The sequence below is a fragment of the Halomonas sp. 1513 genome (genome assembly GCA_001971685.1).
Taxonomy (GTDB): Bacteria; Pseudomonadota; Gammaproteobacteria; order Pseudomonadales; family Halomonadaceae; genus Franzmannia.
On the sequence record CP019326.1, the window covers coordinates 1,889,459 to 2,347,295 of the forward strand.

Annotated in this window: 424 protein-coding genes, 8 tRNA genes and 3 pseudogenes (2 of these 435 cut by a window edge); 196 read left to right on the forward strand and 239 right to left on the reverse strand. The window is 65.0% G+C overall.

Annotated features, from left to right (window positions below; genetic code table 11):
• From BWR19_08405 to BWR19_08445, 9 genes are all read left to right on the forward strand, one after another.
• Positions 1-490, forward strand: the 3' portion of a protein-coding gene (locus tag BWR19_08405) for a hypothetical protein (GenBank protein APX94956.1). The gene continues 461 nt to the left of window position 1, outside the view; the window shows 490 of its 951 coding nt (coding positions 462-951); the start codon falls outside the window, past its left edge; the stop codon is at positions 488-490.
• Between the two features lie 635 nt (positions 491-1,125).
• On the forward strand, positions 1,126-1,752 hold the full coding sequence (locus BWR19_08410; protein ID APX92950.1) for a hypothetical protein: 627 nt from the start codon (positions 1,126-1,128) through the stop codon (positions 1,750-1,752).
• 83 nt (positions 1,753-1,835) lie between these two features.
• Positions 1,836-2,936 (forward strand): hypothetical protein, encoded by a 1,101-nt coding sequence (locus tag BWR19_08415; GenBank protein ID APX92951.1) that lies wholly within the window; start codon positions 1,836-1,838, stop codon positions 2,934-2,936.
• Positions 2,937-2,981: 45 nt separating this feature from the next.
• Complete coding sequence (locus BWR19_08420) at positions 2,982-4,754, forward strand: hypothetical protein (GenBank protein APX92952.1); 1,773 nt, start codon at positions 2,982-2,984, stop codon at positions 4,752-4,754.
• Complete coding sequence (locus BWR19_08425) at positions 4,751-5,638, forward strand: hypothetical protein (protein APX92953.1); 888 nt, start codon at positions 4,751-4,753, stop codon at positions 5,636-5,638. The genes BWR19_08420 and BWR19_08425 overlap by 4 nt, the downstream gene beginning before the upstream one ends.
• Positions 5,635-6,063, forward strand: coding sequence for an oligosaccharide biosynthesis protein Alg14 (locus tag BWR19_08430; GenBank protein ID APX92954.1), 429 nt, complete (start codon positions 5,635-5,637; stop codon positions 6,061-6,063). Before BWR19_08425 ends, BWR19_08430 begins: the two co-directional genes overlap by 4 nt.
• Before the next feature lie 5 nt (positions 6,064-6,068).
• Complete coding sequence (locus BWR19_08435; GenBank protein ID APX92955.1) at positions 6,069-6,569, forward strand: hypothetical protein; 501 nt, start codon at positions 6,069-6,071, stop codon at positions 6,567-6,569.
• 28 nt (positions 6,570-6,597) lie between these two features.
• Complete coding sequence (locus tag BWR19_08440; GenBank protein ID APX92956.1) at positions 6,598-7,839, forward strand: hypothetical protein; 1,242 nt, start codon at positions 6,598-6,600, stop codon at positions 7,837-7,839.
• A gap of 12 nt (positions 7,840-7,851) precedes the next feature.
• A complete protein-coding gene (locus tag BWR19_08445) occupies positions 7,852-9,240 on the forward strand; it encodes an undecaprenyl-phosphate glucose phosphotransferase (protein APX92957.1) in 1,389 nt (462 codons plus the stop codon).
• Positions 9,241-9,357: 117 nt separating this feature from the next.
• Here BWR19_08445 and BWR19_08450 read toward each other — a convergent pair whose 3' ends face one another.
• On the reverse strand, positions 9,358-10,410 hold the full coding sequence (locus tag BWR19_08450) for a hypothetical protein (GenBank protein APX92958.1): 1,053 nt from the start codon (positions 10,408-10,410) through the stop codon (positions 9,358-9,360).
• Positions 10,411-10,679: 269 nt separating this feature from the next.
• On the opposite strand from BWR19_08450, the gene BWR19_08455 reads away from it, so the two are divergent.
• From BWR19_08455 to BWR19_08500, 10 genes are all read left to right on the forward strand, one after another.
• Complete coding sequence (locus BWR19_08455; GenBank protein ID APX92959.1) at positions 10,680-11,639, forward strand: hypothetical protein; 960 nt, start codon at positions 10,680-10,682, stop codon at positions 11,637-11,639.
• A gap of 117 nt (positions 11,640-11,756) precedes the next feature.
• A complete protein-coding gene (locus tag BWR19_08460; GenBank protein ID APX94957.1) occupies positions 11,757-12,530 on the forward strand; it encodes a hypothetical protein in 774 nt (257 codons plus the stop codon).
• 519 nt (positions 12,531-13,049) lie between these two features.
• A complete protein-coding gene (locus BWR19_08465) occupies positions 13,050-14,048 on the forward strand; it encodes an ABC transporter substrate-binding protein (protein APX92960.1) in 999 nt (332 codons plus the stop codon).
• A 19-nt stretch (positions 14,049-14,067) separates the two neighbouring features.
• Entirely contained in the window at positions 14,068-14,556 is a 489-nt protein-coding gene (locus tag BWR19_08470) for a hypothetical protein (GenBank protein APX92961.1), read from the forward strand.
• Positions 14,557-14,584: 28 nt separating this feature from the next.
• Complete coding sequence (locus BWR19_08475) at positions 14,585-15,883, forward strand: C4-dicarboxylate ABC transporter permease (GenBank protein ID APX92962.1); 1,299 nt, start codon at positions 14,585-14,587, stop codon at positions 15,881-15,883.
• A gap of 161 nt (positions 15,884-16,044) precedes the next feature.
• On the forward strand, positions 16,045-17,724 hold the full coding sequence (locus BWR19_08480; GenBank protein APX92963.1) for a thiamine pyrophosphate-binding protein: 1,680 nt from the start codon (positions 16,045-16,047) through the stop codon (positions 17,722-17,724).
• A complete protein-coding gene (locus BWR19_08485) occupies positions 17,721-19,799 on the forward strand; it encodes a methylhydantoinase (protein APX92964.1) in 2,079 nt (692 codons plus the stop codon). Before BWR19_08480 ends, BWR19_08485 begins: the two co-directional genes overlap by 4 nt.
• A 3-nt stretch (positions 19,800-19,802) precedes the next feature.
• Complete coding sequence (locus BWR19_08490) at positions 19,803-21,422, forward strand: 5-oxoprolinase (GenBank protein APX92965.1); 1,620 nt, start codon at positions 19,803-19,805, stop codon at positions 21,420-21,422.
• Entirely contained in the window at positions 21,419-22,636 is a 1,218-nt protein-coding gene (locus tag BWR19_08495) for an aspartate aminotransferase (protein APX92966.1), read from the forward strand. Before BWR19_08490 ends, BWR19_08495 begins: the two co-directional genes overlap by 4 nt.
• A gap of 91 nt (positions 22,637-22,727) precedes the next feature.
• Complete coding sequence (locus BWR19_08500; protein APX92967.1) at positions 22,728-23,663, forward strand: transcriptional regulator; 936 nt, start codon at positions 22,728-22,730, stop codon at positions 23,661-23,663.
• Positions 23,664-23,697: 34 nt separating this feature from the next.
• Here BWR19_08500 and BWR19_08505 read toward each other — a convergent pair whose 3' ends face one another.
• The gene (locus BWR19_08505; protein APX94958.1) at positions 23,698-24,951 is read right to left on the reverse strand and encodes a phosphatidylinositol kinase; all 1,254 of its coding nucleotides are present in this window, start codon (positions 24,949-24,951) and stop codon (positions 23,698-23,700) included.
• Positions 24,941-25,279 (reverse strand): transcriptional regulator, encoded by a 339-nt coding sequence (locus BWR19_08510; GenBank protein ID APX92968.1) that lies wholly within the window; start codon positions 25,277-25,279, stop codon positions 24,941-24,943. The genes BWR19_08505 and BWR19_08510 overlap by 11 nt, the downstream gene beginning before the upstream one ends.
• Before the next feature lie 185 nt (positions 25,280-25,464).
• On the opposite strand from BWR19_08510, the gene BWR19_08515 reads away from it, so the two are divergent.
• From BWR19_08515 to BWR19_08525, 3 genes are all read left to right on the forward strand, one after another.
• A complete protein-coding gene (locus tag BWR19_08515; protein ID APX92969.1) occupies positions 25,465-25,632 on the forward strand; it encodes a twitching motility protein PilT in 168 nt (55 codons plus the stop codon).
• A gap of 275 nt (positions 25,633-25,907) precedes the next feature.
• Entirely contained in the window at positions 25,908-26,189 is a 282-nt protein-coding gene (locus BWR19_08520; GenBank protein ID APX94959.1) for a hypothetical protein, read from the forward strand.
• A 53-nt stretch (positions 26,190-26,242) separates the two neighbouring features.
• The gene (locus tag BWR19_08525; GenBank protein APX92970.1) at positions 26,243-27,313 is read left to right on the forward strand and encodes a GGDEF domain-containing protein; all 1,071 of its coding nucleotides are present in this window, start codon (positions 26,243-26,245) and stop codon (positions 27,311-27,313) included.
• A 99-nt stretch (positions 27,314-27,412) separates the two neighbouring features.
• On the opposite strand, the gene BWR19_08530 is transcribed toward BWR19_08525, so the two are convergent.
• The 5 genes and pseudogenes from BWR19_08530 to BWR19_08550 all read right to left on the reverse strand — a co-directional run bounded on the left by BWR19_08530 (position 27,413) and on the right by BWR19_08550 (position 32,514).
• Positions 27,413-28,816 (reverse strand): 2-amino-5-chloromuconate deaminase, encoded by a 1,404-nt coding sequence (locus tag BWR19_08530; protein ID APX92971.1) that lies wholly within the window; start codon positions 28,814-28,816, stop codon positions 27,413-27,415.
• 17 nt (positions 28,817-28,833) lie between these two features.
• Positions 28,834-29,295, reverse strand: a complete 462-nt coding sequence (locus BWR19_08535; GenBank protein APX92972.1) for a hypothetical protein — start codon at positions 29,293-29,295, stop codon at positions 28,834-28,836.
• Positions 29,296-29,321: 26 nt separating this feature from the next.
• Positions 29,322-30,578 (reverse strand): Zn-dependent hydrolase, encoded by a 1,257-nt coding sequence (locus tag BWR19_08540; GenBank protein APX92973.1) that lies wholly within the window; start codon positions 30,576-30,578, stop codon positions 29,322-29,324.
• 25 nt (positions 30,579-30,603) lie between these two features.
• Positions 30,604-31,500 (reverse strand): annotated as a pseudogene (locus tag BWR19_08545) (C4-dicarboxylate ABC transporter permease).
• A 6-nt stretch (positions 31,501-31,506) separates the two neighbouring features.
• The gene (locus tag BWR19_08550; GenBank protein APX92974.1) at positions 31,507-32,514 is read right to left on the reverse strand and encodes an L-asparaginase; all 1,008 of its coding nucleotides are present in this window, start codon (positions 32,512-32,514) and stop codon (positions 31,507-31,509) included.
• Positions 32,515-32,749: 235 nt separating this feature from the next.
• Between BWR19_08550 and BWR19_08555 the strand changes: the two genes are divergently transcribed.
• Positions 32,750-33,400: a GntR family transcriptional regulator gene (locus tag BWR19_08555; protein APX94960.1), complete on the forward strand. Its 651-nt coding sequence runs from the start codon at positions 32,750-32,752 to the stop codon at positions 33,398-33,400.
• 156 nt (positions 33,401-33,556) lie between these two features.
• A complete protein-coding gene (locus tag BWR19_08560; GenBank protein ID APX92975.1) occupies positions 33,557-34,486 on the forward strand; it encodes a LysR family transcriptional regulator in 930 nt (309 codons plus the stop codon).
• Between the two features lie 10 nt (positions 34,487-34,496).
• Here the strand turns inward: BWR19_08560 and BWR19_08565 are convergent, their stop codons facing one another.
• The 6 genes and pseudogenes from BWR19_08565 to BWR19_08590 all read right to left on the reverse strand — a co-directional run bounded on the left by BWR19_08565 (position 34,497) and on the right by BWR19_08590 (position 40,860).
• The gene (locus BWR19_08565) at positions 34,497-36,047 is read right to left on the reverse strand and encodes an aldehyde dehydrogenase (GenBank protein APX92976.1); all 1,551 of its coding nucleotides are present in this window, start codon (positions 36,045-36,047) and stop codon (positions 34,497-34,499) included.
• The gene (locus BWR19_08570) at positions 36,044-36,949 is read right to left on the reverse strand and encodes a 3-hydroxyisobutyrate dehydrogenase (protein APX94961.1); all 906 of its coding nucleotides are present in this window, start codon (positions 36,947-36,949) and stop codon (positions 36,044-36,046) included. The genes BWR19_08565 and BWR19_08570 overlap by 4 nt, the downstream gene beginning before the upstream one ends.
• A gap of 16 nt (positions 36,950-36,965) precedes the next feature.
• Positions 36,966-38,153, reverse strand: coding sequence for a peptidase M20 (locus tag BWR19_08575; GenBank protein ID APX92977.1), 1,188 nt, complete (start codon positions 38,151-38,153; stop codon positions 36,966-36,968).
• Between the two features lie 10 nt (positions 38,154-38,163).
• Entirely contained in the window at positions 38,164-39,462 is a 1,299-nt protein-coding gene (locus BWR19_08580) for a hypothetical protein (protein ID APX92978.1), read from the reverse strand.
• A 217-nt stretch (positions 39,463-39,679) separates the two neighbouring features.
• Positions 39,680-39,817: pseudogene (locus BWR19_08585) on the reverse strand (hypothetical protein).
• A 32-nt stretch (positions 39,818-39,849) separates the two neighbouring features.
• Positions 39,850-40,860: a hypothetical protein gene (locus BWR19_08590; protein APX92979.1), complete on the reverse strand. Its 1,011-nt coding sequence runs from the start codon at positions 40,858-40,860 to the stop codon at positions 39,850-39,852.
• Positions 40,861-41,119: 259 nt separating this feature from the next.
• Between BWR19_08590 and BWR19_08595 the strand changes: the two genes are divergently transcribed.
• Positions 41,120-41,968, forward strand: a complete 849-nt coding sequence (locus tag BWR19_08595) for a chemotaxis protein MotA (GenBank protein ID APX92980.1) — start codon at positions 41,120-41,122, stop codon at positions 41,966-41,968.
• A complete protein-coding gene (locus BWR19_08600) occupies positions 41,961-42,941 on the forward strand; it encodes a hypothetical protein (GenBank protein APX92981.1) in 981 nt (326 codons plus the stop codon). The genes BWR19_08595 and BWR19_08600 overlap by 8 nt, the downstream gene beginning before the upstream one ends.
• Before the next feature lies 1 nt (position 42,942).
• Here BWR19_08600 and BWR19_08605 read toward each other — a convergent pair whose 3' ends face one another.
• The 3 genes from BWR19_08605 to BWR19_08615 form a co-directional block, all read right to left on the reverse strand.
• Positions 42,943-43,548 carry a hypothetical protein gene (locus BWR19_08605; protein APX92982.1) on the reverse strand — a complete coding sequence of 202 codons (606 nt, stop codon included), beginning with the start codon at positions 43,546-43,548 and terminating at the stop codon, positions 42,943-42,945.
• 94 nt (positions 43,549-43,642) lie between these two features.
• Entirely contained in the window at positions 43,643-44,053 is a 411-nt protein-coding gene (locus BWR19_08610) for a hypothetical protein (GenBank protein APX92983.1), read from the reverse strand.
• A 48-nt stretch (positions 44,054-44,101) separates the two neighbouring features.
• Positions 44,102-45,004, reverse strand: a complete 903-nt coding sequence (locus BWR19_08615) for an EamA family transporter (protein ID APX92984.1) — start codon at positions 45,002-45,004, stop codon at positions 44,102-44,104.
• 162 nt (positions 45,005-45,166) lie between these two features.
• Here BWR19_08615 and BWR19_08620 point away from each other — a divergent pair, with 162 nt between their 5' ends.
• Both BWR19_08620 and BWR19_08625 read left to right on the forward strand, forming a co-directional pair.
• Positions 45,167-46,201 carry a dihydroorotase gene (locus BWR19_08620; GenBank protein APX92985.1) on the forward strand — a complete coding sequence of 345 codons (1,035 nt, stop codon included), beginning with the start codon at positions 45,167-45,169 and terminating at the stop codon, positions 46,199-46,201.
• The gene (locus tag BWR19_08625; protein APX92986.1) at positions 46,202-47,116 is read left to right on the forward strand and encodes a hypothetical protein; all 915 of its coding nucleotides are present in this window, start codon (positions 46,202-46,204) and stop codon (positions 47,114-47,116) included.
• Here BWR19_08625 and BWR19_08630 read toward each other — a convergent pair.
• Positions 47,097-48,263 (reverse strand): MFS transporter, encoded by a 1,167-nt coding sequence (locus tag BWR19_08630; GenBank protein ID APX94962.1) that lies wholly within the window; start codon positions 48,261-48,263, stop codon positions 47,097-47,099. The genes BWR19_08625 and BWR19_08630 overlap by 20 nt on opposite strands.
• A gap of 59 nt (positions 48,264-48,322) precedes the next feature.
• Positions 48,323-48,823, reverse strand: a complete 501-nt coding sequence (locus tag BWR19_08635; GenBank protein ID APX92987.1) for a hypothetical protein — start codon at positions 48,821-48,823, stop codon at positions 48,323-48,325.
• 218 nt (positions 48,824-49,041) lie between these two features.
• Between BWR19_08635 and BWR19_08640 the strand changes: the two genes are divergently transcribed.
• From BWR19_08640 to BWR19_08775, 28 genes are all read left to right on the forward strand, one after another.
• Complete coding sequence (locus BWR19_08640) at positions 49,042-50,187, forward strand: spermidine/putrescine ABC transporter ATP-binding protein (protein APX92988.1); 1,146 nt, start codon at positions 49,042-49,044, stop codon at positions 50,185-50,187.
• 107 nt (positions 50,188-50,294) lie between these two features.
• Positions 50,295-51,383: a spermidine/putrescine ABC transporter substrate-binding protein gene (locus BWR19_08645; GenBank protein APX94963.1), complete on the forward strand. Its 1,089-nt coding sequence runs from the start codon at positions 50,295-50,297 to the stop codon at positions 51,381-51,383.
• A 72-nt stretch (positions 51,384-51,455) separates the two neighbouring features.
• Entirely contained in the window at positions 51,456-52,706 is a 1,251-nt protein-coding gene (locus tag BWR19_08650; GenBank protein APX92989.1) for an ABC transporter permease, read from the forward strand.
• Between the two features lie 3 nt (positions 52,707-52,709).
• Positions 52,710-53,561 (forward strand): polyamine ABC transporter permease, encoded by an 852-nt coding sequence (locus BWR19_08655; protein ID APX92990.1) that lies wholly within the window; start codon positions 52,710-52,712, stop codon positions 53,559-53,561.
• 198 nt (positions 53,562-53,759) lie between these two features.
• Entirely contained in the window at positions 53,760-54,191 is a 432-nt protein-coding gene (locus tag BWR19_08660; GenBank protein APX92991.1) for a flagellar export chaperone FliS, read from the forward strand.
• An 80-nt stretch (positions 54,192-54,271) separates the two neighbouring features.
• On the forward strand, positions 54,272-54,613 hold the full coding sequence (locus BWR19_08665; GenBank protein APX94964.1) for a hypothetical protein: 342 nt from the start codon (positions 54,272-54,274) through the stop codon (positions 54,611-54,613).
• On the forward strand, positions 54,610-55,920 hold the full coding sequence (locus BWR19_08670; protein ID APX92992.1) for a hypothetical protein: 1,311 nt from the start codon (positions 54,610-54,612) through the stop codon (positions 55,918-55,920). The genes BWR19_08665 and BWR19_08670 overlap by 4 nt, the downstream gene beginning before the upstream one ends.
• Entirely contained in the window at positions 55,913-56,218 is a 306-nt protein-coding gene (locus BWR19_08675) for a flagellar protein FhlB (GenBank protein ID APX92993.1), read from the forward strand. Before BWR19_08670 ends, BWR19_08675 begins: the two co-directional genes overlap by 8 nt.
• A 333-nt stretch (positions 56,219-56,551) precedes the next feature.
• Positions 56,552-56,878, forward strand: a complete 327-nt coding sequence (locus tag BWR19_08680; protein APX92994.1) for a flagellar transcriptional regulator FlhD — start codon at positions 56,552-56,554, stop codon at positions 56,876-56,878.
• 3 nt (positions 56,879-56,881) lie between these two features.
• Positions 56,882-57,454 (forward strand): transcriptional regulator FlhC, encoded by a 573-nt coding sequence (locus tag BWR19_08685; protein ID APX92995.1) that lies wholly within the window; start codon positions 56,882-56,884, stop codon positions 57,452-57,454.
• A 162-nt stretch (positions 57,455-57,616) separates the two neighbouring features.
• Positions 57,617-58,492 (forward strand): flagellar motor stator protein MotA, encoded by an 876-nt coding sequence (locus tag BWR19_08690; GenBank protein APX92996.1) that lies wholly within the window; start codon positions 57,617-57,619, stop codon positions 58,490-58,492.
• Positions 58,489-59,430 (forward strand): flagellar motor protein MotB, encoded by a 942-nt coding sequence (motB, locus tag BWR19_08695; GenBank protein APX92997.1) that lies wholly within the window; start codon positions 58,489-58,491, stop codon positions 59,428-59,430. Before BWR19_08690 ends, motB begins: the two co-directional genes overlap by 4 nt.
• A gap of 25 nt (positions 59,431-59,455) precedes the next feature.
• Complete coding sequence (locus BWR19_08700; GenBank protein ID APX92998.1) at positions 59,456-61,546, forward strand: chemotaxis protein CheA; 2,091 nt, start codon at positions 59,456-59,458, stop codon at positions 61,544-61,546.
• Positions 61,543-62,040, forward strand: a complete 498-nt coding sequence (locus BWR19_08705; GenBank protein APX92999.1) for a chemotaxis protein CheW — start codon at positions 61,543-61,545, stop codon at positions 62,038-62,040. Before BWR19_08700 ends, BWR19_08705 begins: the two co-directional genes overlap by 4 nt.
• A gap of 144 nt (positions 62,041-62,184) precedes the next feature.
• Positions 62,185-63,873, forward strand: coding sequence for a methyl-accepting chemotaxis protein (locus BWR19_08710; protein APX93000.1), 1,689 nt, complete (start codon positions 62,185-62,187; stop codon positions 63,871-63,873).
• A 43-nt stretch (positions 63,874-63,916) separates the two neighbouring features.
• On the forward strand, positions 63,917-66,133 hold the full coding sequence (locus tag BWR19_08715) for a chemotaxis protein (GenBank protein APX93001.1): 2,217 nt from the start codon (positions 63,917-63,919) through the stop codon (positions 66,131-66,133).
• Between the two features lie 59 nt (positions 66,134-66,192).
• Complete coding sequence (locus BWR19_08720) at positions 66,193-67,011, forward strand: chemotaxis protein CheR (protein ID APX94965.1); 819 nt, start codon at positions 66,193-66,195, stop codon at positions 67,009-67,011.
• 95 nt (positions 67,012-67,106) lie between these two features.
• Positions 67,107-68,168, forward strand: coding sequence for a chemotaxis response regulator protein-glutamate methylesterase (locus tag BWR19_08725; GenBank protein APX93002.1), 1,062 nt, complete (start codon positions 67,107-67,109; stop codon positions 68,166-68,168).
• A gap of 83 nt (positions 68,169-68,251) precedes the next feature.
• On the forward strand, positions 68,252-69,958 hold the full coding sequence (locus BWR19_08730) for a methyl-accepting chemotaxis protein (GenBank protein ID APX93003.1): 1,707 nt from the start codon (positions 68,252-68,254) through the stop codon (positions 69,956-69,958).
• Between the two features lie 82 nt (positions 69,959-70,040).
• On the forward strand, positions 70,041-70,430 hold the full coding sequence (locus BWR19_08735) for a two-component system response regulator (protein APX93004.1): 390 nt from the start codon (positions 70,041-70,043) through the stop codon (positions 70,428-70,430).
• A gap of 55 nt (positions 70,431-70,485) precedes the next feature.
• Positions 70,486-71,175 (forward strand): protein phosphatase CheZ, encoded by a 690-nt coding sequence (locus BWR19_08740; protein APX93005.1) that lies wholly within the window; start codon positions 70,486-70,488, stop codon positions 71,173-71,175.
• Positions 71,176-71,327: 152 nt separating this feature from the next.
• Positions 71,328-72,512 (forward strand): flagellar biosynthesis protein FlhB, encoded by a 1,185-nt coding sequence (locus BWR19_08745; GenBank protein ID APX93006.1) that lies wholly within the window; start codon positions 71,328-71,330, stop codon positions 72,510-72,512.
• On the forward strand, positions 72,509-74,593 hold the full coding sequence (locus BWR19_08750) for a flagellar biosynthesis protein FlhA (GenBank protein ID APX93007.1): 2,085 nt from the start codon (positions 72,509-72,511) through the stop codon (positions 74,591-74,593). Before BWR19_08745 ends, BWR19_08750 begins: the two co-directional genes overlap by 4 nt.
• Before the next feature lie 49 nt (positions 74,594-74,642).
• Positions 74,643-76,958, forward strand: coding sequence for a flagellar biosynthesis protein FlhF (locus tag BWR19_08755; GenBank protein ID APX93008.1), 2,316 nt, complete (start codon positions 74,643-74,645; stop codon positions 76,956-76,958).
• Between the two features lies 1 nt (position 76,959).
• Positions 76,960-77,487 carry a hypothetical protein gene (locus tag BWR19_08760; GenBank protein ID APX93009.1) on the forward strand — a complete coding sequence of 176 codons (528 nt, stop codon included), beginning with the start codon at positions 76,960-76,962 and terminating at the stop codon, positions 77,485-77,487.
• Positions 77,484-77,927: a hypothetical protein gene (locus BWR19_08765; GenBank protein APX93010.1), complete on the forward strand. Its 444-nt coding sequence runs from the start codon at positions 77,484-77,486 to the stop codon at positions 77,925-77,927. Before BWR19_08760 ends, BWR19_08765 begins: the two co-directional genes overlap by 4 nt.
• 109 nt (positions 77,928-78,036) lie before the next feature.
• The gene (gene fliA, locus BWR19_08770) at positions 78,037-78,732 is read left to right on the forward strand and encodes an RNA polymerase sigma factor FliA (GenBank protein ID APX93011.1); all 696 of its coding nucleotides are present in this window, start codon (positions 78,037-78,039) and stop codon (positions 78,730-78,732) included.
• 183 nt (positions 78,733-78,915) lie between these two features.
• Positions 78,916-79,881 carry a hypothetical protein gene (locus tag BWR19_08775; protein APX93012.1) on the forward strand — a complete coding sequence of 322 codons (966 nt, stop codon included), beginning with the start codon at positions 78,916-78,918 and terminating at the stop codon, positions 79,879-79,881.
• A gap of 12 nt (positions 79,882-79,893) precedes the next feature.
• Here the strand turns inward: BWR19_08775 and BWR19_08780 are convergent, their stop codons facing one another.
• From BWR19_08780 to BWR19_08805, 6 genes are all read right to left on the reverse strand, one after another.
• The gene (locus tag BWR19_08780) at positions 79,894-81,183 is read right to left on the reverse strand and encodes a hypothetical protein (GenBank protein ID APX93013.1); all 1,290 of its coding nucleotides are present in this window, start codon (positions 81,181-81,183) and stop codon (positions 79,894-79,896) included.
• Positions 81,184-81,358: 175 nt separating this feature from the next.
• Positions 81,359-82,675 carry an ATP-dependent RNA helicase RhlE gene (locus BWR19_08785; protein APX93014.1) on the reverse strand — a complete coding sequence of 439 codons (1,317 nt, stop codon included), beginning with the start codon at positions 82,673-82,675 and terminating at the stop codon, positions 81,359-81,361.
• A 209-nt stretch (positions 82,676-82,884) separates the two neighbouring features.
• Positions 82,885-83,364 (reverse strand): hypothetical protein, encoded by a 480-nt coding sequence (locus BWR19_08790; protein APX93015.1) that lies wholly within the window; start codon positions 83,362-83,364, stop codon positions 82,885-82,887.
• 55 nt (positions 83,365-83,419) lie between these two features.
• A complete protein-coding gene (locus BWR19_08795; protein APX94966.1) occupies positions 83,420-84,010 on the reverse strand; it encodes a hypothetical protein in 591 nt (196 codons plus the stop codon).
• Positions 84,011-84,120: 110 nt separating this feature from the next.
• Positions 84,121-85,788, reverse strand: a complete 1,668-nt coding sequence (locus BWR19_08800) for a mammalian cell entry protein (GenBank protein ID APX93016.1) — start codon at positions 85,786-85,788, stop codon at positions 84,121-84,123.
• Complete coding sequence (locus BWR19_08805) at positions 85,788-87,110, reverse strand: paraquat-inducible membrane protein A (protein APX93017.1); 1,323 nt, start codon at positions 87,108-87,110, stop codon at positions 85,788-85,790. Before BWR19_08805 ends, BWR19_08800 begins: the two co-directional genes overlap by 1 nt.
• A 162-nt stretch (positions 87,111-87,272) precedes the next feature.
• Here BWR19_08805 and BWR19_08810 point away from each other — a divergent pair, with 162 nt between their 5' ends.
• The 10 genes from BWR19_08810 (at position 87,273) to BWR19_08855 (ending at position 99,095) form a co-directional block, all read left to right on the forward strand.
• Positions 87,273-88,253 (forward strand): calcium/sodium antiporter, encoded by a 981-nt coding sequence (locus BWR19_08810; protein APX94967.1) that lies wholly within the window; start codon positions 87,273-87,275, stop codon positions 88,251-88,253.
• 103 nt (positions 88,254-88,356) lie between these two features.
• Positions 88,357-89,322, forward strand: coding sequence for a phosphonate ABC transporter substrate-binding protein (locus BWR19_08815; GenBank protein APX93018.1), 966 nt, complete (start codon positions 88,357-88,359; stop codon positions 89,320-89,322).
• Between the two features lie 77 nt (positions 89,323-89,399).
• Entirely contained in the window at positions 89,400-90,224 is an 825-nt protein-coding gene (locus BWR19_08820; protein ID APX93019.1) for a phosphonate ABC transporter ATP-binding protein, read from the forward strand.
• Positions 90,224-91,039, forward strand: a complete 816-nt coding sequence (locus BWR19_08825) for a phosphonate ABC transporter, permease protein PhnE (protein ID APX93020.1) — start codon at positions 90,224-90,226, stop codon at positions 91,037-91,039. Before BWR19_08820 ends, BWR19_08825 begins: the two co-directional genes overlap by 1 nt.
• 13 nt (positions 91,040-91,052) lie before the next feature.
• The gene (locus BWR19_08830) at positions 91,053-91,868 is read left to right on the forward strand and encodes a phosphonate ABC transporter, permease protein PhnE (protein ID APX93021.1); all 816 of its coding nucleotides are present in this window, start codon (positions 91,053-91,055) and stop codon (positions 91,866-91,868) included.
• 267 nt (positions 91,869-92,135) lie between these two features.
• Positions 92,136-93,551, forward strand: coding sequence for a cytochrome ubiquinol oxidase subunit I (locus tag BWR19_08835; protein ID APX93022.1), 1,416 nt, complete (start codon positions 92,136-92,138; stop codon positions 93,549-93,551).
• Between the two features lie 3 nt (positions 93,552-93,554).
• Positions 93,555-94,556, forward strand: a complete 1,002-nt coding sequence (locus tag BWR19_08840; protein APX93023.1) for a cytochrome d ubiquinol oxidase subunit II — start codon at positions 93,555-93,557, stop codon at positions 94,554-94,556.
• A gap of 10 nt (positions 94,557-94,566) precedes the next feature.
• Positions 94,567-96,234, forward strand: coding sequence for a thiol reductant ABC exporter subunit CydD (locus tag BWR19_08845; protein APX93024.1), 1,668 nt, complete (start codon positions 94,567-94,569; stop codon positions 96,232-96,234).
• Positions 96,231-97,949 carry a thiol reductant ABC exporter subunit CydC gene (locus tag BWR19_08850; protein APX93025.1) on the forward strand — a complete coding sequence of 573 codons (1,719 nt, stop codon included), beginning with the start codon at positions 96,231-96,233 and terminating at the stop codon, positions 97,947-97,949. The genes BWR19_08845 and BWR19_08850 overlap by 4 nt, the downstream gene beginning before the upstream one ends.
• 147 nt (positions 97,950-98,096) lie before the next feature.
• The gene (locus BWR19_08855) at positions 98,097-99,095 is read left to right on the forward strand and encodes an adenosine deaminase (protein ID APX94968.1); all 999 of its coding nucleotides are present in this window, start codon (positions 98,097-98,099) and stop codon (positions 99,093-99,095) included.
• A gap of 11 nt (positions 99,096-99,106) precedes the next feature.
• Here BWR19_08855 and BWR19_08860 read toward each other — a convergent pair whose 3' ends face one another.
• The 6 genes from BWR19_08860 to BWR19_08885 form a co-directional block, all read right to left on the reverse strand.
• Positions 99,107-99,727, reverse strand: a complete 621-nt coding sequence (locus BWR19_08860) for a hypothetical protein (protein ID APX93026.1) — start codon at positions 99,725-99,727, stop codon at positions 99,107-99,109.
• A gap of 29 nt (positions 99,728-99,756) precedes the next feature.
• Positions 99,757-100,206: a GNAT family N-acetyltransferase gene (locus BWR19_08865; protein APX93027.1), complete on the reverse strand. Its 450-nt coding sequence runs from the start codon at positions 100,204-100,206 to the stop codon at positions 99,757-99,759.
• 345 nt (positions 100,207-100,551) lie between these two features.
• Positions 100,552-101,892 carry a guanine deaminase gene (locus tag BWR19_08870; GenBank protein APX93028.1) on the reverse strand — a complete coding sequence of 447 codons (1,341 nt, stop codon included), beginning with the start codon at positions 101,890-101,892 and terminating at the stop codon, positions 100,552-100,554.
• A gap of 36 nt (positions 101,893-101,928) precedes the next feature.
• A complete protein-coding gene (locus tag BWR19_08875) occupies positions 101,929-102,765 on the reverse strand; it encodes a xanthine dehydrogenase accessory protein XdhC (protein ID APX94969.1) in 837 nt (278 codons plus the stop codon).
• A gap of 28 nt (positions 102,766-102,793) precedes the next feature.
• Positions 102,794-105,271 carry a xanthine dehydrogenase molybdopterin binding subunit gene (locus tag BWR19_08880; GenBank protein ID APX93029.1) on the reverse strand — a complete coding sequence of 826 codons (2,478 nt, stop codon included), beginning with the start codon at positions 105,269-105,271 and terminating at the stop codon, positions 102,794-102,796.
• Positions 105,255-106,715, reverse strand: a complete 1,461-nt coding sequence (locus tag BWR19_08885; GenBank protein APX93030.1) for a xanthine dehydrogenase small subunit — start codon at positions 106,713-106,715, stop codon at positions 105,255-105,257. Before BWR19_08885 ends, BWR19_08880 begins: the two co-directional genes overlap by 17 nt.
• Positions 106,716-106,985: 270 nt before the next feature.
• Here BWR19_08885 and BWR19_08890 point away from each other — a divergent pair, with 270 nt between their 5' ends.
• The 10 genes from BWR19_08890 to BWR19_08935 all read left to right on the forward strand — a co-directional run bounded on the left by BWR19_08890 (position 106,986) and on the right by BWR19_08935 (position 114,128).
• The gene (locus tag BWR19_08890; protein APX93031.1) at positions 106,986-107,180 is read left to right on the forward strand and encodes a hypothetical protein; all 195 of its coding nucleotides are present in this window, start codon (positions 106,986-106,988) and stop codon (positions 107,178-107,180) included.
• 83 nt (positions 107,181-107,263) lie between these two features.
• Positions 107,264-107,911 carry a TetR family transcriptional regulator gene (locus BWR19_08895; protein APX93032.1) on the forward strand — a complete coding sequence of 216 codons (648 nt, stop codon included), beginning with the start codon at positions 107,264-107,266 and terminating at the stop codon, positions 107,909-107,911.
• A 108-nt stretch (positions 107,912-108,019) separates the two neighbouring features.
• Positions 108,020-108,742, forward strand: a complete 723-nt coding sequence (locus tag BWR19_08900) for a GntR family transcriptional regulator (protein APX93033.1) — start codon at positions 108,020-108,022, stop codon at positions 108,740-108,742.
• 4 nt (positions 108,743-108,746) lie between these two features.
• Positions 108,747-111,200, forward strand: coding sequence for an ATP-dependent helicase HrpB (locus BWR19_08905; GenBank protein ID APX93034.1), 2,454 nt, complete (start codon positions 108,747-108,749; stop codon positions 111,198-111,200).
• A 136-nt stretch (positions 111,201-111,336) separates the two neighbouring features.
• On the forward strand, positions 111,337-112,005 hold the full coding sequence (locus tag BWR19_08910) for a BAX inhibitor protein (protein APX93035.1): 669 nt from the start codon (positions 111,337-111,339) through the stop codon (positions 112,003-112,005).
• Between the two features lie 102 nt (positions 112,006-112,107).
• On the forward strand, positions 112,108-112,500 hold the full coding sequence (locus BWR19_08915) for a sulfurtransferase TusD (protein ID APX93036.1): 393 nt from the start codon (positions 112,108-112,110) through the stop codon (positions 112,498-112,500).
• Positions 112,501-112,507: 7 nt separating this feature from the next.
• On the forward strand, positions 112,508-112,882 hold the full coding sequence (locus BWR19_08920; protein ID APX93037.1) for a sulfurtransferase TusC: 375 nt from the start codon (positions 112,508-112,510) through the stop codon (positions 112,880-112,882).
• A 15-nt stretch (positions 112,883-112,897) separates the two neighbouring features.
• Positions 112,898-113,188: a hypothetical protein gene (locus BWR19_08925; GenBank protein APX93038.1), complete on the forward strand. Its 291-nt coding sequence runs from the start codon at positions 112,898-112,900 to the stop codon at positions 113,186-113,188.
• A complete protein-coding gene (locus BWR19_08930) occupies positions 113,188-113,541 on the forward strand; it encodes a sulfurtransferase TusE (protein APX93039.1) in 354 nt (117 codons plus the stop codon). The genes BWR19_08925 and BWR19_08930 overlap by 1 nt, the downstream gene beginning before the upstream one ends.
• Before the next feature lie 8 nt (positions 113,542-113,549).
• Positions 113,550-114,128 carry an ACP phosphodiesterase gene (locus BWR19_08935; GenBank protein ID APX93040.1) on the forward strand — a complete coding sequence of 193 codons (579 nt, stop codon included), beginning with the start codon at positions 113,550-113,552 and terminating at the stop codon, positions 114,126-114,128.
• Positions 114,129-114,132: 4 nt separating this feature from the next.
• Here the strand turns inward: BWR19_08935 and BWR19_08940 are convergent, their stop codons facing one another.
• From BWR19_08940 to BWR19_08990, 11 genes are all read right to left on the reverse strand, one after another.
• Positions 114,133-115,347 (reverse strand): molybdopterin molybdenumtransferase, encoded by a 1,215-nt coding sequence (locus BWR19_08940; protein ID APX93041.1) that lies wholly within the window; start codon positions 115,345-115,347, stop codon positions 114,133-114,135.
• Positions 115,340-115,870 (reverse strand): molybdenum cofactor biosynthesis protein B, encoded by a 531-nt coding sequence (locus BWR19_08945; protein ID APX93042.1) that lies wholly within the window; start codon positions 115,868-115,870, stop codon positions 115,340-115,342. Before BWR19_08945 ends, BWR19_08940 begins: the two co-directional genes overlap by 8 nt.
• A gap of 3 nt (positions 115,871-115,873) precedes the next feature.
• Positions 115,874-116,182, reverse strand: coding sequence for a deoxycytidine triphosphate deaminase (locus tag BWR19_08950; protein APX93043.1), 309 nt, complete (start codon positions 116,180-116,182; stop codon positions 115,874-115,876).
• Between the two features lie 111 nt (positions 116,183-116,293).
• Positions 116,294-117,337: a formate dehydrogenase subunit gamma gene (locus BWR19_08955; GenBank protein APX93044.1), complete on the reverse strand. Its 1,044-nt coding sequence runs from the start codon at positions 117,335-117,337 to the stop codon at positions 116,294-116,296.
• A gap of 11 nt (positions 117,338-117,348) precedes the next feature.
• Complete coding sequence (locus BWR19_08960) at positions 117,349-117,984, reverse strand: formate dehydrogenase (GenBank protein ID APX93045.1); 636 nt, start codon at positions 117,982-117,984, stop codon at positions 117,349-117,351.
• A 62-nt stretch (positions 117,985-118,046) separates the two neighbouring features.
• Positions 118,047-120,899, reverse strand: coding sequence for a formate dehydrogenase (locus tag BWR19_08965; GenBank protein APX93046.1), 2,853 nt, complete (start codon positions 120,897-120,899; stop codon positions 118,047-118,049).
• Between the two features lie 35 nt (positions 120,900-120,934).
• Positions 120,935-121,135, reverse strand: coding sequence for a twin-arginine translocation pathway signal (locus BWR19_08970; protein APX93047.1), 201 nt, complete (start codon positions 121,133-121,135; stop codon positions 120,935-120,937).
• Positions 121,136-121,203: 68 nt separating this feature from the next.
• Positions 121,204-121,830, reverse strand: a complete 627-nt coding sequence (locus tag BWR19_08975; protein ID APX93048.1) for a hypothetical protein — start codon at positions 121,828-121,830, stop codon at positions 121,204-121,206.
• A gap of 4 nt (positions 121,831-121,834) precedes the next feature.
• Complete coding sequence (locus tag BWR19_08980; GenBank protein APX93049.1) at positions 121,835-123,535, reverse strand: hypothetical protein; 1,701 nt, start codon at positions 123,533-123,535, stop codon at positions 121,835-121,837.
• Positions 123,536-123,730: 195 nt separating this feature from the next.
• Entirely contained in the window at positions 123,731-124,339 is a 609-nt protein-coding gene (locus BWR19_08985) for a hypothetical protein (GenBank protein APX93050.1), read from the reverse strand.
• The gene (locus tag BWR19_08990; protein ID APX93051.1) at positions 124,336-124,764 is read right to left on the reverse strand and encodes a hypothetical protein; all 429 of its coding nucleotides are present in this window, start codon (positions 124,762-124,764) and stop codon (positions 124,336-124,338) included. Before BWR19_08990 ends, BWR19_08985 begins: the two co-directional genes overlap by 4 nt.
• A 99-nt stretch (positions 124,765-124,863) precedes the next feature.
• On the opposite strand from BWR19_08990, the gene BWR19_08995 reads away from it, so the two are divergent.
• Positions 124,864-125,709 (forward strand): sulfurtransferase FdhD, encoded by an 846-nt coding sequence (locus BWR19_08995; protein APX93052.1) that lies wholly within the window; start codon positions 124,864-124,866, stop codon positions 125,707-125,709.
• Positions 125,710-125,732: 23 nt separating this feature from the next.
• Here BWR19_08995 and BWR19_09000 read toward each other — a convergent pair whose 3' ends face one another.
• Positions 125,733-126,365, reverse strand: coding sequence for a transcriptional regulator (locus BWR19_09000; GenBank protein ID APX93053.1), 633 nt, complete (start codon positions 126,363-126,365; stop codon positions 125,733-125,735).
• A 101-nt stretch (positions 126,366-126,466) separates the two neighbouring features.
• A complete protein-coding gene (locus BWR19_09005) occupies positions 126,467-127,405 on the reverse strand; it encodes a deacetylase (protein APX93054.1) in 939 nt (312 codons plus the stop codon).
• A 114-nt stretch (positions 127,406-127,519) separates the two neighbouring features.
• Here BWR19_09005 and BWR19_09010 point away from each other — a divergent pair, with 114 nt between their 5' ends.
• Positions 127,520-130,261: a GNAT family N-acetyltransferase gene (locus BWR19_09010; protein ID APX93055.1), complete on the forward strand. Its 2,742-nt coding sequence runs from the start codon at positions 127,520-127,522 to the stop codon at positions 130,259-130,261.
• A 39-nt stretch (positions 130,262-130,300) separates the two neighbouring features.
• Here BWR19_09010 and BWR19_09015 read toward each other — a convergent pair whose 3' ends face one another.
• The 5 genes from BWR19_09015 to BWR19_09035 all read right to left on the reverse strand — a co-directional run bounded on the left by BWR19_09015 (position 130,301) and on the right by BWR19_09035 (position 133,044).
• Positions 130,301-130,942, reverse strand: a complete 642-nt coding sequence (locus tag BWR19_09015) for a pyridoxamine 5'-phosphate oxidase (protein ID APX93056.1) — start codon at positions 130,940-130,942, stop codon at positions 130,301-130,303.
• Positions 130,943-131,091: 149 nt separating this feature from the next.
• The gene (locus BWR19_09020; GenBank protein ID APX93057.1) at positions 131,092-131,487 is read right to left on the reverse strand and encodes a hypothetical protein; all 396 of its coding nucleotides are present in this window, start codon (positions 131,485-131,487) and stop codon (positions 131,092-131,094) included.
• Positions 131,484-132,107, reverse strand: a complete 624-nt coding sequence (locus BWR19_09025; protein APX93058.1) for an NAD(P)H:quinone oxidoreductase, type IV — start codon at positions 132,105-132,107, stop codon at positions 131,484-131,486. The genes BWR19_09020 and BWR19_09025 overlap by 4 nt, the downstream gene beginning before the upstream one ends.
• Before the next feature lie 26 nt (positions 132,108-132,133).
• Positions 132,134-132,487, reverse strand: a complete 354-nt coding sequence (locus BWR19_09030) for an arsenate reductase (glutaredoxin) (protein ID APX93059.1) — start codon at positions 132,485-132,487, stop codon at positions 132,134-132,136.
• A gap of 134 nt (positions 132,488-132,621) precedes the next feature.
• On the reverse strand, positions 132,622-133,044 hold the full coding sequence (locus BWR19_09035) for a hypothetical protein (protein APX93060.1): 423 nt from the start codon (positions 133,042-133,044) through the stop codon (positions 132,622-132,624).
• Between the two features lie 113 nt (positions 133,045-133,157).
• Between BWR19_09035 and BWR19_09040 the strand changes: the two genes are divergently transcribed.
• Complete coding sequence (locus BWR19_09040) at positions 133,158-133,742, forward strand: DNA endonuclease SmrA (GenBank protein APX93061.1); 585 nt, start codon at positions 133,158-133,160, stop codon at positions 133,740-133,742.
• Positions 133,743-133,821: 79 nt separating this feature from the next.
• Here the strand turns inward: BWR19_09040 and BWR19_09045 are convergent, their stop codons facing one another.
• The 6 genes from BWR19_09045 to BWR19_09070 form a co-directional block, all read right to left on the reverse strand.
• Positions 133,822-134,340, reverse strand: coding sequence for a hypothetical protein (locus BWR19_09045; GenBank protein ID APX93062.1), 519 nt, complete (start codon positions 134,338-134,340; stop codon positions 133,822-133,824).
• Positions 134,333-135,985, reverse strand: coding sequence for a sulfite reductase (locus tag BWR19_09050; GenBank protein ID APX93063.1), 1,653 nt, complete (start codon positions 135,983-135,985; stop codon positions 134,333-134,335). The genes BWR19_09045 and BWR19_09050 overlap by 8 nt, the downstream gene beginning before the upstream one ends.
• A 101-nt stretch (positions 135,986-136,086) precedes the next feature.
• Positions 136,087-138,060 (reverse strand): hypothetical protein, encoded by a 1,974-nt coding sequence (locus BWR19_09055; GenBank protein APX93064.1) that lies wholly within the window; start codon positions 138,058-138,060, stop codon positions 136,087-136,089.
• Positions 138,057-139,145, reverse strand: a complete 1,089-nt coding sequence (locus BWR19_09060) for a hypothetical protein (GenBank protein ID APX93065.1) — start codon at positions 139,143-139,145, stop codon at positions 138,057-138,059. Before BWR19_09060 ends, BWR19_09055 begins: the two co-directional genes overlap by 4 nt.
• A gap of 21 nt (positions 139,146-139,166) precedes the next feature.
• On the reverse strand, positions 139,167-140,495 hold the full coding sequence (locus tag BWR19_09065) for an MATE family efflux transporter (GenBank protein APX93066.1): 1,329 nt from the start codon (positions 140,493-140,495) through the stop codon (positions 139,167-139,169).
• Positions 140,496-140,549: 54 nt separating this feature from the next.
• Positions 140,550-144,251 (reverse strand): methionine synthase, encoded by a 3,702-nt coding sequence (locus BWR19_09070; protein ID APX93067.1) that lies wholly within the window; start codon positions 144,249-144,251, stop codon positions 140,550-140,552.
• A gap of 211 nt (positions 144,252-144,462) precedes the next feature.
• Between BWR19_09070 and BWR19_09075 the strand changes: the two genes are divergently transcribed.
• The gene (locus tag BWR19_09075; GenBank protein APX93068.1) at positions 144,463-145,053 is read left to right on the forward strand and encodes a Fe/S biogenesis protein NfuA; all 591 of its coding nucleotides are present in this window, start codon (positions 144,463-144,465) and stop codon (positions 145,051-145,053) included.
• Positions 145,054-145,132: 79 nt separating this feature from the next.
• Here the strand turns inward: BWR19_09075 and BWR19_09080 are convergent, their stop codons facing one another.
• The gene (locus tag BWR19_09080) at positions 145,133-146,098 is read right to left on the reverse strand and encodes a hypothetical protein (protein APX93069.1); all 966 of its coding nucleotides are present in this window, start codon (positions 146,096-146,098) and stop codon (positions 145,133-145,135) included.
• A 324-nt stretch (positions 146,099-146,422) separates the two neighbouring features.
• On the opposite strand from BWR19_09080, the gene BWR19_09085 reads away from it, so the two are divergent.
• The 3 genes from BWR19_09085 (at position 146,423) to BWR19_09095 (ending at position 149,680) form a co-directional block, all read left to right on the forward strand.
• Positions 146,423-147,592, forward strand: coding sequence for an integrase (locus tag BWR19_09085; GenBank protein APX93070.1), 1,170 nt, complete (start codon positions 146,423-146,425; stop codon positions 147,590-147,592).
• A 28-nt stretch (positions 147,593-147,620) separates the two neighbouring features.
• On the forward strand, positions 147,621-148,049 hold the full coding sequence (locus BWR19_09090; GenBank protein APX93071.1) for a Fe-S cluster assembly protein SufE: 429 nt from the start codon (positions 147,621-147,623) through the stop codon (positions 148,047-148,049).
• An 89-nt stretch (positions 148,050-148,138) separates the two neighbouring features.
• A complete protein-coding gene (locus tag BWR19_09095; GenBank protein ID APX93072.1) occupies positions 148,139-149,680 on the forward strand; it encodes a cell filamentation protein Fic in 1,542 nt (513 codons plus the stop codon).
• 323 nt (positions 149,681-150,003) lie between these two features.
• On the opposite strand, the gene BWR19_09100 is transcribed toward BWR19_09095, so the two are convergent.
• From BWR19_09100 to BWR19_09125, 6 genes are read right to left on the reverse strand one after another with little or no spacing between them, the layout of a single operon-like run.
• Positions 150,004-150,360, reverse strand: coding sequence for a membrane protein insertion efficiency factor YidD (locus BWR19_09100; protein APX93073.1), 357 nt, complete (start codon positions 150,358-150,360; stop codon positions 150,004-150,006).
• Positions 150,361-150,362: 2 nt separating this feature from the next.
• Positions 150,363-150,803, reverse strand: coding sequence for a phosphoribosyl-AMP cyclohydrolase (locus tag BWR19_09105; protein ID APX93074.1), 441 nt, complete (start codon positions 150,801-150,803; stop codon positions 150,363-150,365).
• Positions 150,800-151,237, reverse strand: coding sequence for a transcriptional repressor (locus tag BWR19_09110; protein ID APX93075.1), 438 nt, complete (start codon positions 151,235-151,237; stop codon positions 150,800-150,802). The genes BWR19_09105 and BWR19_09110 overlap by 4 nt, the downstream gene beginning before the upstream one ends.
• 58 nt (positions 151,238-151,295) lie before the next feature.
• Complete coding sequence (locus BWR19_09115; GenBank protein APX93076.1) at positions 151,296-152,276, reverse strand: alpha-L-glutamate ligase-like protein; 981 nt, start codon at positions 152,274-152,276, stop codon at positions 151,296-151,298.
• A 4-nt stretch (positions 152,277-152,280) separates the two neighbouring features.
• Positions 152,281-153,786, reverse strand: coding sequence for a gonadoliberin III (locus tag BWR19_09120; protein ID APX93077.1), 1,506 nt, complete (start codon positions 153,784-153,786; stop codon positions 152,281-152,283).
• 53 nt (positions 153,787-153,839) lie between these two features.
• Entirely contained in the window at positions 153,840-154,700 is an 861-nt protein-coding gene (locus BWR19_09125) for an ATP-dependent zinc protease (GenBank protein APX94970.1), read from the reverse strand.
• A gap of 219 nt (positions 154,701-154,919) precedes the next feature.
• Here BWR19_09125 and BWR19_09130 point away from each other — a divergent pair, with 219 nt between their 5' ends.
• Positions 154,920-155,468 (forward strand): hypothetical protein, encoded by a 549-nt coding sequence (locus BWR19_09130; GenBank protein APX93078.1) that lies wholly within the window; start codon positions 154,920-154,922, stop codon positions 155,466-155,468.
• 79 nt (positions 155,469-155,547) lie between these two features.
• Here BWR19_09130 and BWR19_09135 read toward each other — a convergent pair whose 3' ends face one another.
• The 4 genes from BWR19_09135 to BWR19_09150 form a co-directional block, all read right to left on the reverse strand.
• Positions 155,548-155,940 carry an L-ectoine synthase gene (locus tag BWR19_09135; protein APX93079.1) on the reverse strand — a complete coding sequence of 131 codons (393 nt, stop codon included), beginning with the start codon at positions 155,938-155,940 and terminating at the stop codon, positions 155,548-155,550.
• 168 nt (positions 155,941-156,108) lie between these two features.
• Positions 156,109-157,374, reverse strand: coding sequence for a diaminobutyrate--2-oxoglutarate transaminase (locus tag BWR19_09140; protein ID APX93080.1), 1,266 nt, complete (start codon positions 157,372-157,374; stop codon positions 156,109-156,111).
• Positions 157,375-157,475: 101 nt separating this feature from the next.
• On the reverse strand, positions 157,476-158,054 hold the full coding sequence (locus BWR19_09145; protein ID APX94971.1) for a diaminobutyrate acetyltransferase: 579 nt from the start codon (positions 158,052-158,054) through the stop codon (positions 157,476-157,478).
• A gap of 255 nt (positions 158,055-158,309) precedes the next feature.
• The gene (locus BWR19_09150; GenBank protein APX93081.1) at positions 158,310-159,677 is read right to left on the reverse strand and encodes a glutathione-disulfide reductase; all 1,368 of its coding nucleotides are present in this window, start codon (positions 159,675-159,677) and stop codon (positions 158,310-158,312) included.
• A 144-nt stretch (positions 159,678-159,821) separates the two neighbouring features.
• On the opposite strand from BWR19_09150, the gene BWR19_09155 reads away from it, so the two are divergent.
• The 3 genes from BWR19_09155 to BWR19_09165 all read left to right on the forward strand — a co-directional run bounded on the left by BWR19_09155 (position 159,822) and on the right by BWR19_09165 (position 162,900).
• Positions 159,822-160,472: a carbonate dehydratase gene (locus tag BWR19_09155; GenBank protein ID APX93082.1), complete on the forward strand. Its 651-nt coding sequence runs from the start codon at positions 159,822-159,824 to the stop codon at positions 160,470-160,472.
• Positions 160,469-161,797 carry a Xaa-Pro dipeptidase gene (locus BWR19_09160; protein ID APX93083.1) on the forward strand — a complete coding sequence of 443 codons (1,329 nt, stop codon included), beginning with the start codon at positions 160,469-160,471 and terminating at the stop codon, positions 161,795-161,797. The genes BWR19_09155 and BWR19_09160 overlap by 4 nt, the downstream gene beginning before the upstream one ends.
• A gap of 62 nt (positions 161,798-161,859) precedes the next feature.
• Complete coding sequence (locus BWR19_09165; GenBank protein ID APX93084.1) at positions 161,860-162,900, forward strand: hydrolase; 1,041 nt, start codon at positions 161,860-161,862, stop codon at positions 162,898-162,900.
• On the opposite strand, the gene BWR19_09170 is transcribed toward BWR19_09165, so the two are convergent.
• Genes BWR19_09170 through BWR19_09185 form a run of 4 tightly spaced genes read right to left on the reverse strand, consistent with a single transcriptional unit; the run spans position 162,881 to position 170,296 of the window.
• Positions 162,881-163,516 carry a peptide-methionine (S)-S-oxide reductase gene (locus BWR19_09170; GenBank protein ID APX93085.1) on the reverse strand — a complete coding sequence of 212 codons (636 nt, stop codon included), beginning with the start codon at positions 163,514-163,516 and terminating at the stop codon, positions 162,881-162,883. The genes BWR19_09165 and BWR19_09170 overlap by 20 nt on opposite strands.
• A 27-nt stretch (positions 163,517-163,543) precedes the next feature.
• Complete coding sequence (locus tag BWR19_09175) at positions 163,544-167,467, reverse strand: hypothetical protein (protein APX93086.1); 3,924 nt, start codon at positions 167,465-167,467, stop codon at positions 163,544-163,546.
• 59 nt (positions 167,468-167,526) lie between these two features.
• The gene (locus tag BWR19_09180) at positions 167,527-169,401 is read right to left on the reverse strand and encodes a hypothetical protein (protein APX93087.1); all 1,875 of its coding nucleotides are present in this window, start codon (positions 169,399-169,401) and stop codon (positions 167,527-167,529) included.
• A gap of 1 nt (position 169,402) precedes the next feature.
• Positions 169,403-170,296: a hypothetical protein gene (locus BWR19_09185; GenBank protein ID APX93088.1), complete on the reverse strand. Its 894-nt coding sequence runs from the start codon at positions 170,294-170,296 to the stop codon at positions 169,403-169,405.
• Positions 170,297-170,469: 173 nt separating this feature from the next.
• On the opposite strand from BWR19_09185, the gene BWR19_09190 reads away from it, so the two are divergent.
• A complete protein-coding gene (locus BWR19_09190) occupies positions 170,470-171,048 on the forward strand; it encodes a superoxide dismutase (GenBank protein APX93089.1) in 579 nt (192 codons plus the stop codon).
• A gap of 71 nt (positions 171,049-171,119) precedes the next feature.
• Here the strand turns inward: BWR19_09190 and BWR19_09195 are convergent, their stop codons facing one another.
• Together BWR19_09195 and BWR19_09200 are read right to left on the reverse strand one after the other, a co-directional pair.
• Positions 171,120-172,424: a UDP-glucose 6-dehydrogenase gene (locus BWR19_09195; GenBank protein ID APX93090.1), complete on the reverse strand. Its 1,305-nt coding sequence runs from the start codon at positions 172,422-172,424 to the stop codon at positions 171,120-171,122.
• 6 nt (positions 172,425-172,430) lie between these two features.
• Positions 172,431-173,321, reverse strand: coding sequence for a UTP--glucose-1-phosphate uridylyltransferase (locus tag BWR19_09200; GenBank protein ID APX93091.1), 891 nt, complete (start codon positions 173,319-173,321; stop codon positions 172,431-172,433).
• 166 nt (positions 173,322-173,487) lie between these two features.
• Between BWR19_09200 and BWR19_09205 the strand changes: the two genes are divergently transcribed.
• A complete protein-coding gene (locus BWR19_09205; protein APX93092.1) occupies positions 173,488-174,237 on the forward strand; it encodes a bifunctional 3-demethylubiquinol 3-O-methyltransferase/2-polyprenyl-6-hydroxyphenol methylase in 750 nt (249 codons plus the stop codon).
• A complete protein-coding gene (locus tag BWR19_09210; GenBank protein ID APX94972.1) occupies positions 174,237-174,914 on the forward strand; it encodes a phosphoglycolate phosphatase in 678 nt (225 codons plus the stop codon). The genes BWR19_09205 and BWR19_09210 overlap by 1 nt, the downstream gene beginning before the upstream one ends.
• A 40-nt stretch (positions 174,915-174,954) precedes the next feature.
• Here BWR19_09210 and BWR19_09215 read toward each other — a convergent pair whose 3' ends face one another.
• From BWR19_09215 to BWR19_09275, 13 genes are all read right to left on the reverse strand, one after another.
• A complete protein-coding gene (locus BWR19_09215; GenBank protein APX93093.1) occupies positions 174,955-175,716 on the reverse strand; it encodes a YciK family oxidoreductase in 762 nt (253 codons plus the stop codon).
• Between the two features lie 23 nt (positions 175,717-175,739).
• Positions 175,740-176,489: a tol-pal system protein YbgF gene (locus tag BWR19_09220; protein ID APX93094.1), complete on the reverse strand. Its 750-nt coding sequence runs from the start codon at positions 176,487-176,489 to the stop codon at positions 175,740-175,742.
• 25 nt (positions 176,490-176,514) lie between these two features.
• Positions 176,515-177,051, reverse strand: a complete 537-nt coding sequence (locus BWR19_09225; GenBank protein ID APX93095.1) for a peptidoglycan-associated lipoprotein — start codon at positions 177,049-177,051, stop codon at positions 176,515-176,517.
• 40 nt (positions 177,052-177,091) lie between these two features.
• Complete coding sequence (locus tag BWR19_09230; GenBank protein APX93096.1) at positions 177,092-178,384, reverse strand: Tol-Pal system beta propeller repeat protein TolB; 1,293 nt, start codon at positions 178,382-178,384, stop codon at positions 177,092-177,094.
• On the reverse strand, positions 178,384-179,535 hold the full coding sequence (locus BWR19_09235; GenBank protein APX93097.1) for a protein TolA: 1,152 nt from the start codon (positions 179,533-179,535) through the stop codon (positions 178,384-178,386). Before BWR19_09235 ends, BWR19_09230 begins: the two co-directional genes overlap by 1 nt.
• 8 nt (positions 179,536-179,543) lie before the next feature.
• Complete coding sequence (locus tag BWR19_09240; GenBank protein APX93098.1) at positions 179,544-179,984, reverse strand: protein TolR; 441 nt, start codon at positions 179,982-179,984, stop codon at positions 179,544-179,546.
• Between the two features lie 12 nt (positions 179,985-179,996).
• Positions 179,997-180,686 carry a protein TolQ gene (locus BWR19_09245; protein ID APX94973.1) on the reverse strand — a complete coding sequence of 230 codons (690 nt, stop codon included), beginning with the start codon at positions 180,684-180,686 and terminating at the stop codon, positions 179,997-179,999.
• 11 nt (positions 180,687-180,697) lie between these two features.
• On the reverse strand, positions 180,698-181,108 hold the full coding sequence (locus tag BWR19_09250) for a tol-pal system-associated acyl-CoA thioesterase (GenBank protein APX93099.1): 411 nt from the start codon (positions 181,106-181,108) through the stop codon (positions 180,698-180,700).
• Positions 181,105-182,142, reverse strand: a complete 1,038-nt coding sequence (locus BWR19_09255) for a Holliday junction branch migration DNA helicase RuvB (GenBank protein ID APX93100.1) — start codon at positions 182,140-182,142, stop codon at positions 181,105-181,107. The genes BWR19_09250 and BWR19_09255 overlap by 4 nt, the downstream gene beginning before the upstream one ends.
• Positions 182,143-182,176: 34 nt before the next feature.
• On the reverse strand, positions 182,177-182,788 hold the full coding sequence (locus tag BWR19_09260) for a Holliday junction branch migration protein RuvA (protein ID APX93101.1): 612 nt from the start codon (positions 182,786-182,788) through the stop codon (positions 182,177-182,179).
• Between the two features lie 105 nt (positions 182,789-182,893).
• Entirely contained in the window at positions 182,894-183,439 is a 546-nt protein-coding gene (locus BWR19_09265; GenBank protein ID APX93102.1) for a crossover junction endodeoxyribonuclease RuvC, read from the reverse strand.
• A gap of 88 nt (positions 183,440-183,527) precedes the next feature.
• A complete protein-coding gene (locus BWR19_09270) occupies positions 183,528-185,309 on the reverse strand; it encodes an aspartate--tRNA ligase (GenBank protein APX93103.1) in 1,782 nt (593 codons plus the stop codon).
• Positions 185,310-185,361: 52 nt separating this feature from the next.
• The gene (locus tag BWR19_09275) at positions 185,362-185,625 is read right to left on the reverse strand and encodes an FmdB family transcriptional regulator (GenBank protein ID APX93104.1); all 264 of its coding nucleotides are present in this window, start codon (positions 185,623-185,625) and stop codon (positions 185,362-185,364) included.
• A 219-nt stretch (positions 185,626-185,844) separates the two neighbouring features.
• Here BWR19_09275 and BWR19_09280 point away from each other — a divergent pair, with 219 nt between their 5' ends.
• Genes BWR19_09280 through BWR19_09290 form a run of 3 tightly spaced genes read left to right on the forward strand, consistent with a single transcriptional unit; the run spans position 185,845 to position 188,749 of the window.
• Positions 185,845-186,789, forward strand: coding sequence for a glycerate dehydrogenase (locus BWR19_09280; protein ID APX93105.1), 945 nt, complete (start codon positions 185,845-185,847; stop codon positions 186,787-186,789).
• A gap of 49 nt (positions 186,790-186,838) precedes the next feature.
• Complete coding sequence (locus BWR19_09285) at positions 186,839-187,768, forward strand: ribokinase (GenBank protein ID APX93106.1); 930 nt, start codon at positions 186,839-186,841, stop codon at positions 187,766-187,768.
• Between the two features lie 39 nt (positions 187,769-187,807).
• Positions 187,808-188,749: a nucleoside hydrolase gene (locus tag BWR19_09290; protein APX93107.1), complete on the forward strand. Its 942-nt coding sequence runs from the start codon at positions 187,808-187,810 to the stop codon at positions 188,747-188,749.
• A gap of 3 nt (positions 188,750-188,752) precedes the next feature.
• Here the strand turns inward: BWR19_09290 and BWR19_09295 are convergent, their stop codons facing one another.
• Positions 188,753-189,025: an acylphosphatase gene (locus BWR19_09295; GenBank protein APX93108.1), complete on the reverse strand. Its 273-nt coding sequence runs from the start codon at positions 189,023-189,025 to the stop codon at positions 188,753-188,755.
• A gap of 10 nt (positions 189,026-189,035) precedes the next feature.
• Entirely contained in the window at positions 189,036-189,938 is a 903-nt protein-coding gene (locus BWR19_09300) for a ribonuclease BN (GenBank protein ID APX93109.1), read from the reverse strand.
• Positions 189,939-190,076: 138 nt separating this feature from the next.
• On the opposite strand from BWR19_09300, the gene BWR19_09305 reads away from it, so the two are divergent.
• Complete coding sequence (locus tag BWR19_09305; protein APX93110.1) at positions 190,077-191,177, forward strand: ADP-ribose pyrophosphatase; 1,101 nt, start codon at positions 190,077-190,079, stop codon at positions 191,175-191,177.
• Between the two features lie 9 nt (positions 191,178-191,186).
• Here the strand turns inward: BWR19_09305 and BWR19_09310 are convergent, their stop codons facing one another.
• The 7 genes from BWR19_09310 to BWR19_09340 all read right to left on the reverse strand — a co-directional run bounded on the left by BWR19_09310 (position 191,187) and on the right by BWR19_09340 (position 198,961).
• Positions 191,187-192,104, reverse strand: a complete 918-nt coding sequence (locus BWR19_09310) for a LysR family transcriptional regulator (protein APX93111.1) — start codon at positions 192,102-192,104, stop codon at positions 191,187-191,189.
• 136 nt (positions 192,105-192,240) lie between these two features.
• Complete coding sequence (locus BWR19_09315) at positions 192,241-193,659, reverse strand: cardiolipin synthase (protein APX93112.1); 1,419 nt, start codon at positions 193,657-193,659, stop codon at positions 192,241-192,243.
• Between the two features lie 99 nt (positions 193,660-193,758).
• A complete protein-coding gene (locus BWR19_09320; protein APX93113.1) occupies positions 193,759-195,264 on the reverse strand; it encodes a fumarate hydratase in 1,506 nt (501 codons plus the stop codon).
• 209 nt (positions 195,265-195,473) lie between these two features.
• On the reverse strand, positions 195,474-196,295 hold the full coding sequence (locus tag BWR19_09325; GenBank protein APX93114.1) for an endonuclease VIII: 822 nt from the start codon (positions 196,293-196,295) through the stop codon (positions 195,474-195,476).
• 4 nt (positions 196,296-196,299) lie between these two features.
• The gene (locus BWR19_09330) at positions 196,300-198,330 is read right to left on the reverse strand and encodes an excinuclease ABC subunit B (GenBank protein ID APX93115.1); all 2,031 of its coding nucleotides are present in this window, start codon (positions 198,328-198,330) and stop codon (positions 196,300-196,302) included.
• A gap of 38 nt (positions 198,331-198,368) precedes the next feature.
• Positions 198,369-198,770 carry a peroxiredoxin gene (locus tag BWR19_09335; protein ID APX93116.1) on the reverse strand — a complete coding sequence of 134 codons (402 nt, stop codon included), beginning with the start codon at positions 198,768-198,770 and terminating at the stop codon, positions 198,369-198,371.
• Positions 198,770-198,961 (reverse strand): hypothetical protein, encoded by a 192-nt coding sequence (locus tag BWR19_09340; GenBank protein ID APX93117.1) that lies wholly within the window; start codon positions 198,959-198,961, stop codon positions 198,770-198,772. The genes BWR19_09335 and BWR19_09340 overlap by 1 nt, the downstream gene beginning before the upstream one ends.
• A 227-nt stretch (positions 198,962-199,188) precedes the next feature.
• On the opposite strand from BWR19_09340, the gene BWR19_09345 reads away from it, so the two are divergent.
• Positions 199,189-200,145 (forward strand): aminomethyltransferase, encoded by a 957-nt coding sequence (locus BWR19_09345; protein ID APX94974.1) that lies wholly within the window; start codon positions 199,189-199,191, stop codon positions 200,143-200,145.
• Here the strand turns inward: BWR19_09345 and BWR19_09350 are convergent.
• The 3 genes from BWR19_09350 to BWR19_09360 all read right to left on the reverse strand — a co-directional run bounded on the left by BWR19_09350 (position 200,128) and on the right by BWR19_09360 (position 203,059).
• Positions 200,128-200,904: a hydrolase TatD gene (locus tag BWR19_09350; GenBank protein APX93118.1), complete on the reverse strand. Its 777-nt coding sequence runs from the start codon at positions 200,902-200,904 to the stop codon at positions 200,128-200,130. The two genes, BWR19_09345 and BWR19_09350, sit on opposite strands and share 18 nt — an antisense overlap.
• A 201-nt stretch (positions 200,905-201,105) precedes the next feature.
• Entirely contained in the window at positions 201,106-202,695 is a 1,590-nt protein-coding gene (locus BWR19_09355; GenBank protein ID APX93119.1) for a peptide chain release factor 3, read from the reverse strand.
• Positions 202,696-202,795: 100 nt separating this feature from the next.
• Positions 202,796-203,059: a hypothetical protein gene (locus BWR19_09360; protein APX93120.1), complete on the reverse strand. Its 264-nt coding sequence runs from the start codon at positions 203,057-203,059 to the stop codon at positions 202,796-202,798.
• Positions 203,060-203,188: 129 nt separating this feature from the next.
• Between BWR19_09360 and BWR19_09365 the strand changes: the two genes are divergently transcribed.
• Together BWR19_09365 and BWR19_09370 are read left to right on the forward strand one after the other, a co-directional pair.
• Positions 203,189-204,463 (forward strand): two-component sensor histidine kinase, encoded by a 1,275-nt coding sequence (locus BWR19_09365; GenBank protein APX93121.1) that lies wholly within the window; start codon positions 203,189-203,191, stop codon positions 204,461-204,463.
• 35 nt (positions 204,464-204,498) lie between these two features.
• Positions 204,499-205,038: a two-component system response regulator gene (locus tag BWR19_09370; GenBank protein APX93122.1), complete on the forward strand. Its 540-nt coding sequence runs from the start codon at positions 204,499-204,501 to the stop codon at positions 205,036-205,038.
• Here BWR19_09370 and BWR19_09375 read toward each other — a convergent pair.
• Positions 205,035-205,448: a hypothetical protein gene (locus BWR19_09375; protein APX94975.1), complete on the reverse strand. Its 414-nt coding sequence runs from the start codon at positions 205,446-205,448 to the stop codon at positions 205,035-205,037. The two genes, BWR19_09370 and BWR19_09375, sit on opposite strands and share 4 nt — an antisense overlap.
• 86 nt (positions 205,449-205,534) lie before the next feature.
• Here BWR19_09375 and BWR19_09380 point away from each other — a divergent pair, with 86 nt between their 5' ends.
• From BWR19_09380 to BWR19_09405, 6 genes are all read left to right on the forward strand, one after another.
• Entirely contained in the window at positions 205,535-206,344 is an 810-nt protein-coding gene (locus BWR19_09380; GenBank protein ID APX93123.1) for an inositol monophosphatase, read from the forward strand.
• Positions 206,345-206,478: 134 nt separating this feature from the next.
• Entirely contained in the window at positions 206,479-206,754 is a 276-nt protein-coding gene (locus BWR19_09385; GenBank protein APX93124.1) for a glutaredoxin, read from the forward strand.
• 137 nt (positions 206,755-206,891) lie between these two features.
• A complete protein-coding gene (locus tag BWR19_09390) occupies positions 206,892-207,659 on the forward strand; it encodes a DUF1338 domain-containing protein (protein ID APX93125.1) in 768 nt (255 codons plus the stop codon).
• 251 nt (positions 207,660-207,910) lie between these two features.
• A complete protein-coding gene (locus tag BWR19_09395) occupies positions 207,911-208,783 on the forward strand; it encodes an acyltransferase (protein APX93126.1) in 873 nt (290 codons plus the stop codon).
• 17 nt (positions 208,784-208,800) lie between these two features.
• Positions 208,801-209,655: a peptidase M23 gene (locus BWR19_09400; protein ID APX93127.1), complete on the forward strand. Its 855-nt coding sequence runs from the start codon at positions 208,801-208,803 to the stop codon at positions 209,653-209,655.
• A 330-nt stretch (positions 209,656-209,985) separates the two neighbouring features.
• Complete coding sequence (locus BWR19_09405) at positions 209,986-210,600, forward strand: alpha-ketoglutarate-dependent dioxygenase AlkB (protein APX93128.1); 615 nt, start codon at positions 209,986-209,988, stop codon at positions 210,598-210,600.
• Between the two features lie 94 nt (positions 210,601-210,694).
• Here the strand turns inward: BWR19_09405 and gcvT are convergent, their stop codons facing one another.
• Together gcvT and BWR19_09415 are read right to left on the reverse strand one after the other, a co-directional pair.
• Positions 210,695-211,807 carry a glycine cleavage system protein T gene (gene gcvT / locus BWR19_09410; protein APX93129.1) on the reverse strand — a complete coding sequence of 371 codons (1,113 nt, stop codon included), beginning with the start codon at positions 211,805-211,807 and terminating at the stop codon, positions 210,695-210,697.
• Positions 211,808-211,876: 69 nt separating this feature from the next.
• Positions 211,877-213,262, reverse strand: a complete 1,386-nt coding sequence (locus tag BWR19_09415; protein ID APX93130.1) for a sodium:alanine symporter family protein — start codon at positions 213,260-213,262, stop codon at positions 211,877-211,879.
• Between the two features lie 515 nt (positions 213,263-213,777).
• On the opposite strand from BWR19_09415, the gene BWR19_09420 reads away from it, so the two are divergent.
• Positions 213,778-214,170: a glycine cleavage system protein H gene (locus BWR19_09420; GenBank protein ID APX93131.1), complete on the forward strand. Its 393-nt coding sequence runs from the start codon at positions 213,778-213,780 to the stop codon at positions 214,168-214,170.
• An 87-nt stretch (positions 214,171-214,257) separates the two neighbouring features.
• Positions 214,258-217,152, forward strand: coding sequence for a glycine dehydrogenase (aminomethyl-transferring) (locus tag BWR19_09425; protein ID APX93132.1), 2,895 nt, complete (start codon positions 214,258-214,260; stop codon positions 217,150-217,152).
• Positions 217,153-217,233: 81 nt separating this feature from the next.
• On the opposite strand, the gene BWR19_09430 is transcribed toward BWR19_09425, so the two are convergent.
• Entirely contained in the window at positions 217,234-218,148 is a 915-nt protein-coding gene (locus BWR19_09430; protein APX93133.1) for a LysR family transcriptional regulator, read from the reverse strand.
• Positions 218,149-218,324: 176 nt separating this feature from the next.
• Here BWR19_09430 and BWR19_09435 point away from each other — a divergent pair, with 176 nt between their 5' ends.
• A complete protein-coding gene (locus BWR19_09435) occupies positions 218,325-219,689 on the forward strand; it encodes an LOG family protein (protein ID APX93134.1) in 1,365 nt (454 codons plus the stop codon).
• Between the two features lie 84 nt (positions 219,690-219,773).
• On the opposite strand, the gene BWR19_09440 is transcribed toward BWR19_09435, so the two are convergent.
• Both BWR19_09440 and BWR19_09445 read right to left on the reverse strand, forming a co-directional pair.
• Positions 219,774-220,148, reverse strand: a complete 375-nt coding sequence (locus BWR19_09440; GenBank protein ID APX93135.1) for a hypothetical protein — start codon at positions 220,146-220,148, stop codon at positions 219,774-219,776.
• Positions 220,148-220,612, reverse strand: coding sequence for a nitric oxide synthase (locus tag BWR19_09445; protein ID APX93136.1), 465 nt, complete (start codon positions 220,610-220,612; stop codon positions 220,148-220,150). Before BWR19_09445 ends, BWR19_09440 begins: the two co-directional genes overlap by 1 nt.
• Before the next feature lie 80 nt (positions 220,613-220,692).
• Between BWR19_09445 and BWR19_09450 the strand changes: the two genes are divergently transcribed.
• Positions 220,693-220,902, forward strand: coding sequence for a hypothetical protein (locus BWR19_09450; GenBank protein ID APX93137.1), 210 nt, complete (start codon positions 220,693-220,695; stop codon positions 220,900-220,902).
• Between the two features lie 46 nt (positions 220,903-220,948).
• On the opposite strand, the gene BWR19_09455 is transcribed toward BWR19_09450, so the two are convergent.
• The 13 genes from BWR19_09455 to BWR19_09515 all read right to left on the reverse strand — a co-directional run bounded on the left by BWR19_09455 (position 220,949) and on the right by BWR19_09515 (position 233,147).
• On the reverse strand, positions 220,949-221,254 hold the full coding sequence (locus BWR19_09455) for an integration host factor subunit alpha (GenBank protein ID APX93138.1): 306 nt from the start codon (positions 221,252-221,254) through the stop codon (positions 220,949-220,951).
• 47 nt (positions 221,255-221,301) lie between these two features.
• Positions 221,302-223,683, reverse strand: a complete 2,382-nt coding sequence (locus BWR19_09460) for a phenylalanine--tRNA ligase subunit beta (GenBank protein APX93139.1) — start codon at positions 223,681-223,683, stop codon at positions 221,302-221,304.
• Between the two features lie 36 nt (positions 223,684-223,719).
• Positions 223,720-224,739 carry a phenylalanine--tRNA ligase subunit alpha gene (locus BWR19_09465; protein APX93140.1) on the reverse strand — a complete coding sequence of 340 codons (1,020 nt, stop codon included), beginning with the start codon at positions 224,737-224,739 and terminating at the stop codon, positions 223,720-223,722.
• Positions 224,740-224,890: 151 nt separating this feature from the next.
• Entirely contained in the window at positions 224,891-225,244 is a 354-nt protein-coding gene (locus tag BWR19_09470; protein APX93141.1) for a 50S ribosomal protein L20, read from the reverse strand.
• A gap of 34 nt (positions 225,245-225,278) precedes the next feature.
• The gene (locus tag BWR19_09475; protein APX93142.1) at positions 225,279-225,473 is read right to left on the reverse strand and encodes a 50S ribosomal protein L35; all 195 of its coding nucleotides are present in this window, start codon (positions 225,471-225,473) and stop codon (positions 225,279-225,281) included.
• Positions 225,474-225,559: 86 nt separating this feature from the next.
• Positions 225,560-226,099, reverse strand: a complete 540-nt coding sequence (locus BWR19_09480) for a translation initiation factor IF-3 (protein APX93143.1) — start codon at positions 226,097-226,099, stop codon at positions 225,560-225,562.
• Positions 226,100-226,149: 50 nt separating this feature from the next.
• The gene (locus BWR19_09485) at positions 226,150-228,048 is read right to left on the reverse strand and encodes a threonine--tRNA ligase (GenBank protein ID APX93144.1); all 1,899 of its coding nucleotides are present in this window, start codon (positions 228,046-228,048) and stop codon (positions 226,150-226,152) included.
• Positions 228,049-228,292: 244 nt separating this feature from the next.
• Positions 228,293-228,991 (reverse strand): hypothetical protein, encoded by a 699-nt coding sequence (locus BWR19_09490; protein ID APX93145.1) that lies wholly within the window; start codon positions 228,989-228,991, stop codon positions 228,293-228,295.
• Between the two features lie 281 nt (positions 228,992-229,272).
• On the reverse strand, positions 229,273-229,740 hold the full coding sequence (locus tag BWR19_09495; protein APX93146.1) for a hypothetical protein: 468 nt from the start codon (positions 229,738-229,740) through the stop codon (positions 229,273-229,275).
• 103 nt (positions 229,741-229,843) lie between these two features.
• The gene (locus BWR19_09500; GenBank protein APX94976.1) at positions 229,844-230,752 is read right to left on the reverse strand and encodes a protoheme IX farnesyltransferase; all 909 of its coding nucleotides are present in this window, start codon (positions 230,750-230,752) and stop codon (positions 229,844-229,846) included.
• A 25-nt stretch (positions 230,753-230,777) separates the two neighbouring features.
• Entirely contained in the window at positions 230,778-231,845 is a 1,068-nt protein-coding gene (locus BWR19_09505) for a cytochrome B (GenBank protein APX93147.1), read from the reverse strand.
• A gap of 13 nt (positions 231,846-231,858) precedes the next feature.
• Entirely contained in the window at positions 231,859-232,386 is a 528-nt protein-coding gene (locus tag BWR19_09510) for a hypothetical protein (protein APX93148.1), read from the reverse strand.
• Positions 232,383-233,147, reverse strand: coding sequence for a Surfeit locus 1 (locus BWR19_09515; GenBank protein ID APX93149.1), 765 nt, complete (start codon positions 233,145-233,147; stop codon positions 232,383-232,385). The genes BWR19_09510 and BWR19_09515 overlap by 4 nt, the downstream gene beginning before the upstream one ends.
• On the opposite strand from BWR19_09515, the gene BWR19_09520 reads away from it, so the two are divergent.
• Complete coding sequence (locus BWR19_09520) at positions 233,146-233,334, forward strand: hypothetical protein (GenBank protein APX93150.1); 189 nt, start codon at positions 233,146-233,148, stop codon at positions 233,332-233,334. The two genes, BWR19_09515 and BWR19_09520, sit on opposite strands and share 2 nt — an antisense overlap.
• A 65-nt stretch (positions 233,335-233,399) precedes the next feature.
• Here BWR19_09520 and BWR19_09525 read toward each other — a convergent pair whose 3' ends face one another.
• From BWR19_09525 to BWR19_09545, 5 genes are all read right to left on the reverse strand, one after another.
• Positions 233,400-234,260: a cytochrome c oxidase subunit 3 gene (locus BWR19_09525; GenBank protein ID APX93151.1), complete on the reverse strand. Its 861-nt coding sequence runs from the start codon at positions 234,258-234,260 to the stop codon at positions 233,400-233,402.
• Positions 234,257-234,823, reverse strand: coding sequence for a cytochrome c oxidase assembly protein (locus BWR19_09530; GenBank protein APX94977.1), 567 nt, complete (start codon positions 234,821-234,823; stop codon positions 234,257-234,259). Before BWR19_09530 ends, BWR19_09525 begins: the two co-directional genes overlap by 4 nt.
• Positions 234,824-234,873: 50 nt before the next feature.
• Entirely contained in the window at positions 234,874-236,520 is a 1,647-nt protein-coding gene (locus BWR19_09535; protein ID APX93152.1) for a cytochrome c oxidase subunit I, read from the reverse strand.
• Between the two features lie 53 nt (positions 236,521-236,573).
• Positions 236,574-237,686 (reverse strand): cytochrome c oxidase subunit II, encoded by a 1,113-nt coding sequence (locus BWR19_09540; GenBank protein APX93153.1) that lies wholly within the window; start codon positions 237,684-237,686, stop codon positions 236,574-236,576.
• Between the two features lie 137 nt (positions 237,687-237,823).
• Positions 237,824-237,997 carry a hypothetical protein gene (locus BWR19_09545; GenBank protein APX93154.1) on the reverse strand — a complete coding sequence of 58 codons (174 nt, stop codon included), beginning with the start codon at positions 237,995-237,997 and terminating at the stop codon, positions 237,824-237,826.
• A gap of 138 nt (positions 237,998-238,135) precedes the next feature.
• Here BWR19_09545 and BWR19_09550 point away from each other — a divergent pair, with 138 nt between their 5' ends.
• Complete coding sequence (locus tag BWR19_09550; GenBank protein ID APX93155.1) at positions 238,136-238,483, forward strand: hypothetical protein; 348 nt, start codon at positions 238,136-238,138, stop codon at positions 238,481-238,483.
• Between the two features lie 8 nt (positions 238,484-238,491).
• Here the strand turns inward: BWR19_09550 and BWR19_09555 are convergent, their stop codons facing one another.
• The 5 genes from BWR19_09555 to BWR19_09575 form a co-directional block, all read right to left on the reverse strand.
• Positions 238,492-239,220: a hypothetical protein gene (locus tag BWR19_09555; protein APX93156.1), complete on the reverse strand. Its 729-nt coding sequence runs from the start codon at positions 239,218-239,220 to the stop codon at positions 238,492-238,494.
• Positions 239,217-239,582 (reverse strand): murein hydrolase regulator LrgA, encoded by a 366-nt coding sequence (locus BWR19_09560; protein ID APX93157.1) that lies wholly within the window; start codon positions 239,580-239,582, stop codon positions 239,217-239,219. Before BWR19_09560 ends, BWR19_09555 begins: the two co-directional genes overlap by 4 nt.
• A 378-nt stretch (positions 239,583-239,960) precedes the next feature.
• Positions 239,961-240,037 (reverse strand) — tRNA-Pro (locus BWR19_09565).
• Between the two features lie 8 nt (positions 240,038-240,045).
• A tRNA-Ser gene (locus tag BWR19_09570) sits at positions 240,046-240,135 on the reverse strand.
• Between the two features lie 64 nt (positions 240,136-240,199).
• Entirely contained in the window at positions 240,200-241,909 is a 1,710-nt protein-coding gene (locus BWR19_09575; GenBank protein APX93158.1) for a K+/H+ antiporter, read from the reverse strand.
• 202 nt (positions 241,910-242,111) lie between these two features.
• Here BWR19_09575 and BWR19_09580 point away from each other — a divergent pair, with 202 nt between their 5' ends.
• Positions 242,112-243,326: a hypothetical protein gene (locus BWR19_09580; GenBank protein ID APX94978.1), complete on the forward strand. Its 1,215-nt coding sequence runs from the start codon at positions 242,112-242,114 to the stop codon at positions 243,324-243,326.
• Between the two features lie 18 nt (positions 243,327-243,344).
• Positions 243,345-244,727: a DNA polymerase III subunit epsilon gene (locus BWR19_09585; protein APX93159.1), complete on the forward strand. Its 1,383-nt coding sequence runs from the start codon at positions 243,345-243,347 to the stop codon at positions 244,725-244,727.
• A gap of 6 nt (positions 244,728-244,733) precedes the next feature.
• Here BWR19_09585 and BWR19_09590 read toward each other — a convergent pair whose 3' ends face one another.
• From BWR19_09590 to prpE, 3 genes are all read right to left on the reverse strand, one after another.
• Positions 244,734-245,513, reverse strand: a complete 780-nt coding sequence (locus BWR19_09590) for an alpha/beta hydrolase (protein APX93160.1) — start codon at positions 245,511-245,513, stop codon at positions 244,734-244,736.
• Positions 245,514-245,544: 31 nt separating this feature from the next.
• A complete protein-coding gene (locus BWR19_09595) occupies positions 245,545-246,228 on the reverse strand; it encodes a hypothetical protein (GenBank protein ID APX93161.1) in 684 nt (227 codons plus the stop codon).
• Between the two features lie 110 nt (positions 246,229-246,338).
• Complete coding sequence (gene prpE, locus BWR19_09600; protein APX93162.1) at positions 246,339-248,249, reverse strand: propionyl-CoA synthetase; 1,911 nt, start codon at positions 248,247-248,249, stop codon at positions 246,339-246,341.
• Positions 248,250-248,529: 280 nt separating this feature from the next.
• Between prpE and BWR19_09605 the strand changes: the two genes are divergently transcribed.
• Positions 248,530-248,853, forward strand: coding sequence for a transcriptional regulator (locus BWR19_09605; GenBank protein ID APX93163.1), 324 nt, complete (start codon positions 248,530-248,532; stop codon positions 248,851-248,853).
• 2 nt (positions 248,854-248,855) lie between these two features.
• On the opposite strand, the gene BWR19_09610 is transcribed toward BWR19_09605, so the two are convergent.
• A complete protein-coding gene (locus BWR19_09610) occupies positions 248,856-249,902 on the reverse strand; it encodes a protease SohB (protein ID APX93164.1) in 1,047 nt (348 codons plus the stop codon).
• A gap of 148 nt (positions 249,903-250,050) precedes the next feature.
• Between BWR19_09610 and BWR19_09615 the strand changes: the two genes are divergently transcribed.
• On the forward strand, positions 250,051-250,362 hold the full coding sequence (locus BWR19_09615) for an SCP-2 family sterol carrier protein (GenBank protein APX93165.1): 312 nt from the start codon (positions 250,051-250,053) through the stop codon (positions 250,360-250,362).
• A gap of 28 nt (positions 250,363-250,390) precedes the next feature.
• Here BWR19_09615 and BWR19_09620 read toward each other — a convergent pair whose 3' ends face one another.
• Genes BWR19_09620 through BWR19_09635 form a run of 4 tightly spaced genes read right to left on the reverse strand, consistent with a single transcriptional unit; the run spans position 250,391 to position 253,187 of the window.
• Positions 250,391-251,173 (reverse strand): NADH pyrophosphatase, encoded by a 783-nt coding sequence (locus BWR19_09620; protein ID APX93166.1) that lies wholly within the window; start codon positions 251,171-251,173, stop codon positions 250,391-250,393.
• Positions 251,173-251,934 carry a DNA polymerase III subunit epsilon gene (locus BWR19_09625; protein APX93167.1) on the reverse strand — a complete coding sequence of 254 codons (762 nt, stop codon included), beginning with the start codon at positions 251,932-251,934 and terminating at the stop codon, positions 251,173-251,175. Before BWR19_09625 ends, BWR19_09620 begins: the two co-directional genes overlap by 1 nt.
• A gap of 31 nt (positions 251,935-251,965) precedes the next feature.
• Positions 251,966-252,463, reverse strand: a complete 498-nt coding sequence (locus BWR19_09630; GenBank protein APX93168.1) for a ribonuclease HI — start codon at positions 252,461-252,463, stop codon at positions 251,966-251,968.
• Positions 252,414-253,187 carry a methyltransferase type 11 gene (locus tag BWR19_09635; protein APX93169.1) on the reverse strand — a complete coding sequence of 258 codons (774 nt, stop codon included), beginning with the start codon at positions 253,185-253,187 and terminating at the stop codon, positions 252,414-252,416. The genes BWR19_09630 and BWR19_09635 overlap by 50 nt, the downstream gene beginning before the upstream one ends.
• A gap of 157 nt (positions 253,188-253,344) precedes the next feature.
• Here BWR19_09635 and BWR19_09640 point away from each other — a divergent pair, with 157 nt between their 5' ends.
• The 6 genes from BWR19_09640 to BWR19_09665 all read left to right on the forward strand — a co-directional run bounded on the left by BWR19_09640 (position 253,345) and on the right by BWR19_09665 (position 261,235).
• Complete coding sequence (locus BWR19_09640; GenBank protein ID APX93170.1) at positions 253,345-254,106, forward strand: hydroxyacylglutathione hydrolase; 762 nt, start codon at positions 253,345-253,347, stop codon at positions 254,104-254,106.
• Positions 254,107-254,149: 43 nt separating this feature from the next.
• Positions 254,150-255,328: a lytic transglycosylase gene (locus tag BWR19_09645; protein APX93171.1), complete on the forward strand. Its 1,179-nt coding sequence runs from the start codon at positions 254,150-254,152 to the stop codon at positions 255,326-255,328.
• A 347-nt stretch (positions 255,329-255,675) separates the two neighbouring features.
• Positions 255,676-257,457, forward strand: coding sequence for a hypothetical protein (locus tag BWR19_09650; protein ID APX94979.1), 1,782 nt, complete (start codon positions 255,676-255,678; stop codon positions 257,455-257,457).
• Between the two features lie 26 nt (positions 257,458-257,483).
• The gene (locus tag BWR19_09655; protein APX93172.1) at positions 257,484-258,557 is read left to right on the forward strand and encodes a microcin ABC transporter permease; all 1,074 of its coding nucleotides are present in this window, start codon (positions 257,484-257,486) and stop codon (positions 258,555-258,557) included.
• A 4-nt stretch (positions 258,558-258,561) separates the two neighbouring features.
• Positions 258,562-259,659: an ABC transporter permease gene (locus BWR19_09660; GenBank protein ID APX93173.1), complete on the forward strand. Its 1,098-nt coding sequence runs from the start codon at positions 258,562-258,564 to the stop codon at positions 259,657-259,659.
• Positions 259,649-261,235, forward strand: coding sequence for a microcin ABC transporter ATP-binding protein (locus tag BWR19_09665; GenBank protein APX93174.1), 1,587 nt, complete (start codon positions 259,649-259,651; stop codon positions 261,233-261,235). Before BWR19_09660 ends, BWR19_09665 begins: the two co-directional genes overlap by 11 nt.
• On the opposite strand, the gene BWR19_09670 is transcribed toward BWR19_09665, so the two are convergent.
• Both BWR19_09670 and BWR19_09675 read right to left on the reverse strand, forming a co-directional pair.
• Positions 261,232-261,930 (reverse strand): 16S rRNA pseudouridine(516) synthase, encoded by a 699-nt coding sequence (locus BWR19_09670; protein APX93175.1) that lies wholly within the window; start codon positions 261,928-261,930, stop codon positions 261,232-261,234. The genes BWR19_09665 and BWR19_09670 overlap by 4 nt on opposite strands.
• Positions 261,930-262,742 (reverse strand): amidohydrolase, encoded by an 813-nt coding sequence (locus tag BWR19_09675; GenBank protein APX93176.1) that lies wholly within the window; start codon positions 262,740-262,742, stop codon positions 261,930-261,932. The genes BWR19_09670 and BWR19_09675 overlap by 1 nt, the downstream gene beginning before the upstream one ends.
• Positions 262,743-262,822: 80 nt before the next feature.
• Here BWR19_09675 and BWR19_09680 point away from each other — a divergent pair, with 80 nt between their 5' ends.
• Positions 262,823-263,746 (forward strand): EamA family transporter, encoded by a 924-nt coding sequence (locus BWR19_09680; protein ID APX93177.1) that lies wholly within the window; start codon positions 262,823-262,825, stop codon positions 263,744-263,746.
• A gap of 13 nt (positions 263,747-263,759) precedes the next feature.
• Here BWR19_09680 and BWR19_09685 read toward each other — a convergent pair whose 3' ends face one another.
• The 3 genes from BWR19_09685 to BWR19_09695 all read right to left on the reverse strand — a co-directional run bounded on the left by BWR19_09685 (position 263,760) and on the right by BWR19_09695 (position 268,259).
• Complete coding sequence (locus BWR19_09685) at positions 263,760-264,818, reverse strand: hypothetical protein (protein ID APX93178.1); 1,059 nt, start codon at positions 264,816-264,818, stop codon at positions 263,760-263,762.
• A 170-nt stretch (positions 264,819-264,988) separates the two neighbouring features.
• A complete protein-coding gene (locus tag BWR19_09690) occupies positions 264,989-267,265 on the reverse strand; it encodes a hypothetical protein (GenBank protein APX93179.1) in 2,277 nt (758 codons plus the stop codon).
• A 325-nt stretch (positions 267,266-267,590) separates the two neighbouring features.
• Positions 267,591-268,259 carry a hypothetical protein gene (locus BWR19_09695; GenBank protein APX93180.1) on the reverse strand — a complete coding sequence of 223 codons (669 nt, stop codon included), beginning with the start codon at positions 268,257-268,259 and terminating at the stop codon, positions 267,591-267,593.
• A 179-nt stretch (positions 268,260-268,438) separates the two neighbouring features.
• Between BWR19_09695 and BWR19_09700 the strand changes: the two genes are divergently transcribed.
• The 5 genes from BWR19_09700 to BWR19_09720 are packed head-to-tail and all read left to right on the forward strand — an operon-like array spanning position 268,439 to position 274,779.
• On the forward strand, positions 268,439-270,016 hold the full coding sequence (locus BWR19_09700; GenBank protein ID APX93181.1) for an ABC transporter substrate-binding protein: 1,578 nt from the start codon (positions 268,439-268,441) through the stop codon (positions 270,014-270,016).
• A 60-nt stretch (positions 270,017-270,076) separates the two neighbouring features.
• A complete protein-coding gene (locus BWR19_09705) occupies positions 270,077-271,024 on the forward strand; it encodes a glutathione ABC transporter permease GsiC (protein ID APX93182.1) in 948 nt (315 codons plus the stop codon).
• A complete protein-coding gene (locus tag BWR19_09710; protein ID APX93183.1) occupies positions 271,021-272,934 on the forward strand; it encodes a peptide ABC transporter permease in 1,914 nt (637 codons plus the stop codon). The genes BWR19_09705 and BWR19_09710 overlap by 4 nt, the downstream gene beginning before the upstream one ends.
• Complete coding sequence (locus BWR19_09715; GenBank protein ID APX93184.1) at positions 272,927-273,946, forward strand: peptide ABC transporter ATP-binding protein; 1,020 nt, start codon at positions 272,927-272,929, stop codon at positions 273,944-273,946. Before BWR19_09710 ends, BWR19_09715 begins: the two co-directional genes overlap by 8 nt.
• Complete coding sequence (locus BWR19_09720; protein APX93185.1) at positions 273,943-274,779, forward strand: hypothetical protein; 837 nt, start codon at positions 273,943-273,945, stop codon at positions 274,777-274,779. Before BWR19_09715 ends, BWR19_09720 begins: the two co-directional genes overlap by 4 nt.
• Positions 274,780-274,817: 38 nt before the next feature.
• Here BWR19_09720 and BWR19_09725 read toward each other — a convergent pair whose 3' ends face one another.
• Positions 274,818-277,229 (reverse strand): membrane-bound PQQ-dependent dehydrogenase, glucose/quinate/shikimate family, encoded by a 2,412-nt coding sequence (locus BWR19_09725; GenBank protein APX93186.1) that lies wholly within the window; start codon positions 277,227-277,229, stop codon positions 274,818-274,820.
• A 181-nt stretch (positions 277,230-277,410) separates the two neighbouring features.
• The gene (locus tag BWR19_09730; GenBank protein APX93187.1) at positions 277,411-278,433 is read right to left on the reverse strand and encodes a hypothetical protein; all 1,023 of its coding nucleotides are present in this window, start codon (positions 278,431-278,433) and stop codon (positions 277,411-277,413) included.
• 140 nt (positions 278,434-278,573) lie between these two features.
• Here BWR19_09730 and BWR19_09735 point away from each other — a divergent pair, with 140 nt between their 5' ends.
• The 6 genes from BWR19_09735 to BWR19_09760 all read left to right on the forward strand — a co-directional run bounded on the left by BWR19_09735 (position 278,574) and on the right by BWR19_09760 (position 287,615).
• Positions 278,574-280,283, forward strand: a complete 1,710-nt coding sequence (locus tag BWR19_09735) for a sodium-independent anion transporter (GenBank protein APX93188.1) — start codon at positions 278,574-278,576, stop codon at positions 280,281-280,283.
• 271 nt (positions 280,284-280,554) lie between these two features.
• Positions 280,555-281,715 (forward strand): C4-dicarboxylate ABC transporter substrate-binding protein, encoded by a 1,161-nt coding sequence (locus tag BWR19_09740; GenBank protein ID APX93189.1) that lies wholly within the window; start codon positions 280,555-280,557, stop codon positions 281,713-281,715.
• 47 nt (positions 281,716-281,762) lie between these two features.
• On the forward strand, positions 281,763-283,784 hold the full coding sequence (locus BWR19_09745) for a C4-dicarboxylate ABC transporter (protein ID APX93190.1): 2,022 nt from the start codon (positions 281,763-281,765) through the stop codon (positions 283,782-283,784).
• 55 nt (positions 283,785-283,839) lie between these two features.
• On the forward strand, positions 283,840-285,279 hold the full coding sequence (locus BWR19_09750) for a 3-hydroxyacyl-CoA dehydrogenase (GenBank protein APX93191.1): 1,440 nt from the start codon (positions 283,840-283,842) through the stop codon (positions 285,277-285,279).
• Positions 285,276-286,472 (forward strand): pimeloyl-CoA dehydrogenase large subunit, encoded by a 1,197-nt coding sequence (locus tag BWR19_09755; GenBank protein APX93192.1) that lies wholly within the window; start codon positions 285,276-285,278, stop codon positions 286,470-286,472. The genes BWR19_09750 and BWR19_09755 overlap by 4 nt, the downstream gene beginning before the upstream one ends.
• A gap of 9 nt (positions 286,473-286,481) precedes the next feature.
• Positions 286,482-287,615: an acyl-CoA dehydrogenase gene (locus BWR19_09760; GenBank protein ID APX93193.1), complete on the forward strand. Its 1,134-nt coding sequence runs from the start codon at positions 286,482-286,484 to the stop codon at positions 287,613-287,615.
• 59 nt (positions 287,616-287,674) lie between these two features.
• On the opposite strand, the gene BWR19_09765 is transcribed toward BWR19_09760, so the two are convergent.
• From BWR19_09765 to BWR19_09785, 5 genes are all read right to left on the reverse strand, one after another.
• Positions 287,675-288,613: an electron transfer flavoprotein subunit alpha gene (locus BWR19_09765; GenBank protein APX93194.1), complete on the reverse strand. Its 939-nt coding sequence runs from the start codon at positions 288,611-288,613 to the stop codon at positions 287,675-287,677.
• 14 nt (positions 288,614-288,627) lie between these two features.
• On the reverse strand, positions 288,628-289,377 hold the full coding sequence (locus BWR19_09770) for an electron transfer flavoprotein subunit beta (protein APX93195.1): 750 nt from the start codon (positions 289,375-289,377) through the stop codon (positions 288,628-288,630).
• Positions 289,378-289,527: 150 nt separating this feature from the next.
• Positions 289,528-290,916 carry a hypothetical protein gene (locus tag BWR19_09775; GenBank protein APX93196.1) on the reverse strand — a complete coding sequence of 463 codons (1,389 nt, stop codon included), beginning with the start codon at positions 290,914-290,916 and terminating at the stop codon, positions 289,528-289,530.
• On the reverse strand, positions 290,913-292,517 hold the full coding sequence (locus BWR19_09780; GenBank protein APX93197.1) for a long-chain fatty acid--CoA ligase: 1,605 nt from the start codon (positions 292,515-292,517) through the stop codon (positions 290,913-290,915). Before BWR19_09780 ends, BWR19_09775 begins: the two co-directional genes overlap by 4 nt.
• The gene (locus BWR19_09785; protein ID APX93198.1) at positions 292,517-293,668 is read right to left on the reverse strand and encodes an acyl-CoA dehydrogenase; all 1,152 of its coding nucleotides are present in this window, start codon (positions 293,666-293,668) and stop codon (positions 292,517-292,519) included. The genes BWR19_09780 and BWR19_09785 overlap by 1 nt, the downstream gene beginning before the upstream one ends.
• Before the next feature lie 182 nt (positions 293,669-293,850).
• Between BWR19_09785 and BWR19_09790 the strand changes: the two genes are divergently transcribed.
• From BWR19_09790 to BWR19_09810, 5 genes are all read left to right on the forward strand, one after another.
• Complete coding sequence (locus BWR19_09790) at positions 293,851-295,389, forward strand: 3-hydroxyacyl-CoA dehydrogenase (GenBank protein ID APX93199.1); 1,539 nt, start codon at positions 293,851-293,853, stop codon at positions 295,387-295,389.
• 22 nt (positions 295,390-295,411) lie between these two features.
• Entirely contained in the window at positions 295,412-296,617 is a 1,206-nt protein-coding gene (locus BWR19_09795) for a beta-ketoadipyl CoA thiolase (GenBank protein APX93200.1), read from the forward strand.
• An 84-nt stretch (positions 296,618-296,701) separates the two neighbouring features.
• Complete coding sequence (locus BWR19_09800; GenBank protein APX93201.1) at positions 296,702-297,517, forward strand: IclR family transcriptional regulator; 816 nt, start codon at positions 296,702-296,704, stop codon at positions 297,515-297,517.
• 82 nt (positions 297,518-297,599) lie between these two features.
• Positions 297,600-298,154, forward strand: coding sequence for a hypothetical protein (locus tag BWR19_09805; protein ID APX93202.1), 555 nt, complete (start codon positions 297,600-297,602; stop codon positions 298,152-298,154).
• Positions 298,133-298,846: a hypothetical protein gene (locus BWR19_09810; GenBank protein APX93203.1), complete on the forward strand. Its 714-nt coding sequence runs from the start codon at positions 298,133-298,135 to the stop codon at positions 298,844-298,846. Before BWR19_09805 ends, BWR19_09810 begins: the two co-directional genes overlap by 22 nt.
• Here BWR19_09810 and BWR19_09815 read toward each other — a convergent pair.
• Positions 298,843-300,039: a hydroxyglutarate oxidase gene (locus BWR19_09815; protein APX93204.1), complete on the reverse strand. Its 1,197-nt coding sequence runs from the start codon at positions 300,037-300,039 to the stop codon at positions 298,843-298,845. The two genes, BWR19_09810 and BWR19_09815, sit on opposite strands and share 4 nt — an antisense overlap.
• A 126-nt stretch (positions 300,040-300,165) precedes the next feature.
• On the opposite strand from BWR19_09815, the gene BWR19_09820 reads away from it, so the two are divergent.
• A complete protein-coding gene (locus BWR19_09820; GenBank protein ID APX93205.1) occupies positions 300,166-300,864 on the forward strand; it encodes a GntR family transcriptional regulator in 699 nt (232 codons plus the stop codon).
• 3 nt (positions 300,865-300,867) lie between these two features.
• On the opposite strand, the gene BWR19_09825 is transcribed toward BWR19_09820, so the two are convergent.
• From BWR19_09825 to BWR19_09865, 9 genes are all read right to left on the reverse strand, one after another.
• Positions 300,868-301,188, reverse strand: a complete 321-nt coding sequence (locus BWR19_09825; protein ID APX93206.1) for a QacE family quaternary ammonium compound efflux SMR transporter — start codon at positions 301,186-301,188, stop codon at positions 300,868-300,870.
• A gap of 292 nt (positions 301,189-301,480) precedes the next feature.
• On the reverse strand, positions 301,481-303,304 hold the full coding sequence (locus BWR19_09830; GenBank protein APX93207.1) for a serine/threonine protein kinase: 1,824 nt from the start codon (positions 303,302-303,304) through the stop codon (positions 301,481-301,483).
• A 10-nt stretch (positions 303,305-303,314) separates the two neighbouring features.
• Positions 303,315-304,523 carry a dihydrolipoamide acetyltransferase gene (locus BWR19_09835; GenBank protein APX93208.1) on the reverse strand — a complete coding sequence of 403 codons (1,209 nt, stop codon included), beginning with the start codon at positions 304,521-304,523 and terminating at the stop codon, positions 303,315-303,317.
• 16 nt (positions 304,524-304,539) lie between these two features.
• Entirely contained in the window at positions 304,540-305,517 is a 978-nt protein-coding gene (locus tag BWR19_09840; protein ID APX93209.1) for an alpha-ketoacid dehydrogenase subunit beta, read from the reverse strand.
• 1 nt (position 305,518) lies between these two features.
• Positions 305,519-306,721: a 3-methyl-2-oxobutanoate dehydrogenase gene (locus BWR19_09845; protein ID APX93210.1), complete on the reverse strand. Its 1,203-nt coding sequence runs from the start codon at positions 306,719-306,721 to the stop codon at positions 305,519-305,521.
• A 198-nt stretch (positions 306,722-306,919) separates the two neighbouring features.
• Entirely contained in the window at positions 306,920-307,639 is a 720-nt protein-coding gene (locus tag BWR19_09850; GenBank protein APX93211.1) for an osmoprotectant uptake system permease, read from the reverse strand.
• Positions 307,636-308,598, reverse strand: a complete 963-nt coding sequence (locus BWR19_09855) for an ABC transporter (protein APX93212.1) — start codon at positions 308,596-308,598, stop codon at positions 307,636-307,638. The genes BWR19_09850 and BWR19_09855 overlap by 4 nt, the downstream gene beginning before the upstream one ends.
• Positions 308,599-308,620: 22 nt before the next feature.
• Positions 308,621-309,829, reverse strand: a complete 1,209-nt coding sequence (locus BWR19_09860; protein APX94980.1) for an ABC transporter permease — start codon at positions 309,827-309,829, stop codon at positions 308,621-308,623.
• Positions 309,826-310,734: an ABC transporter substrate-binding protein gene (locus BWR19_09865; GenBank protein ID APX93213.1), complete on the reverse strand. Its 909-nt coding sequence runs from the start codon at positions 310,732-310,734 to the stop codon at positions 309,826-309,828. The genes BWR19_09860 and BWR19_09865 overlap by 4 nt, the downstream gene beginning before the upstream one ends.
• 55 nt (positions 310,735-310,789) lie before the next feature.
• On the opposite strand from BWR19_09865, the gene BWR19_09870 reads away from it, so the two are divergent.
• Positions 310,790-311,785, forward strand: a complete 996-nt coding sequence (locus BWR19_09870; protein ID APX93214.1) for a hypothetical protein — start codon at positions 310,790-310,792, stop codon at positions 311,783-311,785.
• An 8-nt stretch (positions 311,786-311,793) separates the two neighbouring features.
• On the opposite strand, the gene BWR19_09875 is transcribed toward BWR19_09870, so the two are convergent.
• The 3 genes from BWR19_09875 to BWR19_09885 form a co-directional block, all read right to left on the reverse strand.
• On the reverse strand, positions 311,794-313,050 hold the full coding sequence (locus BWR19_09875; protein APX93215.1) for an allantoate amidohydrolase: 1,257 nt from the start codon (positions 313,048-313,050) through the stop codon (positions 311,794-311,796).
• Between the two features lie 272 nt (positions 313,051-313,322).
• Positions 313,323-314,729, reverse strand: a complete 1,407-nt coding sequence (locus tag BWR19_09880; protein APX93216.1) for a cysteine--tRNA ligase — start codon at positions 314,727-314,729, stop codon at positions 313,323-313,325.
• Position 314,730: 1 nt separating this feature from the next.
• Positions 314,731-316,443: a glutamine--tRNA ligase gene (locus BWR19_09885; protein ID APX93217.1), complete on the reverse strand. Its 1,713-nt coding sequence runs from the start codon at positions 316,441-316,443 to the stop codon at positions 314,731-314,733.
• 164 nt (positions 316,444-316,607) lie between these two features.
• On the opposite strand from BWR19_09885, the gene BWR19_09890 reads away from it, so the two are divergent.
• Both BWR19_09890 and BWR19_09895 read left to right on the forward strand, forming a co-directional pair.
• On the forward strand, positions 316,608-317,105 hold the full coding sequence (locus BWR19_09890) for a peptidylprolyl isomerase (GenBank protein ID APX93218.1): 498 nt from the start codon (positions 316,608-316,610) through the stop codon (positions 317,103-317,105).
• A gap of 72 nt (positions 317,106-317,177) precedes the next feature.
• The gene (locus BWR19_09895; GenBank protein ID APX93219.1) at positions 317,178-317,930 is read left to right on the forward strand and encodes a UDP-2,3-diacylglucosamine diphosphatase; all 753 of its coding nucleotides are present in this window, start codon (positions 317,178-317,180) and stop codon (positions 317,928-317,930) included.
• Between the two features lie 5 nt (positions 317,931-317,935).
• On the opposite strand, the gene BWR19_09900 is transcribed toward BWR19_09895, so the two are convergent.
• The 11 genes from BWR19_09900 to BWR19_09950 all read right to left on the reverse strand — a co-directional run bounded on the left by BWR19_09900 (position 317,936) and on the right by BWR19_09950 (position 328,434).
• Positions 317,936-318,973 carry a GTP-binding protein gene (locus BWR19_09900; GenBank protein ID APX93220.1) on the reverse strand — a complete coding sequence of 346 codons (1,038 nt, stop codon included), beginning with the start codon at positions 318,971-318,973 and terminating at the stop codon, positions 317,936-317,938.
• A gap of 263 nt (positions 318,974-319,236) precedes the next feature.
• Complete coding sequence (locus tag BWR19_09905; protein ID APX93221.1) at positions 319,237-321,051, reverse strand: peptidylprolyl isomerase; 1,815 nt, start codon at positions 321,049-321,051, stop codon at positions 319,237-319,239.
• Between the two features lie 183 nt (positions 321,052-321,234).
• Positions 321,235-321,507 (reverse strand): DNA-binding protein HU, encoded by a 273-nt coding sequence (locus BWR19_09910; GenBank protein APX93222.1) that lies wholly within the window; start codon positions 321,505-321,507, stop codon positions 321,235-321,237.
• A 177-nt stretch (positions 321,508-321,684) separates the two neighbouring features.
• On the reverse strand, positions 321,685-324,093 hold the full coding sequence (locus tag BWR19_09915; GenBank protein ID APX93223.1) for an endopeptidase La: 2,409 nt from the start codon (positions 324,091-324,093) through the stop codon (positions 321,685-321,687).
• Between the two features lie 113 nt (positions 324,094-324,206).
• Positions 324,207-325,487: an ATP-dependent protease ATP-binding subunit ClpX gene (locus BWR19_09920; protein APX93224.1), complete on the reverse strand. Its 1,281-nt coding sequence runs from the start codon at positions 325,485-325,487 to the stop codon at positions 324,207-324,209.
• 78 nt (positions 325,488-325,565) lie between these two features.
• Positions 325,566-326,186: an ATP-dependent Clp endopeptidase, proteolytic subunit ClpP gene (locus BWR19_09925; GenBank protein APX93225.1), complete on the reverse strand. Its 621-nt coding sequence runs from the start codon at positions 326,184-326,186 to the stop codon at positions 325,566-325,568.
• A gap of 117 nt (positions 326,187-326,303) precedes the next feature.
• Positions 326,304-327,659 carry a trigger factor gene (locus BWR19_09930; protein ID APX93226.1) on the reverse strand — a complete coding sequence of 452 codons (1,356 nt, stop codon included), beginning with the start codon at positions 327,657-327,659 and terminating at the stop codon, positions 326,304-326,306.
• A gap of 300 nt (positions 327,660-327,959) precedes the next feature.
• Positions 327,960-328,034, reverse strand: a tRNA-His gene (locus BWR19_09935).
• A 35-nt stretch (positions 328,035-328,069) separates the two neighbouring features.
• Positions 328,070-328,144 (reverse strand) — tRNA-His (locus tag BWR19_09940).
• A gap of 65 nt (positions 328,145-328,209) precedes the next feature.
• Positions 328,210-328,286 (reverse strand) — tRNA-Arg (locus BWR19_09945).
• A gap of 71 nt (positions 328,287-328,357) precedes the next feature.
• Positions 328,358-328,434: transfer RNA gene (locus BWR19_09950), tRNA-Pro, on the reverse strand.
• Between the two features lie 216 nt (positions 328,435-328,650).
• Here BWR19_09950 and BWR19_09955 point away from each other — a divergent pair.
• From BWR19_09955 to BWR19_09985, 7 genes are all read left to right on the forward strand, one after another.
• Positions 328,651-329,514 carry a bifunctional methylenetetrahydrofolate dehydrogenase/methenyltetrahydrofolate cyclohydrolase gene (locus tag BWR19_09955; protein APX93227.1) on the forward strand — a complete coding sequence of 288 codons (864 nt, stop codon included), beginning with the start codon at positions 328,651-328,653 and terminating at the stop codon, positions 329,512-329,514.
• A 62-nt stretch (positions 329,515-329,576) separates the two neighbouring features.
• On the forward strand, positions 329,577-330,044 hold the full coding sequence (locus BWR19_09960) for an S-ribosylhomocysteine lyase (GenBank protein ID APX93228.1): 468 nt from the start codon (positions 329,577-329,579) through the stop codon (positions 330,042-330,044).
• Positions 330,041-330,775, forward strand: a complete 735-nt coding sequence (locus BWR19_09965) for a 5'-methylthioadenosine/S-adenosylhomocysteine nucleosidase (GenBank protein APX93229.1) — start codon at positions 330,041-330,043, stop codon at positions 330,773-330,775. Before BWR19_09960 ends, BWR19_09965 begins: the two co-directional genes overlap by 4 nt.
• Positions 330,776-330,863: 88 nt before the next feature.
• Positions 330,864-331,226 (forward strand): hypothetical protein, encoded by a 363-nt coding sequence (locus BWR19_09970; protein ID APX93230.1) that lies wholly within the window; start codon positions 330,864-330,866, stop codon positions 331,224-331,226.
• A 133-nt stretch (positions 331,227-331,359) separates the two neighbouring features.
• Positions 331,360-332,256, forward strand: a complete 897-nt coding sequence (locus tag BWR19_09975) for a lipase (GenBank protein APX93231.1) — start codon at positions 331,360-331,362, stop codon at positions 332,254-332,256.
• Between the two features lie 23 nt (positions 332,257-332,279).
• Positions 332,280-333,362 (forward strand): L-asparaginase 1, encoded by a 1,083-nt coding sequence (locus tag BWR19_09980; protein ID APX93232.1) that lies wholly within the window; start codon positions 332,280-332,282, stop codon positions 333,360-333,362.
• A gap of 62 nt (positions 333,363-333,424) precedes the next feature.
• Positions 333,425-333,661, forward strand: coding sequence for a hypothetical protein (locus BWR19_09985; protein ID APX93233.1), 237 nt, complete (start codon positions 333,425-333,427; stop codon positions 333,659-333,661).
• Between the two features lie 82 nt (positions 333,662-333,743).
• Here BWR19_09985 and BWR19_09990 read toward each other — a convergent pair whose 3' ends face one another.
• A complete protein-coding gene (locus tag BWR19_09990; GenBank protein APX93234.1) occupies positions 333,744-334,073 on the reverse strand; it encodes a flagellar hook-basal body complex protein FliE in 330 nt (109 codons plus the stop codon).
• Between the two features lie 249 nt (positions 334,074-334,322).
• Here BWR19_09990 and BWR19_09995 point away from each other — a divergent pair, with 249 nt between their 5' ends.
• From BWR19_09995 to BWR19_10055, 13 genes are all read left to right on the forward strand, one after another.
• Positions 334,323-336,107: a flagellar M-ring protein FliF gene (locus tag BWR19_09995; GenBank protein APX93235.1), complete on the forward strand. Its 1,785-nt coding sequence runs from the start codon at positions 334,323-334,325 to the stop codon at positions 336,105-336,107.
• Complete coding sequence (locus BWR19_10000; protein APX93236.1) at positions 336,107-337,117, forward strand: flagellar motor switch protein FliG; 1,011 nt, start codon at positions 336,107-336,109, stop codon at positions 337,115-337,117. The genes BWR19_09995 and BWR19_10000 overlap by 1 nt, the downstream gene beginning before the upstream one ends.
• Positions 337,110-337,877 (forward strand): flagellar assembly protein FliH, encoded by a 768-nt coding sequence (locus tag BWR19_10005; GenBank protein ID APX93237.1) that lies wholly within the window; start codon positions 337,110-337,112, stop codon positions 337,875-337,877. Before BWR19_10000 ends, BWR19_10005 begins: the two co-directional genes overlap by 8 nt.
• The gene (locus BWR19_10010; GenBank protein APX93238.1) at positions 337,870-339,255 is read left to right on the forward strand and encodes a flagellar protein export ATPase FliI; all 1,386 of its coding nucleotides are present in this window, start codon (positions 337,870-337,872) and stop codon (positions 339,253-339,255) included. Before BWR19_10005 ends, BWR19_10010 begins: the two co-directional genes overlap by 8 nt.
• A complete protein-coding gene (locus tag BWR19_10015) occupies positions 339,252-339,713 on the forward strand; it encodes a flagellar export protein FliJ (protein APX93239.1) in 462 nt (153 codons plus the stop codon). The genes BWR19_10010 and BWR19_10015 overlap by 4 nt, the downstream gene beginning before the upstream one ends.
• A gap of 73 nt (positions 339,714-339,786) precedes the next feature.
• Complete coding sequence (locus BWR19_10020) at positions 339,787-341,133, forward strand: hypothetical protein (GenBank protein ID APX93240.1); 1,347 nt, start codon at positions 339,787-339,789, stop codon at positions 341,131-341,133.
• A 215-nt stretch (positions 341,134-341,348) separates the two neighbouring features.
• The gene (locus tag BWR19_10025) at positions 341,349-341,834 is read left to right on the forward strand and encodes a flagellar basal body-associated protein FliL (GenBank protein ID APX93241.1); all 486 of its coding nucleotides are present in this window, start codon (positions 341,349-341,351) and stop codon (positions 341,832-341,834) included.
• Between the two features lie 47 nt (positions 341,835-341,881).
• Positions 341,882-342,934 (forward strand): flagellar motor switch protein FliM, encoded by a 1,053-nt coding sequence (locus tag BWR19_10030; protein APX93242.1) that lies wholly within the window; start codon positions 341,882-341,884, stop codon positions 342,932-342,934.
• Complete coding sequence (locus BWR19_10035; protein ID APX93243.1) at positions 342,927-343,427, forward strand: flagellar motor switch protein FliN; 501 nt, start codon at positions 342,927-342,929, stop codon at positions 343,425-343,427. Before BWR19_10030 ends, BWR19_10035 begins: the two co-directional genes overlap by 8 nt.
• Complete coding sequence (locus BWR19_10040) at positions 343,424-343,885, forward strand: flagellar biosynthetic protein FliO (protein APX93244.1); 462 nt, start codon at positions 343,424-343,426, stop codon at positions 343,883-343,885. Before BWR19_10035 ends, BWR19_10040 begins: the two co-directional genes overlap by 4 nt.
• Before the next feature lie 26 nt (positions 343,886-343,911).
• A complete protein-coding gene (locus tag BWR19_10045; protein ID APX94981.1) occupies positions 343,912-344,640 on the forward strand; it encodes a flagellar biosynthetic protein FliP in 729 nt (242 codons plus the stop codon).
• Between the two features lie 19 nt (positions 344,641-344,659).
• Positions 344,660-344,929: a flagellar biosynthetic protein FliQ gene (locus BWR19_10050; protein ID APX93245.1), complete on the forward strand. Its 270-nt coding sequence runs from the start codon at positions 344,660-344,662 to the stop codon at positions 344,927-344,929.
• Positions 344,930-344,941: 12 nt separating this feature from the next.
• Entirely contained in the window at positions 344,942-345,733 is a 792-nt protein-coding gene (locus tag BWR19_10055) for a flagellar biosynthetic protein FliR (GenBank protein ID APX93246.1), read from the forward strand.
• A 4-nt stretch (positions 345,734-345,737) separates the two neighbouring features.
• Here the strand turns inward: BWR19_10055 and BWR19_10060 are convergent, their stop codons facing one another.
• The 3 genes from BWR19_10060 to BWR19_10070 all read right to left on the reverse strand — a co-directional run bounded on the left by BWR19_10060 (position 345,738) and on the right by BWR19_10070 (position 349,647).
• Positions 345,738-346,103 (reverse strand): hypothetical protein, encoded by a 366-nt coding sequence (locus BWR19_10060; protein APX93247.1) that lies wholly within the window; start codon positions 346,101-346,103, stop codon positions 345,738-345,740.
• A gap of 136 nt (positions 346,104-346,239) precedes the next feature.
• Positions 346,240-348,258 carry a nucleoside-diphosphate sugar epimerase gene (locus tag BWR19_10065; protein APX93248.1) on the reverse strand — a complete coding sequence of 673 codons (2,019 nt, stop codon included), beginning with the start codon at positions 348,256-348,258 and terminating at the stop codon, positions 346,240-346,242.
• Positions 348,259-348,402: 144 nt separating this feature from the next.
• Positions 348,403-349,647: a hypothetical protein gene (locus BWR19_10070; GenBank protein APX93249.1), complete on the reverse strand. Its 1,245-nt coding sequence runs from the start codon at positions 349,645-349,647 to the stop codon at positions 348,403-348,405.
• Positions 349,648-349,978: 331 nt separating this feature from the next.
• Between BWR19_10070 and BWR19_10075 the strand changes: the two genes are divergently transcribed.
• Genes BWR19_10075 through BWR19_10085 form a run of 3 tightly spaced genes read left to right on the forward strand, consistent with a single transcriptional unit; the run spans position 349,979 to position 353,060 of the window.
• Positions 349,979-351,346, forward strand: coding sequence for a hypothetical protein (locus BWR19_10075; protein APX93250.1), 1,368 nt, complete (start codon positions 349,979-349,981; stop codon positions 351,344-351,346).
• Between the two features lie 11 nt (positions 351,347-351,357).
• On the forward strand, positions 351,358-351,705 hold the full coding sequence (locus BWR19_10080; GenBank protein ID APX93251.1) for a hypothetical protein: 348 nt from the start codon (positions 351,358-351,360) through the stop codon (positions 351,703-351,705).
• Positions 351,702-353,060 carry a hypothetical protein gene (locus BWR19_10085; GenBank protein ID APX94982.1) on the forward strand — a complete coding sequence of 453 codons (1,359 nt, stop codon included), beginning with the start codon at positions 351,702-351,704 and terminating at the stop codon, positions 353,058-353,060. The genes BWR19_10080 and BWR19_10085 overlap by 4 nt, the downstream gene beginning before the upstream one ends.
• 289 nt (positions 353,061-353,349) lie before the next feature.
• On the opposite strand, the gene BWR19_10090 is transcribed toward BWR19_10085, so the two are convergent.
• The 17 genes and pseudogenes from BWR19_10090 to BWR19_10170 all read right to left on the reverse strand — a co-directional run bounded on the left by BWR19_10090 (position 353,350) and on the right by BWR19_10170 (position 372,006).
• The gene (locus BWR19_10090; GenBank protein ID APX93252.1) at positions 353,350-353,994 is read right to left on the reverse strand and encodes a hypothetical protein; all 645 of its coding nucleotides are present in this window, start codon (positions 353,992-353,994) and stop codon (positions 353,350-353,352) included.
• A 244-nt stretch (positions 353,995-354,238) separates the two neighbouring features.
• A pseudogene (locus BWR19_10095) lies at positions 354,239-355,423 on the reverse strand (aminotransferase).
• Positions 355,424-355,495: 72 nt separating this feature from the next.
• Positions 355,496-356,104: a sugar transferase gene (locus BWR19_10100; protein APX93253.1), complete on the reverse strand. Its 609-nt coding sequence runs from the start codon at positions 356,102-356,104 to the stop codon at positions 355,496-355,498.
• 246 nt (positions 356,105-356,350) lie between these two features.
• A complete protein-coding gene (locus BWR19_10105; protein APX93254.1) occupies positions 356,351-356,959 on the reverse strand; it encodes a hypothetical protein in 609 nt (202 codons plus the stop codon).
• A gap of 11 nt (positions 356,960-356,970) precedes the next feature.
• Complete coding sequence (locus BWR19_10110) at positions 356,971-357,969, reverse strand: hexapeptide transferase (GenBank protein ID APX94983.1); 999 nt, start codon at positions 357,967-357,969, stop codon at positions 356,971-356,973.
• A gap of 8 nt (positions 357,970-357,977) precedes the next feature.
• Entirely contained in the window at positions 357,978-359,225 is a 1,248-nt protein-coding gene (locus BWR19_10115; protein ID APX93255.1) for a glycosyltransferase family 1 protein, read from the reverse strand.
• 15 nt (positions 359,226-359,240) lie between these two features.
• The gene (locus BWR19_10120) at positions 359,241-360,203 is read right to left on the reverse strand and encodes a hypothetical protein (protein APX93256.1); all 963 of its coding nucleotides are present in this window, start codon (positions 360,201-360,203) and stop codon (positions 359,241-359,243) included.
• 527 nt (positions 360,204-360,730) lie between these two features.
• Positions 360,731-362,149, reverse strand: coding sequence for a hypothetical protein (locus BWR19_10125; protein APX93257.1), 1,419 nt, complete (start codon positions 362,147-362,149; stop codon positions 360,731-360,733).
• A 249-nt stretch (positions 362,150-362,398) separates the two neighbouring features.
• On the reverse strand, positions 362,399-363,217 hold the full coding sequence (locus tag BWR19_10130) for a transposase (GenBank protein APX93258.1): 819 nt from the start codon (positions 363,215-363,217) through the stop codon (positions 362,399-362,401).
• Entirely contained in the window at positions 363,214-363,525 is a 312-nt protein-coding gene (locus BWR19_10135) for a transposase (protein APX93259.1), read from the reverse strand. The genes BWR19_10130 and BWR19_10135 overlap by 4 nt, the downstream gene beginning before the upstream one ends.
• 281 nt (positions 363,526-363,806) lie before the next feature.
• Positions 363,807-364,694 (reverse strand): hypothetical protein, encoded by an 888-nt coding sequence (locus BWR19_10140; GenBank protein APX93260.1) that lies wholly within the window; start codon positions 364,692-364,694, stop codon positions 363,807-363,809.
• 12 nt (positions 364,695-364,706) lie between these two features.
• The gene (locus tag BWR19_10145) at positions 364,707-365,669 is read right to left on the reverse strand and encodes a UDP-N-acetylenolpyruvoylglucosamine reductase (GenBank protein ID APX93261.1); all 963 of its coding nucleotides are present in this window, start codon (positions 365,667-365,669) and stop codon (positions 364,707-364,709) included.
• A complete protein-coding gene (locus BWR19_10150; GenBank protein APX93262.1) occupies positions 365,657-366,910 on the reverse strand; it encodes a UDP-N-acetylglucosamine 1-carboxyvinyltransferase in 1,254 nt (417 codons plus the stop codon). Before BWR19_10150 ends, BWR19_10145 begins: the two co-directional genes overlap by 13 nt.
• Before the next feature lie 14 nt (positions 366,911-366,924).
• Positions 366,925-368,148, reverse strand: coding sequence for a hypothetical protein (locus BWR19_10155; GenBank protein APX94984.1), 1,224 nt, complete (start codon positions 368,146-368,148; stop codon positions 366,925-366,927).
• A gap of 93 nt (positions 368,149-368,241) precedes the next feature.
• On the reverse strand, positions 368,242-370,422 hold the full coding sequence (locus BWR19_10160; protein APX93263.1) for a tyrosine-protein kinase: 2,181 nt from the start codon (positions 370,420-370,422) through the stop codon (positions 368,242-368,244).
• A 43-nt stretch (positions 370,423-370,465) separates the two neighbouring features.
• Positions 370,466-370,903, reverse strand: coding sequence for a phosphotyrosine protein phosphatase (locus tag BWR19_10165; protein APX93264.1), 438 nt, complete (start codon positions 370,901-370,903; stop codon positions 370,466-370,468).
• Entirely contained in the window at positions 370,903-372,006 is a 1,104-nt protein-coding gene (locus BWR19_10170; GenBank protein APX93265.1) for a polysaccharide export protein Wza, read from the reverse strand. Before BWR19_10170 ends, BWR19_10165 begins: the two co-directional genes overlap by 1 nt.
• A gap of 552 nt (positions 372,007-372,558) precedes the next feature.
• Between BWR19_10170 and BWR19_10175 the strand changes: the two genes are divergently transcribed.
• The 4 genes from BWR19_10175 (at position 372,559) to BWR19_10190 (ending at position 376,422) form a co-directional block, all read left to right on the forward strand.
• Positions 372,559-372,852, forward strand: coding sequence for a hypothetical protein (locus BWR19_10175; protein ID APX94985.1), 294 nt, complete (start codon positions 372,559-372,561; stop codon positions 372,850-372,852).
• Positions 372,853-372,920: 68 nt separating this feature from the next.
• Positions 372,921-373,541, forward strand: a complete 621-nt coding sequence (locus BWR19_10180; protein ID APX93266.1) for a hypothetical protein — start codon at positions 372,921-372,923, stop codon at positions 373,539-373,541.
• Entirely contained in the window at positions 373,541-374,305 is a 765-nt protein-coding gene (locus BWR19_10185; protein ID APX93267.1) for a hypothetical protein, read from the forward strand. The genes BWR19_10180 and BWR19_10185 overlap by 1 nt, the downstream gene beginning before the upstream one ends.
• A gap of 35 nt (positions 374,306-374,340) precedes the next feature.
• Positions 374,341-376,422, forward strand: a complete 2,082-nt coding sequence (locus tag BWR19_10190; protein ID APX93268.1) for a hypothetical protein — start codon at positions 374,341-374,343, stop codon at positions 376,420-376,422.
• Here BWR19_10190 and BWR19_10195 read toward each other — a convergent pair.
• Together BWR19_10195 and BWR19_10200 are read right to left on the reverse strand one after the other, a co-directional pair.
• Complete coding sequence (locus BWR19_10195; protein APX93269.1) at positions 376,409-377,758, reverse strand: DUF1338 domain-containing protein; 1,350 nt, start codon at positions 377,756-377,758, stop codon at positions 376,409-376,411. The genes BWR19_10190 and BWR19_10195 overlap by 14 nt on opposite strands.
• A 54-nt stretch (positions 377,759-377,812) precedes the next feature.
• A complete protein-coding gene (locus tag BWR19_10200) occupies positions 377,813-379,066 on the reverse strand; it encodes a 4-aminobutyrate aminotransferase (protein ID APX93270.1) in 1,254 nt (417 codons plus the stop codon).
• A gap of 307 nt (positions 379,067-379,373) precedes the next feature.
• Here BWR19_10200 and BWR19_10205 point away from each other — a divergent pair, with 307 nt between their 5' ends.
• The 3 genes from BWR19_10205 to BWR19_10215 all read left to right on the forward strand — a co-directional run bounded on the left by BWR19_10205 (position 379,374) and on the right by BWR19_10215 (position 383,345).
• Positions 379,374-380,375: a TRAP ABC transporter substrate-binding protein gene (locus tag BWR19_10205; GenBank protein APX93271.1), complete on the forward strand. Its 1,002-nt coding sequence runs from the start codon at positions 379,374-379,376 to the stop codon at positions 380,373-380,375.
• Positions 380,376-380,469: 94 nt separating this feature from the next.
• A complete protein-coding gene (locus BWR19_10210; GenBank protein APX93272.1) occupies positions 380,470-382,380 on the forward strand; it encodes a C4-dicarboxylate ABC transporter in 1,911 nt (636 codons plus the stop codon).
• A 74-nt stretch (positions 382,381-382,454) separates the two neighbouring features.
• Positions 382,455-383,345 (forward strand): LysR family transcriptional regulator, encoded by an 891-nt coding sequence (locus BWR19_10215; protein APX93273.1) that lies wholly within the window; start codon positions 382,455-382,457, stop codon positions 383,343-383,345.
• On the opposite strand, the gene BWR19_10220 is transcribed toward BWR19_10215, so the two are convergent.
• Positions 383,326-384,240, reverse strand: coding sequence for a LysR family transcriptional regulator (locus tag BWR19_10220; GenBank protein ID APX93274.1), 915 nt, complete (start codon positions 384,238-384,240; stop codon positions 383,326-383,328). The two genes, BWR19_10215 and BWR19_10220, sit on opposite strands and share 20 nt — an antisense overlap.
• A gap of 124 nt (positions 384,241-384,364) precedes the next feature.
• Between BWR19_10220 and BWR19_10225 the strand changes: the two genes are divergently transcribed.
• The 3 genes from BWR19_10225 to BWR19_10235 all read left to right on the forward strand — a co-directional run bounded on the left by BWR19_10225 (position 384,365) and on the right by BWR19_10235 (position 388,708).
• Complete coding sequence (locus BWR19_10225) at positions 384,365-385,858, forward strand: aldehyde dehydrogenase family protein (protein ID APX93275.1); 1,494 nt, start codon at positions 384,365-384,367, stop codon at positions 385,856-385,858.
• Between the two features lie 73 nt (positions 385,859-385,931).
• Complete coding sequence (locus tag BWR19_10230) at positions 385,932-387,398, forward strand: Na+/H+ antiporter NhaC (GenBank protein ID APX93276.1); 1,467 nt, start codon at positions 385,932-385,934, stop codon at positions 387,396-387,398.
• Positions 387,399-387,424: 26 nt separating this feature from the next.
• Complete coding sequence (locus BWR19_10235) at positions 387,425-388,708, forward strand: FAD-dependent oxidoreductase (GenBank protein ID APX93277.1); 1,284 nt, start codon at positions 387,425-387,427, stop codon at positions 388,706-388,708.
• 56 nt (positions 388,709-388,764) lie between these two features.
• Here the strand turns inward: BWR19_10235 and BWR19_10240 are convergent, their stop codons facing one another.
• From BWR19_10240 to BWR19_10290, 11 genes are all read right to left on the reverse strand, one after another.
• The gene (locus BWR19_10240; protein ID APX93278.1) at positions 388,765-389,970 is read right to left on the reverse strand and encodes a flagellar biosynthesis protein FlgL; all 1,206 of its coding nucleotides are present in this window, start codon (positions 389,968-389,970) and stop codon (positions 388,765-388,767) included.
• Between the two features lie 21 nt (positions 389,971-389,991).
• The gene (locus BWR19_10245; protein ID APX93279.1) at positions 389,992-391,887 is read right to left on the reverse strand and encodes a flagellar hook-associated protein FlgK; all 1,896 of its coding nucleotides are present in this window, start codon (positions 391,885-391,887) and stop codon (positions 389,992-389,994) included.
• Between the two features lie 57 nt (positions 391,888-391,944).
• Positions 391,945-393,051, reverse strand: a complete 1,107-nt coding sequence (locus BWR19_10250) for a flagellar rod assembly protein/muramidase FlgJ (GenBank protein ID APX93280.1) — start codon at positions 393,049-393,051, stop codon at positions 391,945-391,947.
• On the reverse strand, positions 393,048-394,172 hold the full coding sequence (locus BWR19_10255) for a flagellar biosynthesis protein FlgI (protein ID APX93281.1): 1,125 nt from the start codon (positions 394,170-394,172) through the stop codon (positions 393,048-393,050). The genes BWR19_10250 and BWR19_10255 overlap by 4 nt, the downstream gene beginning before the upstream one ends.
• Before the next feature lie 15 nt (positions 394,173-394,187).
• Positions 394,188-394,877 carry a flagellar basal body L-ring protein gene (gene flgH / locus BWR19_10260; GenBank protein APX93282.1) on the reverse strand — a complete coding sequence of 230 codons (690 nt, stop codon included), beginning with the start codon at positions 394,875-394,877 and terminating at the stop codon, positions 394,188-394,190.
• 18 nt (positions 394,878-394,895) lie between these two features.
• Positions 394,896-395,678 carry a flagellar basal-body rod protein FlgG gene (locus BWR19_10265; protein ID APX93283.1) on the reverse strand — a complete coding sequence of 261 codons (783 nt, stop codon included), beginning with the start codon at positions 395,676-395,678 and terminating at the stop codon, positions 394,896-394,898.
• A gap of 11 nt (positions 395,679-395,689) precedes the next feature.
• Positions 395,690-396,448 (reverse strand): flagellar biosynthesis protein FlgF, encoded by a 759-nt coding sequence (gene flgF / locus BWR19_10270; protein ID APX93284.1) that lies wholly within the window; start codon positions 396,446-396,448, stop codon positions 395,690-395,692.
• 23 nt (positions 396,449-396,471) lie between these two features.
• Positions 396,472-397,833, reverse strand: coding sequence for a flagellar hook protein FlgE (gene flgE / locus BWR19_10275; GenBank protein ID APX93285.1), 1,362 nt, complete (start codon positions 397,831-397,833; stop codon positions 396,472-396,474).
• 65 nt (positions 397,834-397,898) lie between these two features.
• Positions 397,899-398,576: a flagellar basal body rod modification protein gene (flgD, locus tag BWR19_10280; protein APX93286.1), complete on the reverse strand. Its 678-nt coding sequence runs from the start codon at positions 398,574-398,576 to the stop codon at positions 397,899-397,901.
• 2 nt (positions 398,577-398,578) lie between these two features.
• Complete coding sequence (locus tag BWR19_10285; protein ID APX93287.1) at positions 398,579-398,986, reverse strand: flagellar basal body rod protein FlgC; 408 nt, start codon at positions 398,984-398,986, stop codon at positions 398,579-398,581.
• 12 nt (positions 398,987-398,998) lie between these two features.
• Positions 398,999-399,412, reverse strand: coding sequence for a flagellar basal body rod protein FlgB (locus tag BWR19_10290; protein APX93288.1), 414 nt, complete (start codon positions 399,410-399,412; stop codon positions 398,999-399,001).
• 200 nt (positions 399,413-399,612) lie between these two features.
• Here BWR19_10290 and BWR19_10295 point away from each other — a divergent pair, with 200 nt between their 5' ends.
• The 4 genes from BWR19_10295 to BWR19_10310 all read left to right on the forward strand — a co-directional run bounded on the left by BWR19_10295 (position 399,613) and on the right by BWR19_10310 (position 402,898).
• Complete coding sequence (locus BWR19_10295; protein ID APX93289.1) at positions 399,613-400,317, forward strand: flagella basal body P-ring formation protein FlgA; 705 nt, start codon at positions 399,613-399,615, stop codon at positions 400,315-400,317.
• A gap of 86 nt (positions 400,318-400,403) precedes the next feature.
• The gene (locus BWR19_10300; protein ID APX93290.1) at positions 400,404-400,700 is read left to right on the forward strand and encodes a flagellar biosynthesis anti-sigma factor FlgM; all 297 of its coding nucleotides are present in this window, start codon (positions 400,404-400,406) and stop codon (positions 400,698-400,700) included.
• Positions 400,697-401,149: a flagellar protein FlgN gene (locus tag BWR19_10305; protein ID APX93291.1), complete on the forward strand. Its 453-nt coding sequence runs from the start codon at positions 400,697-400,699 to the stop codon at positions 401,147-401,149. Before BWR19_10300 ends, BWR19_10305 begins: the two co-directional genes overlap by 4 nt.
• A 132-nt stretch (positions 401,150-401,281) precedes the next feature.
• On the forward strand, positions 401,282-402,898 hold the full coding sequence (locus tag BWR19_10310; protein ID APX93292.1) for a hypothetical protein: 1,617 nt from the start codon (positions 401,282-401,284) through the stop codon (positions 402,896-402,898).
• Between the two features lie 3 nt (positions 402,899-402,901).
• Here the strand turns inward: BWR19_10310 and BWR19_10315 are convergent, their stop codons facing one another.
• Positions 402,902-403,600, reverse strand: coding sequence for a sulfurtransferase (locus BWR19_10315; protein APX93293.1), 699 nt, complete (start codon positions 403,598-403,600; stop codon positions 402,902-402,904).
• 476 nt (positions 403,601-404,076) lie between these two features.
• Entirely contained in the window at positions 404,077-404,487 is a 411-nt protein-coding gene (locus tag BWR19_10320; GenBank protein APX93294.1) for a cyclase, read from the reverse strand.
• 137 nt (positions 404,488-404,624) lie between these two features.
• Between BWR19_10320 and BWR19_10325 the strand changes: the two genes are divergently transcribed.
• From BWR19_10325 to BWR19_10340, 4 genes are read left to right on the forward strand one after another with little or no spacing between them, the layout of a single operon-like run.
• Entirely contained in the window at positions 404,625-405,320 is a 696-nt protein-coding gene (locus BWR19_10325) for a 7-cyano-7-deazaguanine synthase QueC (GenBank protein APX93295.1), read from the forward strand.
• Complete coding sequence (locus tag BWR19_10330) at positions 405,320-405,964, forward strand: 7-carboxy-7-deazaguanine synthase (protein ID APX93296.1); 645 nt, start codon at positions 405,320-405,322, stop codon at positions 405,962-405,964. The genes BWR19_10325 and BWR19_10330 overlap by 1 nt, the downstream gene beginning before the upstream one ends.
• Positions 405,961-406,797 (forward strand): 6-pyruvoyl tetrahydropterin synthase-related protein, encoded by an 837-nt coding sequence (locus BWR19_10335; GenBank protein APX93297.1) that lies wholly within the window; start codon positions 405,961-405,963, stop codon positions 406,795-406,797. The genes BWR19_10330 and BWR19_10335 overlap by 4 nt, the downstream gene beginning before the upstream one ends.
• Positions 406,797-407,063: a zinc/iron-chelating domain-containing protein gene (locus tag BWR19_10340; GenBank protein APX94986.1), complete on the forward strand. Its 267-nt coding sequence runs from the start codon at positions 406,797-406,799 to the stop codon at positions 407,061-407,063. The genes BWR19_10335 and BWR19_10340 overlap by 1 nt, the downstream gene beginning before the upstream one ends.
• Here BWR19_10340 and BWR19_10345 read toward each other — a convergent pair.
• Genes BWR19_10345 through BWR19_10355 form a run of 3 tightly spaced genes read right to left on the reverse strand, consistent with a single transcriptional unit; the run spans position 407,060 to position 412,137 of the window.
• Entirely contained in the window at positions 407,060-410,956 is a 3,897-nt protein-coding gene (locus BWR19_10345) for an ATPase (GenBank protein APX93298.1), read from the reverse strand. The genes BWR19_10340 and BWR19_10345 overlap by 4 nt on opposite strands.
• 56 nt (positions 410,957-411,012) lie before the next feature.
• Positions 411,013-411,669, reverse strand: coding sequence for a tRNA-(ms[2]io[6]A)-hydroxylase (locus tag BWR19_10350; GenBank protein ID APX93299.1), 657 nt, complete (start codon positions 411,667-411,669; stop codon positions 411,013-411,015).
• Positions 411,670-411,702: 33 nt separating this feature from the next.
• Positions 411,703-412,137, reverse strand: coding sequence for a DUF1289 domain-containing protein (locus tag BWR19_10355; GenBank protein APX93300.1), 435 nt, complete (start codon positions 412,135-412,137; stop codon positions 411,703-411,705).
• A gap of 297 nt (positions 412,138-412,434) precedes the next feature.
• On the opposite strand from BWR19_10355, the gene BWR19_10360 reads away from it, so the two are divergent.
• The 4 genes from BWR19_10360 to BWR19_10375 all read left to right on the forward strand — a co-directional run bounded on the left by BWR19_10360 (position 412,435) and on the right by BWR19_10375 (position 420,388).
• A complete protein-coding gene (locus BWR19_10360; protein ID APX93301.1) occupies positions 412,435-415,038 on the forward strand; it encodes a bifunctional aconitate hydratase 2/2-methylisocitrate dehydratase in 2,604 nt (867 codons plus the stop codon).
• Positions 415,039-415,246: 208 nt separating this feature from the next.
• Complete coding sequence (locus tag BWR19_10365; protein ID APX93302.1) at positions 415,247-415,735, forward strand: ribonuclease activity regulator protein RraA; 489 nt, start codon at positions 415,247-415,249, stop codon at positions 415,733-415,735.
• 144 nt (positions 415,736-415,879) lie between these two features.
• A complete protein-coding gene (locus BWR19_10370; protein APX94987.1) occupies positions 415,880-418,429 on the forward strand; it encodes a diguanylate cyclase in 2,550 nt (849 codons plus the stop codon).
• An 81-nt stretch (positions 418,430-418,510) separates the two neighbouring features.
• Positions 418,511-420,388, forward strand: coding sequence for a glycerophosphodiester phosphodiesterase (locus tag BWR19_10375; GenBank protein APX93303.1), 1,878 nt, complete (start codon positions 418,511-418,513; stop codon positions 420,386-420,388).
• Positions 420,389-420,440: 52 nt separating this feature from the next.
• Here the strand turns inward: BWR19_10375 and BWR19_10380 are convergent, their stop codons facing one another.
• Both BWR19_10380 and BWR19_10385 read right to left on the reverse strand, forming a co-directional pair.
• Positions 420,441-422,198, reverse strand: coding sequence for a gamma-glutamyltransferase (locus tag BWR19_10380; protein APX94988.1), 1,758 nt, complete (start codon positions 422,196-422,198; stop codon positions 420,441-420,443).
• Positions 422,199-422,618: 420 nt separating this feature from the next.
• The gene (locus BWR19_10385; GenBank protein ID APX93304.1) at positions 422,619-424,991 is read right to left on the reverse strand and encodes a phosphoenolpyruvate synthase; all 2,373 of its coding nucleotides are present in this window, start codon (positions 424,989-424,991) and stop codon (positions 422,619-422,621) included.
• A gap of 200 nt (positions 424,992-425,191) precedes the next feature.
• On the opposite strand from BWR19_10385, the gene BWR19_10390 reads away from it, so the two are divergent.
• A complete protein-coding gene (locus tag BWR19_10390; protein ID APX93305.1) occupies positions 425,192-426,025 on the forward strand; it encodes a phosphoenolpyruvate synthase regulatory protein in 834 nt (277 codons plus the stop codon).
• Between the two features lie 29 nt (positions 426,026-426,054).
• Here the strand turns inward: BWR19_10390 and BWR19_10395 are convergent, their stop codons facing one another.
• The 3 genes from BWR19_10395 to BWR19_10405 form a co-directional block, all read right to left on the reverse strand.
• Entirely contained in the window at positions 426,055-427,260 is a 1,206-nt protein-coding gene (locus BWR19_10395) for a CoA transferase (protein ID APX93306.1), read from the reverse strand.
• A gap of 282 nt (positions 427,261-427,542) precedes the next feature.
• Positions 427,543-428,724: an acyl-CoA dehydrogenase gene (locus BWR19_10400; protein APX93307.1), complete on the reverse strand. Its 1,182-nt coding sequence runs from the start codon at positions 428,722-428,724 to the stop codon at positions 427,543-427,545.
• An 88-nt stretch (positions 428,725-428,812) separates the two neighbouring features.
• A complete protein-coding gene (locus tag BWR19_10405) occupies positions 428,813-429,946 on the reverse strand; it encodes an enoyl-CoA hydratase (protein ID APX93308.1) in 1,134 nt (377 codons plus the stop codon).
• Between the two features lie 81 nt (positions 429,947-430,027).
• Here BWR19_10405 and BWR19_10410 point away from each other — a divergent pair, with 81 nt between their 5' ends.
• Positions 430,028-430,444, forward strand: coding sequence for a MerR family transcriptional regulator (locus BWR19_10410; GenBank protein APX93309.1), 417 nt, complete (start codon positions 430,028-430,030; stop codon positions 430,442-430,444).
• A 65-nt stretch (positions 430,445-430,509) separates the two neighbouring features.
• Here BWR19_10410 and BWR19_10415 read toward each other — a convergent pair whose 3' ends face one another.
• The 4 genes from BWR19_10415 to BWR19_10430 form a co-directional block, all read right to left on the reverse strand.
• On the reverse strand, positions 430,510-431,088 hold the full coding sequence (locus BWR19_10415; protein APX93310.1) for a hypoxanthine-guanine phosphoribosyltransferase: 579 nt from the start codon (positions 431,086-431,088) through the stop codon (positions 430,510-430,512).
• 51 nt (positions 431,089-431,139) lie between these two features.
• Entirely contained in the window at positions 431,140-432,162 is a 1,023-nt protein-coding gene (locus BWR19_10420; GenBank protein APX93311.1) for a beta-N-acetylhexosaminidase, read from the reverse strand.
• Between the two features lie 70 nt (positions 432,163-432,232).
• Entirely contained in the window at positions 432,233-432,754 is a 522-nt protein-coding gene (locus BWR19_10425) for a L,D-transpeptidase (GenBank protein APX93312.1), read from the reverse strand.
• Complete coding sequence (locus BWR19_10430; protein ID APX93313.1) at positions 432,754-433,422, reverse strand: TetR family transcriptional regulator; 669 nt, start codon at positions 433,420-433,422, stop codon at positions 432,754-432,756. Before BWR19_10430 ends, BWR19_10425 begins: the two co-directional genes overlap by 1 nt.
• A gap of 167 nt (positions 433,423-433,589) precedes the next feature.
• Between BWR19_10430 and BWR19_10435 the strand changes: the two genes are divergently transcribed.
• Both BWR19_10435 and BWR19_10440 read left to right on the forward strand, forming a co-directional pair.
• Positions 433,590-434,237 (forward strand): repressor LexA, encoded by a 648-nt coding sequence (locus BWR19_10435; GenBank protein ID APX93314.1) that lies wholly within the window; start codon positions 433,590-433,592, stop codon positions 434,235-434,237.
• Positions 434,238-434,251: 14 nt separating this feature from the next.
• The gene (locus tag BWR19_10440) at positions 434,252-435,304 is read left to right on the forward strand and encodes a DNA polymerase IV (protein ID APX93315.1); all 1,053 of its coding nucleotides are present in this window, start codon (positions 434,252-434,254) and stop codon (positions 435,302-435,304) included.
• Between the two features lie 13 nt (positions 435,305-435,317).
• On the opposite strand, the gene BWR19_10445 is transcribed toward BWR19_10440, so the two are convergent.
• Positions 435,318-435,989, reverse strand: a complete 672-nt coding sequence (locus BWR19_10445) for a hypothetical protein (GenBank protein ID APX93316.1) — start codon at positions 435,987-435,989, stop codon at positions 435,318-435,320.
• A gap of 18 nt (positions 435,990-436,007) precedes the next feature.
• Complete coding sequence (locus BWR19_10450) at positions 436,008-436,862, reverse strand: formyltetrahydrofolate deformylase (protein APX93317.1); 855 nt, start codon at positions 436,860-436,862, stop codon at positions 436,008-436,010.
• 234 nt (positions 436,863-437,096) lie between these two features.
• Between BWR19_10450 and BWR19_10455 the strand changes: the two genes are divergently transcribed.
• The gene (locus BWR19_10455; GenBank protein ID APX94989.1) at positions 437,097-438,674 is read left to right on the forward strand and encodes an MBL fold metallo-hydrolase; all 1,578 of its coding nucleotides are present in this window, start codon (positions 437,097-437,099) and stop codon (positions 438,672-438,674) included.
• Between the two features lie 78 nt (positions 438,675-438,752).
• On the opposite strand, the gene BWR19_10460 is transcribed toward BWR19_10455, so the two are convergent.
• The 7 genes from BWR19_10460 to BWR19_10490 form a co-directional block, all read right to left on the reverse strand.
• Positions 438,753-439,043: a hypothetical protein gene (locus BWR19_10460; protein APX93318.1), complete on the reverse strand. Its 291-nt coding sequence runs from the start codon at positions 439,041-439,043 to the stop codon at positions 438,753-438,755.
• A gap of 172 nt (positions 439,044-439,215) precedes the next feature.
• The gene (locus tag BWR19_10465; GenBank protein APX93319.1) at positions 439,216-440,202 is read right to left on the reverse strand and encodes a cyclic pyranopterin phosphate synthase MoaA; all 987 of its coding nucleotides are present in this window, start codon (positions 440,200-440,202) and stop codon (positions 439,216-439,218) included.
• The gene (locus BWR19_10470; GenBank protein APX93320.1) at positions 440,199-440,651 is read right to left on the reverse strand and encodes a molybdenum cofactor biosynthesis protein MoaE; all 453 of its coding nucleotides are present in this window, start codon (positions 440,649-440,651) and stop codon (positions 440,199-440,201) included. The genes BWR19_10465 and BWR19_10470 overlap by 4 nt, the downstream gene beginning before the upstream one ends.
• A 2-nt stretch (positions 440,652-440,653) precedes the next feature.
• The gene (locus BWR19_10475; GenBank protein APX93321.1) at positions 440,654-441,463 is read right to left on the reverse strand and encodes a molybdenum cofactor biosynthesis protein C; all 810 of its coding nucleotides are present in this window, start codon (positions 441,461-441,463) and stop codon (positions 440,654-440,656) included.
• A gap of 13 nt (positions 441,464-441,476) precedes the next feature.
• Complete coding sequence (locus BWR19_10480; GenBank protein APX93322.1) at positions 441,477-442,727, reverse strand: molybdopterin molybdenumtransferase MoeA; 1,251 nt, start codon at positions 442,725-442,727, stop codon at positions 441,477-441,479.
• Positions 442,724-443,287, reverse strand: coding sequence for a molybdopterin-guanine dinucleotide biosynthesis protein B (locus BWR19_10485; protein ID APX93323.1), 564 nt, complete (start codon positions 443,285-443,287; stop codon positions 442,724-442,726). The genes BWR19_10480 and BWR19_10485 overlap by 4 nt, the downstream gene beginning before the upstream one ends.
• Positions 443,284-443,895: a molybdenum cofactor guanylyltransferase MobA gene (locus BWR19_10490; GenBank protein APX94990.1), complete on the reverse strand. Its 612-nt coding sequence runs from the start codon at positions 443,893-443,895 to the stop codon at positions 443,284-443,286. Before BWR19_10490 ends, BWR19_10485 begins: the two co-directional genes overlap by 4 nt.
• A 250-nt stretch (positions 443,896-444,145) precedes the next feature.
• On the opposite strand from BWR19_10490, the gene BWR19_10495 reads away from it, so the two are divergent.
• Positions 444,146-444,727, forward strand: a complete 582-nt coding sequence (locus tag BWR19_10495; GenBank protein ID APX93324.1) for an XRE family transcriptional regulator — start codon at positions 444,146-444,148, stop codon at positions 444,725-444,727.
• A gap of 4 nt (positions 444,728-444,731) precedes the next feature.
• Here BWR19_10495 and BWR19_10500 read toward each other — a convergent pair whose 3' ends face one another.
• The 7 genes from BWR19_10500 to BWR19_10530 all read right to left on the reverse strand — a co-directional run bounded on the left by BWR19_10500 (position 444,732) and on the right by BWR19_10530 (position 450,751).
• On the reverse strand, positions 444,732-445,976 hold the full coding sequence (locus BWR19_10500; GenBank protein APX93325.1) for a uracil permease: 1,245 nt from the start codon (positions 445,974-445,976) through the stop codon (positions 444,732-444,734).
• A gap of 79 nt (positions 445,977-446,055) precedes the next feature.
• Positions 446,056-446,685, reverse strand: coding sequence for a uracil phosphoribosyltransferase (locus BWR19_10505; GenBank protein APX93326.1), 630 nt, complete (start codon positions 446,683-446,685; stop codon positions 446,056-446,058).
• Positions 446,686-446,764: 79 nt separating this feature from the next.
• Positions 446,765-447,460 (reverse strand): uracil-DNA glycosylase, encoded by a 696-nt coding sequence (locus BWR19_10510; GenBank protein ID APX93327.1) that lies wholly within the window; start codon positions 447,458-447,460, stop codon positions 446,765-446,767.
• A 24-nt stretch (positions 447,461-447,484) separates the two neighbouring features.
• The gene (locus BWR19_10515) at positions 447,485-447,973 is read right to left on the reverse strand and encodes a xanthine phosphoribosyltransferase (GenBank protein ID APX93328.1); all 489 of its coding nucleotides are present in this window, start codon (positions 447,971-447,973) and stop codon (positions 447,485-447,487) included.
• Positions 447,974-448,022: 49 nt separating this feature from the next.
• Positions 448,023-448,568, reverse strand: coding sequence for an adenine phosphoribosyltransferase (locus BWR19_10520; GenBank protein APX93329.1), 546 nt, complete (start codon positions 448,566-448,568; stop codon positions 448,023-448,025).
• A 21-nt stretch (positions 448,569-448,589) separates the two neighbouring features.
• On the reverse strand, positions 448,590-449,891 hold the full coding sequence (locus tag BWR19_10525; GenBank protein APX93330.1) for a guanine permease: 1,302 nt from the start codon (positions 449,889-449,891) through the stop codon (positions 448,590-448,592).
• Between the two features lie 230 nt (positions 449,892-450,121).
• Positions 450,122-450,751 (reverse strand): riboflavin synthase, encoded by a 630-nt coding sequence (locus BWR19_10530; GenBank protein ID APX93331.1) that lies wholly within the window; start codon positions 450,749-450,751, stop codon positions 450,122-450,124.
• 411 nt (positions 450,752-451,162) lie between these two features.
• Between BWR19_10530 and metN the strand changes: the two genes are divergently transcribed.
• From metN to BWR19_10550, 4 genes are all read left to right on the forward strand, one after another.
• Positions 451,163-452,206: a DL-methionine transporter ATP-binding subunit gene (gene metN / locus BWR19_10535; GenBank protein ID APX93332.1), complete on the forward strand. Its 1,044-nt coding sequence runs from the start codon at positions 451,163-451,165 to the stop codon at positions 452,204-452,206.
• Positions 452,187-452,840 (forward strand): methionine ABC transporter permease, encoded by a 654-nt coding sequence (locus tag BWR19_10540; protein ID APX93333.1) that lies wholly within the window; start codon positions 452,187-452,189, stop codon positions 452,838-452,840. Before metN ends, BWR19_10540 begins: the two co-directional genes overlap by 20 nt.
• Before the next feature lie 81 nt (positions 452,841-452,921).
• Positions 452,922-453,755 carry a hypothetical protein gene (locus BWR19_10545; protein APX93334.1) on the forward strand — a complete coding sequence of 278 codons (834 nt, stop codon included), beginning with the start codon at positions 452,922-452,924 and terminating at the stop codon, positions 453,753-453,755.
• 65 nt (positions 453,756-453,820) lie between these two features.
• Positions 453,821-454,288: a histidine kinase gene (locus BWR19_10550; protein APX93335.1), complete on the forward strand. Its 468-nt coding sequence runs from the start codon at positions 453,821-453,823 to the stop codon at positions 454,286-454,288.
• 62 nt (positions 454,289-454,350) lie between these two features.
• Here the strand turns inward: BWR19_10550 and BWR19_10555 are convergent.
• From BWR19_10555 to BWR19_10570, 4 genes are all read right to left on the reverse strand, one after another.
• A tRNA-Val gene (locus tag BWR19_10555) sits at positions 454,351-454,427 on the reverse strand.
• 29 nt (positions 454,428-454,456) lie between these two features.
• Positions 454,457-454,533: transfer RNA gene (locus BWR19_10560), tRNA-Val, on the reverse strand.
• Positions 454,534-454,648: 115 nt separating this feature from the next.
• On the reverse strand, positions 454,649-456,130 hold the full coding sequence (locus BWR19_10565; protein APX93336.1) for a glycerol kinase: 1,482 nt from the start codon (positions 456,128-456,130) through the stop codon (positions 454,649-454,651).
• A gap of 263 nt (positions 456,131-456,393) precedes the next feature.
• Positions 456,394-457,539, reverse strand: coding sequence for a transposase (locus tag BWR19_10570; GenBank protein APX94991.1), 1,146 nt, complete (start codon positions 457,537-457,539; stop codon positions 456,394-456,396).
• Positions 457,540-457,672: 133 nt separating this feature from the next.
• On the opposite strand from BWR19_10570, the gene BWR19_10575 reads away from it, so the two are divergent.
• On the forward strand, positions 457,673-457,837 hold the 5' portion of the coding sequence (locus BWR19_10575; GenBank protein ID APX93337.1) for a DeoR/GlpR family transcriptional regulator. The gene runs 594 nt beyond the window's last position; only the first 165 of its 759 coding nucleotides appear in the window; the start codon lies at positions 457,673-457,675; its stop codon lies off the right edge, out of view.

A 457,837-nucleotide genomic window follows, 5' to 3' on the forward strand; every position in this document is an offset into this window, starting at 1 on the left:
CATAGAGCTGGTATTAGCAGGCTATATTTGTAGCTTTAACAGGAGCGGTAGGCTTTTTCGGTTGAGCTTGCCCGGGGAGCCCGCGGGCGTGCACTTGGACGTGCGGCCGGTATGGTACGAGGATCAAGCAATATGGGCGCATAAGCAGGCTAAGCTCCCGCTATCCTTGGATGATTTTCTGCCGGTCATAGAAGGGAGTCTTCGGGGGTATAATGTCTACACACCGGCCTACACTGAGCGCTTCCTAAGGGCGTATTATGGTGACGGGTGGAAAGTACCTGACCCTAGTTTTTCGAATGCTTCTCAAAAAGTGCCTAAGTATGTAATAAAGCATTTGGATAAAACATGCATTACGCCAGCTGAATATCGGGAAATGTGTGATGAAATTGAGAGGCGACGTCCAAACCATCCACAAGCAGCGAAATTGATTTCAATAGGGTTACACAGCCTATACCCTCTTTCAGAATATAAGCGTGAGTGTGGATGGTGAGCGTAAAAAAAATTGTAAAGGAAAGGGTTCTTGCATATTGGTGGAAGTGCAAAAAGTTTGTACTCGATAAGCGATATGAGACTCTCAGGCAGGCGCTTATATCGCAAAGGAAAGGTGGTCGGAAAACAATTCGAGCTTTATTTCTTGTTAGAGAAAATCAGAAGTGGGGTGCTCAAACACTTTACGATGCAATGGCTCTAGATGAATGCTTTGAGCCCATGATCGCTGTGAGTGTAATGAATGCTGAGGATAGCGATATCCAAAAAGGGACCAGAGTCTCGTTTTGGGATAATTTCGATTTTTTCAGAAGCAAAGGAATGAGGGTAGTAAAGGCTTTTGATGAAAATGAAAAAAAATTTATAGTTCTAGATAAGTACTCACCAGATATAGTGTTTTACGACCAACCTTACTGGATACCTCCTGAGCATTCATTATCAAGCGTATCGCGCTACGCTCTGACCTGCTATCTTCCATATGGCTATGGCTTTTACTTGGCCAAGCGTTCTGGTCAGTTATCATCAGATTTTCTTCCTTTAATTTGGCGTGTTTTTTTAGAAAGTGACAATGTTCTTAAAGGCTGGGATGATAGGCAGATGTCAGCGGGAGTTAATTGCGTAAAGATTGGCTATCCTAAAATGGACTCTCTTATTTCTTCCATGTCTGACTCAAATAAAAATGTGTCTATCGCTAGAAAAAATAAGCGAATTATCTATGCTCCTCATCACTCTTTAGAGAAAAAGCATCATAATAAGTATGCAACTTTCCAGTGGAATGGAAGGTGGTTATTGAGCTATGCTAAAATGCACCCTGATATGGATTGGGTTTTTAAGCCCCACCCGCGACTCAAGCATGCCCTGTTGGAAAATGAGTTGATGACGCACGATGAGGTGGATGGTTATTATGCTGAATGGGAGTCGCTAAGTAATGCAGTCGTACTAGACGAAGGCGACTATCTTGAAATTTTCCGAGATTCAGATGCACTCGTGACAGATTGCGGTTCATTTCTACTAGAATACTACTTTACAAGGCGCCCCATCATCCAATTGGTTAATGATGCCTCGGCTGGCTATGGGGAATTTGGCGAAAAAGTAATAGAGTATTATTATAAAGCTCGCGATACAAAAGAGCTTGAGATGTTGCTGTCCGATGTGGTTATTGGTGGAAACGACTATTTGAAAAGTGCTAGGCTTTCAACGCTGGACTTCCCAGATGATCAAGCGGGTGAGCGGATAAAAGAGTATTTAAAAAACGAGCTTTCTTAAACTTTAATTTTTGCCCGTGGCTGCATGTTTAGAATGTGTTTCTATGAGGGCAGTTTTAGGTTTCCTCAAGAATGAGAGATGAAGTGATTGTTGGTCAGTTATTGGCTACGTTAAAAGAGTCGGCAGAAAGTTCAGTTTTTCGCGGCCCGTATACAGTAGTCGATAAAAAAACGCTTCCGCCTAGTAAAAACCCCCACGACTACTGGCATCCTGCTCCCTACTATTGGCCCTTTCCGCTGCCCATTCCCGGTTTACCTTATATTCCCCGAGATGGTAAGCGAGTGCCCGGCACGCGGCTTTATGAGCCGATGAGCGATAATTATGATCGTACTCGTTTGCAGTGTCTTTTTGATGATACGACAGTGTTGGCCCTAGCAGGTGAGATTTTCGAAAGAAAAAACTTTGATGAGCATGCTGTCGCATTGATTCGACGCTGGTTCCTTGACCCCGCCACGGCAATGACGCCACATTTAAAGTATGCTCAGGTTCGCCGTGGTTGGAACAGGAATCAAGGCACTAGCTCAGGAATTATAGAAACCAAAGACTTTTATTATTTTCTTGATGCTGTACGTTACCTTGAGGAAAGAGAGGCGCTTAGTGCGAAGGAGTCGGGTAGCTTTCGTGAGTGGCTAGGGTATTTTTTGCGTTGGCTGCGTACAAGCCGGCAGGGCGTCAAGGAAAGCTCAGCCAAAAACAATCACGGCACCTATTACGATCTTCAGGTGGGGGCTATTGCCGCTTTTCTTGGGGAAGAAAAATTACTCCATGAGATCTTAATTAGAAGTCGCTCACGGATTGCTCAGCAATTTGCCCCGGATGGCTCCCAGCCGGAAGAACTCAAGCGTACCACCACGGCTCACTACTGCTGCTTCAACCTCCAGGGTTGGATTCACCTGGCTCAGCTCGGCGGCGCCTATGGCGAGGGCCTATGGTCCTTTGAAGGGCCGGAGGGGCAGAGCATCCGCAAGGCCATGGAGTGGCTGCTGCCGTATATGGAGCGCGAGTGGCCCTACCAGCAGATTGATGAGTTCGATCGCGAGCGCTTCTATCCCATCTATTATGCCTACCTCGAGCAGTACGGTGAGCCTCCGGGGGTGGATGGCTCCAAGGTGCCGCCCAAGGAGCAGATCAAGCCGCTGTTCTTCCCCCATGATGGCATCCGCCCCTTTTGGCAGCTGCGTTGAGCCTGCTAGACTCGGCAGCCCACGCTGATCAGGTAACACTTTGTTATGTGGCTTTTTCGATTGGGCTGGCGTCACCTTCACTGGTCGGCATCTCTGCTCAAGAAGTTCTTTCGCCTAGTCCCCCTGCCGACCCTGGCGGTGGTGGCGCTCACCCTGGTCAGCCAGCTCACCAAGATGTTGGCGTTCTTCCTGCCGCTGAAAGTTATCATTCTCGTCGGCTCCACGGGTATTCCGCGCTACTTTCCCGCGAGCTGGGCGGCCTTCGATAGAGATGCCCTTGTGGTGGCGTTAAGCCTTGCCGCGATTGGTTTCTACGTCGTCTTCCTTGTGGCAGACAAGCTGCTGGCGGCAATGGCCAACCGGGGGGCAACTGGTGTGCTGTCCCACACCCGCAAGTTGGCGCTGTTCTCAAATCAGGATGAGGTGGCCAGCGAAGCATATCAGCGGCTTGTTTCAGGGCTGGCCACGGGAGTGTTGGCCCTGCTGTTGGCGCTGCTGTTTGCGGTTATCTACCCCGGCTTTCTGCTGGTAATGCTGGCTTACCTCGTCCTCGCCGCGCTGGGGGTCAACCTGGTAGGCCAGCGCCGGGTGCACTACCGGGCCAAATTGCACGAGAACGCCAAGAATATTGCAGGCCTGCTCTCTGGCGCGGGGTTTTTGCTGCTGTTTGCCTTTATGGTGACGGACTTTCTGCTTTGGGGGGGGGCGGGCTTTATGGCGGCGATCATCTGCCTGCTGCTCTCGCGCCAACTGTTTAACCGGCTCGATGGGGCCTTCAAGGATGCGCTCTGGTTGCATGCCAAGCGGTTGCAGGTCAATGCCATCTTCTTCACCGGCCACAAGTTGGCTCCCCAACAGGAGGGGCCGCGACACCGTCGCTTCTGGGCACTGTTGGCGCTGAGCGAACAGCCGGCGCGGCTGGCGAGCGTGATCGAAGCATGCCGTGACGCCCCCTTGGCCGAGGGCAGCCAGCTACATGCCTGCTGGCGGCAGAGCGGGCTAACCGATACCCACGTATTCGAGGTTGAGGTGCAGGCACCAGAGCGTGAGCCGGAGCACTATCTGCTTAAGTTGTTCGGTATTGCCCAGCGCAAGGCGGCGCTGAACGAGGCGGACTTGCTCGCCTCGAGTACCGGCAAGCGTTTGCCGGCCCCTGAACTGCTGGGCGTGGCGAAGTGGCAGGGTTACGACTGCCATCTGTTTATCAAGCCGGAAGGTGAATTGACGGAGAGTAACCGCTTCAGGGATCAGTTGCCCCAGCGGCTTGCGGCCTGCTGGGCGGTGGAGCCCAGTCGTGATCTTGTGCGTCGCTATAGCCGCTCTCACCCCCTGCTGCACCAGCGGCTTAATGCGCCCATTCTGCAACGCCTCGAGGCTGCCGCCGTCAATACGCCGGCGCGGCAAGACGTGGTGCAGCTGGCCCAGCGGCTGGATGAGGTGATCGCGGCGCTAGGTAGTCTGCCACTGGCCATCGTCAACCAGGGCATTACTCGTGAGCTGGCCTTTACCGAGCCACAGGGCGAGCTACTGCTTGGACACTGGGGGCGTTGGGCGTTGGAGCCGGTGGGCGCCGCGTTCCCCGTTGGCCGCCGCTGGAGGGGAGCGCTTGAGCCATGTCTGTCGCAAGCGATTCGGCATCGCCCGTCGCTGGGCGGGCTGTCGCTGGAGCAGGTGCGCCTGAGTGCCTGCTGCAGCGAGCTGGAGATACGCTTTCGTCGCCAGAAGTATCACGATGCCATCGCGCTGATCCCCGAGATTCTCGCTTGCCTGCCAGGTACCGAGACGCCCAGAGCGCAACCTATTAGCGAGGTCCCATGAAGCAAGCGCAGGCGCCTCGCGCCTCAGTGATCATCCCCACCTATTATGATTGGCCTAGCCTGCAGCACTGCCTTGCGGCGCTTGCAAGGCAAACGCTACCTGCCCCCCAGTTCGAGGTGCTGATCGTCAATAATGCGCCAAAGGATCCGCCCCCTGCCGATATGCGGTGGGCCGAGAACGTGCGCCTGCTGCATGAGGCGCGCCCCGGGTCCTATGCGGCGCGCAATGCTGGTCTGGAGGCAGCGAAGGGCGAGCTGGTGGCCTTGGTGGATGCCGACTGCATGCCTGAGCCCAAGTGGCTGGAGGCTGCGCTGGCGAATTTCGAGGATCCCCAGCTCTCATTGTTGGCCGGGCATGTGGCACTGACCTTTGAGGGCGAAAAGCTAACACCGGCCGAGTGTTTCGAGAAAGCTTTTGCCTTTCGCCAGCAGGAGAATGCTGAGCAGGGTGTATCGGTTACCGCTAATTTGATTGTAAGGCATAGCGTGTTCCAAACGGTGGGGTGCTTCGACGAGCAACTGATGTCCGGTGGCGATTTCGAATGGACAGGGCGCGCGACTCGCCGTGGCCATGTTATGCGCTATGCCGCTGACTGCGTGGTGACCCATCCGGCACGCCATCGACTCAGCGAGCTGGCTGCCAAGGCGCGGCGTGTCACGGCTGGCAGCCAGGTCTTGTATAACGAGGGTGCCCTGGGCGGCTGGCGCCGGGTGCTGGGTAACCTGATGGGAGATGTGGTGTCGCTCTGGCGACGCCAGGATATGACTTGGCGCGAACGCGCCTGGGCCCTGGCAGTGCTGGTGTATCTCAAGGGCGTGAAGGCGCAGCAGCGCCTCTCAGCTATGCTGCCATGGTCGTCTGCCCGTCGGGAAGCGCCGCGATGAAGGTGCTGTTTGTCGCGTCCTTTGGTGGGCATTGGGTGCAGATGCGGCGGTTGGCCAAGTTAGTGGAGTGCAGTGCATTGGTATACGTTGGCACCGCTGAAGGAGAGCACGACGGTGCCGACGACTACCTGGAAGACTTCAGTATCCGCGAGCTGTGGTGCGGGATGCGCCAATTGCCGCGGGCTTTAGGCATCGTTCGCCGTCATCGGCCCGACCTGATCATCAGTACCGGGGCTGCCCCGGGACTGCTGCTGCTGTTCGCGGGGTTTCTGCTGGGTATGAAGACCGTGTGGGTAGATAGCATCGCCAACAGCCAGCGGCTGTCGCTCTCAGGGCGTGTGGCCAAGCTGTTTGCCAGCCGGGTGTTAACCCAGTGGCCGGCCTTGGCCAAAGGCCGTGTGCAGTACCAGGGTAGCCTGCTATGAGGGTGATGTTTACCGCCGGTACCCAGTTTGCCTTCCCACGTCTGGCGGAAGTGGTGCATGAGGTGGCCGTCCAGCAGCCTGAGTGGTCGCTGGTGTTTCAGGCGGGGCCCGGGGCGGCATTGGAGGCCTTCGCCGAGCATTCTACTGTGCAGGCCGCCGAGCTGTTTCCTGCCGATCGCTTTCAAGAATTCTTTAACGCGGCCGATCTAGTGGTGACCCACGCCGGGATGGGCAATATCATTGCCTGCCTGGAGGCGGGCAAGCCGTGTATGCTACTGCCGCGCCAGGCTCGCCTGGGCGAGCACCGCAACGACCACCAGGTGGATACCGCCCGGGCGATTACCCAGCGCTACCCGGTGCCGGTGTTTGATGAGGTTGAACCGCTGGTGACGGCGGTAGTGGCACCGGAGCAGTGGCCGGATGGCCTTGAGGATGCGCCAGCCAAGATGGCCGCGGCACGTACCGAGTTCAGCCAGGGCCTTAATCAGCTGTTGCAGGCGCTATGAGGGAAGTGAGTTGATGTTTCAAAGCAGGATGGCGGCCAGGCTTGCCCTGGCCGTTTTGGTGTTGGTGGTGGCACTTTTGGTAGCCACGCCACTGCGGGTGCATGTGTTTATTGCGTTGCTACTGCTGTATGCGCTGGCCTTCGTAATTGTTAATCGCCAGCAGCTGGAGGTCACGGGCACCGACAAGTTGGTGATGCTGGTGCTGTGCAGCTATGCTATCGGCCATCTGCCCGGGTTCGTCATGAGCGATTATTCGTGGCGCTACCTGGCTGTGGGACTGCATATGGTGGCGTTGATCCCGATCTACCTGATGCTGCGCATGGTGCTCGATGAGGGCTGGCTGCGCCACTACCGTAACGGCTTGGAGTGGTCGGCGGTGGCCGGGGCCATGGCGGCGCTGCTGCTGGCGCTGTATCAGGTGGTGGTCCAGGGTAACGGCCGTGCCGATGGCTTCCTGTTTCATATCAACTTCGGTTACCTGGTGGCGTCGCTGTTCTTCCTGCTGGTGGCGATGGTGCCGAGCTCGGCGCGGCGCGGCTGGCTGGTGGCCGGGGCAACGGCGGCGCTGGTGGCCACGGCCTTGAGCACTTCGCGCGGGGCGCTGTTTGCGGTGCCGCTGGTGGCGGCGTTCCTGGTGCTGCTGCACTGGCGGCACTTCGGCGCGCGGCGTATGGCGATCAGTGCCGGAGCCTTCACGGTGGTGGCAGTGCTGGGTTACCTGGTGATTCCCCAGGTCGAGCAGCGGGTCGATGTAACCGTGGATGAGGTGGCCCGGACGCTGGAGGGTGATTATTCCCACAACTCTGCTGGCGGGCGCGTGCGGCTGTGGGCGGGGGCGATAGCCGCCTTCCAGCAGAATCCTTGGGTGGGCCTCACCTATGATGACCGCGAAGCGCTGAATGCGCGCCTCGCCGATGATGCGAATAGCATCGTGGATGACTGGACCGCGACGATCTCCCGTGGCCACGCCCATAGTCAGTACTTCGAGGTGATGGCCACCGGTGGTGTGGTGGGGCTGGTGGCGCTGGCGTTCTACCTGCTGCTGCCGGGGCTCTATTTTCTGCGCGGTTATCTGGTGGCGCGCGACAACCCGTACCACTTCATCGGGTTGCTGTTCAGCGCCGGCTTTATTGTCTTCTGCCTCTCGGAAGTGGCACTGCAACATGAGATGATCGGCACCTACTACGCCTTTATGCTGCTGGTGCTATACGTCATGGCTCAGGTACATGAGTGCGCGCGTGCCGAGGCACCATCACCCGTTGCAAGATGAAGGCTCAAGGGAATGAGACACACGAGTTCAATGCGCTTTTCTGATCGCTATCCGGCGCAGATCATTCTGCCGCTGGTCGATGCAGTGGCGCTGTTTGCCTCGGGCCTGCTGGCCCACTGGCTGCGCTTCGGGCATATGGCAATTCCCGAGCGTATCTGGCTGGCGATGGGCATCATGGCGTTGTTGCTGATCCTGCTCAACACGCAGCAGGGAGGCTACAAGCGCTGGCAGGTCAAGTCCCGAGCCAAGATCCTGCTGCGGCAGATCTTCGTGTGGGCGCTTGTCGCGGTGATCGCCGCCTCGCTTATCTACTTCGCCCATGCCGCAGAGCGTTTCTCGCGGCTGTGGGTGGGCATGACGCTGCTATTTTCGTTCATCTTGGCATGCGGTTTCCGGCTGGCGGCACAATGGCTGCTGCGCCGCGCGCGCCGCCAGGGCAAGGCACTGGTGCCGGTGTTTCTCGTCGGGCCGGGGGCTCAGTTGGTGCGGGTGGGCGAGGGCATGCGCAATTCTCCCGCTGATGGCTACAGCATCGCCGGGGTGTATCGCCTGCGACGCGAGAGCCTGACCAAGGCCCAGTTGGACCGTCTCCGCCGGCGAATCGTCGCCTCCCAGGCCAGCGAGGTGTGGATCTGCGTGCCGTTCGAGTCTGGCCAGATTCTGCGCGATATCTTCCATGCGCTGCGCAACGAGACCGCCGAGGTGCGCTTTATTCCCGACTTCCAGGGCATGCTGTTGCTCAACCACCGCATGAGTGAGGTGGCGGGGCATATGAGCATCGATTTGAGCGTGACGCCCATTGACGGCGTGTCGCGCATCGTCAAGCGCCTCGAGGATCTGGTCCTGGGCAGTGTGATCTCGCTGCTGATCCTGCCGGTGTGCGTGGCGATCGCCATTGCCATCAAGCTCACCTCGCCGGGGCCGGTGCTGTTCAAGCAGTACCGTACCGGGGCCAACGGCCACCGCTTCAAGGTCTACAAGTTCCGCTCCATGGCGGTACACCAAGAGCGCGGCGGCCAGGTGACCCAGGCCTCCAGGGGCGACCCGCGGATCACCCGGCTGGGTGCCTTCCTGCGGCGCACCTCGCTGGATGAACTGCCGCAGTTCTACAACGTGTTGCAGGGGCGCATGTCCATTGTTGGCCCACGGCCGCATGCGCTGTCGCACAACGACTACTATCAGGACATCGTCGAGTCCTACATGAAGCGCCACAAGGTCAACCCGGGCATTACCGGCTGGGCGCAGGTCAACGGCCTGCGCGGCGAGACCGACACCGACGAGAAGATGGAGCGCCGGGTCGCCGCCGATCTCTGGTACATCGACAACTGGTCGCTGTGGCTGGACCTGAAGATCATCGCACTCACGATCTTCAAGGGCTTTATCAACCCCAATGCGTATTGATAATTAAAAAAACTGCGGCTTTACTGACAAAAGCGGGTGCCCATTGGGCACCCGCTTTTGTTTGCACTGCAAAAACCTATGAGGTTGATAAGGCCACTAAGGGTTTGGCCTACCCGACTAGAAAGGTAAATGCTTTTGGAATAACTCTTGATACTCCTTGCGAGTGGCGTTCTTATGACTCTGGAGAGCCTGGCTCTTGTCCGAGATATTATTTATGCTGTTTAGAATAATTTCTCGCAAAGTAGAATAGTCTGTGCCGATCGTTACCTGTTCAGCTTTGAAGCCTTCTACGGTAGCAGCGCGGGCGTCGTGGGCAAGCATGATGCCGGGGATACCCATAGACGCAGATATGCCAATGCCGTGAACCCGATAGCCAATGACAAGATCATAGCTTGCGTATATGTCCAGGTAGTCTTTGGCATCGTATGAGTAGCGCAGGGTTTGTCCGGGAAAATCCTTTTCGAAAGTCGAGAGTTCATCGATGTAGTGAGCCACAAACTCGAACTGATAGTCTTCTCCAAGGTCTCCTATTAATTTCTTGTACATGTCCAGCATGTATTGGTGAGTGTCGTCAGATACGTTATTTGATGCAACCGCGCTGTTAGTGCCATACATCAGGCCGATTTTTTTTACTGAATTGACCGTGCTTTCAGTCTTGCTGGAAAATAGCGCAGGGCATGGAAGTTGAATGGCTCCAGCGGGTGCTAGCCCTCGTTGTGCTGTTTCATCGCGAGTGGTAATGAGTTTGGCGAGTTTGAAGACTTCCTGTTCCACTTGAGTGAAATGCTCATCGCCGAATGAGAATTCACCGCTAGTGCCAAGTCCTAAAAATACACTTGGTAAATTATGAGCTTTTATTTCATCATATAGCTTTACCATCCGCCGGCCTCGCCACTCGGGGGAGCCGGCAAAAACGACCATGTCGGCATAGTCCATGGGTACCCTGTCCTTGACGGAGTTATCCATGAACTTCTCTACGAAATCCTTGCCGAACGCATTATCGATCTTCTTTATAATATCGAATTTTCTTGCTCTGCGTATCTGCGGATTGCGGTTGTAGATGATAGGATTGAAGTCACCCAGGTGCTCGCGAAGAAGGTTCATACAGCCCATCAGAATAAACTCGTCACCTGGGTTCCATTGCCGAGTGGTGGAAAAGACTATATTCATATGTGCTCCTGATGGATGAGACAGCCCAAAATGCAGTACGCATGCCAGAGGTTGGCGTCTGTGTTACTCTGACCTTTTAAATGACGGCCAGACTAGCGGAAAGCGGTGCCGCTTGCCAGCGTGGCCACGCAGGGGTGGGATAGACGTCAATGAGGAAGTGGCTGAACAGCGCCAGAGCGTATCGAGACCGTTATCGTAATACCATCAGCCGCAGACGCTATGATCGAGAGCGGCCACCGATTGAACAGCCCGATAGCATTGAGCGTTTGGTGTTCGTGCGCTGGGATGCCAAGTGGGGCGATTCGGTGGTGTTCTCGTTTGTGCCGCGTGAGCTGCGCAAGCTAGGCAACGTGTCGGTGGAAGTGATCACCACGCCGGAGATGGCGGCTCTGTTCCGCGAGGACTTCGGGGTCGATGTGGTCCACGAGATACGCAAGCGGCCCAGTGCGAAAGAGATCACCCGCCTGGCGGAGCAGATCGGGCCAGTCGATCTGGTGGTGTTTTTTAGCCACCTCGCCAATCACCGCGCGATATACCTCTTGAACCAGCTAAAAGCCAAGCACATTGCCGGGCTCGATGACAGCCTTGGCTTGATCGATCTCAAGCTTGGAACGGCGACTCGAGGCTGGCATTTTGCCGATAAGTACGTGGCGCTGCTGCGGCGCTGTGGCGCCGAGTGCGTGGATACCTCGTATCTGGTGCCACGCGATACCGCGCTGGAGCGGCGGGCAACGGCGCTGATCGCTGAGCGGTCGCGCCCATTCATATGCCTCAACGCCTATAGCAAGGGGCGGGCACGTAGCCTGACTATGGCTAACTGTGCCCGGCTGGCCGAGGCGGTACTGCAGAGGCTGCCGGGGCATGATGTCTGTATGCTGAGTGCGCCAGGCAAGGAGGGCGAAGTGGCGGCGTTTTGTGACGCGTTCGAGGGAGACCGAGTGTTTGCGCTCGCCGCTACCAAGACGATCTATGAGAACATCGCGCTGATTGCGGCCTCTGCCGGTCTGGTGTCGGGTATTACCGCGACGGTACACATGGCGGATGGCCTGGGTGTACCATCGCTGGTGTTGTTTCCTTATGACCCGGCCGACCGCGACGACTGGCACAGCCGCCATGCTGGTTCATTCAACCTGATGGCCAAGCCCAGTGTGCCGATCGATGTCAATGCGCTGGATTGGGATGAGGTGCAGAGGGCGGTGGAGACGTTCTGCGAGGGGCTTACATCGTAGCGCAGCGAATGGCTAGCAGACGAATAAACTTCGCGCGCTTTGGTGTGTCGTATCGCTTCAATGAGTCATAGGCTCGGTAGGGAGGCCATGACCCCTCATTTTTCGCTGGAAGTGATCATGGCGGCGTACAACGACGCTGAGGTACTGGCGCTGACCCTGGAAGGGTATCGGCGCCAGTCGTCGTGCGAGTTCTCGCTGTGCATCGCCGACGATGGCTCTGGCCCTGAGGTGGCAGAGGTCATCGAGCGATTTCGCGCTCAAGGCGTGGACATCCGCCATGTGTGGCATGAAGACCGCGGCTTTCGCAAGGCACAGATCGTCAATCGAGCCATCGCCGGCTCCGAGGCCGATTACATCGTACTTACCGATAGTGACTGTGTGCCAATGCGCCATTTCGTTGCTGACCACCGCGACTGGGCGCAGCCAGGGTATGTGGTTGCAGGGCGACGCGTGGATACCGCCGAGGACCTGACGACGCGAATCAAGCGCGGGGAAGTAGCGCTTTCACGCTTGGAGCATCCGATACGCCTTATTGCCGAGTCGATGCGTGGCAACATTTCTCGCGATGAGTTCGGGCTTCGCCTGCCGCGCTTGCTGGCCCGCCTATGGAGCCGCAAGCCGTTGGCACTGCTGGGCGCCAATATGGGGGTATGGCGAGAGCAGCTGCTGGCGGTGAATGGCTTCGACGGTGACTTCGAAGGCTACGGCGCCGAGGAGGTCGACCTGGAGTGGCGGCTTCAAACTTACGGCGTGCGGCAGCGTGCCATGCGTGGCCGCGGCGGTTTGATCCATATCCACCATCACCAGCGCCAGGTCGATGCCTATGTGTTTCACCTGCTGAAGCACAAGCGGCAGGCTGGCGAGGTGGTGGTGCGAAACGGGATTCGTTGAGGGCAGTGGTCCCGGCAGCGCTGCGCGCTGCATCGGGAATGAATTCCCTTATATGGCCCCGTACGTTGTGCAAGCCCGAATCATCATGGCCGGGGTGAGACTCCTACATTGGGCATGGCGCCCCTGGCAACAGTGAACTGACCCCCAATAGTTGGACGGCTCATTCAGTCGGCGCTTAACCCTCAATCCATCCTTGCCCTTGGCGCTTTCCAGCCTCTTGTCGATTGAGCCGCATAGGTAGTGAGCTGCTGTGCGCACCTTCGGTGTCTCGGCGAGGGCAGGCAATATTTCAGGTGTGCATTCTCCGGAGGGGCGCCAGAGCGCCGCTAGGCCAATTCGTGGAGGGTTGAATGGCCGACGAGGCGCAGTATAGACAAGTATTACTTGTTTGTCGGTGGGTTCTTCTTTGCTGTTGAAAGCGCGCTGCTTTGGCAGGGTGGGGTAAGTCGTTAGCTAGGCGGTGAAAATTCGCGATCACGAACTGGCTAACGAAGGCCCAACAGCATACTGGAGCTTGATATGACTGACAAAAACAAGTACCTGATGTCCGTAGTCGCAGTCGCAGGGATCTCGTCTTCTTTCATGGCCCATGCCGATGTTTCGTGGATGATGGCCACCGGGTATCCAGACGATAGCTTCTTTACTGAGAATCTGCGTGAATTTGTCGCTGAGGTCGAAGAGAATAGTGACGGGCGTATTGCCATCGACATGCGCACAAATAGCACCCTGATAAGCCATGACGAAATCAAAAGATCCGTTCAGAGGTGCGTGGTGCAGCTGGGTGAAATTCGTCTGGGAGCCTACGGCAACGAACACCCCGTCTTTCGCGTCGATGGGCTCCCGGGGTTGGCAACGAGTTACGAGCAAGCCTATCAGTTGAATACTTTTCTTCAGCCCTACTATGAAGACGTACTGAGTGACCAAGGGATCATGCCCTTAACTTTTGTTGCTTGGCCAGGTCAGGGATTCTTCGCTGATCGCCCGATATCATCTACTGATGATGTTCAGGGGATGAGGATAAGAATTTACTCGCACCCGACACAAATGATGGCAGAGCAATTGGGATTTGATGCCACCAACTTGCCGTTCTCAGAAGTGCCTCAGGCATTTTCAACTAATATGATAGAGTCACTTTTCACCAGCGCGCAAACGGGGATTGACGTGCAGGTATGGGATTATGTTGATCACTTCGTTTATACGGGGACCATGCATAATTTCAATTCTTTAATCATTAATGAAGAAGCATTCAATGCGTTGGAGGATGATCTTCAGACGATCGTGATGGATGCCGCGGAAAATGCATATATTCGCGGTCAGGAGATGAGTAGAGAGCGTGCTGCTGAAAATCGTGAAGTCCTTGAAGATAATGGTATTGAAATCACTCAGGCATCCGACGAGTTACAGCAGGCAATTAGTGAAACTGGTGATAGAATCCTCGAAGATTGGAGGGGCGATGCAAGTGAGAGAGGGAATCGAATTATGGATGAATATATCGAGTGGCGCAGTGGCTCCGAATAAGTAAAGGGGAGCTTCTAATATGAGAGCTATCCTAAATGCCATATATCGCATTACAGGAGGGTTGGCAGCCTTTTTCTTGGCTGCCATTGGAGCCTCCGTTATTGTTCAGGTGGTAGGTAGGCAACTTGGTTATACCGTCGATGCAACAGAATTCGCTGGATTCTGCCTTGCGGCATCTACCTTCCTTGCCTTGGCTTATTCATTTCGACATGGCTCACATGTGCGCGTCACTTTGCTGGTGGATTCACTCCCTCCGGGGGCGAAGCGCATTATAGAGATTTGGGTATGTATCTGTGCTCTGGCAGTCTTGTCATGGTTGAGTTGGAATGCCATTCAATATACATGGCAAGCTTACAAGTTCGGGGACGTAAGTCCTGGTCTACTGTCTATATCGCTGTGGATTCCACAGACGGGGATGGTGGCTGGCTTGGTCGTTATGGGTGTGGCAGTGCTGGATGATCTGGTAAACCTCTTGCGCAATGGAAAGGCCGAATATTTTTCCAATTAGAAATAGGCTATGACCTCAGGAGATATATATGGACTCCACGCTATTAGCGCTATGTCTTGTGCTTGTGGGGCTATTGACGATGCTAGCATCCGGTGTATGGGTTGCTATTAGCCTCTTAGGTATAGGGATTAGTGCCCTAGCAGTTTTTTCAAATGTTCCGCTGGGTGATCTCGTCATTTCGAAGCTATGGGAGTCCAGCTGGTCTTGGCCAATGACCGCACTGCCGCTGTTTATATGGATGGGGGAAATCTTATTTCGCACCAAGCTGTCAGGGCTAATGTTCAATGGATTGTCCCCCTGGGTGGGCTGGTTACCGGGGCGGTTGCTGCATGTGAACGTGCTGGGGTGTGGGATCATGGCGGCGGTTGCCGGGTCTTCTGCAGTCACAGCAGCCACTGTAGGCAGGATGAGCATGTCCGAGCTAAAGGACAGGCACTACGATGACCGCCTGATGATCGGTACTCTGGCAGGCTCTGCTACTCTGGGTTTGCTGATTCCGCCTTCGGTAGTGCTTATTGTGTATGGTGTGGTTGCGCAGCAGTCAGTAGCAAGGTTGTTTATGGCAGGCATTTTGCCAGGCATCATGCTGATCACGTTGTTTATGGCGTACATTGCAGTATGGGCCTTGCTAAATCCAGGCAAGATGCCTCCTCCGGAACAGAGAATGACACTTAAACAGCGTCTCCTCGCATCTGTTGGGCTGCTTCCAATCCTATTGCTGATAGCGACCGTTATTGGCTCGATTTATGCTGGTATTGCGACACCTACTGAGTCAGCGACATTCGGTGTGTTGGGGGCGCTTGCGATTGCCCATTTCTCCGGTTCGTTGACAGTGAAAGTTTTCCTCGACAGTCTTCTGGGGGCGACTCGAATTGCCTGTATGATTGGTTTCATCGTTGCGGCTGCTGCAGTCCTATCATCGGCATTTTCATTTATCGGTATACCCCAGTACTTGGCTCAGCTTGTCAATTCTTTAGAGTTGTCTCCCTATATGCTGTTGCTGGTATTGACACTATTTTTCATTGTGCTTGGATGTTTTCTCGAGGGGATCTCGATTCTTGTCATCAGTAGTGCCGTAGTATTGCCGATGTTGCAGGCAGCTGGAATTGATCTTCTGTGGTTCGGTATCTATGTAGTGGTGATTATTGAGTTGGCCCAGATTACGCCACCCATTGGCTTCAATCTTTTCGTATTGCAGTCAATTACGGGAAGGGATATATGGCAAGTAACCATGGCAGCTGCACCATTCTTTGTAATCCTTTGCTTTGCGGCGCTGTTGCTGGTGCTATTTCCGGGCATTGCTACTTGGTTGCCAAGTTTGATGTAAATAACTGGTGAGTTACTGCTGGTGTCGTACGATGATAATTGAACCTAGTAGGAGTTTGATAGCTGGTAGCTGATGTCAGGCTGAGCGAGTTCGATGAACGACGACTTGGGCTGCTTGAACAAAGACGCCTTTACAACACCAGACTGCATAAGGATAACGCGATGATACGCAATGGAGGACAGCTATTCGTCGAGAGTTTGCTCGCGCTGGGAGCATCGAAGAGCTTCGGCGTCCCTGGAGAAAGTTATCTCGCCGTGTTGGATGCACTGCACGATACGGTGGGTCGACTCGATTATGTGCTGTGTCGTAACGAAGGCGGCGCAGCCTTTATGGCGGCGGCGTATGGTAAGTTGACGGGTACGCCGGGACTTTGCTTCGTGACCCGAGGCCCAGGAGCGACCAACGCCTCGATCGGCGTGCACACTGCGATGCAGGATAGCGTGCCTATGCTGCTGTTTGTCGGGCAGGTGGGTACTGATATGAAGGGTCGCGAGGCGTTTCAAGAAGTCGACTACCGCGCCGTCTTTGGCACCATGGCCAAGTGGGCCGTCGAGATTAATAACGTCGAACGGATTAACGAGATCCTCTCGCGCGCCTGGACCACGGCGACCACCGGTCGTCCCGGCCCGGTGGTGATAGCGCTGCCCGAAGACATACTGACCTCTTTCACCGAAGTGGCGCCTCTCAGCGGGCCGCTGGAGATCCCCGAGCCGGTGCCGAGCGCCGCTGCCATGGCCAAAGCACGCGATATCCTCGCCGATGCCGAGCGGCCCGTGATCTTCTACGGCGGGGCCAATTGGAAAGGCGAGGGCACCGCTCCTATCCAGCGCTTTGCCGAAGCGTCCGGCATCCCAGTTGTCTCTGTCTTCAGATATCAGGATCAGTTTGATAACCACTCGCCGGTATTCTGTGGGGAGGCTGGGGTGGGTATGACGATGCCCGTGAAGAAGCTACTGCGGGATGCCGACGTGGTGCTGGCGATCAATGTCCGCTTCGGCGAGAACTCCACCGACGGCTACACCCTGTTCGAGGTGCCGCAGCCGAAGCAACGGATGATCCACGTGCATGGCAGCGATCACGAGATCGGTAAGATCTATCGCCCGGAGCTGGGCATCCACTGTGGTCCGAATGCTTTCGCCGAGGCGTTAGATCGCATGGAACCGCTTGATGGCGACTGGGAAGAATGGCGGGCAGAAGGGCGAGAGAGCTATGAAGCGGGGTTCACCCTCCCTGATCTGCCATCCCCTGTGGACATGGGTAAAGTCTGTGCCTATCTGCGCGAGACCCTGCCCGATGACATGATCCTCACTAACGGTGCGGGCAACTTCGCAGTGTGGCCGAGCAAGTTTTTCCACTACGGGCCAACGTCGCGTTTGCTGGGGCCGCAGTCCGGTGCAATGGGTTACGGGGTTCCGGCAGCCATAGCCGCCAAGGTGACGTATCCCCAACGCACCGTGGTCTGCTTCGCTGGGGATGGTGACTTCCAGATGAATTGCTCGGAGCTGGCTACCGCCATGCAGGCCGGTGCCCAGCCGATCATCCTAGTCCTCAATAATGGGATATACGGCACCATTCGGGCGCACCAAGAGCGTCATTACCCGGACCGCGTCTCCGGCACCACGATGGAACAGAACCCGGACTTCGTCACCCTGGGCAAGGCCTATGGTTTTCACGCCGAACGGGTCGAAACCACCCAAGACTTCCCGGCAGCCTTTGAACGCGCCCTGGCCTCCGATAGTGGCGCGCTCCTCGAACTCAACATTTCACCCGAAGCGCTCACCCCGCGTCAGACGTTGAGTCAGATGCGTGATGCAGCCTTAGCAGCAAAGGATACAGCATGACTATCGGTCAAGAGATTCGTCTCGGGGCCGATATCGGCGGGACCTTCACCGATATCGCTCTCGACGTTCACGGCACCCTTTATTCTTCCAAGGTGCTGACCAATTATACGGCGCCGGAACAATCGATTCTCGATGGAATCGAGATCGTGATCCAGGATGCGGGCATCGCATTCTCAGAGATCGACATGATCATCCATGGCACGACTTTGGCTACCAATGCTCTGATCGAGCGCCGCGGGGCGCGCACCGCTTTGATCACCACGGAAGGCTTTCGTGATGTGATCGAGATGCGTACCGAGAACCGCTTCGAGCAGTACGATCTGAACCTTAAGCTGCCAACGCCACTGATCCCACGAGAAGACCGTTTCGTGGTCAAAGGCCGAATGAGCGCTCAGGGAGAGGAGCTTCATGCCCTCGACGAGGCGGCGCTTGAGGAGATTGCCGAGACTATCAAGGCGCAGAACTTCGGCGCAGTAGCGATTGGCTTTATCCACTCTTACATGAATGATGCCCACGAGAAGCGCGCCCGCGACATTCTTGCACGTCACCTTGACCTGCCGATCTCGATCTCGGCGGAGGTCTCGCCGCAGATGCGTGAGTTTGAGCGCTTCAATACCGTCTGCGCCAATGCCTATGTGCGTCCGCAGATGGCCAGTTACCTGTCACGTCTTCAGGTGCGGCTAGAGGAGATGGGCACCGCCTGTCGGGTGTTCATGATCCACTCCGGTGGTGGGCTGATATCGGTCGAGACCGCGACTGAGTTTCCTGTACGCTTGATTGAGTCTGGGCCAGCCGGTGGGGCGATCTTCGCCGCTGACATTGCGCGGCGTTTCGATCTCGATCGCGTCGTCTCCTACGACATGGGCGGAACCACCGCTAAGGTTTGCCTGATCGATGATTTCCAGCCGCAGACCGCGCGTACCTTCGAGGTGGCGCGTACCTACCGCTTCTGCAAGGGTTCGGGCATGTCGATCTCCATCCCGGTGATTGAAATGATCGAGATAGGCGCCGGTGGCGGCTCCATCGCTTGGGTCGATGCCATGAACCGCATACAGGTGGGCCCGGAGTCCGCCTCATCCGAGCCGGGGCCGGCGTGCTACGATCGCGGCGGCGAACGCCCAGCAATTACTGACGCCGATCTGCTGTTAGGCAAGCTGGACCCCAATAACTTTGCCGGTGGCATGATCAAGCTCTCGAGTGAGGCATCGGCCAAGGCAATCTCCCAAGAGGTAGGCGAGAAGCTCGATCTCCAGCCTCAGGCGGCAGCGTTTGGTGTGTGCGACGTGGTTGATGAGAACATGGCCAACGCAGCGCGCGTTCACGCGGTCGAGAACGGCAAGAGTATCTCCGATAACACCATGATCGCCTTCGGCGGTGCGGCACCGCTGCATGCAGCGCGGTTGTGCGAAAAGCTCAACATTGAACGCTGCCTCATTCCGCAAGGGGCGGGCGTTGGGTCGGCCATCGGCTTTCTGCGCGCGCCCTTTGGATATGAAGCGGTTGCCTCACAGATCATGGGGCTCAAGGGCTTCGATGCCGCCGCTCTCAACACCATGTTGGGCGAGCTCAAGACTACTGCCGAGAGCTTTGTGCGCGAAGGCACCCAAGGCGCGATCCGGCGCGAGATTATTGCGTTCATGCGCTACGCCGGCCAGGGCTGGGAAATTCCCGTTGCGCTTCCGGACCGCGACTTCACTGCCGATGACGAGGCGATGATTGAGGCATCCTTCAAGCAACGCTACGCCGAGTTCTTCGGCCGTGCGGTCGAAGGCCCGCAGATCGAGTTCGTCACCTTCTCGGTCAAGGCGAATGACGTGCGCCCCCAGGTCGACGGATATCCGCTGACCGAAGCAGGCAAAGTGATCGAAGCGCCGGCCTCTCGCCCGGTGTTCGACCCGGCGCTGGGCGGAGAGCAGGATACCGGCATAATCCCCCGTGAGGCCTTGTCAGTCGGCGATCGCGTGTGTGGTCCGGCGGTGATCTTCGAAAGCGAAACTTCCACTGTCGTCACCTCGCCGTTCGATGCGGTGGTGCAGTTTGACGGTTCGCTACTTCTCGTGCGGAAAGGAGTTTGATCCATGAGCCAGATTGACGAAATCCGCATGCAGGTCATGTGGAACCGCCTGATTTCAGTGGTCGAAGAGCAGGCCCTGACGCTTCTGCGCACCGCATTCTCGACCTCCGTGCGTGAAGCGGGCGACCTCTCCGCGGGCGTCTATAACGCCCAAGGCGAGATGCTTGCCCAGGCCGTGACCGGTACCCCGGGTCACGTCAACACCATGGCCGAGGCGGTGATGAACTTCATTGCCGAGATCCCGTACGCGGAAATGTATCCCGGCGACACCTACGTCACTAACGACCCGTGGAAGGGCACCGGCCACCTGCACGACATCACCATGGTGTCGCCATCGTTCAGGGGCGACGAGCTGATCGGCTTCTTCGCTTGTACCGCGCACGTCGTCGACGTGGGCGGGCGTGGCTTCGGCGCCGACGGCAAGTCGGTCTACGAGGAAGGCATCCAGATCCCGATCATGAAATTCGCGGAGCGTGGCGAGGTCAACCAGGATCTGCTCAAGATCCTGCGTCTCAACGTACGCGAACCGAACCAGGTCATCGGCGACTTCTACTCGCTGGCGGCGTGTAACGATGTTGGCCACAATCGCCTGATTGCGATGCTCGATGAAGTTGGGCTCGATAACCTCGAAAGTCTGGGCGAGTTCATCCTGTCGCGGACCCATGCGGCGATCATGGAGCGCATCGCCGACCTGCCCAAGGGTGCCTGGTCAAATACCATGCTCACAGACGGCTACGATGAGGCGATTCGGCTGGCTACCGAAGTCATTATCGGCGACGACAGCGTCAACGTTGATTTCTCCGGCACTGCGGCGATGAGTCCGTGGGGGGTCAACGTGCCGCTGATATACACCAAGGCGTATGCCTGCTACGCGCTAAAATGTGTAGTAGCGCCGGATATCCCCAACAACGCCGCGTCGCTGGCGGTGTTCAATATTTCCTCACCAACCAATATCCTCAACGCCGAGCGTCCGGCTCCCGTCTCCGTTCGCCACGTGTTGGGCCACTTGGTGCCGGATCTGGTGCTTGGTGCCCTGGCTAAAGCGCTGCCTGGGCAGGTACTGGCAGAGGGCGCTGCGGCACTGTGGAATGTGCACATTTCCGCTCGCCCCACCGACGGGCAGGCGGGGCGTCGTGCCGAGGTGCTGATGTTCAACTCCGGTGGCATGGGCGCGCGTCCGCTGCTGGATGGTCTCTCTTCGACGGCGTTCCCGTCCGGGGTCCACACCATGCCGATCGAGGCCACCGAGCACACCGGTCCGATCGTGATCTGGCGAAAGGAACTTAGGCCGGACTCTGGTGGTGCCGGCAAGTACCGTGGGGGGCTAGGGCAGATCATCGAGATCGCGCCGGCTGATGGCTACGAGTTCAACTTCTCCGCTATGTTCGATCGCATTACCTCGGCGCCGCGTGGTCGCGACGGTGGCAAGCCGGGTGCATTGGGAAGCGTGCACTTGGACGACGGAACCAAGCTGCGTCCCAAGGGGTGGCAGCATGTGCCTGCCGGGCGCCGTCTAGTGCTGAATCTGCCCGGTGGCGGTGGCTTTGGAAATCCTGCCGAGCGGAGTCCAGAGGCGATGGCCGAGGATCGTGTCAGGGGGTATGTCACGGAGGATGACGCATGAGCTATATCGCGGATCGTCTGGCAGTCGTCAAGCCGTCGGCCTCGATGGCTGTCTCACAAGCCGCCAAAGAATTGGCGGCCACCGGAGTTGATGTCATCGACCTAGGGTTGGGGGAACCGGATTTCGCCGCCCCGGCCCACATTACTCAGGCCGCCTTCGCGGCGGCCAGCAGCGAGCGCATGCTCTACACCGCATCGCTGGGGACGCCGGCGCTACGTAAGGCGGTGGCGGCCAAATTCCAGCGCGAGAACGACCTAGCGTATGCACTGGACGAGATCGCGGTCGCCAATGGCGCCAAGCAGGTCATCTTCAATGCCCTGATGGCGACGCTAAATGAAGGTGACGAAGCGATCCTGCCGGCACCGTACTTCGTTTCCTATCCGGAGATGGTCAAGCTGTTCGGCGGCGTGCCGGTAACGCCAGCGTGCCCGGCGACGTCGGGTTTCCGCTTGACCCCGGAGGTGCTCGAGGCGGCGATTACGCCGAAGACCAAGTGGTTGTTTCTCAACCTTCCCGCCAATCCCTCCGGGGCGACCTATAGCGCTGCCGAATTGCAGGCACTGGGTGAGGTACTGGCCAAGCATCCGCAGGTGCTGGTGCTTTCGGATGAAATCTACGAGCATATTGTCTTCGACGCTCGTGAGTTCGTGTCCTTTGGCCAGGCCTGTCCGGCGCTGCGTGAGCGTAGCCTGATCATCAACGGCGTTTCCAAGTCCTATGCCATGACCGGCTGGCGAGTAGGCTATGCGGCCGGGCCGCGTCCGCTGATCAAGGCCATGGCCACCGTGCAGAGCCAGTCTTGCACGTCGGTCTCCAGCGTGGCGCAGGTTGCCGCGCAGGCCGCATTGGAAGGGCCACAAGACGAGGTGGTACGCTATCGCGAAGCCTTCGAGCATCGCCGGGATCTGGTGGTTGAAGGCATCGCCGGGATTGATGGCCTGACCCTCGATCCGCCGGAGGGAGCGTTTTACGCCTATATCGGCTGTCAGGCGCTGATTGGAGCGCGCACCCCTAGCGGCGATATGCTCGAAGACGATAAGGCGGTGGCCCAGTATTTGCTCCACGAGGGACATGTGGCCGCCGTCCCCGGTGCCGCCTACGGGCTGTCGCCTTTCTTCCGGATTTCGACGGCGACCTCAGAGGAGGTTCTCGATAGAGCCATTAGGCGTATAGCTTCGGCCGTCGATAATCTCCAGCGAGCCCCCGCCGTTTGATAAGACGCCCCCCGCTGGCATCACCGTGGCGACCATTGCATAGTATGCTCTATATTGTTGAACAGCCGCAAAGTGAGGGCCTCAAGAGCTTATGACTGTACGTAATGTTCGTCTCCCGCCACTGAATGCTCTCAAGGTGTTTTGGGTCGTCATGCGGCAGGGCAGTTTTCGTGGGGCAGCTGATGAATTACTGATCAGTCCGCAAGCAGTAAGTCAACAAATACGGCTGCTGGAAGATATCCTTGGTGTCCCTCTCTTCGAGCGTAAGGCCAGAGTAATTGAGCCTACTGAGCAGGCCATGATTTTGTCGCCCTTTATTCAGGCAGGTTTTGATGAGTTGAGTGAGGGGGTAAATCGTGTGACTCGCTCAAACTATCGCAACCGAATCAATATCAATGTAAGTCCCTATTTTGCCATGCACTTTTTAATGGAGCGTTTGAATAGCTTTTGTGATAAAGAGCCGGACGCTGATTTGCGGCTTACCACGATGATAAAACTGCCAGATTTTGCGAGAGATGAAGTGGACGTTTCTATTCAGTGGGGGTTTGGTCAGTGGAAAGACCTGTATGTCGAGTTGTTGGTCCGTGATCCTAAGGTCATTTGCTGCTCACCTGAGGTAGCCAAGGAGTTAAGGTCTGTCGACGAGCTGGTTAGAGTCCCCCTACTGCATCCGGTGCTTGCTCGAACCTTATGGCCACGTGTGTTGGCGCATCTGGGTCTACGTGAGCATGAGCCTGGGAATGAAATACAGTTTCAGGACGCTGCCACAATGAGGCGTGGGGCGATATCAGGGCTAGGCGTGGGCCTGGTTTCGAAGAATGATGCCTTGCGTGATTTAAGAGCGGGACGGCTCGTGGCACCACTGGGTGTCGACGCACTTGTGAATATGCCCGATGAAGATATACCAGGTTTTTACGCTGTTTTGCCCCGTGCTCATAAGCGAGTCAATATCGTCAATAGCTTCTGGGATTGGATAACCGAACATGACTGGCAAAGGGATGATATTGAAGAGTCTCATACAGACTGAGTTGGGCCGCCTCCAAGCGAAATTCAAACCCAGCTCATGCCTCGGTATAGCCCTCCAGCGCAAACGGGTTCAGAAACTGCCTGCCCCACAGGAAGTCGCGGTCGACCGGGCTCAGGTCGGCCTCATCGCAGACAACACCCCAGTGATCATGGATGATCGCAATCTGGTGATTGATGATCTCACGGGCCTGAGTTTGGCTCAGTCCAAGCCGCTCCGCGGCTGCCAGGCAGTGGACCAGCTGACTGCGGCGTTCCTGATCATGCAGCAGCATCGCCTGGGTGGCTTCGCCACCGGTACGTGACTGCGGGCAGATATCGTAGGCTGGGGTCAGTCGATAACTTATGCCATCCCAGAAGGCAGCATGGTTACGTGCATGGTCGTCGGTATTGCCGCAAAGCACGTTGAAGACGATACGGCCGAACAGCTCGTGCAGCGCTTGCCCCGGCTGGTCGAACTCGGCTCGGATCCGATGGGCGAGATCCTCATAGCTGGCATAGCGGGCCATCATCTCGTCCAGACCGAGCAGCGTGAGGGCCGAGAGCACAATGTGCCTACCCCAGCCGTCAGTGGTCTTCACTCTGTCGAAGCGTTCCACCAGCAGGACATCCTTGCCCAGTGAGCGGGCCATTTCGACGGGAGCGACATCGAGCCCTGCCTGCCTGGCGAGCCGCATGGCGACGAACTCCGCCTTCACCACGCTGTAGAGGTCATTGCTGGAAGAAAACTTTGCCACCAGCTTGTGATCCCGATCGTCCAGCAGGGCCTTGGGGCGGGCGCCACCGATACTGCTGCCGTGCTGAATGGCCTGGTCCAGGACCGGGGGCAGCGGTTCTCCTGCCTCCACATACGCTGAGGCTTCCTGCAACGCATCTAGGGTGGCAGTCTGGCACTCGCGTGGCCTGTAATCAGTGGCGGATTCTTGGAAATCCAGCGCACCGATCCTGTCCGAGCCGGATTCGAGCAGGTAGACCAGCTCGATGAAGTCGACACCATCAGCCGCCTCTTCTGCCTTCCCTGTTAGACGGTTGATGATGACGCGACGTCCCCAGGCATCCGGGGAGGCATCACGCAGGCAGGAGGGCAGTGCACCGTCGGTCTGCTCCTGGCTTCCGGGCCGAAGGGGAAGCTCGTCCGGGAAAAGGCTGATCGCATCAGGTCGCTCAAGGTAGCGACGACCATAGGTGAAGCGATAGCGATCTTGGTCATCGCGGTCGACGCGACCGGCGACCACGGGGGATGTTTGTTCGGGAAGCCAGATCCAGACATAGGCTCGTCGGCTAGAAGTCATCATCGAGGGGCTCTTGGGGGGATCGGCGAATCCGCTTGGGAAGCAACGTCAGGCGCTCTCGCTGGGTCGCCTGTTCACGTTTCAGTGTGTCCGGGTCATCGGTGAACAGCGACACACCGACCAGCGCCGCGGCTTCGAAGTAAGTCCCGATGGCCACTCGAGGAGAGCCCTTGGCGACCTGACGGATCGTGACCACGCCGACGCCAACCCGCTCAGCGAGCTCGTCGCGGGTCCACCCCTTATGTCGCCTTCCCTCTTCGATCAGTCCGGCGAACAGGCGCAGGGAGAGGGAGGCCTTAGGGCTGAGGGTGACGTGTCGCGTTTTCATGTCGACATTATAGTATCGATATGGTGCTTTATCGATACTATGAATGCAGTGATGGCCATTCGAAGCGATACGACGACGCATGCACGGCTGCGGGGGCATAAGGCCACGCTGGAGCCAGCCTCAGAAGCGGAGGGTTGGGCAATGCTCGGAACCGCTGAGCCAGAAGGACACAGCGCGGTCGTCGTCTGCCGGACGGCTATCGGGTTCACACCTTGGTGGTGGCCCATCTGCCGCTGATCCATAAAGACCCTTTCGATCGGATTCTGATTGCTCAGGCTGAGACAGAAGGGTTTCTGTTGCTGACGGCAGATGCGCTGGTGGCACAGTACTCTGGCCCTGTGCGCCGGGTGTGAGAAGCAGTAGACTCGCTGGTAATAAAAAATTACTAGTTTCATCCACGCAGGGGATTCCTTTCATGCCACTACTCAGTGTGCGGCGTCGTCGTTTGCTCGTGCCTCTCCCTTCTGCAGTGCTCGCCGCTACGCTGTGGCCGGCGGGTGCTGCCCTGGCTAGCCCCGCGGTGGTGGTGTTCCAACACGGCGAGCAGGAAGCTCAGCTGGCGGTGGCGGAGCTGCGCGAGCGTGCCGATGTGCGCTTTACCTTCTTCGATCCCTACCTGGCCGATGAGGTGGAGGTGACCGGGCTGGTGTTCCGCGAGCTGCTCAAGGAGCAGTTCGGTGCGGTGCCCGAGCAGCTGACCTTCACCGCCTGGGACGACTACGAGGTGACCCTGGGCGGCTGGGACGATCCCAACTGGATTCTGGTGACCCATCAAGATGGCGAGCCGCTGGGCGTGCGTGAACGCGGCCCGGTTCGCCTGGTGGAGCGCGACTATGGCGACCGTGACCCCGACAACCTGCGTAATTTCAACGACTGGGTGTGGATGATCCGCAGCATCGAGGCACACTAGTGACCCCTGTTCCTCGTCGGCGGCGCACTCCCGGTTGGCTATGGCTCAGCCTGATGAGCTTCACGGCGCTGATGCTGTTGATCACCTATGAAACGCGCTGGGTTCACCCCGACATTCACGCCTACTTCAGCCAGTCCGGCACTCTGACCGGCCAGCAGCTGGCGACCCGCTCGCGCCGCTACCTCGAGGAGAGCCTCGGTATCCTCCTCGAGGATGACGCCCCCGATGCCGTGCAGCGCGCCCGCTTCCAGATCGAGCTGGGTTATAGCCTGTTCGATATCGGCCTCTACCGTAACGAGTATGCCTGCACGCTGCCGAGCCTGCGTCGGTTGGATGGCCTGTCCAACACCCTTGGCCGCGATGTCCTACCGTCGCCGGCCTTGCTTAGCCAGGATCTGCTGCGGCCGATTCGCTGCCTGACCGAGATCGAGATGGACCAGCTCGACCGCCGCAGCGAGGTGACCAACCGCTTCGTCGAGGAAACCCGCCGTCATCAGACGCTGGTGCTGGTGGGCAGCCTGGTGATCTATCTGCTGGGCGTGCTGTTCTGGGGTATGCACATGTTCAAGCACCGCCTGGCGGACCGTGCTACCCGCGAGAGCTTGCGCTGGATGGCCCAGGCACTGCGCGACCCGCTTACCGGGGTCGGCAATCGCAGCGCGCTGCACGATGACGTGCTGGTCGAGCCCGGCCGCTCCCTGGGGCTGCTGCTGATCGATATCGACTACTTCAAACAGTATAACGACGCCCTTGGCCACCCGGACGGCGACCGCCTGCTGCGCGAGCTGGTGGCGCTGATCGACCGAGCGCTTGGCGGCAGCGCGCGGCTCTACCGCATGGGCGGCGACGAGTTTGCGGCACTGCTGCCTTGCGATGGTACTCAGACCTTGGAGCAGGCCTGCGATGCTGTGGTGGAGGCGGTGCGTGGCGCGACGCTCGAACACCCGGGCCATCACGGCGGCGCTTACGTCACCCTGAGCGTGGGTGGGGTCCAGTTTACCGCCCAGCGCGAGGCGTTTGCCGCTGCCTACACCGCCGCTGACCAGGCGCTGTATCGGGTCAAGGAGGAGGGGCGCGACGGCTGGCAGGTGGCGAGTGCCGTTACGCTGCCAGCGTCGCTATAGGCGCTATTGCTTAATGGCGGGGTTGCCCCGGCAGCGCTGCGCGCTGCATCGCGAATGAATTCGCTCCCACAAATCGCGAATGAATCCGCGCCCCCCTTGTTAACCGACGGTCGGCACCTCACCGAGAATATCCAGGCCGTTGCCAAGCTTGGCCTCGATGGCCTGGCCGATGGCGAGCAGTCGGGCGTCTTGCCAGGGGCCGGCCATCACCTGCAGGCCGACGGGCATGTTGGCGGCGTCGCGGCCGACCGGCAGGGTGAGCGCGCAGAGCCCCATGAAGTTGGCCATCACGGTGTTGCGCAGCGCCTTCATGTTGGCCTTGGGGTAGGCGCCCTCGGGCTCGAGGCTCTCCAGCGTCGGCGGGGTAATGGCCACGGTGGGCGTCAGCACGGCATCTACCTGCCGCAGGCGCTGTGTGGCGGCGCGGGTGAGGTCGTCGATGACCTGGCGGCGGCGCACGTACTCCCACCCCGGCATGCCGTCGGCGGCGGCGATCCGCGCGGCCACGTTGGGGTCCAGCGCGTCGATGGCATCTGGCAGCGAGGTGTGCAGGAACGCCGCGAGCTCGGCAGCCGCCAGGCCGCCCTGCTGGAACAGCGTGAAGGCGTCGTCGGTCTTGGGTAGCTCCATGCTGACGATGCGCGCACCGGCGGCTTCGAGCTGCTTGATGGCGTGGGTGACCGCTTCGGCGATGCCGGGGCTGCAGTCGTCCCAGAAGTAGTGCTCCGGCACGCCGAAGGTGAGGTCGGCAAGATCGGGCGTGGCCGGCACGCCGCCGCTACCGGGGCTAAGGCCGGGGTCGAGGGCGTCGAAGGCGAACGCCAGGTCATCCACGCGCCGGGCCAGCAGTCCCGGCGTATCCAGGGTGGAGGAGAGCGGCACGATCTGGGCGGTGGACCAGCGACCCACGGTGGTCTTGAGGCCGGCCACACCGGTCATGCTGGCGGGCACGCGAACCGAGCCGGCGGTGTCGGTGCCGAAGGCCAGGCCTGCGGTACCGCTGGCCAGCGAGACCCCGGCGCCGGAGCTCGAGCCGCCCGGGGTGCGATGAGCGACCGGGTCCCAGGGGTTGCGCGGCGCGCCGTGGTGGGCATTGGTGCCCAGGCCGCCGAAGGCGAACTCGACGGTGTGGGTCTTGCCCATCACCACCGGCAGCTGCTTGAGCAGGGTGCTGACCACCGGTCCGGGCCGTTCCCACTCGGCGGGAAGGCGGCGTGACGAGCCGGCAAAGGTGGGCAGCCCGGGCACGGCGTAGATGTCCTTGATCGATACCGGCAGGCCCATCAGCGGGCCGGCGTCGCCGCCCTGCTTGAGCAGGGCATCAGTGGCAGTGGCGAAGGCCTGGGCGGCGTCGCCGTTCCAGGTCTTGTAGGCGTGGTCGTGCTGGCCGCGAGTGCGATAGGCCTGGCTGGCGCTCTCGGCGAGGGCGGCGGCGCTCACGCTGCCGTCGCGCAGCGCCCGGTGCAGGGCCCGCAGCGGTTGTTGTAGCGGTGCTGTGGTCATGGTGGGGCTCCTGGCAATTAGCGGATTTCGAAGATCGATTCGACTTCGACGGCGGCATTACCAGGCAGGGTCGCCACGCCAATGGCGGTGCGCGCGTGGCGGCTGGCGTCACCGAACAGGTCGATAAACAGCTCCGAGGCGCCGTTGATCACCAGCGGCACGTCGTGAAACCCCGGGGCGACGTTGACGAAGCCGTTCATTCTGACACAGCGCACCACGCGGTCCATGTCGCCCTCCACGGCGTCGTTCAACGCCGCGAGCAGGTTTAGCGCGCAGGCCTGGGCGGCGAGCTTGCCGGTCTCCAGGTCGAACTCGGCACCGACCTTGCCGGGGTAGAGCACCTTGCCGTCTCGCTCGCAGATCTGCCCGGCGAGAAACAGCTGATTATCCAGCCGCGACCAGGGGCGAAAGGTGCCGCGGGGCTCGGGGATGGCGGGCAGGCTGAGGCTGCGTTGGGCCAGGGCATCGGCAAGTGACATGGTGTTCTCCTGATGGATAAAGGCTATCAACGGGCTAATAGGGTGCCGACGCTGTCGGCCAGGGCGCGCACGGCGATCTCGGCGTCGGCACGCTCGATGTGCTCGTCGGGATGGTGGCTGACCCCGTCGCGGCACGGCATGAACAGCATGGCAGTGGGGCAGCGATGGGCCAGGTGAATGGCGTCGTGGAAGGCGCCGGACACCAGCTGCGGCGCCTTGGGGGCATAGCGCTTGACGCTGGTATCGACGATCTCGACCAGGTCGTCATCGAAGTCGACCGGTGCCACCCGTGAGCTGACGCTGAGCTCGACGCTGCAGCCCGACCACGTCTCGGCGCCCAGCCGCTGGAAGCGCTCGTCGAGGGCGGCCAGCACCTCGGCGTTGGGGTGGCGCAGGTCGATGCTGAAGGTCGCTCGCTGGGGGATGGTGTTGGTGGCGTTGGGCTCAAGCGCGAACTTGCCGATGGTGAAGCGCACCTCGTCGCCGTGCTCGGCGACCGCGTGGCGCAGCGCGGTGACCAGGGCGTGGGCGCCGGTGAAGGCATCACGCCGGGCGCTTTCGGGGGTGGTGCCGGCGTGGTTGGCCTGACCCTGCACCGTAACGTTGTACCAGTTGACCCCCTGAATGCCGCTCACCGCGCACGCCGGCACTCCCATCGACTCGAGCACCGGCCCCTGCTCGATATGCAGCTCGAGAAAGGCGTGGGGCGTGAACGGCTCGGGCCGGTAACTGACCCGGTGGGCGTCGAGCCGTGCCAGGCACTCGGCCAGGGCATCGGCGAAGCGCACGCCGTCATCGTCCGTGGCGTCGAGAATCTCGGCGGCGTCGCGCTGGCCGGCGAACCACGCCGAGCCGGAGGCGCCGGGCGCAAAGCGGGCGCCTTCCTCGTTGGTCCAGGAGACCACCTCGACAGGCCGCCGGTGGCGGATGTCGCCTTCGTGCAGTGCGCGCAGCACGGCCAGGCCGGCCACCACGCCGAGGGTGCCGTCATAGCTGCCGGCGCTGGGCTGGCTGTCGAGGTGGCTGCCGATCAGCAGCGGCGCAAGGCTGGGGTCCTCGCCTTCACGGCGCAGGAAGACGTTGCCCAGGGCGTCGTAGTAGGCCTCGCAGCCCAGGTCGCGGCCCCGGTCGACCAGCCAGCAGCGCGCCTGGTTGTCGTGGTCATCCAGGGCCAGGCGGCGCAGGCCGCGGAGCGCCAGAGCGCCGATGCGGGCCTGGTCGAGCATGTCGTCCCAGAAGCACTGGCCATCGATGCTGGCGCCGAGTGATGTGAGTTCGTTCATACGCCTTTCGTTGCTCCCATCCGGTTCAGTAGATCAGCGACGGCAACCAGGTGCTGAGGAATGGCACATAGGTGAGGATGATCAGGGCGATGAACATCATCACGATCAGCGGCAGGCAGGCCTTGAAGACCTCCACCAGCGACATCCGCGAGATCGCCATGGCCACGAACAGATTGAGGCCGACCGGCGGCGTGATCATGCCCACCGAGAAGTTGACCAGGGTGATGACGCCGAAGTGCACGGAATCGACGCCGACACGGCCGGCAATCGGCTCGAGCAGCGGCGAGAGCACGATGATCGCCGAGGCGCTGTCGAGGAAGAACCCGGCCACGATCATGACCACGTTGAACAGGGCCATGACCAGTATCGGGTCGTCGGTGAGCGACAGCACCTGGTTGGCCAGCTGCGTGGGGGTGCCGGTGATCGCCAGCAGCCACGAGAAGGCCGAGGCGCCGGCGGTGATCAGTAGCAGGGTAGCCGAGGTGAGCCCCGAGCTGCGCAGCGTGCCGAGCAGGTCGCGCCAGCCGATGGTGCGGTAGATCACCATGCCCACGAACAGGCCGTACATGCAGGCCACCGCCGCCGACTCGGTGGGGGTGAAGATACCGCTGTAGATGCCACCGAGCAGAATGAAGGGCAGCCCCAGGCCCCAAGCCGCCGAGCGGAAGGCGGCAGTGATTTCCTTGAGCGAGGGGAAGGGTGCCCGCGGGTAGCCCTTGAATGACGCATAGATGATGCAGTAGGAGATCAACAGCGAGGCGATCAGGATCGCCGGGATCAGCCCGGCGGCGAACAGCCGACCCACCGAGGTGCCGGTGACGGAGCCGTAGATGATCAGCGCGATGCTCGGCGGCACGATGGGGCCGAGGGTGCCCGCGGTGGCGATCAGGCCGATGGCGAAGCGCTTGTCGTAGCCGGCGGCGAATCGTCACGCGGCCTCGGCGCTGGTCAGGGTTTTCAAGCTCGCCTCCAGTGACCCGCGTAGGGGGGAGGCGAGGAGAACGGCGAGGGCCAGCCGGGCCTTGCGGGCGCTGAGGTCCTGCAGCGGGATGGCGCCCGCGGCAGTCAGGTCGCAGAGGCTGCCGTCGAATTCGTAGACTGCTTCTATCGGCCCCCGCTGGCAGCTGCTGACGATCACGACGGGGATGCCCTTGGCGACCGCGGTGGCAATGTGGGCGGGCCAGCTGGGCGGTACATGGCCGCGCCCCAGTGCGTCGATCACCAGGGCCTGGCTACCGCGTTCGATGGCCGCGTCGACCATGTCGGGGGCGGCGCCCAGGTATGCCGGCAGGATGTCGACCCGGGGCAGCACGGCGCCCAGGGAGGCGGCCAGCGGCTGCGGGCGTACCGGCCTGGCGGCGAGGTGGATACGCGTACCGTCGATGTAGCCGAGCGGACCCGTCTCGGGGGCGGCGAAGCCAGCGAGCTGGAACGTATTGACCTTGCGCACCTGGCGGGCGGCAAACAGCGTCTGGTTGAACAGCACCAGGGTGCCCAGGCCCCGGGCCTGCGGCGAGGCCGCCAGCTGGATGGCATCGGCGATGTTACGAAAGGCGTCGGTGCCCGGCTCGTGGGGCGCGCGCTGCGACCCGGTGACCACCACGGGGATGCGGCCGGGCAGGGTGAGATCCAGGAAGTAGGCGGTCTCTTCCAGGGTGTCGGTGCCGTGGGTGATGACGATGCCGACCACCTCGGGGGATTCGCTGAGCGCCAGGCACTCTTGGCGCAGCAGCATCAGGTCGTCCAGCGAGATGGCGTTGCTGGGCTTCTGCAGGACCGAGCGAACTTCTACCTCGGCAGCCAGCCCTTGCGGCAGCGAGACCTGCGACAGTAGCGACTCGCCCTGCAGGGCACCGGAGCGGTGTCGTCCTGAGTCGGTCTGGCTACTGGCAATGGTGCCGCCGGTGGTCAGTACAACGAGCTTGGATGTTGTCATTATGGTATCCCGTCGCTCTACATGGCAGACATCTGATGTCTGATGTCATGTGGTTTATACTAGTCAGGAATTTGGCATCCTTGCAAGCTAGGCTTGGCAACGTCCTAATGTCGTTTTGGTAGCATGCGCTCTGGCGCTAACAGTGAGATACCCCATGAGTCTGAATCCCCGGCTTGCCACACGGCCCCTCTCGAACGACTCCTTCAGCGGCTCCATCGAGCGCAGCTCCGTCGCCATGCAGATCCTCGAGCGGATCAAGACCGCGTTGATCCGAGGGGAGCTTCAGCCAGGCGACTACCTGCCATCGGAGAGCGAGCTCACCCACAGCCTGGGCATCGGCAAGTCGAGTGTGCGCGAGGCGATCAAGATGCTGCAGGCGATCGGCGTGGTGGAAGTGCGCCGCGGGCAGGGCACGGTGATTCGCCGCGAGCCGGGGGACCCGCTGGTCGATCCGATGGCCTTCGGCATGATCCTCGCCCGGGGCATGACCCGCGACGTGATGGAGTTTCGCCTGATGTTCGAGCCGGCCTACACCCTCCAGGCGATGCATAACGCCACGCCGGAGGATCACGCGCGGATTCGCCAGGCCATCGAGGCCATGGAGGCGGCTATCGCCAACGGCGAACAGACCGCCCATCACGACGTAGCCTTCCATCGCGCGATCTTGGCGGCGACCCACAATCCGATGACCATCAGGGTCGGCGAGACGCTGATCCAGCTGATCGAAGCCGCACTCGAGACCCCGATGCAGACGCTGCCCGAGGTGGCCCTGAAGGACCACAAGGCAATCTATGCCGCATTCCAGGCCGGCGACGCGGCGGGGGTCCAGGCCGCCATTGAGGTGAGCAGCGAGAGCTGGGAAACCAACCTCACCTATGTGGATTAGCATGTGGCTGCAATCGCGAATAAATTCGCTCCCATAGGGATATGGCGCCAAGGCTAATCAGTGGCAGTTTTAGCCGCGATGGGGTGGGTTTGGCCTGGCAGCGCTGCGCGCTGCAATCGCGACTGAAGTCGCTCCTACACTAAAATAGAGCTATGTATGGAAATCCCTCACCAGCGCTTGATCTACTTCCAGCTGACGGTGGAGACCGGTTCGATCCGGGCGGCGGCGTCGCGGCTGGATATCGCCGCCTCGGCGGTGAGCCGGCAGATCGGGCTGCTCGAGACGGCGCTGGATGCCAGCTTGCTGGAACGCCGCCGCGACGGCGTGCGGCCGACGCCGGTGGGGGAGATGCTGCTCGACTACTGCCAGCGCCGCACGCTGCTCGACCGCGAGTTCAGCGATGCGCTGGATGCCTACCAGCGCCTGGAGACCGGGCAGATCACGCTGTGTATCGGCGAGGGCTTCGTGGGTGACGTGATCGACCACCCGCTGCGCGAATTCACCGAGGCGCACCGCGGCGTGCGCCTGGAGGTGGATACCGGCAGTACCAAGCAGATCATCGAGTCGGTGGTCAACGACGAGGCGCATATCGGCTTGATGTACCACGAGCAGGTGCATCCGCATCTGCGCTTCTGGTGCTCGACGCGACAGCCGCTGGTGCTGCTGATGTCGCCCTGCCATGCCCTGGCCGGCGACAGCACGCCGCTGACCATCGAGCAGCTGGCGACCCATTCCATGGCGCTGTGGCATCCCGGCCACGGGGTCAGGTCGCTGGTGGATGCGGCGTTTCGCGAGGCCGGCCACCGGCCGGTGGTGGGCATTCAGACCGGCTCGCTGGAGGTGCTCAAGCACTCGGCGCGGGCCTCGCTGTGCGTGACGCTACTGCCGCGCTTTGCCGCGGCCAGGGAGCTCGAGGAGGGCACCCTGGTGGCGCGCGATGTGGTGGGGCGCCGCTTCAGCGAGGCCAACGCGCACATGGTGACACGGGTCGGCCGGCGGATGCCGCGGGCGGCGCTGCAGCTGCTGCGGCACTTGCAGCACTGGATGAGCGCCTTTCGCTGCGACGACCCGCCCGCCAGGCGTTGAGCGTGACGGCCTAGTGGCTGCCGTAGCCCATGGCGGCGCTGGCCTTGGCCGCGGTCTCGACCCAGACGCTGCGCGTGGTGGTGTATTCGCGCAGCCCATCCAGTCCACTGGAGCGGCCGTAGCCGCTGTCGCCGAAGCCGCCGAAGGGTGACATCACGTTGATGCTCTTGTAGCCGTTGACCCACACCGTGCCGGCGCGCAGCTGATGGGCGACGCGCAGCGCCTTGCCGGTGTCCTGGCTCCACACCGCACCGGCGAGGCCGAACGGGCTGGCGTTGGCCAGCTCGATGGCGTCTTGCTCGTCGTCGAAGGTCATCACCACCAGCACCGGGCCGAACACCTCCTCCTGGGCGATCGCCATCTCGGGCCGCACCTTGGTGAGGATGGTGGGAGCCAGGAAGTTGCCCTCGGCGGCATCGCCCGGCAGGCCTTGTGGGAAGGTGCCGCCGCTCAGCAGCTCGGCGCCTTCGGCGATGGCTTCATCGATCAGCTGGCGTACGCGCTGGTACTGGGCGGCGTTCTGCAGGGGCCCCATGCGAGTCTCGTCTTCCCCCGGCAGGCCCACCTCGATGGTGGACGCCGCGGCGGCCAGGCGCTGGCAGAATGTTTCCGCGATGTCTTGCTGCAGCAGCAGCCGCGAGCCGGCCACGCAGCTCTGGCCGGCGGCGGCAAAGATCGCCGCCTGGGCGCCGGCCACGGCGTCGTCGAGGGCGGCGTCGGCAAACACGATATTGGCCGACTTGCCGCCCAGCTCCAGCACGCTGGGCACCAGCCGGCGGGCCCCCGCCTCGGCAATCAGCCGGCCGGTCTCGGGGGAGCCGACGAACACCAGCTTGGCGACCTGCGGATGGGTGGTGAGGGCGCTGCCGGTGGTGTGGCCGAGCCCATTGACGATATTGATCAAGCCGGCCGGCAGGCGGCCGCTGCGCTCGAGCAGCATGGCCAGCACGGCAGACGTCAATGGGGTGAGCTCCGAGGGTTTGAGCACCGCGGCGTTGCCGGCGGCCAGCGCCGGGGCGAGCTGCCAGCCGCAGGTAAACAGCGGCGCGTTCCACGGGGTGATCTGGCCCACCACGCCGTAGGGCACGCGCTGCACGTAGTTGAGGTGGGAGCTGGGCACGTCGATGACCTCGCCGTGCTGCTTGTCGCACCAGCCGGCGAAGTACTCGAACATCTCGCGGACCTTGTCGACTTCGCCGCGGCAGTCGCGAATCGGCTTGCCGGCGATCAGGCTCTCGAGCCTGGCCAGGTTCTCTTCATGGCCTTCCAGACCGCGGGAGGCGGACTGCAGGCGCCGGCCGCGCTCGCTGGCGGTGAGCGCCATCCACTCGCGCTGAGCGCGGTTGCCGGCCTCGACGGCCTGCTGCACCACCGTGGCGCCGGCATCCCGGTAGTCCAGCAGCGGCTGGTTGGTGACCGGGTCCTGCAGGGTGATGGTGTCGCCGTCACCGGCGAGGAACTGGCCGTCTACCCAGTTGGCGTGGGGCTGGTGCGGGTCGAGTCCGTAGGCATCGAGCAGCAGGCTGAGACGGTCGCGGGTCTGTTGGTTGAGGGCATTCATGCCGAGTCCTCCTGGGGCTGGCCGGCGGCGTAGCGCTGGGCGGCGTGGAGCAGGTGCTGGGTGATGCGGTTGAAGTCTTCGCCATCGTCCAGCGCCAGGCGCTCGTCGTGCCAGGCGTCGCGCACCCGCTCGAGCAGGCCGTCGTCGAGGCCCAGGCGCTGGGCGGTCTGCTGGGCGAGGCGCAGGTCCTTGCGCATCAGGCCCATGCTGAAGCCGGAGTCGAAACTCGCGTCGAGGATCCAGCGCGGGAAGTTGACCTCGCTGACCGCGCTGCGGCCCGAGCCGCTGTTGAGCCCCTGCAGGCAGGCGGCCGGGTCGACGCCGGCGCGCTGGGCCATGGCCACGGCCTCGGCGGTGGTCAGCAGGTGGGCGGCGCACAGGTAGTTGTTGGCGAGCTTGACCACGTGGCCGCTGCCGGCCTCGCCGACGTGGGTGATGCTCTTGGTCATGGCCTCGAGCATTGGCCGGGCGCGCTCCAGGGTGGCGGGCTCGCCGCCCACCAGCATGCCGAGCTGGCCGCTGTGGGCGCCGCTGGGGCCGCCGCTGACCGGGGCATCGAGCCACTCGAGCCCGGCGGCGATGATCTTGGCCGCAAGCTGGCGCGATTCGACCGGGTCGCTGGTCGAGGTGTCAACGATCAGGCTGCCCTTGGCCGCCTGTGTCAGCAGTCCCGGGGTATCTTCGAGCACCGTGCGGACATGCGCCGAGGTGGGCAGCGACAGCAGGTAGGCGTCGGTGCTGGCCAGGGCGTCCGGCGCGGCGGTGGCGACGCCCTCGGCGGCGAGGCGCTCCCGCGCTGCGCTGTCGATATCGCTGCCCTGCACCTGGAAGCCGGCCCGGTGCAGGGTCAGGGCCATGCCGCGGCCCATGTTGCCGAGGCCAATGACGGTAACGGAGTTGATCAAGGTGACCTCCAGATCAGCGGGTATCGGAGTGTTGGGCCAGCAGCGTCTGGACGAGTTGGGTCCAATAGCTCACGCCGATGGGCGACAGGGCGTCGTTGAAGTCGTAGTGGGGGTTGTGCAAGGCGGCGCTGCGTTCGCCGTTGCCGAGCCAGATGTAGGCCCCGGGGCGCTCGCGCAGCATGAAGGCGAAGTCCTCCGAGGCCATGCTGGGCGGCAGGTCGCGGTGCACGCGGGCGATCTGCGGCATCGCCTCGAGCACCTCGGCGCAGCGCTGGGCGTGTTCCGGGGTGTTGAAGGTCGCCGGGTAGCGCGGCTGGTAGTCGAGGTCGGCCTGCAGGCCGTGGAACTGGGCCAGCCCATCCACCGCCTGCGCGAAGCGCTGGGCCAGATGCTCGCGCAGCGGTTCATCGAAGCAGCGCAGCGTGCCGCGCAGCTCCAGCGTCTCGGGAATGACGTTGAAGGCGTCGCCGGCATGGATCTGGGTGACGCTTAGCACCGCCGTCTGATGCGCCGGGGTCTCGCGGCTGATCAGCCCCTGCAGTTGAGTGACCAGCTGCGAGGCGGCGAGTATCACATCGCTGCCCAGGTGGGGCATGGCGGCGTGGCAGCCGCTGCCCGTGAGCCTGAGCGTGAAGACATCGAAGGCGGCCATCACCGCGCTGTCGTGCACCGCGGCCTCGCCGACGGCAAGCCCCGGCCAGTTGTGGACGCCGTAGACGGCGTCCATCGGAAAGTCCTCGAACAGACCCTCCTCGACCATCACCCGGCCGCCGCCTTCGCTCTCCTCGGCGGGCTGGAAGATGAAGTGCACGCGCCCGGCGAACTCGGGCGCGTCGGCCAGCTGGCAGGCGGCACCCAGCAGCATGGTGGTGTGGCCGTCGTGGCCACACGCATGCATCTTGCCGGGGGTTCGGGAGGCGTAGTCGAGGCCGGTGGCCTCGGGCACGTCAAGGGCGTCGATATCGGCGCGCAGGCCGATGCTGGGCCCTTCGCCAAGGTTGCCATCGAGGGTGGCGACGATACCGGTACCGCCGCCCAGGCCGGTGACGATGTCGAGCCCGGCCCCGCGCAGGATCTCGGCGATCCGGCGGCTGGTGCGATGCTCCTCGAAGGCGGTCTCCGGGTGCTGGTGGAAGTCGTGACGCCACTCGCGCAGCGTCTCCGGGTCGATCTGGATGTCGGTCATGGTGCTGGTATTCATGGTGCTGACCTCACAGCAGCGCGTTGGCGATCAGGGCAGACGAAACGAAGGTGCCGGTGAAGACCAGCAGGGCCAGGATCACCAGCTTCCAGCCCGCCTGGCGGAACATCTTCAATTCGCGAGTGGTCAGCGCCAGGCCGGCATAGGCCAGCACCGGGGTGACGATGGCCAGGAAGTTGACCGCGCTGAGCTGTTCGACCAACCAGGCGTTGCCCGGGGTCCAGGGCAGGGTGAACAGGATGCTGACCAGCGAGACCCAGGCCACGCCGGGCAGGTAGAACGGCGCATAGCGCGTGACGGCTAGGCCGATCATGGTCATCACGTAGAGGATCAGCATGCCCGGCAGGGCCTCGATCAGGCCGGCGCCGTTGATGGTGTTGGCGACCCAGGCGACGCCACAGGCGGCGGCCATGACGATGGCGGTCTTGCCGAGGTCCTGCTCGGGGCGCGGCTCGGCGGGGATGTCGTCGTCAGCGGATGCGCTGGCGGTGACCTGGGCGCCTACCGGCTTGGCCTTGCGCTTGCCGCTGAGCAGCGAGTAGAGCTTCTCGGCGATGGGCAGCGCCACGAACAGCGTGAGGTAGAGCCCGGTGGCGTAGGTCATCAGGTTGCTGGCGCCGGAGAAGGCGAGCAGCTCATCGCGCATCTCCGGCAGCGAGCCGGCAATGGCCGCGGAGCAGGCGGCAACCATGCTGCCGCTACCCACACCGCAAGCCATGGCCAGCGCACGCGGGTCGAGAATGTCCAGCGAGGTCAGGTAGCCGGCCATCAGCGCGAACCACAGGGTACCGAACATGGTGCCGACCACGTAGGTGCCCATCACGCCGATGCCTTCCGGGCCCTTGAGGCCGTACTTGTCGGAGATCACGGCAATATTGGGTTCGCGGGCTATCGAGTAGGTGGCACCGATCGACTCGCGACCCATCTTGAACACCAGCACGGCGACGGGCAGCGCGATCAGCATGGTGCCGAGATTGCCCAGCTCCTGAAGGATCAGCGCCGGGCCGGCATCGATGAGGTCTTCGATGGCCGGGCCGATAGTGGTACCGAAGCGCGCGATGAACGGCATGATCGACAGCAGGATCAGCGGGCCGGCGGCCACACTGATGCGCTGAGGAAAGACCTTTGCCGCGGTGCGCGTAACGTTGGGGTTGAGCAGCACGCCGAGAATGAAGGCGTAGAACAGCGGCAGCAGCAGCAGGGAGCCGGGCCCCATGGGAATCTGCTGGATACCGATGAATTCGGAGAGTAGCGAAACGAGGATCACCAGCGCATGCAGGCGCCAGTCGAGTAGCGTCGAGAGAGGCATGGGACGTCCTTCCTGATCGGATTGTGATTGTTGATATGCCTGCGGTGTACGTCCCTGAGTATTGTGAAGCCCCCTGCGCTAATGAAAGGTGAAGCGCGTTCTGATTTTTAGGCCACAGATGCAGGGCTTTGCGGTAGGGCGCTAAAGCGGATCACTTATAGGCCGACGTGACCGTTACACCTTCTACAAGATGCTCCAGGTAATCATCCAGGGGCATGGGATGGGCGATACCAAAGCCTTGGAGAAAGTCGACACCCAGGCCGGCAAGAATATCGATCTGGGCCTGATTCTCAACGAACTCGGCCACTACCCGAACGTTGAGATAGTTGGCTAGCGCGCAGGTGCTTCTGACTATTTCCTGCCGACCCGTTTGACGATGCGCACTGCCTACCGTAGTAGCGGGGCGTACTGCCGAACGGCGCGATAGCCCTCGTCGACCAGCGCCTGGCTCTCGTCGGGCGAGACCCAGGCGGCGCCGATGCCTGCCTCGCTGGCCCAGGCCTGGAATTCATCGCTCTCCAGGGTTTCCCGATAGGCCTGGATCAGGCGCTCGTAGCGCTCGGGATACGCTTCCTGGAGCGCGGCGTGAACGATCAGTCCGGTGACATTGCCGCCAATCAGCGGCAGCGGATCGACGCCGAGATGCTGCATTTCGTCATTGAACAGCGGTGCGTCCCAATTGTCGCTGGGCGCGTCATTGACCACTGCCAGGGCGCGCACCTCGTCGCTGATCGACAGCGCGGCTTCGGCGGCGAGGATCTCGAAGTCGACCTGGTTGCCGGCCAGCGCCGCGCGCAGCGGGGCGCCGCCGCTGTAGGTGGCGAAGCGCACGTTATCGTGTTCGATCTCCAGCGCATCCATCATCACCAGGGTCTGCAGGTGGCCGCCGTTGCCGACGATGATCCCGGAGCTGACCTCGCCGGGCTCGCGCATCGCCTCGATCAACTCCTCCAGGGAGTGATAGGGGCTAACGTTGTGTACTGCCACGATGCCGTAGTCATTCCACTGGGCGCTGAGCAGTTGGAAGTCTTCCCACGCTACCGGGGCGCCGCCGACTTCGATGGCGCTGGCGAGATAGGGCGTAGCTTGCATGACCAGCAGGGTCTGGCCGTCCGCGGCCTGCCGCTGGAAGTAGGTGGCGCCCAGTGCGCCGGCGCCGCCGGGGCGGTTGATGATGCTGATCGGCACCTCGAGGCGTGGCGACATATGCTCGGCCAGGCCGCGCGCCATGCGGTCCGCGCTGCCACCGGCGTCGAAGGGCACCACGATCTCGATCGGATCTTGTGGCCAGTCGGCGTGGGCGGCGCTGATCACGCCGGCGCTCACTACCAGGCATGAGAGACCGGCGCTGACGGCGGGCAGGCAGTGCTTGATGGCTGGGCGGTAGGCGTGGTTCATGGGGGCGTCTCTGGTGTTGTTGTTAGGGCGCAACACTCATGACAATAAGCGCATCTGGGGCGCGTGATAATCATTATTCGTGGATGGGACTGGTCATTAGTCGCGCCTGGCGCTCCAGAATTAGTTGAACAGCGAGACCCTGGCCAACGTCAGAGTAGCCCCGCGAACGGCGGCTTTTCGACGCTTTGACCATTAGCCGCCTGGTTATCATGGCAGCCTGAACGAGGTCTCTTTCGAGTCATCTACCACGGGCGAGCGCATGAATCCTTCCACGCTTATCGGCATCGCCGCCAGTATCTTGATGCTGGCCAGTGTGCTTCTGCTGAGCGCCGAGTCGGCGGCCAGCTTCATCAACCTGCCGGGCTTGGCCATCGTGCTGACCGGCACCCTGGCGGCAACCTTTATCAGCTATCCGCTCAAGGAGGTGGTGCGGGTGGTGCGGCTGGTGGCGCTGGTGTTTCGCCGCGAGAACAGCCGCGTGCAGGAGGATATCCAGGAGCTGGTGCGGCTGTCGCGGCTGTGGTTCAAGGGCGATATCCACGCCGTTGAGCATGCCCTGGAGAACGACGTGCGCAACCCCTTCCTGCGCACCGGGGTGCAGCTGGTGATCGACAACACCCGCGAAGAGGAGATCCTCGACCTGCTGCGCTGGCGGGTGGCGCGCATGAAGGCCCGCGAGCGGGCCGAGGCGCAGATCTTTCGCACCATGGCGCTCTACGCCCCGGCCTTCGGCATGATCGGCACCCTGGTGGGGCTGGTGAATATGCTCGAAGTGATGGATACCGACCAGATCGGAGTGATCGGCGAGAAGATGGCGGTGGCGCTGCTGACCACCTTCTACGGCATCGTGCTGGCCAATCTGGTATTCAAGCCGATTGCCGTCAAGCTGGAGCGGCGCACCGAGGAGCGGCTGATCGCCATGAACATGGTGCTCGAGGGGGTGTCACTGATGTCGCGGCGTCGCCTGCCGTCGTTCATCGAGGAGACCCTCAAGTCGTTCATGGCCAACCACCACGACGAACTGCGCGACCAGGTGCTGCTCGACGAGCCGCTGGAGAAGACCGGACGGCGCCTGCAGTGGCCGGCGAGGCTACGCAAGCATGCCTGATACCACGCGCTACGATGCGCTGCTCGAGGAGGCGGGCGACGTCGAGTCGAGCAGCGGCTGGATGGTCAGCTACATCGATGTGATGACGCTACTGGTGGCGCTGTTCGTGCTGCTTTTCGCGCTGTCGTTTCGCCTCGGTAGCGACGCCGACCCCGCACCGGTGACGCTCTATGCGGAGGTGGATGCCACGCCAGCCTCGCAGCTGGGGGTGCCGCTGCCGGAGGAGATGCTGGCGGCGATGCAGCCCCAGGCGCCGTACTTGAACGGTGCCGCCCCCGCTATCGATCCGGCTGCGGTGGTGGTGGCCCTGGGTGTGGCGCGACGCACGCAGCCGGCCCCGCCGCCCGCGACGCCGGCCAGGCCGTTCCCCTCCGAACCGATGATGGCCGATTGGCAGCCGCCGTCGCCGCAGGTGGTGGCGGCCAACGGCGCCAATCTCGATGTGCCGCTTGAGGAGTTGGTGGTGGTGGTGACCGACACGGCCCCGCAGCGCGCCCGAGAGATCGACCCCGAGGCAGTGGCGGTGGCTTCCACGCTTGCCGAGACCCTGGAGCAGCGCGTCGCCGAGGCGCCGCATCTACCCGATCTCGAGGGGGTGGCGGTGTCGCGGGTGGCCGAGGGCATCAGCCTGCGGGTCGAGGACAACCTGCTGTTCTCCACCGCCGAAGCCGAACTGACCGGCGCCGGTCGCGACGTGATCGAGAGCCTGGTCGCGCTGATTCAGCGCCACGATGGCGAGGTCTCGGTGGAAGGCCACACCGATAGCCGGCCGATCAACACCCCGCAGTTCCCTTCCAACTGGGAGCTCTCAAGCGCCCGGGCCACGGCGATTCTACGCTACCTGGCGGATGAAGGGGTGTCGCCTTCGCGGCTGCGTGCAGTGGGCTTTGGTGACACACGCCCGTTGGCCAGCAACGATTCCCAGGAAGGGCGCGCCAAGAATCGCCGCGTCGAGGTGATCATTCACCTCTAGCTCAAAAGTGGTAGGCGATCATGGCGGTGGTGAGGTTGAGGTGCTCGAGCCTTGGCGCGTCGATACGCTCGTACTGCAGATGCGCCACGGTGCGCGGCGTGAAGTTCATCCGCGCGCCGAAGCCGTGGACCCGGGCGGTGCCACCCATGGCCATGTCGACCTCTTGGGCATCGCTGCCCGACAGGGTGGTCTCGAGATCGCCGCTCCAGTCGGTCAGGCCCGACTTGGCGAACAGGCTGAACCTGCCAAGGTGCAGACCGGCGGTCACCGCGCCTTGCAGGCTGGTGGTATTGAGCAGCACCGACTGGTCGTCGATGGCAGTAGGGGTCTCGTCGGTGACCAGGTAGGTGATTTCTGCACCGACACCGAGTCGGGGCAGATTGGGCAGCAGGTAGCCCGCCAGCAGGCGAAAGCCGGAGGTGGCGCCGTCGGGCATGGACATCTCCGCCCCCTCCAGCACCACGCCATTCTCCAGACTCGCCAGCTCGGTAAAATCGCCGTTGACCTGAACCGGCATGCCCTCATCATCGGCCAGAGCGCTGCCCATGGCCAATGCCATGACGGGTACCAGCGCGAAGCGCGTGAGGCGGGAGGGTAGAGTATGCATGAGCTAGATAAGGTTCTCGGCGAGTCGCCTGCAAGCGACACAATGCTTCTACCTTAGTCGTTTTCAGGATGCTCTGCCAACCGAGGCCGCTCCCTCAGCGCCCCTTGAAGCGGAACAGCAGGTACTTGATGATCAGCGTCAAGGCAAAGACCAGCCAGCCCGAGGTGGCCAGCACGTTGTACATCAGCATTTTCTGCTGGCCGCTGAGAGGCGTTAGCAGGCTCTCGATCAGCACCCCGAAGAGTAGCGCCAGCAGCAGCGGCAGGGCGATGATGTGCATCAGCATCTCGGTGCGCCGCCGACGGATGCGATAGCGCTGCAGGGTGAGGCGAAAGGGCCGATGCGCCCAGCACACGAACACCAGGGTGGCGGCGATGCTAAGCATGGCAACGCTGGGCAGGGGTTCGCCGATTGCAGCCGAGTAGCTGGCCGACCAGGCCAGCAGCAGCCATATGGCCCCTTCGAGCAGGGCGACGAAGTCGCCCGATGTGCGTACCGCTAGCATTCACGTGTCCTGTTCTAGCCAATTCTTGCCCGTTGCCACCAGCCTACCTCATGTCGCCGGGCGTTTATGCCATAAGCGGCGTATCCAGTGCCAGCGATTGATCAACAGCGCGGTGAAAATCAGCGCACAGCCTAGCCACTGCAGCTGGCTCATGGTTTCCCGAAACCATAGCGCGGCGAGCATCGCGGTCCATACCGCTTCGAGCATCATAATTACTGCGCCGTTGCTGGAGCTGGTCAGTCGCTGGGCATAGAGCTGCACCCAGAAGCGCATCACGCTGGCAATCACCACGCTGGCCAGCAGCCAGCCCAGGGTGGGAGAGGCCACTTGCCTGGGCCAGGGTTCGCTGAGCGCTGATATCAGCGTCAGGCCGGCACCCAGCACCAGCATCTGGATGATGGTAAAGGGCAGCGGCGGCACGCGCTTGACTACCTGGCTGTTGACGTTGAACAGCAGAGCGAACAGCGTCGCCGAGGCGAGAAACAGCCACTGGCTGGGTTCGACCCGAAAGCCGTTATTGAGCGACAGGCAGGCGAAACCCAGCATCGCCACCGGCAGTGCCAGCCAGGTGGCGGCGGGCGGCCGGTCGCCGAACAGGAAGCGTGCCATGAACGGCACCATCAGGATCCACAGGCTGTTGATGAAGGCGCTCTCGCCAAGGTGGCTAGAGGCATCGAGCCCCAGCACCCAGAGCGTGATGGCGCCAATGAACAGCACGCCTACCGCACCTGCCTGGCGCCACTGATGGGCGCTCAGCGCAAACAGGGGCCGCCAGCCGACAAGGCCCAGCAGCGCTGCGGCAAGCAGAAAGCGCGTGCCGATGAACAGCAGCGGTGGTAGGCCTTCGAGCGCCTCCTTGGAGAAGATCCACCCGGCAGCGGCCATCATGGTGACCGCCAGCAGCAGGGCGTCTGCCTTGAGCGAGGGCCTTGCGGCAACGGAGGTGGGCATCAACGGTTCCTTGAGACTAAAGGCGTAATGTTACCAGGCTAATGGAGTCGCTCGCCACGCCATGGCTCTCGGCTGACCGTGGGGCCAGCGTTCGTCTATAATGGCCGGGTTTTGCCATCGCGATGGTGCAACGACAGCGTACTCTCTCAATAAGGCCTGCCCGTGAACCAGATTACCCTGACCCAACCCGACGACTGGCACCTGCATCTGCGTGACGGTGCCGCCCTGGCCGCGGTGGTGGCCTATACGGCGCGCCAATGCGGCCGCGCCATCATCATGCCCAACCTGACGCCGCCGGTGACCACCACCGAGCAGGCCCGCGCCTATCGCGATCGGATCCTGGCGGCGCTGCCCGAGGGCAGCGACTTCGAGCCGCTGATGACGCTGTATCTCACCGACAACACGCCGCCGGAGGAGATCGAGCGGGCCAAGGCCAGCGGCATCGTGCATGCGGTCAAGCTCTACCCGGCCGGGGCCACCACCAACTCCGACTCCGGGGTCACCGACATCGACCACTGTTCGCGGGCCATCGAGGCCATGGAGCGGGTTGGCCTGCCGCTGCTGGTGCACGGCGAGGTGACCAGCCCCGAGATCGATATCTTCGATCGCGAGGCCGTCTTCATCGAACGGGTGATGGCGCCGCTGCTGATCCGCTTCCCGCAGCTCAGGGTGGTGTTCGAGCACATCACCACCGAAGACGCGGTGAACTTCGTGCGCGAGTCGTCGGCCAATATCGCCGCCACCATCACCGCCCACCATCTGCTGTTCAACCGTAACCATATGCTGGTCGGGGGCATCAAGCCGCACTACTACTGCCTGCCCGTGCTCAAGCGGGAGCGCCATCGCGATGCACTGCTGGCGGCAGCCACCTCGGGTAGCGGCAAGTTCTTCCTGGGCACCGATAGCGCGCCCCACGCCCGCGGCGACAAGGAGTCCGCCTGCGGCTGTGCCGGGGCCTTCACCGCGCCCGCGGCCATCGAGCTCTACGCCATGGCCTTCGAGCAGGCCGGACGGCTGGAGCAGCTGGAAGGGTTTGCCAGCCATCACGGCCCGGACTTCTATGGCGTGCCGCGCAATTCGCGCCAGGTGACGCTGCTGCGCGAGAGCTGGCAGCTCCCCGAGACGCTGCCCTACGCCGAGGATGGCGTGATCGTGCCGCTCATGGCGGGGCAGACGCTTCCCTGGCGCCTGGCCTGAGTGCCGCCTGCAGGACGCCCTTGGTCACACTGGGGCCTGCTGATCAGCCTGGTGATGCTGTGGGGCAGCTCGTTCTCGCTGACCCGCATCGCCGTGGCGCAGTTGACGCCCTCCATGGTGGTGATGGGGCGCAACGCGGTGGCGGCACTGCTGCTCGGCGTCCTGCTGCTGGTGTGGCGCCGTGGCCTGCCGCGGGGGCGCCGCGTATGGGCCTATATGGCGGTCATCGCGGTGATCGGCAACGCCATGCCGTTCCTGCTGATCAGTTGGGGGCAGCAGCGCATCGACAGCGGCCTGGCGGGGATCCTGATGGCGGCGATGCCGCTGGTCACGCTGGTGCTGGCGCACTTCTACATCGACGGAGAGCGCCTGGCGCGGCATAAGGTGACCGGCTTCGTGGTGGGATTCGTGGGGATCGTGGTGCTGATCGGCCCCGCCGCGCTCGCCGAGCTCGGTGGCCAGGGCGAGACCCTGGTGGCGCAACTGGCGGTCCTGGGTGCATCGATCTGCTATGCGGTGAATACCATCGTCGCGCGTCGCAAACCGGCGAGCGACGTGTATGCCACCTCGGCGGTGGTGCTGGGGATGGCGATGCTGTTGACCTTGCCCATGGCGCTGGCGCCCGTGTGGCAAGCAACGCTGCCGATGCCTGAGCCGTCAGCCACGGCCGTATGGGCGGTGCTGCTGCTGGGGGTGATGAGTACGGCGGCGGGTAGCGTGGTCTATTTCAAGCTGATCGCCGCCGCTGGGCCGACCTTCCTGTCCCTGATCAACTACCTGATCCCACTATGGGCGGTGATGATCGGCACGCTGTTCATGGCCGAGCGTCTGGCGTGGAACCATCTGTTGGCGCTGGCGCTGATCCTGCTTGGGGTAGCGGTGTCGCAGCGGCGCCTCAGCGTTCCCGGCGGGTAACCAGCCGGCCCTGTTCGAGGTCGAGGCGATGCTGGCGGCCGGCGAGCATGGCACAGCTCGCTGCCACGCCGACGATGACCATCAGCAGCAGGCTGATGGTGCGATTGCCGGCGCCGAACTGCAGCATCAGGCCGACGCTCAGCGGCCCGGCGGCGGCCATGCAGTAGCCGAGGCCCTGGACCATCCCCGACAGCTGGCCGGCCAGCTGGTGGGTGCCGCTGCGCAGCACGATCATGGTCAGGGCCATGCTGAAGCAGCCGCCCTGGCCAATGCCCAGCAGCGCGGCGCCCAGCCAGCGAGCCTGCAGCGGCCCGAGCAGCAGGACCAGCATGCCGGCGGCGCTGGCGCCCAGCAGCAGCAGCGTGGCAAGGCGCTGATCGCGTCCCAGCCGTGCCAGCCAGGGGGCGGCCAGCGCCGCCAGCAGCTGCGACATCACCGACATCGCCAACAGCCAGCCGGCTTCGCCCTCGCTGAGGCCGCGGCGCTGCATCAATACCGGCAGCCAGCCGAACACGATATAGGCCAGCGACGACTGGCTGCCCATGAAGCCGGTGACCTGCCACGCGAGTGGCGAGCGGAACAGCGACACCGGCGGCGCAGGCGGTTCATCGGGCTGCGATGCCGGGCGTGGTTGCGGCATCCCCAGCCGCCATGCCAGCAGCGCGGCCAGGGCCAGCAGTGCCCAGCTGGCCAGGCTGAGGGGCCAACTGCCCAGCAGGTCGGCCAGCGGCACGCTGATCCCTGCTCCGAGCGCACCGCCCAGGCAGAGCGCCATGGTGTAGACGCCGGTCATTAGGTCGGCGCCGCGGGGCAGTTCGCGCTTGACCAGCGCCGGCAGCAGGCTGCCGCAGACGCCGATGGCAGCGCCCACCATGAGCGTGCCGAGGAACAGCAGCCACAGGCTGGGGAGGGCGCGGATGGTCAGCGCCACGGCGAGCGCTAGCAGGCCCAGGGAGAGGGCACGCTCCGCGCCCAGACGGCGCGAAAGGCGCGGGGCCAGCGGGGCGAACAGGCCAAGACAAAGGACCGGTAGCGTGGTCAAGGCGCCCACGCCGAGCGGGCTTAGCCCGGTGTCTTGCTGGATACGGCCAAGCAGCGGTGCCAGCGACGACAGCGCGGGACGCAGGTTGAGCCCGACCAGCACCATCAGGCAGATGAACAGCGTCAGGCGGCGACCGCGTCGCGCGGTGGGCAGGGCGACGTCACTCATCGGCGTCGATCTGGGTCCACGTCGATGGGAGGAAGGTCTTGCAGGGCGTCGAGGGCGCCGAAGTGAGTGCCGGCGTCGTCGCCCTCGGCGGCGGCTGCCTTGTCGCGAATCGCGGAGGTGTCCTCGACGCTGACCCGCTGTGGCACGCCGTTGAGTTCGGTGAAGGTGGCGATGAGACGACCCTCATACACCCAGCAGCGCTGAGGTACCCAGGAGATACGATACAGCCGCTCTTGCCACTCGGCCTGATCCTGGCCGATCAGGCCGAAGGCTTCGACCGGGGCCAGCGCCACGAACAGGCCGGCATTGAGCACCAGCGCGCTGTCGTGCATGCGGATCGCCCCCTCGAAGCGGTTTTCCTGCAGCGCCTGGAGCGCCTTGGCGGGGCGCTCGCGGGACTCCAACTGGCCACGCCCGCACACATGCACCAGATCGCCGTCGATCTGCTTGATGGCCCAGACCTCGGGCAGTTTGGTGCGCTTGAACCAGTCGAGCATGTACGGGCTCTATGCAATATCGGGGGGTTAATTCTACCACGCGTCAGGAGCTTGGCTCGTGTCGAGATGTAAACAGGTGTTCGTTAGCCAAAATGCATAAATGCGACACCGGTAATATTCAACGTTGATTGTCCCCTGGCAGGGTTGTGGTCGCCCCCTAGATGCGACTAATGTCGACGCAGTGCTTTACAAAACAACGACAAACTCAGGGAAGTGGCATGACCGATACCTCCGAAGCGCAATCGGCGACCTCTGCGGTGTCTGCCCAGGGTGATGGCGATGCAACCTTTGCACGGTTTACCAACGTCCAGAAGAGCTATGACGGCGTCGAACTGGTGGTCAAGGATTTCAATCTTGACATTCGCAAGGGTGAATTCGTCACCCTGCTGGGGCCGTCGGGCTCCGGTAAGACCACCTGTCTGATGATGATGGCCGGCTTCGAAACCCCTACCCACGGTGAAATTCTGCTCAAGGGCGAACCGATCAGCGGCCTGCCGCCGCACAAGCGCGGTATCGGCATGGTGTTCCAGAACTATGCGCTGTTCCCGCATATGACGGTGGCCGAGAATCTCGCCTTTCCGCTCGAAGTGCGACATCTCAGCAAGGCGCAGATCAAGGAGAAGGTGGCACGGGCGCTTGCCATGGTGCGCCTCGAGGAGTTCGGCGACCGCCGCCCGGCGCAGCTCTCCGGTGGCCAGCAGCAGCGGGTGGCGCTGGCCCGGGCGCTGGTGTTCGAGCCCGAGCTGGTGCTGATGGATGAACCGCTTGGGGCGCTGGACAAGAACCTTCGCGAGGAGATGCAGTACGAGATCAAGCGCATTCACGCCAGCCTCGGCGTGACCATGATCTATGTCACCCACGACCAGACCGAAGCGCTAACCATGTCCGACCGCATCGCCGTGTTCAACGACGGCGTGGTACAGCAGCTGGCGTCGCCGGACGAGCTCTACGAGCGTCCGGAAAATGCCTTCGTGGCCTACTTCATCGGCGAGAACAACCGCCTGACCGGTGAGGTGAGTGAGCGCCTCGGCGATGACTGCAAGGTGCGTCTGGATAGCGGCGATACGGTGATCGCCAAGCCGGTGGCCGTGGGCGGCGTGGGGTCACGCACCACGCTATCGCTGCGCCCCGAGCGGGTCAGCATCCTGCGCGAGGATGCGGCCGAGCAGTTCGACAATCAGTTTACCGCGACGGTGCAGGAGGTGATCTACCTCGGCGACCACCTGAGGACGCGGGTATCGGTCTGTGGCAACGACGATTTCATTCTCAAGACGCCCAATGCGCAAGGGTTTGGCGTCATGCGCCCCGGTCAGCAGATTCAGGTCGGCTGGTCGAGCGCCGACTGTCGCGCCCTGGACGCCTGAGGGGGGGCAGTCAAGATCGCCGTCTTGCGGCATCCAACGATGCCGGCGGCAAGTGCAACAACAACAATCGGAGAATCAGCATGAAAACCATTATTCGCAAACGTGTCATCAAAGGTACCGGTGTCGCCGTAGCAGGTCTCTCGGCGCTGGCGGTGGCGGTCGCTGCCCACGCCGAGGGTCAGACCCTCAACGTGGTCTCCTGGGGCGGCGCCTACAGCATGAGCCAGCAGCGCGCCTACCATGAGCCGTGGATGGAGATGACCGGCGACGAAATCGTCAACATCGACCAGAGTGCCAACGCGCTGGCGGGGCTGCGTTCCCAGTCCCAGGCCGGCAACGTCACCTGGGACCTGGTCGATATGCTGCCGGCGGACGCCATGATTGCCTGTGCCGAAGGCCTCATCGAGCCCCTCGACCACGACGAGCTGCTGGCCGATGCGCCGGACGGCACGCCGCCCAGCGAGGACTTCGTCGACGGCGCGCTGGGCGAGTGCTTCGTGGCCTCGATCGTCTATTCGAACATCGTCGCTTTCAACAGCGACATGTTCCCCGAAGATAATCAGCCCAGCACCATCGAGGATGTCTTCGACCTCGAGAACTACCCCGGCCAGCGCGCCCTGATGCGCCGCCCGATCAACAACCTCGAGTGGGCACTGATCGCCGATGGCGTCGACCGTGACGATGTCTACGACATGCTCGAGACCGAAGAGGGCATCCAGCGCGCCTTCGACAAGCTCGATACCATCAAGGACAGCGTGATCTGGTGGGAAGAGGGCGCCCAGCCGCCGCAGCTGCTGGCCGACCGTGAGGTTGCCTTCGCCTCGGCCTACAACGGCCGGATCTTCGATGCCATGGTCAGCGAGAATCAGCCGTTCGAGATCATCTGGGACGCCCAGGTATTCGAGCTCGACGGTTGGGTGGTGCCCACCGGCAAGATGGACAAGGTGCGCGATTTCCTCTACTTCGCCACCGACACCCAGCGTCTTGCCGACCAGGCCCAGTACATCTCCTATGGCCCGGCGCGGATGTCCTCCTCCGACCTCGTCTCGACGCATGCCGAAACCGGCATCGAGATGGAAACCCACATGCCCACCTATGAGCCCAACTTCGCCACAGCGATCCAGAAGGATGACGAGTTCTGGGCCGACTACCTCGACGAGTTGAGCCAGCGCTTCGACGCCTGGCTGGCACGGTAAGACCTCTCGCCGCACCGCTCATCGAGTGGTGCGGCGTCTATTTCCTGCCGACTGACTGATGGTGAGGTCCGCGTGTCCGACTCTTCTGCTCCGCTGACCACGGCCGATGGCGTGCCGCTCAAGGTCAGCCTGCGTCGCGCGGTGCGACGTTCGAAAATCAAGGCGCTGCTGCTGGTGGCGCCACTGCTGCTTTTTCTGGTGATTGCCTTCGTGATCCCGATCTTCGAGATGCTGACGCGCAGCGTCGCCAATCCCGAGGTCAGCAATCACCTTCCGCGAACCGTGGCCGCCCTTGAAGACTGGGACCGACAGGACGTCCCCGGTGAGCCGGCGTTCGCGGCATTGGTCGAAGACCTGTTGGAGGGCCAGGAGGCGCGCAATCTGGGCCTGCTGGCCAGCCGCTTGAACTATGAGCGCTCCGGCATGCGTTCGGCGATCAACCGCACGGCCCGCGGTCTGCGTACCATGGAGCCGCCGTATCGCGAGGCGGTGATCGAGGCCAATGCGCGCTGGGGCGAGCTCGACACCTGGAAGATCATCCAGCGCGAGGCGCGCCTATATACGCCGTCCTACTACCTGGCGGCGGTCGACCGTCAGCTGACGCCGGATGGCGAGATCACCCGTGCGCCGGACAACCAGCAGATCCACGTCAGCCTGTTCTGGCGGACCTTCTGGATGAGCGGGCTGATCACCCTGATGACGCTGCTGCTCGGCTATCCCATCGCCTTCCTGCTGGCCAGCCTGCCGCTGCGCCACTCCAACCTGTTGATGATCCTGGTGCTGCTGCCGTTCTGGACGTCGCTGCTGGTGCGTACCACCACCTGGATCGCCATCCTGCAGTCCCAGGGGGTGTTGAACGATGTGATGGTGTTCCTCGGCGTGATTGCCGACGATGCGCGCTGGCAGATGATTCACAACAAGATCGGCACGGTGGTGGCGATGACGCATATCCTGCTGCCGTTCATGATCCTGCCACTCTATTCGGTAATGAAGACCATCCCGCCGAGCTATATGCGCGCGGCACGCTCGTTGGGCGGTCGGCCGTTCCTGTGTTTCCGACGCGTCTATTTCCCATTGACGATTCCCGGCATGGCAGCCGGCGGGATCCTGGTCTTTATCCTGTCGATCGGCTACTACATCACGCCGGCGCTGGTGGGCGGACAGTCGGGTCGCTTCATCACCAACTACATCGCCTATCACATGCAGACCTCGCTCAACTGGGGGCTTGCGGCGGCGATTGCGTCGATCCTGCTGTTCGTGGTGGTGGTGTTCTACATGGTCTTCAATCGCCTAGTCGGCGTCGACAAGGTCAAACTGGGGTAACTCATGGCGATTCCTTCCTATGCCACCCGCGGCGAGCGCATCTGGCACTACGCGTTCCGCGGGATCTGTGCGCTGATCTTCCTGTTCCTGGTCGGCCCGCTGCTGGTGATCATCCCGCTGTCGTTCAACGCGGCACCCTACTTCACCTTTACCCAGGAGATGCTGACCTTCGATCCGGCGGGTTACTCGCTACGCTGGTACCAGGACTTCTTCACCTCCAGCGCCTGGCTCAACGCGATCAAGAACAGCTTCATCATCGGCATCGCCTCGACGATCCTGGCCACCGTGCTGGGGACCATCGCGGCATTGGGGCTCTCGAGCCGCTACATGCCGGCGCGGGGGCTGGTGATGGCGCTGCTGATCTCGCCGATGATCGTGCCGCTGATCATCTCGGCGGCGGCGATGTTCTTCTTCTTCTCGCGGGTCAACCTGGCGCAGACCTATCTCGGGGTGATATTGGCGCATACCGCGCTGGGCATTCCGTTCGTGGTGATCACGGTGACCGCTACGCTGTCGAGTTTCGACACCACCCTGATTCGTGCCGCCCACAGCCTGGGCGCCAACCCCACCCGCACCTTCTTCAAGGTGGTACTGCCGCTGGTGACCCCGGGCGTGGTGTCCGGGGCGCTGTTCGCTTTCATCACCTCGTTCGATGAAGTGGTGGTGGTGTTGTTCATTGCCGGGCCCGAGCAGCGCACCATGCCGATTCAGATGTGGTCGGGGATTCGTGAGCAGATCAGCCCGACGATCCTGGCCGTGGCCACCCTGCTGGTGCTGCTGTCGATGCTGATGCTGACCACGCTGGAGCTGCTGAGGCGGCGCAGCGAGCGCCTGCGCGGCGTGACTCCGGGGTAAGTCCTCCACCAACTGCTGTGAGTGACCGCACCTGCGCCCGGCCTTGGCCGGGCGCAGGTGTTTTATGCGGCAAAATGGCTAAAGATCGTCGCGTCGGCGCCGATAGTTTGAATTGAGCACCAACGCCAAGCCTTTTCCCGCGACCTCTGGTCTCCGGGGCTGGTAAAAAGGTAGCCATCGAAAAAGAGGATTCAGGACATGAGTGCGATGCGCGGAGCGGCCGCCTATGGTCGCGGGGCCAATGCCTACGCCAAGGTCGGCGTCGAGAGCGGCGTAATGTCGGCCAGCCCACATCAACTGATCGTGATGCTGTTCGACGGCGCCCAGGCGTCGATTCGGGCGGCGCGGATTCATATGCAGAGCGGCAATACGGTGGAGAAGGGCAAGTCGATCTCCAAGGCGCTGGATATCGTCAACAACGGCCTGATGGCAGCCCTCGATGCCGAACGCGGTGGCGAAGTCGCCCAGCGGTTGGCGTCGCTGTATGACTACATCGCGCGCCTGCTGCTGGCCGCCAACCTGCGTAACGACGAGCAGAGCCTCGATGAGGCGGCCAAGCTGCTCGACGACATCGGCACTGCCTGGCGTGAGATCGGTGGCCAGCCCGGCGCGCAAGCGAGCGGGCAGTGAGCGCCGGCGAACTCTCCGCCGCCGACAAGCAAGCGCTGGTGATCAAGTGCTACCAGGCGCTGCGCGTTCAGGCGGATGAGATGCGCGAGCTGGCGCGAGCCGAGGCTTGGGACGAGCTGATTCAGCATCAGGCACGCTATGTGGTGGAGGTCGAGCGGCTGGCACGCATGGAGCAGGAGCTCGAACTCGATGCCGCGCATCGCGAGCGCAAGGCAGCGCTGCTCGAAGCGATTCTGGAGCGCGATCACGAGGTGCGCGAGCGCTTGGTGGCGCGCCGCGATGAGCTGGGCGAGTTGATTGGTACCAGCCAGCGTCGCCGCGACCTGAGCCGCGCCTACCGCACCGCCAGTGGCGGCAACGTGGTGGACGCCGAATCCGCGTTTGCCGGCGAGGCCAGGCGTCACCCGCCAGGTAGCTCGTGAGTGGTATCACGCCGCTGCTCGACACCCTCTTGCACCAGGTACTGGGCAAGCGGGTGGATGTGCCGGTGCAGCGTGACCTGAACGAGCCGGTGCGGCCGACCGACCCAAGCCGCGCTCCGCGAGCGGTGCACAGCGATTCGCGACTGGATGCACGCCAGCCCAGCCTGCAAGGACTGAGCGGTGCCGTGGCGCGCGAGGGCGGGCGACTGTCGGGGCCGGCGCTGCCCGCTGGTGATGCGCCAGCCTCCACCCATACCCACTTCAGCCAGGCAGCGCGTACCATCGCCGATATCCTGGTCAAGTTCCCCGCGCCACCCTCGACGCTGCGCCCGGCCGTGCCGCTGGTGGCGGCGTCTCAGGCCGCAAGCCCTTCCGCCGGTCAACTGGCCAGCCAGCTGCAAGCCTCGATCAACTACAGTGGGTTGTTCTATGAATCCCACCTGGGGCGCTGGTTTCGCGGCGACCTGCCGCGCCAGGTGCTGGAGGCGCAGCCCCAGATGCAGTTCACGCAAGGGGCCAGAGCGCAAGCCATGCCCACTGCCGGCGCGGCGAGCTTGGCGCCCGCTGCTGCCAGTGTGCTGCAGTGGCCAGCGGTGCCGGTATCGCCGCGCGGTGGGCTGGTGATCACCGGGCCCTTCGTGCCGCTCGCCATGCCTGCCGCGTCGACGCTGGCGCCAGCACCCTCGGCCGCTGGCGGTGCTGCCAGCCAGGCGGGCGGGTATATACCGTTATCTTCACAGCCTGCACTCTCGGCGTCGCTCTCTCCATCGTCAGCGCCGCCCCTCTCCAGGAGTGCGCCGGCGCTTCCGGCACAGGCCGCCGCGGCCTTTGCTAGCCAGGCGGCGGAGGTCGCCGAGCCGGCTACCATGCGTAGCGCAGGGCCGCTGACCGAGTCGGCAAACGAACTGCTGCAGGGCTTGATTCGTCATCAGTTGGAGGTGCTGGTGTCGCCGGTGCTGCGCTGGGAGGGCGACGTATGGTCGGGGATCTTCATGGCGTTGATGATTCACCTGCCCGACGAGCGAGAGCGTTCGCCACGCGGCGAGCAGGACGGCACCCAGGATGACCAGGAGCCCGCCTGGCACTCGACGCTATCGCTGACGCTACCCGCGCTGGGCGAGATCCATGTCGATCTGCGCCTAAAGGGGGAGCGGGTGGCACTGACCCTTGAGAGCATGTCGCGTGACGTGGTCCAGCGCCTGGAGGAGGGCAAGGAAAGCCTGCGTGACCGATTGACGGCGCGAGGCTTTAGCGAGGTGGCGCTGCTGGCGCGGCTGCGCGTCGTTGAGGGAGATCGCCATGAGTGAGCGTACGCCGCCTTCGCGTCGTCGCCAGGCCGTGGCGCTGGCCTATCAGGAGCGCGAGGGGGCCCCACGAGTGCTGGCGCGAGGCTATGGTGACCTGGCCGAGCGCATCATCGCCGAGGCGCGTCGTCAGGGGGTGTTCGTGCATGACGCCCCGGAGCTGGTCAGCCTGCTGATGCAGCTGGATATCGATGAACGCATCCCCGAAAACCTCTATGCCGTGATAGCCGAGCTGCTGATCTGGGCCCGCGAGCTGTCGTTGGAGGAGGAAAAAGCGTCAGTAATGGGAGACAAATTGTAATAAATTGTCTCTGCATGCGGGCCTGGATGTCTCCAATGCGATACGCCAATATTTTGCTATTTCGCTTAACTCGCTGTTTTAGCGATTTAATGTTCTTGTTGACCCAGGTCAAGTGCTGCAGCGATTTCAGCAGGTCGTCGAAGGTAGGTGTTGAAAGACATCATGAAAAAGTCTCAAACTGTGCTCAACTTGGCTTGTGTCGATGACTGACATCTAGCCGGCGCCTCGGGGGTTGACGCAGGGGCGGACAAGAATAAAGGCATAACAACGCAAGGCGAATTGCCCAGAGCCACAAGAGCTCGGCCTGATAACGAACCGCAGGGAACACCGAACATGACCATCGATACCATTCTGGACGAAATCCAGGACCTCAATCTGTCCTACCTGCTGCTGGTCCAGCGCTTGCTGAATGAAGATCGCGCGTCGGCGATGTTCCGCCTCAAGCTCACCGAAGAGATGGCCGAACTGCTGGCCACGCTTTCTGCCAAGCAGCTCAGCAAGCTTTCACGCACCAACCAGCTGCTGTGCCGGCTGTGCTACGAGGATGCCGATCAGCTGCGCAAACTGACCCACAATCAGCGTGAGCAGGGTCTTTCCCAGACCCATGCATCGCTATTGATGGCGGTTCCGCTGAGCGGCAATGTGCTGCGGGAGGGCTAGGAGATGGCGGACAAGAGCCTCGTCAGTGAAATGCTGCAGGTGCAGATGGCCATCGAGCTGATCGAGCTCGGGGCGCGCCTGCAGGTGCTTGAGACCGAGACCGATCTGAGTCGCGCGCGCCTGATTCGCCTCTACAAGGAGGTGCGCGGCATGTCCCCCCCCAAGGGCATGCTGCCGTTCTCTACCGACTGGTTCATCACCTGGATGCCCAACGTCCACTCCTCGCTGTTCTACAACATTTATCTGCGGCTGAAGCATGACTACGGTTGCCAGCGTATGGAGGCCTTCGTCAAGGCGTTTCGCTTGTATCTCGAACAGGTCGAGCTGGACGAGGCCGAGCCGGTGCTGGGGCTGACCCGGGCCTGGACGCTGATCCGTTTCTTCGAAAGCGACATGCTCGAGCTCAATCCCTGCACCAGCTGCGGCGGGCACTTCGTGGCCCATGCCCACACGCCGAGTCACGACTTTGTGTGCGGCATCTGCCAGCCGCCGTCGCGCGCCGGCAAGACCCGCAAGCGCCTGGCCGAGGCCAAGGCGGCTGCATCCACCGTTCAGGCCGCCGTCGCCGCACGTTAACCGCGTGGCTGTGTCGCTTACCCCGCGCCGTCCGGTGCGGGGTTTTTCATGCCCGCATGACCCAGCCGTAGCACAAGTTTTTGTCGATTGGCCCTCAAGCCAGCGCGGTGCGTGCCGATAACTGTGTTGAAGCCACCCATGCCGTAGCAAAGGATACCGGTCGTGCTGATACCTATTGGATTTTTGATCGTTGCATTTTCCGTATTCGGCGGCTTCGCGCTTGCCGGCGGCCACCTCGGCCCGCTCTACCAGCCCACCGAGATCCTGATGATCTGTGGTGCGGCGGTGGGTGCCTTCATAGCCGCCAACAACGGCAAGGCGATGATCGCGACCCTGCGCACTACCTCCAAGCTCAAGCGCACGGTGAAGTACAACAAGGAAACCTACATGGAGCTGATGGCGCTGCAGTACAAGCTGCTGGCCAAGGCTCGTCGCGATGGCATGTTGGCCATCGAGCGCGACATCGACAACCCCCAGGAGAGCCCGCTGTTCTCCGAGTACCCGAAGATCCAGGCCGACCCCATGATCATGGGCTTTCTCACCGACTATCTGCGCCTGATGATCAGCGGCAACATGGACCCGCACCAGATCGATGAACTCATGGAGCATGAGATCGAGGCCTTCGAGCATGAGGCGCACATCCCCGCCGATGCCCTGGCCAAGGTCGGCGATGCGCTGCCGGCGTTCGGTATCGTGGCCGCCGTGCTGGGGGTCATCAAGGCGCTGAGCGCCGCCGATGCCGGCCCCGACGAGATGGGCTACATGATCGCCCACGCCCTGGTCGGCACCTTCCTCGGCATTCTGCTCGCCTACGGCTTCGTCAATCCGCTAGCCAGTCGTATCGACCGCCAGGTCAACGAGGCGGTCAAGATGCTGCAATGCATCCGCGTCACGCTGTTGGCTAGCCTCAACGGCTATGCGCCTCAGTTGGCGGTAGAGTTCGGCCGCAAGGCGCTGCATACCGCCGAGCGTCCCACCTTCAATGAGCTCGAGGATCATGTTCGCGCTGCCAAGAGCACCGGTACGGGGGGCGCATGAGCGACGATCGCCGCCCCATCATCATCAAGCGCAAGAAGGTCGTACATGCGCACCATGGCGGCAGCTGGAAGATTGCGCTGGCCGACTTCATGACCGCGATGATGGCGCTGTTCCTGGTGCTGTGGATTCTGGCCACCGCCAGCGAGGAGCAGTTGCAGAGCGTCGCCGAGTACTTCAGCACGCCGCTGTCGGTGGCGATCGCCGGCGGCGACCGCACCTCGTCGAGCGACAGCGCCATCCCCGGCGGCGGTCCGGACCCGGTGCACGAAGAGGGCGAGCGGATGCGCATCGACATGCGTACCCAGAGTCGCAGCAGCGACGAGATTCGCCGTTTCCGCAATCTCCAGCAGCGCATGGAGACGCTGATAGAGGGTGACCCCCAGCTGCGCGAGCTGCGCCGCCAGATCCGTTTCGACATGACCCCCGAGGGGTTGCGGGTACAGCTGGTGGATACCGAGCAGCGCCCGATGTTCGAACTCGGCAGCGATGCGGTAGCGCCCTATATGCGTGACCTGCTGCGCGCCATCGCGCCACTGCTCAACGACATGGACAACCCGCTCAGCCTTAGCGGCCATACCGACAGCATTCCCTATTCCGGGGGATATCGCGGCTACAGCAACTGGGAGCTCTCCAGCGACCGTGCCAATGCCTCGCGACGCGAGCTGGTCGCCGGCGGGCTCGATCCCGACAAGCTACTGCGGGTGGCCGGCATGGGCGATCGTGTACCGCTGTCGGATACCCAGCCCGACGACCCGGTCAACCGGCGTATCGCCATCGTGGTGCTTGACGAGCGGGCAGCCGAGGGTATTCGTTCCCAGGGCATGCCGGGTGGCGGCAGCGTCCCTTCGCCGGCCGCCTCACGGCTGGCCGAGGAGATCGATACCTCGCCGGTAGAAGACTTCCGCCAGGGGCTTGAAGACACGCTGAGCGACGAATAGCGGCTCAATCATTCAGGGAATGCGCATGGATATCACCGACTTTTACGACACGTTTTTCGAAGAGGCCGAAGAGCTTCTCGGCGATATGGAGCGGCACCTGCTGGAGCTGGATCTCGACGATCCCGACGCCGAGCAGCTCAATGCCATCTTCCGAGCCGCTCACTCGATCAAGGGCGGCGCCGGCACCTTCGGCTTCGATGTGCTGCAGCACACCACCCACCTGTTCGAGAACATCCTGGATTACACCCGTCGTGGCGAGCTGGCGCTGCGCCGCGACATCGTCGACACCTTTCTGGAAACCAAGGATATGCTGCACGACCAGCTCGATGCCTACCGCAACGGCCAGCAGCCCGACGCCGAGGCCTATGCGCGAATCTGCCAGACCCTACAGCAGATGGCGCTCGACGAGATGGGCGTGGCGGTCGACGAGGGCGCACCGGCCCCCGCTGCCAAGCCCCAACCCGACCCTGAGCCGCAACCCGAGTCGTCAGCGGCCGATGACGGCGGCGCTGCGCTCGAGGTGGCGCTGATCAAGGTCGCCGACAAGGATCGCGAGCTGTTGGTCGAAGAGCTGGGGCAGCTCGGCGAGGTGCTGTCCCAGCGCCGCGACGGTGAACGCTACCTGGTGACGCTCGAGACCAACGCCAGTGCCGACGATATCGAGGCGGTGATGTGCTTTATCATCGACGCCGACCAGATCGAGGTGCGCGCGCTGCCGGCCGCGCAGCAGGACGCCGGAGAGGCTCAGGCCGAGCACAGCGCATCGGCTGCCGAGCCGCTAGCTGCCGAGCCGCCAGTGCCGGCGACCACGGCATCCAAGGCCGTTGCCGCCCAGGCGCCGAGCGGCAAGCCCAAGGCCAAGGCGGCCGGCGGCGAGTCGACCTCGATTCGCGTGCCGGTGGACAAGGTCGACCAGATCATCAATCTGGTCGGCGAGCTGATCATCACCCAGTCGATGCTCGACCAGACCGCCAGCGAGCTCGACGGCGTGGCCCACGGCGCGATGGTCAATGGCATGAGCCTGCTGCAGCGCAATGCGCGGGACCTGCAGGAGGCGGTGATGTCGATCCGCATGGTGCCCATGGACTACGTGTTCAGTCGCTTCCCGCGACTGGTGCGCGATCTGGCCGCCAAGCTCGACAAGGACGTGGAACTGGTCACCGAAGGCAAGTCCACCGAACTCGACAAGAGTCTTACCGAGCGCATCATCGATCCGCTGACCCACCTGGTGCGCAACAGCCTCGACCACGGCATCGAGACCCCCGACAAGCGCGAAGCCGCGGGCAAGCCACGCACCGGGCGGCTGACGCTCTCTGCCCAGCACCAGGGCGGCAACATCCTGATCGAAGTGATCGACGACGGCGCCGGCCTCAACCGCGACAAGCTGTTGACCAAGGCCCGCGAGAACGGCCTCAGCGTCTCCGACAGCATGAGCGACGACGAGGTTTGGCAACTGATCTTCGCGCCGGGCTTCTCCACCGCCCAGGAAGTCAGCGACGTCTCCGGGCGCGGGGTGGGCATGGACGTGGTCAAGCGCAACATCCAGGGCATGGGCGGCCACGTCGAGATCCTCTCGCGCCCCGGCGAGGGCACCACCACGCGCATCGTGCTGCCGCTGACCCTGGCGATCCTCGACGGCATGTCGATCAAGGTCGGCGAAGAGATCTTCATCCTGCCGCTGGGGGCGGTGCTCGAGTCGCTGCAGCCCACCGAGGAGGAGCTCTACGCCATGGCCGGCGACGACATCCTGCTCAAGGTGCGCGACGAATACCTGCCGGTGATCGCCGTGCACGAAGTGCTCGACGTCGCCAATGCGCGCACCAAGCTCACCGAGTCGATTGCGGTGATCGTGCAGGGCGAAGGGCGCCGCTATGCGCTGCTGGTGGACGACCTGGTCGGCCAGCAGCAGGTGGTGGTCAAGAACCTTGAAACCAACTATCGCAAGGTGCCCGGCGTTTCTGCGGCGACCATTCTCGGCGACGGTAGCGTCGCGCTGATCCTGGATATCGCCGACATGCATCGCCTGAGTCGAACCAAGAAAGAGGCACGTCACGCCTCGCGCTTTCCCTCGGGCGTCAACGCGCCCGTGCCTTTCAAGGAGGTAGAACCGTCATGACCAGCAACCTCAACGCCGCCAATGTCGCTGCCGCCGAGGCCCACAGCCGCGAATTTCTGGTCTTCTCGCTGGGCGAGGAGGAGTACGCGGTGGATATCCTCAAGGTGCAGGAGATCCGTGGCTACGAGAACGTCACGCGGATCGCCAATGCCCCGGATTTCATCAAGGGCGTGACCAATCTGCGCGGCGTGATCGTGCCGATCGTCGACCTGCGCATCAAGTTCCATCTCGACAGCGTCGAGTACGGCGGCCAGACCGTGGTCATCGTGGTCAACGTCGGCGAGCGCGTGGTCGGCATCGTGGTCGACGGCGTCTCCGATGTGATGAGCCTGACGCCGGAGCAGATCAAGCCGGCACCCGAGTTTGGTGTGACCCTGTCGTCGGACTATCTCAGCGGCCTGGGGAGTCTCGAGGATCGCATGCTGGTGCTGGTCGACATCGAGAAGCTGCTGACCAGTGAAGAGATGGCGCTGGTCGATCACGTCGCCGAATAGGCGCCGTGACGTCCTGACGCTGCCGTCACCACAACGATAACAAAGCGAAAGACCCTACGACCCGGGGAGCCGCCGGCCACTACGCTGCCGCGCGGATGATTTTCTGGTGAAAGCCTGCTTTCACCGCGTTGAGAGAGAGATGTCGTGAAGCTTCTGGACAATATGACAGTACGCGTGAGCTGGGGCCTGGTGCTGGCCATGTTTGCGCTGCTGGTGGTACTGCTGAGCGGACTTGGGCTGTATGCCGTCAATCATGGCCAGGGTGCCATGGCGACCTTCAACCAGGTCAATGTCGACCAGCAGTCGACGCTCAATCGTGCCAATTCACAGCTGTTGTCCGCGCGTTTGGCGATGGCCGACGTGGGCGATGCGCTGGAGTTCGCCTCCGGCCGCCGCGAGGTCGACGCGGCTCGCGAGCGAGCGACCGGCATGGCCGTCGAGCTCGAGCGCGTCGATGCCACCTTCAGCGAGTTCCTGGCGCTGCCGGCCCGCGAGGAGCATGCCGCCTTGATCGCCGATGTCGAGACCAGCTATCGGGCATTGATGGAGGAGGGGCTGCGCCCCCAGCAGTCGGCGCTGGCCGGCAACGACGTCGCGGCGTATCTCGACCTTCAGGCCGACAGCAATCGCCTGACCGAGCGATTCTATGCCGATTCGGTGGCGTTCTTTCATACCGCCGAGGCGGAAGGGGCAGCGCTCTACGACGGCTTCTACCAGATCGCTGACCTGGTCAAGTACGCCATCATCGCAGTGCTGCTGGTCTCTGCGGCGACCATCGTGGTCGTGTTGTGGGGCGTGACCGTCAATGTGATTCGTCCGCTCAAACGGGTGGTGGCGCACTTCGAGCAGATGGCCAAGGGCGACCTGTCGGCGGCCATCGAACGGCGCGGCAACAACGAGATCGGCCAGCTGTTTGCCTCGCTCAAGCATATGCAGGAAGGGCTCTCGACCACGGTCAGCAGCGTGCGCAGCAGCAGCCAGTCGATCTTCGTCGGTGCTCAGGAGATCGCTCAGGGCAACAACGATCTCTCGGCGCGTACCGAGCAGCAGGCCGCGTCCATCGAGGAGACCGCCTCGAGCATGGAGCAGTTGACCGCGACCGTCAGCCAGAACGCCGACAATGCCCGCCAGGCCAGCCAACTGGCCAGCACCGCCTCGCAGACCGCCAGCCGCGGTGGCGAAGTGGTGGGCGACGTGGTCAGCACCATGCGCGAGATCAGCGACAGTTCGCATCAGGTCACCGAGATCATCAAGGTGATCGACTCGATCGCCTTCCAGACCAATATCCTCGCGCTCAATGCCTCGGTAGAGGCGGCGCGGGCCGGCGAGCAGGGCCGTGGCTTCGCGGTGGTGGCCGGCGAGGTGCGCAACCTGGCCGGGCGCAGCGGCGACGCGGCCAGCGAGATCCGCAAGCTGATCGAGGCATCGGTGAACAAGGTCGAGGCGGGTACCGCGCTGGTCGACCAGGCCGGCAAGACCATGGACGAGATCGTCGCTTCGGTGCACAAGGTCACCGACATCATGGACGAGATCGCCTCGGCCTCCCAGGAGCAGAGCAACGGCATCGGCCAGGTCAATCAGGCGATCACCCAGCTCGACCAGGTAACCCAGCAGAACGCCGCGCTGGTGCAGCAGGCGGCAGGTGCCGCCAGCGAGCTGGAGCTCGAATCGAGCCGCCTGCGCGAAGCGGTGGCAGCCTTCCGCTTGGCTCAGGGCGCCGAGCAGGCCAGCGGCGCCCGCTTGGAAAAGTCGCGGCCGGCGCTCGGCGCGCCCCGCCAGGCAGCGTCAGCGCCGGCAAGCCGTCAGCCTGAGGCCGAGTGGGAAACCTTCTGAGTATCGTCCGCTATCATCGTCGAGGCAGTTCCAGGGGAATAGAATGAAGAATAATCAGCCAGTTACGCAGCGTGAATTCGTGCTCGACGATGAGCACTTCCTGATTTCGCGAACCGATCTCAAGGGCCGGATCAGCTATGCCAACCCGGCGTTTATCGAGGTCAGCGGCTTTACCCATGAAGAGCTGATCGGTGCCCCCCACAATCTGGTGCGTCACCCGGACATGCCCCCCGAGGCGTTTGCCAACCTCTGGCAGACCCTGCAGGAGGGCGAGACCTGGCGCGGGTTGGTCAAGAACCGTCGCAAGAACGGTGATCACTACTGGGTCGATGCCAACGTCACGCCGATCGTCGAGAACGGCGAGGTGGCGGGTTTCACCTCGGTGCGGGTCAAGGCGAGCCGCGAGGCCATCGAGGCCGCCGAGGCCGCCTATCGCCAGATTCGTCAGGGTGAGGGCAAGCATCTGACCCTGGAGCGCGGCAAGCTGCGCCGGCGCGGCCTGGTCGGCCTGGCATCAAAGGTCAACCTGCGCACCATGCGCGCCCGTATGACCACCATGGTGGTGGTGGCAGTGGCGCTGCTGGTGGTCAGCGGGAGCCTGGGGCTCTACGGGCTGCAGGTCTCCGGTGAGCGCCTGCAGACCCTCAACCGGGACGGGCTCGAGGACGTGGCACGCCTGCAGCAGGTCGACCAGTTGCTGACCCAGGCGAGGCAGTCGATGGATAGGCCAATCAACGATGCCATGGGTGCCGATGTAGCGGCATTGCGTCAAAACGCCGAGGCGGCGGTTGAAACGATTGAACAAGTATGGGCCGATTTCATTGTGCGTGAGGTCAACCAGACCCCTGAGGTTGCAGAGTTTGATGAACGCTTGAATCAGGTCTTGCACGACGGTTTGTTGATGTCAGTCCAGCATCTAGAGGCACGTGATTTCTATCAAGCCCATACCGCCCATAACACCGTTAGCCATGAGATCGGCCAAACATTGAGCGGTGATATCAATGCGCTGATCGATGACAAGCGTTCTGACGCCCAAATCTTGGCCGCCGAGGCCGAGGCGGGCCAGCAACTGATGCTGGTGGCCCAGGCCGGGGTGCTGCTGGCCGGACTGCTGCTGCTGATCGGCATGGGCATGATGACCATTCGTGCGGTGGTCAGGCCGCTGCGCGAGGCGATGAACTTCACGCTGCAGATCGCCGGCGGCAACCTTGCCGCCGAAGTGCCGGCACGCCGCAACGATGAGGTGGGACGGCTGCTCGGCGCCTTGGACACCATGCGCAAGAGCCTGGGCAGCATCGTTGGCGACGTCAACCAGGGCGTCAAGGTCGTGACCCCGGCGGCACGCGATATCGCCAGCGGTAACGAGGATCTCTCGTCGCGCACCGAGCAGCAGGCCGCCTCGCTGCAGCAGACCGCCTCGAGCATGGAGGAGATGACTGCCACGGTGCGCCAGAATGCCGACAACGCGCGCCAGGCCAGCGGCCTGGCGGTGGAGAATGCCGACAGCGTGCGCAACACCGGCGAAGTGATGAACGACGTGGTCGAGACCATGCAGCGCATCACCGAGAGCTCGCGCAAGATGAGCGAGATCATCGGCGTGATCGATTCGATCGCCTTTCAGACCAATATCCTGGCGCTCAACGCCTCGGTGGAGGCGGCGCGGGCCGGCGAGCAGGGCCGTGGCTTTGCGGTGGTGGCCGGCGAAGTGCGCAGCCTGGCCGGGCGCAGCGCCGATGCCGCCCGCGAGATTCGCCAGCTTATCGACGGCTCCAACGCCGAAATCGACAGCGGCGCCAAGCTGGTCAAGCGCGCCGAGACCTCGATCGGCGAGGTGGTGGCCTCGGCGACCCGGGTCAACGACATCATGGGCGAAATCACCGCCGCCTCGGAAGAGCAGAGCGGGGGCATCACCCAGATCAATCAGGCCATCGCGCAGATGGATGAGGTGACCCAGCAGAACGCCGCCCGGGTCCAGGCCTCGGCGCGGGCTGCCGCCGAGCTCGAAAGCCAGGCGCTGATGCTGGCCAATGCGGTGGCTGCCTTCCGCCTGCGCGGCGCCGGCATGGAGCAGGTGCAGCGCGCCGAAGCGACGATCGCCTCGCTGCAGCATCAGGAGCAGCGCGTTGAGGCCCGCGCCAAACGGGTCAGCCAGCGCATGACGCGCATCGATGACGCCGAGCCGCATGACCCCCAGGCGCACCGTAAACCCGCCGCCAAGGCGACGAAGCCGGCCACCGCCGATGAGTGGGAGGAATTTTGAGCAGACAGCCGCCGGGACAGGAGGCCAGCGGATCCGGCTGGTCCTCCGCCAGCAGCCTGCTGGAGCGCGATCTGGAGCTGACCGACAGCGACTTTACGCGTATCCGCCAGCTGATCTACGAGCGTGCCGGTATCGTACTCGCCGAGCACAAGCGCGAGATGGTCTACAGCCGCCTTGCCAAGCGACTGCGCCACCATGGCTTGACGCGCTTCGGTGACTACCTGGCACGCCTCGAGCGTCAGCCGGCGGCCAAGGAGTGGGAGGCCTTCACCAACGCCTTGACCACCAACCTCACCGCCTTCTTCCGCGAAGCCCACCACTTCCCGCTGCTGGCCGAGCACGTCGCACGCCAGAGCGGCCCGGTGCGGGTATGGAGCGCCGCCGCCTCCACCGGCGAGGAGCCCTATTCGATTGCCATGTGCCTGACCGAGGCGCTGGGGGCGCGCGCCAAGGAGGCGCGGGTGGTGGCGACCGATATCGATACCGATGCGCTGGCCCGCGCCCGGGCCGGTATCTATCCCATGGAGCAGGTACGCAAGCTCGAGGAGTCGCGGGTCAAGCGCTTCTTCCTCAAGGGCGGCGGCGAGCGGGCGGGGTTCGCCAAGGTGCGCCCCGAGTTGACCGAGATGGTGGCGTTCGAGTCGCTCAACCTGCTGGCGCCGAACTGGGCGGTGAAGGGGCCTTTCGACGCCATCTTCTGCCGCAACGTGATGATCTATTTCGACAAGGCGACCCAGGCCAAGATACTGGCGCGTTTTGCGCCGCTGTTGAAGCCCGATGGCCTGCTGTTCGCCGGTCATTCCGAGAATTTTTCCTACATCAGCGAGGCGTTCCGGCTGCGCGGCCAGACCGTCTATGTGCTGACCCCGAAACGTTGAACGTGCCGCTAAAGTCTCGCCGTTTTGCGCCGATATCTCATGCATGACGCCTCGTCAGGCGAGGCAGTGGCTCGTTGTTGTAAAGGAGGTCTGCCTTGAGTGCAGCCAAGATCAAGGTGCTGTGTGTCGATGACTCGGCGCTGATTCGCGATCTGCTCAGCGAGATCATCAATGAGCATGACGATATGGAAGTGGTCGCGGTGGCGCCCGATCCGCTCGCCGCGCGCGATCTGATCAAGCAGCACAACCCCGATGTGCTGACCCTCGACGTCGAGATGCCGCGCATGGATGGCCTGGACTTTCTCGAGCGCCTGATGCGCTTGCGGCCGATGCCGGTACTGATGGTCTCGTCGCTGACCCAGGCCGGCTCCGAGGTCACGCTCAGGGCCCTCGAGCTGGGCGCGGTGGACTTCGTGGCCAAGCCGGCGCTGGGGATCCGTAGCGGGATGCTAGAGTATGCGGAGCTGATCGCCGACAAGATTCGTGCCGCGGCGCGCTCGCGTCCGCGCCAGGCCCGGCGCAGCGATGCGCCGGCCCCCAAGGCCCTCAAGGCGCCGCTGATCACCAGCGAGAAGCTGCTGATCATCGGTGCCTCGACCGGCGGTACCGAGGCGATTCGCCAGGTGCTCGAGCCGCTACCCGCCAACAGCCCGGCGATTCTGATCACTCAGCACATGCCCGGGGGCTTTACCCGCTCGTTTGCCGAGCGCCTCGACAAGCTGTGTCGGATCACCGTCAAGGAAGCCCAGGACGGCGAGCGAGTACTGCCAGGGCACGCCTATATTGCCCCGGGCGACCAGCATCTGGAGCTGGTGCGCAGCGGCGCCAACTACGTGGCGCGCCTCAACGACGGTCCGCCGGTCAATCGCCACCGCCCCTCGGTTGACGTGCTGTTCGACTCGGCGGCCAAGCACGCCGGGCGCAATGCCATTGGCGTGCTGCTCACCGGTATGGGCAAGGACGGTGCCAGGGGGCTCTTGACAATGCGGCAGGCGGGGGCGGTGACGCTGGCCCAGGACGAGGCCAGCTGCGTGGTGTTCGGTATGCCCCGGGAGGCCATCGCGCTGGGCGGAGCCAGCGAGGTGGTCAGCCTGGATGAGATCGCCCCGCGGCTGATGGCGCTGGTGGCGGCGTCGGGTCGGGCGCAGCGCGTGTAGATGCTCCGAGAAACTGCCGTAAGCAACGCCAATCCGTTGGATGGCGGGCGGGGTTAAAAAATTACCATTAAGGATACGCCGGGATGATGGGACTACTTCGCAACCTCAAGATCAGCTTGCTGGTAAATGTGGTATTGGCTGCCTTTATCGTGATGTTTGGCGCGCTGCTGGTGCTCAGCTCGCTGGCGTCACGCAGCGCCAACCAGACCATCGAGCTGCAGACGCAGATCAGCGATCACCAGCTCAACGAGTTCAACCGCGCCGAAGCGCTCCTCAACCAGGGGCGGGTCAATCTCGAGTCGGGCCTGGGGCATATGATGGTCGGTCGCATGGGCGAGGCGCGTGAGGCCGGCGAGGCGGCTGAAGGGTTCCTGGACCGTGCCCAGACGCGTTTCCAGAGCTTCGTCGATAGCCCGAAAACGCCCCAGGGTGAGGCGCTGGCCGAGCCGGTCGTCGAACACTTTGCCACCTTGATGGATATGGCCCGAGAGCAGGTCGTGACCCTGGATCAGATGGATACCAGCGGCTTTGCCCGGGTGCGCTCCGATATGCAGGAGCCCGGCGAGCAGTTGGCCGAGGCCTCGGCGGCCTTCGTCAGCCATGCGGGGAGTCGCGTGACAGAACAGCGCGCCGCCTACGACCGCCAGGCGCAGCTCTTTTCCTGGCTCGCGCTTGGCATGCTGGCGCTGGTGGTAGTGCTGGTGATCGCCCTGTTCGTGGTGCTGCGCGCCCTGCTGGTGCAGCCGCTAGGCCGGGCGGTGGAGAGCCTGGAGCGGATTGCCGAGGCAGACCTCTCGGAGGAGATCCAGGTCAAAGGACGCAACGAGATCGGTCAGCTGTTCAACGCCATGCGCAATATGCAGCAGAGCCTGATGCGCATCGTCGGCGACGTGCGCCAGAGCAGCAACTCGATCCACGTCGGCACCCGCGAGATCGCCACGGGCAACGCCGACCTCTCCTCGCGCACCGAGCAGCAGGCCGCGTCGCTCGAGGAGACCGCCACCAGCATGGAAGAGCTGACCGCGACCGTGAAGCAGAATGCCGACAACGCGCGCCAGGCCAGCGGGCTGGCCCTGGATGCCTCGAGCACCGCTAGCCGCGGCGGCGAGGTGGTCGACCGGGTGATTACCACCATGCACGGTATCTCCGGCAGCTCGCAGAAGATCGCCGATATCACCGGGGTGATCGATTCGATCGCCTTCCAGACCAATATCCTGGCGCTCAATGCCTCGGTGGAGGCGGCGCGGGCCGGCGAGCAGGGCCGCGGTTTTGCGGTGGTGGCCGGCGAGGTGCGCAACCTGGCGGGGCGCAGCGCGGATGCCGCCAAGGAGATCAAGACCCTGATCGAGAGCTCGGTGTCCCAGGTACAGGAAGGCTCGACGCTGGTCGAACAGGCCGGCGAGACCATGCAGGAGGTGGTCGCCGCGGTCAAGCGCGTCACCGACATCATGGATGAGATCTCGGCCGCCTCTCAGGAGCAGAGCGATGGCATCGAGCAGGTCAGCCAGGCCGTCAGCCAGATGGACGAGGTGACGCAGCAGAACGCCGCCCTCGTACAGCAGGCGGCGGCCGCGGCCGTCTCGCTGGAGGATCAGGCTAACCGGCTCGAGCAGGCAGTCGCGGTATTCCGCCTGCACGGCGCCGCGCAGCATGAGGCCCTGCCGCAGGCGGAAGGCGGCGCGCGGCGCGAGGCGCCCGCCCAGTTGGCCCGCCCGCCCGCAGAAACACCGGCGCCGGCCGCTCGCAAACGCCGCGAGCCGGTGACCGAGGATGACTGGGAAGAATTCTGAACGCGTCGCCCGCGACGTAACGCCCCTAGCGGGCCGGCCGCGCCGGCCCTGATCGACCGCCATGACGTAACGAGGAACACCGATGGCCGACAAGAACATGAGTATTCTGGTGGTGGACGACTTTCCGACCATGCGCCGCATCGTGCGTAGCCTGCTCAAGGAGCTGGGCTTCACCAACGTGGAAGAGGCCGAGGACGGCCAGGATGGACTGGCCAAGTTGCGCAGCGGCAACTTCGAGTTCGTGGTGTCGGACTGGAACATGCCCAATCTCGATGGCCTGGAGATGCTTAAGCAGATCCGCGCCGATGACGCCCTCAAGGACCTGCCGGTGCTGATGGTGACCGCCGAGGCCAAGAAAGAGAACATCATCGCTGCCGCCCAGGCCGGCGCCAACGGCTATGTGGTCAAGCCGTTCACCGCCGCGACCCTCGAAGAGAAGCTCAACAAGATCTTCGAGAAGCTGGGCATGTGAGCAGGCTGATTTCACTCATCGATGGCCAACAGCCGGCCTCAAGGAGATGACGATTATGAGCGATGCACAGCGTGCGTCTGCCCAGGGGGCGGCCGGCGGCGACGACCTGGTTCACCGCATTGGCCACCTGACGCGTATGCTGCGCGAGAGCATGCGCGAGCTGGGCCTCGACAAGGAGATCGAGCGCGCCGCCGAGGCGATTCCCGATGCTCGTGACCGCTTGAGCTACGTGGCGTCGATGACCGAGCAGGCCGCCGACCGCGCGCTCAATGCCATCGATCGCGCCCAACCCATCCAGGATACGCTGGGCAGTGAGGCCGAGGCGCTCGACAAGCAGTGGCAGGCGTGGTTCGAGAACCCCATGGAGCTCGACGAGGCCAAGGCGCTGGTTCAGGAGACCCGCAGCTATCTGGGCAAGGTGCCGGCCCAGACCCAGGCCACCAGCGCCGAGCTGATGGAAATCATGATGGCCCAGGATTTCCAGGACCTCACCGGCCAGGTCATCAAGAAGATGATGGAGGTGATCCGCGAGATCGAGCATCAGCTGGTGCAGGTGCTGCTCGACAGCGTGCCCGAAGGCGAGGAGCGCGAGAAGATGCAGCGCCGCGCCGAGGGCCAGTGGCAAGCGGACGCCAAGAAGCGTGAGGAGTCGCTGCTCAACGGACCGCAGATCAAGCCCGAGGGCGCCGATGTGGTCAGTTCCCAGGACCAGGTCGACGACCTGCTCGACGAGCTGGGGTTCTAGCCTCTCCGTCAGTACGCCCTTGCCCAATGCCGACAGCGCGGTAGTCGTGAATAACGCCACGATTGCCGCGCTGTTTGGCGTATCACCCTTGCCTCCCTTTCCCGACAATGGCCAGCGTCCACCCCTCAGCCTCGTGAAGACGCCCACGCGCCATGGCCGAACAGAGCAGCGATCAGGAAAAGACCGAAGAAGCCACGCCGCGACGCCTGCAGAAGGCCCGCGACGATGGCCAGGTTGCGCGTTCCCGTGAGTTGACCACCTTCATGCTGCTGCTGGGCGGGGTGATAGGGCTCTACACCATGGGCGCGATGCTCTACGACCAGTTGGGCCTGGCCATGGAGCAGGCGTTCCTGTTCGAGCGCCGGCACGCCTTCGAAGTGATGCCGATGCTGACGCATATCTTCAACATCGGCCAGCACACCCTGCTGACCATGCTGCCACTGTTCCTGCTGCTGATGGTGGTGGCGCTGGTGGCGCCGGCACTGCTCGGCGGCTGGCTGATCTCCGCCAAGTCGCTCAAGCCGCAGCTGTCGAAGCTCAATCCGCTCAAGGGGCTCAAGCGGATGTTCGGTGTCCAGGCGGTGATCGAGCTGCTCAAGGCGATCGCCAAGTCGCTGCTGGTGGGAGGCGTGGCCTTGACCTTCCTGTATACCAACCGCGGTCGCTACCTGAGCCTGATGGACATGCCGATCCAGCAGGCGCTGGCCAGCGCCATGCAGCTGGCGGCACTGGCCTGCGGGCTGATCGTCCTGGCGCTGGTGGTGGTGATCCTGATCGACGTGCCTTACCAGCTGTGGAGCCACGCCAAGAAGCTGCGCATGAGCAAGGAAGAGGTCAAGCGTGAGCACAAGGAGTCGGAGGGTGACCCGCACCTCAAGGCGCGGATTCGCTCGCAGCAGCAGTCGATGGCGCGCAATCGCATGATGAGCAAAGTCCCCGAAGCGGACGTGATCGTCACCAACCCGACCCACTACGCGGTGGCGCTGAGCTACGACGATGGCCTGATGTCGGCGCCGCGGGTGGTGGCCAAGGGCGCCGACATGGTGGCTGCCAGAATCCGCGAGATGGGCGAAGCGCACGGCGTGCCGCTGCTCGAGGCGCCGCCGCTGGCCCGCGCGCTCTACCACCACGTCGACCTCGACCGCGAGATCCCCGCAGCGCTGTATACCGCGGTGGCCGAGGTCCTGGCCTGGGCCTTCCGCCTCAAGCGCGCCCAGGACGGCGTGGAGGCGATGCCCGAGACGCCCACTGACCTGGCGGTCCCGGCCGAACTCGATGCCAAGGCGCCTAACGCCGCGGCGTCTGGAGAGAATGATGCAACCGAGGAGCCTCGATGAGAGCGCTGACTGATCTGCTGGGCCGTCGCGACTGGATGGGCGACGTGCGCATGAAACTGCTGGCCGGCCCGATCCTGATCCTCATGATCCTGTCGATGATGATCCTGCCGCTGCCGCCGTTCGCACTGGACATGTTCTTCACCTTCAATATCGCGCTGGCGGTGATGGTGCTGCTGGTCAGCATGTTTACCCAGAAACCCCTCGACTTCGCCGCCTTTCCGGCGATTCTGCTGTTCACCACGCTGCTGCGGCTGTCGCTGAACGTCGCCTCGACCCGGGTGATCCTGATGGAAGGGCACAGCGGCGGCGACTCGGCGGGCAAGGTCATCGAGGCGTTCGGCCAGTTCCTGGTCGGTGGCAACTTCGCGGTGGGCCTGGTGGTGTTCCTGATCCTGATCGTCATCAATTTCATGGTCATCACCAAGGGCGCCGGGCGCATTGCCGAGGTAGGGGCGCGCTTCATGCTCGACGCCATGCCCGGCAAGCAGATGGCCATCGATGCCGACCTCAACGCCGGCCTGATCGGCGAGGACGATGCGCGCAAGCGGCGCGCTGAGGTGGCCCAGGAGGCCGACTTCTACGGCTCGATGGACGGTGCCAGCAAGTTCGTGCGTGGCGACGCCATGGCCGGCCTGGTGATCATGGTGGTCAATATCATCGGTGGCCTGCTGATCGGCATGCTGCAGCACGGCATGGACTTCGGCAGCGCGGCGCGCACCTATACCCTGATGACCATCGGCGATGGCCTGGTGGCGCAGATCCCGGCGCTGGTGATCTCCACCGCGGCGGGCGTGACGGTGTCGCGGGTCAACACCGATGAAGACGTCGGCCAGCAGATGATCAGCCAGCTGTTCGTCAATCCCCAGGTACTGATCCTGTCGGCCTGCGTAATGGGCTTGCTGGGCATGGTGCCGGGGATGCCCAACTTCGTGTTCCTGTTCTTCACCGCGCTGCTGGGCAGCTTGGCCTGGTGGCTGATGCGCCGCGAGGAGAGCGCCATCGCCGAGCAGGAGATCAGCGCGGCACCGCCGCCGGCGCCCGAGGCGCCAGAGGCCAGTTGGGACGATGTCCAACTGGTCGATACGTTGGGCCTGGAGGTCGGCCACCGGCTGATTCCGCTGGTCGACCATCGCCAGCAGGGCGAGCTGCTGGGACGGATCAAGAGCGTGCGCAAGAAATTCGCCCAGGACGTCGGCTTCCTGCCGGCGGTGGTGCATATCCGCGACAACCTGGAGCTGGGGCCCAATACCTACGTGATCTCGCTCAAGGGCGTGGAAGTGGGCCGCGGCGACGCCTTCCCGGGCAAGTGGCTGGCCATCGACCCGGGGCAGGTGTCGGGGCACGTCGAGGGTACCGAAACCACCGATCCGGCCTTTGGCCTGCCGGCGGTATGGATCGATACGGCGCAGCGCGAGCACGCTCAGGTCTACGGCTATACCGTGGTCGATGCCGGCACCGTGGTGGCCACCCATCTCAATCACCTGCTGCACCGCCACGCCAGCGAGATGCTGGGCCGCGGCGAGGTGCAGCAGCTGCTCGACAAGCTCGGCGAGGACAACAAGGCGCTGGTCGAGGACGTGGTGCCCAAGGCGATCACCCTCACCACCCTGCAGCGACTGCTGCAGAACCTGCTCGACGAGGAGGTGTCGATCCGCGACATGCGCACCATCCTCGACACCCTGGCCGAGCACGCCGGCCCGCAGAGCGATGCGGCGAGCCTCACCGAGGTGGTGCGCGTGGCGCTGGGCCGCTCGATCACCCAGCAGTGGTTCCCCGGTGGCGAGGAGCTGCACGTGATCGGACTGGATGCCAACCTCGAGCAGGTGCTGATGCAGGCCATGAACAACGGCGGTGCACTCGAGCCGGGGCTCGCCGATACCCTGATGCGCGAGGCCGAGGAGGCGCTCAGCCGTCAGGAAATGGCCGGCGAGCCGCCGGTGCTGGTGGTGCAGCACAGCCTGCGCGCGGTGCTGTCGCGCTTCCTGCGGCGTCGACTTCGTCATCTGGTGGTGCTGTCCCAGGCCGAGATTCCCGATGACCGCACCCTGCGTGTGACCAGTACGGTAGGGGCGCGCGGATGAGCCGGCGCCTTGAATCTGCCATTGAATTCCAGCCTGTGAGGGGCGTGCGATGAGTGTTCAACGTTTTCTCGGCGTCAACAGCCGTGAGGCCATGCGCCAGGTGCGTGCTGCGCTGGGCGACGACGCCCTGATTCTTTCCAATCGCAACGTCGACGGCGGCGTGGAGGTCCTCGCCCTGGCCGACGATGCCCATGGCCGCATGACGGCATCGACGCCTGCCGAGGCGGCGTCGCCGGTGCCCGGGTTGCGCTCGCCCGCCGATGCCTCGCGCCAGGCTCAAGCCTATGCCAGCCAGGCGGCGGTGCGCCGGCCGCCGTCAACGCCTCAGCACCACACCGAGCCGTCGCCGGCGGCCGAGGCGCCGGCAGCGGCGCAGCCCGACTTTGCTGCGCTCAGCGCACGACTGCTCGGCGAAATGCAGGAGATGCGCGACATGCTGGGGCGCCAGCAGCGTGACCAGCGCGGCGACCGCGATCCTCTGACGCGGCTGCACCAGCGGCTGTGGTCGGCGGGGGTCGGTCCCCGCCTGTCCGCCGAGCTGCTCGCCGAGCTGCCGCCCGAACTGGCGTCGGCGGCTGATACGCAGGCGCAGGATGCCTGGCTGGGCCGCCAGCTTGCTGCACGGCTCAGCACGCCCGGCGACGAGGCGGCGCTGCTGGATGCGGGAGGCATCATCGCGCTGGTCGGCCCGACCGGCGTCGGCAAGACCACCACCACCGCCAAGCTGGCGGCGCGCTATGTGATGCGCCATGGCAGTGAAGGCGTGGCGCTGGTGACCACCGACAGCTACCGCATCGGCGCCCACGAGCAGCTGCGCATCTATGCCCGGCTGCTGGGCGTCGAGGTGCATGCCCAGGACGCCGATGCGCCCCTCGACGAGACCCTGGCACGGCTCGCCGACAAGCGGCTGGTGATCATCGACACCGTGGGCATGAGCCAGCGCGACCAGCGCCTGGTGCACCAGATCGAGCAGCTCTCCGCTAGCGGGCGCCGGGTGCGGCTGCTGCTGCTGCTCAACGCCGCTAGCCACGGCGACACCCTGGAGGACGTGATTCTCAGCTACCGCCAGGCGGCGCGGGCGGCCAACAATCGCCTCGACGACTGCATCCTCACCAAGCGCGATGAAGCGGCGCGACTCGGGCCGCTGCTGGACAGCGTGATTCGCCACGGGCTGCGTCTGCACTATGTCTCCCACGGCCAGCAGGTACCTGAGGACCTCAGCCTGGCCGAGGCCGGGGCACTGGTGGACGATGCCTTGACGGTCGAGGGCGATTCGCCCTTTACGCCGGAGTTCAGCGCCCTGCGCGAACCGTTGGCGAGCGGCCAGAAACGTCTTACGGCGCTGTCGCGGGGACTACTGGGGCAGGGGCGTGCCCTGCGCGCGGCACTCGATGCTCTGCATGCCCACCAGCCTGGCTTCGCGCTGGTGGAGGCGGCCTGGCAGCTGGCCGCTGAGCCGTTGGCGCGTCAGCGCCACGCGCTCGAAGGGCTGCATGCGGCTCAGCTGACGGTGGCTCGCGAGGCCGGTGAAAGCAGCGCCCTGACCCTGCTGTGGGGCACCCAGCGAGTCAACGGCTGCGACTGGCGGCTGCCGTGCGGGGCGGTCACTGGGCAGGGCCAACTGCTGGCCGGCGGCTGGCAGGCCCAGCGACTGCCGGCCGGCGACGCCGAGCGACTCGAGTGGAGTGCTCAGCAGCTCGGCCCCCAGGCCCACGTGATGGGCTCGCTTCCGGCACCCGATGCGCTGGCCTGGCTGAGCGCCTGGCAGCAACCGTGGTTGGCGGCGGCCAAGCCCAATCAGCGGGTGCTGGTCGACGACCGGCGGGTGGCCGTTGCGGAGCTGGCGACGCTGGCGACGCTGCACGACGAACTGGCGTGCCGTCACCAGGGCCGGCGGTTGACGCTTGCCCTGCAGCAGGTGTCGGTGGGCTATGCTCCCCGGCGTGGCAGCGAGACGGCGATGCCGCTGTCGCTGTTCACCGCCACGCCGGTCGACCGCGACAGCGGCAAGCGCCTGGCACAGCGCTACTGGTTGGCGCCCCAGCCGCATGAGGCGCGCCCCGCGGGGCTGATCGCCCAGCAGCTGCTGCTCAGCGAGATGCCGGGTATGACGCGCCGCGCCTGGCAGGGGCTGGCCGATGCCGGCCTCGATGGCATGGACGTCGAGCTGCGCCTGCAGCTCGCCCACGGGCTGGCCAGCGTGGCCTTGAACCTGGCCGCTGACGACGGCGACTGGGCGATGGACGTGCGCGCACAGCTGCTCGCCCTGCTCGGCAGCCAGCGCAGCCGCCAGGCGGCGACCCTGCTCGATGCCCTGATTCATCTGTTCACGGCGCGGGATGTGTTCCGCGAGGTGGCCGCCTGAGATGTCGAGCACGCCGTTCAGGGACCAGGCTGCAGGCCTGCGACAGTGGGCCGGTGAGCACGCCGAGACGTCACCCTCTGCGGATACCCCAAGCCGTGCGCCGGCGCCGTGCGCTGATTCGTCGCCGGCGTCTGCCCCGCAGCGCACGCTGATGGTGGTGGGGATGCCCGATGCTGACACCGCCCGGGTCTATCGCTTGCTCGAGGAGTGGCGGCGCCTGGGCCAGGCCTGGGTCGGTGATGCCAGCGCCTGGCGGGTGGTGGCGCTTGCCGAGGACAGCCCCCACCTCATGACCCTGGCGACCCAGCAAACGCGCTGGGCGCTGTGGGTCGACAGCGACCCGGATGCCTTCCGCCGCAGCTATCGCCTGCTCAGGCGGCTGGCGGAGCGCGGCGGTCCGAGTGGCCTGCTGGTGCTGCATCCGCGGCCGCGCAGCGCGCGCGGCCTGCTCAACAACCTGCGCCAGGCTGCCGCCGAGTTCCTCGGGATTCGCCTGCTGATGGTGCGTCACCCGGAGCCGTCCTCATGAGCGCCCGGCGATCCTGCTGGGGGCTGCTGGCACTCCTGCTTGTCTGCGTCTCCGAGGCAGCGGCGGGGCCTGCGCCGGTGTCGGGCAGTTGGGTGGCCCAGGCCGAGGGCGTGCGGGTGGCTGTGCCCGGTCGCGATACCCAGAGTCAGGCGCTGGTTGGCGCCGTGCCGCCCGGGGCCCAGGTCGCAGGCGTTGCCTGGCAGTACAGCGTGCCGCCGGGCGCGCAGCTGGACGCCTGGCTATGCCATCCCCAGCGCTGTGTGCGTCTCAACGCCCCGCGCGGGCGCAGCGAGTCGCTGGCGGGGCTGTCGGCGGACGCGCAGCTACGCTTCCGCTTCCGGCTGGCGCAGGGGCGGCCGGTGCAGGTGAGCGGGTTGCAGGTGATCGTTGACCATCGTCGTGCTGGCGAGCCAAAGGCGCAAAAAACCCTCGGCCATTGAGGCTATTCACGGCATGGCGCTGGTTGTCGACGCGCGATAATGCCAGCGTGATGCAATTGCCCAACGGGCATGATCCGATTTCCAGGTGACTGAGGCCGCAACGACAGCGATGTATACGGCAAAGGGCAAGATCGACCAAGGCGCACTGCTCGAGCAGTACCTGCCGCTGGTGCGCCGCCAGGCGCTGGCGCTGCAGGTCAAACTGCCGGCCAGCGTCGAACTCGACGACCTGATCCAGGCCGGCATGGTAGGGCTGCTCGACTGCTTGAACCGTTTCGATGCGGGGCAGGGCGCGAGCTTCACCACCTATGCCAGCCAGCGTATTCGCGGTGCGATGATCGACGAGCTGCGTAGCCGTGACTGGGTGCCACGCAGCGTGCGCCGCAACGCGCGGGCACTGGACGAAGCCATGCGCCGCACCGAGCAGCGCCTGGGGCGTGCCGCCGACGAGCAGGAGATCGCCGACGAGCTGGGCATCGAGCTTGCCGAGTACCATCAGCAGCTGGCCGATGCCAACGGCGGCCAATTGCTGCCCTACGAGGAGTTGGTAGCGGAAGGCGTCGAGCCGGGCAGCGGTGAGGGCGCTCCACCGTCGCCGTTCGCCGCACTGGTAGACGGCGAGCAGCGCCAGCGGCTGGTAGACGCCATCGAGCTGCTGCCCGAGCGCGAAAAATTGCTGCTCGGGCTCTACTACCAGGAAGAGCTCAACCTCAAGGAGATCGGCGCGGTCCTGGGAGTCAGCGAGTCGCGGGTCTGCCAGCTACATAGTCAGGCGGTGACCCGGCTGCGCGCACGCTTGACCTAGCGGGTACGCCACGGCTGAGACGCTCCCCGCGCGGCATGTCGTCGACCACTATTTTTCCTCCGTGAAGCGCCAGCTGGCTGGGTGCCTGCCGCATCAATGGTAGGCTGTGAGATGGAGTGCTGCATTCAGCCGCTATCTTTACCAGAGCGCTGCGCTCTGGCGCTGTCCAGGAGGGACTGCCTTATGCGCGTCTTTGCCAACCCGGTCGGTCCCGGGTCTCTGTGGTTCGATAACCTCGCCACTGCCACCGGCACGCCCGTCGCCTATGACCCGCAGGCCAGGGCCATGATTACCATGCCGCCGTTCTGCGCCAACCGCGATGTTATTGGCTGCAATTGGATCGCCCCCAAGCAGGGGGCGTTCTGTCGCGCCTGCGCCATGACCGCGCTGGCCCCGGATCCCGCGATTCCCGATGCCATGCCCCACTGGGCCAAGACCGAGGCCGCCAAGCGCTGGGTGCTGGATAACCTGGGTCGCTGGAACTGGTTCCGCCCGGAGGACCCCGGCGCGCCGCCGGTGTTCTACATGCTGGCCGAGGGGCCGACGCCGGTTGCCATGGGGCACGCGGGGGGCGTGGTGACCATCAGCGTGGCGGAAGCGGATCCGGTGCTGCGCGCGACCCGCCGTGAGGCCCTCGAAGAGCCGTATCGAACCATGATCGGCCATATGCGCCATGAAATTTCGCACATGCTGTGGTGGCGTCTCAGCCTGCGCGAAGATTTTCTCGATGCCTTCCGCGAGATGTTCGGCGACGAGCGCGAGGATTACGCCGAGGCCCTGCAGCGGCACTATGTCAATGGACCGCCGGCGGGATGGCGCTCTAGCTACGTCAGCACCTATGCCTCCGCGCACCCACACGAGGACTGGGCCGAAACCGCTGCCCATCTGCTGCACCTCACCGATATCGCCGATAGCTTCGTTGCCGCCGGGCTGTCCTCCAACGAGCTGCCCTACCACGGCTGGGATCCCTACATGGAGGCGGATGCCGAACGCTTGATTCATGTCGCGACTCACCAGGTCCTGGCGGTTAATCACATCAATCGTGCGATGGGGCTGTCGGATCTTTATCCCTTCGTGCTTTCCGAAACAACGCGCCGCAAGTTGGTCTTCATGCACGATTGGCTGCGTCGCGGTGCTCAGGGGCTATAACCGCTTTATCCGCTAGCTGTCGTCCTGCAGGCTGTTCATCAGTGCCTGGGTCTCCTGCACGGCCCCCAGATAGGCGGCACGCAGCTGGGCATTGGGGGGGAGCGCTTGACGAGCCTGCTCGCTCTCATCGAGGGCGTCGAACGCCTGATAGTCGCGTGCGATGGTCAGAATCGCCCCGAGCTGGCCGCTGCCGTCGCGAATGGCGGCGGTAATCGCCGCGTTGAGTTCGACCTCAGCGAGCAGGTCGGCCATGTCGACCCCCAGCATGGTGTCCATCAACGAAAATAGCCCGGTGGTAAAGGCGTCTTCCGCGTCGAGCTGTGAGAAGGGCGCGGCGAGGTGCTTGCACATGGTGGCACGGGTCAGGGCGTGCTTGAGGGTGAGGCGCGAGACCGGACCGTTCTGCGCCAGCATCACCGTGGCCACCAGCGTGCGCAGTTCGTTGATGCCGAGCACCTGGAGGCTGCGGCGCAGGCTGCTGCCGCCGCTCTGGGCATAGTAGCTGGAGTTGGCACGCTTGATGACGATCAAATAGAGGTGCGGATCCTGGGCGATCATATCGGCCAGACGGTCGATATTGACCATCTCGCGGTAGAGTTCGCGGATCAGCTTGATCTGAATGCTGGGATTGCTTCGGCGACTCGCGGTGGGCGGCGCGACGTTACTCGGTTGGGCGAAGAAGAAGCCCTGCAACAGTGTGCAGCCGGCTTGCTTGGCCGTCTCGACGTCCTCGCGGGTCTCGAGGCGCTGGGCCAGCAGCTGGCAGTCGGCGGCGCCAAAGGCCTCGAGCTGCGCGGCGGGGATGGCATCATCCAGGCGCAGCTTGATGATATCGGCCAGGCTGCTCAGCGCAGCGACATCGCCCTGCAGTACCGCGCTGGCATCCAGGGCCAGGCGATAGCCACGCTGCTTGATCAGCACCAGGGCTTCCATCAGGTCGTCGAGGAGGGTGCCGTCGTCGAGCACCTCGATGACCACATTGTCGGACGGAAACGGCAGCAGTTCCGGGCGCTCGAGCCACTCCCGCGAGACCTTGAGGAACAGCAGTCGATCGCCGATCAGCTTATCGAGTCCGATCTCGTAGATGGCCATGCTGCTGGCACGCGCGGTGGCCAGCAGTGGATCGCCGACGCTGGTTTGGGCGTCGCTGGCGCTGGCCCGGTAGAGCAGCTCATCGCCGACGTGCTGGAAGTCGGCATCGCATATCGGCTGCAGCGCAATGCAGTAGCCGTCATCGGAGTTGGCGCCGCTGGCGCTGATTGGAGGAGTGTCGCTGCTTGATAGCACGGTGGTTCCCTGCATTCGATCCTGGCGGACCCTGGGGGCGGGCTATGATGCCTCGTTCTCATCCCGGGGGTATGGCTAGGATAGTACTCGCCGCCGTCGGCACTGACAATTTAGCAGCAGCGCCACGGGCGGATGGCTAACGAAAATGGCCACCCCTGGGGGTGGCCATTCGTGGAGTGGCGCATCACGCTCAGGCCTGCTTGGAGCGGCCACCGCGGCGCCGGCGCGGTGCGCGGGCGTCGTCGCTACTGCGGCGCGGCTGGTCGCTGCGGTTGCCGCTGGCACGCTGGCCGCCGGCGTTGCCTCGGCCACCGCCGCCGCTGCGCTTCTGCTGGCCGCGACGACCGTTCTCGATCGGCTCGGGCTTGGCGTTGGGATCGGGTTCGAAGCCGGGCTCAATGTGCTTCTCGAGATCGCGCTTGATCAGCCGCTCGATGCCCTTGAGCAGGCCGTGCTCGTCGACACACACCAGCGATACCGCCTTGCCTTCACTGCCGGCACGGCCGGTACGGCCGATACGGTGCACGTAGTCCTCGGCGACATTGGGCAGCTCGAAGTTGACCACGTGGGGCAGCTCGCTGATGTCCAGGCCGCGGGCGGCGATATCGGTGGCGACCAGCACCTGCAGGTCACCCGCCTTGAACGAGGCCAGCGCCTTGGTGCGCGCCGACTGGCTCTTGTTGCCATGGATCGCCATGGCCGGAATGTCCTGCTTGGAGAGCTGCTCGGCCAGGCGGTTGGCGCCGTGCTTGGTGCGCGTGAAGACCAGTACCTGGTACCACTTTTGCGTGCTGATCAGGTGCGCCAGAAGCTCACGCTTCTTCTCGCGATCGACCTTGTAGACGGCTTGGTCGACCAGCTCGGCGGTGGTGTTGCGGCGCGCCACCTCGATCATGGTGGGGTTGTCGAGCAGACCGCCGGCCAGGCGCTGGATTTCGTCGGAGAAGGTCGCCGAGAACAGCAGGTTCTGGCGCTTCTGCGGCAGCACGCGCAGGATCTTCTTGATGTCGTGGATGAAGCCCATATCGAGCATGCGGTCGGCTTCGTCGAGCACCAGGGTCTCGACCTGGGAGAGGTCGATGTGCTTCTGCTGGTGCAGGTCGAGCAGTCGGCCGGGGGTGGCCACCAGGATATCCAGGCCGCCGCGAATGGCGTCGACCTGGGGCTGCTGGCCGACGCCGCCGAAGATCACGTGCGAGCGCAGCTTGAGGTAGCGGCCGTAACCGGTAACGTTCTCGCCGATCTGTGCGGCCAGCTCACGGGTCGGGGTCAGCACCAGGGCGCGGATCTGGCGCGGCTTGGGGCGCGGGCCGTCGGCCAGGCGCTGCAGCAGCGGCAGGGTGAAGCCGGCGGTCTTGCCGGTACCGGTCTGGGCGCTGGCGAGAAGGTCGCCACCCTGGAGTACCGCAGGGATCGCCTTTAGCTGGATCGGGGTAGGGGTGGTATAGCCCTGTTCGTCGACAGCGCGCAGCAGTTCGGCCCGCAGGCCGAGGTCGGAAAAGCTCATGCAAACTCCGGATAGCACGACGTGACCGCTCGCCTCTGTATCAGGTGAGAGGCGTGAGTCCCGGGGCACGACGTGAAAAAAATCGATGACAGGTGCGGCAAGAGGGGACCGTAAAGTGCCGCAGCGCAATATGATGACAGACATCGCCCCCTCTTGCACTCTTCTTCGGCCTGTCCCCGGCGCCCTTCGCTTAGGGGCAGTTGCATCCTTTACTGACTAAGACCGGCCTGGAGGCGTGCCAGGGTGGCGTTGGTAATGCCTGGGATGGCCTCGAGCTGTTCGCGGGACAGCGCACGCAGTGCCTCGACGCTGGTCACGCCGGCCAGCAGCAGGCGCCTGGCGGTCACCGTACCGACGCCATCCACGGCGGTCAGCGGTGCCGCGTGGGCGTCGAGGAAGGCGTGCTGCTGGTCGTCGCTCAGGCCATCGCAGGCGCCCTGCCGGTAGAGCATCAGCGCCAGCCCGGCCATCCCTTGGCGAATCCGTGCCAGCGGCGGCAGCTGGATGTCGGGGTGCGTCTCGGTCAGAGCCTCGAGGGCGACGATATCTTCGAGTGCCTGGCCCAGCAGCGCACGCTTCTCGGTGGCATCCTGGCTGTCGATGGCCTGGGTGAGTGCATGCTCGACACGTTCGGCGCGGTCCTTGAGGTCGAGGGCCAGGGCATGCCGCTGTTGCTGCTGATCGTCCATGTCATGATTCCTGTGCGGGATGAAGGCGTGGGTCGTCAGACGCTCTTACGTCAGCCTAGCGCAATTCGCGCAGGCGGTCGGCCAACTGGTCGGCCACGGCGTCCCAGCTGTGGCCCAGGGCGCGCACCAGTGCCGGATAGCCATCGGCATCGAGGGTGGTGCTCGCCGAGAACGGCTCCAGGGCGATGACCTCGCCGCTGGCATCGCGCAGCTGCCACTCGCCGCGGGCAATGGCCCGGCCGTCGTGCCGGCCCTGGAAGTGGGTGACGTCGAGGCGCAGCTCGTAAGCCCCGTCACGACGGCTATCGTCCCCCAGTACCTGGGTGTCGGGAAGGCGCTCGGCGAGACGCTGGCGCAAGCCGCGCTGCAGCTGGCGCGGCAGGTCCTCGGCCCACAGATGCTGGCGGGCGCGGTTGAGGGTGATGTCGTCGAGCTGCATGACGATGCCCTCGGCGTCGAGGTAGTCGGTGACCCGCACCCGCGATACCACCAAGCGCTCGGCGGGTGCCTCGCCGCGGCTGAGCGGGCTGGGCTGGGCGCCCTCCGGCAGGCTGTAGCGCTGGGCGCCGTTGCCGCCACCGCTGGCGCAGCCGGTCAGCAGGGCAAGAAGCAGCAGGACGGCGATAGCCCGCCAGCGGCATGGGATGAAACGGTTGCGTGAACGAAACGTCGACACGTGGCGATCTCCCTGTCAGGCGGCACGGCCGGAGCCGTGCCGGTGGGCGCTATGATGGTCTATCGTGCGCGAAGTTTCACCTAGTCGCGGGGTGCCCGTGGTTCGGGGTCATCACCGCTGCGACGATCGAAGATCAGCGCACTGGGCTGCTCGCTGATGGTGCGCGCCGCGGGCTGCAGGTCGCGCATCAGGCGCTCGAGGCGCTGCATGGCGCCGGTCAGTTCGCGATAGGCATCGGACTCCGGCGACAGCCCCGAGAGCGTCTCGCGCAGCTCGATCAGGCTGCGATTGAGGTTGTCGGGCATCTCGCGGGTCGCCGGATCGTCGACGATGGCCTGGAAGGTGCCGGTCAGCTCACGCACCTCTTCCAGCATCGCCTCGGACTGTGCCAGGTTGCGGTCGAGCCCGCTGAGGAGCGGTTCTATCTCGAGGTTGTTGAGCTTGTCGAGCAGGTTGCCGACCTGGGCCTCGATTTGCGCGAAGCCGCCGGTGGTGGTCGGGAACACGCGACGCTCCTCGAAGACCTCGGCAACGTACTCGCCCTCCAGGTCGCGCTGGAAATTGAGATCGACGAACATGGCCCCGGTGAGCAGGTTGCCCGACTTCAGCGAGGCGCGCAGGCCCATGTCGAAGAGGCGTTCGAAGCGCGTTTCCCACTCTTCCAGGTCGAAGCGCGCATCGTCATCGTCATTGCCTATGCGCTGCGGCTCGATGCGCACCAGCACGGGGATGGCGAAGCCCTGGCGTCCCTCGGGCTGGGTCGCGCTGAAGTTCCACGGCACGCTGGCCACGGTGCCGATGCGTACCCCGCGGAACTCGACTGGGGCGCCGCGCGACAGGCCGCGGACGGTGCCATCGATCAGCAGCACATACTCCAGGTAACGGTTGAAGCTGCCCTGCTGGGCACTGTCTTCGTCGGGATACAGGCTGAAGGTGGTGTCGGGCTCGACCATCGGGCCCAGCGGCACGTCCTCGGGGACGCCGAAGGTCACGCCGCCGCCCAGCAGCGCCTCCAGCGACTCGACGTTGACGCGCACCCCTTCCGAATCGAGGCGCAGGTCGATACCGCTGGCCGACCAGAAGCGCGTGCTCTCGGTGACCAGCACGTCATAGGGGCTCTCGATGAACAGCCGCTGACGCATCTGACGATTGGCGGCGTCGAACTGGGCGTCTTCGACACGTCCCACGGTATAGCCCTGGTAGGTGACCGGGTCGCCGACGCGCAGCGAGTTACCCAGCTGGCTGACCAGGTTGATGCGAATCCCTTCGGCGTCCTGGGCGGCGATCGGCGGCTGGTCGAGCACCTCGAAGTCGCGCCGCGGCGACTCGCTGCTGCCCGGCTGCAGCTGGATGTAGGCGCCCGACAGTACGGTGCCCAAGCCGCTGATGCCCTCGCGGCCGATGCGCGGCTTGACCACCCAGAAGCGTGTGTCGTCGACCAGCATGCGCTCGGCGTCGGGGCTGATGCGCGCCACGATCTCGGTGCTGCGCAGGTCATCCGACAGGCCGACCCGCTCGACCCGGCCGATCTCGACGTTGCGGGTCTTGATCAGGGTGCTGCCGGCTTCGATGCCCTCCGCGTTGTCCATCACCAGGGTGATCTGGGTGCCGCGCTGCAGATAGTTGTCATAGGCCAGCCACAGGCCGATCAGCACGGCCACGATGGGCACGATCCAGATCGGCGAGATACGCCGCTGGCGCCGGCGCTTGGCCTTGTGGGGGAGAGCAGCGGGGCGGTCTTCTGACATCAGGCGGTTCCTCGAGCAGCGGGCTCGGTGGTGGCGCGGCGGGGCGGATCGTCCCAGATCAGGCGCGGATCGAAGGTCATGGCGGCGAGCATGGTGAGCACCACCACTGCGCCGAAGGCGAGCGCGGCAGGCCCGGGTGTGATCGACATCAGGGCGCCGGCGCGGATCAGTGCCACCAGCATGGCGACCACGAAGACGTCGATCATCGACCAGCGGCCAATGAACTCGGTGATTCGGTATAGGGTGGTGCGCGTGGCGTTGCTCAACTCGTCGCTGCGATTGATCATCAGACACAGCCAGGCCAGGGCCAGGATCTTGCCCACCGGCACGACCACGCTGGCGACGAAGATCACCGTGGCCACCGGCCAGTCGCCCATCTGCCACAGCTCCACCACGCCGCCGATGATCGTCGACTGGGAGGTGTGGCCCAGGGTGGTGGTGGTCATGATCGGATAGACGTTGGCCGGGACATACATCACCACCGAGGCGGCGAGCAGCGCCCAGGTGCGCTGCAGGCTGTGCGGCAGCCGGGCATGAAGCCGCTCGCCGCAGCGTCGGCACTGGCCATGGCCGTCGGCGGTGAGGCGGTTGACCAGGCCGCAGGTGGGGCAGCCGGTGACCCGCTGGGGTGCCGCGGTCTCGCCGGTGCGCACGCCGCGCGGGGCCAGCGGCTCGCCGGCCAGCGAGAACCACATCCAGTCCGAGTCCACCGACTGGGTGGTGTAGAGCAGCAGGATGGCGAAGACGCAGAACGCCCAGAAGGCCACGCCGAATTCTATCTGCGCCATGCCGGCGACCTTGATCAGGCTGACCAGGGCACCAATGATGAACACGTCGGCCATCATCCACGGATGCAGGTGAGACAGCGAACGGGCGATGCCGCGGCTGAACGGCATCGGTTGGCGCCTGAGCAGCCCATACTGCAGCCAGATCATGCCGCACAGATAGACCGCCGGCAGCACGATGATGGTCAGCGCTACGGCAATCGCCACCAGCGGCTGATGGAAGCCGAGCATGGTCGAGGCGGTCTCGGAGAGTTCGATGCGATTGCCGACGCCGCCGACCTGAAAACTGATGAACGGAAAGCTCACCGCCATCATCAGCGCTATCAGGGCACTGCAGGCCAGCGCCATGCTGCGCTGGGCCGGGCGATAGTGACGCTTGCTGAGGGTATGGCCGCAGCGCGGGCAGTCGGCGCGCTCGCGGGCGCGCAGCGGCGGCAACGCCACCACCAGGTCGCATTCATGACAGGCGCGCAGGCGCCGCCGCGTGCGGGGCGGTGATCCTGATGCCTGAGGCGTGTCGATGGCGGTGTCGGTCATGGTCAGCGTTACCGTCGAGGGGTGGGCCGGCAATCACTGAATTAGTGCCGTGCTGCCCATCCAGTCTGGCATTATGCCGACTGTGATACCACAGTTAAACATTCAATCGTGAATGTTCGATGCAAGTGGTCTCCGGGGTTATGAAGAGGACGGCATATGGAGATTTGGCTGCCGCTGGCGGCGATCGTGGTTGGGCTGGTGATTCTGGTGTGGAGCGCCGAGCGCTTCGTCGATGGCGCGGTGGCCACGTCGCGACGCCTGGGGCTGTCGCCGCTGCTGATCGGCATGCTGGTGATCGGCTTCGGCACCTCGGCCCCGGAGCTGATGGTCTCGGCGCTGGCCTCGCTGGAGGGCAGTCCGGGACTGGCACTGGGCAACGCCTACGGTTCCAACATCACCAATATTGGCCTGATCCTGGGGCTGGTGGCGCTGATCTCGCCGCTGGCAGTGCACTCTCAGGTGCTGCGCCAGGAGCTGCCGATGCTGGGCGCGGTGACCCTGCTGGCGGCCTGGCAGCTGCGCGACGGGGTGATCAGCGGCATTGATGCCGCCGTGCTGCTGGTGGCGCTGGCGCTGTTCATCGGCTTCAGCATCTGGCGCAGCCGCCAGCGCGCGGGCCGCGAGGATGCGCTGGCCAGCGACACCGCCGACAGCCTCGAGCAGCAGGCGATGTCGCTGTCGCGCGGCGTGCTGTGGACCCTGCTGGGATTGACGCTGCTGATCGTCAGCTCGCGGATCCTGGTGTGGGGCGCGGTGGAGATTGCAGCGGCCTTCGGCGTCAGCGACCTGATCATTGGCCTGACGGTGGTGGCGGTAGGGACCTCGCTGCCCGAGCTCGCGGCGTCGATCAGCGCGCTGCGCCGTCGCGAGCACGACCTGGTGCTGGGCAATGTGGTCGGCTCCAACCTGTTCAATACCCTGGCGGTAGTCGGGCTCGCCGGCGTGATCACGCCTATCGACGCGGGCCCCGAGGTGTTGGCCCGCGACTGGCTGGCGATGGCCGTGATGACTGGCCTGCTGGCGCTGTTTGCGCTGGGCTGGCGGGGTCGCCCGGGCCGCATCAATCGCTACGAGGGCGCGACGCTGCTGGCGCTGTTCGTCGCCTATACCGGTTATCTGGTCGGCAGCGTACTGGTTCCCTGAGTGTCATCGCACTGTCGTTGAAACGACACGCAACCGTTGCCTGAGTGTCATCCACGCCGCCTAGGGTAGTGCCTCGTAGACCCTACCAAGACGAGGCACTCCCATGGCATTTCCCCATGCAATGTATCGCACCCTGCTAGGCACTGGCGCCGCCGGCCTGGTGCTCTTTTCGAGCCTGGCCAGCGCCGATTTGGCGCAGCGCTTCAGCGACGCCGATGGCGACCTGGTGGCCGACGCACCCAGCGATGAGTCGCAGTGGGTCGACCCGGATACGCTGGTATTTGCCTACACGCCGGTCGAAGACCCAGCGGTCTACGCCGAGGTGTGGGCGGGTTTCCTCGAGCATATGGAGGAAGTCACCGGCAAAAGCGTGCAGTTCTTCCCGGTGCAGTCCAACTCGGCCCAGCTCGAGGCGATGCGCGCCGGCCGACTTCACGTGGCGGGCTTCAATACCGGCGGCGTGCCGGTGGCGGTCAACTGTTCAGGCTTCGTGCCCTTCACCATGATGGCTTCCGAGGATGGCTCCTTCGGCTATGAGATGGAGATCATCACCTACCCGGGCAGCGGTATCGAGAGCGTCGAGGACCTTGCCGGACGCAATCTGGCCTTCACCTCGGAAACCTCCAATTCGGGCTTCCGCGCCCCCTCCGCGCTGCTGCGCTCCGAGTACGGCCTGGAGGCCGACGAGGACTACGAAACGGCGTTTTCTGGTAGCCACGACAATTCCATCCTCGGTGTGGTCAACCAAGACTACGATGCCGCCGCCATTGCCAACTCGGTGGCCGCGCGGATGATTTCCCGCGGCGTGGTCGACGAGGGCGACTACGACATCGTCTATACCTCGGAGACTTTCCCGACCACCGCCTACGGCCACGTCTACAACTTGCACCCCGAGCTCGCCGACAGCGTCAAGGAGGCCTTTGAGACCTTCGATTGGGAGGGCAGCGCGCTGGAGGAGGAGTTCGCCAACTCCGGTGAATCGCAGTTCATCCCGATCACCTATCAAGAGCACTGGGCGGTGATCCGCACCATCGCCGATGCCAACGACGTCACCTACGACTGCGACTGATCGCTGCCATTACATGACGGCCGCCAACGGGAGAGCCAATGCTCTCCCGTTGGCGTGACGCGACGGGAGATACTCTGATGCTTACCCTAAGCGCGGTGACCAAGCGCTATGCCACCGGCGACCTGGCCCTCAACGATATTCATCTATCGCTGCCCCGCGGCCAGGTGATGGCGCTGATCGGCCCCTCGGGGGCCGGCAAGAGCACCCTGATTCGCTGCGTCAATCGGCTGGTCGAGCCCAGCGGCGGCAGCATAGATCTCGAAGGTGTCGAATTGATCGGCCTCTCCTCGAGCCGCCTGCGCCAGGCACGCCGGACGATGGCGATGATCTTCCAGGAGTACGCGCTGGTCGATCGACTCACGGTGATGGAGAACGTGCTCTCCGGGCGGCTCGGCTACGTCGGCTTCTGGCGCAGCTTTCTGCGCCGCTACCCCGCGGCGGACGTGGTCGAGGCGTTTCGCCTGCTCGAACGTGTCGGCCTGACTCACGCGCTCGACAAGCGCGCCGACGCGCTGTCCGGCGGTCAGCGCCAGCGGGTGGGGATCGCCCGTGCCCTGCTGCAGGACCCGCGGCTGCTGCTGGTCGATGAGCCCACCGCAAGCCTCGATCCCAAGACCTCGCGCCAGATCATGCGTTTGATCCGTGAGCTGTGTGCCGAGCGCAACCTGGCCGCGATCATCAATATTCACGACGTGGCCCTGGCGCGGCAGTTTGCCGATCGCATCGTCGGGCTGCGCGCCGGCGAGATCGTCTTCGACGGCAAGCCCGGCGAACTCAACGCCGAGATTCTCACCACCATCTACGGTGAGGAGGATTGGAGTAGCGACGAGGAGGGCGCCGCCGACGATGTCCCCCAGGCGTCTCAAGCGCCCAGGCCGCTGCTGGCCGTGGGAGGCGAGTGATGAGTGCGCTGCGTGAGCAACGGGCGCAGCAGGGCGAGTGGCGCCCGCTGCCGCTGATCGGCGATGCGCGGCTGCGCTGGCTGCTGGTGCTCGGCGTACTGGTGTATCTGGTGCTGGCGCTGAGCTCGATCAGCGTCAACTGGGCGCGGGTCGCCGAAGGCATGAGCCGCGGGCTCAACTTCCTGGCCGCCTTTACCCAACCGGATTTCGTCAGCCGCCGCGGCGATATCGTCAACGGCCTGCTGGAAAGCCTGACCATGACCCTGACCTCGACGGTGATCGGTATCGCGCTGGCGATTCCGGTGGGGCTAGGGGCGGCGCGTAATATCTCCCCGCTGCCGGTTTATCTGCTGTGTCGCGGCATCATCACCGTGTCGCGGACTTTCCAGGAGATCATCATCGCCATCCTGTTCGTGGTGATGTTCGGCTTCGGCCCCCTGGCGGGGATGATCACCCTGGCGTTTGCCACCATCGGCTTCATGGCCAAGCTGCTCGCCGAGGACATCGAGGATCTCGACTGGCGTCAGGTCGAGGCGGTACGGGCGACCGGCGCCAGCTGGTGGCAGACCATGAATCACTCGGTGCAGCCACAGGTGATGCCACGTCTGATCGGTCTCTCCATGTACCGTCTGGACATCAACTTCCGAGAATCAGCAGTGATCGGCATCGTCGGCGCGGGCGGCATCGGCGCGACCCTCAATACCTCGATCAGCCGCTACGAGTACGACACCTCGGCGGCGATCCTACTGATCATCATTGGCATCGTGCTGCTGTGTGAGTACAGCTCCAGCCACGTGCGCCGCTGGACCCAATAACCGAGGATATCCAATGCCTGTTTCGACTAATCAGCAGGGCGAACCGATCTGGCGCCTGCGCACCAGTCGCGCCCAGTGGCTGGGCTATCTCGGCTGGCTGGTGGGCATGTCGCTGTTCCTGCTGTGCTGGAAGCTGATTTCCGACAGCACCATGTGGGTATTCGTCCATGATGCCGGCCGCCAGGGTAGCGATCTGATCAGCCGTATGCTGCCGCCGCAGTGGGCCTATGCCCATCGGCTGTGGAAGCCGATGTGGGACACCATCAATATCGCCACCCTGGGTACGCTGCTGGGTATCGCCATGGCGTTTCCGGTGGCCTTCCTGGCCGCGCGTAATACCACCCCGCACCCCCTGATCCGCAGCGCGGCCCTGGTGATCATCGTCGCCTCGCGTTCGATCAACTCGCTGATCTGGGCGATGCTGCTGGTCACTATCCTGGGGCCGGGGGTGCTGGCGGGTATCATCGCCATTGCGCTTCGCTCCATCGGCTTCGTCGGCAAGCTGCTCTATGAGGCCATCGAGGAGATCCACCCCACGCCGGGGGAGGCGATCAGCGCCACCGGGGCCAGTCGCATGCAGGTGATGAACTACGCCGTGCTGCCCCAGGTCATGCCGGCCTTCGCCGGGATCAGCGTGTATCGCTGGGACATCAACATCCGCGAATCGACAGTACTCGGCCTGGTCGGTGCCGGGGGCATCGGGCTGCAGCTCAACTCGGCGATCAACAGCCTGGCCTGGAATCAGGTCAGCGTGATCTTCGTGATGATCTTCGTCACGGTACTGGCCTCGGAGTGGGTGTCGGCCAGGGTGCGCCGCGCCATCATCTAAGCTGCGGCAACGCGACACACCGTTAGCGAAGAAACCTTCTTTAGTTGTACGGCTCCTATACGTAACATGACCCCAGCGGCGCCAACCGGCGCCGGACATGGGTGCTAATGCCGCTAAGCGTCTAGGCTTAGGGCGGTAATGCCCCGCCGGTCGCAGAGGAATGCGCAACGGCCTGTTTGGCCCGAGTGACAAGACGTGGTGGCGCGGCGCCACCTGCTCGCATCAACCGCGGCGTTCCGAGTCAGTGTCTTCGTAGGGAGTATGATGATGGAGCTTGATCCGCTCGTCCTGTCACGCATCCAATTCGCCTTCGTGGTCTCGTTCCACGCTATCTTTCCGGTGTTCACCATCGGGCTGGCGTCCTATATCGCCTTGCTGCACGGCCTGTTCTACAAGACCGAGAACCCCGCCTGGGAGCGTCTGGCGGTATTCTGGACCAAGGTCTTCGCGGTGGTGTTCGGCATGGGGGTGGTGTCGGGCATCGTGATGTCGTTTCAGTTCGGTACCAACTGGAGCAACTTCTCCCAGGCCGCTGCCAACTTCCTGGGGCCGGTGCTCAGCTACGAGGTGGTGACCGCCTTCTTCCTCGAGGCCGCGTTCCTCGGGGTGCTGCTCTTCGGCCGCGGCAAGGTGCCCCAGGGGGTTCACCTGTTCGCCGCGATCATGGTCGCCATCGGTACCTTCATCTCGACCTTCTGGATCCTCTCTGCCAATAGCTGGATGCACACCCCGGCGGGCGTCGAGTTCACCGACAACTCGTTTTTCGTGGTGTCGTGGATGGAGGCGATCTTCAATCCGTCGTTCCCGTATCGCTTTGGGCACATGGCGCTGGCGTCGTTCATCACCGGCGGTTTCGTGGTCGCCGGGGTCAGCGCCTGGTACCTGCTCAAGGGGCGCGACGTGGAGGCCAACAAGCGCGCGCTGTCGATGTGCCTGTGGCTGCTACTGTTCCTGACCCCGGCCCAGGCGCTGATGGGCGACTTCCACGGCCTCAATACCCTGGAGTACCAGCCGACCAAGGTGGCGGCGATGGAGGGCAACTGGGAGACTAGTGAGGGGGTGCCGTTGCTACTCTTCGCGCTGCCTGACCAGGCGGCCCAGGAAAACCGTTTCGAGGTCGGGATCCCGCGCCTGGCGAGCCTGATCCTGACCCACGACCTCGACGGCGAGGTGCCGGGCCTCAACGAGGTCAGCGCCGAGGAGCAGCCGCCGGTAGCGCTGGTGTTCTGGGCCTTCCGGGTGATGGTTGGCATCGGCCTGCTGATGATTGCGGTGTCGCTTGCGGGGCTGGTGCTGCGGCGCGGCGGCCGTGTCTATGAGCATCGCGGCTTTCTGCAGCTGCTGCGACTGATGAGCGTAACGCCCTTCATCGCGGTGCTGGCGGGCTGGATCGTTACCGAAGCGGGCCGTGCGCCGTGGCTGGTCTACGGCATCATGACCCACGCCGAAGGCCTGACGCCCTCGCTGACCGGCGGCATGGCGCTGTTCACCTTGATCGGCTACGCCGCGGTCTACGGCGTGGTGTTCTATGCCGGGGTCTACTACCTGACCCGGGTGGTGCGCAACGGCATGGTACCCAAGGAGGAAGAGCGGTTGATCGATGAAGTGGAGCGGCCCATGCGCCCGTGGTCGGCCACGCACATCCCGTTCGATGACGATCCGGCACCGGCGGAGAGGAGCTAAATCATGGAGATGTTCGATCTGTCACTGATCTGGGCGCTGATCATCGGCTTCGGGATCATGATGTACGTGCTCATGGATGGCTTCGATCTGGGCCTGGGGATCCTGTTCCCGTTCGCCCCGGACGAAGATGCCCGCGACGTGATGATGAACTCGGTGGCGCCGGTGTGGGACGGCAACGAGACCTGGCTGGTGCTGGGCGGGGCCGGCCTGCTGGGGGCCTTCCCGCTGGTCTACTCGGTGTTTCTGCCGGCGCTGTATATCGGCGTGTTCCTAATGCTAGCGGGGCTGGTATTCCGCGGCGTGGCCTTCGAGCTGCGCTTCAAGTCGCGCAAGAACCGCCACTGGTGGAACCGCGCCTTCTGCTGGGGCTCGTCGGTGGCGGCCTTCGCCCAGGGTGCGGTGGTCGGCACTTATATCCAGGGCTTCGAGACCGAGAACTTCGCCTACGTCGGCGGCGCCTTCGACTGGCTGACGCCGTTCACCGTGCTCACCGGCATCGGCATGATGATCGGCTATGCGCTGCTGGGGACTACCTGGCTGATCCTCAAGTCGGAGGGCTACATCCAGGACTGGGCCTACCGGATCACGCCCCGACTGCTGATTGGCGTGGTGGCGATCTTCTTCGCCATTAGCCTGTGGACGCCGTTCGTCAATCCTGTCGTCTGGGAGCGCTGGTTCGGCAACATCCAGATCATCTGGATACTGCCGGGGCTTGCCACGCTGTGCATGGCGCTGCTGGTGATGTCGATCAGGCAGCGCCGCGAGCTGCTACCGTTCATGTCGACGCTGGGCATCTTCCTGTTCACCTACCTCGGCCTGGTGGTCAGCAAGTGGCCGGTAATCGTGCCGCCCGACTACACCATCTGGGACGCCGCCTCGGCGCCGGAGTCGCAGCTGTTCCTGCTGATCGGCGTGCTGTTCGTGATACCCATCATCCTGACCTATACCGCCTGGACCTACTGGGTGTTCCGCGGCAAGGTCAAGGTGGGTGAGGGCTATCACTAAGGCAGCGGCGATGCAGCAAGACGATACGCCGCTGACACCGCGGCTGTGGCTGCAGCGCCTGGCAAGGCCGCAGCGACGGCTGACGGGGCTCGCCATCGCCGCGGGACTGTTCGCGGGGCTGGCCACCATCGCCCAGATGGCGCTACTGGCATGGTGGGTCAGTGCGCTGCTGGTCGGCGGTGCCAGCGTGGCGGATCTGACCGCGGTGGCCGCGGCGCTGATTGCCGTGCTGCTGCTGCGCGCTGGCGCCCAGTGGGGGCAGGACGTGGCCGGCCAGGAAGCCAGCCTGCGGATTCGACAGGCGGCGCGGCGGGAGCTGCTGGCACACGTCGAGGCGCTGGGGCCTATACGCCTCGGCGGACGCCACAGCGCTGCCCTGGGGAGCCAGCTGGTCGAGCAGGTCGAGGCGCTGGACGGCTACTTTGCGCGCTTCCTGCCGCAGCTGCGCCTGGCCGTGGCGATCCCCGCGCTGATTGCCGTGCTGGTGCTGTGGCTCGACTGGCTGGCGGCGCTGTTCCTGCTGCTGGCGGCGCCCATGATCCCGCTGTTCATGGCGCTGGTGGGGATCGGCGCCGAACGCCTCAATCGACGCCAGTTCGCCGCCGTCAGCCGGCTCTCCGGCCACTTCCTCGACCGCGTACGCGGCATCACCACCCTGCAGCTCTTCAACCGTGCCGACCAGGCCACCGCCGAGGTGCATGCCGCGGCAGATGACTATCGTCGCCTGAGCATGCGTACGCTGCGGCTGGCGTTTCTCTCCTCGGCGGTACTCGAGTTCTTCGCCGCGGTGGCCATTGCGGTGCTGGCGATCTATATCGGCTTCGGTCTGCTCGGCTATATCGACTACGGCCCCTCGCCGCAGCTGACGCTGTTCAGTGGCCTGCTGATCCTGCTGCTGGCGCCGGAGTTCTTCCAGCCGCTGCGCACTCTGTCCCAGCACTACCACGACCGAGCCGCGGCGCTGGGTGCCGCCGATGCGCTGGTGGCGCTGCTCAATCTGCCTTCGCCGAAAGGCGACGCCCGGCGCCAGCCAAGCGACGACCAGTCGGGGGTGTCGCTGGATGGGGCGAGCGTCAGCTTTGCCGGTCGCGGGCGGGTGCTGGGGCCGTTGGCTCTCACCATCGCGCCCGGCGAGTGCGTGGCGCTGGTGGGTCCCTCTGGCGCCGGCAAGTCGACGCTGCTGCAGCTGATCGCCGGCTTCGTGGATAGCGATGGCGGTCGGGTGAAGGCGCCCTGCGGCGAGATCGCCTGGATGGATCAGCGCCCGCTGCTGATCCACGGCAGCCTGGCCGACAACCTGCGCCTGGCGTCGCCGCAGGCAAGCGACGCGGATATCGAGCGCGCGCTCGAGCAGGCCGGGCTCGGCGAGTTGCTGGCGGCCCTGCCGGAGGGCATCGATACGCGATTGGGCGAGCGTGGTGCCGGCCTCTCCGGCGGCCAGGCCCAGCGCCTGGCGCTGGCGCGGGTGTTTCTGTCGCCTGCCTCGCTGGTGCTGCTCGACGAGCCCACCGCGAGTCTCGACGACGACACCGAGGCGGCGGTGATCCTGGCCCTGCAAACCCTCAGGCGGGAGGGGAGGACGCTGGTCCTGGCCACCCACCATCCGGCGCTGATGGCGATGGCCGATCGGGTAGTCCGCCTGGTGGATGGCCGGCTCGATGAGGAGGTGCGCCCATGAGCCTCTACCGCGAACTGCGCCCCTGGCTCAAGCTGCTGGGCCGGCGGCGCGGACGACTGGCGATGGGCGCGCTGCTGATGGCGATCACCGCCTTCGCCGGCATCGGCCTGCTGGCCCTGTCGGGGTGGTTCATCACCGCCACCGCCTTGACCGGCATGCTGCTGGCGGCCGGGGTGGCGGCGAGTCTCGATGTCTATGTCCCCGGCGGCGGGATACGCTTCTTTGCGGTGACCCGCACCGTGGCCCGCTATCTCGAACGGCTCTATAACCACGATACGGTGCTGCGTCTGCTGGCCGACCTGCGCGGCGGCATGTTCCAGGTGCTGGTGCGGCTCGACGGCCAGGCGCTGTCGAGGCGTCGCGCCAGCGAGTGGTTGAACCGTCTGACCGCCGATATCGATACCCTCGACAGCCTCTATCTGCGACTGCTGGCCCCGCCGCTGGTGGCGCTGCTGGCGATCCTGGGGCTGACGCTGCTGATCGGGGTGTTCCTGCCGCTGGCCGGTATGGTCGCCGGGGGCATGCTATTGCTGCTGTGGGCGCTGCTGACGCTGGGACAGGCGCGCCTGGGCATGGCCGCCAGTCAGCGCCGCGTGGCGGCGCTGGACCGGCTGCGCAGCCGTGGTATTGAGCATGTGCAGGGCCTGGCGGAGCTCAGCGCCTATGCCAGCCTGGCAGCCCATCGCAGCGAGCTGGCGCGGCAGGAGCAGCGGCTGTACGACGACCAGCGCCTGCTGGGACGGCGTGCCGCCCTCGGCAATGCGCTGGTGGGGCTGGGGATCGGCGTGACGCTGCTGGCGGTGCTGTGGTTGGCCAGCCTGGCCTATGCCCGAGGTGCCTTGAGTGGGCCGCTGATGGTGATGATGCCGCTGGCGGTGCTGGCGCTGGCCGAGACCCTGGGCCTGTTGCCGACCGCCTTCACCCAGCTGGGCGCGACCCGCGCCGCGGCCCGGCGCCTCAATGCCATGGGCGCCGCGCAAGCGGCGATTGCCGACCCCCAGCAGCCGTCTAACCTGGGCTCGGCGACCCCGTGCCTCGCGTTCCACGCTGTGTCGCTGCACTACCCCGGGGCGCTGCAGCCGGCGCTCGATGGGGTCTCGCTGCGCCTGGCTGGCGGTCAGCGGTTGGCGCTACTCGGTGCGTCGGGGTCAGGCAAGTCGAGCCTGGCCCAGCTGGCCACCCGGCTGATCGATCCCCAGGCGGGGCGGGTGACTCTAGACGGCCAGCCGCTGGCGGAACTGCGACTGCGCGAGGTGCGAGGGTGCGTCGGGCTGCTGACCCAGCAGGGTGAGCTGTTCGATGACAGCCTGGCCGCCAACCTGCGGCTGGGCGCTGCCCAGGCCAGCGACCAGCAGCTGTGGCAGGCGCTGGCGACGGTCGAGCTGGATGCCTGGGCGGAGCAGGCGCAGGGCCTGGCAACGCGGGTCGGCGAGGGCGGCCGTCAGCTCTCGGGTGGCCAGGCACGTCGCCTGTGCCTGGCGCGGCTGCTGCTGGCCGAGCCGCGCATCGTGATCCTCGACGAGCCCTTCGCCGGGCTCGATGCGGCCCTCGCCGAGCGCATCGCCGCGCGCCTCGACCACTGGCTTGCCGGACGCAGCCTGCTGCTGCTCTGCCACCAGCGCGACGGCCAGCCGCTGGCGACGCTAGGCGTGAGCGACTGGACGCAGTTAGCGGCGGGGCGGGTGGTGGCCTCGAATCACGCTTGGCCTCGATAACGCCCTGTGAGGCTTGCTGACCGAATCGTCCCGAACGGTGCTTCGATCGCTAACGTTGGCATACGTCGCACAGGCTGATTTTGCGCAAACGGTCAAAGTGTCGCAGGATGGAATAAATCCGCGCCGATGCCTGATCAGGAACTCATCATGCAAGACTTCATCACCCGCCTACCCAAGGCCGAACTGCACCTGCATATCGAGGGCTCATTGGAGCCCGAGCTGATGTTTGCCCTCGCCGAGCGCAACGGCATCACGCTGCCCTACGCAAGCGTCGAGGAGGTGCGTGCGGCCTACCAGTTCGATGACCTGCAGTCGTTCCTGGATCTCTACTATCAGGGCATGAGCGTGTTGCGCACCGCCGAGGATTTCTTCGACCTGGCCATGGACTACTTCCGCCGCGCCAGCGCCGAAGGCGTGGTCCACGTTGAGCTGCACTTCGACCCTCAGGCGCACCTGGCGCGGGGCATCCAGCTGGGGGTGGTAATCGAGGGGCTGGCCCGGGCCTGCCGGCTGGCGATGCGCGAGCTCGATCTCAGCACTGCCCTGATCATGGCATTCCTGCGCGACCGCCCGGCCGACGAGGCGATGCAGGTACTCGAGCGCGCCGCCCCTTACTGGGAGATGCTCGACGCGATAGGCCTGGACAGCGCCGAACACGGCCATCCACCGGAGAAGTTCGTCGAGGTCTTCGAGCGCGCCCGGGCGCTGGGTATCGCACGGGTGGCCCACGCCGGCGAGGAGGGGCCGCCGGCCTATATCACTCAGGCGCTGGACCTGCTCGACGTGTGCCGCATCGATCACGGCGTGCGCTGCCTGGAGGACCCGGCGCTGGTGGAGCGGCTGCGTGAGCTAAAGATGCCGCTCACCGTCTGCCCGCTCTCCAACGTCAAACTCAAGGTGGTCGAGCGCATCGACGACCACCCGCTGCCGCAGCTGCTCGACGCGGGCCTGCTGCTGACCATCAACTCCGATGACCCGGCCTATTTCGGCGGCGGCATGCATGACAACTTCAGCGCCTGCCAGCGCGCCTTCGGCTGGTCCGAGGCGACCCTGCTGGGGCTGGCGCGCAATGCCATCGAGGTGGCCTTCATGGACGACGCGCGACGCGCCGAGCTGCTGGCGCGCCTCGACGCCCTCGCTGAGTAAGTCACCAGGCGCTACTCGAGATTGCGCATCCACTGCTTGACCAGGCGCCGGTCGCGGCGCCGGGTCAGGCGCTGGGTGTCGAGCTGGGCCGGGGTGATCGAGCAGGCATCGCCATCATTGTCGAGAATGAAGCGGCGTCGTGCGCCCACCGGCTGGTCCTCAGAACCGTAGATGGCGATGACGCGCAGCTCGATGACCTTGAAGGTCAACTCGCCGCTGGGGCGATGACCGTCGAGCTCGATATCGTGGTCCTCGGCAACCCGCTGTATCAGCTCCTTGAAGCTGCCGATATGCAGGTAGCCGCCGGATGACAAGGGCCCCTGGTGGCTGCGATATTCGGTTTGACCGTCGTCGTTGGACTGCTGGTAGTCGCTGACATCGAGCAGCAGCGGCTCTTGCGAGGTCTCGATACGTACCACGATATGCTGGATGAAGATCGCCTCGGCGCTCATGTTGCTGATCAGGCAGAGTGAGTCGATGTCCTTGCCCTGGCCGCGGTTGATGATCAACCGCGCACGGCGCTGGCGAACATAGCCGTTGTAGAGCAGCTGGGCGTAGAACACCCAGACGAAGAGGGTGAGGACACCGGCGATCGCATTGATCGCCGGGGCGTGATCGCTGATCCATTGCATGCGGTGAACGTCCTGTTCGCGTTGCTGGTTTACTGGGTGTCGAGCTGATAGGTCTGCCAGTCGCTGTGCGTGGCGTGGCGGTCGTATACGGCGCGACCGCGATAGTTCTGCTCGCGGGTGATCCAGCGCACGAACGGCCAGCCGTGGCCGCGCGCCTCCTCACGTAGCGTCTCGAGCATGGTGTCGACCGCGCCGCTGCCGCGATGGGCCGGGTCGACATAGAGGTCGTCAAGGAAGCCGATATGCGTGCCGCGCAGCGGCGACGGCATGGCGCGGTAGTGCATCAGGCCGATGGCCTGTCCGTCCTCGCTCTTCGCCAGCCGGCAGAAGAAGGCCATGTCCGGCTGCTGAATCCAGTCCCAGACGGTGTCCAGCGTCTGCTCGGTCATCGGCACGCCGTAGTAGTCGGCGTAGCCGCGGTAGAGGCGCGTCCATTCGGGGCGGTCGGCGGCCTGGGGGGATACCAGGGTGACGGTCATGGCGATACTCCGCTGGGTAAAGGCATTGGCACAGCGACCAGACTACCATCGGTCGCCGAGATCGCCAGCGTATCGCTTGCCCGGAACGACACCGGCCGCAGCCGGTGCCGTCATGCGGGTTGCTGCGAGGGTCGCTGTTACGGCAGCGCCGGCACCTCGAACTTACGGCCGAGTATTTCACTGCCCAAGATGGCGACGGTGTCCTCGCGGGGCGCGATGGCGTCACTCTTCATGTGGGGGAGGTCACAAGCATATAACGCAGGCAAAAAAGGGGCGACCATCAGAGATGGTCGCCCAATCAGCGCAACGCTTACGTACCTGATGCACGGAGCCCCGTGCGCGGATTCAGGGCGTAGAGGCGGCGTCGCGCTGGTGCACACATTCACCGTTGGCCCAGGTGGCATAGACGCTGCGGTCGTCGCCGAGCATCATCAGCGCGAACAGCTGCTCGGCGAGGTTGCGGGTCCTGGCGCTGCGGCGGGCCAGCAGCGGGGTGGCGGCGGGGTCGAGGACCACGATGTCGGCCTCCTTGCCCTGGCGCAGGCTACCGATGTGGGTGTCGAGGTGCAGCGCCCGGGCGTTGCCCAGGGTCAGGCGGTAGAAGCCCTGCCAGGCGGTCAGCGGCTGGCCGAGCAGCTGGCCGACCTGGTAGGCCGCCTTGAGGGTGGCCAGGCCCGACAGGTCGGTGCCGCCGCCGACGTCGCTGGCCAGGGTGGTGTTGAGACCGGCGTCGCGGCACGCCAGGCGGTCGAACAGCCCGCTGCCCAGGAACAGGTTGGAGGTCGGGCAGAAGGCGATATTGGCGCCGGCGGCGGCCAGCCGGTTGCGCATCGGCTGGTCTAGGTGGATGCCGTGGGCGAAGGTGCTGCGCGGCCCCACCAGGCCGTAGCGCTCGTAGACGCCGAGATAGTCGCGGCAGTCGGGAAACAGCTCGGCGACCCAGTCGATCTCGCCCTTGTTCTCCGATAGATGCGTCTGCAGGTGCAGATCCGGCGCGGTGCGCAGGATGCCGCCCACGGTATCCAGCTGCGCCGCACTGGAGGTCGGCGCGAAACGCGGCGTCAGCGTATAGCCGAGGCGGTCCTTGCCGTGCCAGTCGCCGATCAGCCGCTCGCTGTCGCGTACGCCGCTCTCGACGCTGTCGGTCAGCGCCTCGGGGGCGTGGCGGTCCATCAGCACCTTGCCGGCCAGCATGCGCAGGCCGCGGCGCCGGGCGGCGGCGAAGAAGGTGTCCACCGACACCGGGTGCGAGGTGCAGAACACCTGGGCGGTGGTGGTGCCGACTCGCAGCTGCTCGTCGAGGAATGCCTCGGCGACATTCTCGGCGTGGGCGCGCTCGGCAAAGCGGCACTCCTCTGGGAAGGTGTACTCGTTGAGCCAGTCGAGCAGCTGGCGGCCGTAGGAGGCCATGATATCGAGCTGCACGTAGTGCACGTGGCTGTCGATGAAGCCGGGCATCATCAGCTTGCCGGCATAGTCGACCTGCTCGATGCCGGCGGGCAGCTGCGGGGCCAGCTCGGCATAGTCGCCGATCGCCTGGATGCGGCCATCGACCAGCCAGATGGCGCCGTCTTCCAGGTGCAGCAGGCTGCCGGGTTCGGGCGTGTCGCCTTCACCGGGGTCGTTTAGAAAGCTCACCACGGGTCCACGCAGCAGGCGTCCCGCTGAAGGGTCAGCGTTGGTCATGTTTTTCTCCATTTGGGCGGGGGCTCGGCCCCGCCGTCATTCGTCCGTCGGTGGCGCAAATGCCTTGCGCAGGGTGTCCGGGGCAACGCCGCGGCGATCGTCGTGTTCTACGCCAGGCTTGAGCGTCAGCAGCTCGGTCACTACCGATAGCGCGATCTCGTAGGGCAGCTTGCCCTTGGCGCCGGTCACCCCGATCGGGCAGCGTACCTCGCGTTCCAGGCGCGCCTGTGCATGGCCGGCGTCGCGCAGGCGGCGCTGGAAGCTGGCCCACTTGCTGTGCGAGCCGATCAGGCCGATGGAGGCGCAGTCGCCACGGGCCAGCAGGGCATCGACCAGCGCACAGTCCTCGCCGTGGTCGTGGGTCATCACCAGCGCATGGCAGCCGCGGGGCAGCGTGGCCACCGCCGCCGCCGGGTCCGGCGCGTGGTGCTTTGCCAGGCGCGGCTGCTGCTGTGCGGGGAAGACGTCGTCGCGGCTGTCGAACCAGTCCACGCGCCACGCCAGCGGGGCGAGCAGGCCGACCAGTGCCTGGCCGACGTGGCCGGCACCGAACACCGCGACCTGCATCTCGGCGCTGGCGAACAGCTCGATCAGCACGTGCACATAGCCGCCGCAGCACTGGCCGCTGCGCCCGCCGAGGGGAAAGGCCTCGAGGCGGGTGCCCGATTCGCCGCGGGCCAGCGCCTCGCGGGCGCAGGCGATGACCTGGAACTCGAAGGTGCCGCCACCCAGGGTGTCGTGCACGGCGTCCTCGGTGATCACCATCTTGGCGCCGGGCTCGCGGGGCGTGGAGCCCGCCGCGCCGACCACGCTGGCCAGGGCGTGGGGCTGCGCCTCGCGCTGCAGCGCGTGCAGCGCGGCGTGCCAGGGCAGGGCGCTGCCTTGCTGCTGCAGCGATGCCTCAGGCCGGTCCACGATCGGCCTCTTGCGCCTTGGCGGCGTGACGCAGCGCCTCGGCGGCCATCAAGACCCGCTCCGGCGTGGCCGGGGTGTCCAGCCGCGGGCACTGGCGATAGTCGGCAAGGCTCGACAGCGCGTCGCGCAGCGCCGACCACACCGCAATGCCGAGCATGAACGGCGGCTCGCCGACCGCCTTGGAGCGGTAGATGCTGGCCTGGGAGTTGGGGTGACCCTGCATCAGCTCGACGTTGAACAGCGGCGGCAGATCGCCGAAGGCGGGGATCTTGTAGGTCGCGGGGCCGTCGCTGACCAGCCGGCCGGCGTCGTTCCACTTTAGCTCCTCGCTGGTCAGCCAGCCCATGCCCTGGATGAAGCCACCCTCAACCTGGCCAATATCGATGGCCGGGTTCAGCGAGTCGCCGACGTCGTGGAGGATATCGACCCGGTCGACCTGGTACTCGCCGCTCAGGGTATCGACGCTGACTTCGGCCACCGCGGCGCCAAACGCGTAGTAGTAGAACGGCCGGCCCTTGGCAGTCTCGCGGTCGTAGTGGATCAGCGGCGTGGAGTAAAAGCCCTTCTCCGACAGCGAGATGCGCGATAGATAGGCGGCCTGCACCAGCTCGCCCCAGGGGATACGGCACTCGGCCTCGCCGCTGCCGGCGATCAGCTCGCCGCCCTCCAGGCGCATGCCCTCGCGGTCGAGGCCGCCGCGGTCGGTGCCGAAATGCTCGGCGGCGAAGTCGAACAGCCGCTCCTTGAGCCTGAGGCTGGCATCACGGGCGGCCTGGCCGTTGAGGTCGGCGCCGCTGGAGGCTGCGGTGGGCGATGTGTTGGGCACCTTGTCAGTGCGCGTGGCGGTGATGCGCACCTGCTCCAGGTCGAGGCCCAGCTCGCGGGCCACCACCTGGCACACCTTGGTGTGCAGGCCCTGGCCCATCTCGGTGCCGCCGTGGTTGATCATCACGCTGCCGTCGGTATAGACGTGGAGCAGGGCACCGGCCTGGTTGAGGTGCTTGGCGGTAAACGAGATGCCGAACTTCACCGGCGTCAGCGCCAGGCCCTTCTTGATGATCGGGTTGCCGGCGTTGTGGGCAGTGATGGCCTCACGGCGCGCCCAGTAGTCGCTGCTCTGCTCAAGCTGGGCGATCAGGTCGTGCAGCAGGCCGAGCTGCTCCACCGGCTGGCCATAGTGGGTCACGTCGCGCTTGATGCCGTGCTCCTCGGCGGCGCGATAGAGGTTGCGCTTGCGAATCGTCAGCGGGTCCTCGCCGAGGCGCCGGGCAATATCGTCCATGGCCGCCTCGATGATCATCATGCCCTGGGGGCCGCCGAAGCCGCGGAAGGCGGTGTTGGAGGCGGTATGGGTCTTGGCCCGCTGGCCGGTGACCCGCGCGCGGCCCAATGAGTAGGCGTTGTCGGCGTGGAACATGGCGCGGTCGACGATCGCCTCGGAAAGATCCGGCGAGTAGCCGCAGTCGCCGATGACGCTGATGTCGCCGCCCTGCAGCACGCCCTGGGCATCGAAGCCGAGCGTGTAGCGGTTATGGAAGGGGTGGCGCTTGCCGGTGGCGCGCATGTCCTCGGCACGCGGCAGGCGTACGCGCGTGGTGCGCCCGGTGCGCCGCGCGATGATCGCGGCGATGCAGGCCCACGGCGATGCCTGGGTCTCCTTGCCGCCGAAGCCGCCGCCCATGCGGCGCATCTCCACGGTAACGGCGTGGAAGGGAATGTCGAGCACCTCGGCGACCAGCTTCTGGGTCTCGCTGGGGTGCTGGTTGGAGGTGTGCACGATCACCCCCTCGTCCTCGGTGGGCTGTACCAGGCAGGCCTGGCCCTCGAGGTAGAAGTGCTCCTGGCCGCCGACGAACTGCTCGCTGTCGATCACGTGGGCCGCGCCGTCCAGCGCCGCCTGCCAGTCGCCGCTCTGCTGCACGTGGGTGGGGCGCACGAACTCTTCACGCTGGGCGGCGGCCACCGGGTCGAGGCTGGCCGGCTGCTCGTCGATCTCGATCTCGGCCAGGGTCACGGCGCGGCGCGCCGCCTGGTGGCTGTCGGCAGCCACCGCGAACAGGCACTGGCCTACGTAGCTGATCTCGTCGTCGGCGAAGATCGGGTCGCCGGGAAACACCGGGCCGATATCGGTATGGCCGGGCACGTCGACGATGGTGATCACATCGACCACGCCGGGGGCGGCCTTGACCTTTTCCAGGTCGAGGCGGGTCAGGCGGCCGTGGGCCACCGGTGATAGCCCCAGCGCCACGTGCAGGGTATCCGCCGGGGCCTGGAGGTCGTCGATATAGGCGGCGCGGCCGGTGACGTGCTTGATGGCACTTTCGTGGGCGCGGCTCGCGCCCGCCGCTCCCTGGCGGCTGACGTCGCTGATATCACGGGCCAGCGGGCCATCGCCCTTGTTGCGGCCCTGCTGGTCGGCGCGTGCCTTGACGGAAGCGGGCGAAATATCAGTGAGCGTACGCATGCAGGGTCACCTCCGCGTCGATGGTGTTGTCGGTGTCGATCATCAGCCGCAGGCGCTCGAGCAGGTTGCCCGCCGCCACCTGGCGATACTCGGCGCTGCCGCGTACGTCGCTCATCGGCTGGAAGTCATCGGCCAGCGCTGCCCGCGCCGCGGTGAAGGCGTCGGCGCTTGGCGCCTGTCCCTCGAGGGCGGCCTCGGCGCCTGCGGCGCGCTTGGGAATCGCCGCCATGCCGCCGAAGGCCAGGCGTACGTCGCGCATCACGCCGCCTTCTAGGCGCCAGGCGAAGGCGCCCAGCACCGCGGAAATATCGTCCTCACGGCGTTTTGACAGCTTCCAGACCTTGAGATTCTGGTCGTCGTTGGGCCGCGGCAGGAAGATCGCGCGGATGAATTCGTTGGCGCCAAGCGCGGTCTGCTTGTAGTCGAGGAAGAAGTCGCCAAGCGGCAGCTCGCGCTCGCCGTCGGGGCCGTCGAGGCTGACGCGGGCGTCGAGGGCCAGCAGTACCGGCGGCGAGTCGCCGATCGGCGAGGCGTTGGCGACATTGCCCCCCAGGGTGCCGCGATTGCGGATCTGCTTGGAGGCGAAGCGATGCAGCAGATGCGCGAAGGCGGGGTAGTGCTGCTCGAACAGCGGCTCGAGGCGCGAGTAGGTGACCGCGGCGCCGATCCACCAGCCTTGCGGCGTCTCTTCGATGGCGTTGAGCTCGGCCACCTGGCGCACGTCGATCAGATCGTCCAGCGCCTTGAGCTGCTGGGTGGTCTCCAGCCACAGGTCGGTGGCGCCGGCCACCAGCCGCGCCTCTGGGCGCTCGGCCTTGAGCTGGCGCAGGGCGGCGAGGTCGCGTGGGGCGACATAGTGGCCGCCGCTGCTGGAGACGGCCTTGGCCGCACGCAGCTGCGCGACATTGCTGGCCAGGTCGGGATCATCGGCCCATAGCGGGTGGGTGTCGGGATAGTCGTTCATGCTCAGGGCGGCATCGCGGATCGGTCGGTAGCCGGTGCAGCGGCACAGGTTGCCGCCCAGCACCTCCTCGAGGCGCTGCTGGCTCAACGGCGCCGGCGTGCGGCGCTGCTCCTCGTGCAGGGTGAACAGCGACATCACGATGCCCGGCGTACAGAAGCCGCACTGGCTGCCGTGACACTCGACCATGGCGGCCTGGGCCGGGTGCAGCGCATCGCCGCGGGCCAGCCCTTCGACGGTCACCAGGTGGCAGCCGTCGAGCTGGTGGGCGGGGGTGATGCAGCCGTTGGCGGCCTGATAGCGCAGCGCGCCATCGTCGCTGGGTTCGCCGATAGCCACGGTGCAGGCACCGCAGTCGCCGGAGGCGCAGCCTTCCTTGGTGCCGGTCTGGCCCAGGCGGGTGCGCAGGAGTTCGAGAATGCTGGTGTCGGCGGGCACGTCGTCGCACCGCTGACGCTTGCCGTTGAGGTAGAAGTCGATCATCGCAGGATCCGCTCGTTGTTGTGCTCTCCAGGCCGCGCTGGCCTGGCAAGGTGACGCAAGGGGATGTTGCCCAGTTCTGACCAAATGGTCAACTTGAGATAAGCGTGGCCCATTCCCGTCACGAGCGCAAGGTACTGGCGCAGAAAATTCACGAGAGGGTGAGGCCTAGAGGGACTAGCGCCAGGGACAGGCCAAGCGGGGGGTATTGCTGACGGGGCAGTTACCAGGACGCAGCGAGGGACGCCGGGGGCAAGCCGAAGAGGAGGTTCGATGCCATGGGTGAGGAGCATGTCTCCGAACGGGCTGGCCATGGATGGCCAGCACCGGTCCTGCAAGCGGAGCAGGATGCGAGAGCGCAGCAGGGCATCGGTAGCGCTCAGGGACGATTTACAGCGCCTCCTCGTAGGCTTGCCCCCGGATCAGTCTCGAGCGGTGATGCTACAGAGGAGGGTGATGCTACCGTAGAGCTTATCGTTATCGGGGCCAGCCGTTGCAGGGCGCAGGCGCCTGCGGCAAGCTTGTGGGCTCCATTCGCAAGAGCTTGAGCCATGACCGCGACCTCTTCTGTGGCCGAATCCACCGTTACCCGCCTGCGCAACGAGAAGGCGATCCTCGAGGCCGCCGAGCAGGTCTTCGCCCAGCACGGCTACCGCGGCGCCAGCGTCCAGGCCATCGCCGAGGCCGCCGGGCTGCCCAAGTCCAACGTGCTCTACTACGTCGGCAGCAAGCAGAAGCTCTACGTGACCCTGCTCGAACGCATGATGGCGCGCTGGAATGCCATGCTCGATGATATCAGCGTCGACGACGACCCCGCCGAGGTGCTCGAGGCCTTTATTCGCAGCAAGATGCAGCTGACCCGTGATCATCCCCGCGGCTCGCGGCTGTTCGCCGCCGAGATCCTCGGCGGGGCGCCCTTCCTGCAGGAGTACCTGCGCGGCGAGCTGCGCGACTGGGTCGAGGCGCGGGCGCGGGTCTTCGAGCAGTGGGCCGAACGCGGCCTGATGGACCGCATCGATCCGGTGTGGCTGATCTTCCTGATCTGGTCGTCGACCCAGCACTACGCCGACTTCGAGGCCCAGGTGCTGGGCATCACCGACCGCAACGAGTTGAGCGACGAGGACTACCAGCGCATCACCGAATTCCTGTGCACGGTGATTCTCAAGGGCTGCGGGGTGAGCGGGCGTCGCCAGGGCTGACTTTGTATACAAATTGATGATGTAATGGTGGGCAGGCGTGTTGCATCATGTGCGAGCGACACTTTCACCCCCGCGTAGCGCGTGCCCACGCGTCGAGGACAGTAGATCATGAGTAGCCGCTGGCAGGATGAGGTACTCGCCGACGTCGCATCCGGCGTCCGCATCAACGATCAGCATATCGTCGAGCGTATTCGTCAGGCGGTGCTGATGCAGCGCCTGCCGCCCAACACCCGGCTGCCGGAAGTGGCGCTGGGGGAGATCTTTGGCGTTAGCCGCTCGGTGGTGCGCAAGGCGTTGACGCGTCTCGCCTCCGACCACGTGATCACCCAGCAGCCCAACCAGGTGGCGCGGGTCAGCGCGCCCAGCGTCGAGGAGACCCGCGAAATCTTCGCCGCGCGGCGCCTGGTCGAGGGCGAGGTGGTGGCGTTGCTGGCGACCGATCCGGCGCCCAGCTGGACCACCCGACTCGCCGAGTTATGCGATGCCGAGGCAGACGCCCATGCCCGCGGCGACGAGCCGCAGCGGATCGAGCACTCGCTGGCGCTGCACCATAGCCTGGCCGAGCATTCGCCCAACCGCATCCTCGGCGTCATGCTCACCGACCTGATCCTGCGCACCTCGATCGTGATCGCCCTCTACAAGCATGCCGGACTCGCCTCCTGCTACCTGGAAGGCGACCATCCACGGCTGCGGGATGCCTTGGCGGCGGGCGACAGCGCTGCCGCCCGCGCGGCGATCCACCATCACCTCGATAGCCTCGAGGCGCTGCTCGATCTGCGCCCCAAGGCGTCTCAGATCGATCTTGCTGCGATTTTCGGACAGTCTGCCTGATCCCGTGACGACACTCCCCATCGATGAACATCTGGCCTCCATCGCCGCGGCGCTGCAAGGCGCGACGACGGCGCTACTGGTCGCTGAACCCGGCGCCGGCAAGACCACCCGCGTACCCCTGGCGCTGCTCGAGGCGGACTGGTGCCAACATGGCAAGCTGCTGCTGCTCGAGCCGCGGCGGGTGGCAGCCAGGTTGGCGGCCCAGCACATGGCCGAGCAGCTCGGCGAAACGGTCGGGGAGACGGTGGGCTATCGCATGCGCGGCGAGAGCCGGGTCGGGCCGCGCACGCGCCTCGAGGTAGTCACCCAGGGCGTACTGACCCGCCTGCTGCAGGACGATCCACTGCTAGAGGGCGTGGCCGGGATCCTGTTCGATGAGTTCCATGAACGCAGTCTCGAGGCCGACCTCGGCCTGGCGTTGACGCTCGATGTACAGCAGGGCTTGCGGGAGGATCTGCGGCTGCTGGTGATGTCGGCGACCCTCGACGTGCAAGCGCTTCAGGGGCTGCTTGGCCAGGATACGCCGCTTATCCAATGTGCCGGGCGCAGCTATCCGGTGACCACGCGCTATCGACCGCTACGGGCAGCAAGGCACGCCCATGACACGGCCCGCCAGCAGGCCGCGGTGGTGCATGAGGCGCTGGCCGCCGCCGACGGCGACGTGCTGGTGATCCTGCCCGGGGTAGCCGAGATCCGTCGCCTGGCCACCGCGCTGACCGAGCGGGAGTCGCGCCTTGCCGTGGTCGAACTCCACGGCCGGCTGCCGCTCGAGGCGCAGCGTCGCGCGCTGCGTCCAGACCCCGACGGACGCAGGCGGGTGGTGCTGGCCACGGCGATTGCCGAATCGAGCGTCACCGTGGACGGCGTGCGGGCGGTGGTCGATGCCGGGCGCGAGCGGGTGCCGCTGTTTCAGCCGCGCACTGGCCTGACGCGCCTGGTCACGCGGCAGGTCAACCGCGCCAGCGCCGATCAGCGCTGCGGTCGCGCCGGCCGGCAAGGGCCGGGGCTGTGCTATCGACTGTGGGCCGAGGAGCAGCCGCTGGTGCCGCACGGCGAGCCGGAAATGCGTCAGGCCGACCTGGCGCCGCTGGCCTTCGAGCTGGCGCGCTGGGGTATCCGCGACGCTGACGCGCTTAGCTGGGTCACGCCGCCGCCCGATGCGGCGCTGGCCGCGGCCCGGGCGCTGCTGCAGCGGCTGGGGGTACTCGATGACCACCATCACCTCACCGCGCTGGGACGCCGATCTGCGCGCTGGCCGACCCACCCGCGCCTGGCGGTGATGCTCGAGCACGCCGAGGAGCGCGGCTGCGTTGCGCTGGCCTGCGCCCTGATCGCACTGTTGGAGAGCCGCGACGGTGAGCGCGAGGTGGATCTGCAGCGTGCCCTCGAGCGGCGACTGGCGCATCCCGATGACTACCGCGCCTGGCAGCGAGATGCCAGCCGGCTGTGCCGCAGCGCCGGCGTTCGGCTGTCGGTCGAGCGGCTGGACATGCTCGGGGAACTGCTGGCGCTGGCCTTTCCCGAGCGCATCGCTCAGCAACTGGACGTGGGGCGCTTTCGCCTGGCGGGAGGTGGCCAGGCGACGCTGCCCGAGAGCCAGCCGCTGGCCCACGCCGAGCTGCTGGTGGCCGCCGAGCTCGACGGTGACGCCACCGCGGCGCGTATCTATCGTGCGGCATCTATCAGCCAGGCGCGCCTGGCTGCCTGCTTTCCCTGCCTGCAGGAGTGGCAGGCGAGGGCGTATTGGTCGGAGCGTGAAGGGCGGCTGATCGGCGAGCAGGTCCGAGCGTTGGACGCGCTGGTGCTGGCAAGGCGCCCGCTGGCCTCGCTGCCCCCCGACGCGGTCCGTCAGGCACTGCTCGAGGCCCTGCAGCGCGCCGAGGCGCTGCCCTTCGATGAGTCGGCCGATCAGCTGCGCGGCCGGGTGGCACTGCTGCGACGCGAGTTCGGCGAGCCGTGGCCCGACTGGTCCCAGGCAGCACTGCTGGCGTGTCTGGATACGTGGCTGGGCCCCTACCTGGACGGCATCACGCGGCTCGAGGCGATCGGACGGCTGCCGCTGGGGCGCTACCTGCTGGACGCACTAGACAGGCTCGACTGGACGCTGCGCGAGCGGCTGGCGGCGCTGGCGCCGGAGCGCATGACGCTGCCCAGCGGCAATAGCGTGCGGCTCGACTACCGACCCTGTCTCGACGGCGACGACCCGCTGCTGGCCGCCAAGCTGCAGGAGCTGTTCGGCTGGCAGTCGACCCCGCGGCTTGCCGACGGCCGGGTCACCCCGCTGGTGCATCTGCTGTCACCGGCGCGCCGGCCGCTACAGGTGACGCGGGACCTGGCCAGCTTCTGGGCCAGCGGTTACGCCGAGGTGCGCAAGGACATGCGTGGGCGCTATCCCAAGCACCCCTGGCCCGAGGATCCCCTCACCGCCGAGGCCACAGGGCGTACCAAGCGCCGCTGAGCGGCAAGCGTTCAATGCGGGTGGAACTCGGCATAGGCATTGCTGTTCAAAGCGTTAACCGAAAGTCTTGCACCGACACACGCGAGACGGCATCCTTGGTCCACGCAAGATCTACAATTTCAGGGAGCATTGATCGATGGCTTACCAAGAGTCGCATGTGACACAGCGCCAGGCGAGCGCTGTCAGTACCAACAAGGTGCTGCGCAATACCTACGCCCTGCTGGCCATGACCCTGCTGTTCTCCGCAGTGACCGCCGGGGCCGCCATGGCCATGGGCATCGAGCGGATGAACATCTTCGTGTTCTTCATTGGCGCCTACGGCCTGATGTTCCTGGTCCACAAGACGGCCAACTCGGCTGCCGGCCTGCTGGCGACCTTCGCCTTCACCGGTTTCATGGGCTTTACCCTGGGGCCGATTCTCAGCGCCTATCTGGCCATGCCCAATGGTGCCGCACTGATCATGAACGCCCTGGCGATGACCGGCGCAACCTTCATCGGCCTGTCGGCGGTGGCGCTGATCACCAAGAAGGACTTCAGCTTCCTCGGCAACTTCCTGCTGGCCGGCGCCATCGTGCTGATCCTGGCCATGGTCGCGGCGCTGATCTTCAACATTCCCACGCTGTCGCTGGCGGTATCGGCCGGGTTCGTACTGTTCGCTTCTGCCGCGATCCTGTTCCAGACCAGCGAAATCGTGCACCGTGCCGGCGAGACCAACTACATCCTCGCCACCATCACGCTGTACGTGTCGATCTACAACCTGTTCGTCAGCCTGCTGTCGATCCTTGGGATCATGAACAGCGACTGACCTAACGGGTACTCGCTAGTGCAGGCCCCGCCTATCGGTGGGGCCTGCCTGTTTCAGCGCGATAGTTTTTGAGACATTGCGGCGGTGAGAGGAGTAAGCAGCATGCGCTACGCCTTGCTGGTTCAGGGTGGGCCTTACAGCCGTCAGGCGGCGCACTCGGCGCTGCGCTTCGGCGAGGCCGCGATTGCCCGTGGACATCGTCTTGAGACGGTATTCTTCTATCATGATGGGGTCTATAACGCCGCCCGACTGGCTGCGCCGCCCCAGGATGAGCCGCACCTGGTCGACCGCTTCCGTGCCCTGCACGACACCCACGGCACCCAGCTTAAGGTGTGTATCGCCGCCGGCCTGCGTCGCGGCCTGCTCGATGAGCGCGAGGCGGCGCGCCACGGCAAACAGGGGCATAGCCTCGAGGCGCCGTTCGAACTCACCGGCCTCGGCCAACTGATCGATGCCGGGCTCAGCCACGACCGCCTGATCACCTTTTCCCCTTGAGGTTGCCATGCACGATGAGAGCCTGAACGGCGAGGTGCTGGTGATTCTGCGCCATGCCCCCCACGGCAGCAGCTGGCTGCGCGAGGGCCTGGATGCCGCCCTGGTGGCAGCCGCCTTCGGCCGCCGGGTGACGCTGCTGTTCGTTGGTGAGGGCGTCACCGCGCTGGTTGCCGGCCAGGCAGCCGGGGCGCTGGGGCAGAAGGGTACCCAGCCGACGCTGGAGATGCTGGCGATGTATGATATCGATACGCTGCTGGTCGACCAGCAGGCCCTCGACGAGCGCGGGCTTACCACGAATGATCTGCTGCTGCCGGTAACGCCGCTGGCGCCTGGCAAGCTCGCAGCGGCACTGGCGGCCCATCCGCTGGTCCTGAATTTCTGAGGCGGGGAGACTACCATGATCCTGCACACCTTGAACCGCTCGCCCACCGAGAGCCGTGTCTATCGCCAGGCGCTGGCGGCAATGGGGCCCGACGACCGGCTGCTGCTGATCGAAGACGGCGTGCAGGGCGCGCTGCCGTCGCTGGTACGCCATTTCGGCGAGCTCGACGGGCGGCTGTTTGCGCTGCGCGAGGACCTCGAGTCGCGTGGCCTGGCCGGCCGCTGTGCCGCCGAGGTGCTGGTGGTGGACGCCGACGGCTTCGTCACCCTGACCGAAGAAGCCGACAAGACGGTGAGCTGGTTCTGATGGCCTCCTCGGAAATATACCGTTATCTTAAGGTGGGCTCTCGACAGGTGCCGCTCGATCCCGAAGGCTTCCTGATCCACCTCGATGACTGGTCGCCAGCGGTGGCCGAAGCACTCGCCGCCGAGGAGTCGCGGACGCTGACCGCCGAGCACTGGGAGGTGATCGAGGTGCTGCGCGACTTTTACGCGCGCTTCGAGGCATCGCCGGCGATGCGGCCGCTGGTCAAGGCGGTGGGGCAGGCGCTGGGGCCTGAGAAGGGCAAGTCGCTGCATCTGATGCGGCTGTTCCCCGACAGCCCGGCCAAGGTCGGCGCGCGGCTGGCGGGGCTGCCCAAGCCCGCCAACTGCCTCTAGGCCGGCCCATGAACTTTCTCGCCCATGCCTGGCTGGCGCGTCGCGGCAGCGATGACTTCCTCTACGGCAACCTGATTGCCGACGGCGTCAAGGGCAGTGATCTCGGTGACTGGCCCGACGCCACGGCGCTGGGCATTCGCCATCACCGCCGCGTCGACGCCTGGGTCGATCGCCATCCCAGCGTACTCGCGGCACGTCATCGCGCGCCGCGCGCCCAGCGGCGCTATGCGGCGATCGCCCTGGACCTAGTGTGGGATCACTTCCTGTCTCGCGATACCGCGGCGCTGGCCGAGCAGCAGCAACTGGTCGAACGCTGCTATCGACTGCTCTCGGCACGTTCGGCGCCGGCGCGCCTGGAGCACATGGTGCCCTCGCTGGTGGCTCACGACTGGCTGCGCGGCTACGCCGATTTCGATTTCACCTGCCGTGCGGTGGCCGGCATCGGGCGGCGCCTGTCGGGGCCCAACCGGCTCGCCGAGCTGGTGCCGTGGCTATACGACGACTATGCGGCGCTGGAGTACGACTTTCAGCAGCTGTGGCCGGCCGTGCATGCGGCGCTGGAGAGCGACGGTCGCAGGCTCGCGTAAACGCTCACTGCAGCCACAGGCAGTCGATTTCGTCACCCTGACGCACGTCGCTATGGGCCGGGATCACTGCCAGCGCATCGGCTTGAATGCAGGACGATAGAACTCCCGAATTCTGGTCGCGAAAGGCGCGGGCGGTGATGCCGTCGGCAGTGAAGTCCAGTGCCACGCGCATGTAGTGCTGGCGGGCCTGAGTGGTGGTGGCGAACTCGGCGCGAGCGCGCAGCCGCGGCAGTGTAGCAAGTGCCGGACAGCCGAGCAGGGCACCAACCAGTGGGCGCAGGAACAGCCAGGCGCCGACGAACCCCGACACCGGGTTGCCGGGCAGGCCGACGAAGCGCGCCGAGCTGCCGTCGGTGCGCGGCAGGCGGCCAAGTGCCAGCGGTTTGCCGGGACGCATGGCGAGCCGCCACAGGTCGAGCTCGCCGAGCTGCGTCAGCGCTGCCTTGACGTGATCCTCTTCGCCGACGCTGACGCCGCCGGTGGTCACCACGATGTCGGCCCGGGCGGCGGCCGCGGCCAGGCAGCGGCAGGTCGCATCGAAGTCATCGGCCACGCGTTCGGCCAGCACCACCTCGGCGCCGAACTGTTCGAGCAGTTGGCGCAGCATGGGACGATTGGAGTTGTAGATCTGCCCCGCAGCCAGCGGCTGGCCGGGGTCGATCACCTCATCGCCGGTGGAGAGCAGGGCGACCCTGGGCCTGCGCGTCACGCTGACCTCGGTAATCCCTTGGCCGGCCAGATGGCCGAGTGCGGCGGCATTGAGTCGCTGGCCGGCGTCGAGCAGTGTATCGCCGGCGCTGACATCACGGCCGCGGCGGCGCAGGTTGTCGCCGGCGGGAATCTCCGCCGGCATTAGCGCTTGCTCGCCGTTGATCTCGACGCGCTCCTGCATCACCACACAATCGGCCCCAGGCGGAATTTCACCGCCGGTGAAGATGCGCGCGCAGCTGCCGGGAGCAAGTGCGGCGGCGGGCTGGCCGGCGGCAATGCGCTGGCTGACCGCTAGCCACTTCCCGGCATCCCGGTGGTGGAGCGCGTAGCCGTCCATGGCGCTGTTGTCGAAGGGGGGCACGTCGAGGCGTGCGGTGACGCTCTCGGCCAGCACCCGGCCTCCGCTGGCAGCCAGCGGCAGGGGCTCGGCGGGGAGCCTGGCGACGCCGTCGAGCAGGGCACCCAGTGCGGCCTCTATGGGCTGCAGGCCATCCGCGTGCTCAGCCATGGGTGCCGCGCTCCGGTATCACCAGATTGGCAAAATTGCACGGCTTGTGGCGGCTATCCAACTGCTCGAGCAGGATGCCGTCCCAGGCCGTGCGGCAGGCGCCGGTCGACCCGGGCAGGCAGAACACCACGGTGGCGTTGGCCAGGCCCGCCAGGCAGCGGCTCTGGATGGTCGAGCTGCCGACTTCGTGGAAGGAGAGCTGGCGAAACAGTTCGCCGAAGCCTTCGATGGGCTTGTCGAACAGCACCCGCACCGCTTCGGGCGTCGAGTCGCGCCCGGTGAAGCCTGTCCCGCCGGTAGTCAACACCACCTGCACGGTAGGGTCGGCGATCCACGCGGCGACCTGGGCGCGGATGCGATAGACGTCGTCGACCACGATGCGCTTGTCGGCCAGCCGATGGCCGGCGTCGATGAGCCGCTCGACCAGTGTCTGTCCGCTGCGGTCGGTGTCTTCGGTGCGGGTGTCGGAGACCGTCAGCACCGCCACGTTGAGCGGCACCAGGGTGTTGCGATCGTCGCTCATGGTTCAGCCCTTGTGGGAGTGGCGGGCCTCAAGGGCGGCAAGCTGCTCGGGGCTGGCCGGCGTCTGGTGATTGTCCTTCCACTCTTGGTAGGGCATGCCGTAGACGTATTCGCGGGCGGCGTCGAGGTCGAGTTCGACATCGCGCTCGTCGGCGGCGTTGACCAGCCACTTGGAGAAGCAGTTGCGGCAGAAGCCGGCGAGCACCATGAGGTCGATGTTCTGCACTTCCTTGTGCTCGTCGAGGTGCTTGAGCAGGCGCCGGAAGGCGGCCGCTTCGAGCTCGGTACGGGTAGCATCGTCGAGATGTTGCATGGGGTATTCCTTGTGACTAGGCCGGCACGGTTCCGGCAGGGACGTTTGGGGCTTAGCATAACAAAAGACACCGCCCGTAGGCGGTGTCCACAGGTCAATCAGGCGCCGGGGTTAACCGGGCTGACTGGGCGCCGGTTTTTCACCGCCGTCAGCGGTCGACTGATCGAGGGTGTCGGCATCTACCGCCTGGTCCTTGACCTCTTCGTACCACAGGTTGTGGTGCTCCTTGGCCCAGGACTCATCGACATAGCCGGTCTTCATACCCTCCAGCGAGCCTTCGGTGCCCACCGTGCCGATGTAGATATGACCCATCGCCACTGCGGTCAGGCCGAGGGCCGCCACCGCATGGATGACGTTGGCCCACATCATGGTGTCGCGGGTCTGGTCGAAGTTGGGGAAGTTGAGGACCAGACCGCTGATGATCACCGCTACACCGGCGGTGGCCAGCAGCCAGAACCAGACCTTCTCACCGGCATTGGCGAAGCCGGCGTCGGGATGCCCCTTGCCCACCAGTCCGCCGCCTTTCTTGAACCAAGCCAGGTCGTGCTTCTTTGGCAGGTTGTGCTTCAAGAACTTGGCGAGGATGATCAGCAGAAGAATCCCGAACAGCGGCCCCAGGTAGTTATGGGAGACTTTGGAGGCTGAGATCATCGCGCCCCATACCGCATCCCCGAACAGCGAGCGGAACACATACTTGCCGTAGAGGATGTTGAGGCCCGACAGCGCCAGGATGATGAACAGCGAGGCCACGCTCCAGTGCAGCGTGCGCTCGACTGCCGACCAGCGGAACAGCTTGCGGCCGGTAGGCCGTTCATCAAGGTTCTTGCGGCCGAAGATCACGTAGAACAGGGCGATCATGACGATCATCCCGCCCATGGCAATCAAGCCGAAGGGCGTGACCCAGTTGTTGCGGATTTCCCTCCAGGTCTGACCGGCAGCGTTGATCAGGTTGTAGTTGGAGTCATGGCGCGTGTCGCGGAAGTTCGCGTCGACTTCACCGCTTCTGACCTGTCGCCAGGTGTCAGAATCGGCGACCCCCACCGAGGTGGAGATCTCGCGGTTGGGGTCGGCCGACTGCGCCATGGCCTGACTGCCGACGCCAAGCGTCAGCAGGGTCATCAGCAAGACGATGCAGGCATGTCTGAGCAGGGACATGGAAGGCCTCCTTACCCTTGGCGGGTGGCGTCGTAGGCCAGGTTATCCATGCGCGCCGCTGCGGTGTCGGGCCCCTGGCGGTTGACCTCTGACCAGGCGCCATCTTCGTGACCGCGCTGTACCACACGCTGACGGAAGATATCGGCCACCGTCTGGGCGTCACCCGCCAGCAGTGCCTTGGTGGAGCACATCTCGGCGCACAGCGGCAGCTTGCCCTCGGCAATACGGTTGGCACCGTATTTCTCGTACTCTTCTTCCTTGGAGTCGGCGGGGCCGCCGGCACAGAAGGTGCACTTGTCCATCTTGCCGCGCTCGCCGAAGGCGTTCTGCTGGGGGAACTGCGGGGCGCCGAACGGGCAGGCGTAGAGGCAGTAACCGCAGCCGATGCACAGGTCCTTGTCGTGCAGCACGATGCCGTCGTCGGTCTTGTAGAAGCAGTCGGTGGGGCAGACTGCCATGCACGGTGCATCGTCGCAGTGCATGCAGGCCACCGAGATCGATACCTCGGTGGGTTCGCCGTCGTTGAGGGTCACGACGCGGCGGCGCTGGATGCCCCATTCGACGTCGTTGGCGTTCTTACAGGCGGTGACGCAGCCGTTGCAGTCGATGCAGCGCTCGGCGTCACACATGAATTTCATCTGGGCCATGCTGGTTCTCCTATTCCGGCGCGGCATGTCTGCCGCGCCGTCAAGCGTTCAGGGTCGCGACGTCAGGCGCGTTCGATCCGGCAGATGGTGCACTTGGTTTCCTGCATCAGCGTCACCGGGTCGTAGCCGTAGGTGGTGGCGGTATTGGCCGCTTCGCCGAGGACGTAAGGGTCCGAGCCTTCGGGGTAGCGGTCGCGCAGGTTCTCGCCCTGGAACATGCCGCCGAAGTGGAACGGCATGAAGGCCACGCCACGATCGACCCGCCGGGTGACCATCGCCTTGACCTTGACGCGGCCGCCCTCGGCGCCCTCGACCCAGACCTCGTCGCCATCGCTGATACCGATATCGTTGGCGTTGGCCGGGTTGATCTCGACGAACATCTCCTGCTGCAGCTCGGCGAGCCACGACATCGAGCGGGTCTCCTCGCCACCCCCTTCGTACTCGACCAGGCGGCCGGAGGTCAGAATGATGGGATATTCGCTGGAGTTGTCGCGATCCTGAATGGTCTTGTAGAGCGTCGGCAGACGCATGATCGAGTCGAAGTCGTCCCAGGTCGGGAAGCGCTCGACCAGATCGCGGCGCGTGGTGTAGAGCGGCTCGCGGTGCTTGGGCACTTCATCGGGGAAGGTCCAGACCACGGCCCGCGCCTTGGCGTTGCCGTAGGGCGCACAGCCGTGCTCGATGGCCACGCGCTGGATGCCGCCGGAGAAGTCGGTCTTCCAGTTCTCGCCCTCGGCGGCTTCTTTCTCCTCGTCGGTGAGGTCGTCCCACCAGCCGAGATCCTTTAGCATCTGGGCGGTGAACTCGGGATAGCCGTCGGTAAGGTCGGACTCCACCGGTGCCGAGCCGTCGGCGAGCAGGTTGACGCCGTTGCGCTCGATGCCGAAGCGCGCACGGAAGCCCATGCCGCCTTCCTTCACCGGCACGCTGGTGTCGTAGAGGTTGGGCGAGCCGGGGTGGCGGAATTCCGGCGTCCCCCAGCACGGCCAGGGCAGGCCGTAGTAGTCACCGTCGGCCGGACCACCCTCGGCGCGCAGATCGCTGAAGCTGAAGGTGTGCCAGTTCTTCTGGTGCTCCTTGAGGCGCTCGGGGCTTTGGCCGGTGTAGCCGACTGTCCACATGCCGCGGTTGATCTCGCGCAGGATATCCTCGACCAGCGGCTCGTCGCCGTTCATCTCGATATGCTTGACGAACTCGTCGCCGAAACCGAGCTTACGCGCGAAGCGGTACATGATCTCGTGATCGGGCTTGGCCTCGAACAGCGGCTCGATGACGCGGTCGCGCCACTGCAGCGAACGGTTGGTGGCGGTCACGCTGCCGGTGGTCTCGAACTGGGTGGCTGCCGGCAGCAGGTAGACGCCGTCGCTGCGGTCGTGCATGACCGCGGCCACGGTGGGATAGGGGTCGACGATGACCATCATGTCGAGCTTCTGCATCGCCTGCCGCATTTCCGGACCGCGGGTCTGGGAGTTGACCGCATGGCCCCAGTAGAACATCGCCTTGAGCGCGGTGCGCTGGGAGATGTTGTCGTCGTCCTCGAGCACGCCGTCGATCCAGCGCGACACGGTAATGCCGCTGGTGTTCATCGGCTTGCCATCGGCGTATTCGACGTCCTCGAAGCGGCCCTTGAGCCATTCGTAGTCGACGTCCCAGACCTTGGCCCAGTGCTGCCACGCGCCTTCGGCGAGGCCGTAGTAGCCGGGCAGCGAATCGGAGCCGAGGCCCAGGTCGGTGGCGCCCTGAACGTTGTCGTGGCCGCGCAGGATGTTGGCACCGCCGCCGGACTTGCCGATATTGCCCAGCGCCAGCTCGAGGATGCAGTAGGCGCGGGTGTTATTGTTGCCGGTGGTGTGCTGGGTGCCACCCATGCACCACACCACGCAGCCCGGGCGCTGGTCGGCGAGGCGCTTGGCGGTGTCGAACATGGCGCTTTCCGGCACGCCGGTGACGTCTTCGACCACGTCGGGCGTGAATTGGGCCACTTCGGCGCGGACGTCATCCATGCCGTAGACGCGCTGGGCGATATATTCGCTATCTTCCCAGCCGTTCTCGAAGATGTGCCACAGCAGCCCCCAGATGAAGGCTACGTCGGAGCCGGGGCGGATGCGCACGAACTTGTTGGCCTTGGCCGCGGTGCGGGTGAAGCGCGGGTCGGCGACGATGATGTCGCAGTTGTTTCTCTCCTTGGCCATCAGGATGTGCTGCATGGCCACCGGGTGCGCTTCGGCGGGGTTGGAGCCGATGAACAGGATCGAACGACTGTTTTGCATGTCGTTCAGCGAGTTGGTCATCGCACCGTAGCCCCAGGTGTTGGCTACCCCGGCCACGGTGGTGGAGTGACAGATGCGCGCCTGGTGGTCGGTGTTGTTGGTGCCCCACATCGAGGCCAGCTTGCGCATGAAGTAGGCCTGCTCGTTGTTGAACTTGGCCGAGCCCAGCCAGTAGACGCTGTCAGGACCGTATTCATCGCGCAGTTCGAGCAGCTTGTCGCCGATCTCGTCGATGGCGTCGTCCCAGCTCATGCGCTGCCACTCGCCGTTGACCAGCTTCATCGGGTACTTGAGGCGCCGCGTGGAGTGGCCGTGCTGGCGCAGCGAAGCGCCCTTGGCGCAGTGTGCGCCGCGGCTGATCGGGTGGTCGAAAGCCGGCTCCTGCTTGGTCCAGACGCCTTCCTGCACCTCGGCATAGGTGCCGCAGCCCACCGAGCAGTGGGTACAGATGGTGCGTTTGGTCTCCACCGGTGCATCGGAGACCGGTGTCTTGCCGCTGGCCTCGGCCGGACGCAGCATGTTGTTGCCCATGAAACCGACAGCGGCGAGGCCGCCGGTGGTCGCGCCGCTACGCTTCAGGAACTGGCGGCGGGAGATGCCCAGCCCAGGCTTGGCCGGGGTGGAGGCTTTTCTTGTCAAGCGCATCGAATCATTCCTCTTGACCGTGAATCGCGAAGGCGTCAGTCACGTAGCGTGGCGTAGAAGGCGCGAATATGATCGGTTTCCCGATAGTTCAGTGAGGTGTCCTGCTGCTCGCTGGCGGGCTTGTCGGCTTGTACCAGCGTCACGTTGCCGATCACTGCGGCGGTACCGGCGGCGGCGCCACCGATGCCCATCACGCGCAGGAAACGACGCCGCTGAGGGTTATGTTGGTCAGGCATGCTCTTTATCTCCTCGTTGCTTCTTGTTTAGTAAACAGCGTAGCGGTTATGGCGCTTGCCTCCATGCCTCAGTTGGGCGCTGGATCAACGATCCGCACCGCGCTCAGCGCGGCGTCGTGGCGCTTTGCTTCCATGGCCAGGTAGGCCTGGCCGAGTCGGCCGACGCTGGCGTAGAACGGGGTATCGACGCCTGCCAGGTCGTGCATGCAGCGTTCGCCCCAGCTCGCCAGGTGTGCGTTGAAGAAGTCGGCCTGTTCGAGCGGCGCCTGCTCGATCAGCCAGGCCATGGCGTCGCATAGGGCCGCCAGGTGGTCCTCGGGCTCCTTGATCGCTGGATCACGCTCGAGGCCGAGTCGCCGCAGTTCGCGACGCAAGGCCACTACCGGCTCGTCCATCAGGGTGCCGTGCAGGTACCAGGAGGCATAGGGCAGGACATCGCCCTGAATCACGCCGATCAGGTGACGAAAGTGGGCCCGCTCGAGCCCTTCGATGTCGGCGCTGCGCGCCGCCTCGGCGAGCGCCTGCCAGGCCTGGCTGATCGGGGTGCCGTCAGGCTCGGCTTCGAGGTCGGCGACGAAATCCAGCAGGTCGGCATCCGGCGGCGCGGCGAGCAGGCGCCCCAGCAGGCGGTAGACGTCGGCACGCAGCGCGTCGCCGTCGTCCTGTGCAATAGGCGGGTCAGTGGCCTGGGTCATGGCGTCATACCTTCAGCTGGGCGTTGGGGTCGCGGGCCAGTTCATGCCACACGTCCTTGACGCGGCAGTCCTCGCACATCTCGAGGCGCGCCATGGCGTCGCCGGCAAAATAGGGGTGGTCGGCCAGTTTGGCCTTGATGCTGGCAACGGTGCTGACGGTCGCAAAGGGCTTGCCGCAGGTGATGCACTCGAATGCCGCTTCCTCCTTGCAGATCTCGCGCTCGCTGCGCTGCGGGCTGGCCATGAAGCCTGGCATCAGTTCAATCGCGTTCTCCGGGCAGGCGCTATCGCACAGCCCACACTGCACGCAATCCGCTTCGCGGAAGTTGAGCTGCGGCTGGCCATCGCCTCCGGCCAGGGCCGGCGTGGGGCATACCGCCACACAGCTCATGCACAGGGTGCAGGCGGCACTGTCCACGACCAGGCCGCCAAAGGGAGCGTTGGCCGTAAGCGCATGGCGCTCGCCGCTTGGCTGGCCGTGCTCGGCCAGCCAGTCGAGGTTGGCATTGAGGCGCTCGCGCTTGCTGCCAGCGGCCGACGGCCCGACCGGCAGCGCTGGGAAGCCGGGCAGGGGGGCGTGGGCCGCTGCATGGTCGGCGTCGAGCTGAACGATCCGCTGAGGATCATGACCCAGGGCGGCGAGGATAGCCTGCGCTTGCTGCAGCTGGTCGTCGATCTGTGCGGCCATGCGCGGCAGCAGGGTGGCAGGGCGCAGCACGCGAACCTCGCAGGCGCCCTGGGCGAGTGCTGCCAACCAGTCGTCGAGGCCCGCGGCACCCAGCTCCTCGAGGGGCACGTCGAGCAGATTGCCAGGCGCCGATTCGGTAGACGCCTCGAGCGTGGCGCGATCGGCAAAGCGCACCACCGGCAGCTGGCCGCCGGCATCGCGGTAGGCACCGAGCAGGCGCGCCACGAAGTCCTGCTGGGCCTGTGGTGCCGGCAATCGATACTGGATGGCCCCGGTGGGGCAGGCGGCCGTGCAGCTGCCGGCGCCGTGGCAGCGGAAGGGGTCGATCTCGATCCAGGCCTCGATGCGCTTCTGCTGGCTGACGATGGCGTCGGCCGGGCACGCCTCGAGGCAGCGCGTGCAGCCCTGCTGACCTCGGCCGGCGTGGGCGCACAGGTCGTGGTCAATGTCGAAGTACTTGGGCTTGTCGAACTCGCCGACCATCTCCGGCAGGGAGGCCAGGGTCTCGTGGTAAGCGTCGCTGCCCGGCGTCACGGCATGATAGCCGGGCGGCGGCAGCTCCAGCGTCAGGCAAGGGCTGTCGCCCAGATCGAGCACCAGGTCGAAATGGGGGCGCGTCAGGCTCGCCTTGGCGAGGTCGATCGACTCCTCTGCACTCTCCAGCAGCACACTGAAGCGCCCCAGGTATCCGCTGATCGCCAGGGCGTGCTTGCTGAGGTCGGCGCGCTGGCAGATGACCCCGGCGGGCAGGTCGTTCAGCGCACCGGTGGCCTGTCCTGCGGCGTCGACCATCAGGGTAATGCTGCGCAGGCCGTCATCATGGAGGTGCTGGCTCAGGGCATCGCAGGCGAGACGACAGGCCTCGGCCGAGCCGATCACCAGCAGGTCCCCCTGGCTCTGGTAGCTGACGCTGGCCGGCGTCAGGTTGGTCGGCCAGGAGACGCGCGCCAATGCAGCAGATTGCGCCTGCTCATTGTGCTGCGTGTCGAGCTCGGTCAGCGCGATGCGTTGTGTCATGGTCTCTCATCATCAGGTCGATCGTGAAGCGGCGTCATGGCACCGCTTTCTTGGTAGTGCTTATTGAGCTAAGCCTTTAGCATTAGCCTGCTCATTATGATCATCTGTCACTATGTTGTCATTAGTGTCGACGCCTGTGTGCAGTGCCGCCAATGCCTCATTAGTCTATGCGCAGTTGATCAGGCCGTCCGCGTTTCAACGTTCCTTCTCGGAAGGCTCCTCGGCGGGCGTATCGCGGTGCTCTGAGGCATCGCGGGGCATTTCTCGATGCTCGGGTGCGGCGCGAGCATCGGCGGCGGACTCATGCTCGGATGTGGCCGAGGTAGTGCTGGCGGTGGGCTCGGGTGCCGTTTCTGCCTCAGGCTCTTCCAGCTTGTCGAACAGCTTCTTGCCCCACTGGCGTACGCTTTCGCTGGTCTCGGCGGTCATCTTGCGCATCTGCGAATAGTCGAGGTCATAATCGTCGAGTCCGTCGCGCACATGGTAGTTGCCGGTGGTCCATAAGCGGCGCAGGGCGCGGTTCTTGAGCGCGGCACTCACGCCCGGTACCAGATAGGCCTTGAAGTCGCTGCCAGGCCCCAGGGTGTCGGGGTCTGGCAGGGTATGATCGAGGCTGCCTTCCGGCGGTGGGCCGGCCGGGGCGTCTTCGCCGCCCTCGGGATGACGGCCCTGTTCCGCGGCCGCGTCGTCGAGCGTAGCTTGGCTGTCTGGGGCAGCCTGATCGGCCGGCTCGGCCTCCTCGATGCCGTCCTGCTCGACCGCCAGGCCGCGCTTGCGCCGCGACCAGAGTTCGAAACGATTCATGACTGATCCTCCTTTGCGCGCCCGGCACCCTTGCGTTTTTTCTTGCGACCCTCGCTGGGGGCCTCACCGTGGCGTGCCAGGTAGGCCTCCAGCCACACTTGAATGGCCATGGGCATGGGCGCCTCCAGCACTTGCTGCTCACCGTCCATCCAGCCCGCGGCGACGTCCTGGCTGGCGGTGATCGCGGTGGGCTGCGGATGTGCGCCGGAGAATCCGCAGCGCACGAACAGACGCGGCTCGCTCGAGGTGAGGTTGAAGCGATAGGCGGCACGCTCGGTCATGTAGAGCTGCAGGTCGAGCACGTGGGGACCCTGGTCGCCTGGTGACAGGGCGGCAATGCGCCACTGCATGCGGGTAAACCCTTTGACGGTCTTGTTCTCGCCGGCGAGTGCCAGGCTCAGCTGGCGTAGGCTGGAAGTGGACATGATGGCTCCGCGTAACGCTGTCGGTCGGATGACTGAAGACAGTAGGCGCCAGCAGTGCCATCATGGTCAAGCCATTGAACCGCTTGGAGAAGCCCACGAATGACAGCCATCAGCCTGAGCCGGGCGCGCTTACCGACCACTCTCGAGATCGATGTCGTCGACGAGTTCGGCGTCTCACGGCGCCAGGCCATCGCCGCCGAGCGAGCGCTGACGGTCTATCTCAACAAGCGTGAGATCGTGACCCTGATGACCCTTGGCGCCGAGCCGGAGGCCCTGGTAGTGGGCTATCTGCGCAACCAGGGGCTGCTCGGCTCGCGTGACGACCTGCTCGCGGTGCAGGTGGATTGGGAGGTCGAGGCGGCTGCGGTGGTGACCCGTCGGCTGCCGGATGATCTCGAGGAGCGGCTCGGCCAGCGCACGGTGACCACCGGCTGCGGCCAGGGCACGGTGTTCGGCCGGCTGCTGGACGTCACCGGGCTTGCCGAACTGCCCGACACGCGCCTGGCGCAGTCGACCCTGGGGCGCTTGCTGCGTAACCTCGGCGCCTACAACGAGACCTACAAGAGCGCCGGCGCGGTACACGGCTGCGCCCTGTGTCGCCAGGACCAGGTGCTGGATTTCGTCGAGGACGTGGGGCGGCATAACGCGGTGGACACCCTGGCGGGACGCCAGTGGCTCGAGGACACTGCGGGCGCCGAGGCGGATATCTTCTACACCACCGGACGCCTGACCTCGGAGATGGTCCTCAAGGTGGCGCAGATGGGCATCAGCGTGCTGGTATCGCGCTCGGGCGTGACCCAGAAGGGCGTCGAGCTGGCCGAGCGCTTCGGTGTGCTGCTGGTGGCGCGGGCCAAGGGGCGTCATTTCCAGGCCATCAACGCGGCGGGGCGACTGCTGCTCGATGACATTCCCGCGCGTCGTCCCGGTGATAGCAAGGCCTCGTGAGTCGCGGCTAGGGCGAGCGTGGCTCAGCTGCTCTCGGCGCGGGTGCACACCGACAGCACCACGGCATCTTCGTCGCTGACCGAGACCAGCGCATGGCCCATGTCGCTGTCGAAGTAGATGCTGTCGCCGCGGGTCAGGCGCAGCGGTTCGTAGAACTCGGTATACAGCAGGATGTCGCCGTCGAGCACGATCAGGAACTCCTCGCCGTCGTGGCGCACCCACTCGCTGAATTCCTCGAAGCCCCGCGCGCGAACGATGGTCTTGAACGGGATCATGCGCTTCTGGGCCAACTGCCACGAGAGTAGCTCATGTTCGTAGGTCGGCGTGGGGTGCTGCTGGCCCTCGCCGACGCGCGTCAGGTCGCGGCGCCCCAGGGTACGGCTCTGGGGTTTGGGCGGGCTGAGCAGCTGCGGCAGGTCGATGCCCAGGCCGCCGATCAACTTCTGCACCGCAGTGAAGGTGGGCGAGATCTGATCGTTCTCGATCTTCGACAGCGTCGAGCGGGCAAGCCCGGTGCGCTGGCTGACGTCTTCCAGCGTCCAGTGGTTGGCCAGGCGGATCTCCTTGAGGCGCTCGCCCAGGCGCAGCGGCTCGACGAACGGCTTGCGCCCTGAGGCGATGCGCAGGGCGGCGTCTTGATCGGTGGTGGCGCTCATCGGCAGTTCACTATTGGAAAATTAATTTCCTGAAGCATACCACAGCCGGGTCTTGACCGGCTGGCCAGGCGCGCCGCTGGCCTACCTCATTGCGCCGCGGCTCAGGATGACCAGGGCTGGCCGAGCAGGGCCTTGACGTGGGCCTCGGCGCAGCGGCCCAGGGCGTCGGGGTCATAGCCGCCTTCGAGTACCGAGACCAGGCGCCTGTCGGCATACAGCGCGGCGATCTCCATCGCCAGCTGGGTCACCCAGTGGTAGTCGGCTTCGTCCAAGTTGAGTTCGGCCATGGGGTCGTCGCGATGCGCGTCGAAACCTGCCGAGAGCAGCACCAGGTCGGGCTTGAAGGCGTGCAGCGCGGGCAGCCAGTCATCCTCGATTGCACTCCTGAAGGCGGTGCTGTCACAGCCTGCCTCGAGGGGGGTGTTGACCACGTTGTGGTGGTCGCTGCGCAGGTAGCGCCATGGGTAGAAGGGGTACTGGAAGCTGGTGCAGATGAGTATCTCGGGATCGTCCTTGAAGATATCGATGGTGCCGTTGCACTGGTGTACGTCGAAGTCGAGGATGGCGATGCGCCGAGCGCCGTAGGCTTCCCGCGCGTGGGCCGCGCCCACCGCGACGTTGTTGTAGAAGCAGAAGCCCATGGCGTCGCTGGCCTCGGCGTGGTGGCCGGGCGGGCGCACGGCGCAGAAGACGTTGTCGGCCTGATGGCGAAACACCTGGTCGATGCCGCGCACCACGGCGCCGGCGGCCACCCGTGCGGCGTCGAGGCTGTGCGGGTTCATCAGGGTGTCGCCGTCGTCGATGGTGACCAGGCCGTCGCCGGGCACGCACTTGTCGAGCGCGTGGAGGTGGCGCGCCGGATGGACCCGCAGCAGCTGCTCGTCGGTGGCCGGCTTGGCCTCCGACTGCATGGTCTGCTGCAGCACGCCGGCCAGCGCCAGGCGCGCGCGAATCGCCTCGAGGCGCAGCGGGCTTTCAGGGTGCTGCGGCCCCATATGGTGATCCATGCAGCGGGGATGAGTAATGTAGGCGGTGATCATCGCAGGCTCCGCGAGAGATGCTGCGACCTTAATCGGCAGCGGGCCTTGCAGGACAGTGTCAATAAGTCGTACACAGGGTGGGGTAAGCGGGTAGAAGGCTTCAGGAGAGAGTTCTTGGGTACACGATTTCTGCGGCATTTTTTCGAGCCGCGCAGCCTGGCGATCATCGGCGCCTCGGAAAAGGCCCACTCCATGGGCGGGCTGGTGGTGCGCAACCTGCTGGAAGCGGGATTTCCCGGCGAGCTGTGGGCGGTCAACCCCAAGGGCTATGCCAGCGTGCACGGCGTGGCCTGCGTCAAGCGCGTCGGCGACCTGCCGGCCTGTCCCGATCTGGCGGTGATTTGCTCGCCGGTGGACAGCGTCCCCAAGCTGATCGAGCGGCTGGGTAGCATCGGCGTCAAGGCGGTGATGGTGCTCTCCGGCGGCGCCTACCTCGACGACCGCCGCGGCGACGGCGGTTCGATTCGCGAGCGCATGATCAAGGCGGCCCGGGTCAGCGGCATTCGCGTGCTGGGGCCGGAGTGCCTGGGGCTGATCGTGCCCGGGCGCAAGCTCAACGCCACCTATGCCAGCCAGCCGGTCAAGTCGGGGCGGGTCGCCTATCTCGGCCAGTCGGGCATGCTCGGCAATGCCATGATCGACTGGGCCGCGGGGCGCGGGATTGGCTTCTCGCATCTGGTGACTGTCGGCGACAGCGTCGACGTGATGCTGCCCGACCTGATCGACTACATCAATCAGCATGCGCCGACCCAGGCGATTCTGCTGCATCTGGAGCGCATCCAGGACGCCCAGCACTTGATGACCGCACTGCGCGAGGCATCGCGCAACCGCCTGGTGCTGGCCATCAAGAGCGGGCGCACGGCCGAGTCGGACATCTCGGGTCTGCCGCCGACGCCGGGGATTGCCAACCGTGACGTGATCTTCGACGCGGCGCTGGCCCGCGCCGGGGTGGTGCGCGTCGATGACTCCGACGAGCTGTTCGATGCGCTGGAGACCCTATCGCGGATGAAGCCGCTGCGCGGCGATCGCCTGGCGATCGTCTCCAACGGCCTGGGGCCGGCCATGCTCGCCATCGACAAGCTGATCAGCGCCGGCGGGCGGCTGGCCAGCTTCAGCGACGCGACCCGCGATGCTCTGACCCGCGGTGACTTCGACATGAGCCTGCCGGGGCGCAACCCGGTGGATCTGGGCGGCAATGCCACGCCGGAGCGCATGGTGGATGCTCTCGAGGTGGTCGCCGCCGACCCGGATGTGGATGCGGTGCTGGTGGTGCATGCACCGACCCGCATGGCGCCCTCGAAGCTCACCGCCGAGGCGATCGTGGCCAACCGCAAGCGCTTCAAGCGCAACCTACTGACCAGCTGGATGGGCCTCGAGGAGGCGCTGTCGGCGCGCCACGAGTCCAACCTGGCAGGCATTCCCACCTACATCTCGCCGGAGAAGGCGGTCAAGGCCTTCATGCACATGGTCGACTACCAGCGCGTCCAGACGCTGCTCCAGGAGACCCCGCCGAGCCTGCCCTTCGCGACGACCGCAGAGATTCGCCAGCGCTGCCATGCCTTGATCGAGCAGGCCCGGGAGGACGGTCGCGAAAGCCTGACCCACTCCGAGACCGCTCAGGTCCTGGCGGCCTACGGGATTCCCGTGGCGCCGAGCCGCTACGTGCACGACGCCGAGCAGGCCGCCTCGGCGAGCGTCGACGAGCCGATGGCGCTCAAGGTGGTCCACGACCACAACGTGGTGCCATATCGCTATCGCCGCCACCCCCACAAGCTCTCGGCCGGTATGCTGCAGGACCTGACCACCCCCGAGCAGGTGGCCGAAGGGGTCGAACGGCTCACCGAGAAGGTCAACGAGAAGTTTCCCGGGGTGACCATCCGCGAGTTCTGCCTGCAGCCGATGCAGCGCGGCAAGCACTCCATGCAGCTATGCGCCGGCATCACTCGCGATCCCATCTTCGGCCCGGTGATCGTGTTCGGCATTGGTGGCTACAAGGTCAACGTGCTGGCCGACCGCCATGTGTCGCTGCCGCCCCTCAACATGACCCTGGCCGATGACCTGGTCGCGCGCACCCACGCCAGCAAGCTGATCCGCGAGCACTCCCGTGACCCGCAGCGCGACATCGCGCGACTCTGCCAGCTGCTGGTCAAGCTCTCGCAGATGGCCTCCGACCTGCCGGCACTCAAGGGCCTCGAGCTCAATCCGCTGCTGCTCAATCGCGACGGCGTGGTGGCGGTGGACTTTGCCATGGATCTTGGCACCCCGGCGCGCCATGCGATCATGCCGTACCCCGAGGAGCTGCGCGAGTGGGTGACGCTGGACGACTGCATGGCGGTAGAGGTGCGGCCGATCCGCGCCGAGGACGCGCCGCTGATCACCGCGTTCCATACCCAGCTCTCGGAGGAGAGCATCCGCTTCCGCTATTTCCATCACAAGGCCGACCTGACCAAGCGCGATCTATCGATGCTGGCGCATATCAACTACGACCGCCAGATGGCGTTCATTGCCGAGCATCATCGCGATGACGGCAGCAAGGAGATGCTCGGGGTGGTGCGGGTGTGGAACGATCCGGACAATATTCGCACCGAATTCTCGGTGATCATCCGCGACGACATGCACGGGCATGGGCTCGGCAGCCTGCTGATGAACAAGATGATCGGCTATTGCCGTGGGGTGGGCACGCTGGAGATGGTCGGCACGGTGATGGTCGATAACCACCCGATGCGGGCGCTGATGAAGCACCTCGGCTTCCGCTTGCGCTATGACATGGAGGAGCAGGTCATGCACGCCAGCCTGCGCCTCAACGAGCCGGTCAGCGACTGGCAGAAGCTGCGCCTCGACAGCGCCATGGAGTGAACGACGCCTCTCGACCTGGGCCAAGTGGCGTCATGGGACTCAGGGGGCTAGGCGGTACTTGTGCCATTCGCCGTCGCGCTGTTCAAAGCGAATGCGATCGTGCAGGCGGCTGGGTTGCCCCTGCCAGAACTCGAGCATTTCCGGGATCAGGCGATAGCCGCCCCAGTGGGCCGGGCGCGCGATCTCCTGCTCGGCGTAGAGTTGCTCGTAGCGCGACTGACGCTCCTCGAGCCAGTGCCGGTCGGGGATCTCCACGCTTTGAGTGGCGATCCAGGCGCCCAGCTGGCTGCCGCGCGGGCGGCTGGCGAAGTAGCGATCGGACTCCTCGGCGCTGACCTGCTCGACGCGGCCCTCGACACGCACCTGGCGCGATAGCGACGGCCACCAGAACACCAGCGCCGCCTGGGGCACGTTGGCGAGCTCGCTGCCCTTGTGGCTGTGATAGTTGGTGTAGAACACCATGCCACGCTCGTCATAGCCCTTGAGCAGCACGATCCGCGCATGCGGGAGGCCCTGGGTATCGGCGGTGGCCAGGGTCATCGCGTTGCCGTCATTCCCCTCGGACTCCAGGGCCAGGCGGAACCATTCGTCGAACAGCGCGAAGGGGGCTGCCGGGGTGCCGGCTTCGTCGAGTCGGCCACCCTCGTAATCACGCCTGATATCGGCGATGTCTCGTGTCATGTCGATCTCCCTGAAAGCGTGTAACCATCTTCGCCGCTCTCGGCGCTGGGCTCAACCGAGAATATTGACCGTGCGAGGGGACATTGGTGCATGCTATCCGAAGCCCCTGCATGCTGCCGGTAACCCAGGTTATGCCTCGCCCCTGCGTGTCAGCCTTGGCGCATCTGGCGACTGCGAAAACGCGCGTAGCAGGTGGTGGCGGCAAACAGCACCAGCGCGGTCAGCGCTTCGAGCATACCGAACAGCCCCTGGCCGGGCAGGGTGGCCACCATGACCCCCTGCATGAAGTAGAGCAGGCTGACGAAGGCCAGCCAGGCGTGGCCGCGGGGGCGGCGGGCGATGATCGAAGGCAGAAATAGGATCAGCGGCAGGCCGCGGACCAGGATGGGGGTCAAGCCGCCTTCCTCGATGCTGTGGATCACCGTGCCACTGTAGACCAGAAGCAGCAGGAGCAGCACGTAGCTGCCCAGGACGCCGCGCCGCGCCCGCTCGGTGAGGGTGTCGATGCCGTGTTCGGCTTCCCAGCGTTCCAGCATCTGTCTCATGCCTCGGCTCCTCTGCTGGCGTTCAGCGCGAGTGCAAGCCGCGCCAGGCGTAGGCCCTGGGCCTGGCACAGGCTGCGCTCGTCGTCGTCGAGCGCACGCTCGCTGCGGCTGCCCGCCACGTGGCTGGCGCCGTAGGGCGTGCCGCCGCTTTGGGTGGTGAGCAGGGCCGTTTCGCTGTAGGGCAAGCCAACGTAGACCATGCCGTGGTGGAGCAGCGGCATCAGCATCGTGATCAGCGTGGTCTCCTGCCCGCCGTGCAGGCTCGAGGTCGAGGTGAAGGCGCTGGCGGGCTTGTCGACCAGGGCGCCGTTCATCCACAGCTCGCTGGTGCCATCGAGGAAGTACTTGAGCGGTGCGGCCATGTTGCCGAAGCGCGTGGGGCTACCCAGGGCCAGGCCGGCGCAGTGGCGCAGGTCATCGCTACTGGCGTAGGTGGCGCCCTCGGCAGGGATCTCGGGATCGACCGCTTCGCAGGTGGTCGAGACCGGCGGTACGCAGCGCAGTCGGGCGGCAATGCCCGGCACTCGCTCCACGCCGGCGGCGATCTGCTCGGCCATCTGACGCGTGGCACCGTGGCGTGAATAGTAGAGGATGAGTACGTAGGGCAGGGAAGCGGACATCCTGACTCCAGGCAAGTGGGGTGGCGTTAGGGGGTATCGAGCAGCGTGAGCATGGCCTCGGGAGGGCGACCGATGACGGCACGCTGCCCGTCGTCGGCGATCGGCCGCTGCAGCAGTCGCGGCTCGGCGGCGATCGCTTCCAGCACCCGTCGCTGATCGTCGATAGCGATATCGAGAGCCTTCCAGGCCGCCTCATCGGTGCGTACCAGGTTGGCGAGCGGAGACTGCAGGCGTGCTACCAGGCGGCTCAGCTCGGCCAGCTCGAGCGGGGCATCGAGGTAGCGACGCACGTTGACCTCCACGCCCCGCGCCTCGAACAGCGCCAATCCCTGGCGGGACTTGGAGCAGCGCGGATTGTGGTAGTAGGTGATGGTGGCCATCACGCCTCCTCGGCAGGCGAAAACATGGCGGCCATTGTAGAGTGCCCATCAAGGCGGTCACAAGCGGGCATCCCGATGGCCAGTTGCTATTTATACCGTTATCTATGGTTAAGACCCCCCGCTAAAAACTCGAGCTATTCTGATGACAGGCGGCGGTAGACCCAGGCGATCTGTCCATCGGCGAGCTCCTTTGGCACTCGCTCATAGCGGATGCCCAGTCGCTCATAGCGGTCGAGCCGCGCCAGCTCATGCTGATCCACTTCCAGTAGCAGGCCCTCCACGACATCGCCCTCGGAGGGTTCGAGATCCAAGCCACTGCGGCGGAATCCCTCCAGCCGAGCGGGTTGCGGCGACCCACTGCGGCCATATACCCACCAGCGCACGAGCGAATAGCGTAGCGTGCCGTAGACAAACACCTGGTGCTCTCCCTCGGCAATCGTCGGTAGATGCTCAGGGCGATCGTAGGTGAGCGGGCTTAGCATGGTCAGCCACAGATAGCCCACCAGTAGCAGTGGGCTAAGGGCCAGACCTGTGATCACCGCATAGCGTTTGCGCATGCGTCTTCCTGTACGTTCAGTGACTTCGAATCATGACAATAATACGGACCCGCGCGTCAGCGTGCAGCGCACTTTGCTATGATCGATCCAGAACCGAGGTGAGGAGAGAGCCCATGCCACAGGATGACGTCAGTTTCAGACAGCTCATGGGTGATGTGCGTCCGTTGGCGCGTGGCCGCGACAAGGCCGATGTTCGCCCTGCCCGCCGGGCGCCCAGCGATGCCCAGCTGGCACGCCGTGAAAGCGCAGCCCATACCAACGGCGATGACAACTTCCTGTCCGATGACTTCGTCGAGCTGATCGGCGCCCACGATCCAGTGGAGTATCGGCATGACGGCATCCAGACCGGCGTGCTGGATCGCTTGCGCCAGGGCGGCTATCCCGCCGAGGCGCGCCTGCACCTGCTCAAGCGGCCACTCGCCGAGTGTCGCCGCGAACTCTTTCAGTTCATTCGCGAGGCGCATCACGCCGAGTTGCGCAGCCTGATGGTCATTCACGGTCGTGGCCGCGAGATCGACAGCCCGCCGAACGTGCTGCGCTCCTACGTGGTGAAGTGGTTGCAGCAGTTCGATGAGGTCCAGGCCTTCGCCTCAGCGCCGTCGTCGCAGGGTGGGCTGGGCGCTACCTACGTGATGTTGCGCAAGTCGGAGCGAGCGAGGGCCAACAACCGTGAACGGCAGCAGAAGCGCCGTGGCTGACGGGAGCGTCGACCGCGCCGCCTGAAACGGCGAGGCCCGACGCTGATGGCCGGGCCTCGCGTACTGCACGCCACTGGCGTCAGGCGCCGTTGGCCTCGCGCAGACGACGTTCGAACAGCGCCTCCTGCCTGTCCACGCCGGGCTGGTAGCTGACGCTGAAGGCACCCAGCGCACGCAGCGCATCGTCGAGATGTTGGTCGTCGCGCAGGGCCAGGGCGTCGAACCCGCAGCGGCTCATGTAGTAGAGCTGATCGACCAGGACGTCACCAATCGCACGCACTTCCTGCTGATAGCCATAGCGCTCGCGCAGCAATCGCGCCAGCGAGTAGCCGCGGCCGTCGGTGAAGGCGGGGAAGTCGATGGCCACCAGCGGTGCCTTGGCCAGTTGCTCGGCCAAGGCGTCGTCGAGCAGGGTGTCGCTGGCAAGCCACGGCGCCAACTGGGGATCGTCGGCATTGGCCTGCCACAGCACGAGTGGCACGATGACCGGGCGGCGCTCGGGGAGCGCATCATCGATGCGTGAGAGTGCCCACTCATCCTGTTCCGGCTGCCCCAGCTTGATCAGCGTCTGGGCATGTTCGAGTTGAGTATCAGGCATAGACGCGCTCCTTGAACGGCTTGAGGCCGATACGGCGATAGGTGTCGAGGAAGCGCTCGTCGTCGTGGCGCTGCTCGACGTAGACCTTGAGCACCTTGTCGATCACTTCGGGGACGTCTTCGCGATAGAAGGAGGGGCCGAGGATCTTGCCCAGCGAGGCGTCGTCGGTGGCATTGCCGCCGACCGAAATCTGATAGTACTCCTCGCCTTTCTTGTCGACCCCGAGAATCCCGATATGGCCGACGTGGTGATGCCCGCAGGCGTTCATGCAGCCGGAGATATTGAGGTCGATGGGCCCCAGGTCGTAGAGGAAGTCGAGGTCCTCGAAGCGTTCCTGGAGCGCCTGGGCGATGGGGATCGAGACCGCATTGGCCAGACCGCAATAGTCACCGCCAGGGCAGCAGATGATGTCGTTGAGGGTACCCACGGTGGGGTTGGCCATGCCCAGGGCGTCGAGTTCTTGCCATAGCGCCTCGAGCTGGTCCACCGGCACGTCGGAGAGCACCAGGTTCTGCTCGTGGGTGACCCGCAGCTCGCCGAAGCTGTAGCGCTCGGCGAGGTCGGCCACGGCATCCATCTGGTCGGCGGTGACGTCACCGGGGGCATGCTCGCGGCGCTTCAGCGACAGGGTCACGGCCTTGTAGCCGGCGACCTTGTGGTCGGTGACGTTATTGGTCACGAAGCGGGCGAAGGCGCGGTTCTCGCCGCGCAGCGCCTCGAACGCGGCAACCGCTTGCTCACTCACCGGCCGCCGCTCGGGCTCGACGAAGTGGGCGCGGGCGGCCTCCACCGCCTCCTGGTTGAGGGTCTGCGGGCCATCCTTGAGGTGGGCCCATTCGGCGTCGACGCGACGCCGAAATTCTTCGATACCCAGCGCCTTGACCAGGATCTTGATGCGCGCCTTGAACTTGTTGTCACGGCGGCCGAACTGGTTGTAGACGCGTACGCAGGCTTCGAGATAGGTCAGCAGATGCTGCCAGGGCAGGTCCTCACGGACCACGTCGCCGATCATCGGCGTTCGGCCGAGGCCGCCACCGGCCAGTACCTTGACCTTCAGGCTGCCGTCGCTGTCATGCCACAGCCGCAGGCCGATGTCGTGGACCTGGATCGCGGCACGATCCTCGGCGGCGCCGCTGACGGCGATCTTGAACTTGCGCGGCAGGAAAGCGAACTCGGGGTGCAGCGTCGACCACTGGCGGATCAGCTCGCACCAGGGGCGTGGATCCTCGACCTCGTCCTTGGCGATCCCGGCGAACTGGTCGCTGGTGGTATTGCGAATGCAGTTGCCGCTGGTCTGGATGGCGTGCATCTGGACCTTGGCCAGGTCGGCGAGAATCTCGGGCACGTCCTCGAGCGCCGGCCAGTTGAGCTGCAGGTTCTGGCGTGTGGTGAAGTGGCCATAGCCGCGATCGTAGCGACGCGTGATATCGCCAAGGGCGCGCAGCTGGGTGCTCGACAGCATGCCGTAGGGGATGGCGATGCGCAGCATCGGCGCATGCTTCTGGATGTACAGACCGTTCTGCAGGCGCAGCGGGCGGAACTCTTCTTCCGGCAGGCGCCCGGCCAGATGGCGAGCCATCTGGTCGCGGAACTGGGCGACGCGCTCGTCGACGAGCGTCTGGTCGTAGGTGTCGTACCGATACATTCAGGGATGTCCTGCTAGTCGGGGCGAATGGGTGTGGCCGATGGGAGGACGATACTCCCCAAGCGTTATTCTTTGAAAGAATAAATGATCATAGATTTTAATTAAAGAGTTATGAAACGTGAAAGCGCCTCCTCCGCCGGCAGCGGCCGGCAGAAGTAGTAACCTTGCAGGTGGTCGGCCCCGTTGTCGAGACAGCAGCGGGCCTGGTCGGCAAACTCGATGCCCTCCACGGTGACGCTCAGCCCCAGCGCATGGCCCATTTCGATCATCGCCGCCACCAGTGCCGCCTGGTGTGAGTCGTGATGAATCGCCGTGACGAAGCAGCGGTCGATCTTGACGATATCGAAAGGCAGGTGCTGAAGGTAGCTCAGCGATGAGAAGCCGGTGCCGAAATCATCGATGGCCAGCCTGCAGCCGAGTTCGCGCAGCGCATCGAAGGTCTCCAGCACCACTTCATCGCGCTCGAGCATCAGGTTCTCGGTGACTTCGAGGATGATGCGATGGGCGGCCAGGGCATGTCGCTCTAGCCCTTCGGCGAGGCGCTCGACCAGGCCGCCGGCGTGTATTTCACGTGCCGAGACGTTGAAGGAGATGGTCTGGGTCTCGAATCCCTGGCGGGTCGCAGCGGCGAGCCAGGCCAGACCCTGTTCCATGACCCAGGCGCCGAGCGGCAGGATCAGGCCCGAGGCCTCGGCGACTGGAATGAACCTGTCGGGAGCGAGTGCGCCGTGCTCGGGATGTTCGATGCGTACCAGCGCCTCGACACCGGCCAGCACGACGCGATCGCCAGGAGTGGAGTCGGCGGTGACGATAGGTTGCAGCATCAGGCGCAGCCCGTCTTCATTGAGCGCACGATGCAGGTCACGCTCCATGGCGATCATCTGGTGCGCCGGCAGGTGCGTGCTGGAGGGCTGGTAAAGGCGATATTCGCCGGGGCTGCGCGCCTTGCCGCGGCGTAACGCCAGCTCTACCACCTTGAGCAGCCCCTCGGCGGTGGCGGCATGCTGGGGGAACAGCGCGCCGCCCAGGTTCATCGACACGAACACCTGCTGGTCGAATATCGTGAACGGCTCCAGCATGCTGCGCTGCAAGCTGCGAGCGTGCCGGGCCAGGCCCGGCGCATCGATATCGGCAAAGGCGGCCACGAATTCGTCACTGCCGAGCCGTGCCAGGGGCAGCTGCAGCTGCGACGCCAGCTGTTGCTCGAGGCGCGCGGCGATATCGCAGAGCAGCTGGCTGCCGGCATCCTGGCCGAAGCTCTCGTTGATCCAGCGGAAATGATTGATATCCATGTGCAGCACGCCCAGCGGCCGCTGCGGATGCACTTCCAGCCACTCGCTCAAGTGGGCATAGAAGCCGTGCCGATTGAGCAGGCCGGTCAGGGCATCGCGCTGCGACTGGGCGGCGATCTCCTGGTGAGCGTGATCGAGCTGCACCGCCAGGCTGTTGTACGCCAGCAGTGCCGCGCCGACTTCTCCCGGTGCGCGGCTGACCACCGGCACGAAGGGTTGACCGCTGCGCATCGCGCGCAGGGTGTCGAGAATGGCGTTGAGTGGCGCCACCACGTGCAGTCGATTGAAGCGCATGGTCCAGGCGAGCACCGCCACCACCACCAGCGCGACGGCCAGCAGGGTGAAGAATATCGACCAGCCGATCTGTTCGCTGAGCCGCTGGCGGGTGAAGGTCAGCTCGAGGTGGCCCAGTTGACGTCGCAGCAGGGCATTCTCGAAGATGATGGCAGCACGGCGCTGTTCCATGCCGAGCAGGTCATGACTGGTGTGCCGCGAGAGTATCAGCGTATCGTTATCGTCATAGACGCTGACGCTGGCCACATCGGCATCGGCCAGCAGCGTCTCTACCAGTTCACTGAGCGCATGATTATCGAAGTTCCAAAGCGGCGCGGCCATCAGGCTGGCGCCGATGCGCAGCAGTTCGCTCTCCTTGCGCTCCAGCTCGACTTCGAAACGCTTGTGCAGATGCCAGGCACTGGCCAGGCTCACCGCCAGTGCCACCAGCAGGGCGAGAGGCACCAGGCGCAGCATGAACAATTGGTTGAGGCTCAGCCGACGGCTCATGGCTGCACCTCCATCAGCATCTCGAGCGCTCGTCGCGGGGAGAAATCGTAGCCGTCGCCCGCGTAGCGGAAGCGCGAGAAATCGATATGCGACCACTCCGGCGACACGAGTCGCTCGCCGTAGAGGGCGACGTCGTTGGCGTCGAGGGCAGCCATCGGAAAGCGGATGCTGGCATCCGCCACCTCGATGACCGAATCGGCCAGGTCGCGCAGCAGGACCATGGCCCAGGCGCCGGCCAGGAAATGCCCACCGTCGGTGAGCAGCAGTTCACCGCGAGCGACTCGCTGGATGCCTTCCGGCGACCAGTTGAGACCCACCAGCAACACCTCTTCACCCGGCGCGAAGCCGGCCTCCTGCAACGCCTCGATGGCGCCGATGGCGATCGGGTCGTTGGCCGCCCAGATCAGCGCAGGTGTTTCGTTGCGCCGCGCCAGCCAGCGCAGGTAGCCGGCGGTCAGAGTGCGCGCCTCTTCCTGGTTCCAGTGGGCGGTCAACAGCCGGTCGAGGCGTATGCGCGGCTCCTCGAGCAGCACGTCGAGCATGCCGCCGTTGCGGCCGATCGAGGCCGGGGTGAGGGTGTCACCGAGCAGCGCCAGGGTGGGGAGCGGGTAAGACCGCGATGGGGCCGCCTCCAGCAGCGCCTCGGCCATGCGTGCGCCGGCGGCGAAATTATCAGGCTCGATGACGCCTACCCAGTGGCGGTAACGCTCGCCGGGGGCGCCGGTGTGCAGGCGCTGTTCGGCGCTCGGACCATTGAGCAGAAAGAGCACGTCAACGCCGTGCATTTCGGCCTGTTTCAGCAGCTCGACGGCTTGCTGCTCTTCATTGACCAGCACCAGGTAGTCGGGCGCACGCTCTCGCTCGAGCACCTGCGCGGCCAGTGACTGCATGATATATCGGTCACGCTCGGCGTGCAGGATCTCGAGCTCGATGTCGAGATCCGCAGCAGCGGCCAGCATGGTGGTGCCGACCATGTCCCAGAAGCGCTCGCCCTGGTAGCCGGGATTGATGAAGGTAACGTTGAGCGAGGCGGCGAATATCGCCGGAGACACCAGGGACAGCAGACAGGTGGCCAGCACACGCATTCACGGTTCTCCTTGTTATGGTCAAACCACCAGCTGCTGCCAGCGCCGACGCTGCCAGAGCAGGGCAAAACAGAGCGAGTTGAGGCTGCGATAGCCGAGCTGCACCCACCAGATCCCGGCTATCCCCTGATCGAACCCCACACCCACCAGCCAGGCCAGCGGCAGGAACAGCAGCCACTGCATCGACAGCGTCAGGGTCATGACGGTGCGGTTGGCGCCGGCGCCGAGCAGTGCTTGAGCCAGCACCAGGGCGGCGGCGTCGAGGACGATCATCGCGGCCGTCAAGCGCAGCGGCAGGCGCCCCATCTCGACCAGCGCCTCGCTGTGCAGGAACAGGCCGAGCACCAGTTCCGGCACCAGCAGCATGGGCAGGGCCAGGAGGGCCAGGCAGCCCCAGGCAATCTTGACCACGTCCCAGCCCCAGCGATGGGCATCGCGATAGGCATCGCGCCCCATCGCTTGCCCCACCAGGCTCATCGCCGCCATGCCCAATCCCACCCCCGGCAGGATCAGAAACAGCGACAGGTTCACCAGTATATGGCCTACCGCGACGCTTGCGGTATCCAGCTGCCCGAGAATCCAGAACAGTACTGCATAGCCGGCCGCGAACCACAGCTGCTGGAAGGAGTGGGGCGTTGCCAGCCGCAGGGTCGTCAGATAGGTGAGACGCTGCGGCCAGCGCGTCAGGAAGCCGCTGGCGGCAGCGCGGCGAGTGCTCAATGCCAGCCAGATCAGCACGCCGCTGAAGAGCGACAGGCTGGTCCCGGCGCCGGCCCCGGCAGGCCCCATGGCAGGCAGGCCGGCGTAGCCGAAGATCAGCCCGACACTGGCGACCACATTGATCAGATGCATGATCAGGATGATGCGCAGATAGATACCGGTCTGCTGAATGCCGTTCCAGTAGCCACGGAAGCAGAAGATCATCGCCACCGGGACCAGCGAGATCACCCGCCAGCGGAAATACTCCACCGCTACGCTGTTGACCTCCGGAGTCTGATTGATCAGCGTCAGCAGGCGTGGCGCCTGCCACAGGCAGAGCAGGGTCAACGGACCGGCTACCAGCAGGGCGATCACCAGGCCGGCATTGAGTGGCGCGGCGCGCCGCGACCAGGCCTCTTCGCCATGCCTCCGGGCGGTTTGTGCCTGGACGCCAGACGACAGACCGAACAGCATGGCGGTGACCAGGAACATGGCATAGCCCCCGACCCCCACGCCTGCCAGGGCGACTTCGCCGAGCCGCCCGACCAGGGCGGCGTCGATCAGGTTGAGCAGGCTCTGGGAGAGCATCCCGGCGATGATCGGCAGCGCCAGCTTGAGGATGGTACGGCGTCGGGATGGCTCGGGGAGCATGCCGGCTTCCAGCGGGTGAGTGGCAAGGCCCGCTAGCGCGGGCCCCAGGCGGGGTCAGTCGGCGTCGTAGGAGAGCACCGGGGACAGCCAGCGCTCGAGCTCGGCGCGCGGCATGCCCTTGCGCTCGGCCAGCACTTCGACCTGATCGCGGGTGATCTTGCCGGTGGCGAAATACTTCGACTGCGGGTGCGCGAAGTACCAGCCGGACACCGCCGCCGCCGGCCACATGGCGAAGCTCTCGGTCAGCGTCAGGCCGCTATGGCGCTCGGCGTCGAGCAGGCGGAACAGGGTGGCCTTCTCGGTGTGGTCGGGGCAGGCCGGGTAGCCGGGTGCCGGGCGAATGCCCTGATACTTCTCGGCGATCAGCGCCTCGTTGTCGAGCTGCTCCTGCGGCACGTAGCCCCAGAACTCCTTGCGCACCCGCTCGTGCATGCGCTCGGCGAAGGCCTCGGCGAGGCGGTCGGTAAGCGCCTGGACCATGATCGCGTTGTAGTCGTCGCCGGCGGCTTCGTAGGCCTTGCTCAGTTCATCGACGCCGTGGCCGGTAGTGACCGCGAAGCCACCGATCCAGTCGGGCTTGCCGCTCTGCTTGGGTGCGATGAAGTCGGCCAGGCTGTAGCAGATGCCGTCGCGATTCTTGGTCATCTGCTGACGGATGTGGTGCAGCCGCTCGACCACCTCGCTGCGCGACTCGTCGGCGTAGACCTCGATGACGTCGTCATCGACGCTGTTGGCCGGCCACAGGCCGATCACGCCGCGCGCCTGGACGCGCTTTTCATCGACCAGCTTGGCGAGCATCTCCTGGGCATCGGCGAACAGGCTGCGCGCCGCCTCGCCAACCACCTTGTCGTCGAGGATCTTAGGGTACTTGCCGGCCAGCTGCCAGCTCATGAAGAACGGCGTCCAGTCGATGCGCTCGATCAGCTCCTCGAGGTCGTAGTCATCGAAGACCTTGAGTCCGGTGAACTGGGGAGCGGGCGGGGTAAAGCTGGTCCAGTCGGTGCGGAAGCGCCGCTTGCGGGCCTCGGCGTAGGAGAGGTCCGCCGCCTTGGGGCGGCGCTTGGCGTTGCGCTCGCGGACTTTCTCATACTCCTCGCGAATCTCCGCCACATAGGTCGGCTTGAGATTCGGCGTCAGCAGGCGGCCGGCGACGCCGACGGCCCGCGAGGCGTCGGTGACGTAGATCACCGGATGCTGGTACTGCGGCTCGATCTTGACCGCGGTGTGGGCCTTGGAGGTAGTGGCACCGCCGATCAGCAGCGGCAGTTCGAAGCCCTGGCGCTGCATCTCCTTGGCAACGTGGACCATTTCATCCAGCGACGGGGTGATCAGCCCGGACAGGCCGATGATATCGGCATTGTGCTCGCGGGCGGTCTGCAGGATCTTCTCGGCGGGCACCATCACGCCGAGGTCGATCACCTCGTAGTTGTTGCACTGCAGGACGACGCCGACGATGTTCTTGCCGATGTCGTGTACATCGCCCTTGACCGTGGCCATGACGATCTTGCCCTTGGCCTTGGTCTCTTCGCTCTTCTCGGCCTCGATATAGGGAATCAGGTAGGCCACCGCCTGCTTCATGACACGCGCCGACTTGACCACCTGGGGCAGGAACATCTTGCCGTCGCCGAACAGGTCGCCGACCACGTTCATGCCGTCCATCAGCGGACCTTCGATGACCTCGATGGGGCGCTCGGCCTGGGCCCGGGCCTGCTCGGTGTCGTCCTCGATATGCGCGGTGATGCCCTTGACCAGGGCGTGCTCGATGCGCTTGTTGACCGGCCAGCTGCGCCACTCCAAGTCTTCTTTCTTGGCCACGCCGGAGCCGTCGCCCTTGTACTTGTCGGCGATGTCGAGGAGCCGCTCGGTGCCGTCACTGCGCCGGTTGAGCACCACGTCTTCTACCGTTTCGCGCAGTTCGGCGGGCAGGTCGTCGTAGACCGCCAGCTGGCCGGCGTTGACGATGCCCATGGTCAGGCCGGCGCGGATGGCGTGGTAGAGGAACACCGAGTGGATCGCCTCGCGCACCGGGTTGTTGCCGCGGAACGAGAAGGAGACGTTGGACACGCCACCGGAGACCATGGCATGAGGCAGGTGCTCGCGGATCCACTGGGTGGCCTGGATGAAGTCGACGGCGTAGTTGTTGTGCTCCTCGATGCCGGTGGCGATGGCGAAGATATTGGGGTCGAAGATGATGTCTTCCGGCGGGAAGCCGATCTCGTCCACCAGCAGCCGATAGGCGCGCTCGCAGATCTCGGCCTTGCGCGCGAAGGTGTCGGCCTGGCCGTCTTCGTCGAAGGCCATCACCACGATGGCCGCCCCGTAGCGACGGCAGGCGGTGGCCTGCTCGCGGAAGGCGTCTTCGCCCTCCTTCATGGAGATCGAGTTGACCACCGCCTTGCCCTGTACGCACTTGAGGCCGGCCTCGATGATCTCCCACTTGGAGGAGTCGATCATGATCGGCACCCGCGAGATATCCGGCTCGCCGGCGATCAGGTTGAGGAAGCGCACCATCGCTTCCTGGGACTCGAGCATGCCCTCGTCCATGTTGATGTCGATGATCTGGGCGCCGTTCTCGACCTGCTCCAGGGCCACCTCGAGGGCGGTGGTGTAGTCCTCGTCGACGATCAGCCGCTTGAAGCGCGCCGACCCGGTAACGTTGGTGCGTTCACCGACGTTGACGAACAGCGAGTCGTGCTCGATGTTGAACGGCTCGAGGCCCGACAGGCGGCAGGCGCGGGGGCGTTCGGGCACCTCGCGCGGCGAGGTATTGCGCACCGCCTCGGCGATCGCCTGGATATGCTCAGGGGTCGAGCCGCAGCAGCCGCCGATGATGTTGACCAGTCCGCTGTCGGCGAATTCGGCGACGATCTCCGCCATCTCCTCAGGGGTTTGATCATACTCGCCGAACTCGTTGGGCAGGCCGGCGTTGGGGTGGGCCGAAACGAAGGTGTCGGCCTTGGTCGAGAGCTCCTCGAGGTAGGGGCGCAGCTCTTCGGCGCCCAGCGCACAGTTGAGGCCAACCGATAGCGGCTGGGCGTGACGAATCGAGTTCCAGAACGCTTCGGTGGTCTGGCCGGAGAGGGTACGGCCCGAGGCGTCGGTGATGGTGCCCGAGATCATCACCGGCAGGCGCTCGCCGCGGTCGTCGAACAGCTGCTCGAGGGCGAAGATCGCCGCCTTGGCGTTGAGCGTGTCGAAGATGGTCTCGATCAGGATCAGGTCCGAGCCACCCTCGATCAATGCCTCGGCGGCCTCGTAGTAGTTGTCGCGCAGCTCGTCGAAAGTGACGTTGCGCTTGGCCGGGTCGTTGACGTCCGGCGACAGCGAGGCGGTGCGCGAGGTCGGACCCAGCACCCCGGCGACATAGCGCGGCACGCCGGTCTCGGCGGCGACCGCGTCGCACACCTCGCGGGCCAGTCTCGCCGACTCGCGGTTGAGCTCGACCACCAGCGACTGCATGCCGTAGTCGGCCTGGGACAGCTGGGTGCTGTTGAAGGTGTTGGTCTCGATGATATCGGCGCCGGCTTCGAGGTAGTCGCGATGAATGCGCGTCACGACGTCCGGGCAGGTGAGTGCCAGCAGGTCGTTGTTGCCCTTGAGGTCGCTGGGCCACTCCTTGAAGCGCTCGCCGCGAAACTCCGCCTCGCTGAGGTCGGCATTCTGTAGCATGGTGCCCATGCCGCCATCGAGGATCATGATACGACGGGCGAGTTGCTCGTGAAGTGCGGCGGTAACAGCAGTGGGAACGGCGGCCATGGTGGGAAGCTTTCTCCAGCGTCAGGGTCTGCAGCGCAGGGCTAGTCGGTGCCCCGCGCCGTCACGATATCACCGCGCATGGTACCAGAAAGCGTCTGGCCCGGGGCAGGGGGCGACAAAACCGAGTATTTCACTCGGGATTGTGTCGCCGGGGACTTTTCCCTACCATATGGGTATTCATCTGCCCATCGGTTTCAGGACTGACGACACTATGAGCCAGAGCATCGAGATTACCGATAGCGCCCAGGATTACCTTGCCGAGCTGCTCGAAAAGCAGAACGTCGAGGGCATTGCGGTGCGCATCTTCATCACCCAGCCCGGCACGCCCTACGCCGAGACTTGCCTGGCCTACTGCCGTCCGGGAGAGGAAGAGCCCAGCGACGAGCTGCTCGAACTCGACAAGATTCGCGTCTACCTCGACAAGAACAGCCTGGCGTTCCTCGACGAGGCGGTGGTCGATTTCAACGCCGATCGCATGGGCGGCCAGCTGACCATCAAGGCACCCAATGCCAAGATGCCCAAGGTTAATGCCGACAGTCCGCTGGAAGACCGCGTCAACTACGTACTCTACAGTGAGATCAACCCCGGCCTTGCCGCCCACGGCGGTGAAATCAAGCTGATCCAGCTGACCGAAGAGAACATCGCGGTGTTGGCCTTCGGCGGCGGCTGCCAGGGCTGTGCCGCGGTCGACCTGACCCTCAAGGACGGTGTAGAGAAGACACTGCTCGAGCGCATCCCCGAGCTCGGCGGGATTCGCGATGTCACCGATCACACCGACACCAGCCAGGCCTACTACCGCTAGGTCTACTAGATCCGCCAGGTCATCGCGCTATAGCAGAGCCGCTCATGGAGCGGCTCTGCTGCGTTTGAGCGCGTGGCAATCAGTAGGTGAAGGGCGGCAGGCTGGCTTGGGCCAGGCGAGCCTCCAGCTCGACCAGCCGCTGGCGGCTCTCTTCCAGCGCCTGCTCGCGAGACGCCAGCCGACTGGCCAGCTCGTCGCTGCGCTGGCGCTCATCATTGCGGGCGTCCTCGGCCTGCTGTCGCTGCCAGTTTGCCTCGCGCTGGCGGCGCTCCTGCTCGGCGAGGTCGCTGCGCAGCGCCTGTAGCTGCTGATCCCGCGCTTCGAGACGCGCTTCCAACTGGGCCAGGCGCTCGGCGTGCTGCTTGTCCGCCGCCTGACGCTCCTGACGCGATGCATCGAGCAGGCTCATCAGGCGCGCTTCGGCGGTCTCATGGCGCTGCTCCTCCTGCTGCAGGGCGTCACGATGCCGCTCCGCCTGAGCCTCGAGCGCCTGGCGCTGCGCTTCGCCTTGCTGGTCGCGCTGCTTCTGCAGCTGTTGCAGCTGGGCCTCGAGCCGCTGGCAGTGCTGTTCGAGCGCCGACAGGCGCGACTGCAGGCTGTCGCGCTCGGCTTCGGCCTTGGCCAGGCCCTGGCTACGCACGTCGAGGCTGGCCTGCACCTGCCCCAGATGGTCGGCGAGGGCGGCTTCACGCTGGGCGGCATGTTCGGCCAGCCGCTGGCTCTCGGCGCTGGCCTGTCGGGCCGTCTCGACGCGCTGCTCGGCCTCCGCGCGATAGTGAGCCAGCCCCTCGCTGGCGGCCTCCTCGGCCTTGTGCCACAGCTCGCCCATCAGCGATTGCAGCGCCTCGGGAATCGCCTGGGGGTGGGGTGTGGCGCGATTCTGCTCGCGCTGCTGCCGCCATTCGCGCAGATGGTCGCTGATGGTGGTGAAGCTGCCGGTACCCAGCACCTCGCGCACCTTCTGCACGCTGGGCGTCTCACCGCGCTGCAGCAGGGCATCCACCGCCCGCTGAACGTCCTCGAACTGCACGCCGTTTCTTGCCATGTCGCGCTCCTTTGCTTAGCCCGCCAGCCGCTGCTGTCTGGGCGCAGACTAGCGCTGGATGCGGCAAAAAGGAAGCGCTATATGTAATACGTTTTATGTAATCTACACTATGATATGACGGCTTAATTCATGATTACGTGGCTTATCTTGATTATGTGCCGGCTATACCGCGATACTGAGCGCCAAGCGCCAAGCGCCAAGCGCCAAGCGCCAAGCGCCAAGCGCCAAGCGCCAAGCGCCAAGCGCCAAGCGCCAAGCGCCAAGCGCCAAGGGGATAGGGGAGGAGCGACGTTGGAACGGCATGAGCAAGGGGCCCCCGGTGGGTTGGCGGTATCGCAAACGCCGGTGCTGCTTCCCAGCGGCGATGACGTGCATATCGCGGCGCATAGCGATATCGAGGCGGTCAGCCTGTGGCTGGCGGAATACCGCGCCAGCCCCCAGACGCAGCGTGCCTACCGCAAGGAGGCCGAGCGCCTGCTGCTGTGGCTGGCCGAACGCGGCTTGACCCTCGATGCACTGCGTCGCGAGCAGCTAGCCGACTTCGAGGCGTTTCTTGCCGACCCGCAGCCGGTGGATCGCTGGATCGGGCCGCCGCGACCCAGGGCCAGCCACCAGTGGCGGCCATTTCGTGGGCCGCTGTCTGCCTCGAGCCGCCGCCAGAGCCTGGTGATCCTGCAGGGCATGTTCGCCTGGCTAACCGACGCCGGCTGGGTGCGCCACAACCCCTTTCGACTGATGCGCGACAAGCGTCGCCGGGTCGACAACCGCAGCGGGCGCATCGAGCGCTACCTGGAGCGGCCGCTGTGGGAGTGGCTGTGGGCATGGCTCAACCGGCCACCGGGAGAGGGCACCAGCGCGCGGCAGATGCTGGGCTGGCAGCGGCGGCGTTTACTGTTCGGCTTTGCCTATCTGCTGGCACCGCGGATTGCCGAGCTGGCCGCGGCGCGCATGGAGGATATCTACCGCATCGAGGGCCGCTGGTGGTGGCGGGTCACCGGCAAGGGTGGCAAGCGCGCCGAGATTCCGCTGCCGCCGGAGGCGCTGACGCTGGTCGGCGAGTGGCGCCAGGCGCTGGGGCTTGCTCGGGAGCCCGGCCAGCACGATAGCGGACCGCTGCTGCGCGGGCTGGACGGCAAGCGCGGGCTGGGCGACAACCAGCTCTACCGGCTGATCAAGGCGGCCTTCGGCGAGGCGGCCGATGCGCTCGCGACGGCGGGGCGTCACGGCGAGGCGCCGGCCTCGCTGGCGGCGATGGCCCCCACGCTGCGCCAGGCCTCGCCGCACTGGCTGCGGCACACGGCACTGACGCACCAGGCTCAGCGCGGCGTCGAGCTACGCTACCTGGCGATGACCGCCCGCCATGCCCGGCTCGACACCACGGCGCGTTACCTGCACGCCGAAGCGGCGGAGTGGCAGGCGCAGGTGTCACGCCACACGCTGAATGATGGCGTTTCCGAGAGCGGGGCGGACAAGGGGGAGGGCTGGCCGGTATAATCGCAGCATTCGAGGAAAAGGAGTCACCATGTCAGCGCAGGAACCAACGCCACAGGCGGCCCAGCAGGCGCTCATCGACGAGTTCGCGATGTTCGACAACTGGATGGACCGCTACCAGTACATCATCGATATGGGCAAGCAGCTGCCGACCTTCCCCGAGGAGTGGAAGACCCCGGATTACAAGATCGAGGGCTGCCAATCCAATGTCTGGATACGCCATGCCCGCGATGGCGAGCGGCTGCACTTCGATGCCACCTCGGATGCCGCCATCGTCTCGGGGCTGATTGCGGTGCTGATGCGCATCTACAATGATCGCGAACCCCAGGAGGTGGTCGCCACCGAACCCAGCTTCCTCGAGGCCCTGGGGCTCGACAAGCACCTTTCGCCGACCCGCAGCAACGGCCTGCATGCGATGCTGGCGCGGATTTACGATGTTGCCCAACGCGAAGCCGCCTGAGTGCTAGCGCCCTTCCATGTAATCATTTTTATGCGCTAGGCTATAAAAATAATCGCTTTTTAGGTGAGCTAATCATTTTGGCAAGGGAAATGGGCGGCGAAATCGGATACGCATGGCTAGCCTCGACTTATGAACTGGATGTCGTCCAGCCTTTTCCTGTCGAGAGTCGTATCGGTCGTGCTCGCCACACGTTGGAGCATGATGGTCGCCGCAGCGAGGCCTATCTTGAAAGCATGCGTCCGCCGGCGACACTTCCCGGTCATCTCACCTTCGCCCTTAAGCATGAGGGCGTACACCTCGAGTTCCTGGCGCGACTCTTCCGGTGCCTGCCTCCTGAGAGTCTTGCTGCATGGGTTCGTAGCGAGCCCACCGGCCAGTATGCTCGCCGGGCAGGCTTCCTATATGAATGGCTCACGGGGGAGTTCCTCGATATCACCAAGACCGGGGGTAACTACCGGGATGCGCTGAACCCCGATGACTATGTAACGGCAACACAGCCGAGGCGGAACCGCCGGTGGCGTATCAACGATAACCTCCCTGGCACACCAGATTACTGCCCCATGGTTCGGCGAACCCCACAAGTCGATCGGTCGCGCGGCTATGATATACGCTACCAGTTAGAAAGCATGGAAGGGGAGTTCGGTGCCGATATCCTCCGCCGAAGCGCCGTCTGGTTGACCATCAAGGAGAGTCAGGCGAGTTTTGTCATCGAGCATGAGGGCAGCCACCAGGGGCGCATACAGCGCTTCGCCGCCGCCATGGAGGCTTATTGTGGGCAGAAAGAAGAGCCGCTCTCTGCTCAAACGCTGAGTGAACTACAGAGCGCTATCCTCGGCGTTGCAACCATCCAGCCGGGCTTGCGCCAATCTCCCGTCTTCGTGGGCAGTCGCTCCGTTGGCCAGGGGCCTGTCGTGCACTACGTCTGCCCCCCTTGGGAATGGCTCTCCGGTCTGCTCGGTGGGCTCAGCCAGTTTCTCGATTCGACAGGGCCTGAAGATGCCATCACCAGGGCAGCGGTGGCCAGCTTCGGCTTTGTGTTCATACATCCCCTGGCAGACGGCAACGGGCGGATCTCGCGCTTCCTGATCAATGATACGCTGCGACGCGACGGCGCCGTACCGGAGCCCTTTATCCTGCCGATCTCGGCGGCCATCACCTCGTCTTCAATGCGGCGTATCGAGTATGACCGGGTGCTGGAGCGTTATTCACGACCTCTGATGCGGCGTTACGGTGATGCCGTAGACTTTCTGACTCGACGGCAGGCATACCCAGACGGAATCGAGTCTGACTTCACCTTTTCTGCCTATGAAGAGGCTGGACCTACCTGGCGATATCCCGACCTGACCGATCAGGTTGAATATCTCGAAGATATTGTGCGCTACACGCTGGAGCATGAAATGCACCAGCAGGCAGCCATCCAGCGAGCCTGGCACATGACTCGCGAAACGATCAAGGAGTGGGTGGAGGGGCCTGATGAACATATCGACCGTATCATTCGCGCTGTTAGACAGCACGGCAGCGTGAGCGGCAAGCTGCGGCGCGACTTTCCCGTCCTCGATGACCCGCTGCTCACCGAGCGGCTGGAGGCCATCGTCGGCGAGGGCTTTGCCGGTATCGGCCGGATCGAATAGCCTCTAGGCAACTGTCGATGGGGCGGCGACGTCGCGTCGACGCCGCCGCTCACGGGCCAGGATCGCCGGCGCGTCAAGGGCGGCGATCGCCACGCCGCGATCGGTGGGAATGTCGCCGGCCAGCTGCAGGGCCTAGTAGCGGGCGCAGCAGACGCGGTACCCCACGGCCTTGAGGGCCTGGAAGGGCACCATGGTTTCGTAGTCTTCGGCGAAATCGCCGCACAGCATCAGTATGGACTTGGCAGACATGGCGTGCTCCTCATGATGGGTAGGTGCAGCGTCAGTCTGGCATGCCGAAACCGGCAGGCGGTGGTAGCGGGCTACTACGGGCGCTTCGAGGTCTGCCGCCGGGGAGCGACAAACTCGGGACAGTCGGGATCGTCCTGGCAGAGCGCTTCGCTGGGGCCCCCGGGGACCGGGTCGATGCCGCCGGGATGACCGGGATGGCACTTGACGATGCGCTTTATCCCCAGCCAGCCGCCCTTGGCCGGGCCATGCACCTTGACCGCCTCGAGGGTGTAGTGCGAACAGCTCGGCCAGAACCGGCAGCGCGGGCCGAGGAGGGGACTGATCACCCACTGGTAGAGCTTGATCACCACCACCAGCAGCCCGCCCAGCACCGACCCCAAGCCGATCAGGATGCGTTTCGCGACACCGTTCAGCAGGGACAAGCCGGCCATGGTCAGCGCTTGGCGTAGAGGGTGTCGGGGTCGATCAGCGGGGCGCTGGTGATACGCGCCTGCTCGGCGTCGACGGTCACGTAAAAGCAGCTGCGGCGTCCGGTGTGACAGGCCGGGCCGGTCTGCTCGACCTGCAGCAGCAGGGTATCGCCGTCGCAGTCCAACGCCGCGCTTATCAGATGCTGCTGCTGGCCGGACGACTCGCCCTTGCGCCACAGCTTGCCGCGCGAGCGCGACCAGTAGCAGACACGCTGCGTGGTGAGCGTCTCGCGCAGCGCGGTTTCGTTCATCCACGCCATCATCAGCACTTCGCCGCTGTCGTGCTGCTGCGCGATGGCGGGCACCAGACCATCTGGGTTCCACTCGATCGCCGCCAGCAGGTCATCGAGCCCGACGCTATCGCCGACCTCAGCGCGTTCTAGCCGCTTGAACAGTTGGCTCATGTCGCACACCCCTCACAGGTGCCCAGCAGCTCGATGGTCTGACGCTCGACGTGAAACCCCAAGCTGCGCGCACGGCTGGCCAACTGCGCATTGACGTCGTCGAGATGCAGCTCCTCGACGCGGCCGCAGAGGCGGCAGATAAGCAGCTGAAAGCCGTGAGCGTGCTCCGGACAGGGGCAGGCCACATAGGCGTTGAGCGACTCGATACGGTGAACCAGTCCCTGCTCGATGAGGAAGTCCAGTGCGCGATATACCGTCGGCGGTCGCGCTGAGGCGTGCTCGACGGCCAGCTTGTCGAGCAGGTCATAGGCCTTGAGCCCACCGTCGGCGCTGGCGATCATCTCGAGCACACGACGGCGGATCGGCGTGAAACGCACACCGCGCTGCTGGCACTGGTGTTCCGCCTGATGAATCAGTGAGTTGGCATCGGACATGATGGGCCTGAAGCTGAATGGGAAATCTATTCTACGTGCCCAGCCCGCCGCTAGCCACTCAGGCCGGGCAGGGCAGGGAGTCGGCTGCCTGCAGCTCACCGCGACGCGCAAAGTGACGCTGGGCGAAGGCGACGCGCTCGGCAATGCCGACACCCGACGGCTGTCGCTCGATCAGGTCCAGACGCGGCCGTAGCCCTTCACCGTTGGCCATCTGAATGGCCAGCCCGGGGCGGGCGTTGAGCTCGAGCAGCATGGGGCCCCGGTCGCGATCCAGCACCATGTCGGTGCCGAGATAGCCGAGCCCGGTCATTTCAAAGCAGCCGGCGGCGAGCTCGAGCAGCGTCTGCCAGCCGGGGATCTTGAGGCTCGCCAACTCGTGTCCGGTATCCGGGTGGTCGATGCGCGGTCGGTCGAACTGCACGCCACGCAGCGCGCAGCCGCTGGCGATGTCGAGACCCACGCCGACTGCGCCCTGGTGAAGGTTGGCCTTGCCGTCGGAGGCCGCCGTGGAGAGCCGCATCATGGCCATCACCGGATAGCCCTGAAAGATGATCACGCGGATATCCGGCACGCCTTCGTAGGTGTACTCGGAGAGGCTGTCATCGAAGTTGATCAACGCCTCGACCACCGCCACGTCCGGCGAGCCGCCCAGCGAGTAGAGGCCGGAGAGTATGTTGGAGACATGACGTTCGAGAGCGCCGCGCCCCAGGCTTGCGCCGCTGGGCTTGAGGTAGCTGTCGCCCTGGACATGCTCGATGACCAGGATGCCCTTGCCGCCGCTGCCCTTGGCCGGCTTGATCACGAAGCCCGGGTGCGCCGCGACCATTGCCGCCACGCCTTTGACTTCAAACTGGCTCTTGATGGTACCGATCAGCGCCGGCGTGGTGATGCCGTACTCCTTGGCCAGCAGCTTGGTCTGGAGCTTGTCATCCACCAGCGGGTAGAGGCGGCGGTCGTTGTAACGGCCAATATAGCGGATATTGCGCCGGTTCATGCCAACGATGCCCTTGCTCTTGAGCCGCCCGGGTGTGGTCCACATACCCTCAATCCTCCGTGACTGGCTTGAAACGGCGTAGTTCCAGCAGCCGGTAGCCGGTGTAGTTGCCCAGCAGCAGGATCAACGACATCAGGATCATCTGCACGCCCAGGAAGTTGAAGGTGATGTGCCTCACCCAGGGGTTGTTCATGGCCAGGTAGGCGATGACCGCTGTCAGCAGGCTGCCGCCGCCCTGAATCAGCACTTCCTTGGGACCTTCCTCCTCCCACAGGATCGACATCCGCTCGATGGTCCAGGACAGAATGATCATTGGGAAGAAGGTGATCGTCAGCCCCGCGTTGAGGCCAAAGCGATAGGAGAGTACCGAGAAGATCGAGATGATGGCGATGACCGTGATGATCACCGCCGACACTCGCGCCACCAGCAGTAGATTGAGATGCGACAGGTAGCTGCGGATCACCAGGCCGACCGCCACGATCAGCAGGAAGCCGATCAGGCCGGTCATCAGCGTGGTCTGGATGAAGGCGAGGGCAATCAGCACCGGCATGAAGGTGCCGGAGGTCTTGATGCCGATCAACACGCGTAGCAGCACCACCACCAGCGCCCCGATGGGGATCAGCAGGATGGTCTGAAACAGCGCCTGCTCTTCGAGAGGCAAGCTGTGAATCGAGAAGTTGATCAGGGTGTCGTTGGACAGCTGGTTGCGCACCGCCGCCGCGGCAGGCTGGTTGTGCTGGATCATCGAGAAGCTGATGCGCGAGTTGCTGCCGCCCTGGACCTCGAGCACCGCCTGATCGCTGTCCTCCCACATCAGCAGGTTGTCGGGGCGTCCCTGTTCACCGGTGACCGGGTTGAACAGAGACCAGCGATCCTCATCGAAGACCTGCACCCAGGTCGAGAGACTCTGGCGGCGACGACCATCCTCGAGCATCAGGCCGCTGACCGCGCGGGCATGCACGCCGGCCTCGTTCAGCAGGCGAACCAGCAGCGGTGCCCGATCGAACTGATTGAGCAGTAGCCGAGCATTCTCGCCCTGGCGATCGTCGTTGAAGTCGCGAATCAGCTCGCGGGCAAAGGTGAAGGGGGTGGCGGAGCGCTGCCAGGCGCGCTCGATGACCTGATTGGCTGCGGTGTCGTAGGGGCGCTCCCAGACCACGTCGTCCTGCAGCTCGGGACGCCGCGACTGAGGCGGACGGGCATCAGGGGCGACCAGCAGCTGTACCGAGTAGTAGAGCTGCTGATTACCGACGGCGTCGCGGATCGACCACTGGGCCCGGCGGCCGCGCTCATCCTCCAGGAACGAGAGCCCGTAGCCCGGCGAGGCGGTGTTTTCGGTCAATACGCGATAGCCTTGCTGGTGGGAGGGCAGCGCCATGTCGACCATGGCCGGCCCGCCCCGGGCGGTAAAATTGACCTGCGCTTCGATTTCCCAGACCTGGCGCTGCTCGCCGGGTGTCCAGGGGACCTCGAATTGGATATGCCGATGCACACTGAGGGCGATGCCGGCGATCATCAGAGCGCCGACGATGAGATAGAAGGGCAGACGTGACATGGAAATTCCTTGTGCGACGAAGGGGCCTGTGCGGCCCGGTCAGCGGCAGCGCGTCAGGATTCGCTACCGTTGGCTTCGCTTTCATCGTCATCCGTGGCTTCATCCTCGCCGGCTTCGTCCGCAGGACGGCCGCCCGGAAACTCGGGGCGCGGGTGAAGATAGGTCTCGGCGACATCGATGATGGCAATATCCATCATGAAACGCCGCCCCAGTAGTACAGGATAGTTGAGGTGGCTGCGGTCATTCAGCGTGAACTCGACCTGTTCGCGAATCGGCCCCAGGGTCATCAGCATCCTGACCACCGGGCGTGACTCTTCGCCAGCCGCTTGCAGGATACGTACGCGGCGCACCACGGGGGCCTCGATCCACTCGTCGCGAACCGGCTCGACCACCACGGCGTCATCGTTCAATGCCAGCTTGAAGCGCACCCAGGTGTCGCCGTCGCGTTCGAAGCGAGTGATATCGGTGGCCGACAGCGACGAGGTGTTGGCGCCGGAGTCGACCCGCGCCTTGAGATAGGTGCCGACATCCGGCAAGCCGATCCACTCGCTGCGCCCGAGGATCTCCTTGTTATCGAGCGGGCTATCGGCATCCTCTTCGCACTGGGCGGGGATAATCACCGGATCATCGGAGAGTAGCTCGATATCGTCCTGCAGTTGACGCACCAGGCTGCCCACTTCACGCACATCGGCTGTCAGCCGACGGGTATCATCGCTGTGCTGCGTCAGCCGCTGTTCATGCACATCGCAGCGTTCAGCCAGTCGCTGCTCGAGCTGCGCCACCCGCGACTCGAACTGCATCTCGGTGAGCAGGGGTTCCGGGGTAGGCTCGGGCTCGGTTTGCAACAGGGCACAGCCACCCAGCAGGAGTGGCAAGGCCAGGGCGGTGGCAGGAAGTGCGCCTCGAAACCGCATCACAATCGACATGGGATAGGGAGAATCCTTGAAACTGGTCCGCTGATGATAAGGAGTGTGATGGAGGGCTGTCCAATGGCTTTCCCGACACTGGCCGGGACAGTCACTCAATTTAACATAATATATATTATGCGAAGCCAAGTATTGCTACATGATATGGCGAACCCTGTAGCCAGCTGAGGGTCATAGCGCTACAAACATCATGCAAGGGATCAGTCAATGTACAAGAAGCCCCCGCTATTCCATCGCCATTGGCTGGTGCTGTGGCTAACTCTGCTGCTGGCCGGCTGCGCCGGTGTCGATGTGGAAGACTATGCGGGAAGCGAGCCACGCCTGGACATCGCCGAGTACTTTACCGGCGAGACCCGCGCCTGGGGCATGGTCCAGGATTTCCGCGGTGAGGTGCAGCGTCGCTTCACGGTGGATATCGATGGCAGCTACGACGGCCAGACCCTGGTGCTCGACGAGCACTTCGTGTTTGACGATGGCGAAACCGACCGCCGCGTCTGGACCTTCGAGCGCATCGATGACAACCGCTGGCGCGGTAGCGCCAATGACGTCGAGGGCTCGGTCGATGCCGAACATCACGGCCACGTCTTCAATATGCGCTATCCGCTGGCGGTCGAGGTCGTCGGTCGCGAGATTACCTTCCAGATGGATGACTGGATGTACCTGCAGCCGGATGGCCGCCTTATCAACCGTACCGCGATGCGCAAGTTCGGCATCACCCTCGGCGAGATCACCATCGTCTTCGATCAGCGTCCCTGATCGAGTCGCCCAGACGCCGACGCCCCGGCAGGTAATTAGCCTGCCGAGGCGTCGAAATGGCTGTTTGCGTCAGTCGAGCTCAGTCCTCGGCCGGCGCGTAGGAGCCATCCTCGCGATGCACTTCGGTGCCGGTAATCGGCGGCGTGAACACGCAGGCCAGGTGCATGGTCTTGCTGGCACGCAGCAGATGCTCGTCGTGTTGATCGAGAATGTAGATGTCACCCGGCTTGATCGGCCAGATCTTGCCATCGGCCAAGGTCTCGACTTCGCCTTCGCCTTCCATGCAGAACACCGCTTCATAGTGGTGTTTGTAATGGATGTGGGTCTCGGTGCCTTCGTAGATACGCGTGATATGGAAGGAGAAGCCTCCGTTATCGCTGGCCAGCAGCAGCCGCGTGCTGTCCCAGTTGCCGTTCTCGGCCTTGACCAGACGCTCTGACTGGCGCGCTTCTTCGAGGTTACGAACGATCATGTGTGTGATCTCCTGAATGCGGTGAATCGCGGGTGCCGTGACGACAGGCGCGTAACGTAACAACGGCCCACCGCAGCGGGCCGTGTATGTTCAGGGTACCAGGCATGCCCGTGCCCTGCTCTTCTACTGCCAAGCTCTGCTATCGAACCCTGCTTGGAGCATAGCGCGTTAGCCAAAGACTTTCTTGGTGCTGGCCTCGAGAATATCCAGCCCCTCGAGCAGGTCTTCATCGCTGATGGTCAGCGGGCACAGGCACTTGACCACCTGGCCATCGTGGCCGCTGGTCTCGATGATCAGCCCCTGCTCGAAGGCTTCGGCGGTGATCTTGTCGGCATGCTCGCCGCTGCCCACGTCGAGGCCGCGCATCAGGCCGCGTCCGCGCTCCGAGGCCGGGATGCCCTTGGCAGTGAGCCACTCGGCCAGCTGCTGGAAACGCTCCTCGACGATGCGGCCCTTGCGCTGCACATCGCGCTCGAAGGTGTCGTCGCTCCAGAAGTGGCGCATGGCGGCCGTGGCCGTGGTGAAGGCCAGGTTGAAACCGCGGAAAGTGCCGTTGTACTGGCCCGGCTTCCACTTGTCGAGTTCCGGGCGCATCAGCACGTGGGCGAACGGTAGCCCGAGGCCCGAGAGCGACTTGGAGTTGGTCACGATATCGGGCTTGATCCCGGCATGCTCGAAGCTGAAGAACTTGCCGGTGCGGCCACAGCCGGCCTGGATGTCGTCGACGATCAGCAGGATATGGTGAGCGTGGCAGATCTTTTCCAGGCGCTGCAGCCACTCGATGCCCGCCGGGTTGATGCCGCCCTCCCCCTGCACGGTTTCGACGATCACCGCGGCTGGGATGTCGAGGCCGCTGGAGTTGTCGCCGAGCAGCTTCTCGAGATAGTCGAGGGTATCGGCGTGCTCGCCCAGGTAACCGTCGAAGGGCAGGAACGAGGCGCCCTGGGTGGGAATGCCGCCGGTGGCTTCGCGGAACTTGCGGTTGCCGGTGGTGGCCAGCGCGCCCATGGTCACGCCGTGGAAGCCATTGGTGAAGGTCACGATGTTGTGGCGGCCGGTGGCCACGCGCGCCAGGCGAATCGCCGCCTCGACGGCGTTGGTCCCGGTCGGGCCAGGCAGGTGCACCTTGTACTCCAGGCCGCGCGGCTTGAGGATCAGTTCCTCCAGCGCCTCGAGATATTCGCGCTTGGCGCGGGTCCACATGTCGAGGCCATGGATGATGCCATCGCCGGCCATGTAGTCGATCAAGGCCTGCTTGAGCTTGGGATGGTTGTGCCCATAGTTGAGCGTGCCGGCGCCGGCCAGGAAATCGATGTACTGGCGGCCATCTTCGGCGGTCAAACGCGCACCCTTGGCTTCGGTGAAGACCACCGGAAACGAGCGTGAATAGGTGCGAACGTCGGATTCCATGCGTTCGAGAATCTGGGTCTGCATTATCGACCTCCTGATGAGTAAAGGGGCAGGCGTGTCACGAACACGCAGGCAAAAGCGTATCGCGCGGCTGCCCGTGGGCGGCCGCTCGACTGGAAATGGGTTCAGATACGGTCTGGCTGGAAGGGGCCAATGCGCACGAGGTTTTCCGGGTCGTGCTCGCCGCCGAGCTGATCGGTGGAGAAATATTCACGGCTGTTGAGCGGCGCCTGCCAGCGGTCGGCAAGGCGCTTGAAGAGCCCCCACGAGGCATCGTTATCGGGGGTGATGGTGGTCTCGAGATGGTGCACGTCGACCAGTTCGGGTCGGCTCATGACCGCCTCGACCAGGCGCCGGGCAAGGCCGGTGCCGCGAGCCTTCTCGCCGACCGCCACCTGCCACAGGAAGTAGGTGTCAGGCGCGTTACTCTTCACGTAGCCCGATACGAACCCAACGATCTCGCCTTCCTCGTTGGTGGCCACGGCGCAGCTGTCGCGAAACTGCGTGGCGAGCAGCAGATAGGCGTAGGCGGAGTTGACGTCGAGCGGCGGGCACGCCTTTACCAGTTCGTAGATGCCCCACCCATCGTCTGGGTTGGGCTTGCGAATGAACAGCGGCGAGGAGGACTTCCCCACCACGGCATCGGCCACGCTGGGACGCGCGAGATCAGCAGAGGTCGTAAACGGCTGTGCGGATACGTTCATCATTATACTTCGCAGTTGGCGAATTTGCGTCACATGATAACAAGCACTTATACATAAATCAAAGAGCCCCTTATCATGTGGCGCGTAATCCATAACCCTGAATTATGTTCGCGCCCCGGCGCAACCGCCTCGGCCCGGGCCACTCGCTCAGTTTAGCCCAGATCGGGCGCGGTAGTGGATCGCGGTGTGCCCAGACGACAAGAGGCCGCCCCGAAGGCGGCCTCTTGCGTAGTGACGCGGTGGTACGGCGCCGCGTCAGCGCCGCGTCACGCTGCGCATGGTGACGAACTCCTCGGCGCCGGTGGGATGGATGCCCACGGTGGCGTCGAAATCCGCCTTGCTGAGGCCGGCACGCACCGCGATGGCGATGCCCTGAATGACCTCGCCGGCCTCCTCGCCGACCATGTGCGCTCCCACGACCTTGTCACTGCTGTCGTCGACGATCAGCTTCATCAGGCAGCGCTCGTCGCTGCCCGACAGCGTGTGCTTCATCGGCCGGAAATCGGCGCAGTAGACGCGTACCTCGCCGCACCGCTCACGGGCCGCCTCCTCGGAGAGCCCTACGGTACCGATATTGGGATGACAGAACACCGCGGTGGCGATGTTGTGATAATCGAGCGGCCGCGGCGGCGCATCGCCGAAGTGGTGCTGGACCATGTGCATGGCCTCGGCCAAGGCCACCGGGGTCAGCTCGGGGCCGCCGGTGACGTCGCCCAGCGCCAGGATCGACGGCACTGAGGTCTCGTAGCGCTCGTTGACCTTGATGGTGCCATCTTCGTTGAGCGCGACATCCAGCTGGTCGAGGCCCAGGCCCTGCAGGTGCGGCTTGCGGCCGGTGGCGGCAAGCACGGCGTCGACCTCGAGGGTCTCGCCGCTGGTCAGGGTGACCCGATAGGCGCTCCCCGCCGGGTCGATGCGCTCGATATTGGTCTCGAAGTGCAGCTTGACGCCCTTCTTGGCCATTTCATCACGGGTGAATTCGCGCACCTCGCGATCGAAGCCGCGCAGGAACAGCTCGCCGCGGTAGACGAGATGCGCCTCGCTGCCCAGGCCGTTGAAGATACTCGCGAACTCCACCGCGATATAGCCACCGCCGAGGACCAGGAAGCGCTCGGGAAAGCTATCGAGATCGAACACCCGGTTGGAGTCGACGACGTGCTCGTTTCCGGGGAAGTCCGGCACCCAGGGCCAGCCGCCCACGGCGACCAGAATCTTCTCGGCACTCACGGTTTCACCGCCGACCTCGACGTGATGCCCGTCGAGCACCTTGGCGCGGGCGTTGATCAGGGTCACGTCAGCGCCCTCGAGCAGGCGCCCATAGATGCCGTTGAGGCGTTTGATCTCGGCTACCTTGTTGTCGCGCAGGGTCGCCCAGTCGAAGCGCGGCGCCTCGGGCAGGGTCCAGCCGAAACCGACGCTGTCGTCGAAGGCGTCGTGAAAGTGGGCCGCGTAGGAGTAGAGCTTCTTGGGCACGCAGCCGACGTTGACACAGGTACCGCCGAGATAGCGGTCCTCGGCTACGGCGACACGCGCGCCGGTAGCCGCCGCGGTACGCGCGGCGCGAACGCCGCCGGAACCGGCGCCGATGACGAAAAGATCGTAGTCGTACTGGGACACTGACATCTCCTGAAATACGCTAAAGCATTGAAACGCTGTGCAGATGATACCAGCCCTCGAGCAGCGCCGGGAGTGGCGATGGCGTTGACCGGCTGCCAGACTCACGGTAAAAGAAGCGCCACCCATGCCACTGCTACAGGTTTTCTCGCCATGAACGAACGCATGCAAGCACTGCTCGAGCGCAACCGCGAGTGGGCAGAGCAGATGCGCGAGCAGGATCCCGAGTTCTTTTCGCAGCTATCGCAGCAGCAGAACCCCGACTATCTGTGGATCGGTTGCTCCGACAGCCGCGTGCCGGCGAACCAGATCATCGACCTGCCCCCGGGCGAAGTCTTCGTCCACCGCAACGTCGCCAACCTGCTGCACAACAACGACATGAACGCCCTGTCGGTGGTGCAGTACGCGGTCGATGTACTCCAGGTCAAGCACATCATGGTGGTCGGCCACTACGGCTGTGGCGGGGTACGTGCCGCCGTTCAGGGTGGCGAGAACGGCATCGTCGACTTCTGGCTACACTCGGTGCGCGAGCTCTACAGCCGGCATCGCGACCAACTCGCCGAGCTGAGTCTCGACGAGCAGGTCGACCGCATGTGCGAGCTCAACGTCAAGGCCCAGGTCGACAACCTGGCGCGCAACAAGATCATTCAGCGCGCCTGGCAGCGCGACCAGCCGCTGGCCGTGCATGGCTGGGTGTATGGGCTGGGTGACGGCCGGGTTACCGATCTCGACTGCACCGTCGAGGGGCTTGACCAGGTGCCACAGCTCTACCGCGTCGATCGCCTCGATCCCATCGAGCCATGAGCGGCGCTGCGATGCACCACCGCGACGCCCTGCACCTGGCCCATCTGGATACGCTACAGCAGGCCTACGCCGAGCGCCTCGAGGAGGCAGGCGTTGACGCGCTGTGGATCTACAGCGGCGCTCCGCGCCTGCATTACGGAGACGATCAGGCGCCGACCTTTCGCGCCTACGGCCACTTCGTGCACTGGGCGCCGCTGCCCGAGCTGAGCCACAGCTGGCTGCTGATCCGTCCTGGTCACCCGCCGCTGCTACAGATCCATGCCCCCGCCGATTTCTGGCATCTGCCGGCGCAGCGACCGGAGGCCGCCTGGTGTGAGGCCTTCGAGATACGCCTTTGCGATGACGCCACGCCCCCCGGCTGCGTCGCGACGCGACGCGCGGTGATTGGCGACCTCGACGCCGAGCAGGCCCAGGCCATGGGCGCTACGCTCAACCCACCGGCGCTGCTTGACGCCCTCGACCGCGGCCGCCTGCACAAGACGCCCCACGAGCTGGCCTGCCTGCTGGACGCCAATCGCGCCGCGCTGGCCGGGCATGCCGCCGCCCAGCACGCCTTCGAGGCCGGTGCCGGCGAACTGGACATCCACCTCGCCTATCTGGCGGCCAGTCGTCAGCGCGAGTCGTCGCTGCCCTACGCCAGTATCGTGGGCCTCAACCAGCACGCCGGCGTGCTGCACTACCAGCACTATGATCCCAGGACGCCCAGCCAGCGCCATGCCCTGCTGGTGGATGCCGGCCATCGCGAGCTTGGCTACTGCGCCGACATCACCCGCACCTGGGCAGGCCCTGACGCTCCCGGCCTTTTCGTCTCGCTGCTCGAGGCGATGCAGTCGCTGCAGCGCGAGCTGATTAGCGCCTGTGCACCGGGCGTGACGTTCGTGGCGCTGCACCAGCACATGCATCATGCGCTGGCGGCGGTGCTCATCGAGCACGGCGTGATTCGCTGTTCCGCCGAGGCGGCGGTCCACGATGGGATAACGCGGGCCTTCTGCCCCCACGGCCTGGGCCACTCGCTGGGGCTCCAGGTCCACGACGTGGGCGGCAAGCAGGACGATGGCGGCCAACCGCTTGCGCCGCCGAGCAGCGACCCTGCCCTGCGCCTGACGCGCACCCTGACGCCGAACATGGTGGTGACCATCGAACCCGGCTGCTACGTGATTCCGATGCTGCTCGAGCCGCTGCGCGGCGGTCGTCTGGCCCAGCAGATCGAGTGGCCGCTGGTCGAGCAGTTGGCGCCCTGCGGCGGCATTCGCCTCGAGGACAATATCGCCATCACCGATAGCGGGCAGCGCAATCTGACCCAGCTGGCACACGGCGAACGCTGATACGGGTTGCGCGGCGGCGACAGCACGATAAGCTTGAAGTACGCCCATCCATCGAGGCCGGCATGTCACGTACCATCGTTCCCGCCGATTACGCACCACCGCGTGGCCTGAGCAATCGCCATGTTCAGACCCTGCTGCCGCGGATACTGCCGCGGCGCCGGCTGGCGCGGGATACCGAAATACTCAACCTGCCGGACGGTGACTTCGTCGAGCTGGCCTGGCTGCGCCAGGCGCCACCGCGCGACGATGCACCGCTGTTCATTCTCTTCCACGGCCTCGAGGGCTCGCTGGACTCCCCGTATGCCGGCGAGTTGCTGTGGAGTGCCCAGCAGGCCGGCTGGCGCGCGGTGATGATGCACTTTCGCGGTTGCGGCCAGGCGCCCAATCGCCTGGCGCGGGCCTACCACAGCGGCGATACCGCCGACGCCTACTGGGTGATCGGCCAGCTCGCCCAGCGCTACCCCCACGCCATCAAGGTCGCCGCCGGGGTGTCGCTGGGGGCCAACATGCTGGTCAAGCTGGTGGCGGAACAGGGCGGCGATGGACTCGATCTGGCCGGTGCCATCGCCATCTGCGCGCCCCTCGACCTGGCCGCCAGTGCCGATGCCTTGAACACCGGCTTCGCCCGGGTCTACCAGCGCCATCTGCTGCGCTCGCTGAAGCGCAAGGTGATGGCCAAGATGGCCCAGGGGCCCATGCCGATCGCACTGTCACCGCACCAGCTCAAGGAGCTCGACAGCTTCTGGGCCTACGACAACGAGGTCACCGCACCGCTGCACGGTTTCAGCTCGGCCAGCGATTACTATCGGCGCGCCTCGGCGGGTCGCCTGCTCGGCGATATCGAGCTGCCGACGCTGATCCTGCACGCCGCCGACGACCCCTTCATGCCCGGCGACCTGTTCGACCGCCTGCCGACACCCTCGGACTCGGTGCGCGTGGAGATCGCCCGCCACGGCGGCCACGTGGGCTTTCTCGAATACCGCCGCGGCGGGCTGCGTTCATGGCTGGGTCGGCGCGTCGCCGAGCAGCTCAACGACTGGTCGGCGCTGGGCAGCGCCGCCAGCGGGCAGCCGATCCCCTCGGCTAGCCGATCGGACAGCTGACGCCGGTGCCCTTCAGTCCGCAGTAGCCGTTGGGGTTCTTGGCCAGGTACTGCTGATGGTACTCCTCGGCCAGGTAAAACGCCTCGAGGGGGGCGATCTCGGTGGTGATGGCGCCCCGCCCAGCGCCTTGCAGCGCTTTTTGATAGGCGTCGCGACTGCCTTCGGCGGCCTCGAGCTGCGCCTCGTTGGTGGTGTAGATCGCCGAACGATACTGGCTGCCGCGGTCGTTGCCCTGGCGCATGCCCTGGGTCGGGTCATGGGCCTCCCAGAACACCTGCAGCAGCGTCGTGAACGGCATTCGGGCGGGGTCGTAGACCACCCGCACCACTTCGGTGTGGCCGGTCAGCCCGCTGCAGGTCTCCTCATAGGTCGGGTTGGGCGTATAGCCGCCGGCGTAACCCACTGCCGTGACGTACACCCCGGGAAGCTCCCAGAACAGCCGCTCGGCACCCCAGAAGCAGCCCAACCCCAACACCACCTGCTCATGGCCGTCGGGAAACGGCGGCAGCATGCTGGCGCCGTTGACTAGATGCCGGCCGCTCACGCGCAGCGCTGTGTCGCGCCCCGGCAGTGCGCGTTCGGGCTCCACCATGCCTGCCTTGTCACCCAATAGCATACCGCTCTCCTTTATCCTCTTGGCGCCTTAGCGCGCCTCTTCGGCACGTCCCAGGCTGAAGCTGTAGACCAGGTCAACGGCCTGGGCTGCTCCTGAGACAGCCTGCAGATACAGATTACGCCACAGCGTGTAGCGCAGCGTCAGCTCGGCAATCGGCGAGAAGATCCCGACCCCATAGCTGACGCGCAGATCGTCGGTCAGCTGCCCGCTGACCACCACCTGACTCTCGTCGCCGGTGCCGGCGGTCTCGAGCGCCAGGTCGTCGACGCCGAAGGCCTGACCGATCTGCCCCACGGCACCGCCGGTCTGTGACAGCGACAGGCCGATCAGCGCCGAGGCCAGGGCGCCGTCGGCGTCGCCCTCGCCAGGCGCCCGGCCGCGCAGCAGATAGGAGAGCGCGCGGCCCTCGTCCATCGATGGCTCCGAGAAGACCTGCAGGTCGGGGGCTTCAGCGGCGCCGGTCACCCGCAGCCCGGCGATCACGTCGTCTTCGGTGACGTTGGGATTGCGAATCGCCTCGAAGTCGAGCAGCGGTTGATCGGCGGGGCCGCTGAACAGCAGCTGCCCACGGCGAATCAACAGATCCTGTCCAAAGGCGCGGAAGCGGCCATCGACCAGGTTGACCTCGCCGAACAGTTGCACCGGCCCGGTCTGCTGGCGCACCTGCAGGTTGCCGCGCAGCCCACTCTCCAGTCCATAGGCCTCGAGCTGCATGTCGGGGCCCAGTGCCAGGTCGATCTGGACGTCGAGCTGAATCCCGGCCTCCGCCAGTGCCTGGGAGGTGGCTTCGTCGGCGCCCTCTTCGGCGCGTTCGGCGGCCCGCTCCGCTTCACGCTCGGCGCGGCGTTCGTCGCGCTCGCTGATGATCACTTCATCGCTGCTGGGGGTGATCGCCGAGGCCGGCATCTGGCCGATCTCGAGACGCGCCCAGGGCACATCGACCTGGCCGCGTACTTCGAGCCGCTCGGGGTCGGCCTCGATCGACAGGTTGGGTGCGATGCGCAGACGGCCGATATCGGGCAGCTCGGCGAGCAGCGGATCACGGCGACCGTCGAGGGTGATCGCCGCCTGCCAGGCATCGGCGGTGGGCCAACTGGCGCTGCCGTCGATGGTCAACTGGCCCTGCTCGGCGGCGATCAGGCCGCGGATATCGGCGCGGTCCCCGGCCAGCAGGATCTCCAGATTGCCGTCGCGCACCTCCACCGGCACGTCGCCGCCGCGTGCTTCCAGGCCGCTGAGACGGATATCGCCATCCAGGCTGGGCGAGGCCAGGCTGCCGCCGATGGCCACATCACCGCTCAACGTGCCTTCCAGGGTCTGCATATCCGCCACCAGCGCCTGGTAGGGCGCCAGGCGGATGTCATCAAGTACCAGGCGGCCGCTGAGCGGGCCCTGGTTGACCGGGTCATCGATATCGACGCTGAGGCGTATATCGCCGGCATCGGCCAGCGAGATGCCCAGCTCGGCCTCGGCGCGCGCCTGGCTGGCATCGATATCTAGGCGAAGTCGCGAGGCCGGCAGCTCCCAGGGCTGGCCGAAGGCATCCAGGCCGCTGAGTGCCAGGTCGCTGCCAAGGCCCAGGGCGAGTGACCAGCGGCTGCCGCCCGCCGCCCATTCGGCGCGCAGGTCGGCCTGGGTCTCGCCGTCCACCGACCAGCCCTCGGGCATGAACTCCTCGAGCAGCGACATGGGTAGATCGCTTATCGCCAGCGCCGCACTGCCCTGCTCGCCGCTGGCGCGCAGGGTATCGGTCACGCACAGGCGTCCGCCGCGGTCGTAGACCAGGCAGAAAGGCTGCACCTGCACGCTGCCGGCGTCGAGGTTGGCGGCCAGCTCGATGGGCTGGTCGAGCCGCACGTCGCCGTGCTCGCTGTCGACCTCGAGCGGCGACAGGCTCGCCCGGTAGCGATCGCGGGCCTGGTTCATGCTGCCGTCGAGGGCCAGCGCCGCCCGCGATAGCGGCATGCCGGGGCCGGCAAGGGCCTCGAGTTCGAGGCGATGGGCGGACAGTCGACCGTCGAGGCCGAGGCTGACGCTGGAGAAGCGCTGGCCGCCGGCGTTGAGCTGCTCGATCTCGAGTGCCGCGTCGAGGCTCGGGTCGTCGAGGCCGCTGACCCGCGCGCTCAGCGTCAGCTGTTCGAGACGGTTGTCGGCGGCGGAGAGCGAATCGCCGACCAGCTCGAGGCGCAGCTGCGGCGCCTCGAGGGTGCCAGCGACGTCGAAATCGCCCTGCAGGCTGCCGCCCAGTTCCTGTGACAGCGCGGCGAGGTCGGGCGCACGCAGGCTGCCGCTCAGGTCGAGGCGCTCGGCGACGCGGCCGCGGGCGGTGAGACGATTGTCCGCCTGGCGCAGATCGAGGTTGGCAATGTCCCACTGCATCTCGCTGTTGCCACTCAGCTCGGCGTCCAGGGCCAGCGGCAGGTCCTGCAGCTCGCCGCGGATGCTCAGTGCGGGGACGTCCAGCGCCCAGCCTTCGGGTGACTGGGCGAAGCCCAGCCGGGCATTGCCGCTGAGCCGGCCCTGAACCGCATCGGTGAAGGCGCCGGGGTCGAGATTGTTGAGCTGCAGTCGGGTGCTGACGTCTACCCCGTCGGACCAGCGCACCTCACCGTGGCTGATCAGCGAGCCGGCCTGCTGCACGGTGACCGATAGCGGCGTCCAGTTGAAGTGCTCGAGGTCGCCATTGCCGTTCAATGCCAGGCGCGTGGCGGGCAGCTCGGGGCCCTCGGCATTGACCGACAGCGCGGCCTGATACTCGAGCAGGCTACCCTCGAGGCGCAGCACCAGGTCGTTGAGGGCATAGGGCGGTTCGGCGTCCTCGTCACGCATCGCCGCCAACGGCCACTCGAGTCGCTCGGCGCGGGCAGTGACGCGCATCGGCAGCGTGGGATCGAGGACGTCGAGGCGAGCCGTGATCTGGCTAGCGAGCTGGCCGCGAGTGGTCAGTTGGGCGTCGAGTACGGCGAGGCTGCCGGCTAGCGTAAGGCTGAACCGCTCGCCGGCCAGTTCGGGCATTATCTCCGGGAGAAAGAGTTCGCCGTCGAGTTGCGCCTCGAGCGGATAGTCGTCGCGCAGCGTGACGCTGGCGGCCAGCGACAGGTCCGCGTCGGCGGTAGCCAGCTCGAGACTCGTCACATCGACCTGCTGGCCCGTGGCGCTGATCGCCAGCGCCAGGCGCTCGACGCGATATTCGACGGGGCCTTGGAGCTCACTGTCGAGGATCTCCAGGGATGGCACGCTGACGTTGAGCGGCAGCGAGATCTCCGGCAGCGCGATACGCTCGCGCTCCTCCAGCGGCAGGCTGGCCAGCCCCTCCAGCTCGGCCGCGGCTTGCGCGGGGAGCGGCGACTGGGCGGCGATGGCGGCATCGATGGCCGCGGCCTCGATACGCGGCGTGGCGTCGTCCTCGGGGGGCAGTGCCAGCCTGGCCCCCGGCGTCAGCGGCAGCATGACGCGCAGGCCGTGCAGCTGGGTGGCATGCAGCTCGAGGTCGCTGCCGGTGGCAGTGGCGCCGCTGGTAAAACGCTCCCAGTGCAGACGGGTGCCGTCGCCGAGCTGGATATCGATATCCTCGAGGGACAGCGATCGGAGCTCGATGGGGAACGGCAGGGAGATCGGCCCGCTATCGTCGGCCGTCTCCGCGGCCGGCACCGGGTCATCGGTAGCCGGATCGCCAGCCGCCAGCCGCACGCTCAGCCCGCGTACCGCCAGGCGTTCGATGCACAGTCGGCCGCTGAGCAGGCAGTCATCGGCCCAGGCCAGTTCGAACTCCGCCAGGCTGACGCTGGCGGGCCCGGCGTCGAGCCGTAGCCCGTCGAGTTGCAGGCGATCGAGCGGTGCGCCCTGCGCCGATTCATAGCTGTACCAGCCGCGCTGCTGTCCCTGTTCCAGCAATATTCCGGTGCCCCACGGCGACAGCGCAAGGCCGAGCGCGAAAATCACCAGTCCCATCAGCCATAGCGGCAGCCAAAGTGCGGCGCGTACCAGCGCCCAGATCAGTCGTGTAATGGTCAGAACTCCGGTCCGATCGCGAAGTGAATTCGCCAGTCGTTGTCGTCGTCATCAAGCGGATGGGCCACATCGAAGCGGATGGGACCCACCGGTGAGATCCAGCGCACCCCGAGGCCGACCCCGGTATTGAGCTGGTCGGGGCCCCAGTCATCGAAGGCGTCGCCGGTGTCCACGAAGGTTGCTCCCCACCAGTCGCCGGTGACGCGGCGCTGGTATTCGAGGCTGGCGGTGAGCAGCTGCTGACCGCCGAGCCGGGACCCCTCCTCGTCGCGCGGCGTCAGCGTCTCGAAGGCGTAGCCGCGCACCGTCCGATCGCCACCGGTAAAGAAGCGCAGCGAGGGTGGCATGCGCTCGAACTCGGAGGTCTCGATGCTGCCCAGGCCTAACCGACCGATGAAACGGTTGTCCCGTCCCAGCATGCGGATCCACTGCGAGTCGGCGGTGGTGCGGAAGAACTCGATATCCGAGCCCCAGGCGGTGTTCGAGTACTCGAAGGCGACCCGCTGGCGATCGCCCCAGCTGGGGAAACGCGGGTTGCGGGTGCGGGTGCGCGACCAACTGATGCCGGGATAGAGCAGAAAGGTCTGATCGTCGTCGACCCCCTGGGTGAAATCTTCGAAGGTGCTGCGCAGGTAGGCGCTCTGTACCCAGCCGTTGTCGAACTCCCAGCGTCGCGCCAGCTCCACCGAGGCCTCGAGGCTACGGGTATCGTCGCTGTCGCGGTGGCGAAACCCGTACTGCAGCCGATAGCTGTCGCGCAGCGGGTCTTCCAGCGGTATCGCATACTCGCCGGTGAAGCGCTGCTCGGGCCCTGAGAGAAACAGATCGTGGTTGAGGCTATGACCGAGGCTGTTGATCCACGGCTGATTCCAGCCCAGGCGCATGCGCGGTCCCACATCGGTGGCATAGCCTATCCCGACCTCGAACTGGTGACGGTCGGCCGGCACCAGATTGACGTCGATGGGCACCTCCAGCGACTGCGGGGTCAGGGCACGTACCGCGGCAAGGCTCTGGGCGCTGATCATCGGCCCCTCGATCGGGGTGTCGGCCGGGGGCGCCGCGGGGGCGCCCTCACCTTGCAGGTCAGCCTGCTGCCACCAGCCGGGCCCGGCGGGGGCATCCAGCGCCAGGCTGGTGTCGCCGCCGACCCGCGGACGCACGCTCATCGAACTGAACCAGTTGCTCTGCCCCAGGCGCTGGTTGTAGCGGGCGATATCGCCGGCCAGATAGGGGTCGCCCGGCTCGAACGGCAGCATGCGACGCAGGCGATCCTCGTCGATGTGGCTGCCGTGGAAGCGCGGTTCGCCGAAGCGGTAGCGCGGCCCGCTGTCGAGGGTCAGATAGAGACGTGCGCTCTGTTCCCAGGGCCGCACTTCCATGCGCCGATCGATAAAGCGCGAATCGAAGTAGCCGCGCTCCAGCGACAGCGACGAGAGGCGGTTGCGCAGGCGATCGTAGGGAGCATGTTCGAGGGGATCGCCTTCGCTGAGCGGAAAGTCAGCGACGGCGTCGATGAAATTCTGGTCGCGCCGGGCTTCGCCGCGCACCTGGAAGTCCAGCGACTGGATCACCACTTGCGGCCCCGGCTCGACCATCACCGTGACACGCTCCACCGGGTCGCCGGCAAACCCCAGCTGCAGCTGGGGCTCATAGTACCCGAAGACGCGCAGCGCCTCGCGGCTGCGGCGGCGCACTACCGACTCCAGCCGGGACTGGCTGTACTGCGCGGCATCCAGGCCATCCAGGTAGAGCACGATGTTGTCGGCAGCTCGGCCGCTAATGCCTTCGACGTCGGCATCCAGTGCCCAGGCCGGCGCGAGACTTGTCAGGCAGACGAGGCCCGCCGTCAGGCGCATCAAAGCGCGACATTCCATATCAGTTTCCCAGCTGGCTCTGAATGACTTCGAGTTGTGCACTGGTCGCGAGCTGCGACTGGCGGAGCTCCGTCAATTCTCCGCGAGTCGAGCTCAGGCTCTCGCGCAGGTCGGTCAATGCCTGCTGATCATCCTCGCGCTGGGCATCCAGTTGCTCGAGCGAGGCCTGGAGCGCATCCAGGTCGTCGACCATCTGATCGAGACGCTGCGGGTCGAATGCCGGCTGCTCATCGAGTCGCGTGGCCAGGGCCTGCTGCGCCTCTTCCAGGCGTTCCAGCCGTGGCTCGAGTTCACCCCACTCATCGCTGAGCGATGCCAGCGCCGGTGCCTGTTCATCGACGCGGCTCTCGAGGCGCTCGAGGCGGCTGCCGAGCGCGGCCCTGGCCTGCTCGCCGCCCTCCTCCAGGGCATCCAGCGACTGACGAACCACGCCCACCAGCGACTCGAGTGACGCCATGTCCTCGCTCAGCGTGGCATGCTGTGCCGCCAGCTGCTCGACCGCTTCGTCCTCAGCGCTGGCCACGCGTATCGACTCGATCAACTGCTCCTGCTCCTCGAGACGATCACGCAGCGCCTGCTGACCCTCGGCCACGGCTCCCAGGCGCTCAGTGATCGGCTCGAGCTCACTGTCCTGCTCGTCATCGAAGCCGTCGAAACGCGCATGCACGTTGGACAGCTGCCCCTCAAGGCGGTCCAGCTCGCGCTGCAGCTGCAGGCGCTCCTGCCAGGCGGCATACGCCAGTCCGGCGAGCCCGGCGAGCAGGACCACCAGCATCAACCACAGCGGCCACAGCCGAGCACTTCGCGGATGACGAAGGTGATCGGCCGTCAGGCTGGTATTGACATCGGGGACGATGGGCGATGAAAGGCGCCGTTCCTCCGGGCGCTCGGCCATAGCGTGACTCCTTGCCGTGAGAGCGTCATGCGACGAACGGGTAACTACCCCGCGATGGGCGGTATCGGCCCGCCCCGTCATTGGCGAGCATACCCTAGGCTGCTATGATCTGGCGACACCGCTTACGCATATATGGTTGCAGCGCAAGGCTTTTTGCAGGAGCACTAGGCACCATGGCATTCGAACTCCCCGCCCTGCCGTACGACAAGGGCGCGCTGGCGCCTCATCTCTCCGCCGAAGCCCTGGAGTACCATCACGGCAAGCACCATCAGGCCCACGTGGATCAACTCAATGCGCTGGTGGAGGGCACCCAATACGATGGCCAGTCCCTGGAAGCGATCATTCGATCCGCCACCGGCCCGCTGTTCAACGAGGCTGCTCAGGCCTGGAACCATACCTTCTTCTGGCACTGCCTGTCGCCCCAGGGGGGCGGAGAGCCAGCGGCTGAGCTGGGCGAGGCGATCAATGCCCAATACGCCAGCTTCGCGGCATTCAAGGAGGCGTTCAATGGCGTCGCACTGAGCCACTTCGGCGCCGGCTGGATCTGGCTCATCAAGCGTGCCGACGGCGGCCTGGAGATCCTCGCGACCCACGATGCCGACACCCCCATCGCCCACGAGCAGACGCCGCTGCTGGTCGTCGACGTCTGGGAGCACGCCTACTACATCGACTACCGCCACGCCCGCGCCAAGTATCTCGAAGCCATCTGGCAGTTGATCAACTGGGCGTTCGTCGACCAGAACTACCGTTGAGAGGCCCACCCTTGGACCAGGCCACGCCGAGCGGGGCCTGAGGGTGTGTCATGCCCACCAGGCCGTCCGGGTCAAGGGTCGGCGCGACGACCGATACCGCGATAGGTCAACCCACGGGCGGCGACATAGGCGGGATCGTAGATATTGCGGCCGTCGAGCACCAGGCGCTTGCTCAGCGACTCGCCGAGACGCCGCCAGTCAGGGTTCCAGTAGCACTTCCATTCGGTAACCAGCATCAGCGCATCGGCGCCCTCACAGGCTGCGTAGGGATCGTCCTCGCACAGCGTCAACAGCGGATGCTCGCCGACCTCCTTGCGCAGCGCCGGCAGCGCTGCCGGGTCGTGGAGGCGCACTTGCACGCCCTGGGCCCACAGCGCGCGCAGCAGCGTCAGCACCGGCGCATGGTCGATACGGGCGGTGCCAGGTTTGAAGGCGGCCCCCCACACGGCCACGGTGAGCCCCTCCAACTGGCCGTGGAAGTGCCCCCACAGCTTGCGAAACAGCGTCTCCTTCTTGTGCTCATTGATGTCCAGGACCTGCTCGAGCAGGGCCGACTCGCGGCCGCTGGCCGACTGCACGTCGGCCAGGCGCATCAGGTCGCGGGAGAAGTTGGGGCCGCCGAAGCCGCAGCCCGGATACAGGTACTGATAGCCGATGCGCGGATCGGCGCCCATCCCCTGACGCACGTGTTCGACGTCGACGCCCAGCGAGTCGGCGAGCCCCGCCACCTCGTTCATGTAGCTGATACGGGTCGCCAGCATGCCGTTGATGGAGAGCTTGGTGAGCTCGGCGGCGCGCCGCGGCATGCGCTGGAAGCTATCGCTGCGACGATTGAAAGCGCGCAGCAGTTCGCGCACCTGGGCGGCGGCCTGGTCGTCCTCGCAGCCCAGCAGCCAGCGACTGGGCCGCGTGAAGGCCTGCCAGGCGCGCCCCTCCTCGAGCATGTCGGGCAGCGCCACCGCCACCTGGCCGGCGTGCCCGAGCAGCGCTTCCAACTGCTCGGTGTCGCCTACCGGGAAGGTCGAGTTGTTGACCACCACCAGCGGCGTGGACTGCAGCCCGGCGATCTGGTCGACGCTGTGGGTGGCCAGCTCCCGCTGGTCGGGGGCCAGCGCCAACCACAGCACGTCGAGCGGCTCGTCGCCGACCAGCGCGGCCACCTCGACTCCGTCATCGGCAATCTTCAGGGCGCCGCCACGCTGGGCTTCCTTGAGCTGATGCAGCAGTTCCGGCTCGCGGATCAGCCAATCGGCCTGCTCGAGCTCGCGCCACGGGTGCTGTGCCAGCGTCAGCCATGCCACTCGGTGTCCGACGCTGGCCAGCGCTGCGGCGGCGGTGGCCGCCGCCAGCTCACTTCCTTGTACCAAGACACGCATCGTGGATTACTCCTTGGCGGCGTACTTATCGAGCAGCTCGGCGAAGCCCTCGGCGTACTTGGGATGACGCTTGGCAAACGCCAGGGTCGCTTCCAGATAGCCAAGCTGGTGCCCGCAGTCGTAGGTGGCGCCGCGCATGCGATAGGCCGCCACGCCCTCGCGGGCGCGCAGCGCATCGATGGCGTCGGTGAGCTGGATCTCGTTGCCGGCACCGGGCGGCGTCTCGGCAAGCAGCGGAAAGATCGCCCCGGGCAGCAGATAGCGACCGATCACCGCCAGGGTCGAAGGGGCCTCCTCGACCTTGGGCTTCTCGACCACCTGGGCCATGGGGGCCGACTCGCCGGGCGCCGGCGTGTCGCCGTCGATAGCCACGATGCCGTACTTGTAGACCAGCTCGCGGGGCACGTTCTCGACCATGATCTGCGACTGGCCGCTGGCGGCGAAGGCCTCGATCATGCCACCCAGGTCATTGCCGCTGAGGCCATCATCGTCGACCAGCACATCGGGCAGCAGCACGGCAAAGGGCTCGTCGTCGCCGATCACCGGCCGCGCGCAGAGCACCGCATGGCCGAGTCCCAGCGGCTCGGGCTGGCGTACGCTGATGATCTTGACGTCGCCGGGAATGATATTGCGCAGCTCCTCGAGCAGCTCGGTCTTGCCCTTGGCCTCGAGGCTGGCTTCGAGCTCGAAATGCTTGTCGAAGTGGTTCTCGATCGCCGCCTTGCTGGAGTGGGTGACCAGCACGATCTCCTTGATGCCAGCGGCCACCGCCTCTTCCACCACGTACTGGATCACCGGCTTGTCGACGATGGTGATCATCTCCTTGGGGATGGCTTTCGACGCGGGTAGGCAGCGCGTGCCGAGGCCAGCTACCGGAAGTACGGCCTTGCGGATCATCGGGATCCCTCCTGATCGTGAGTGCCGCTCGATTATGCCATAGCTATCCCGCCAGCGGATGACGCGGAGCGGCGACAGTCCGCCCTATCGCTGCGCGATGGACGGACAAGTGGTCACCGGTAAGCGTAGAATGGGGCGACCCCGATGCATATACATGAGGCACGAGATGACAGCCACACAGGATTCGGCACAGCACCACGCCGACACGGACCAGGCCAACGTCGATCACGCCGAGGTCGCCAAGTTCGAGGCGCTGGCCAGCCGCTGGTGGGACAGGGACAGTGAGTTCAAGCCGCTCCACGACATCAATCCGCTGCGCCTCGATTTCATCGATGCGCGCGCCGGCCTGGCCGGCAAGACGGTGATCGACGTCGGCTGTGGCGGCGGTATCCTCGCCGAGGCCATGGCCCATCGCGGCGCCACCGTGACCGGCATCGACATGGGCGAGGCGCCGCTGGCCGTTGCGCGGCTTCACCAAGAGGAGAGCGGTGTGACGGTCGACTACCGCCAGGCCAGCGCCGAGCAGATGGCCAGCCGCCACCCCGGTGAGTTCGACTTGGTGACCTGCCTGGAGATGCTCGAGCACGTCCCCGACCCGGCCTCGGTAGTGCGCGCCTGCGCGACCCTGGTCAAGCCCGGCGGCCAGGTGTTCTTCTCGACCATCAACCGCAACCCCAAGGCCTACGCCTTTGCGATTATCGGCGCCGAGTACCTGCTGCGGCTGCTGCCCCGCGGCACCCACGACTATCGCAAGCTGATCCGCCCCGCCGAACTGTCGAGCTGGTGCCGCGCCACCGGGCTCAAGGTGCGCGAGCAGAGCGGGCTGGTCTACAACCCGCTGACCCGGCACTACCGGCTGTCGCCACGCGACGTGTCGGTCAACTATCTGATGCACGCCAGCCGCGAGCTGCCATGATGTCCTCCAAGACCGCGGCAGCGCCGCCCCGCGCACTGCTGTTCGACCTCGACGGCACCCTGGTCGACACCGCGCCCGACCTGGCCCGTGCCACCAATGAACTGCGTGCCCATCACGGCCTCGCCCCGCTGCCCTACCCGCAGATTCGGCAGCAGGTCTCCAACGGTGGCAGTGCGCTGGTCAGCCTGGCACTGGGGCTGGCCAGCGAGCATGTCGATCACGCGGCGGCACGCGCCTTTCTGCTCGATGCCTACGGCCGTGATGTCGCCAGTCAGAGTCGCCTGTTCGATGGCCTCGAGCGCCTGCTTGCCGAGTGGGCGCTGCCACCCCGGGCCTGGGGGATCGTCACCAACAAGCCCCGCGCCTATGCGGCGCCGCTCATCGAGGCCCTGCAGCTGGCCCCCGGCGCGCTGCTCTGCGCCGACGATCTAGCGCTCAAGAAGCCGGCCCCCGAGCCACTTTGGGAAGCGGCGCGTCGCCTGGCGGTGACACCCGTGGAGTGCTGGTACATCGGTGACCACCTGCGCGACATGGAGGCCGCGCGCAGTGCCGGCATGACCGCGGTGGCGGTAGGCTATGGCTATATTGCCGAAGAGGACGACATCGGCCGCTGGCCGGCGGACCTGTGGTTCGAGACCCCGGAAGAGCTGGTGGGGGCCTTGATCCGGGAGGCGTGAGCAGACGGCGGGCGCCGCAACTACGGCGCCCGCCCTGGGCTCACTGGCGTGGCGGCTGCGCGTCGAACTGTTCGCCGGTGACACCGCGACTGTCGGGGCCCATCAGCCACAGGTAGGTGGGCATGATCTCGGCCGGCCGACGCAGGCTATCGGGATTCTCGCCGGGATAGGCCGTCTTGCGCATCTGGGTGCGGGTGGCGCCGGGATTGATGCTGTTGATGCGAATGCCGGGATTATTGACGAACTCGTCCGCCAGCACCTGCATGAACCCCTCGGTGGCAAACTTGGAGACCGCATAGGCCCCCCAGTAGGCGCGCCCCTTGCGACCCACGCTCGACGAGGTGAACACCAGCGAGGCGTCGTCGCTGGTCAGCAGCAGCGGCATCAGCGCCTGGGTCATCCAGATCGGCCCGTTGACATTGACCTGCATGACCTGCTCCCAGAGCGCCGGATCGTACTGCTCGAACGGCGTCAGGCGACCCAGCAGACCGGCATTGTGCAAGACCCCGTCCAGACGCCCGAACTCCTTGTCGAGCGTCTCCGCCATGTCGTGAAAATCCTTGAGCGTGGCACCCTCGAAATTGAGCGGGAAGATTGCCGGCTGCGGACCGCCGGCGGCCTCGATCTCATCGTAGACCGCTTCCAGCTTGGCCACGGTGCGGCCCAGCAGGATCACCGTGGCACCGTGGGCGGCATACGCCTTGGCGGCTTCGCGACCGATGCCGTCGCCGGCGCCGGTGACCAGGATGACCCTCCCGTTGAGCAGGTCGGGGCGCGCGTGGTAGTCGATCTTGCAGGACATCGGGGCTCCTCTGGCAATGGCCGTTACAGGCCTGACTGATTGAGAAATTCGCTGGCCAGGCTGGCGGCATTGCTGTCCGGGTAGCGCTCCATCAGCGCGTCGAGCAGCTCGCGGCTGGCGTCGGGCTCACCTTGACGCGCCCGCAGCAGGGCTAGCTTGTACAACGCATCCGGCACCTTGTTGCTATCGGCATAATCATCGATCACGGTCTGGAAGGCCGAGGCGGCCTGATCGAGATTCGATTCGGCAGAGTGCAGTTCACCCAGCCAGTAATAGCCGTTGGCCGTCAGGTCATGGTCGGGGTAGTCGGCCACGAAGCCCTCGAAAGCGCTGATCGCTGCCGGGAAGTCGCGCGCCTGGACCTGCTGGAAGGCCTGCTGATAGGCGGCCTGAGCGCCACTGCCAGCGCCGCTGGCAGCGGCAACTTCCTGTGCAGCGCCGGGATCGACGTTGGGCGAGCCGCCCACGGTGCCTACCGCTGCCAGACGCTCCTCGAGATCGATATAGCGCTCCTGATTGAGCTGGCGCATCTGCTCGAGCTGGTGGCGCAACTCTTCCAACTGGCCGCGCAATTGCGATATCTGGCGCTGATTCTCTTCCAGCTGATTGAGCAGCATCAGGCTGCCACCGCCGGCCTCACGTGCTTCGGTCTGTTCATAGAAGCTGCGCGACTGCTGCTGTGCCGAAAGGTCCTCCACGATCGGGGCGGCCCCAACGGACAGCGGGAGCACCAGGGCTCCCGCGCCGCACAGCCTTTTGAGGCTGTGTTTCATGCTTCACTCCACTAGCGAGTGTGGCTCAGTAAGAGAAGACCACACGACGGTTCTGGGCGTAGGAGTCTTCGTTCTGGCCACGCACGGCAGGACGCTCTTCACCGTAGCTGACCACCTCAAGCTGTGACGGCGACACGCCCTGTACGTTCATGAAACGCTGCACGGAGTTGGCACGGCGCTCGCCGAGTGCCATGTTGTACTCGCGGGTGCCGCGCTCGTCGGTATGACCTTCGAGCACTACGCGGGCGTTGGGATTGGCACGCAGGTACTGGGCATGCGCATTGAGCACCGACTCGAACTCGCTGCGAATGGTATCGCGGTCGAAATCGAAGTAGATGGTACGCACGCTGGGGATGCCCTGCTGGCTGGCCTGACTGGTGCCGTTGCCACCATTCATGCCGGTACCGCTAACCTGGCCGCTACCCACGCCTTGTCCGGCAGCACCGCTGCCGCTGGTGCCATCCATGGACCCGTCCTGGGTACCGCCGCTGCTGGAACAGCCTGCCACGAAGGCGAGAGAGGCGGCCAACACCAGACCCTTGGCGTAAGATGAGAATTGCATGTTCAACTCCTTGCAAGAATTGAATGACACTAATGGTCGCTCAGTTCAGAAACGGTGACCACGCGGGTTCGCGTACGTCACCTCGTGCCGAGGGCAGGCGGAACGCGGCTCGTCCGTCGGCCGACACTGCCCCCAGCACACCGTTGTTACCCTGTTGGGTAGCGAAGATTACCATGCTCCCATTCGGCGCAACACTAGGAGATTCATCCCAGCGACTATCGGTTAGGGTCGTCAGGCGGTTGGAGCCGAGATCCTGACGTGCGACCTGATAACCGTTGTTGCCGCGATGAATCAGAAACAGCGATTCGCCGTCGGGCGAGTAGCGACCGCGGGCGTTGTAGTTGCCGGTGAAAGTCAGCCGTTCGACCTGCTTGCTGGCGACATCCATCTTGTACAGCTGGGGCCCACCGCTGCGATCCGAGGTGAACACGATGCTGCGTCCATCCGGCGACCAGCTGGGTTCGGTATCGATGGAGCTGCTGTCGGTCATGCGCTCGAAGCTGCGCGCAGCGACATCCATGATATAGATCTCCGGCTGGCCATCCTTGGACAGCGACATCGCCAGGCGACGCCCGTCGGGCGACCAGGCCGGTGCGCCGTTGATCCCCGGGAAGGAGGTGGCGCGCACTCGCTGGCTGGTGGCCAGGTCCTGGATATAGATCGCCGGACGCTCGGTTTCGAAGGAGACATAGGCCAGCTTGGTGCCATCCGGCGACCAGGCCGGCGACAGGATCGGCTCGTCGGAGCTGAGGATCTCCTGGCTGTTGCGGCCATCGGCATCGGCGATGAACAGTGAGAAGCGCATGTCGTTACCCACGCCCTCCGAGGTGACATAGGCGATACGCGTCGAGAAGGCGCCGCGCAGTCCGGTGATGGCCTCGAAGATCTGATCGCTCATGTAGTGGGCGGCGCCGCGCAGCTCATCCCGCTCGCTGGTCACCACCTCACCGATCAGACGGCGCTGGCCGTAGATGTCCATCAGCTCGAACTGCATGCGGTACTGGCTGCCCTCTTCGCGGGCCTGGCCGACCACCAGGTAGTCGGCGTCCACGGCGCGCCAGTCGCGGTAGTTGACGTCGCTGCTGCTGCTCGGGCGGGCGATCAATGAGTTGCGTGACAGCGGGTCGAACTGGCCGCTGCGCTCCAGGTTGTCGCTGATCACCTGGGCAACGTCGTCGGGCAACGAGCCGCCGCCGTCCACGGCGAACGGCACGATGGCAATCGGAATGGCACGATCACTGCCTCGAGTGATCTCGATGGTCAGGTTGGCCTGGGCCTGGGTGGCAAACAGCACCAGCAGGGCGGCAAGCCAGAGGTTCAGCAAAGGTTTCATCAGCGTACATCCCCGGGTCGGAATCTTAGATTGAACTGACGGAATTGACTCTGCGCGGCCGGCGGCAGCTGTCGCATCTCACGAAACGGTGACGCGCGCTCGACGGCCTGAATCACCGAACGATCGAAGGCCCCGTCCCCACTACTACTTACAATCGTAGCCCCGATCAGTTCGCCGGTGGGCAATAGATCGAGACGCAGGGTGGCTTCAAGCCCCGATGCAGAACCGGACGGTATGATCCAGGCCTGCTCCACGGCGTTGCGCACCAGGTTCTGGAAGCTGTTGGCTGCCTGCTCGGCCTGGCGCGCATTGGCGATCGACTCCTGCTCGCCGGCGATCAGGCTGTCGATATCGCTGGCGGCCTCGGCAGCGGCACGTGCGGCCTCCTGACGCTGGCGCTCGGCTTCCTGCTCCGCTTGGCGGCGGGCCTCCTCCTCCTGGCGCTGGCGCTCGGCCTCGGCCTCCTGCTCGGCGCGACGGCGAGCCTCCTCTTCCTGGCGCTGGCGCTCGGCCTCGGCTTCCTGTTCGGCCTGGCGGCGCGCCTCTTCCTCACGCTGACGCTGGGCTTCGCGCTCACGCTCGGCTTCAGCCTGTTGCTCTGCCTGGCGACGCGCCTCCTCTTCCTGGCGCTGGCGTTCAGCGGCCTCAGCCTCGCGCTGCTGTTCGGCCTCGCGGCGCTGCTGCTCCTGCCGCTGGCGTTCGGCCTCGGCGGCGGCTTCCTGCTCTTCGCGTAGCCGAGCCTGCTGCTCGGCCTCTTCGGCGCGACGCTGGGCGTCGGCCTCTGCGTCGAGACGCTCCTGCTCCCGCGCCTGCTGCTGTGCTTCGCGCTCTGCCTGCTGCTCGGCCTGACGCTGGGCAGCCTGCTCTTCCGCCTGCTGGCGCTCGGCCTCGGCGGCGGCTTCTGCCTCCGCCGCCGCGGCCTCTTCGTCGGCCTGCCGCTGGGTGGCCCTGGCGCGCGCTTCTTCGGCGCGTAGCGCTTGATCGGTGGTGGTTTCGGTGCTCACCAGCGTCGCCTGCACCACCGATGACGAGGTGGCCTCCGGCTCGCGGCTGGGCAAGGTGATGACGCTCATCACTACCACCAGCACATGCAGGCCGACGGCGAGCAGCGTGGGCAGGCCATAGCCTACACGGCTATCGTGTCTGGCCATGAGGTTCCTCAATCTTCACTCGAGGGCGGTTCGGAGATCAGCCCGACATTGGTCACCCCGGCAACCTGCAGGGTACTCATCAGCGTCACTACCTGGCCGTAGGTAACATTACGATCGCCGCGCACCATCACCGGCGTATCCGGGCGACGGTCGAGAATGATGATGATCTGGTCGGCAATGTCATCAAGGGATACCGAGGTCTCTTCATCACCCAGCGAAATGTAGTAGTCGCCCTCGCGGTCGACCGAGACGATGATCGGCTCGCTGTCATCGACATCGTCGATCGGCTCGGAGGTCACCTGGGGCAGGTCAACGCGCACGCCCTGGGTCAGCATCGGCGCGGTGATCATGAAGATCACCAGCAGCACCAGCATGACGTCGATAAACGGCACGACGTTGATTTCCCCCATCGGCTTGCGATTGCCGCCGCGGTTGAACGGTCCATTCATAGCGGATCTCCCTCAGCCGGCGTCGCTGTCGCCACGCCCCTGCAGATTACGGTGCAGGATGGAGTGGAACTCCTCGGCGAAATCCTCGTACTTGCCGAGCAGCTTGCCGGATTCCGATGACAGCCGGTTGTAGAAAATCACCGCGGGGATCGCTGCGAACAGGCCCATGGCGGTAGCGATCAGGGCTTCGGCAATCCACGGTGCCACCGTGGCCAAGGTAGCCTGCTGGGTCATCGACAGACTCTGGAACGAGCCCATGATGCCCCATACGGTGCCGAACAGGCCGATGTAGGGGCTGGCCGAAGCCACCGTGGCAAGGAACACCAGGTGCAGGCTAAGGCGCTCCTCTTCACGCGACCAGGCCACCCGCATCGAGCGCTGCACGCCGTCGAGGATCGCCTGGGGGCTGCGGGTCTTGGGCAGCAGGCGATTGAATTCGCGGAAGCCGGCGCGGAATACATGCTCGGCGCCGCTGGTTTCCTGCTCGGAGGGCGTCTCGCGATACAGCTCGTTGAGATCGACGCCGGACCAGAAGCGCTCCTCGAACGCCAGATGGGTTCGCTTGGCGCGACGCATCACGAAGGTGCGCTGAAAGATCACGATCCAGGAGGCGATCGAGCCCACCGTCAGCAGCAGCATGACCAGCTGCACCACGGTGCTGGCGCTCATGATCAGGTGGGGAATGGACATGGAGTCGTTCACGGGCATCCTCATCAGTCTTGCAAGTGTTGACCGCTCAGGGCGGCACGCAGCGGCGCTGGCCATCGCGTCGGTTTGAGGCGAGTCGCATCGATACAGGCGATGTCGACCCAGGCATCACATAAGGGTTCCCCGCGGCACGTCACTTGCTGGCGAAAGGTCATTCGGCAAGCGTCGTGACGCTCGATCTCGGCGCTGACCTGCAGCGCATCGTCGAGACGGGCGGGCTTGGCATAACGGCACTCGAGACGATGTACCACCAATTGGATGTTATCGTCGAGCAGCGCCAGTTGGGTAAGCCCGAACTGGCGCAGCCATTCGCTGCGTGCCCGCTCCATGTATTTGAGATAGTTGACGTAATAGACGATACCACCGGCATCGGTGTCTTCAATGTAGACGCGCACCGGCCAGCAGAAGCGACTCACGCGGCCCCCTCCCCGGCGCCGCTCTCGGGCGGCGTCGGTGCAGCGATACCGAAGTGCAGGTAGGCCTGGCGCGTGACCACTCGCCCGCGGGCGGTGCGCATCATGAAGCCCTGCTGGATCAGATAGGGCTCGATGACATCCTCGATGGTGTCGCGCTCCTCGCCGATCGCCGCCGCCAGTGAATCGACCCCGACGGGCCCGCCCTCGAACTTCTCGATCATCGCCAGCAGCAGGCGCCGATCCATGTGGTCGAGGCCATGGCGGTCGACGTGGAGCATGTTCAGGGCGCTGTCGGCGATGGCGGCATCGAGGGTTCCATCGCCGCGCACTTCGGCGAAGTCGCGTACCCGCCGCAGCAGGCGATTGGCGATGCGCGGCGTACCGCGGGCGCGGCGCGCAATCTCGGCGGCACCCGGGCGGTCGGCGCTAACGCCCAGCAGGCGCGCCGAGCGCGTGACGATCTCGGTCAACTCCGCCACGTCGTAGAACTCCAGTCGCTGGACGATGCCGAAGCGGTCGCGCAGCGGCGAGGTCAGCAATCCCGCCCGAGTGGTCGCCCCCACCAGGGTGAACGGCGGCAGGTCGAGCTTGATCGAGCGCGCGGCAGGCCCCTCGCCGATCATGATGTCCAGCTGGAAGTCTTCCATGGCCGGATACAGCACCTCTTCGACCACCGGCGACAGGCGATGGATCTCATCGATGAACAGCACATCGCCAGGCTGCAGATTGGTGAGCATGGCGGCCAGGTCGCCGGCACGCTCTAGCACCGGCCCCGAGGTCGACTTGATATCGACGCCCATCTCGGCGGCGATGATATTGGCCAGGGTGGTCTTGCCAAGCCCTGGCGGCCCGAACACCAGGGTGTGGTCGAGGCTCTCGTCGCGGCCGCGGGCCGCGCTGATGAAGATATCCAACTGCTCGCGCACCGCCGGCTGGCCGATGTAGTCGGCCAGCCGCTGTGGGCGAATGGCATGATCGACCCGGGTCTCGCCGGGCTGGCTGTGAGCCGCGATCAGGCGATCACTATCAATCATTCGCTGCTCTCATGGCGGGTCATGCGTCCCTCCTTCAGCCTGCCAGCTTGCGGGTCAGGGCGGCCTTGATCAAGGCCTCGGTGGAGAGTCCCTTGTCGAGGCCATTGAGCATCCTGGTCGCCTCGGTGGGCTTGTAGCCGAGCGACACCAGTGCCGCCTCGGCGTCGAGCAGTGGGTCGCTGCCGGTGGTCGCAGGGCCGGCGGCCTGTGCCAGGTCGTCGAGACCGGCGTCGCCCTGCTGCCAGTGAGGAAAGCGGTCGCGCATCTCGATGATCAGCCGCTCGGCGGTCTTCTTGCCGACCCCGGGCAGGCGCGTCAATGCCTTGGCATCGTCATCCATCACGCAGCGGATGAACTGCTCCTCCTCCATGCCGGAGAGAATCGCCAGGGCCAGCTTGGGTCCCACCCCGTTGACCTTGATCAAGCCTCGAAACAGGGCGCGCTCCTGCTCACGGACGAACCCGAACAGCAGATGCGCATCCTCGCGAACGATCAGGTGGGTAAACAGCTGGGCCTGCTCGCCGACAGCGGGCAAGGCCAACAGGGTATTCATCGAGGCTTCGATCTCGTAACCGACCCCGCCGACGTCGAGCACCAGCCAAGGCGGCTGTTTCTCGAGCAGGGTGCCACGCAGGCGTCCAATCATGCATCACATCCTTGAGCTGACTGGCTTGCCACTATACTGGTCGCCGCGACGGCTGACTAGCGTCTTCAAACACTGTTTGATAATCCCCTCGACGAGCGCGGCAGGCTAGCCGGGACGGTAGTCGCGCCAGCCCTTGGTGCGGCCCTTGGCGGCGCTGCGCCCCCCGTAGCTGCCGCGCTGCACCAGGCCCAGCCGCGCATGGGCGTGGGTCAGGGCGATCGCCAGCGCATCGGCGGCATCCGCCTGCGGCGTGGCGCTGAGGCCGAGGATCGCGGTGACCATATGCTGGACCTGGGCCTTGTCGGCAGCACCGCTGCCGGTAACCGCCTGCTTGATCTGGCGTGGCCCATACTCGCTGACCGGCAGGCCGTGGTTGGCGGCACATACGATGGCCGCACCGCGGGCCTGGCCGAGCTTGAGCGCCGAATCGGCGTTCTTGGCCATGAACACCTGCTCGATGGCGAACTCCCCGGGGCAGTGAACCGCGATCAGCTCGCTGATACCGGCATACACCTGGGCAAGCTTCTGCGACAGCTCGTCGGCCTGGATGCGAATGCAGCCGCTGGCCACATAGCGGGGCTTGGCCAGCGACACGTCGAGCACCCCGTAGCCGGTGATCCGCGACCCGGGGTCGATACCGAGAATCAGCATGATGGCTGCCGCGCCGCGCCGGCGCCCGACGCAGACGACGTCGGCGCCACTCGGGCGCCGACATGCTGGGTACGCGAGCGCGCGATGGTCACTCCCCCGCGGATTCCGGCTTGGCCTTCTGGCGCAGCCGGATATTGAGCTCCTTGAGCTGCTCGGCGTTGACCTCGCCGGGGGCGTCGGTCATCAGGCAGGCGGCGCTCTGGGTCTTGGGGAAGGCGATCACCTCGCGGATGGTCTTGGCGCCGGTCATCAGCATCACCAGCCGGTCGAGGCCGAACGCCAGCCCACCGTGGGGCGGTGCGCCGTACTTGAGGGCGTCGAGCAGGAAGCCGAATTTCTCCTCGGCCTCGGTCTCGCCGATGCCCAGCACTTCGAATACCGTGCGCTGCATGGCCTGGTCGTGAATACGGATCGACCCGCCGCCCAGCTCGGTACCGTTGAGCACCATGTCGTAGGCCCGCGACAGCGCGCTGGCCGGGTCCGACTTGAGTGCCTCGGGGCTGCACGACGGCGCGGTGAAGGGATGGTGCAAGGCGTGCAGGCGACCGGCGTCGTCGGCCTCGAACATCGGGAAGTCGACCACCCACAGCGGGGCCCAGGCCTGGGTGTAGAGGTCGAGGTCCTCGCCCAGCTTGACGCGCAGCGCGCCCAGCGCTTCGTTGACCACCCGCGCCTTGTCGGCGCCGAAGAAGATGATATCGCCGTCCCGGGCGTCGAGGCGCTCGAGCAGCTCGTCAATCACGTTCTCCATGAACTTGACGATCGGCGACTGCAGACCCTCCAGGCCCTTGGCACGCTCGTTGACCTTGATCCAGGCCAGCCCCTTGGCCCCGTAGATGCCGACGAACTTGGTGTACTCGTCGATGGCCTTGCGCGACAGCTCGGCGCCACCCGGCACCTTGAGCGCCGCCACGCGGCCGTCGGCGGCGGTCGCCGGCCCGGAGAACACCTTGAAATCGACCTTGGCCATCAGATCGTCGACGTCGGTCAGCTCCAGCGGGATGCGCAGGTCGGGCTTGTCGGAGCCGAAGCGCGACATCGCCTCGCTGTAGGGCATGCGCGGGAAGCGCGGCAACTCGACCTCGAGCACCTCCTGGAACAGCCCGCGGATCATCGACTCGGTGATGTCCATGATGTCGTCTTCTTCGACGAACGAGGCCTCGAGATCGATCTGGGTGAACTCGGGCTGGCGGTCGGCGCGCAGGTCCTCGTCGCGGAAGCACTTGGCGATCTGGTAATAGCGATCGAAGCCCGACACCATCAGCAGCTGCTTGAACAGCTGCGGCGACTGCGGCAGCGCAAAGAAGCTGCCGGCGTGGGTACGGCTCGGCACCAGATAGTCGCGGGCGCCCTCCGGGGTGGCACGGGTCAGGATCGGCGTCTCGATATCCAGGAAGCCCTGATTCTCGAGGAAAGCGCGAACATTGTGCGAAATCCGCGAGCGCAGGCGCAGTTTGTCGATCATCTCTGGACGGCGCAGGTCGATGTAGCGGTGCTTGAGACGCACCTCCTCGCCGACCTTGCCGTGCTCGTCGAGCTGGAACGGCGGCGTCACCGCGCTGTTGAGCACCTCTACCTGCTTGGCCAGTACCTCGATCATGCCGGTCGGCATATTGGGATTCTCGGTGCCTGCAGGACGCAGCCGTACGCGCCCGGAGATACGCAGCACGTACTCGTTGCGGGCGCGATCGGCGGTGGCAAAGGCCGCCTCGGTATCGGGATCAACCACTACCTGGGCGATGCCGTCGCGGTCGCGCATGTCGAGGAAGATCACCCCGCCGTGATCACGGCGACGGTGTACCCAGCCGCACAGGGTGACCTGGTCATCTACCAGGGTCTCGTTGAGCTGGCCGCAATAATGGCTGCGCATGTTACATCCTGTTCCGTTGCATGGATCGAAAGTGTCAGGCACGGCGCCCGGCTCAGGCCGCGGCACCGTCCTTGCTTGAGGTCTTGCTCGACGCCTTGCTGTCAGCGCCGTCGCCGGCAATGTTCTTCTTGCTGCCGGACTTGAAATCGGTCTCGTACCAGCCGCCGCCGGCGAGTCGGAAACCGGCCGCCGAGACCAGGCGGCTGAGCGCCGGGCTTTCACAGCTCGGACAGTCCGTCAGCGGCGTTGCGCTGATCTTTTGCAGTTTTTCCAGGCGGTGGCCACAGGCCTTGCACTCGTATTCGTAGATGGGCATGGTTCTAGTCTCTCCGAAAGACCACGATGCGATGAGGCCGTGGCGAATCGCCTGACAGCGGCGACCGCGGCCAATGTGGATGCTGATATAGGGCCAGTGGCGCTTTTTCCAAGGGCGCACACTTCCCAAGCCTGCCTCGAAAGCCCGATAGTATAGCGTGTTGCGCCCCCTAACGGGCAAGGCAAGCCACCGGACTGACGATAACAACGAGGACCCGCCATGAAAGCCGTGATTCTGGATGCCGCTACGCTCGGCGATGACATCGACCTGACGCCGCTACGCGAACAGGTCGACAGTCTCGAGGTTCACGCCATCACTCCCCTGGAGCAGCGCCTGGAGCGGCTCGCCGGCGCACGCATCGCCATCGTCAACAAGGTGGTGCTGGACGCCGAACTGCTCGAGCAGCTCCCGGCCCTGGAGCTGATCTGCGTGCTCGCCACCGGCACCAACAATATCGACATGGCCGCTGCCGAGCGTCACGGCATCGAGGTAAGGAACGTGTCCGCCTACGGCACCGCCAGCGTGGCACAGCACACCCTGATGCTGATGCTGGCATTGGCCAATCGCCTGCCGCTCTACCAGCGGGAGGTTGCCGCCGGAGACTGGGGCGACAGCCCGATCTTCTGCCTGATGAGCCATCGCACCCTGCAGCTGGCGGGCAAGCAGCTGGTGATCGTCGGCCAGGGCGAGCTCGGCTCGCGGGTCGCCCAGCTCGCCGAGGCCTTCGGCATGCAGGTGACCTTCGCCGCACGTCCCGGCAATGAGGCCAATGATCGCCGTCCGGGCCTCGCCGACCTCGCGCCGAGCGCGGACATCATCAGCCTGCACTGCCCGCTGACCGACGATACCCGCGGGCTGATCGATGCGGCGATGCTGGCACGCATGCGGGACGATGCCCTGCTGATCAACTGCGCCCGCGGCGGCATCATCGATGAGGCCGCCGCGCTTGCCGCCCTGCGTGACGGCACTCTAGGCGGCCTCGGCGTCGACTCGCTGCCGGTGGAGCCCCCGCGGGACGGGCATCCGCTGATCTCGGCCAGCGGCGAACCGCTCAATCTCATCGTCACGCCCCATAACGCCTGGATCACCCCCGAGGCGCGTGCCAACGTGGTCAAGCTCACGGTCGATAACCTGTGCGCCTGGCGCGCCGGCAGGACAGGCTGAGCGGCGTCTGCTAGCCTCTCGCGCCCGGCCACACATGCAAGGAGCTCGCATGCCCCGTCCTGTCCATAACTTCGGTTCGATCAACATCGACCACGTCTACCGGGTGCCGCATCTGGTGCGCCCCGGCGAGACCCTGGCCAGTCACCGCTATCAGCAGGTGCTGGGCGGCAAGGGCGCCAACCAGTCGCTGGCCATGGCCCGTGCAGGCGGGCGAATCGAGCACTGGGGGCGAGTGGGACGCGCCGATGCCTGGGCGCTGCAGATCCTCGCCCAGGCCGGGGTCGGGCTCGACGACACCGTGCTGTGCGATGAGCCCAGCGGTCATGCGCTGATCCAGGTCGACGACCAGGGCGAGAACGCCATCATTCTGCACCCCGGCGCCAACCACGGCTTCGACAGCCAAGCGATCGATGCCCTGCTGGCCAGGACCAGGCCCGGCGACAGCCTGCTGCTGCAGAACGAGTGCAACGGCCTCGAGCATCTGCTGCGCCGCGCCAAGCAGGCGGGACTCGAGATCGCCTTCAATCCGGCACCGATGAACGCCGTCGCCGCGGCCCTGCCGCTGGCCAGCTGCCGACTGTTGTTCGTCAATCGCGGCGAAGCCGCAGCCCTTGTCGGCCTGTCTGAGTCGACGCCGCCCGAGCAGCTACTCGACGCCCTGGCTGCGCGGCTACCGGAAACCGAGTTGGTATTGACCCTGGGCAGCGGTGGCGTCTGCTACCGCAGCGAGCACCAGCAGCTGCGCTTGGCCGCGCATCGCGTCGAGGCCGTTGACACCACCGCCGCCGGTGACACCTTCATCGGCTATTTCATGGCCGCCCGCCAGGCCGGCGAAGACGTCGAGGCCTGCCTGCGGCGCGCCAGTACCGCCTCGGCACTCTGCGTCCAGCGCGAGGGGGCCGCGCCCAGCATCCCCCCGGCCGCCGAGGTCGAGGCGGCGCTCGGCGACTGGCCGCCGCTTGCGGTCGCGGCATACTAGCTCTCCACACCCACTGTCTTTCCAGCATAAGGACGCAGCATGACGACTCCGATCATCTTCGATACCGACCCGGGCGTCGATGACGCCCAGGCAATCGCCATTGCCCTCGCCCATCCCGACATCGAGCTGCTGGGGTTGACCACCACCTACGGCAATGTCGACATCGGCACCGCCACCCACAATGCGCTGTTGCTCAGTGAACTGGCCGGCCAGACGATTCCCGTGGCTCAGGGCGCCGCCGCCCCCCTGGTCAAGCCCAAGCATCCGGCTCCGGCGCATATCCACGGCGCCAACGGCCTGGGCAACATCGAGCTACCGGCGGTGAGCGGCCAGGCCGATCCGCGCAGTGCCGCACAGTTCATCGTCGACACCGTCAATGCCCGCCCCGGCGAGGTGACGCTGGTGGCGGTGGGCCCGCTGGGCAACCTGGCCGCGGCCCTGCAGCTCGACCCGGGCATCGTCGAGCGGGTCAAGCAGGTGGTAATCATGGGCGGGTCGATTCGCGAGGGCGGCAACGTCACGCCGGTGGCCGAGGCAAATATGTTCAACGACCCCCATGCCGCGTCGCGCGCCCTGACGGCCGGCTGGCCGCTGGTGATGGTGGGGCTCGATGCCACGCACCGCTGCGTGCTGTCTCCCGCCGACATGGACACCATCGCCGCCGGCCAAGGGCGCCTCGGAAAGGTGCTCAAGGGCAGCTACGGCTTCTACCGCGATTTCTACCAGCAGGCGCTGGGCATCGACGGCTGCTGCCCCCACGACAGCTGTGCGCTGGCCTGGCTGATGGCGCCGCAACTGTTCACCAGCGCCCGCGGCCATCTCACGGTGGTGACCGACGGTGACGCCGAGGGGCAGACGCTCTTCGCCCCCGAGGGGCGCGACTTCATCGACGCGCGCTGGTCGCGTACGCCGCCGGTCGTGGTGTGCCTGAATGCCGATGGCCCGGCGGTCGTGCAGTGGATCGTCGACACACTGCGCTGAGCGCTAGAGCGTCTGGAAGCTATCGCGATCGCGGTATTCGACGCCTTCCAGCTCGACGTGGGTCACCCGAGCACCGGGTGGCCCCTTCCATAGCCACTCGACAACCGCATTGACGGCGCCGCTCTCGCCGCACAGCAGCACCTCGACGCGCCCATCCGGCAAGTTCTTGGCATGGCCGGTGACGCGGTGCTGGAGGGCCTGCTCCTGGGTGGAACGGCGATACCAGACCCCCTGCACCTTGCCGGCGACCATGGCCTTGACGCAGCATTTGCTCATCGCGCTCTCCTCACTCATCGACTTCATGGCGGACCACCACAGCCGAGTTGCGCGGCACGATGGGCCTGCCGCGGGCCACCAGGTGGCACTTGGTGAAGGCGGCACCGAACAGCAGGATCAGCGAGCTGTAGTAGACCCATAGCAGGATTACCACCACTGAGCCTGCCGCCCCATAGGTCGAGGCGGTGGCGGTATAGGCCAGGTAGGCGGCGATGCCGTAGCGGCCGAGGGCAAACAGTACCGCAGTCACCGCGGCACCTACCACCACGTCCTTCCAGCGCAGCACCACGTCCGGCAGCACCTTGAAGATGGTCGCGAACAGCGCGGCGATCATCAACAGCGAAATCAGAAACTCGGCGCTGCCCGCGAGTATGCCAAACACCGGCAGCAGCCCCTCGGCATGGCTGATCACTGCGCGCAGGACTACCCCGAATGCTAGCGACACCAGCAGGATGAAGCCAATCGACAGCACCACGGTCAGCGACAGCACGCGATTCTTGAGAAAGATCAGCAGGCTGTTGCCGCTCGGCTTGGCGGTCACGTCCCAGATGGTATTCAGCGAGAACTGCATCTGGGCAAACACCGTGGTCGCCCCGACCAGCAGCGCCCCCACCCCCAGCAGCGTCGGCAGCAGCCCGGACTCCTCGATGCGCGATTGGGCAACGGCCTGCTCGATCATGCCGGCGGCCTCCGGGCCCATGGTGCCCTGCAGCTGAGCGACGATCTGGCCCTGGGCGGCGTCCTCACCCAGCACCACACCGATCACGGTCACGGCGATGATCACCGTGGGTGCCAACGAGAACAGCGTGTAGAACGCCAGCGAGCCGGCGTAGCTGAAGGCGTTGCGCTTCAGCCATAGCTGAATGGCGGCGTGAACGATTTGCCACCAGTAGACGATGTGCTGCTTGATCATGCAGGCTCCCAGGCGTGATTAGGATGCTCTAAAGCATACGTCACAGAGACTAGCGCTGCAGACGCAGGGTCAACGCCGCATTGCAGCCAACCCGGTGAGCTCGGATAATGCCCCCACCCACCTGCCCACGGAGCCCGCATGGCGTCGACCCCGCAAGCACCATACGCGCAGCATGACTACGATTTCGACTGCCTGGTCTTTATCGGTCGCTTCCAGCCGCCGCACCTGGGTCACCTGGCAGTGATCCACGAGGCGCTCAAGCGTGCTCGCCAGGTGATCGTGCTGGTCGGCTCCGCCTGGCAGGCGCGCTCACTGCGTAACCCGTGGCGTTTCGATGAGCGCCAGGCCATGCTGCGCAGCTGCTTCGACGAGGAGGATAATCGGCGACTCGACATCGAGCCGCTGCTCGATGCCCTGTACAACAACGACGTCTGGGTACGCGACGTGCAGCGCAAGGTGCGTGATGTCGCCAGCCCCCAGCACGGGCGCCTGCCTCGTACTGGCCTGATCGGTGCCAGCCGCGGTCAGTCCAGCTACTACCTGTCGCTGTTCCCGCAGTGGGAATCGGTGAGCGTGCCGCTGGTCGAAGGCATCTCGGCCAGTCAGATCCGCGAGCGGCTGTTCCGTTCGCACTCTTCGGCGGGAGATTATCTCTCTACTGGGGCCGCCCACGACCTGCCGCCCAGCGTGCACGAGGTGCTCGGGAGCTTCGCCGAAGACGAGCCCTTTCAGCGCCTGATCGAGGAGCAGCAGCTGCTCGAGCAGTATCGCAGCGCCTGGGCCGAGGCCCCCTACCCGCCGATCTTCGTCACCGTCAATGCGGTCGTGGTGCAGTCCGGCCACGTGCTGCTGGTCAGGCGCACCGCGGCGCCGGGCAAGGGACTGCTGGCGCTGCCTGGCGGCTTCATCAATCCCCATGAGCGCCTGCTGGACGCCTGCCTGCGTGAGCTGCGCGAGCGGCTGCGCCTCAAGGTGCCAGAACCGGTGCTCAAGGGCTCGCTGCGCGGCCAGCGGTTGTTCGATGAACCTCATCGCAGCTGGCGCGGACGCACCCTGGCGGAAGCCTTCTACTTCGCGCTGCGCCCGGAGCAGCAGCTGCCACAGCTCAAGCCGGTCAAGGGCGGCGACCACGCACGCTGGGTGGCCCTGGCCGACCTCGAGCCCGAGAGCCTGTTCGAGGACCACTTCTTCATCATCCAGAATTTCCTCGGCCTGCCCGCCGACTTCGGCACGAGCTAAGCCACGGCCTCAGGCTTGCAGGAAGTCCCGCGGCAGCTTCATCATCTGCCGCCACAGCTTCTCGACGCCGGGCTTGTGCACCAGCGAGCAGCGGTACAGTCGGATCTCCAGGGGGATGTCCCACGCCTTGCCCCCGGCGCGTACCAGCTTGCCGCTCTTGAGCTCCTCGCGGATGCAGAAATCGGGGATCCAGGCCATGCCGGCGCCCTGCAGCATCATGCCTTTCAGTCCCTCGGCCATGGCCGTCTCGTAGACCGTACGCAGCCGCATGCGCAGCGGATCGTTCTTGAGCAGCATGCGCACGCTACGTCCGAGGAAGGCGCCCTGGGTGTAGGCGAGGAAGGGCACCGACTCGCTGCCCTCGAGAGGAAAGCGGGCGGCCCCCTCTCGATCGGGCAAGCACACCGGCACCATCTTGACCTGGCCGATCGAGAACGACGGAAACACCTCGGCGTCGAGTTGCATGCTGGCGTAGGGGTCGTAGTAGCCGAGCATCAGATCGCAGTTGCCCTCGCGCAGCACGTGGATCGCCTCGCCCATGTTCATGGCGATCAAGCGCGTCGGCAGCTCGCCGGTGCCCTGCTGCAGGCGCGAGATCCACTGCGGGTAGAAGGTCAGCGCCAGTGAATGCGCCGCAACGATATCCAGCGCCTCGTTGGCCATCGACAGGCCGCGCAGGTGGCCCAGGCATTCGCTCAACTGCTCGACCAGATTGCGCGCGGTGACCAGAAACAGCTGGCCTTCGGGGGTCAAGCCCACCGGCGTGGTCGAGCGGTCGACCAGCGTCACGCCGACCGCCTGCTCCAGCGAGCGGATCCGCCGACTGAAGGCCGGCTGAGTGACATGGCGCTGACGTGCCGACGCCGAGAAACTGCGCGTATTGGCCAGGGCGACGAAGTCTTCAAGCCACTTGGTTTCGAGGTTCACCGCGACTCCCGTGTCCGACAATCAAGCTTGAATGGCCACCATACAGGCGAGCCAGGATAAAAATCAGCACGTTAGCGTGCAGAAGAGAGTTCGACAAGCACGCCGTCGAATCGCTGTAACGATATGCCGCATCCTGCTACTGAATCGGCGACAGCAGATAGGCCGCACGTGACAGCAGCTTGCGCCATAGCGGACGATCGCGGAGTTCGTCGTAGCTGATGCGTCGGCAGTCGGCGAAGTCCTTCTCGAGCATCAGGCGCACCTCGGCGGCGAAGCGCCGGTCCGGAACATAGGCGGTAATCTCGAAGTTGAGCCGGAACGAGCGGTTGTCGAGATTGATGGTGCCGACCGTGGCGCTATGGTCGTCGATCAGCATCACCTTTTGATGCAGGAACCCCGGCTGGTAGCGATACACCTTGACGCCGGCGCGCAGCATGTCGGGCAGGAACGAGAACGCCGACAGGAATACCAGCAGGTGGTCGGGCCGTTCGGGGATCATCACGCGCACATCGACGCCGCGCATGGCCGCCAGGCGCAGGGCGTCCTGAACGCCCTGATCGGGTACGAAGTAGGGACTGGTGACCCACAGCCGCTCCTTGGCACTGTGAATCGCCTGCTGCACCAGCAGGCTGGCGGTTTCCTGGCGATCGGCCGGCCCCGAGGGGACGATGACCACGTTCTGGCAGTCGTCGCAGGTACTGAGCGGCAGCCAGGAGAGGCTCAGCACCTCGCCGGTGGCCCAGTGCCAGTCCTCCCAGAAGGCCTCTTGGAGGCCGAGTACGCTGGGCCCGGTCAGCTTGAGGTGGGTATCACGCCATGGACCGTGCCGGCGGTGCTGGCCGAGATACTCGACGCCAACATTGAAGCCCCCCAGCCAGCCCTCGCGGCCGTCGACCACCAGCACCTTGCGGTGGTTGCGGAAATTGAGCTGGAACCGATGACGCACGCCACGCGACGAGTTGAAGGCGCTAACCGCCACCCCGGCGTCGAACAGGTCATTCAGGTAGCCCTCTCCGAGCTTGCGGCTGCCGATTTCGTCGTAGAGGAAATAGACTCTGACGCCGCGCTCGGCGGCGCGCTCCAGATGCGCCTTGAACTGCAGGCCCAGGGCATCGTTGCGCACGATGAAGAACTGCACCAGCAGATACTCCTCGGCGGCATCGATACCGGCAAACAAGCTGTCGAAGGTGGCCTCGCCGTCGATCAGCAGCTCGGCCCGGTTGCCGCTGGTGAGCGGCATCATGGCCAGCTGTTCGACGGCGCGAATCTCGCCAAAGCCGGCATCGGCCAGGTAGGGCTCGATCTGCTCACGGTAGCGCGCCAGCACCCGGCGCAGCACCGTATCGCGCTCACCGCGGGCCGAGACGTAGCCGTAGAAGCGCGGCCGACCGAAGATCCAGTAGGCGGGCAAGGCGGCATAGGGAAAGGTGATCAGCGAGATGATCCAGGCGATCGCGCCCTGTGAGGTGCGGCTCGACATCAGTGCCAGCACCGCCGAGAGAATACCCAGCAGGTGCACCATGAAGATGGCCAGGCCCGTCAGCCAGGATGTCATGGACGCTCCCTGATCCGTGAATCGGGCTGCCATCATACCCGTAACGCAGGCAGCCCCGCCAGAGGCGGGGCTGCGTCGGCATCGTCCGAGTGGCTCGTATCAGGCGCGCTCGGCGATGATCTCCTTCCACTTGGCGGGACCGGTCTGGTGGACCGAGGTGCCGCTGCTGTCCACCGCCACCGTGACCGGCATATCCTCGACCTCGAACTCGTAGATCGCTTCCATGCCCAGATCCTCGAAGCCTACTACCCGGGACTTCTTGATCGCTTGAGAAACCAGGTAAGCCGCGCCTCCAGTAGCCATTAGATAACAAGCCTTGTTATCGCGGATCGCTTCGATCGCCGCTGGACCTCGCTCGGCCTTGCCTATCATCCCTTGGAGACCGGCACGCTCGAGCATATCGCGAGTAAACTTATCCATGCGGGTTGACGTTGTTGGGCCGGCCGGGCCTACAACTTCATCACCTACTGGATCAACTGGACCAACATAGTAGATAAATCGCCCAGCCAGATCCACAGGGAGCTCCTGGCCTTTGTTCATCATATCGATGATTCGTTTGTGAGCGGCATCACGACCTGTCAGAAGCTTGCCGTTGAGCAGCAAGACATCACCTGGCTGCCAGCTCTGAACCTCCTCCGGGCTGATGCCATCAAGATTAACACGCTTTACATTGTCACCAATTTCACGGGTTATCTCTGGCCAGTCCTCGAGCCTGGGCACCGGTAACGATGCAGGGCCGGCACCATCCAGGGCAAAATGTACATGGCGGGTGGCCGCACAGTTGGGAATGATCGCCATGGCCTTGTTGACCGCATGAGTTGGATAGTCTTTGACCTTGATGTCCAACACTGTGGTCAGCCCGCCCAATCCCTGGGCACCAATGCCACTGCTGTTGACTTTATTGTAGAGCTCCAAGCGTAGTTCCTCGGCGCGACTCCCTGCCCCGCGAGACTGCAGCAGTTGGATGTCGACGGGATCCAATAAAGATTCTTTGGCGAGTAGCATGGCCTTCTCGGCGGTGCCGCCAATGCCGATGCCGAGCATGCCCGGCGGGCACCAGCCGGCACCCATCTTGGGCAGCTGCTCCATCACCCAGTCGACCACGCTGTCGGAGGGATTGAGCATGGCGAACTTGGACTTGGCCTCGCTGCCGCCGCCCTTTGCCGCCACGTGGACCTCGACCGTGTCGCCGGGCACGATCTTGTGATGAATGATCGCCGGGGTATTGTCGCCGGTATTCTTGCGCTGACCGTCGGGGTCGGCCAGCACCGAGGCACGCAGCACGTTATCGGGGAGCTGGTAGGCGCGCCGCACGCCCTCGTTGACCATTTCATCGAGGCTCATGTCGGCTTCCCAGCGCACGTTCATACCCACGTGCAGGAAGACCGTGACGATGCCGGTGTCCTGGCAGATCGGGCGATGGCCCAGGGCGCACATCCGCGAGTTGATCAGGATCTGGGCGATGGCATCCTTGGCCGCCGGATTCTCTTCCCGCTGATACGCCTCGTGCATGGCGTCGATGAAATCCTTGGGATGATAGTAGGAGATGTACTGGAGGGCGTCGGCGACGCTCTGGATCAGGTCATCCTGGCGGATCAGGGTCATCAGCGGCTAGCTCCTTGGCTATGGCATAAGGCACACGGCACTGCGGTCAGGCGCGGTTGCCGTGGCAAGGAAAGGGTCAAGCGGTGCGGATTATAACGCATCTGTAAACGTCGATCAGTCGGATATCTGCAAGGTAAGCATGGCTGTAATTTTGTAGCCCAACAAAGATAACGGTATAAGACCTATCGGGCCGGGAATTGCCTCCCACCTCAACGCTGGCAGCTGGGACACAGGTACAGCCGTCGCGATGCCACGCTGTGCTTCTCTATAAAGGCGCCGCAGGCGTGACACGCCTCGCCGGCGCGATCGAAGACCGCATGCCGCCAAACGCGACGCGGCAACCCCGCCTGCTGCAGCGACTCACGCCACGCTGGGCGATTGGTCACGCCCGCCTCGCGATAGGCCTGGGCCATGGTGACTACCATCACCTCGGCAAGGCGCTGCAGCTCGTCCGCGGCGAGGCCCTCGGGGCGTCTCTGCGGCCGCAGCCCGGCGAAGAACAGCATCTCTGAGCGCAGATAGTTGCCGATGCCGGCGTAACAGTGCTGGTCGAGCAGCAGACCGCCCAGCCCCCGCCGCCGGAAGCGCGGCGTCAACAAGCGGGCCATGACGTCGTCCGGCGTTACCCGATGGGTCAGCAGGTCCGGCCCCAGCCGGCGTAGAAAGGGATGTTCCGCAAGCGCCCCAGCGTCGTCGTGCAGCGAGATATCCGAGGCGCTATAGAGGCTGGCGGCATGGGTCTCGGTGGTGAGACGTAGCCGCAGGCTACGCGTCGTCGCGGGTGGCTTATCGCGAGCATGCAGCATCCAGCGCCCATAGAGCTGGTTGTGGGAGTAGAGCACGCGGCGATCTTCGAAATATGTCAGCAGCGCCTTGCCCCAGCTGTCCACCGCAGTGATGCGCTGCCCCACCAGCGACGCCGCTGCTTGCTGCAGCTCTGGAAAGGCGAACCACACCTCGACCAGCGGCCGGTTGATCAGCAGTTTGCCAAGGCGGTCGGCGGCGCGCCGAATCTCGGGTCCTTCCGGCATCGGCTCAGCCCAGCGCCAGCAGGCGCGCCTTGTGCTCTTGAAGGCGGTCGCGGAGTCGCGCCGCCTCCTCGAATTCGAGGTTCTGCGCAGCCTCGAACATGGCATCCTCGAGACGGCTGATCTCGCGGGTCAGGCCCGCGGCATCCAGCGCATCGAGGGAGGCGGCATAGTCGCCCTGCCCTTCGGCCACCTTGCGCTCGCTCTTGCGGCCCTTGCTCTTGCGTGAGCCGGGTGCCGCCGCCGCTTCGAGGATATCGGCCACCGAGCGCGTCACCGTGGTCGGGGTGATGCCATGCTCCAGGTTGTGGGCAATCTGCTTGTCACGCCGGCGGTCGGTCTCGTCGATGGCACGCTGCATCGAGACGGTCACCCGGTCACCGTAGAGGATCGCCTTGCCGTTGGCGTTGCGCGCGGCGCGGCCGATGGTCTGAATCAGCGAGCGCTCATTACGCAGGAAGCCCTCCTTGTCGGCATCCAGAATCGCCACCAGCGACACTTCGGGAATGTCGAGCCCTTCGCGCAGCAGGTTGATGCCCACCAGCACATCGAACTTGCCGAGCCGCAGGTCGCGGATGATCTCGACGCGCTCTACGGTGTCGATGTCGGAGTGCAGGTAGCGCACCCGCACGTCGTGCTCATCGAGATACTCGGTGAGGTCTTCGGCCATGCGTTTGGTCAGAGTCGTCACCAGCACTCGCTCACCCACCTCGGCGCGCAGGCGTATCTCCGACAGCAGGTCGTCGACCTGGGTCGACGCCGGTCGCACCTCGATCTCGGGATCGACCAGGCCGGTGGGGCGCACCACCTGCTCCACCACCTGGCCGGCATGCTCGGCCTCATAGGGCCCTGGCGTGGCCGAGATGAAGATCGTCTGCGGCGAGATATGCTCCCACTCCTCGAACTTCATCGGGCGATTATCCAGTGCCGACGGCAGGCGAAAGCCGTACTCCACCAGGGTCTCCTTGCGCGAGCGGTCGCCCTTGTACATGCCGCCCACCTGGGGAACGCTGACGTGGGATTCATCGATGAACAGCAGCGCATCCGGCGGAAGGTAGTCGAAGAAGGTCGGCGGTGGCTCGCCGGGGGCGCGGCCCGAGAGATAGCGAGAGTAGTTCTCGATGCCGTTGCAGTAGCCGAGCTCGAACATCATCTCGATATCGTAGAGGGTGCGCTGCTCGAGACGCTGGGCTTCGACCAGCTTGTCATGCTTTCGCAGCCAATCGAGCCGCTCGACCAGCTCGCCCTTGATGTTCTCGGCGGCCTCGAGAATCGTCTGGCGCGGGGTCACATAGTGCGACTTGGGGTAGATAGTCATGCGCGGCACCTTGCCGCGTATCTCGCCGGTCAGCGGGTCGAACAGACTGATCGAGTCGATCTCGTCGTCGAACAGCTCGACCCGCACCGCCTCCTCTTCAGAATCTGCGGGAAATATATCGATCACGTCACCGCGCACCCGGTAGGTGCCGCGGCGGAAATCCATGTCGTTGCGGGTGTACTGCAGTTCCGCCAGACGGCGCAGCATCTTGCGCTGGTCGATCAGCTCGCCGCGATTGACGTGCAGGCGCATCTTCAAGTACTGCTCGGGATCGCCCAGGCCGTAGATCGCCGACACCGAGACCACGATCAGCGCATCGCGACGCTCGAGCAGTGCCTTGGTCGCCGAGAGTCGCATCTGCTCGATATGATCGTTGATCGAGGCATCCTTCTCGATGAAGGTGTCCGACGACGGCACATAGGCTTCCGGCTGGTAGTAGTCGTAGTAGGAGACGAAATACTCCACGGCGTTGTCGGGAAAGAACGACTTGAACTCGCCGTAGAGCTGCGCCGCCAGGGTCTTGTTGGGTGCCATGACGATGGTGGGACGCTGCAAGCGCTGGACCACATTGGCCATGGTGAAGGTCTTGCCGGAGCCGGTGACGCCGAGCAGCGTCTGGTGCGTCAATCCCGCGTCCAGCCCGGTGACCAGGGCGTCGATCGCTTTCGGCTGATCACCGGCCGGCTGGAACTTGGATGTCAGCTCGAAGCGTTTCTGCATGACGGGCAACCCTGATGAAAGATAACGGTATAAATGCGTCAGCCCTGACGCGTGGTGATCTCCACCGTAGCGCTGGTCATCAGCCGGTGGATCGGGCAGCGGTCGCTGATCTCGGTGAGCCTCGCCAGACGCTCGGCATCGTCGACCCCGTGGAAAGTCAAGGCGACCTCGAGTCGGTAGATGCCACGCCGCTCATCGCGCTCGTCGCGACTGACCACCGCCGTCACCCCACTCAGCGCCCAGCCCTTGCGCTGGGCATACATCTGCGCGGTGATCGCCTTGCAGGCGCCCAGCGACAGATCGAAGTAGTCGTGGGGGTCCGGCGCGCTCTCCTCGCCACCGACGATACGCGGCGCGTCTACATAGAGGTCGTCGAAGCCCTCGAGTTCCACCCGCTGGCGCAGCGTGCCGGCTTGCTGACTGATTACGGTAATGGTCATCAGCGCACCTTGACCTTGAGCGGCGCCAGCGCCTCGACCAGCACCTCGCGACGCACCCGGCCCTCGACGTCGGCGCCGTGACGTCCGACTTCGGCGCTCTCGACGCCCTCCACCATCATCAACGCGGTGGTAATCCGGTTGATCAGCTCAGCGTCGTCGACGCCCTCGAATGTCAGCGATATCTGCGCCATGGCACGCTCTCCGCAATCGTCTCGATTAACGTGACAGTCTAACATGCCGAGGCAGCACCGGACTTGAATCATCGGGCGCCGCCCCCATTGAGAGTCCAGATCATTCTTTGCACCACTGCCTGTTCGTCACCCTTCCTGGAGTTGCCATGCTTGACTGGAGCCAGCACCAAGGCGCCACTGCCTGTGGCCCGCAGCGCGTCACCTTTGCAACGCAAGCCGATCGCGCACTGCCGTCCGAGCAGACGACCATCACACCGCTCGTGCATCTCGGGGTACTGGAGGTGCACGGTCAGGGGGGAACGCGCTTCCTGCAGGGGCAAACCAGCGCCCAGGTCGAGCACGCCAACGGCCGCGCCGCGCCCTTGACGTGTTTTTGCACGCCCAAGGGCAGGATGCTGGCCAGCGCCCAGCTGCTGCGCATCGACGCCGAGCGGCTATGGTTGGTCATGCCGGTGGAGCGGATCGCCGCGCTCCAGTCGCATCTCGGCAAGTTCGCCCCCTTCTACCAGGTCACCCTCAGTGCCCGCGACGACCTAGCGCTGGTCGGTGTCATGGGCGACGCGGCACCGGCACGGGTAGAGGCAGAGACGGGCCTGGCCGCGCCCCTGCCGTGGCATCACACAGGTGACTCGGTGCAGCAAGTGCTGTGCCATCCGGGGCCAGCGCCGCGCTTGATGCTGATCGCACCCCAAGAGGAGATGACCGCCCTGTGGCAGAGGCTCTCGACCACGGCGACACCGGTAGGCAATGCCGCGTGGTGCCTGCAGGACATCCAGGCCGGGCTGGCATGGGTCGGTGAGCCCCAGCAGGACGCCTATCTGCCGCAGATGTTCAACTGGGAAGCCTTGGGTGGCATCAGTTTCAAGAAAGGCTGCTACACCGGCCAGGAGGTAGTGGCCAGGGCCCACTTCCGCGGCCAGGTCAAGAAGCGCCTGTCACGCCTGCGGTGTGATGGGGATGCGCTGCCGGCGCCCGGCGACGGCGTGGAAGATGCCAACGGCAAGCGCCAGGGGGATGTGATCGCCGCCGAGTTCGATGCGCATGGCCGAATCGAGCTGCTGGCCGTGCTCAGCACCCGCGAGCTGGCCGAGCCGCTGACGGTCGCTGGCCGGCAGTGCGCGCCACAGGAGCTGCCCTACGCGCTGGAACGCCTCGACCCCGAGACGCTATTCGCGGCCTCCTGAGGCCGTACCGAATAGCCGCTGCGCAGTAGCGCTGCTGGCCGCGGCCACCTGCTCGACGTCCTCGCCTCTCAGTGCCGCTACCTGCCGGCACACCTCGGCCACACGTGCCGGCTCGTTGCGCTCTCCCCGGTGGCTGGCCAGCGGCATATCGGGGCTGTCCGTCTCCAGCACATAGCCCTCGTCGGGCAGCGCGGCAACGGCGCGCTGCAGGCGCTTGGCTCGCGGATGGGTGAGCGCGCCGCCCAGCCCGACCACGAAGCCGAGTTCGATGAAGGCCAGCGCCTGCTCGGGGGAACCGGCAAAGCCGTGAATCAGCCCACCGTCAGGCGGAGCCAACTGACGCAGCCGCTTGGCGAGCCGGTCGTTGGCGCGCACGCAGTGGATCACCAGCGGCAGCCCATGGCGTTTGGCCAGGCGCACTTGGGCATCGAACAGCGGCCACTGAGCGTCCCAGCTCTCGCCGAAGCGCGCATCGATCCCGCATTCGCCCACCGCTACCACCTGGGGGTTGGCCGCCAGCGCGTCGTCCAGGGCCTGCAGGTCATCGCCGCCGTGCTGGTCGATAAAATAGGGGTGCAGCCCCAGGCACACCGAGACATCGTCGCGGCGCCCCAGCACCAGCACGTCCGGCCAGCGGGCGCGGGTGGTGCCCGGCACCACGAAGGCAGCCACGCCTGCTGCCCTGGCCCGTGCGAACACCGCCTCGCGGTCGGCATCGAAGTCGGGGAAATCCAGATGGCAGTGGGCGTCTATTAGCATGGCTAACGTCTCTGCTGGCAGGCATTAGGCCGCGGCCAGGGGTGGCGGAGCCGGCTGATCTTGGCACATGCAACGCTCACACGCTGTAAACCCATCCCTGGGCGCTCCATTCTTCATCCCTGAAGAATGAGGTTCGCTTATGCATATGCCAAGCGCCGGCTGGCACAGCTCGCTTCATACTCGGCGCTGGGCGCTTGAGGCTCAGTGCTCCCTTGTCGCGGCAAAGCGAATATCCGGCCAGCGCTCCTGGGTCATCTGCAGATTGACTCGCGTGGGAGCGATATAGGTCAGGTAGCCGCCGCCGTCCAGCGCCAGGTTGGCGCTCGCCTTGCGCTTGAACTCGTCGAGCATCTTGGCATCGTCGCAGTAGATCCAGCGCGCGGTCTGCACGTTGACCGCCTGGTAGACACAGTCGACCTTGTACTCCTCTTTGAGTCGGTGGGCGACCACGTCGAACTGCAGCGACCCCACCGCCCCGACGATCAGGTCGTTGTTATCCAGTGGCATGAAGACCTGGGTCGCACCCTCCTCCGAGAGCTGCTGCAGGCCCTTCTGCAGCGCCTTCATCTTCAGCGGGTCCTTGAGCTGCACGCGCTTGAACAGCTCCGGCGCGAAGTGCGGAATCCCGGTGAAGCGCATGCTCTCGCCGACGGTAAAGGTATCGCCGATCTGGATGGTGCCGTGGTTGTGCAGGCCGATGATGTCGCCGGGCCAGGCTTCTTCGACCTGGGACCGGTCCGAGGCCATGAAGGTCAACGCATCGGCGATCTTGACGTCCTTGCCGATGCGCACGTGGCGCATCTTCATGTTCTTGTCGTACTTGCCGGAGCAGACCCTCAGGAAGGCCACCCGGTCGCGGTGTTTGGGATCCATGTTGGCCTGGATCTTGAAAACGAAGCCGGTAAAGCGCTCGTCGTCTGCGCTGACGTCGCGGGTGTCGGTCTCACGCGGCTGCGGCGCCGGGGCGTACTCGACGAAGCCGTCGAGCATCTCACGCACGCCGAAGTTACCCATGGCGGTGCCGAAGTAGACCGGCGTCAGCTCGCCGCGGCGATAGGCATCGAGATCGAATGCGTGGGAGGCACCGCGCACCAGCTCGACCTCCATGCGCAGCTCCTCGGCCTGGTCGGCGCCAAGCACCTCATCGACCTGGGGGTTGTCGAGCCCCTCAATGCGCTTGTCATCGGGAATCCGGCTGCCCTGGCCCTGGGTATAGAGGTGAATGACGTCGTTGTAGAGGTGATAGACGCCCTTGAAGTGACGGCCCATGCCGATCGGCCAGGTCATCGGTGCGCACTGGATATTGAGCACCGTTTCGACCTCGTCCATCACCTCGATGGGGTCGCGGATATCGCGGTCCATCTTGTTGATGAAGGTCAGGATCGGCGTGGTGCGCAGGCGGCACACCTCCATCAGCTTGATGGTGCGGTCCTCGACACCCTTGGCGCCGTCGATCACCATCAGCGCCGAGTCCACCGCGGTGAGAGTGCGGTAGGTGTCTTCGGAGAAGTCTTCGTGCCCCGGGGTGTCGAGCAAATTGACGATGCGTCCGCTGTAGGGGAACTGCATCACCGAGGTGGTCACCGAGATGCCGCGCTCCTGCTCCATCTTCATCCAGTCGGACGTGGCGTGGCGCTCGGCACGCTTGCTCTTCACCGACCCGGCCAGCTGGATGGCATTGCCGAACAGCAGCAGTTTCTCGGTGATGGTGGTCTTGCCCGCATCGGGGTGCGAAATGATGGCGAACGTGCGGCGCAGCTCGGCTTGGCGAGCAATGTCGGTGTCTGGCATGGTCGGCCCTGATGACGAATGAGCGGCCGCCCAGCTGGCGGGCGGCATAGTGGCGCGCATGATAGCGCATCCCGCCACCACCTCGCATCCTGCCGGCCCGCTAGCCGTCGCGCAGGTAGCGCACCCCGTCGAGCTCCAGCGACTCGACGTCGCCGAAGGACACCATGTGCCCCTCCAGGTCACCGGGGGCCCCGTGGCTGCCCTCCAGCTCGGGCTCGGGAATCACCTTGAGCCCCGTCGCCCCGATATGCTGCACCCTGGCCGGATAGCGCGCCTCGGCGGTGACCACCACCACGCGCTCGCCGGCCATGCAGCAGTGCAGTCGTTCGATCAGTTCGGCCTGGGAAATCCGTTCGTCGCGCATCCTGACGCTCCTTTTCCATGGTCTGTCTAGCGAGTCTAGGCCCTTGAAAGTAGGGGCTCAAGCCGTCACGACGGCTGAGCTTGTCGCAGCGATGGGGTATCATGGCGCCAAGAAATCTCCGGAGCGCCCATGCACCCCGCCCTACCCCTGCCGCTATCGACGCCCAATCGTAACCTGGTACGCCTGACCATCGTGCGCGGTATCACCTGGACCGGCTTCCTGGCGGCGATCATCTTCGGCATCGAGGTCATCGGTTTCCAGCTGCGCGTGGTCCCCGTCATCTGCGTCATCGTCGCCATGGGCCTGATAAACGTCGCCACCTGGTGGCGGCTGGGTCGACCGCGGGCGGTCACCGACACCGAGTACCTGTTCCACCTGCTGGCCGATGTCGCCGGGCTGACGCTGCTGTTCTATTTCACCGGCGGCTCCACCAACCCCTTCATCACCTACTACCTGGTGCCGATCACCATCGCCGCCGCGACCCTGCCATGGCGCTTCGCCTGGCTGATCGCCAGCGCCTCGATGGCGGGATACACCTTTCTGATGCTGTTCTTCGAGCCGGTGCCGCAACTCAGCCACGGCATCATCGTCGGCTCGATCAGCCTCCACGTGCTCGGCATGTGGCTCAACTTCGGCCTCTCGGCGGGACTGGTGACCTTCTTCATCTACAAGATGGCTCACGCGCTGCGGCGACGCGACCAGACCCTGTCCCGCACCCGCGAGGCCGCGCTACGCAACGAGCAGGTGCTGGCGGTGGCCACCCAGGCCGCCGGCACCGCCCATGAGCTCGGCACGCCGCTGTCGACCATGGCAGTGCTGCTCAAGGAGATGCGCGACGAAGCCGGCGACAACGACCCGCTGTGCGCCGATATCGACCTGCTGCGCCAGCAGGTCGACACCTGCAAGTCACGGCTGCAGCACCTGGTGGCCAACGCCGACCGGCGGCGCCTGGCCGAGCCCGAACAGCGCCCCGCCGGCGAGTGGCTGGCCCAGGTCGTGCAGCGCTGGCTGGTGCTGCGGCCCGACGTCAGCCACCGCCTCGACATCGCCGAACGGCGCGGCATGCCTACCCTGGCGGTGGATGCTACCCTCGAGCAGGCGCTGATGAACCTGCTCAACAACGCCGCCGACGCCAACCCCGAGCAGATCGCCATCAGCCTCGACTGGGACAGTGACGAAGTCATCATCGACATTCGCGATCATGGGCCGGGCGTGGCGATGTCGATCGCCGACCAGCTCGGCGATACCTTCGTCTCGACCAAGAGCAAGGGCATGGGGATCGGGCTGTTCCTGACCCACGCCACCATCAACCGCTTCGGTGGTGGCGTCAGCCTCTACAACCATGAAGAGGGTGGCACCCTCACCGAAGTGAAACTCCCGCGCCTGGATACCAGTCAAGGCTAGGGGTGCCACTGCACCACGCGTCACGAGGAAAGCGCATGCACGAGCAACCGCAACGCCTGCTGATCATCGACGATGACGAGATGTTCTGCCACGTCATGCAGCGCGCCATGACACGCCGCGGCTTCGAGGTCGAGGTGGCCATCGACGCCGAGCAGGCGCTGATCCTGGCCCACCGCCTGCAGCCCGAGATCGCCACCCTGGACCTCAAGCTGGAGCACTCCTCCGGTCTCAAGCTGCTGCCCGAGCTGCTCGAGGCGGTGCCCGGCTGTCGGGTGGTGGTATTGACCGGCTATTCGAGCATCGCCACCGCCGTCGAGGCTATCAAACTGGGCGCGGTCAACTACCTGTGCAAGCCGGCCGATGCCGATGAGATCCTCGCCGCCCTCGACAAGCAGGACGGCGACCCCAACACCGAGCTGGCCGACAACCCCCCGTCGATCAACCGCGTGACCTGGGAACACATCCAGAAGGTACTGCAGGAACACGACGGCAATATCTCGGCCACCGCCCGGGCCCTGGGCATGCACCGCCGCACCCTGCAGCGCAAGCTGCAGAAGCGCCCGGTGCGCCGCTAGGGCTCGCCCAGCACCCGCTCGATCATGTGCTGGGCCAGCCGATTGGCGTCGTGGAGCGACTCGAGGTCAGCGAGATCGTCGAGCAGCGGACACTGCCAGAGGCCGTCACTGTCGCCCAGCGCCAGCGGATCGAGCGGATACTCGCCGCCGGGCAGCGCCAGCCAGCGCCGCGGCATGTCGTCACGCAGGGCAGTGGGGGTGGCGTTGACCACCGCCAGCGACAGCGAGATCGGCGTGATCAAGGCCCCGACCAGCTCATGGCTATCGGGCAGCGGCTGAAAGCACAGCAGGTCGACCGCCAGCCGCGGGTTGCGCCCGGGGTGGCGCTTGATGCTGGCAGCGCAGCGGTGCTGATAGGCCCGCGCCAGCTGCTGCAAGCGTGCATACTGCTCGACGGACAAGGCCCGCATGGTGCTCATCCCGGTCATCATGGCAACATCGCCGCCGCGCAGCGTAGACTGATCTTTTTACGACGGCAATGCCTCAGGAGTCGCCCATGCCTCTCGCTTCCCGTCTCGATGCCGCCATCGAGATCGCCCACGACGCCGGCCGCATGATCCTGGAGGCGCGCCGTCATCAGGACTTCGCACAGCGCTATAAGGGCGGCCATGAGCTGGTGACCGACACCGACCTGGCCGTGGATCAGCGCATCGCCGAGCGCCTCGAGGGTGCCTACCCGGGCGAAGCACGCCTCACCGAAGAGCTATCGCCTGAACGCGACGCCATTGAGAAGCGCGGCCCGCTATGGGTCGTGGACCCCATCGACGGCACCGTCAACTTTGCTCATGGATTGGCCCATGTCGCGGTCTCCATCGCCTGGTGCGAGGATGGCAAGACCCAACTCGGCGTCGTCCACGCCCCCTTCCTCGGCGAAACGTTCAGCGCGCTGCGCGGCGAAGGCGCCTGGCGCAATGGCGAACCGATTCGCGCCAGCCGCTGCGACGACCTGAACCGCGCGCTGGTGGCCACCGGCTTCCCCTATCGCCGCGAGTCGCGCCCGCCGCTGCTGCGTCGGCTGCAAGCGGTACTCGGCGAGTGCCAGGACATCCGCCGCAACGGTGCGGCGGCCCTCGACCTGTGCGACGTCGCCTGCGGCCGGCTCGACGCCTACTATGAAAGCGTATCACCCTGGGACTTTGCCGCCGGGGTGCTGATCGCCCGCGAAGCCGGCGCCCGAACCGGGCACCTCTACGCACCGCCCGGCGGAATCCCCAGCGATCTCTACGGCGAGAACATCGTAGTGACCAGCCAGGCCATCCATCGCCCGCTGTGCGAGCTGCTCAAGCATGCCGACGAGGGGCGCTGAAGGCGGACATAGCGGCCCATCATCGCCTGCGTAGTGCACCGCTATTGGCATCTGGTCGCGAGTTGCGAAACAATAGCGGCCAGCTCTCTAGTAGTTTTTAAATATCTCATATTGCATTGCAAGGAGTCCCCCCTATGTTCGTCGTGATCTTCGGCCGTCCCGGCTGCCCGTTCTGCGTACGCGCCAAGGAGCTCGCCGACAAGCTCAGCGACATCGGTGCCATTGGCGGCTACCGCTACGTCGACATCCATGAAGAGGGCATCACCAAGGCCGACATGGAGAAGACCATCGGCAAGCCGGTAGATACCGTGCCGCAGATCTTCATCGATCAAACCCATATCGGTGGCTTCACCGAATTCGACCGCTATGCAAAGGACAACGAGCTGATGCCGGAAACCGCCGCTCACTGAGCGTCGCGTGCATCCAGCGTGATCATCTGCGCCCGGCAATGCCGGGCGTTTGCGTCTTTGCCGCGTTGAAAGCCACCCCTCGCCGCCTGCCTATACTCAGCTCAAACGCAGGCCCACGGGCGGGAGGCAAGCACACCATGCAGCGCCAGGAATTCCTACAACAGCTGTGGCTGGACTATATCCATCTCCACCCCGAGCTTGGCGCGCTGCGAGTATGGCCCATCGATGCGCCTGCCGAATACCTGGCACTGCTGACGCTGAATCACGGTCGCTATGCTGCCAGCGCGCTGCTGCCCACCCTGCAACACTTCGGCTATCGCCCGGTAGAGCGCTACGCCATGGCCGACCGCGGCCTGCTCGCCACGCTGCTCGCTGCGCCCGACGACGGTGCCTGGCTGGTGGTCTGTGAACTACAGCTGAACACCCTGCCGCGAGACGCACGCCATACCCTCAAAGGGCTGGTCGACAGCGCCCATCCCGACGACTGTCGCGGCCAGAATCTGCTGTGCCGCGGACGCCCCTGGCCAATGCCCGACTGGCCGACGTTCCAGCAGCTAGAGTCGGCTCACCCGCTGGCGGCCTGGCTTGCCGTGATGGGGCCACGCCTGCATCACGCTGGCTTCGACAGCGAGCGGCTCGGCCACGAGCTGGTCGATCTCGACCGGCAGCTGCATCAGACCGGCCTGATCGGCAGCAGCGATCGCCACCACGGGCTGTTCCCGATCTCGCCGCTGCTCAACTACCGCTTCTACCCGACCTGCTCGCGTCGCCTGGCATTTGCCGCCGGGGACGAGCACCGCATCGCCCTGGGCGGCCTGGCACTGGTTCAGAAATGCCTGCCCAACCCTTCCGAGCGTGCCGCCGAGCACCTGCTACCCCAGCATACGCGCTGCGAGATCGCCTGATTCAGCGGCCGGGTTATGCACATTTCCTGTGGATAACGCTGTGCAAAGCCGCTGCACAATCGCCGACGAGCGCGATCCCACTGACCCTCTTCTCAAGATGGTCAGTTTTTCGACATTTGACCGTCATCATTCTGCGCTAGACATCTCATGCCTGGACAATGACACGAATCATGCTGGCGACCCGCGCATACTGGGCATGCCGTTGGTCTTGCAGTAGGATTGTCTTGTTATCGCCGCTCCGGAGACCCTCCATGCCGACCCTGAAGGGGCTCGTCAGCGCATGCCTGATGATCGCGACCACGCTGTTCTGGGGCATCCCACTGTTCGTACTGATCCTGTTGAAGCTCGTCGCCCCAGGGCGGGCGGCAAAATTGCGCGTGCTGGCCGGCCTCAATGCCGTAGCACTCAACTGGATCGGCGCCAACCTGTGGTGGATGCGCCGCTGGCTCAAGCCCCAGCTCGACATACGCCGCCCCGACGGCTTGTCGGCGCAACGCTGGTGGCTGGTGCTATCCAACCATCGCAGCTGGACCGATATCTTCGTGCTGCAGTTCGCGCTGCACCGGCGCATTCCCATGCCGCGCTTCTTCATCAAGCAGCAGCTGATCTGGATACCCATCGTGGGACAGGCCTGGTGGGCACTCGAGTACCCGTTCATGCGCCGCTACAGCCGCGAACAGCTGGCACGCAACCCGGCCCTCGCCGAGCGTGACCGCCGTGCCACCCAGCGCATGTGCGAGCGGGCTCGCCAGATGCCGCTGGCGATCTACAACTTCGTTGAAGGCACCCGCTTCACAACCGCCAAGCGCGACGCGCAAGATAGCCCCTATCGCCACCTGCTGCGGCCCAAGGCCGGCGGTACGGCTCAAGTCGCCGGCCTGCTCGGCGATAGCCTCAGCGGCATTCTCGACGTGACCCTGAGCTATGCCAACCCCAACCCGACCTTCTGGGGCTTCCTGTGTGGGCGCGAGGGCCAGATCCACTGCCATATCCGGCGCCTCGATGTACCGCCCTGGATGCCCGGTGGCGACTACCATCAGGACCCGGACTACAAGGAACGCTTCCACACATGGATCAACGCGCTGTGGCAGGAAAAGGACCAGCTCCTCGACACCTCGTCCTGACGCTGCTGATAGCCTGGATGCTGGCGGGCTGTGCCGGCCCCTCGTCGTCTCCCCAGCGCATCGACGCTATCAACGGCCAGTGGATCACCGTGCAGCGTGGCGACACGCTGGGCGCCATTGCCGCGCGTGCCGATGTGCCGCTGGAGCGCCTCACGCGCTTCAACCCCGGGGTCGAGCCACATCGGCTGGCCGTCGGCCAGCGCCTTCTGATTCCCACCCAGCAGGAGCGCGCGCCTTCCGGAGGGCCCTATCGCTATCAGGTTCGACCCGGCGACACCTACTCGGGCATCGCACGCCGCTTCGGCACCAATCCCGCCCGGGTCCAGGCGGCCAACAGCAGCATCCCCGCCAATCGCTTGCAGGTCGGCCAACTGATCCAGGTGCCGCTGGGCGGAGGCGCCAGCACCTCCGGCAGCAGCGGGACGGCGGCGAGCAGTGGCAGCAGCAGCCCCAGCCGACCCGCCGCCCAGCGCCCCGACCCCGGCGATCTGCCCGGCAGCGCCCGCAACTGGCCGTGGCCGCTGGACGACTATCGGGTGGTGCGCCGCTTCGGCCCCGACGACCGCGGCACCCTGCAGCCGATGCTACTCGCCACCCAGAACGGCAGCGAGGCCAAGGCCGTCGCCGACGGCCAGGTGCGCTTTGCCGGTAGCATGCGGCAGCTGGGTCGCGTGGTGATCGTCCACCACGACGGCAACCTGCAGAGCGTCTATGCGCTGTGCGGCGAGCTCAAGGTCGCCGATGGACAGTCGGTCAGCCAGGGCACGCCGGTGTGCCAGGTCGACTACAGCAACAGCACCGAGCGCCACGACCTGCTATTCGATCTACGCCACGGCGGCAAGCCGGTCGACCCCGCCAAGGTGCTGCGCTAGGACAGCATCTTCATCGCCTTGTCATGGGCATGCCGATGGCCTGTCACACTGATCCACGACGCTAGGGGGCAGTTCACCACGCGGGAGCTCCCCCATGCGCGTATGCCTGGTCAGTGAAACATGGACACCCGACATCAACGGCGTCGCCCATACCCTCGACCAATTGAGCCAGCCGCAGATCGCTGAGCGCTTTCTGCATATCCTGAATATTGCCATGCTGCATCGCGATGAACGCACCACCCACCCTGCCGGCCTCTAAGCGACCGGATCGCATCGCCCGCCTGCCGGCGCCAGGATGACAGGTCGCGTGGCGGCTGGCATGCTTGGCACATGCACACCCCGCCCGACTGGCAGACACTGCTCGATGCCCCGCCGCTGTGGCGGAAAGACGCCTGGCTGGATGCCGACGAGGCGGACCGGCTGCTGGTTGGTCTCGACCGTGACCTCGACTGGCAGCAGCCCAGCCTGACGCTGTTCGGCCGCGAGCACCCGATCCCACGCCGCCAGGTGTGGATGGGCGACCCAGAGGCACGCTATCGCTACTCCGGCCGCGACTTCTTGCCTGAGCCCTGGCACCCCCAGGTGGCGCGGCTGGCCGAGCGCATCGCTCATGCCCTGCGCCCCTTCGGCGAGGTGCCGCGATTCAACAGCGTGCTGCTCAATCGCTATGCCAGCGGTGAGGAGCGCATGGGTTGGCACAGCGACGACGAGCCGGAACTGGGCCAGGACCCGTTGATCGCTGCCGTCAGCCTGGGCAGTGAGCGACCGCTGCGCTTTCGCTGGCGCGACCGACGCGCCGCGGCCTTCAACGTCAACCTTCCCCACGGCAGCCTGCTGCTCATGGGGCGCGGCGTGCAGCGCCAGCTACAGCATGCGCTGCTGCCGCGGGCCGGCCATGGCATCCGCATCAGCCTGACCTTTCGGCATATCATCGTCGGCCACTAGGCATCGACGCTAAAAAATGCGGGCCGCACGCCAAGTCGTGCGGCCCGCAACAGCGTCATGCAAGCGCTAAAGATAACGGTATAAAAAGGCGCTATCAGCCGCGATGGTAGCCCGGCTTGACGAACGGCATCTTGCTCACCGTCATCGGCAAGCGCTTGCCGCGCACCTCGGCAAACACCTGGGTACCTACCTCGGCCTGGTCGATGGTGACATAGCCCATCGCCACCGGCTGGCCGACGCTGGGGCCAAAGCCGCCCGAGGTCACCACGCCGATCTTGACGTCGTCGGCGCTGAACAGCTCGGCCCCCTCGCGCACCGGCGCCCGGCCTTCGCCGAGCAGCCCGACCCGCTTGCGGGTGTGATCCTTGGCCTCGACCTGATGCAGGATGAGATCGGCTCCCGGAAAGCCCGCGGCCCGCTCAGCGCCGCGCCGCCTAGGCTTGCCGATGGCCCAGATCAGACCCGCCTCCACCGGTGTGGTGGTGGTGTCGATATCGTGCCCGTAGAGGCACAGGCCCGCCTCGAGACGCAGCGAGTCGCGGGCACCCAAACCGATGGCTTCTACCTCCGCCTCGGCCAGCAGCAGGCGCGCCAGTGCATCGGCCTGCTCCGCCGCCACCGAAATCTCGAAACCGTCCTCCCCGGTATAGCCACTGCGGCTGATCCACACCGCAATGCCGCCGAGCTCATAGCGGCCGTGCTGCATGAACACCATCTCGCAGGCGGCCGGGCACAGCCGCTGCATGACGCTGGCCGCCGCGGGCCCCTGCAGGGCGAGCAGGCCGCGATCCACGACCTCGACCTGGTAGTCGCTACCAAGCCCGGTGCGCAGGTGGCTGATGTCCTGCTCCTTGCAGGCGGCATTGACCACCAGATAGAGATGCTCACCGGCGTTGACCACCATCAGGTCATCGAGGATACCGCCCTCTTCCGAAGTGAACAGCGCATAGCGCTGCATGCCGGCGGGCAACCCGACGATATCCGCCGAGACCAAGGTTTCCAGCGCCTCGGCGGGCCGCGGCCCATGGATCAATACCTGACCCATGTGCGATACATCGAACAGGCCGCACGCCTGGCGAGTATGCTCATGCTCTTTCTTGACCCCAAGGGGGAACTGCACCGGCATCTCGTAGCCGGCGAAGGGCACCATCTTGCCACCCAGTTCCAGATGCAGGTCGTAGAGTGGCGTCTTGCTGAGTTGCGTCATGGTATCGGTCCATTGGCGAGTGGCTAGCGGATTGGCCACGCGGCAGGTTCGTGCCGCGTGGCCCTACGGTTACTTAGGCAGATCTTCGCCCGGCAGCACCTCCTTGCCGTCGAAGTAGTCGCGGGTCAACTTGAAGACCATCGGCGACAGCAGCGCCAGCGCGATCAGGTTGGGGATCGCCATCATGGCATTGAAGGTATCGGCCATCAGCCAGATGAAGCCCAGCTGGGCCATGGCGCCGAGCGGGATGGCCAGCACGAACAGGGTGCGGTAGAGCATGATCGAGCGCGTGCCGAACAGGAACTGGAAGCACTTCTCGCCGTAGAACGACCAGCCAAGAATGGTCGTGAAGGCAAAGATCGCCAGCGCGATCGAGACGATCTGGTTACCGACCCCAGGCAGCGCCGCCTCGAACGACAGCGCGGTCAACGATGCCCCGGCCTCGCCGTCGATCCATACCGTGGAGGTCAGGATCACCAGCGCGGTGATGGTGCACACGATGATGGTATCGATGAAGGTACCGAGCATGGCGATCAGGCCCTGGCGCACCGGGTTCTTGGTCTTGGCGGCGGCGTGGGCAATCGGCGCGCTACCCAGGCCGGCCTCGTTGGAGAAGATGCCGCGCGCCACGCCGAAGCGGATCGCCGCCATCACCGCCGCCCCGGCAAAGCCGCCCATCGCCGCATGCGGGTTGAAGGCGTAGTAGAAGATCATGCTGAAGGCGCTGCCGATCTCGCTGGCATTGATGATCAGCACCACGATACCGGCGGTGATGTAGGCAATCGCCATGATCGGCACCAGCTTGCCGGCCACCTTGGCGATGCGCTTGATGCCGCCGAGGATCACCGCCCCGGCCAGCACCATGATCACCACCCCGGTGATCCAGTGCGGCAGGCCGAAGGTGGAATCGAGGGCGTCGGCCACCGAGTTGGACTGCACGGTGTTGCCGATGCCGAATGCAGCCACGGCGCCGAAGAAGGCGAAGGCACCGCCCAGCCACATCCACTTCTTGCCCAGGCCATTCTTGATATAGAACATCGGCCCGCCGACATGGTTGCCGGTACTGTCGGTCTCGCGATAGCGCACCGCCAGCACCGCCTCGGCAAACTTGGTGGCCATGCCGACCAGTGCCGTGATCCACATCCAGAACACCGCGCCGGGCCCACCCAGCGCAATCGCGGTCGCCACGCCGGCAATATTACCGGTACCGATGGTGGCCGACAGTGCCGTCATCAGCGCATTGAAGGGCGAGATTTCGCCGTGCTTGTCGGACGTGTCCGCGCCGGGCTTGTCGCGTCCCTGCCACAGCAGGCTGAAGCCCATGCCGAGCTTGCGGATCGGCATGAACTTGAGGCCCAGCTGGAGGTAGAGGCCCACCCCCAGTAGCAGTATCAACATCAACGGGCCCCATACCACGCCGTTGATGGCGGTAAAGAGACTGGTCAAGGTTTCCATGGTCGTTCCTTTCAATCCTGGTGCGTTATTGTTGTGCCCCGACGCCGCTGACCTGATCGCCGCGCCAGACACCTGTCCTCAACCGCGAGGGAGGAGGACAAGGCCGTCCCCGTGGTCGAATGGGCTAACCATAGCGGATAACCCCACCCAGGCTCTACAACAGCAGACCATCGAGTTGTTGGAATGCGACAATAGCGGCCATTCATCGCCACGCACCAAGCATCCCGCCCAAACGAAGAAATAATTTTCCGATACGAAACTCGGCGCAGCTTACTGCGACCCGTCGGGCACCGCAAGCGGCCCGCTGCCACGCACCAGCCCCGGCCAACCAGCATGGACCGCGGCAAGACGCTGGCTATTAGCGTAGTCGAGGGCCGCCCCCCGCGCAGGGCTGGACGAGAGACGCGCCAGCGGCCAACCTGTCAGAGCGGTCAGTGCGGCAGAGACTCGCCATCGCGCGTAAATGGCGGTACGATTCCCTGATTCAGAAAACCTTTTCGTATAGGAAAAACACTATGAGTGCTATCCCGTCCAACCTGCGTTACACCAAGAGCCACGAGTGGGTACTCGACAACGGTGACGGCACCGTCACCCTGGGTATCACCGATCACGCCCAGCAGGCGCTTGGCGACGTGGTCTTCGTCGAGCTGCCGGAAGTCGGCCAGGAGCTTGCCAGCGGCGAGGAGTTCGGCGTGATCGAGTCGGTCAAGGCCGCCTCGGACCTCTACGCGCCGCTTGGCGGCGAGGTAGTGGCCGTCAACGAGAACCTCGAAGATGCCCCCGAGACCGTCAACGAATCGCCCTACGAAGACGGCTGGATCGCCAAGCTCAAGCTCAGCGACAGCGACGCCCTCGCCGGCCTGCTCGATGCCGAGGCGTATGGCGCAGTGGTCGACGCAGAAGACTGAACGACTTTCGGCCGGGTCGTGAACGACCCGGCCTCGCCCCTTTTCTTTTCCCGGGACTGACCGCCCGACTACCCTGACAGGTGTTTCATGGCTACCGAGACCCGACGCCTGGCCGACCTGGCCGGACACGACGCCTTCATTCATCGTCACAACGGGCCCAGCGCCGACGATGTCGACCAGATGCTCGCCACCCTCGGCATCGACAGCATCGCCACGCTGATCGAGCAGACCGTACCCGCCGGCATCCGCCTGGGCCGCGAGCTGTCCCTCGAGGGGCCGCGCACCGAGGCCGAGGCGCTCGACTATCTGAAACGGCTGGCGCGCCAGAACAAGGTCTTCAAGACCTATATCGGTCAGGGCTACCACAACACCCACGTCCCGGCGGTCATCCAGCGTAACGTGCTGGAGAACCCGGGCTGGTACACCGCCTACACGCCCTACCAGCCGGAGATCGCCCAGGGCCGACTGGAAGGCCTGCTCAACTTCCAGCAGACCGTCATGGACCTCACCGGCATGGAGCTGGCCAACGCCTCGCTGCTGGATGAGGCCACCGCCGCGGCCGAAGCCATGGCGCTGTGCCAGCGCGCCAACAAGAAGGCCAAGAGCAAGGCGTTCTTCGTCGCCGATGACGTGCTGCCCCAGACCCTCGACGTGGTGCGTACCCGCGCCCACTACTTCGGCTTCGAACTGATCGTGGCGCCGGCAGATGAGCTGGCCAGCCACGAGGTATTCGGTGCACTGCTGCAGTACCCGGGCCAGAGCGGCGAGGTCCGCGACCTTGGCGGCCTGCTCGGCGCGGCCCGCGAGCGCGGCATCATGACCTGCGTGGCGGCCGACATCATGAGCCTGGTGCTGCTCAAGGAGCCCGGCGCGCTGGGCGCCGATATCGTGGTCGGCAACACCCAGCGTTTCGGCGTGCCGATGGGCTTCGGCGGACCCCACGCGGCGTTCTTCGCCACCACCGACAAGCTCAAGCGCTCGATTCCGGGGCGCATCATCGGCGTCTCCAAGGACGCCCGCGGCCAGCAGGCGCTGCGCATGGCGATGCAGACCCGCGAGCAGCACATCCGCCGCGAGAAGGCCACCTCCAATATCTGCACCGCCCAGGCGCTGCTGGCCAATATCGCCGGCTTCTACGCCGTCTACCACGGCGCCGAGGGGCTGCGCACCATCGCCACGCGCATCCATCGGCTGACCACCATCCTCGCCGAGGGCCTGCAACACAAGGGCATCCGCCTGGCCCACTACAGCTGGTTCGACACCCTGCGCCTGACCGGTATCGACGCGGGCAAGGTGCACGGCCGCGCCATGACCCACGAGATCAACCTGCGCTACTTCGAGGGTGGCGACATCGGCGTCAGTCTCGACGAGACCACCACCGCCCACGACCTCGACGTGCTGTTCGACGTGCTGATCGGCGAGGAGCACGGCCTGTCGGTCACCGCCCTGGACGAGGCCATCGTCAGCGCCGGCAGCAGCGGCATCCCGAGCGCCTGTCGCCGCGACTCGGACTTCCTGCAGCACCCCACCTTCCAGCGCTACCGCAGCGAGACCGAGATGCTGCGCTACCTCAAGCGGCTGGAAAACAAGGACCTGTCGCTGACCCATGCGATGATCCCGCTGGGCTCCTGCACCATGAAGCTCAACGCCACCAGCGAGATGATCCCCATCACCTGGCCGGAGTTCGGCCAGATCCATCCGTTCGCGCCCCACGACCAAGTGGTCGGCTACAAGCAGATGATCGACGAGCTGGCGGCCTTCCTGGTCGAGATCACCGGCTACGACCATATCTCGATGCAGCCCAACTCCGGCGCCCAGGGCGAATACGCCGGGCTGGTGGCGATTCGCCGCTACCAGGCCGCCGAGGGCCAGGGCCATCGCGACATCTGTCTGATCCCCAGCTCGGCCCACGGCACCAACCCCGCCTCGGCGGCCATGGCACAGATGAAGGTGGTGGTGGTCGAGTGCGACAGCGACGGCAATATCGACCTCGCCGATCTACGCGCCAAGGCCGAGCAGCATAGCGACGCCCTGTCGGCGATCATGCTCACCTACCCCTCGACTCACGGGGTATTCGAGGAGGGCGTGCGCGAGGCCTGCCAGATCGTTCACGACCACGGCGGCCAGGTCTACGTGGATGGCGCCAACATGAACGCCCAGGTCGGCCTGACCCGCCCCGGCGACTTCGGCGCCGACGTCAGCCACCTCAACCTGCACAAGACGTTCTGCATCCCCCACGGCGGCGGCGGCCCGGGCATGGGCCCGATCGGCGTCAAGGCCCACCTGGCGCCGTTCGTCTCCAACCACGTGGTGACGCCGATCGCCGGCGTCAACGCCGAGTGTGGCGCGGTCTCGGCGGCCGCCTTCGGCAGCGCCTCGATCCTGCCGATCTCCTGGGCCTATATCAAGATGATGGGCGCCCGCGGGCTGCGCGAAGCCACCGAGCTGGCGATCCTCAACGCCAACTACGTCGCCAAGCGCCTCGACGGCCACTACCCGGTGCTGTATCGCGGCGTCAACGGCACCGTGGCCCACGAGTGCATCATCGATATTCGCCCGCTCAAGGCCAGCTCGGGCATCAGCGAAGAGGATATCGCCAAGCGGCTGATGGACTACGGCTTCCACGCCCCGACCATGTCCTTCCCGGTGCCTGGCACGCTGATGGTCGAGCCCACCGAGTCGGAGTCGCGCTACGAGATCGACCGCTTCTGCGATGCCATGATTGCCATCCGCGAGGAGATCGCCAAGGTCGAAAGCGGCGACTGGCCGGCGGATGACAACCCCCTGGTGCACGCCCCTCACACCATGGCCGACCTGATGGACGCCGACTGGGCCCGCGGCTACTCCCGCGAGCTGGGCGCCTTCCCCTCCGCGGCGGTCAAGGCCGCCAAGGTGTGGCCGGCGGTCAACCGGGTCGACAACGTCCACGGCGACCGCCAGTTGATCTGCTCGTGCCCGAGCATCGACGAGTACCGCGACTGAGCCACAATCGCGCCCCGTGCAACGCATACGCCCCGGCCAGATGGCCGGGGCGTATGCGTTCAGGCAGCGCTAAAGCGCGTGTCAGCCGAAGCTCGGCTCCTCGGTGTAGCCGTAGAGCGCCTGGCGCCGCTGCTCGCGAAAGCCCTCCAGCAGCCGCGCATAGCGCCGCGGCATTTCGGACCCGCCGGGGGTGACCACGTAGAACGTCTCGTGGACCGGCTGCGTCAGCGTCAGCGCCTTGACCTGGCGCTGCCAGGGCGAGGTCTCGAGCACCAGGCGCGGCACCACCGTGAACCCCAATCCGCGGGCCACCGCGTCTAGCACCATCGACACCTCGTTGGTATAGCCCTGCTGGGGAAAGCGGTTGATGCTGCGGAACTCGTCGGCGAAGTTGGCCTTGAGCAGTTGGGCGGCATGCTGGATGCCGTCGGAGTAGCTGATGAAGCCCAGCCCCGTGAGGTCGTTGAGCGAGGTGCCGGTGAAGTCCGCCGGCACCACCAGACACAGCGGCTCCTGGTGCCACGGCTCTACCTGCAGGTCGGCGTGCTTGACCAGGTCGGTGACGATGCCCAGGTCGTAGCGCCCGGCCAGCACGTCTTGGACGATCTCGTAGTTGAAGGCGAAGCTGTAGCTGATCGTCAGCCCGGGATACATCTGCTGATAGCCGAGCAGGAAGGGATACAGCATCAACCCCACGCTGCCGGGCGAGGCCAGGCGACACTCGCCGGAGTCCAGCGAGTCATTGTCCAGCGAATGACGAAAATGCTCGTGCTCGGCGAACAGCTTGATGGCGTACTCATAGGCGCGGCGACCGCTGTCGGTCAAGGTGAAGCGCCGGCCGTGCCGATTGAGTAACGGCTTGCCCAGATACTGCTCGAGCTTGCGAATGTGCTGACTGACCCCCGGCTGGGTCATCTCCAGGCGCCGCGCCGTGTGGGTGAAGCTACCGGTCTCCACCAGGGTGATGAAGGTGCGAAAGTATTGGGCATTGAACATGGGGCGGCGCAGCACTCATGGGCAGAGGGGGAATCGGAACGGCCACTGGCGAATGATGTTATCAGATCGCGTTGGACGCCGCAGCGCTGCGGCCGGCGCGCCGCTCATGGTAGCATTTCATGACATGCTGCCGAGTCGCCGGCAGCGCTGCCTGATCGCTAGACAAGGAACGCCGTATGCCAGAGACCATTTCCACCATCATCTCGCCGGAAGGCAGCCTCGAGGTGCTCTCTCAGCACGAGGTCAATCGCCTGCGCGACACCTCCCGCGCCGGCCTCCACGACCTGCTGCGCTGCTGCGCCCTGGCGGTGCTCAACTGCGGCAATGTCACCGACGACGGCCGCGCGGTGATGGAGACCTACCACGACTTCGATATCGAGGTGCTGCAGCAGGATCGCGGCATTCGCCTCAAGCTGACCAACGCCCCCATCGACGCCTTCGTCGACGGCAGGATGATCCGCGGCATCCGCGAACTGCTGTCGTCGGTGCTGCGCGACATCGTCTACGTCTACAACGAGATCCAGACCCAACAGCGCTTCGACCTTTCCACCGGCGAGGGCACCACCAACGCGGTGTTCCATATCCTGCGCAAGGCCGGTGCGCTGAAGCCCGGCCGCGACCCGGGCCTGGTGGTGTGCTGGGGCGGCCACTCGATCTCCCGCGAAGAGTACGAGTACACCAAGGACGTCGGCTATCACCTCGGCCTGCGCGACATGGACATCTGCACCGGCTGCGGGCCCGGCGCCATGAAGGGGCCGATGAAAGGCGCCAATGTGGCCCACGCCAAGCAGCGTCGCACTCAGGGCCGCTACCTGGGCATCTCCGAGCCAGGCATCATCGCCGCCGAATCGCCCAACCCGATCGTCAACGAGCTGGTGATCATGCCGGATATCGAGAAGCGCCTCGAGGCCTTCGTGCGCGTCGGCCACGGCATCATCGTGTTTCCCGGCGGTGTCGGCACCGCCGAGGAAATCCTCTATCTGCTCGGCATCCTGCTGCACCCGGAAAACCGCGACATGCCCTACCCGGTGATCTTCTCCGGCCCGGCCAGCGCCGCCGACTACTTCAAGCGCATCGACGAGTTTCTTACCTACACCCTGGGTGAGGACGTTCGCGGGCGCTACCAGATCATCATCGATGATCCGGCCGGCGTGGCGCGCGCGATGCGCGACGGCATCAACGACGTGGCGGATTTTCGCCGCCACCAGCAGGACGCCTTCTACTACAACTGGCGGCTCAATATCGCCCGCGACTTCCAGGCCCCCTTCGAACCCACCCACGACGCCATGGCCGGCCTGGCCCTGCACCACCAGCAGCCGGTCCACGAACTGGCGGCCAACCTGCGTCGCGCCTTCTCGGGCATCGTCGCCGGCAACGTCAAGGAGCCCGGCATACGCGCCATCGAGGCCCACGGCCCCTTCACGCTGCACGCCGAGCCCGAGCTGATGCGCCAGCTCGACGCGCTGCTCACCTCCTTCGTAGCCCAGGGCCGCATGAAGCTGCCCGGCACCGCCTACGTGCCCTGCTACCAGCTCGCCTGATCGCCAACCACAACGCAGTCGCCCCGGCATGGCCGGGGCGACGCGCTGACAGTCAGGTCCTGGCGAGTAAAGCGGCGATCAGACTCAAGGCGATCGGGAGCGCTCGTGGCGCCACCACAGGCTGAGCACATGCATCAGCAGCCCCGCCGTGGTGCCGTGGGAGAGCAGCACCTGCCAGCTGGTCAAGTGCGCGGCCAGCGCATACCAGCCGGCCATCACCGCCAGACCGGCCAATAGACAAAACCCCAGCCGCCGCAGCAGGCCCGGCACCCGCCGTCGCGCCTCGCCCTCCAGCAGCCGCCAATGCAGCACCGCGACCACCGCCACCACCGCAGAGGCCATCAGCATCAACGACAGGCGGGTTTCGTGACCGCCATCCAGATAGCGCGGCAGGGTCGCCAGCATCACCACCAGCAACCCCAGCAGCGCGGTCAGCCGTTCGGGACTGGGACCGGCCATCACGCCACCTGCAGGCCGTGCTCGGCGATCCACGCCTCGGCCCACGGCAGGGCGGCATCATCGGCCATGAAGGTCTCCATGGCATCGACTTCCAGCCGTTCGCCGACGCGCTGGGCACCCAGATCGGCCAGCAGGGCATCCAGCGCACGCCCGGCACCGCAGAAGGTATCGCCATACGAGCTGTCGCCCAGTGCCACCAGGCCGTAGCGCAGCTCAGAGAGGGACGGGCTGTGGTCGATCAGCGCGCGGGTAAAGGGCACCAGGTTGCCCGGGTAGTCGCCGCTGCCGGTGGTGGAAACGCAGAACAGCGCCAGCGCGGGAGGCTCGGCAACCAGGTCATCGAGGGTCGGCTGCTCGAAGATGTCGACGCGATAGCCGGCCTCCTCGAACAGCGGCTTGACCTGCTCGGCAACATCCAGGGCACCGCCGTACATGGTGCCGACAAAGATCTTCAGTGTGGCCATGAGAGCTCTTTGCTTGAGAAATTTGGTCGGATATTACCACAAGCGTATAATGGCATGCCATTCAACGACATGGAGCGAGCATGCAGGAGATCTTCGAGGCCTGGGTGACACCGGTGATGATCGGCGGGCTGATTCTGTTCATGAGCTTCATCATCTGGGATCTGGCACGCAAGTCCCAGGCCGGCAAGTTCGGCACCATCATGCTGTTCATCGTCCTGGGGGCCGGCATGCTTGGCTATGTGGTCAAGGTGGTGATCACCTACCTGATGGAGAGCGGCGCGGGAGGCTGACCCAACGCCAGCGGCGCCCCTGGGGGCGCCGCTGGCGTAGATGAGGCTAGATCATCGAGACACCGTCGAAATCCTCGACCCGGCTCTTGAGCTTCTGGCCGGGACGAAAGGTCACCACCCGCCGCGCCGAGATCGGTATCTCCTCACCGGTCTTGGGATTACGGCCTGGCCGCTCACGCTTGTCACGTAGATCGAAGTTGCCGAACCCCGACAGCTTGACCTGCTCGTTCTCGCGCAGGCAGCCGCGAATCTCCTCGAAGAACGCTTCCACCATGGTCTTGGCTTCGCGCTTGGAGAGCCCCAACTCGACGTGCAGGTGTTCGGCGAGTTCCGCCTTGGTCAACGCGCCCATATCATTCCCTCGCTGGATAGCGGCACCGTCCCTGGCGCCGCGGGCGCTCAGCCTCTTAGCTCGGCGCCATGACGCTGACGGGACTCGGTGACGATAGCATCGACTAACTGATTGATTTCATCGTCATTCAGCGTGCGCGAAGGATGCTGCCAGGTCAAGCCCAAGGCAAGACTCTTGTAGCCTTCGGGTACGCCTTGGCCGTGGTAGACGTCGAACAGCTTGAGCTCGGTGAGCCACTCCCCGGCCTGCTCGCGCAGACTGTCGAGCAGCGCCTGCAGCGGCAGCTCTTCATCGACCAGCAGCGCCAGGTCGCGGCGCACCTCGGGATAGCGTGACAGCGGCGCAAAGCTCGGCAGCATGCCGCGCGTCAACGCCTCCTGGCGCACCTCGAACAGCAGGGCGTCGACCTTGAGCCCAAGTGCCGAGCGCACCGCCGGGTGCAGCGTGCCGATCCAGCCCACCGCCTCGCCGCGGTGGAACACCTGGGCGGTCTGCCCGGGATGCAGCGCGCTGTGCTCGGCCGGCTCGAAGCGCCAGGCGGCGAGATCACCGCCCAGCGCGATCAGGCTCTCCAGGTCACCCTTGAGGTCGTAAAAATCGACCTTGTCGCGGCCGCCGGCCCACCCTTCCGGCTCACGCGGGCCGCAGACCAGCGCCCCGACCATGGCGGTCTGCTCGAGGTCGTCCAGCTCACCGCGGAACACCAGCCCGGTCTCGAACAGCCGCACCCGGCTCTGCTGGCGGTTGAGGTTGTGCTGCAGCGCCTTGATCAGCCCCGGGAACAGGCTGTAGCGCATCACCGCCATGTCACTGGAGATCGGATTGGCCAGGCGCGGCGAGCGTGCCTCGGGGTGCAGCGCCTGCTGCAGCTCCGGGGCCACGAAGCTATAGCTGATCGCCTCCTGGTAGCCGCGCGCCACCAGCTGACGGCGCAGCCTGGCCAGCGGCTGCTGCGCCTCATGATCGGCCCGCAGCGCGAGACGCGCCGCAGGGCGCCGTGCCGGCAGGCGGTTGTAGCCATGGATGCGCGCCAGCTCCTCGATCAGGTCCTCTTCGATGGCGATATCGAAGCGCCAACTCGGCACCTGCGCCGCCCAGCCGTCGGCCTGGGTATCCACCCGCATCCCCAGTCGCTCGAGGATCTCGACCACCTCATCGCTCTCCAGGCGCTTGCCGAGCGCCTGCTCGAGGCGCTCGGCGCGCAGCGCCACGCGGCGCTCGCCGGGCAGGTGGGCCGCACTCGCCACCTCGACCAGCGGCCCCGCTTCGCCGCCGACGATATCCAGCAGCAGTTGGGTGGCACGCTCGGCGGCGCGCGCCGCCAGTGCCGGATCGACGCCGCGCTCGAAGCGATGCGAGGCGTCGGTGTGCAAGCCGTAGGAGCGCGCCTGGCCGGCTACCGCCAGCTGACTGAAGAACGCCGACTCGAGGAAGATATCGCGCGTACTGGGCCCAACCCCGGACAGCTCGCCGCCCATTACCCCGGCGATGGCCAGCGGGCCCCTGGCATCGGCGATCACCAGGGTGTCGTCGCGCAGGTCGATATGCTGGCCATCGAGCAACACCAGTCGCTCGCCGTGCCGCGCCAGGCGCACCTCGATGCGCGCATCGAGATTGGCCAGGTCGAAGGCGTGCAGCGGCTGGCCAAGCTCGAGCATCACGTAGTTGGTGACGTCGACCACCGCATCGATGCTGCGCACGCCGCTGCGACGCAGTCGCTCGACCATCCACAGCGGCGTGTCGGCGCCGACGTCGACGCCCTTGATGACCCGCCCCAGATAGCGCGGACAGCGTTCAGGGTCGGCCACGTCGATGGCAAACACCTGATCATGGGCCGCCGGCACGGCACCCAGCGCCGGCCCCTCGAGCGCCAGCCGGTTGAGCACCCCCACTTCACGGGCCATGCCCAGCACGCTCAGGCAGTCGCCGCGGTTGGGGGTAAGGTCAACCTCGATGGTGCTGTCGTCGAGCCCCATCCACAGCCGCAGGTCATCGCCCACCGGAGCCCGCTCGGGCAGCACCAGTATGCCTGCCGAGGCATCCTCCTCGAGCCCCAGCTCGGAGGCCGAGCAGATCATGCCGCTGGACACCACGCCGCGCAGCTTGGCGCGCTTGATGGTGAAGTCACCGGGCAGCACGGCGCCGACCCGGGCAAAGGGCACCTTCTGCCCCACTTCCACATTGGGCGCACCGCACACTACCTGCACCGGCTCGCCGCTGCCGTCGTCGACCAGGCAGACATTGAGTTTATCGGCATCCGGGTGCTGCGACTTGGCCACCACCTCGGCGATGACCACGTCGTGGAACTCGCCGGCCACGCGCTGAATGGCATCGACCTCGAGGCCAGCCATGGTGATCTGGTCGGCCAGCGCCTGAGTCGCCAGCTGCGGCGACACCCAGTCACGCAGCCACTGTTCGGAAAATTTCATGGCAATCCTGTCTCCTCAAAGCGAGCGTGGTGGCGATCAACCGAACTGGCGCAGGAAGCGCAGGTCGTTATCGAAGAACAGCCGCAGGTCGTTGACCCCGTAGCGCAGCATCGCCAGGCGCTCGGCGCCCATGCCGAAGGCGAAGCCGGTGTAGCGCTCGCTGTCGATACCCGAATGCTGGAACACCGCCGGATGCACCATGCCGCAGCCCATCACCTCGAGCCAGCCGCTGTGCGAGCACACCCGGCAGCCGGCGCCGCTGCACATCACGCACTGGATATCGACTTCGGCAGACGGCTCGGTAAACGGAAAATAGGAGGGGCGGAAGCGTACCGACAGGTCGTCGCGCTCGAAGAAGGCGTGCAGGAAATCCTCGATGGTGCCCTTGAGGTCGGCGAAGCTGACGCCCTCATCGACCAGCAGCCCCTCCACCTGATGAAACATCGGGGTATGGGTCAGGTCGGAGTCGCTGCGATAGACGCGCCCCGGGCAGACGATACGGATCGGCGGCTGCTCGGCTTTCATGGTGCGCACCTGCACCGGCGAGGTGTGGGTGCGCAGCAGGCGCGTAGCATCGAAGTAAAAGGTATCGGCCATGCCCCGCGCCGGATGATGGGCGGGAATGTTCAGTGCCTCGAAGTTGTGGTAATCGTCTTCGATTTCCGGCCCCACCGCCACGTCATAACCAATCCGCGTGAACAGCCCCTCGATCCGCTCGAGGGTACGCGTCACCGGATGCAGCCCACCGCTCTCCTGGCCGCGACCCGGCAGGGTCACGTCGAGGCGCTCGGCCGCCAGGCGCGCGTTCAGCGCTGCCTGCTGGAGCGCCTGCTTGCGTGACTCAAGCTCACGACCAAGCAGCTGCTTGGCCTCGTTGATTCGCTCGCCGGCGGCAGGACGCTCGTCGGCCGGCAGCTTGCCCAGGCCCTTGAGCAGCGCGGTGATCTCGCCCTTCTTGCCAAGGTAGCGAACCCGCACGTCATCCAGTGCCGCGATGTCATCGGCGGCGTCGATGGCCTGGCGAGCCTCGGCGACCAGTGTGGGAAGATGGTCCATCCGTAAAGCTCCGAATCTCGTCGGCCGCGGCGCGCGGCCGATACTGGGTCACAAAAAAACAGGGGAAGAGCGGCGGCTCTTCCCCTGCGACGTTACGGCATGCGCGGTGACCGGGGGACTCGTCTCCCCAGCGCCACCGATGCTCCGTCACTTACTGAGCAGCCTTGGCCTTCTCGACGATGGCAGCAAAGGCGGCTTTCTCGTGCACGGCGAGATCGGCCAGCACCTTACGGTCGATCTCGATGCCGGCCTTCTTGAGGCCGTCGATGAAGCGGCTGTAGGACATGCCATTGATGCGGGCCGCGGCGTTGATACGCGCGATCCACAGGGCACGGAACTGACGCTTACGCTGACGACGGTCGCGATAGGCGTACTGGCCAGCCTTGATCACGGCCTGCTTGGCAACGCGGAACACCCGCGAACGAGCACCGTAGTAGCCCTTGGCCTGCTTCAGAACCTTCTTGTGACGGCGACGTGCAACCACGCCACGCTTGACACGAGTCATAGCTTTCTCCTGACGTTAAAAGTGGATCAACCGGTTACAGGTTCGGCAGCATGCGCTGGACGAGAGCCTTGTCGGCGTCGTGAATCTGCTTCATCCCACGCAGATGACGCTTCCGCTTGGTCGACTTCTTGGTCAGGATGTGGCTACGGAAAGACTGCTTGTGCTTGAAGCCATTGGCCGTCTTCTTGAAGCGCTTGGCAGCGCCACTGTTAGTCTTGATTTTCGGCATGAGGAAAACTCCGCTCGATATTTTTCAGAAAACCCAAGGCCGGTAGCCCGCCATGACGACAGACCACCCGTTGACTTGCCTTCGGATCACTTCTTCTTGGGGGCAAGAATCATGATCATCTGGCGCCCTTCCATTTTCGGGAAAGACTCCACATTGGCCAGATCCTCGAGATCCGCGGCGACCCGCTCCATCAGCTTGCGGCCGATGTCCTGGTGCGCCATCTCGCGGCCACGAAACCGCAGCGTGACCTTGCCCTTGTCGCCACCTTCGAGGAATCTGATCAGGTTCTTCAGCTTGACCTGATAGTCGCCCTCGTCGGTGCCAGGCCGGAATTTGACTTCCTTGACCTGGATCTGCTTGGTCTTCTTCTTCTGAGCAGCCTTCTGCTTCTTCTGCTCGAAGACGAATTTGCCGTAATCCATGATCTTGCAGACGATCGGATCGGCGTTGGAGATCTGTACGAGGTCCATTCCGGCGGCTTCGGCGCGCTCCAGTGCTTCACTGGTGGGTACGACACCCAACTGCTCGCCGTCGCTGTCGATCAGGCGAACCTGATCCTCGGTAATGCGCTCGTTCATCGGGGGGCGCTTGTCCTGAACGCGCCCTCTTGGGTTGCTTCGCTTGATCGCTACATCTCCGTGTTGGTTGACGTTGCCGTGGCCCGGGCAGCCGGCAATCAGATACCCTCGGCCACCAGCCGGTCGATGAGATCATCGATCCTGAGGGTGCCGAGATCTTCACCGCTGCGGGTACGTACGGCCACGGCGTCAGACTCGACTTCCTTATCTCCTACCACCAGGAGATAGGGAACTTTCTGCAACGTATGTTCCCGGATTTTAAAGCCGATCTTCTCGTTCCTCAAGTCCGCCTTGACGCGCAGGCCGATTTTCTGCAGCCGGCCCTCGAGATCCAGGGCAAAATCGCGCTGCGCATCGGTGATATTGAGGATCGCGGCCTGCTGCGGCGCCAGCCATAGCGGCATGGCGCCGGCATAGTGCTCGATGAGGATCCCCAGGAAGCGCTCGAAGGAGCCAAGTATCGCGCGATGCAGCATCACCGGGGTCTTGCGCACGCCGTCTTCGTCGACGAACTGGGCGCCCAGGCGACCGGGAAGGTTGAAGTCGAGCTGCAGCGTACCACACTGCCAGACCCGATTGAGACAATCGCGCAGCGCAAACTCGATCTTGGGACCATAGAACGCCCCTTCGCCCGGCTGCAGCTCCCACTCCAGGCCGGTGGCATCCAGCGCCGCCTCGAGCCCCGCCTCGGCACGATCCCAGAGTGCCGCCTCGCCGAGGAAATCATCGGGCCGGGTCGAGAGCTTGAGCTCGACGTCGTCGAAGCCAAGCTCCTTGTAGACCTCCAGCGTCAGGCGGATGAAGGCCTCGGCCTCATCCTGTATCTGGCGTTCGCTGCAGAAGATATGCGCGTCGTCCTGGGTAAAGCCACGCACCCGCATCAGGCCATGCAGCGAACCGGAAGGCTCGTTACGGTGGCAGCTGCCGAACTCGGCCAGACGCAGCGGCAGATCACGGTAGCTCTTGAGCCCCTGGTTGAAGACCTGCACGTGGCACGGACAGTTCATCGGCTTGACGGCGTACTCGCGCTTCTCCGACTCGGTGGTGAACATCAGTTCGCTGTAGTGGCCCCAGTGGCCGGACTTCTTCCACAGCGACAGATCCACCACCTGCGGGGTCTTGATCTCCTGGTAGCCGTGGGCGATCTGGACGCGGCGCATGTACTGTTCCAGAGCCTGGTACATGGTCCAGCCGTTGGGGTGCCAGAACACCATCCCGGGCGCCTCCTCCTGGAGGTGGAACAGGTCCATCTTCTTGGCCAGCTTGCGGTGGTCACGCTTCTCGGCCTCCTCGAGTCGCTTGAGGTAGGCCTTGAGCTGCTTCTTGTCGGGCCAGGCAGTGCCGTAGATCCGCGTCAGCATCGGCTTGTCGGCGTCGCCGCGCCAGTAGGCACCGGCCAGCTTGGTCAGCTTGAACGCCTTGAGATGACGCGTGTTGGGCACATGGGGCCCGCGACACATGTCGACGTACTCTTGGTGGTGATAGAGGCGAATGGTCTCGCCCTCGGGAATCTCACGCACGATTTCCTGCTTGTAGGTCTCGTCGCGGTGCAGGAAGGTCAGCATCGCCTGGTCACGATCGACGTATTCACGCACCACGTCGTAATCGTGATCGATCAGCTGCTTCATGCGCGTCTCGATGGCCACCAGGTCGTCCGGGGTCACCGACCGCCCAAAGTCGATGTCGTAGTAGAAACCGTCGTCGATCACCGGGCCAATCGCCATCCTGGCCTCGGGGTAGAGCTGCTTCACCGCGTGCCCGATCAGGTGCGCGCAGGAGTGGCGGATCACCTCGAGCCCCTCCTCGTCGCGTGCCGTGAGGATGGCCACCGTGGCGTCGCGATCGATGATATCGGCGGCGTCGACCGCCACGCCGTCGATCTTGCCGGCCACGCAGGCCTTGGCCAGGCCGGGACCGATCGATTCGGCCAATTGCATCACGCTGAGCGGTTCGTCGAAGGTTCTTTGACTGCCGTCGGGCAGTGTCACGATGGGCATTGCGGCGATTCCTTGGGCGCAGTGGTGATCCATACCAGGGATCACGTGTCGCAACAGGTGAGTGTCAAACGTAGTGATGAAGCGTACAGGTCAAAAAAACAGGCACATACATTACCAGATGGCACCCCTGCTGCGCCATGCCGGCCGCACCGGTGCTCGCATACGCAACGAGGGAGTGCCATGGGCACTCCCTCGTCGACCGAGCGGCAAGCCGCTCAGGGATCAGGCGCCGAAGCGCTTGATCTTACTGCCGGTCGATTTCGACGCGACGGTTCTGAGCGCGACCTTCGTCGGTCTCGTTGGTAGCAACCGGACGCTCCTCGCCGAAGCCGCGAGTCTGCATGCGGTTCTCGTCGATACCTTGCGACACCAGGTAGGCACGCACGGAATCGGCGCGACGCTGCGACAGGCCTTCGTTGTACTCGGCGCTGCCCATGGAATCGGTGTGCCCGTCGATGTTGACGCGCAGCTCGGGGTTCTCACGCAGACGATGTGCCACTTCATCCAGCGTCATGCTGGCTTCAGGACGCAGCTCAGCGGAATCGAAGGCGAAGGTCACTTCGCTGCTCAGCACTACCGGCTCGAACTCGGGTTCCGGCTCGGGCTCAGGCTCGGGCATCGGCTCGGGCTCAGGCTCGGGCTGCGGCTCGGGGGTACGATCAGCGCAAAGCAGCGCCCCGATGGAGGCGCCTACACCAGCACCGATGGCGCCGCCCTGCTCCTCATCCGAACTTCCGGCAGTGGCGTAGCCGATGCTTCCACCGATCAAGCCACCCGCAACGCCGCAGACAGCGGGATGCTGGTACCAGGCACGGTCGGCAGAAGAACCGGAAGCAGACATCTGGGCAGACGTCTGACCACCGGTGGGGCCGGAGGTGGCACAGCCCGCAAGGCCAAGCGCCAATGCGGACCCGAGCAGCAAGCCAGTCGTTGATTTTTTCATGTAAGACTCCTTCTTAACACAGCGCTAGTCGTAACAGATCGTTACACCGCGTATCCACGTAAACCGACGAGTTGATTCGAATTCTCGACTCACTCGAGGTAAAAGAAAGCACATTTGCAACAATTCGGCTAGTGCTCATGTGCTGATATGCATGGTCTCATGCCAGCCCGGATAGCACCAGCCGTGTTCGCAAACGCGGCATGAATAAGCAGCCAACAGCCAAAATTTAAACCATGTGAAAGTCTTGTACAAGAAAGTGGAGCAAATTGACCCTGAATCCGTCAGTGCAAGCTTTGCGACCAGCCCTGCTTGAACTGCTCCACCGCCCGGGCGGCATCCAGCAGTGCCGGCCGATGTGCATCCTCCACCGCCAGGCGCTGGCGGTCTTCATCCATTCGCTCTCGCGGCGTCAACTCCTTGCGCGACGAGTGCGTGCGCAGGTGCTGCGTTTCGCCATGCACCGTCACGAAGACACGGAATGCGTCCCGCTCGACCAGCGCAGGGTCGATGATCTCCAGCAGCACCTTGCAGCGTAGCGCACCTTCGACCAGGTCGACCTGCTCGGCGCGCATCGCCGCGGCAATGGCGCCCAGGCTGTCGAGACAGTTCTGATGCGCACGACGCGTCTCTTCCAGGCGAAACGCCTCGCGCCGGCGCACCTCTCGCCACAGCGTGACGGCATAGACGACCAGACCGGCCACGATGATCGCGGCCAGCCCGGCAAGACTCCAGAACAGGGTAACGCTCATACACTCTCAGCTCAGATTGGGAATCGGGGACAGTCCCGGCACCATACTCAGGCTCCGACGCTGCGGCAAGTCGACGACCTTGCCGACACGGCCCCACTCCCCCTCACAACACCCAGTTGATGGCGTAGTGATCGAATAGCAGCACGCCGAAGACACCAAGGATATAGCGAATCGAGAACCAGAAGGCATTGATGGGCGCCTGCTCGTCCTGCCCGCGCCACACCTTCCAGTTCCAGAACATGAAGCGGGCATTGAGCGCCGTCACACCGACCAGATAGAGCATGCCGCTCATGCCGATCACGAACGGCATCAGCGTCACCGCAACGGTCAGCCAGCCGTACAGCCACACCTGGAGGCGCGTGAAGGCGTCGCCATGGGTCACCGGCAGCATGGGCACGCCGGCTTTGGCGTATTCGTCGCGCTTGTGAATCGCCAAGGCCCAGAAGTGCGGCGGCGTCCAGGCAAACACGATCAGCAGCAGCAGTAGCGGCTCGGCGCCCAGCTGGCCGGTGACCGCCGTCCACCCCAGCAGCGGCGGCGCGGCGCCGGCCACTCCGCCGATCACGATGTTCTGGGGGGTGGCACGCTTGAGAAAGGCCGTGTAGATCAGGGCATAGCCGACCAGCGACGCCAGGGTGAGCCATGCCGTCAAGGCGTTGACCTGCCACAGCAGCAGCGCGAAGCCGACCACCGACAGCCCGGTAGCCCATAACAAGGCATAGTGGGTAGGCAGACGCTGAGTCGCCAGCGGCCGGCGTGCGGTGCGCACCATCAGCGCATCGAGACGACGGTCCAGCACGTGGTTGTAGGCGGCTGCGCCGCCGGCACACATGGCAATACCGGCCAGGCCATACACCACGATGGCCAGCGGCGGGAGCCCGGGTGTCGCAAGGGCCATCCCAACCAGTGCACAGGCCAGCATCACCACGACCACCCGCGGCTTGCACAGGGTAATCAGGTCACGCCACTGCCACGCCACCGAAGCGGCACCATCTTGACCGTGAGCTGCCACCAACTCCCCCTGCTGAATAGCGGCATTACGCATGCGCCCACTCCTTGTTGTCGTCGACTGAGCGTGATCCCGGCTCGTGGGAGCGCGTCAGGCCCGCCTGCCAATAGGCAAGCGTCAATATCACTATCAATAGTACGGCGCCGGCGGTGTGCGCAAGTGCCAGGCTAAGCGGCAGCCACAGCAGCACATTGGCAATCCCCAGTACCACCTGGAAGGCGTAGCTGCCGAGTATGCCGAGCATCCAGGGCCGCATTTCACGTCGCGACCAGTGTGCCACGGCGAGCAGGATGAGGCCCACCCCTAGCGCCAATGCGCCGAGACGATGACCGTAGTGTATCGCGGCACGGGCATCGGCATTCAACTGACCGTGCAGGTAGTTGGGCCCCACCGTCTGGGTCAAGTGGAAGCCATCACTCCAGTCCATCTCCGGCCACCACTCGCCGTTGCAGGTCGGGAACCCCTGGCAGGAGATGCCGGCGTAGTTGCTCGAGGTCCAACCGCCGAGCGCCAATTGACCCACCAGCAAGGCGGTGACGATAGCCCATAGCGGCGACATGCGGCGCTTTGCCCGCGGCTTGTGGACATCCTCGAACGAGGTCTGCCGCAGCCGCAGGTGCAGCCACAGGAACAGCAGCATCACGCTGAGCCCGCCAAGCAGATGCAGGGTGACGACCTGAGGCCACAGCTTGAGGGTCACGGTGAAGGCACCAAAGGCCCCCTGCAGGATGATCACCACCAGCAGCGCCAGGGTCAGCCGCCAGGGATATCCGGCGAAACGCCGCAGCGGCAGCGCCAAGGCCACCAGCGCCAGCACCAGCAGGCCGAGTGCCGAGGCAATATAGCGATGCACCATCTCCACCCAGGCCTTGAAGGTCTCGAGCGGCGCATCCGGGGAGTGCAGGGAGGCGGTATCGGCATCCGGCACCACCAGGCGGCCATAGCAACCGGGCCAGTCGGGGCAACCCAGCCCCGCGTCGACCAGTCGCGTCCAGACCCCGACCAGGATCACCACGACGGTGAACACCACCCCCATCAGGCTCAAGCCCCGCAGCAGCCTGAGCCGCGCTATCTGCTTCTCCATCGCGCCATCCATTACCTTGTCATCCTCACGAATCGCTTAGCGGAGTTGCTTGATCGTTGTTCATTCTCAGCAGATGGCTGAGATCTGCCAACACGTCCTGGGGATCGACCCCGGCCGAGTAGCCGAGCACCGGCTGGCCCTGGGGGTCGAGCAGCCACAGCTGGCCGCTGTCGCGCCATGCCGGGGGCTCCTGCCACTCACCCAGCACCTCGCCGGGCAGCGCCTCGTCGGCCGGGCCCAGCCGCAGCCGCGTGACCCGCGGCGCCTCGCGACCCAAGGCACGATGCAAGCGCCACCACTGGTCGGCCTCGGCCTCGCAGCCCCCCTCGCAATCGAAGGCCAATACCCAGTCGCCATGCTCGATGGGCGGACGCGGCTCCACCAGCGGCCAGCTGGCCAGTCGCGGCACATCAGGGTTGAGCTCTCCGTGGGCAGTGCGCTCGTCGGGTATCCCGATACGGAATTCCACCATCACCCAAGCGCTGACCATGGGCACGGCAAACAGCAGGATCAGGGCCAGCAGTTTCATACGTTGTTTGTTCAGTGGGCTCATGCCTCGGGCTCCCGCACACTCGTTTTGCGGGCGGCACTCGACTCACGCCCATCGCGTATCAAGCGCCGCCCCCCTATCAGCATTACCGCAAGCGCGGCCAAAGCCAACCCCCACCATTGGATGGCATAGCCGGTATGACGACTCGGCGGCATGACATTGGGCTCCCACCAGGACGTGAACATCCCCGGCCCGTGCTGCATATGCAGCCAGCCGGCATGGGCGAAGTCACCGAGATCGTCGTGCCAAGGCAGCAGCGCCAGACGCTGCAGGCGCCTGCCCTCCTGATTGGGACCGAACAGCAGCGCGGTCTCACCGGCGGTCTGCCACTGGCCGCTTAGCGCGACCTCCCCCTCTGGGGTCTCGATGTCAGGATCGACGCGACTCCCCCCCGTCGGGACGAAGCCGCGCTGGATCAACCACAGCCGCCCATCGTCACCGCGCAGCGGCGTCAGCGCCGCGACGCCCACCTGTCCGTCGACGATACGGTTGTCGAGGAAGTAGGTTTGCTCGGCGATGAACTCGCCGCGCAAGGTGATCCCAGCCCCCTCCGGCGGCGTCTCGCGGGGGGCTGACATCTGCGGCGCCTCGGACAGCCGCTGCAGGAAATCGCGCTTGTCGGCGGCACGCTCCCACTGCCACATGCCCAACCCCACGCCAAGCGATACCAGCAGGCTCCAGGCCAACCACCACCACCATAAGCGCTTGACATGTCGCACCGGCTTGCTTGAACTGGGCGTCTGATAACTCACGGAGTTTCCCATGCTGAAAGCGTTGATCGCCCTGACATTCCTTACCATGCTCGCCAGCCTCGCGGCGGGCGCCGGCTTCCTGTTGCGCGACCACGGCAATTCTCGACGACTGCTGACGTCGCTCAAGCTGCGCGTCTCGATGGCCGGCCTGTTGATCTTACTCCTCGGCTACGGCTTTTACATCGGCGACCTGGCCTGAACGGCGCCCCATCACGCGAAGGCCCGGCAGCAAGTGCCGGGCCCGGTGGCGAATATCGGCTCGCCTCAGAACACGTAGACGAACAGGAACAGCCCGATCCACACCACGTCGACGAAGTGCCAGTACCAGCAGGACGCCTCGAAGCCGAAGTGGTCGTGCCCCCCGAAGTGGCCGCGCAGGATCCTGACCAGCATCACCGCCAGGATGGTCACGCCGATGATCACATGCAGCCCGTGGAACCCCGTCAACATGAAGAAGGTGGCACCGTAGATACCCGCTTGGAGCGTAATCCCGTAGTGGTTCACCGCCTGATAGTATTCGACCCCCTGGATGATGACGAACACGAAACCCAGCAGCAGCGTGGCGATCAGCCAGTTGCGGCAGGCGGCGCGGTTGCCCTCCTTGAGCCCCTCATGGGCGATGGTCAGGGTGATACTCGAGGCTACCAGGATCAGGGTGTTGACCAGCGGCAGTTGCCACGGATTCATCACTTCGCGAGGGCCGCTGACACTCGGGTCAGGCGGACTCATCAGCGGCCAGGTGGCAGAGAAGTCGGGCCACAGCAGCGCCGCCACGCCCTTGGCTCCCTCGCCGTCTAGCCACGGCAGCGCAAACACGCGGATATAGAACAGCGCGCCGAAGAAGGCGGCAAAGAACATCACCTCGGAGAAGATGAACCAGCCCATGCCCTGGCGGAAGGAGCGGTCCATCTGGGCGTCATAGAGCCCCTGGCGCGACTCCATCACCACATCGCGGAACCACAGCGCCATGACGGTCAGCACGCCAATCAGACCCAGTGACATGATGATGGTGCCGTTGCCATGTACAAGCGCCATGCCGGCGCCGATCATCATCACCCCAAGTGCCAGCGAACCCAGCACCGGCCACTTGCTGGTTGCGGGTACGTAGTAACTGCCACCACTCATGCGTCACCTCCTGATCCCGGCGCTGCATGCGCCTGTACTTGTGCTTTTTCTTCGGCCACAGGATACAGCGTATAGACCATCGTCACGGTATTGACGTCTTCCGGCAGGTCGCGCGTCAATTGGAAGACCAGTGGCATCTCGATACGCTCGCCGGCCTCGAGGCGCTGCTCCTCGAAGCAGAAACAGTTCACCTTGCGCAGATGGCGCGATGCCCGGGATGGCGAGACGCTGGGCACCGCCCGTCCCGACAGCGCGCTGCCGCTCTGATTGGTGAAGGCGAAGTTGATTTCGGTCGGCTGGCCGGGATTGACCCGCACCTGGCGCTGCTCGACGTCGAGAATCCATGGCAGCCCCGAGCCCGAGCGAGTAATGAACTGCACCGTCACCCAGCGCGACTCGTCGACCTCCTCGCTGATCAGCGTCTGGGCGCGTTCGTCGACCTTGCCGTTGATCCCGGTAATACGACAGAAGACGTCATAGAGCGGCACCAGCGCAAAGGCGAAGGCGAACATCGCGATCAGCACCAGGACGCTACGGAATACGGTGCGTTGGACTGGATTCATCATGCCGACTCTCCTCATGCCTGCCGGCGTCACCGGCAGGCTTCAGGGCGTTAGTGCTGTACCGGCTTGAAGTCCGGCGGCGTTTCGAAGGTGTGCAGCGGCGCCGGGCTAGGCACGGTCCACTCGAGGTCTTCCGCCCCATCCCAGGCCTTGGCCGGGGCTTTGACGCCACCGCGCACGCACTTGATGATCACCCACACGAAGATCAACTGCGAGAACCCGAACAGGAAGGCCCCCAGGCTCGAGACCAGGTTGAAGTCGGCGAACTGCAGCGCGTAGTCCGGAATCCGCCGCGGCATGCCGGCCAGGCCCGAGAAGTGCATCGGGAAGAAGGTCAGGTTGACGCCAATCACCGACAGCCAGAAGTGCCACTTGCCGAGAATCTCGCTGGGGTAGTGCCCGGTCCACTTGGGCAACCAGAAGTAGACGGCGGCCATGATCGAGAACACCGCGCCGGGCACCAGCACATAGTGGAAGTGCGCCACCACGAAGTAGGTATCGTGGTACTGGAAGTCCGCCGGAGCGATGGCCAACATCAGTCCCGAGAAGCCACCGATGGTGAACAGCACCACGAAGGCCAGCGCAAACAGCATCGGCACCTCGAAGGTGATCGAGCCGCGGAACAGCGTGGTGATCCAGTTGAACACCTTCACCCCGGTGGGCACCGCGATCAGCATGGTGGTGTACATGAAGAAAAGTTCGGCGGCCAGCGGTAGCCCGACCACGAACATATGGTGCGCCCAGACCAGGAACGACAGCACCGCGATCGACGCCGTGGCGTAGACCATCGAGGCGTAGCCGAACAGCCGCTTGCGAGCGAAGCAGGGGATGATCGCCGACACGATACCGAAGGCCGGCAGGATCATGATGTAGACCTCGGGGTGCCCGAAGAACCAGAACAGATGCTGGAACAGCACCGGGTCGCCACCACCGGCGGCATCGAAGAAGCTGGTGCCGAAGTTGATATCCATCAACATCATGGTGATCACCCCGGCCAGCACCGGCATGACGGCGATCAGCAGGAAGGCGGTGATCAGCCAGGTCCATACGAACAGCGGCATGTCCATCATGCGCATGCCAGGGGCACGCATGTTGAGGATGGTGGCGACGATGTTGATCGCCCCGAGGATCGAGCTAACCCCGGCGATATGCAGCGACAGGATGAAGAAGGTGGTCGACGGCGGCGCGTAGGTGGTCGACAGCGGCGCGTAGAAGGTCCAACCGAAGTTGGGCCCACCCCCGGGCATCAGCAGCGTCGACAGCAGCAGGATGAATGCCACCGGCAGCAGCCAGAAGCTGAAGTTGTTGAGGCGCGGCAGCGCCATGTCCGGCGCACCGATCTGTAGCGGTATCATCCAGTTGGCCAACCCGGTAAAGGCCGGCATGACCGCCGCAAAGACCATGATCAGGCCGTGCATGGTGGTCATCTGGTTGAAGAACTCGGGGTTGATCAAGTTCAGCCCCGGTTGAAACAGCTCGGCGCGAACCACCAGCGCGAAGATCCCGCCGATGAAGAACATGATCAACGAGAAGATCAGGTAGAGGCTACCGATCTCCTTGTGATTGGTGGTCAACAGCCAGCGCATAATGCCGCGCGGCTGGGGGTGATGGTCGTGATCGTCGTGCACCTGACCGCCAGCCGTGGCGGTCGTGCTCGAGTGTTGCAGACTGTGATGGGGCGGCAGTTTGGGAGCCATCGCACATCTCCGTTATCGTTGTCTTGTGGCAGAGAGACGTTCTCGGTGATCGTCTATTCGAGCAGCTCGACGATCTCCGCGGGCTGCACCGCGTCGCCGGTATCATTACCCCAGGCGTTACGGCTGTAGGTCACCACTGCCGCCAGCTCGACGGGATTGAGGTTGCTGCGGAACGCCGGCATCGCACTACCCGAGACGCCATTCAGCACCACATCGATATGCCAGTCGACGTCGTCGATCAGCTCCTGATTACCTGCCAGTGCCGGGAAGGCCGACGAACCAGTGCCGTCTACCTGGTGGCAGGAGGCACAGATCGAACCGTAGACCTGCTCGCCACGCTCCATCAGTTCGTCCATCTCCCACTCCCGATCGACGCCCATGGCCTCGGCCTCGGCGGCCTCCTTGCGCTCGGCCAGCCAGTCGTCGAACTCGTCCTCCTCCATAGCGTGGACCACGATCGGCATGAAGCCGTGATCCATGCCGCACAGCTCGGCGCACTGGCCGCGGTAAATGCCCGGCTCGTTGATGCGCACCCAGTTCTCGTTGATGAAGCCGGGAATCGTATCCTGCTTGACCGCGAAGTCCGGCACCCACCAGGAGTGGATGACGTCGTCTGCCGTGAGCAGGAAGCGCACCTTGCGGTTGATCGGCAGTACCAGGGGTTCATCGACCTCGAGCAGGTAGTGCTCGCCGCGCTCCTCGTCGCCGGTGATCTGTGCCCGCGGCGTACTCATGTTGGAGTTGAAGGCGACATCCTCACCCAGGTACTCATAGCGCCAGCGCCACTGCTGGCCGGTAATCATCACGTCGAGCTCGGCATCTGAGGTGTCGTACATCTTCTGCAGCGTGGCGGTGGCCGGAACGGCCATGCCTACCAGAATCAGCAGCGGCACCGCCGTCCAGATCACCTCGACGGTGGTGTTTTCATGAAAATGCGCCGACTTGGCCCCCTTGGAGCGACGGAACTTGAACAGCGAATAGAACATCACACCGAACACGACCAGGCCGATCACCACGCAGATCCAGAAGATCGTCATGTGCAGCGAATAGATCTCGGCGCTGAGATCGGTCACCCCGACGGGCATGTTCCAGCCGTTGGCATGGGCAAGCGAAACACTCCCCAAGAGTGATCCCCCCCCCATCATCAATGCGAGCGTCTTGCGCATTGGCTCCTCCTTGTTCTTGTGCTCGTAACGGCGGCGCAACCGACGTGCAATATTAGGTGTGTCTTGTCGCGTTATAGAAGAGCATCTGCCGTCGAAAGGCAACCCCCGCCCCTCAACGCTGGCCGTGACGGGCGACTTCAGCCGGCGACGTAAATCGCAATAGCCGCAATCACCACGACGAACACCAGCCCCATCAGCAAGCCCACCAGAATGAAGGCTCCCGGCTTGCCATGCTCGAAATCATGCTGGCGCTGGCGCTCCTTCTGGACCCCAAAAAACGCCGCCAGCACCGATTTAATGACCCCCCACATAGACGCTCCTCACGACTAAAGTTTTATGCCGAATTTGACCTCTGTCAGCAAAATGGCGCATCGCAGCATATGTTCACTCGGCAAGCGCCCAAGGCGAACTATACTGCCCAGGATACTCGATGCCACTGGGAGACCGTCATGTCACCGACACCACAGCGCCCTTCGCCAGCCACCACGCCCCTGCAGCAGCTATGGCTCGAACAGTGGCTGGATGCCAATGCCCCAGCGGCCCGCCTGCAGCTGCAGTGGCTCAAGGCCATGGACAAGATCATCGAGAGCGAAGCCGAGTTCATGCTTGCCTGCCTGAACGCCAACCTGCGCATCGGCGAATGCATGCTCGACCCCGACCGACTGCGCTCCGGCGACACGCTGGGAGACTGCTATCAGGAGATCATGAACGACGTCACCGAGGCCAGCCTGACTCGCCTCAACAAGGTCACCGAACTGTCGCACGACTTCCGACAGCAGCTCTGGGAAGAGCTGTGAGACCACGCTCACAGCCCTGCGAGCGTGGTCATCAGGGGCAGTAGAAAGGCCGTCAGCAGCCCTGTCAGCGCCATGGCCAGTCCAGCGAAGGCCCCTGCCATGGCGCCGATCGAGGCAAAGCAGTGGGCGGTGCCAAAGCCGTGTGCGGCGAGCCCCAGGGTAAAGCCCTGCACGCTGGGATCCTCGATGCGCATCACCCGCAAGATTCCAGGTCCCAGGGCACAGCCCACCGACCCCGTCAGCAGCACCAGCCCCGCCGCCAGCGACGGAATACCGCCAACCTGTTCGGCAATCCCCATGGCAATCGGCGAGGTCACCGAGCGCGGCGCCAGGCTCAACAATGTCTCCGGCGCCGCCCCCATCAGCGCCGCCAAGCCGATCGTCGACCCCACCGCGGTGACGATACCCGCGCAGCAGGCGAGCAGGATCGGCCCCAGCATTGCGCGCACTCGATCGAGGTGATCATACAGCGGGATCGCCAGCGCCACCGTGGCTGGCCCCAGCAGGAAATGGATGAACTGGGCGCCCTCGAAGTAGGTCGGGTAGTCGATCTCGACGAGCAGCAGGAAACCGATCAGCAGCGCGATGCTGAGAATCACCGGGTGCAGCAGCGGCGTCCCGCCCATCTTGCGATTGAGCCAGCTGGCGGCGATAAAGGCCACCAGCGTGGCCAGCAGCGACACCAGGGGATGGCCGGAGAGATAGACCCACAGCTGGTCGAGGGCGACGATATTCATACGCCATTGCCACGACGCAGCCGACGCTGGTTGAGCCAGCTCATGACCTTGGCCGTCACTGCCAGGGTCAGCGCCGTGGACACCACCAGCGTCACGCCGATCACCCAGAGGTCGGCCATGATCAGCTGCGCATGCGCCATCATCCCTACCCCGGCGGGCACGAACAGCAGCGTCAAATAGCGCAGCAACCCTTCGCCACTATGGCGCAGCGCCGCCGGCACACGACCGTGAATCATCAGCGCCAGCAGCAGCACCAGCATGCCCAGCACCGGGCCCGGTACCGGCACCGCCAGGCCCCTGGCCAGCAGCTCGCCAATGAACTGACAGCCCAGTAGCAGACTCATTCCCACGATCAGCGGCATGGCAGCAACTCCCAGAGCAAATGCGATGATGATTGGAGGCGATATCACCGATATCCATCGAACAATGGTAATGCAGGTGCACCGCGTGCAACATGCAGCATAGGCGCCGAAGCACGCCGCGCCCATCACGCACCGCCAACCGAGGAGACACGATGACCGTCAAGACGACACGCTGGGTGATAATGGTGATTGGCACCCTGCTCGGGGTGTACGGCTGGGCCACCTACAACCCGGTAGCCTTCGTCGGCCTGGCGCTGATGGTGCTGGCCGCAGCGCTGCACTTGACCCGCCATCGCGGGCCGCGCTGACACGCGGCAGACTGAAACGAAAAACCGCCACCCGGCATGATCCGTAAGTGGCGGTTTTTGTGTATCCATCTGGTCGGAGCGACAGGATTCGAACCTGCGACCTCTGCAACCCCATTGCAGCGCGCTACCAAGCTGCGCCACGCTCCGATCGTGAGTGGCGGAGGGACAGGGATTCGAACCCTGGAAGGGCTTTCACCCTTGCCGGTTTTCAAGACCGGTGCATTCAACCGCTCTGCCATCCCTCCGGCTCACGGCGCAGAATATTACCAGTTTCTCACCGCAGGTCAAGGGCTTGTTTGCGAGATGGCCTCACTGATAGAGACGCAGACCGACCTTGGTGATGCGATTGCCCTCCATCTCGCTGACCACCCAGTGGATTCCGTGCCAGCCCACGTCATCGCCCACCACCGGGTGGCCGCCGACGCGTAGCGACACGAACTCCCCCAGCGACATCTCCTGCTCACCGGGGCTAAGCGTCAGCCCGTAGGCCGCCGCCACGTCGCTCATCAGGGCATCGGCATCGAGCGTAAAGGTGCCGAAGAAGGCCCGCTCGCGCTTGAGCTTGGCATCGCCGTTGAAGAGTCGATTGAGGGCCGGCAGGTCATGGGTGCGGCCAATCACGCATACCACATCGCCCAGCATCAGGCGGGTACTGCCCTTGGGGTGGAGCATGGCGTGCTGGCGAAACAGCGCCGAAATCAGTGCGCCGGAGGGAAAGCGCAAGAGGCGAATCGGCACGTCATCGAGGTCCTGATTATCGACATGATAAACGAACATCTCATAGTCGTTCTCCGGCAGCACTCCCAGCGGCCCACGTCGATTGGGCGTCACCCCGAGCGGCACCTCGACCTTCATCCAGCGCGCCATCAGCGAGATCGTGCCACCCTGAATCAGCAGCGACATCAGCACCACGGCAAAGGCCACATTGAAATACAGCGAGGCGTTCTCGACCCCACCGATCACCGGGAAGATCGCCAGCACGATCGGCACCGCGCCGCGCAGCCCTACCCAGGAGATGAAGCCGATCTCGCGCCAACGGAACTTGAAGAACGGCTTGACGCATAGCAATACGGCCAGCGGTCGCGCCACGAAGATCAGCGCCAACCCCACCAGCGACGCCGGCAGCGCATACTCCAGCAGGTCGCTGGGGGTCACCAGCAGCCCGAGTACCAGGAACAGGCCGATCTGGCTCAACCAGGCCAGGCCGTCATGCACCGGCAGAATGAAGTTGAGGTGACGCCCCGGCCGGTTGCCAATCATCAAGCCACACAGGTAGATGGCCAGGAAACCACTCCCCCCCAGGACGCTGGTCAGGCCAAACACGCAGAACGCCAGCGCCAGAGCCAGCAGCGAATAGAGCCCCGGCGCCAGATCCAGGGAGCGCAGCAGCTTGGCGATCAGCCAGCCGCCGCCAATCCCGATCACCATCCCGAAGCCGAACTGCTCGACCAGAAACAGCAGCGTCTCGGTGATGCCGCCGATATCGCCCACCAGCAGCTCGACCAGCATGATGGTCAAGAAGATCGCCATGGGGTCGTTGGTGCCGGACTCGATCTCGAGCGTGGCACCGACCCGCTCGTTGAGGTTGATACCGCGGCCGCTGAGCATCGAGAACACCGCGGCGGCATCGGTTGAGCCGACGATGGCACCTACCAACAGCCCCTGTATCAAGGTCAGGTCGAACACCCACATCGCCAATACGCCGACGATGCCGCTGGTCACGAACACGCCCAGCGTGGCCAACGATAGCGCCGGCTTGAAACCCACACGGAAGGTCTTGAGGCGCGTGCGCAAGCCGCCATCGAGCAGGATCATGGCAAGGGCCAGATGGCCTATCAGAAACGCCAGGGAGTAGTCGTCGAACTGAATGCCGAGCACGCCCTGCTCACCGGCCAGCATGCCGAGCCCCAGAAACATGATCAGCAGCGGCAGGCCGAACAGCGACGAGAGCCGGCTGGCGAGAATACTCAGGGCAATCAGAAAACCGCTGAGCAGAAAGAGCGTATTGATACTATCCATGGGCCCGCACACGCGATCGAAAAGTCTTCCGAGTATGCCACAGCACGCCCCAGGCGGCGATTAGGCAAGGGGTTTAACCCCAATTTTCAACAACTTGTGCATCACCAAGCGGTATATTGGCTAGTCATAAGCAGTGACTCAAGGATACAATCGACGACGGTCGGTCATGTTACCGGCCCGTGACTTGCCGCTGGAGATCCGCATGATGCCCCTGCGCACTCGCAAGGCCCGGTGGGCCCTGCCCATCGTTATCGCCATGACCCTTGGTGCTGCAACGGCTGCCCTTGGCGATGAGCCGGAGGACGCAGAGCCGCCAGCGCCACGCGTCGACCCGGTGACTGAAATCGGCCCCGAGGCCCTGCCAGCCAGCCAGCGCGATCCGATCCCCTACGTCGACCCAGCGGCGCTGCCCTTTGCGGCACAGCACCCGATTCTGTTCGACGCCTTTCCGCGGCCAGTCCCTGAGGTCAGTGAAGAGCCGGTACCCTCGATCACCATGCGCACGCCGGAGCCCCTCGACCCGCCGCCACTCGACGAGCTGCGGATCGTTCTCGACTGGTACCTGAGCCCCCAGCATGCCGCCCTGCTGATCGCCCAGGCGCGAGGCGACTTCGAACGCCACGGGCTGAGTGTCGCCTTCAACGTGCCCGCCGACCCCAGCCTGCCACCCAAGCTGCTCGCCGCTGCCCGCGCCGATCTGGCGCTGGGTCGCCAGGCCCAGCTGCACCTGCTGGTCGACCGCCAGCTACCGCTGGTGCGTATCGCCACCCTGATGCCTACACCGTTGAGCAGCCTGGTCGTCGCCGCCGATGGCGATATCGAAACCCTCGCCGACCTTGCCGACAAGCGGATTGGCTATGCACTCGAGGATAGCCTGACACCGATGCTGGCCGGCATGCTCGCACAGTACCATCTGAGCCTCGACGACCTGCTGCTGGAGTACGTCAACTTCAGCCCCGCCCAGGCCCTGCTCGAGGGGCGCGTCGATGCACTGATCGCGCCGCTGCGCCAGGTCTTGCCGCACCATCTCGACGAGGAGGGACTGCGGGTGCGCAGCTTCGCCGCCGAGGCCTACGGCATACCACGCCACGACGGCCTGATCCTGATGGCCAACCGCGACACCCTGGCCAGCCAGCGCAGCGAGATCAAGCGCCTGCTCAACGCCCTGGAAGACGCCACCGAGTGGATCATCAACCATCCGGACGAGGCATGGGAGCTGATGACCCTCAACTACCCTAGCGTGGCCAGCACCATCAATCAGCGCGCCTGGCCCGACACCCTGCGGCGCCTGGCGCTGCGGCCATCGGCACTCGACGCTAAACGCTACGCCGGCCTGCAGACCTATCTCTACGAACAGGGACACATCGAGACCCGCCAGCCCCTCGAGCGCCTGGCCATCGACCTGCATGCGCCCTGACAACGACGTCGAGACGCTATGGACACGCTGATCTTCCTCGACCTGGAAACCACCGGCACCCGCACCACCCGCGACCACATCACCGAGATCGCCGCGATCAAGGTGGTCGATGGCCGCGAGGTCGACCGCTTCGCCACCCTGGTGGATCCCGGCGTGGCGATTCCTGCCCACATCAGTCGTCTGACCGGCATCGATGCTGCCCTGCTGGCCGGTGCGCCGGACTTCGCGGCGGTGGCAGACGATCTGCTCGCCTGGCTGGGGGATGGCTGCCTGGTCGCGCACAATGCACGCTTCGACTACGGCTTCTTGCGCAACGCCTTCGAGCGCGCCGGACACCGCTTCAGCGCCCCTACCCTGTGCACCCTCAAGCTATCGCGTCGCCTGGCACCCCATGAGCGCCACCACAACCTCGATGCACTGTTGCTACGCCATGGCCTGTCGGGGTTTCCGCGCCACCGCGCCGAAGGCGACGCCCGCGCCATGCTGGCGCTGTGGCGTCACTGGCTGGACGCGCACGGCAGCGATCGCATCGCGGCCCTGTGTGCCGCCCAGCGCCGCCAGTCGAGCCTGCCTACCCACCTCGACCCGGGCGCCTTGCAGTCACTCCCCGCTCGCCCCGGGGTGTATCTGTTCTACGGCCACAACCGGCTGCCACTGTATGTCGGCAAGAGCGTCAACCTGCGTGCCCGGGTGCTCGGCCACTTCAATAACGACCGGCACAGCGACCGCGAAATGCGTCTGGCACAGCAGATTCAGGACATCGACTGGCAGGAAACCGCCGGCGACCTCGGCGCCCAGTTGCTCGAAGCGCGCCTGATCAAGACGCTGATGCCGATCATGAATCGTCAACTCCGACGTCGCGGGCGACTGGTCAGCTGGCGGTGGCCAGCCGGCGAGCGCAGCCCGTCGCTGGTCTCGGGCGAGGTGCTGGATGGCCGCGCCGGCGCCAGCCTTTACGGCCTCTTTCGCCACCCGCGCGAGGCGCGCCTGGCCCTCAAGCAGATCGCCGAGAACCACGCCCTGTGTCCACGCAGGCTCGGCCTCGAACACGGCAAGGGGGCCTGCTTCGCGCATCAACTGGGACGCTGCGCCGGCGCCTGCTGTGGCAAGGAGCCACCGGACGAGCATGATCGACGCGCCCGGGAGGCCCTCGAGAGGCTGCGTGTTCATCACTGGCCCTGGCCCGGCCGGGTCGCCTTCGGCGAATCCCACCCGCAAGGGATGCAGCAGTGGCACCTGGTCGATCATTGGTGCTACCTGGGCAGCGTCAACGACCTGAGCGACGCCTCCCTGTCGGCGGTGACCGAGCAGCCGCCGCAGTTCGACGTCGACACCTACAAGATTCTCAGCCGCTTCGTCGACCGCCACGCCGAGCAGTTGGTCATTCAGCCGCTCGACTAGCGGACCTCAGCCCTCGACCGCGGCGATGAAGTCGTTGACCGCGGCCTGGAACTCGGTGGGCGCCTCGGCATGCAGCCAGTGCCCCGCCTCGAGGGTGACCAGTTCGGCGCGGGGCAGCAGCTCGCGCAGGCCTGGAAGCATCGCGTCGGTAACGTAGTCGGAGCGGCTGCCGCGCAGGATCAGCGCGGGCCCGACATAGGCCCCCTCGCCGTCCGGCACGTCGCTGATCGCCTCGTAGCCCGCCTCGATGTGCTCGAGGCCCAGCCGCCACCCCATGCGCCCGTCATCGCCTCGCGCCAGGTTGGTGGCCAAAAACAGCCGCGTACCCTTGTCCGCGACGTGCTCGGCAAGCAGCGCGTCGACCTCGCGACGGTTGCTCGGCGCGTGCGCTGCCACATGATGCAGGGCGGCGAAAATCTCAGCGTGGCCGTGGCCGTAGCGAACCGCCGCGATATCGGCCACGATCAGTGACGCCACTCGCTCGGGAGCCTGGCGTGCCAGGGTCATGACCACCTTGCCGCCCATCGAGTGACCCAGCAGGTGGCAGCGGTCGATGCCGAGGCCGTCGAGGCAGGCCAGCAGGTCGTCGGCCATCTCGGCATAGCGCATTCCCGGGGCATGCGGTGAGCGACCGTGATTGCGCAGGTCCACCGCCACCACGCGGCGCCTGCGGTGCCACTGCTTGACGTGGGAACGCCAGTTGTCGGCGCTGCCCATCAGGCCGTGCACCACCACCAGCGGGGTGCCTTCTCCAGCGGTATCGATGGCATGCAGCTCAACGCTCATGGGCTCTCCTTGTGTAACAGTTGTGCGCCGACTAGCGCGCTTGATCGACGGCGTTCGGCGACAGGTCGCGCTGGCCCGTCCAATCGACAAGCCGGCGGCTCAGCCAGGCCAGCAATACGCCGTATAGCGGTAGGAAGAACAGCAGGCTGATGGCCAGCTTTATCACGTAGTCGACCCAGGCGATCTCCATCCAGTTGGCCGCCATGAAGGGATCGGGGCTCTGGTAGAAGGCAATCGAGAAGAAGGCCATGGTATCGGCCAGGTTGCCGAATACGGTAGAAATCGCCGGCGCCACCCACCACGCCTTGAGGTGGCGCAGGCGATCGAAGACGTGGATATCGAGCAGCTGGCCCAGCACATAGGCCATGAAGCTGGCCAGGGCGATGCGCGCCACGAACAGGTTCCACTCGCCGAGTCCCTCGAGGCCGGCAAAGGTGCCGCGGGGAAAGATCACCGACACCAGATAGGAGATCAGCAGCGCCGGCACCATCACCCGCGTAATGGTGGCGCGCGCCTGGTCCTTGCCGAACAGGCGTACGGTGAGGTCGGTGGCAAGAAAGATGAACGGAAAGCTGAACGCCCCCCAGGTGGTATGAAAACCCAACAGGGTAAAGGGGAGCTGGACCAGATAATTGCTGGCGGCGATCACCAGCACATGAAAACTGACCAGCGCCAACAGGCAGCGTCGCGCCTGGCGCGGAGAGAGTTGGAACATGCAGCACCTTTTTTTCGTCGAGGGGTGAGGGAACCCTCATGCAACGGCAAGACGCCACGCGAGGCGTGGCGTCATCAGGAGGCGCAGTATAGCGCCTGGCAGCCGCGCCGTCAGCCCTGTTGCGCCTCGCTGGCCCGCCCCAGGTCGCGCTCGCACATGGCGGCATGAACCTCTTCGAGGCTACCCGGATCGTCGATGGTCGAGGGCACGCCAAAGCGCTCGCCGTCGGCGATGGTGCGCAGCAGCTTGCGCAGGATCTTGCCCGAACGGGTCTTGGGCAGGCGCGGCACCACCAGTACCTGCTGGAAACAGGCGATGGGACCGATCTGCTCTCGCACTCGAGCGATCAACGCCTGCTCGAGCGCCGCCTCATCGCCATCGAAGCCGTCCTTGGGAATCACCAGGCCCACCGGCACCTGGCCCTTGAGCGCATCGTGGATACCGATCACCGCGCACTCCGCTACCGCCGAGTGCGCCCCCACCACCTCTTCCATCTCGCCGGTCGAGAGCCGGTGCCCGGCGACATTGATGACATCGTCGGTACGCCCCATGATGAACAGGTACCCGTCGGCGTCGAAATAGCCACCATCGCCGGTCAGATAGCAGCCGGGAAACGCCGCCATGTAGGCGCTGTGGAAACGCTGCGGATCGCGCCAAATGCCGGCCAGGCAGCCCGGCGGCAGGGGCTGGCGAATCACCACCGCGCCCTGCTGCCCGACGCCGGCCGGCTCGCCTTCCGGATCCAGCACCTGGACGTTGAAGCCAGGCACCGGAAAGGTCGCCGACCCGGCCTTGGTGGGCATCGGCGCCAGGCCCTGCAGATTGGCGGCAATCGGCCAGCCGGTCTCGGTCTGCCACCAGTGATCGATCACCGGCACGTCGAGCAGCCCTTCCAGCCAGTGGAAGGTGGGCGGGTCGAGGCGCTCGCCGGCCAGGAACAGGGTGCGCAACGACGAGATGTCATGGCGCTGCAGCGCGTGACCCTCGGGATCTTCCTTCTTGATCGCACGGAAGGCGGTGGGGGCGGAGAAGAAGACCTTGACGCGATACTCCTCGATCAGTCGCCAGAACGCGCCGGCATCCGGCGTGCGCACCGGCTTGCCTTCGTAGACCAGAGTGGTACATCCGGCCAGCAACGGGGCATAGACGATATAGGAGTGCCCCACCACCCAGCCAACGTCCGATGCCGAGCAGAACACCTCGCCGGGCTGCATGCCGTAGACCGTTTCCATCGAATAGTGCAGCGCCACGGCATGGCCACCGTTGTCGCGCACCACCCCCTTGGGCTTGCCGGTGGTTCCCGAGGTATACAGGATGTACAGCGGATCGGTGGCCTTGACCGCCACGCAATCCGCCGGCGCGGCCTTGGCCACCAGCGCCCTCCAGTCATGGTCGAGCGGACCCAGCTCGGCCTTCGCCATGTCACGCTGAAGGATCACACAGGCCTCGGGACGGTGCCGGCTGAGCTCGAGCGCCGCGTCGAGAATCGGCTTGTAGGCGATCACTCGCGTCACCTCTACCCCGCAGGAGGCCGCCAGCACCACCTTGGGCTCGGCGTCATCGATGCGCACCGCCAGCTCATGGGGGGCAAAGCCGCCGAACACCACCGAGTGCACCGCCCCCAGCCGCGCACAGGCATACATCGCCATCAGCGCCTCGGGCACCATCGGCATGTAGATCACCACACGATCCCCTTTGGCGACCCCCAGCGCGGCCAGCGCCCCGGCCAGCCGCGCCACCTCATCGCGCATCTCGCGGTAGCTGTAGCGCGCCTTGCTGGCAGTGACCGGCGAATCCCACAGCACCGCCGGCTGTTCACCGCGGCCCTGCTCTACATGGTGGTCGAGTGCCGCATGGCAGGTATTCATCTCACCGTCTACGAACCAGCGGGCGTGCCCCTGATCGTCAAACGCAAGCGGCGTGGTCGGCGGCGTGAACCAGGGAATGCGCTGCGCCTGCTCCTCCCAGAAACGCGCCGGGTGGTCGATGGCATAGCGGTAGGCAGCAGAATAGCGACTCATGGTGAAGCTCCCAAGGCTGGCAACGAATTGTTGACACTCTAGAAGCAATTCGGGCGAATATCTCTCAGACTATCGGCTATTAGGCCAAAGACTCGCAGTCATTGTTGACAATAACCACTTTGAAATACCCAGAAACCTAACGATTACAAACCATCATTGATTCAGCGTTAACTTATTGTTGCCGAAGGAAGTGGCAAAGCGCTTCAAGGTTTACTAAATGATTAGATAGCGCTGATTCGGTGTCACCAGACCTACAACAAGACAGCCCCCCTCAGGAGACATGACCATGAGCACTCGCCACGCCGCTGCCAAGCTGCTCGATGCCGGCGACTCGACCCTCGCCGATGCCACCGGTCTGCTCAAGGCCATGGCCAACGAAAACCGCCTGCGCATCCTGTGCCTACTCGATGACAAAGAGCTCTCGGTCTCGGAACTCAACGGCAGGCTGAGCCTCAGCCAGTCGGCACTGTCTCAGCATCTGGCCATCCTGCGTCGTGAAAACATGGTCACCACCCGCCGCGCCTCGCAAACCATCTACTACTCGCTGCAGGGCGAGCATGCGCGACGGGTCGTCGACACCCTTGCCGCGCTCTATCTCGATTAACCTCAGCGGCGCAGCCAGCGGCTTGCATCGAGGACCTCGAGCCCTCTTTCGACGCCCCGCTCGATGCCCCGCGAGGCTGCTAGCCCGACCCGCTCGCCAAGCCCCTTGCGCGCCTCGAGGCTGACCTTGAACACCCGCGCCTCGGCCATGCGCTCGAGCAGATAGGCTTCACTGGTGCCCACGTCGTCGGCCAGCCCCTTGCCCGGGGCCTCGCTGCCGTACCAGATCTCGCCGGTGGCCACCGAGTCGATATCCAGCTGCGGCCGCCGCGCAGCGACATACGACTTGAACAGCGCGTGAATCCCTTCGAGGTCCTCGATGAACTTCTCGCGCCCCTCGTCGGTATTTTCACCGAATACCGTCAAGGTGCGCTTGTAGCGCCCCGCGGTCATGACGTCGACGTCGATGTCGTGGCGCTTGAGCAGGCGATGCACATTGGGCAGCTGAGCCACCACGCCGATCGATCCCAGCACGGCGAACGGCGCCACCCTGAGCCGCTGCGCCGTGCAGGCCATCATGTAGCCACCGCTGGCCGCCACCTTGTCGACGCATACCGTGGTGGCGATGCCCGCCTCGCGCAGCCGGTCGAGCTGAGCGGCCGCCAGGCCGTAGGCGTGCACCAGGCCTCCCGCCGACTCCAGCAGCACCACCACCTCATCGCCCTCCTCGGCCACCGCCAGCAGTGCCGAAACTTCTTCGGCCAGCCGCGGCGTCGCCGACGCCCTGATGTCGCCGTGAAACTCGATCACCCACACGGCGCCGTGTAGCGTATCGTCGCCGTGCTTGCGACGCTGCTTGGCGTCGCGGCGCCACGCCTTCAGCGAGCGCTTGCGTGCATCCGGCGCCAGGCGGGCCAACTGCAGGCGCTGGCGGCGCGACCGATAGCGCTCGTTGAGCTCCTCGATCCGCAGCTGGCGGCGCGGCTGCCCGCCGGCCTGGCGAGCCCGACCCAGCAGTGCCAGGCCGGCGACGATCAACGCCGCCACGATGCCCAATAGCAGCAGCCACTGCAGCACAAACAGCAAGATATCGCGTACGCCATCGCTCACGGCGCTCTCCTTCTCGTGGGTAGTGACCGTCTCGTGCCGATGCCGACGGCGCTTGCCTTAAACGGTCGTTTTAAATACTCTCGTGACAGCGGCCGGCAACTCCGCAGCCGCCACCGACCAAGCGCACGATAGAGTACAGGACACCCTCATGGACAACCCCATCATCGACAAGCTCCAGCAACGCTTCAACGCCGAGGCAGCGACGGGCATGGACGACGTCTTCCAGTTCAACTTCAGCGATGCCGACGACTACTATCTGGTGGTCAAGGATGGCAGCCTCGACGTCCAGCAGGGCGAGCACGACGACCCCTCGGTGACGCTATCGATGACCACCGACACCCTCAAGGGGGTGATGAACGGCGAGATCAACGGCATGACCGCGTTCATGACCGGCAAGCTCAAGGCCACCGGCAACGTCATGCTGGCCACCAAGCTGACCAGCCTGTTCCCCAACCGCTGAGCGTCACGAGCCTGCTCCGGCGGCAGGCTCAGCCGTCGCCCCGGGCGACCGCCCGCAGGTGCGACTCGATCAGCGCCCGCGAGATCGAGTAGTGCGGCGGCAGTTGAGGCAGCTGGCGCGGCGAAAACCAAGCCGCGTCGGCGATTTCACGATCGTCGATGCGGATCCGTCGGCTGGCGGCCTCGGCGAAATAGCCGAGCATCAGCGCGTGGGGGAACGGCCAGGCCTGGCTGCGGTAGTAGCTGATGCGCCCGACGCTGACGCCGACCTCCTCGTCGACCTCACGGCGCACGGCCTCCTCCGCGGACTCTCCCGGCTCGATGAATCCCGCCAGCGTCGAGTAACGCCCCGGCGGATAGCGCGGGCTGCGCGCCAGCAGCATGGCATCGCCATGGGTCACCAGGGTGATGATGCACGGTGAAATGCGCGGATAGTTGCGGTGACCACAGCTATCACAGTGCATGGCAAACTCGTGGGTCAGGTGGCGTGAACGGCTCCCGCAGCGACCGCAGTAACGGTGGTCGCGCCACCAGTTGGCCACCTGCAGCGCCGTCGACAGCAGTGCGAACCAGCGCTCGGGCAAGCGCGACAGCCACTCGCGCCCGGCGTGCCAGTCGTAGCGTGGGTCGATCGCTTCGCCGAGACGCAGCGCCACCGGCACATCGTGCCAGTACCCCAGCGGCAGGTCGTCGGGCTGCCACGCTTGAGGGGCAAACAGCGGCGTGCCGTGCTCGCCCTCCGCGACCCGCCCTTCCGCCACCCATAGCAGGTGGCCGAAGTGGGCATCGCGAGGCAGCTCACGACGCAGCATCAGCCCCGCTCCCGGGGCGCTGCCGGCCAGTCACCGAGGCCATCCCAGGCGCACTCGCCGGCGGTCTGGCGGATCCCGTCCAGCTTGGCAAAATGCGCCGTCAACTCGGCCTCGCTGGGCGCCACGGTGGCCAGGCGCGGACGCTCTGGGGCCAGTCGTCGAATACCCGCCGAGCCACTCGCTTCACCGCTCTCGCCGCCACTCGAGGCGTCGAGACTCAGGGCGGTCTGGCCACCGGTCATCGCCAGGTACACCTCGGCAAGGATCTCGGCGTCGAGCAGCGCGCCGTGCAGCACGCGCTGGGCGTTGTCGATTGCGTAGCGCTTGCACAGGGCATCCAGGTTGTTGCGCTGCCCCGGGTGCAGATCCCGGGCCATCTTGAGGGTATCGAGGATCGCGCAGTGCTCGGCGACCGGCCCCAGCCTGGGCGTGCCGCGCTGCGCGTTGAGCATGCCCAGCTCATGGTCGATGAAGCCGACGTCGAAGGCAGCGTTATGAATCACCAGCTCTGCGCCGCTAATGAAGGCCCAGAAGTCGTCGGCGATCTCGGCGAACAGCGGCTCATTGGCCACCCGCTCGTTGGTGATACCGTGCACCTCCACCGCCTCGGCCTCGATGTCACGCTGGGGATTGATGTACTGATGGTAGGTATTGCCGGTAAAGCGGCGATTGACCATCTCCACCGCGCCGATCTCGATCAGCCGGTGGCCCTCCTTGGGGTCGATGCCGGTGGTTTCGGTGTCCAGAATGATCTGACGCATGCGATCCTCTCAGATGGTTGGCGAGCAGCGCTCAGCCGGCGGCATTGGCATCGATGGCCTGATTGGCCAACTGATCGGCGCGCTCATTGCCCGGGTGGCCACTGTGCCCCTTGACCCAGTGCCACTCGATACGATGACGATGGGTTTCTGCCAGCAGCTCGCGCCACAGCTCGGCATTCTTGACCGGCTGCTTGGCGGCGGTCTTCCAGCCCCGCTTCTGCCAGCCGTGGATCCACTCGGTGATCCCCTTGCGCAGGTACTCCGAGTCGGTCCATAGCGCCACATGGCACTCACGCTTGAGCTCGCGCAGCGCCATGATCGCCGCCATCAGCTCCATGCGGTTGTTGGTGGTCCTGGCTTCGAAGCCGTTGAGCGGCTTTTCATGGTCGCCGCTGATCAGCAGCGCTCCCCAGCCGCCGGGGCCAGGGTTGCCACGGCAGGCGCCGTCGGTATAGATGGTCACGCGGGGCAGTGCAGTATCACTCAAGGGGCGTCTTCCTGTTGGCGTGGCGGCCGACCCGGGTCGCATGACCCAGCGCCGAGCCGCCCAGGGCCCCCTTGAGCGAGAGCCGTGGCCGCTGGATCTGGGCGCGCTGCTGGCGCCGCCGGGCGCGGATCATGAAGGTATCGCCGAGCGGCACGTTGTGCCGCCGCCCCAGCGTCTCGAGAGTGGCGTTGCGCGGCAGCCGGCCCGGCAGGTGAAAGCCGCAGTAGTCTACCCGCTCGATCTCGAAATCGACAAACGCCAACCAGTCGCGCAGGCGACCCGGCGTGCGCCAATGGCCGCGCCACGGCAACTGCTCACGGCGCCGCGACAGCAGTCGCGACCAGCCCGACACCCCGACCGGGTCCCAACCGAAGATGATCAGATCCCCGTGGTCGGCGGTCACCCGGGCCGCTTCCTGGAGCACGTGATGCGGCGCCGAGACCACCTCCAGCAGATGGTGCACCACCACCAGCTGCAGCGATGCGTCCGGCAGCGGCAGGGCATGCGGCAGGCACACCAGGGTCTCGGGCTGGTCGGCCAGCTCGCGGGTTGGCGACCAGCGCAGCGCATGGTGGATCGGCGACATATCGCAGAGTGTCGGGGCCATGCCAAGTTCCAGGCTGTGCTGCCCGAACAGCGTCTCGCATACTGGCCCCAGACAAGCGCGCTCCGCTTGCCAATGGGCCTGGCCATCGGCACTCGACCAGTAGCGACGCCCCTCACGCACCAAGCTCGCCAATGATATCGTTATATCCGAATTTGACACCGCCAGAGGTTACCTCCAAAGTAGCGGGTTTTGTAGCGATCTCTTCGCCGAGGCAGCGCTCGAATTTGCGGATTTTCTTGCACGTTTCACGACTATAACGTGGGCTGCCTGACGGGTTAAGTCAGCGATGACCGACCGACACCGAGGACAGTAACCAATGCTTAGCGTGACACCAATTCCCGCTTTGAGCGACAACTACATCTGGCTAATGCGGCAGGACGACACGTCGCGCATCGCGGTAGTCGATCCCGGCGAGGCCGCCCCCGTCATCGAACTGATCGAGCGCGAGGGCCTGACCCTCGACGCGGTGCTGATCACCCACCACCATCACGATCACACCGGCGGGCTCGCCGAGCTAAAGCAGCGCTATCGCCCGCAAGTTTCCGGCCCTGCCGGCATCGACGGCGTGGACAGCGTACTCGCCGACGGCGACCAGTGCAGCGTGCTGGGACGCCGCTTCGAGGTCATCGCCACCCCCGGGCATACCCTGGATCATATCAGCTACTTTGCCGCCGGTATTCCCGCCCTGCTGTTCTGCGGGGATACCCTGTTCTTCGGCGGCTGCGGACGTCTATTCGAGGGCACGCCCGAGCAGATGCACACCTCGCTGACGCGGCTCGCCGAACTACCCGATGACACCCTGGTGTTCGCCGCCCACGAATACACCCTTGCCAACCTGCGCTTCGCCAAGGCCGCCGATCCCGACAATACCCGACTCGACGCCGTGATCGCCCAGTGCCAGGCGCTGCGCGATCAGGATCGCCCGACGCTACCGTCACATCTGGGTACCGAGCGCGAGATCAATCCCTTCCTGCGCAGCGGCGAAGCGGCCCTGCAACGCCGCGCGGCCGATCACGGAGACACGGATTCTCCGCTGGCCACCTTTGCCACCTTGCGCGCCTGGAAAGACAACTTCTGATGCTTATGGACGCCGTCATCAGCGCCCCAGAGGAACATCGACCATGACCTATCGAACGACCCGCCGCCTGGCCATCGGCCTGGCGGGAAGTCTATTGTGCATCACTATCACCCTGAGTGCCGCCGGCGCTGCCGCCGAGTATCGTGTCGACGAGATCCCGCTCGGCGCATCAACGCCGCAGCCGCCGCAGCTCAACTTCTGGCATGCCCTGGCGCTCAAGCCCGCCACGCCGCAGGATGCCTGGACCCGTCTGCGCGACACCTTCGAGTGGCAGCAAGCGCGCCGCGATCCCCGCGTCGACGAGTGGATCGAGTACTATCGCTCGAGCCCCGAGAACGTCGTCGAGATCACCGAGCGCGCACGCCCCTGGCTGCACTGGATCACCGAGCAGATCGAGGCCCGCGACCTGCCCGGCGAGCTAGCCCTGATCCCCTTCATCGAGAGTTCCTTCGACCCCGCCGCGCGCAGCCATCGCGGTGCCAGCGGGCTGTGGCAGTTCATGCCCGGCACCGGCGACGCCCTGGGGCTGTCGCGCAACGGCGCCTATGACGGTCGCCTCGACGTGGTGGCCTCCACCCGTGCCGCACTCGACTACCTCGAGCAGCAAGCCGAGCAGTGGTATGACGGTGATCTGGAACTCTCGCTGGCGGCCTACAATGCCGGGGCCGGCACGGTCAACGGCGCGCGCCGCGCCGCAGCGGCGCGCGGTGAGCCCGACGACTATTGGCACCTGCGTCTGCCCGCCGAGACCATGAACTACGTGCCCAAACTGCTGGCCATTGCCACCATCATCAATGATCCCGAGCACTACGCCATCGAGCTGCCGGAGATCGAGGACGCCCCTGCCTTCGCCAAGGTCGACATCGAACAGCCGGTCGACCTGGCGCGCGCCGCCGAGCTGGCCAACGTCAGCCGCGAAGAGCTTCAGGCGCTCAATCCCGGCCTGCTGCAGGGCACCGTCTCACCCAATCATACGCCGGTGCTGCTGGTGCCCGCCGACCGCCACGAGGATCTCGTCGCCGGCCTCGACAGCATCGCCCCGGGCGATGCCCCCACCGGCTGGGAACAGTACGTGGTACGCAGCGGCGACAGCCTGTCGACGATTGCCTCGCGCTTTGGCAGCAGCGTCGCCGAGATACGTGACTACAACGGACTCAACGGCGATGTGATCCGTGAAGGCCAGACGCTGCAGGTTCCCCAGAGCACCCTGGCCGCCAACTGAGGGCATCCCGAGCGACGCTGGGCGGATTTCGCCCGCAGAGTTGAAAGGCGTTGGGGTCCGGGAGTTGTCAAACTAGCGGACGGCTGACACCTTAGCGGTATGCTACTGCTACGGTAGACGGCAGCGGTGCATACGCCGCGCCGTCGCATGACATGCCCAAGGATGTCTCGATGTCGATCGCTCAACCTCGTCGCCTGTCACCGCCGCGCTCCTGGCTGATGACCGGCTGCTGCCTCTTGGCAGTGTGGCTCACGCCGCTGGCCCACGCGGAACTTCCTGGCGCCCCTGCCGATGCGCCTCCCGCGACCGACGAATCCGCTACGCCGCTCGAGGCCGAACCGGGCGAGCTGCCCGCAGATGCCGCCGAGAGCGACGAGGTGCCTACCGTTCACGGCCTGGCCCTCTACGATACGCCCGAGCTGCCCGAGGACTTCGCGCATTTCCCGCATGTCAATCCCGATGCGCCCAAGGGCGGCAGCATGACCCGGGCGGCGGTCGGCTCGAGTTTCGACTCGACCAACCCTTTCATCATCCGCGGCACCGCCGCCGTCGGCATCTCGCAGATCTACGACACCCTGCTGGAAGCCAATCCCAACGAGCCGTTCAGCCTCTATGGGCTGCTGGCCGAGGGCATTCGCCTCGACCCGGAGCGCTACTGGGTGGAGTTCGACATGCGCCGCGAGGCGCGCTTTCACGACGGCGAGCCGGTCACCGCCCACGACGTGGCGTTCAGCTTCGAGCTGCTGATCGAACAGGGCAACCCCTTCTACAGCGGCTACTACGCCGAGGTACAGAGCGTCGAGGCGCTCGACGACCACACCGTCAGGTTCGAGTTCTCGAGCAATGACTCCCGCGAGCTGCCGCTGATCGTTGGCCAACTGCCGGTGCTGCCGAGGCATTACTGGGAGACGCGCGATTTCACCGCCCCGACCCTCGACCGCCACCCCGGCTCCGGCCCCTACCGGATTGGCGAGGTTCAGCCCGGACGCAGCATCACCTACGTGCGCGACGACGACTACTGGGGCCGTGACCTGCCGGTCAACCGAGGGCGCTACAATATCGACCGGCTGGTCTACGACTACTATCGCGACCGCGATATCGCCTGGGAGGCCTTCAAGGCCGGGGTGATGGACTACCGCACCGACGCCCGCGCCGCCACCTGGTCCATCGGCTACGACTTCCCGGCCTACCGCGACGGCCTGGTCAAGCGACTGACCATTCCCGACGTCAATCCCTCGGTCATGCAGGCATTCGTCTTCAACCTGCGCCGCGACAAGTTCAGCGATCCAAGAGTGCGCGAAGCGCTCTCGCTGACCTTCGATTTCCCGTGGCTGAATGCCAATATCTTCTACGACACCTACCAGCGCACCGAGAGTTTCTTCCAAAACTCCGAGATGGCCGCCGAGGGCCTGCCCAGCGAGGCCGAGCTCGAGCTGCTCGAGCCGTTCCGGGATCAGCTGCCGGAGCGCCTGTTCGAGGAGCCGGTACCCATCGAGCACCCGGAGAATCTGCGCGAGCGCCTGCGCCTGGCCCTCGACCTGCTGCTCGAGGCCGGCTACGAGGTAGAGGATGGCGTGCTGCGCCATGCCGAGACCGGCCGCCCGTTGAGCATCGAGGTGCTGCTGTTCGATAGCGGCCTGGAGCGGGTGGTGCAACCCATGCTGCGCAATATGGCACGCCTCGGTGTGCAGACCTCGATCCGCATCGTCGATATCAACCAGTACCTCAACCGGCTGCGCAGCTTCGACTTCGACATGACCACCGCGCACTTCCCGCAGTCCAACAACCCGGGTAACGAGCAGCGCGACATGTGGACCAGTGCTGTCGCCGAGACGCCCCAGAGCCGCAACCTGATGGGCCTCCAGCACCCGGTGGTCGACGCGCTGGTCGAGCAGTTGATCCGCGCCGACAGCCGTGAAGCGCTCAACGCCACCGCTCACGCCCTGGATCGGGTGCTGCTGTGGCAGTTCGCGATGATTCCCCACTACCACTCCGGCGAGACACGCATCGCAGTATGGGACAAGTTCGACTGGCCGGAACCCTACCCCGAGTACGGCATGGACCTGGATGCCTGGTGGGTGGATGCCGAACGTGAAGCCGAGATCAACCGTCGCGTGCGCCGTCGCTGACGCAACGCCTACCGGAAGGATGCCTCGTGGCTAGCTATACACTGCGCCGACTGCTGCTGATGATTCCCACCCTGCTGGGGATCATGCTGCTCAACTTCATCATCGTGCAGGCCGCCCCGGGCGGCCCCATCGACCAGATGCTGGCACGCTTCGAAGGCGTCGACAGCATGGCCAGCACGCGCCTCGACATGGGCGGCGCCGAGGTGGTGACCCGCGACGAGTCGCGCGGCGCGCGCGGCATCGACCCACGCTTCATCGAGCAGCTCGAGGCGCAGTTCGGCTTCGACCAGCCCGCCCACGTGCGCTTCGTCGGCATGCTGCGCGACTATGCCACCTTCGATTTCGGCAACAGCTTCTTCCGCGACCGACCGGTGGTCGAGCTGATGATCGAGCGCCTACCGGTGTCGATCTCGCTGGGGCTGTGGACCACGCTGCTGGTCTATCTGATCTCGATCCCGCTGGGCATCCGCAAAGCGCTGCATCACGGCTCGCGCTTCGATGTCTGGACCTCCGGGCTGGTGATCGTCGGCTATGCGATACCCGGCTTCCTGTTCGCCATCCTGCTGATCGTGCTGTTCGCCGGCGGCAGCTACTGGGACCTGTTCCCGCTGCGCGGTCTCACCTCGCCGGACTTCGACGAGCTCTCGGCGTGGGGCAAGGTCAAGGACTACTTCTGGCACATCACCCTACCGGTGGTGGCGATGACCATCGGCAGCTTTGCCACCCTGACCATGCTGACCAAGAACAGCTTCCTCGACGAGATCCACAAGCAGTACGTGCTCACCGCCAGGGCCAAGGGCGCCAGCGACCGCCGCACCCTCTACGGCCACGTGTTCCGCAACGCCATGCTGATCATCATCGCCGGCCTGCCCGGCGCGCTGGTGACGATCTTCTTCACCGGCTCGCTGCTGATCGAGGTGATCTTCTCCCTCGAAGGCCTCGGCCTGCTCGGCTTCGAGGCCGTCATGCAGCGCGACTATCCAGTGATCTTCGGCACCCTCTACCTGTATACGCTGATCGGCCTGATCCTCAAGCTGATCTCGGACCTGACCTACGTATGGGTCGATCCACGCATCGATTTCGAGACCCGGGAGTCCTGAGCCAATGTCACTACTCTCCCCCCAGTTCTCGCCCATCACCCGGCGCCGGATCGAGGTGTTCCGCAGCAATCGCCGCGCGCGGGTGTCGCTGTGGATCTTCATGGCGCTGTTCGTGGTCAGCCTGTTCGCCGAACTGATCGCCAACGACAAGCCGCTGGTCATGCAGTACGACGGCCAGTGGTACGTGCCGCTGCTGGTCGACTACCCGGAGACCGAATTCGGCGGGTTCTTGCCTACCCGCACCGACTACCACGACCCCTTCGTCCAGCAGCAGATCGCCGACAACGGCTGGGCGCTATGGCCGCCGATCCCCTACTCTTACCAGACCCTCGACATGCAGATGATGCGCCCCTCACCGGCGTCGCCGGACGCCCAGCACTGGCTGGGCACCGACGACCAGGGCCGCGACGTGCTGGCGCGGGTGATCTACGGCTTTCGGCTGTCGGTGGCCTTCGCGCTGGTATTGACCGCCGGATCGCTGGTCGCCGGCGTGGTGATTGGCGGCATCCAGGGCTATTTCGGCGGCAAGACCGACCTGATCGGCCAGCGCCTCACCGAGATCTGGTCGGGGCTGCCGGTGCTGTTCCTGCTGATCATCCTGGCCAGCTTCGTGCAGCCCGGCTTCTGGTGGCTGCTCGGCATCATGCTGCTGTTCTCGTGGCTAGGGCTGGTCGACGTGGTACGTGCCGAGTTCCTGCGCGCGCGTAACCTCGAGTACGTGCGCGCGGCCAAGGCCATGGGTCTGCCCTCGCGGCTGATCATGTGGCGCCACGTGCTACCCAATGCCATGGTCGCCACCCTGACCTTCATCCCGTTCCTGTTCACCGGCGCCATCACCACCCTCACCGCCCTCGACTTCCTGGGCTTCGGCCTGCCGCCCGGCGCGCCGTCGCTGGGCGAACTGGTCGCCCAGGGCAAGAACAACCTGCACGCGCCGTGGCTGGGCATCACCGCCTTCGTCAGCCTGTCGCTGATGCTCTCGCTGCTGGTGTTCATCGGTGAGGGGCTGCGCGACGCCTTCGATCCACGGCATATCCAGCACGCCAGCAGCGGCCCACAGACAAGCACCGCGACCACAAGGACCCAGGCCCATGCCCCATGACACCCTGCTGCGCCTCGATGAGCTGAGCATCGCCTTCGATGGCGTCAGCGTGGTCGACCGCCTGAGCCTCGAGATACGCCGCGGCGAAACCCTGGCACTGGTCGGCGAGTCCGGTTCGGGCAAATCGGTCAGCGCACTCGGCGCCATGGACCTGCTGCCGCCCAATGCCCAGATCAGCGGTGGCCGCATGCTCGGCGACACCGACCTGTCGCGCATGAAACCGCGTGACTGGCAGGGGCTGCGCGGCAACCGCGTCGGCTTCATCTTCCAGGAACCGATGACCTCGCTGAATCCGCTGCATACCGTGGCCCGCCAGATCGGCGAGACGCTGCGCCTGCATCAGGGCCTGTCCGGGCGCGCCGCCCGGGCGCGCTGCCGCGAACTGCTCGAGCAGGTCAAGCTGCCGCGTCCCGACGAGCTGCTCGACGCCTGGCCGCATCAGCTCTCCGGCGGCCAGCGCCAGCGGGTGATGATCGCCATGGCGATCGCCAACAATCCCGAACTGCTGATCGCCGATGAGCCGACCACCGCGCTCGACGTCACCGTACAGCAGGAGATCCTCGCGCTGCTCGCCGAGCTGCGCGATCACCACGGCATGGGCATGCTGTTCATCACCCACGATCTCAACCTGGTGCGGCGTCACGCCGACCGGGTGTGCGTGCTCTACCAGGGCCAGGAGCAGGAGACCGGTCCGGTGGCCGAGGTCTTCGAGCGGCCGCGCAGCGACTATACGCGCACCCTGCTGGGCGCCGAGCCCGAGGGCCGCCCGGCGCCCGCCGGCAGCCAGCCGCTGCTCAGTGCCGAACGCCTCAGCGTGGCCTTTTCCCGCCCCAAGAAACTCTTTTCGCGGCGCCCGCCGGCGTTCGTGGCGGTACAGCCGCTGTCGCTGCGACTGGCCAAGGGCGAGACCCTGGGCATCGTCGGCGAGTCCGGTTCGGGCAAGACCACCCTGGCCATGGCCCTGCTGCGCCTGGCCCCCAGTCAGGGCGAGGTGGTGTTCGAGGGCGCACGCCTCGACCGCCTCAGCGGCAACGACCTGAGGCGCCAACGGCGGCGTTTCCAGGTGGTCTTCCAGGATCCCTACGGCTCGCTCTCGCCACGCCTGCCGGTGTCGGAGATCATCAGCGAAGGGCTGCGCTTTCATCAGCCCGAACTGAGCAACGCCGAGGTCGAACGGCGCGTCCAGGCCACCCTCAAGGAGGTCGGACTGCCCGCCGACTGCGCCGCTCGCTACCCCCATGAGTTCTCCGGCGGCCAGCGCCAGCGCATCGCCGTGGCCCGGGCGATCATCCTCGAACCCGAGATGGTGGTGCTCGACGAGCCGACCTCGGCGCTCGATCGTACCGTCCAGAAACAGCTGGTAGAACTGCTGCGCGACCTGCAGGCGCGCCGCGGGCTCAGCTACCTGTTCATCAGCCACGACCTGGCGGTGGTTCGAGCCGTGGCCCATCGGGTGATGGTGCTCAAGGAGGGCGAGGTGGTCGAAGAGGGTAGCTGCGAGCAGGTACTGGCCGCACCGCGCCACCCCTATACCCAGGCGCTGGTGGCCGCGGCCGGCCTCGACGACGCCGGCTAGAAGGCGGCGACCTCATCAGGGGTCAACTCGCGCCACTCTCCCGGCGCCAGCTCGCCCAGCGTCAGTGTTCCCACCGACTCGCGGTGCAGCGCCTCGACGTGGTTGCCGATGGCGGCAAACATGCGCTTGACCTGATGGTACTTGCCCTCGTAGAGCGTCAGCTCAGCCTCGCGGGGGGCGCGCATCACCAGCTCGGCAGGCTGGGTTGGCTTGTCCTCGCTGTCCAGCAGGATGCCGTCGGCGAAGCAGCGCTGCGCCTCGGCCAGGGCATCGCCCGCCAGCGGCTCGCTGAGGCTGACCCGGTAGACCTTGCCGCAGCGGCGCTTGGGTGAGGTTACCCGGTGCGACCACTGGCCGTCGTCGCTGAGCAGTACCAGACCGGTGGTGTCGACGTCCAGGCGCCCTACCGTTTGCAGACGCTCGATGTTGGGCAGCTCGATCAGCTCGCGCACCAGCGGGTAGAGACCACGCCGTGCACTGCACTCTACTCCCGCCGGCTTGTTGAGCATCACGTAGCGCAGCCCCACCAGCACCAGGCGCTGCCCCAGCCAGCGCACGTCGCTGCCGGCATCGACCTGGGTCGCCGGGTTCTTGGTGACCTGGCCATCGACGCTGACCTCTTCGCGGTGCAGCGCCTTCTTGGCCAGGCTGCGAGTCAGGTCGGTGGTGTCGGCGAGGAACTTGTCGAGGCGCATCAGCGTGGGGTCTCATCGGTCAGGGTAAAAGAGTCGGCATCCTGCCATGCCGGGAAGGCTTGGCGAAAGTCCTGCAAGGCCCGATAGTCGAGGTGCTCGGTGCGCAGAAAGGGCTGATGCGCAGGCTCATCGATCAGTGCTTCGCCCTTGAAGTCGACCAGCATCGAGTCGCCGGCATAGGCCAGCCCCTTGGCATCCTCACCGACGCGATTGACGCCGATCACGTAGCACAGGTTCTCGATCGCCCGCGCCTGCAGCAGCGTCCGCCAGGGATGCCGCCGCGGCGCCGGCCAGTTGGCCACGCACAGCAGCGCATCGTATTCGAAGCCCGTCTCACGCCGCTGCTGGCGCAGCCAGACGGGAAACCGTAGGTCGTAGCAGACGCTAAGCAGCAGCTTGAAGCCGTTGAGCTCCACGACCACTCGCTGCGCGCCCATGGCGTAGCGTTCATGCTCGCCGGCCATACGAAACAGGTGGCGCTTGTCGTAGTGCACCAGACCGCCGTCGGGGCGCGCCCAGATCAGCCGGTTGTAATACTCCCCCGCCTCGAGCACCGCTACGCTGCCGGTCATCACGCAGCGGCGCTGGCGAGCCTGATCACACAGCCAGGCCACGCTGGCGCTGTCGGCCATCGGCTCGGCCATCTCACGCGAGTTCATGGTAAAGCCAGTGGCAAACATCTCCGGCAGCACGATCAGGTCGGTGTGCCGTGCATCCAGATCGCCAAGCAGTTCTTCGAGCATCCGGCAGTTGGCTGACGGCGATTCCCAGCGCAGATCGCACTGCACCAGGGTGGTTCGCAGGGTAGACACTTGCCACCTCCTTCACCAGGCGCGGGCCCTGGGGTTTTCTCGCAGCTGTGGTAGATTAGCGCTTTGCTTTCGAGGTCATCATGCCACCGACATCCCAGGCGCGTCACACTCCCCCCAGCGATGCCACCCAGGGCGCCCTGTTCGGGCTCGGCGCCTACACCATGTGGGGCTGCTTCCCGCTGTTCTTCGCGCTGTTCGACGGCGTGCCGGCGTGGGAGATCCTGATTCACCGCATCATCTGGTCGTGTCTGTTCCTGCTCGGCCTGATCGCCCTGCTCGGGCGCTTTGCCCCGGTTCGCCAGGCGCTTGTCGAGCCGCGCCGACTGGGCCGGGTGCTGGGCTGTGCGCTGCTTATCGCGCTCAACTGGGGGATCTACATCTACGCCGTGGAGAGTCACCAGGTCCTGCAGGCAAGCCTCGGCTATTTCTTGACGCCGCTGGTCAACGTAGGGCTCGGGATGCTGGTGCTACGCGAGCGCATGGCGCCGCTGCAGGGCGTGGCCGTGGGGCTGGCCGGCTTGGCCATCGCCATTCAACTGGTGGGACTGGGTGAACTGCCCTGGATCACCCTGCTGCTGGCGCTGTCGTTCGGCACCTACGGCCTGCTGCGCAAGCAGGTGCCGCTGGACGGACTCTCGGGGCTGTTCGTCGAGACCCTGCTGCTGCTGCCGATGGCGCTGCTGGCACTGGCCTGGCTGGCGCATCTCGATGCCTCGCATTTCCTGGGTGAGGCACGCCACACCTGGCTACTGCTCGCCAGCGGGGTGGTCACCGCCCTGCCGCTGCTGGCCTTTGCCGGCGCCGCGCGGCGGCTACGCCTGGCCACCCTGGGCTTCCTGATGTACATCAACCCGACGATTCAGTTCTTCATCGCCCTGCTGGTGTTCGGCGAAGCGCTGCGCCCCCTGCAGCTGATGACCTTCGTCATGATCTGGTGCGGGCTGGCGCTTTACTCCTGGTCGGCCTGGCAGAGCCGCGAGCGGGCCGAGGCCCGCGCCGCCTGAGCCCACTCGCTGGTCAGCGTGCAACATTGCGCGGTTCGGCTGCGGCTGGCGTGGCGAGATACTCGATCACCCCGTCCAGGGCCTGCATGGTCGCCACCACGCCCTGGTAGATGGCGGCCTCGGCGGCACGCTGGCCGCCCACTTTGGCAGACACGAAGCTCTGCCGGTAGAGCGCCACCGCACTGTCGTCGGAGCGATCCTCCAGCCCCTCCAGGCCAGCGGCCACGAGACCCTCGGCGTCATCGGCCGGCAGCGTTATCAGGCAGTGATGCAGCCCCTGCTCGTTGATCCCGAAACAGCGCTCCGACCCCAGCACCCGCCACTGCATCATGCGCAGCCGCGTCACACGACGCAGCTGTTCCACGCGCGGATCCTGCAGCAGCCACTGATTGGCCAGCCTGCCATTGATACGGCGTCCCGGCGTAATGGCGTTGATCAGCGGATACACAAAGCCGCGGCGCTGCACCATCCAGTCCAGCGCCGTGTGGATGGGCACGCCATGGGCCGTGTCGGCCACCATCTCGCGGCGCGAAATGGCATTTCGCACTGACGCCACGCGCAACTGACAGGCCGCGGCGATCTCCAGTGCCGACAGGTAGCCGGGCGCATTGATCGTCAGTCCCAGGCGCACCGCGAGTTCGGGCTGACGATGAATCAGCGGATCGAGCTTTAGCCGCAGCGCGGCGAGCCCCAACAAGTGCTGGAGGCGGTGCAGCGACGGCCGATCCTGCAGTTCAGCCAGGGTGCTGGCGTATACCACGAAGCTGACAAAGTCGCTGTACGCGGCCCAGTCACCGTCGTATTGCGGCAGCCAGTCATTCAGCCCGACCTCGCCGCACGCCAGGCGACGCCAGGCCAAGGCCAGCTCGGGCATCTTGCCCAGCGCATCGCGCTGCGGGCTGCGCTCGCGCAGCGCCGGTACGTGCAGCAGACGCTGCAGCGAGGGGCCAGCTACCCCACTCACCCACTGCACATCGTCGATCAATTGTGCAGGGGCAAACAGCTCGGTGAGGGAATTGCCCAGCAACCTGCTGTCGAGCATCAGATTGGCGGTTGTCGCGGCCTGGAACATGCTGACTCCATTAACCATCCGGTCGGCAATGCCGGCCGGGAGAGATGATGTAAGACGCATCTGTCAGCGGGGGACGTAACATCGGGTGTCACACAGGCCGCACCCCGCGTAGTTTTAGCGCATCCTGAAATGTCTTGTAATGTTAGTTAACGGCAAGGGCAACGAAAACTTTAGATTTCGTGGTAGCGCTCGGCGAAGACATCCAGCGGCATGGGGCGCGCGAAATAATAGCCCTGAGCCACCTCGATGCCCAGCGATTCCAGCCACTGCGCCTCTTCAGGCGTTTCGACGCCTTCCGCCACGATGCCCAGACGCAGCGTCTGGCAGAACCTGACCAGCGCCGAGTAAGCATCCAGGGCACGGCCGTGCAGGCCAGCCGCCTGCAACAGTTCGCGATCGAGCTTGACGCTGTTGAGCGGCAAGCGCTGGAGCAGCTGAAAGGCGGTATGACCGGTACCGAAGTCGTCGAGCGCCAGCCGCACCCCGAGTTGCCGTAACCGTGCCATGGCGTGCTCGATATCGCTGAGGTCGTGAAAATTGGCGTGCTCGGTGATCTCCAGCTCGATGCGCGAGGCGTTCAGCCCCTGTGCCTTGATGGTACGCCCCAGCCGGGCCAGGAAGTCGTCGCGCCCCAGCGTGCTCAGGGTGATATTGAAGGCCAGCACGAAGGCCTCCGGCAGCACCTCGCGGTGCGCTGAGTACCATGCCAGGCCCTGCTCCATCACCCAGCAGTCGAGCACGGCATTGAGCCCCAGTGCATCGACGATCGGCAGGAATTCGTTGGGCGTCACCTCGCCCACGCGCGGATGATGCCAGCGGATCAACAGCTCGCCGCCCACCAGGCGGCCGTCACGGGCGTTCACCTGCGGCTGTATCAGTAGAGACAACTGGTCGGTGTCGGCCTCAAACACCCTGCGCAGCGCCTCGGAGAGCTCACGGTAGCGACTACCCCGCTCCTCATCGTAGGGCGCCACAAGCTTGAGTGGCTGCTGCCAACCCTCCTGGGCCAACTGATGCATGCCGTCCTCCAGCGCCGCCAGATAGGAGGCCAGGTTTCTCAAGCGGGGCCGACACATCACCAGGCATCCATACCAGTCCAGACGCCGGTGCACCCCGTCCCACTCGGCCAAGGTCGCCAACAGGCTATCCAACTGCGCCTCGGGGTCCCCCTCGGCATCGCCAGCAATATGGCCGACCAGCGTCAGGTCAGGGTTGATATAGAGCCGCCACGCCTCGGGCAGTCGCGGCCGTATCAGCATCAGCTGCTCGCGCATCAGCGACCAGGCGGCCTCATGCCCCAGTCGCTGACGAAAGTCCTGCAGCTTGGGCGCCTTGAGCAGGAATAGTCCTCCTGAGAACACCCGCTCCGGCTTGGCCATGGCGGCCGACTCCAGGGCCTGGCGGGTCTGCAGCCCGGTGCGGCGATCGACGAGTAGCCGTTGACGCTGGCGCTGCATGCGCCAGCGCAGCCAGACAAGCACGCCCAGTGTCGCCAACAGCAGCACCGACAGCAGCATCGCCAGCCGCTGCATCTGGCGCGATACCCCGGAGCGTTCACCGAGGTAGCGTTCGACGTTGAGCCACTCGATGTTGTCACGCTGTGCGGCATGTTCACGCCAGCGGGCATCGAGCTGATAGCGGTAGGCACCGACCTCCTGCATCATGGGCAGCTGGCCGTGGGCATGACTGAGCAGGGTGTCGACCACGACTTGTGCAACGCGCTCGATATCCAGCACCGCGCCACCGGAACAGCCAAGCTCCATCTGATAAGGCAGATGGCAGAAGGTCGCGATACCCTGCTCCTCCAGACGAGGCAACCAGGCCCGCCGCTCGGCGTCGATATCTGTGGCGCCCATGGTCTGCCCCTCGACCAGATAGACACGGGTGCCGGATGGGGCCGCATGGTAAGCCTCCACCACCCGCTCGGGATCCCACTCCCACAGCACATCGACCAGGGCTACCTGCTCGTCCGCCGCCACCGCCTCGAGCATCGACTCGGTGAGGTGGCGACCGACCGGCGTGGTGTCGCCTAGTACCAGGAGCGGTAGCGGCGCGCCGAACAGCGAGGTAAGAAAGCCCAGCGAACGGCGCTCCACAGGGCGAGTCGTCACTAGCCGCACGCCGAGAAAGCTGGCAGGCCCCCACAGTTCGGGGTCATTGATGCCCGCCGCCACCACACGCCGTGGATTACCCAACGCCTCAGGCGAGTCGAGATAGAAGCGCAGCGCCGCATCATCGAGCAGAATCAAATGGTCGGCGGGGGCCACCGCTTCGCGCCCCGCCAGCCGCGAGCGATGCAGTGCAAAGGCCTGGGACTCATCGATGCGCCGGGCGTCGAGGTAGTCGACGCTCAATGCGGCATCCTCGTCCAGTCGCTCTATCGCCGCGCCGATCTGAGCCACCAGGTCATCGGTCCAGGGATTGCCCTGGTGGTAGGAGGCCAGCACATGGATATCCCGGGCCAGCGCCGGCGAGGCCGTCGCACCGAGCAGTAACGCGATCAGCCCAGCGCACAAGCGTGATACGACTGATGGCCGCGGCGCCCCTCGCCTCTGCATGCGTACCTCCTTGTGCGCCCCGCAGCAGCGGTCGGTGAGGTCGTCTAAGATTCGCTTGCTGCGGCTGTAGTGTAGTTCATGCCTTTAGCGGTGATCTCAGCGTCGGCGAGGCAATAACAAAACAGTTATCGGCAGCGTTTCAATTATCTTGATATGCATTGGGCTAATGTCTGCAGGCTAGGCGCCGACGGACAGCTGGGAGGCCGCGCTCACATCAGTAGCGATGCGGATCATCGGCCGTCGGCAGCCGGGTCAAGAATTGCTGATAGGCGCGGTCCTGGTCGACCCGCCGCTTTAGGGCCAGGAGTTCGACCACCGCATTCATGGCGTCATCGATACGCAGATCGAGTGGTAGCCCCCCGGGGGGGCGCACCTTGAGTGCCGCTGAGCGCGTGCCACGCGCATCGCCACCGGCGTCGCTGCCGGCGCTCAAGGCTGACAGCAGCGCCGCTGGCAGGTCACTGCCAGCCGATCGCGCGTGCCGATAGGCCTCCAGCATCAGCGCCGCTACCCGGTCGCTGGCGAGCATATTGCCGGCCACCACCACCCCGGGCTCGCGCAGCAGCGCCACCACCGGCACGTTGTGTTCGCCGCTCCAGCCGGCGCTGCGCCCACTGGCATCCATCAGCGCGATCTGCCGCCAGGCGGCGCCCCGGTCGTCGCGCTGGAGCGCTTCCACCACCGCCTCTACCGACATGCCGTCAGCCAGCGCCGCCAGGCCCTGTTCGGCGGCCAGTACATGGGTGCTGTATCCCTGGGTGATCGCCGCCCCCACCCCGGCACGCAGATGCGGCACGAAGGCCCCCAGCGCCGGACCACCGGTGGCACAGGCGATGCCGTGGGCGCCGCTGGCCTGGTCATATCCGATAATGCTGTAGGTCATTGCCTTCCCCTTGCCCCTGCTTAAATAGGGTGCGCTAACTGCCCCAACCGGCCACTTGCATCACGCTCTCGCCTATGCCATACCTAATTAGAGAGATTTATCATGATAAATATAAAACACCTTCAGCGTAGCCGCTTGTGCTCACCCACGACAACCTCAACAACATCAGGAGAGGCACGATGATTCGCTCCCTCGCACTGCCCAAGGGCCTGGGGCTATCGGCCCTGGCACTCGCCGTGGCCGGCTTGAGCGCCCCGCTCGCCGCCCAGACCCCACCCAACGTGCTGGTGGTCGGCCAGATCGCCGAGCCGCAGTCGCTGGACCCGGCCCAGGTCACCGCGGTCAACGACTTCCGCATCATGATGAACATGTACGACGGCCTGGTGCGCTACGCCGACGGCACCCTCGAGGTCGAGCCGGCGCTGGCCAGCGAGTGGCAGATCAGTGACGACGGCACCGTCTACACCTTCACCCTGCGCGACGACGTCAGCTTCCACGACGGCAGCGCCTTCGACGCCGAAGCCGTGGTCTTTCACTTCGAGCGCATGCTCGACGAAGACCACCCCTACCACGACACCGGCTCCTTCCCGCTGGCGTTCTTCTTCGAGGCCATCGACAGCGTCGAGGCCAGCGGCGAGCACGAGGTGACCTTCACCCTCGACGAGCCCTATGCGCCCTTCCTCTCCAACCTCGCCTACCCCACCGGCCTGATCGTCTCGCCGGCAGCAGTCGAGGAGCACGGCGAGGACTTCGGCCGCAACCCCTCGGGCACCGGGCCCTTCCAGTTCGAGGAGTGGCAGAGCAACAGCCGCGTGGTGGCCAGCGCCAACCCCGACTACTGGGACGGCGCGCCGGCGCTGGAGGCGGTGGTGTTTCGGCCGATCACCGATGCCAACACCCGGGTCGCCGAGATGATGGCCGGCGGCATCGACCTGATGGTCGAGGTGCCACCGGACAACGTCGCCCAGTTCGCCGAGGATCCGATGTACCAGGTCTCCGAACAGGCCGGCCCGCACCTCTGGTTCCTGATCCTCAATACCAAGGAGGGCCCCTTCGCCGACCAGCGCATGCGCCAGGCGATCAACTACGCCATCGACAAGGAGTCGCTGGTCGACAACATCCTCGAGGGCACCGCCACGGTGGCCGCCGGTCCGATTCCACCGGCCTTCGAGTGGGCCTACAACGAGGAGCTCGAACCCTACCCCTATGACCCGGAGCGCGCCCGCGAGCTGATCGCCGAGGCCGGTCACGAGGGCGCCGAGCTGACCTTCTACGTCACCGAAGGCGGTTCCGGCATGCTCGACCCGATCCCCATGGGCTCGGCGATCCAGGCCGACCTGGCCGACGTCGGCCTCGACGTCAGCATCGAGACCTACGAGTGGAACACCTTCCTCGGCGAGGTCAACCCGGGCCTCGAAGGCAAGGCCGACATGGCGCAGATGGCGTGGATGACCAACGACCCGGACACCCTGCCGTTCCTGGCCCTGCGCAGCGAGGCCATGCCCGACCAGGGCGGCTTCAACTCCGGCTACTACAGCAACCCGGAGGTCGACGCGCTGCTCGAGCAGGCCCGCCGCAGCGTCGACCAGGACGAGCGCGCCGCGCTGTACAAGGAGATGCAGGCCATCGTCCACGAGGACGCGCCCTGGGCCTTCGTCGCCAACTGGCAGCAGAACGCGGTGTCCAGCGCCGCGGTGGAGGGCTTCCGCCTGCAGCCGTCGTTCTTCCTGCTGCTCCACGAGGCCAGCAAGCCGTAAGCACGCCGTGCCCCGGGCAGGCTCGCCTGCCCGGAGGTCCACGCCAAGCGGAGTGATGACATGCATCTCTACGTACTGCGCCGACTGCTGATGACGGTGCCGGTGCTGCTGGGGCTGACGGTGATCGTGTTCCTGATCATGTCGCTGATCCCCGGCGACCCGGCGCTGGCCATCCTTGGCTCCTATGCCACGCCGGAGAACCTGGCGCGGCTGCGCGCCGATCTCGGCCTCGACCTCAGCCTGCCGCAGCAGTACTGGGTATGGCTGACCAATATCCTGCAGGGCGACTTCGGGCGCTCCTACCACCTCAACCGGCCGGTGCTCGACGAGGTGCTGGAGCGTTTCGGGGCGACCCTGATCCTGGCCGGCACCTCGCTGGCGCTGTGCGTGGTGATCGGCGTTGCCGCCGGTATCGTCTCGGCAGTGCGCCAGTACGGCTGGGCCGACCGCATCATCACCCTGCTGGTGCTGGTCGGGATCTCGGTGCCGGCCTTCTGGCTGGGCATGCTGATGATTCTGCTGTTCTCGGTGGAGCTGCGCTGGTTTCCGGTCAGCGGCATGTACTCGATCTACGGCGGCGGCGACCTGCCCGACCTGCTGCGTCACCTGGTATTGCCGGCCATTGCCCTGGCGGTGGTGGCGGCCGGGGTGATCGCGCGACTGACCCGTTCCAACATGCTCGAGGTGCTGCGCCAGGACTATATTCGCACCGCCCGCGCCAAGGGCCTCGACGAGAATCGCGTGATCCTCGGCCACGCCTTCAAGGTGGCGCTGGTCAACCTGATCCCGGTGATCGGCGTCCAGGCCGGCTTCGTGATCGGCGGCGCGGTTTACATCGAGACGGTGTTCCAGTGGCCCGGTATCGGCCGCATGCTGGTCAATGCCATCTCGACCCGCGACATCCTGCTGGTCCAGGGCGGCGTGCTGGTGGTGGCTGCCAGCTACGTACTGTTCAACCTGTGCGCCGACCTGCTGCAATACTGGCTCGACCCGAGGATCAAGGCATGATGGCATTCCTCAAACTGCTGGCGCGCAACCGCCTGGCGGCATTCGGCGGCCTGCTGCTGCTGGCCCTGGTGGCACTGGCGCTGGTCACCCCGCTGCTGCCGCTGCTCGAGCCCAACGCCACCAATCCCGCCAACCGCCTGCAGCCGCCGCTCTCCGAGGGCCACTGGCTGGGTACCGACCAGCTCGGCCGGGATATTCTTTCGCGGCTGCTATGGGGCCTGCGGGTCAGCCTGGCGGTGGGCATCGCCGCCTCGCTGGTGGCGGCCTTCATCGGTTCGTCGATCGGCCTGGTGGCGGGCTATTTCGGCGGCCGCACCGACAACACCCTGATGCGCGGCATCGACATGCTGATGGCGTTCCCCTATATCCTGCTGGCCCTGGCCATCGTCGCGGTGCTCGGCCCCGGACTGCTCAACGCCCTGTATGCCATTGCCATCGTCAATATCCCGTTCTTCGCACGTAACATCCGCGGCGCCACGGTGAGCATCGCGCATCGCGAGTTCGTCGATGCGGCGCGGCTGTCGGGCAAGGGCGACCTGCGCATCCTGCTCAGCGAGATCCTGCCCAACGTGCTGCCGGTGATCGTCATCACCCTTTCCACCACGGTGGGCTGGATGATCCTCGAGACCGCCGGTCTGAGCTTCCTCGGCCTCGGCGCCCAGCCGCCCCAGGCCGACCTCGGCTCGATGCTCGGCGAGGGCCGTCGCATGATCATCAACGCCCCCCATGTCGCCACCCTGCCGGGGATCGCGATCTTCCTGCTGGTGATGAGCATCAACCTGCTCGGCGACGGCGTGCGCGACGCCCTCGACCCGCGCCTCAGGTCCGGCGCGCTGTCGCGCCCGGCGCCTATGACTCGCCTGCGCCGTCGGCGCCACGCCAAGGTCGACGACGCGGTACACGTGCCCGGCCAGGCGCCGGCGCTGCTCGAAGTCGACGACCTGCACACCGATTTCGAGGTCGGCCGCGACACCTACCGTGCCGTCAACGGCGTGAGCTTTGCCCTCGAGCCCAACGAGTGCCTGGGACTGGTCGGCGAATCGGGCTCCGGCAAGTCGGTCACCGCGCTGTCGCTGCTGGGCCTGGTGGCCTCGCCGCCGGGCGTGATCAGCGGCGGGCGCGTCGAGTTCGAGGGTCGCGACCTGTTCGACCTTGGCATCCGTGAGCTGCGCAAGGTGCGCGGCAACCAGGTGGCCTACGTGTTCCAGGACCCGCTCTCCACCCTGCATCCGCTGATCAAGGTCGGCGAGCAGCTGGTCGAAGCGCTGCGTACCCACCAGCCGCTGTCGCGCCAGGCCGCTCATGAGCGCGCCGTGGCACTGCTCGGCCAGGTACGCATTCCCAACCCCGAGCGCCGCGCCGCCCAGTATCCCCACGAGCTCTCCGGCGGCATGCGCCAGCGGGTCGGCATCGCCATGGCGCTGGCCAATGACCCGCAGCTGATCATCGCCGACGAACCGACCACGGCGCTGGACGTCACGGTCCAGGCGCAGATCCTCACGCTGCTCAAGCGGCTGCGCGAGGAGCAGGGCACCGCGGTGCTGTTCATCACCCACGATTTCGGCGTGGTCTCGCAGATCTGCGACCGCGTGGCGGTGATGTACGCCGGCCGCATCGTCGAGGTGGGGCCCACTCAGGCACTGCTGGCCAACCCGCGTCATCCCTACACCCGGCGGCTGATCGACTGCGTGCCGCGCCTCGGCGATCCCGACCACGAGCCGGCGGCGATTCCCGGCCTGCCGCCGGCGGCCAACGCCCTGCCACAGGGCTGCGCCTTCGCCGAGCGCTGCGACCTGGTCGAGCCGCGCTGCCGCGAGGGGGAGATCGCCCTGATCGCCAGCGACGCCGAGCGCCAGGTGCGCTGCATCAAGCCGCTGGCCGACCACGCCTCGGGAGCCTCCCATGCCTGAACCGCTGCTCGACATCACCGGACTGACGCGCACCTTCGGCGGCGGCCGCAGCCTGCTCGGCGTGGCCAAGCCGGGTGTACACGCCGTGCAGGGCGTCGACCTGCAGGTGGCGCGCGGCGAGACCCTGGGCATCGTCGGCGAGTCCGGCTGCGGCAAGTCGACCCTGGCGCGCATGCTGGTAGGGCTCGATACCCCCACTGCCGGCCAGATCCGCTTCGGCGGGGACGACCTGCAAGCCATGCGCCGCCACGATCGTCACGCGCTGTCGCGGCGTATCCAGTACGTCTTCCAGGACCCGCTCAGTTCGCTCAACCCGCGCATGCGTATCCGCGATATCCTCGCCGCTCCGCTCAAGCACCTGCGCGGCCTCTCGGGCCGGGCGCTGGACGCGCGCATCGCCGAACTGCTCGAGGTGGTCAACCTGCGCCCCGAGTTCGTGAGCCGCTATCCCCATGAGTTCTCCGGCGGCCAGGCCCAGCGCATCGGCATCGCCCGGGCGCTGGCCGCAGAGCCCGAGGTGCTGGTGCTCGACGAGCCGGTCTCGGCACTGGATGTCTCGGTCCAGGCCCAGGTGCTCAAGCTGCTGCGTCGGCTCAAAGCAGAGTTCGATCTTACCTACCTGTTCATCAGCCACGACCTGTCGGTGGTCGAGAGCATCAGCCAGCGTATCGCGGTGATGTACTTCGGCCGGGTGGTGGAGGAGGCCCCTGCCCGGCAGCTGTTCGCCGAGCCCGCCCATCCCTACACCCGGCTGCTGCTGGGCAGCGCGCCGATACCCGGCGGCCCGCCCATCGTTGCCGAATCCACGGCCGCCGAGCTGCCCGACCCGCTCGACCCGCCACCTGGGTGCGCCTTCGCACCGCGCTGCCCCAAGGCCCGCGATGCCTGCCGCCAGGCACCGCCTGCGCTGGACGCACTTGACCAACATTGGCATCGTGCCGCCTGCCTGTACCCCGAGCGGGGGCCGTGGCAGGCTAGCGCCTCGACCAACACCACGCCGGGAGCCCTATGAGTTCGTCATCGCCCGCCGCTGCTCCGCGCCGCAAGCGCACCCATGCCATCGCCGAGGCGCTCAAGGACTATATCGCCGAGCATGGCCTGACGCCCGGCGAGCGACTGCCCCAGGAGCAGCATCTGATCGATGCCCTGGGCGCCTCCAAGGGCACCATTCGCGAGGCGATGCGCGCCCTGGAGGCACAGGGCCTGATCCAGACCCGCACCGGCCCCAAGGGCGGCGCCTTTATCGCCGAGGTCAGCGCCGACCGCAGCATGGAGCTGCTCGGCAACTACTTCTTCTTTCGTCCGCCGACCATTCACGATATCTACGAGGTGCGCAAGCAGCTCGAGCCGGCGCTGGTGGCCAGCATCGCGGGGCTGCTCGATGCCGCGGCCTTCGACGGCTTGGAGAGGGTGATGGCCTACTACGACCACCCGCCGGCCACCCTGGAGGAGGAGCGCACCCAGCGCATCAAGGAGCTCGAGTTTCACCTGCTGCTGGTCGAGCACTGCCCCAACCCGCTGCTGGCGCTGATGTGCCGCTACCCGATTCGGCTACTGATGAGCCACACCGTCTGCCAGCGCATCTACCAGCAACCCTACCCGGAGCTGCGCCAGCGCGGCCACGACTACCAGCAGCAGTTGATCGTCGCGCTGCGTGACGCAGACGCCGAGCGCGCCAGCCGCGTCATGGCCGAGCATATGCGTGCCGCCCAGGCGCTGATGGAAGCCCGCGAGGCGATGCTGGAGAAGACCTTCTTCAAGGCCGAGGGAGCGGCCAGCGCACCGAGCCGCGAATACCTGGCGCTGCAGGGCCACTGGCCGGGCAAATCGACACCCGGCACTTAGCGGTATCCGATATCGCATCTCCCTAGGCAGGGCCGCGTTCATTCGGGCAAGGCATAGGCGATGATGGCATCACCGGCCTTGGTGCCCAGCGAGCCATGGCCGCCCGCCACGACCACTAGCACCTGCTTACCCTGCGAGTTGCGGTAGGTCATCGGCGTGGCCTGCCCGCCGGCGGGCAAACGGTCTTCCCACAGCTGCTCGCCGGTCGTCACGTCGTAGGCGCGAACGTAGTAGTCCAGGGTGCCGCTCATGAATGCCACGCCTCCCGCGGTCATGACGGGGCCACCCAGATCGGGAACGCCAAGCTTGAACGGCAGCGGCAGCGGCGCGAGGTCACGCACGGTGCCATTGCGATGTTGCCAGACGACCTCCCCGGTCCGCAGGTCGGCGCCGGCGACCATGCCCCAGGGCGGCTGCTGGCAGGGCAGGTCGATGGGCGACATGAACGGCATGAGCTCCACCGCGTAAGGCGCACCGAAGTTCTCGTTGATGCCCGGGCCCGGCGAATCCATGCTGACATGAAGGCTATAGTCGTCGTCGCGTGGAATCAGGCGCGACACGAAGGCGAGATAGCCAGGCGTGGTGAAGGCGATCTGGCGTTCCGGGTCAACGGCGATGCCGCCCCAGTTGAAGACACCGAAATTGCCCGGATAGACCAGCGTGCCGTTGGTCGACGGCGGGGTATAGCGTCCTTCGTAGTTCAGCTGGCGAAACGCGATACGACAGGCCAACTGGTCGAAAAGCGTCACGCCCCACATGGCCGCTTCCTGCAGCGGCGGTGGCTCCAGGGAGAGCGCCGAGGCCGGCTGGGTGGGATGGGCGACATCGGGCAGCTGTGTGGCTTGAGACACTTCCTCTTCCACCACCGGCAGGATCGGCTCGCCGGTCTCGCGATTGAGCACGAACAGATCGCCCTGCTTGGTCGGCGCCACCAGCGCCGGCACATCACCTTCCGGCATGCTCAGGTCGATCAGGCTGGGCTGGGAGGACACGTCATAATCCCACAGGTCGTGATGAACGGTCTGGAAGACCCACTCGACCCGACCATCGGCAAGATTGAGCGCGACGATGGACGAGGCGAAGCGACCGGTGAACTCGTCGCGCTCCACGCCCCACTGGTCGGGGGGCTGGTTGCCCATCGGCAGATAGACCATGCCGAGGTTTTCATCGACGCTGGCGATCGACCACATGTTGGGGCTATTGGCGACATAGAACTCATCGTCGGCGATGGGATCGGTTGCCTCGGGGTTGCGCGGATCCCAGTTCCAGACCAGCTCGCCGCTTTGGACATCATAGGCGCGTATCACGCCCGAGGTGTTGTCGGTGGTCACATTGTCGTTGATGGCGCCGCCGATGATGACCAGCGCCTGGGTGACCACCGGCGGCGACGTGGAGTAGTAGAAGCCCGGCCGGTAATTCGGCATGTTGGCCGACAGATCGATGGCGCCATCGTCGCCGAATCCTACACAGGCACGGCCACTCTCGGCATCGAGTGCCAAGAGGCGCGCATCGGCGGTGGGCATGAAAATGCGTCGCGCACAGTGCATCTCGTCGGCATCGTCGGTCTCGCCGCTACCGGGATGATATGACACGCCGCGGCAGGTCTGGTGCTGACGGTTGATGTCCTGCGGGGATTGCGGATCGAAACGCCATGTCTCGCTGCCATCGTCGGCATCGAGCGCGATGACCAGGCTATGCGGGGTACACAGGTACAGCGTGTCGTCGACCTTGAGCGGCGTCACTTGGTAGGTGGTCTCGATGGGGTCGCCCGGGCCGCGCATATCGCCGGTATTGAAGGTCCAGAGCACCTCGAGCTCGCCCACGTTGTCCGGCGTGATCTCGTCCAGCGGTGAATAGCGCTGACCGTACCCGGTCCGGCCATAGGCGTGCCACTCGCCATCGGCGCTGCCCTCGACCTGCTGAGCCTCATCGCCATGGTCGTCCGCCTCTTGCGCTGACCTCGCCACCGCGTCGGGCAGCTGGCCCTGTACCGCGTGCGGGTCGGTGAATAGCGAGGCCAGCGCCACGACCGCCGAGACGACCAGCGCAGCGGCCAGCGGCGCCATGCTCCGCGAATCGAACCCCGGCCAGAATCGCCTGGTGGCAGCGCTGGCCGGGGCGCGTGATGTCGCGGGGGTGCCAAGCGACCGGGTGACCCAGGGGGTCAGCAACCACAGGCCTATCAGGACCACCAGGCTGCAGCGGGGCAGCAACGCCCACCAGTCGAGCCCAACTTCCCATAGCGCCCACAGCAGGGTAATGATCACCACCACGGCATAGACCCACAGGGCGGCGCCATGGCGCTTGATCAGCAGCGCGGCGGTGGCCAGAAACCCGAGCGCTGCCAGCAGGTAAAACCAGCTTCCTCCGATTGCCGCGAGCCATACGCCACCGATCGCCAGGCCCATCCCCAGCAACAACAGAATCCCTCCCGTCAATACCGCTGCCATGTCGCTCTCCTTGGCATTGCCTTAGCGACAGCATAGGAACAGTTGGAGGCGGCGTATAACGAGGCGAGTTTAAATAGTCTCTTTTAATGGCTTTTTTACATGGAGGCTGGCTTGACGAGATAGCTGCCTGAGCCAATTACACCAGGTTGCATGACATGGGTGGCGACATCATCAGCCACGCTCAGGGCGCCGGCAGCCAGGCCATCACCAGCCGACTCAGCGCCACTAGCGAGTCGCGGTGCACTCGCTCCCAGCCGTGGGAGGCATCGGCGCCGAAACAGGCCAGCGCATTGCGCACGTCGAGGCCCGCCTTGGCGGCGGCGTCGCCGTCGCAGTAGTAGTAGGGAAAGCAGTCGCGGGTAAAGGGGATCTGCTGCTCACGGCACAGCGCGAGCAGTCGCCTTGTGGCAACGGGATGCAGCGGCCCCAGGGAGTCGAGCATGGCGATGGTCACCCCGTGGTGGCAGACGTTCTGGCCCTCGCCCTGCGCGGCGATATCCAGGTTGAGCACCTCCTCGACGTCCTCGAACATCGCATGGCTGATGCCCACTCCAAGCTCCTCGGCGCAGGAGAACACCAGCCGCACGTCGCTGGCCAACCCAACCTCGCGGACCGCTGCCAGCAAGCAGGCAATGGCCGCCTTGTTGTCGAGGTGCCGCGCATTGATGAAGCCGCTGTCGGTAACGCTGGGCTGGCTGTCGACGCTGACCAGCGCGCCCACCTCGATGCCCTGCTCGCGCAGCGCCGCCGGCGCGGTATCGACCAGATCCAGGCGCAGCTCGATATGCGCCCAGTCTGCCGGCAGCCGATCGATCGCCTCGTTATGGACATGTCCCGATGCCTTGGTCGGCAGCAGGGTGCCCGTCGCCAGCACCTCTCCTGCTTCGCCATGCAGCTTGACCCGCGCGCCGTCGGCAAAGCGCGCATTCCATGAGCCGATCGGCCTGACCGCCAGCCGGGCGTTATCCTTGAGCCGCACCACCATGGCACCCAGGGTATCCATGTGGGTAGTAATCGCCCGCCGCGCTGCGCCGCCCGGCGCCTCGGCCAGCAGGTCACCGCGGGCAGTGCGCCGAGTCACCAGTCCCAGGCGCGTGAGTTCATCCGCCAGATGGTCGGCGATCGCAGCGGTATGCAGCGACGGCGAGGGTATCGCCAGCAGCGCCAGCAGCTGGTTCTCGAGGTAGCGGGTATCGAATGCCATGGTCGCCTCGCGTCAAGATCGCCAAGCCCCATGTTAGCGCGTTAGCGCCGCATAGCGGTCAACATCGCGGCCGATTTCCGGTAACCTCTGATGTTCGTCAAACGACGCCTTTCCCTATCGCCTGCCGACACAGGGCCGTGATGCTCAAGCGCTACCTGCCGATACTCGCCTGGCTGCCCCATTATCACCGACGGCTGTTCGGCGCCGACCTGCTGGCCGGCATCATCGTCACGGTGATGGTGATCCCGCAGTCGCTGGCCTATGCGATTCTCGCCGGCCTGCCGGCGGTGGTGGGGCTCTACGCCAGTATCCTGCCACAGCTGGTCTATTGCCTGTTCGGCACCAGCCGCACCCTGGCGGTGGGCCCGGTGGCGATCATCGCGCTGATGACCGGCGCCGCGCTGTCGGCAGTGGCCAGCCCCGGCAGCCCGGAGTACCTGCAAGCGGCGCTGGTGCTATCGCTGCTGTCGGGGGGCATGCTCGCCGCCATGGGGCTGATGAAGCTGGGCTTCTTCACCAACTTCCTCAGTCACCCGGTGATTTCCGGCTTCCTCACCGCCTCGGGCATCCTGATTGCGGCAAGCCAGCTGGGCAGCATGCTGGGTATCGACAGCAGCGGTTTCACGCTGCTCGAGCGCCTTATCACCCTGATCCCCAACCTCGCCGATATCCACCTACCCACGCTGGTGATCGGCCTGGGCACCCTGAGCTTCCTGGTGCTGATGCGCCGCTACGGTCGCGACACCCTGTGCCGCCTGGGCCTGGCGGCCGGCTTGGCCGACCTGCTGGCCAAGGCCGGGCCGGTGTTCGCGGTGGTCGCCACCACCCTGGCCACCTGGCATTGGGACCTGGCGGCCAGCGGTGTGGCGGTGGTCGGTGCCATCCCTCAGGGGCTGCCGCCGCTGACCCTGCCCTTCAGTGAGCTGTCGCTGTGGCGGGCCCTGCTGATCCCTGCTCTGCTGATCAGCCTGGTGGGCTTCGTCGAATCGATCTCGATGGGCCAGATGCTGGCCGCCAAGCGGCGCCAGCGGATCTCGCCCAACCAGGAGCTGATCGGTCTCGGCGGTGCCAACCTCGCCGCCGGGTTCAGCGGTGGCATGCCGGTCACCGGCGGGCTGTCGCGCACCGTGATCAACTTCGATGCCGGCGCCCAGACCCCCGCCGCCGGCGCCTTCGCCGCGCTCGGCATCGCCTTGGTCACCCTGTCGATGACCTCGCTGCTCTACTACCTGCCGATCGCCACCCTGGCCGCGACCATCACCGTCTCGATCCTGACCCTGGTGGATATCGACATGCTGCGCCAGACCTGGCGCTACTCGCGCAGCGACTTCGCCGCCATGGCGGTGACCATCCTGCTGACGCTGGTGGAGGGCGTGGAGGCCGGCATCATCGCCGGGGTCGCGCTCTCGGTCGGGCTATTCCTGTATCGCACCAGCCGCCCACACAGTGCGCTGGTCGGCCGCGTGCCCGGCACCGAGCACTTCCGCAACCTGACCCGCCACGAGGTGGAGACCGCCAGCCACCTGGCCCTGCTGCGCATCGACGAGAGCCTCTACTTCGCCAACGCCCGCTATCTCGAGGATACCGTCTACGACCTGGTCGCCAGCCGGCCCGAGCTCGAGCACGTGGTGCTGATCTGCTCGGCGGTCAACCTGATCGACGCCTCGGCGCTGGAGAGCCTCGACGCGATCAACGCGCGCCTCAAGGACTCTGACGTCACCCTGCACCTGGCCGAGGTCAAGGGGCCGGTGATGGACCAGCTCAACCGCAGCCACTTCCTCGACGAGATCACCGGCCGCGTGTTTCTCAGCACCTACGCTGCCTGGCGTGAACTGAGCGCTGCCGAGTAAGCGCCCGCCGATGCCTCCCCCGCCATCGCGTTAGACATTCGTCTTAGCGCAGCAGGCAGGCATACCTCGCATATCGCCTCACCGAGCCGCTAGCTATTTCAAATCAGATAGTTACTGGATAGCGCCCGGCGTATTTCATCTCCCTCCATGACGCCCGGTCGTTTGACACCGGCCGGGGAGCTTCCCTACTATCGAAATCAGTTTTTGAAACGCAGTACCGCATAGCAAAATACAACAACGCCAACACCCCCACGCTCATGAGGAGCCTCGCATGCGCCAGATCACGCGCCGACTCGCTTTCGCCACCCTTCCTCTCTCGCTGCTGGCTAGCGCCGTGGCCCAGTCCAACGAGATCACGCTTCCCAGCACCATGGCCTGGACCGCCTACGGCACCAACTCCAGCGGCTACGCCCAGGCGGTCGCCATAGGCAATATGCTGCAGTCCCAGCACGGCACATCGGTGCGCATCCTGCCCGGCGACAATGACGTCTCGCGCATGACGCCGCTCAAGCAGGGGCGGGTCGACCTTTGCGCCTGCGGCATCGCCAGCTACTACGGTGCCGAGGGCGTGATGATGTTTGCCGACCGCGACTGGGGCCCACAGCCGCTGCGGGTCATCACCACCTCGACGGCGTCGTTTGGGCTTTCTCTGGCCGTCGCCGGCGATCTCGACGTGGAAACTCCCGCCGACCTGGCCGGCAAGCGTGTGGCCTATATCCGCGGTGACGACGCGCTCAACAAGGGAACCGAGGCCTATCTCGCCTTCGGCGGCCTGACCTGGGACGACGTCGAGCGCGTCGACTTCCCCGGCTACAGCCGCTCCTTCGACGGCATCATTGCCGGTGACGTCGACGCCTCGTTCACCACCACCGTGACCCCGCCGGCGCAGCAGTTGGCCAGTAGCCCACGCGGCATCAGCTGGCCGGTTCTCGACCCCGATGACGAGGCAGGCTGGGAGCGCATGCTGGCGGTAGCGCCCTACTTCCGCCCCCACGAGGTCACCGCGGGTGCAGGCGGCGTCAGCGCAGACAACCCGGTGCCGAGTGCCAGCTACCCCTATCCCATCGTGGTGGCCAACCAGGACCTCGACGACAGCGTCGCCTATGGCCTGATCAAGGCGCTGCAGGACAATTACGACGACTACAAGGACAACGCCCCGGGCGCCGTGGGCTATGCCCTCGAGTATCAGGACCTGGAATGGGTCGTGCCCTTCCACGACGCGGTCGTCGAGTACTACCGCGACATCGATGTCTGGACCGATGAGATGCAAGCCCACCAGGAGCAGTTGGTCGAGCGCCAGACGGTGCTGAAACAGGCCTGGGACGACTTCATTGGCGATGCACCGAGCGATGACGACGACTTCACCGATGCCTGGATGCAAGCCAGAGCCGCCGCGCTGGATGATGCCGGTTTCGAGCCGATCTTCGAGTGATCACACGGGGCGGTGCAAACCGCCCCATTTGCTTCACGGACGCCGCCATGACCACAGCCACTCCCCCCGCCAGCCCCCAGCAGGCCAAGGAAAAGATCACCCAGATCCGCACCCTGCCGATGCCCATCCGCTGGCTGCCCGGTGCCGTCACCAGCGTGCTGATGCTGATGACGCTGGACTACCTGTTCAATATCGGCTGGCTGACCTTCGTCACCGGCCTGGAAACCCAGTTCTACTATGCTGTGGTGGCCCTGCTGCTGCCGCTGGTCTATCTGCTATGGCCAATCCGCGCCGCCGTGCAGGCGCGCCCCGTGCCCTGGTACGACTACCTGCTCAGCGCCATCACGTTGCTCGTCGGCGGCTATTTCGTCTATCACGCCGACTCGATACTTCAGCGCGGCTGGGCCTTCGCCGCACCTGACACCGCAGTCGTGGCCAGCTACGCCTACTGGCTGCTGATCATCGAGGCTGCCCGGCGCGCCGGCGGTTGGCCGATCGCCATCATCGTCAGCTGTTTCTCGCTCTATCCGCTGGTGGCAGATATCGTCCCGGGGCCGATTCAGGCCTTTCCTTCGTCGCTGGAAGAGACGGCGATGTACCACACCATGAGCACCGAGAGCATCATGGGGGTGCCGTTACAGGCCTTTGCCGGCCTGGTGATCGGTTTCCTGGTGTTTGGCGTGGTGCTGCAAAAGAGCGGCGGCGGCAAGTTCTTCATCAATCTTGCCTTTGCCCTGCTCGGTCATGTGCGCGGCGGACCGGCCAAGGTATCGATCTTCTCTAGCGGCCTGATGGGCTCAATGAGCGGCAGCGTGATCAGCAACGTGCTGACCACCGGTGTGCTGTCGATTCCTGCCATGCGCCGTATCGGCATGGGCCGCTCGTTCTCCGGCGGCGTCGAGGCGTGCGCCTCCACCGGCGGTGTACTGATGCCCCCGGTGATGGGCGCCACTGCCTTCGTCATGGCGATGTTTCTCGACGTGCCCTATTCGGCCGTGGCCCTGGCCGCCATCATTCCCTCGATTCTCTACTTCCTCGGGCTATTCATCCAGATTGACGCCTATGCGGCGCGCCACGACATCAAGGGGCTACCCGCCGTAGAGCTGCCCTCGCTGTGGCAGACGCTCAAGGAGGGCTGGTACTTCATCTTCGTCTTCGCCCTGCTGGTGTGGATGCTGCTGGTGATGCAGCGCGAAGCGGTCGCACCCTTCTACGCCACCGCGCTGCTGCTGGTGCTCAACCAGTTCTCTCGGCATAACCGCTGGGGCTTGAAGGAGCTCGGCGAGACCCTCTCCTCCGCCGCCAAGCTGTTTGCCGAGCTGATCGCCATCCTCGCCGGTGTCGGCATGCTGGTGGGCGCGCTGTCGATGACCGGTCTCTCCGGCACCATTGCCAACGATTTCATCCATATTGCCGGGGGCAGCGTGCCGCTGCTGCTGCTCATGGGCGCACTGACCAGCTTCGTGCTGGGGATCGGCATGACCGTCACCGCGGCCTATATCTTCCTGGCCGTGGCGCTGGCGCCGGCACTCATCCAGGGCGGCGGGCTGGACCCGATGGCCGTGCACATGTTCATCCTCTACTGGGGCATGCTGAGTTTCATTACCCCGCCGGTGGCGCTGGGCGCCTTCGCCGCCGCTACCGTGGCCGGCGCACGCCCCATGGCCACCGGCCTGCAGGCCATGCGCCTGGGCAGCGTGATCTACTTCATTCCGTTCCTGTTCGTGCTCAATCCGGCCCTCATCATGCAGGGCGAACCGCTACAGATCGGCCTGGTGTTCGTTCAGGCACTGATCGGCATCGTGCTGTTCGCCTCGGCCATGCAGGGCTACCTGATCGGCGTGGGCCGGCTCGGCGTGGGGATGATCTACGAATCCGTGGTGCGCGGGCTGGTGCTGGTGGCAGGCCTGCTGTTCGCGCTGCCCGGTGGCGGCATGGTGCCACTCAGCCAGGCTGAGCTGTTCGCCTTCGCCCTTGCTGCCCTGGTACCCGCGGTGCTGCTGGCTCGCTGGAGCCAGCGCCACGCCCGGCCAGCCGCGGCCTCTGCGTCGTCCGCCGTCGACCCATGAGTGCCGCCATGCCTTTCACCATGCCCCTTCCTGCTGATACTGCGAGTGATGACGTATGACGACACCGGTGACCTACCAGCGACATGACGATATCGGTGTGATCAGCATCGACAACCCGCCTGTCAACGCCCTCGGCCAGGCCGTACGCCAAGGCCTGGTCGAGGCGCTGGCGAGTGGCAACGAGGACGACCAGGTCCGCGCCCTGCTACTCGTCGCCAAGGGGCGTACCTTCATCGCCGGCGCCGATATCCGCGAGTTCGGCAAGCCGCCCCAGGCGCCGCTGCTGACCGACGTCATCCGCCAGTTGGAGGCGAGTGCCAAGCCGCTGGTCGTGGCACTCCACGGCACCGCCCTGGGTGGGGGCCTCGAGGTCGCGCTGGGCTGCCAGCTGCGGGTCGCCCTGCCCGGGACCCGGGTGGGGCTGCCCGAGGTCAAGCTCGGCCTGCTGCCCGGGGCCGGCGGCACCCAGCGACTGCCACGGCTGGTCGGCGTCGCAGCGGCCCTGGATCTGATCACCAGCGGTCGCTTTGCCAGCGCCGAGGAGGCGCTGGCGCTGGGGATTGTCGATATCCTGAGCGATGCCGAGAGCCCCCTCGACGCCGGCCTGGCAGCGGCCAGAGAGATGCTGGCCGGCACGCTCACCCCGCGCGTGACCGGTGAGCTACCGGCACCCCAGGCCAATCCCGAGGCCATCGCCGACTACCGCACCCGGCTCGAGGCCGAGGCCCCGGCGCTCTATTCACCGTTCCGCTGCATCGACGCCATTGCCGCCAGCTGCGACAGCAGCCTGGATGACGGCCTGCGCTATGAGCGCGAGCTGTTCGTGGCGTGCATGGACTCGCCCCAGCGGGCAGGACTGATCCATGCCTTCTTTGCCGCCCGCACCCCGCACAAGGTGCCCGAAGCGGACGAACCCACGGCCATTGCACACCTGGCGCTACTTGGCGAGCACCCGCTGTTTCGACAGCTCGAGCGACACGCCGAGCGCGCCGGCATCACCCTGACCGCCGCCCCGGAGGCGTCGACCCAGGCGTGCCTGATCGCCCCGGGGACAGAGGCCGCTGCCTGTCCCCCCTCGTGCCTGCGTATCGCGCTTGTCGCCGCCGGCGAGGCCAGCCAGCTCGACGCGCTCGACGCCGAACTGGCGCTGGTGCTGCCGACTCAGGGGGCACTCGCCGAGCTGGTATCGCTCGACGCCGATGCGACGCAACAGCAGGCCGTCGCCGCTCTGCTCAAGGGGCTGCGTCAAGGCGTGGTGGTCAGCCATCGCGGCAGCCTGCTGGCCGCGCTGAGCGACGCGGCAGGCGATGCTAGCGGCGATCCCCGCGCGGCCATGGAGGCCGCCAGCCTACGCCTCGCCGAGCGCGGCTGGAGCTATCGCCATAGCGATATCGACCTGCTCGCTATCGAGGCGCTGGACTACCCCCGCCACCTCGGCGGCCCTCATCGCCAGGCCAGCCTGGCGCTATCCGACACCTCGGAGAACGCTTCATGAACCTGACTTTTACCGCCGAGGAGCAGGCATTCCGCCACGAGGTGCGCGACTTCCTCGCGACCTCCCTGCCCGCCGCCATCCGCGAACGTGTGCGGCTGGGGCGGCGACTCTCCGCCGATGACCATGTCCGCTGGCAGAATCTGCTCAGCCAGCGCGGCTGGCTCGGCGCCAACTGGCCAGAGGCACACGGTGGCCCAGGCTGGAGCCCGGTGCAGCGGCATATCTTCGACGAGGAGTGCGCCGCCGCCCACGCCCCCACCGTGGTCCCATTCGGCGTCAGCATGGTGGCCCCGGTGCTGATGAAATTCGGCAGCGACGCGCAGCAGCGACACTACCTGCCACGCATCCTCGACAACCGCGACTGGTGGTGCCAGGGCTATTCCGAGCCCGGCGCCGGCTCCGACCTGGCCAGCCTGCGCACCCGCGCCGAGCGCGACGGCGACCACTACGTGGTCAGCGGGCAGAAGACCTGGACCACCCTGGGCCAGCACGCCAACATGATGTTTTGCCTGGTGCGCACCGACCCCGCGGCCAAGAAGCAGGCCGGCATCAGCTTTCTGTTGATCGACATGTCGAGCCCGGGGGTCAGCGTACGGCCGATCATCACCCTCGACGGCGCCCACGAGGTCAACGAAGTCTTTCTCGACGAGGTTCGCGTCCCGCTGGCCAATCGCGTCGGTGCCGAAGGCGAGGGCTGGACCTGTGCCAAGTTCCTGCTGACCCATGAACGCACCGGTATCGCCGGCCTGGGGCATGCCAAGCAGGCGCTGCGCCACCTCAAGTCGGTCGCGGCGCATGTTCAGCAGCGTGGCAGGCCGCTGCTGGAGCAGCCGAGCTTCCGCCAGCGCGTGGTCAAGGCTGAGCTCGAGCTGATGGCGCTCGAGGTCACCAACCTGCGGGTGATCGCCGCCGCCCGAGACGGTGGTGCACCCGGCGCCGAAAGCTCGCTACTGAAGGTGCGCGGCTCGGAGCTGCGCCAGGAGCTCAGCGACTTGACCCGCCGTGCGCTTGGACCGGCCGCGCTGCCCTTCTTTCCCGACTTTCTGCACGCTGACACCGAGCTTGCCGACGCCGAACAGCGTGAGGCGGCCGCCGCCAGCGCCCAGTACTTCAACCGCCGCAAGCTTTCGATCTATGGCGGTGCCAACGAGATACAGAAGAGCATCGTCGCCAAGACGATCCTCGGCATGTAAGGAGCCCTGATGGACTTTTCCTATAGCGACGAGCAGCGCATGCTCGCCGAAACGCTGGAGCGCCTGGTCGCCGACCAGCCGGCGGTGGAACGCAGCGCCAGTCAGCTGACCCCGGCAACCCGCGAGCGCTCGCCCCTGTGGCAGACGTTTGCCGAACTGGGCCTGCTGCACATGCCTTTCGCCGAGAGCGTCGGCGGACTGGGCGGCGACGGCACCGACCTGATGATCATCATGCAGGCGCTGGGCCACGGCCTGGTCCCGGAGCCCTACCTGGCCGGACTACTGCTTCCCGGCGACCTGCTGGCCAGGCTGGCCACCCCAGAGCAGCGCGACCGCTGGCTGACGCCGCTGCTCGAGGGTGAACACCAGCTGGCGCTGGCCTGGCAGGAGCGCGATGCCCGCTACGATATCCACGCCGTCACCACCAGCGCCCACCGACAGGGCGCCGGCTGGCGCCTCGAGGGCGCCAAGCAGCTGGTGATGGGAGCAGACCTCGCCGCGGCCGTTCTGGTCACCGCCCGCATCGCCGACGAAGGTCGCGACGCCGAGCGCCTGGGTATCTTCCTGCTGCCCGCCAGCACCCCGGGACTGACGCGACACGACTACCCCACCATCGATGGCCAGCCGGCCAGCGACCTGGTCCTCGACGGCGTGATGCTCGACGAGCATGCCTGCCTCAGCGAGGATGCCGCCGCCGCCCTGGATGCCACCTTCGCTGTCGGCATCGCCGCGCTGTGCGCCCAGGCCGTCGGCGCCATGCAGGCCAGCTGCGAGCAGACCCTCGCCTTCCTCAAGGAGCGCCGCCAGTTCGGCACGCCGCTATCCACCTTCCAGGCGCTGCAGCACCGCATGGTCGACATGCACCTGCACCTCGAACAGGCACGCTCCATGGCCATTTTGGCGGCCACCAGCCTCGAACTCCCTGCCCCGGAACGCGACTATCGCATCGCCGCGGCCAAGGCCTATTGCGGAGAAGCCGCGCGCTTCGTCGCCGAGCAGGCCATCCAGCTGCACGGCGCCATGGGCATGACCGAGGAGTGCCTGGTGTCCCACTATGCCAAGCATCTGGTGATGTTCGACCACTACCTGGGCGATAGTGACTACCACCTCGAGTATGTCAGCGAACGGCTAAGCGCCGCCTGATACGACAAAGGGCCCCGCGAGGGGCCCTTGGTCTTTTGCGGTCATCGCTGACGGCTTCCTTACAGCTTGCTTTCCAGCTCCGGCAGCACCTCGAACAGATCACCGACCAATCCATAATCCGCCACTTGGAAGATCGGCGCCTCCTCGTCCTTGTTGATCGCCACGATCACCTTGGAGTCCTTCATCCCCGCCAGGTGCTGGATGGCACCCGAGATACCCACGGCGATGTAGAGATCCGGGGCAACGATCTTGCCGGTCTGGCCGACCTGCATGTCGTTGGGCACGAAGCCGGCGTCCACCGCCGCCCTTGATGCGCCGATGGCGGCCCCCAGCTTGTCGGCGATGCCGTCGAGCAGCTTGAAGTTGTCGCCGTTGCCCATGCCGCGGCCGCCGGAGATGACGATCTTGGCGCCGCCGAGCTCGGGGCGGTCGGACGCGGCCAGCGCTTCCTTGACGAAACGCGACTGGGCGTTGTCGGCAACGTGGTCGACCGCCTCGATGGCGGCGCTGCCCTGATCTTGAGAAGAACGGGCAACGGCGTCGAAGGCGGTGGTGCGCACGCTGATCACCTTGAGCGGGTCATCGCTCTTGACCGTGGCAATGGCGTTGCCGGCGTAGATCGGCCGCTGGAAGGTGTCGGCGCTCTCCACCGCGATGATCTCGGAGAGCTGGCTGACGTCCTTGAGCGCGGCAAGCCGCGGCAGCACGTTCTTGCCGGTGGTGGAGGCAGCGGCCAGCACGTGGCTGTAGTCGTCGGCCAGCGCCACCAGCAGCGCGCCCATGGGCTCGGCCAGCTGGTGGGCGTAGACGGCGTGATCGGCGACGCGCACCTTGCTCACCCCGTCGAGCTGGGCGGCGGCCTCGGCGGCGGCCTGGACGCCGTCACCGGCCACCAGGACATGGATATCGCCGCCGATGGCGTGGGCCGCGGCCACCACGTGGGCGGTGGCGTCGGCGAGATGGCCGTCGTGAAGATCGGCGAGAACCAGAATGCTCATATGATCGACTCCTATTAAAGCACCTTGGCTTCGTTCTTGAGTTTGTCCACCAGCTCGTCGACGGAGCCGACCTTGACGCCGCCCTGCCGCTCGGGGGGCGGGGTGACCTTGAGCAGGCTGACCTGGGAGCCCACCTCGACCCCCAGCTCCGCCGGGGTCTTGACGTCGAGCGGCTTCTTCTTGGCCTTCATGATGTCGGGCAGCTTGGCGTAGCGCGGCTCGTTCAAGCGCAGGTCGGTGGTGACGATGGCCGGCAGCGTGAGTTCGACGGTCTGCAGGCCGCCGTCTATCTCGCGGGTCACCGCGACCTTGTCACCGTCGACCGCTACCTCGGAGGCGAAGGTGCCCTGGGGCAGGCCGCTAAGCGCCGCCAGCATCTGGCCGGTCTGGTTGTTGTCGGTGTCGATGGCCTGCTTGCCGAGGATCGTCAGCCCCGGCTGCTCGTCTTCCACCACCTTGGCCAGCAGCTTGGCCACCGCCAGCGACTCGACCCGTTCGTCGGTCTCGAGGTGAATGGCGCGGTCGGCGCCCAGCGCCAGCGCGGTGCGCAGCTGCTCCTGGGCGGCCTTGGGGCCGACGGTCACCGCGACCACTTCGGTGGCCACGCCTTTTTCCTTGAGCCGCACCGCTTCTTCCACGGCGATCTCGCAGAAGGGGTTCATGGCCATCTTGACGTTGGTGAGGTCGACGTCGCTGTGATCCGGCTTGACGCGGATCTTGACGTTGTAGTCGATGACGCGTTTGACCGCGACGAGGATCTTCATGGGCGGCTCTCCCGGTTCGTGACACTGGCAAGGCCAGGGTGATGGCCTGGCCCGAATGGCCCAGCCATATATTTTGCCAGGCGAAATATCATTTCATTATACAGGCTAAACGGTAAAAAACCCAACCCGCCAGGTCAAGCCCCTCGACGGTTACCAGGGGGCCAACACGAACCAGGCGGACAGCAGCGGGATCGACGCGAGCAGGAAGCGGGCATTCCAACGGTAACCGATACGCGTTGACGCCACCCCGGTGAAACGCGACAGGATCAGCATCGACGCGGTCATCGGCGACGACATCAGCGCCAGCGCCCAGCCCACCATCAAGGACGCGCCAATCAGCGCCGGCGACAACCCCTCAATCGCCAGTGAGGGTAGCAGACCGACCAGCAGTGTCACGGTGACGATCGGGTTGACCCCTACCTGGGCCAGGAGCACGACCATCAGCATCGCCAGCACGGCATTGGCAGAGCCCAGGGGCTCCAGCAGCGCGATCAGCGGCGTCATGCTCTGGACATCCACCAGCGCCACGCACAGGTGCCCAAGGTAGCCGGCAGCCCCCAGCACCACGATCTCGTTGCCGCTGGGAGCCAGCAGCCAGGGCAGCTGCCGGTGCAGGCTGGCCGCGGCGGCAGGGATCCCTGCGGCACCCAGGCGGCGGCGCTGCCACGCCAGCCAGGCCATGGCGCCCAGCGGTGCGCCTAGCAGCGCGGCGATGGGCAAGCGCACGTCCAGGGCCCAGGCGAGGGTGAAGACCAGCGAGACGATCGCCATCAGCAACAGCGAGAACTGCCAAAGCGGCAGCAGCGAAGGCGACGACGACGCTCGCTTGGCACGGTCGGGATGCGGGCCGGTCAAATGATCCACCCCCCAGCCGACGAAGAAGATGACCAGCGCCGCACCGAGCACGAAGGGGGCCAGGTCGAGCCAGCGCAGCTCGGGCAGGCTCGACAGTACCACCGCCACGCCGATGCCCATGGGCGATATCAAGGGCGCCAACGAGAAGCCGCGCAGCAGCGCCAGCATCATGCGTCGCTGGCGCGCATTCTGCACCCAGGCGCGCCCCTGGGCTGCCTCGAGGGTATTGCTCTTCTCGATCATGCCGGCGAACAGATTGAGTACGCCGATATTGAGGATAATGCCGAACAGCGCCGAGCCGGCGGAGAGGATCGGATAGCGGCGCCCCGGGGGCTGCAGCAGCATCGCCGCACCACAGCGGCGTACCAGCCGCGAACGGTAGGCCGGCAGCCGCAGCAGACTGAGGGCCACCAGGAAGGTGGCAAAGAACGCGAAGCGCCCCGCCGCCTCGAACAGCAGGCGCCCGGGTGCGGCGGCCAACCACAGCGCCATCAGCGTCAACAGGGCAGCGACCAGCAGCAGGCCCCGCGCCATGCGCGACAGCTGCCCTCCCACGCTCAGCAGGTAGATCCCCAGGGCAACGATACCCACGCCCTGCAGCACCAGATGGCCCGTGATCAGATGGCCGAGGGTCGCAAGGGTGACCAGCGCCAGCAGTGAGGAGCGCTGCCGGGCCCATCTCACTCCGGCAAACCCTGCCCATCGACCAGGTCGCGCAGGCGACCCTTGAGAATCTTGCCGCTGGCCGTGGCGGGCAGCGACTCCATCATCACCAGCGTCGAGGGCCGCTTGTAGGGCGACAGTCGCTCGGCGATGAAGGCCCTGAGCGTAGCTTCATCCACGCAAGCCCCCGGCTCACACTGAATGAAGGCGACGACCTCCTCGTTACCCGCCACCTGTCGCCCCACGACCGCCGAGAGGGTCACATCGGGGTGTTCGTTGATCACCGCCTCGACGTCGGGTGGGTAGATATTGAAACCGGAGCGAATGATCAGCTCCTTGCTGCGTCCGACGATATACAGCTGGCCGTGGTCATCGACACGGGCGATATCGCCGGTATTGAGCCAGCCATCGTCGCTGAGGCAGGCACGGGTCGCCTCGGGTTGCCGGAAGTAGCCCTTCATCACATTGGGGCCACGCACCCAGAGCTCGCCGATGCCGTCATCCCCCGGCGTCTGGTTGCCGCCGGCCTCGAGCGGCGCCAGCCGGTACTCCAGCAGGGGTAGCACCGCGCCCACGGTATTGCTGTCGAAGCGATCGTCGATGCGCGTCTGGCTGATGGTCGGACTGGCCTCGGTGAGGCCGTAGCCGTTGTGCAGCGGCAGGCCGAAAATGGCCTCGACACGCTGCTTGGTATCGCTGTCCAGCGGTGATCCACCGGCGGACATATAGCCAAGCGCCGGCGCGACCAGCGAGGCTCCCCGGCGACGCAGGTATTCCAGGGTCCGCGAGTACATCGCCGGCACGCCCTGGAGCACCGTGATCCGCTCCTTGTCCAGAGCCTCGAGCATGGCCGGCGCGTCGAAGCGCGGCACGCTATACAGGCAGGCACCGTTATACAGCGAGCCCATGCATACCGAGGACAAGCCAAACACGTGCGACATCGGCAGCACCCCATAGACCCGCTGCCCTTGGGTGAGGTGGCGCATGCCACCGGAGATCGAGGCGATATAGAGAATGCCGCGATGGGTCAGCATCACGCCCTTGGGCGTGCCGGTGGTGCCCGAGGTGTAGATCATCGCCGCCACCTGGTCGGCACCGCTGGGTTCGACACGCTCAGGCGCGGTGTCACGCAGCTCACCGATATGCAGGGCCCCCAGGCGGGGATGCTGATATGGCGCGGCCTTGTGGCGCTGTGCATGCTGCGATGCGTCCAGCGAAGCTTCACTGGTATAGAACACCCGACGCGGGTCGCAGTTGTCGTGGATCTGGTCGATTTCCTGCGCCGACAGCCGCGAATTGACGATCGCCACCCAGGCGTCTAGTTCACTGGCGGCCAATAGCATGACCACCAGCGCGCGGCTGTTTTCGCTGACCAGCATGAGGCGGTCGCCGGGCCGAATGCCCAGCGTGCTCATCCACTCGGCGGCCGCGCGGATCTCGTGCCCCAGCTCGGCGTAGCTCCAGCGCACGTCACCATCCACCAGCGCCGGCTGTGTGCCAAGACGCTCGGCGTTGGCCAGTACACGATGGCTGAGCCGCTCGGGCAATTCGGCCACCAGTTCGCTGGCCAGACGACCGAAGATCCGCTCGTCCGGCGCGCGATGAATCACTGACAGGGCCATCAGGACACCTCCCGCACCATGTCCCGGGCTATCACCAGCTGCTGAATCTGGGTGGTGCCTTCATAGATCCTGAACAGGCGCACGTCTCGATAGAAGCGCTCGACGGCATATTCGGCCATGTAGCCAGCGCCGCCGTGGACCTGAACAGCACGATCCGCGACACGCCCCACCATCTCGGCGCAGAACAGCTTGCAGCAGGAGGCCAGCGTCGAGACCTTCTCTCCGGCGTCCTTGCGCTGCGCGGCGTCGAGCACCATGGTGCGGCCGGCGTAGGCTTCGGTCTTGCTGTCGGCCAGCATCGCCTGGATCAGTTGGTGATCGGCCAGCCGAACGCCGAACTGCTTGCGGTCGATGGCATAGTTCAGTGACTCCTCTACCAGGCGCTCCGCTACGCCGACACACACCGCGGAGATATGCAGCCGGCCACGGTCGAGCACCTTCATGGCGGTCTTGAATCCCTGCCCCTCCTTGCCGCCGATGATGTTCTTGGCCGGCACCCGGCAGTCCTCGAAGATGATATCGCAGGTATGGGCGCCCTTCTGGCCCATCTTGTCGTCCGACGGGCCGCGCTTGAGCCCCGGGGTGTCACCCTCGACGATAAACGCCGAGATACCGCCGGCGCCCTTGTTGCTGGGGTCGGTGCGGGCCATGACGGTAAACAGGTCGGCCTCGGGGCCGTTGGTGATGTAGCGCTTGGTGCCGTTGAGCACGTAGTGGTCGCCATCGCGAACGGCCGTGGTTCTGAGGCTGGCCGCATCCGAACCCGAGTCGGGCTCGGTCAGGCAGAACGAGCTCAACAGTTCGCCGGTCGCCAGGCGCGGCACATACTGCGCCTTCTGCTCGGGGGTTCCGTCGATGAGGATGCCCTGGGCGCCGATGCCATTGTTGGTGCCAAACACCGAGCGAAATGCAGGCGAGGTCTTGCCGATCTCGATGGCCACCAGCGCCTCCTCCTCCATGGTCAGCCCCAGGCCGCCGTACTCCTCGGGAATCGACAGGCCGAACAGCCCCATCTCCTTCATCTCCTGCAGCAGTTCCGGCGGCACCGCATCCTCTTCCGCCAGGCGGGCTTCATTGGGGATAAGGCGCTCGCGCACGAAGCGGGAGATGGTATCGACAAGCTGATTGAGCAGTTCGGGATCGCGAATCATGGCGTGACCTCGGCGGTTGGCGGCGAGTTGTTGGCAGCGGTGGGCGGCGCTACAGATTTTGCATAGCAGAACGGTTGCCCGCATTGTTGTCAGGCACTGTCACATAGCCTAGGATGACCGTCAATAAACGAAATGATGTTTTGCTATGCAGAACTACTCACGCCATGACGAGGAATCCGCCCATGTCGACAGCTCCCTCATCGTCTTCCGCCAGCACCACCCCCTTCCGCGTCCTGGGCATCGTGGGGACCGGTGCCATGGGCCGCGGCATCGCACAGATCGCCGCCCAGGCCGGACTGACCGTCCATCTGCACGACCAGCGTGAAGGCGCCGTCGCCGAGGCCCGCGACTTCATCGGCGGCATGTGGAACCGCGCCGTGCACAAGCAGCGCCTGAGCAACGCCGAGGCCGAGCGCTACGCCGCGCGGCTCAAGGAAGCCACGACCCTCTCCGCGCTGGCGGAGTGTGACATCGTCATTGAAGCCATTGTCGAGACCCTGGACGCCAAGCAGTCGCTGTTTTGCGAGCTTGAGGCGCTGCTGAGCGAGGAGACCATACTCGCCACCAACACCTCGTCGCTGTCCGTCACCGCCATCGCCTCGGCCTGCCAACGCCCCGAGCGGGTCATCGGCTTTCACTTCTTCAATCCGGTCCCGCTGATGAAGATCGCCGAAGTGATTCCCGGGCTGAGGACCGATCCCGACGTGGTCACCCGCGTCGAGGCACTCGGCCAGTCGATGGGCCACTTCACCGCCCGCACCACCGACACCCCCGGCTTCCTGGTCAACCATGCCGGTCGCGCCTATGGCACGGAAGCGCTGAAGGTCCTCGGCGAGTGCGTTACCGACCCTGTCACCATCGACCGCATCCTGGTCGATCAGGGCGGCTTCCGCATGGGGCCGTTCAGCCTGCTCGACCTGACCGGACTCGACGTGTCGCATGCGGTGATGGAGTCGATCTACCACCAGTACTACGAGGAGCCGCGCTTCCGCCCTTCGCCGCTGACGCGCCAGCGGCTCACCGCCGGGCTGCTGGGCCGCAAGAGCGGCGCAGGCTTCTACCGCTATGTCGACGGCAAGCCCGAGGTGGCGGACGAAGCGCCGCTACCCCGCGTGGCGCCCTGCCCGGTCTGGATAGGGCCCGACCAGCCGGAGGCTCGCCAGGCCTTGGTCGATCTCGTCCAGGCCGCCGGCTGGCCGCTGGAGAGCGGCGCTACGCCGTCGTCGGAAGCACTCTGCCTGGTCGCGCCGCTGGGCGAGGATGCCACCGCCACCGCCCTGCGGCTCGGCCTACCCGCTGAACGCTGCGTTGCCGTGGACCTGCTGGCCGGCCTTAACGGCCGGCGCAGCCTTATGACGACCCCGGCGACTCTCACCGAGGTGCGCGCTGCAGCCATGGCGCTGCTGGGTGACGACGGCACCCCGGTGAGTGCGCTCGAGGATAGCAACGGCTTCGTGCTGCAGCGGGTGGTGGCCTGCATCGTCAACGTGGGCAGCGACATCGCCCAGCAGGGCGTAGCCACCCCCGACACTATCGACCGCGCCGTCGAGCTGGGGCTCGGCTACCCGCGTGGACCGCTGGCCATGGGTGACCACTACGGCAGCCGGCGGATACTCACGATCCTCGACAACCTGCTCGCCGCCACCGGCGATCCTCGCTACCGCGCCAGCCCCTGGCTGCGTCGCCGCGCCACCCTCGGCCTTGCGCTGACCACCCCCTGAGCCCTATACGGAGACCACTCCCATGCAAGACGCCTACATCTATGACGGCCTGCGCACCCCCTTCGGCCGCCACGGCGGTGGCTTGGCCAACGTGCGCCCGGATGACCTGCTGGGCCAGGTGCTCAAGTCCCTGGTGGCACGCAACGGCTTTGGCCTCGAAGCCTATGAAGAGGTGCTGGCGGGCTGCACCAACCAGGCCGGCGAGGACTCGCGCAACGTGGCCCGCCATGCCGGACTGGTCGCCGGCCTGCCGGTGGAGGTCGCGGCCCAGACGGTCAACCGCCTGTGTGGCAGCGGCCTGGCCGCCGTGATAGACGCCGCGCGGGCCACGCGCCTCGGCGAGGGCGAGCTGTTCCTGGCCGGCGGCGTGGAGTCCATGTCGCGCGCCCCCTACGTGCTCGGCAAGGCGCAGACGGCGTTCGCCCGCAACCAGCCGATGTATGACACCGTGATCGGTGCACGCTTCCCCAACCCTTGGATCGCCCAGCAATTCGGCAGCCACAGCATGCCCGAGACCGCCGATAACGTGGCCCACGACCTGGCGATCAGCCGCGAGGCCGGCGACGCCTTCGCCGCGCGGTCCCAGGCCCGCTACGCCACGGCGCTCGAGCGCGGCTTCTACGACGATGAGCTGCTCGCCGTCGAGGTGCCCCAGGGCCGCAAGCAGCCTCCGCTGACGGTCGACATGGACGAGCATCCGCGCCCGGGGACCGATGCCGGTAAACTCGGCAAACTGGGTGCGCTATTCGACGGTGGCGTGGTTACCGCCGGCAACGCCTCGGGGCTGAACGACGGCGCCGCCGCCCTGATCGTGGGCAGCCGGGCCGCCGGTGAGCGCGCGGGCGTCGCCCCGCGGGCAAGAATCGTCGCCAGCGCCCTGGCCGGAGTGCCACCCCGCGTCATGGGCCTGGGGCCGGTGCCGGCCAGTCGCAAGGCGCTGGAGCGCGCCGGCCTCAGCCTGGCGCAGATGGACGTGATCGAGATCAATGAGGCGTTTGCCGTCCAGGTCCTGGGCTGTGCCAAGCAGCTCGAGCTCGATCCCGACGACAGCCGACTCAACGCCAACGGCGGCGCCATCGCCATCGGCCATCCGCTCGGCGCATCAGGGGCGCGCCTGGCGCTGACCGCCCTGCGCCAACTGGAAGCCAGCGGTGGACGCTATGCGCTAGTGACCATGTGCATCGGCGTCGGCCAGGGCATCGCCTGCGTGCTCGAGCGGCTCGATTGAGGCCCACTGCCCCGCAGCGGCGGACGTCGCTGCGGGGGTATGCGATACTTTGCTGACGCTAGAATTCGGCACAGGGAACCCGCAATGCATAACCCCGCCAATTGGCAAGATGAACCGTCAGCGCCGACCAAGGATCGCAATTTCGTCACCGCCCTGGCTCGCGGCCTGGAACTGCTGCGCGCCTTTGGCACCGGCGAGGAGTATCTAGGCAACGCCGAACTCTCGAGCCGCACCGGCATTCCGCGCCCCACCGTCTCGCGCCTGACCTATACGCTCACCCAGCTCGGTTACCTGAAACACAATACCCGACTCGAGAAGTACCGACTGGGCCCTGGGATTCTTGCCCTGGGCTACCGCTTTCTCGCCAATCAGGGCATTCGAGACATCGCCCGGCCGCATATGCAGCAGCTGGCCGATACCACGGATTGCGCCATCGCGCTGGGCAGCGCGGACCGCCACGCCATGACCTACCTCGAGGTCTGCCAGGGCAAGGGGCCGCTGGTCATGCGGCTCGAGGCAGGGTCGCGGATTCCCATCGCCACCACCGCCATTGGGCGCGCCTGGCTATGCGGACTGCCCCAGCAGCAGCGCGACAGTTTCGTAGAAGAGCTTCGCCAGCAATCTCCCGATCAGTGGTCAGCGCTCTCCAAGACCCTCGACAAGAGTCTCGACGAATACCAGCGCTATGGCTTCTGCCTGTCGGAGGGCGAGTGGGAGCGCGACGTCAGCGCCGTGGCGATTCCTCTGGTGCTGGAAGACGGCGCCGAGATCATGGCGCTCAACTGCGGCGGGGCCTCGCTGCGTCTGAGCCACGATATCCTGGTCGACAACCTGGGCCCGCGGCTGCGTGACGTGGCCGATCGGATCCTGGCCGAGCTACGCCACCACCCGATGCGTTGACCCCGTCAACCCATAAGGCATAGCGGATTGGGGATACTCAATGCCTGCCAAGCCACCGGGCAGGATAGCCAAGGAATCCGGCATGTCAGATTCGTCTCAAGACCCTCTCGTGACCAGCCTTGCCGCCTGCGCGCAGGGCGACGGTCAGGCGCTGGAGCGAGTCTATCGCCTGGCCAGCCCGCATCTGTACGCCCAGCTGCTGCGTATTGTAAGAAACGAGAGTGCCGCCCAGGACTGCCTGCAGCAGGTCTTCATTCGCGTCTGGCAGTCTGCCGGGCAGTACGATGCCAGTCGCGCCAAGCCGATGACCTGGCTGAGCACCCTGACCCGCAACATTGGCATCGACTGGCTGCGCCGCCAACGCCCACAGGAGGCCGACGGCCAGGCCCTGATCGACGAGCTGGCCGGGCTCGATGACCCAGCCGCTGACGGCCAGCGCGATCAGGAGAGCAGCCAGTTGCATGAGTGTCTCAAGATACTGCCCGCCAAGCAGCGCCAGGTACTTGAACTGGCTTTCTTCCACGGCTTGACCCACAGCGAGCTGGCCGGCGCCATCACCCAGCCGCTGGGCACGGTCAAGAGTTGGGTACGCCGCGGCCTGGAGAGATTGAAATCATGTCTGACGACTGGGATCTGAGCGACCCCGACGAGCGCCATCTCGCCGCCGGCGAATATGTGCTGGGCACGCTCGACGCCCAGCAGAAGGCGCGCTTCGAAGCGCTGCTGGCGGTCAGCCACGACCTGCAGAACGACGTGGCGCGCTGGCGCGAGCACCTGCAGCTGTTCAACGACCAGCTCGACCCGCGCCTGCCGCCCGCCGAGGTGTGGCGGCGCATCGCCAGCGCTACCGGTATTGCGCCACGCCCCTGGTGGCAGTCGCTGGGCATATGGCGCACCGCCAGCGGCACCTTTGCCGCGGCAGCACTGGCACTCGGGCTGCTGTGGAGCCAGAGCGATATCACACCGCTTCCCGACGATGGCCAGGCCGTCTACGTGGTACTCGACGAGCAGCGCACGCCGGGCTGGATCATCAGCGCGACGGATAGCGGTGAGCTCTACGTCCAGGCCGTGCAGCCCACCCAGGTTGGCGCCCAGCAGACCGGCGAGCTGTGGCTGATCGCCGACGAGACGCCGATCTCGCTGGGCCTGCTGCCCAGCGAAGGGCGTCACACCCTGGCGCCCAGCGAGGAACTGCGCGAGCTGCTGATGACCGCCGATCTTGCGGTCAGCGTCGAACCGGAGGGCGGTGCCCCGGAGGGCCAACCGACAGGGCCGATCATCGACTCCGGTCGCATGACCCCGGTGCGCGGCGGCACCTTCACCTTCTAGGCATCGACCTGGGCACGCACCTTGTCGACGATATGCGCGCCGATCGGCAGCGCCGAGGTGGCCGCCGGCGACGGCGCATTGCAGACGTTGACGGTGCGCCGCGTGTTGACGAACAGGAAGTCGTCGATCAGCTTGCCCTCCCGCGATACCGCCTGGGCGCGCACCCCCGAGGGATAGGGGCCCAGGTCGTCGAGGGTCAGGCTCGGGCAGTACTTGCGCACCTCCTCGAGATAGCCCTTGCGAAACAGCGAATTCTTCATCTCCACCAGCCCTGGCCGCAGGTTCTTGCCCAGCGCCTTGAGAATGCCAGGGTTGGAGAACATCCTAGCCATGTCGAGCAGCGACACGTCGGACTTGCGATAGCCCTCGCGCTTGAGTGCCAGCACCGCGTTGGGACCGACCGTGACGCTGCCGTCGATCATGCGCGTCAGGTGTACGCCGAGAAACGGCATCGAGGGATCGGGAATCGGGTAAATCAGGTGCTTGACGATGCGGTTGCGGGTGGCCGGCAGCTGGTAGTACTCGCCGCGGAACGGACAGATGGTGAACCCCGGGTTCTTGCCCAGCATGCGCACCAGGCGGTCGGCCATCAGTCCCGAGCAGGACACCAGGTAGCGGCTGACGAAGTCGCCCTGGCGGGTCTTAAGCACCACCTCGTGGGGGCGCTCCTCGATGCCGGTGACCTCGGTGGCGAACTGCAGCTCACCGCCCTGGCGCTCGAACTCGGCGGCCATGGCCCGCGCCACCTCGGCGTAGTCGACGATGCCGCTGGACGGCACCAGGATCGCCCCCTCGCCGACGATATTGGGCTCCCGCTCATGCAGCTCATCGGCACTCAGCCAGTGGCGCTCCAGGCCGTTGGCCTCGGTCCGCTCCCACAGCGCCTGCATACGCTCCAGCTCCAGCGCGTTGGTGGCGACCAGCAGCTTGCCGCAGGTGTCGTAGGCGATCCCGTGCTCATCGCAGAACGCCTTGGTAGCGCGGTTACCGGCCAGGCAGAAGCGCGCCTTGAGACTCCCCGGCGCGTAGTAGACCCCGGCGTGGATCACGCCGCTGTTGTGCCCGCTCTGGTGGCGCGCCGGCCCCTCCTCCTTGTCGAGCAGCAGCATGCGGCGCCCCGGATAGACGCGGTTGAGCTGCATGGCCGTGGAGAGCCCGAGAATTCCGCCGCCGATGATGATGAAATCGTACACACGCGCCTCACGCTAGGCTGAATGTTGACGTTATTGGATAATATCAGCTTCCAGGCGAATATTTCGCCAGTTCAGCGCGGTTTGAGTATCATCCAGAGCAGCATCGTCACTCAGCCAAGGATCGCCATGCCCTCGACCACGGACAGCCAACCGCGCCAGAACCTCGCCATCAGCGCCTATCAAAGCCTCAAGCGCGACATCACTCGCGGCCAGTTCCGCCCCGGTGAAAAGCTGCTGATGAGCAAACTCAAGGAGTGCTACGGTCTCGGGGTTGGCCCGCTGCGCGAAGCGCTCTCGCAGCTGGTGGCGGAACGTCTGGTGGTCGCCATCAGCCAGCGCGGCTACCGGGTCGCGCCGATGTCACTGGCTGAACTCCACGACCTCTACGACGCTCGCTCACAGCTCGAGGCCATGCTGCTGCGCCTGGCCATCGAGCGCGGCGACGATGCCTGGGAGGCGGATATCCTGGCCAAGGCCCATACCCTGTCGCGGGTCATGGAGGTCAACGGCCCGGACGAGGTACTCGACGTCTGGGACAGCCGCCACAAGGCGTTTCACACCGCCATGGTGGCCGGCTGCAACTCCCCGCATTTAATGCAGGTGCGCGACAGCCTGTTCGACCAGGTCGAGCGCTACCGCCATCTATGGCTGCGCGAAACGGTGTTCTCCGAGACGGCACTCGAGGCCAAGCGCCAGGAGCACGCCGCCCTGGTCGAGGTGGTACTGGCCCGCGATGCCGAGCGCGCCAGCGCGATGATGTGCGAGCACCTGATGACGCCGGTGCCGATCATCACCGATACCATGCGTCGCCAGGGCTTGCTGTAACAGCTAACTGGCCAGCTTGAGGCCGATTAGCCCGGCCAGAATCAGCACCAGGCTGAATAGCCGCCAAGGGTTGGCGCTGTCGCCGTAGATCACGATGCCCAGCAGCACCGTGCCTATCGCACCGATTCCCACCCAGATGGCATAGGCGGTGCCCACCGGCAGGCTCTTCATGGCCAATGAGAGAAGATAGAAGCTCGCCGCCATGGTGACCACGGTAAACACGCTGGCCAGTGGCCGGGTGAAACCGTGGGAGGCCTTGAGCCCCAGCGCCCAGGCGACTTCCAGCAGCCCTGCCGCCAGCAGGTAGATCCAGGCAATATGCATGAACGATGACTCACGTCGGGCGGGGCCGTCCCCGAAACGGCAGGCACGCGCCGAGTCGTCCCGGGCGTGAGAATGCAGTTAGCGAGCCATTCTAGCCACTCGGCAGGATGGGTCAACGCCTCTGGGGCCTGAGGACCAACCGAGCATAGGTAATCGCAGCACTGCTGGGACTGATCCGTCGGCAGGCCTACGAGGAGGCGCTGTAAACCATCCCTGGGCGCTACCGATGCCATCCATGGCATCGAAACCTCCTCTTCGACCTGCCCCCGGCGTCCCTCACTAGGAGTAGCTACTAACCATGATCGGCCCCGGCACGCGGGTTGGCCGGATAGTAGCGCTCGGGCAGGCGTTCGATATGGGTAAAGAAGCGGGTGTCCTTGTAGGGCATCTTCATATAGCCCGATACCCCGAGCCCCTCGATCTGATCGATCGCCGCGAGAATCGTTGCTAACAGCTCGGCGAAGGCAGGTTCCTGGCTGGGGTCGAGCAGCCGGTAGTAGCTGTGTATCTTGAGGTGGGTGGGCAGCGCCTCGAAGATGATCATGCCGGTATGGCGAATGCCGTTGAGCGCCTCCAGCGCATTGATGATGGTCGCCGGCAGCACCAATAGCTCCTCCGGGTCCGGGCCATCCTCGAAGTAGGAGTGCACGCGACTGTCGTCCTCGAGCTCGGGTACCGCGCTGACCTCATAGGGCAGCGCCATGCCCGGCACGGCACGAAACGGCGCGTCGGGCCCTGTGCGATCGATGTGCAGGGTGTCGCGGGCGTTGAACAGGCAGCTCTTGAAGATACCCTGGCGGTAGATGGCACGGGCCAGTTGGACCATGGCGTTGACCGCGCTGACGAAGGCGTCGCGTCGCGACGGGTCATGCAGGTTGAGCGAGGTGTCGATATAGACCCCGTCGCGCTCCCAGCGCACCGCCAGGCCACCGACCACCGGATAGCGCCCCAGCCGGCTGACCGCCGCCAGGAAGGCCTTCTCGGTGTCGCCCATGCCCTGCATGAACTGCTTGTAGTAGCGGTCGAGCTGCACGTCGTTGACCTCGGCAGGCGACGCCGCAGCCCCCTCCTCGCGCAGGAAGGCCTTGCGCGAACTGTAGACCACGGTGTCGATGTCGCGGTCGGCGCGGCGGCTCCAGACCGGCACCAAAGGTGCCGGCGGCGAGCCGGGCAGGTCGAGCATCACGTGGCGCGCCAGGCGCGGCATCTCACGCAGGAAGTAGTCGCCGGCGCGGTAGCGCAGCGCGGGGTCGTCGTCGAGCAGTGCCTCCAGTACCCGCGCGAACTCCTTGGGCAGCCCCAGCGAGGTCGGCGGTATGGCGCGCCAGGCGAAGCGACACGACTGCCCCGCCGCCAGCGCATACAGCGTGGCCGCCGCGCCCTGCTCATCGAAACGCGGCGACGACAGCGCGCCGTTGAGCTGTTCCTCACCGATGAAATAGACATCGCCGAGCCGCGCATTGGTGTGCTGCAGGTCATCCGCCATCAGCGAGGCGATGCCGCTGGCCAGATGCTGGTGCTGGGCATCGAGCTGAGCGAACACCGACGAGCCCCAGTCGATCAGCGCAACGCGCTCGCTGGCGGCATCGAACACCAGGTTAGAGGGCTTGATATCGCCGTGCACCACCACCCGCGACCCGCTGCGCAAGGCGCGCAGGATATCCGCCAACTGCGCGGCAATATGCACCACCAGCCGCGGGCTCAGCGGCCCCTCGCGCAGCGAGACCTCCTCCAGGTTGAGCCCCGGGGCGCGCTCCATGACCAGGATCGACTGCTGGCGCACGCGCTGAAAGGCCACCAGCCGCGGTACCTGAGGGTGGTCGACCTGCTCGAGCATGAAGGCCTCCTCCTCGAGGCGTGCCTGTAGCTGGGCCGGCAGGGTAATGCGGTTGAACTTGAACACCAGCCAGGTGCTCTCCAGCGCTCTGGGGCGGCCGGCAAACACGAAGCCGTAGGCGCCCTTGCCGATCAGCGCAATATCCTGATAGCCGAGTTGCTCGAGCTGCGAGCGACACAGCGCTACCCAATCCTTGAGCTTGCGCGCATCGTCGTGGCTGAGCAGGTAGATCGACTGCTCTTCGGGGATATAGAACTGCTGCAGCGGCGCCTCGCTCATCGCGGTCCCCTCAACCGAGATGCAGCAGCATCGATTCCGGGGCCTCCAGGTAGCCCTTCCACGCCTGACAGAAGCGTGCCATGTCGCCGCCGTCGAGGACGCGATGATCGCCGGCCCAGGTAACCGTGATGATCGCCCGCGACACTACCGCGCCGTCCGCATCGAAGCGCGGCAGGTGCTGCACCCGGCCGATGGCGCCGATCGCCACCTGGGGCGCGCTGATGATCGGCGTCGCATAGGTGCCGCCCAGCGCGCCGATGTTGGATAGCGTGATGGTCGCCCCCTTCAGATCGTCGCCGCCCACTCGGCCGTCGCGGGCAGCCTGGGTCAGGCGCGCGATCTCGCCGGCCAGGGTCAACAGGCTATGCTCCTCGACGTGGCGCACCACCGGTACGATCAACCCCGCGGGGCTGTCCACCGCCATGCCGATATGACAGTGCTGATGAAAGTGCACCTCATCGCTCTCGGGTCGATAGCCGGCGTTGATGCGGGGATGCTCCGCCAGCGCCAACGCCAGGGACTTCATGAACAGCGCCATCAGCGTCAGCCGCTGGCCAGCCGCGTCGGCCGAGGCCTTGAGCCGTCCATGCAGCGCCAGCAGCGACGTGACATCGATCTCCTCGCCGTAGTGGAAGTGCGGAATCGACACCGCCTCGCGCATATGCCGGGCCATCGCCGCGCGCAGCCCGCTCTGTTGCTCGACGCGTGCCGCCGTCTCGCTGCTCGCAGCGGGCCGTGACGCCGCATCTGGCCGCTGAATCGCCTGCAGGTCCTCCTTCAGGACCCGGCCATCCTTGCCGGAGCCCGTCACCTCGTTCAGCGCCACGCCCAGCTCCCGCGCCAGGCGTCGCACCGCAGGGCTCGCCGGAACGCGCCGCGGACGCGGCGCCGCTTCGCCGGCCGCGGCACGAACGGCATCGGGCTCAGGCGAGGTTGGCGCTGCCTCGCCCAACGCCCCCGCGCTCTCGGCCTCGCCCTCCTGCCCGCTGCCCTGATAGCTGAACAGCGCCGAGTGCACCCTGGCGCTCTCGCCCTCGGCATAGTGCAGCGCCGTGACCCGGCCGCTCTCCGGGGCGGTGATCTCGACCAGCGCCTTGTCGGTCATCACCTCGACCACCGGCTGGTCCTCATGGATCTCGTCGCCCTCGCTGACCAGCCACTTGACCACTTCACACTCGACGATGCCCTCACCGATATCGGGCAGTTTGAATTCGCTCATGACACGACTCCCATCCCTAGAAATTGACGCTGGCGCGGATCGCCTCGAGGATCTTCAACGCATCGGGCAGATACTCCTTTTCCAGGGTCAGCGGAAACGGCGTATCCAACCCGGTGACCCGGGCGATGGGCGACTCCAGATACAGGAAGCAGCGCTGCTGGATGGTGGCAGAGATCTCGGCGGCGAAGCCGCCGGTGAGCGGCGCTTCGTGGCTGATCACCAGACGGCCGGTCTTGAACACCGAGTCGGCCACGCAGTCGCGATCCCAGGGCAGGATGCTGCGCAGGTCGATCACCTCGCAGGAGATGCCCTCGCGCTCGGCGAGCTCGGCGGCCTCCTCGAGGATCGGCATCTGCGCCCCCCACGCCACCAGGGTGATGTCGGCCCCCTCCTTGACTACCTCGGCCTCGCCCAGCGGCAGCTGGTAGTCGCCCTCGGGCACCTCGCCGCTGGAGGCCCGGTAGAGCCGCTTGGGCTCGAAGAACAGCACCGGGTTGGGGTCGCGGATCGACGCCAGCAGCAGCCCCTTGGCCTGGTGCGGATTGCGCGGCACTACCACCTTGAGGCCGGGGGTGTGGGCGAAGTAGGCCTCCGGCGACTGCGAATGGTAGTGGCCGCCGGAGATGCCGCCACCGTAGGGGGTGCGAATCGTCAGGCCGCCGACGTCGAACAGACTGCCCGAACGGTAGCGGAACTTGGCACTCTCGTTGACGATCTGGTCGAAGGCGGGATAGATGTAGTCGGCGAACTGGATCTCGGCGACCGCTCTGTGGCCCTGGGCGGCCAGGCCGTTGGCGAAGCCGACGATGCCCTGCTCCACCAGCGGCGTATTGAAACAGCGCGCCTTGCCGTATTTCTCCTGCAGGTGGCTGGTGGCGCGGAACACTCCGCCGAAGCTGCCCACGTCCTCGCCGAAACAGATCACCCGCGGGTCGCTGTCCATGGCCACATCCAGCGCCTGATTGATCGCCTGAAGCATGTTCATGTGCGCCATGTCACTGCCCTCCCGCCGCTGTCTCAGCAACGCCGTCGAGCCCGGCCGCGCCGCGCGGATACTCTTCGGGGTAGCGGCGCACATGCGCTTCCAGCGCTGCCAGCTGCTCGGCCAGGGCCGGCGGAACTTGGTCGTAGACGTCGCTGACCAGGCTCGCCAAGGGCGGCGGCGCTTCACGCTCGGCGCGCTTCATGGCGGCCAGGATCTCGCCGCGCAGCTGCTCCTCTTGGTGGCGCTCCGCGTCGTCGTCCCACCAGCCTTGGCGCTCGAGCCAGTGGCGCATGCGCGCCAGCGGATCCTTCTCGCGCCACGCCGCCTCCTCCTGCTGGCTGCGATAGCCGGAGGGGTCGTCCGAGGAAGAGTGCGCCGCCAGGCGGTAGGTCATGGCCTCGATCAGCACCGGCTTATTCTCCTCGACGGCGATCCGGCGTGCCGCCAGCGTCGCCTGGTAGACCGCCAGCAGGTCGTTGCCGTCGACGCGGATCACGTGCATGCGATAGCCGAAGGCCCGCGGGGCGATGCCGTCGGCGGCGAACTGCTCGGAGGTCGGGGTGGAGATGGCGTAGCCGTTGTTGCGACACAGGAAAATCACCGGCACCTGATGCACCGAGGCCATGTTGAGCGCGGCATGGAAATCGCCCTCGGAAGCGGCTCCCTCGCCGAAGAAGGTGATGGTGCAGCGTCCTTCACCATCCAGCTTCTGGCCATAGGCGTAGCCCACCGCCTGGGGAATCTGGGTCGCCAGCGGCGAGGAGATGGTCATGTAGTGGTACTCGGCGGAGCCGTAGTGGATCGGCATCTGGCGCCCCTTGCCGTAGTCCAGGGCATTACCGAACAGCTGGTTCATGAACTCGTCGATGGAGAAACCGCGATAGGCCAACGCGCCCTGCTCGCGGTACTGGGCCATGATCATGTCGTCGTCCTGCAGCGCCGCGGTGGCGCCGACCACGGTGGCCTCCTCCCCGGTGCACTGCAGGTAGAAACTCAGCCGCCCCTGGCGCTGGGCGGCCAGCATGCGCTCGTCGAGCACGCGGGTGAAACGCATCGCGCGGTAGATACGCAGCGCCTTGTCCTGGCTCAACTCGGGGGCTTCGGCGCCGTCGTGCAGCGTGCCGTCCTGGCGCAGTAGCGCAAAGGTCGGAATCTGCCATTCGTCACCGGTCATGAACTGCGGGACGTGTACGGTGGAAGTGTCGCGGGTCATGATCCTCTCCCTGGGGTAGTGGTCGGAGGAGACGCGTCGCCTTGTGGGCGCGGCCGTTGGGCGCTGGGGTATATGCCCCTGTTCTCAAGGTAGCTGCTCGGCGCCATCTCACCCATACGAGGGTCAACGCTATCATCAGTTTACGTTAACGTCATCCTGCAGTGCGACACCAACGCCATCGGCGCGCCTGGCGACGCCTCAACGCGACGCTAGCCGCTCGAACAGGCTATCCACGCACAGCGCCAGCAGTGCGATCAGGAGCGCGCCTTGCAGGATGAACGCCGTGTTGCCGTTGACGATGCCGGCGATGATCGGGTCGCCCAGGGTCCGCGCGCCGATGGTCGAGCCGATCGCCGCGGTGGCGATATTGATGGTCACCGAGGTGCGAATCCCGGCCAGGATCACCGGCCGCGCCAGCGGCAGTTCCACCTGCCACAGGATCTGGCGCCCCGACATGCCCATGCCGCGCGCCGACTCCATCACCCCCGGGGCAATGCCTTGAATCCCGACCAGGGTATTGCGCACGATCGGCAGCAGCCCGTAGAGGATCAGTGCAACGATGGTCGGCTGGCTGCCGAAGCCGAGTACCGGCACCGCCAGCGCCAGCACCGCCACCGGCGGAAAGGTCTGGCCGATCGAGGCCAACTGGCTGACCAACGGCAGGAAATCACGCCCCCATTGGCGGGTGACCAGTATCGCCGCGCCCATGCCCACTACGATGGCGCACAGCGAGGCCACCCCGACCAGCAGCAGGTGGTTGGCGACCAGGCTGGCGAAGCTGTCACGCTGGTAGATCAAGGTGCGGTTATCCGGCGCGACCAGCCGAAACGCCGCCTCCAACTGCGGCATCAGCAGCATCAGGGCCAGCAGCAGCAGCGCCCAGGCCAGCGGCGCACTCAAGCGATGCACCACGCTCATGGGCTGGCGTCCCGCTGGATCACGGCATCCTGCAGCGAGAGGCTGCCGATCACCTGGCCGTCAGGGTCGCTGACCAGCAGGCTGTCGACGCCGTGCCACAGCATCAGCGACAGCGCTTGGCGCAGGCTGTCGTCGGCGGCAACGCTCAGCGTCTCCTGCGCCCGGGCGCCTCGCTGGGCGTCGCTGAACGGGCGCATGCGCTCCGCCACCCGGGTCAGCGCGGCGTGCTTGAGGCCACGATCGCGCCCGCCCAGCAGCGATTCGACGAAGGCGTTGGCCGGCTCCCGAAGCAGCGCCTCAGCACTGCCCTGCTGGACGATACGACCGGCGTCCATGACCACGATACGGTCAGCCAGCTTGAGCGCCTCGTCCATGTCGTGGGTGACGAAGACGATGGTCTTGTGCAGCCGCGCCTGCAGCCGCAAAAGCTCGTCCTGCAGGCTTTCGCGGGTAATCGGGTCGAGCGCCCCGAAGGGCTCGTCCATCAGCAGCACCTCGGGATCCGCGGCCAGGGCTCGCGCTACGCCGACCCGCTGCGCCTGGCCGCCGGAGAGCTGGTGAGGGTACTTGCCGGCGAACTCGCCCTCGTCGAGGCCAAGCAGCGCCAGCAGTTCGCTGACCCGCGCAGCGATCCGCGACGTTGGCCAGCGCAGCAGGCGTGGTACCAGGCCGATATTGCGCGCCACCGTCCAGTGGGGAAACAGCCCGGTACTCTGGATGGCGTAGCCGATCCGCCGCCGCAGACGCTGCTCGTCGAAGTCGCGGATCTGCTGGCCGTCGATGCGAATCTGCCCGGCAGTATGTTCGATCAGGCGGTTGATCATGCGCAGGGTGGTCGACTTGCCGCAGCCGGACGTCCCCACCAGCACGCACAGCTCGCCGCGGGGAATGGCAAGCGAGATGGCGTCCACCGCCGCGGCATCGCCGAAGCGCTTGGTGACCGCATCGAGCTCGATCATGGTCGGCGCGCTAGCGTCTCGTTCAGCCATGTGCGACTCCCCTTCCCTGAGCGCGGCGCAGCTGCTCGGCCAGGGCGCTGAACGCGCCATCCACCAGCAGCGCGATAAGAATGATCGGCAAGGCTCCCAGCAGCACCAGGTCCATCGCCGCCTGCCCCAGCCCCTGGAAGATGAAGGTGCCCAGCCCGCCGGCGCCGATCAGCGCCGCCACGGCAGCAAGGCCGATGGCCTGCACCGCGGTGATGCGAATCCCCTCCAGCATTACCGGCAGCGCCAGCGGCAGCCTCACCTGCCAGAACACCTGCGCGGGGCTCATGCCCATGCCACGCGCGGCATCGGTGACGTCGGCGGCCACCTCATCGAGGGCCACGTAGGCGTTGCGGGTCATCGGCAGCAGGCTGTAGGCGACCAGGGCGATAAACGCCGGCGCCCAGCCGATGCCGCGCACTCCCAGGTCGCCCAGCCAGGTAAAACGCGCGGCGAGATAGGCCAGCGGCGCCAGCAGCAGCCCGAACAGCGCCAGGCTGGGAATCGTCTGCAGTACGCTGAGCACGCTGAAGGTCCCTCGGCGCAGCCCCGCCCAGCGCCGCATGGCCAGCGCCAGCGCGGCCGCCAGCAGCAGGCTGATGCCGACCACCGCCGCCACCAGCAGCAGGTGATAGCGCAGCGCGGCATGAAAGGCGGCACTGCGGCCGTGGTACTCACGCATCAGCGCCAGGCTGTCGAGCCCGCCGCTGGCCAAGGCGGCGAACAGCGACAAGGCCAGCACCAGCGTCAGCCCCCAGCGCGGCAGCGGCGCCAGCGTCAGGCGGTTGAGCAGCTCCAGCAGCGCCAGCAGCAGCACGAAAAGTAACGCCCACAGGCCAGCACCGAGGCCGATCCTGGCCGACGCCATGTCGGGGTCGATGTGCTCGGCCGCAACCGCCACCAGGCCCCACGGCAGCAGCGCCAGGCACAGGCCAACCAGCGCCAGGGCCGTCGCCAATGCACGCCGCGTGGGCCGCAACCCCAGCCAGGCCAGGGCGGCTAGCAGGATCAGCACGCCAGCCAGCGCCAGCGGCCCTCCCAGGGCCCACAGCGTCAGGCCCTCTCCGGGCATGATGCGGTTGGGCTGGACGCTGACCAGCGGCAGGCCGAGCATGACCGCCGCAGCCAGTGCAGTGAGCACCAGCAGCACCGGATTGGGCGCCGCGGCAGGCGGCGCCCCGGCAACATCACTCACGTCGCTCAGAGCCCGTCGAGAAACTCGCTGGCGACCTGGCGCGGGTCGGCACCTTCGACCGCCACGTCGCCGTTGAGGCGCTGCAGGGTCTCCAGGTCCAGGGCCTCGAAGACCGGCGTCAGCAGCGACTCGATCTCCGGATACGCCTCGAGCACGTCCTCGCGGATCAGCGGCGCCGGCTGGTAGACCGGCTGCACCGCCAGGGTATCCTCGAGCACCTTGATATCCAGGGCATTGAGCCCGCCGTCGGTGCCGTAGGCCATGGCGGCATTGACGCCGTTGGTCTGTAGCGCGGCAGCACGCAGGGTGGCGGCGGTGTTGCCCCCCGACAGCACCACCAGCTGGTCGGAACTCAGCTCGAAGCCGTAGGCGTCCTGAAACGCCGGCAGCGCCGCCTCGGACTCGACGAACTCGGCGCTGGCGGCAAAGATGAACTCGCCGCCGTCGGCCAGGTAGTCGGCCAGGTCTTCGAGGGTCTCGAGACCGTGCTCGCGGGCCACATCGCCGCGCACGCTCATCGCCCAGGTATTGTTGGCGTTGGCGGGCGTCAGCCACACCAGGCCGTTGCGCTCGAGGTCCAGCGCGGCGACTTCGGCATGTGCCGCCTCGGCATCGCGCCACAGGTCGCTGTCGGCCATGTCGAAGAAGAAGGCACCGTTGCCGGTGTATTCCGGGTAGATATCGATCTCGCCGGCGATGATCGCCTCGCGCACGATGCTGGTACCACCCAGCTGGGTGCGATCCTCGACGTCGATACCGGCCCGCTCCAGACTGAGCAGGATCAACTGACCAAGCACGGCGCCTTCGGTATCGATCTTCGACGACACCACCACGGGATCGTCCGCCTGGGCGCTACTCAGGCTCAGCAAGCCGCCGGCCAGCACGGCACTCATCCACGTCAACGTCCTGTTCATCGCAACCGCTCCGGTGTCAAATGGGTGTGGGATCAGTATCAAGGAAGCCAGTCGCATGTGCCAGACGGACGATCAACGCCTCATCGCACGCTACAGCCACCCGCTGGTTCGCGACCTGGCCTGGCTGATCACCGCCCCTGACCTGCTGGCGATGGCGTGGCCGGGGCGTCCCACTGGCGAAGAGCTGGGCCTCATCGGCACTGCCCTCACCGAGTACCTCGACGCCCAGCAGCACGATCCTCTGCTGCTGGAAGGACGCGTCGCCGACAGCGCCAGCGGTCGACTCGGCCACTACCACGAGCGGCTCTGGCAGCATCTGCTCGACAGCGCTCCGGGCACGCGTCTGATTGCCCACAACTGCCGCATCGAGCGCGACAAGCGCACCCTGGGCGAGCTCGACCTGATCTACCAGCGTCGCTGCGACGGGCGCCTGATACATCTCGAGGTAGCGATCAAATTCTACTTGGGCCTGGTGGAGGGCCCCGGCGGCGCCGACAGCCAGTCGCGCTGGATCGGCCCCGGCTGCGTCGACAGCCTGGCGGTCAAGCGCCAGCATCTTCACGACCACCAGCTGCCGCTGCTCGATCGGATCAGCGATACCGACACCCTCGGCCAACTGCTTGGCTCAGCGGCGCTGGTCGAGGACGCCCTGCTCAACGGCATCGAACAGCGCCTGGCGATTCCCGGCGCGCTGTTCTACCCGCTGGCATCTGATGCCTCCGCTCTACTCGCCCCCCGCGAGGCCACCGCTGACCATCTGCGCGGGCACTGGCTGCATGAATCTCAGTGGGACGAGTTGCGCCACGGGCTCGACGCCGACACCAGCGGCGCCTGGCTCAGCAAGCCGCACTGGCTGGCCCCGCCGAGCGCATCGCAGCTGCTGCCGCTGGCCGAACTGGATGCCCATATCCGCGCGCACTTCGCGGCGCGCCCAGCGCCGCTGCCGGTGATGCTGCACGGCGCCACTGGTTGGCAGCGGCTGTTCATCGTCAGCGACGACTGGCCGCGACGTATCCCGCTGCCGCCCTTGGCGGCAGTTGCCGTACGCTAACTGGCGTATCAGCGTTCCGCCTCGGCCAGGGCGGTCACGAAGCGCGCCAGCACCTCCACCGCTACGCCGAGGTCATTGGGCTCGATGGCTTCGTCGGGATGGTGGCTGATGCCCCGCTCGCAGCGCAGGAACAGCATGCCGATGTCGCACAGCGCCTGCATCGCCAGGCCGTCGTGGCCGGCGCCGCTAAAAAGGGTGCGCGGCGTCACGCCACTCGCCGCGACCGCGGCCTCGAGTCGACTCACCAGCGCCGGGGCACACTGCACCGCGGCCTGCTCATAGATCAGCCGCTGCTCGAGGCGCAGGTCGAGCTCGGCGAGCGCCGCATCGATACGCGTCAACAGCGTCTCGCGGGCGGCCAGCCGCGTGGCATCGTCGGGGGAGCGCAGCTCGATGGTGAGATCGGTACGCTGCGGGATCACGTTGACGCCGTTGGGCGAATTGTCGATCTTGCCGACGACGCCGACTAGCGCATCGGTCGCCTTGCACAGCTCATCGACCAGGCCGATCACCCGGGCGGCCCCTACCAGCGCGTCCTGGCGCAGATGCATCGGCACCGTGCCGGCGTGGCCGGCCAGGCCATGGATGCTGAGCTTATGGCGCTCGATGCCAGTGATCGCGCTGACCACGCCGATCGGCAGGCCCTCGGCTTCGAGCTGCGGGCCCTGCTCGATATGCACCTCGACGAACCCCAGCACCTCGCCAGGCGCATAGCGGTCGTCGGCGATGCGCTCGGGATCGCAGCCAAAATCGATCAGCGCCTGGCGCAGGGTCACGCCCTGGTCGTCCTGGGCGTCGAGCATGGACGGCTCGAAGGTTCCAGCGAGCACCTTGGAGCCGAGCAGCGTCGAGCTGAAGCGGGTGCCCTCCTCGTCGCTGAAGGCCACCACGTCGAGGTGGAACGGCAGCGCAATGGCGTGATGGTTGAGGTAGTGGACCAGCGCCAGGGGCAGCAGCACACCCATGATGCCGTCGTACTTGCCGCCGTGGGGGACGGTGTCCTGGTGGGAGCCGAGGAGCAGCGTGCGTGCCTCGGGGTTGGCACTGGCGTAGCGGCCGATCAGGTTGGCGCCATGGTCGCTGCGCAGCGTCATCCCGGCATCACGCATCCAGCCACCCAGCATTTCCAGTGCCTGGCGATGCTCGCGGGTCGCACACAGCCGTGTCACGCCATTGCGGTTTGGGTCATCGGTCTCGCTGACCCGGGCGATCTGCTCCAGCCACTGCCAGGCCAGCGCGCCGGCCTGCTCGTATGTGAGCGTCATGATGTCGTCCTGGTTGATGCTGACGACACGCCGCCAGCCTATTTATCATGATAAATAGGCTAGTGAATAGATCCAGAGGCTGTCAAACCGCGCCCTGAGACGACAACCCCCGACAGACTATATAGCGATATATTGCACAGAAAAGGCGATACAGCCTTGAAGTGAGCAATATACTGCTCACCTATGTAACACAAGACGCCCGATCCACCTTGCGGTGAGCCGGGCGTCAGATGGCGATCACGCCAGCATCGAGATACGGCAGACCACTGCGCTCAATCGTCGGCGCTGGCCAGTACCCAGGTGGTGCCCTCACGGGAGTCCTTGAGTTCGATCCCCAGGTCTGCCAGCTCATCACGAATGCGATCGGCGGTGGCGAAGTCCTTGGCCTGCTTGGCGGCGGCACGCGCTGCGATGCGCGCCTCGATATCGTCGGCGGGCAGCGGCAAGGCGGTATCGCCGCCCTGCAGGAAGCGCGCCGGATCCTGCTGCAGCAGGCCGAGCACGGCGGCCAGCCGCTTGAGCCCCACCGCCAAGCCGGGGGCCGCCGCTGGGGTCTCCTTGCGCGCACGGTTCAGTTCACGCACCAGGTCGAACAGCGCGGCCAGCGCCACCGGGGTATTGAAGTCGTCATCCATGGCGGCGTTGAAGGCGCGCTGCGTCTCGACCAGCACCTCACTGTCGGCCTCGTTGACGCCCTCCAGATCCAAGCCATCGAGGGCGGTATAGAACCGCTCCAGCGACTTGCGCGCCTCGGCCAGCGAGTCGGGCGCGTAGTTGATCGGGCTGCGGTAGTGGCTGGCCACCAGCAGGTAGCGCACCACTTCCGGGTCGTGGTGCTCGAGCACCTCGCGAATGGTGAAGAAGTTGCCCAGCGACTTGGACATCTTCTCCTGGTCCACGCGCACCGCCCCGGCATGCATCCAGGTGTTGACGTAGGGCTTGCCGGTGGCCGCCTCCGACTGGGCGATCTCGTTCTCATGGTGGGGGAAGGTCAGATCCGGCCCGCCGCCGTGAATGTCGAAGGTCTCGCCCAGGCAGCAGGTCGACATCGCCGAGCACTCGATGTGCCAGCCGGGGCGCCCCTCGCCCCACGGCGACGGCCAGCTCGCCTCGCCAGGCTTGGCCGCCTTCCACAGCACGAAGTCGAGCGGGTCCTCCTTGTGCGCCTCGACCTCGACCCGCGCACCGGAGCGCATCTCGTCCAGGTCGCGGTTGTTGAGCTTGCCGTAGCCCTCGAACTTGCGCACCCGGTAGTAGACGTCGCCGTTGTCCGCCGCGTAGGCGTAGCCCTTGTCGATCAGCGTCTCGATCATGGCGACGATCTCGTCGATATGGCCGGTGGCGCGGGGCTCGGCATCCGGACGCAGCACGAAGAGCCGCGCCTCGTCTTCGTGCATGGCCGCAATCATGCGCTCGGTGAGCGCGCCGATGCTCTCGCCGTTCTCGTCGGCGCGCTTGAGGATCTTGTCGTCGATATCGGTGATGTTGCGCACATAGGTCACCTCAAGGCCGCGAGCACGCAGGTAGCGGGTGATCACATCGAAGGCCACCATCACCCGGGCATGCCCCAGGTGGCAGTAGTCGTAGACGGTCATGCCGCATACGTACATGCGCACCCGTCCCGGCTCGATGGGGGTAAAGCGTTCCTTGCGCCGCGTCAGCGTGTTGTAGATCTGCATATCAGCCCTTCTTGTGACCTGGCTCTTGCTTCTGGGCCTCTTGCTTCTGAACCTTGGCCCACGTGTCCTTCAAGCCTACCGTGCGGTTGAATACCCGCTTGCCGTCGGCACAGGCATGACGATCGGCACAGAAGTAGCCAACCCGCTCGAACTGGAAGCGGCTCTCCGGCGCGACCTCGGCAAGGCTCGGCTCGCCGATCGCCTGGCACACCTGCAGTGACTCGGGGTTGAGGTGCTCGAGGAAGTCGGCGTCCTTGTCCTTGTCCGGCTGCTCGACCTGGAACAGGTTGTCATAGAGGCGCACCTCCATGGGTACGCCGTGCTCGGCGCTGACCCAGTGGATCACGCCCTTGACCTTGCGCCCCTCGGGGTTCTTGCCCAGGGTGTCGAAGTCCACCGAGCAGTGCAGCGCCTCGATCTCGCCGGCGGCGTCCTTGACCACGTCGTCGCAGCGAATCACATAGCTGTTGCGCAGGCGCACTTCCTTGCCCGGCGCCAGGCGGAAGAACTTCTTGGGCGGCTCCTCCATGAAGTCGTCGTGGTCGATGTACAGCTCACGGGTCAACGGCACCTTACGCACGCCGAGGTCATCGCGGGCCGGATGACCGGGCACGTCATAGACCTCTTCGAAATCCTCCGCCACGTTGGTCAGCACCACCTTGAGCGGCTTGAGCACGCACATGGCGCGCGGGGCGTTGTCCTCGAGGTCAGAGCGGATCGCATGGGTCAGCATGGCGATATCCACCAGGCCGCCGTCGGCGCGGGTCACGCCGATCATGTCGCAGAACTTGCGGATCGAGCCGGGGGTATAGCCGCGCCGGCGCATGCCGGAAATGGTCGGCATGCGCGGGTCGTCCCAGCCGTCGACGATCTGCTCATCGACCAGCAGCTTGAGCTTGCGCTTGGAGGTCAGGGTGTAGTTGAGGTTGAGGCGCGCAAACTCGATCTGGCGCGGCACGCAGGGCACCGGCAGGTTGGCCAGGAACCACTCGTAGAGCGGGCGGTGATCTTCGAACTCCAGGGTGCAGATCGAGTGGGTCACGCCCTCCAGGGCATCCGATTGACCATGGGTAAAGTCATAGGAGGGGTAGATCTTCCACTTGTCGCCGGTCTGGTGGTGGTGGGCATGGCGAATCCGATAGAGGATCGGGTCGCGCAGATTGATATTGGGCGCGGCCATGTCGATCTTGGCGCGCAGCACCTTGGCCCCTTCATCGAATTCGCCGGCGCGCATGCGCTCCAGCAGGTCGAGGTTCTCATCGGCGGAACGCTCGCGATACGGGCTCGGCTTGCCGGGCTCGGTGAGCGTGCCGCGGTACTCGCGGATCTCATCCGGCGAGAGATCGTCGACATACGCCTTGCCCTCGCGGATCAGATGCTGTGCCCAGGCGTAGAGTTGGTCGAAGTAGTCCGAGGCGAAGCGCACCTCACCCGCCCACTGAAAGCCCAGCCACTCGACGTCGGCCTTGATGGCGTCGATGTAGGCCTGCTCTTCCTTGGCCGGGTTGGTGTCGTCGAAGCGCAGATGACAGTCACCACCGAAATGCTCGGCGAGCCCGAAATTCAGACAGATCGACTTGGCGTGCCCGATATGCAGAAAGCCGTTGGGCTCCGGAGGAAAGCGGGTGACGATCTTGTCGCCACGACCGCCCTCGATCTCGTCGCGAATCTGGTTGCGAATGAAATTCGGCGCGCTGGTAGTATCGGTGGTCATGGTGTGAGAGCAAACCTCTGGTTGGCGCGATGGCGACCGCCTCGGCCCAAGGCGGGCAATGTCCCTGCCCTTGCGGCTTCGCGTGTCGATGCAAAACGGCTATTATAGCGTGACGCAGACGCGCTACGCCAAGGCGCACCCTCACAGACCCTCAGGAAGCCCACATGATCGTTCTGCAGACCAATTTCGGTGACATCGTCGTCCGCCTCGAGCACGACAAGGCCCCCAAGACCGCCGCCAACTTCGAACAGTACGTCACCGACGGCCACTATGACGGCACCCTGTTCCATCGGGTCATCAATGGTTTCATGGTCCAGGGTGGCGGTTTCGACACCGACTTCAACCAGAAGCCGACCCGTGACCCGATCGAGAACGAGGCCGATAACGGCCTCAAGAATCTCACCGGCACGCTGGCCATGGCGCGCACCCAGGACCCGCACTCCGCCTCGGCGCAGTTTTTCATCAATGTCGCCGACAACGACTTCCTCAACCATACCGGCAAGTCGATCCAGGGCTGGGGCTACTGTGTGTTCGGCGAAGTCGTCGAGGGCATGGAGGTGGTCGAGCGCATCAAGGAGGTGCCGACCACCCGCCGCGGTATGCACGCCGACGTGCCTGCCGAGGACGTGGTCATTCAGCGCGCCTACCTCAAGGACGCCTGACCCCGATGCCAGATCGAAACGCCCGCCATCGCGCGGGCGTTTTATATCGCCTGATGCCTGTGGAGCCATGCCATGACCACCCTGCTGATCGCCGACCTGCACCTTCATCCCAGCGCCCCTGAGGTCACCGAGGGCTTTCTCGCCTACCTCGCGGATAGCGCCAGCCAAGCGCACGCCCTGTACATCCTCGGCGACCTGTTCGAGGCGTGGATCGGCGACGATATCCTCGACAGCCCCGAGAGGGATCCGCTGGCGGTACGCGTGGTCGAGGCACTCAGGGCGCTCAGCGACGGCGGCACCCAGCTGTTCCTGATGCACGGCAATCGCGACTTCCTGCTCGGTACACGCTTCGCCGAGGCCTGCGGCGCCACCCTGCTGCCCGACCCTTACCGCATCGAACTCGGCGGCAAGCCGGTGCTGCTGATGCACGGCGACAGCCTGTGCACCCGCGACGCCGCCTACATGGCCTTTCGCGCCCAGGCCCGCGACCCGCAGTGGCAGGCCCAGGTGCTGGCGATGCCGCTCGAGGCGCGGCTCGAACTGGCCAAGAGCCTGCGCCAGCAGTCCGGCGAGGCCAACTCCAACAAGGCCGAGGACATCATGGACGTGACCCCGGAAGAGGTCGACCGGGCGATGATCGAGCACGACGTCGCGACCCTGATCCACGGCCACACCCACCGCCCCGCGATACACGTGCTAGAGGTCGACGGCCAGCCCGCGCGGCGCCTGGTCCTCGGCGACTGGCAGCCGCAGCGCGGCTGGGAAGTGCGCATCGAGGGCGAGCGCCCGCCGCAGCTGCTGGAGTTCGCCCTGCCGCCCAGCTGAAGGCCTCAGGTCGACGCGGCGGCGGCCAGCCGGCACTCGGCCAGGCGCTCACCCAGCGCCTGGCCGTCAGGCAGCGTGCCGGCTGCGCCGATCACCTCCAGCCGTGAATCGCGCCGCCAGGCGCTGGGTGACAGCTCGCTGCGCCCGTTGCTGCGGTTGAACAGCCGCCAGCCGACGTCGGTGTGCCACACCGCCTTGACGCGCAAGCGACGATCGAGACCGTCCAGCAGCTGCGTCAAAGCGTCCAGCGAGAAGCAGTCCGAGGCGTGCCAGCGCCAACCGATGCTGGCATGGCCCAGCGCCTCCCCCGCCTCGAAGCAAGGCTGCCCCGGCGCCGGCTCTCGGTAGCTGAACTCGTCTAACAGCACCGCCGCCGGCGGCTCCCGGTGATCCACGCCGGGCGGCCTCTGGCCAGAGCCGGTGGCCGGTGCCGTGAGCAGTAGCGACGCCGACAAGCGCCCGTGGGGCGCCTCGTTCACCCAGCGCTTGGGTGGCCACATCGCATCCACGTAGCGCAGGGCCTCGCGCCGCTGTGCCGCGCTGCTCAAATCGGTCATGGTCAAGGCCACGGCATCGGCCATCAGCAGTTGGTCGCGAAATGTCTCGTGCTCGCGAGCCTTCGGGTCGTCCAGGCGCCGCGGATCGAGCAGCGTGACAATCTCACGCACCTCCAACACCGAGTCGAAGGCCTGGCCGCGCAGCATATCCAGCAGTCCGGCGGGATGTCCCAGCCCCGACGGCTCGATGATCATACGATCGGGCCGCTCGCGGCGAATCAAGTTGACCAGCGCGGCCTGCAGCACGAACGCCAGCTGACAGCACAAGCAGCCCCCCGGCAGCCCCTTGACCACCACGTCATCCCGCGCCTCGAACATCGCCTGGTCGATCCCCACCTGGCCGAACTCGTTGATCACGATGGCCCAGCGCTCCTCGGCGGGCTTATGTGCCACCAGATGGCGGATCAGACTGCTCTTGCCGCTGCCCAGAAAGCCGGTCACCACGTGTACCGGTATCAGCCCCGGGTTGTCATCGCCGTGTTGCATCGCCACCTCGGTGTCGCATCGCCAGTATCGTTACTTTATAACATCTTTCAGACAAAAAAACGCGTGGCCGAAGCCACGCGTTTACCTATCTGCAGAATGGCATAGGGAAGCGCTGAACACATCGCCGAGCGAGATGAAGCGCAAGGCGCACGGAGCGCAGGAACCGGAGCCTATGGGGTATAGGTGAGGATTCCGACCGGGCTGGCGCACCAGCACCGCGCAACGCAGCGATTCGCTCGCGCAGGCATTTGTTTAGTGTTTCCCTAGAGGCGCTCGATCTCCGCGGTACTACGCAGGTACTCGAGCAGCCCCTGGATGGCTGCCTGGGCGCGTAGGCGCTCGGACATCTGGGTCACGAACCCGTCCACCTCGGCATCCACCTCACCGCTGCCGACGCTATCCAGGGCGATAATCGCCACCCGGTCGCCGTCGACCACATGGCCGTAGCGCGGCTGGTCATCGGGCTGCGGCAACCTGAAGGCGGCCTGGATGACCGCCCGCGGTGCGGCGCCGGACTGTCGATCGACCTCATCGGCGCTCTGCCAGTCGATCTCCAGCTCGTCGCCGTCGCGAAGCGCCTCGATCTGCGTCTCTGCCAGCTCACGCAGGGCCTCGCGGCGCAGGTTGGCATTCACCGACGCCTCGACCCGATCCCGCACGTCGTCGAGTTCGAGCAGCGTCGCCTCACGGTGTTCGGCGACCCGTAGCACCATGCGCCGGTCATCGTCGAGCTCGAGCACCTCGCTGTTGAAACGCTCTACCAGCACGTCGTCGCTGAACGCGGCGTCCATGACTCCCGGCTCGGAGAGCACACCGTCGGCATCGTCCCGTGACACCCAGTCGGTGGTATGCAGCTCGAGGCCGATGTCGTCGGCCACGCTCTGCAGGTCGTCAGCGGCAAAGCTGTCATCGATCAGTTGCTGGACGCGACGGTTGAAGTCATCGGTGACCTCGGACAGCGCGGCGTCGCGCTGCAGGTCGTCACGCATCGCGTCGAAGCTGGGCATGTCGAGCTCGGTGACGCGAATCAGATGCAAGCCGTTGCCGCTCTCGACGATGTTCGAGGTCTCGCCCTCGCCCAGGCTGAAGGCCGCTTCCTCGAAGGCGTCATCGAAGAATCCACGGCTGACCGTGCCCAGATCGCCGCCCGCCTCGCTGGTGGAGGTATCGTCGGAGTACTCCTCGGCCAGGTCGGCGAAGTCATCGCCCTCATCGAGGCGCGCCTGCACCTCTTCGAGGCGTGCCTCGGCCTCCTCGCGGCTGCGCTCGCCGTTGAAGGTCACCATGATATGGGAGACGCGGCGCTCGGCATCACGGCCGCGCTCGGCATAGGCCTCGCGCAGCAGCTCCTCGTCGAGCTCGTGCTCAGCGGCCATCTCTTCACGATCGATGATCACGTATTCGAGGCGCACCTGTTCGGGGCGGCGGTAGCGATCGGCGTTGGCCTCGTAGTAGCTCTCGAGCTGCTCCTCACTGGCTTCCGGTAACGTATCGAGATCGTCATCGTCGAGCAGGTGATAGCGGAAGCTGCGGGTCTGGCGCTGCAGCTCGCCGAGCCGCTCGCGCTCACTGGCCAGCGTGAAGTCGCTGAAGGCCAGCCCCTGCTGAAGCTGTTGGCGCTGCATATCGGCCTTCAGCTCTTCGCGGAAGCTGGTCGGCGAGTAGCCGGCGCTGGCCAGGCGATTGCGGAACAGGTCGGCGTCGAAGCGGCCGTTCTGATCCTGAAACTCCGGCAGCGTGACGATCAGCTGGTCGAGCTGGCTCTCCGACAGGTAGAGGCCGCCATCGGCAGCATAGCTGTCCAGTAGCGCTTCGGTGATCAGGTCGTCGAGAACCTGATTACGCAGCGCCCGCTCCTGCTCCGGCGGCACCTGGCCGCTGCGGATCGCGCGCTGCACGTTCATCTCCACCTGCTGGCGGGTGATGGTCTGGCCATTGACCTCGGCCACGTCGTCCGGGCTGCCGGTGAACAGCGTCACCAGCGAATCGACCCCGAACAGGGCCATGGTCACCACGACGGCACCGATGATGATCTTGGCGCCCCAACTCTTGGAGCGGTCCCGAATACTTTGCAGCATGCTAGCCTCAGCTGAAGAGTGGCACGAAATCCCTGGAGATCGAGAAGGCGACCATTATACCCGGACGCCACCGGCGACGACTATCGTCGTCTCACACGGTGAGGATGGCGACCAATAAAAAGGCGCACCGCTTTCGCGATGCGCCTGGCGGCATACGGCACGTCCGCGGGGCATGGGCCCTGCTTAGTTGACCGAATCCTTGAGTGCCTTGCCGGCCTTGAAGCTTGGCACCTTGGCAGCACTGATCTCGATCGGCTGGCCAGTCTGAGGATTACGGCCGGTACGCGCAGCACGCTCCTTGACGGTAAAGGTACCAAACCCTACCAGAGAAACGGAATCGCCCTTCTTGAGGCTGTCAGTCACGCTATCCACCATGGCGTCCAGCGCACGGCTAGCAGCCGCCTTGGGAATATCTGCAGATGCAGCGATGGCTTCGATCAGCTCGGACTTGTTCACACTTCACCCCTTGACTATTTCGGAAATTGACTTCTAATCGGCGCTATCTTTTATCGGCATACACGATCACGTCAAAGCGTGATTTATAGCAATGCACGCAAAGATCTGTCAAGCAACACTTGGCGCCAAGCCCCACCATGACTGACTTCACCTTCAATCATGGTGGAGAAAATAGCATCAATGCGTACTGATCACTGAGTGCGAGGCACCTTTATCATCTGAGCGCTGATCGTCACTCTTGACGCCAGGCTTTGCCACCAGCGCCTCATCCAGAACTTCATCAATCCAGCGCACTGGCATGATATCCAAGGCATTCTTGATGTTGTCCGGTACTTCCTTGAGGTCGCGGCGGTTTTCTTCAGGTATAAGCACTTTCTTTATACCACCCCGCCGAGCGGCCAGCAATTTCTCCTTTAGGCCACCGATCGGCATCACCTCGCCGCGCAGATTGACCTCACCGGTCATCGCCAGATCACAGCGCACCGGTCGTTCAGTGTAGGCCGAGACCATCGCCGTGACCATCGCAATCCCCGCACTCGGGCCATCCTTGGGGGTCGCCCCCTCTGGCACGTGGATATGCAGGTCCTCCTTCTCGAAGCGCTCAGGGTCGATGCCCAGCGCCACGGCCCGCGCCCGCACCACGGTCTGGGCGGCACTCACCGACTCCTTCATCACGTCGCCCAGCGAACCGGTCTTGTTGATCCGCCCCTTGCCCGGAGTCACCACCGACTCGATGTTGAGCAGCTCGCCGCCCACCGAGGTCCACGCCAGGCCGGTGACACGGCCGACCTGATTCTCCTGGTCGGCCAAGCCGTAGCTGTAGCGGCGCACCCCGGCGTGGGGCTCGATATCCACCGCCGCCAGCATGCGCGGCGCCTGGGCGCCCTCCTTGGCCTCCGCCTCGAGCCGTTCACGCAGCACCTTGCGGCAGACCTTGGCGATCTGGCGCTCCAGCTCTCGCACCCCTGCCTCACGCGTGTAGTAGCGGATCAGCTCGAGCAGCGCATCGTCACCAATCTCCAGCTCCCCGTCCTTGAAGCCGTTGGCCTTGAGCTGCTTGGGCACCAGGTAGCGCCTGGCGATGGCCAGCTTCTCGTCCTCGGTATAGCCCGGCAGACGGATGATCTCCATGCGATCGAGCAGCGGCCCGGGAATGTTCATCGAGTTGGCGGTGCAGATGAACATGGTCTCGGAAAGATCGTAGTCGAGTTCCAGATAGTGATCGCTGAACTTGTCGTTCTGCTCGGGATCGAGCACCTCGAGCAGCGCCGAGGCCGGATCGCCGCGATGATCCATGCCGATCTTGTCGACCTCATCGAGCAGGAACAGCGGGTTCTTGACCCCGGCCTTGCTCATGCGCTGGACCATCTTGCCCGGCAGCGAGCCGATGTAGGTACGGCGGTGACCGCGAATCTCCGACTCATCGCGCACCCCGCCCAGCGCCAGGCGCACATACTTGCGATTGGTGGCCCGAGCAATCGATTGGCCCAGCGAGGTCTTGCCCACCCCGGGCGGGCCCACCAGGCACAGCACCGGCCCCTTGAGCTTCTTGACGCGCTTCTGCACGGCGAGATACTCGAGGATGCGCTCCTTGACCTCCTCCAGACCGTAGTGGTCCTCATCCAGCACCGCCGCGGCGCGTACCAGGTCGTGCTTGACCCGGGTGCGCTTCTTCCACGGCACCGAGATCAGCCAGTCGAGGTAGGAACGCACCACCGTGGCCTCGGCGGAGGTCGGCGACATCATCTTGAGCTTGCCCAGCTCCTGGGTCGCCTTGTCGGCGGCCTCCTTGGGCATCCCGGATTCCTCGATCGCGGTCTCGTACTTCTCGGCCTCGTTGGGCACGTTCTCGAGCTCGCCCATCTCCTTCTGGATGGCCTTCATCTGCTCGTTGAGATAGTACTCGCGCTGCGACTTCTCCATCTGGTCCTTGACCCGCGAACGGATCCGCTTCTCGACCTGCAGCAGGTCGATCTCGGACTCGATCAGCGCCATCAGGTGCTCGATGCGATCGCGTACGCGGTCCATCTCCAGCAGCTGCTGCTTGTCGTTGATCTTCAGCGACAGATGCGCACAGACGGTATCCACCAGCCGGCTCGGATCCTCGATGCCGGACAGCGAGCTCAAGACCTCGTTGGGCACCTTCTTGGACAGCTTGACGTACTGCTCGAACTGGTTGAGCAGTACGCGCACCAGCGACTCCTGCTCGCGCTCGGTGAGCGGCACGCTCTCGCGCAGGGTCACGCTGGCCTGGGTGTAGCCGGCCTCGGTCACGCTGATGGCGCCGACATCGGCACGCGAGGCGCCCTCGATCAGCACCTTGACGGTGCCGTCGGGCAGCTTGAGCAGCTGCATGATCTCGGCCACGGTGCCAACCGCAAACAGATCCTGGGTATCAGGATCATCCTGGCCCGCCTCGCGCTGGGCGACCAGCAGGACGCGCTTGTCGGCTTCCATGGCGGCCTCGAGGGCCTGGATGGATTTTTCGCGGCCCACGAACAGGGGGATGACCATCTGCGGATAGACGACCACATCGCGCAGGGGAAGAAGGGGCAGACTCAGGGTCTGTTCGGCGTTCTGCTGCATCGCAGACGTTCCTCAAAATCGGGTGGTTGGTCTGGTGATGGGGGCATCGCCGGCACTTTACAAGCGAACGGGGCCATGACTGGCATGGCCCCGTGCGCGGATCGGTGGCGTGCTCAGCCGTCCTTGCCAGCCACCTTGCTCTCGTCTTTCTGAGAGTAGATCAGCAGCGGCTCGCTATCGCCGGCAATCACCGACTCATCGATCACCACCTTGGTGACGCCCTCCAGCGAGGGGATCTCGTACATGGTATCGAGCAGCACCGACTCGAGAATCGAGCGCAGCCCACGGGCACCGGTCTTGCGCGCCATCGCCTTGCCCGCCACGGCGCGCAGGGCGTCCTCGCGGAAGTCCAGCTCCACTCCCTCCATGTCGAACAGCTTGGCGTACTGCTTGACCAGCGAGTTCTTGGGTTCGGTGAGAATCTGGACCAGCGCATCCTCGCTGAGCTCGGTGAGGGTGGCAATCACCGGCAGGCGGCCCACGAATTCGGGGATCAAGCCGAACTTGACCAGATCCTCGGGCTCGACGCCGAGCAGCAGATCGCCGACGCCCTTGTTCTCGTCCTTGCTCTTGACCTCGGCATTGAAGCCGATGCCGCCCTTCTCGGCGCGGTCACGGATGACCTTGTCGAGTCCGGCGAAGGCGCCGCCGACGATGAACAGGATGTCACCGGTGTCGACCTGCAGAAACTCCTGCTGCGGATGCTTGCGCCCGCCCTGGGGCGGCACCGAGGCGGTAGTGCCCTCGATCAGCTTGAGCAGCGCCTGCTGGACACCCTCACCCGACACATCGCGGGTAATCGAGGGGTTGTCCGACTTGCGCGAAATCTTGTCGATCTCGTCGATGTAGACGATGCCCTTCTGGGCCTTCTCGACATCGTAGTCGCACTTCTGCAGCAGCTTCTGGATGATGTTCTCGACGTCCTCACCCACGTAACCCGCTTCGGTCAGCGTGGTCGCATCGGCGATGGTAAAGGGAACATTGAGCAGTCGCGCCAGGGTCTCGGCCAGCAGCGTCTTGCCGCTGCCGGTCGGGCCAATCAGCAGGATGTTCGACTTGCCCAGCTCCACATCGTCAGACTTCACATCGGCACGCAGCCGTTTGTAGTGATTGTAAACCGCCACCGACAGCACCATCTTGGCGCGGTCCTGGCCAATCACATAGTCGTCGAGGGTATGACGAATTTCGCGCGGAGCCGGCAGACGATCTTCGTCGCCCTCTGCATCGGCTTCGAGGACTTCCTCGCGAATGATGTCGTTACACAGATCGACACATTCGTCGCAGATATACACGGACGGGCCTGCAATCAGCTTGCGGACTTCGTTCTGGTTCTTGCCGCAGAACGAGCAGTAAAGCAGCTTGCCGCTGTCGTCCTTACCTTTGCCGTCGGCCATTCGCGTACCTCATTACGGACGGCGGCCTCTAAGCCGCCGGAGTTGCCTATCGTGAAATCTCAGTGGGAAATCACGCTATCAGGATGCCGGACGCTTATCCAGCACGGCATCGATCAGACCGTACTCTGCCGCCTGGGCGCCGTTCATGAAATTGTCACGATCGGTGTCCTTGGCGATGGTCTCAATGTCCTGGCCGGTATGGTCGGCGAGAATCTTGTTGAGCTTGTGACGGATACTGAGAATCTCCTTGGTGTGGATCTCGATATCCGACGCCTGCCCCTGGTAGCCGCCCAGCGGCTGGTGAATCATCATCCGCGAATTGGGCAGGCAGAAACGCTTGCCGCTCGCACCGCCGGCCAGCAGCAGCGCACCCATGCTCGCCGCCTGGCCGATGCACACGGTGGAAATATCGGGCTTGATGAACTGCATGGTGTCGTAGATCGACATCCCGGCAGTCACCGAACCACCCGGCGAATTGATGTAGAGGTGGATGTCCTTGTCCGGATTCTCGGACTCGAGGAACAGCAGCTGTGCTACCACCAGGTTGGCCATGTAGTCTTCCACCGGCCCCACCAGGAAGATCACACGCTCCTTGAGCAGGCGCGAGTAGATGTCGTAAGCCCGCTCGCCGCGTGCACTCTGCTCGACCACCATCGGCACCAGGCCACCGGCGTTTTGAATATCGAACTCGTTGCCCATCTGTGTGATGTCCTTTAATCCGCTGTGGTAAGCAGCCGGAGTGACCCGGCTATCGTCTACCTTACACCATGACGCAAGGCCCGGCGGATGCCGGGCCTGTCAACGCTTGCCAGGAGGTTACTCCTTGGCGGCGGCGTCTTCGTCGTCTTCGGCATCACCGGCCTCGGCCTGCTGCTGGGCCGCCTGCAGCGCCTCCTCATAGGACATCTCGACGTCCTTGACGGTGGCCTGCTCGAGCAGCGAGTCGACCGCCTTCTCTTCGAGAATCGCCGACTTGAGCTGATTCTTGAGCTGGTCGTTGCCAAGGTAGTACTCGATGACCTGCTCCGGCTCCTGGTACTGCTGGGCCAGCTCCTCGACCTTGGCCTTGATCTCGTCGTCGCTGGCCTCGAGCTCACCGGACTTGATCACTTCGGCCAGCAGCAGCCCCACCTGCACTCGGCTCTTGGCCTGATCGGCGAACAGCTCGTTGGGCAGTTGGGAGACGTCGAAGTCTTCGCCCAGGCCAAACTGCTGCGCGGCCTGACGCTTGAGCGCGTCGGTTTCCTGCTGCACCAGCGCCTGCGGCACCGGAATGTCGTTGACCTTCTTGAGCGCCTCGAGCACCTGCTGCTTGACGCGGTTGTCGACCGCCTGCTTGGCCTCGCGGGTCATGTTCTTGTGCACTTCGGCACGAAACTTCTCGACGTCACCCTCTTCGACGCCGAACTGCTTGATGAATTCCTCGTTGACCTCGGCGAGCTGCTGAGCGCTGACCTTGTGCACCTTGACCTTGAAGGTCGCTTCCTGGCCGGCCAGGTTCTCGGCCTGGTAGTCCTCGGGGAAGGTGACGGTCAGGGTTTTCTCGTCGCCGGCCTTGGCGCCGACCAACTGCTCTTCGAAGCCGGGGATGAAGCTGTTGGAGCCCAGCACCAGATCATGGTTCTCGGCGCTGCCACCCTCGAACGGCTCATCGCCCAGGAAACCCTGGAAGTCGATGGTGACCTGATCGCCGTCTTCGGCCGCGCGGTCGACGCTCTCCCAGGACGCATTCTGCTTGCGCAGGGTCTCGATCATGGTGTCGACGTCGGCGTCCTTGATCTCCACCACCGGGCGCTCGACCTCGGTGCCCTCGATGCCGTTGAGCTCGACCTCCGGATAGATCTCCAGGGTAGCCACGAACTCAAGGTCCTTGCCGGACTCGTTGACGGTCGGCTCGATCTGCGGGTAGCCGGCGGGGTTGAGGCTCTCCTGGGTGATTGCCTGGACGTAGCGCTCACGCATCACTTCGCCCACCACCTCATTACGCACCTGGCCGCCGAAGCGCTGGCGAACCACCGCCATTGGCACCTTGCCCTGGCGGAAGCCGTTCAGGCGAACGTTCTTCGCGGTGTCCTTGAGGCGGGCCGCAACGGCCTTGTCGACCTCTTCTGCCGGCACCTGAACCTTGACACGGCGTTCGATCTGGGAGGTCGTCTCGACGGAAACTTGCATGAATAGTCCTCTACCGACTGGGCGTTCTGATGAATGCGTTGTCTGTTGAATGCGTGGATGCGCAGTGCTGCGCAGCGAGAGCAAAGGGGGTAATTCTATGAACCCCGCCAGCCGCTGGCAAGCGCGCCATGCCACGACAATGGGGGCGATGGGCGTATTTGCAAGGCCAACTGCCTAGCACCCACGCGAGATGTACGATATGACACGACGAATACGGGCATGACCGCCGGCATCAGGGGCAGCAGCGCAGCAACACATGAGAAGGCAAAACAGGAGGGGAAACACGAAGAAGTGAGGTAATGGGGTGGATGATGGGGATCGAACCCACGACCACCGGAGCCACAATCCGGGGCTCTACCACTGAGCTACATCCACCACTACCTGACACTGACCGGCAACCGAGCAACGAATGGGGTGGATGATGGGGATCGAACCCACGACCACCGGAGCCACAATCCGGGGCTCTACCACTGAGCTACATCCACCATTTCGTCGTCACGAGCGGTATCGATCTCACCGCCCACGACCCCTGCCACGACCACGCCTGACCTGGCGCGCCCAGCAGGACTCGAACCTGCAACCTACGGCTTAGAAGGCCGTTGCTCTATCCGGTTGAGCTATAGGCGCATTCTACGACCTTCAGGCTCTTGCCGACAACCCTTTGACTATATTTTCTCAACATAATCAATCGGTTGAAATGGTCGGGGTGGAGGGATTCGAACCCCCGACATCCTGCTCCCAAAGCAGGCGCGCTACCAGACTGCGCTACACCCCGCCGGCATTTCGCACGGCCTGCCGAGACCCGTTGAGCCCCGGCAATGCGAGGCGTATTCTACGGATGTTTCGCCTACGGTCAAGCCCTTAGGCTCGCCAGCGCGGCACATAGACGCTTTGACTCGGGCCCCTCTCATGCGAAAATCGCCGCCCACAGCGTTTTCAGCGCCTGCCACCGCCCGCAGGCCGCGCCCACCATGTGCCAGGGGATTTGTAGATGACCGCCCAGTTGATCGATGGTAAGGCCATTGCCGCTCACGTACGCCAACAGGTCGCCCGCCAGGTGGCGGCGCGCCGTGAGGCGGGCGCTCGGATACCCGGCCTTGCCGTGATACTGGTCGGCGACGACCCCGCCTCTCACGTCTACGTGCGCAACAAGCATCGCGCCTGCGACGAGGCCGGCATCCACTCGGTCCAGCACCAGTTGCCCGCCGCCACCACCCAGGCCGAGCTCGAAGCCACCGTCGACGAGCTCAACGCCGACCCCAGCGTCGACGGCATCCTGCTGCAGCTGCCGCTGCCCGAGCACCTCGACTCGCGCCCGATTCTCGAGCGCATCCTGCCGCACAAGGACGTCGACGGCTTCCACCCGTACAACCTCGGCCGCCTGGCCCAGCGCCTGCCGGTGATGCGGCCCTGCACGCCCAAGGGCATCATGACCCTGCTTCAGGAGAGCGGCCTCAACGTTCGCGGCCTCAACGCCACCGTGGTCGGCGCCTCCAACATCGTTGGCCGTCCCATGGCCCTCGAGCTGATGCTGGCCGGCTGCACCACCACCGTCTGCCACCGCTTCACCCGCGACCTCGAATCCCACGTGCGCCGCGCCGAACTGCTGGTGGTGGCCGTCGGCAAGCCGGGGCTGGTCAAGGGCGAATGGGTGCGCGACGACGCCATCGTCATCGACGTGGGCATCAACCGCGAAGAGGACGGCCGCCTGATCGGCGACGTCGAGTTCGCCCCCGCCGCCGAGCGCGCCAGCTTCATCACCCCGGTGCCGGGTGGCGTAGGCCCGATGACCGTCGCTTCACTGCTCGAGAACACCCTCTATGCCGCCGACGTCCACGACGCCATGCAAGGCTGAGCCGAGTCAGGTAGAATACGCGCCCTTCAAACGCTCTCATTTCCCAGCATCGCGAGGCCATCATGAGCGAACAGCAGATGAACGTGGAAAGCTTCAATCTCGACCACACCAAGGTCAAGGCGCCCTACGTGCGCCTCGCCGGGGTCAAGGTCGGCGACAACGGCGACCAGATTCACAAGTATGACATGCGCATCTGCCAGCCCAACCAAGCCCACATGGAGATGCCCGCCCTGCACTCTCTGGAGCACCTGATGGCCGAGCTGTCGCGCAACCACAGCGACAAGGTCGTCGATATCAGCCCGATGGGCTGCCAGACCGGCTTCTACGTCGCGTTGATCAACCACGACGACTACGACGACGTGCTCGAGCTGCTGCGCAAGACCCTCGAGGACATCCTGGTGGCCGAAGAGGTCCCGGCTTGCAACGAGATGCAGTGCGGCTGGGCGGCCAGCCATAGCCTCGAGGGTGCACAGCAGATCGCCCGCGAGTTCCTCGCCAAACGCGATGAGTGGAGGAACGTCTTCGCATGAAGCGCATCGGCATCATCGGCGCCATGGCCCAGGAGGTCGAGTACCTGGCGAGCCTGCTGGAAGACGGCAAGACCCGGCAGCACGTAGGCTGCACCTTCCACCTCGGCCGCCTGCACGGCGTCGAGGTGGTGATCCTCCAGTCCGGCATCGGCAAGGTCAACGCCGCCATCGGCACCACCCTGCTGCTGGATACCTACCAGCCCGAGGCGATCATCAATACCGGCTCCGCCGGCGGCTTCGGCGAAGGGCTCGAGATCGGCGACGTGGTCGTCTCCAGCGAAGTGCGCCACCACGACGTCGATGCCGTGGTGTTCGGCTACGAGCACGGCCAGGTACCGCAGATGCCCGCCGCCTACCTGCCCGACCAGCGGCTGGTCAGGGTAGCGCGCCACAGCGTCGAGGCGCTGGGCGAGGTCCGCGTGGTCGAGGGCCTGATCGCCACCGGTGACGTCTTCATGGCCTGCCCCGAGCTGGTCACCAAGACCCGCTCGCGCTTTCCCACCATGCTCGCCGCGGAGATGGAAGCAGCCGCCATCGCCCAGACCTGCCACCTCTACGGCTGCCCGTTCGTGGTGATTCGCGCGCTCTCCGACATCGCCGGCGGCGGCGACAATCACCTGAGCTTCGAGCAGTTCCTGGTCAAGGCCGCCGACCACTCGGCGCGCATGGTCAGCGCCATGGTCGCGCGTCTGGCCACGCCCACCCCCACCACCACGCCTGCCGACGCCTGACGCTCGCCACAGGTATGGCCTAAAGAAATATCTCACCCTGCCGATACTAGGATTGACAACAACCAGCGGCAGGGTGAGAGGCCACATAATGAGCGATCTGATCAACGACATTAGTCACGCCACCCACGGCCTTACAGCCCAGCAGCGGCTCGAGAGCATGCTTGGCCAGCTCGGCCAGAGCCCCCTGCCTGCGCCCGAGCCTCAGGCCGAGCGCGGCCCCGCCGCCCTGCCCCCGGCCGGTGATCTCACCGAACCGGTACTGCGCATCAACGAGGTGATGCGCCCCTACGGCATCGAGTTCCACCTCAACGAGTTCGACTCACGCACCGTGACCCGCATCGTCGACCGCGACAGCGGCGATGTGATTCGCCAGATTCCCAGCGAAGAAGTGCTGCGTATCGCCGAGTCGCTAAACGAGCTGCAGGGCCGCCTGATCAACCTCGAAGCCTGAGCGCCACCGCCCTCTCCGGCAGCCGTGGGAACCCCATGGCTCGATGCGGGTCGCATCAATGCATCCACAAAGCCTCTACGAACATATAGGCTTGTACAAGTTGATACGACCCACCATCACCCGGACTGCCGTCATGCTGCCCTATTACCGCCTGACCACCCTGCTCTGCCTGACACTCCTGGTGGCAGGCTGCAGCCGTCACCTCAATGCCCCGCTCGAGCCGCCGGCGGCGCTGCACAGTGCCAGCCAGCAAACCCGCGTCATCGAGGGGCTCACCTACACCCCCGATGACTGGCCCGAGACACTGCGGGCGGACGTCCACCTGCCGGCGGACGACGGCAGCGCACTGCGCCCGGCGGCCCTGGTGGTACACGGCGGCGGCTGGCAGCGTCGCGACCGCAGCGACATGCAGGGCATCGCCGAGCAGCTGGCCGAGGCCGGCTTCGTGGCGATCAACATCGAGCACCGCTTCGCACCGACCTACCGTTTCCCCGCCCAGCTCCACGACCTGCAGGTGGCCATGCGCTGGCTGCACCAACACGCCGACGAGTGGCGCATCGACACCCAGCGCGTGGTCGGGGTCGGCTTCTCCTCTGGTGCCCACCTGGTCGGACTGCTCGCGCTCAGCGCCGACCAGCCCGAGTTGGCCACCCCCCACGGCGGCGAGCATACGCGGCTGCAAGCGGTGCTCGCTGGCGGCATGCCCAGCGATCTGTTCAAGTTCGACGACGGCCGGCTGGTGGTGCAGTTCCTAGGCGGCACCCGCGCCGAGGTGCCCGAGCAGTATCGCCTCGCCTCGCCTGCGCGCCAGCTCGGCGACACTGCGCCACCGTTCTTTCTGTTCCACGGCACCCAGGACCGCCTGGTACCGCTGGATCATGCCGAGGACTTCCACCAGGCGCTGCTCGAGCGTGGCGTGCATAGCGAACTCTACCTGCAGCGGCTGCGCGGCCACCTGACCAGCTTCGTCACCCGCGGCAGCGCCATCGACGCCGGCATCGACTTCCTCAGCCGCCAGGTCAGCGACTGATCGCAGCGCCCTGCTCGGGTATCATGGTGAACCGACTCCCCCAGGACCCAAGGACACCCGTCATGGCGCAGCCTCCCCGCCCGCTACTCGTCATCTACACCGGGGGCACCCTCGGCATGCTGCCCAGCGCCTCGGGCTTGGCCCCCGGCGGCGACTTCGAGCGCCGCCTCGCGGCTGCCCTGGCCAGCCTGCCGCCGGCACGCCGGGCCGACCTGCCGCGCTTCGAGCTTATCGAAACACCCCAGCCCATCGATTCCAGTGCCGCCACCCCGGCCACCTGGCGGGTGCTGGCCGGGCTGATCGCCGCACAGCACGCCGAGCAGCGCTACGCCGGCGTCGTGGTACTGCACGGCACCGACACCCTGGCCTGGAGCGCCGCCAGCCTCGCCTACCAGCTACAGGGCATCGACATGCCGGTGGTGGTCACCGGCGCCATGCTGCCGCTGGAAGCCGAGGGCTCCGACGCCCTGGGCAATATCGAGGCCGCGCTGCGCTTTGCCGCCGAGCCGGGGCTGCGGGAAGTCGCCATCTGCTTCGCCGGCAGGCTGCTGCGCGCTACCCGCGCACGCAAGTGGCACACCCAGGCCGCCGACGCCTTCACCAGCCCCAACTACCCGCCGCTAGGCGAACTCGTCGACCAGCGCCCGATACTCTACCCGAGCCGCGGCTTGGCCGAGCAGCAGCGCGGAGCGCCGCGCTTCGAGCTGCCCGACTATCCCGGCATCAGCCCAGTGGTACGCATCGCGCTGTGGCCGGGCATCGCCGCCTGGCAGCTCGCCGCCTGGCTCGAGCCGGCCGCGGTCCAGGGCGCCCTGCTGGAAGTCTGGGGCGGCGGCAACGTGCCCGACGACCCCGCACTGCTCGGCGTGCTGGCCCGCGCCAGCGGCGAAGGCAAGCTGCTCGCCGCGCTCAGCCAGTGCCCCCACGGCGGCATCGACATCGGCCACTACGCCGCCGGCCAGGGCCTTGCCGATGCTGGCGTGCTGTGCGCCGACGACATGACCCCGGAAGCCGTCATGACCAAGCTGGTCCACCTGCTGGCCCAGCCGCTCGACGATGCCGAACGCCGGCGGCGTTTTCTCACTCCGCTGGCCGGCGAACGCTGACCGGCAGAGGCGCTCGCGACCCGCTATGGTGTAGGAACATATCGTCCATCAGGGAGACTGCCATGGAACCACCGGTTCACCATTTCAGCGAGCTGTTCGAACAGCTCGGCCTGCCCGCCGACGCCGCCTCGATCGAGGCCTTCATCGAGCAGCATTCTCCGCTGCCCGATGCCCTGCCACTGCCCGACGCGCCCTTCTGGAACCGCGCCCAGGCCGACTTCCTCAACGAAGCACTCGAAGACGACGCCGACTGGGCCGAGGTGGTCGACCACCTCGACGCCTCGCTGCGCAAGCCTTGAGACCACCCGCCCACAGCGACGCTGCCCGGCCAAATGGCCGGGCAGCGTCATGTTACGGTAGAGCAAGGTACGCGCCTGGCGCCTACACCTGCATATTCATCACGTCCTTGTAGGCGGTGACGAGGCGATTCCTTACCTGCACGCCCATCTGAAAGGCCACGCTGGCCTTCTGCATGTCGACCATCACGTCGTTGAGCGCCACGTCCGGGTCGCCGGACTGGAAGGCCGTAGCCTTGGCGCTGGCGGTCTGCTGCAGGCGATTGATGCGCTGAATGGAGGCCTGCAGCTCGTTGGCGAAGCCGCCTTGGCCGACCGCCGTGGTCAGCTGCTGGCCCTTGTGCTGGGCGCCGGCGGCCTGTGTCGCCATGGCCTGCATCTGTGCCACGGCCGACTGGATCGCGGGTGTACTCATGCGTCTCGACTCACTGGTTGGAGAGCGTGCAGCAAGCCTAGCAAGCCAGCCGCAGGCACCAAAGCGGCAATTGGCGAGCAAAACTCCGGCTTTTCTTCCCTTTAGCCTTTACCTACCTCCGCATAATGGCGTTCATCAAACGACCGCCCGCCGAGCAGGGCGGCGAATCGGACAGCTTGTGGAGCCGGATGGCGCAATGATCTTCGACACCGACGCAGGGCAACGCCGCAAAGCCGCAGGAGGCACGCCGTGAGCGAGGCCCAGACCCATGCCGGCGCACAGCCTGCCGGCAACCAGACCGCCGGCGGCGGCAACCATCGTAGCGCCGAGGGCGGCGCGAGCGGCGCGCGCGGGCTTTCCACCGCCAAGATCGCCGAGCAGCTGCGTGCCAACCCGCTGGTACCGCTGATGATCGCCGCGGCGGTGGTCATCGCGATCATCATCGCCCTGCTGCTGTGGGCCAAAAGCCCCGACTACCGGGTGCTCTACAGCAACCTGAGCGAGGCCGACGGCGGCCGCATCATCAATGAACTCGACACCCGCGGCGTCAACTACCGCATGAGCGAAGGCGGCCAGGCGCTGCTGGTGCCCAGCGACCAGGTCCACACCCTGCGCCTGCAGCTCGCCGAACAGGGCCTGCCCCAGGGCGGCAACGTCGGCTTCGAACTGATGGACAACCAGGCCTTCGGGGTCAGCCAGTTCGCCGAGCAGGTCAATTTCCAGCGCGGCCTGGAGGGCGAGCTGTCGCGCTCCATCGAGTCGCTGGGCCCGGTCAACCGGGCGCGTATCCACCTGGCCATGGCCAAGCCGTCGGTCTTCGTACGCGAGCGCGAGCCGGCCAAGGCCTCGGTGGTGCTCACCCTGCACGGCGGCCGCAGCCTCAGCGAAGGCCAGGTCGACTCCATCGTGCACATGGTCTCGAGCAGTGTGCCCGAGCTCTCCGCCGACGACGTGACCGTGGTCGACCAGGCCGGGCGCCTGCTCTCCCAGCGCGGCAGCAGCAGCCGCGACCTCGACGGCACCCAGCTGGCCTACATCGACGAAGTCGAGCGCTCCTACCAGCGCCGCATCGAGAATATCCTGTCACCGATACTCGGCAGCCAGAACGTGCGTGCCCAGGTCGCGGCGCAGATCGATTTCTCCACTCGCGAGGAGACCTCCGAGCGCTTCGGCCCCAACCAGGCGCCCAATGAAGCCGCGGTGCGCAGCTCGCAGCTGAACACCTCCTACCGCGGCGGCGAAGAGCTGGCGCTGGGCATTCCCGGCGCGCTGACCAACACGCCGCCGGGCGTCGCCCCATCGCCGATCAACCAGCCCGTCGACGAGGACGGCAACCCCATCGAGCCGGACGAGCTGGCCGAAGGCGGCGCGCCCAGCGACCTGCAGCACAGCAACGTCATCAACTACGAGGTCGACCGCAACGTCGCGCACATCCAGCACCGTCGCGGCCAGATCGAGCGCCTCTCGGTGGCGGTGGTGGTCAACTACCGTGAAGAGACCGATGAAGACGGCGAGGTCCAGCGCGTGGCACTGAGCGACGCCGACGTCGCCCAGCTCAACCGCCTGGTGCGCCAGGCCATGGGCTTCTCCGAGGCCCGTGGCGACGCCGTCGAAGTGGTCAACAGCCCCTTCACTCTCGACCAGGAAGAGCTCGACCAGCGCGCCTGGTGGGAATCACCGGAACTGCAGGCCATGGCCATCAGCGTCGGTCGCTACCTGCTGATCGCCTTCATCGCCCTGCTGCTCTACCTGCTGCTGCTGCGCCCGCTGATCAAGCGCTACACCGAGCAGCCGCTGACAGCGGTGGCCATGCCCGAAACCGGCTTCCGCGCCAGCGTCGGCAACGACGAGGATGACAGCGAGGGCGCCGAGCGGGTCGAGGACGACACGCCGTATGAAATGCCGCGCAAGAAGCGCAAGGCCTCGGCCTACGAGCAGCAGCTCAAGGACGTCCGCGAAATAGCCCAGGAAGATCCGCGACTGATCGCCATGATCGTGCGTAGCTGGATCCATAACGACGAGGGCAACAGCTGATGAGCAAGACCGCCCCGATCCCCATGAGCGGTGCCCGCCGCGGCGCCATCCTGCTGCTGGCCCTCGACGAGGACAGCGCCGCCGAGGTGTTCAAGTACCTGGCGCCGCGCGAGGTGCAGGAGATCAGCCAGGAGATGGCGACCCTCGACCAGGTCTCCCATGAGGAGATGCGCCAGGTGCTCAACGACTTCAACGACGAGTCCGAGCAGTTCAGCGCCATCAACCTGCACTCCAGCGATCACATCCGCTCGGTGCTGACCAAGGCGCTGGGCAACGAGCGCGCCTCGAGCCTGATCGAGGACATTCTCGAGACCACCAGCACCAGCTCCGGCATCGACTCGCTCAACCTGATGGAAGGCTCGCTGGTCGCCGAGATGATCCGCGACGAGCACCCGCAGATCATCGCCACTATCCTGGTGCACCTGGAACGCCACCAGGCCGCCGATATCCTTGAGCACTTCGACGACAAGCTGCGCAACGACGTGGTGCTGCGCATCGCCACCTTCAGCGGCGTGCAGCCGGCGGCGCTGCAGGAGCTCACCGAAGTGCTCGGCGGCATGCTCGACGGCCAGAACCTCAAGCGCAGCAAGATGGGCGGCGTGAGAACCGCCGCCGAGATCCTCAACCTGATGAATTCCAGCCAGGAAGAGGTGGTCATCGAGACCGTGCGCGCCCACAGCGAAGACCTGGCACAGAAGATCATCGACGAGATGTTCCTGTTCGAGAACCTGCTCGACCTCGACAATCGTGCCATCCAGATGGTGCTCAAGGAGATCGACACCAACTCGCTGGTCATCGCCCTCAAGGGCGCCCCGGACGCGCTGATGGAAAAGTTCATGCGCAACATGTCGCAGCGCGCCGCGCAGCTGATGCAGGAGGACATGGAGGCCCGCGGGCCGATCCGTGTCTCCCAGGTCGAGACCGAGCAGAAAAACATCCTGCAGGTGGTGCGCCGCCTGGCCGATGCCGGCGAGATCGTGCTGAGCGGTGGAGACGACACCTATGTCTGATCCCTGGCGCGACGACGATGCCTGGCGGCGCTGGCAGATGGACGAGCTGGGCCAGCCCCAGCGCGCCCAGCAGGAGCGCGAACGCCAGCGTCGTGATGCCATCCGCCGCCAGGCCTTCCAGCGCAACGCCGAGATCGAGGCGCTGCGCGAGAAGGTCCGCGAGGAGGCGCGCCAGGAAGGCTACGCGGCCGGTCAGGCCGAGGGCTATCAGGCCGGCTACGACCAGGGCCTCGCCGAAGGCCGCGAGGCCGGCGAGAAGGAGCTGCAGCGCCAGACCCAGCAGACCCTGGCACCGCTGGTGCCGCTGGCCGAACATTTCAGCGAAGCGCTGAACCGCCTCGACCAGGACATCGCCGACGACCTCGTCGAGCTGGCGCTGACCACCGGCCGCCAGCTGGCCGGCGAGGCCCTCGATGCCCACCCCGAGCAGATTCTCGACATCGTCCGCGAGCTGCTCCACGCCGACCCGACCCTCAGCGGGCGCCCGCGACTGTGGCTGCACCCCGCCGACCTCAGCCTGGTCAAGGCCCACCTCGGCAGCGAATTCGACGCCGCCAACTGGCAGCTGCAGCCCGACGACACCATCAGCCGCGGCGGCTGCCGGGTGACCAGCCCCAGCGGCGAGCTAGATGCCACCTGGGAGCGGCGCTGGGCCTCCATCACCGCCATGGTACGCCAGCGCAAACCCGGCGACGCCAGCGCCAACGGTGACCGCAACGCGGATGACGCGTCCAGCGACGAGGACCCCGCACATGGCTGACGTCGCCGCCGACAACCGCCACCAGGCCCGCTGGCAGCAGACCCTGTCGCGAGTCAACTCGCGTATCTCGGCGGTGCCCCACTACCGCAGCAGCGGACGCATCGTGCGTGCCACCGGCATGGTCCTCGAAGCGGTGGGGCTCAAGGTCGCGCTTGGCAGCGGCTGCCGTATCGAACTTAGCGGCCAGGGCGATGCCCAGTATGCCGAGGCCGAAGTGGTCGGCTTCGCCGGCGACAAGCTGTTCCTGATGCCGCTGGCCGAGATCAGCGGACTCTCCCCCGGCGCGCGGGTGCTGCCGCTCACCGACAGCGACGGCGGCAGCGCGCGACGCTTCCCAATCGGTGACTCGTTGCTGGGCCGGGTGGTCGACGGCAACGGCCGCCCGCTTGACGGCCAGGGCCCGCTCGACGAGGCGCCCTTCGCGCCGCTGGCCACGCCGCCGCTCAATCCGCTGTCACGGGCGCCCATCGAGGCACAAATCGACGTCGGCATCCGCGCCATCAATGCCCTGCTCAGCGTCGGCCGCGGCCAGCGCATGGGCCTGTTCGCCGGCTCCGGCGTCGGCAAGTCGGTGCTGCTGGGCATGATGGCGCGCTACACCCAGGCCGACGTGATCGTGGTCGGCCTGATCGGTGAGCGCGGCCGCGAAGTCCAGGACTTCATCGACAATATCCTTGGCGAAGAGGGCCGCCGTCGCGCCGTAGTGGTCGCCGCCCCCGCCGACACCTCGCCGCTGCAGCGGCTGCAGGGCGCCTCCTACGCCACGCGCCTGGCCGAGGGCTTCCGCGATGCCGGCCGCAACGTGCTGCTGATCATGGACTCGCTGACCCGCTACGCCATGGCCCAGCGCGAGATCGCCCTGGCCATCGGCGAGCCGCCGGCCACCAAGGGCTATCCGCCGTCGGTGTTCGCCAAGCTGCCGGGGCTCGTCGAGCGCGCCGGTAACGCCCAGCGCGGCGGCGGCTCGATCACCGCCTTCTACACCGTGCTCACCGAAGGCGATGACCAGCAGGATCCCATCGCCGACTCGGCGCGGGCGATCCTCGACGGCCATATCGTGCTGTCGCGCACCCTGGCCGAATCCGGTCACTACCCGGCCATCGATATCGAGGCCTCGATCAGCCGCGCCATGACCGCCATCGTCGACCACGACCAGCAGCGCCAGGCGCAGCAATTCAAGCAGCTGTTCTCGCGCTTCCAGCGCAACCGTGACCTGATCAGCGTCGGCGCCTACAGCGCCGGCCACGACCCGCAGCTCGACCAGGCGGTACAGATCTACCCGCACCTGGAGCAGTTCCTGCAGCAGCGGATCGATGAACAGGCCACCGCCGACCAGTCACGTCAGTCGATGACCGCACTCATTGGAGGGGGTATATGACGCAGCAGCAACCGCTCGACACCCTGCTCGACCTGGCTCGCGAAGCCCGCGACAGCGCCGGCATGACGCTGGCCAACGAGCGCCGCACCCAGCAGCACACCGTGGCTCAGCTCGACGCCCTGGGTCGCTACCGTCTGGAGTACGCCCAGCGCCTGCAGGATGCCATGCACGCCGGCATCGACCCGGCCACCATGCACAACTACCAGCAGTTCCTGGCCTCGCTGGATGCCGCCATCGTGCGCGCCAGGCAGGCACTCGGCGAGCAGGAGCAGCGCGTCGCCTCCAGCCAGCAGCAGTGGCAGCAGGAGCAGCGTAAGCTCTCCTCCTACGACACCCTGGCCAGCCGCCGCGCCGCGCAGATCCGCCAGCAGGCCCAGCGCCACGAGCAGCGCGTCAACGACGAGCTCAGCGCCAACGCCATGCAGCGCCGCCAGCGCGAACACGACGACAGTCACTGACACGATACCCGAGGCCGCGCCAGCGCGCGGCCTTTACGCCGGCCATGCCGGCAGGCCCGAACGAGGAGGCACCATGGACATCACCGCGCTTCTGAACGCCAGCGCCGGCAAGGCCGCCCAGCCCCAGGCCGGCGGCAAACCGCCCGCCGACGGCGCGTTCGCCGAGCAGCTCAGCCTGGCCGCTCACGGTGCCGGGCTCGCCGAGCTGCTGGGCACCCGTGCTGCCAAGCCCGCGGCCAACGCCGACAGCGAACTGCCCGCCGAGCTGGCGGCGCTGGCCGAGCGCATCGCCGACGACCTCGGCGATGAGGGGCTCAGCGCGACTGGCCAGCACCAGGCCCTGGCCCTCATCGAGGGCGTCCTCGACGAGGGCGGCAGCGAGGCGCTGGGCAAGGCGCCGCTGGCCGCCCTGGAGGCGCTCCTGGAGGGTCAGCAGTCGGCTCAGCAGGCAGGCGGTGTCAGCCTTGATGCCGCCGAGGAGTCGGCACTGCTGGCCGAGGTGCGCCAGCGCATGGCACTCATCGACGCCGCCGGTCGGCCGCTGGCCGAACCGGGTCAAGGCCCGGCCAGGCCGCAGCCTGGCGCCGAGCTGGCCGCCCTGACGCCGCGTGCGTTCGGCCAGGCTGACGGCGACGCGCGCCCGCTGCGCCCCGCCAATGAGCCTCTGCTGCTGGATCCCGCCGCGGCGCGGGAGGCCAAACCCGCCGGGCGCGAGGCGCTCGCCGAGATCACTCAGCAGGCACTGCGCAGCGCCGCGCAGGTCGCCCCCGGCGCCAACACTCTCGCCACCACGACCACGGCACAGCCAGGCGCCGGCCAGCCGCAACCCGCCAGCGAAGCGCCGCTGTTCGCCGCCCTCAGCGGGCGCAGCGAGGCACCCAGCGCCGCCAGCGGCGAGTCTCACGGCATGCCGGCCGCTGCCGCCGCCAGTGCCCAGGGCACCACCGCCACCCCGCAGCCGCTCGCTCAGCCGCCGGCCAGCGCCGCGCTGAGCGCTCCTGTGGCCAGCCAGCAGTGGCAGCAGCAGCTCGGCCAGCAGTTGGTCAACCTCTCCCAGCGCGGCGACCAGCGTGTCGAGCTGCGCCTCAACCCCGCCGAGCTGGGGCCGCTCTCGGTGAGCCTCAAGCTCGGCGAGAGCGGCGCCCAGGCGCAGTTCCTCTCGGCCCACGCCCAGGTGCGGGCCGCCATCGAGCAGGCCATCCCACAGCTGCGCGAGGCCCTCGAGCAACAGGGTATCTCGTTGAGCGAGGCCACGGTCGGTGAGCATGGCAGCCGCCAGCAGGGCGAGATGCAGTTCGCCAACGGTGGCAACGGCAACCCGGCAGGCGGCCAGCCGAATGGCGCTGAAAGCGGCGAGACAGAAAGCGAGCAGCAGGCCCGCCCGCTCGACCTCGACGGCCGCGTCGACCTGTACGCCTGAGCGCAGCGGGTGGCGGCTACATTTGGCCGCCGCCCTCAATCTCCCGCCCCCGGGGCCGATAATGATATAGCAGGTCAAGGCCTGGCGAATCTGGTAAAGCGCCAAGATACGCGGTTTAGGCCGGCCTTTTCGAACCATGGCGATGGCACGGCTATCGCCATACTGCTTTCTGGAATGCACCCCTCGGGGTCGCCCATCTGATGGTGGCAAAGATAATGGCAAAGAATCAAAGCGCGGGAAGCCGCAAACCCTGGTGGATCATCGGCCTGCTGATCATCCTGTTCTCGATGGGCAGCTCGGCCGCCATGTACTTCATGATGGACAGCCGCGACGGCGACGCGACGGCGAGCGCGCAGACCGCCGTGGAGGAGGCCCGCGCCCCGGCGCCGATCTTCGTCGACATCAATCCGTTCACGGTCAACCTGCAGAGCCGCCGCTATGATCACCGGCTACTCTACGTGGGGCTCTCGCTGCGGGTCGGCAACGAGACCACCCGCGAGCTGATCGAGGAGCACATGCCCCAGGTGCGTAGCCGACTGCTGATGCTGCTCTCCAGCCAGGAAGCCGAGGAGCTGACCAGCCCCGAGGGCAAGCAGCAGCTGTCGAGCGAGATCCTGGCGCTGTTCGATCAGCCGCTGACCGACCCGCAGCCGTCGCTGATGGTCAACGACGTGCTGTACACCGAATTCATCGTCCAGTGACCACGACGCTGAACCCTTGAGTCTTCACCGAGAAGTGCACTAGCGCCATGTCCCAAGACGACCTGCTCTCTCAGGAAGAGATCGACGCCCTGCTCAAGGGCGTCAGCGGCGAAGAAGAGGCCGCCCCCAGCGATACCAAGGGCGGCGACCCGCGCATTCGCCCCTATGATCCGGCCACCCAGCACCGGGTCATTCGCGAGCGCCTGCACGCCCTGGACATCATCAACGAGCGGTTCGCGCGGCACTTCCGCATGAGCCTGTTCAACCTGCTGCGGCGCAGTGCCGACATCACCGTCGACACCGTGCGCTACCAGAGCTACAGCGATTTCTCGCGCAACGTGCCGGTGCCGACCAATCTCAACCTGGTAGCACTCAAGCCGCTGCGCGGCTCGGCGCTGGTGGTATTTCCGCCCAGCCTAGTGTTCATGGTGGTCGACAACCTGTTCGGCGGCGACGGGCGCTTTCTCACCAAGTCCGAGGGTCGCGAATTCACCCACACCGAGCAGCGCATCATCCGCCGGCTGCTCAAGCTCGCCCTCGACGCCTATCAGGAAGCCTGGCGTTCGGTATACCCGCTGGAAGTGGACTTCCTGCGCTCAGAGATGCAGGTCAAGTTCGCCAACATCACCAACTCGCCCAACGAGATCGTGGTCAACAGCACCTTCCACCTGGAAGTCGGCAACCTGACCAGCGATTTCCAGATCTGCATGCCCTACTCGATGATCGAACCGCTGCGCGAACAGCTCAGCGGCCCGCTCACCGACAGCCATCCCGAAGAGGAGCGCCAATGGGGCCAGCGCATGGCCGGCGAGATCAAACGCTCCCACGTCGAACTGATTGCCGACTTCGTCGAGATCCCCAGCAGCATTGGCCGGGTGATGTCACTCGAGGTCGGCGACGTGCTGCCCATCGAGCTGCCGGAGATCGTCACCGCCAGCGTCGACGGCGTACCGGTGATGCGCTGCGAATACGGTAGCCAGCACGGCCAGCGAGCGCTGCGCGTCAACAGCCTGATCGAGCACGCCTCGCCACCCAAGTCGGCCAAGGAAACTTTCGTCAAAGGGTCAACGCCGCAAGCCAAGGAATTCGATAATGACTGATCCCAACAAGCCTGATCCCAACAAGCCCGATCAGAGCGCCACCGACGACGACTGGGCAAGCGCCATGGCCGAACAGGGCGATACAGCGCCCGCCGAGGATGACCCCTGGGCCGAGGCGCTCGCCGAACAGGCCGAGAGCGAGGCAGACGCCGCCAGTCCGGCCAGCCAACCGGAAGCCGCCGGCGCCCAAGTCTTCAAGCCCCTCGACAAGGGTCAGGGCAGCGGTGCCGCCCGCGACCTGGAGATGGTCATGGACATCCCGGTCAAGCTCACCGTCGAGCTCGGCCGCACCCGGATCACCATCAAGCAGCTACTCGAGCTGGCTCAGGGCTCGGTGATCGAGCTCGAAGGCCTGGCCGGCGAGCCGATGGACATCCTGATCAACGGCTACCTGATCGCCCAGGGCGAAGTGGTAGTGGTGGATGACAAATACGGCATCCGCGTCACCGAGATCATCACTCCCTCCGAGCGTGTGCAGAAACTCAACCGATGAGCGAGCGTGCTTCGACACCCGAGCCCAGCGTCCAGGTCGATACCAGCGGCCTGGCGGCGCTCGAAGGTAGCGTAGGCAGCAGCGACGCCCTGCTCGGCATGGCCGCGCTGGGCAAGACCGCGGCCGCCCTGGCACTGGTGGTCGCGGTGATCTTCCTGTGCAGCTACCTGGTCAAGCGCCTTCACCCCCAGGGCCGCATCCACGGCCAGCACCTCAAGGTGGTCGGCAGCACCGGGGTCGGCAACCGCGAGCGGGTAGTGATCGTCGACGTCGAAGGCACCTGGCTGGTGCTCGGCGTGGGCGGTGGCCAGGTCACCAAACTGCATGAATGCGCCGCGCCGGTGGACGCCACGCCGCCTGTCGCGGAGGCCCCCGAAGGCAGCAGCTTCGCCGCGCGCTTTGCCAGCGCGCTCAAGCACAATGCCGGCCTGGGCCGTGGCAAGGGTAGTCGGCCGTGATCTCGCTGCAACGCCTTGCACTACTCCTGCTGACCACTGCGCTGCTGTGGTGGCTGCCCAGCGCCGCCTGGGCGCAGGCCGCCATCCCCGGTATCGTCAGCCAGCCCACCGAGGACGGCGGCCAGCAGTGGTCGGTGCAGCTGCAGACCCTGCTGCTGCTCAGCTCGATGGCGTTCCTGCCGGCGCTGCTGCTGATGATGACCGGCTTCACCCGCATCATCATCGTGCTCAGCCTGCTGCGCACCGCCATGGGTACCCAGTCGGCGCCGCCCAACCAGGTGCTGCTCGGCCTGGCGCTGTTTCTGACCTTCTTCGTGATGTCGCCGGTGTTCGCCCAGGTCTATGAAGATGCCTGGCTGCCGCTCTCCGCCGACGACATCAACTTCGACGAGTTCCTGCTGGTGGCCAGCCAGCCGTTCCGCGAGTTCATGCTCGCCCAGACCCGCGAGCCGGACCTGGCAATGTTCGTGCGCCTGGCCGATGTCGGCGAGATGCAGGGCCCCGAAGACCTGCCGATGCGGGTCTTGATGCCGGCCTTCGTCACCAGCGAGCTGAAGACCGCCTTCCAGATCGGCTTCACCATCTTCATTCCATTTCTGATCATCGACCTGGTGGTCGCCAGCACCCTGATGTCACTGGGCATGATGATGGTGCCACCGGCGACCATCTCGCTGCCCTTCAAGCTGATGCTGTTCGTGCTGGTGGACGGCTGGCAGCTGATTATCGGCTCGCTGGCCGAGAGCTTCTACATATGACCGCCGCGAGGAGTACGCAATGACACCCGAAGTCGTCATGGGCATGGCCTATCAGGGCATGCGGGTCACGCTGTTCCTGGCCGGCCCGCTGCTGATCACCGCCCTGCTCACCGGCCTGACCGTCAGCCTGTTCCAGGCCGCCACCCAGATCAACGAGATGACCCTGTCGTTCATCCCCAAGATCCTCGGCGTGTTCACGGTACTGGTATTCGCCGGGCCCTGGCTGCTCAAGCTGATCAGCGACTTCACCCGCGAGCTGTTCACCAACATCCCGCTGATGCTGAGCTGACGGCCCCCGCCCATGGTCGAGGTCACTTTCGCCCAGCTGCAGGGCTGGCTGATGCTGTTCCTGTGGCCCTTCGTGCGCATTACCGCCTTCCTGATGGCCTCTCCGCTACTCGGCCACTCGGCGGTCCCCAACCAGGCCAAGATCGGCCTGGCGGTACTGCTCACCGTGGTGATCGGCCCCACCCTACCGGACATGCCGGACGCGCCCATCGTCTCCTGGGCGAGCCTCGGCATCATGATCGAGCAGATGCTGATCGGCATCGCCATCGGGCTGACCATGCAGGTGATGTTTGCGGTGGTGCAAGCGGCGGGCGAGTTCATCGGCCTGCAGATGGGCCTGGCCTTCGCGACCTTCTTCGATGCCGGTAGCGGCACCAATACCATGATCCTGTCACGGGTGTTCTACATGATCACCCTGCTGATGTTTCTGGCCTTCAACGGCCACCTGATCGTGATCGAGATCCTTGCCTCGACCTTCGTCACCCTGCCGATCGGCATCGGCAGCTTCAACGCCGGCGCCTTCGAGATGCTGGTGCGCTTCGGCGGCACCATCTTCGTGTCGGGCATGTTGCTGGCGCTGCCGCTGGTCGGCTCGCTGCTGATCATCAACCTCTCGCTGGGCATCCTCAACCGTTCGGCGCCGCAGCTCACGGTGTTCAATATCGGCTTCCCCACCTCGCTGACCGTGGGTATCTTCCTGCTGATGGTACTGATGACCGACTTCGCCCGCTTCCTGCAGCGGCTGTTCAGCGACAGCCTGGGGTTTCTACAGCAGATGCTGGAGGCGATGGCACCGCTGAGCTGAGCCGCTAATCGTCGCGCACCTCGACCTGTTCGAGGTTGAGGCCATGACGCAGCGCCACTCGCACCACCTCATCACGACTCTCCTGGCGCGCCAGGCGGTGGATGAGCAGCCGCCGCGGCAAAAAAAGCAGCTCTACCAGCGCCCAGCTCAGCGGCAGCGCCGCGACCAGCCAGCGCCAGGCATCTGGGTCCAGCGAACCACCGCCGGACAAGAATAGTGCCAGCCCCACCGCCGCGGTGATCGACAGCGCCCAGGCCAGGTTGGGCAGGCCCAGGAAGCGATTCTGGCGCAGCAGTTCACGGCGGTAGTAACGAGGCGAGCGGGCGTGGGCATCAGGGCGGGAAGTCGTGTTGGCGTTATCGTTCTGCATCGATGCACAGTACCGTTGAGGGACTCGGACATACGATGTTCCCTCATGCACGGTTATGCAAAGTCACGATAAGGCGCTTGATAAACAGCTATTTACCCAGGGTTACAGGTGCAAGCGCCCAGCGCCAAGCGTGAGGCTAGCGGTTGATATAGGCCACCGAGGCGGTTTCCAGCGGCGTGTTGTGTTCAGGCTCGCCGGCGCCGTCGGACAGCTGGCGGCAGCGCTCGTCCCATACCAGATCGGCGATCTCCCCCTGGGGGTCGTAGGCCGCGGGGGCCTCCAGCAGCAGCCGGCGGATCTCGTCATGGCGCTGCTGGTTACAGGCCGCGAACAGCTCGCCCAGCAACATGTCCAGCTGGGGCCACTCCCAGTAGGTCTCGTTGGCGGTCATGATCCGCGGATGGCGTGTCTCTGCTACCTCCTCGCCGATTAGCAGCTCTTCATAGAGCTTTTCGCCGGGGCGTAGGCCGGTAAACACGATCTCGATATCGCCTTCCGGGGCGTCGTTGGCCGTGCCCTTGGCACTGCCCGGCGCCGTCGTGATCGGCGGCACTACCGGATCCAGCCCACTCAGGCGCACCATGTGTCCGGCCAGTTCGGCGATCTTCACCGGCTCACCCATGTCGAGCACGAACACATCACCGCCCTTGGCCATGGCGCCGGCCTGAATCACCAGCTGCGCGGCCTCGGGGATGGTCATGAAATAGCGGGTGATCTCAGGGTGGGTAACGGTCACCGGACCGCCCTGCTCGATCTGGCGGCGGAACAGCGGCACCACCGAGCCCGAGGACCCCAGCACATTACCAAAGCGCACCATGCTGAAGCAGGTACTGCTACCACGGCTGGCCATGGCCTGGCAGACCAGCTCGGCCAGGCGCTTGCTGGCTCCCATAACATTGGTGGGGCGCACGGCCTTGTCGGTGGAAACCAGCACGAACGACTCCACTCCACAGCTGGCCGCTGCTCGCGCCATCTCCAGGGTGCCGAAGACGTTGTTACGCAGCCCCTCTACCACGTTGTGCTCGACCATCGGCACGTGCTTATAGGCGGCGGCATGATAAATCGTCTGCACTCCGAAGGCCGTTAGGATCGCTTCGTTGCGCTGGCGATGCTGCACCGAGCCAAGCAGCGCCTTGACCTTGACGGCCGACGCGTAGCGCTGGGTTAGCTGGAGGAGCTCCTGCTCGATGCTATAAAGCGAGTACTCGGCAACATCGAACAGCAGCAGCGTCTCGGGCTGGCGCATAATGATCTGGCGGCACAGCTCGCTGCCAATCGAGCCGCCGGCGCCGGTCACCATCACCACCTTGCCCTTGATATTGGCATCCAGCAGCGCCTCGGCGGGCGGCACCGGGTCGCGGCCCAGCAAGTCTTCCACCGAGACGTCGCGAATTTCGTTGATCTTGGCCTTGCCCGACACCACATCGGCAATGCCCGGAATGGTCTGCACCGGCACACTCAGAGGCTCGAGCCTCTTGAGTAGATCGCGGCGCCGCGCACGGGACGTGCTGGGCATCGCCAGCAGCACCTTCTGCACGCCGTACTCCTCGACCAGTCGCTCGATTACATCCGGGTTATAGACCTTGATGCCCTCGATATAGATGCTGCGCAGGCCGCGGGCGTCGTCGACGAATGCCACCGGCCAGTACTCCTGCCCCTGGCGCAGCGACGCCACCAGCTGGCGCCCCGCCGCACCGGCGCCGTAGACCAGCACACGGGTCTTGTGGCGCAGCTGGCTGTTCAGGTAGAGCGCACGCAGCCCGAAGCGCACCCCGCCGATGGTGATCAGTGCCAGCATGGCGTAGATGAACGGTACCGAGCGCGGCACCGGCAGATTGAGCAGATAGCTGGTCACGGCAAGCGACAGCGCCGAGGCCGCCACTCCTGCACAGATCGCGCGGATCGCCTTCTGATTCATATAGCGGATGATGGCGCGATAGAAGCCCAGGCGGATAAAGATCACCAGGCTCGCCGGCACCATGAACAGCAGCACCAGCCAGGTGCGCGGCTCAGCGATCGGTGCCCAGCTATCCAGGCGCAGCATCATCGCCAGCAGGAAGCTCACCGCAATCAGCATCACATCGGCAAGCAGCTGAATAGCGCGCTTGCGCTTTCGCGGCAAACGAAACAGTGGCTTGAGCAGGGACATCAGCATCGCAGGACGGTCTCATCCATGAGGTGGGCAGTTCACAGAACACTTAAGAATTATCCCACAACGGATGATGAACTTCATCGTACATAAACATCAGCAATGTCGTCATTTGGTGCTAGGAAAAAGCTTACACTTGTAAGAAATAGCTTACAAAGCTGTGTGTTTCCCCGAGGCGCGCCAGAACAGCGCAAGCCATACGGCATATACGGCGATACCCACTGGGTAGGCGAAGAAGGCGTAGCTCAGACCGAAGTCGATAAAGGCAACCGGGATCAGCATCCCGGCCACGGCGGTAGCTCGCCGTGCCGGGTCGCCGGTGCTCAACTGCCGCGAGAAGTGCCAGAGCGGCACCAGATAAAGCGCCAGCACCGCCACCAGGCCCAGCAGGCCGCGGCGCACCCAGGCATCGAGCAGTTCGTTATGCGCGTGCCAGTAGCGATCGAGGCCGGCGGGCAGCCGCTCGGCCTCGACCAGCGCCTGCATACGCGGCTGGTAGCCCTGGTGGCCGAGCCCCAAATAGGGCTGGTCAAGAATCAGCAGGCCGGCACCGCGGTACATCTCGAGCCGCGTGCCCACCGAGCCGCGGGCATTGCCCGCCAGGTAGTCGTGCACCTCTTCTCGCGCCTCGCTCACGCGGTTCTGCACGCCGGTTTGCGGCGTGGCATACACCGCCAGCAGCAGAGACAGCACGATGGCTGCGCAGGCCCAGCGCCAGCGGGGCGCCCAGCCGCGCAGGTAACCACGGTAGAACACCAGCAGCGCCAGCGGCAGCGCAATCCACCCCCCGCGGGTGCCCGACAGCACCGAGGCCAGCAAGCCCCCAGCGGCGCCGGCCAGCATCAATAGCCACCAGCCCACCAGGCGTTCGCCCTCGCCGCGCCGGCTCCACACCCATCCCAGCCCTGCCAGGCACAGCAGCCCGCTGAGCAGCGCAACGTTACCGAAGAAAATCGCATGCAGCGGCGCATGGCCGTTGGCGCGCCAGGCGCCGTCCACCAGCGCCTGCCACAGCGCCCAGCCGCCGGCGCCCATACCGCCCAGGGCAAACCCCGCCCACACACAGCCGAGCGGAATCACCAAACGCCGCCCTAGCGCCCAAGACAGTGCCGCCAGTGCGCCGGCAGCCAGGGTCGGCCACGCCGCCAGCCAGTCCGTATGCCAATAGCCCGCCAGTGCCTCACCCAGGGCGAAGCACAGCAGCGCAGCGCCCAGCCAGGCGCCATGGGGCTGGGCCGCACCTGCCTGTTCAGCAGTAGGCGGCACGCTATACGGCGGTTGCCCCCTCCAGCGTACCGCCAGCCCCCAGGCAAGCAGCACCGCCAAGGCCAACCAGTAGCCAAACGGCACCAATACCGGTGCCGCGGCTAGCACCGTCACAAGAATCCATCCCATCAGTAGGCGCACTTATAGCAGCAAGGTGTATTAGTAAAACGGTGAGTCATCTGATCCTCCTGAAGGCCGCACTATAACCCGTGAACGCGTGCCGTCGCGCGAGGCATGCTGTTCTCACGCCTTCTAGTGTGGGAGCGAATTCATTCGCGATGCAGCGCGAAGCGCTGCCGGGCCCCCATCGCCCATTACCATAAGAGACTTTCATCTCAACTCAGCGGCTGTGGGGTAAGTCGTTGCTTACATGAAAAAAGGCTGATTTGATAACCGCGACATAAAGAACAAGCCCAGGGGCGACAAGGCCACCGAGGCGCCATAACGCAGGGAAGCTCGAATGCTGCCATTGATCGAAACGGCGGTGCGCTGGATGCGCACGCTATGGGACTATGCTGCCATTCGCATGGTCGGGTATTTTCTACTCGGCTTTTGGGCGCTGTCCGGCGACCCGTTCCGGCTCTCATCAACGTCGGATCAGGCGCTCTCCGCGGCCTACCACAACCTCCAGGTTCGCCTGAGCAGCGTCTCGCCGCCGCCGCTTACCGTGCTGACCATCGACAATGATGACATTCGCCGCGCGCACGCCGAGGACTTCTTCGACAGCGACGACTGGCCCCTCGACTATGACGACCATCGCCGCCTGCTGACCTGGCTAGTGGACTCCGGCGACCGGCCACCGGCGGGCGTCTTCTACGACATCTTCTTCGAGCAGCCGCGCACCAGCAGCGGCGACCTGGCCGGCCTCGGCGAGCGCCTGGCCAAACTTGCCGAATTCGACGACCTGCCCCCGGTTTACCTGGCCGGCGGCGGTGACTACATGCCTATCTCACAGGCCACCCAGGACGCGCTAGGCGGCGCTCAGCTCACCCCCATCGCCTGGTCGGGCCTCGGCGACTACTACCCGCTGGCGGCCCCGCTAAGCCCAGGCGCCCACCCCACTGCCACCCCCGCTCCGCTGATGTATCAGGCACTATGCGACGCCAGCAACCGCGCGTGTCGTGAGCTGGACTTGCAACAGCCGCCGATCTCGTTGCGCTGGGGGCTGCGCAGCGGCGATACCTGCGTGCCCGACAGCTGGCCATCTCGTGCCTGGTCGAGTACCGCCCGAGTCTTCGCATCGGTGATGCAGGGCGTGGTGAATGTGGCACCACCCCCGCCCGCCAATCCGGCGTGTTTGCCCATCCGTACGCTCCGGCTCCAGCAGCTGCACGAATACGGCCCCGCGGCGCTGGTGCCCCCTGGTGTAGCCGAGGACGAACCCTACGCCGTGATGGTCGGCGTCACCATGCCCAGTGCCGGCGATTTCCACCCCACACCGGTCTATGAATCACTGCCGGGCGTCTACCTGCACGCCATGGCCTTCGAGAATCTCTGGCGCGCCGGCGACAACTACCTGCGTTACCACGACTTCACCTGGCTGAGCATCTTCGTTTGGGGCTTGGCGGTGATGGCCTTCATGTGGGAAGGCCAACGACGGCAACGGGCAGGCAACCAGGGCAGCCTGGGGCTCACCCTAGTGTGGTGGGGCGCCATTATTGCCGTAGTGCTGCTGCTACAGCTGGTGTTCCACCACGGGCTGCGCATCGTGCCCGAGGGCTGGCTCTCGCTGGCCGCGATCATGCCGCTGTTATACACCGTGGTCCTTCGCAACGAAGTGGCCTATCAACATAAAAAAACGTCAATCCAACACACAGGGAACCCATGAATAAAAGACTCTTGCTCACCCTCTGCGGCCTGGCCTGCTCGGCCAGCGCCATGGCCGACTTGCGCATCAGCGATATCCCCGCGGCCCGCTTCACCGAAGCACAGGCCGTCGACACCCAGGAGTGGCACCGCGTCAGCGAGATTGCCAGCCTCAGCCTGCCAACCACGGCATCGCCTGTCGACGGCGACAGCCAGCTGCTGGAATTCCAGGCCGGCGACACGCGCTATCATATCCCCCGCGCCGACGTGGTCGTAGCCGGTGAACGCCTGGTGACCGGTGCCTGCGACACCGCCCCCGCCACCATCGCCTCGGATGCACGTTCGGCCAGCGTCAGGGGGGCCGGCGAAGCATGCGACTGATACAACGCCTTGCCACAGCGCTGGCCCTGAGCGCCGCGCTTGCCGGCTGTGCCGGCATTCACCAGCCCGACCGCAGCTTCGACAACGTCGACCTGGTCATCCCTACCCGGGACAGTCACACCATCCATCAAATGGAGCGCACCCTGGTGCTGGACCAGGACGTGCTCGACTACGTCAACGACATACGCCAGCGCCTGGAAACCGCCCACGGCACACCCTGCAACTGCCAGGTAGTGGTCGACGCCTTCAGCGGCTACGAGGGCTACGCTGTCTCGCCCTATACCATCGTCGTCACCGCCGGGGTACTGGCTCAGGCCGACTCCGAGGACGAAGTGGCCGCACTGATCGCCCACGAGATGAGCCACGCCATCCACGACGACACCACCAAGCAATGGATGCAGGAAGCCGTGGCCTCGACCCTGCGCCTGGGCGCCTTGGTCGCCGGCGGCTCCGACAACGTCGGCTACGCGGCACTGATCGGCGAGTCCGCCCACGAAGCCACCAACGGCATTATCTACCGGCACTGGAATGCCGAACACGAACTCCAGGCCGATGCCTTCGCCGTGGAGGTACTGGCCAAGGCCGGCTACTCCCAGGACGGCGTGAAGATGATGATCCGCCGGCTCGGCGAATACAGCGAGCAGGCGATTGCCGGGCGCTCCACCCCGCCTTCGCAATGCGTCAGCCAGCAGGGCGACAACAACCTCGCCGTGGATTTCAGGGCCTGCACCGCACAGCTGACCGGCTCGGGAGAGAGCATCTACCTGCCGCCGCAGGCGCGCCTCGAAGCCGCTCTGGAGCACGCCTGGGAACTACCGCCGCAACAGCGCCGCCAGCGAGCCGCACCGCCACCGCCCTCCTTCGATGCCATCGATTACCTTTACGCCATGAACGCGCTGGTGTTCAGCGACGAGGATCTGCTGCGCAACAGCGTAGAGGCGATGGCATCGCGGCCGCTACCGGCCAGCCTCGAGGGCAACGTCTCGGTCTCCAACCGCATGGCTCAGGCCTACTACCTGCTGGGCGAATACGACAAGGTGATGCCGTACTGGGAGCAGAGCGCCAGCAGCCCGCAGCGCACGCCCTGGACCTTCACTCAGCAGTTGAAGTTAGCCGACCAGCAGCGCGACCGCGACAAGGTACGGCAGCTACTCAATGAAATGAGCGATGAGCTCGGCATGGTCCCCGCCATGCTACCCGCAGAGTACTACCTGGCCCGGCGCTACGAATTGCGCGTACATGAAGGCCTCACGCTTGCCCGCTGCGCGCTAAATTTGGCCGGAAGCATCAGTACCGCACAGCTGTGCAGCGAATACGGCCAGTTGGCCAACCGCCATCAACCGCTAAACTGGTAAGCCCAGAAACGCGAAAGCCCCGTGAGTTGATGACTCACGGGGCTGGCTGTCTTGCGTGATTTAAACCACTCCCACACTTGCCTTGGCGCCGCCGGGCCCTATCTTCCTCAATGCTCCCGCTCTACCCTCAACAGCCCCAGCGCTTCGTATACCGCCCACGGCATCGAGCGCCGGCCCGACGAAGGGTGAACCCTCGCCAATCCCAGGGCCAACGCAAAAAGCCCCAGACCGATTGGCAGGGGCATCAAGAGTTGGGCGGCGAGTGCTTTGAGGAGATCGTAAATGCTGGCTACCACTCCATCAGTTTCAGCTTATGGCCGCTTGACGCCCGGTGACCATAGGGCGGTTTCAGAGAGGAAGCTGCCAGGTGGCACTCATTCTGCTGGCGAATGGAGAGCACTACCACGGCGTTACCATCAAGGCGATAACGAGCGATATAGCCGCTGTCGGCGAAATCGATCCACCAGTCACGGTACTCATCGCCAAGGCATGACATCAGTCGCCCATAGCGAGGCTCGTCCCCCAGCCAGCGTATGCTCTTGACGATAACAGCGGCGACTTGTTGCGCCACCTGCGGCGGATGCTGCTCCAGCAGCCTTTCATGCAGACGCTGCAGATATTCCACGGCGGGCGGCGCCAGCATCACCTGTGGCACCGCGGACCTCCTCCTGACACTGGGAGGGGCATCTGCCGTGCCCCAACAGGCCAGCCACTGCTCCATCTCATCGGCCGAGATGTGCAGCCCGCTCGCCTGGTACTCCTCCCAGGCCATGAGCGTTGCCTGCTGGAAAGCCATGGCACGCTGCTCGCGCGCCACATATTCCTCAATGGCGTTACTCACGATCCAGTCGGCAGAATGCCCGGTGGCATAGGCCGTCCGCTGGATGCTTTCTCTCAGCGTTTGGTCAAGTTCTATTGAAGACGGGGCCATCATTCTGCCCTCCGTTGTAAAAGGATCCGGTCTCATTATTCAAGAGGCTTACCAAGCGCCCTATCAGCGCAGGGCTCGCCATGGCGTTATCTGCGGGGAAGGTCACCATGTCGACGCCTCACTCATCGTCGGTGTCGATGGTCTCTAGCGTTTCCACAACAGGCTGCTTGGACTGCCGGGGCTGCAGCAACGGCGCGGGCTGCGACGCAACCTTGCCGAGCAAGCGATAGCGGGTGACACGCCGCTCCGTGCACTCGGCCATCACCTCGCGCAGCACCTCGCAGGTCTTGTCGATCTCGGCCTCGGTCAGGGTGGGGTGACACAAAAACATCAAGCTGGTATCGCCAAGCTCCTGGGCTACCGGCAAGGGCTGCTCAGGCCGCCAGCCGGTGCCATCGAAGGCTTTTTCCAGATAGACCTCCGAGCAAGAACCAGAGAAGCACGGCACTCCACGGGCCGCGATCTCTGCCTGGATGCGGTCACGGTTCCACCCCGGCTTGAGCGCACCGGCCTCGACGAAGACATAGCACTTGTAGGCGGCATGCTCGATATGCGCAGGCAGTGCCGGCACCCTAAGCCCTCTGAAACGATCGGCGGCCTGCCAGATCCGCTGAGCATAGGCTTGCCGCGTGGCCTTCCACTCCGGCATGCGGGTGAGCTGAATGCGGCCGATGGCCGCCTGCATCTCGGTCATCCGCCAGTTGGTGCCGAAGCTCTCGTGCAGCCAGCGAAAGCCTGGCGGGTGCTCGCGCTCATAGACCGCTTCCCAGCTCTTGCCGTGGTCCTTGTAGGCCCACATCTTGCGCCACAGGGTTTCATCACTGGTGGTGACCATGCCCCCCTCGCCGCCGGTGGTCATGATCTTGTCCTGACAGAACGACCAGCAGCCGACATGGCCGATGCTGCCCACGCTACAGCCACGGTAGCGAGCGCCATGTGACTGGGCACAGTCTTCAATCACATAAAGGCCGTGCTGCTCGGCGAGTGCCATCAACGCGCCCATCTCACAGGGCCAACCGGCCAGATGCACGGCGAGAATCGCCCGGGTGTTGGCGGTAATCTTCTTGGCCACCGTCTCGGCAGTAATATTCTGCGAATCGCGGTCGACATCGGCAAACACCGGCACCGCCCCAGCGGTGACGATGCTGGACGCAGAGGCCATAAAGGTACGCGAGGTGACGATCACCTCGTCACGCCCCCTGCCCTCGCCTTCACCAATGCCCAGCCCTTTCAGGGCCAGGTCCAGCGCCGTGGTGCCATTGGACACAGCAATGGCGAAGTCGGTAACGGCAAAGGCGGCAAACTCACGCTCGAACTCGCGCCCCTCCTGGCCGGTCCAGTAGTTCACCTTGTTGGAAAGCAGCACGCGCTGCACGGCCAGGGCCTCTTCCTCGTTGAAAGAGGGCCAGGGGGAGAAAGGTCCATTAAGCATCAAAGCACCCAACTAAAGTAAATTGCCAAACTATCAACTGCGACACGTCGCCTCTCGAACCTCGCCCCTTGATCACCCCACCACCGTCTGCCATATATAACGAATATCCCCAAACAGGCTCCAGCGCCGAACGTACTCCAGGTTAAGGCGTACCTTGTCGGGCCAGATCACCTCCCGGTTGTAGCGCTCCGGGTCGGCCTGCTTGGTCAGCAGTTCTTCTTCGTGGCGGTACGCCAGAGTGGCCGGCCCGGTAATGCCAGGCTTCAGGCTGAGCATGGCGCGCTCCTCACCCTCCAGACGGTCGGCAAAGCCCGGCACATCGGGCCGGGGGCCTACAAAGCTCATCTGCCCCAGTAGCACGTTGAAGAGCTGGGGCAGCTCATCGATCTTGGTACGGCGCAGAAAGCGGCCGATAGGCGTGATACGCGCATCCCGCCCGGTAGTTACCGTGGTGGTCACCTCTGCTGAGGGGCGCATGGTGCGAATCTTGACCACGCTGAAACGACGACCGTGCTGGCCTACCCGCTCCTGAATAAAGAAACCGTTCTGGCGGGTATCCAGAGAGGCCAGCAACCAGGCCAGGCCGATCAACCAGAATGTGAGCAGCAGCCCCCCTGCCGCCCCCAGGCAGTCGAAACTGCGCTTGAGCGCCTGTTGGCGGCGGGAGAGCCCCGGCGCCACGCGGCCAGCGCCAGCGGTAACCGCATTATCCAGAGAAGAGTGTGGCGTAGACACGATGACAGAAAGCTCCTGAGGAGAAAGGGAGCTGGCTAGACCCAGCCCCGCAGGCGGTAATAGAAAATGCCGATGATTTAATGCATGGCGCGAGTACTGCAGGACAGCGCCCCGGCGTGGCGCAGCTGTGTATAGCCACTAGGGTTTTTCAAGGATAGGGCAGCAGCACCAAAGTCTTGGCAAGCTCGTAGATCACAGCTCGACCGTTCGCTGGCCCGTAGGCACATCCACGAACTCCACCAGCAGATAGTCGTTGCCAAGCTCACTCACAGTACGCGCATGGGAGTTGTTCTGATGGGAGCGCATCACCGCCTGGTTGTGCTTGGAAATGGTGGTCATGCAGTGAAAACCTGACCACCAGGCCGTGTGGTACATGATCTGGTTCATCACCCGGCCGATGCCCTGGCCTTCGCTAGGCGCATCGATCATCCGCCCTACAAAGCAGCGACGATTGCAGAAACAGCGCAGGAAGAAGTAGCCGACAAGTTCACCACTGACATTCCACACGCCGAACATCAGGAAGGCGGGATTGGCCCACATGCCCCGAAGGCTCGGCAGAGCAAAACCGTGGGGCTGGAAATAGCGCAGGCGCGACGCCTCCTGTCGGGCCAGCAGCTCAGCCAGCTGGGGCAGGTCGTCACGACCCATGGGGCGGAAGGTAAAGCCCTCCAGGGTAAAGGTCGCAAAGGCGCGCCGCATCTGGCGCTGCATGCGCCGGCTGTGTAGCAGCGCATAAAAACGGGCGTTGAGCCACTCCACCCAGCGCCACAGCCAAGGCAGGCGGTGTTTGATATACAGCATTATACGGGCAATCATCCGGCCTCCAACATCGCCTTGAGCCCTCGCCGTACCGGCAACTGCCACACTAGCTTGCACCAGTCGTGGTTGCCCTCGATCAAGCCGGGCCCCTCCGGGGTGATCACCACATCCCAGCCGATGGAGCGGTTCTCGGGGTGTTTCAGGCTGGCCTGGCGAACCAGCTCCAGGGTCTCGTCCCAGAAGGGTAGCGCAAAGCCCTCGATGGGCGTGCCAGTGACCGGATGAACGGACTCCGGCGGTCGGGTGGTATCAGAGTAGATCCCAGGGCCGTTGATCCTGCCGCTCGCCTCATCGATGGACGCCGCCAAGTTACCGGCGGCCAGGTTGTCCACGTGAGAGTTGACCGAAATGCGCAGCCGACAGCCCAGTACCCGGTAGTTGCCCTTCTCATCCAGCAACGTGAAGATGCGTACCGTGTTGACCCCGGAGGGCGAAAGTGCCTGCAGCTCGGCATGCTGCTCCACGAAGCTCTCCACCATGTCGAAGCCATGCTGTTTCATCCAGCCCACCAAGTGCGACGCACTCAACTCGACGGTGGCGTGAACCTGCACGCTGGCCCCGCAGTTGCCGGTGGCATCCTTGAACACCAGACGCTCATGTTCGGCCAGGATGCGCTCGGCAAGTACCGGACTCGACTCCAGCTCCTCGATTGACCACAGTGAGTGGCGGAAGAACTCCCGGTAGGCCTGGTAGAAGCGCCGCTTGTCGTTGAGCAACCCGCGTGCCCCAGGAGGGTTTACCCGCCGCTGGAACTCGTACATGGTGCCGGTACCCGCCCAGGCGGCCTTCTCGGCACCGCCCAGGCCGGCAAAACCAAACTGGTACCATTCCAGAGGAGAGATGTTGTAGCGCAGAGAATCTCCAACCAGTAGCACTGCCTGGCGCAAGGTGCCCATGCCCTCGACCTGATGGGTGTGATGCATGAAGCGGCGCAGCAGCGGCCAGTTCATGCGGCGGACATAGTAGCCCAGATAGGCTGTGCGACGTGCCAAGGCCAGCGTCATGATTTCACTCCAGATCTTCCATTGCCATTATGCCCATTAACAATTGCCGGACACTGCAAAATGGCATCAGTGGCGCATTGAGCCGATTGCACAGTCGGTGCAACTACTCCCATAGCCTCCAGCATCACCGCGTTGACTTTATGCACGTCGTATTTCTCATCGGCGATGGCCCGTGATCTCTGCCCCATCTTGGCCACCAGTTCTGGCTGATCGATAAAACGCTGCATGGCAGCGGCCAGAGGCTCCACCGACTTGACCGGTACCAGGTAACCGTTATCACCCTCTACAACCGTCTCCCGGCAGCCGGGGGCGTCGGTGGTGATGATCGGGCGGCCCATGGCCATCGCCTCGAGAATCGTACGCGGCACCCCCTCACGGTAGTAGGTAGGCAGAACAAACACGTGGGAGTTAGCTAAAGCAGGTCTTACATCATTTAACCTGCCTAAATATTCAATGCTTCCACTTTCTATCCAGGCATCAAGCTCTTCACGCCTAATAGACTCTGGATTATCATCCAAGTCTCCTACCAAAAAAAATGTAACATCTGGATGCTTAGATTTTATTTGCTTTGCTGCTTCGGCGTATAGTCTAACGCCTTTATCCGCAATCAATCTTGCGGTAAGCAAGAAGCTCACAGGAGAATCAGGAAGCGGCGCTTTCTCAAAATGCTTCATATCAACACCGGAGCCGTTCACCACAGTGGAAGGGACATGGTTAGGCAAAATACCGAGTGAGCGGAACAACGCCTGATCATCGGGGTTTTGAAACATCACATGATGAGCACGATGTATAGCCAATCGATAGAGGCGACGAACAACGTACAGTACAATCGCACGTTTTCCCTGTGCCTGGTCGCTAAAGGCATAACCTAATCCCGTAATCAGTACATAGCGTTTGGGCACCCTCGCAACCCAGGCCGCCAAGGTGCCGTAAAACACTGGCTTGATGGTGTAGCCCATTACTGCATCAGGCTTAATCTCACGAAACAGACGATACAGAGAGCGTAGTGTACTCAGATCTCTCAGCGGGTTGGTGCCAGTGCGCTGCATTGGCACGTCATGGGTGATGACGCCCCAGGCCTTAAGTTGCGCTTGGGTAGCCTGATCATCGTTGAGACCTGGGGCGATAGCGTGGACATAATACCCCGCAGAGAGAAGCCTTTGAATTAAGGGGCCTCGAAAGTTAACAAGCGAAGATGACATCCCTGCCGCGACAACGAAAGACTTCAAAACAACCTCCTTCATAACACCACCCACTAATCAAATGCGCCTCAACACTTCCATATATTTCGCGCCATAAGCCTCAAGAGAGAAATGTTCTTTTGCATACTCACGAGCAGCAATTTTAATTTCCATCACCTGGCTCGCATCACTCAAAAAGGAGACCAGCCGAGATGCCCACCCACTTTCGTCAAAGTTTGGCATCAACAATCCCGTGCGTTCATGCTCAATAATATCCGGAACCCCTCCAGCACATGATGCTATCACAGGAAGTCCGGTCACCATTGCCTCTTGCACCGCATTAGGGACGCCTTCATTAAGTGAAGTAACGATTAAAGCATGGCTTGCTTTCATTAACGCGTTGATATCATCGCGCCAACCCAAAAACTCCACTCTCCCTGCAAGGCCAAGGCTTTCTATCTCACAAATTAGTTTCTCATGATAACTCGAATCATCAACCCCACCCACCATACTTAGCAAGAAATCCAATTCCGGATTTTGTTTGGCAATTTCCGCCATTACCCTAACTGCAAATAACTGGTTTTTCCTAGGATGCACCTTCCCAACATGCAAAAAACCAATGCGGGCATAGTTACACGATTGCGAACTGGTTGTACTAGGAGCATTTGAAGAAGTCTCGATCCCTGGCGTGATATTGACAACCTTGCGACGTATCCCTTTGATTTGCTCTTTTGATAACTTCTCCTCAAGCACCGATGAATATTGGGTAACAATTAGACTTGATCGCTTCAGTGACACCTTTCTGGCCAAGTTCACCAAGGGGCTGGCCGGCAGCTCCAAGTCAATATCTAAAACGACTTTTTTCCCCGGAATAAAATACGCTGCAAAATACACAAGCCCGCTCAAAGTGGACCTGAGAACAACCACTTTCCCATTAAGCTTTAGAACAAAAAAAAACAAATATGGCTGATATAAAAAAACCATTAATATGTACAAGAGCTTCTTAACAAAGGAGCTTCCTGAGAACCCTCTTTCCAGCAAGGAAGGCCTCCATAGATACTTCATATCGACGCCTAGATGCTCTACATACTGGTTCACCTCATGGGCACGATGCGTTATGTAGCTAACTCCCTCATGATATTTTGAGAGTTCTGATGACAACATCGCTAAGCGTTTTGGCGCCCCAGTTTTACCAGAGCCTGAAAAAAATACACTAATCATCGCTGCGAACCATTTCTTCTATAAGCACAAGGAAACAAACCATGTCTTTAACAAGTTAGGATAAGTTGGTTGCATTGCCACCGCACCTTAAAGAAATTGAAAATTTTCAGCCGAAAATGAAGTCGGTTTATCTATTTCCATTCAGAAAAAACCACAATCTGAGCCACTCAACTGAAGTCCCCCTACAGAACAACACAGACTATAGTGCAGCGATCAGGAGGATGAGATTAGCAGCGAAATTATCGTCAAACACTGTACCGCTAAGCGCGATGCCATCGTGATTATGGATCATGTGCAAGGCCATGAGCACGCTTGATCTTACTCATAGTTGAAAGCAATAATTACAACTAGAGACTTTTAAATTTACACCTAAGCACATAATAAAAAGACAAATAAACAGCGAAAGAATAGGATAAAAAGTGGAAAAAGCCGTACAGCGCATCAGACCCTAGTGAAAATCTAAAAACGACAGCCAAAAATAGCAATGATGATAGAGGCGAGAAACTATTATACAGCATGGTATTATATGAGATCTTATATATAAAACCAACTATCAGCGCTGACAAGAAGACACCAAAATAAGAAAAGTTCCAATATGCCTCAGCAACACTCCCTATTGGCCATGCAGTATCTACTCTTCCAGTTAATTGATTGACATAATGATAACCTGCTGCATTAGGCTTATCGAATGGAAGGGCTGCAGCAGGTATAAAAATGAAAGGAACAGATAGATATGTCTTTCCAAACTGATAACTTATAACTTCTGGAGTGTTGAGATGCATACCAATTGCCGAGTTACTTTCTGCCCCTCTACGAGAAGCTTCACTGAAAGTATCTGAAACACCTTCCGCAGAACTTGAGATATACCCCCAAACACCTAGCTGTTGGATACTGTCAGATGAAAGGGACCTATTGGCGGTCATAGCCCCAATTGCGACGAGCAAAAGTGAAGCAGCCAGAAAGACTGTCTTGAAAGGAATTTTTTTATTATGGATAAAATAAAGGCATAAAAAAATTATAACCTTTGATAGGACTCCTCCCCTGCTGCCTGTTACCAAGAAGCCTAACAGCAAAGTGAACAAGACAATCCCCCAAAAAAATACTTTCTTAGAAAACCTTCCATTAAAAGCCATTAAAGTTAATGGCACAAGATAAGATTGATTGATTAAAAAAGTGTAATGGCCACCAATAGCAGCAGAAACCCTTTCGTTTCTCGCTATACTTCGCTGAGTTATAGCGTCCAAAAAGCCGCCTGCATGTCGCGAATAAACAAAAAAAGCAAAAATAGTAATTGCCAACCAAAACGCAACCACGATGTAATATTTATAATTTTCTTCGAGCAGCGCTTTTTTTCTTTCCTTTATAAAACAGTAATTACTGGGCGTCAGATAGTATGAAACAACCAAAGTTATAGTATACCCGCCCAGCAAGATGTAATGCTTAGACACTGCTTCATCTAAGCTGGAACCAAAGTTAAAGGCATGATCTCTATGATACCTCACCCCTTCAATACCAACTGTATAACTGCCTATAAATCCGAAAACAATTGAGGTGAGAAACACATAGAAAAGAGGGTTAAAGTAATCCTTATTATAAGAAAAAACAAACATAAAAAAAATCAAAACGGAAAAATAAAACAGGTATGGGATCGCTTGCAAGTTGCCAGCGAGGAATCCATTTGCAACTATGAACAACAGCAAGATAGAAAAAACAAATAAAGCAATAAATACTGAGTGGTCTAGGCCTTTTACATTCACTTTATCCATAAATTATGATTTACCCGCTTATCACCTTTACATGTTTTGGTTAACTGCTAACCTAGGGATAACTATCGAAAGCAATCGGACAGCGAGAATGTCCGCCTGGTAGGTCTCGTCCAGCGCAGCTTTCTTCTGTTCCCGCCGGATGCCGCCTTTGAAACGCATCTCACCTTTCAGGTAATTCATAGCGGTATGCCGCAACCTCGCAAGGCTCCCAGCGGCACGATTGTAATGACCCCCTGGTTTCTGCACACCCTACGCAGCTAATGCCGGGTGTGCACGGGGTGCCACATAGCCCAACGACTGATGTGGCCGCTCTTCGTTGTAGTACCGGATCCAGCGGCTGATGACCGCTCGGGCCTGGCCCAGCGACTCGAACCGATGTTGCCAAATGCACTCTTCTTTCAAGGACCGGAAAAAGCGCTCAACCAGCCCGTTCTGCTCCGGCGTGTAGGGCGTCGTGAACTCCTGGGTGAGTCCGTAGGCCTTCACCGTCCCTGTATAGTGTCGGCTGCTGAAGACGAGGCCATTATCGGAGCGCAGGGCCAACGGTTGATGAATACGGCCCAGTGCGCCGAATCGATGCACCAGAGCCTCTTCCAGCGCGGCTTCAGCGGTCTTGCTGCTGCCGTTGTCCGATAATCGCCAGCCAAGGATTTCCCGCGTGCAGCAGTCGATGATCACCGCCAGGCTGGCCCGCCGATCCTTGCCGCACCACACATGCGTCAGATCGGTCACCCAGCGCTCATCCGGCCGTGAGGCGACAGACGGCAGGCTCCTGGCGCGCGGTCGAAAGCCCTGAGGCCGCTTGCGCACCTGCCAACCCTTCAACTGAAGGATGCGCTGAATCGGCTTGCGGTTCTCACCAAGCACGCAAGCCAGACGGCGATAGCCGTAGGTGGGAAACCGCTCCAGGGCCAGCTTAACGCTCGCTGCCAGGTCGGCATTGATCACACGGCGCCGCGGCCTGGGGCGGTAATACAAGGTCCGCCGGGGGAGCCCCAGCCATCGACAAAGTTTGACGAGCGATACCACATGGCCTTCCTCAGCCAGCTGCGCCTGCAACGACCTCACGAGTTCTCGTCCTCGTCGAGCAGGCGCTTGAATTTTTTTAGTGCGTAGATCTGCAGGTGGGCCTCGCCCAGTGCCTCCTTGGTCTCCCGGAGCTCGGACTCGTACTGCTCACGGATGTCCTTGGGGCGGGCTTTGAATCCGTTCTCCATGTTGCGTTGGGCATCATCGATCCAGCCCTCGACCTCGGAGACAGTGAGGTCGTATTGGCGCGCCACCTCAGCGACCGTGGTCTTGCCCTTGAAAATGTCCATGACCACAGCGGCCTTGCGCTTGGCGGTCCATCGCTTGATGGGGTTATCGTCACTCATCCTGTCCTCCTGATGGCTGCACTATAGCCTGTGCAGCTCAGAAGGGGGTCACTTCACCCCGGCCGCAGTACCGGACGTGCGCGATTGACGAATCCGGTAGCCGTCAGGAAAGTTATCGCCTCTAAGGTTATTCAGGCTCTTGCTTTTCTGGTTCGACGACGGTGACCTAGCGCTCACGCTCCGAGTTGAGTGGTCAGTATATCAATATGACATGCATACACTGGCTCAGTAAGTTAATACTAAGTACCAGGTGAGTACAATTCACTATACAATAAAAACTACTACCAATTAAGCTTGATCATGGATATAACTTGATCAGAAGCAACATTAAGCCACTGAAGAAAATTTGACCGATCACCCCTTTTAAATGACCCCATCAAATATCGAAATGTCACTGGAAGATAACGAGCCTTTTTAATATCATCTTTAGAAAAATCCCTCAAATTGGCTAGCCTTTTCTCTTTAATATCTTGATCTAGCTCTTTTGCAATAGACTTAAAGTAGCGCTGCTCTACTTTCCTACCAGGTGAAAAAGTAAACCCATCGGAAAAAGCAAACCGCCTATACAAAAATGCGCCAAGCACATTTATCTCACACACATTAATCAACCGTGTATACAGATCCCAATCACTACACATTCGCATTCTAACGTCGTAGCCGCCTACATCTTCGTAGTATTTTCTAGACAACATTAAAGTGCCATGAGTAAATGGTACCCGTTTAGCGAGACTGCACTTTGAGACCTGGTAGTCATCACCTTCTTTCAACAGGTCAAAGCTATCGTCCTCTGGAATTTCAAGACTTGACTTGGAGCCAACAGCACCTACAGAAGGCGAATTAGAAAGAACTTTATATTGCCTTCGCAACCTGTCAGGTAAAGAGATATCTCCAGCACCTTGAATGGCGATGTAAGGTGCCTGCGACTCATCTATAGCCCGGCGAATAGCCTTAACAAACCCTGCATTATTTTGATGGATAACACGCAACCGTGGATCGCTGTAAGAGTTTAACGTCTCTTTTACACGACTATCTGTACTGCCATCATTAACAATTACCACTTCAAAGCTATCAAATTTTTGCGCCAACAAACTGTCGACAGTAGTTCGGATATAGTCGGCGCGATTATACCATGCGCACACAATAACAACTTGGGGAGTAGAATCAGGCATGTTAAAAAATCCTTAGCCAATTTTATCGGCAGGGAAGATCATCCCGTTCGGATGAATATAACGGGCTTCTACTTCCATCCTATAGCCAGTAGCATCAGCCGCTCTATTGACGATCAACTCAATCAGCCCCAGCACATCAGAAGCCCTTGCTCCACCATAGTTAACAATGAAATTAGCATGATGACAGGACACAGATGCCTTACCAAGGCTAAAGCCTTTCAGGCCTATACGCTCAATTACAGCCCCGGGCGGCCCAACATCTTCATACATCGCCGGATTGCTTTTGAAAACCGAACCACAATTCGGCATCTTACGTGGAAATTTCCGGTTCCGCTCAGCCAAAATACTGAGCATCTCTTGGCGTATTTTCAGCTTATCGCCTGATAAAAAACTCAGCTTTGCTGAAGCAATAACCTCACTATTACTTTGACAGACCGAGCTACGGTAAGAAAACTCACACTGTTCCGCATCACGCTGGTGAATATTCCCTGCAGCATCAACGCTCTCAACAGTGACCACCGAGCTGCCAATGCCTTTACGCTGACTCCCACCGTTCATACATATCAAACCACCTAGCGTGCCTGGTATCCCACAGGTGTGCTCAGCGCCGGTTAATCCTGACAGCATGATTTTTCTTGCCAGGAAAGGCACCCACACTCCAGCTTGGGCATAAACGATATTGTTTTCTATATGCACCGATGACATTCGTGAGCTAAGACGAATGCAAACAGCCCTTAGCCCTTCATCGGAAAATAGTAAATTCGAGGTATCTCCAATAACAACGCTAGGGAGGTACTCTTGTGCAATGAAAGTTCTCAAGGAGCAAAGCTCCGCTACTGTACTAGGTTCTACGATGACGTCAGCAACTCCCCCTATCCGCCACCGGCTAATAGCTGCAAGTGAGACGTTTTCTTTCACACCGCCCGGGCATATTCGCTTTAGCTCATCGATATGATTCTGTTCTAATCGCCGCATTCGACGCTCGCCCCAAGAGCTTTTAATTTTTCCGGAAAGTTCACATAACCACGTGCAATTTGCCAAGAATCTGTAATCGTCGTCTCACCTTCAGCCATCAGCCCACACAAAGCTAACGCAGCTCCTGCACGAAGGTCTAACGCTTTGACCTCTGCACCATGCAATTGGCCGCCGGCACCATGCAAGACCAGCATGTCTCCACGAATTTCGTGCTTGGCTCCCATCCTGGCCATTTGCTCTGCATAGGCGTAGCGACCAGGAAAGCGTAGATCAATAATTCGTGACTCACCCTTCGCTTTAGCGGCCCATGCTGCGAGTATGGGTTGAACATCCGAGTTTATGCCGGGATGTGGTCCGGTACTAATTTCAATTGGATAGCAGTTCCCCCCGCGCACTATAAGCGATTCATCATTGTGGTATAGTTTTGCCCCGGCGGCACGGAGGTGTGTAAGAACCACTTCCAAGTCTTGGTGCGGGAAGCCATGAATCTCTATATCGCCTCCTGTGATCACTGCACCAGTCAACCAGGTTATAGCCTCCATGTTGTCAGCAATAATACTATGCTCAGCACCATGCAGCCCATCCACGCCGGTGATTTCGATGTGCTCCTGCCCAAACACCTTGATTTTAGCGCCCATCTTTCTCAGCAGCGCAATAAGATCGAGAATTTCGGGCCGTATGTGTGGATTCCAAATTCGTGTCACGCCTTCTGCCAGCGTGCCACACAAAATTGCATTTTCGGTCGCACCAGTAGAGCGAAGCGGCAGGTAAATATCTGCTCCCTTTAGCCTACCCTTTAGCTCTGCGCAGAGATAATCATTCTCCTCCCATACAAGTGCCCCTAAGCTCTCGAGCACCATCACGTGCAGATCATACTTACGCTCTCCAAGTTTACAGCCGCCTGGAAGCGGTACCGCACCAGCACCTAACCTTGCAGTGAGTGCGCCAAGAATTAGCAGCGTGTTGCGAATAGAGCGATCTTCCCAACGCAGCGTGCTGTTGAGTTGGTTAGGCTCAGAAATCGCAATGCTTTCTTCTCCCGCCAGTGCACACTGCTTGCCTAGCTGATTGAGCATGTCTACATGAATTTTCGCATCGAGAAGCTGGGCTGGATAGTTATCTAACACAATGGAGTCTGAAGTTAGCAGACTAGCCGCTAATAAGCGAAGAGCTGAGTTCTTTGCACCGCTAAGGTTAATGGAACCTTCAAGCCGCTGAGGGCCGGTAATTTTGACCGTCATAATAGCGCTCAATTTTATCTAGGAATAAACCGCAAAGCGTACCAAGTGCTCATTAAATAATGGGCAGATAGCGTCAAGGCATATGCCCAGATCGTCGCTTCGGGCGTAAAGTTGAACAGGTAGGAAACCCCAAAACAAATGAACAACAAGAGCACTCGCTGCAAGTTCAGTGCTAACAGTTTCTTTTGTCCATCAAAAATGTAAAAAATATATGCCACCGGCGTCTGGACAAACTGAAATACTAGGTAGACAGCAAGAATTGAAGCGAAAGTTCCTGCCTGAATCCACTCATCACCAAAAACCAGTGAAAAAAACATAGGACCGAAAACAAGCAAGGCTATCGCAGGAAGGAGAGAGAAGAAGGCCAAGCGCTTAATTACAGCATGAGCCATGCTACGCACTTCCCCAGACCGCTTATAGCCTAAATTGGCTGCTTCTGCATAGAAAGCTTTAGCCAGCGTTCTCCCAAAAAGCTGAAGAGGAAGTCCGAGTGCCATCAGCGCCAATCCAAACTGACCTGTCGTGTTCGCATCATAGAGAGCAGCCATAAAAAGCAGCGGCGCTTGGGATGAAGTAGCCAGCAAAAATTGGGATGGCACTCTAAAGAATGGGAAGCCACGATGACGCCATGCAGCCTTACGCATTCGTGACCAGCGTAGAAATCGCCAGTTTTCTCTGAATTCTCCTCCAAAGCCACGAAGCAGCGAACTAATTCCGCCTCCAGTTGCCACTACCTGCCCAATTAACAAACCAGCCGGCTTTAATGCTAACAATCCGAGCCCAATCTTAACTATTGAACCACTAGCACTTTGCCAAACGCTGGTACGGGCAATAATTCGATAATTTCGCCTGCGTGTAGCCCAGAGCGTTAACATCTCGTAGGAAGCTGACGCTAACAGCCCCATTGAAATTAACCACCACCAAGGCGCCAACTCCTCCATTGAAAATATGCCTAGGAGTTGCACTCCAAATGCCCAGAGTAGCAAAGTGATCGAAAGTGTCACTATCAGCATGAGGCCAGTTGAAAGCATCAGCAGGTTAAATGCCATACCGTCATGACGCGGGAGTGGAATGGCTAGCACGTATCTGAAGGTGAGAAAAGGAGCTAGAATGGAAAGCAGGGCTGTAAATACTACTAGAACGCCAAAATCTTCTGGATTATAAAGACGTGTCAAAATAGGAATGGCGGCAATGCCAATGATACGCGCTATGCCACTACCAAGGGCTAGCGTTGCCATACCCTTGAAGACATTGCTGGCCGAGCCACCAAAGGCTTTTTTCAGCAGCTTTTGGGCCGGTGATGATAACGCGAAACGAAACTTCATTTTTCGCTACTTATATGAGTAGTTATAGTACCCATACCCATAACTCGTCGCAGCTTTGCGCTGCATGGCATTGAGGATAGAGCCTTTGACGGCCACACCCGCGGTTTCCAGGCGGCGTTTGGCAACCTCGATTTCCTTGATCGGGTTCAGCTCGAAGCGCGCTACCATCAGCGTGGTGCCACACTGCTTGCCTACCACGGCAGCGTCGGTCACGGCCAGAATTGGCGGGGTGTCGATAATCACCAGGTCGTATTCCTGGCTGGCTTGCTCGAGGAATTCGCTGAAGCGCTGCGTCATCAGCAGTTCGGCGGGGTTAGGTGGTGCCATGCCCCGCGAGAGGTAGCTCAGCCCGTCAATGGGCGTAGTTCGCACCGCGCCCTGCATGTCGAGCTTGCCCGAAAGCAGTTCCGAAAGCCCGCCTTCGCTGGCCTCGCCAAAGGCGTTGTGCACGTGGCCCTTGCGCATATCGGCATCCACCACCAGCACCCGCTGGCCGCCCTGGGCGCATATCGCCCCCAGGTTGATGCTGACGAAGCTCTTGCCCACGCCCGGGCTGGGGCCGGTAATCATCAGGCGGTTGTCGTCGCCTTCCATCATCGCGAAGTGCAGGCTGGTGCGCAGGCCGCGCAGCGCCTCTATAGAAGTATCTGCCGGGGCACGGTCGGCCAGCACGCCGAAGGCCACCGCCTGGCCGTGCTTGTCGCGCTTGTGCTTGATGCGTTTGACCAGCTTGCTCTGCTCATCCGAGAGCGGCACGGTGGCATACACCGGCAGGCCGGTGTTCTCGATCTGCTCCGCCGACTCCACCCCTCTGCGCAGCAGGCCACGCACCATTACCACGCCTACCGCCAGCATGCCGCCCAGCAGAGTGGCCAGCACCACGATAAGCGGCTTTCGTGGTGCCACGGCATTGGGTTGCACCACGGCCTCGTCGAGAATGCGCACATTGCCCACTGTGCTGGCGCGGGCAATGTTCATCTCCTGCATCTTGTTGAGCAGCTGCACGTAGATCTGCTGGTTCACTTCCACGTCGCGATTCATGCGTAGAATCTGCTGCTGGGTTTCCGGCAGGTCGTTTACCCGGGCGTTGAGGCGATCACGCTCGCGCTCCAGTTGCTGGCGCTTATCCAGCAGCGCGGCATAGGTGGGGTGGCCCGGGTTGTAGCGCCGCGACACCTCGGCCTCGGTAAACTCCAGCTCGTTGAGCTGCGTCTCCAGGTTGACGATACGCTCGAGGATCGACTGGGTCTCCAGCGAGAGATCGACGCTGTCCTGCTGCATGCGGTAGGCATTCAATTGGTCTTCCGCCTCGCGCAGCTGGCCACGTACTTGCGGCGCCTGGTCTTCGAGGAACTCCAGGCTCTGCTCGGCCTCGGCGCTTTGGCGCTGCACGTTCTGAGTCAGGTAAATCTGGCTGATGGCGCTAAGGCTGCGCTGGGCGCGCTGCGGGTCGGGGTCGGTAAGGGTGAGGTTGAACACGCCGCTCTCGCGGCCCTGCTCGCTGACGTTGAACCGCCCGCGCAGGTCGTTGATCGCCGCCAGGCGCGAACGGCGCATCAGGCTGAATTCGGCTCCGGCGGGCACGTTAAGCTCGGCCACGCGCAGCCTCAACTGGCCGTCGAGGAAGCTGGCGTCTTCCCCCACCTGGCCTTCGCCCAGGGTTTCCCCTTCCAGGGCCAACTGGTAAGCGCCGGCCTCGCCCGCGGTGAGGGTAAAGCGCGTGCCTTCCAGTTGCTGGGCGACCTCCAGCGCACCGATATTGAGGTACTCCCCCGCCCATACGCTGCGCTCGGCAAAGCCCGGGCGCTCGACCCCGCGCCGCACCAGGAAGTCGCCTACCAGCGGCAGGCGCTCGGGCTCGACCACGATGTCCAATTGCTCTTGGTCCACTGCGCGCCCCAGCACCAGCCGCGAGCGCAGGATCTGCAGCTCGGTGTCGCTGCGGGTGTCTTCCCCCAGCAGGCTGCGAGCGTCGTCCAGCGGGTTGCGCATGCCGCCCTTGCTCTCGACCTGCACCAGGCTGTCGGACTGGTAGATTGGCGTGGCCAGCAGCGCATAGGCCACCCCGGCCATGGCGAACAGCGCGGTGATGCCGACGATCCACCACTTGTGATCGAGCAGCAGGCCGAACAGGCGGCCAAGATCGATCTCGTCATCGGCAACGGGAGAGGTAGGCGTTTGAGACATGATGTTTCCTGAAACAGAAAGGCAGAAGCAGTAAGCGCTGACGTTATAGCTTGTGGGCCCAGGCGTCGGCGGCGCGGGTCAGCAGCTGGTGCACGTGCTGGAACACCTCGGGGCTCTTGCGGTAGGGGTCGGGGATGTCTTCCCCCTGGGCGCCGCCCAGCCAGCGGCCGAACAGCATGGTCTTGCCCATCGCTGCCGGCAGCATCTCGCCCACCGCCAGGCGCTGGCCGTCGCTCATCACCAGGATCAGATCGTGCTGTTGCAGCATCTCCACCGTGAGCTGGCGGGCCTGATGGGCGCTGACGTCGAGCCCCTCGGCCTCGGCCAGCTGGCGCGCCTGGGGCTCCACACCGTGGCCCACCAGCGCCCCCAACCCGGCGGAACTGACCTGCTTGGCGGGCAGCTGCTGCCTGAGCAGCGCCTCGCCCACCGGGCTGCGGCAGATATTGCCGGTACATACCACCAGGATGCGCTCGAACATCAGAAGTCGTCCCGCAGTGTATCGATGTCACGCAGGGTGCGCGTGGTCTGGTAGACCGCGGTCACGGTGGGCAGCAGCTGGCTGACCACACGGTTCCAGCGGCCCAGCGGCGTGGTGGTCACGTAGATGATGTCGTTGGGCTGCAGCATGAACTCGGTGCCCAGCATCATGGCGGCGGCATTGCGCGCGTCGAGCTGGTAGACGGTGGCCAGCTTGTCGCTGGTGGCCGCCGCCTGGCGAATCACGAAGATGCCCCGCGCATTGGCCTGGGCCTCGTTGAAGCCGCCGGCGCGGGTCAGGGCGTCGGTCAGCGAGACGCGGCTACGGCCGATCGGCACGTTGCGCACCTCGTTGACCTCGCCCATCACGTAGACCTGCTGACTGGCGTTATCGCCGATGTGCAGTACATCGCCGTCACGCAGCAGCATGTTCTGCTCCAGGTCGCCGCGGTTGAGCATATCGTAGAGTGAGATGCGGTGGTCCTCGCCCTGCCGCGTGAGAATCACCTCGTGCCAGTTGGCCATCTCACCCAGGCCGCCGGCATGGCTGATCGCGTCCAGCACCGTCAGCGGTACGTTGGTGATCGGCAGCCGCCCCGGCTCCACTACTTCACCGGTGACGAAGACCTTCTGCGAGTTGAAGTCGGCAAGGCGCACTTCTACCTGGGGCTCGGCGATAAAGCTGGTCAGCCGCTGTGCAATGATGTCGCGCACCTCGGCCACGGTCAGGCCTTCTACTTCAACCCGCCCGATATAGGGGTAGAAGATGGTGCCATCGCTATGCACGGTATTGCCCGACTCGGCGGCACTGCGCTCGCTGCCGGCGGGAATGGTCAGTTCCGGGTGGTCGTAGACGATCACGCTGAGCACGTCGCCCTTACCAATGCGGTAGTCGTAGCTGTCGATATGACTACGCAGCTCGTCACTGACCCGGCCGATCTCGCGCGGCGGGGTGGTGTCGCGCTGGGCTCGTACCAGCCCCAGGGTGATCGGCTCGATATCCACCAGGTCATCCACCGGGGCGCTGTCGGCCCGATAGTCGAGGTGCCCACCGGGGGCGAAGGCACAGCCACTCAGGGTGACGGCGGCAAGCAGCGCGGGCATCAGCCGGCGGAGAAGTAACGTATTAGGCACAGTCATACTCGCGGGATTGTCTTGTCGATTCGGCATTTGGGCACGCTACCGCCCCAGGGTGTCATGGCGCATCCCTGAGGCCGGTGGCACTGCCGTTGGCAGAAGCCGGGTGCCTGGCCAGGGGCGTCTTGCCGCTGGCAACTGCTCGCCACGGCGCTCGCGTGAGCACCCGCTGGCAGAGCAGAGGCGTATTGGTGTGGGCTAATTTTAAAGAGGCAACATTTTTGTGGGGCATAGTACAGAAAGAGGCTTAGCCGAACTAGTCAAAAAGCAGGGTGACACCCCAATTGTAGGAAATCTCTTACAAGCATGGAAACAATCACTTACCGGTGGTAAGCATCCCTCAACAACTAGCGCCCCGGCGCCGACGCATGATTGGAGTAATGCGTTTTAACCACTACCATCTAACCATACTAAGAGGTAGCATTAGCCGAAGGATCATTGCGTCGCACCAAGGAGAACATCATGAAAAAGGTTTTTGCCGTCATCGGCATTTTCGGCATGCTGGCATCGCCGCTGGCCATGGCCCAGGGCAGCTCTGAAGTGGGCACCCCCACCGGTGATGCCACCGGCGTAAGTGGCGGCACCAGCAGCAGCGCCGGCGCCCCGGCCAGCGGTACCGCGACTGGCGGCACGGCCTCTGCCGCAGGCGGCGCAGCCACCGCAACCGGCCCCGTTGCCGGCCTGAGCGCTGCCACCGGCCTCTCGACTGCGGCCATCGGCGCGATTGCCGCCGGTGCCATCGTGGCTGGCATTGCCGTGGCCTCCAACTCTTCCAGCAGCAGCGGCGCCACTGGCACCACCGGTACCAACTAAACATGCCGCAGCGCTTAACCTACCGTGCTGGATTCCAAGGCCGCCTCCGGGCGGTCTTGTCGTGTGGGGTGGCAAGCCTGGCCGCCCTGGCCCTTGGCGGCTGCGCCAGCGGCGAGGTCAGCCCGTTGGGCGAGTCGGCCCGCGCGCTGATCCCCGGCGGCAGCGACTACGCCAGCGAGGTGCAGCAGCACGGCTTTGCGGCGCTGATTGTGGATGCCGCCAACCGTGAAGGCATGGCGGTGCTGGGCGCCATGGCCGGCCCCTACACCTATTGGCCCACCGGTGACGGCGGCTCGCTTGCGCTCTTCCACGGCGCGCTGCACAGTACCTCGGGGTTCGATGAAGACCTGCTCGGCACCCAGTACAGGCTGGAAGGCGTCGAGGTGCCCTGGCTGGCGGAGACGCCGGTGGCCTTCGAGCTGAGCCGCCAATGGCAAGTCGCCGGTGGCGCGGTGCAGCAGCAGCGCGCCACCGGCCGCCTGGAATGCGCCCCCGCCGAGCCGGTGAGCCTGACGCTGGATGAGCCGGCACTCGAGCGCTGCAACGAAACCCTGGAATGGGACGACGGCACCACCACCCGCAGCACCCTGTGGCGCGAGCCACACACCCACCAGCTGCGCCAGGTGGCGGCCACGCCGTGGCCGGGCGCGCCGACGTTCGCGTGGCAGGTGGCAAGGAGCTGGTGGTAATGGGCCATTTCACACGTCATTTGGTTGCTGCGGGCGCTCTTGCGTCGCTCGCTTTATCGCTGGCCGCCCTGCCGCTGGCCGCAGCCGCGCAGCCCGCGGCTACCCTTGCCGACGCCTGGCTCGCTCATCAGCAGGCCCATCCCGGGCCGATCAGTTGGAGCCACAGCGCGGCGCTGAGCCACGAGACCGCCGCTGCGCTTGGCTTCAAGCGCCAGCGGCTGATCGCCGAGATCGACAACCTCGCCCTGCACCGCCGGGTACAGGGCGATGCCCTGGCCAGCGCTGGGCTGGCGGAGTGGCAAGCCAGCCTGGCAGAGATGGACGACCGCGCGGCGCGCTCGCCGGGCCGCCACGACCTGCCGTGGCTGGCCGCCAACCTGCGCCATAACCCGCCTCAGTCGCGCTTTGCGCGGCTCGGCAGCTGCGAGATACCGGGCTGGGTCGAGGTGTGGTCTGCCGCCGGGGTAAGCCGCCACGCCTGGCAGCCTGAGCTCACCCCGCGTCAGCTGCTGCGCGAGCTGCCGCAGGCCGCCTATTCCCACGCCGACGAGGTGGTGACCATCACCCCGCTCGGCGACAGCCACGCCGCCCCGGTGGCCGCCTGGAACCATCAGCCACTGCCGCTGGCACCGGGCAGCCGCCTGGTGGTCCCGCTGGCCGCCGGCGTCGACGACGCCGCCTTCGTTAGCGAGCTGCTCGCCGAGCTGCTGGCCACCCGCCTGCCCGGCGACGACTGCACCATGACCGACCTCGGGACCCCTTGAGCGTGACGCGACTTTCTCCTCTTACGACCTGGCTGATGGGCCTTTCATTGAGCGCCGGCAGCGGCCTGGCGCTGGCCGCCGGCAGTGTGCCGGCGCAGAATCTTGGCCTGGGCAAGGGCCAGAGCGACTTTGGCGGCGTAGGGCTGATGCAGACCCCCACCGCCCGCATGGCGCCGTTTGGCAGCATGTCGGGATCGTTCAACCGCACCGCGCCCTACCGCCGCTATAACCTGTTCTTTCAGCCCGCCGAGTGGCTGGAGGGCGGGTTTCGCTATGTGCAGGTAGAAAACCGCACCTTTACAGCCGCTGGTGAAGGGACGCCCAACCTCGACAAGGGCGTGGATGCCAAGCTGCGGCTGTGGAACGAGAGCCGCTATCTGCCGGCGCTGGCAGTGGGCCTGCGCGATCTGGGTGGCACCACCCTGTTCGGCGCCGAGTACCTGGTGGCCAGCAAGCGCTGGCACGACCTGGATTTTTCGCTCGGCCTGGGCTGGGGCTATCTGGGCAACGAAGCCGACCTGCGTTCGCCGCTGGGCGTGCTCGACAGCCGCTTCGATGAGCGCCCCGGCGAGGCCGGCGGCGATCAGGGCGGCGAGTTTGCCGTCGATGCGCTGTTCCGCGGCTCGGCGGCAGTGTTCGGCGGGGTCGAGTACCAGACGCCCTGGGACCGGCTGCTGCTGCAGCTGGAGTACGAAGGCAACGACTACCAGAACGAGCCCCAGGACAACGATCAAGTGCGCGACTCGCGCGTCAACCTCGGCGCACGCTTCAAGCTCAGCGACGGCCTGGAGCTGCGCGCCGGCTGGCAGCGCGGCAACACCGCCATGGCCGGCATCGCCTATACCACCAACCTGGCGGGGCTCTCCCAGGCCAAGCGCGACCCGGCACCGGCGGCGCTGGACGCCGAGCCGCAGCCCGACTGGGCGAGCCTAGCCGAGGAGCTGGAGTTGAACGCCGGCTTGCGCGCCACGCGCATCAGCCAGGAGGGGCAGGACCTGATCGTCGAGGGCGAGCCAACCCGCTTCCGCGCACTGGCCCAGAGCGAGGGCCGCGCCGGTCGCCTGCTCCACGCCCAGACAGACGACGACGTGCAGCGGCTGCGCTACCGTTGGGAGAACCGCGGCATGTTCCTGCGCGAGAGCGTGCACGATCGCCAGGCACTCGTGGCGGCGGCCGGTTCCGCCGAACATGAGACCGCCCACAAGCACGGCATCTATCAGCATGCCCGGCTGACGCCTCCGGCGGCCGACGCCGAGACCCTCTACGAGGCGCCTACGCAGCGCCTGCAGTACAGCCTGGGGCCGGGCTTTCAGCAGAACTTCGGCGGGCCCGACGGCTACTTGTACCGGCTCTCGGCCGTGGCCAGCGCCGAATACGCCACCGACCGCAACGGCTGGTTCTCCGGCACGCTGACCTACACCCTGGCCGACAACCTCGACAACTACGAGTACATCGCCGACTCCGACCTGCCGCGGGTGCGCACCTTCATCGGCGACTACCTCGCCGAGACCGACCTCGGCATCGACAACCTGCAGTACACCCGCACCGCCCAGCTGGGCCGCAACTGGTATGCCATGGGCTACGGCGGGCTGCTGGAGATGATGTATGCCGGGGTCGGCGCAGAGCTGCTGTATCGCCCCTTCAACAGCCGCTGGGCGGTCGGTGCCGACCTTAACCGCGTGCAGCAGCGCGAGTTCGACCAGCGCTTCGGGCTACGTGACTACACCACGACCACCGGTCATCTGACCGCCTATGTGGAGACCGGCGTCGAGGACGTGCTGGCCAAGGTCAGCGTGGGCCGCTACCTGGCGGGTGACATCGGCACCACCATCGATCTGTCGCGGGAATTCGAGTCCGGCGTGCGGGTCGGCGCCTGGGCAACCTTTACAGATGCCGGCGACGATTTCGGCGAGGGCAGCTTCGACAAGGCGCTGTATATGTCACTGCCGCTGGACGCCTTCTTCATCCGCTCGACCCGCGACCGTGCCGATATCGCCTGGCAACCGCTGACCCGCGACGGCGGCGCGCGCCTCAACCGACGCTACTCGCTCTACGAGGTAACCGAGGAGCGACGGTTGAACGGCTACTGGGACGACTACGAGGCTAGCTGGCGGTGAGGGCTGCCAGCGCCCGCTCCAAGGAGGCCTGCTGGCGCCGCTCGTAGAGCGCGATCTCATCGGTGACCGCGGCGCCTAGTGCCTCTTCGAACAGCGCCTGGTTGGAGTGACTGGCGTATTCATCGCGCACGCCGTCGCCGAGGTTGGACTGGAAGATCCCCGCCGCGCTGACCGGCAGAAAGTCTTCGTAGGTCATCGCCGCGGCAGTCAGTGCGCCCTGCGCGATCAGCGCTTCCACGTCGTGTTCATCGCCCGCTGTCGCGCCGGGCACGGCACGGTAGTGGAAAAACGCCAGCTCCTCACGGCGCAGTACGGCGGGGTCGTCGGGGAAGTCGGCAAACACCTCGCTGAGCTGCGCCTGGTGGCTGGCGTTGTCGGCGGCGGGGTCGCCCTCCCGCGAGGCCTTCAGCAGCCGGTCGTAGAGCGCGCGCCCCTTGCGCGTCAGCGCCACGCCGCGCTGCTCGATCTCGCCGAAGCGGGCGGTGTGGTGGCCCTGCTCGTTGCCGGCGAAACGGATCGGCTCCTCCAGCGCCTTGAAGCTGGTCTGGCGCAGCAGGATCGGGCAGGCGCGGCGCGGCGGGCCTTCGATGATCGCCTTGGGGTCGATGCCTGCCTCGGGCATGCGCTGCTGAACGGCGTCGATGTCCAGGGTGCGCGGCGTGAGGTGGTTGATATGCGGGCCGCGAAAGCACACCACGTCGGCGATCAGGCGGTGCTCGTCGCTCAGCGCGCGGTAGGTGGCCAGGTCGACGGTGGCCTCGCGATGCCAGCGGAAGGTCTCCAGCGCCTCGGCCACGAAGCGCTCGGCCTGCTCGGCATCGAGCCCACCCTGGCGCTCGGCGGTGGCGACCAGCTCCCGCGCGCCGGGGGTGAAGATATCGCGGGCGGCGAGGATCTCGGCAGCGCGCTGGCGCAGCTCGGCGTCCTCGATCAGCTCCAGGCGCAGCAGCGAGGTAAACACGCGGAACGGATTGCGCTTGAGCGCAGCGTCGTCCACCGGACGAAACGCCGTGGAGTGCACCGGCACCCCGGCCTCCGAGAGGTCATAGTAGCCCACCGGGTGCATGCCCATCACCGCAAACAGGCGGCGCAGCATGGCCAGCTCATCCGGTGTGCCAACGCGAATCGCACCGTGGCGCTCGACGTCGAGCCGCGCCAGCTCGTCACCGTCGCGCAGCTCGGCATGCAGCGTGGGGTTGGCTGCCAGCGTCTCGCGGTTGACCGCCTCGACCAGCGCCAGCAGCGTGCCGTACTGCGGCACCTCATGGCGGTACATCTCCGACATCGCCTTGGCGAAGTTGCCGCGAATCTCGTCCGTGGCTATCCAGTTGCTCATCTGGGCCTCCTGTGGCCGATATGTTCTTAGCATAGAAGGATCTGGGCCAGCGGCTCAGGCCGCCAGCGACTCGAGGGCACGTTCGAGAATCGCCAGGCCTTCGTCGAGCCGCTCGGCTTCGATGGTCAGCGGCATCAGCAGACGCAGCACGTTCTTGTGGCGTCCGCTGGGCATCAGCAGCAGGCCCTGCTCACGAGCCTTGACCAGTAGCGCGGCCAGGTGCTGGCTGCCGCTGGCCGCAGCGGTGTCGTGGAAGACGATGCCGCGCATGGCGCCGATGCCGGTCAGCTCACCCAGCATCGGGAAGCGGCCGCTCGCCTGCCAGCGCCGGTGCGCATCCACGATGGCCACCTCGATCCGCTCGCTCCACTCGCTCAGGCGCGACTCGGCCATGATCTGCATCACCGCCCTGGCGGCGGCGCAGGCCACCGGGTTGCCGGAGTAGGTGCCGCCCAGCCCGCCCTTGGGCAGGGCGTTCATGATCACTTCGCGCCCGGCCACCGCGGCCAGCGGCAGGCCGCCGGCGATACTCTTGCCCATCAGCAGCAGGTCGGGCTCGATGCCCAGGTGAGAGAAGGCGAAGCGCGTGCCGCTGCGGCCGAAGCCGGACTGGATCTCGTCGATGATCAGCACGATGCCGTGGCGGTCGCATTCGGCACGCAGCCGGGCGGCGAAGTCGCGGTCGAGCAGCCGGAAGCCGCCCTCGCCCTGCACCGGCTCGACGACGATGGCGGCCACTTCATCCGCTGGCACCTCGACCTCAAACAGGCGTGCCAATGCCGCCAGGCCCTGCTCGGCGCTGATGCCGCCGTCGCTGCTGGGGAACGGCAGGTGGTAGACAGGCCCCGGCAGCGCACCGAGCCGGCGCTTGTAGGGCGCGACCTTGCCGTTGAGGTTGAGCGCCGCCAGGGTGCGGCCGTGGAAGCCGTCATCGAAGGCGATCACCGCCTGGCGCCCGGTGTGCCCGCGCGCCACCTTGAGGGCGTTCTCGGTGGCCTCGGCACCGCTGTTGGTGAGCATGCAGCTCAGCGGGTAGCTGACCGGCACGAAGTCCTGCAGCGCCGCGACCACGTCCAGATAGCCGCGGTGCGGTACGGCGTTGAACGCCGAGTGGGTCAGCTTGGCGAGCTGCGCGCCAGCGGCTTCGACGATGACCGGATGGCAGTGCCCGAGGTTGAGCACGCCGATGCCGCCGACGAAATCGATATAGCGCCGCCCCTGCTCGTCCCACACCTCGGCATTGCGGCCCTGCTCCACACAGATGGGGTGCACCACGCCCATCGACTCGCTGACAAAGGGTAACTCCATGCCCTCTCCATCCTCCTGCTGCGGCATTCACTCGTGCCGCTATCAGAGCAGAGCCCGCCCCACGTCTCAAACGAAAAAAAGCGCGCTATGCATTCCGTTTATTCAAGGTGATACCGGCGTCAGGCCTGCCGCAGACACCATCAGCACCAGGCAGGAAAAAATGGAATACAAAGGAGACTAAATTTCTTTTGCCTGATATGCCGCGGGCGACAACAATGGCCGCCCAACAGTGGATCCGGGCCAACCACCGCGAAGACGGTAGGCGCCACGGCATACAACAACCACAGGCAAGTGAACAGGAGACGACATGAAGCGCGTAATTCCCCTGGCAACACTCGGCGCTGCGGCAGGCGCTCTGCTGGCCGGTTGCGGCAGCGACGGCACCAGCACACCGAACATCGCCATCGGCCCGCCGGCCAGCACTACCCAGAGCGTGTCGCAGCTGATCTTCGACGCCTACGGCATTGGCGAAGACGACTACAGCACCTATCAGGAAGGCTTCGGCGCGGCCCTCGACGGCGTGCAGGATGGCAACATCGATATCTCCATCGGCATTCTCGGCCTGCCCTCGGGCAGCATCGAGAACCTGCAGGCCTCGAGCGGCGATGCCCGCATGCTGAGCCTCAGCGATGACGCTATCGACTACATCGAGGCCAACAGCGACTACCAGCGCTTCACCATTCCCAGCGACAGCTACGAGTTCCTCGACGAGGACGTCACCACCATCACCGCCTACGCCATCCTGATGGGCAACACCCATACCATCGATGAAGAGCTGGGCTATGAGCTGGCACGCCTGATGGTCGAACACGCCGAGGAGAACACCCACTCCCAGTCGGCGTTCATGACCCTCGAGAACGCCCTCAACGGCGCCGACGACCTGCCGATCCACCCCGGCGCCAAGCGCTACTACGAGGAGCAGGGCCTGACCGTCGACAACCCGGTGGCCGAGCTCGGCGAGGTCGAAGAGAAGCGCGAGTTCATCCTCGGCACCGGTAGCCAGGGCGGCACCTACTACCCGCTGGGTGGCGAGATGGCGACCATCTGGAACCGCTACCTGGACGACGCCAACTTCACCAACATCGAGACCGGCGCCTCGATCGAGAACATGGTCAGCATCCGCGATGGCAGCATGGACCTGGGCATGACGGTGCACGCGCCGGCTCGCGAGGCCGTGGAAGGCCGCGGCGAGTTCGACGGTGGCCAGGTCGAGAACGCGGCCTTCATCGGCCACATCTACCCCGAGGTGATTCAGATCGTGACCCGTGAGCGTTCGGGCATCACGTCGCTCGACGAGATCGGCAACTGATCCGTTCTTCACGATCGCTGCCGGGCACCGCGCCCGGCAGCGCCTGTTTCTGCGAGGCTACCGTGGTTAAAAAAAAACCGCTGACGACGCATCACTGCTAGAAAAGTACGACCGCGAATCCAATACGCGCACCGAGCTCGGCAAGTGGGGCTGGCTGGTGACGCTGATGGGTATCACACTCACCTGCTTTCACCTGTATACCGGCTACTTCGGCACCCTGCCCTCCCAGCAGCAGGGCGCGGTCCATCTGGGCCTGGCGCTGGGCATGATCTTCATCCTGTTTCCTGCTACCCGCGGCGGCAGCCGCCAGCACGTTCCCTGGTACGACGTGATACTCGCCTTCGTGGCCACCTTCACCGCCTACTACAAGATCCTCTTCTACGAGGAGGTGTTGCGCGCCCGGGTCACCGGCTATTCGAGCTTCGACCTCACCATCGCGGCGCTGGGCGTGCTGTTCGTCCTCGAGGCGACCCGCCGTACCGTGGGCATCCCCATCGTGATCATGGCCAGCTGCGCGATCCTCTACGCACTGTTCGGCAATCTGATTCCCAGCCAGATTCTCTCCCATCCCGGGTTCTCCTTTACCCAGGTCTCGCCCTACCTGTGGTTCCGTGAAAGCGGGGTGTTCGGTACGCCGCTACAGATTTCGGCGCGCTTTATCTTCCTGTTCCTGTTCTTCGGCGTGGTGCTGATGCACACCGGCGTGGGGCGCTTCTTCAATGACTTGGCCTTTGCAATGACGGGCCGCTTTACCGGTGGTGCCGGCAAGGCCGCGGTGATGGCCAGCTCCTTTCAGGGCATGATCTCGGGCAGCTCGATCGGCAACACCGTGGCCTCGGGCTCGTTCACCATTCCGATGATGAAGAACGCCCGCTTCAAGCCGGAGGTGGCCGGCGCCGCCGAGGCCTCGGCCTCCACCGGCGGCCAGATCATGCCGCCGCTGATGGGGGCGGCGGCCTTCATCATGGTCGAGTACGTCGGGGTGTCATACCGCGAAATCATGGTCTCGGCGCTGATCCCGGCGCTGCTCTACTTCGCCGGTATTTTCATCGGCGTGCACTTCGAGGCCAAGCGCCACCGCATCCTCGGCATGCCCAAGGATCAGCTACCCAGCAAGCGCAGGCTGATGCTGGAGAAGGGCTATATGCTTCTGCCGCTGCTGGTTATCGTCGGCACCATCATGGTGGGCTTCACCGCCCAGCGCGCCGCCCTACTGGGGATCGCCTGCGCCTTTGCGGTCAGCCTGATCCGCAAGGAGACACGCCCGTCGTTGCGCAAGGTGCTGACGATCTTCGAGCAGGGCGCGCGGGTGGCACTGCCGGTGATCGCCGCCGTGGCGTGCGCCGGAATCATTGCCGGCGTGGTGGGCATGACCGGCCTCGGCTCGAAGTTCGCTTCCGGCATCATCAGCCTCGCCGACGGCGTGCTGATCCTCGCCCTGCTGTTCACCATGGTGGCCTGCATCGTGCTGGGCATGGGGCTGCCGACTACCGCCAACTATGTGGTCACCGCCACCATCGCCGCCCCGGCGCTGATCAACGAGTTCGGCCTGCCGCCCATGGCGGTGCATCTGTTCGTGTTCTATTTCGGGATTATCGCCGATATCACGCCGCCGGTTTGCCTGGCCGCCTTTGCCGGTGCCGGTATTGCCCGTGCTAATCCGATGAAGACCGGCTTTACCGCCGTCAAGCTGGCCATCGGCGCCTTCATCATTCCCTACGCCTTCATCTTCAACCCGATGCTGGTGATGGTCGATGTGACGCCGCTGGGACTGGCAAGCGCGGTGCTGTTCTCGTTGCTGGGTATCATGGGGGTCAGTAGCGGGTTGATCGGCTACTTCGTGCGGGATTCCCTGCCCTGGGAGCGTCTGGTAATGTTGGCCGCTGGCCTGGCCATGGTGGTACCGGAACTGCTGACCAGCGGGGCCGGGCTGATCGCCATGGCCTTGATCGGCTGGCTGCAGCAGCGGCGGCCGGATAGCGGCGCCCTCAAGCCCGCCACATGAGCCAATCACCGCCTCTCAGGCCACTCCGGCGCCAACGCGCCGGAGTGGCCGGCCAGCACTCCGGAGCACCGCGCTTGGCGTCTCGCAACCTTCCCTCCACCACCGCCATGCAGTGCTTCGAGGCCGCCGCGCGGCACAAGAGCTTCACTCGCGCCGCTGAGGCCCTGAGCCTGACCCAGAGCGCGGTGAGCAAGCAGGTCGCGCAGTTGGAAGCCCACCTGCAGCACAAGCTGTTTCGCCGCGTGCGACGCAGCCTGGTGCTGACGCCGGAGGGCGCGATCTACCTCAGCGACGTGCGCAAGGTGCTGGCGCAGATCGAGATGTCGACCCACGCCATCATGACCTACAGCGGCAACAGCGAGGTGCTCAAGGTGGCGACCCTGCCGAGCTTCGGCACGCGCTGGCTGGCCGACCGGCTGCCGGCGTTCCTGGCCGCCAACCCGCGCATCAGCCTGGAATTCCACGACCGCGTCGAGGACTTCGACCTCGAGCAGCAGAACATCGACGTGGCGTTTTTCTACGGCCACGGCAGCTGGCCCGACCTTGAGTGCCACAAGCTTGCCGACGAGGAGATGGTCGCCGTGGCCGCCCCGGCGCTGCTGTCAGCCCGCGCGCCGGCTTCGGCCAGCGACCTCACCGAGCTGCCGCTGCTGCACCTCTCGACCCGCCCCGACGCCTGGCACCAGTGGTTCGCCGAGCAGCACATCGGCACCGACCGCAGCTACCACGGCACCCGCTTCGAGACCTTCCCGATGCTGGTGCGCACCGCCATGGCCGGCGGCGGCGTGGCGCTGGTGCCACGTTTCACGGTCGACGAGGAGCTCGATAGCGGGCGCCTCGCCGTTGCCGCCCCCCACCGCCTGCGCAGCGCCAGCGCCTACTACCTCGTCTACCCCGAACACCTCGGCGAACTGGCCAAGGTGCGACGCTTCGTCGAGCATATCCTCAGCACGTTGCCGGCGTAGCCGCCGGTGCTGCGATTCGCTCACCGATCCAGTCGATGAACGAGCGCACCTTGTAGAGCTCGGCCATGTGCTCGGGATACGCCATGTAGTAGCTATCGCGACTGGTCAGGGCAAACGGCCAGGGCATCACCAGCTTGCCCTCCTGAAGTTCCTCTTCGGCCAAGAACCGTGGTACCAGCGCCACGCCACACCCTGCCTGAGCCGCGCGCAGCGCCATGTAGAAAGTATCGAAGCGCGGCCCGTGGTAGCTGTGCTCGGTGTACTGCTGTTGGGCCTCGAACCAGTCGTGCCAGGCTTCCGGCCGCGTTGCGCTCTGCAGCAGCACCAGCTGGGTCACATCCAGCGGACGCTCGATCGTGACACGCTGCAACGCCTGAGGGGAGCACACCGCCACCATCTCTTCATCGAGCAGCTTGACGCATTCGGCCCGCGGCCAGGCGCCGTGACCGAAGAAGAACGCCACGTCGATACGCTCCTGCTGCAGGTCGAAGGGCTCGACCCGGTTGCTGATGTTGAGGTTGATCTGCGGGTAGCGAAAACGGAAGCCGTTTAGGCGCGGGATCAGCCAGCGCGCACCGAAGGTCGGCAGGGTCGCCACATTGAGCACATCGCTCTCACCGCCATAGGACTGCATGTAGCGCGTCGACATCTCGACCTGGGCGAGGATCTTGCGCGCCTCGCTGAGGTAGACGGCGCCCTCCGGCGTGAGATGCAAGCGGCGGCGGATACGCCGGAACAGCGGATGCTCGAGTACCGATTCGAGCTGGGCTACCTGCTTGCTCACCGCGCTCTGGGTCAAGCTCAGTTCGGCAGCGGCGCGGGTAAAGCTGAGATGCCGGGCGGCGGCCTCGAAACACTGCAGGCCGGCCAGGGAAGGGAGATGGCGGCGATTCATTGGGCCTCCACAGGTCATGAAAATAGGGAATGATATCTATATTAAACATCGTTTGCCGGTGCCTAACCATGCTGGTGATACTCGATTCAGGCTTTTGCACTCAACGACAATGATAGGAGCAAGAATGATCGACGATATCATGCAGCGCCTTGGCGTCAGCGCCGATGCCTACCGTGACGGCAATCTGGCCGTCACCACCCCCATCGACGGCAGCGTCATTGGCCGTGTCCAATCGGCCTCAGCCAGTGAGGTCGAGGCGCAGATCGCGGCCGCCGAGGCCGCCTTCCTTGCCTGGCGCGAGGTACCGGCCCCGCGCCGCGGCGAGCTGGTACGCCTGTTCGGCGAACAGCTGCGCGCTCACAAGGATGACTTGGGGGCACTGGTGACCTGGGAGTGCGGCAAGATCCTCCAGGAGGGGCTGGGCGAGGTGCAGGAGATGATCGATATCTGCGATCTCGCCGTGGGCCAGTCGCGCCAGCTGTTCGGCCTGACCATCGCCTCCGAGCGACCCGGTCACCATATGCGCGAGAGCTGGCACCCGCTGGGGCCGGTGGGGCTGATCACCGCGTTCAACTTCCCGGTGGCGCCCTGGGCCTGGAATGCCGCTCTGGCACTGGTGTGTGGCAACAGTCTGCTGTGGAAGCCTTCCGAGAAGACCCCGCTGACCGCCCTGGCCTGCCAGGCGCTGCTCGAGCGCGCCATGGTCGACTTTGGCGACGAGGCTCCACAGGGCCTGAGCCAGGTGATCATCGGCGAGCGCGAGGCCGGCGAGCAGATGGTCGATGACCCTCGGGTGCCTCTGGTCAGTGCCACCGGCAGTACCCGCATGGGCCGCGAGGTAGGGCCACGGGTCGCCGCGCGCTTTGGGCGCAGCATCCTCGAGCTGGGCGGCAACAACGCCATGATCCTGGCACCCAGTGCCGATCTCGACATGGCCACCCGCGCCATCCTGTTCTCGGCGGTAGGCACCGCGGGGCAGCGCTGCACCACGCTGCGCCGGCTGATCGTCCATGAGTCGATCAAGGACGAGGTGGTCTCGCGGCTCAAGAAGGCCTATGCCGGGGTCTCCATCGGCAATCCGCTGGAAGGCAAGCTGGTCGGGCCACTGATCGACCAGCAGGCCTTCGATGCCATGCAGGGCGTACTCGCCAAGGCCCGCGACCAGGGCGCACCGGTGTTTGGCGGCGAGCGCCAACTGAGCGATACCCACCCCGAGGGCTACTACGTGTCGCCGGCCATCGTCGAGATGCGCGAGCAAAATGACCTGGTCAGGCACGAGACCTTTGCGCCGATTCTCTACGTCATGAGCTACCGCGAGCTGGATGAGGCCATTGCCCTCAACAACGACGTGCCCCAGGGGCTGTCGTCGTGCATCTTCACCACCGACGTGCGCGAGGCAGAGACCTTCGTCTCGGATACAGGCAGCGACTGCGGTATCGCCAACGTCAATATCGGTCCCAGCGGCGCCGAGATCGGCGGCGCCTTCGGCGGCGAGAAAGAGACCGGCGGCGGCCGCGAGTCGGGCTCCGATGTCTGGAAGACCTACATGCGTCGTCAGACCAACACCGTCAACTACTCCCGCGAACTGCCGCTGGCACAGGGGATCAAGTTCGACTAAACCGCCCACGCCCCCGTCTGCCTGACGGGGGCTTGCCTGACCCTCGCGACAATCACAACAAGGAAGGCACCTCATGCATGACGACATTCGTATCGGCCCGCCTCCCGGGCTGCTGATGGCGCTGTTGCCGCTGCTGGTCACCACCGCGGTACTGATTCTGCAATTCTTCGTCTTCGCTGACTTTACGCCGCACATCCCGCTGGCCTGCGGCATCATGGTCTGCGCCTTCTTCGGCCGCCTGCGCGGCATCCGCTGGACCGAGATGGAAGCCTCGATGCTCGAGGTGGTCAAGATCGGCATTCCGGCGATCTTCATCCTCATGGCAGTGGGCATGGTGATCGGGACCTGGATCCTGTCCGGCACGGTGCCGATGCTGATCTATTACGGTTTCCAGATGATCTCGCCGTCTGTGTTCCTGGTCGCTACCTGCCTAATCAGCGCGCTGGTCTCGCTGGCTACCGGCACTTCCTGGGGCACCGTTGGCACCCTGGGCATCGCGCTAATGGGCATTGGCGAGGGACTCGGCATCCCCATGTACCTGACCGGCGGTGCGCTGGTCTCGGGTGCTTTCTTCGGCGACAAGATGTCGCCCCTGTCTGAGACGACGAATCTGACCCCGGCGGTATGTGAAACCGACCTGTGGAGCCATATCAAGAGCATGATGGCCACCACCGTGCCGGCCATCGTGATTTCGCTGATCCTCTATGCCTGGCTGGGTGCCGGTTACGCCGACCAGTTGGAACGCACCACCGATATCACTACCTTCCGCAACACCCTGGCGGATACCTTTAGCCTGTCGTGGATCACCATGATCCCACCGGTGGTGGTGATCGGCATGGCACTGGCCAAGCTGCCGCCCTTCCCCACCATCTTCACCGGCGCGGCGCTCGGCGGCCTGGTAGCCATCGGCATCCAGGGCGAGAGCCTGCACACCGTGTTCGATGTGATGCAGAACGGCTACACCAGCGATACCGGCAGCGGCGCCATCGACGAGCTATTGAGCAGCGGCGGCGTGCTGTCGATGACCTGGGTGGTCAAGCTGACCTTCTTCGCGCTGGGCTTCGCCGGCATGCTCGAGGCCTACGGCACCATTGACGCCATCATCCAGCGTTTGATGCGCCTGATACGCGGCCGCTTCAGCCTGGTAGCGACCAGTTCGGGGACCACGCTGGCGGTGAGCACTATCATCGGTGACGTCTACACCACGCTGGTGCTGCCCGGCCGTCTGCTCAAGGGCCAATACCAGGCGATGGGCTACAAGACCACCACGCTGTCGCGCGCTATCGAGGACAACGGCACGCTCTCCTCACCGTTGATTCCATGGAACATGGGCGGTGGTTTCGTGGCCTCGACCATCGGCGTGCCGACCCTGGTCTATGCACCGTTCGCCTTCGCTTGCTGGCTATCGCCGCTGTTCGGTCTGCTGTGGGGGCTAACCGGCCACTTCATCCCGCGCGAAACGGATCCGCAGCAGGCTCAGAACACAACCGATGCATCGGGCGATACCGCCTATACGCCGGCCAGCGGCCATTCATCCTGATAGCACCGCGGCAAGGAGAGACCGGAATGCAAACACGCTGCCTGTGGGAGACCACTGCCCGCGAAACAGCGCCGCCAACGACGACCCTGGAGGAGGCCATCGAGACTCGGGTGTGCATCGTGGGGGCCGGGATCACCGGCCTCAGCACCGCCCTGCATCTTGCCGAGCTGGGTATCGATAGCGTACTGCTCGAGGCCGGCGAGTCGGTGGCCAGCGGCGGCTCGGGACGCAATGTTGGCCTGGTCAACGCCGGGCTATGGATCCCGCCGGACGATATCGTCGAGGCGCTGGGCAAGGCCGACGGCGAACGTGTCAATCAGATACTCGGCGCCGCACCGGCGGCGGTGTTCGACATCATCGAGCGCTACGCCATCGACTGCAGCGCAACGCGGACCGGCACCCTGCACCTGGGCCACAGCACCAAGGGCTGCAGTGAACTGGCGCGACGCCACGACCAGCTCGCCTCACGCGGCGCCCCGGTAACGCTGGTCGAGGATGAGGCATGTCATGCGCTTACCGGCACCACTCGAATCCAGGCGGCACTGCTCGACGAGCGGGCCGGCACGCTCAACCCGGCCGCCTATACCCGCGGCCTGGCGCGTGCCGCCGCGGAGCAAGGTGCGCGTCTGTTCACCTACAGCGCCGCCACCGGCATTGCCCGCCACGGCGACCGCTGGCGGGTGTCCACCGCACGTGGCGCGGTAACCGCAGACCGGGTGGTGCTGGCCACCAACGCCTACACCTGCGACGAGTGGAACTACGTCAAGCGCCATTTCTTCCCCGGGCACTTCTTCCAGGTCGCCTCACAGCCGCTTGAGGGCGACGCCGCCGAACGCATTCTGCCGCAGCGCCAGGGCGCCTGGGACACGCGCATGGTGCTCAGCAGCATCCGCCGTGATGACCAGGGGCGGCTGATCCTTGGCAGCCTGGGCCGGGGGGAAGGTCGCCCGAAGGCCTATCTCGAGCAGTGGGCCAATCGCATCCAGCGCTGCTACTTCCCCGACCTTGGCAAGGTCGAGTGGCAAACCTCCTGGACCGGGCGCATCGGGTTCACCCCCGACCACACCCTGCGCCTGTTCGAACCCCAGCCGGGCATTCTCGCTGCCAGCGGCTACAACGGCCGCGGCCTCACCACCGGCAGCGTGGTCGGCAAGGGCTTCGCCCACTATATCGCCCATGACGACGATGCCCTGCTACCGCTACCGCTCAAGCGTCACACTCCGGTCAGCGCACGACGGCTGAGGAGCGCCGCTTATGAAAGTGGCTTCACGCTATACCACGCTGGACAGTGTCTGCGCGTGGTGACCTGAACGAGGCATAAAAAAACCGCTGCCGAGGCAGCGGTGAAGAGAGCGGCACACACCACTCAGAGACGATCGAACAGCGACATCCCCTGGATGTCGACGAAGGCCTTCTGCGCGGCCTGGAGGCCGACCTGGCGCAGGCTGTATTCGGAGATTGCCTGGGCGTAGTCGAGGTCGACCAGGTCGGAGAGGGTCTGCTCGTAGTTGAGCATGCGGTTACTGCCCACCGAGTCGACCACGTCGAGCTCGTTGAGCCGAGCACCCACCGAGGCGCGTACGGTGAGAACGTTGTCGAGGCTGTTGTCGAGCTCGCGCATCGAGGTGTTGAGGGTGTTGCGCAGCGCGGCCTTGTCCTGGGCGTTTTCGGCGGGATTCTCCAGCACCGCCAAGGCGTTCTCAAAGGTCTTGAACAGATTGGGGTCCATTTCGGTGGCGCGGCCCAGGGTAAAGCTGTCGCCGTCGGCCGGCTCACCGCTGAGGGTCACGCTCAGACCGCCGAAGCGGATCTGTTCGCCGGGAACGTAATCCTCGGTCTCTATCTCCTCATCGCCTTGCCAGACCGTATAGGTGGCATCCTCGCCATCCACGCTGAATTCGATGCGGTACTGCAGTCCATAGCCGTCGTTGGATGAGTCCACTACCGTGGGCCCGCCAACGATCAGGCTGCCGTCATTGTCGCCCATCTGGGTGATGTACTTAGCGCCGCTGGGCACGCTGGCGAAGATCTTGTTGCCGTTGTCGGCCACCGGCATCAGCCGCGAGGAGTCGATACGCTGCTCGCGTACGTTGTTGTCGCCGACATAGCTTACCGAGCCATCCGCCTCACGCACGTAGGGCGGGCTGCTGTCCTGGTAACCGCCGAACAGGTAGCGGCCGTTACCGTCGGTGGCGTTGGCCTGGCCGATCACGGTCTCGTAGATGCCGCGCAGTTCGCTGGCGATTGACTGGCGGTCGACGTCGCTGAGGGTGTCGCTGGAGGCCTGGATCAGCAGGGTCTTGGCGCTGGCGATGGCGTCGCTGACGCTATTGAGGATGCTCTCCTCCTGGGACAGCGAGTTTCGCGCGCTGACCCGGGCATCCATGTGCTGCTGGGTGACCGCCTTGGACTGGTCGACACCCACCGCCCGCGAGGCGGCCTGGGGGTCGTCCGAGGGGTTGACCACGCGGCGCCCGGAGGCGATCTGCTGGCCGACCTTCATGAAATCATTCTGCTGGCGGTTCATGCTCGAGACGCTCTGCTCGAACATGGTCACGGTGCTGACGCGCATTGCGGTTAACTCCTAAACGAATCAGGCACGCAGGCCCAGAATGGTATCCAGCAGCGACGAGCCTATGTCGATGACCCGCGCATTGGCCTGGTAGTACTGCTGGTAGCGGATCAGGTTGGCGGCCTCTTCGTCCAGGTTGACCCCGGATTCGGACTGCTGCACGGCCTTGAGCTGGTCGGTGAGGCCCTGCTGGGCGTCGAGGTTGACCTGGACGATATTGGTGCGGTTGCCCACGTCGCTGACCATCGAGCCGTAGGCCTGGCTGACACTGGAGGTACCGCCCACCAGCGAGACATCCTGCAGGCCCTGCATGGCCAGGGCGTTGCGGTTATTGCCGGTGCCGGGAGGCGCGGCGTCGAGGGTCAGGGTCTGGCCTTCCTGGATATCGCCGAGGGTAAAGGTGACGCCGTCGATGGTCAGTACATCGCCGGCCTCAGCGGTCTCACCAGTCGTCATGGGCTCGCCATTACGCATTACCTCAATGGCACCATCATCATCGAACGTCAGCGCACCGTCTTCGCCAACGGTAAGGCTAAAACCCTCAGCGCCGATATTCTGCAAAGCCCCGCTCTCGGCACTCATCCCGCTGATCGGCATATCGCCATTCGCTTCGACGAAGCTCGCCGCGGCGATCTTGTCGAGGTCGTTGATCCGGGTCTCCATGCTGGCCCCGGCACGGCGCACCGGCTGCACCTCGAAGCGGTCGCCGTTGGCGAAATCGCCGTCGCCGAAGCCGATCACCACGCCGCCGAAGCTGAGCTCATTGGTACCTGGTTCAAAGTCATGGTCGACCACCCGGCCATTGTCCTTGCGAACAACTTCGAATTCCGGGGCAGCGGCATCGGTCACGCGCACGGTGTAGTCGGTGGCGCGCAGGTCGTCGAGATCGCCGAAGCGGGTCGAAGCGATTTCGACATCGCCGGCGTTACGCTCATTGGCGTAGGCCTGGGGCTGGCCGATATTGAAGAAGTCTTCGCCCTGCTCGCCGTTGAGGTCCTGACCCAGGCGGTGCTGCTCATTGAAGCCCGCCGCCAGCGAGACCGCCAGCTGGCCGATCTGGTTCTGGGTCTTGTCGAGGGTCTCGGCACGGAAGGTCATCAGCCCGCCGAGGGTACCGCCGGTCACCGCGCCCTCATTGAGTTGGGAGACGCTACCGTTACCGTCGCGGTAGCCGAGCACCATGCGCTGCGGGTCGTTGGCCGACTCGATGGCCTCGAGATTGAACTGGTTGGTGCCCGACACCAGCGGCTGGCCGTTGGGCAGCGAGATATTGTAGGTCTTGCCGTCCTGGATATTGACGCGCACGTTCATGCGCTTGCTGAGATCGGCGATCGCCTCATCACGCTGATTGAGCAGGCTGTTGGGCGCCTCGCCGGTGCGCGCACGGGCCAGGGCGATCTCCTTGTTCAAGCCGGCGATCTGGTCGGTGAGGTTGTTGATCTGGGTAACTTCGTCGTTGATCTGGCCGTTGACGCCGCGCTGCATGTCCTCCAGATAACGATCAAAGGAGCGGAACTGGGCGCTCATGGTGTCGGCGGCGCCGAGCACACCCTGGCGGGCGGCGGGGTCGGACGGCGACCCGGCCAGGTCCTCCATGGCCGAGAAGAAGTTCTGCATCAGCGGCGCCAGGCCGGCTTCGCGGTCGGCGAGCAGGTTGTCGATCTGGCTGACCTGGCTCTGATAGGCCTTGAGCGCGCTGGAGGAACTGGTCGCGGCGTTGAGCTGGTCGGCCACGTACTGGTTGAACTGGCGCTGGATATCGTTGACCTTCACGCCACCCGCCGCACCGCCTTCGCCCAGCAGCGTCAGCTCGCGGTTATAGCCCGGCGTATAGACGTTGCTGATGTTGTTGCTGGTGGTGTTCAAGGCGTTCTGAGCGGCGTTCAGCCCGCTCAAGCCGATCGAAAAAATGCTCATGATTCCGTTCCCTTAAGCCAATGCTTGTTATATCGGCACCGCCGCTCACATCTTTAATCAAAACCAGCTGTTGCCCGGGGCGAAAATACTGCCGCTGGCCGGCGCCTCGCGGCTGGCCAGGGTCGGGCCGGCGGCGTCGATCGGTCCCAGGGTATTCATGATCGACACCAGCTTGTCGGCATAGGCCGGGTCGGTGGCATAGCCGCCCTGCTGCAGCGCACGAGCGGCCTGCTGGGCGTTGGGCGCCTCGACCACGCCGGCATAGCGCGGGTTGTTGCCGATCAGCCCGGCGTAGTCGGTGAAGGCCTCCTCGAAGGAGTCGTAGACGCGGAAGGTGTCGGTGATCCGCGTGCGCCGGCCGTCGATGTATTCGTGGGTGGTGATATCGGTGGTCTCACCCTGCCAACGGCTGCCAGCCTTGATGCCGAACAGGTTGTGGCTGTTGCCACCGCGGGCATCGGGAATCTCGTGGCGTCCCCAGCCGGTCTCCAGCGCCGCCTGGGCGAGGATCAGCTCGGCCGGCACGCCGGTGACCCGGCTGGCCGCCTGGGCCGGGGCGGAAAGCTCGTCGACGAAGGCGCGCACGTGGTCGGGCCGGTCGCCGCGGGGCTCGCTGCGCTCGGCGCGCGCCGTGGCTTCCGTGGGCTCGGCAGCGTCACGCTGAGCGCCGCGCTGCAGATCGAGGGCATCCAGGAAGCTGCCCGGCGGCGCCACACCGGCCGACTTGTCTGCGCGCTCAGTGGGCGCATCACCGGGCAGGTTACCGGCGCTCAGACCATCGCTTAGGACCCGCGGCGTGCCGCGGGGAATCCCGGCGATCAGCGAGTCGACCTCGCTGTCGGCCTGCTCACGCGCGGGGACCATGCCGCGGCCTTCGAGCTGGTTGACCAGCTGCTCGGCAAGGCCGATGCCGCGGCCAGAGAGGTGCTGCGCCCACTGCTGGTCGAGCAGCGATTCGTAGAACTCGGTCTGCTGGCTGTGCAGCAGGTCCGAGCGCGGCGTGGCCTCGCGCATGCTCTTCATCATCATCTGTACGAACAGCGCCTCGAACTGCTTGGCGGCTTCGTCGAGGCCGGCGTTGGGGTCGCGGCTGGCGGTATGCCGCAGGCGCTGAATGCCCTGCATGTCGAGGGCGAACTGGCCGCCGAGATCGTTGCTCATCAGATGATCTCCAGCTCGGCGCGCAGCGATCCGGCGGCCTTGAGCGCCTCGAGGATCGCCATCAGGTCGTTGGGTGTGGCGCCCAGGGCGTTGAGGGCGTTGACCACGTCGGTGAGGTCGGCGCCCTCGACCATCATCAGGGCGCCCTCCTGCTGCTCGACGGCGATGTCGGTGTCGGGCACCACCACCGTCTCACCCTCGCCGAACGGCGCCGGCTGGCTGACCTGGAACTGGGTGTCGATGATGATCGACAGGTTGCCGTGGGCCACCGCGGCGCGGCGCAGGGTCACCGCGCTGTTGAGCACCACCGAGCCGGTGCGCGAGTTGACCACGACCTTGGCCGGCACGTCGTTGGGCGTGACCCGCAGGTTCTCGACCCGCGCCATGAAGTTGACCCTGTCGTTGGGGTCGGCCGGCCCTTGCAGGCGGATGGTACGGCCGTCCTGGGCGGCAGCCACCGGCCAGCCGAAGTCGCGGTTGATGGCCTCGACCACCTGGCGCGCGGTGCCGAAGTCCGACTCTTTGAGCTGCAGGTCGAGCACACCACCGTTGGCACCCAGCTGCAGCGGCACTTCGCGCTCGACCATGGCGCCGCCGCTGATGCGTCCGCCGGCCTGCTGGTTGATCTGCACGCTGGCTCCGCCGGCCTCGGCGCCGGCACCGCTGACCAGCAGGTTACCCTGGGCGATGGCGTAGGTATCACCGTCGGCGCCCTTGAGCGGCGTCATCAGCAGGGTGCCGCCGCGCAGGCTACGCGCGTTGCCCACCGAGGAGACGTTGATATCGAGGCGCTGGCCGGGCCGCGAGAACGGCGGCAGGTCGGCGGTGACCATCACCGCGGCAACGTTGCGCAGCTGCATGTTGGTGCCCGGCGGCACGGTGATGCCCAGCTGCGAGAGCATGTTGGTCAGGCTCTGTCCGGTGAACGGCGCCTGCATGGTCTGGTCGCCGGTACCGTCGAGGCCCACCACCAGGCCGTAGCCGACCAGGGCGTTGTCGCGCACGCCTGCAAAGTCGGCCAGCTCGCGCAGCCGCTCGGCCTGCGCCGGGCTGGTCACCATGGCCAGCAGCAGGGCCAGCATCAGGGCTTGCAGAATGCGGCTGCCACGCAGGAACGTCTTCATCGGCACTCGGCTCCGCTAGAAAGGTGAAACGTTGAGGAAGAAACGCTGCAGCCAACCCATGTGCTGCGCCTCGTTGATATAGCCGTCGCCGACGTACTCGATGCGTGCATCGGCAACCTGGGTCGAGGGCACGGTGTTCTGGCCGGTGATGGTGCGCGGGTTGACGACACCCGAGAAGCGAATGAACTCGACGCCCTGGTTGATGGCGATCTGCTTCTCGCCGCGCACCCGCAGGTTGCCGTTGTGCATCACTTCGAGCACCGACACGGTGATGGTGCCGGTGAAGGAGTTGTTGGCCTCCGAGCCGCCGCCGCCGGAGAAATCGCTGTTGCCGGACACGTCGAAGCCGTAGTCGGCGAGCTGCTCGAGCACGTCGGGCAACTCGAGGAACGACAGCCCCGCCGAGCCGCTGCGCCCGGCGTTGCTCTGGGCGTTCTTGCTGGCACTGACTTCCTCATCGAGCACGATGGTCAGGATGTCGCCGATCATGCGCGGACGACGGTCCTCGAACAGCGGGTGATGGCCGCGGGTCGGCTGGTAGATCGAACCGTTGGGCTCGGGTGGCGGGCGGTCAGCGATGTTGACCTGCTCCTGCTCGCCGACCACCGACGGGCGCGGCATCTGCGCGCAGCCGGTCACGATGGCGACCAGCAGTAGCGCGCCGAGCAGCCGCCAGGGGCGCGATGAGGACGTGTGCCGTTTCATGCTCTCTCCGGGTATCGCTTACAGCTGGCTCAGGCGCGCCAGCATTTCATCGCTGGTCTGCACCGCCTTGCTGTTGATCTCGTAGGCGCGCTGGGTCTGGATCATGCTGACCATCTCCTCCACCACGTTGACGTTGGAGGTCTCGACGTAGCCCTGCATCAGCCGGCCGGCGCCGTTCATGCCCGGCATGGTCTCGTTCATCGGACCGGAGGCGGTGGTCTCGAGGTAGAGGTTGCCGCCGATGCTCTCCAGGCCGGTCGGGTTGACGAAGGTCGCCAGGCTGAGCTGGCCGACCTCCAGGCTCTGGCTGGTGCCCGGCTGGGTCACCGAGACGATACCGTCCTCACCCACGCTGACCGACAGCGCGTTCTCGGGCAGGATGATCGCCGGCTCCACCGGGTAGCCGTTGGCGGTAACCATCTGGCCGTTCTGGTCGAGCTGGAAGCTGCCGTCGCGGGTGTAGGCGGTGTTGCCGTCCGGCATCAAGACCTGAAAGAAGCCGTTGCCGTTGATGGCCAGGTCGCGGGAGTTCTCGGTCTGCTCCAGGCCGCCCTGGTTGTGCAGTCGCTCGGTGGCCACCGGGCGTACGCCGGAGCCGACCTGCATGCCCGACGGCAGGGCATTCTGGATATCGTTCTGGGCACCGGGCTGGCGCAGGTTCTGGTACAGCAGGTCCTCGAACACCGCCCGCGAGCGCTTGAAGCCGTTGGTGCCGACGTTGGCCAGGTTGTTGGAGATGACATCCATCTGCACCTGCTGCGACTCGAGACCGGTCTTGGCGGTCCACAGCGATTTGATCATGAGAGGTTTCCTTAGCCTTGAATGGACAGCAGGTTGTTGGCGCGCTGGGCGTTCTCGTCGGCGCTGTCGATCACCTTCATCTGCATGTCGTAGCGACGCTGGGTATCGATCATCGCCACCATCGACTCGATGGCGCTGACGTTGCTGCCCTCGAGCGAACCGGAGACCACGCGCACGTCCTGGTTGGCAGCGAGGATCGGCACTTCGCCGTCATCGCCGGGCGGCAAGCGGAACAGGCCGTCGTCGCCGCGCGTCAGGGTCTGGTCCTCGGGGTCGACCAGCTTGAGCTGACCCACCGGCACCAGCGCCGTGGGATCTTCGCCGGGGCCGATGGCGCTGATGGTGCCGTCGGCACCGATCGACAGCCTGGCCTCGAGGGGCACGATGATCGGGCCGTCGTCGCCGATCACCGGGCGCCCGACGCTGGTCAGCATGCCGTTGCCGTCGACCTGCAGATCGCCGCGGCGGGTGTAGGCCTCGCCGCCGTCGTCGGTCTGCACCGCCAGCCAGCCGTTGCCCTCCACCGCCACATCGAGCTCACGCCCGGTGGTGCTCACCGGGCCGTGAGAGAAGTCCGAACCCGGCGTGGTGGCGGCCACCGAGGTGCGCGTTGCCAGCAGGCCGTCGCCCTCTACCGGCACCGCGCGCATGGCGTGCAGCTGGGCGCGGAAACCGGCGGTGGCGGCATTCGACAGGTTGTGGTTGACCACCGCCTGCTGATCGAGGCTCTGCTTGGCGCCGCTCATGGCGGTATATAGGATGCGATCCATGGTTCACTCTCCCCGAGGCGTCATCAACGCAGGTTGATGGCGGTCTGCAGGATCTCGTCCTGGGTCTTGATGGTCTGGGAGTTGGCCTGGTAGGCGCGCTGGGAGACGATCATGTCGACCAGCTGCTTGGCCATGTCGACGTTGGACATCTCGACCACCCCGGATTCGATGGAACCGAACATCCCGGTACCCGGCGCACCCACCAGCTCCTGGCCGGAGGCGTTGGTGGCGGTCCAGCCGTTGTCACCGTTGGGCTGCAGGCCTTCGGGGTTGCGGAAGTACGCCAGGGCAATCTGGCCGGCGGGCCGAGACTGCTCGTTGGCGTAGTTCATCATGATGGTGCCGTTGTTCTCGAAGGTAATGCCGACCAGGGCACCGGAAGTGAAGCCATCCTGGGTCAGGGCGCTGGTGGTGGAGTCGTTACCGAACTGGGTGGAGCCGGCCAGGTTGAGTTCGAAATTCAGTGGCTCGGGGTCGTTGCCTAGCGGGGAGTTATCATCAAAGCCGATGTTTTGCTGGGCGCCATCAGCCAAGGTGCCGTTGTTGTTGAACGAGACCCGGAAATCATTGGCGGTACTGTAGTAGCCGTCCATTACCACCTTGGCATCCCAGGTGTTGGAACCAGCAGGGAATGGGGACAAATCATTGGGGTCAGGCTGATCGGCGGCGTCCAGCAGATTGCCGTCTTCGTCATAATATTCACCTTCACCAAGATAATAGACCTCGTCACCATCGGAGAAAGCTAAGCGCCCTTCCTCATCGGCATCCTGACCAATTTTTTCGTAATACACCGTCACATTGCGCGGATTGCCCAGGGAGTCGTAGACGGTAAAGTTATTCGAGTAGTGGTAGTCGATCTCGTTAGCGTCGCCGTTAACCTGGGTGGTACTCAGACCTTGACCAGCATTCTCCCGCGAATCCAGGTTGATGGTGGTGCGCACGTTCTCAGTGGCGCCGGCCGGCATCTCGTCGGCCGGGACGTTGAGCACCTGCGGCTGGCCGCCGACTTGCACCTCACCGGCGGCGTTGAGGCCGTAGCCCATCAGCTGCGCGCCCTGGGCGTTGACCAAGGTGCCGTCCGGGGTCAGGTTGAGCTGGCCGTTGCGCGAGTAGACGATCTCGCCACCCTGCTCGTAGCGCAGGAAGCCCTCACCGCTGACCGCCAAGTCGAGGTTGCGGTTGGTCGACTCGAGGTTGCCTTCGGTGAAGTCCTGTACGGTCGCCGAGACCCGCGTGCCCAGGCCTACCGAGCCGGCGAAGACGTCGGCGAACTGGGTGCTCGAGCCCTTGAAACCGACGGTCTGCGAGTTGGAGATATTGTTGCCCAGGGTGCCGAGGCTAGATGATGCCGCGTTCAACCCGCTCAAGGCCTGTGAAAAGCTCATGGTCCTTCTCCCTGTGTCACCGTGTGGTGGCTATTTTTTTACGCTGCGTGTCGTGAATGGGGCGCTCAGAGGCGCAGAATCTGGCGAATGTCTTCGAGGCTGGCCTGCTCACTGATGCCGCCCAGGTCGAGGCGCGGCGAGCCGTTCTTGTCAGTGGATACCCCGCTGACCACGGCATAGTTGAGCGCCTTGGTGTCGACCTTGTCGTCGCCCGAGGTGGCCTCGAAGGAGATGCTGTAGGCGCCCTGCGGTGCCATCTCGCCGCTGTCGAGCTTGCCGTCCCATTCGAACGACTCGACGCCCGACGACACCGCACCGATGTCGAAGCTGCGCACCACCTGACCGCCACCGTCGCGAATCGTGGCCTTGACGTTGTCTGCCGACTTGCCGAGCTCGATGCCGAACGGCGTGGCGCCGTCCTTGCCGACCAGGATGCGGTCGCCGGGCACCAGCACGCCCTGGCCGATCAACCCCGCGGCCTGGAGGGTTTGGCCGGCATCGATCTGGCCGGTGATGCCCTTGAGGGTCGTGTTGAGCTCCTCGATGCCGCTGACGGTGTTGATCTGCGCCAGCTGCGAGGTCATCTCCGCGTTCTCCATCGGATTGAGCGGGTCCTGGTTCTGCAACTGGGTGATCAGCAGGGTCATGAAGTTTTCGCGCAGGTCCTCCGACTGGCGCGCGCTGCCGCTGCCGGCGGTCGCGTTCATGCTGTTCATCACGCTGCTATCGATGATGTTGGACACGATCAGCCCTCCCCGATGGTCAGGGTCTTGAGCATCATCTGCTTGCTGGTATTCATCACCTCGACGTTGGCCTGGTAGGAGCGCGACGCCGAGATCATGTTAACCATCTCGTGGACCGGCTCGACGTTGGGCATCTGCACATAGCCCTGCTCGTCGGCCAGCGGGTGCTCGGGACGGTACTCCATGCGCAGCGGGCTCTGGTCCTCGACCACTTCGCTGACGCGCACGCCGCCCACGCCGTGGCGGCCCTGGGCCTGGGTCTCGAACATCACCTGCTTGGCACGATAGGCCTCACCGTCGGGACCGGCCACGCTATCGGCGTTGGCCAGGTTGCTGGCGGTGGCGTTCATGCGCTGCGACTGGGCGCTCATCGCCGAGCCGGATATATCGAAGACGGAGAACATCGACATGGACTGCTCCTGTTACTCGGGCTGCATGGCCGACTTGAGGCCCTGAATGCGGCTGTTGATCATGGTCAGTGACGCTTGGTAGCGCACCGCGTTATCGGCGAACTGGGTGCGCTCACGGTCCATGTCCACGGTGTTGCCATCCAGGCTTGGCTGGTCCGGTACCCGGTAGAGCAGCTCCTGGCCGGCCGGTGCGCTGGCCTGGGCAGGAATGTGCCGCGCCGAGGTGGTGGCCAGGGCCATGCCCTGACCGCCGGTCCTGCCGCTCTCCATCACCTTGGAAAGCTCGCGGGAGAAGTCCATGTCGCGAGCCTTGTAGTTGGGCGTGTCGGCATTGGCGATATTCGCGGCCAGCACTTCGTGGCGCTCGGCGCGCAGATTGAGGGCTTCCTGATGAAAATTCAGGGCACCCGAGAGTTTGTCGATCATCCGCTGAGCCTCCCTTCTCGATGGCCGTTGGCGGCCCTTGGGGTATTGGGTCAGCGTGGAGAATAGAGGAGCCGCTGTCAGGACAAAGGCAAGAACAGGGACCGCTTTTCGCGTCATTTTGAACGTTGTGTTTCTGCCTGGCGGCCTAGAATCGTGATCCTCGGTCAATCTCGCCTGCGCGCTGCGCAGAGGACGTCACCATGCCATTTGCCTGCTCCCTTCGTGTCTGCATCACCACGCTGACCACCGCGCTATGCCTGACCCTGCCGCTGTCGGCCAGCGCCGAGGCCTCGCGCCAGCTGCTGGTCGAGCGGGTCCACGGCTTTCTCTATGAGCGCAGCCGGGACTTGGGCAACGAGGTGCATATCGAAGTGCATCCACCCTCGGCGCACCTGCCGGCGTGCGAGTCACCGCAACCGTTTATTCCTAATGAGCGCGCCCTGTCCCAGGGCCGAATCTCGGTAGGGGTGCGCTGCGGCGACCAGGGCCAGCAGGTGCGCTACATGCAGGCCTCGGTGGCGGTGATCGGTGACTATGTGGTGCTGCGTGAGGACGTCTCGGCCGGCACCGTGATCACTAGCGACATGCTGGAACTCAGCGAAGCGGAACTGGGCAGCCTGCCGCGCGGCGTGATCACCGACCTCGATCAGGTCATCGGCCAGGAGAGCGCCCGTGCGCTGCGCGCCGGCAGCGCCATCACGGCGCAGCAGTTGCGCGAGGTGACCCTGGTGGAACGCGGCGCCTCGGTGCGTATCGAAGCGGTAGGCGACGGCTTTGCGGTCAGCCGCGAAGGCCAAGCCCTGGACAGCGGCGGCATGGGCCGCGAGATCCGCGTGCGACTCGCCAATCGCGAGATCCTCAACGCCGAGGTCAGTGGCCGCAATCGGCTAAGCGTCCATTTTTAACCTCAGCAGCGATTGGCAAAATAGTATTCAAGTTCGCTCCATCCCCGCCGATACTAGGGGAAAGGAACGAGCGAGAGAGGCTTCCCGTGAAAATCGATAGCTCCCACCCCCTGGCGCGCCCCCAGCAAGGCGAGCCGGGTAACACCAGCAAGGCGACGGCCACCGGCAACGCCCCGGCCAAGCCCGGCAGCCCGGCGGCGGTCACGCATTTGAGCGATACCGGCGCCAGCAGCGGCCAGGACATCGACATGGCCCGCGTCGAGGAGATTCGCCAGGCGATCAGCGACGGCAAGCTCGACATCCGTGCCGAACGCATCGCCGACGGCCTGATCGACAGCGTGCGCGACATGCTCGGCCACGACAGCGGCACGCCGCGCTCATGAGCCTGGCCGCCCACCTCGCTCGCCAACAGCAGCGCCTAGAGGCGCTGGTCACGCTGCTCGAGCAGGAGCGTGAGGCGCTGTGTGCCGGACGCGTCGACGGCCAGCAGCTCAACGAGCTGGCGGCCGGCAAGCAGGCCCTGTTCGATGAGCTCGACCGGCTCGAGAGCCAGCGCCGCAGCGCCCAGCACAAGCTCGGTTACGCCGAGGGGCTGCCCGGCGCCGAGGCCGCGGCCCGCGATGCCGACTGCCTGCACGCCTGGCTTGCCATGCGCGACAGTGCCGAACGCGCCCGCCACCTCAACGCCCAGAACGGCGAGCTGATCACCACCCGCCTCAATCACAATCAGCGCACGCTCAACTTCCTGCACGAAGCCGCCGGCAAGGCGCTCTACGGGCCGGACGGCCAGGCCAAGCGCAAGGGGCTGGCGGGAATCGCCTCAAAGGCCTGATCCCAGCCTTGACCTCAACGCAGCGCCTGATCAATAGTCGGTTACGTCGACTTAACAATTGTCAGGCTGGTACGTGGCTCTAGTGCTGCGCTGCTCCTGGCCTTGTAGCAAGTGCCCAGGATGGAGACCGGCATGCCCCACTTCGCAGAACAAGACAGCGCCACCCGCAGCGCTGCAGGGCCCGCCGGCCACTTAGAGGATACCGCCCCCCTGCTACTCCCCGAGGCGTTGGCCAAGGCGGTCGGCGCCAATCGTGCCCTGCCCTCGCTGCCGGCCGCGGTGATGCAAATCATCGAGCTTGCCGACGCCGAGGATGCCAATCTCCAGGAATTTACCGCCGCCATCGAGCGCGACCCGGCGCTGACGCTGCGCATGCTGGGACTGGCCAACAGCGTCTTCCACGCCTACGACACCCCCGCCGAGACCTGCCATGAAGCCGTCACCCGTCTGGGCGTCGACGCCACCCTGTCGGTCGCACTGGGCTTCGGCCTCGCCAATCGTCAGCAGCGCCGCTCTCACGGCCTGGATCTGGATCACTTCTGGCATCGCGCGCTGATCAGTGCCCTGATCGGCCATGCGCTGGCCAAAGCGCTGCACGCCCCTTCGCCGGGTCGCGCCTTCACCCTCGGCCTGCTGCAGGATATCGGCATGCTGGCCCTGGACGCCTGCCTGCCGAGGGGCTATGCCGCGCTGCTGTCGAGCACCGACAGCCACGCTGCCTTGAGCGCCGCCGAGTGCAAGGCATGGGGCTGTGATCATGCGCTGGTGGGTGCCTGGCTCGCCCAGCACTGGGGGTTGCCCGAGCGACTGGTGGCCGGCATTGCCGCCAGTCACCTGCCGCTGGATCAGGTCACCATCGAGCAGCGCTGCGTCAATGCCTCGGGGCAGCTCGCCGAAGCCTGGCTGAGCAGCAACGCTTTGCAGGTCGATGACAGCGAACCGCCGCTGGTCAGCGACCTGCAGCTTGTTGCGCCGGCGCTGAATATCGATTCCGACACCCTGATCGAGCTGCTCTGCGGCCTGCAGCAGACGCTGCCGACCACCGCCGAGCTGATGCACATCAGCTGCCCGCCGGATTTCGATGCCACCCGCACCTTGCTGGTGGCCAAGCAGCAGTTGCACGCCCACCACCTCAAGCTCAGCCAGCAGCTGCTCGACCAGCACCTGGAGATCGAGCGACTGCGCCAGCGCCAGGCCGACCTCGACCAGCGCGTACGCCACGACCCACTCACCGGGCTGTATAACCGCGCCCACCTGGAAATGCTGCTCGAGCAGCACTTCCGTGAGGCGCTGGTTCAAGGCTTGTCGCTGAGCCTGGTATTCATCGACCTGGACCACTTCAAGCAGCTCAACGACCGCTACGGTCATCGGCTCGGCGACGAGGTGCTGAAGGGCTTTGCCGCCTTGCTACGGGAGCTGTTGAGTCGCGAGGTGCTGGGGGGGCGCTACGGTGGGGAGGAGTTCATTCTGTTTCTGCCGGGCGGCGGACGCGAGGCCGCCAGACGTCTAGCCGATACGCTGCAGCAGCACATGGCAGCGCGCAAGCTGGCGATGACCAGCGACCACAGCGAGATTCGCGTCAGTGCATCCATGGGTGTCGTGAGCCTGGCGGACGGCGATTTCGTCAACTCCGCGGACCTGATCCAGGCCGCCGACCAGGCGATGTATGTGGCCAAGCGCGCGGGCCGTGGGCGCATCGTTCACTACCGCGCCGGCATGGCAGCCCAGGAGCAGCAGGACAGCGCCTGACCCTCAGGCTTCCCCCTCCTCCTCGCGGCGGCGCTCCACCGCCCGCCTTACACCGGCCCCCAGCAGCAGCAGCACGGCCAGCGCCACCAGCGGCAGCACCACGCCGAGGCTCAAGGCGTCACCGGTTTCGACTGCCGCCAAGGCGCCATGAATGGCACTGGCGTAGACTGCCCACTTGACTCCCAGCCCGATCACCGCGGCGATCACGAAGGTGCGCAGCGGCAGGTGCAGCAGCCCCGCCGCGTAGTTGATCACCGAATGCGGGAAGCCCGGCAATACGCGGAAGGCGCACTGGGTCAGGGCATCGCTGCGCCGGCTCATGACGCGCATGATGCGACGCGTCAGGCCCTTGGGGGTGTAGCGCTGCCGGAAAGTGGCCGCCAGCCAGTAGGCGCCGAGCGCGCCCCCAACGCTGCCAACGATCAGCATCGGGGTAGCGACCCAGGGCGGATGGAAAGGCGCGATCAGCCACAGGCCAATACTGCCCGGCAGCCCCACGGCCAGAGTCACCGCCATCACCGCCATCACCGCCAACATGGTCAAGGGGTGGTGAGAGGCCTCATCGGCCCAATGGCGAAAAGCGCTCAAGTCGGGCGACTGCCACACCCACAGCAGTACCGCCATCAGGACCGAGGCGCCGATCGCTACTAGACGCCAGTGGCCGCGCGCTTCGCGCACCTCATCGTTCGTGTCGCTTTGCATCGAGCCTTCCCAGCCTCTGCAGCCAATTCAAAAGGCCCCAATGGTGCCACGAAATGCCGTAAACATCATGCGCGCTACCGTCAAACTATTTAGCGAGCTAGCGAGGGACGCCGGCGGCAGGTCGAAGAGGGGGTTCTGCGCCATGGATGGCGCAGGTAGCGCCCAGGGATGGTTTACAGCGCCCCCTCGTAGGCCTGCCGGCGGATCAGTCCCGAGCGAGGCCGGCAACAGTTAACCCATCGGCGGGGGCGTATCGTCATCCTGCTGGGTAAGCATCGATGAAGCCGGGTTGCCCGGCTGAATTCGCTGATCGATGTAGTGCAGCACGCCGAGCTGCACGACCAGGATCGACACGCACAGCATCAAACTCTTCCACATGATGGCAGGTTCCAGGTACCGGAGCAGGCGCTCCAACAGCGCTAATATAAGCCCTGCCGCGTCACCGCAACAGCGCTTTTTTAGTGCCTCGCTGCGACCTAGAGCCGCGCCTCGACGCGCTCCAAAATCTGCCGGCTGACCTTGCTGACCAGCGGCTTGGCGGCGCGATTGACGGCGCGCTCCAGGAGCCGGTTGTTGATACGGTAGTCGATGGTCAGCGACACCTCGGTGCCGTCGCCGACCTGGCGCAGCCGGTAGCACCCCTGGTTGCGCACGCCGTCCAGCGACTCCCACGCCAGCCGCTCCGGCGCCCGGCGCTCGGTGATCTCGACGTCGAAGGTCCAGTCCATGCCGACCGCTCGCACGTGCCAGCGATAGCGCTGCTCGCCCAGCGCTTCGATGGCTTCGATCAGGTCGGAGTAGTCGGCGAAGTCCTCCACCCGCTCGAGCAGGGCGAAGACCCGCTCCGGGGGGGCCGGCAGAATGGCACTGTGCTCGATGGTGGCCATGACGATCCTTGCTGTGGTGACAACGCTGTTCCGAGAGTACCGGGACGGCCGGCGTATAGCCAGGCCCCAGCGGCGCGGCTACAATGGCGCCGCACCCGGACCGGACCCCGGACAAATTCTCCGACAGGGATTTTCCCATGACAACCGATACTCGACCCGCCGTAGTGATCTACTCCGGCGGCATGGACTCCTATACCGTTCTCCACCGCGCGCTGCGCGAGGGCCATGCCGTCCACGCGCTGTCATTCGACTATGGCCAGCGGCATGCCCGCGAACTCGACGTGGCCGGCGCCGTTTGCCAGCGCCTCGGCGTAGCGCATCAGGTGATCGACATTCGTGCCATCCACGGCCTGATCGACAACTCGGCGCTGACCGATGCCAGTCGCGACATGCCCAGCGGCGACTACGACGCCGACAACCTGGCAGCGACCGTGGTGCCCAACCGCAACATGATCCTGCTCTCGCTGGCCATCGCCCAGGCGGTCAATATCGGCGCCCCCAGGGTCTACTACGGCGCCCACGGCGGCGACCACGTGCTCTACCCCGACTGCCGCCCCGAGTTCGTCGAGCGCATGAACGCGGTGGCGGCAATCGCCAACTTCGAGGCGGTGGAGATCGTCGCCCCCTACCTGCGCCGCGGCAAGGACCAGATCCTCGCCGACGGACTGGCCATGGGCCTCGACTACGCCGAGACCTGGACCTGCTACCTGGGCGGCGAGCTGGCCTGCGGCACCTGCGGCAGCTGCCGCGAGCGGCTGGCGGCCTTCGCCGCCAACGGCGTCCGCGACCCGCTCGGCTATTTGCCGCGCGCCGACAGTGGAGCAGCGCGCTGATGTACCACGTCAAGGAAGCGTTCTATACCCTGCAGGGTGAAGGCGCCCGCGCCGGACGCGCCAGCGTGTTCTGCCGCTTCAGCGGCTGCAACCTGTGGAGCGGCCGCGAACAGGACCGCGCCGGCAGCATTTGCCAGTTCTGCGACACCGACTTCATCGGCACCGACGGTGACGGCGGCGGCCGCTTCGGCAGCGCAGACGCCCTCGCCGACCACCTGCTCGGCATGTGGCCGGCTACCAGCCAAGGGGCAACGCCCTATGTGGTATTTACCGGCGGTGAGCCGCTGCTGCAGCTCGATGGCACGCTGATCGAGGCCATGCACGCGCGGGGCTTCGAGATTGCCGTGGAGACCAACGGCACCCTGCCGCCGCCCGCCGGTATCGACTGGCTGTGCGTCAGCCCCAAGGGTAGCAGCCGGCTGGCGGTCACCGCCGGCGACGAGCTCAAGCTGGTCTACCCGCAAGCAGAAGCGCCGCCGGAGCACTTCGCTGAACTCGACTTCCAGCATTTCTATCTGCAGCCGATGGATCTGGCACCACAGGGTGGCGACGGCACCACCCTCGAGGCCACGCTGGCGTACTGCCTGGCTACCCCGCGCTGGCGACTGTCGCTGCAGACCCACAAGATCGCGGGGTTCGCATGACGCTATTCGTGAATCGCTTGACCCAGTTGGACGTCTCGCTGTGGTGCCCCAGCCGCGGGCTGATCGGCGCCAGCTGGCACGTGGATGTAGAACTCGACGGCACGCTGGGCGAGGACGGCATGCTGTTCGACTTCGGCGAGGTCAAGCCGTGGATCAAGTCGCGGCTGGACGCCGGCGCCGACCATACGCTGCTGGTGCCGAGCCGCGCGCCGGGCATCAGCGTTCAGGAGTGCCGCGAGGGGCTCTCGATACGCACCCAGCTGCCCTACCCCATGGAGGTGCGCGGTCCTCGCCAGGCCTTTACCCTGCTGCCGTGGCAGGCCGTGAGCGCCGAGCGGCTCGGTGAGCACCTGGCCAAGGAGCTGATGCGACGGCCGCCGCCGCGGGTCGAGGCGATCCGCCTCGGGCTGCGCGACGAAGCCATCGACGGCGCCGCCTATACCTACAGTCACGGCCTCAAGCGCCACGCCGGCAACTGCCAGCGCATCGCCCACGGCCACCGCTCGCGCCTCGAGATCTGGCGACAGGGCCACCGCGACGCGGGGCTGGAGGCCCGTTGGGCCGCCTGGCTGGCCGATCGCTACCTGGTCGATGCCGAGGACGTGTTCAGCGACGACGACAGCGACACCCTGCACTGCCGCTACCGCGCGCCCCAGGGCAACTTCGCGATGCGCCTGCCCCGTGCGCGCTGCGCCGTACTGCCATCCCCGACCACGGTGGAGCACATCGCCACCTGGCTCGCCGAGCGGATCGCCCGGGAGTGCGGTGAGCGCATCAAGGTCAAGGCCTTCGAGGGGATCGACAAAGGCGCCATCGCCGAGGCAGGGCCGTGATCGAGGGGCAACAGGACGGCTGCCGGGCCGGCTGCGGCGCCTGCTGCATCGCCCCGTCGATCAGCTCGCCGATTCCCGGCATGCCGTTCGGCAAGCCCGCCGGGGTGCGCTGTGCGCAGCTCGATGATGACAATCTGTGCCGGCTGTTCGGCGACCCGCAGCGCCCGGCCGTATGCCGGGCCTTCGACTACGACGCCGAGCTGTGCGGCGAGCAGCGCAGCGAGGCGCTGACGCGCATCGCTGCACTCGAGCTCTCGACGAGCTAGTCGTTCTCGACGCTCGCCGGGACCCGCTGATCGAGCAGGTTGCGCCAGCGCACCAGCACCGGTGCGTCGCTGTGTGACACCTCGCTGAGCAGCCGCCGGAAGTCGTCTCGCGCCTTGCCGTCGGCCGGGTCGATCAGCGTCAGCCACAGCTCCAGGGCATGCAGCTGCTGGTGCAGGTTCTCGTGTTCGCGGGCCTGGGCGAGGGCCTGCTCGGCCAGCACCCGGACCGCCTCGCGGGGGTGGCCCAGCTGATGACGCACCCGCGCCAGCTGAGTGGCGATCTCCGGCAGGTAGAGCGAGCCGCGCTCCTGGGCCACCAGCAGACACTGGTCGAGGTAATCCTCGGCTCGAGCGTACTCACCCAGCGCCATGCAGGCATCCACGTACCACAGCACCGGACGCGTAAAGCGCTCGCGTCCGGTCACTTCGTCGAACTCCTCCATGCCCGCCTGCAGCATCACCAGGCCATCGGCATCGCCGGCCAGGGCACGCTGCCAGCCGATCAGGCTCTGCGACGACACCTGCCACAGGTGCAGGTCCGGAGTGCCGGTCATCTCGAAGGCGCGCTGGGCACGCATCCCGGCCAGATGGACGTGGCCGAGCTGGCGATAGACCGCCGCCGAGAACAGCAGCGCCATGGCCAGCGAGCCGGGGTGATTGAACCGCTCGGCGAGGCGGATGGCGGCCTCGGCCTGCTGCTCGGCGCGGCGATAGTCGCCGCGCAGGCACAGCGCCCACCCCTGATAGCAGGAGGCGGCAACCTGGGGGTGATCGGAGAACGGCAGCCACTCGATCAACATCGCCTGATTGAGCGGGTCGATCTCCTCGAGATGATCGTAGGCCTGGCGAATGCGCCCGGCCCAGTATTCGCAGGTGGCCTGAGCGTAGTCGGCGAGACGCTGGTAGCGCACGTCGTCGAGGCGCGCCGCCAGGTCGGCGAGGTGGGAGGCCAGCGAGAAGGCGTCGGCATGGGCGTGACGCTGGCTGCAGCCCACCCATAGTCCCCACTTGACCAGAAAGCGCTGTTCGAGGTCCGTCTCTTCATCGACGAGCAGCTCGCTGCCGTCGCAGGCCATCAGCTCGCGGGCACGCACGAAGCTTTCATGGGCCGTCGGTGAGCCGTGCCCCTCGAGGGCGAACGCCGCCTGGCCGCGCACCGTGAGCAGACTGATCTCGCGCTCGGCCTGATCGTTGACATGGCGCAGGCTGGCGAGCCCGAAATCGGCCATTTTCAGCGCGGTGCGGTTGGCGCTGACCTTGAGCGCCTCGCGGGCCGCCAGCTCGAAGTAGCGCGCGCCGCGGGCATAGTGGCCGCTGCGCCGCAGGTGAGTGGCAAAGTCGCCGGGATGGCGGCTGATCCACATCGGGAAGCGCTCCTCGATGAGGTTGACCACCTGCAGGTGAATACGCATGCGCAGGTCCCGCGGGCAGGACAGGTAGGCCGCTTCCTGCAGCAGCTGATGGCTGAACTGGTAGTCGAATTCACTGCCGCTGTCGCAGGCCTCGATGACTTCGAGGCGACACATCTGCTCCAGCGCCTGCTTGAGGCGCGCCGGCTCCCAGCCGCTGCACTCGACCAGGAAGTCGAGCCGGAACTGACGCCCCAGCACCGCCGCCACGTGGGCGATCTCGCGGTCGACGTCGAGCTGGTCGATGCGGCTGGCGAGCAGGCCGAGTAGGCCACGGGGCAGCTCGTCGAGCTGCACGCTGCGCCCCTCGCGGCGGTCCATGTCGAGGCGTCGGCAGATCTCCTGCAGGTAGAGCGGCACGCCGTCGCAGCGCTCGATCAGCTGATTGCGCAGCCGCGGGCTGAGGTGCAACCGATAGCGACGCGCCAGCTGCGACAGCAGCCGCGAGGACTGCAGCGCATCGAGGCGACCGAGGGCGATCTGCTGGTCCCAGTGCAGCTTGGCCGGCAGCGGCTCGCGGCCGTGGTGGCTGGCCACCATCAGCAGCGGGCAGTTGATCGGCAGCCGCGCCTGCAGCCCGGAAAGCACCTTGAACGATGGCTCGTCGAGCCACTGCAGGTCGTCGATCATCATCACCAGCGGCCGCTCCTGGGTGAGCAGCTCGATCAGGCGCTGCATCAGGCTGACCACCAGCTCCACCGCCTCACCGCTCTGGGTCAGCGCCGAGAGCTCCTCGGGCTCGCGAACACCGAGCGCCTCTTCGAGCAGCTGGCGCTTACCGTCGTCCAGCGTCAAGCCCGGCAGCTGCTCGAGCAGCGCACCAAACGCCTCGCTGTCGACGGCATCGCCCAGATGCCAGTAGAGCAGCTGACGCGCCACGCCATACGGCATCTGCACCGAGAGCCGCGTGGTCGGCTGCCAGCAGACGGCGGCATCGCGGCTCTGCTCGACCTGGCGGAAGCCGACCAGCAGCGCCGACTTGCCCATGCCCGAGGCGCCGCGCACCAGTACGCTCTGGCGCAGGCCGATACCCGCCCGCGCCAGGGCGTCGCGCAGCTTGCGCAGCGCCGACTCGCGACCGATCAGGCTCGGCGGCAACGCCTCGCGGCCGCCCTCGTTGGCGCCCAGCACCAGCGCTCGCAGGCGAATCTTGCCGTCGCTGGCCAGCAGCCGCGACGACAGCCGCGGCTGCAGGTCGAGGGCCGGCGGCATGTGCTGGCTCGACTCCTGGGAGATCACCAGCTCGCTGCCTTCCGCGGCGCTCATCAGCTCCAGCGAGACCTGGGTGACCTGGCCGAGCGGATCGACCAGCTGGCGCTCGGGCAGGTAAACCACTCGCCCACTGTTGAGACCCGCGGCCAGTTCGAAGGACGGCGTCGCGCCGTCGCCGTGCCAGTGCCGCGCGCTCTCATCAGGCAGCGCGCGCCGGCAGTGTTCGTAGAGCGCCACCAGCTCGGCCAGCTGGTGCGCCGGACCGTGGGTACCAAAGCAGGCCAGGCCCAGGCCACCGGTGGCGCCCGGCAACCAGAAGCCCCCCAGGTGGTGACACTGCTGCTCGAGCCAGCGCATCAATTCGATCTGCAGCGTCAGGCAGGCGCGGGTCTCGGAGCGGTCCTGCCACTCGCCCTTGAGGCGCAGTCGGATAGCCATCACCGACAGCTGGCGCTGCTCGATCTCATCGTCGCGTAGCGGTGAGCTGTCGGCGGCCAGTGCGCGTGAAAACGCCCCCTGGGGCGAGAGCCGCTGCATGTCGGCCTTGCCGTCGGACCAGTGGCGAGCCAGCTGCAGGAAGTTCGGCTCGGGCTGCTGACCGGAGAGCGCCAGCAGCTGCAGGTAGGCGTTGTACTGTTCATGGGCGGCCGCCGACTGGCCCTGTTCGGCAAGCTGACGTACCAGCCGCTCATGGAACGGGCCGTAGCCGGAGAAGCGGCTGACCAGGGCGCGCAGCACGTGCTCGGGCACCTCGTCGTGGGCGTCGAGCACCGTCTCGGCGTAGGCGATGACCCGCTGACGCCACTCGTTGCGCACCCGCAGCAGCCAGCGCTGGAACTCGGCGCAGGCCGACAGCTGGAGTTCCTCGACCAGGTCGCCGCGGTAGATATCGAGGATCGTTTCGAGGTTGGCGATATCGGCCGGCGCGTCGAGCATCTCCTGCAGTTCGTAGAGGTCGAACCCCCACTCGTCGGGCAGCTTGAAGGCGATGGTCTGGCGCGACACCACCAGCACCCGCTCGGCCTGGTCGCCCAGCGACTGGCGCAGGCAGTGCAGCGCGTGGCGCAGGTTGGTACGCCCCGAGGACAGCCCCTGGTCGGGCCACAGCAGCTCGGCCAGGGTCGAACGGTTGACCGGCTGGCGATGCAGCAGCAGATAGACCAGCAGGGCCTTGACCTTGTCGTAGCTGAACTGGGAAAGGCTGTCCTCGCCGAGCATCAGAGAAAAGTGACCGAATAGCGCTAACTGCTCGTTGACAGGTGATTCCCGCATGATGATGGTTCCTGCGTTATTATCTGCTCAGTATGCCGCTGCCCTGCCTGGACGGCTCATGCGGCGCACGGCAAGCCGCTGTGGAAGCGAAACTCGCTGTCCTCACGGTTGATCAAGTCGGCTTCGCACTCGGCGAAGAAGACGATGCGCGCCTCGACCTCGGCATCGCCGCCCTCTTCGGCGTAGCGGCGCGCCAGCATCAGGTAGTCCTCGAAGTGGCGCCCTTCCGACTTAACCAGACTGCGATAGAACTTGGCAAGTTCAGCGTCGAGGTGCGGAATCAACCGCGCGAAGCGCTCACAGCTGCGCGCTTCGATATAGGCGCCGATAATCAGGATATCGACCAGCCGCGCCGGATCTTCAGTCCGCACATGGCGGCGCAATCCCTCGGCGTAGCGCGAAGCGCTGAGATGACGGTAGGTCACGCCGCGGGTCTCCATGACCTTGATCACCTGCTCGAAGTGCAGCAGCTCCTCGCGAGCCAACTGCGACATCTTGGTCAGCAGCAGCGGTCGATCGACGTAGCGGTACATCAGGCTCATCGCCGTCGAGGCGGCCTTCTTCTCGCACTGGGCGTGGTCGATCAGCAGCAGGTCCTGATGTTCGAGTGCCGCGGCGATCCAGGCATCGGGCGTGGGGCAGCGCAGAAAGTGCGTGAGCGACTCGGGCAGCAGTGCCTCCGGGGCGTCTTGCATGATGGGGTTCTCTTGCATCGTTAAGGACCGATTGAATGTAGACAATGAAGGTCAGGGCTCGGCGTCGCTGCGTGCCTGAGCGGCAGCTTCAAGCGCCCGGTGCATGGCGGCGTAGAGCTCGGCCGGCGTCAGCGCCGCGACCTCGGCCCGCGGCGCCAGGCCATAGCGCGTCAGGTCGTTGATGCGCTGGCGTCCTACCCGCAGCAGCTCGATGGCGCGCGACAGCGCCGGCTGCTCGGGCCGGAAGCGCACCCGATAGCGCACCAGTTGGGCTTCGAGCAGGGCAGTATCGGTGATCTCCAGGTAGCGCTCGGCCACCGCCACGCGCAGCGCGTCCAGCGCCTGCATGCGCGCCTCGCGCTCACTGCCGTGGTAGCCCAGCCAGTCACGAATCTCGCGATCGTGGCGCTGGCAGCCACGGCAGGTGGTATCTCCCACGGTGGTCGAACACAAGCCCACGCAGGGCGACACGATCCGTCGGCTCATGCGCCTCCCCACTCCATCCATCAGACGAATTCACGGCGTCGATGGTACCGCGTCGAGACGCCCGGGGCATCCTCGATATCGTCGCCGCCTACCTCGTCGAGCGCCGCGCCGACCAAAGTTGAAGGCCCACCACGCTGCGCTTCCTTAACATTGTCGACAGTTTCACGTATAGTCCGCAGCACCCATTCACATGGTTACCGCGAGAACCGGGACGACGTGAAACGGTGCCGTCAGCGGGACATCCGCACTCGGCGACCGGGCAGCGTCCTGGCTTAGACACTTGATGAGGGCCCTATCGTGCTTGAAGCTTATCGCCAACATGTCGAGGAACGTGCCGCCGAGGGCATTCCGCCGAAACCCCTTAACGCCGAGCAGGTCGCAGCGCTTGTCGAGCTGCTCAAGACGCCGCCGGCGGGCGAGGAAGAGTTCCTGCTCGAGCTGATCACCGACCGCGTGCCGCCGGGGGTCGATGAGGCCGCCTACGTCAAGGCCGCGTTCCTCAGCGCCATCACCAAGGGCGAGGCCAGCTCACCGCTGATCGACAAGATTCATGCCGTCAAGCTGCTCGGCACCATGCAGGGCGGCTACAACATCGCCACCCTGGTCGAACTGCTCGACAACGACGAGCTGGCCCGCGAAGCCGGCGAGCAGCTCAAGCACACCCTGCTGATGTTCGATGCCTTCCACGACGTTGCCGAACGCGCCAAGAACGGCAACGCCGTGGCCAAGGACGTGCTGCAGTCGTGGGCCGACGCCGAATGGTTCCTGGCCAAGCCCAAGCTCGAGGAGAAGGTCACCCTGACGGTGTTCAAGGTACCCGGCGAGACCAACACCGACGACCTCTCCCCGGCCCAGGACGCCTGGTCGCGTCCCGACATTCCGCTGCATGCCAACGCCATGCTCAAGAACCCGCGCGACGGCATCGAGCCGGAAGTGCCCGGCAGCAAGGGGCCGCTGGCGCAGATCGAGGCGGTCAAGGCCAAGGGCTACCCGGTCGCCTACGTCGGCGACGTGGTCGGCACCGGCTCCTCGCGCAAATCCGCCACCAACTCGGTGCTGTGGTTCTTCGGTAACGATATTCCCTACGTGCCCAACAAGCGCACCGCCGGCTACTGCTTCGGCGGCAAGATCGCGCCGATCTTCTTCAACACCATGGAAGATGCCGGCGCCCTGCCCATCGAGTTCGACGTCACCAAGCTCGAGATGGGCGACGTCATCGACGTCTACCCCTACCAGGGCAAGGTCTGCAAGCACGGCAGCGACGAGGTGCTCTCGACCTTCGAACTCAAGACCCGTGTGATTCTCGATGAAGTGCGCGCCGGTGGCCGCATTCCGCTGATCATCGGCCGTGGCCTGACCGAGAAGGCGCGCAATGAGCTGGGCCTGGGCGCCTCCGAGGTGTTCAAGACGCCGGAGCAGCCGGTCGACACCGGCAAGGGCTTCACCCTGGCTCAGAAGATGGTCGGCAAGGCGTGTGGCATGGACGGCGTACGCCCGGGCATGTACTGCGAGCCGAAGATGACCACCGTCGGCTCCCAGGACACCACCGGGCCGATGACCCGCGACGAGCTCAAGGATCTGGCCTGCCTGGGCTTCCAGGCCGACCTGGTGATGCAGTCGTTCTGCCACACCAGCGCCTACCCCAAGCCGGTCGACGTCGAGACCCAGCACACCCTGCCCGACTTCATCATGAACCGCGGCGGCGTCTCGCTGCGCCCCGGCGACGGCATCATCCACAGCTGGCTGAACCGCATGCTGCTGCCCGACACCGTGGGCACCGGCGGCGACTCCCACACGCGCTTCCCGATGGGCATCTCGTTCCCGGCGGGCTCCGGCCTGGTGGCCTTCGCCGCCGCCACCGGCGTGATGCCGCTGGACATGCCGGAGTCTATCCTGGTGCGCTTCAAGGGCAAGCGTCAGCCCGGCGTCACCCTGCGTGACCTGGTGCATGCCATCCCCTACTACGGGATCAAGCATGGCCTGCTGACGGTCGAGAAGTCCGGCAAGAAGAACGCCTTCTCGGGCCGCGTACTGGAGATCGAAGGCCTCGACGACCTCACCGTCGAGCAGGCCTTCGAGCTCTCCGACGCCTCCGCCGAGCGCTCCGCCGCCGGCTGCACCATCACCCTGTCCGAAGACAGCGTCGCCGAGTACCTGAAGTCCAACATCACCCTGCTCAAGTGGATGATCGACAGTGGCTATGGTGAAGAGCGCACCATCCGTCGCCGCATCCAGGCCATGGAAGAATGGCTGGCCAACCCCAGCCTGATGCGTGCCGATGCCGACGCCGAGTACGCCGAAGTGATCGAGATCGATCTCGAAGAGATCAAGGAGCCGATCCTCTGCGCACCCAACGATCCCGACGATGCCCGCCTGCTCTCCGACGTCGCCGGCGAGACCATCGACGAGGTCTTCATCGGCTCGTGCATGACCAACATCGGCCACTTCCGCGCCGCTGGCAAGCTGCTCGAGCAGCAGCCGGCCGGCAGCCTCAAGACCAAGCTGTGGCTGGCCCCGCCGACCAAGATGGATCAGCACCAGCTCACCGAAGAGGGCTACTACGGCATCTACGGCCGCGCCGGCGCGCGCATGGAAATGCCGGGCTGCTCGCTGTGCATGGGCAACCAGGCGCGGGTAGCGGCCAAGTCCACCGTGGTCTCCACGTCGACGCGCAACTTCCCCAACCGCTTGGGCGATGGTGCCAACGTCTATCTCGCCTCCGCCGAGCTGGCGGCAGTTGCAGCGGTTGAAGGACGCCTGCCAAGCGTGGAAGAATACCAGCGTTACATGGGACAGTTCGACGCGATGGCATCAGAGATCTATCGTTACATGAACTTCCATGAAATCGAGCAGTACCAGAAGGCTGCCTCGAATGTGATTCCGGTCGCCCAGGAAGCCTGATCGACCGCATCACACCTATCGTCGCCGATGCTCGCAACATCGATGGCACGCTGCCTGGCAGTGATCGCCATAGCCGATGACCGAAACGCCCCGCTCATGCGGGGCGTTTTTTTGCAGGAAGCCATCCCTGCGCCTATAGATAACCTAACCGTTACGGCCTGACACTACTCGACACATCACCTTCGACTCGGCCAGCAGGAGCATGTGCATGAGCCATATCGTCACCCCTGATATCTGCGACGCCCACCCCGAGGTACAGGTGCTGGATCCCGTCTTCGTCAACTATGGCGGCCGTGAGACGTTCTGCGGCCCGGTGCGCACCCTCGCCTGCTTCGAGGACAACGCCCTGCTGATGACGATGCTCGCCGAGCCCGGCGACGGCGCCGTGCTGGTGGTCGACGCCGGCGGTTCGCAGCGCTGTGCGCTGCTCGGCGACCGCCTCGCCGAGCAGGCCCTGGAAAACGGCTGGGTGGGGGTGGTGATTCACGGCTGCGTGCGCGACGTCGACGTGCTGGCCGAGATGGAGTTCGGCGTCCAGGCGCTGGGCGTTCACCCGCGCCGCGGCTCAGCCACCGGCGGTGGGCAGCGCGATCAGCGCCTGCACGTCGCTGGCGCCAGCATCGTGCCGGGGCAATGGCTGTATGCCGACAACAACGGCATCGTGATTGCTGCGCGACGTCTGGCATTGGAAGGATAACCGCTAACGTGGATCCATCATCGAGCGCTTCGCGGGCGGCAGTATGACTTTTCTGCTATCAATTAAACTATTACCTCATCCCGAAGAAGGACGTCTGCCTTGCGCGTGTTCCATTTCCGGCGAGACGCATTCTTCTTTGGCCTGATGCTGGCGGCTAGTGCCGCTTGTCTCACCCCGTTGCATGCGGCAGATACGCTACGTATCGGTGTCTATCACAACCCTCCCAAGCTGTTGCAGGAAGCCGATGGCCAACCCGGTGGCATACTCGGCGATCTGTTGCAGCTAATCGCTAATGCAGAAGGGTGGCAACTCGACAGCGTTGAGTGTCACTGGCAGCGCTGCTTGGCCTTGCTCGATGCCGGAGAAATTGACTTGTTGCCGGATGTGGCCTGGAGCAAAGGTCGTGAAGCGCGTTTTGATTTTCACCACACGCCCGCGCTACACAGCTGGTCACAGCTCTATCGAGGCGAGGGGCCAACACTGCGTTCACTGCTCGACCTGGATGGCAGGCGGCTAGCCGTCGTCGAGGGCTCCATTCAGCAGGAGTATCTCGATCAACTCGCTGAAGGCTTCGGTATCGATGTGACCTGGGTCGGTACCGACAGCTTCAATGAGAGCTTCACCAGTGTTAAAGAAGGCCGTGCCGATGTCGCAGTCGCCAATCACTTCTTTGGTGATCGCTATGCGCAGCCTGCAGGCCTGATTGAAACGCCGATCATGTTCCTGCCCTCGCGCCTCTACTTCGCCAGTAGTCAAGGACGCCATACCGACACCCTGGCGGCGATAGATCGCCACCTGCAAGCGTGGAAGAATGATAGTCAGTCACCCTACTTTGCCGTTTTGCGACGCTGGCAAGGTCAGCAAGAAATGGCCTATGGCATACCAGCATGGATCTGGTGGAGCATTGCCGGGCTGCTAGCGATGCTGGGCACAGCGTTGGCCTTCAATACCCTGCTGCGACGCCGGGTCGAACAGCGCACCAACCAGCTAAAGGCCAGCGAGGAACGCCTGTCTACCATCCTGGACAGCGTCGAAGCCTGTATTTTCATCAAGAATCGAGACCTCCGTTACACCTACGTCAACCGTCAGGTGTGCACCCTTTTCGGGCAACCCGCCAGGGCAATCCTCGGCAAGCGCGACAGCGACTTTTTCGATGCCACCACCGCCGCCACGCTGGAGAAGAACGACCGCCGAGTGGTGGAGGACGGCGAGCGGATTGCCGCGGAGGAGTCCAACAGCCTGATCGAGGGCGGCCCCGTGCGCACCTTCCTCTCGCTGAAACTGCCACTCAAGGATGCCGACGGCACTATTCGGGAGCTGTGCGGCATAGCCACCGATATCACCGCCTACCGCCAGATCCAGCAGGAAAACCACCGTCTGGCCTACTACGACCCGTTAACGGGCCTGCCCAACCGCCGCCGCTTGCTGGAACTGCTCCAACATGCCATCGCAGCGCAGCATCACACCGGCCAGGAAGGCGGTGTGCTGATGCTGGATCTGGATCACTTCAAGTCGACCAACGAGACACTAGGCCATGCTGCCGGAGACTGGTTGCTCGAGCAGGTGACTATGCGACTGTCGACGCTGCTCGACGACAGCCAGACCTTGGCACGCCTGGGCGGAGATGAGTTCATCGTGTTGTATGAGAACATCTCAACGCAGCGCGATGTCGCCGTTCGCCAGCTACACCTGCTGGGCAAGGAGGTTATTGCCCAGTTCAACACCGCCTTCGAATACCGCGGCAAGCCCCTCCTAAGCGCTGCCAGCGTCGGAGCCGTGATGCTCTCGGAGAGCGACGGCGATGCCCAACAGCTGATGAAAATCGCGGAAATCGCCCTCTACGATGCCAAGGCCTGCGGTCGCGCCGCGCTGCGCTTCTACAACCCGACCATGCAGGCCGAAATCAATCATCGCGTGCAATCGGAGCAAGACCTTCGCCACGCCATCGAGACATCCCAACTCGCCCTGCATCTGCAACCACAGGTGGATGCCGAGGGGTACTGCATCGGCATGGAGGCGCTGCTGCGTTGGCCTCACCCCGAGCGTGGCATGATCCCACCCGCTGAGTTCATTCCCATTGCCGAAGCTAGCGGACTGATCATACCGCTGGGCGAGTGGGTACTCGAGGCAGCCTGCCAACGACTCGCTGAATGGTCGACCCACCCCAGCCACCGCGACCTGATACTAGCCGTCAATGTCAGCCCATCGCAGTTTCGCCACCCTGAATTCGTCACACACCTGATAGGTCTCCTCGACAGCTACGCAGTAGTTCCTTCTCGCCTCGAACTGGAAATTACGGAAAACCTGCTGATCGACAATGTCGAGACGACGGTGGCCCATATGGGCGCACTGCGCAGGACGGGAATACGCTTCTCGCTTGATGACTTCGGCACCGGATACGCTTCCCTGACCTACCTCAAGCGTCTGCCCCTCGACCAGTTGAAAATCGACATGTCGTTCGTCCGTGAGTTGGAACACAGTGACGATGATGCCGCCATCGTGCGCACCATCATTGCCCTGGGGCACAGCATGGGGCTCAGAGTCATCGCCGAAGGCGTGGAGAACGACTCGCAACGCCAACGCCTTATCACACTCGGTTGCGAGTTCTTCCAGGGCTATCTGTTCGGTCGTCCGGCACCAGCGGCTGACTGGCAGACGACGCTCAAGGCACATGCCACGCTGCCCGTTGAGTGAGCCTCTCAAGGCGCCATACGATTGCCAAGTAGGCGCGGCAATGACAGGCTAGAGGCAGGATGCTCAACCAAACGGACTGCCATGCTGTCACTGTCCCAGCTACACGGTGACGTGCTGCGCTCACTGCGTGAGCATTTTCGCCCACTGCTTGCCTATCACCTGTTCTTTACCGTTCTCGCCTCAGCGGTGCTGCTGCCGACGGTGGCCTGGACCCTGACGTCGCTGCTCGGCCAGTTCGGCCGGCCGGTGATCAGCAATGCCGAGCTGCTCGACATCCTGATCTCCCCCGGCGGCGTGCTGTGGCTGCTGGCGGCGATCGGCTTGACCTTCCTGGTGCTCTACCTGCAGCAGGCGGGCATGATCCTGGTCGCGGTACGCCCCCGCGACAATCACTACCGGCTGGCCTGGGAAGCCTTCTGGGGCAGCTTGCGCCGGCTGCCCTCCCTGGCCGGGCTGGTGGTGGTGCAGGTCGGTGCCCACCTGCTGCTGGTACTGCCGCCGGTGCTGGCGATCAGCTGGCTCTATGGCGCCTTCCTTGGCGGTCTCGACCCCTACTACGTCCAGCGGGTACGTCCGCCGGCCATGTGGCAGTTCCTGGCCGTCAGCCTGCCGCTGGCACTGGTCTGGGCCACCATTGCCGCGACCCTCTACTTCCGCTGGATCCTGGCCCTGCCGCTGGTGGTGCTCGAGGCACTGAGCCCGCTGCGCGCGCTCAAGCGCAGCCATCGCCTGACCCGCGGCCGCCGGCGGCCGATCGCCACGGCGGTGATCCTGCTGCTGATCCTGATCGTCGCGCTGCCTTTCTTGATCACCGCGCTATTCGACCGCGTCTTCACGCCGATGCTGTGGTGGCTGCCGGAGCGCAACGCCGTGCTGATCCCGGCCATGCTCGCCTATCTCAGCGGCTATGTGCTGCTGACGCTGGCGGTGACCTTCGTGGGTATTGCCGCCAACAGCCTGCTCTCCGCCTGCCTCTATTTGCGCCTGGTGCACAGTGAGCCGCGCCCGCCGCGGCCCACCGCCGACGCCCATCCCGGGCGCTGGGCCTGGGCCGTGGAACTGGGAGTGATCGCCTTCGCCATCAGCCAGGCGTGGCTGATCGTCAACAGCTTCGAGCTGCGCGACGAGGTCCTCGTCACCGCCCATCGCGGCAGCTCCATGGCAGCCCCGGAAAACACCATGGCCGCCATCGATCAGGCGATCCTCGACGGCGCCGACTTCACCGAGATCGACGTGCGCCTCACCGCGGACGATCAGGTGGTGCTCTACCATGATCGCACCCTGCAGCGCCTCACCGGCGACCCGCGCAACGTGCGCGACCTGACCCTGGAAGAGCTCCAGCAGTTCGACGTGGGCAGCTGGTTCGGCGATGCCTTCATCGATGAGCGCATGCCGTCCCTGGACGAGGCGTTGGCACGCACCCGTACCCAGAGCCCGCTGATGATCGACCTCAAGCCCGACCCGGGCCGCGAACTGGATCTGGTCGAGGCGGTACTCGAGAGCCTGGCGCGCGAGAACCTGGCACGCCAGGAGTGCCGTGACCTGGCACAACCACCGCCCCAAGGGTGCGGTAGCGATGACGTCCACGATGACGTGCTGGTCGCCACCATGTCACCGTCACTGGTGCGCGAGATCAAGGCTCGCGTGCCCCAGGTCCGCACCACCCTGCTGGCACAGTTCGTGCTGCCGGGCACCCTCGATCGCAGCAGCTTCGATGCCCTCGGCCTGCGCCACAATCGGGTCAGCGACGGCGAGATTCGCGCCGCCCGCTACTTCGGCTATGAGCTGCATACCTGGACGGTCAATGACCGCGCACGCATGTCGCAGCTGATCGACATGGGGGTCGACAACATCATCACCGACCGGCCGGATCTCCTCAACGAGCTTCTCGAGGACCGCCGCGAACTCAGCGACGGCGCCCTTTTGTTGGTCAAGCTAAGGAACTGGCTGAGGAATTGATAGCGCCAAGCGCCGAGCGAAAGGCTGGGCACTGGGCGCTTTCAGCTTGGCGCTACTCCCCCATCACCACGCCTTCGCGCCGCGGATCGGCGCCGCCGTAGAGGCCCTCCTCGACGACCTGCAGAGCCTGCAGGCCGCTGACCAGCTCCCGCTCGCTGGCATCGTGGCCGCGCTGGTTGAGTGCCTCGAGCACCTCGGCCGGAAAGGCCCCCTCCTCCAGGAACACCGGCCCGCCCAGGGTGATAGCGTGAGGCAGGTTGAGCGCCTCCTGGGCGTCCAGCCCCCAGTCGAGCATGGCGACCAGCGCCTTGGCGGTATAGTGGATGATCGCCGCTCCCCCGGGAGACCCCAGGCTGGCCACCAGCGCGTCGCTGTCACGCTCGAACACCAGCGTCGGGCTCATGCTCGAGCGCGGCCGCTTGCGCGCCTCGACGCGGTTGGCAATCGGGTTGCCGTCGGCGTCCTCCGCGGTGAAGGAGAAGTCGGTCAGCTCGTTGTTGAGCAGGTAGCCGCCGGGCAAGCCAGTGCCGCCGTCGGCCATGATCCGCGAACCGAAGGCCGACTCGATGGTGGTGGTCATGGCCAGGGCATTGCCGTGCTCATCGATGATGCTGATATGGCTGGTGCCGTACTCGGGCTGCTCGGGCTGCACCGCCCAGGCGGTGGCGAGCTCGCCGGGCTCCCCCGGCTCGGCGCCGTCGCTACCCAGGCTCTCTTCACCCAGCAGTGCGGCGCGTCCGGCGAGATACTTAGGGTCGAGCATGCTGTTCCAGTCGTAGCCGGGCGCCTCGACGAAATCGGGGTCGGCGATATACTTGCCGCGGTCGGCGAAGGCCAGCCGCGACGCCTCGAGGAACTGGTGCAGCCAGTCGACGCTGGGCCGGCCATCCTCGAGCGGCGCCTCCAGTTCGGGCAGGTGCTCGAGCACGCCGAGAATCTGCATGATGGTCAGGTGCCCGGAAGAAGGCGGGGGGAAACCACACACCCGGTAGGCCTGCCAGTCGTTGCACAGCGGCGTACGGGTCTCGGCCGAGTAGCTGGCCAGGTCTTCGAGGCTGAGGGAGCCGGGGCGCTCGGCATGATCCTGAACGCGGGACACCAGGTCCTCGGCGATAGGACCAGTGTGCAGCGCCTTGCTGCCGTGCTCGGCGAGTGCGCGCAAGACGGTGCCGAGCGCCGGATTCTTGAGCTCATGCCCCTCGGCCAGCGGTTCGCCCTCGGGATAGTAGAACGGCCCCGCCAGCGGGTCGTCGCGCAGCCGCTCCTCACGGGCCAGGCTGGTGTGCAGCCGTGGGCTGACCGCGAAGCCCTGCTCGGCCAGCGCGATCGCCGGCTCGAACAGCGCCGCCCAGGGCAATTCGCCGTGGCGGCCGTGGGCCAGCTCGAGCATGCGCACGGTACCCGGTGTGCCGACCGAAAGGCCGCTGGCCGCGGCATCCATGAAGTCGAGCGGTTCACCCTCCTCATCGAGGAACAGCTCGCCGTCGACGTCGCCGGGTGCCGTCTCACGGCCGTCGTAGGCCTGCACCGCCTCGCCGTCGTAGTGCACCATGAAGGCCCCGCCGCCGATGCCGCTGGACTGCGGTTCGACCAGGGTCAGCACCATCTGCACCGCAATCGCGGCGTCGACGGCACTGCCGCCAGCCTTGAGCACCTGGTAGCCGGCGTCGGTGGCCAGCGGGTTGGCGGCGGCCACGGCGAAGCGCTGGGTCGCCCAGCCGGGTTTCTCCTCGCTGCCGGAGCTGACTTCCGGGGCGATCGCCGGGATATCGTAGTCGAAGGCCACCTCAGCGTGGACCGCAGCCGGCATGCCGAGCGTCAACGCCACGGCCCAGGGCAGCAGGCGGCGGCGGGAGGGAACGGCGAAAGTAGGCATGGGACAGGCTCCTTGTCGCAGGCGGGAGGGCAGACTGTCAGCATAGACGAAAAGCGCCCGCTCGACGGTAGTCGTCGAGCGGGCGCTTGCTAGCACAGGCGTCAGGGACAGGTCGAAGAGGAGGTTTGCGCCATGGGTGAGGAGGATTCCTTCGAACGGGCTGGCCATGGATGGCAAGCACCGGTCCTACAAGCGGAGCAGGATGCGAGAGCGCAGTAGGGCGCAAGGTAGCGCCCAGGGATGGGTTTACAGCGCCTCCTCGTAGGCCTGTCCCTGGCGCCCCACGGGCCTCTTCGCCCTACCGCCAGCGTCCCTCGCTAATAGCCACTGCGATAGTCAGGGATGTTTTCTCGGTTAGCCCAGCGTTTCACCGGCGAGCATAAACCAGGTTTCGAGCACCGCATCGGGGTTCAGCGACACCGAGTCGATGCCCTGCTCCATCAGCCACTTGGCGAGTTCGGGATAGTCCGACGGGCCCTGGCCGCAGATCCCGACGTACTTGCCCTGGGCCTTGCAGGCCTGAATCGCCATCGCCAGGAGCTTCTTGACCGCCGGGTTACGCTCGTCGAACAGGTGCGCCACGATACCCGAGTCGCGATCCAGGCCCAGGGTCAACTGGGTGAGGTCGTTCGAGCCGATGGAGAAGCCGTCGAAGTGGGCGAGGAACTCGTCGGCGAGCAGCGCGTTGGCCGGCAGCTCGCACATCATGATCACCTTGAGGCCGTTTTCGCCGCGTGCCAGGCCGTTGGCGGCGAGCAGGTCGACCACCGCCTTGCCCTCGTCCGGGGTACGCACGAAGGGCACCATGATCTCGACGTTATCGAGCCCCATCTCGTCGCGCACCCGCTTGAGCGCCTGGCACTCGAGCTCGAAGCACGGCCGGAAGGCGTCGGAGATATAGCGTGCGGCGCCGCGGAAGCCGAGCATCGGGTTCTCTTCACCGGGCTCGTAGAGCTTGCCGCCGATCAGGTTCTCGTACTCGTTGGACTTGAAATCCGACAGCCGCACGATGACCCGCTGCGGATAGAAGGCCGCGGCCAGGGTCGAGATGCCCTCGACCAGCTTGTCGACGTAGAAGCTCACCGGGTCGGCATAGCCGGCGGTACGCAGGTCGATGCTCTGCTGCAGGTCGAGGGGCAGGCGGTCATAGTCGAGCAGCGCCTTGGGATGCACGCCGATCATGCGGTTGATGATGAACTCCAGGCGCGCCAGGCCGACCCCGGCATTGGGCAGGCTGGCGAAGCTGAAGGCGCGGTCGGGGTTGCCGACGTTCATCATGATCTTGAACGGGATCTCGGGCATGGCGTCGACGCTCGAGACCTTGCGATCGAAGGCCAGCAGCCCCTCGTAGACGTTGCCGGTATCGCCTTCGGCGCAGGACACGGTGACCTCACGGCCGTCGCTGAGCACTGCGGTGGCGTCGCCGCAGCCCACCACCGCCGGAATCCCCAGCTCGCGGGCGATGATCGCCGCGTGGCAGGTACGCCCCCCGCGGTTGGTGACGATCGCCGAGGCGCGCTTCATGATCGGCTCCCAGTCGGGGTCGGTCATGTCGGTAACCAGCACGTCCCCCTCCTGCACCTTGCCCATCTCGTCCGGCGACAGGATGACCTTGACCGCCCCCTGTCCGATGCGCTGGCCGATCGCCCGGCCGCTGACCAGGGTGCGTCCCTTCTCCTTGAGCTGGAAGCGCTCGAGCTTGCCGCCCTCCTGCTGCGAGACCACGGTCTCGGGACGCGCCTGGACGATGTAGAGCTTGCCGTCGTCGCCGTCCAGCGCCCATTCGATGTCCATCGGCCGCTGGTAGTGCTGTTCGATGATCACCGCCTGGCGCGCCAGGTCAGTGACCTGGGCGTCATTGATGCAGAAGCGCCCGCGCTCGCTGAGCGGCACCTCGACGGTCTCCACCGACCTGCCGGCGCTGGCATCATCGGTGTAGACCATCTTGATCAGCTTGGAGCCGAGGTTGCGACGCAGTACCGCGGGCCGGCCGGCGGCCAGCGTCGACTTGTGCACGTAGAACTCGTCGGGATTGACCGCGCCCTGAACCACGGTTTCGCCGAGCCCCCAGGAGGCGGTGACGAACACCGCATCGCGGAAGCCCGACTCGGTATCGAGGGTGAACATCACCCCGCTGGCGCCGGTCTCGGAGCGCACCATCTTCTGCACCCCGGCGGACAGCGCCACGTTTTCGTGGGCATAGCCACGGTGCACGCGGTAGGAGATGGCGCGGTCGTTGAACAGCGAGGCGAACACCTCGTGCACCGCACGCTTGATGTTGTCGAAGCCTTCGATATTGAGGAAGGTCTCCTGCTGGCCGGCGAAGGAGGCATCCGGGAGGTCCTCGGCGGTGGCCGAACTGCGCACCGCGGCCTTGAGGCTGGGATGCCTGGCGGCCATCTGCTGATAGGCCTCGCGCAGCGCCGCCTCGAAGGCCGGCGGCAGCGGGGTATCGATGACCCACTGGCGGATCTCGGCGCCGACCCGCGCCAGTTCGGCGACGTCGTCGACATCGAGCCGCGCCAGCGCCTGGTTGATGCGTTGGTTGAGCCCTTCGTGAGCGAGAAATTCGCGGTAGGCGTGGGCGGTGGTGGCGAAGCCGCCGGGTACGCTGACACCGGCATCGGTCAGATTGGAGATCATCTCACCGAGCGAGGCGTTCTTGCCTCCAACGCGCTCGACGTCATTCATGCCCAGTTGGTCAAACCACAGAATGTACTCTTCCACGAGACCCCCTTGTTCGGATGCGGATATCGCTTGTGGCGATATGAACGCAAGGCGCGGCCGAGGCCGCCAGCAAAGTGTGGCTCACCCTACCAAGCCGGGGCCGTATTCGCCATTGGTCTAACCGCGAAGTCACTGGAGGATTTTTACAACAACGGGGGTTTTGTGTAGTAATCGCCCCACCGCGACCAGATGAGACCGCCATGACCCGCACCGCCTTCTTCATTTCCGACGGCACCGGCATCACCGCCGAAAGCCTCGGCCGCAGCCTGCTGGCCCAGTTCGAGAGCGTCGATATCCGCATGCTCACCAAGCCCTATATCGACAGCGTCGACAAGGCCGAGGCGCTGGTCGAGGTGATCGAAGCCACCGCGGTGCGCGACGGCGCCCAGCCGATCATCATCGACACCATCGTCGACGCCGACATCCGCGACGTGATCAGCCAGGCAACCGGCTTCAAGGTGGATATCTTCTCGACCTTCCTCGAGCCGCTGGAGAAGGAGCTTGCCACGCGCTCCACCTACAGCGTTGGCAGCACCCACTCGATTGGTCGCGATGAGGTCTATATGGATCGCATCCACTCGGTGCACTTCGCCCTCGACAACGACGACGGCGCGCGCACCCACCAGTACGACAAGGCCGATATCATCCTGGTCGGGGTATCGCGCTGCGGCAAGACGCCAACCTCGCTCTACCTGGCGCTGCAGTTCGGCATCCGCGCGGCCAACTACCCGCTCACCGACGACGACCTCGACGAAGATGGCAGCCTCAAGCTCCCCCCGGCGCTGGCGCCCTTCCGCCATAAGCTATTCGGCCTGACCATCGACGCCCGCCGGCTGGCGGCGATCCGCAGCGAGCGGCGCCCCAACAGCCGCTACTGCTCGATGGATCAGTGCATGCAGGAGGTGCAGCAGGCCGAAGGGCTGTTCCGCCAAATGCATATACCCTTCATCGACACCACGCGCTTCTCCATCGAGGAGATCTCGACGCGCATGATCGCCGAGACCGGCCTCAGCCGGCGCTTTTCGCCGCGCTAGTCCTGCTGCTGGGCGCTGGGCACTCGAGGCTAGGCAATGATTCCCTGCTCGCGTAGCGTCTCGATCTGCTCGGCGCTGAGCCCCATCTCGGCGAGCACGCTCTCGCTGTGCTGGCCAAGCCCCGGCGGTGCGCGGCGGCTGGTCTGGCCGCCGCCATCGAAGCGCAGCGGATTGCCGACCTGGGGCACGGCGTTGCCGTCTCGTTCGAGGGTGGTGACCATGCCACGATGCAGCACCTGGGGGTCATGCAGCGCTTCGGAAATGGTGTTGATGGGACCGGCGGGAATGCCGTGCGTCTCGAAGTCAGACAGCCAGGCGTCCCGCGCCCGGGTCTTAAGGCAGGCTTCGATCAGCGGCACCAGGGTGTCGCGGCTGGCGACCCGCGCACCGTTGGTGGCGTAGGCCGGGTCACTGGCCCACTCGGGGTGGCCGAGCAGCGTGGCAAAGCGCGCAAACTGGCTGTCGTTGCCCACCGTGAGCACCAGGTGGCCGTCGGCGCAGGCGAAGGCCTGGTAGGGCACGATATTGGGATGGGCGTTGCCGTGGCGCCGGGGATCGCGCCCTGAGACCAGGGTGTTGAGGGCCTGATTGGCCAGGGTCGCGACCTGGACGTCGAGCAGCGCCACGTCGACATGCCGACCGACCCCGGTGCGCCCGCGCTCGTGGAGTGCCGAAAGCACGCCCACCGCGGCGTAGAGACCGGTCATCACGTCGGTAATCGCCACGCCGGTCTTCATCGGCATGCTCTCGGCGTCACCGGTAACGCTCATCAAGCCGCCCATGGCCTGGATCATGAAATCGTAGCCGGCGCGGTGGGCGTAGGGGCCGTCCTGGCCGAAGCCGGTGATCGAGCAGCCGATCAGCCCCGGGTTGAGTTCGTGCAGGCTGGCGTAGTCGAGGCCGTATTTCTTGAGGCCGCCGACCTTGAAATTCTCCAGCAGGATGTCCGCACGCGAGGCCAGTTCGCGCACCAGCGCCTGGCCCTCGGGGCGGGTGATATCCACCGCCAGCGACTGCTTGCCACGGTTGGCACACAGGAAATACGCCGCCTCCAGCGGGTCGCCGGCGGCGTCTTCCAGCCACGGCGGCCCCCAGCCGCGGGTGTCGTCACCGCTACCGGGGCGTTCGATCTTGATCACCTGGGCGCCGAGGTCAGCCAGCAGCTGGCCGGCCCAGGGGCCGGCCAGCACGCGTGACATATCGAGCACCACTATACCGTCGAGCGGTCCGCTCATCTTGTCTCCTTGATCACTCGGGAAAGGTCTATCTGAGAAAGGCAGCACCGCTCGAACGGATCAGGCGACAGGTCTGCAAGGAGGCGCTGTAAACCCGTCCCTGGGCGCTACCTTGCGCCCTACTGCGCTCTCGCATCCTGCTCCGCTTGTAGGACCGGTGCTGGCCATCCATGGCCAGCCCGTTCGGAGGAATCCTCCTCACCCATGGCGCAAACCTCCTTTTCGACCTGCCCCCTGCGTCCTTCGCTTGGATGCCGCTATTCCCCTGGCGGGTCCGGTCGATCAGTTGCTAAAGGCCTGAATACCGGTTTGGGCCCGTCCCAGGATCAGCGCATGAATATCGTGGGTGCCCTCGTAGGTGTTGACCGCCTCGAGGTTCATCACATGGCGAATCACGTGGTACTCGTCGGCGATGCCGTTGCCGCCGTGCATGTCCCGCGCCACCCGCGCGATGTCCAGCGCCTTGCCACAGTTGTTGCGCTTGATCAGCGAGATCGCCTCGGGCACCAGCTGGCCGTCGTCGATCATGCGGCCGACGCGCAGCGCCGCCTGCAGGCCCAGGGCAATCTCGGTCTGCATGTCGGCGAGCTTCTTCTGGATCAGCTGATTGGCAGCCAGCGGGCGGCCGAACTGCTTGCGATCGAGGGTGTACTGGCGCGCCGCGTGCCAGCACGCCTCGGCGGCGCCCATGGTGCCCCAGGCGATACCATAGCGGGCACGGTTGAGGCACGAGAACGGGCCCTTGAGGCCCTTGACGCCGGGCAGGATCTGCTCGTCGGAGACCTCGACGTCCTGCATGGCGATCTGGCCGGTGATCGAGGCACGCAGGCTGAACTTGCCCTGGATCTTGGGCGCTGAGAGACCCGCCATGCCCTTCTCGAGGATAAAGCCGCGCAGGTCTCCTTGATCGTCCTTGGCCCACACCACGAAGACGTCGGCAATCGGCGAGTTGGTGATCCAGCTCTTGGTGCCGTTGAGCTTGTAGCCGCCGTCGATCTTGGTGGCCCGGGTGCTCATGCCGTTGGGGTCGGAGCCGTGGTCGGGCTCGGTGAGGCCGAAGCAGCCTACCCACTCGCCGCTGGCCAGCTTGGGCAGGTACTTGTCGCGCTGGGCGTCGCTGCCGAAGGCGTGGATGGGGTACATCACCAGGCTCGACTGCACGCTCATGGCGCTGCGATAGCCGGAATCGACGCGCTCGACTTCGCGGGCGATCAGGCCGTAGCTGACGTAGTTGAGGCCGGCACCGCCGTACCCGTCCATGGTCGCGCCGAGCAGCCCCAGCTCGCCCATCTCGTTCATGATCTCGCGGTCGAAGTGCTCGTGACGGTTGGCCTCCAGCACCCGCGGCAGCAGCTTGTCCTGGCAGTAGTCGTGGGCGGTCTGGTAGACCATGCGCTCGTCTTCGCTGAGCTGGTCGACGAGGCGGAACGGGTCGTCCCAGGTGATCGGGGTAATCTGGCTCATGGTGGCTCCGGTGTAGCAGGAATAAAATTTCTACATTTTCATAGAATGTAGAATAAAAGCGCCGAGAACGCTACCCCTAATCCGCCCGCTAGCTCTTCTCGCCGAGCGTGGCCAGGGGGTGGTCATCGCGCTGCCAGGCGCTGCGCAACATCGCCGCGACCTTCGCCGCAGGTACGCTCGAGACATCGGCGTGGGACCACTGCGGCTGCTTGTCCTTGTCGATCAGCAGCGCACGCACGCCCTCGGCCAGGTCCCCCTCCAGGCAGCAGCGCAGCGACAGACTCAGTTCGTCGCGCAGCGCTTGCGCAAGGCTAGCGTGGCGGTGACGTTCGAGCATGCCCCAGGCGAGTTGCGCGGTCAGCGGGCAGCCCTCGGCCAGCCGGCGACGATTGGCGGCCAGCCAGTCGTCCTGGTGGCGGTCGGCCACTATCGCCGCGCTCGCCTGGGCGGCATCGGCAGCGCTGGTAAGCCGCTGGATATGGTCGCGCCACGGCCACAGCTGGGCGGGCGGCGCCAGGTCGCGATCCGCCACGGCGGCCAGCGCCACATGGATGGCTCGATCATTCAAGGTCGTGTCGCTGCCGTAGTCGGCGCAGCACAGCGCATCGATCAAGGCCTCGCGACACTGGGCAGGCACCAGCTGGTCGGCCAGGCCGAGATCGAGGGCGTCACGGGCGTTGAGCTGCGCTCCGGTCAGCGCCAGGTAGGCACCGATGCCCGGCGGCATGCGGTTGAGAAACCAGCTCGCGCCCACGTCCGGGTAGAGCCCGATGCTGATCTCGGGCATCGCCAGCCGTGAGCGCTCGGTGACCAGCCGATGCCGTGCACCTGCCAGCAGCCCCATGCCGCCGCCCATGACGATGCCGTCGCCCCACGCCAGCAGCGGCTTGGAATAGGTGTGCAGGCGGTAGTCGAGGGCATACTCGGCGCTGAAGTAGCGCACTACATAGTCGCGCGCGGTGCGGGGGTCGCCCTGCAGGGCACGATACAGCGCGACGATATCGCCGCCGGCGCAGAACGCCCTGTCACCGGCGCCCTCCAGCCATACCGCCACCACGCTGTCGTCGTGCTGCCAGGTCGTCAATTGGACGTTGAGGGCCTCGATCATGTCCAGCGTCAGCGCATTGAGCGAGCGTTCGGCGTCGAGCGTTGCCACACCGATGTAGTGACCGTCGCGGGTCGGCCAGTGAGTGATACGCAGGGGGGATGGGGTGTTGGACATCGGGCCTCCAGGCTGGGTAGCGGATGGCCACAGCATGGTCGGCGATTTACGTTAACGTCAACTCTGGGTATCCTGAGCGGCATGACACCCGACACTGCCGCCCCGCCCCGCACCTACTCGATCAGCGAGCTCTCACGCATGTTCGAGGTCACGCCGCGCACCATCCGCTTCTACGAGCAGGAAGGCCTGCTCGAGCCTGAGCGCCGCGGCCAGACACGCATCTATCACGACAAGGACCGGGTGCGCCTCAAGCTGACCCTGCGCGGCAAGCGGCTGGGCTTCTCGCTGGCCGAGATCCGCGAGGTGATCGAACTCTACGATGCCCTGCCCGATGGCAACGCCCGCCAGCTGCGGCGGCTGCTCGAGCTGCTCGCCGAGAAGCGCACCAACCTGCAGCGCCAGGAGGAGGACATCCGCCTGATGCGCAAGGAGCTGGACGACGTCGAGGAGCGCTGCCGCGAAGCGCTGCTGGCGCTACCCGAAAACGCCGAGGGCTGACCCGGCGGGCCAGCCCTCGACGGTTATCGGCGGGGCCACTGGCGCCCCTGGCTCAACAGCGTTGCTTACAGTCCTTTGGGCGCGAAGATCCCCGGCGCGTTACGCCAGTAGCCCTTGTAGTCCATGCCGAAGCCGAACACGTAGCGGTCGACCACCTCGAGGCTGCAGTAGTCGGCCGTCAGCTCAGGCACCGCCTTGCGGTCGTGACGTTTGTCGACCAACACCGCGGTGGAGATGCTCGCCGCACCGGCTTCTTCGCAGTAGCGCAGGATCGCCGCCAGGGTCGCGCCCTCATCGAGGATATCGTCGACGATCACCACGTGGCGCCCGGCCATGGGAATTTCCGGCGAGACGCGCCAGAACAGTTCCCCGCCGCGCAGGCCGCCGCGATAGCGGGTGGCGTGCAGGTAGTCCACTTCGAGGGGGAACCCCAGCCGCGTCAGCAGGTGGCCGGTGGTGATCAGGCCGCCGTTCATCACGCAGTAGAAGACCGGCAGCTTGTCACCCAGGTCGGCGGTGATCTCGTCGGCCATGCGATCGAGGGCGCGTTCGACGTCGGCCTGGGAGATCAGGCAGTCGGCGCTGTCCATCACCTCGCGCATGGTGGTGAGAGATTCATGAGTATCGGGATCGAGAGTAAGCATCGTTGTCCTGGGTCGCATTACGGGATGAGGAGAGCCAGCCGGTCGGGCATGTCAGGCGTCGTGGATGCCGCTCAGCGCCTCGAGACGAGCATGCACCCGCCGCCAGCGTGACAGCGCCGGCAGCGCCTCGAGATTGGGCCGGGCCCGCCGATAGCGCAGCTTGGCCTGACGCTTGCCGGCGCGGCCGACACAGGCATCCAGGGCTTCCAGCGCCGCGGCGCGGTCGTTGCATACCAGCACCATGTCGCAGCCGGCCTCCAGCGCCGCCACCGCTGCTTGGCCGGGGGTGCCGGCGACTTTCGCCGCCGCCATCGACAGGTCGTCGGAGAAGATCGCACCCTTGAAGCCCAGCTCTTCACGCAGCAGGCCGAGCCAGCTGCGCGAGAAGCCCGCCGGCTTGTCATCGAAGGCGCTGTAGATCACATGCGCTGGCATGACGCCGTCGAGACGCGCGGCGAGGTCGGCGAAGGGCCGCATGTCGTGCTCACGCAGCGCCGCCAGCGGCCGCGGATCGACCGGCAGCTCGTGGTGCGAGTCGGCCGCCACGCCGCCATGGCCGGGAAAATGCTTGCCGATGGCGACCATGCCGGCATCGTGGAGCCCGCTGATAAAGGCGCCGCCGAGTAGGCTGACGGCCTGCGGGTCGGCGGAGAAACTGCGATCGCCGATCACCGTCGAGTCGCCGCCGTCGACGTCCAGCACCGGGGCGAAGGAGAGATCGAGGCCGCAGGCCGCCATCTCCATGCCCAGCAGCCAGCCGGCATCCTGGCACTGCTGCAGCACCGTCTGGGGGTCCTGATCATAGCCGGCCGCCAGCTGCGCCATCGACGGCAGGCGGGTGACGCCGTCACTCAGGCGCTGCACGCGACCGCCCTCCTGGTCGATGGCCAGCAGCAGGTCGGGACGCACCCGGCGGATCGCCGCACACAGCGCCTGCACCTGCGCGGCGTCTTCGACGTTGCGGGAAAAAAGAATCACGCCACCAACCTCGGGACGCTTGAGCATGTCACCTTCTTCTCGGCTGAGCCGGGGCCCCTCGAGGTCCAGCATCACCGGGCCGATAGGTTGCGTCATGTTCATCTTCCTTGGCAGAGAAGGAGCCGATTCTAGACCAACCGCCAGGCCGACAACAGGGGATGGCGGATCAGTCGTGCAGCCACACCGGTGTGCCGGCCGGGGCGAAGTCGAACACCTCGAGCAGCGCCGCGTCGCGCAGCCGCAGGCAGCCGTGGGAGGCCGGCGTGCCCATCGGCTGATCCGGCGGCGTGCCATGCAGATAAATATAGCGGCGCTGGGAGTCGACCTGGCCGCCGCGGTTATAGCCGGGCTCGAGGCCACATAGCCACATGATGCGGGTCAGGATCCAGTCGCGCGCCGGATACTCGGCGGCCAGTGTCGCGTCGAACACTTCGCCGGTCGGGCGGCGGCCGCGAAACACCGCGCCCGGCGGCTGGCCGTCACCGATCGATGCGCGCACGTAGTGCCAACCCAGCGGCGTCTGGCCACTGCCGTCACGCTGGCCAATGCCCGCCGCACCGCTGGAGACCGGGTAGTCGGCGACTCGCTCGCGACCCTGCCAGCACCACAGCCGCTGGGTCGAGAGATCGATCTCCAGCCAGTGGCCTGCTTCGGGCGGTAGCTGGTCGAGGCGCGGGGTAGTTACCATCACACCGCCGCCGGCAGGCTATCCGGCGCCGCGTCGGGCAGCGGCGCGTTCATCGCCGCCACCACCACCGGGCGCAGACGCCGGATCAGATCGCGCACGCTGACGTGCTCGCCGTAGTCCTTCTCGGCGATGTCGCGCAGCGCATCCAGCCCCGAGAGGGTGAAGATGACCGTACCGAGCACGAAGTGCAGCCGCCAGAAGCGCTCGGCCTCGGGCAGCTCCGGCGTGGCCTGGCGCACCAGGTCGGAGAAGCGGCTGAACACGCTACCGTAGTGATCCTGGATATAGCGCCGCAGGTGCCCCTGAGCCTGGCTATAGGCCAGCCCCAGCAGGCGCATGAAGACCTTCAGGCTGTTGCGCTCGGCGGGGACATCGAGCACGGTCTTGGCCATGCTCTCGAGCAGCACCTCGAGCGGTATGACGCGCCCGGCGTACTCCACTTCGAGTTCATCCAGGGCCGCGTGGAAGCGCTCGGTGAAGGGGTCCAGATAGCGTGCGAACACGGCCTGGATCAGCGCCTTCTTGGAGCCGAAGTGATAGTTGACCGCGGCCAAATTGACCTTGGCCTTGCTAGTGATGTTGCGTAACGAGGTCTCTGCGAAGCCCCGCTCGGCGAACAGCACCTCTGCGGTGTCGAGAATGCGCGTCACGGTATCGGGTTGTGCCATACCTACCCCCTGCCGAGTTGGTAAACAGCTGTTTTAAACGTAGCCTGATTCTACGCAACATAACACGCCGTCACAAACATGGCGTTTTAAACGCTACAACGCTTTTACTGGATACTCAGACATACTGTATACTTAACCAAACACCGCCACCCATCTGCGGAGGTCACATGACCCGCCCTCTGACACCACGCCAGCAGAACGTCTATGACTTCATCGTCAAGACCATGTCCGAGCTGGGCTATCCGCCGACCCGCGCCGAAATCGCCCGGGCGCTGGGCTTTCGCTCGCCGAACGCCGCCGAGGAGCACCTGCGCGCGCTGAGCAAGAAAGGCGTGATTCGCATGGTCGCCGGCACCTCGCGGGGGATACGCCTGCCGGCCCAGGAGCAGGACCCCGAGACCGACGCCAGCGCCGCGCCGGGCCTGCCGATCATCGGCGAGGTGGCCGCCGGCAGCCCGATCTTGGCCGCCGCCCACATCGATCGCCACTGCCCGCTGCCGCCGGAGTACTTCACGCCCCGCGCCGACTACCTGCTGCGGGTACGCGGCCTGTCGATGAAGGACATCGGCATCCTCGAGGGCGACCTGCTCGCCGTGCACCGCACCGAGCGCATTCGCGACGGCCAGATCGTGGTCGCCCGGCTCGAGGACGAGGTTACCGTCAAGCGCTTCAAGCGCCAGGGGCACCAGGTGTGGCTGACCGCCGAGAACGAGGACTTCGCCCCCATCGAGGTCGACCTGCGCCATCAGGAGCTCGAGATCGAAGGCATCGGCGTTGGCGTGATTCGCGGCGGCAACGGCCAGGCGCTGGGCTAAGCCTCAGCCGCGTGATGCGCAAGATCCTGCACGCCGACTGCGACTGCTTCTATGCCGCGGTGGAGATGCGCGACCGGCCAGCACTACGCGAGGTGCCGCTGGCGGTGGGCGGTAGTGCCGAGCGCCGCGGCGTGGTGGCGACCTGCAACTACCCTGCGCGCGCCTTCGGCGTGCGCAGCGCCATGCCCACCGCCAAGGCGCTGCGGCTGTGCCCCGAGCTGGTGGTCCTGCCTCCCGATTTCGAACGCTACCGCGCCGTCTCGCAGCAGATCCAGGCGCTGTTTGCCGAGCTCACCCCGCTGATCGAGCCACTGTCGCTGGACGAGGCCTACCTCGACGTCAGCGAGGTCGAACGCTTCCGCGGCAGCGCCACCTGGATGGCCAGCTGGCTCAAGGAGCAGACCCTGGCCCGCACCGGTATCACCCTGTCGGTGGGCTTGGCGCCGAGCAAGTTCCTGGCCAAGATCGCCAGCGACTGGGACAAGCCCGACGGCCTCACGGTGATCACCCCCGACGCCGTGGAGGATTTCCTGCGTCCGCTGCCGGTAAGCAAGCTCCACGGCGTAGGGCCGGCCACCGCGGCCAAGCTCGAGGGACTCGGCATTCACACCTGCGACGACCTGCGCCAGCGTTCGTTGGCCACCCTCCTCGAGCGCTTCGGCAAGTTCGGCCGCCACCTCTACCAGCTGGCCCGCGGCATCGATGAGCGCGAGGTAAAGATCAGTCGCGAGCGCAAGTCAGTCAGCGTTGAAACCACCTTCGACCGCGACCTGCCCGACCTTGCCGCCTGCCGGAAAGCGCTGATGCCGCTGTTCGACAAGCTGCAGCAGCGCCTAGCGCGCCACGATCATCCACCCAGCGACAAGCGCTTCGTCAAGGTGCGCTTCGACGACTTCAGCCTGACCACCATGGAGGGCACGGGCAGCGCCGGCGACCCGCTGGGCTTCCAGCACCTGCTCGAGCAGGCCTGGCAGCGCGGCGCGCGACCGGTGAGGCTGCTCGGCGTCGGGGTGCGTCTGGTCCCCGAGGACGCCCAGCGTCAGCTGACGCTGTTCGACGAGGCGTGAGCGTGGCTGGCCGCTACTTGGTGTCGATATAGCGCCGGGAGTTGAACGTCGCCACCCACTCGGGGTGGTAGACCACCAGCACGCTGAGCAGCATGCCGCTGATAAAGGCCTCGGAGGGCATCAGCAGCGGCAGGAAGCGGGCGTACTCCGAGGCCAGGAACCACGCCTCGGGGTCGCTGGTACCGAGGCCGACGATGGCTAACGTGGCCAGCCCGCTGGCCAGGGTAGCAAGCGCCGTGCCGAAGAAACCGCAGACGAACACGAACACCGGCAGGTTGTCGGCCAGCCAGCGATCCACCAGCCGCCAGGCGATCACCATCACCAGCGCCGGCACCACCCCGCTGACCAGCACGTTGACCCCCAGCAGCGGCCAGGCCACGCGCCCCAGCAGCACCATGCCGAGATTGACTGCCAGGCAGATCAGCAGCGCCAGCGGCGCCTTGAAGATCAGCGTCAGCAGCGCGGTGAACACCAGGTGCAGGGTCAGCCAGTCCACCGCCTGCGCACGCAGCTGCCATAGCAGCAGTACCGCCACCAGCGACGCCAGCCAGCGATGCTGCAGGCCGACGTCGGCAAGCAGCGCCCGCCACGGCCGCTGGGCCAGCGCAAGGCCCAGTACCGCGGCACTGACCAGCCAGCCCAGGAGCAGCATCCAGGGCATCAGCATCACCTCGGCGAAGGTCATGGCGCACTCCGTGTTCGATCAGGCGAAGACCACCGTCTTGTTGCCGTGGATCAGCACCCGGTCCTCGAGGTGCCAGCGCAGCCCGCGGGCCAGCACCGCCTTTTCCACGTCGCGACCGAAGCGCACCAGGTCATCGGCGGTATGGCAGTGGCTGACACGATGGATGTCCTGCTCGATGATCGGGCCGGCGTCCAGCTCCTCGGTGACGTAGTGGCAGGTGGCGCCGATCAGCTTCACGCCGCGCTCATAGGCCTGGTGGTAAGGCTTGGCACCGACAAAGGACGGCAGGAAGCTGTGATGGATATTGATCACCCGCCCGGCATAGCGCTGGCACAGCGCCGGCGGCAGGATTTGCATATAGCGCGCCAGCACCACGCTGTCGGCATCGGCCTCCTCCACCAGGCGCTCCACTTCTGCGAATGCCTGCGGCTTGGTGTCCGCGGTGACCGGCACCCGGTGGTAGGGAATGCCGTGCCATTCGACCAGCGCACGCAGGTCGTCGTGATTGGAGATCACACAGGGGATCTCGCAGTCGAGCTCGCCGGCGGTCCAGCGATACAGCAGGTCGACCAGGCAGTGACTCTCGCGGGAGACCATCAGCACCACCCGGGGCCGTCTTGCGGTGTGGGTGAGTGCCCAGTCCATGGCGAATTCGTCGGCGATGGGAGTGAAGGCCTCACGCAATTGATCGGCACTCAGTCCCACCGAGTCGGCGAGGATCTCGTAACGCATGAAAAAACGCCCGGTGGCCAGGTCGGAGTGCTGGCTGGCCTCGGTGATCGAACCGCCCTGGCGGGCAATGAAACCTGAGACTCGCGCAACGATCCCGACCCGATCGGGACATGACACCACCAGGCGATAGTAATCGGACATCGGCTAACCATCAGTAGGAAACAGGGACCATGGAGCCCGTCGGGCTCGACGATAGTGTAACGAATTCAACGGCATCGGAATACGCGCGTTGTGGGGCCGGCGAGCCTTCCCGTATGATGAAAGTCCGCTTCCATCAGGCCCCAGGCACTCATGTCGCAACCCCGCGTTACCGTTCGCCGCCGCCAGCACCCGCCCTTCAAGCTGCTGCCCCTCGGCGGCTGTGGCGAGATCGGCATGAACCTCATGCTCTACGGCTATCAAGGGCACTGGCTGGCGGTGGACTGCGGGATGATGATTCGCCAGGACCTTCCGGACACGCCTCTGCAGGTGCCCAATCTGGCGACCCTGGCCAGCCTGGAGATTGCCCCTCAGGCGCTGGTGATCACCCACGGTCACGAGGATCACATCGGCGCGGCGGCGTGGCTGTGGCCACGCTGGGGTTGCCCGATCTACGCCACGCCGCTGGCGGCCGGACTGCTGCGCGCCAAGTTTCACGAACGCGGCCTGTCCAGCGATGCCATCCGGGTAATCGAGCCCGGTGAGGCGCTGGACACCGGCCCCTTCAGCCTGCGCTATCTGCCGCTGACCCACTCGATTCCAGAAAGCTGCGCGCTGCTGATCATGACCCCGCATCACAGGGTCCTGCACAGCGGCGACTGGAAGCTCGACCCCGAGCCGCTGATCGGCTCTCCCATGGATCCCGCGCTGTTTCAGTCGCTGGCCCCGATCGACCTGGTGGTGGGCGACTCCACCAATGCCACCCTGCCCGGTCATTCGCGCAGCGAGGGCGACGTGGCGCGGGCGCTCGAGCGCACCCTGGCCGCCTGCCCGGGACGCGTGATCGTCAGCTGCTTCGCCAGTAACCTGGCGCGGGTGCTGGCGGTGGGTCGGGCAGCCACCCGCACCGGCCGTCGCGTGTGTCTGATGGGACGCTCCATGGAGCGCATGGTGGCGGTAGCGCGCGGACTCGGCTATCTGGACGACCTGCCGCCACTGGTGCCGGTGCGCGATCTCGGCTATCTGCCCCCCGAAGAGGTGCTGGTGATCGCCACCGGCAGCCAGGGCGAACCGCGCGCCGCGCTGTCGCGGCTGGCACAGAATCGCCACCCCCACTTCGAGCTGGTGGCCGGCGACAGCGTGATCTTCTCCGCCAAGGCGATACCCGGCAACGAGCGCCTTATCGAGCGCTTGCAATACGGCCTGCGACGACTCGGCGTGACCCTCTACGATGAGCATCAACACCCAGAGCTGCACGCCTCAGGGCATCCGGCCCAGGATGAATTGACCACCTTCTATGACTGGGTCAGGCCCCGCTATCTGCTGCCGGTGCACGGCGAGCAGCGCCATCAACAGGCGCATGCGGCACTCGCCGAGCAACTCGGCATTGCCGCCCCCTTGATCCCGGTCAACGGCGACCTGATGCACTTTGGCGACCACGGGCTTCAACTGCAAAGCCGTCATCCACAACCGCCGTGTATCGTCAGTCGCAATGCCGTTACCCCGGCGCCCGGACTCAACGGCAATGACACCTCGCGCCGCGGCAGCCTGTTCCTGGCGATGACCGTGACACCCGACGGCGATGGATGGACGCGCATTGGTCGCTTGGTGGTCGATGCCAGCGCCGCATCCCATCTCGATGAAGAGGATCTTGGCGACTGGCTGGACCATCAATTGGAGGGACTGGATGCCGACGACCTCGCCGAGCTGCGCTACCGCCTACAGCCGCGAATGATCGACTATCTCGCAGAGCGCATGCGCCACTTACCCACCGTACACCTGCAGCTTCTGGCCGGGGAACGGGTCGACACCTGACAGCACCTGGCGCTACCCCAAACACGACAAGGGCGACCCCGTAGGCTCGCCCTTGTCATGCTATGCAACAGCATTCGATCAGCTTTGCTTGGCGCTCTTCGGCGGACGGCCCCGGCGACGCTTGGGCTGCTCGCCCACCAGGTCATCCAGAGAAAGCCCAGCGTCATTGATGGCCTCACGAATCTCGGCCAGCTTGCGCTCTTTCATGGCTTCCTCTTGCTGGCGCTGCTTGTCCTCGTCCTGCTTCTGTTCGATAACTTCGCCGATCACCTCGGCAAGCTTGTGCAGCTGCTCCATGCTCAACTGACGCGCGGCGGCACGAGCAACGTTCTTATTGCGAGCGATACGCTCTAGAGATTCGGAAGACATCGGCCTCCTCCATATTGAAAGTCAGGTAACACGAACACGCGACACCTGGTTAAAAAGTATAAGCAGATATTACGACATGGCAAGAAAAGACCAGATAAAAAAACCGCCAGTATCGATCGATATGGCGGGTCTTGGCTTATGACAAGTAGCGGTGAGGCGAGACTATTGGCGCTTAGCCACCGGTCATATTCATGAAGCGAACTACCTGAACATCACCGTCGGTGGTGAAATGATGTCGCTCGGGCTTGAGCGGCATGGCTTCGACAATGGCAGTCTTGAGAGCCTCCATATCGCCCGGGTGACGACGTAGCACGGCGCGCAGATCCACCGAATGCTCATTGCCCAGGCACAGTAGCAAGCGCCCTTCCACCGTGACCCTGACGCGGTTGCAGGTCGAGCAAAAGTTATGGCTATGGGGGGAGATGAAACCAATCCGCGAGTCGCTGTCGGCCATACGGAAATAGCGCGATGGCCCCGGGGTAGTTTCGGTGGTGGGCACCAGCGGGTAGCGCGCCTCGATCAATCCCTGGACCTCGTCACTGGAGCAGAAGGTCTCGTCCCGCGAGTGATCCGAGACATCACCCAGCGGCATCTCTTCGATGAAGCTGATGTCGAGCTTTTCATTGCGTGCAAACTCGACCAGGTCGAGGACCTCATCATCGTTACGCCCCTTGAGTACCACCGCATTGAGCTTGATGCGCTCGAAGCCGGCGTCACGGGCAGCACGAATGCCGTCGATCACCTTGTGCAGGTCGCCGGTGCGGGTGAGCTGGCGAAACTTGTCGGCATCCAGCGAATCGAGACTTACGTTGAGCCGCTTGAGCCCTCCCTCGCGCAACGCCCGGGCATGCTTGACCAGCCCGGCGCCGTTGGTGGTCATGGCGAAATCATCGAAGCCCAGCGTACCGATCTCATTGACCAGTTGCTCGATGCCGCGACGCACCAGCGGCTCACCGCCAGTCAAGCGGACCTTCTCCACGCCGAGCTCGACGAAGGCCCGCGCCACCATCGCCAGCTCTTCCAGGGTCAGTACCTGGGCGCGGGGCAGAAAGGTCATCTCCTCGCTCATGCAGTAGACGCAGCGGAAGTCACAGCGATCGGTCACTGAAATCCGCACGTAGCTCACCCGGCGATTGAAATCATCGATCAGCGCGGTCATACACTCTCCCAACGGCGTGCAGCATGGGTGTCGGTGGCGCGCTCGGCCACCCAATAAGCGCCGTGCCGGGTATGCTCTTTCTTCCAGAACGGCGCGCGAGTCTTTAGATAGTCCATGATGAAGTCGCAGGCCTCGAAGGCTGCACGCCGGTGGGCACTGGCCACCGCCACCAGTACGATGGGGTCGCCCGGTGCCAGCCTGCCCACGCGATGAATCAGGCGCACACCCTGCAGGGGCCAGCGCTGCTCGGCCTCGGCCACGATCTGCCCCAACGCCGCTTCGGTCATGCCCGGATAGTGCTCGAGGCTCAGCGCTTCTACGTCGGGTTTCTCGTTGAAATCACGCACCAAGCCAGTGAAACACACCACTGCGCCAATATCACTGCGGCCTTCGCATAGCGCTCGCTGTTCGACACCAGCATCGAAGGGTGCCTGCTGAACTCGTATCATCATCAGCCTCCCGTGACGGGGGGAAAGAAGGCCACCTCGTCACCTTCGGTCAGCGGGGTATCGTCGCCGCCCATGACTTGATTGACCGCGCACAGGATGCGCCCCTCCTCGAGCAGCGCAAAGTTGGCGTCACGCGCCTTGAGGGCCAGCTTGAGCGCAGCAACGTCCGGCCGTGACAGCGACTCAAGCGGGATTTCCAACTCACTGACACCGAGCCGCTCACGCAGCTCGGCCAGACACTTGACTCGCACGCTGCGTGAATCGGCATGCGGACCGAGACTCACTTCACCGCTCTGGCAATCGTCGGTGACGATGTGGGCAGTCGCCCCCGCCAACGTATCGTCGCGTCGATAGTCGCCGGATTTTCCACCGGTCTTGGAGAGCAGGCGAATATCGCCGATCAGCATATCCTTGTCGACTGCCTTGCACATGTCATACAGCGTCAGGCAGGCCACCGAGACCGCCGTGAGGGCTTCCATTTCGACCCCGGTACGGCCATTGAGCCGGCAGGTCGCGGTGACCTCGACGCAGCTGCGCTGTTCATCGAGGCGAAAGTCGACGCTGACCTTGGACAATGCCAACTGGTGGCACAGCGGAATCAGCTCATGGGTGCGCTTGGCCGCCTGTATGCCGGCGATGCGCGCGGTAGCGAGCACGTCGCCCTTGGGCAAACCGCCGTCGGCCAGCAGCGCCAAGGTCGCCGGACGCATGCTGATGCTGCCACCGGCCAGCGCCTCGCGGCGACTCTCCTGCTTGTCGGCGACATCCACCATATGGGCTTCGCCGCGGGCGTTGAGATGGGTCAGGCTCATAGCGTTTCGTGCCTCATAGCAAACTGTCGAAGGGTTGCACGGTGACCGTTTCGCCGCTGGCCACCGCGGCCCGCATTGCGTCGATCTCGATCAGGCAGTTGGCGGCACTCATCGAGGACAGGATCCCGGAGCCCTGGGCGCCGGTGCTGCGCACCCACAGCTGGCCGTCGGCGTCGCAGCGGTAGACCCCGCGCAGGAAGTCGACGCGTTCCAGACGGCTGCTGAGCGGCGCCTCGGCGCGCGCCGTGAGTCGCGGCGGCTGCCAGTCAGGCTCGCCCTGCAGGCGCCTGAGCACCGGCTGCACGAACTCGAGGAAGGTCACCATGACCGCCACCGGATTGCCGGGCAGGCCAAAGAAGGGAATTTGGCGCGGCCCCAGCCGTCCACAGGCCAGCGGCCGGCCGGGACGAAGGGCGATTCGCCAGAAGCCGAGCTCGCCGAGCTGATGGAGCGCCGCCTTGATCCAGTCGGCCTGGCCCACCGACACGCCGCCGCTGGTGATCAGCATATCGTGGTCGCGGGCGGCGGCGCCCAGCGCGCTGACCACCTCGTCGCGGCGGTCGGCGAGGATGCCCAGGTCGCTGACCTCGGCGCCAAGCCGCGTCAACATGCCGTGCAGCGTATAGCGGTTGGCATCGTAGATGCCCGCTTCTGGCAGCGGCTGCCCCGGCGCGGTCACTTCGTCACCGGTGGAGAAGATCGCCACCCGCGGCCGGCGATGCACCCTGGCATCCGCTAGCCCCAACGACGCCAGCAGGCCGAGGTGCTGCGGCAACAGCCGCGTACCGGCGTCGAGCACTCGCTGACCACGTCGGATGTCCTCACCGGCCTGGCGCACGTTCTGACCGCGCCGTACGCGCTCGACGTGACTGACCTCGAGCGTATGGTCATCGACGGCCGCGAGCTGCTCGCTCATGATCACGGTGTCTGCGCCATCGGGCAGCGGCGCACCGGTGGTGATGCGTAGCGCCGTGCCCGCCGCCAGCGGTCGCGGCCAACGCTGGCCGGCGAGCACCTCGCCGACCACCGGCCAGCGTGGCGTAGGCTCCTCGGGCCAGGCCAGCGCGATGCCATCCATCGCCGCATTGGTATTCTGCGGCACCTCGATGGGCGACACCGGCGACTCGGCCAGCACCCGCCCCAGGAGCGCCGCGAGGGGCACCCGCTCGGCGCCCAGCGGCGCCTGGAATAGCTCGTCCAACGCCGCACGCGCCTCCTCGACGCTGAGCATGCGCTCGCCGAGCTCGAAACATGACAGCGTCATGCCGGCACCTCCCGCGGCCGCGCCTGCTGCGGCCAGCGCTGCTGCCAGGCAACCACCCAGTCGCATAGCCGCTGGTGATCGTCGAGGTCGAGCGCTTCGACCCCCGCCGGCAGCGCCAGCGCATCGGGACTGGCCACCGCTTGCACCCAGGGATCGTCGAACGCCAGCAGCGGCTTGCCCAGTGCCGCCCGATGCAGCTCCAGCTTGGGCAGCGGCCAGGCCTTGAAGCCTTCGACCAGCACCAGGTCGGGGGCCAGTGGCGCCAGTTGCGCAAGCAGCTGCGCGAGGTCGGGCTCATCGTGATGCGCCGTGTTGTACATCAGCGCGGTGCGGTGACGCGAGGCGATCAGCATCGGCGCGGCGCCCGCCTCGCGCAGCCGATAGCTGTCCTTGCCGGGCTGGTCGATATCGAAGGCGTGGTGGGCATGCTTGACCACTGCCGGCTTGAGGCCACAGGCCTGTAGCCGAGGCAGCAGCGCCTCGAGCAGGGTGGTCTTGCCGGTACCGCTCCAGGCGGCGATACCCAGCAGCGGTAGCTGCGCGTCGAAGGTCAGCGTCATCGCGGTTCCGTTGGCATGCCATTGCCCAGGCGCTGCTCGAGGGCCTGGCGCTGTTCGGGATTGTTGAGGTTGGCGAAGGCCTCGGGGCAGTCGCTGAAGTCGACGTAGTACTCGGCGTGACGGGCGTACCAGCGGTCGATCTTGCGCTCGCCGGCGCCGAGTGCCGTAGCCAGGTCGTCAGCCAGTGCGCGGCGCATCAGTGCCACCACCGGGTGGGCGCGCTCACCGTCATGGGCGACGGCGATGTCGTGCTCGCCGATGCCTTGCCACAACCGCGGCACCAGATCCATGGGCAGCGCCGGCGTATCACAGGGCACCACCACCACCCACGCCTGGCGGGCGGCCAGCAGGCCGCTCAAGATCCCCATCAGCGGCCCCTGGTAGCCCGCTTCGCGGTCGCTCACCACGCGACAGCCTAGCGCCCGGTAGTCATCCAGGTGACGATTGGCGTTGATCACCACTTCCTCGACATAAGGCGCCAATCGCTCATGCACATGGCTGACCAGCGGCCGGCCCAGGAAATCGCTGAGCCCCTTGTCGCAGCCCCCCATGCGGCGCCCCTGGCCGCCGGCAAGAATCACGCCGCAGAGCGGCAGCCGCTGGTTCATCTCGATGCCCTTCGTCATACCATCATAATCTCACGGCCGTCATCGGCAGTGCATTGAGCTTGCCCGAGCCTGACCAACCGGTCAAACCCGATAAGCGCTGTCAGTCTTTACCTAAAGACTACCCCATGGACGCTGCCACTGCGACAGCCAGAGCCGTTATACAGGCCTAAAGTCATAGTCGATTCATCGGCTTATCTTTGCTCCGAGGACACGCTATCATGCCGTCAAGGATCTTCAACAAGGACAGCGCATGAGTGGTTTCGACGTCGGAGCACGTCTCAAGCAACTGCGACTACGGGCGGCGCTTTCGCAGCGTGAGCTGGCCAAGCGCGCCGGGGTGACCAACAGCACCATCTCGCTGATCGAGCAGAACAGCGTCAGCCCCTCTGTCAGCTCGCTGAAGAAGATACTCGATGCCATGCCGGTGTCGATCAGCGAGTTCTTTGCCGGCGAACAGACCAGCCAAGAGCAGGTCTTCTATCGCGCCAGCGACCTCACCGAGATCGGCGACGGCCAGCTGTCGTGGCGGCTGGTGGGCGCGCGGCGCCCCAACCGCAGCATGTCGATCATCCATGAGCGCTACCCGCCCGGTGCCGACACCGGCGCCGACATGCTCGAGCATGACGGCGAGGAAGGCGGCGTGGTGGTAACTGGCACCATCGAGCTCACCGTCGACGGCGAGGCACGCCTGCTGACCGCCGGCGATGCCTACTATTTCGATTCGCGCCTTCCCCACCGCTTTCGCAACGTCAGCGACGGCGAGTGCGTGATCGTCAGCGCCAACAATCCTCCGTCATTTTCCGACGGTGGTGGCGAGCGCCACCACCACTGAGCGGCTATTCGTTGTCGTGGGCCGGCGGCAGAACCAGGTTGAGGGCAATCCCCACCACCGCCGCCAGGCTCACGCCCTGCAGGGTGAACTGACCGCCGCCGAACTGCATCCCGCCGATCCCGAACACCAGGATCAGCGACACCACCACCATGTTGCGCGGCGCGGTCAGCGAGTGGCCGGCGCGCACCAGGGTGTTCATCCCGACCACCGCGATGGAGCCGAACAGCAGCACCATGATGCCACCCATCACCGGCCCGGGAATGGTCTGCAGCACGGCCCCCAGCTTGGCCACGAAGGCCAGCAGGATGGCGAAGCAGGCGGCGACGACCATGTAGCGCGGATTGAAGGCGCGGGTCAGGGTCACCGCCCCGGTCACTTCGGAGTAGGTGGTGTTGGGCGGGCCGCCGAACAGCGCCGCGGTGGAGGTGGCCAGGCCATCGCCGAGCAGGGTGCGGTGCAGGCCGGGTTTCTCCAGGTAGTTCTTGCGCGTCACCGAGCCGATCGCCACCATGTCGCCGATGTGCTCCACCGCCGGCGCGATGGCCACTGGGATCATGAACAGAATCGCCGCCCAGTGGAAGCTCGGCGCAGTGAAGCTGGGCAGCGCCAGCCAGCTGGCCTCGCGCACCGGCGAGAAGTCGACCACGCCCATCGCCAGCGCCAGCAGGTAGCCGGTGACGATCCCGCCCATGATCGGAATCAGCCGCAGCAGCCCGCGACCGAACACCGCCAGCACCAGAGTCACCAGCAGGCTGATCATCGACAGCGTGATGGCCTGGCCGTAGCCGATATGCTCGCTGGTCTCGCCGCTGGCCATGTCCACTGCCACCGGGGCCAGCGCCAGGCCGATCACCATGATCACCGGCCCCACCACCACCGCCGGCAGCACGCGGTGCAGCCAGTCGGTGCCCTTGACGCGCACCACCTGCGACATGGCGACGTAGACCAGGCCCGCCGCCAACAGGCCGCCGAGGGTTTCGGAAACGCCGAAGCTAGCTACCGACCCCTGGATGGGTGCGATAAAGGCAAACGACGAGGCCAGGAACACCGGCACGCTCTGGCGCGTCACGGCATGGAACACCAGGGTGCCGGCGCCGGCGGTAAACAGTGCCACGCTGGGATCGAGGCCGGTCAGCAGCGGCACCAGCACCAGTGCGCCAAACGCCACGAACAGCATCTGCGCACCGGTCAGCAGTGTCTTGGGCAGGCTGGGCGATGGCTCCGCCGCGGCCGCAGTCGAGTCGCTCATGGGTCGTTTCCTCTGCGTCATCAGATTGTTGTGTTCAAAAAAACGCCCCTTTGAAAGGGGCGAAATATGGATAGTGGTGTTATCGGGTGCCGAAGATCTTGTCCCCAGCATCGCCCAGCCCCGGGACGATATAGCCGTTCGCGTCGAGGCGCTCGTCGATCGCGGCGGTGTAGATCTCGACCTCGGGATAGGCCTCCTGCACGCGACGGATGCCCTCCGGCGCGGCAACCAGCACGATCACCTTCATCAGCGGGCAGCCGCGCGCCTTGAGCATGTCGAGGGTAGCGACCATCGACCCGCCGGTGGCCAGCATCGGGTCGATGACGATCGCCAGGCGCTCGTCGAGGTCGTTGGTGAACTTCTCGAAATAGGGCACCGGCTCGAGGGTCTCCTCGTTGCGGTAGAGGCCCACCACGCTGATCCGCGCGCTGGGAATCAGGTCGGTGACGCCGTCCAGCATGCCGAGCCCGGCGCGCAGGATCGGCACGATGGTGACCTTCTTGCCCTTGAGCAGCTGCACCGGGATCTTGTCGCCGCTCCAGCCGTCGATCTCCTGGGTCTGCAGCTCGAGGTCCTGGGTCGCCTCATAGGTCAGCAGCTTGGCCAGCTCGCCGGCCAGTTCGCGGAAGCTCTTGGTGCTGATCCCCGCTTCGCGCATCAGCCCGAGCTTGTGCTGTACCAATGGATGGTCGATGGCGTGAACGCTCATGGCGTAAGGCTCCCTCGTCAGGCTGACGTCTGGTGGATGGACAAATTGCGCGCAATTCTAGCTTGATCGCGCGTTCAGGTTAAGGCCCTGACACCTCGGCGGGCAGCTGCCAGTCGATGGGCTCGCGGTGGTGGGCGACCAAAAACGCATTGGCCTGGGAGAAGTGCCGCTGGCCGAAGAAACCGCGATGCGCCGACAGCGGCGAGGGGTGCGGCGAATGCAGCACCAGGTGGCGGCTGCGATCGACGAAGGCGGCCTTCTTCTGCGCATAGCTGCCCCACAGCAGGAAGGCGACGTGATCGCACTGCTCGTTGACCGCGGCGATGGCACGGTCGGTAAAGGTTTCCCAGCCGCGACCGCGATGCGAGCCCGCATTGCCCTGCTCCACCGTGAGCACGCTGTTGAGCATCAGCACCCCCTGCCGCGCCCAGTGCTCGAGGAAACCGTGGTTGACCGGCGTGGTACCGAGGTCCTGGGCCAGCTCCTTGTAGATGTTCTGCAGCGACGGCGGCGTCGGCACCCCGGGACGCACCGAAAAACACAGTCCGTGGGCCTGATCGGGGCCATGGTAGGGGTCTTGCCCGAGCACCACGACCTTGACCTGCTCCAGCGGGGTCAACTGAAAGGCGCGGAACCAATGCGCCGAGTGCGGGTAGATGACTTTGCGCGCGGCCTTCTCGGCGGCCAGGAAATCGCGCAGCGCCTGCATGTACGGGGCTTCCAGTTCGGCCCCGAGATGCGCCTGCCAGCTCGCGGGAAGGGGTGATTCCGGCATCATGACTCTCCTGGGGGCGGGCACTCAGGGCGTCGGGCCGCGCACCTGATCGACCAGCGGTTCGACGTAGGCGATGCCCATGTCCCACGGGAACTGGATCCAGCAGTCCTGAGCCACTTCGGTCAGACACTGGTCGACCAGCGGGCGCCCTTCCGGCTTGGCGTAGATGGTGACGAAGTGCGCCTTGGGCAGCATCTCGCGCACGGCCCGCGCGGTCTTGCCGGTGTCGACCAGGTCGTCGACCAGCAGCCAGCCGTCGCCGTCATGGTCGACGCCCTTCATGACATCCAGGCCGCCCTGGTCCATGTGGTCGTAGCTCTTGATGCACACGGTGTCGATCAGCCGCACGTTGAGCTCGCGAGCGATCAGCGCGGCGGGAATCAGCCCACCGCGGGTAATGGCGATGATACCCGTGAAGTCACGCTCGACGAGTTGATGGCACAGTGCCCGCACGTCGCGGTGAAGCTGGTCCCAGGAAACGGTAAAGTGCTGCTGATAGCGATTGGCGCTCATGTTGGCAAACCCGCTGCTGACGTCGATAGTGGAGGAACCGCGTGAACGCTCACTCGTCCTCGGTGAAGGAACAGACCGCAAATACGCCGTAGCCGGCATCGCGAATCTTCTGCGACCCGCCGAGTTCCGGCAGGTCGATGATGGTGGCGGTTTCCACCACCCGGCCGCCGCTGCGGGTGATCAGCTTGGCCGCGGCCAGCATGGTCCCGCCGGTGGCGATCAGGTCGTCCATGAGCAGAATCCGGTCGCCCTGTTTGAAGGCGTCGGAGTGCAGCTCGACCTCCGACTTGCCGTACTCCAGGGTGTACGTCTCACTGATGGTGCGAAACGGCAGCTTGCCCTTCTTGCGCACCGGCACGAAGCTACAGCCCAGTTCGTAGGCCAGCGGTGCGCCGATGATGAACCCGCGCGCATCGATGGCGGCAATCGCGTCCAGATTCATTTCCTGATAACGGTGCACGAAGCTGTCGATCAGCTTGCGGAAGGCCGCACTGTTCTGCAGCAGCGGGGTGATATCGCGGAAGTTGACCCCCGACTGCGGCCAGTCGGGGACGGTACGAATCACGGATTTGATGTAGTCGCCGTATATGCTCATCGGGGGTCGGGTCTCATCGGATCAGTCGAGGAAAAGGAACTTGAGGACGAACAGCAGCGCCAGGATGATCACCGCCGGATTGAGGTCGCGGAAGCGTCCGGACAGCGCCTTGATCGCCACATAGCTGACGAAACCCAGGGCGATGCCCTCGGCGATCGAGAAGGTCAGCGGCATGGCGAGTGCAGCGATCAGCACCGGGGCCGCCTCGGTGACATCCTCCCAATCGGCATGGGCCAGGCTGCCGGCCATCAGCACCGCCACATAGAGCAGCGCACCCGCCGTGGCATAGGCCGGGATCGAGCCCGCCAGCGGGGCGAAGAACAGGCTGATCAGGAACAGCCCGGCCACCACCACCGCGGTAAGACCGGTGCGGCCGCCAGAAGCGATGCCGGCCGTGGATTCAATGTAGCTGGTGGTGGTCGAGGTGCCCATCACCGCGCCCGCCATGGAGGCGCCGCTGTCGGCCATCATCGCGCGACCGATGCGCGGCAGCTTGCCGTCCTTGTCGAGCAGCTTGCCGCGATGGGCCACCCCGACCAGGGTGCCGGAGGTATCGAACAGGTCGACGAACAGGAAGGCGAAGATCACGCTGAGCATGGCGACATCGAGCGCCCCGGCGAAATCGAGGGCCATGAAGGTCGGAGCGATCGACGGCGGCGCCGAGACCAGCCCGCCGTACTCGTTGTGGCCGAGCAGGATGGCGACGACGGTGACGCCGAGAATACCGATCATCACCGCCCCGGTGACCTTGAGATGGGCCAGCGCGGTGATCGCGAAGAACCCCACCAGCGCATAGATAGCCGCCGGTTGGGAGAGATCGCCGAGCGCCACGTAGGTGGCCGGGTTGGAGACCACGATCCCGGCATTCTTGAGCGCGATCATCGCCAGGAATAGGCCGATGCCGGCAGCAATGCCCAGTCGCAGCGACAGCGGTATGGCATTGATGATCCATTCGCGAATCTTGAACACGCTGAGCAGGAAGAAGATGAAACCCGAGAAGAACACCGCCCCCAGCGCCGCCTCCCAGGTATAGCCCATGCCCAGCACCACGCCATAGGTGAAGAAGGCGTTGAGGCCCATGCCCGGCGCCTGGGCGATCGGGTAGTTGGCCCACAGCCCCATGATCAGACAGCCCACCGCCGCCGCCAGGCAGGTGGCGACGAACACCGCGCCGTAGTCCATGCCGGTTTCGGAGAGGATGCTGGGGTTGACGAAGATGATGTAGGCCATGGTCAGGAAGGTGGTGATCCCGGCAATGACCTCTGTCTTGATGGAGGTATTGTGTTCAGACAGCTTGAAGTGGTTGTCCAGCAGTCGTTTCATCGGCTCAGTCCTGCGCGTGGACGCTCGGCGCCCGGGGTGCGAGAAAAGCCGCACATGGTACCCAAAGGCGTCCGCTGATGCGAGACGCGTATCGAGGCACATGGCGACCTGCGTTGATTGTTGTGATGGTCGGCATCTCTCGCCGCCACCCCCTATCTATAAGCAAGCCCCGCGCCATTGACCACTCGCGCCACCAACGAAAACTTGACGGAGCGGTCAAAGCAGGCGTTTTAGTGCGCCTCGCGACTCGCCAGCACCCGCTCGACGGTCTCGACGATGGCCTGGGTCTGGGGGTCGATCTCGATATTGACCCGATCACCCGGCTGACGGTCGGCTAGGATGGTGCGGCTCAGGGTTTCGGGAATCAGGTTGACACAGAAGCGCACCCGCCCTGGCGTACCGGGCGCCACCTCGCCGATGGTCAGGCTGATGCCGTCCACGCCGATATAGCCCTTATCGAAGAGGAAGCGACCGAACTCTGCGTCGAGCTCGAACCATAGCCGACGATTGTTGGGCGCCTGCTCCAGCTCGACCAGTTCGGCCATGGTGATGACGTGACCCGACATAGCGTGACCGCCGATCTCATCGCCGAAGCGCGCCGCGCGCTCGATATTGACACGATCGCCCGCCTGCAATGCACCAAGATTGGTCAGGCGCAGGGTCTCGCGCATCAGATCGAAGCTGACCTGATCACCATCGATGGCAGTCACCGTCAAGCATACGCCGTTGTGCGCCACCGAGGCGCCCAGTGTCAGTCCCTCGCGCAGCGTTTCATCCAGCACCAGCACGTGGGTGCGAAACTCGGTTTTTTCGATGACGCGGGTGAGCGCTGCCGTGCCCTGTACGATGCCTGTGAACATGCTCTCTCCTGACCCTGATCGACCCGCGCCCGACGGTCGTGGCAGGCGCTGGGAAGCCGACGAGTGTAATGAATCGGCGCACCAGGCGTCCATGCCGGACGCCCTTCCAGCACCCGCCGCGCATCAGACCAAATGCCTGCAAAACGGCTAGACGCAGGAAAATTTACCAGATCATTGCCGACAGACCTTTATCTTGAACTAAAGTCGTTGACATAATCCGAGCGCGACGCCTAGAATTCGGGCACATATTTCAGGCGCCGATTTGACCCCGGATTGCGGGCGCCCTCCTTCCCCCGGGAAGGAGAAGTGCAGCTAAAAGGGTGTGTCCAGCGTTGATGGCCACCCACCAGGGTGGCCTTTTTTTCGGCCGCCTGCTGCCCAAGCCCGCCGGCACCGCAACGCGACAGGACCATGATCACACTCTCCAATGTCTCCAAGACTTACGGCCAGGGCGACGCCGCCGTCGAGGCGCTCAAGCCGCTCGACCTACATGTCCCCGAAGGCGCCATCTACGGCGTCATCGGCCTCTCCGGCGCCGGCAAGTCGACGCTGATTCGCTGTGTCAATCTGCTCGAGCGCCCCACCAGCGGCCAGGTGAGCGTGGATGGCCAGGCGCTCACGTCACTCAGCGGCGCGGCACTCAATCAGGCCCGTCACCGGATCGGCATGATCTTCCAGCACTTCAATCTGCTGGCCTCGCGGACGGTGTTCGCCAATGTCGCCCTGCCCCTGGAACTGATGGGCGTGCCCCGCGCCGAGATTCACCAGCGCGTGCTGCCGCTGCTCGAGCTGGTCGGCCTCAGCGACAAGGCATCGCAGTATCCGGCCCAGCTCTCGGGTGGCCAGAAACAGCGCGTGGCCATCGCCCGGGCGCTGGCCAGCAAGCCCAAGGTGCTGCTCTGCGACGAAGCCACCTCGGCCCTCGACCCCCAGACCACCGGCTCGATCCTGGCACTGCTGCAGGAGATCAACCGTAGCCTGGGCCTGACCATCCTGCTGATCACCCATGAGATGGAAGTGGTCAAGCGGATCTGCCATCGGGTCGGCCTGATCTCCGACGGATACCTGGTGGAAGAAGCCGACGTCGGCGACTTCTTCACCGCTCCACGCACCCAGCTGGGCCGCGAGTTCATCAATGAATTCCTCGAGCTCGAGCCGCCGCGGGCGCTGATCGAGCGCCTCGACGCCGCGCCCGGCGAGCGTTCGCACCCGGTGGTGCGCCTGGCGTTTTCCGGCGACGCCGTATCCACGCCGCTGATCTCACGCCTGGCTCGCGACTGCCAGATCGACGTCAGCATCCTGCAGGCCAAGGTCGAGTCGATCCAGGATCGCACCCTGGGGCTGATGATCGCCGAGCTGATCGGCCCGCCGGACAAGACCCGCGAGGCCATCGACTACCTCGAAACCCATGATCTTCACGTGGAGGTGCTCGGCCATGTCCAGCGCGATGATTGACCTGATCCTCAAGGCGACCCTCGACACCCTCTATATGGTGGGTATCTCCAGCCTGATCTCGGCGCTGCTCGGCGTGCCGCTGGGCGTGCTGCTGTACGTCACCCGGCCGCGCCAGATCCTCGCCCAGCCGGCCCTCAACCGAGTCCTCGGCGTGGTCACCAATATCGGCCGCTCGGTGCCCTTCATCATCCTGATGGTGGCGATCATTCCCTTCACGCGGATGATCGTCGGCACCTCGATCGGCACCAATGCCGCCGTGGTCCCGCTCACCATTGCGGCGATCCCCTTCGTCGCGCGGCTGGTCGAGGGGGCCCTCAACGAGATCTCGCCGGGCCTTATCGAGGCCGCTCAATCGATGGGCGCCACGCCGCTGCAGATCATCACCAAGGTGCTGCTGCCCGAAGCACTGGGCGGCATCATCACCGGCCTGACCATCACCGTGGTGACCCTGGTCAGCTATTCGGCCATGGCCGGCGCAGTGGGCGGCGGCGGCCTCGGCGACCTCGGCATTCGCTACGGCTACAACCGCTTCGACCCCATGATCATGCTGATCACCGTGGCCATCCTGGTGATCATGGTGCAAGGCTTTCAGAGCCTCGGCGACCACCTGGTACGCCGCACCGACCACAAGTGATCCGTTTTCACCCGGCGCCGCACCTGGAATAGCGGCGCCTTCCAGCGCCTCGATTCGAGGCATCAAGGAGATACAGCGCTCATGAATGACACCCTCTCCCGCCAGTTCACCCCGTCTCGTCTGTTCGGCGGTGCCGTGATCGCCGCCAGCCTGGCGCTGGCCGGCTGCGGCAACGGCAACGACGCCACCGAGACTCGCTCGATCAGCGTCGGCACCGTGGCCGGCCCGGAAACCGAGGTCATGGAAGTGGCGGTGCGTATCGCCAAGGAGGAGTACGACCTCGACGTGGAGATCGTCGAATTCACCGACTACGTCTCGCCCAATGCGGCGCTGGCCGACGGCAGCCTCGACGCCAACGCCTATCAGCACGAGCCCTACCTGCAGAGCATGGTCGACGACCGCGGCTACGAACTGGTCGCCGCCGGCCGCAGCTTCGTCTATCCGATCGGCGCCTACTCCGAGCGCCACACCAGCATCGATGAACTGCCCGACGGCGCCATCATTGCGCTGCCCAACGACCCCTCCAACGAGGGCCGCGCGCTGATCCTGATGCACAACGAAGGCCTGATCGAGCTCGACGACCCCGAGAACCTCGAAGCCACGCCGGTCAACGTGATCGAGAACCCGCGCGACTTCCAGTTCCGCGAGATCGAAGCGGCACAGCTGCCGCGGGTGCTGCCTGACGTCGACTTGGCGTTCATCAACAACACCTTCGCCCAGCCTGCCGGTCTCAGCCTCGACGACGCCCTGGTCCGCGAGGGCCCCGACTCGCCCTACGTCAACCTGATCGTGGTGCGCGCCGGCGATGAAGAACGCGAGGAAATTCGCCAGCTGGTCAGCGCCTACCAGCGTGACGAGGTGGCCGCCAAGGCCGAGGAGCTGTTCGACGGCGGCGCGATTCCCGGCTGGGAGTGATACCCCACGCCTGCGACCCCCGCAGCGGCCGGCCTGGTGCCGGCCGCTGCCGTTCAGGAGACACCATGAGCAGCGACTACGCATCCCTGTCCCGCCAGCTCGAGGCACTGCTCGATAGCCGCGACTGGCTGACCAACAGCGCCCAGACCTGCGCTTTCATCATGCACGCGGTGCCCGACCTCAACTGGGCCGGCTTTTATCTTCAGCGCCAACCGCGTGTGCTCTCGCTGGGCCCCTTCCAGGGCAAGCCGGCCTGCCACCCGATCCCCTTCGACAAGGGCGTATGCGGTGCCGCCGCGCGCAGCCATCAGACCCAGCGCGTCGACGACGTCCACGCCGTGGCCGACCATATCGCCTGCGATGCGGCCTCACGCTCTGAGCTGGTGGTACCGATTGTCGTCGGCACGCGGCTGTGGGGCGTACTCGACCTCGACAGCCCGCTCGCCGGGCGCTTCAGTAGCCACGACCAGGCCGGTATCGAGCAACTGGTCGCGGTCTTCGTCGCGCGCAGCGACCTCGACAGCGCTGACTAGCGTCAGCGGTCAGACGCAAGACGGCCCCGCAGCGAATACGCTACGGGGCCGTCTCTAAATACTGGTAGGACCAAGCGGATTTGAACCGCTGACCTCCACGATGTCAACGTGGCGCTCTAACCAACTGAGCTATGGTCCTGCTGGGGTGGCCGGTGGCTGCCGAGATGATGGTAGGACCAAGCGGATTTGAACCGCTGACCTCCACGATGTCAACGTGGCGCTCTAACCAACTGAGCTATGGTCCTACTGCTGTCGCGCAATCGGCTTGCCTGGCAACGGATGCGTATTTTACGCATCCGCCCCGGGAATGCAATAGCGGCGTAAAAATTCTTGGTGATCAGCCGCTTGGCGTCATTCTACTCAGGATTTCACCCGCGCCACGGCGTCCTGCCAGCCCTGGTAGAGCCGCTCACGCTCGGCGCCGGGCATGCTCGGCTCGAAGGTCTTCTCGCAGCGCCACAGCCCGGCGATCTCGTCCAGGTCACGATACCAGCCGATCTGCAGCGCAGCCAGGTAGGCGGCGCCCAGCGCCGTGGTCTCGAGTACCGTGGGGCGGTCCACCGGCACCCCGAGCATGTCGGCCAGGAACTGCATCAGCCAGTTGTTGCGCACCATGCCGCCATCGACCCGCAGCGTACCGGTATTGGCCGCCATGTCATCGTTCATGCACACCTGCAGGTCGCGGGTCTGATAGCAGACCGCCTGGAGGCCCGCGGCAACGATTTCGGCGATCCCGGTATCGCGGGTCAGGCCGAAGATCGCCCCGCGCGCCTGGGGATCCCAGTGCGGTGCACCGAGGCCGGTGAAGGCCGGCACCAGGTAGACGTGGTGGCCCTGTCGGGTCTTGTTGGCCAAGGCTTCGGTTTCGGCCGCGTCCTGGAACAGCTTGAGCCCGTCGCGCAGCCACTGCACCGTGGCCCCGGCCACGAAGATACTGCCCTCCATGGCATAGGTCGGCTTGCCGTTCAGCCGATAGGCCACGGTGGTCAGCAACCGATTGCGCGAGGTCTCGGCGCTGTCGCCGGTATTGAGAATCATGAAGCAGCCAGTGCCGTAGGTACTCTTACCCATCCCCGGCTCGAAGCAGGCCTGGCCGAACAGCGCCGCCTGCTGGTCGCCGGCGACCCCGGCGATCGGCAATGCCGTGCCCAAAAACGCAGCCTCGGTATGGCCGAAGTCGTCGCTGGAATCACGCACCTCGGGCAGCAGCGACGCCGGGATGTCGAACAGCTTAAGCAGTTCGTCGTCCCAGCGCTGCTGATGGATATTGAACAGCGCGGTACGCGAGGCGTTGGTGGCATCGGTGGCGTGCACCTTGCCCCCGGTGAGGCGCCAGATCAGAAACGTATCGACGGTGCCGAAGGCCAGCTCGCCGCGCTCGGCGCGCTCCCGTGCGCCCTCGACGTGCTCCAGCAGCCAGGCCAGCTTGGTGGCGGAAAAGTAGGGATCGATCAGCAGCCCGGTACGCTCTTGCACCAGCGAGGTGTGGCCGGCATCACGCAGCCGCTGGCAAACGTCTGCCGTGCGACGATCCTGCCAGACGATCGCTCGATGCAGCACCTCGCCGCTACTGCGATCCCACAGCAGGGTGGTCTCGCGCTGGTTGGTAATGCCGATCCCTGCCACCTCATCGGCGCTCACGCCGGCCTGCTCGAGCACCTGCCGGCAGGTCTGCTCGACGCTCTGCCAGATATCGTCGGGGTCGTGCTCGATCCAGCCATCCTCGGGAAAGTGCTGCGGGAACTCCTGCTGAGCCACGTCAACGACGTTGGCCTGCCGGTCGAACAGAATCGCCCGCGAGCTGGTAGTCCCTTGATCGATGGCAAGCAGGTAGGCAGGCATGGCGTAATCCTCTATAGACGGGTTGTTTTTCGTTTTCGCTACATAAATGTTCGTTTCCGATGATTCGAGACTAAACTACTCCCGGTGGCGTCTCAAACCTTTGCATGCACCAACGCCTTACACCTTAGTCGCATCCACTCCCTGCTCTTACATCACGCAATGTGCATGCATGATGTTGCCGTCCGATCAAATCACGTAGACTGAGCAAAATGTCAAGGAGGTCGCTTGACTCCTCCTCGTCCTGGAGGACGAGGATTCCCAATTCATCGAGAACCGGACGCGGAGACTGGCTCCATGCCGCTTACATTCTCTCCAAGGGCTAACACCGCCAGCCCGGCGGCTTTGATGTTGATCGCGGCATTGATATCGCGGTCGTGCTCGGTGGCGCACTCAGGACACGTCCAGGCCCGAGTCTGCAACGGCATCTCGGGCATCACATGCCCGCAGTCGGAGCAGCGCTTGCTGGAGGGATACCACTGGTCGATAGCCGACAGTTGCCGGCCCGCCCAGTCGGCCTTGTATGCCAGCTGGCGGACGAACTCGCCCCAGCCGGCATCGCTGATCGACTTGGCCAACCAGCGGTTGCGCAGCATGTTCTTCACCTTGAGGGACTCGACACAGATCACTTGGTTCTCGTTGACGATCTGGCGGGACAGCTTGTGCAAGCGGTCCATCCGGCAATCGGACATCTTGGCGTGAAGGCGGGCGACCTTCTGTCTGGCTTTGGCACGGTTCTTCGAGCCGAGTGTCTTCTTACTCAGCCGACGCTGCGCCTTGGCCAGACGGGCCGCGTACGTCGCCGTATGGCGGGGGTTGCCGATTCGACGCCCATCGCTGGTGACGAACAGGTCTTTCAGACCGAGATCAATGCCCACCATCTTCGGCGTGACAGGCAGCGTCTCGGGCTCGAACTCGCAAAGGCAGCTGACGAAATAGCGCCCTGCGGCGTCCTTGGACACGGTAACGGTAGTCGGTTCGCTTGGCAGCTCGCGGCTCCAGCGGATCGCCAGCGGTTCTTTGCACTTGGCCAGGAACAACTGGCCGTCGCGGTATTTGAAGGCCGAGCGAGTGAACTCCGCCGACTGGCGATGCCGCTTGCTCTTGAAGCGGGGATAGCGGGCGCGACATTCGAAGAAGTTCTTGAAGGCCGTCTGCTGGTGGCGAAGGCACTGCTGAAGGGGGACCGAGCTGACCTCGTTGAGAAACGCGGTGTCATCGGCCTTCTTCATCCGCGACAGCTCAGCATTGGCCGCCATATAGCCGACCTTTTCCTTGCGGTCGTGGAACGCATCGGTGCGATAGCGCAGCACCGCATTGTAGACGAAGCGCACGCAGCCGAACGTCCGAGCCAGGAGTTGCTCCTGTTCGGGCGTCGGATAGACGCGGTATTTGTAGGCGCGTTTCGTCATAATCATACTGTATAAATAAACATGCATAGATAGCAACTATCAAAAAAAGGAGGCAGCGAGAACAGGGCCGTCCTGGCGGACGGCGCGCTATCCCTCCCGGCACTAAAAGTACCGGGTATCTCGCGCAAATCTGATGAATCAGCGGGAACGTCAGGACGCCATCGTGGCACTGGTGAAACGCCAGGGCTATGCCGCCATCGAACAACTGACCAGTCACTTCGACGTGACGCCACAAACCGTTCGCCGCGACCTCAACGCCCTGGCTGCGGAGGGGCTGATACGCCGCGTGCACGGCGGC

What these genes read in the sequence shown, in the direction of transcription:
- BWR19_08410 (APX92950.1), top strand. Translation starts at nt 1,126, where the DNA reads ATGGACTCTCTTATTTCTTCCATGTCTGACTCAAATAAAAATGTGTCT.
- BWR19_08420 (APX92952.1), top strand. Translation starts at nt 2,982, where the DNA reads ATGTGGCTTTTTCGATTGGGCTGGCGTCACCTTCACTGGTCGGCATCT.
- BWR19_08425 (APX92953.1), top strand. Translation starts at nt 4,751, where the DNA reads ATGAAGCAAGCGCAGGCGCCTCGCGCCTCAGTGATCATCCCCACCTAT.
- BWR19_08430 (APX92954.1), top strand. Translation starts at nt 5,635, where the DNA reads ATGAAGGTGCTGTTTGTCGCGTCCTTTGGTGGGCATTGGGTGCAGATG.
- BWR19_08435 (APX92955.1), top strand. Translation starts at nt 6,069, where the DNA reads ATGTTTACCGCCGGTACCCAGTTTGCCTTCCCACGTCTGGCGGAAGTG.
- BWR19_08440 (APX92956.1), top strand. Translation starts at nt 6,598, where the DNA reads ATGGCGGCCAGGCTTGCCCTGGCCGTTTTGGTGTTGGTGGTGGCACTT.
- BWR19_08445 (APX92957.1), top strand. Translation starts at nt 7,852, where the DNA reads ATGAGACACACGAGTTCAATGCGCTTTTCTGATCGCTATCCGGCGCAG.
- BWR19_08450 (APX92958.1), bottom strand. Translation starts at nt 10,410, where the DNA reads ATGAATATAGTCTTTTCCACCACTCGGCAATGGAACCCAGGTGACGAG.
- BWR19_08460 (APX94957.1), top strand. Translation starts at nt 11,757, where the DNA reads ATGGCGGCGTACAACGACGCTGAGGTACTGGCGCTGACCCTGGAAGGG.
- BWR19_08465 (APX92960.1), top strand. Translation starts at nt 13,050, where the DNA reads ATGACTGACAAAAACAAGTACCTGATGTCCGTAGTCGCAGTCGCAGGG.
- BWR19_08470 (APX92961.1), top strand. Translation starts at nt 14,068, where the DNA reads ATGAGAGCTATCCTAAATGCCATATATCGCATTACAGGAGGGTTGGCA.
- BWR19_08475 (APX92962.1), top strand. Translation starts at nt 14,585, where the DNA reads ATGGACTCCACGCTATTAGCGCTATGTCTTGTGCTTGTGGGGCTATTG.
- BWR19_08480 (APX92963.1), top strand. Translation starts at nt 16,045, where the DNA reads ATGATACGCAATGGAGGACAGCTATTCGTCGAGAGTTTGCTCGCGCTG.
- BWR19_08485 (APX92964.1), top strand. Translation starts at nt 17,721, where the DNA reads ATGACTATCGGTCAAGAGATTCGTCTCGGGGCCGATATCGGCGGGACC.
- BWR19_08490 (APX92965.1), top strand. Translation starts at nt 19,803, where the DNA reads ATGAGCCAGATTGACGAAATCCGCATGCAGGTCATGTGGAACCGCCTG.
- BWR19_08495 (APX92966.1), top strand. Translation starts at nt 21,419, where the DNA reads ATGAGCTATATCGCGGATCGTCTGGCAGTCGTCAAGCCGTCGGCCTCG.
- BWR19_08500 (APX92967.1), top strand. Translation starts at nt 22,728, where the DNA reads ATGACTGTACGTAATGTTCGTCTCCCGCCACTGAATGCTCTCAAGGTG.
- BWR19_08505 (APX94958.1), bottom strand. Translation starts at nt 24,951, where the DNA reads ATGACTTCTAGCCGACGAGCCTATGTCTGGATCTGGCTTCCCGAACAA.
- BWR19_08510 (APX92968.1), bottom strand. Translation starts at nt 25,279, where the DNA reads ATGAAAACGCGACACGTCACCCTCAGCCCTAAGGCCTCCCTCTCCCTG.
- BWR19_08525 (APX92970.1), top strand. Translation starts at nt 26,243, where the DNA reads ATGAGCTTCACGGCGCTGATGCTGTTGATCACCTATGAAACGCGCTGG.
- BWR19_08530 (APX92971.1), bottom strand. Translation starts at nt 28,816, where the DNA reads ATGACCACAGCACCGCTACAACAACCGCTGCGGGCCCTGCACCGGGCG.
- BWR19_08535 (APX92972.1), bottom strand. Translation starts at nt 29,295, where the DNA reads ATGTCACTTGCCGATGCCCTGGCCCAACGCAGCCTCAGCCTGCCCGCC.
- BWR19_08540 (APX92973.1), bottom strand. Translation starts at nt 30,578, where the DNA reads ATGAACGAACTCACATCACTCGGCGCCAGCATCGATGGCCAGTGCTTC.
- BWR19_08550 (APX92974.1), bottom strand. Translation starts at nt 32,514, where the DNA reads ATGACAACATCCAAGCTCGTTGTACTGACCACCGGCGGCACCATTGCC.
- BWR19_08555 (APX94960.1), top strand. Translation starts at nt 32,750, where the DNA reads ATGCAGATCCTCGAGCGGATCAAGACCGCGTTGATCCGAGGGGAGCTT.
- BWR19_08560 (APX92975.1), top strand. Translation starts at nt 33,557, where the DNA reads ATGGAAATCCCTCACCAGCGCTTGATCTACTTCCAGCTGACGGTGGAG.
- BWR19_08565 (APX92976.1), bottom strand. Translation starts at nt 36,047, where the DNA reads ATGAATGCCCTCAACCAACAGACCCGCGACCGTCTCAGCCTGCTGCTC.
- BWR19_08575 (APX92977.1), bottom strand. Translation starts at nt 38,153, where the DNA reads ATGAATACCAGCACCATGACCGACATCCAGATCGACCCGGAGACGCTG.
- BWR19_08580 (APX92978.1), bottom strand. Translation starts at nt 39,462, where the DNA reads ATGCCTCTCTCGACGCTACTCGACTGGCGCCTGCATGCGCTGGTGATC.
- BWR19_08590 (APX92979.1), bottom strand. Translation starts at nt 40,860, where the DNA reads ATGAACCACGCCTACCGCCCAGCCATCAAGCACTGCCTGCCCGCCGTC.
- BWR19_08595 (APX92980.1), top strand. Translation starts at nt 41,120, where the DNA reads ATGAATCCTTCCACGCTTATCGGCATCGCCGCCAGTATCTTGATGCTG.
- BWR19_08600 (APX92981.1), top strand. Translation starts at nt 41,961, where the DNA reads ATGCCTGATACCACGCGCTACGATGCGCTGCTCGAGGAGGCGGGCGAC.
- BWR19_08605 (APX92982.1), bottom strand. Translation starts at nt 43,548, where the DNA reads ATGCATACTCTACCCTCCCGCCTCACGCGCTTCGCGCTGGTACCCGTC.
- BWR19_08610 (APX92983.1), bottom strand. Translation starts at nt 44,053, where the DNA reads ATGCTAGCGGTACGCACATCGGGCGACTTCGTCGCCCTGCTCGAAGGG.
- BWR19_08615 (APX92984.1), bottom strand. Translation starts at nt 45,004, where the DNA reads ATGCCCACCTCCGTTGCCGCAAGGCCCTCGCTCAAGGCAGACGCCCTG.
- BWR19_08630 (APX94962.1), bottom strand. Translation starts at nt 48,263, where the DNA reads ATGGTGCTGGTCGGGCTCAACCTGCGTCCCGCGCTGTCGTCGCTGGCA.
- BWR19_08635 (APX92987.1), bottom strand. Translation starts at nt 48,823, where the DNA reads ATGCTCGACTGGTTCAAGCGCACCAAACTGCCCGAGGTCTGGGCCATC.
- BWR19_08640 (APX92988.1), top strand. Translation starts at nt 49,042, where the DNA reads ATGACCGATACCTCCGAAGCGCAATCGGCGACCTCTGCGGTGTCTGCC.
- BWR19_08655 (APX92990.1), top strand. Translation starts at nt 52,710, where the DNA reads ATGGCGATTCCTTCCTATGCCACCCGCGGCGAGCGCATCTGGCACTAC.
- BWR19_08660 (APX92991.1), top strand. Translation starts at nt 53,760, where the DNA reads ATGAGTGCGATGCGCGGAGCGGCCGCCTATGGTCGCGGGGCCAATGCC.
- BWR19_08665 (APX94964.1), top strand. Translation starts at nt 54,272, where the DNA reads ATGCGCGAGCTGGCGCGAGCCGAGGCTTGGGACGAGCTGATTCAGCAT.
- BWR19_08675 (APX92993.1), top strand. Translation starts at nt 55,913, where the DNA reads ATGAGTGAGCGTACGCCGCCTTCGCGTCGTCGCCAGGCCGTGGCGCTG.
- BWR19_08680 (APX92994.1), top strand. Translation starts at nt 56,552, where the DNA reads ATGACCATCGATACCATTCTGGACGAAATCCAGGACCTCAATCTGTCC.
- BWR19_08685 (APX92995.1), top strand. Translation starts at nt 56,882, where the DNA reads ATGGCGGACAAGAGCCTCGTCAGTGAAATGCTGCAGGTGCAGATGGCC.
- motB (APX92997.1), top strand. Translation starts at nt 58,489, where the DNA reads ATGAGCGACGATCGCCGCCCCATCATCATCAAGCGCAAGAAGGTCGTA.
- BWR19_08700 (APX92998.1), top strand. Translation starts at nt 59,456, where the DNA reads ATGGATATCACCGACTTTTACGACACGTTTTTCGAAGAGGCCGAAGAG.
- BWR19_08705 (APX92999.1), top strand. Translation starts at nt 61,543, where the DNA reads ATGACCAGCAACCTCAACGCCGCCAATGTCGCTGCCGCCGAGGCCCAC.
- BWR19_08715 (APX93001.1), top strand. Translation starts at nt 63,917, where the DNA reads ATGAAGAATAATCAGCCAGTTACGCAGCGTGAATTCGTGCTCGACGAT.
- BWR19_08730 (APX93003.1), top strand. Translation starts at nt 68,252, where the DNA reads ATGATGGGACTACTTCGCAACCTCAAGATCAGCTTGCTGGTAAATGTG.
- BWR19_08735 (APX93004.1), top strand. Translation starts at nt 70,041, where the DNA reads ATGGCCGACAAGAACATGAGTATTCTGGTGGTGGACGACTTTCCGACC.
- BWR19_08740 (APX93005.1), top strand. Translation starts at nt 70,486, where the DNA reads ATGAGCGATGCACAGCGTGCGTCTGCCCAGGGGGCGGCCGGCGGCGAC.
- BWR19_08745 (APX93006.1), top strand. Translation starts at nt 71,328, where the DNA reads ATGGCCGAACAGAGCAGCGATCAGGAAAAGACCGAAGAAGCCACGCCG.
- BWR19_08750 (APX93007.1), top strand. Translation starts at nt 72,509, where the DNA reads ATGAGAGCGCTGACTGATCTGCTGGGCCGTCGCGACTGGATGGGCGAC.
- BWR19_08755 (APX93008.1), top strand. Translation starts at nt 74,643, where the DNA reads ATGAGTGTTCAACGTTTTCTCGGCGTCAACAGCCGTGAGGCCATGCGC.
- BWR19_08760 (APX93009.1), top strand. Translation starts at nt 76,960, where the DNA reads ATGTCGAGCACGCCGTTCAGGGACCAGGCTGCAGGCCTGCGACAGTGG.
- BWR19_08765 (APX93010.1), top strand. Translation starts at nt 77,484, where the DNA reads ATGAGCGCCCGGCGATCCTGCTGGGGGCTGCTGGCACTCCTGCTTGTC.
- fliA (APX93011.1), top strand. Translation starts at nt 78,037, where the DNA reads ATGTATACGGCAAAGGGCAAGATCGACCAAGGCGCACTGCTCGAGCAG.
- BWR19_08775 (APX93012.1), top strand. Translation starts at nt 78,916, where the DNA reads ATGCGCGTCTTTGCCAACCCGGTCGGTCCCGGGTCTCTGTGGTTCGAT.
- BWR19_08780 (APX93013.1), bottom strand. Translation starts at nt 81,183, where the DNA reads ATGCAGGGAACCACCGTGCTATCAAGCAGCGACACTCCTCCAATCAGC.
- BWR19_08785 (APX93014.1), bottom strand. Translation starts at nt 82,675, where the DNA reads ATGAGCTTTTCCGACCTCGGCCTGCGGGCCGAACTGCTGCGCGCTGTC.
- BWR19_08790 (APX93015.1), bottom strand. Translation starts at nt 83,364, where the DNA reads ATGGACGATCAGCAGCAACAGCGGCATGCCCTGGCCCTCGACCTCAAG.
- BWR19_08800 (APX93016.1), bottom strand. Translation starts at nt 85,788, where the DNA reads ATGTCAGAAGACCGCCCCGCTGCTCTCCCCCACAAGGCCAAGCGCCGG.
- BWR19_08805 (APX93017.1), bottom strand. Translation starts at nt 87,110, where the DNA reads ATGACCGACACCGCCATCGACACGCCTCAGGCATCAGGATCACCGCCC.
- BWR19_08815 (APX93018.1), top strand. Translation starts at nt 88,357, where the DNA reads ATGGCATTTCCCCATGCAATGTATCGCACCCTGCTAGGCACTGGCGCC.
- BWR19_08820 (APX93019.1), top strand. Translation starts at nt 89,400, where the DNA reads ATGCTTACCCTAAGCGCGGTGACCAAGCGCTATGCCACCGGCGACCTG.
- BWR19_08825 (APX93020.1), top strand. Translation starts at nt 90,224, where the DNA reads ATGAGTGCGCTGCGTGAGCAACGGGCGCAGCAGGGCGAGTGGCGCCCG.
- BWR19_08830 (APX93021.1), top strand. Translation starts at nt 91,053, where the DNA reads ATGCCTGTTTCGACTAATCAGCAGGGCGAACCGATCTGGCGCCTGCGC.
- BWR19_08835 (APX93022.1), top strand. Translation starts at nt 92,136, where the DNA reads ATGGAGCTTGATCCGCTCGTCCTGTCACGCATCCAATTCGCCTTCGTG.
- BWR19_08840 (APX93023.1), top strand. Translation starts at nt 93,555, where the DNA reads ATGGAGATGTTCGATCTGTCACTGATCTGGGCGCTGATCATCGGCTTC.
- BWR19_08845 (APX93024.1), top strand. Translation starts at nt 94,567, where the DNA reads ATGCAGCAAGACGATACGCCGCTGACACCGCGGCTGTGGCTGCAGCGC.
- BWR19_08850 (APX93025.1), top strand. Translation starts at nt 96,231, where the DNA reads ATGAGCCTCTACCGCGAACTGCGCCCCTGGCTCAAGCTGCTGGGCCGG.
- BWR19_08855 (APX94968.1), top strand. Translation starts at nt 98,097, where the DNA reads ATGCAAGACTTCATCACCCGCCTACCCAAGGCCGAACTGCACCTGCAT.
- BWR19_08860 (APX93026.1), bottom strand. Translation starts at nt 99,727, where the DNA reads ATGCAATGGATCAGCGATCACGCCCCGGCGATCAATGCGATCGCCGGT.
- BWR19_08865 (APX93027.1), bottom strand. Translation starts at nt 100,206, where the DNA reads ATGACCGTCACCCTGGTATCCCCCCAGGCCGCCGACCGCCCCGAATGG.
- BWR19_08870 (APX93028.1), bottom strand. Translation starts at nt 101,892, where the DNA reads ATGACCAACGCTGACCCTTCAGCGGGACGCCTGCTGCGTGGACCCGTG.
- BWR19_08880 (APX93029.1), bottom strand. Translation starts at nt 105,271, where the DNA reads ATGCGTACGCTCACTGATATTTCGCCCGCTTCCGTCAAGGCACGCGCC.
- BWR19_08885 (APX93030.1), bottom strand. Translation starts at nt 106,715, where the DNA reads ATGATCGACTTCTACCTCAACGGCAAGCGTCAGCGGTGCGACGACGTG.
- BWR19_08890 (APX93031.1), top strand. Translation starts at nt 106,986, where the DNA reads ATGCCATGGGTGAGGAGCATGTCTCCGAACGGGCTGGCCATGGATGGC.
- BWR19_08895 (APX93032.1), top strand. Translation starts at nt 107,264, where the DNA reads ATGACCGCGACCTCTTCTGTGGCCGAATCCACCGTTACCCGCCTGCGC.
- BWR19_08900 (APX93033.1), top strand. Translation starts at nt 108,020, where the DNA reads ATGAGTAGCCGCTGGCAGGATGAGGTACTCGCCGACGTCGCATCCGGC.
- BWR19_08910 (APX93035.1), top strand. Translation starts at nt 111,337, where the DNA reads ATGGCTTACCAAGAGTCGCATGTGACACAGCGCCAGGCGAGCGCTGTC.
- BWR19_08915 (APX93036.1), top strand. Translation starts at nt 112,108, where the DNA reads ATGCGCTACGCCTTGCTGGTTCAGGGTGGGCCTTACAGCCGTCAGGCG.
- BWR19_08920 (APX93037.1), top strand. Translation starts at nt 112,508, where the DNA reads ATGCACGATGAGAGCCTGAACGGCGAGGTGCTGGTGATTCTGCGCCAT.
- BWR19_08925 (APX93038.1), top strand. Translation starts at nt 112,898, where the DNA reads ATGATCCTGCACACCTTGAACCGCTCGCCCACCGAGAGCCGTGTCTAT.
- BWR19_08930 (APX93039.1), top strand. Translation starts at nt 113,188, where the DNA reads ATGGCCTCCTCGGAAATATACCGTTATCTTAAGGTGGGCTCTCGACAG.
- BWR19_08935 (APX93040.1), top strand. Translation starts at nt 113,550, where the DNA reads ATGAACTTTCTCGCCCATGCCTGGCTGGCGCGTCGCGGCAGCGATGAC.
- BWR19_08940 (APX93041.1), bottom strand. Translation starts at nt 115,347, where the DNA reads ATGGCTGAGCACGCGGATGGCCTGCAGCCCATAGAGGCCGCACTGGGT.
- BWR19_08945 (APX93042.1), bottom strand. Translation starts at nt 115,870, where the DNA reads ATGAGCGACGATCGCAACACCCTGGTGCCGCTCAACGTGGCGGTGCTG.
- BWR19_08950 (APX93043.1), bottom strand. Translation starts at nt 116,182, where the DNA reads ATGCAACATCTCGACGATGCTACCCGTACCGAGCTCGAAGCGGCCGCC.
- BWR19_08955 (APX93044.1), bottom strand. Translation starts at nt 117,337, where the DNA reads ATGTCCCTGCTCAGACATGCCTGCATCGTCTTGCTGATGACCCTGCTG.
- BWR19_08960 (APX93045.1), bottom strand. Translation starts at nt 117,984, where the DNA reads ATGGCCCAGATGAAATTCATGTGTGACGCCGAGCGCTGCATCGACTGC.
- BWR19_08965 (APX93046.1), bottom strand. Translation starts at nt 120,899, where the DNA reads ATGCGCTTGACAAGAAAAGCCTCCACCCCGGCCAAGCCTGGGCTGGGC.
- BWR19_08970 (APX93047.1), bottom strand. Translation starts at nt 121,135, where the DNA reads ATGCCTGACCAACATAACCCTCAGCGGCGTCGTTTCCTGCGCGTGATG.
- BWR19_08975 (APX93048.1), bottom strand. Translation starts at nt 121,830, where the DNA reads ATGACCCAGGCCACTGACCCGCCTATTGCACAGGACGACGGCGACGCG.
- BWR19_08980 (APX93049.1), bottom strand. Translation starts at nt 123,535, where the DNA reads ATGACACAACGCATCGCGCTGACCGAGCTCGACACGCAGCACAATGAG.
- BWR19_08985 (APX93050.1), bottom strand. Translation starts at nt 124,339, where the DNA reads ATGAATCGTTTCGAACTCTGGTCGCGGCGCAAGCGCGGCCTGGCGGTC.
- BWR19_08990 (APX93051.1), bottom strand. Translation starts at nt 124,764, where the DNA reads ATGTCCACTTCCAGCCTACGCCAGCTGAGCCTGGCACTCGCCGGCGAG.
- BWR19_08995 (APX93052.1), top strand. Translation starts at nt 124,864, where the DNA reads ATGACAGCCATCAGCCTGAGCCGGGCGCGCTTACCGACCACTCTCGAG.
- BWR19_09000 (APX93053.1), bottom strand. Translation starts at nt 126,365, where the DNA reads ATGAGCGCCACCACCGATCAAGACGCCGCCCTGCGCATCGCCTCAGGG.
- BWR19_09005 (APX93054.1), bottom strand. Translation starts at nt 127,405, where the DNA reads ATGATCACCGCCTACATTACTCATCCCCGCTGCATGGATCACCATATG.
- BWR19_09015 (APX93056.1), bottom strand. Translation starts at nt 130,942, where the DNA reads ATGACACGAGACATCGCCGATATCAGGCGTGATTACGAGGGTGGCCGA.
- BWR19_09020 (APX93057.1), bottom strand. Translation starts at nt 131,487, where the DNA reads ATGAGACAGATGCTGGAACGCTGGGAAGCCGAACACGGCATCGACACC.
- BWR19_09025 (APX93058.1), bottom strand. Translation starts at nt 132,107, where the DNA reads ATGTCCGCTTCCCTGCCCTACGTACTCATCCTCTACTATTCACGCCAC.
- BWR19_09030 (APX93059.1), bottom strand. Translation starts at nt 132,487, where the DNA reads ATGGCCACCATCACCTACTACCACAATCCGCGCTGCTCCAAGTCCCGC.
- BWR19_09035 (APX93060.1), bottom strand. Translation starts at nt 133,044, where the DNA reads ATGCGCAAACGCTATGCGGTGATCACAGGTCTGGCCCTTAGCCCACTG.
- BWR19_09040 (APX93061.1), top strand. Translation starts at nt 133,158, where the DNA reads ATGCCACAGGATGACGTCAGTTTCAGACAGCTCATGGGTGATGTGCGT.
- BWR19_09045 (APX93062.1), bottom strand. Translation starts at nt 134,340, where the DNA reads ATGCCTGATACTCAACTCGAACATGCCCAGACGCTGATCAAGCTGGGG.
- BWR19_09050 (APX93063.1), bottom strand. Translation starts at nt 135,985, where the DNA reads ATGTATCGGTACGACACCTACGACCAGACGCTCGTCGACGAGCGCGTC.
- BWR19_09055 (APX93064.1), bottom strand. Translation starts at nt 138,060, where the DNA reads ATGAGCCGTCGGCTGAGCCTCAACCAATTGTTCATGCTGCGCCTGGTG.
- BWR19_09060 (APX93065.1), bottom strand. Translation starts at nt 139,145, where the DNA reads ATGCGTGTGCTGGCCACCTGTCTGCTGTCCCTGGTGTCTCCGGCGATA.
- BWR19_09065 (APX93066.1), bottom strand. Translation starts at nt 140,495, where the DNA reads ATGCTCCCCGAGCCATCCCGACGCCGTACCATCCTCAAGCTGGCGCTG.
- BWR19_09070 (APX93067.1), bottom strand. Translation starts at nt 144,251, where the DNA reads ATGGCCGCCGTTCCCACTGCTGTTACCGCCGCACTTCACGAGCAACTC.
- BWR19_09075 (APX93068.1), top strand. Translation starts at nt 144,463, where the DNA reads ATGAGCCAGAGCATCGAGATTACCGATAGCGCCCAGGATTACCTTGCC.
- BWR19_09080 (APX93069.1), bottom strand. Translation starts at nt 146,098, where the DNA reads ATGGCAAGAAACGGCGTGCAGTTCGAGGACGTTCAGCGGGCGGTGGAT.
- BWR19_09090 (APX93071.1), top strand. Translation starts at nt 147,621, where the DNA reads ATGTCAGCGCAGGAACCAACGCCACAGGCGGCCCAGCAGGCGCTCATC.
- BWR19_09095 (APX93072.1), top strand. Translation starts at nt 148,139, where the DNA reads ATGGGCGGCGAAATCGGATACGCATGGCTAGCCTCGACTTATGAACTG.
- BWR19_09100 (APX93073.1), bottom strand. Translation starts at nt 150,360, where the DNA reads ATGGCCGGCTTGTCCCTGCTGAACGGTGTCGCGAAACGCATCCTGATC.
- BWR19_09105 (APX93074.1), bottom strand. Translation starts at nt 150,803, where the DNA reads ATGAGCCAACTGTTCAAGCGGCTAGAACGCGCTGAGGTCGGCGATAGC.
- BWR19_09110 (APX93075.1), bottom strand. Translation starts at nt 151,237, where the DNA reads ATGTCCGATGCCAACTCACTGATTCATCAGGCGGAACACCAGTGCCAG.
- BWR19_09115 (APX93076.1), bottom strand. Translation starts at nt 152,276, where the DNA reads ATGTGGACCACACCCGGGCGGCTCAAGAGCAAGGGCATCGTTGGCATG.
- BWR19_09120 (APX93077.1), bottom strand. Translation starts at nt 153,786, where the DNA reads ATGTCACGTCTGCCCTTCTATCTCATCGTCGGCGCTCTGATGATCGCC.
- BWR19_09125 (APX94970.1), bottom strand. Translation starts at nt 154,700, where the DNA reads ATGCGGTTTCGAGGCGCACTTCCTGCCACCGCCCTGGCCTTGCCACTC.
- BWR19_09130 (APX93078.1), top strand. Translation starts at nt 154,920, where the DNA reads ATGTACAAGAAGCCCCCGCTATTCCATCGCCATTGGCTGGTGCTGTGG.
- BWR19_09135 (APX93079.1), bottom strand. Translation starts at nt 155,940, where the DNA reads ATGATCGTTCGTAACCTCGAAGAAGCGCGCCAGTCAGAGCGTCTGGTC.
- BWR19_09140 (APX93080.1), bottom strand. Translation starts at nt 157,374, where the DNA reads ATGCAGACCCAGATTCTCGAACGCATGGAATCCGACGTTCGCACCTAT.
- BWR19_09145 (APX94971.1), bottom strand. Translation starts at nt 158,054, where the DNA reads ATGAACGTATCCGCACAGCCGTTTACGACCTCTGCTGATCTCGCGCGT.
- BWR19_09150 (APX93081.1), bottom strand. Translation starts at nt 159,677, where the DNA reads ATGTCAGTGTCCCAGTACGACTACGATCTTTTCGTCATCGGCGCCGGT.
- BWR19_09155 (APX93082.1), top strand. Translation starts at nt 159,822, where the DNA reads ATGAACGAACGCATGCAAGCACTGCTCGAGCGCAACCGCGAGTGGGCA.
- BWR19_09160 (APX93083.1), top strand. Translation starts at nt 160,469, where the DNA reads ATGAGCGGCGCTGCGATGCACCACCGCGACGCCCTGCACCTGGCCCAT.
- BWR19_09165 (APX93084.1), top strand. Translation starts at nt 161,860, where the DNA reads ATGTCACGTACCATCGTTCCCGCCGATTACGCACCACCGCGTGGCCTG.
- BWR19_09170 (APX93085.1), bottom strand. Translation starts at nt 163,516, where the DNA reads ATGCTATTGGGTGACAAGGCAGGCATGGTGGAGCCCGAACGCGCACTG.
- BWR19_09175 (APX93086.1), bottom strand. Translation starts at nt 167,467, where the DNA reads ATGGGACTGGTGATTTTCGCGCTCGGCCTTGCGCTGTCGCCGTGGGGC.
- BWR19_09180 (APX93087.1), bottom strand. Translation starts at nt 169,401, where the DNA reads ATGGAATGTCGCGCTTTGATGCGCCTGACGGCGGGCCTCGTCTGCCTG.
- BWR19_09185 (APX93088.1), bottom strand. Translation starts at nt 170,296, where the DNA reads ATGGCCGAGCGCCCGGAGGAACGGCGCCTTTCATCGCCCATCGTCCCC.
- BWR19_09190 (APX93089.1), top strand. Translation starts at nt 170,470, where the DNA reads ATGGCATTCGAACTCCCCGCCCTGCCGTACGACAAGGGCGCGCTGGCG.
- BWR19_09195 (APX93090.1), bottom strand. Translation starts at nt 172,424, where the DNA reads ATGCGTGTCTTGGTACAAGGAAGTGAGCTGGCGGCGGCCACCGCCGCC.
- BWR19_09200 (APX93091.1), bottom strand. Translation starts at nt 173,321, where the DNA reads ATGATCCGCAAGGCCGTACTTCCGGTAGCTGGCCTCGGCACGCGCTGC.
- BWR19_09205 (APX93092.1), top strand. Translation starts at nt 173,488, where the DNA reads ATGACAGCCACACAGGATTCGGCACAGCACCACGCCGACACGGACCAG.
- BWR19_09210 (APX94972.1), top strand. Translation starts at nt 174,237, where the DNA reads ATGTCCTCCAAGACCGCGGCAGCGCCGCCCCGCGCACTGCTGTTCGAC.
- BWR19_09215 (APX93093.1), bottom strand. Translation starts at nt 175,716, where the DNA reads ATGTCCTGCAAGATCGACTACCACGCGCGCCCCGACCTGCTCAACGGG.
- BWR19_09220 (APX93094.1), bottom strand. Translation starts at nt 176,489, where the DNA reads ATGAAACACAGCCTCAAAAGGCTGTGCGGCGCGGGAGCCCTGGTGCTC.
- BWR19_09225 (APX93095.1), bottom strand. Translation starts at nt 177,051, where the DNA reads ATGCAATTCTCATCTTACGCCAAGGGTCTGGTGTTGGCCGCCTCTCTC.
- BWR19_09230 (APX93096.1), bottom strand. Translation starts at nt 178,384, where the DNA reads ATGAAACCTTTGCTGAACCTCTGGCTTGCCGCCCTGCTGGTGCTGTTT.
- BWR19_09235 (APX93097.1), bottom strand. Translation starts at nt 179,535, where the DNA reads ATGGCCAGACACGATAGCCGTGTAGGCTATGGCCTGCCCACGCTGCTC.
- BWR19_09240 (APX93098.1), bottom strand. Translation starts at nt 179,984, where the DNA reads ATGAATGGACCGTTCAACCGCGGCGGCAATCGCAAGCCGATGGGGGAA.
- BWR19_09255 (APX93100.1), bottom strand. Translation starts at nt 182,142, where the DNA reads ATGATTGATAGTGATCGCCTGATCGCGGCTCACAGCCAGCCCGGCGAG.
- BWR19_09260 (APX93101.1), bottom strand. Translation starts at nt 182,788, where the DNA reads ATGATTGGACGCCTGCGTGGCACCCTGCTCGAGAAACAGCCGCCTTGG.
- BWR19_09265 (APX93102.1), bottom strand. Translation starts at nt 183,439, where the DNA reads ATGCTGATTCTCGGTATCGACCCCGGGTCGCGGATCACCGGCTACGGG.
- BWR19_09270 (APX93103.1), bottom strand. Translation starts at nt 185,309, where the DNA reads ATGCGCAGCCATTATTGCGGCCAGCTCAACGAGACCCTGGTAGATGAC.
- BWR19_09275 (APX93104.1), bottom strand. Translation starts at nt 185,625, where the DNA reads ATGCCCATCTACGAATACGAGTGCAAGGCCTGTGGCCACCGCCTGGAA.
- BWR19_09280 (APX93105.1), top strand. Translation starts at nt 185,845, where the DNA reads ATGAAAGCCGTGATTCTGGATGCCGCTACGCTCGGCGATGACATCGAC.
- BWR19_09285 (APX93106.1), top strand. Translation starts at nt 186,839, where the DNA reads ATGCCCCGTCCTGTCCATAACTTCGGTTCGATCAACATCGACCACGTC.
- BWR19_09290 (APX93107.1), top strand. Translation starts at nt 187,808, where the DNA reads ATGACGACTCCGATCATCTTCGATACCGACCCGGGCGTCGATGACGCC.
- BWR19_09295 (APX93108.1), bottom strand. Translation starts at nt 189,025, where the DNA reads ATGAGCAAATGCTGCGTCAAGGCCATGGTCGCCGGCAAGGTGCAGGGG.
- BWR19_09300 (APX93109.1), bottom strand. Translation starts at nt 189,938, where the DNA reads ATGATCAAGCAGCACATCGTCTACTGGTGGCAAATCGTTCACGCCGCC.
- BWR19_09305 (APX93110.1), top strand. Translation starts at nt 190,077, where the DNA reads ATGGCGTCGACCCCGCAAGCACCATACGCGCAGCATGACTACGATTTC.
- BWR19_09315 (APX93112.1), bottom strand. Translation starts at nt 193,659, where the DNA reads ATGACATCCTGGCTGACGGGCCTGGCCATCTTCATGGTGCACCTGCTG.
- BWR19_09320 (APX93113.1), bottom strand. Translation starts at nt 195,264, where the DNA reads ATGACCCTGATCCGCCAGGATGACCTGATCCAGAGCGTCGCCGACGCC.
- BWR19_09325 (APX93114.1), bottom strand. Translation starts at nt 196,295, where the DNA reads ATGCCGGAAGGACCCGAGATTCGGCGCGCCGCCGACCGCCTTGGCAAA.
- BWR19_09330 (APX93115.1), bottom strand. Translation starts at nt 198,330, where the DNA reads ATGCAGAAACGCTTCGAGCTGACATCCAAGTTCCAGCCGGCCGGTGAT.
- BWR19_09335 (APX93116.1), bottom strand. Translation starts at nt 198,770, where the DNA reads ATGACCATTACCGTAATCAGTCAGCAAGCCGGCACGCTGCGCCAGCGG.
- BWR19_09340 (APX93117.1), bottom strand. Translation starts at nt 198,961, where the DNA reads ATGGCGCAGATATCGCTGACATTCGAGGGCGTCGACGACGCTGAGCTG.
- BWR19_09350 (APX93118.1), bottom strand. Translation starts at nt 200,904, where the DNA reads ATGCTAATAGACGCCCACTGCCATCTGGATTTCCCCGACTTCGATGCC.
- BWR19_09355 (APX93119.1), bottom strand. Translation starts at nt 202,695, where the DNA reads ATGCCAGACACCGACATTGCTCGCCAAGCCGAGCTGCGCCGCACGTTC.
- BWR19_09360 (APX93120.1), bottom strand. Translation starts at nt 203,059, where the DNA reads ATGCGCGACGAACGGATTTCCCAGGCCGAACTGATCGAACGACTGCAC.
- BWR19_09365 (APX93121.1), top strand. Translation starts at nt 203,189, where the DNA reads ATGCACCCCGCCCTACCCCTGCCGCTATCGACGCCCAATCGTAACCTG.
- BWR19_09370 (APX93122.1), top strand. Translation starts at nt 204,499, where the DNA reads ATGCACGAGCAACCGCAACGCCTGCTGATCATCGACGATGACGAGATG.
- BWR19_09375 (APX94975.1), bottom strand. Translation starts at nt 205,448, where the DNA reads ATGCGGGCCTTGTCCGTCGAGCAGTATGCACGCTTGCAGCAGCTGGCG.
- BWR19_09380 (APX93123.1), top strand. Translation starts at nt 205,535, where the DNA reads ATGCCTCTCGCTTCCCGTCTCGATGCCGCCATCGAGATCGCCCACGAC.
- BWR19_09385 (APX93124.1), top strand. Translation starts at nt 206,479, where the DNA reads ATGTTCGTCGTGATCTTCGGCCGTCCCGGCTGCCCGTTCTGCGTACGC.
- BWR19_09390 (APX93125.1), top strand. Translation starts at nt 206,892, where the DNA reads ATGCAGCGCCAGGAATTCCTACAACAGCTGTGGCTGGACTATATCCAT.
- BWR19_09395 (APX93126.1), top strand. Translation starts at nt 207,911, where the DNA reads ATGCCGACCCTGAAGGGGCTCGTCAGCGCATGCCTGATGATCGCGACC.
- BWR19_09400 (APX93127.1), top strand. Translation starts at nt 208,801, where the DNA reads ATGCTGGCGGGCTGTGCCGGCCCCTCGTCGTCTCCCCAGCGCATCGAC.
- BWR19_09405 (APX93128.1), top strand. Translation starts at nt 209,986, where the DNA reads ATGCACACCCCGCCCGACTGGCAGACACTGCTCGATGCCCCGCCGCTG.
- gcvT (APX93129.1), bottom strand. Translation starts at nt 211,807, where the DNA reads ATGACGCAACTCAGCAAGACGCCACTCTACGACCTGCATCTGGAACTG.
- BWR19_09415 (APX93130.1), bottom strand. Translation starts at nt 213,262, where the DNA reads ATGGAAACCTTGACCAGTCTCTTTACCGCCATCAACGGCGTGGTATGG.
- BWR19_09420 (APX93131.1), top strand. Translation starts at nt 213,778, where the DNA reads ATGAGTGCTATCCCGTCCAACCTGCGTTACACCAAGAGCCACGAGTGG.
- BWR19_09425 (APX93132.1), top strand. Translation starts at nt 214,258, where the DNA reads ATGGCTACCGAGACCCGACGCCTGGCCGACCTGGCCGGACACGACGCC.
- BWR19_09430 (APX93133.1), bottom strand. Translation starts at nt 218,148, where the DNA reads ATGTTCAATGCCCAATACTTTCGCACCTTCATCACCCTGGTGGAGACC.
- BWR19_09435 (APX93134.1), top strand. Translation starts at nt 218,325, where the DNA reads ATGCCAGAGACCATTTCCACCATCATCTCGCCGGAAGGCAGCCTCGAG.
- BWR19_09440 (APX93135.1), bottom strand. Translation starts at nt 220,148, where the DNA reads ATGGCCGGTCCCAGTCCCGAACGGCTGACCGCGCTGCTGGGGTTGCTG.
- BWR19_09445 (APX93136.1), bottom strand. Translation starts at nt 220,612, where the DNA reads ATGGCCACACTGAAGATCTTTGTCGGCACCATGTACGGCGGTGCCCTG.
- BWR19_09450 (APX93137.1), top strand. Translation starts at nt 220,693, where the DNA reads ATGCAGGAGATCTTCGAGGCCTGGGTGACACCGGTGATGATCGGCGGG.
- BWR19_09455 (APX93138.1), bottom strand. Translation starts at nt 221,254, where the DNA reads ATGGGCGCGTTGACCAAGGCGGAACTCGCCGAACACCTGCACGTCGAG.
- BWR19_09460 (APX93139.1), bottom strand. Translation starts at nt 223,683, where the DNA reads ATGAAATTTTCCGAACAGTGGCTGCGTGACTGGGTGTCGCCGCAGCTG.
- BWR19_09465 (APX93140.1), bottom strand. Translation starts at nt 224,739, where the DNA reads ATGGACCATCTTCCCACACTGGTCGCCGAGGCTCGCCAGGCCATCGAC.
- BWR19_09470 (APX93141.1), bottom strand. Translation starts at nt 225,244, where the DNA reads ATGACTCGTGTCAAGCGTGGCGTGGTTGCACGTCGCCGTCACAAGAAG.
- BWR19_09475 (APX93142.1), bottom strand. Translation starts at nt 225,473, where the DNA reads ATGCCGAAAATCAAGACTAACAGTGGCGCTGCCAAGCGCTTCAAGAAG.
- BWR19_09485 (APX93144.1), bottom strand. Translation starts at nt 228,048, where the DNA reads ATGCCCATCGTGACACTGCCCGACGGCAGTCAAAGAACCTTCGACGAA.
- BWR19_09490 (APX93145.1), bottom strand. Translation starts at nt 228,991, where the DNA reads ATGAAAAAATCAACGACTGGCTTGCTGCTCGGGTCCGCATTGGCGCTT.
- BWR19_09495 (APX93146.1), bottom strand. Translation starts at nt 229,740, where the DNA reads ATGAGCGTTACCCTGTTCTGGAGTCTTGCCGGGCTGGCCGCGATCATC.
- BWR19_09505 (APX93147.1), bottom strand. Translation starts at nt 231,845, where the DNA reads ATGGATGGCGCGATGGAGAAGCAGATAGCGCGGCTCAGGCTGCTGCGG.
- BWR19_09510 (APX93148.1), bottom strand. Translation starts at nt 232,386, where the DNA reads ATGAGCCCACTGAACAAACAACGTATGAAACTGCTGGCCCTGATCCTG.
- BWR19_09520 (APX93150.1), top strand. Translation starts at nt 233,146, where the DNA reads ATGCTGAAAGCGTTGATCGCCCTGACATTCCTTACCATGCTCGCCAGC.
- BWR19_09515 (APX93149.1), bottom strand. Translation starts at nt 233,147, where the DNA reads ATGGGAAACTCCGTGAGTTATCAGACGCCCAGTTCAAGCAAGCCGGTG.
- BWR19_09525 (APX93151.1), bottom strand. Translation starts at nt 234,260, where the DNA reads ATGAGTGGTGGCAGTTACTACGTACCCGCAACCAGCAAGTGGCCGGTG.
- BWR19_09530 (APX94977.1), bottom strand. Translation starts at nt 234,823, where the DNA reads ATGAATCCAGTCCAACGCACCGTATTCCGTAGCGTCCTGGTGCTGATC.
- BWR19_09535 (APX93152.1), bottom strand. Translation starts at nt 236,520, where the DNA reads ATGGCTCCCAAACTGCCGCCCCATCACAGTCTGCAACACTCGAGCACG.
- BWR19_09540 (APX93153.1), bottom strand. Translation starts at nt 237,686, where the DNA reads ATGCGCAAGACGCTCGCATTGATGATGGGGGGGGGATCACTCTTGGGG.
- BWR19_09545 (APX93154.1), bottom strand. Translation starts at nt 237,997, where the DNA reads ATGTGGGGGGTCATTAAATCGGTGCTGGCGGCGTTTTTTGGGGTCCAG.
- BWR19_09550 (APX93155.1), top strand. Translation starts at nt 238,136, where the DNA reads ATGTCACCGACACCACAGCGCCCTTCGCCAGCCACCACGCCCCTGCAG.
- BWR19_09555 (APX93156.1), bottom strand. Translation starts at nt 239,220, where the DNA reads ATGAATATCGTCGCCCTCGACCAGCTGTGGGTCTATCTCTCCGGCCAT.
- BWR19_09560 (APX93157.1), bottom strand. Translation starts at nt 239,582, where the DNA reads ATGCCGCTGATCGTGGGAATGAGTCTGCTACTGGGCTGTCAGTTCATT.
- BWR19_09575 (APX93158.1), bottom strand. Translation starts at nt 241,909, where the DNA reads ATGGATAGTATCAATACGCTCTTTCTGCTCAGCGGTTTTCTGATTGCC.
- BWR19_09580 (APX94978.1), top strand. Translation starts at nt 242,112, where the DNA reads ATGATGCCCCTGCGCACTCGCAAGGCCCGGTGGGCCCTGCCCATCGTT.
- BWR19_09585 (APX93159.1), top strand. Translation starts at nt 243,345, where the DNA reads ATGGACACGCTGATCTTCCTCGACCTGGAAACCACCGGCACCCGCACC.
- BWR19_09590 (APX93160.1), bottom strand. Translation starts at nt 245,513, where the DNA reads ATGAGCGTTGAGCTGCATGCCATCGATACCGCTGGAGAAGGCACCCCG.
- BWR19_09595 (APX93161.1), bottom strand. Translation starts at nt 246,228, where the DNA reads ATGTTCCAACTCTCTCCGCGCCAGGCGCGACGCTGCCTGTTGGCGCTG.
- prpE (APX93162.1), bottom strand. Translation starts at nt 248,249, where the DNA reads ATGAGTCGCTATTCTGCTGCCTACCGCTATGCCATCGACCACCCGGCG.
- BWR19_09605 (APX93163.1), top strand. Translation starts at nt 248,530, where the DNA reads ATGACCATGAGCACTCGCCACGCCGCTGCCAAGCTGCTCGATGCCGGC.
- BWR19_09615 (APX93165.1), top strand. Translation starts at nt 250,051, where the DNA reads ATGGACAACCCCATCATCGACAAGCTCCAGCAACGCTTCAACGCCGAG.
- BWR19_09620 (APX93166.1), bottom strand. Translation starts at nt 251,173, where the DNA reads ATGCTGCGTCGTGAGCTGCCTCGCGATGCCCACTTCGGCCACCTGCTA.
- BWR19_09625 (APX93167.1), bottom strand. Translation starts at nt 251,934, where the DNA reads ATGCGTCAGATCATTCTGGACACCGAAACCACCGGCATCGACCCCAAG.
- BWR19_09630 (APX93168.1), bottom strand. Translation starts at nt 252,463, where the DNA reads ATGCGACCCGGGTCGGCCGCCACGCCAACAGGAAGACGCCCCTTGAGT.
- BWR19_09640 (APX93170.1), top strand. Translation starts at nt 253,345, where the DNA reads ATGCTTAGCGTGACACCAATTCCCGCTTTGAGCGACAACTACATCTGG.
- BWR19_09645 (APX93171.1), top strand. Translation starts at nt 254,150, where the DNA reads ATGACCTATCGAACGACCCGCCGCCTGGCCATCGGCCTGGCGGGAAGT.
- BWR19_09660 (APX93173.1), top strand. Translation starts at nt 258,562, where the DNA reads ATGTCACTACTCTCCCCCCAGTTCTCGCCCATCACCCGGCGCCGGATC.
- BWR19_09665 (APX93174.1), top strand. Translation starts at nt 259,649, where the DNA reads ATGCCCCATGACACCCTGCTGCGCCTCGATGAGCTGAGCATCGCCTTC.
- BWR19_09670 (APX93175.1), bottom strand. Translation starts at nt 261,930, where the DNA reads ATGCGCCTCGACAAGTTCCTCGCCGACACCACCGACCTGACTCGCAGC.
- BWR19_09680 (APX93177.1), top strand. Translation starts at nt 262,823, where the DNA reads ATGCCACCGACATCCCAGGCGCGTCACACTCCCCCCAGCGATGCCACC.
- BWR19_09685 (APX93178.1), bottom strand. Translation starts at nt 264,818, where the DNA reads ATGTTCCAGGCCGCGACAACCGCCAATCTGATGCTCGACAGCAGGTTG.
- BWR19_09695 (APX93180.1), bottom strand. Translation starts at nt 268,259, where the DNA reads ATGACCTACAGCATTATCGGATATGACCAGGCCAGCGGCGCCCACGGC.
- BWR19_09700 (APX93181.1), top strand. Translation starts at nt 268,439, where the DNA reads ATGATTCGCTCCCTCGCACTGCCCAAGGGCCTGGGGCTATCGGCCCTG.
- BWR19_09705 (APX93182.1), top strand. Translation starts at nt 270,077, where the DNA reads ATGCATCTCTACGTACTGCGCCGACTGCTGATGACGGTGCCGGTGCTG.
- BWR19_09710 (APX93183.1), top strand. Translation starts at nt 271,021, where the DNA reads ATGATGGCATTCCTCAAACTGCTGGCGCGCAACCGCCTGGCGGCATTC.
- BWR19_09715 (APX93184.1), top strand. Translation starts at nt 272,927, where the DNA reads ATGCCTGAACCGCTGCTCGACATCACCGGACTGACGCGCACCTTCGGC.
- BWR19_09720 (APX93185.1), top strand. Translation starts at nt 273,943, where the DNA reads ATGAGTTCGTCATCGCCCGCCGCTGCTCCGCGCCGCAAGCGCACCCAT.
- BWR19_09725 (APX93186.1), bottom strand. Translation starts at nt 277,229, where the DNA reads ATGGCAGCGGTATTGACGGGAGGGATTCTGTTGTTGCTGGGGATGGGC.
- BWR19_09730 (APX93187.1), bottom strand. Translation starts at nt 278,433, where the DNA reads ATGGCATTCGATACCCGCTACCTCGAGAACCAGCTGCTGGCGCTGCTG.
- BWR19_09735 (APX93188.1), top strand. Translation starts at nt 278,574, where the DNA reads ATGCTCAAGCGCTACCTGCCGATACTCGCCTGGCTGCCCCATTATCAC.
- BWR19_09740 (APX93189.1), top strand. Translation starts at nt 280,555, where the DNA reads ATGCGCCAGATCACGCGCCGACTCGCTTTCGCCACCCTTCCTCTCTCG.
- BWR19_09745 (APX93190.1), top strand. Translation starts at nt 281,763, where the DNA reads ATGACCACAGCCACTCCCCCCGCCAGCCCCCAGCAGGCCAAGGAAAAG.
- BWR19_09750 (APX93191.1), top strand. Translation starts at nt 283,840, where the DNA reads ATGACGACACCGGTGACCTACCAGCGACATGACGATATCGGTGTGATC.
- BWR19_09755 (APX93192.1), top strand. Translation starts at nt 285,276, where the DNA reads ATGAACCTGACTTTTACCGCCGAGGAGCAGGCATTCCGCCACGAGGTG.
- BWR19_09760 (APX93193.1), top strand. Translation starts at nt 286,482, where the DNA reads ATGGACTTTTCCTATAGCGACGAGCAGCGCATGCTCGCCGAAACGCTG.
- BWR19_09765 (APX93194.1), bottom strand. Translation starts at nt 288,613, where the DNA reads ATGAGCATTCTGGTTCTCGCCGATCTTCACGACGGCCATCTCGCCGAC.
- BWR19_09770 (APX93195.1), bottom strand. Translation starts at nt 289,377, where the DNA reads ATGAAGATCCTCGTCGCGGTCAAACGCGTCATCGACTACAACGTCAAG.
- BWR19_09780 (APX93197.1), bottom strand. Translation starts at nt 292,517, where the DNA reads ATGGCCCTGTCAGTGATTCATCGCGCGCCGGACGAGCGGATCTTCGGT.
- BWR19_09785 (APX93198.1), bottom strand. Translation starts at nt 293,668, where the DNA reads ATGATTCGCGATCCCGAACTGCTCAATCAGCTTGTCGATACCATCTCC.
- BWR19_09790 (APX93199.1), top strand. Translation starts at nt 293,851, where the DNA reads ATGTCGACAGCTCCCTCATCGTCTTCCGCCAGCACCACCCCCTTCCGC.
- BWR19_09795 (APX93200.1), top strand. Translation starts at nt 295,412, where the DNA reads ATGCAAGACGCCTACATCTATGACGGCCTGCGCACCCCCTTCGGCCGC.
- BWR19_09800 (APX93201.1), top strand. Translation starts at nt 296,702, where the DNA reads ATGCATAACCCCGCCAATTGGCAAGATGAACCGTCAGCGCCGACCAAG.
- BWR19_09805 (APX93202.1), top strand. Translation starts at nt 297,600, where the DNA reads ATGTCAGATTCGTCTCAAGACCCTCTCGTGACCAGCCTTGCCGCCTGC.
- BWR19_09810 (APX93203.1), top strand. Translation starts at nt 298,133, where the DNA reads ATGTCTGACGACTGGGATCTGAGCGACCCCGACGAGCGCCATCTCGCC.
- BWR19_09820 (APX93205.1), top strand. Translation starts at nt 300,166, where the DNA reads ATGCCCTCGACCACGGACAGCCAACCGCGCCAGAACCTCGCCATCAGC.
- BWR19_09825 (APX93206.1), bottom strand. Translation starts at nt 301,188, where the DNA reads ATGCATATTGCCTGGATCTACCTGCTGGCGGCAGGGCTGCTGGAAGTC.
- BWR19_09830 (APX93207.1), bottom strand. Translation starts at nt 303,304, where the DNA reads ATGAGCGAGGCGCCGCTGCAGCAGTTCTATATCCCCGAAGAGCAGTCG.
- BWR19_09835 (APX93208.1), bottom strand. Translation starts at nt 304,523, where the DNA reads ATGAGCGAATTCAAACTGCCCGATATCGGTGAGGGCATCGTCGAGTGT.
- BWR19_09840 (APX93209.1), bottom strand. Translation starts at nt 305,517, where the DNA reads ATGGCGCACATGAACATGCTTCAGGCGATCAATCAGGCGCTGGATGTG.
- BWR19_09845 (APX93210.1), bottom strand. Translation starts at nt 306,721, where the DNA reads ATGACCCGCGACACTTCCACCGTACACGTCCCGCAGTTCATGACCGGT.
- BWR19_09850 (APX93211.1), bottom strand. Translation starts at nt 307,639, where the DNA reads ATGAGCGTGGTGCATCGCTTGAGTGCGCCGCTGGCCTGGGCGCTGCTG.
- BWR19_09855 (APX93212.1), bottom strand. Translation starts at nt 308,598, where the DNA reads ATGATCGAGCTCGATGCGGTCACCAAGCGCTTCGGCGATGCCGCGGCG.
- BWR19_09865 (APX93213.1), bottom strand. Translation starts at nt 310,734, where the DNA reads ATGAACAGGACGTTGACGTGGATGAGTGCCGTGCTGGCCGGCGGCTTG.
- BWR19_09870 (APX93214.1), top strand. Translation starts at nt 310,790, where the DNA reads ATGTGCCAGACGGACGATCAACGCCTCATCGCACGCTACAGCCACCCG.
- BWR19_09875 (APX93215.1), bottom strand. Translation starts at nt 313,050, where the DNA reads ATGACGCTCACATACGAGCAGGCCGGCGCGCTGGCCTGGCAGTGGCTG.
- BWR19_09880 (APX93216.1), bottom strand. Translation starts at nt 314,729, where the DNA reads ATGCAGATCTACAACACGCTGACGCGGCGCAAGGAACGCTTTACCCCC.
- BWR19_09885 (APX93217.1), bottom strand. Translation starts at nt 316,443, where the DNA reads ATGACCACCGATACTACCAGCGCGCCGAATTTCATTCGCAACCAGATT.
- BWR19_09890 (APX93218.1), top strand. Translation starts at nt 316,608, where the DNA reads ATGATCGTTCTGCAGACCAATTTCGGTGACATCGTCGTCCGCCTCGAG.
- BWR19_09895 (APX93219.1), top strand. Translation starts at nt 317,178, where the DNA reads ATGACCACCCTGCTGATCGCCGACCTGCACCTTCATCCCAGCGCCCCT.
- BWR19_09900 (APX93220.1), bottom strand. Translation starts at nt 318,973, where the DNA reads ATGCAACACGGCGATGACAACCCGGGGCTGATACCGGTACACGTGGTG.
- BWR19_09905 (APX93221.1), bottom strand. Translation starts at nt 321,051, where the DNA reads ATGCTGCAAAGTATTCGGGACCGCTCCAAGAGTTGGGGCGCCAAGATC.
- BWR19_09915 (APX93223.1), bottom strand. Translation starts at nt 324,093, where the DNA reads ATGCAGCAGAACGCCGAACAGACCCTGAGTCTGCCCCTTCTTCCCCTG.
- BWR19_09920 (APX93224.1), bottom strand. Translation starts at nt 325,487, where the DNA reads ATGGCCGACGGCAAAGGTAAGGACGACAGCGGCAAGCTGCTTTACTGC.
- BWR19_09925 (APX93225.1), bottom strand. Translation starts at nt 326,186, where the DNA reads ATGGGCAACGAGTTCGATATTCAAAACGCCGGTGGCCTGGTGCCGATG.
- BWR19_09930 (APX93226.1), bottom strand. Translation starts at nt 327,659, where the DNA reads ATGCAAGTTTCCGTCGAGACGACCTCCCAGATCGAACGCCGTGTCAAG.
- BWR19_09955 (APX93227.1), top strand. Translation starts at nt 328,651, where the DNA reads ATGACCGCCCAGTTGATCGATGGTAAGGCCATTGCCGCTCACGTACGC.
- BWR19_09960 (APX93228.1), top strand. Translation starts at nt 329,577, where the DNA reads ATGAGCGAACAGCAGATGAACGTGGAAAGCTTCAATCTCGACCACACC.
- BWR19_09965 (APX93229.1), top strand. Translation starts at nt 330,041, where the DNA reads ATGAAGCGCATCGGCATCATCGGCGCCATGGCCCAGGAGGTCGAGTAC.
- BWR19_09970 (APX93230.1), top strand. Translation starts at nt 330,864, where the DNA reads ATGAGCGATCTGATCAACGACATTAGTCACGCCACCCACGGCCTTACA.
- BWR19_09975 (APX93231.1), top strand. Translation starts at nt 331,360, where the DNA reads ATGCTGCCCTATTACCGCCTGACCACCCTGCTCTGCCTGACACTCCTG.
- BWR19_09980 (APX93232.1), top strand. Translation starts at nt 332,280, where the DNA reads ATGGTGAACCGACTCCCCCAGGACCCAAGGACACCCGTCATGGCGCAG.
- BWR19_09985 (APX93233.1), top strand. Translation starts at nt 333,425, where the DNA reads ATGGAACCACCGGTTCACCATTTCAGCGAGCTGTTCGAACAGCTCGGC.
- BWR19_09990 (APX93234.1), bottom strand. Translation starts at nt 334,073, where the DNA reads ATGAGTACACCCGCGATCCAGTCGGCCGTGGCACAGATGCAGGCCATG.
- BWR19_10000 (APX93236.1), top strand. Translation starts at nt 336,107, where the DNA reads ATGAGCAAGACCGCCCCGATCCCCATGAGCGGTGCCCGCCGCGGCGCC.
- BWR19_10005 (APX93237.1), top strand. Translation starts at nt 337,110, where the DNA reads ATGTCTGATCCCTGGCGCGACGACGATGCCTGGCGGCGCTGGCAGATG.
- BWR19_10010 (APX93238.1), top strand. Translation starts at nt 337,870, where the DNA reads ATGGCTGACGTCGCCGCCGACAACCGCCACCAGGCCCGCTGGCAGCAG.
- BWR19_10015 (APX93239.1), top strand. Translation starts at nt 339,252, where the DNA reads ATGACGCAGCAGCAACCGCTCGACACCCTGCTCGACCTGGCTCGCGAA.
- BWR19_10020 (APX93240.1), top strand. Translation starts at nt 339,787, where the DNA reads ATGGACATCACCGCGCTTCTGAACGCCAGCGCCGGCAAGGCCGCCCAG.
- BWR19_10025 (APX93241.1), top strand. Translation starts at nt 341,349, where the DNA reads ATGGCAAAGAATCAAAGCGCGGGAAGCCGCAAACCCTGGTGGATCATC.
- BWR19_10030 (APX93242.1), top strand. Translation starts at nt 341,882, where the DNA reads ATGTCCCAAGACGACCTGCTCTCTCAGGAAGAGATCGACGCCCTGCTC.
- BWR19_10035 (APX93243.1), top strand. Translation starts at nt 342,927, where the DNA reads ATGACTGATCCCAACAAGCCTGATCCCAACAAGCCCGATCAGAGCGCC.
- BWR19_10040 (APX93244.1), top strand. Translation starts at nt 343,424, where the DNA reads ATGAGCGAGCGTGCTTCGACACCCGAGCCCAGCGTCCAGGTCGATACC.
- BWR19_10050 (APX93245.1), top strand. Translation starts at nt 344,660, where the DNA reads ATGACACCCGAAGTCGTCATGGGCATGGCCTATCAGGGCATGCGGGTC.
- BWR19_10055 (APX93246.1), top strand. Translation starts at nt 344,942, where the DNA reads ATGGTCGAGGTCACTTTCGCCCAGCTGCAGGGCTGGCTGATGCTGTTC.
- BWR19_10060 (APX93247.1), bottom strand. Translation starts at nt 346,103, where the DNA reads ATGCAGAACGATAACGCCAACACGACTTCCCGCCCTGATGCCCACGCC.
- BWR19_10065 (APX93248.1), bottom strand. Translation starts at nt 348,258, where the DNA reads ATGCTGATGTCCCTGCTCAAGCCACTGTTTCGTTTGCCGCGAAAGCGC.
- BWR19_10070 (APX93249.1), bottom strand. Translation starts at nt 349,647, where the DNA reads ATGGGATGGATTCTTGTGACGGTGCTAGCCGCGGCACCGGTATTGGTG.
- BWR19_10075 (APX93250.1), top strand. Translation starts at nt 349,979, where the DNA reads ATGCTGCCATTGATCGAAACGGCGGTGCGCTGGATGCGCACGCTATGG.
- BWR19_10090 (APX93252.1), bottom strand. Translation starts at nt 353,994, where the DNA reads ATGATGGCCCCGTCTTCAATAGAACTTGACCAAACGCTGAGAGAAAGC.
- BWR19_10105 (APX93254.1), bottom strand. Translation starts at nt 356,959, where the DNA reads ATGCTGTATATCAAACACCGCCTGCCTTGGCTGTGGCGCTGGGTGGAG.
- BWR19_10115 (APX93255.1), bottom strand. Translation starts at nt 359,225, where the DNA reads ATGAAGGAGGTTGTTTTGAAGTCTTTCGTTGTCGCGGCAGGGATGTCA.
- BWR19_10125 (APX93257.1), bottom strand. Translation starts at nt 362,149, where the DNA reads ATGGATAAAGTGAATGTAAAAGGCCTAGACCACTCAGTATTTATTGCT.
- BWR19_10135 (APX93259.1), bottom strand. Translation starts at nt 363,525, where the DNA reads ATGAGTGACGATAACCCCATCAAGCGATGGACCGCCAAGCGCAAGGCC.
- BWR19_10140 (APX93260.1), bottom strand. Translation starts at nt 364,694, where the DNA reads ATGCCTGATTCTACTCCCCAAGTTGTTATTGTGTGCGCATGGTATAAT.
- BWR19_10145 (APX93261.1), bottom strand. Translation starts at nt 365,669, where the DNA reads ATGCGGCGATTAGAACAGAATCATATCGATGAGCTAAAGCGAATATGC.
- BWR19_10150 (APX93262.1), bottom strand. Translation starts at nt 366,910, where the DNA reads ATGACGGTCAAAATTACCGGCCCTCAGCGGCTTGAAGGTTCCATTAAC.
- BWR19_10155 (APX94984.1), bottom strand. Translation starts at nt 368,148, where the DNA reads ATGGCAACGCTAGCCCTTGGTAGTGGCATAGCGCGTATCATTGGCATT.
- BWR19_10160 (APX93263.1), bottom strand. Translation starts at nt 370,422, where the DNA reads ATGTCTCAAACGCCTACCTCTCCCGTTGCCGATGACGAGATCGATCTT.
- BWR19_10165 (APX93264.1), bottom strand. Translation starts at nt 370,903, where the DNA reads ATGTTCGAGCGCATCCTGGTGGTATGTACCGGCAATATCTGCCGCAGC.
- BWR19_10170 (APX93265.1), bottom strand. Translation starts at nt 372,006, where the DNA reads ATGCCCGCGCTGCTTGCCGCCGTCACCCTGAGTGGCTGTGCCTTCGCC.
- BWR19_10175 (APX94985.1), top strand. Translation starts at nt 372,559, where the DNA reads ATGGCCCAGGGCAGCTCTGAAGTGGGCACCCCCACCGGTGATGCCACC.
- BWR19_10185 (APX93267.1), top strand. Translation starts at nt 373,541, where the DNA reads ATGGGCCATTTCACACGTCATTTGGTTGCTGCGGGCGCTCTTGCGTCG.
- BWR19_10190 (APX93268.1), top strand. Translation starts at nt 374,341, where the DNA reads ATGGGCCTTTCATTGAGCGCCGGCAGCGGCCTGGCGCTGGCCGCCGGC.
- BWR19_10195 (APX93269.1), bottom strand. Translation starts at nt 377,758, where the DNA reads ATGAGCAACTGGATAGCCACGGACGAGATTCGCGGCAACTTCGCCAAG.
- BWR19_10200 (APX93270.1), bottom strand. Translation starts at nt 379,066, where the DNA reads ATGGAGTTACCCTTTGTCAGCGAGTCGATGGGCGTGGTGCACCCCATC.
- BWR19_10205 (APX93271.1), top strand. Translation starts at nt 379,374, where the DNA reads ATGAAGCGCGTAATTCCCCTGGCAACACTCGGCGCTGCGGCAGGCGCT.
- BWR19_10220 (APX93274.1), bottom strand. Translation starts at nt 384,240, where the DNA reads ATGAATCGCCGCCATCTCCCTTCCCTGGCCGGCCTGCAGTGTTTCGAG.
- BWR19_10225 (APX93275.1), top strand. Translation starts at nt 384,365, where the DNA reads ATGATCGACGATATCATGCAGCGCCTTGGCGTCAGCGCCGATGCCTAC.
- BWR19_10230 (APX93276.1), top strand. Translation starts at nt 385,932, where the DNA reads ATGCATGACGACATTCGTATCGGCCCGCCTCCCGGGCTGCTGATGGCG.
- BWR19_10235 (APX93277.1), top strand. Translation starts at nt 387,425, where the DNA reads ATGCAAACACGCTGCCTGTGGGAGACCACTGCCCGCGAAACAGCGCCG.
- BWR19_10240 (APX93278.1), bottom strand. Translation starts at nt 389,970, where the DNA reads ATGCGCGTCAGCACCGTGACCATGTTCGAGCAGAGCGTCTCGAGCATG.
- BWR19_10245 (APX93279.1), bottom strand. Translation starts at nt 391,887, where the DNA reads ATGAGCATTTTTTCGATCGGCTTGAGCGGGCTGAACGCCGCTCAGAAC.
- BWR19_10255 (APX93281.1), bottom strand. Translation starts at nt 394,172, where the DNA reads ATGAAGACGTTCCTGCGTGGCAGCCGCATTCTGCAAGCCCTGATGCTG.
- flgH (APX93282.1), bottom strand. Translation starts at nt 394,877, where the DNA reads ATGAAACGGCACACGTCCTCATCGCGCCCCTGGCGGCTGCTCGGCGCG.
- BWR19_10265 (APX93283.1), bottom strand. Translation starts at nt 395,678, where the DNA reads ATGATCAAATCGCTGTGGACCGCCAAGACCGGTCTCGAGTCGCAGCAG.
- flgF (APX93284.1), bottom strand. Translation starts at nt 396,448, where the DNA reads ATGGATCGCATCCTATATACCGCCATGAGCGGCGCCAAGCAGAGCCTC.
- flgE (APX93285.1), bottom strand. Translation starts at nt 397,833, where the DNA reads ATGAGCTTTTCACAGGCCTTGAGCGGGTTGAACGCGGCATCATCTAGC.
- BWR19_10285 (APX93287.1), bottom strand. Translation starts at nt 398,986, where the DNA reads ATGTCGATGTTCTCCGTCTTCGATATATCCGGCTCGGCGATGAGCGCC.
- BWR19_10290 (APX93288.1), bottom strand. Translation starts at nt 399,412, where the DNA reads ATGATCGACAAACTCTCGGGTGCCCTGAATTTTCATCAGGAAGCCCTC.
- BWR19_10295 (APX93289.1), top strand. Translation starts at nt 399,613, where the DNA reads ATGCCATTTGCCTGCTCCCTTCGTGTCTGCATCACCACGCTGACCACC.
- BWR19_10305 (APX93291.1), top strand. Translation starts at nt 400,697, where the DNA reads ATGAGCCTGGCCGCCCACCTCGCTCGCCAACAGCAGCGCCTAGAGGCG.
- BWR19_10310 (APX93292.1), top strand. Translation starts at nt 401,282, where the DNA reads ATGCCCCACTTCGCAGAACAAGACAGCGCCACCCGCAGCGCTGCAGGG.
- BWR19_10315 (APX93293.1), bottom strand. Translation starts at nt 403,600, where the DNA reads ATGCAAAGCGACACGAACGATGAGGTGCGCGAAGCGCGCGGCCACTGG.
- BWR19_10320 (APX93294.1), bottom strand. Translation starts at nt 404,487, where the DNA reads ATGGCCACCATCGAGCACAGTGCCATTCTGCCGGCCCCCCCGGAGCGG.
- BWR19_10325 (APX93295.1), top strand. Translation starts at nt 404,625, where the DNA reads ATGACAACCGATACTCGACCCGCCGTAGTGATCTACTCCGGCGGCATG.
- BWR19_10330 (APX93296.1), top strand. Translation starts at nt 405,320, where the DNA reads ATGTACCACGTCAAGGAAGCGTTCTATACCCTGCAGGGTGAAGGCGCC.
- BWR19_10335 (APX93297.1), top strand. Translation starts at nt 405,961, where the DNA reads ATGACGCTATTCGTGAATCGCTTGACCCAGTTGGACGTCTCGCTGTGG.
- BWR19_10345 (APX93298.1), bottom strand. Translation starts at nt 410,956, where the DNA reads ATGCGGGAATCACCTGTCAACGAGCAGTTAGCGCTATTCGGTCACTTT.
- BWR19_10350 (APX93299.1), bottom strand. Translation starts at nt 411,669, where the DNA reads ATGCAAGAGAACCCCATCATGCAAGACGCCCCGGAGGCACTGCTGCCC.
- BWR19_10355 (APX93300.1), bottom strand. Translation starts at nt 412,137, where the DNA reads ATGAGCCGACGGATCGTGTCGCCCTGCGTGGGCTTGTGTTCGACCACC.
- BWR19_10365 (APX93302.1), top strand. Translation starts at nt 415,247, where the DNA reads ATGAGCCATATCGTCACCCCTGATATCTGCGACGCCCACCCCGAGGTA.
- BWR19_10370 (APX94987.1), top strand. Translation starts at nt 415,880, where the DNA reads ATGCTGGCGGCTAGTGCCGCTTGTCTCACCCCGTTGCATGCGGCAGAT.
- BWR19_10375 (APX93303.1), top strand. Translation starts at nt 418,511, where the DNA reads ATGCTGTCACTGTCCCAGCTACACGGTGACGTGCTGCGCTCACTGCGT.
- BWR19_10380 (APX94988.1), bottom strand. Translation starts at nt 422,198, where the DNA reads ATGCCGGCTGCGGTCCACGCTGAGGTGGCCTTCGACTACGATATCCCG.
- BWR19_10390 (APX93305.1), top strand. Translation starts at nt 425,192, where the DNA reads ATGACCCGCACCGCCTTCTTCATTTCCGACGGCACCGGCATCACCGCC.
- BWR19_10395 (APX93306.1), bottom strand. Translation starts at nt 427,260, where the DNA reads ATGAGCGGACCGCTCGACGGTATAGTGGTGCTCGATATGTCACGCGTG.
- BWR19_10400 (APX93307.1), bottom strand. Translation starts at nt 428,724, where the DNA reads ATGAGCCAGATTACCCCGATCACCTGGGACGACCCGTTCCGCCTCGTC.
- BWR19_10405 (APX93308.1), bottom strand. Translation starts at nt 429,946, where the DNA reads ATGTCCAACACCCCATCCCCCCTGCGTATCACTCACTGGCCGACCCGC.
- BWR19_10410 (APX93309.1), top strand. Translation starts at nt 430,028, where the DNA reads ATGACACCCGACACTGCCGCCCCGCCCCGCACCTACTCGATCAGCGAG.
- BWR19_10415 (APX93310.1), bottom strand. Translation starts at nt 431,088, where the DNA reads ATGCTTACTCTCGATCCCGATACTCATGAATCTCTCACCACCATGCGC.
- BWR19_10420 (APX93311.1), bottom strand. Translation starts at nt 432,162, where the DNA reads ATGACGCAACCTATCGGCCCGGTGATGCTGGACCTCGAGGGGCCCCGG.
- BWR19_10425 (APX93312.1), bottom strand. Translation starts at nt 432,754, where the DNA reads ATGGTAACTACCCCGCGCCTCGACCAGCTACCGCCCGAAGCAGGCCAC.
- BWR19_10430 (APX93313.1), bottom strand. Translation starts at nt 433,422, where the DNA reads ATGGCACAACCCGATACCGTGACGCGCATTCTCGACACCGCAGAGGTG.
- BWR19_10435 (APX93314.1), top strand. Translation starts at nt 433,590, where the DNA reads ATGACCCGCCCTCTGACACCACGCCAGCAGAACGTCTATGACTTCATC.
- BWR19_10440 (APX93315.1), top strand. Translation starts at nt 434,252, where the DNA reads ATGCGCAAGATCCTGCACGCCGACTGCGACTGCTTCTATGCCGCGGTG.
- BWR19_10445 (APX93316.1), bottom strand. Translation starts at nt 435,989, where the DNA reads ATGACCTTCGCCGAGGTGATGCTGATGCCCTGGATGCTGCTCCTGGGC.
- BWR19_10450 (APX93317.1), bottom strand. Translation starts at nt 436,862, where the DNA reads ATGTCCGATTACTATCGCCTGGTGGTGTCATGTCCCGATCGGGTCGGG.
- BWR19_10455 (APX94989.1), top strand. Translation starts at nt 437,097, where the DNA reads ATGAACCTCATGCTCTACGGCTATCAAGGGCACTGGCTGGCGGTGGAC.
- BWR19_10460 (APX93318.1), bottom strand. Translation starts at nt 439,043, where the DNA reads ATGTCTTCCGAATCTCTAGAGCGTATCGCTCGCAATAAGAACGTTGCT.
- BWR19_10465 (APX93319.1), bottom strand. Translation starts at nt 440,202, where the DNA reads ATGACCGCGCTGATCGATGATTTCAATCGCCGGGTGAGCTACGTGCGG.
- BWR19_10470 (APX93320.1), bottom strand. Translation starts at nt 440,651, where the DNA reads ATGATACGAGTTCAGCAGGCACCCTTCGATGCTGGTGTCGAACAGCGA.
- BWR19_10475 (APX93321.1), bottom strand. Translation starts at nt 441,463, where the DNA reads ATGAGCCTGACCCATCTCAACGCCCGCGGCGAAGCCCATATGGTGGAT.
- BWR19_10480 (APX93322.1), bottom strand. Translation starts at nt 442,727, where the DNA reads ATGACGCTGTCATGTTTCGAGCTCGGCGAGCGCATGCTCAGCGTCGAG.
- BWR19_10485 (APX93323.1), bottom strand. Translation starts at nt 443,287, where the DNA reads ATGACGCTGACCTTCGACGCGCAGCTACCGCTGCTGGGTATCGCCGCC.
- BWR19_10490 (APX94990.1), bottom strand. Translation starts at nt 443,895, where the DNA reads ATGAACCAGCGGCTGCCGCTCTGCGGCGTGATTCTTGCCGGCGGCCAG.
- BWR19_10495 (APX93324.1), top strand. Translation starts at nt 444,146, where the DNA reads ATGAGTGGTTTCGACGTCGGAGCACGTCTCAAGCAACTGCGACTACGG.
- BWR19_10500 (APX93325.1), bottom strand. Translation starts at nt 445,976, where the DNA reads ATGAGCGACTCGACTGCGGCCGCGGCGGAGCCATCGCCCAGCCTGCCC.
- BWR19_10505 (APX93326.1), bottom strand. Translation starts at nt 446,685, where the DNA reads ATGAGCGTTCACGCCATCGACCATCCATTGGTACAGCACAAGCTCGGG.
- BWR19_10510 (APX93327.1), bottom strand. Translation starts at nt 447,460, where the DNA reads ATGCCGGAATCACCCCTTCCCGCGAGCTGGCAGGCGCATCTCGGGGCC.
- BWR19_10515 (APX93328.1), bottom strand. Translation starts at nt 447,973, where the DNA reads ATGAGCGCCAATCGCTATCAGCAGCACTTTACCGTTTCCTGGGACCAG.
- BWR19_10520 (APX93329.1), bottom strand. Translation starts at nt 448,568, where the DNA reads ATGAGCATATACGGCGACTACATCAAATCCGTGATTCGTACCGTCCCC.
- BWR19_10525 (APX93330.1), bottom strand. Translation starts at nt 449,891, where the DNA reads ATGAAACGACTGCTGGACAACCACTTCAAGCTGTCTGAACACAATACC.
- BWR19_10530 (APX93331.1), bottom strand. Translation starts at nt 450,751, where the DNA reads ATGTTCACAGGCATCGTACAGGGCACGGCAGCGCTCACCCGCGTCATC.
- metN (APX93332.1), top strand. Translation starts at nt 451,163, where the DNA reads ATGATCACACTCTCCAATGTCTCCAAGACTTACGGCCAGGGCGACGCC.
- BWR19_10540 (APX93333.1), top strand. Translation starts at nt 452,187, where the DNA reads ATGTCCAGCGCGATGATTGACCTGATCCTCAAGGCGACCCTCGACACC.
- BWR19_10545 (APX93334.1), top strand. Translation starts at nt 452,922, where the DNA reads ATGAATGACACCCTCTCCCGCCAGTTCACCCCGTCTCGTCTGTTCGGC.
- BWR19_10550 (APX93335.1), top strand. Translation starts at nt 453,821, where the DNA reads ATGAGCAGCGACTACGCATCCCTGTCCCGCCAGCTCGAGGCACTGCTC.
- BWR19_10565 (APX93336.1), bottom strand. Translation starts at nt 456,130, where the DNA reads ATGCCTGCCTACCTGCTTGCCATCGATCAAGGGACTACCAGCTCGCGG.
- BWR19_10570 (APX94991.1), bottom strand. Translation starts at nt 457,539, where the DNA reads ATGACGAAACGCGCCTACAAATACCGCGTCTATCCGACGCCCGAACAG.